The organism is Rhodococcus sp. KBS0724, from assembly GCF_005938745.2.
Classification (GTDB): Bacteria; Actinomycetota; Actinomycetes; order Mycobacteriales; family Mycobacteriaceae; genus Rhodococcus_F.
On record NZ_VCBX02000001.1, the window covers coordinates 5171963 to 5633335 of the forward strand.

Below are 461373 nucleotides of genomic sequence, written 5' to 3' on the forward strand. Positions count from 1 at the left end.
CAGAACTCGGTATCCGAACCGGATTCAGGGCGCACCGCGACGTCCTCGAAAATCCTGGTGGCAACCTGTCCCGGACTGAAGACCGAAACCCGGATCTGCGGAAACTTCTCGGCGCATTCGAGATACACGCTTTCGGTGAGCGCTTGCACCCCGTGCTTCGAGGCCGCGTACGCCGTCATCTTCGGTGTGATCGCCACACCGCCGACCGAGACGGTGTTCACGACGTGGGAAGGCCGCGGGTCGGCGCCCATCTTGGGCACGAACGAGCGGATGCCGTGAAAAACGCCGGTCAGGTTGACGTCGATGACGCGTCGCCATTCGTCCGCCGGTATGTCCCACGTGAACCCGACGGATTCGAGTCCGGCGTTATTCGCCAGGAGTGTCACGGCACCGAATTCCGCGTAGGTCGCGTCGGCCAGTGCGTCAACGTCCGACGCGACGGTGACATCGGTCGGCACGGTCAGCACCTGCGCTCCGTCGGCCCGAAGATCGGCCGCCACAGCGGCGAGGCGGTCGGCGGAGATGTCAGCCAGGACAACATTCATTCCGAGAGAAGCAGCTTCACGGGCCAGACCTTCGCCTATTCCGCTTCCGGCTCCGGTGATCACTGCTGTTCCGCCGCGCAATTCTTCGAGTTTCATCGCATTCCCTCCGCGACCTGCAGTGACGCGTCGCTCTGTCGAATTTCGGGTCACACTATTCGGCCGCGGGGGCCGCTCGACAGACCATCTCCCGCACGGTGGAACAACCCAATTCCATCGGCACCGGTGTCTCGCCCACCGAAACCACGGCCATGTCTCCACCGCACTACGTCGCACTTCGGCACGAATTCCCGATCAGCGGGAGCACAGGATGTGGCCGCCGCGATGGTCACTAGCGTTGCCATCACCCACTCGAACGGCCGACTGGCCGGGGGAAACGGAGGTTATCGTGACTGCAATGCTTGTCGACGAGAATCCCTTGGCGCACGCGGTGCTGCCGACATTTTCGACACTGTACGACGCATCTGCCGGCTTGATCGACGCGTCGACAGACGAACAAGACGTGGTGTTCTTCGGCCCGCCGCGCCCCACGGACGCTGTTGTCGGAAGTGTCCGTTCACTCGAACGAATCCCGTCCACCGACGGCGGTCCGTCGCGGATCGCCCGGACCATCGATTACCGCGACGTGTACGGGCACCTGGTTGCCGAGGTGTACGCGTCGGGAATCTCTTGTGACATCAAAGGTCCGGTCGCACAGGGCACTTCGTCCGCACTTGCCGCGCACGTCGACGCCGCGTTCGACGCCGACAGTGTCCGCAGATTCCGCACTCGGATCTTCGTTTCCGATGCCTCGCATCTCACGTTCACCTGCACTGCCGTCGCCCGGTATCTCAAGGACTCGGAGTATGTTTCCGATTTCATCGTCAGTGCCACCGATGACGCCGGCGTTACCGCAGCCAGGGCGTGGGTCACTGTGGCGGAAACTGCTCGGTCGGATCGATAAGTTCCACGGAGCGGGATCACGCGGTCACCGGGCAATTCTTCGGTGATTGAGTGGCTCCATGCCGGCCATTGCATTCACTCTGTCCTCACGTACGTCACCGATCACCGTCGCTGACTACCGCGAACGTGCCCGCAAGGCACTGCCCGGAATGATCTGGGCGTACGTCGACGGCGGCGCCGAGGACGAGGTGACGCTGCGCGCCAACGTCGACGATTTCGACAAGTGGGCACTTCGCTCTCGGGTTTTGACCGGAAACGAAGGTCAAGGGCTTACCGCCAAAGTGGGGAACACAGCGCTCGATCTTCCGGTTTTCCTGTCTCCCACCGGAATGACCGGTCTGATCCAGTGGACCGGCGAACGTGCTGCAGCTCGGGCAGCCGAACGCGCCGGCACGCGCGCGGTTATCTCCACAGCATCGAGTTACACGGTGGAGGAGATCGCGGACGCCACCTCCGAGAACCATTTCTTCCAGCTCTACCCGTGGACCAGTGTCCGTACCGGGGAATCGTTGGCGAAGAAATTCATCGACCGCGCGCACCATGCCGGGTACAGCGCGTTGTTCGTGACGGTCGACGTTCCGGTGCCCGGAAACCGGGAGGGAGAACGCAAGCGAGGCATGGGGATTCCGCCCACCCTCTCACCGTCCCGCGCGCTCGATGCGGCCCGCAAACCGCGCTGGGCCTACAACTTCCTGAAACACCAGCGAATCTCGTCGCGCATGCTGGTCGACGAGCGCGGCGCTGCCGCCGCGGTGCGATCGGCGCAGAAGCAGGTCAGTCTTTTGCGTCCGGAACTGTGCTGGGACGACCTGGCGAAGATCCGTGATCTGTGGGACGGACCGATGTACGTCAAGGGCATTCTCGATCCGGACGACGCCGCTGCTGCGGTCCGTCTCGGTGCCGACGGAATTGTGGTGTCGAATCACGGGGGACGCCAACTCGACAGCGCACTGTCGAGCCTCGAAGCTCTTCCGGCGGTGGTCGACCGAGTGGGCGGATCCGGCGGCGTTCCCGTCTACCTGGACGGTGGCATTCGTCGTGGCAGCGACGTGGTGAAGGCGCTTGCACTCGGAGCGACTGCGGTCGGAATCGGTCGACCGTACGTGTACGGATTGGCGGTTGGCGGTGAGGACGGCGTCGCGCATGTTCTCGAGATTTTCCGCGAGGAGATCGCTCGGACTCTGACGCTCATGGGCGTGCGTGACATCGCCGAACTCGATCGCTCGCACATCATGCGACGAGGCTGAGCCTTCCGGCCCCAAAGTAAGTGTCCATCCAGTGGGAGTGCCCGTATCCCGAGCGGCCATACCGGCGGTTGTATGGGATGGATCACATTACTGACAGCGTCGTCAGGCGCGGCTCGGAGGAAGACATGTCGCTCGGCACGGACTCACCCACAACGGCAGACGAGGAAATTCGAGAAATCGAGGCGGCGGCTCCCCCGACGCGATTTGCTCGGGGGTGGCATTGCCTCGGACTCAGCAAGACGTATCGCGACGGACAGCCACATCAGATCGATGCCTTCGGCACCAGCCTGGTTGTCTTCGCCGACAGTAAGGGCGACATCAAGATCCTCGACGCCTACTGCCGTCACATGGGCGGCAACCTGGCTCAGGGCACCGTCAAGGGCGATTCGATCGCATGTCCGTTCCACGACTGGCGTTGGGGCGGCAACGGAAAATGTACGGACATTCCGTACGCACGACGCGTGCCGCCGCTCGCCAAGACCCGCGCGTGGACAACGCTCGAGCGCAACGGCCAGCTGTTCGTCTGGAACGATCCTCAGGGCAATCCCCCACCTGCCGAGGTCACGATCCCCGAGATCGAGGGATTCGGCGGCAGTGAATGGACCGATTGGAGTTGGAACACACTCTCCATCGAGGGATCACATTGCCGCGAGATCGTGGACAACGTCGTGGACATGGCCCACTTCTTCTACATCCACTACTCGTTCCCCCGCTATTTCAAGAACATCTTCGAAGGTCACGTAGCCACCCAGTACATGGAATCGGTGGGGCGTGAGGACGTCATCAGCGGCACCAACTACGGCGATCCCAATGCTGTTCTCCGTTCCGATGCATCGTATTTCGGTCCGTCGTACATGATCGACTGGCTCAAGAGCGAAGCCAACGGACAGGTCATCGAGACGGTTCTGATCAACTGCCACTACCCGATCTCGAACAATGCGTTTGTGCTCCAGTACGGCGCGATGGTCAAGAAGCTTCCCGGTGTGAGCGACGAGGACATGACGGCCATGGCTGCTCAGTTCACGCAGGGCGTCGAGACGGGATTCCTTCAGGACGTGGAGATCTGGAAGAACAAGGCCCCCATCGACAATCCGCTTCTCTCCGAGGAAGACGGCCCGGTATATCAGTTGCGGCGCTGGTACAACCAGTTCTACACCGATGTCGAAAATGTCACCGAAGACATGACCAAGCGCTTCGAGTTCGAGATCGACACCACCCGAGCGGTGGCGAGCTGGAAGCAGGAAGTCGCCGAGAACGTAGCGGCCCGGGAAGCCCAGGCGCCTCAGACCACATCCTGACCAAGTCCTCACGACACACAGAACACACGACACAACCTAGGGTGACCATGAGTTACGAAGTGCTCGAGCAGATCAACTTGATGGCCGACGACATCTTCCAAGAAGGTATCGAGGCCGAGAGAATCGGACGGGTGGCAGACGAGACTGCCAAGAAGATGAAGGCCGCCGGGTCGATCCGGATGTTGCAGCCCAAGGAATACGGCGGCATGGAGGCGCATCCGCGCGAGTTCGCGGAAACCGTGATGCGGATGGCGTCGCTGAATCCGTCGGCCGGATGGGTCCACGGAATTGTCGGAGTCCACCCGTGGCAGTTGGCATTTGCCGATCCGAAGGTTCAGCAGGAAATCTGGGGTTCCGATCCGGATACCTGGATGGCCTCGCCGTACATGCCCGGCGGTATGTGCATTCCCACCGACGGTGGGTACAAGTTCTCGGGCCGCTGGCAGTTCTCCTCCGGCACCGACCATTGTGACTGGGCGTTCCTCGGCGCGATGGCCTGCGACAAGGACGGCAACATGGAGATGCCGCCCCGAATGCTGCACGTGATCATTCCGCGCACCGACTACGAAATCATCGAAGACTCGTGGGACGTCATGGGTTTGCGCGGCACGGGATCGAAAGATCTTGTGGTCAAGGACGCGTACGTTCCCGATTACCGCGTCATGGATTGCGACGAGGTCATCGACGGTACCGCTGTTCGCAAGTACGGACGCACGGAGACGCTGTACCTGATGCCGTGGTCGAACATGTTCCCACTCGGGATCACCGCCGCGACCATCGGTATCTGCGAGGGAATGCTGTTCCACGCCAACGAATACCAGGCTGATCGCATCAACGCCCAGGGCACCGCGATCAAGGATGATCCGTACACGCTCTTCGCCATCGGCCAGGCAACAGCCGATATTCGCGCGGCGCGAGACACGCTACTGGCCAACGTAGATCGCATGTGGGATCGCGTGGACGCCGGCAAGGAAGTGACGTTCGAACAGCGTGCCGAAGGGCGACAGACCCAGGTTCAGGCCGCGTGGCGCGCCATCAATGCCATCGATCAGGTCTACCCGCGCTGCGGCGGCAACGCCCTGCGCATGGACAAGCCATTGCAGCGCTTCTGGCGCGACGCCCATGCCGGTCAGCATCACGCAATCCACGTCCCCGGCACCGTATTCCACGCTGCCTCCCTCAGCCGCCTCGGCGCCGATCCGCAGGGCCCGCTGCGGGCGATGATCTGACCTAAGGAACAACACACGATGACGCACACCGACATCAAGGGACTTGGCTACGTCAAGATCTCCACCAACGACATGGAACGTTGGCGCACTTTTGCATTCGACGTTCTGGGCTTCGCCAAGGGCAGCGGACCGGACGAGAACGCGCTGTACCTGCGTCTCGACGAGCGTGCGGCCCGCATCGTTGTCGTCGAAGGCGAGCGCGACGAGATCGTCAGCATCGGTTGGGAGGTCGCCGATCGTAACGCACTACGACGCGTCCAGGCCGCACTCGAGAAGTTCGGCACCGAGGTCGAACAACTTCCCCTCGCCGAGGCCGACGCACGCCGAGTCGAAGAGGTCATCACCTTCACCGATCCCGGCGGCGCAACGGTGGAAGTCTTCCACGGCGCGATCCTCGATCACAGCCCGGTAGTGACACCGTTCGGTTCTCGCTTTGTCACGGGATCACAGGGCCTCGGCCACGTTGTGCTCCCGGTCATGGACAGCGCAGCGAGCTTCGATTTCTACACCGACGTTCTCGGTTTCTATCCGCGTGGCGCGTTCCGCCTGCCCGCGCCGCCGGAGTTCGGACCCCTGCGCATCCGCTTCCTCGGAGTCAACGAACGCCATCACAGCTTGGCACTGTGCCCCGCTCCGCACGGCGGCGCACCCGGTTTGATCCACATCATGGTCGAGGTGGACACCCTCGACGCCGTCGGGCAGGCTCTCGATCGGGTTGTGAAGGACGGTTTCTCGGTGTCCTCCACCCTGGGCCGGCACACGAACGACAAGATGGTCTCGTTCTACGTCCGGGCACCAGGCGGCTGGGACATCGAATTCGGCACCGAGGGAATGACGGTGGACCAGAACTCGTATTCGGCAGAGGAAATCACCGCCGACAGTTACTGGGGCCATGACTGGTCCGGCAGCGAGCCGCTGGCCGCGATGTAAGTTCGCCAGGCACCTGGCTTGAGTTTCACCGGAAGAGGGCTTGCGCACATGCGCAAGCCCTTTTCTTGTACCCGGGTTTCTTGTGCCCGGATGTCGCGGGCATGGGTGTGGGCTTCGCATCGGCTGGCTGGTGATGCGAAGCTCAGGCGCGGTATGTGCTTCCGGCAGGGCCTAATTCAGTCTCGGTGGACTGGTCCCTGGCGGGTGGTGGAGCGTCGGCGGCGTTGTTTCGGGTCGATCGCCGACGGTGGGATGAACCAGGGTTTGTGATCGGAGCCCATCTTGATTTCCCAGATTCCGCGGAACCCAGACGTGCTGTGCATCAACGTATGGTGGCCCCGACAGAGCAACACGAGGTTGTCCATCACCGTCAAACCGCCCGTCGACCACGGTTTTATATGGTGCGCGTCGCACCACGCCGGGACCGCATCGCAGTTCGGGAAGGCGCAGCCCTTGTCCCGGGCAATCAACGCGATACGTTGTTCGGCCGTGACGAGACGTTTGAGTGGAGTCGCATCCAGGGGTGCACCCTTGCCGTCCATCAGGACGGTGGAGAGCATGCAGTCGCACGCGAGCATCCGGGTTTTGCTCACACTCAGCGGACCCATCCACGGCATGTATCCGACATCCAGATCCTCCAACACAGACTCGTCGTCGACATCAGGCGCGTCATCGTCGACTCGCACGGTGGCGCATTCGCGATGCTCCGCAAGGTCTTTCGCGGTGATGTGCACATTCACATGCGGACGCTGACCACCATCCACACCGGTGACAGCATTGTCCAAATACCGGCGAATGAGTTCCGTGAACGCATCGGCGGTACGTTTCGCTGCCGACCGCGCATCCGGCGTCCCGTCCGCAGCCGGTTTCGGCATCGACAACCCCGACAGCGCAGACAACAACATTTCGCCGGTTAACGCATCGAAATCACCCTTGATGACCACCCGACCATTCAACGTCGGCGCGATCCGCAACACATTCAGATCATTATCCTCACCGGGCGGGGGCTCGTCGGATTCGAAAATCCGCTCCAAAACCGCAATCGCATACCGCACCTTGACAGTCGTAGCCTCTACCCCGGATGCGGCGGCAAGAAGGGTTTTCATACTTGGCATTAACGCGATGTCCGGCATCCCCTTCGGTGGAGACTCGCAGAACGCGGCGATCAACGCCGCATGATCGAGCGAAAGATCACCCGCCTCGAACTGCGCAGCAATATCCGGGAACACCCGCAGTGCAGCACCGAGAGCAGCGATCTTGTTACCGGCCGCATTCTGCAGCATCGTATTGGCCGCCAACCACCGACCCACACCCCGGTAACACAGCACCGGCTCATCTGAATTCAGGGCCAGCTCGTCGACCGCCGCCACTCGAATCGCTTCCAACCGAAGAATTTCCGCAGATGCACTGACAGCCACGTCCCGAACCTCAGCCGGACTCAGTTGCCACAACCTGCCACGCACACCCACAGCCGAACCGGCTACAACATCCCCCACCGCAATTGAATCGCTCACTATAGTCATCAGGCCTCCCCACCCTTGACCTAATTATACTCGAACACCCATTCGAATCAAGAGACATATCGGGCACATCCGCTGCCGAACCGTCGTGCACATGCACCGCAACCCCAGATGCAGGGACTTTCGTGATTCACTTCACAAATGGCGAGCCATATGACACTATTTCTAATTGAAATAGCCAGTTCACGGAATTTCATCGAAGAGGAGTGATGGACGCGATGACTATGGCACTGGAGTCCGAAGCGACGATTATGAAGCTGGAGTCTGTTGACCTGGGAGTTGACTCGACTCCCACTGCTGTTCTCGATCGCGTCTCACTTGTCCTCGACACCTTCGATGGTCCGGGCCGCCTGACGCTCGCTCAGATTGTTCGCCGCACCGGCCTTCCACGGTCGTCCGCCCATCGCTTGCTCGAGCGGCTTGTCTCGATGCGGTGGCTGCGACGCGACGGCCGTGACTACGAACTCGGGATGCGTCTGGTCGAGCTGGGCTCTCTCGCCGTCCACCAGGATCGCCTGCACACTGCGGCGTTGCCGCTTCTGCACGAGCTGTATCGCGTCACTGGTTTTGTTGTTCACCTCGGCATTCTCGACGGTCCAGATGTGGTGTACCTCGAGAAGATCGGTGGACGCCTGGCTGCCGCTGTCCCGACGCGCGTCGGAGAACGGCGTCATGCCCCCACAACCGCGCTCGGTCAGGCGCTGCTTGCTTTTGCCCCGCCCCACGCCGCGACACACCCCCACCCCGCGACGCATCCCCAGCTCACCCGGGTTCGCGAGGCTGGTGTGGCTTTCGAAAGTGGAACCGGGTTGGCCGGCTTCAGCTGTCTGGCCGCTCCGATCGGATTGCCGGGACAGGCCATTGCAGCGGTCTCGATTTGTGGCCCGACGAAGGCGTTGCGCAATGATCACATCAGCGCAGCGCCCGTCCGCATGGCTGCGTCCGCGATCTGGCGCGCCATCGACGGCGGATCACACAGCGTCACACCAACTTTGCAGCGCCGGCAGCTGCTGCGCAACCTGCCCACCGCTGCCCGGGCGTGACATGACAGATTGTCGTGAACAGCTCGATCCCGCCTCGCGCACCATGCTTGACACACTCAATGCCGGGTTCCCGGCGGTGGAGTTGATGGACGGTGCGCAGGCCCGCGCCGCTGTTGCCGCTCGCCGCCAGCCGGTCGAGAATCCCGAAGCTGTGGGCTCGGTGACAAATGTGGAAATTCCCGGCCCCGGCGGCCTGATTCCGGTTCGGATCTATCGGCCCGCGAAGACCCAATCCGATACTCCTGTCATCGTATTCGCGCACGGCGGCGGATTTGTCTTCTGCGATCTCGACAGCCACGACGGCATCTGCCGGGCGCTGTGCAACGGCGCCTCTGCGGTGGTGATGTCAGTCGACTACCGACTTGCACCCGAGCACCAGTCGCCGGCCGCCGCGGAAGACGTGTACGCGGCACTGCGCTGGGCAGCCGAGCACGCCGCGGAGTTCGGCGCCGATCCCGAACGGTTGATCGTTGCCGGGGACAGCGCCGGTGGGCATTTGGCTGCGGTGGCGTCGCTGATATCCCGTGATCGAGGCGGGCCGGCGGTGGCAGCGCAGGTCTTGATCTATCCCGTGATCGATGCCGATTTCGAGACGCCGTCGTATCGGGAGTTTGCCGAGGGCTGGTTCAACACGCGCGCTGCGATGACGTGGTACTGGGCGCAGTATTCACCGTCCGGGTTCTCCGAACTCGGACCGGAGGCAAAGGTCAGTGGCTTACCCACCACCATCCTGATCACTGCCGGCCGCGACCCTTTGTGCAGTGAGGGTGAGGATTTCGGGCGTCGACTCACCGACAGTGGTGTGCGCGTGATTCACCGCCACTACGAGCACATCTTCCACGGATTCATGACCATCGCGTCGCTCCCCATCACCACAGCGGCTCTGCAAACTCTCTACTCAGATATTGTGCTGGCTCTGGGTGAGTGAGACGACATGATCTTCGATGTTCTTCCATCGGCCGGGAGTCATCGGGAGCGGCGATCCCAGCCGGTCGCGTTCGGATACCTTCGCAAATTCTTCGGACGCCCGGTCGATATCGTCGAGTAACCCACGCGCAAGGTCGATTTCAGCACGGAAGTAGCGCACTGACCACCGCAAGGTCATGACGGGGTACGACCACGCAGGCTCGTTGTCTGCGTGGTCAGCGTGAAGTTCCGCGCGCCGCAGTTGCTCTTCGACATTGGCGATGTGAGCGCCGACGAGTGCCTTGAGTCGTGCGGGGTCGTTGAGATGCCCCATCCAGAGGCGAAGCATGACACCGTGTTTGAGCACTGGAACCTCTACAGGCGCTTCCCGCGACCACGTGCGCACTGCGTCGGTTCCGGATTCGGTGATCGCGTACAGGCGGCGGCCTCGCACACCGGGTTCGGACACGACACGCGATTCCACGAACCCGATTCCCTCGAGTTTCTTGAGCTCGGCGTACACCTGACTGATGGACGGGCTCCAGTAGAAGAACCCGACGCTCCAATCGGCCCATTTCTTGAGATCGTTGCCGGTCAGTTCCTCCCCGAACGTGAGCATCCCGAGGACCGCCCAACTTGTTGCGGGAAGTCCTCTGGATACATCTTCGGGTGCGGACACGGACGAAAGTCTAACAATCGGTGACCTGGTGTTGGTGCATCACAAACCCAGGTGCCCGCCCAGCGGGAGAGTTTCACGACTTGGCGGTCAAGGCTGCCGTTGTCATGTCGATGACGTTCGCTTGAAAATCTGCCGCAGAGAGAGGCAATCGGCGGCGTCCGGTCAGATCACGTGCCCGGACGGCAAGCATTGCGGTGGCAAGCAGAATCGCACCGCGCACTCGCTCGTCCACCACCGGAGCGGGCAGGTGACCGATGGATTCACGCAACACCTCGATGGAGCGCACGAGGCTGGGGTAGCTCGGCGGAACCTGGTCGATCTGCTCCGGTTCGAGTTGGTAGATGGTTTGGCCGAGAATGCGCAGGTATCTGCGGCCCGCTTCGCCGGCGAGCATCGCGCACAGCGGCACCACGATCAGTTCCACACATTCGCGCGGGGTAGCCGTTTCCGGCCAAGCTGCCAGCATCGCGGTTCGACGAGCCTCCAACTGCACCAGATACTTCTCGCGAATCGCTTGGAGTATGCCTTCGCGGGATCCGAAGTGATACCGCAATGCCGACGGATTGCGTTGGCCCGCACCCTGAACGATGTCACCGACCAGGGTCGCCTCGATCCCCTTCGTGGCAAAGAGTTCTTCTGCCACTTCGAGGAGTTTTTGTTTGGTCGAGAGCTCTCCCGTACTCATGGCGCTTAGTGTACCTTTCCGATTACTACTAATAAGGAGTATTAATGAGTCCTCTGAGATCGATGACCCCGGCCAAGTTCGGGTCCCTACTCTTTGCTGCAACTACGGTGCTGGCAACAGGATTCGGAAGCAGCACCGGCAGTATCGGCAGCGCCGGTGGAAGCCTCGACCCCGACACATCCGTCTACGCCGACACAGGGTGGGTTACTCTGCACGGCGATTCGGGCAATCGCCGCCAACAACTCGGCGTCGAACCAGCGCAGAGTTACACCCGGTGGACAGCTCTGCAAGGCGCGTCGATTCTCACCGCTCCCACGATGCTGCCCAACGGAAACCTGGCCATCACCACCGGCAAGGCCGAGGGCAACTCCAACCTCCACGTTCTCGACAAGTTCGGCACCGTCGTCTGGGAGACCCCGGCCTGGACCGGCAAGAACGGCGTCGACTCGGCCGCGATCATCTCCTCCCCCATCATCGACAAAGACGGCAATATCTTTGTCAGCGACGCAGATCAACTGTGGTCGTACACCAGCGACGGCGTGCTGCGCTGGGTCATCGACCTCCCCGCAGCGCCAAGCCCCAACCCCTTCGCCGACGGATCACGGGCGATCAACCCCTTTGTCACAGCGGCTTTCACGAAGGACGGCGCGGTTTTCGGCACCACCGTGTTCGGGCAGGTGATTGTCGCGGACCGGGCCACCGGCGAGCTGCGCGCACCCGTGTTCCAGCTCCCCGGCTCAATAGCCAAGCGGCACACAAAAACTCCGATGTCCCCGAACATGTGGGCCGGTGGAATGATGGACCCGGCGATCAAAGATCCCATTTTCCAGATCATCATGGGCGGCATAGTCCAGAGCGCGAACACTCCGGCCGTGGACTCGGTGACCGGACGCGTCTACGTCGCGGCAACTGACAAGGAAGAGGACAAGGGCGCGCTCTACGGCCTCGATGTCGTCCCGCCGAAGAACGGTGCCCCCGGCTCGATTTCCATTGCGTTCGCGGCGCAGATGGGCCCTGGCAGCGGTTCGAGCCCCGTTATCTCACCCGACGGAAAAACCGTCTACACGTGTGACGACGAAGGACTCCTCTATGCGTTCGACGCCGCGTCCGGCAAGGAACTCTGGAATGCACCGTCGGGCGCTGCTGCTGCCGCAGTGGCCGTCGACGCCCGAGGATCGATCTACGCACTCACCAATCCCGGTGTCCTCTCCGCATACAGTGCCGCCGGCGCAAAGCTCTGGGACGCCGATCTCAGCGAGCTGACCAATGCGACGCTCCCGGTCAGCGACGTGTACGGCGCACCCGTCGTGCGTGGCAACGGCAACCCGACGGTCGTGAACGGCTCGATTCTGATCGAAGTCTTCTACGGCTACGACGTCCCGATTCAGGGCTACCCCGTCTCGGTGCCGGTGAAGTCCGCCATCGTCGACATCGATCCGGTCACCGGAAAGGGAATGCGCAACATCGGCTTCGCCACCGATACCACCGAAGGGATCCTGGCCGTCACTCCCGACGGGCGAATCTTCTCGACCTTGGGCGTCATGACGTCGACGGCCGTTGCGCCACTCGCGCCGATGATCAACCCGACGCTGCCAGACGGACTCGAATTGATCGCACCGTCCGGCGGACTCGACGGTTTCATCCCGAACAAGTAGAGCAGGCACCTTCTACTCAGCGGGAGTGCCGAGGCCACCAGGGAAGGTGCGATCCCCGACAGGGGCGTGTTCGCGGCCATTGAGTGGGACTGGCGCTGGATTACGTCGTCAATGCCCCACATCGTAGGGACCGACACCCTGTTTGCAGAGCTTTGATCGAGGAGAAACACATGTCCGTAGAAAATGCCGCACCGTCGGCGCTGGACGGGCGCACACTGCGCGACGTGATGAGCAACTTCTGCACCGGCGTCACAGTGATCACAGCCCATGACGGTGAGTCCCCACTCGGATTCACGTGCCAGTCCTTGGTCTCGGTCTCTCTCGATCCGCCGTTGCTCTCCTTCTGCCCGGCCAAGACGTCGACGAGTTGGCCGAAGCTGCGCGAAGCGGGGTCCATCTGCATCAACGTTCTTGCGCACGATCAGAAGGACATGTGCTCGGCTTTCGCTCGCGGCGGCACTGACAAGTTCAGTGGCGTCGACTGGGAAGCTGGCACCAACGGCGCGCCTGCCCTCGACGGCGCTCTGGCCCGGATCGAAGCAACCATCGAAAACGAGCACGATGCCGGCGATCACACCATCGTCATTGCGCGCATCACGGATCTGACCGTGCTGCGCCACGACGGCCCGCTGCTCTTCTACCGTGGCGGTTTCGGTCGCTTCGACGCGTAACCAGCCAGGCGTTTCGAACTCAGGCGTCCCGCTGCGTGGGAGAGATCACCGATAGTGGCGATCACAAGCGATAGCGTCCGGTGAAGTCGGCACCCACGGCCGACTTCACCGGGACACAACTGATCGGATTACGTCGATGACCACTATCGAAACTGATACCACCGCCGCGATCACAGCGACCGTCACCGCGTACCTCGACGCGGTTTCTCGCGGATCGAGCGCAGACATCGCTGCCCTGTACGCCGAAAACGGGACTCTCGAGGATCCTGTGGGCAGCACACCGGTCACCGGCCGCGAGGCTATTGCCGCATTCTTCGGCGCTCTCGAGGGTCGCACGCAGGAAATCGAACTCCTGACCCTGCGTGTCAGTGGTTCCAGTGCAGCGTTCCATTTCCGCGTCGTCACACCGATGGGTGACAAGATCTACGAGGTCTCCCCCATCGACGTGATGACCTTCGACGAGAACGCCAAGATCACCAGTACGCGCGCATTCTGGGCGCCGTCGGACATGATCGCACGCTGATGCGCCAGGTCAGCTGCCGTCATTGCGGTAACCGGGTACTCATCGAGAAGTACAGCAACGCGCACACCAGCGTGCAATGGCTCGAGGATTCCGCTCAGGTGTGCCCGGAACTGGCGCGCCCATCCGACAACCAGTACACGCAGCGTTCGTGCTCGTCGTTGCGTGAGACCATCAACGACCTTGCCGACGCCGGTGCCGTCGAAATGAGCGAGCGCAGCTACCCCGTTCCCGGTTCCCTGTACTGAGCCGGACTTCTCTCGCTCACTGGGAAGCTGCATGTACGACGCAATTCGGTCGCCCTAGCTTTGTGACATGGATAACACTGTCGACGTTATTGTCATCGGTTCGGGAGCTGCTGGATCGGCTGCAGCATTGCAAGCGCACGCTGACGGCGCATCGGTGGTGATCGTGGAGAAGAGTGGACCTGACACCGCCGGCGGTAACACTCGTCTGTCCGGCGGTGGATGGTTCGTCAACCAGGATCCCGCTGCCGCCCGGACGTTCCTGCGCTCCTTGAACGGATCGTTCCCCGTCGCCGACGACGTGATCGACGCGTGGGCCGAGAACACACACGGGCTCTCGGACTGGCTGCGCGATCTGGATGCGCCGGTGTCGATGACCGGCCAGTTCCATTCCACCGCGGAGTACACCGAACTCGACGGAAGTTCCTGCTACGCAGGGATGGACACGATCGGCGGAGCAATGGGCAATGAACTGCTCTACCGATTTCTCGTCTCCGCGCTCGCGGAACGCGGCATTACAACGCTCTTCGACACCGAAGCGACCACACTCCTGACGGACGAGTCCGGAGCGGTGATCGGAGTCGAAACCGTTTCGGGTGGAATCACTTCGCAGATCCAGGCGCGTCGGGGTGTCATCCTCGCCACCGGCGGCTTCGAGGCAAACCCGGCCATGGTCCGCGACTACCTACGCCTCGAGAACCCGAAAATCTGGGGATCACCGTCGGCAACCGGCGACGGTCATCGCATGGCGCAGGCGGTCGGCGCCGATCTGTGGCACATGAACAACATGATGACCATCACCGGAATCTCCGGCGACGCAGACGACCCGTCCGGGCACTACCTCGCATTGTGGAACGCACACAACTATGTGTTCCTCAGCCAGGAGGGACGCCGATTCACCGACGAGTCGGCCGAGATGCGCCACGGGCATGTGTTCAAAGAGGGTTCCTACCAACATTTTCCGGTGCGAGCGATGAACATCGTGTTCGACGAGACCATGCGGTTGGCCGGGCCGCTGAGCCCCGGCCGCGACGTACTGCCCGTCGGACGTCTGGTTCTCGACGAGGACTACGAGTGGAGCGCAGACAACCAAGCCGAGATCGACAAGGGATGGATCGTCAAGGCGGACACACTGGCTGAACTCGCCGACAAGCTGGGCCTGGATCCCGCCGTCGTCGAAACGAGTGTGCGACGCTACAACGAGGCCTGTGCCGACGGGATCGACGATTCGTTCGGCCGTGCCCCGGAGACCTTGGCTCCAGTGACTGTTGCTCCGTTCTACGCCGTCTCCGGTCCACCGCTGCTGGGGTGGAGCAACGGCGGACCGCGCCGCGACGGGCACTCCCGTGTCCTCGACACCGCCGGTAATCCGATTGCCGGGCTCTATGCGGCAGGCGCTGTCAGCTCCACGTACAGCGCAGCCAAAGACGGTGGATTCCACATCGCCGACGCCCTCGCGTTCGGTCGCGTTGCCGGTGCCCATGCAGCGACCCGGGCCGCCGCAGACGCCTGAGTTACGAGCGGGCGGCCTTGACCGCGTCGAAAAACGCGATCACGGCCGCTTCGTCGTCCGGTGGAACCGTCAGCGAAGCACGCGCGCCTGCGACGGCGATGGAGTCGTCGGCAAGCCGGTTACCGATCGTGAGTTTCAGGCCGGACTTGGTCGGCTTTGCCTTCACCCCAATGTGTTCGACGTGCCAGCGGCATACTTCGCTGGTACTCGCTGCGGTCCGATCGAATACCTCGACGGTGCGATGGTCGAGCACCAGGATGATGTTCGTGCCGACTGTCACTTCGAGATAGCGTCGTTCCGTCACGGTGTGCGCCTTTCGGTTGGGTGAAACCGACGCTACACACCTCACCCTCTCAGCGAGACGAGCTACCCGCATCCACGGGCAGTGCGACGGACGTGATGTAGCGGGCCTCGTCGGAGGAGAGGAAGAGGGCGGCGTTTGCCACATCCACCGGCTCGATCCACGGTATCGCCAGCATGTTCATCGTCATCGCGGCTTCGGCGAACTCTTCGCGAGTCGGATTCTCCAGATCGGGGCGAAACTTGCTGCTCACCGCGGGGTTCTGAATCATCGGTGTGTCGACGTTGGTGGGATGCACCGTATTGACCCGCACGTTGTACGGCGCCAATTCCTTTGCCAGTGACCGCATCAAGCCCACAACACCGTGTTTGGCTGCCGTGTAGTGCGCAACTCCGACGAGCCCTCTGAGGCCGGCGATGGAACTGGTGAGCGTCATCGATCCCCCACCCCGCTCGATCAGATGCGGCGCTGCGACGGAAGTGGTGTGCCACACGCCGGTCAGGTTCACATCCAGCATCGTCTGCCACCTGTCTTCCGACATTGTCAGAGCCCCGTCCGAGGACGTGATACCCGCTGTTGCGCAGACGATGTCGAGTCCGCCGAGTGTTCCGACTGCCGAATCGACGGCACTACGCAGCGCCTCGAGATCACGAACATCCACCACTGCCGACTCGATCCGCCGTCCCAGCGCCCGAACCTGTGCGACGGTATCCGCGAGATCGGCTTCCGTCGACGGTGGCGTGAGCGTGGTGTCCACCGCACTGCACACGTCGATCGCGATGATGTCTGCGCCCTCTTCGGCAAAACGCACGGCTTGGGCCCGCCCGATTCCCCGTGCCGCACCGGTGACCAGTGCGATCTTTCCCTCTAGTCTCATCGGTTCACACCTTCTGGGTCAGGCCGGCGTCGACCACCAACTGACAGCCGGTCATGTAACGGGACTCCGCGGACGCGAGAAACAGAACAGCGTTACTCACGTCCACCGGATCTACCCACGGCACGGGCAACAAGTTTCGGGCACTCAGGACGGCTGCTGCGTCGGATTCAGTGGGATTCTCGATGTCGGGGCACAGGTTCGCGAAAACCCGTTCGTTGATGATCATCGGTGTCCGCACCGAGCCCGGGTGCACCGAGTTGACGCGAATACTCTGCGCTCCCAACTCATTGGCCAGTGTTCGTGCCAGACCGACGACGGCATGCTTGGCGGAGCTGTAATGACTCGCTCCGGCAATGCCTTTGATTCCTGCCGTCGAACTGACAAGAACAACAGACCCGCCGTCGCCGAAGTGCGGAACACACGCTTTCACGGTGTGCCAGGTTCCGGTCAGATTGACGTCGAGACAGCGATTCCACACGGACGGATCGATGGTCCACGAAGGTCCAGGTGTGTCGTAGACGCCTGCGTTGGCAACAACGACGTCCAACCCGCCGAGTTCGGCGACGCAATCCGCCACCACCCTGTCGAGTTCCTCGAAGTCGCAGATGTCAGCAGTGCCCGTGACCGCCGCGCCGCCGAGATCGCGCACGGCCGAGGCAGTTTCGTCGAGCCCGGTTGCTGCCACGTCCAACGCGATCACCGACGCACCCTCTTCTGCCAGCCGAATGCAGTGTGCGCGGCCCATGCCGCCGGCCGCACCGGTCACGAGCACGCGCATGCCCTCAAGCCGCCTCATGCGTGGACCGCACTGTTCAGCTGGAAACCTCGGTACCCCTGTGCCGCAACGTCGGAACAGATGTCGCTGTAAACGCCGAACCCGCCGATGAACGGCATGAATATCCGCGGCTTACCGGGAATGTTTGCGCCCATGTACCAGGAGTTCGCCGAAGTGAACAGCGTGGCCGATGCTCGGCGTGAGCACTCGTCGATCCACCCGTCGACCGCCTCGACGCTCGGCTCGATGGTGGTGAGATCATTCGCGTCGAGATGCGCAATCGCGTCCGCAATCCAGTCGACGTGCTGTTCTGCCGCGAGGATCATGTTGGTCAGAACACTCGGGCTGCCCGGTCCGGTCACGACAAACAGGTTCGGGAAGCCGTTGATCCCCAGTCCCAGATAGGTTCTCGGCCCGGCTTGCCAGTTCTCCCGCAAGGTTTCCCCGCCGCGCCCACGGATGTCGATCCGATCGAGCGCACCGGTCATCGCGTCGAAGCCGGTGGCAAACACGAGCGCATCCAGGTCGTAGTGAGATTCGGTGGTCTTGATTCCGGCGGCATCGATCGACTCGATCGGAGCCTTCTTCAGATCGACCAAGCTGACGTTGTCCCGGTTGTACGTCTGGTAGTAGTTCGTGTCCGTCACAATGCGTTTGGTACCGATGGGATGATCGTTCGGGATCAGGACGTCCGCAATCGACTGGTCTTCCACCACGGAACGGATCTTGGTCTCGGCGAACGTGCGAGCCGTGTCGTTGGCTTCGAGGTTGCTGGTCTGATCGGCGAACGTCTTGCCGAACAGCACACCACCGAGACGCCATCGTTCCTCGTACGCTGCAGTCCGCTCGTCTTCGGCTACCTCCAGCGCGCTTCGTGGGTCCGCGACGAACGGTGAACCGCCGCCGCTGCGCTTGCTGAGCGCACGACGCTCGGCATAGTTTGCCTTGATTTCGGCACGGCGCGTGTCGTCGAGAGGTGTGTTTCCCGCCGGGACACTGTAATTCGCTGATCGCTGGAAGACGTACAGGTGCTCGGCCTGCTCGGCGATCAACGGCACGGACTGAATTCCCGACGATCCGGTACCGATGACGCCAACACGTTTTCCAGTGAAGTCGACGCCTTCATGCGGCCAGAATCCGGTGTGAAAAACGTCTCCCGCGAAGGAGTCTCGACCTTCGATGTTCGGCATGTTCGCCGTCGAGAGACTGCCGGTGGCGCACACGACGAACCGGGACGTGACATCGCGCCCATCGTTTGTCTGCACTCGCCAGAGCGCTGTTCCCTCGTCGAAATGCGCGCTGCTCACGCGGGTGTCGAAGGTGAAACCACTGCGCAGATCGAACCGATCGGCTACGTGATCCAGGTAGGCGAGGATCTCGGGCTGCGTAGCATACTTTTCACTCCAGTCCCAATCCTGTTGCAGTTCTTCGGAAAAGGAAAAGGAGTAGTCGAAGCTCTCGACGTCACACCGAGCCCCCGGGTAGCGGTTGAAGTACCACGTACCACCCACTCCGGAGCCGGCTTCAAAGCCATGGACGCGCAACCCCTGCTTGCGGAGTCGATACATGGCGTACAAACCTGCGACGCCGGCGCCGATGACTACGGCGTCGAGTGGTGCGGCGTCGAGTGGTGCGGTGGAGATATCAGGATCGGTCATGGTGGAAACGCTACGAGTCGAACCAGGGCGCCGGGAACAGACTCTCCCGGTGGATGGACAGTCGTGATCGCGCCCGTCTGCCTGTTTCAATCACGTTGAGAGTTGATGACCCTGCAATTACACCTGGGGAAACGGACAAACCGGTCTCCTACTATTCGGGTGCCCCAACAGCCCCGTATTTCGAAGAAGGTCTTTGTGAAGTCCGTTCCACGCAAGGTTTTGATACCTGCACTTTCCGCAGCATTTTCTGTTGCAGTCGTAATGTCAACCGCAGCCGGTGCCGGGGCTGCGCCAATCAACTTCCCCACCACCGGATCTGCCTTTCTCGATACCGGCTCCCTGAGCGGAAGCACGGATCCCGCCCTAGCAGAGCGAATCAACGCGGCATTTGCCGCACACGGCATTCCCGGAGCGCAGGTCGTCTACACGGATGCCAAGGGACGCCAAGAGTTCAACTACGGTGTCGCGAGCAACGAGACCGGTAACGCCGTCACATCGGATACCGTCTTCGAGGCCGCCTCGCTGACCAAGGTGGTGGCGTCGTACGTCGTCCTCCAACTGGTGGACGAGGGTGTCATCGACCTCGATCTGCCCCTATCCGAGTATTTTGAGTACCCGCGCATCGCAGCCGATCCCGCAGCCCACAAGATCACCGCCAGAATGGCGCTGACGCACACCACCGGCCTACCCAACTGGGCGACCGGCCCCTCGAGTGCCGAATTCGAGACCACCCCGGTCAGTACTACTTTCGAACCCGGAACCCAGTGGTCGTACTCGGGTGAAGGTTTCTACTACCTTCAGAAGACCGTCGAGTCGCTCACCGGAAAACCGTTTGCGGACCTTGCCTCGGAACGCGTCTTCCAGCGCTTCGGAATGACAAGTAGTGACTTGCTGACCAGACCGGCTTTCGACGCCGTCACCGCTGTCGGCCATACCGCCGACGGCACCGCAAAGGCCGTTCGCAATTTCCCCCGGGCAAACGTCGCGTACACCTTGCGGACGACGGCCGGCGACTACTCGAAGTTCCTGCGCGGCGCACTTCTCGCTGGCGAAGGACTCGAACCTGCTACTCGGGACATGATGTTCACCGCTGCCGGCAGCGCTGACCACGGCGGCAGCAACAAAGACGCGATCGCCCACATCAAGTGGGGCCTCGGCATCGGTCTGCAGGAAAACGAACTCGGGAAGGCCATCTGGCACTGGGGCGACAACGGCGCGTTCAAAGCCTTCTTCATCGCCTACCCCGAGACGGGTCGCAGTGTTGTGATCATGACAAACAGCGAAAGTGGACTCGAAACGGTCAACGACGTCGTTCACGAGTTCTTCGGTCCCATGACGATGTACGCCACGGACTGGATCAAGGAAGCCGAGTAACCGGCCGGCCAACCAAACCCTCAACACAAAACTGCGGCCCGGCATCACCACGATGTCGGGCCGCAGCCTTTATGCGCGTTCGACCAACACGCAGCGCGCTCCGCTGAAGATAGTCGGCATGCATTTGTTGCAGTGGATGCACAGCGACCGGGTATCGGATTCTGCCGCAATCCGATTCACCAGGTCCGGTTCGCGAAGCAAGGCGCGGGCCATCGCGACAAACTCGAAGCCCTCTGCCATCGCGGTGTCCATACCGGCCTTGTCCGTGACTCCGCCGAGTAGCACCAACGGCAACTTCACCGCGGCACGGATCTGCCGAGCCTCTTCCAGCATGAACAGCGGCTGGTACGGATACGCATGCAACATGCTCTTTCCCACCAACTGCACACCCAGCCGAACCGGTTGCGGCATCGCGGCTGCGAACTCACGGATCGGCGCATCACCTTTGAACAGGTACATCGGATTGAGCAGCGAACTACCCATCGTCAATTCCAACGCGTCGACGCTGCCGGACGCCTCGAGCCACTGAGCCACCTGGATTGCTTCGTCCACCCAGAACCCGCCTGGCACACCGTCGTCCATGTTCAGCTTCGCCAGGATCGCGATCTTCCCGCCGACGGCATCGCGCACACTGCGCGCCGTCTCGAGGACAACGCGAGCCCTGTTCTCCAGCGATCCACCGTAGGAGTCCTTGCGACGGTTCAGTTTCGGGCTCAGAAACGAGCTCGCAAAGTAGTTGTGACCGAAATGGATCTCGACGGCGTCGAATCCTGCCTCGACTGCAAGTTGTGCGGCAGTGCCATGTGCCGCAGCAATTCTGGTGATGTCCGCGGTGGTGGCGGTGCGAATCATCCTCATGCTCAGCGGGTTGAAGGAACTCGATGGTGCCAGAGCGGGCAGCCCGGTCGACTTCTGGTTCGCCACCGGACCGGCGTGCCCGAGCTGGGCGGACGCTGCCGCACCTTCGGCGTGAATGGCATCGGTGAGACGACGCAGTCCGGGCAGTGCATCCGGCCGCATCCACAGCTGCCCGTATTCGGTACGGCCCTCCGGTGCGACGGCGCAATACGCAACGGTGGACATCCCGACTCCGCCCGCTGCGGGGCGGCGATGAAACTCGATCAGCTCGTCGGTCACCAGTGCGTCGGGGGTCTTGCCTTCGAAGGTCGCGGACTTGATGATCCGGTTTCGCACAGTCACCGGGCCGAGCTTGGCCAGAGCGAGCACGTCGGGAGCAGTCGTCATCAAGTTACCTCTCGCAGAAGTGTGTTCGACGACGGTAGATCCGTGGTGGATCGTTGGCCACAGCTTGTGCCACGGAGCGGGAGACAACTTCAGCCCGGCCGAGGTGGCCGGGCTGAAGTCTGGTGTCACCGCAGTTCAGACGCGTCCGAAGTACGCGTCCTTGAGCACGGCCAGGTCGTCGATGTCCTTGGCGTCGGCGTCGAGAACCACCTTGCCGATGTCGAGGACCGTCACATGATCGGCGACGCTCATCGCCGCTTCAACGGCCTGCTCCACCAGCAGGACCGCAAGCCCGGTTTCCTTGAGTAGCTGCACGCGGTCCATCACCTCGCCGACAATCACGGGAGCGAGCCCACCGGAAGGTTCGTCGAGCAGCAGCAACCGAGGCTGCGCCATCAAAGCTGCACCGATCGCGAGCATCTGCTGCTGACCACCGGACATGGAACCAGCCGGCAGCGAGCGCTTCTCCCCCAGGATCGGGAACATCTCGTACATGGACTCGACGGACTCCATGAGTTCGCTGCGCTTCACCTTGCGGGTGTAGCCACCGAGCAGCAGGTTCTGTTCGACGGTCTGCTTGTGGAAGACCCGCTTGCCTTCCTGCACATAAGCCATTCCCTGACGCACCCGCTTGTGTGCGGGAACTCCGGTGATGTCGGCGCCGTCCATCTCGACGGTCCCCGACGCCACTTTGTTAAGTCCGGACAGAGCGCGAAGCGTGCTCGTCTTGCCGGCTCCGTTGCGTCCGAGCAGGGCTGTCACCTGGCCGGGATAGACGTCGAACGACACATCCCAGACGACCCGCAGATCGCCGTATCCGGTTTGCAGGTTCCGGACCTTGAGAATCGGTTCCATCACTTCACCTCGCTGGTTTGATGGTCTACCGCGCCGATTTCTTCGAGAAGCGCTTCTTCGTCACCGGACTTCACTCCGAGGTACTCACTGAGCACTCGTGGGTGATGTTCGATCGTCGCGGCATCACCGGTAGCGATCACCTGTCCTTGCGCCAGCACGACAATCTCGTCCGCCAGTGAGAGGACGAGCCGGAAGTTGTGCTCCACCAACACCACTGTGGCACCGGCATCGCGCAGTACCCGGATCAGATCTGCCAGGCGCTCGAGTTCGTCCTCGTCGAGTCCGGATGCTACTTCGTCGAAGAGGACCACTCTCGGTTCGGCGATGACGGCGCGGGCGACTTCGAGCATACGACGCATACCCAGGGGCAGCGACGTCGCAATCTCGTTGCGCAGGTGCGACATACCGACCAACTCGAGAACACGCTCCGCTTCGGCGATGTCGGCCTTCGCGATCTTGCGGAAGCTCGGCAACCGCAGGACCGCCGACGCCATGGACGCGCGGTGTACCGAATACCGTCCGGAGGCAACAGCTTCCAGAACCGTGATGTTCTCCGGAATCGTCGGGGTCTGGAACGTGCGCGCCACACCGACACGCGCCACCTTGTCCGGCGACGACTGCGAGACCACCGTGTCACCGATAGTGATCACACCCGCGTCCGCGGTGTAGAACCCGCAGATCATGTTGAGCATGGTCGTCTTGCCCGAACCGTTGGGGCCGATCAACGCGGTAACCTTGCCGGCTTCAGCGCTCAGGGTTGCCGCATTGAGTGCCTGGTTGCCACCGAAGGCCTTGGACACTCCGTCGACCACCAACCGTGCACCCGCGATGGGCGGCAGTTCGACTGTGCCACTGCTGTTCTCTTTCGCAGCTACGACGCCGATACCGGCCCTGCGATCGAGTTTCGACACCAGTGACCGACCGACCTTCGTCAAGCCGCCCGAGAGCAGGACACCGCCGATGATCAGGAATCCGCCGTAGAAGATCAGCGAATACTCCTGGAACGCCGTCGACTGGTTGGGGCCGAGCTGCATGATCGCGGCACCGACAACGGCGCCGTACACACTTGCCGCGCCGCCCAGAATCGACGCCGCCAGAACTGCTGTGGCAAACGTGAACCCGAAGGCTTCCGGCGAGATGAACAGGTCGGTGTTGGCGAACAGCGCACCCGCCAGGCCGGCCGGGAACGCGCCGATTGCGTAGCCGAGCAGCTTCATCCGGAACACAGACACACCTTGCGAGGACGCCAGAACCGGCGACTGCTTGAGCGTGCGGAACGCGATGCCGTGGCGTGAGACCACCAGGTTGCGCATCACTGCGAACCAGAGGACGGTGACGACGACAACCACCATGTAGTACTGCTGTGTGTCGAGTTCGGACCCGAACAGCGTCGGGGGTTCCATACCGGTGAGGCCGTTACGCCCACCGGTCTTGCCGCCGAAGATCGCCAGTACGTCCGGCACGAGCAGGACCAGGAAGAACGACGTCATGGCCAGGGACCAATTGCCCAGGCGCAGACCGGGAACACCGGTCAGGACGCCGACGGCAAGAGCCACCGCTCCGGACGCGGCCAGTTGCACCAGGATGTCGGTGTGACCGGCCTGCGACATCAGACCAGCGGTGTAGGCACCCGCCGCGTACATCGCGGCCTGGCCGAGGGCCAGTTCACCGGCAAAGCCGAGGCTCAGGTTGAGTCCGCTGACCACCAGGGCCAGGATGCAGGCCAATTGAATTTGCCGCGACGTCGACAGGTCGAGCCCGAGGACGGGCAGCAGCAAGATCACCCCGGCGAGGATCAGTGGGATGATCCAGCTGGGAATGGAACGGAAGGTCCGCCAAGCATTTACCACGTCACACCACCCGTTCTCGGACGTTGCCGAACAGTCCTGCCGGTTTGACCATCAAGATGATGATCAGCACGGTGAAGACGGCGATATTGCTGTACTGGCTGCCTGCCCACAGGGCGGTGAACGATTCCACCAGACCCACGGTCAGTCCGCCGATCAATGCGCCGGGCAGAGAGCCGAATCCTCCGATCGCCAGGGCAACGAAACCCTTGAGCGCCAGTGCGGCACCCAAGGTCGCGACCGCAAACGTCTTGGGACCGACCAAGAGTCCGAGGACTCCGGCCAGGGCACCGGAGAACGCAAAGGCTCCCAGTGCCAACCGTCGTACGTTGACTCCACGCAGCATCGCCGCTTCACGGTCTTCGGAGATACCGATCAGAGCCAGACCTGTCATCGTCTTCTTCGAGACGTAGCTCAATCCGATGACCAGGGCGATCGCGGAAACCAGCAGAGCGATCTCGACCGGGTAGGTACGGCCGCCGAGCAGGGTGATGGGATCGTTCGACCCGAAGAACGGAACCGTGAGAGGCTCACTGCCCCAGATCAACTGCGTCGCACCGTTGAGCAGGGTTGCAACACCGAGTGTCGTCACCAATTGATTCTGATGATCGGCCACCGGCCTGATCGCGACTATCTCCTCCACCGCGGCCAACAGCATCACCGTCACGGTGGCCATGACAGCCACCACGAGAACGGGAAGTTTCAGAGTGACCAACCCGGTGTAGGCGACAAACGTGCCCACCATCATCAGCTGAGCTTGAGCGAAGTTGAACGTGTTGGAGGAAACAAAAACGATGTTGTATCCGATGGCAACCAGCACGTAGACCGCGCCGAGTGCCAACCCGGACCACAGAATTGTCATGAGGCGGCCGGGTTTCCGAACTGGCCGTTGAGAATCTTCGTGGGGCTGATGAACTGCAGCTCACTGGTGTTCGGGTTCGGGCCATGGCTGTCGGCACTGAAGTTGTAGCGTGACAGGAACGCCGTCTTGGCGTTCTTCTGAACCTCTTCCGTCTCGAGCGCTTCGGCGAGCTTCTTCGGATCGGTCGAGCTGCCGACCTTCTCGGCAGCAGCCGCAACCAGCGGGAAGGCGTCGTAGTTGTCGGCGAGGATCAGCGTCGACGGAATCGAACCCATCGATGCCATCGTGTTCACCATCGTGTTGACGAGTTCGTTGTTCGGATCGAACACCGTGCTGGTGAACACCTGCGTCACCAGGTTCTTGACCTGGGGAGTTCCCAGCACGCCGGTCGGCGGATCGTTGGCGATGAGGTTCGTGGCGGACACCGACGTGTTACCGATCAACGGCACCTCCCAGCCGAGGCGCTCGAGACTCTGCAGGACATAACCGAGCGGTGCGCCGTACGCATCCAGAGCAATTGCCGCGGCGCCGGCGTTCTTGAGTGACTGCAACTGCGCCGTCATGTCCAGGGCCGTAGCGTCGTACTCTTCGTTGCCGGCAGCCGCTACCCCGACCTTGCCGAGCGCCTTGGTCATCTCTTCGCCGAACAGTTCACCGTATGCAGTGCTGCCGTGGAGAACTCCGACGCTGTTGTAGCCCTTGGTCTTCACGTACTCGGAAATTCCGCGGGCAGTATCCGTCGCGCCGGGCGCGAGGTCGAAGTTGAGCGGGAATTTTGTCGGATCCGTCGAATCCGGTGCGGGAGAGAGACTCAGCGACAAAATGTTGTTCTGCTTGAGGATCGGAAGAACTGCGGCACCGATGGACGACGGACCCGAGTTGAGGTAGAGATCCGGCTTGTTGCCGGAGTTGATGGCCTCGCGCAGTTTGGTGACGGCAATGGTTGCGTCACCTGCGTCCTCCACCGTCGTCAATTCGATCTGACGACCGCCGATACCACCGGCGGCGTTTTGAACCTGGACACCGGCCTTCGTGGCGAGTGACGCCGTCTGCGAGTTTGCAGCAAGAGCACCCTGGCCACTGAGACCGCCTGTCAGCAGCACTCGGTACGGCGCGTCGGCACCGCCTTCCGACTCGGTAGAACCACTGCAACCCGACAAAGTCAGAGCTGCCGTCGCAGCTACTGCCGCCACGAGAATGGGCCGACGTTTCATGTCTGTACTCCTAGAACACATGTATGCCGAACATCAGGCGAATACCTGATGCGGAAGATAAGGCCAGGCCAATGGACACGCCCCGTTTCGGGCATCAGCCGACCAAGCACTCGCTCGATAATCTAGCAAGCGGTTGCTTGGGATGGAAGCATAGGATGTGATCTGGATAACGTCAAACGGGTTCGGCGCTCACGTGCCGAGGCGGACGGTATGCACATTCGAGCCGCCCGGACAGATCGATTCCCACTGGGCGGAACAATTCGAAATCGCCGTGAAAAAGGCAGCAAAACGGCCCGGTGGCCTTCCCGAATCCTGTGATTCGACAAGGCCACCGGGCCGTAAAGATTTTCAGCGCAGGGCGCTACCGTTGATTGCGCGGTTTCCAGACCACCAACGCGTTGTTACGTGGGATCGGCACCAGTTCCCGGCGGTAGCCGGCATGGATCTTGGCGATCTCGTCAGCCATTTCCCGAACTCGATGCTGCAGAGCCTCGACCTGGTTTGTCAGCTCGATGATCCGCTTGATTCCGGCAAGGTTGACGCCCTCGTCCTGCGAAAGACGTTGCACCTCACGAAGAAGCGCAACATCTCTCGGGGAGTAACGGCGTCCGCCGCCGGTGGTGCGATGCGGAGTCACCAAACCGAGACGGTCGTAGTTGCGCAAGGTCTGCGCATGCATGCCCGCCAGTTCGGCGGCCACCGAAATTACGAAGATCTGAGCATCCGGGTCAAGCGATGCGTCCCTCTGATTCTTCGGTTGCTCGGTCATCACACACCGGCCCACCCGGCCCGTGGATCGAATCCGCTCGCCTTCTCTGCTTCGAGATAGGTCTCGAGCGCTTCGATCGCGGCGTCGTCCAGCTTCTGCGGGACAGACACTTTCACGGTGACCAGTAGATCGCCGGCTCCTTCAGGACGCTTCGGGATGCCGCGTCCACGTACCCGCAGAACGCGTCCGTCCACAGTTCCTGGTGGAACCTTCACTCCGACACGGCCTTCCAACGTCGGCACCGAAAGCGTGGTACCGAGAACCAGTTCGCCGTAGCTCACCGGCACGGTGACCGTCAGATCATCGCCGTTGCGTCCGAACACGGAGTCGGGACGCACCCGGATGTTGACGAACAGGTCGCCGGCGGGAGCGCCGCGGAGTCCCGCTTCACCCTTGCCCTTGAGCCTGATCTTCTGACCGTCGCTGACACCGGACGGCACGCGCACCGTGATGGTGCGGGTGCGGTTGGTGACGCCGCTACCGTGGCAGTCCTCGCACGGCGAATCGATGATGGAACCAGTTCCCCGGCAATCGTCACACGGCTCGCTGAATCCGAAGGCGCCCTGGTTGCGGTTGATGACACCGGTTCCGTTGCAGTGCGGGCACACTCGCGGGCTGGTACCCGGCTTTGCGCCGCTGCCGTGGCACGTGGTGCACGACGCCGGGCTGGTGATCCGCAGCGGAACTGTGACACCGAGCGCCGCTTCGCGGAACCCGAGCGTCGTTTCGGTTTCGAGGTCCTTGCCCCGACGCGGACGGTTGGCCGTCGAGGTTCGCTGCCCGCCGCCGCCTCGGTTGAACAATCCACCGAAGATGTCGCCGAGACCCGAATCCTGGCCGCCGGCACCGCCGCCGAACAGGTCGTTGATGTCGAAGCCGCCGGCGCCGGGATTGAATCCGCCACCGCCGCCACCTTGCGCGCGGGGACCGAATCCGCCACTGGCAAAGAGCCTTCGGGCTTCATCGTATTCCTTGCGCTTCTCCGGATCCGACAGGATCGTGTTGGCCTCACTGACAGCCTTGAAGCGCTCTTCGGCCTTCGGATCGTCAGGGTTGGCATCGGGATGCAGATCCCGAGCCAGCTTGCGATACGCCTTTTTGATCTCGTCGGCCGAAGCTGAGGACGAGACGCCCAGCTCTTTGTAGAAGTCCTTCTCGATCCACTCCCGTTGACTCACTGGGCGTCTCCTCCTCTCGCTGTTACTTTGATTCTTCTTCTGCGCCTGCGCTGCCGTCGGCGGACTGCTCGCCCACTCGATCTGCAACGCCTACCATCGCGTGTCGCAGGACGCGGTCACCGAACTTGTAGCCCTTACGCATGACCACACTCAGGACCGGATCGGCTCCTTCACCTTCGTGCTGCACAGCTTCGTGCAACTCGGGATCGAAAGCGTCTCCCACGGCGCCGAACTCGCTCAAACCGAGACCCGTGAGGGTGGTGTTGAGCTTGTCCGCGAGGGCTCGCAGCGGACCCTCTTCGAGGTCTCCGTGCGCGCGAGCGCGATCCAGATCGTCGAGGATCGGGACGAGCACTCCCACTACGGAGGCCTTCGCGTTGGCGATGTCGACCTGCTTGTCGCGGTCGACGCGGCGCTTGTAGTTCATGAACTGTGCCTGCAAGCTCTGCAGGTCTGCAGTGCGTTCTGCCAACTGATCGGCCAGCGTCGCTTCTTCCACGATGGCCTCGGCTTCCTGCACTACCCCTGTGTCTTCCGAGTCGAGCGGCGGCCGGCCTTCACCGGCCGCCTCTCCCTGTGCACCGGTCTCGGGGTCGACCGGGTTGTTCTCGGAGTTGTCCGAGGTCACTTCTTGTCCGAGTCGGAAGGCTCGTCGACAACCTCGGCGTCGACGACGTCGTCGTCATTGCCTGCGCCGTCGGTGTTTCCGGCTTCGCTGGCTGCGGAGGCCTCGTAGATTGCCTGGCCCAGAGCCTGTGACTCGGTACCCAGCTTCTCCACGGCGGTCTTCACTGCCGAGATGTCGGTGCCGGCGAGGGCGTCGTTGACGTCCTTGATCGCAGCCTCGACCTTGGTCAGGATCTCCTCGGAGACCTTGCCCGCGTTCTCGCCGTCACGCTGTTCCTTGACGAACTTCTCCGTCTGGTGGACCAGCGACTCGGCCTGGTTGCGGACCTCTGCCTCTTCGCGGCGAGCCTTGTCTTCCTCAGCGTGAGCCTCGGCGTCCTTGACCATGCGCTCGATCTCTTCCTTGGACAGACCGGAGCCGTCCTGGATCTTGATCGTGTTTTCCTTGCCGGTGCCCTTGTCCTTCGCGGTCACGTGCACGATGCCGTTGGCATCGATGTCGAAGGTGACCTCGATCTGCGGGACGCCACGCGGTGCGGGCGGCAGATCCGTGAGTTCGAAGGAGCCGAGAAGCTTGTTGTGCGAAGCGATCTCGCGCTCACCCTGGAACACCTGGATCTGCACCGAAGGCTGGTTGTCGTCAGCCGTGGTGAAGGTCTCGCTGCGCTTGGTCGGGATGGTGGTGTTGCGTTCGATGAGCTTGGTCATCACGCCACCCTTGGTCTCGATACCGAGCGAGAGCGGTGTGACGTCGAGGAGCAGAACGTCCTTGACCTCACCCTTGAGGACACCGGCCTGCAGAGCAGCACCGACGGCCACAACCTCGTCCGGGTTGACACCCTTGTTGGGCTCACGGCCACCGGTCATCTCGCGAACCAGGTCGGAGACTGCCGGCATACGGGTGGAGCCACCGACGAGAACGACGTGGTCGATGTCCTTGACGGAGATGCCACTGTCCTTGATCACGGCCTGGAACGGCGCGCGGGTGCGATCGAGGAGATCAGAGGTGATCTTCTGGAACTCGCTACGCGTGAGCTGCTCGTCGAGGAACAAGGGGTTCTTGTCCGCGTCGACCGTGATGTACGGGAGGTTGATGGAGGTGCTCTGCGAGCTGGAGAGCTCGATCTTCGCCTTCTCCGCAGCCTCACGCAGACGCTGCAGGGCCATCTTGTCCTTGGTCAGATCGATGCCGTTCTGAGCCTTGAACTTGTCGACGAGCCAGGAGACGATGCGCTCGTCCCAGTCGTCGCCACCGAGGTGGTTGTCACCGGAGGTTGCGCGAACCTCGACGACGCCGTCGCCGATTTCCAGCAGGGAGACGTCGAAGGTACCGCCACCGAGGTCGAAGACCAGAATGGTCTGCTCGGTGTCGCCCTTGTCCAGACCGTATGCCAGTGCAGCCGCGGTGGGCTCGTTGACGATACGGAGAACGTTGAGGCCGGCGATCTGGCCGGCTTCCTTGGTGGCCTGACGCTGTGCGTCCTCGAAGTATGCGGGGACGGTGATCACGGCATCCGTGATTTCTTCGCCGAGGTAAGCCTCTGCGTCACGCTTGAGCTTCATGAGCGTGCGAGCGCTGATTTCCTGCGGCGTGTACTTCTTGCCGTCAATCTCGACATTCCAGTCGGTGCCGATGTGGCGCTTGACGGAGCGGAGGGTGCGATCGACGTTGGTGACCGCCTGGTTCTTCGCAGGCTGGCCGACGAGGACCTCGCCGTTCTTGGCGAATGCGACGACGGACGGCGTGGTGCGCGAGCCTTCGGAGTTGGCGACCACTACGGGCTCGCCGCCCTCCAGCACTGCTACTACCGAGTTGGTCGTACCGAGGTCGATACCGACTGCACGAGCCATAGTGTTCCTACCTTTCGTTCTGCGGTGCTCTGTCCGAGTGCTTGATCTCGGCCATGACCGCGCGTTTTTCGCTTGGTGAGCGTCCTCCGCTCAAGTTTGCCCTCAACCGAGGCTGAGAGTCAACTCGAAGTTGAGCCGGGGGCGCTCAAGCTTGTCGAAATGGTCAACTACAACACCGGTAAATTTGTTCCCAGCCTCCCGGAAAATTCAGAAATGTGCTTCGGATCACGTGGACTGGCTACTATCGGCCGGTGACGGATCCCGACAATTCTCCCAACGCCGGTACACGACCCAGTCCCGCGAGGCCAGCGGTGTCGATCCGTCCACTGCACCGGCAATCGCAGCACCGGACGCCAAAAGTCTCGATGGCGGCCTGGGCAGGGTCCGTCATTGTCCTCCTGGCAATCGCCGCGATCATGGTCGTGAACCGGACCGAGATCCGAAGCGCACTCGAGTCCTCGATCGCACGGGACAACCCCGATTACTCGGCAAGCGACATCTCCGACGCAGTTACCGTGGTCCTGATCGGCAGTGGCGCTGCCGCTGTCCTACTACTGCTGCTCACTCTCCTGACAGTGCAACTGTTGTCCGCCCGGAAGTCTTCCGCGCGGATCGTGGGTGCAGTGGTGGGTGTGCTCGGGATCGCCGCCGGCCTGGGATTCCGGTCCCTGGTCTCGGGCGCAGTCGACGTGAGCGCCGTGCTCGGCTGGGGACCACTTCTGTACTGCGCCCTGACAGCGCTAGCTGCGATCACCGCTGTGCGCCGATGAAAGTTCACATCCAACTCGACTCAGCACCCGGCGACGGGGCCGCCCGCAGTAGCGAACTCGCCCAGACCGGCGCCGGTGGGCTCTTCACATTCGAAGGGCCGCACGACGTGTTCTTCCCGCTCGTGGAGGCCGCGTCGACGGTGGAGCTGGACCTCATGACCAATGTCGCCATCGCGCTCCCCCGCAGCCCGATGCACTTGGCGCATTCCGCGAACGACCTACAGCTGCTCAGTCGTGGACGGTTCCGCTTGGGCCTCGGTTCGCAGATCAAACCGCACATCGAGAAGCGGTACAGCGCAACGTGGTCGCGGCCGGCGGCGCGTATGCGGGAAACCGTCAGCGCGATCACCGCGATCTTCGACGCGTGGGAACACGGAACTCCGTTGAACTTCCGCGGCGAATTCTTCACACACACCCTGATGCCGCCGACCTTCAACCCCGGCCCCAACCCATTCGGTCGCCCGCCCATTCTGATGGGCGCACTCGGCCCGATCATGACGCGAACCGCAGCGGCCGTGGCCGACGGTCTGCTGGTCATGCCGTTCCATTCGGAGCGCCATTTCCTTGAGCGGACATTGCCGGCCGTCGACGCCGGCCTCCACGAATCCGGCCGAACCCGAGAGGAATTCACGATCATCCCGCAGGTGATCGTGGGCGTCGGACGTGGCGGCGAGCAATTGGACGCAGCGGCCCGCGGAGTCCGAAGCTTGCTCTCCTTCTACGGCTCGACGCCCGCCTACAGACCGGTACTCGACATCGAAGGTTGGGGCGAGGTGCAGCCTCAACTCAATGCACTGTCGAAACGAGGCGGGTACGGCGAAATGGCTTCGCTTATCACCGATCCCATGCTGACAACACTGGCCGTCGTCGGCACGCCGGAAGAATGTGCTACCGAAATCCGGCGAAGATTCGGCAGTCATGCCACCGAAGTGTGTTGCTATTTCCCGGGTTACGACGCAGACCCCTCCGATGTGGCGTCGATGATCGCGGCTCTGGCCAATACCTGATCAAGCCGCCTGATCATGCTCCTAAAGTGCGGGCGAGCTCGATCAACGAATCACGGGCTGCGTCGAGGCTTGCCTTGCCCTGCTCGATCAGCGGTGCCATCGGTGGAATGCGCTGCGCCAAAGTAAGTTCGGCAGTGACAACGGTGACGTTCATACCCATCGAAACACCCAATACCTGCACCAGTGGCGGCACGGTGTGGTCATCGCCTTCGTTCCCCGAGCCCGGCGCATAGGTGTTTCCGCGACTGGACACGATCACCACCGGCTTACCTGCCATGGGCTGAGCAGAAGCTCCCAAAGGCGGCGTATCGAAAGGCACGGTCGTCCCCAACACGTGCACGTAGTCGATCCATGCCTTCAACGTGGACGGGATCGACCAGTTGTACATCGGCGCGCCGATCACGACAACGTCCACAGCCGTGAGTTGTTCGATGACAAGAGCCTGCAATGCTTCGGCCTCGGCGGTCGGCTGCTCTCCCGCTACGCGCAGCCGCGGCGCATAGTGCAGGGCCGCATCAGAAAGGTGTGGCAGCGGATCCCGGTGCAGATCCAACCCGACTACCTCATGTTCAGGGCTGATCTCGGCCCACGTCTGAGCGAACAACGCGGTGAGTTCACGGGACGTCGACGTGTGAAGGTCGGCTGACGAATCGATGTGCAGTAGCTGTGGCATCCTTCCATCAGTACCAGAGCGCGCTCAACTCTTCTCCTCTGCGAGATCGGATTCCGCCGCGTACTGCGCCAGCAGAACACGCTCGCGCTCGCGATGCGGGTAGAAGAACGTCACCACCGCGCCGCCGACGCACACGATGATGATTGCCGCAATGTAGGCCTTGGTATCGCCGTCCAGGAAGGCGCTTTTGGCGGCGGTCATGATCTGATCCGCGTATTGCGGGTAGCGCTCTGCCAGAACTTCGGCGCTAGAGAACGATTTGGTGAGTGCGGCCTGAGTTTCGGGGGTTACCTGGGATGCTTCCGGCGATGACGAGATCGCATTCCCCAACGATTTTGCGTACCCGGCCGTGAGTATTCCACCGAGAATGGACTGCATGATGGCGCCGCCCAGGTCGCGTTGCAGATCCGAGGTACCCGACGCCATACCTGCGCGGTGTACGGGAACGGACCCGGTGAGGGAACGCGATGCGGGAGTACCGGCCAGGCCGACGCCGATGCCGACAAGCGCGTAGGCGAGCGCGACCTGCCAGTACTGTGTGCTTTCGTTCCACATGAACAGCGCGACAAACAATCCGAGAACCACAAACAGGTAACCGGAGAGCAGAGTGACGCGGGCGCCGTACCTTTCGATCATCGTCGCCGACCGCGGCGCAACGATCACCATCGCAACAGCCGCCGGAATGATGGCCGCACCGGCTGCCAGCGTCGAGTAATCGAGCACGTTCTGCAGGAACTGCTGGCCGATGAACATGGCGCCCATGAGCGAACCGAACACGACCAACCCGCCAACCGCCGCGACCCAGAAGGTGGGGCGAGCGGCTACGTGCAGGTCGAACAGTGGATTGACAGCGCGTCGTTGTTGCAGGAAGAAACCGATGCCTGCAACCAGCGCGATGGCGCCCAGGACCAACGCCATAGTCCCGGAACCCTTGACCGGCGCGAAGTTGATGGACAACACCAGCGCCCCGATAAAGACAACGGACACGATTCCGCCGAGATGATCAACCGGATCGGTGGTCTCGTTGACATGGGCGGGAACCAGAATCACGGCGCACACCAAAGCCAGAAGAGCCAACGGGAGGGTCACGAAAAAGACCGAGCCCCAATCGAACTTCTCGAGCAATGCTCCGGACACGATGGGGCCGAGAGCCGAAATTGCGCCACCGATCGCGGACCACATCGCGATCGCCTTTGTCCTCGCCGGCCCAGCCCACAGCGCCGTGATGATCGCCAGCGTCGTCGGAAACGCCAGGCCCGCCGAGATACCACCGACGATGCGGGCCGCGAACAACACTTCGAAACCGCCTGCGAACCCCGCGACCAGCGACGCCGGAATCGACAACGCCATTCCCGTCACCAGGAGCATCTTGCGGCCGTACCGGTCACCGACGGCACCGAGATACAGGACTGTGCCTGCCAATCCCAGTGAATATCCGACGGCTATCAGATTGAGTTGTGTCTGACTCGCGTCGAACGCCTTACCGATGTCCGGCAGGGCAACATTGGCCACCGAAAGATTGAGGTTTGCCACCGCCGCAACCAGGATGAGCGTGCCGAGTACGTAGGTGGCACGATCCGGAGACTTCGACGTGATGTCGTTCGACATAGGGCTGCTCCCAACGAGGCCGAATCCGAACCAGGCATTTTGTCCGGATCATTCCGAACTCAACATAGATCCGTCAGCTCGGTCCCGCAGGACGAATGACATCCCTATTCGGCCACGATTTCCGCGAGGACACCTTCCGCACTACGCGCTGCGACCTGACACGCTCTGGCTGTGAACTGATCGAACAGTGGGTGCGAGGACAATGTGCGCCACCGGTGAGCTGCGTCCGCAGCCTGGACTCGCTGAGCATCCAGGCTCTCCCCTTCAGCCGTCCCCAAGCGGTCGTGCGTCCTGATTCCATGGCCGCCGATCACTCTCTGCAACGCAGCGAGATCCGGCGACGACAGATCGGTGTGCACCGATCCGAGTCGCCCGAGCAGTCGTAGTTCCCGAAAACCGTGCACATCGGCGAGGAGTCGCGCCGCTGCCGCCGCTATCGGTGCGATGTTCTCGCGGGGGTTGCGTTCGAGCAGACGGCTCAGTGTTACCAGCGCTGTATGGGATTTGAGTTGGTCCGCGCGCTGTCCGAACTGAACATCGATCACGCGGCGCAACTCGTCCAATCCACTGCGCTGGAGCAATTCCGCTGCCAGCGTGGGAGAATCACCGACGCCCAACTTGACGGACGTCACCGCCAGACGAATCCCGAACAGCCCGAACCGTTCCACCAACTGAGCCCGCATCGCCGCATCAACCGGCAGCGAACTGTCTTCCCGGACAAAACGATCCGCCGACAGCATCGCCGAGCTCAGATCAGCTGCAGGCACCTCGGCGAGCATCGAGAACGCGGCGAACTCGCTCTGCCGCAAAGTGCGGGCAGCCAGGGCCAACAGTCCGGCAACCGGAACCACCGACTGGCACAGGCCCGAACGGCCGAGTTCCTCGGCGAACCGTCCCGCCACATCTTCGGCCGACGCCATCGCGTCCAGTCGGCCGGCGCCCACTTCGTCGGCGCGCGAGAGCACACCGATTACGCCCAGCGGACCTGATTCACCACCGACATGTTCGGAAACCTTCGTCAAAAACTGCAGGTCAGTCGCATTCAGTGCCCGCAGCAAATACACGACGGCATCAGCGCCCGGCACCCCGTCGTCGGGAACGAGTGCTTTCCACGTCCGGGCCGAGACGTCTGTGGACAGCGACGACGTGCCGGGAGTATCGATGATCGTCATGCGCGCCAGCGCCGACGACGGCCACTCCACGTCGATTCGATCGACGATCTCGGACGTGCGCTGTCCCAGATCGAACGTCAACCGGCCGCTGTTTCGTGCCACCGGTATGTTGAAATCCGTGCCGCTGGAGTCGGTCGCACTGACCTTCGGCGTCGTGCCGTTTCGATACCAGGTGACGACTCGCGTGCATTCTGTTGCATCTGTCGGCGCAATATCCTGCCCGACAAGAGAATTGAGTAGCGTGGACTTGCCGGCTTTGAGCGACCCCGCCAGAGCGACCCGCAGCGGTTCGTCCAACCGCGCGGCGCACTCGTCGAGTTGAGCGCACAGGTCCGGGTTGTCGGCGAATAGTCCTCGTGCCTGCGCGATCAACACGCGCGCCGACTCCGTAGCAGCACCATTCATGCTCTGACCTCAGCTTTCCGCGAGCTGACCGCGTGCACTCGCTCGCCGACCAACGATCCGGCCAGCGTGTTCAATTCGTCTGCCGCCCGCAGATTCTCCTCGAGCTGAGCGATGCGTCCCGCCCGCTCACTCGATTCCAATTTTGCGGCTTCCTGCGTCGCCCGCAACGATTCGTTGATCGAGCGCAAAGCCTGCTCGGCGATGTCGGTGAAATGATCGCGCAAGAGTCGCTGAACTAACCGGAGCCGGTCCTTCGATTCCTTGCCTACTTGGAAGCTCACGTCGTCCGCGTACCGCCTGATCGCCGATTTTGCATCGGCCCTACGCTTCAGCACTTGCGTTTGCTTGTCTTCGCGATAAGCCTTGGTGCCGAGCAGAACTCCGGCGCCGATCGAGATCGGATTCACCAGCGCCATACCCATCATCGTGGTGATCAGCCCGAACATCAGGACGCCGCCGTACGAACCGCGCATTCCCACAAGAACTTTCTGCGTGATGCCGATACGGCCCGATTCGAGATCCGACAGCGCGGCAACGGGTTCGAGGAAGGCATCGGTGTCGGCAAGGTCGATCTGCGGTAGTGCCACGTCACCGGTTTCGGCGAAGTGTTCGGCCACTACCTCCGCCAACCACTGAGCGCGATCGTGCGCCCACACGAAGTTGTCGCCGATGGCCGTTGCGATTTCTTGCTCCAGCCAGGTCCCGACAGCATCCCAGTCCTTGCCCGGGTCACACTCGTCGACGGTTTCCTCGGCCGCTCTGGTGACGCGGCGCAAACGGTCACGCAGGTCGTGATCGATATCTGCAGCGAGATCGGCGATTCCGTCACCGAGGCTTTGCTGCCAGCGGGAAGTCTTCTTGTGCAGTTCTTCTGCCACTTCCCTGGCCCGATGCAACCCGGCCACGGCCGCCTGCGCGGTCGACGGATCACGGAGCGCCGCAAGCTCACTGCCCATTTCCAGCGACAAGTGGGCGGCAATCGACCGCACGTCCATCACCACCGCTCGCCGCGTATTTGCCTCGGCCCGGGCAACAACCTTGTCCCGCAAGAACTGATAGAGGTCGGGAAATCCGGATTCCGCATCGAGTTCTCGATCATCCAAGCGCAGCGCATGTGATCGCAGGACCGAAGATATCGGAATCAGCGGAAGCTCGAGGCCCGCCCGGTGCAGATGACCCTGATTTGCGTCGACGATCTGTCGCCAATGCGGGTACAGGTCCGTCTTGCTGACGAGGCCCGCGACAACGGGGCACAGATTCAGGACCTGCCTGATGAACGCGACTTCGGGTTCCGTGAACTCCGCGCTGGAATCCGAGAGCACCAGCACCGCATCGGCCGAGGTAATCAAGCCCAAAGTTCCAGCAGCATGCGGATTTCCGTGACCTCCGACGCCCGGCGTATCGATGAAGACCAGCCCGTCGGCCAACAGTGGGCTCGGCACGAAGACGTCGATGCGAAGAACCTCACGCCCATCGGCACGTGCTGTTGTCGGCGTAATGCCGAGCAGCTCGTCGAGCGGCAGCGGAACTCGCCGAGGTTCACCACCAGGTTCGGCGAGAACCAGCTCTGCGCCAGCAGTTTCCCCGTATTGAACTACCGTTGCGACGGCCGTTGTCTCGTCGTCTCCGACAGAGCACACGTCGCAACCGAGCAAAGAATTCACGAACTGGCTCTTGCCCTGATTGAGCGGACCGACAACAACGATGCGAATCCGGGGATCGGTGACCCGCACCTGCGCACTCTCGACGCGTGCGACCAGATCGGAACGATCGAGATCTCGCGCAAGCACCGCTGTTCGATCGAGCAACGACGCGGCCGCCGACGCGACGCGCGCCTTGCGACTGCTGACCTGATCCGCTGCAGTTTCCATGTGCTCCGTCAACTCGCAGTTCTTCCGATTCGGCAATTCCGGCCCTGCACGCTTAGCGCGCACAGGGCCGGAATTGTTACATCAGTCCGTTTCCGTGCCCGTCGATTCAGGGATGCAGGTTGTCGAACACTGCCAGCGGATCGACATGCTCGACGACCTCTGCAACCGAGTCCGGAGCGAACAACGACTCCGAGGAATCAGCACCAAGGGAGCTGGTCGATCCGGTCCCGAATGCGTCACTGGCGTCGATCGACGACCAGGGATTAGTCGAGCCACCGTCGAACGAGCCACCGAGGGCTCCGTCCAATGAACCACCGAGTGCACCTGAACCGTCGAGTGCGCCCCCAAGCGAACCACCGATCTGCGTCGCCGCATCAGTCACCGCGTCGAGGCCGGCTGCTGCGTCGAGACCGGCACCTGCGTCAAGGACACCACCAACCGTCGAGTTCAGGCCGGCGCTGATCCCGCCGATGTCCAGCCCTTCGGCGGAGATACCTCCGAGATCGAGTGCAGGCAGATCAGCGCTGACGGAACCGAGGTTCACAGCCCCCAGGTCGAGGTTGGGCAGGGTTGCGCCGATCGAACCGGTATCGAAGCCGCCGGCGTTCAGTGCTGCATCCAACGAGGCGCCAAGCCCTGCGACGGCGTCGCCGCCGATTACCGAACCCGCGGATCCGTTCAACACGCCGCCGAGTGCGCCGCCGAGGTCTGCCCCTACCGATCCTCCGCCGCCCAGAGCGCCGGACAACACTGTGGAAAGCTCGGTTCCGAGATCTGCGCTTCCGCCGAGCACGGCGTCGAGGTCGAGTCCGCCGCCGAGAGCTAGAGCCGAATCCAGAGCACCAGCCAACGCTGCTTCTACCCCGGTGTCGAGGCTGCCGCCCACTCCCAGTGCGCTGGTGAGCGCCCCGCTGAGCACGGCGCCGAGATCAAGATCGCCGGCCAGCCCGGTCAGTGCGCTGACGTCTGTCAGGGCTCCCAGAGTGCCGCCGAGCGATGCTCCGAGGTCGGTGCCGATCGATCCGCCTGCCGCCAGTGCGGTGGACAGCGCAGCGCTCAGGTCGCCGCCGAGGTCGATCCCGCCACCTAGTGCCACTGCCGATTCCAGTGCGCCGGACAGGCTTGCACCCAGTCCACCACCGAGAGCGAGGAGTCCGTCGAGGCTTCCGGCACCGTCGAGCACTCCGCCGAGTGCCAGGCCGAGATCCGTACCGATGTCTCCGCCGACCGCGAACACCGGAGCCAATGCACCGGAAAGCCCCGCCGCCAAGTCCAGCCCGCCCGCTGCCGCAATTGCAGCGTCGAAGGCCGCACCCAACTCGGTCGTCAGAGATCCACCCACCCCGAGTGCCCCACTCAGAGCCGCGCTGATCTGCGCTCCAAGGTCGAGAACTCCTTCCAGGTCAACAGCCGATCCGAGCCCGAGACCAGCTTCGATGACGCCACCAAAAGCAGCTCCGAGCTGCGCGCTGATATCACCGCCGAATCCGAGGGCTGCACCCAGAGCACCGGCAAAATCACCGGCGACGTCAATCCCACCGCCCAGTGCCAAGGCCGATTCCAGTGCGCCGGACAAGCCGGCGCCCAATCCACCACCGAGAGCGAGGAGACCCTCGAGGCTTCCGGCACCGTCGAGCACTCCGCCGAGTGCCAAGCCGAGGTTCGCGCCGATGTCTCCACCAATCGCGAACACCGGAGCCAATGCACCGGAAAGCCCGGCCGCCAAGTCCAGTCCACCGGCTGCGGCAATCGCAGCGTTCAGGGCCGCACCCAACTCGGCCGTCAGAGATCCACCCACCCCAAGTGCCCCACTCAGAGCCGCACTGAGCTGCGCTCCGACGTCGAGAACTCCCCCGAGATCAACAGCCGAGCCGAGCCCGAGACCAGCTTCGATGACGCCACCAAGAGCAGCTCCGAGTTGCCCGCTGATGTCACCGCCGATCGCGAGGGCTGCGCTCAGTGCGGCGGCAAAATCACCGGCAACATCTATCCCACCACCGAACTCACCACCGAGTGCTCCGCCGAGACCCAGTCCGGCTCCCGCTCCGAGACCGACGCTGCCTCCCAGTCCGAGGCCCGCGCCCAGTCCGCCGCCAAGACTGCCGCCGATTGCTCCGGCTGCCTGCGTTCCGGCGTTGACAATCGCGGACAGGTCGGCGCCCGCTCCGGCAAAAAGTCCGGACTCGGCAACAAGTGGTGCAACGGCGACGATGTCGGCGGGACTCACTTCGCACAGGCCTGCTGCGTTGAGTGCTGCGACGGGATTTGCGCAGTACTGAGCGGCTGCCTCGTCGTCACGCAACAGACCGAGAATGAATTCGAGTACGGCATTGGTAGCCATGATGGGTTCTCCTGAAATCTTGGTGAGTATCGCGGTTCGAGCGGATGATGCTTCGCTGCATGCGAATCGACTGCCCTCAACGCTAAGTCGGTCGAGTGCGAAGCCCAACGGGGAACACCCCCACTCCTGCACCTGATCGCAGACAGCTTCCCCCGGTATCGGCGTTAGGGGATTTCCCTCGGATAGGGGATCGCTCCCCTACTTCGCATCGCGGAGCGTCGGGAAGTAACAAAACCGTCCTACATCCCGACATTGCAGACAACTGCGACGGGCGTTCGACAATCCACTACCGAGGAGTTCACTTTCATGGAGGCAGGGCTCGGCATCGGTATCGGCTCGACAACTCTGGTGGCCGTCGTCGACAACCCCGACGACGCCGCCACAATCTCCCGGCGGACCGTGCGGAGCGAATGCGTCGTTCAACTCGACCCGAGCAGTGTCTTCACCGATTTCGTGGAGCGCGTAGGCGACCCAGTTCCACTGTTCGCCGCTGACGGGACCCCACATCGCGGCGAGGACCTCACGGCAGTGGCTGTTACGACGCTGATGCGCGACGCTCTCGCTGATCAGGACCGACCAAGCCACGTTGTCATCGCCCATCCTGCCTGGTGGAGCCGCCATGCAGTATCAGCCTTGGAAAAGTCCCTGTCTACCAGGATGATTCATGACAACACACCGGTAGACACAACATTGGTCGCCGAGCCGATCGCCGTGGCGGACTGGTTGCGCACGTCCGGTCACCCCGATTCAGATGGACTCACCGTTGTCTTCGATCTGGGTGCCAGATCACTCGACGTCACGGTGGTGACGACTACCGGCGGAAGTGCCACGATCGTCGGCAAATCCCTGCACTCCGACGACATCGGCGGAGACGAGTTCGACCATCTTGTCACCAGGCATCTGCTCACCGAACTCGATCACTATGCGCAGATCGATACGTCCGCCCCGGAAACTCTCGACGCGTTGACAGCGCTTCGTGGCCACGCCCGCGAAGCCAAGGAAACACTGTCGTTCGAGACCGAAACGGTTGTCCACGTTGACCTTCCCGGCGGATCCCACAACCTACGGCTTGTCCGCTCTGAACTCGAAGATCTACTCCGTCCGGCGATCACACGATCGGTTGCCTTGGTACACGAGGTGATGCGATCAGCCGGTGTCGAGTCGAACGACGTCAGTCACGTTGTTCTCGCGGGCGGCAGCTCGTCCATCCCACTGGTCGCGGAACTGTTGTCGTCCGAACTCCGGGTACCGATGATCGCCGCACCGGATCCGCAATCCTGCGCAGCGGCCGGAGCCGCAACTCGCGCAACCGAAATCGGGAGTACTGAGACTGCCGTCAAACAAACGCTGCCGAAACCTGTTCCGGTTCCAGCATTCTCGACGCCGATTGTTGTCGTTTCGGACCCCGAGGCCACATCGGCGGCACGACGCTCGTCCCGCGTAGGCATTGTCGCGGCTGTCGTCGGCGCGTGTGTGATCCTCGCGGCAGGTGGTCTCGGAATCGGCACCGCCGTGGACAAGATCAAGCCCGCTTCGAGTTCCGCCGACCCGAGTATCGAATCCTCTACTTCCGCAACAACGTCCAACGCAACAGCGCCATCGGGCACCGAAGCTGTCGCTGACGCCGTGCCGTCGACAGGCGGGGCCGTCGCCATCACCGGGTCACTCGCCCCCGGCACCCGGTCTGTTGGCGTTGCAACGACAGCCGGAACGGTTGCACCCGCCGCACCAGCCGCCGCGGAACCGACTGCTGCGGCGCAACCGGGCAGCGATCCCACGAACTCACAGCAGACTGTCGACGCCGGTCCGCCATTTCAGATCCCGCAGGTCCCGGCATTCGAAGTTCCGCAGCTCCCCGTTGTCGTCGCGCCACAATTGCCTGACCAACTGACGTTGCCCACGGCCATCCCGCGCTTTCCCGTCGGATAGTCGGGGCGTTCTTATCATGAACAGTGAATCTCCGTATATCCGTGACCTTCTGAGTACTGTCGACCTGGAGGCCAAGCCGCTGAGGTTGTTTGTCACCGGTTCCGGTGCAAGTGCTCGGCCACAGCTTCTTGCAGCGGTGCACCGACGCTTGATCGGCCGCGAAGCTGCCGTCGTGACAGGCGATTTCGCCACAGCCGACCGCGGACCCAATACCGTTGTCTTGATCGACAATGCGCTGGACCTCGACGCCGGCGAACGTGCGGTGGTCCTCGAGATGCTACGACGCACCAACATCTGCGCCGTCGTGGCGACGGACATGGTCGATCCGCGTCTGGCCGAAGCGGCGGCCGACTTTTCCACGACGGGTTCGGTTCTTCACCTGGACCGCTTGCGCTGCTCGGATATTCAGGCACTGGCGCACGGATACGGTCATGCGCTCACACCGGACGAGGCCGGCAATCTCGAGTCCTTGTCGGAGGGACATTTCGGCGCCCTCGACGCAGCCTTGCGATCACCGGTTCTCGAGATTCATACCGTCGGCGATGCACTTCGGGCGTACTTTGCCCGCGCCGTGGGCGCGCTCGATGCGCGGCAACGCGAGATTCTGTACATCTCGACTATCGTGCAGAATCTTGCACCCGATGAACTGGACTTCGACAGTCCGACGGACGCATTCGATCGCGCAGTGGGAACGGGACTGTTCGCGGCGCAATCACCCGCAATCGTCGAATCGCTAGCGCATCCTCTCGGAATCGGCCCGGAGCGGGCGGCACTGGATCGGATCCTGGGACGGCGCATCGAAGCGGGCGTTCTCGATATCGACACTGCTGTAAGACTTTTTGATGCCGGAGTCCGTCACCCGGCTCTCGCACACTACTTGTACGACGCTGCCCAACGCGCCACCCCCGCCGCGGCCGCGGACCTGTATCGGCGGGCGGCGGTGATCGAATCCCCTTCCGCCGAGACCATGCTGCACCACGCGGAGTGCGCAGCCTCCAGCGGCGACCTCGATACCGCTGTAAGCCTCACGGATTCGATACTGCACGATCAGAACGTACAAGACGCCGAACTAGCTGTTGCCGTGCGAATCTCAGCCGCGGTATCCGCCGTGTGCGGTCAGATCACGTCCGGCGCAGACCTCTACGCGTGGCTCGGCCCCGCGCGGGCAGACGCGGAATCAGCCTTCGGAGCAATCCTCCTCGTCGCGTCCGGCCGCATCGACGACGCCGGAGCGATGCTTGCCGGTGTCGGCGGCGCACCATCGCCAGGAAATACCGGCACCGGCCTGCTCGCCCGTGGACTCATGCAGTCGATGACCGGACCGCCGCCTATTGCGCTCAACACGATGTCCCGGGCACTGACTCTGCCTCGATCCCCTGGGACGTCGCGCTTTCAGGCCGATTCCCCTGCTGGCATTGTCGCCACCGCCCTGATGCACACCGGCGCCCACGATCGAGCACACGATGTCCTCGCGAAAGCAACTGCAACGCAAGATCGATCCAGTCATCTGTGGGCCCGTCATCAGATTCTTGCCGCGTGGGCTGCGCTGCTCGCCGGCACTGAAAATCCCGTCGCCGCTATCCCCGAATCAGCAATCACGGATTCCCTCGGTCAGCGCGACACACTGTTTCTCCGGGCGTTGGAAGTGGGTGTCGCCCGGAGGTTCGGCGACCTTGCGGACGTGCGCCGTACGTGGTCTCGGGCGTCGGGCACGCTCTTCGAATGCAGTGTCAATCTGTTCGATCTGTTACCAATCTGCGAATTATGGCTGGCCGCAGTTCGTCTCAGCGACACCGAACACGTCGACCATCTCATCGACGAGGCGCAGAATCTGTTGCGACAACTCGGCGATCCACCACTGTGGTCCTCGCTGTTTCACTGGTACGGCGTCCAGGCCGCGATTTTGGGACAGTCGCCGGCAGATCTGTTGCCGCACGCGCGTGCACTCTCGGAATCAGCCAAGGTCCACTCGTACTCCGCGGGTCTCGCCGAGGCCGGCCGCCAATGGCTGCTCGTACTTCAGGGGACGGTGAGCAGCGACGAAATAGAATCCGCTGCACGAACTCTGGATCGGATCGGCCACTCCTGGGACGCAGCACGCCTCGCGGGAGAAGCCGCGCTTCGGGCACCCGATACCAAGTCAGCAACAACGTTGCTTCAGCTCGCGCGTTCCTTCCGGGTCAACACACCTGAGCCTGGTTCATCGAGAGAAGATGCCCAGACAGTCCCCGACTCGCCCCTGACCGAGCGCGAACACGAGATCGCCGAACTTGTGGTGCTCGGACTCACGTACCGAGAAATCGGTGAGCGTCTCTATATCTCCGCCAAAACCGTCGAGCATCATGTCGCGCGCATCAAGCGGAAGGTCGGCGCGCAGTCGCGTTCCGAACTCCTGGTGGTCCTGCGCAGTCTCACGACACCAAACCTGCAATAGCTGAATATTTACCCTTCTGGCACAAATGGGGATTCGGATGATAGTTTTCACAGCCAGTGCAGGTTTCTACGGCGATGCGATGCGATAGCCGAATGAGGGGGATGCGGTGACCTGGGGAGTCGGACTCGACGTCGGCAACACACGTTGCACTGCGGTGATCGCCGTGCCCGACGCCGAACCGGTGATCATCGACCTCGAGTCCGTGCTGCACAACGCACCGGACGGCACCATTGCTCTGGGTTCGACCGAAGCACATTCACCGGGCGTACGACGGTTCCTCGACCGAATTGTCGCCCCTAACGAAGCGGAAATTGACACCGACACCGAAGCGGTCCCCGACCAGCGGACGCGCGGTGAAGAACTCGTCGCAACTGCGCTGTACTGCCTCGTCGCGGAAGTGCACCGCCTCACCGACCAACCGTTGCGCATTGTCGCCGCGATCCCGCCCAACTTTTCCGATCGATCTGTGGCCGCGCTGCGAACCGCGCTCGACAACATGGATCTCGACTACATCGAACTAGCACCCCACACCGAGGCCCTCGGCGCCTGCGACCTCGATTCCGACATGTCCCCGGGTGAGCGCTCGGCACGAGGCGCCGCGATTCTGGCCGTTCCGCGCGCGCCGCTAGCCGTGGTCCCCGACGTCGCGCAGTTGCCGGAGCCGGAAGACACCCCCGACACAACAGAAGACGCACCGAGTCGGCGGCCCGTCTACATCGCGGCCGCCGTCGCCGGTCTCCTTACTGCCGCGGCATGCGCGCTCGCAGTGTTCATCGGTCATGCCCCCACAACTCAGGTCCCGGAAATTCGTGACGCAGCCGTCCCGGTGTATGCGGAGGTCGCCGAGCCGCCTACCGTTCCCGTGACGGTTCACGAAGTTCCGATCCAGTTCCCCACTGCGGCTCCCGTGGCCGCCGTTCCGCAGAATCGCACCCCGGCCCAGCGATATCAGCCGCCCACCCAGGACGCTCTTATGGTCGACGAGTTCGATCAAGTTCCGACCGAAGACGAGAGCGTCGAACCGCTCGCAACGGACGACTACGACGTGGGCGGCGAGCCGACCAATCCCGTCGACCCCGGCACAACTGATCCGGAACCTGTCGACCCCGAACCTGTCGATCCCGAACCGGTCGACCCGCAGCCCACGGATCCCGAACAGCTCCCGGAAACAACTCCCTAGCTGCACATATCGAGTTCTCCCCGTCGAGGCCCCCGACCCCGCATCGGAGCCTTCCCCTATGGTGGGGCGGTACCTTCCGGCGTTACGGCCGAAAGACTCGAAGGGATTTCATGCGTAACTCGTCGGCGATCCGGACCGTTCTGGTCGGCGCCTCGGCACTTCTGCTCGCAACATCGTTCTCAGCCACAGCTTTGGCCGAACCGGCAGAACCCACATCCGAAACATCAGTCGAACAGCTCTCCGCGGATCAGCTACCCGCCGAACTGGTCGAGGCGATCAGCCGAGATCTGAAGATTTCTCCGCAGGAGTATCTCGATCGCGCCGCCAAGGCCCAGGAGTTGGGTGCGTACGCCGAGAATTTCCGGTCCTCCCGCCCCGGCGATTACGCGGGCTCGTGGATGAACCTCGACGGTCAACCAGTTGTGGCGGTCACCAGCGCCGACGCAGCACGCGTCGCCGCCGCCGACGGATTTGTCACGCATGTGGCACCGGTCTCCGCCGGCAGTCTGGAACAGAGCCTTGCCGACGTCAACGGATGGATCACGAAGCTGCCGGGCGATATCGCGATGGCCGTCAGCTCCACCTCCATCGACGTACTGAACAACCAGGTTGTCGTCGACGTTGCCAACAGCCCCGTCGGCAAAGCGCTCAACCTGCCCACGATGCTCGAGAACACCAAAATTCGGCTGAGCCCGGATGGCGGCGGCGCGATCGACGCGCGTGCACTCGGCGGCGACATCTACGTCACGTCACCGGGTCCGATCCGCGAGACACCGACCGAGGACATCTCCGTCTGCTCGTTCGGGTTCAATGCAGTCGACAGTCACGACAATGCGCTCAATATCAGTGCGGGACACTGCAATAAGGCCGAGGGAACGGCTGCACCCGTCTACCTGCCCAACCCGCAGAACATCGACGACAGCCTCCAGGTCGGCAACTTCGCCCAGTCCGCGGTAGGTCAGGCCGGCGAGGAACTCGACTATTCCGTCATCAAGCTCAATCAGGCGGGAGTGGACGCCGGACTCGACCGCGCATCGGTACGCGGCGCCGGTGGCACCACTCTCGAGATCACGGGCACCGCGCGCCCCGTCATCGGAGCACCGATGTGCAAGTCCGGTCAGGCCAGCTCCTTCACGTGTGGAGTAGTCGCGGCCGATCAGGTCGAAATCCAGCTTGTCCGCCCCGGCGGCGAATCACGCACCGTTCGCGGCTTTGCCGGAACAGCATGCACCCTTGCGGGCGACAGCGGCGGCGCCATCGTCACCGGAACGCTGGCACTGGGAATCACGAGCGGTTCCAACAGCACCGGCGCGCCCAACTGCACCGAAGCGAATCTTGTCCTCGCCATGTCCGGCGGAACCACCAACATCGGAATCCCCGTCGACAACATCACGCAGGCAGCAGACGCGGCCTCCGGCGGTGGCGTCGGATCCGGAATCCGGGTCCGCACAATCGGCTGATCACCGCGACCCACGCGTTGAAACGGGTGGGATTCGTGGGGAAGAACCCATATAGTCGTGTGCGACTGAGATACGGCTCGCCGAAAGGCGGGCCGTATCCGCGTGCACCCAGGGGGGCCGCACGCGGTCAACGAAGCGGAAAGGCCCACATGCGAAGCTCCACCGCACGTCGCGCCGCAGTGTTCAGCTCGACAATGCTGCTGCTCCTCGGACCGATTGCCGCTGTTGCGAGTGCCGAACCATCTACACCCGGCGTGTCCGACCAGGCAGCACATCTGCCCGTCGAACTCGCCGAGGCGCTCCAGCACGATCTGGCATTGACGCCTGATCAGTACCTGACGCGCTCCGAACTCGCGCAGAAACTCGCCGAGTTCGCAGACATCGCGCGGGTGCAGTTCCCCGACAGTTTTGCCGGGGTGTGGCTGGACGAGCTCGGGCAGGGAATCGTCGCCTTGGCTTCCGGGGAGGGCAACGACGCTGCCCGCGCGGCCGCCGAGAAAGCCGGTTTCCGGGTCAACGACGTCGCACAAAGTGAATCGGCTTTGCAGGACGAGGTATCCGCGCTCAATACCTGGCTCGAGTCTCAGCCACCTGCCGTCGCAGATCTGGTTCGGGGAATCGCCATCGATGTTGTCGGAAACGGCGTCGAGTTGACCGCGGACCCCGCCGCCGGCCTGGCCCTGCCGGACTTCCTGAACACGACTGTCCTCCACGCCGCCGCGCCGATCTCCGTTCCGCCGATCGTTGTCGATCTGCTCCCGGCCACCGGTTCCCTGACCGGCGACGCCGCGCTCGGCGGCGACGCATACGGCGGAATCTCCGGTCTCAACGGGTTCAAATGTTCCTTCGGTTTCAACGGAACCGACGCCTCCGGCCGCACCGTCAACATCAGTGCCGGACACTGCGACCCCAACCGCATCGCCGCCGGTACGCAGTACGCCTCCGAAGCCTTCCCACTCGTCAACAACCAGCCGGGACCGCGAGTCGGATACTTCGCCAAGAGCGTGTTCGGGCCGCGGGACTACTCGATCATCAACATCGACGACCAGGCGAAGTACCGCTTCGACAACAACAGCGTCCGGGTTCCCTTCAACCGATCCGTCAACATCGACGGGGTTGCCGATCCCGTTGTCGGCGCACCGGTCTGCAAGGCAGGATCAACAACCGGGTACAGCTGTGGCGTTGTCACCAGCGTCGATCGAAGTGCTGTGGTCTCGGGGCAGCCGATGTCCAACCTCTTCACCACCGACATCTGCGTCCTCCAGGGTGACAGCGGCGGCCCGATCGTGACCGGCACTCGGGCACTGGGCATCACCAGCGCGTCGACGGTGGCAACGTCCTCATTCTGCGAGGTCGCTCGGGCCGCAACACTCATCGGTAGCCCCCAGCCGATTCAGTACGGAACGCCCATCAAGGACATCCTCGCCGAAAACCCCGGCTTGAAAGTCCGCGACTACTGACCGCACCGCACCTACTGTGGCCCACCTCCTGTCGAGGTGGGCCACAGTTTTTTGATGCGAGCTTTGGCGCGAACGCGCCGTTTCTCTCCCACCCCTGCTGGTGCGAACGTACCTTTCATCGCCTTGGATGCGCCGAAAGGTACGGTCGCTCCGGGCGGGTCGGTCGGTACCGCCAAAACAGCGCAGACGGCAGGTTAGGGCTGCCTGATTAAAGAGGGCGAGATACGCACCACCTAACGTGACGGTAGATATGTTTGCGCAACGGCCAAGCCCGTCGTTGCGGAATAATTGATCTCGCCAGGCCAAGCATGGTTACTCGCCGGTATACATACATGACACAAAAAGCTACTAGCGGGTAACATATGGCAGGTTAGTATCAGTGGGCTGTTCCCGAGGTGGCCGCCGCGTCGCCCTGAAATGAAAGGCCGCGACATGAATGCCCTGACGATCACGTTGGGCACCATCGGTGTGCTGCTGAGCCTCGTGTGTTGGTATTCCTTCATCGGTGGCGCGCTCAAGATGGTGAAGGTCGTCCAAATCGGCCAATCAGCACCAGACCGCTGGCGTCCGTTCTTCCCCCGCTTCAAGCAGATGGTCATCGAGTTCATCGCGCACACGCGCATGGCGAAGTTCCGTACCGTCGGCTGGGCTCACTGGCTTGTCATGGTTGGCTTCCTGCTCGGCGCCATCGTCTGGTTCGAGGCTTACGGCCAGACGTTCAACCCCGAGTTCCACTGGCCGATCTTCGGCAACTGGGCCATCTACCACCTGGTCGACGAAATTCTGGGCCTTGGCACCGTCATCGGCATCACGACGCTGATCGTCATCCGCCAGCTCAACCACCCGCGCCTGCCCGTCCGTCTGTCCCGCTTCGGCGGCTCCGATTTCAAGGCTGCGTACTTCGTCGAGACGGTTGTCCTCATCGAGGGCCTCGGCATGATCTTCGTGAAGGCCGGCAAGATCGCGACCTACGGACATGCCAATCCGTGGACCGACTTCTTCACCATGAACCTGGCCAAGCTGCTTCCGGCCAGCGCCATGATGGTTGCCATCTTTGCGTTCATCAAGCTGATGTCCGGCATGATCTGGCTCTACATCGTCGGCCGCAACATCACCTGGGGTGTTGCCTGGCACCGCTTCTCCGCATTCTTCAACATCTACTTCAAGCGTGAAGACGACGGCGGCGTCGCCCTCGGCGCAGCAAAGCCCATGATGTCCAAGGGCAAAGCCCTGACCATGGACAACGTCGATCCCGACACCGACACCCTCGGCGCCGGCCAGATCGAAGACTTCTCCTGGAAGGGCTGGCTCGACTTCACCACCTGCACCGAGTGCGGCCGCTGCCAATCCCAGTGCCCCGCCTGGAACACCGGAAAGCCGCTCTCCCCCAAGCTCCTCATCATGTCGCTGCGTGACCACGGCTACGCCAAGGCCCCGTACCTGCTCGCCGGTGGCCGCAAGGACATGGGCGGCGACGAAATCGGTCTCGTCGACGCCGACGGCAACGTCAACGACGCCGCCCTCGCCGCAATCCCGGAGGTCGCACGCCTTGAAGCCGACCGCAAACTCGTCGGCGAAACCGTCGAGGGTGAGCTGGCTCCGGTCATCGACCTCGAAACCCTGTGGAGCTGCACCAACTGCGGCGCCTGCGTCGAGCAGTGCCCCGTCGACATCGAACACGTCGACCACATCATCGACATGCGCCGCTACCAGGTCCTGATCGAATCGGAATTCCCGTCCGAGCTCGCCGGCCTGTTCAAGAATCTCGAAAACAAGGGCAACCCCTGGGGCCAGAACTCCAAGGACCGTCTCAACTGGATCAACGAGATGGACTTCGAGATCCCCGTGTACGGCAAGGACGCCGACACCTTCGAGGACTACGAATACCTCTTCTGGGTCGGCTGCGCCGGCGCCTACGAAGACCGCGCCAAGAAAACCACGAAGGCCGTCGCCGAACTGCTCGCCACCGCCGGCGTGAAGTTCATGGTCCTCGGCGCCGACGAAACCTGCACCGGCGACTCCGCACGCCGTGCCGGCAACGAGTTCCTCTTCCAGCAACTCGCGATGCAGAACATCGAAATGCTCAACTCCGTCTTCGAAGGTGTCGAGCAGAAGAAACGCAAGATCGTCGTCACGTGTGCGCACTGCTTCAACGCCCTCGGCAACGAGTACCCGGAGGTGGGCGGCGACTACGAGGTCGTGCACCACACCCAGCTGCTCAACCGTCTGGTGCGCCAGAAGAAGCTGATCCCCGTCGCGTCGGTGAGCGAAGACATCACCTACCACGACCCGTGCTTCCTCGGCCGTCACAACAAGGTCTACGACGCACCCCGTGAACTGATGGAAGCATCCGGCGCCAAGCTCGTCGAGATGCCGCGTCACGGCGAACGTTCCATGTGCTGTGGTGCCGGTGGCGCCCGGATGTGGATGGAAGAGAACATCGGCAAGCGCATCAACGTCGACCGCGTCGACGAAGCGCTCTCCACCAACCCCAAGAAGATCGCCACGGGTTGCCCGTTCTGCCGCGTCATGCTCAACGACGGCGTCACCGCCCGCCAGGAACAAGGCAAGGGCGAAGGCGTCGAGGTTGTCGACGTCGCTCAGCTGATGCTCAACTCCGTCACCCGCCTCGAATCCAGCCAGCTCACCGAGAACATCAAGGTGATCCCGCGCGAAAAGGCACCGGTTGCCGCGGCACCCGTCGTCGAAGAAGCCGCACCCGCCGCAGAAGCAGCCGCTCCGGCCGCTACCCCGGCAGCACCCGCTGCCGCCGGCAAGGGCCTCGCAATGAAGGGTCTGGCCAAGGCACCCGGCAAGGGACTCGGAATGGCAGGCGGGGCAAAGGCTCCCGGCGCCAAGAAGGCTGCTCCGGCAGCTGCCGAAGCTCCCGAGTCCGCAGCACCCGAAGCTGCACCCGCCGCAAAGCCCAAGGGCCTCGGCCTGGCCGGCGGAGCCAAGGCTCCCGGTGGCAAGGGTCTGCAGATGAAGGGCGCTGCCAAGGCACCGGGCGCAAAGGCTGCAGCCGCACCCGCTCCTGAAACTGCACCCGAAGCCGCTGCTCCGGCCGCACCCGCCAAGCCGAAGGGTCTGGGCCTGGCGTCCGGCGCCAAGGCTCCCGGCAAGGGCTTGCAGATGAAGGGTGGGGCAAAGGCTCCGGGCGCAAAGGCTGCTGAGGCCCCCGCCGCACCTGCTGCACCGGCCCCTGCAGCTGAGGCACCCCCCGCACCTGCTGCCGAGGCTCCCAAGGCTGCGCCGGTAGCCAAGGCCGGCGGGCTCGGATTCAAGTCGGGCGCAAAGGCTCCCGGTGCAAAGAAGGCAGCACCCGCTGCTGCTGCACCTGCCCCCGTTGCCGAACCGGTAGTGGAAGCAGCTGCACCTGAAGCTCCGGTCACCGAAGCACCAGCTGCCGAGGCTCCCAAGGCTCCGCCGGTCGCCAAGGCTGGCGGGCTCGGATTCAAGTCGGGCGCAAAGGCTCCCGGTGCAAAGAAGGCAGCACCCGCTGCTGCAGCACCTGCCCCCGTTGCCGAACCGGTAGTGGAAGCAGCTGCACCTGAAGCTCCGGCCACCGAAGCACCGACGACCGAAGCACCAGCTGCCGAGGCTCCCGCTGCTCCCCCGGCCGCAAAGCCGGGCGGGCTCGGATTCAAGGCAGGCGCAAAGGCTCCCGGCCGCAAGAAGTAATCGCGTCATCATCGAACGCCCTCGCCACTGCGGCGGGGGCGTTCGTGTTTGCCAGGCACAAGCGAGCAGGATATCTGGGTAGCGAGCACCCCTTCCAGCTTGCCGAAACCCTTGCTCGCTGCACACAAACATTGCTCACTGCGCACAAACCATGCACACTGCGCGACCTATCCACAGCCGGAGAAACCCGTCGGCCCACATGTGCTCCGATGCACCAGGATTGTTCGGCATGGGGGAACAACCGCACATCGTCCGCAGACCTGAGCATCTCGCCACCGGCGGCACCGACTCCGAGATCCGTCGCAGCTGTGTCAGCGGCGACTGGACCCGCCTACATCGCGGCGCCTACGTGTCGACGCAGCCATTCACGGAACTCGACGCACATGCGCGGCATCGTCTGCAGGTCCACGCGATAGCCAAGGCAGCCACGTCCGACGCGGTTGTCAGTCATACCTCCGCGGCAGTGCTGCACGGCCTCGAATTGTGGAACACTCCGCTCCGTCTGGTTCACCTCACGCGAAAGCGTCGAGGTGGCGGCAGCACGTCCACTCACAGGCAGGTGCATTCCGCATTGTTCACCGCAGACGAAGTCACGACAGTCGACGGTCTGCGGGTGACAACGCTTGCGCGCACGGTGGTCGACCTCGCTCGTTCACTGCCCTTCGAACCGGCCCTGGTCGCGGGAAACTCGGCCCTCCACCGCACACCGCTCGCTCTGGACGACGTCACCTCGAACCTGGCTGGGGTGCCGCGTCATCCGTCGCACCGCCATGCCTTTCATGCGATCGACGCGATGGATGGCCGGATCGAAAGCGTCGGCGAGTCACGGAGTTTGGCGCTCTTTGTCTCCGAGCACTTGCCGATGCCCGAACCGCAAGTCCAGATCAGTGATGCTCGCGTCGATTTCTTGTGGCGGGGGCACCGCACTGTCGGGGAGTTCGACGGCCGAGTCAAGTACGGCCGCTTCGTTCCCGTCGGCCGCACCCCAGGAGATGTGCTCTGGGCGGAGAAACTCCGTGAAGACCGTCTGAGGGATGCGGGTTGGCAGGTGGTTCGTTGGACGTGGGCGGACTTGTCGACGCCGTTGGTGGTCGCGGATCGGATCCGTGCGGCGTTCGAGCGCGGCCGCACCCCATAGCCGGCCGCCCAGCGAACCCTGCAAGTGAGCACAGTTTCTGCCCAGTGAGCACCCGTACCAGCGTGCCGCACACCATGTTCACTGCACACAAACCATGTCAGCTTCCCCACAATCACTGATCCCCGAGGACCAAGTACCCGAATTGTCCGCTTGGCCATCCGCCAAGAGTTCAGACCGGTTAGTCTGCAGCCACGCGGACTCTTGCAGTGGCAGTGCCACTTACAGTGGCACTCACCCTCTTCCCCGGCACTGCAGGAGCCGCAGCCAACGGCAGTACGTCGGTGACTCATCTTGCCCCCGAGAAGAACTGGGCGGTCACGATCCTCCTGGGCAGCAGCTACACCTCGTGAGTCCACAGCTTCAACTGCGGAACACCTGGCGGCGTGAACCCGAGCACTTGACCGTAGAAGGACAGTTCCGCGTTGCGTGAGCTGATGATCGTGGATTGCTTACGGAATCCGTGGGATTCGCCTTCGTACGCCAGATAGGCATGCGGAATACCTTTCGCTACCAGCGCATCTCGAAAGCGTTCGGCTTGTGACGGCGGAACGATCGGATCGTCGAGGCCTTGCAGCAGCAGGACCGGGCAGTTCAATCCGTCGACGTTGTTGAGCGGTGCACGCTCGGCGTACAGGGCGGCAGATTCCGGCAGCGGCCCGATCAGTCCGTCGATGTACCGCGACTCGAAGTCGTGGGTTTCCTTGACAAAGCCGTCCAGTTCGGCCACACCGTAATAGGAAGCGCCGCAGGCAAAGACGTCGGACGTTGTCAGAGCAGCCAGCACGGTCCAGCCGCCCGCAGATCCGCCTTCGATGGCCAGACGGGCAGAGTCGGCAAGCCCTTGCTCGGCGAGTCCCGTGACCGCGGTGATCACATCCTGGACATCAACGACGCCCCACTGCCCACGCAGACGATTGCGGTACTCGCGGCCGTAACCGGTGGACCCGCCGTAATTGACGTCCACGACGCCGATTCCGCGACTGGTGAAGTACGCGTACACAAGGTTCAGGGCGGGCGCGATGTGCGCGGTGGGACCGCCGTGCACAAAAGCCACGTATGGCGGAAGTTCACCGTCTTGGCCGCGGTATCGGGGGTTGCGGGGCGGATAGGCAAATGCGTGGACTTCGCGGCCGTGCCCGTGCGCGACAACGGTCCGTGCTTCTGGGAGGTACGCGGATTCGGGAAGCGCGTCGACGGACAGGCGGACCTCGCGCAGCGCGCCGGTCCCCAAGTCCAGTTCACGCAGCCCGGTAGCCAGTTTTGCGCCGCCGCTTTTGATCAGCAGTTGGTCATCGCGCACCTGCATGAGGCCGATGCTGGTGACACCGGAGACGTCGATGTCGCGCAGTTCGCCGGTGTCGGGGTCCAGCATCGCGAGGGTATCCGTGCCGAAAGTGCGCACAGTCAACAGTTTTCCATTGCCCAGCACCTCGTACCAGCGGGCGCCGAACTGCCACAGTGCATCGCCGAAGTCTGCGTCCACCGGGCAGACCGGCGCCACCTCTGCGCCGACCCGATAGATATTCCACCACCCGCTGCGATCACTGACCACGTACAGTTCGTCGCCCGAGATCCATTCCGGTTGCAGCACAGATTCTTCCGTGCCGCCGAGAAGAACTCGATACGGACCGGCCACCCCGTCGACCAGGTCCGCGACCCGCAGTTCGGTTCCGTCCCACGGCATCTGCGGGTGATTCCAGGCGATCCAGGCGATTTTGCTTCCGTCCGGGGACAGCCGTGGGTAGGCAAGGAAATCCGAACCGCCGACGATGCTGCGAATCTCGCCCGATCCGTCGAGCGGGATGGCGCAGATGTCGCGCGTGATCGTGCCGCCGGGCGCGTGGGACTCGCGCACGGCCCACACGTCGGCGTCGACGATCGACAAATCCGCGTATCGCACCGACGACGATGTCGGAGGTGTCAACGCTCGCGGCGTGAGACCTTCGAGGATGTACACGCGCTGATCGGAGAACTCGCTGAAAACCAACCGTCCGGCGTCCGTGACCGTCCAGGCGCCGCCGCCGTACTCGTGAACCCTGGTGCGTGCGTTCCACGGCGCGGGCAGTACGTCCACGGGCTGATCGTCGAGCCCCAACCGACGGATCGCCACGCGCCCACCTTCGGTTGGCCGCAGTTCCGCCCACCACACCTCGTCGCCGACGTAGCGGCCACCTTCTACCGGGTGACCTCCGTTGGCCAGATCTGCTGCGTCGATGGGCGATGCCCACGATCCGTACGGTGCTGCGATCACGTCGGTCGGCGTCATGCGCCTCAGGATAAGCCAACCCAGTAAGCCAACCCAGACAAGCCGACCGAGGGACGAGCCAACCGAACAGACGGTGCCTTCGATCCTGCCCGGAAGAATCCACTTGCGCACAGGTGGAATCATGTAACTCGTGAGCACACCAGAACCCGTCCGCCATCGTCAGCCGCAGCGCGAGCTGGAGCAGTCGTCGAAGCTCCAGAACGTCCTGTACGAAATCCGTGGACCGGTGCACGCGCATGCCGCCCGGCTGGAGGCGGAAGGGCACCGGATCCTCAAGCTCAACATCGGAAACCCCGCACCGTTCGGTTTCGACGCACCGGACGTGATCATGCGCGACATGATCGCCGCGCTGCCCTACGCCCAGGGGTACTCGGAGTCCAAGGGCATTCTCTCGGCCAGGCGCGCGATCGTGACTCGGTACGAGCTGGTTCCCGGCTTCCCCGAGGTGGACGTCGACGACATCTACCTCGGTAACGGCGTGTCCGAGCTGATCACCATGACCATGCAGGCCCTGCTCAACAACGGCGACGAGGTGCTGATCCCCGCGCCGGACTACCCGTTGTGGACGGCGATGACCAGCTTGTCCGGCGGCACTCCGGTGCACTATCTGTGCGACGAGGCCAACGACTGGAATCCCGATATCGCTGATATCGAATCCAAGATCACCGACAAGACCAAGGCCCTGCTGGTCATCAACCCGAACAACCCCACGGGCGCTGTCTACTCGATGGAGATTCTCCAGCAGTTGGTCGACCTCGCTCGCAAGCATCAGCTTCTCCTGCTCGCCGACGAGATCTACGACAAGATCTTGTACGACGACGCGAAGCACATCTCGCTTGCGTCGTTGGCTCCCGACCTTCTGTGCCTGACGTTCAACGGCCTCTCGAAGGCGTACCGCGTTGCGGGCTACCGTTCGGGCTGGGTAGCGATCACCGGCCCGAAGGAGCACGCCGGCGGCTTCCTCGAGGGTCTCGACCTCTTGGCGTCGACGCGCTTGTGCCCGAACGTTCCGGGTCAGCACGCTATCCAGGTGGCGCTCGGTGGCCATCAGAGCATCGAAGACCTCATTCTCCCCGGCGGACGTCTCCTCGAGCAGCGCGACGTCGCGTGGGAGCGCCTGAACATGATTCCCGGCGTCTCGTGTGTCAAGCCGCGTGGTGCGCTATATGCGTTCCCGCGCCTGGATCCGAATGTTCACGAAATCCACAACGACGAGAAGCTGGTTCAGGATCTACTTCTGCAGGAGAAAATCCTGATGGTTCAGGGAACGGGCTTTAATTGGCCCGATCATGACCATTTGCGAATCGTTACTCTTCCGTGGGCCCGTGACCTCGCTGTGGCAATTGAACGGTTCGGCAACTTCCTAACGAGTTACAAACAGTAAAAGCTGGGAAACCCACTGGCCACAGCGGTGGACATTTGACCAGTTTGTTTTCCCACGAATGCCCCGCACAGATAAATGTGCGGGGCATTCGTGCGACCTTGGTCACAAATTTACGGAACCGATCGGTTTGGTTGAGTGTTTGACTAGTCGCGACCTGCCGCAATGTTAAAAACAGCGCAAATGGTCCGATATTCGTTGTAAATTAGTAGCAAGACATTGCACCAGATTGGTTTGAAATTGGGTACATTGGTTTCAGCACTTCGGTGCCGCGAGCACCTGGTATCCCTCCCCCCCCCTGTGGATACCAGGTTGGTGGCGGGGACAACCCCCCCTGTTCCCCGCCACCCAGCTCGAAACCTTCCGGCCTCGCAGCCATTCACACCTCACCGCCATTCACACCTCACAGCCATTCACAGCAACTGCCGCTAACATGGCACCGGTGCAAATCCCTAGTCCGACACTCAGTTTCCGATGAGCCACGGTCACGGCCACAACCATGACGGTCCACTCCACATCGGAGCCACTGCTGCCCGCGTTGTTGTCGGCATCCTCACCGTCGTCGGTCTAGCCGTACTCGTCGGCGTCATTGCGCTCTGGCCGGACAAGGCCAACATAGACATCCCGTTGCCGTTTCAGAATTCCGACGGCGGGTCAGTGGTCACGGAGGCCGGTACGGTCACCCTTCAGGATATCGGCGCCTGCGGAAGTGTCTCGGCGGGAAGACCATTCGTCGGCGAACCGGCACCACCGGCAAATACGAGCTACCAGTGTCAGCGAAGCATCGTCGATATCGAATCGGGGCCGAACGCCGGAACCCAGACACTGCTCGAGATCATTCCCGGCGCAGGCCAACCCGATTTGCGGGTCGGCGAGCACATTCGACTGCTTCGCCAAACCGATCCGACCGGAGCGACGCAGTATTCGTTCGAGGACTACTCCCGCGGGTTGCCGCTGACGCTGATCGTCGTGATCTTTGCCGTGGTGATCATCGCGGTGGCCCGGTGGCGCGGATTGCGGGCACTACTCGGCCTTGTGGTGGCGTTCGGCGTGGTGGTCGGCTTTCTGCTCCCCGCTTTGTTGGACGGAAAACCCGCGATACCCGTTGCTCTGGTGTCTGGCGCCGTCATTTTGTACGCCGTCTTGTATCTCGCCCACGGGGTCTCACTCCGAACCAGTTCTGCGCTACTCGGAACCCTCGCCGCCATGGTTCTTGCTGCGGTGCTGTCTTACCTGTCGATCGAACTGACACAACTCACCGGACTCTCCGAAGAGCAGAACACCAACGTGCAGACCTACATTCAGCACGTGGACATCACGGGGCTCCTGCTCGCCGGTTTCATCATCGGCTCGCTGGGTGTGCTCAACGACGTCACGATCACCCAGGCGTCGTCGGCATTCGAGTTGGCGCAGTTGGACAAGGGCGCGACCCGACGCCAGGTCTTTGCCGGCTCGATGCGTGTGGGTCGCGATCACATCGCCAGTACCGTCTACACCTTGGTCTTGGCGTACGCGGGCGGCGCTTTGCCGTTGTTGCTGTTGTTCAGTGTCAGTGGTCGTCCGCTGGGCGACGTTCTGGTCGGCGACGCCGTGGCCATCGAAATTGTGCGATCTGCTGTCGGCGGCATCGCGCTTGCGCTGTCGGTTCCGCTCACGACGGCGATCGCAGTGCTCCTTGCCCGTCCGCCGGGAAGTTCGACGCCCGCTGCGGCGACCGGTGGTCGTCACTCCAAGCGGTAGCTCACCAGCCTGGCGCTAGTTCAGACCCGCTAGTTCAGACCAGGGATGGGCGGCAGAACGGGAAGCAGGATCGGCGGCAGCCCAGGAATGTAGAGGGCCGGCGGCGGCGCGGGTGCGGGCGCCGGTGGGACGTACGGCGCCTCATAGGGGGCCTCGTACACGGGAGCTGCCTCCGTCACCGGAGGCGGCTCCGTTGTGGTGGTCGGTGGCGGCGTTGTGGTGGTGGTCGGAACCGTCGTCGACGGAGTTTGTGTTGTGGTGACCTCGGTTGCTACCGGACCGGCTTCACCCGAATCGCCGAACACCTTCCCGCCGTAGCCCATTCCCAGGCCGACGATGACAATTGCGGCAACGACACCGGCTCCCAGTCCGGCAAATCGAAACTGCCTGCCGGGCTCCGGGGTGGCTGTCTCGTCGTGCGAAGTGGCGGCGAGCCAGGTGGGTTGTCCCGCACTGACGTCCTCGTGAACAGCCGAGTACGCCTGGGCATCGACCATGACGGGTTCTTTGAAATCTGGTTCGTCACCGTCGTAGTCGGGGGCCGGGTGAGCCTGGGTGGGTAGCGGCTCGGGCTCGGGCGCCACCTGAGCGTGCGCGGGCACGTGGAGATCGGCACTCACGGGCCCTGGCCCGGTCATCGTTGCCAGGCCGCCATGTGTAAATGCCTGGACGGGCGCGGGCACCGCAGCGGGAGTGTTGATCGGGTACGGCGCAAAGATCGGCGCCACTGCCTGGGTCGCAACAGTCACGGCGGGCACGGCGACGGGTTCGCGGCGGGGCGCGCCGTCTGCCAGCAGTGCGGCTCCCTGGGTGGCGAGAAGGTCTGGCTGTTCCGGCGCTATGACGGGGATTTCGATCCACCGTTCCAGCACGGTGCGAATGATGGGGACTCTGGCGCCGCCGCCGATCAGTACAACGGAGTCCGGGCGCCGACCGGAGGTGGCAATCACCTCACGGACCTCTCGGGCCAGAGCCTCGACGCTGGGCGCGACCAAGGAATCGAAGACTTCTCGCGACAGGAGTAGTAATCCGCCCGGTCCGGGGAGGCAGACGGCGCTGCGGGTCGAGAGTTGTTCCTTGGCCAGTCGGCTCCGGGCTTGAAGTTCTGCGATGCCTTCGGGATCGGTGGGCGTCGCGATTCGGCGTCGTTCGGTCTGATCGAGGTAGACGAGTGCGTCGAACTGGTCGCCGCTGACTTGACTGGATCTTGCGGTGACGATGGTTGCGCCGGTGGTGCGATCGAGGACGTCGACGGTTGCGCCGGTGGCGCCGAGATCGATGACTACCAGGGTGTTCTGTGCGCCGAGCGTTCCCGGTTCCTCGAGCATCCGAAGAATTGCCGCCGATTCGGGTATCAGTCGGTAGTTGTTGATCCGGCCACGATCGAGTGCCTGGGTGAGGGCGCCGGCCTGGGTTTGATCGCGGTAGACGACAGCGACGGAGTTGGCTTGGCCGGCGAATTCCGCGAGGGCGACGCGAATGGAATCCGCTGCGACGTCTTCGGGGCTTTCATGTCCGCGCACGATCGCTCGGGATCGAAATACCGGCCCACCGTGCTCCGGCGCTCCCGGGCGTGCCAAGCGCACAGCGCTCGCCCCCACTGTTACACCGAGCACCAAGTTCATGAGCCACCTTCGTCGACTGCAAACAGATCCAGGAGCAGATCCGTCACCTTCCGGCGGGAAGTCTACCCATTCGATTGCATCGGGGAGATGTACCGAGCCGAACCGACCGTACAGCTGGCAACTTGTCAGTTATTTTGTCTTAGCTCTCATCGCCCTACCCCGCGATAGATCCAGCCGGCTGATCGCCAGAGTGACGGGTCGAGGCAGTTGCGGCCGTCAATGATCACCCGGCCGTGCACAACCGAATCCAGCTGTGACGGTTGAAGTTCGACAAACTCAGACCATTCGGTCGCAACCAGCACGGCGTCTGCACGCTTGCACGCCTCTGACGTCGACGTTGCATAGTTGAGCGTAGGAAAAACAGTGCGCGAATTCTCTATAGCCTTGGGGTCGTACACCGTCACGCTCGCGCCGTGCAGTTGCATCATGCCCGCGACATTCAGTGCGGGCGAATCGCGCACATCGTCCGATTCGGGCTTAAAGGCCGCTCCGAGGACAGCCACGTTCATTCCCAGCAAACTGCCGCCGCAGGCCTGCGTCACCATCTCGAGGACCTTGGTTCGGCGTCGCATGTTGATGCTGTCCACCTCGCGGAGGAACGACAAGGCTTGGTCAACACCCAGCTCTCCGGCCCGCGCCGCGAACGACCGAATGTCCTTCGGCAGGCAACCGCCGCCGAATCCCAACCCGGCGTTCAGGAAGCTTCGGCCGATCCGCGCGTCGTGCCCGAGGGCGTCAGCTAACACGGTGACGTCGGCTCCGGTTGCCTCGCAGATTTCCGCGATCGCGTTGATGAAGGAAATCTTCGTGGCCAGAAAGGCATTTGCCGAACCTTTGACGAGCTCCGACGTCGCAAGGTCGGTGACCAGAAATGGGATGCGCGCGTCCAGCATCGCGGCATAGACATCCCGAAGAGCAGATTCGGCGGTGCCGGGGTGATCGCGATCGACGCCGACAACTAACCGGTCCGGACGCAAAGTATCTGCGACGGCTTTTCCTTCGCGTAGGAATTCGGGATTCCACGCCACCTCGACGCCGTCGCCGGCCGGTGCGGCGGCCCGAGCCCGCGCGCCTAGCCGTGCGGCCGTCCCCACGGGAACTGTCGACTTCCCGACAATGACGGCCGGGCGCTCCAATAGTGGTGCCAGCGTGTCGATCACGGCATCGACGTGACTCATGTCTGCAGCCTTCTCGCCGCGTTTCTGCGGAGTGCCCACACAGAGAAAATGTAGATCGGCGAACGCCGACGCCTCCGCGTACGACGTCGTGAAGCGCAGTCGCCCGGATTCGAGATTCCGCGTCAACAGTTGTGCCAGTTCGGGTTCGAAGAACGGAATCTGCCCACTGCACAGCATTTCGACCTTCGCGGCGTCGATGTCGACGCCCAGAACCTCGTGTCCCAGCTCCGCCATACACACGGCGTGGGTCAGCCCCAGGTACCCGGTCCCGAACACGGTCAGTCTCATGAGTAGTTTTTAGTTCCCGGCGGCAGACGGTGCGGGAACACAAAGTGGTCGACGTGCAAACATTTCGAGACATCACGGTGCCGCATTTATGGCGGTGCCCCTTTATGGTGCCGCATTGTGGCGGTGCCCCTTTATGATTGAGGACATGCACATCCTCTTTGTCTGCACCGGAAACATCTGCCGATCACCAACAGGGGAACGCCTCACGCAGGCATTCGCGGAAGAAGCGGGAATCGCCGATCTCACGGCGTCGAGTGCCGGTACGCGCGCCCTTGTCGGACATGCGGTGGAGCCGACCGCGGCACTGGTATTGGAAGGGTTGGGAGGCGATCCCACCAATTTTCGCGCTCGCCGGCTTACTACGGCAATCGCGTCCGAGGCCGATCTTATTCTGGCTATGACGGAGCGTCATCGCGACAAGATTCTGGCGTTGGCGCCAACGCAGTTCAAACGAACTTTCACGTTACGTGAGGCTGCTCGGTTAGCGGAAGAATCTGATGCAACAACGGTTGCCGAACTTGCGGTCGCCCGCCCGCGTTATCACATTCAGGAAAGTGAAGACGTTGCGGACCCTATTGGCGCCGATGAGGAAACTTTCCACGCGGTTGGTCTGGAAATCGCCACTCTTCTGGGGCCGTTGCTACGGCGCATTGCCATTACCGCTCAATAGGACTTCGTTTGCCGATTTCTCTCGGCAAACATTGCCCTCAGACAGAAAACAGCCCCTGTCCAGCTCAGTTGGACAGGGGCTGTTCTGTTAGCTACTACGCACTCACGTTCAAGATCGACCCGATGCCCTTGCCGATGAATGCCAGAATGGCATCAACAGACGGGACACCGATTTCTGCGCTGAAAGAATACAGGGAACCGAGCATGAGATCCTCCGGATCATTAAGGTGAATGGCGGATTGCCACCGCCGTGATACTAACCGTTTTTAGCACATTCCGGGCATTTGGTCGGAGAAAAAGTGATCATTTCCGGACCAAAGTCCCGTTTATGTCCTCAGGCTGATTCCGCGTTAACAAAATCAATCGAGATAGCGATGTCCGTTTTCACTTGTCCGGAGCTGAAATTCCTGAGTTGGCGCATCATCGAACGGCATCGAGGGGTGCGGGGATTCCTCGGGAGCCTTCACAGGAGTTGCTTTCGGTTCTGCCGAGCCCGTCGCGGGCACTGACGCCTTCTTCAGGGCGCTGGCCTTGGCCGGAGCCGCAGAACCTGCGGAGGCTCCCGGTAGTGGCGCAGCTTCAGCGAGCGCAGGCACCGTCTTGTCGGTTTCGTAGTAGTACTTGTACTCGTATCCACCGCCCCGCTTGTTCGCGGGCGTCATCGTGATGACGGTGCCCAGGATGCGTGCGCCGACGCTCTGAAGATTGCCGACGGCCCGGGCAAGCTGATCCCGCTTGGTCGTGGCGTGGCGCGCAATTACCAAGGCGCCGTCTGACATTGCGGTCAGGACTGCTGCATCCGTTACCGGAAGCAGCGGCGGCGCGTCGATGATGACGTACTCGAAGCGATTACGAAGTTCGGCAAGAACCTGTCGGGAGTGATCAGTGCCGAGCAATTCGCTCGGGTTCGGCGGAATAGGTCCTGAGGCAAGGACAACCAGATCGCCGTGCGTTGTCGGCTGCAGTACGTCGTCGAGTTGCGCTTGACCGGCCAGGACCGAGCTGAGGCCGACAGTGCCGATCATGCCGAGGTACTTCGAGACTCGCGGCTTACGCAGGTCGCCTTCCACGAGGCAGACCGACTTTCCGGCCTCGGCGAGAACCAGAGCGATGTTGACGGCCGTCGTCGTCTTACCTTCTGCGGACAGCGAACTCGTGACAACGATGACGCGTGGCGGGTTGTCCACTTCGAGGAACTGAAGGTTGGTACGAAGCTCGCGGTAGGCCTCCGCGCTGGCAGAGTTGCCCTCGTTGAATTCGATGGTGTGCTTGGTCTGCATTTCCTTGTCGAAGGGAATGGTTCCGACCAACGCGGAGCCTGCCACCTCTTCGACTACGCGGCGGTCCTTGACAGTGTTGTCGAGGCGATCACGCAAGACTGCGAGCGCAATACCCAGAAGCAGACCCACTGCGGCGCCAAGTGCGATGTTGCGCTTGGTGTTCGGCGAGACGGGAGTCGTGGGTGTTCCCGCTTCCTGCTCGACGACCACACGGGCCGCCGGGGTTCCACCCGTCTCCGGGGTTTCCAATTCCTTTGCCATCAACACAAACTCGTCCGACAGCGCGTTGGCGATATCGCGTGCACGTTCAGGCGACGGGTCCTTCACGCCCACGTCGATCAGAACCGTGTCGGGTGCGGACGTCGCCACAACGCTAGCCGCGAGTTGGGCGGGCGTCATTCCGTTGACTGCATCGCTACCGAGCCGATCGATGGTGCGCTGTGCGAGGGTTTGTCCGGTCAGCAGCTTGGTGTACGACGTAACCCGCTGCTGCGACAGCAGGTTTCCCTGGTATGCCTCGTTGACGGAGCTTCCCAGTGTGGTGGACACGAACAGCCTGGTAGAGGCCTGGTAGATCGGGGTCGAGATCAGCGAGGCGCCCAACGCGCCGAGAATCGCGACAACGGTGACAACAGCAATGATCTTCCAGCGCGCCTGCAAAACCTTCAGGTAGTCCTGTACTTCCATCTTCAATCCCTTTCGGCTCACGCACTGAGCTGCGCGTTGGAGCGATGATCACAAGCGTCACGTCAGAACTCGCGACATTTGCCGCATACCTGACATTCAATTGAACAGCAAATCCTTAGCCACTGCTTGCTACGTCACATCAGAATCCTCTCCATACCGCACCAGGTCAAAGATCTGAGAGAGAACTGATGGCGCCATCATCTCGGCGTGCGTGGCATCGACCGAGTGTTCGCGAATGCTCGCAACCCGATCCGACCATCGCTCGACCAAGTCGCGATGACGGTTGACATCTCTCTGCGCAACAACAAAATCCACAACTCCGCGGTAGCTCCTCGGTTCGTGATCGCTCGCCATTCTGGCAAGTTTCTCCACTCTCTCCGAAGCAGCTTCCAGAAGTTCAGCGGTCACAAAATCCAGGTGAGCTCTGGTGCGGATCTCGTCGGCGGCCTGCGCAAAAGTCAGATCGACGCGCGGCGCTTCCAGCTCGGTCAGTCCCAGTTCGGCAAATAGCTCGCCGGCGGTGGGAGCGGCTTGGATGGCCGGTATCCGCTCCGGAGGCAACGTATCGAGCATGACAACCGATCCGACCTTCGCACCGGACTCCGCGAGCGCCACCGCCATCTCCTGCGCCACGGTTCCACCGAGCGACCAGCCGAGCAGGTGGTACGCGCCCTCGGGTTGAACGATCCGCACCGCGTCCACGTACCGTTCGGCGAGCGCGTTGAGGGTTCCGGGCAGCTCGCCCGCACCTGTTGCCTGCACTCCGTAAACCCGACGGCCACCCAGGTGCTGCGCCACACCGGCGTAGCACCACGCCAATCCGCTCACGGGGTGTACGCAGAAGAGCGGCGGACGCTGATCGAGTGGATCTCCCCCGAGCAGGACAATGGTGTCCATCGGATCGGTTTTGCCGCCGGCCTCGATACGTTCGGCAAGTTCGGCCACCGTCGGATCGGTGAAGATCCATTGAACCTGCACATCACGATCGAGCCGCGCGCGTAGCGTCGACGCTACATCTACCGCGCCCATGGAGGTTCCGCCGAGTTCGAAGAAATTGTCGAACCGACCAACCGTGGGCGCGGATGTGTTGTGCGCGAACGCTTGTGCGATGCACTCTTCCAGTTCCGTTTCGGGTGGCTCGATCACACCGACGCTGCCACGGTCCGGCGCCGGCAATGCCACCTTGTCGACCTTGCCGGACGGTAGCACCGGAACCGCGTCGATCACCGTGACAGTTGCGGGAACCAGGTGACTAGGCAGGGTTGCCGACGCAAACTTTCGCAGACTGCTCGGATCCACCGACGCATCCTCCATCGTGACGTACGACGCCAGTTCCCCGTCCACCACAACGGTTACCGCAAACGTCACAGCGGGATGCCGACGCAATCCGGCGTCGACCTCGGCGGGTTCGACGCGGATGCCGCGGATCTTCACCTGGTCGTCGTTGCGGCTCACAAATTCGAGGGCACCGTCTTTCCGCCGTCGCCGAACGAGGTCTCCGGTGCGGTACATCCGGGCACCGGGATGGTTCGGGTCGGCAACAAACCGCAGGGCCGTCCGCGCGGGTGCGTGGATGTATCCGCGGGCAAGGTTGTGGCCGGCGATGTAGAGCTCGCCGGTGACGCCGTCGGGAACGGGATGCAGCCGGGAGTCGAGCACCAGTGTCGACGCTCCGTGCACCGGGCCGCCGATTGCTGTGTCGCTGCCGGAGATCTGCGTCGATGTTGCGGCCGCAATGGTGGTTTCACTCGGCCCGTAGCCGTTGAAGATCCGATGCTGCCGGGACCACTGTGCCGCCAGATCGGCGCTCAGCATCTCTCCCGCCGATTCCACTGTCAGCGGTGGGATCTCGTTCGGGTCGAGTGTCGAGAGAACGGTGGGCGTTGCGATGAGATGGGTGATCTCGTGCGAGCGGATGAACTCGGCCAGTTCGGCACCCGCGAAAACATATTCCGGTGCCAGTACCAGTGTTCCGAGCGCGGCAGGCGCGATCATGAATTCGAGGACCGAGGCGTCGAAGGTAGGTGATGCCAGCTGCAGGACGCGCATGGCGGTACCCGTCTCGAACATTTCGAGATGGGTGGCACACACATTTGCCAAGCCTCGATGCGACACCGCAACACCTTTGGGTGTTCCGGTCGAGCCCGAGGTGTAGATGACGTAGGCGAGGTTGTCCGGGTGGGCGCCGCGCGCGCCGGTCAGCGACGTTGTTGCAGTGCGATCGGACATCACAATCCACGTCAGTGCCGAGGGAAGAGAGCGTGCACCCGCGACGCACAGTCCGAGGCTCGCTCCGCTGTCGGCAATCATCGCTTCGAGTCGCTCACGGGGCTGGTCCGGGTCAACGGACACCCAGGCGGCGCCGGCCCGCGTCACAGCCCAGAGTGCAACTACCCACAGATGGCCACGTCCGGTTGCAACGGCAACCACGTCGTCTGGCCCAGCTCCCCGATCCACCAGTTCCTGTGCCCAATAGGTTGATTGGTCGAAAAGCTCTTGGTACGTCCAGGCCCTGTCGCCGTCCTCGAGCGCGATGGCCTCGGGGGTTTCTGCGAGCACATTGCCGAGGAGTGCGGCCAGAGTGAGCGGTGCGACATCTCCGCGACTACGCAGTGCTGGGTTCGCTCGGTCACCGAGTACGTCGATGTCGCCGACAACACTGTGCGGATCGGCCACCACTTCGCTCAGAATCCGAACAAATCTCGCGGCAAACAGTTCGGCTGTGGACTGCTCGAACAGGTCGGCGGCATACAGCAATCGCAGACGGACACCGGCGCCGGTGTCCGTCAGATCCCAAGTCAGGTCGTAATCGGCGGCAACGGGGGCTTCCCCGGCCAGCCGGAGCGGCTCGATTCCAGGCACACTCGGCAGATCGAGTGCACGTTGATACGCCAGCATCACGGTGAAGAGCGGGTGTTCGTTTGCCTTGCGCGGCGGCGCGATTCGGGCAACCACGTCGTCGAAGGACACGTCGGCGTTGTCCATGGCCCCGAGGTCGACGCGTCGTACCTGGTCGAGGATGTCCGAGAATTGTTCGCCGGGACGGATTGTTGTCCGCAGCGCAACTGTGCCGACCATCATTCCGACCATCGACTGCAGGTCCGGATCGTTGCGCAGGCTGACCGCAGTACCGACAACCACGTCGTCGGTTGCACTTTCGCGGGCGAGCAGCACCGCGATCACACTGTGCAGGAGCATGAAGACTGTCACTCCCCGCGCGTGGGCCAGAGCTGTCAGGCCCGCGTACAGGTCGCCGTCAATCGCGGCGGACACGACCGAACCGTGTTGTGTGGGAGCAGCGAGGCGCGGGTGATCTGTCGGTAGCGCCATGACGCCGTCGACGCCGCGGAGAACGGTTGCCCAGTAGTCCAGTTGGCGGGAAGCCAGGGTGGTCGGATCGGTCTTGTCGCCGAGCACGTCGCGCATCCAGACGCTGTAGTCCTGGTAATCGACGGGCAACGGACGCCAATCCGGTTGATGCCCCGCACCTCTCGCAGACAATGCAGCGGCAAAGTCCGCGAGCACGATCCCTGTCGAACCACCGTCGAGCGCAATGTGGTGCACCACAACAACCAATGCCCGGGCCCCGGAGCCGTCCACCGTCAACTGCACGCGCATCGGCGGTTGGTGTTCCAACCGGAAGGGCGCGGCCGCAAAGCGCGCTGCGCCCTCGTACAGTTCGTCGACCAGAACAGGGTCGAGATCAACTGCCGCGGGATCTGCGACTACTTGGTGTGGCCCAGCGGAATCAGCGGGAAAGCGGGTGCGCAAAATACTGTGTCTGGCAACCACATCCGATATCGCTGCGGCCAGGGCGCCTACCTCGACGTCTGGCTCGATCGTGACCGCAAATACCAAGTTGTATGCCGACGACGCGGGACCGAGCTGCGAGCTCAACCACATGCGCTGCTGCGCGGGAGCCAACGGCACGCGGCTTTCGGCCGCACGGCGGGTGAGCGGTGGCCGGGCAACAACGTCGTCGGCAGCATCGATCCAGCGCGCCAACGCACGCGGCGACGGATTCTCGAAGACGGCACCAACAGTTACGTCGCGGCCGAATACCGAGGCGAGTCGTCCCGCGACCACTGTGGCGGACAGTGAATCTCCACCGGATTCGAAGAAGTTGTGGAGCACGCCCAGGGCGGCGCCCGCATGGTGCGACATCACTGCCGTCACCAATTCTTCTGTGGCAGTGAGCGGCCAGGCGTGGGGAGTGTTTTCTCCGAGGCGGGCGTGCAGTGCACTCACATCCACCTTGCCGTTGCGGGTGAGAGGCAGCGCGTCGAGCGTGACGATGCGTCCGGGCACGAGGTACCCGGGTAGCTGCGTCGCCAATTCATTTCGGATCGTGTCTTCGCTGGTTCCCTCACTCACGACAAATGCGGTGATCACATCGCCGGCCAGGAGCACGGACACACCACTCACCCCGGGTAGCAACCGCGCCGCAGTTTCGATCTCGGCCAGTTCGATGCGCACACCACGAACCTTGACCTGGCGGTCGTACCGGCCGACAAATCCCAATGCGCCGCTCGCTGTTCGGTGCACCAGGTCTCCGGTGCGGTAGCGTCGCCGTCCGCCCGGCGCCGCCACAAAGGCACTAGCGGTTGCGGCGGGATCGCCGAGATAGCCCATCGCCACACCGGGACCATTCACGTACAGCTCCCCCACGCCGCCCAACGGGACGGGGCGCAGCGCGCCATCGAGCACTTCGGCTCCGGTGCCCGTGATGGGTTCACCAATTCCGGCGTCCGTGTCGACATCCGCCAGAGTGGCCACGACGCTGGATTCCGTGGGGCCGTAGGCGTTGAGCATCCGCGCGCCGGCACTCCAGGCGCGTGCGGTAGCGGGTGAGAGAACGTCGCCACCCACGGCAACCACATCGAGCAGCGGCAGTGCGGCCGGGTCCATCGTGTCGAGCACACCCGGGGTGGACAGTAGGTGCGTGACGCGGTGCTCTGCCACGAACTTTTCGAGGTCCCGGCCGCCGTAAACGTCGGGCGGCGCTACAACCAACGATGCTCCGCTGCCGAAGGCAAGCAGCATCTCGAGCACAGCGGCATCGAAGCTGGGGTTGTAGCCCTGCAGGACAACCGAACCCGATGTGACGCCGTATCGCTTCACAGCTTCGTCCGTGAGCGGTCCCAGGCCGCGATGAGTCACCGCGACGGCTTTGGGGTTGCCGGTCGATCCGGAGGTATGGATGACATACGCTACGGCGTCCGGATTCTGCGTGCCGGGAACGGGGCTGACGGGTTGCAGCACCGACCGCAACTGACGCAGACGGTCTTCCGGGAAATCAGGATCGATCGGCGCAAAAGCCGCACCGGTCTTGGTTATCGCCCACAGTCTGATGACGTAGTCGATCGATCGCACCGCACTGATCTCGAGCACCGCGCCCGGTCCGGCACCGGCTGCTACAAGCTCCTGTGCCAATTCGTTCGACGCGTCGTCGAGTTCTCGATACGTGAGCATCTCGGTGCCGTCGCGCAGCGCAATGTTGTCGGGAAACGTTGTTGCGGTACTGGTGAAGATCGCGCTCAAGGGCCGGGACGAATCAACGGGTGTTGCCACCCAACTGGGTGCTGAGATCGTTGTTGCTTCCGCCACCACAAGCGTGGGGTCGGCCACCGCGTGCTGCACGACGTCCACAAACAGATCGGCCACCGATTGCGCAGTCGCGGCGTCGAAGAACTCCCGCGCGTACACAACCAGCCCGTCCGTGTGGCCGTCCGGTCGTTCGGTCAGCGACACCTGCATCTCGAACTTGGCCGCACCTGTATCGATTTCGGTAGCACTGACTGTCAGGCCGGCGATGTCGACGTCCGGAATGGCAAAGTTCTGCAGTGCCAACGCAACCTGCGGCATCCGGCCGCCGAGCATCGAGGTCAGAGCTTCCACGGGCACATCGCTGTGCTCGAAGGCCTCGAGATCGTGCTCACGAACCTGTTCCACGAGTTGCAGCATCGTCGTGTCGCGGTGGATCCGGGCCCGCAGCGGGACGGTATCGACAAACATTCCGATCAGGCCGTCCAAGGCCGATGACGAGCGTCCGTCTACTGCGGTTGCGATCACCACGTCCGAGCTGCCGCTCAGCCTCGCGAGAACTGCTGCCAGTGCGGCATGGAAAACCATGAACGGTGTTGACTGGGCCCGGCCGGCCAATTCCGCGATCGCCGACGTGGTGCGGGCGTCCAATGAGAACTCGACACGGTCCGCGGTCCACGTCGTAGACACGGAGCGGCGATCCGGCGTCAGCGGCGTCACCGAGGTGACGTCGGCAAGTTCCGACTGCCAATAAGATACTGATTCGGTATCTGAATTCTGTTCCCATACTGCGTAATCCGCGTACTGAACCGGTAGCGGCTGCCACTGCGGAGCCGAACCTATGCGCCGGGACGAATAGGCAGCAAGCACGTCGTGAACGATCGGAACCAAAGAGCCACCGTCTGCGGCAATGTGGTGCACGTTCACCGCGAGCACGTGACGCTCGGGTGCGAGCGTGAACAGTGCGGCGCGAATCGGGAGCTGCGTGCTCACGTCAAAACCCTGGGATGCAAAGGCATACAGCTCTGCGTCCAACGAGTCTTCGGTGGCGGCACGGGCTTCGAGTGTCAGATCCGCATCGGCCAGGATCTGCTGTACCGGTGGCCGTTGCGGATAGACGGTTCGCAGAACCTCGTGCCGCGTCAGCACGTCACCGAGAGCGAGTTGCAGAGCCGCACCGTCAAGCTCACCGCGCAGGTCTACGGCAACCGGCAGGTTGTAGGCGCTGCTGGTGGCGTCGAGGGTGTTGAGCACCCACATGCGTTGCTGATTGCGTGAGAGCGGAATCTCTGCCGGACGGGGACCGGCAACGATGTCTGCCGCGCCACGCTGTGAAGCCGGCTCCTGTTCCAGCGCCGCAGCGAGTTCCGCGACGGTCGGATGTGCAAACAGCAGTCGCAGCGAGATATTCCGTGTCAGGGTGTTCCCCACCTGCGACGTCACCCGGGTAGCGAGCAGTGAGTTTCCGCCATGATCGAAAAAGTGTGTGCCACGGCCGATGTGGTCGGTTCCGAGCACACTTGCGAATACCTCGGCCACAGCACGCTCGGTGGCGGTGCGCGGGGGTTCGAAGGGCAAGGCGGATATGTGGGGCGCCGGCAACGCGCGAACGTCGAGCTTGCCGTTCACCGCCGGCGGATCGCTGTCGAAGACCACAACGGCACCGGGGACCATGTACGACGGCAGCGCATCGGCGAGCCTGCGGCGCAGGTCGTCACCGTCGAGGTGCGCACCACGTTTCGGGCGCACATATGTCACCAGCATCGCAGTGCCCGCGGCGCTGGTGCGGAGAACCGTTGCGCAGAAGTCGACTTCCGTGATCGCTGCGATGGCCGCTTCGATCTCGGCGGGCTCGATACGCACACCGTTGACTTTCAACTGTGCGTCGTTGCGGCCAAGGTAGTGCAACCGGTAGCCGCTGCTCGTGTTCTTCCACATCACCAGATCGCCGGTGCGGTACATCCTGGCGCCGCCTGCGGTGGCTACAAAGCGTTCGGCCGTCCATTCCGGATGGCCGGCGTATCCGCGCGCAAGGGCAGCGCCCGCAAGATAGAGCTCGCCCGCAACGCCAGGTGGAACCGGCTCGAGGAAGTTGTCGAGCACAACGGCGTCGACGCCGGCTACCGGATACCCGATGGGGATGTCGCGGCCGTTGGCGATAAGCGGTTCTGTCGCAACGGTGTACATGGTTGCCTCGGCCGGGCCGTAGCCGTTCACTACGCGTCGTCCCGGTGACCATCGTTCGACGATGTCGGCGGTCAGGCGCTCACCACCGAGCATCACCATCTCGAGGTGAGGCAGATCGTTGTCCTCGACCGTTGCCATCACTGTCGGTGTGATGCACAGGTGCGTGATCTGTTCCCGCCGAAGTAGATCGGTGAGCGCGGGGCCGGCAAACTCGGCATCAGACGCCAGCACCAGTGTTGCCCCGCTGGAGCCGGCGAGCAGAACTTCCAGGAGCGTCATGTCGAATCCCGGTGCGCCGCGGTGAAGTACGCGCGAACCGGCACCGGCGCGGTAGCGAACCGTCAGATCGGCGTCGAGTGCTCCCAGGCCCTCGTGAGTAACCACGACGGCTTTGGGAGCGCCCGAAGTACCCGAGGTGAACACGACGTACGCGGCGCAGGCGGCGGGGATCGTATCCGTGGCCGCGACACCAAGATCTGGGGACAGCACCGCGCTGAGCGCATCTAGGGTGCGCGACGCCGGCTGAGCGGGGTCGATCAAGGCAGGCGCCGCACCGGTTTTGGCGATGGCCCACAACCGGACGATGGAATCTACGGTGCGATCAGCCGTCCACGGAATCACGCGTTCGGGAGCGGCACCGTCGGCGCGCAAGTCTGCCGCGACAACGTCGGAGCGGCGGTCGAGTTCACGATAGGTCAGGGCCTCGCCGTTACCGGTAACCGCAACCGCGTCCGGTACGGCGCGCACACCTCGAGTGAGCATCGACGCCAATGTGGTTGTCGCGCTGGTCCCGATACCTCTGGCCGGAACCAACGCGTCGCGCTCGCCAGAGTTCAGAAGATCGATCTGTCCGAGGATCGCCGACGGATCAGCGGATACCTGCTCGAGCAAGCGCACGTACCGTTCCGCGAAGCGTGTGACCGTGTCTGCGTCGAATAGGTCTGCGTTGTAGGCAAATTCCAGGCGCATCGGATGATCGTCGGCAGCGTCCGTGATGTTGAGCTGAAGATCGAAGTTGGCGTGCTCGAACTCTGCGACCATCGGGGTAAGAGTCAGGCCCGGCAGTTCCCAGCTGGTCGGCCGCGGCGCCTGGAAGGACAGCGCGATCTGGAACAGCGGGTGGTGCGACGGCGACCTGGCCGGATTCAGCTTTTCGACCAACGTCTCGAAGGGCATGTCCGCGTGGGTGTATGCGGCCAGGTCCTGCTGGTGTACGTGGCCGAGCAACTCCGCGAAGGACGCGGTTCGATCGACCGTGGTTCGCAGAACCAAGGTGCCTGCAAACATTCCCACCAGATCGTCCAGCTTGGGATCGGAGCGGCCGGCCACCACTGTCCCGATCGGCACGTCGGCACTGTCGCTGTACCGCGACACGAGGGCGGCCAGCGCGGCGTGCATCACCATGAACGTGGTGGCGTTGTGCGACCGCGCCAGGGTGTCGAGCAGCCCACGCAAGGTATCAGCGAGTTCGACCTGATGGGACCTGCCCAGGCCAGACGGCGTCAGCGGCCGAGGATGATCCAACGGCAACGTCACCTGATCCGGCAAACCGGCCAGGTTCTCCAGCCAGTACGCAGCAACATGATCCGGAACTCCTGAATCACGCTGCCACACACTGTAATCAGTGTATCGAATCGGCAACGGCGCCCAGGACGGCGAGACAGCATTCGAGTGAGCGGTGTACGCGGTGACGGTGTCTCGAATCAAGGCGTCCATCGACCACGCGTCGGCAGCAATGTGGTGGATTACCAATGCCAGAACATGAGAGCGCTCGTCGACGCGGAACAGTTCGCCGCGAACCGGTGGATCAACCGTGACATCGAAACTTGTTCCCACCAGCTCGGCAACCCGGTCCATGACCGATTCAGAGTTGACAGTCACGGGTTCGAGTGCAGGAGTGACCAGTTCGGCCTCGAGGACCACCTGACGCACACCGTCGACTCCCACCGGGTAGACAGTCCGGAGTGTCTCGTGCCGCTCTACGACGTCCACGGCGGCTTTACGCAGCGTCTTGGCGTCGACGTTTCCGTCGAGCCGCAGAATCACGGGAATGTTGTATCCAGCTGCGGTGGTGTCGAACTGATTGAGAATCCACATTCGGTGCTGAGCCGGCGACAGGATCAGTTCTGCGTCAATGCCGGCCGGTTCGAGTGCGATGCGTCGGCGGCCACTGCCGATCCTGGCGCTGATCCCGGCGGCCAATTCGCTGACGGTGGGCCGCTCGAATACCTCGCGCACATCGATATCGGTGTCGAACACCGCGCTCAGCCGGGTGGACAGACGAGTCGCGATCAGAGAGTTTCCGCCCTGGTCGAAGAAACTCCGTGTGACGTCAACAGTTTCGAGGTGCAGGAGTTCACCGAATACCGCTGCGACGGTTTCTTCCATCGGGTCGCGTGGTGGCCGTCCGTGCGCGCGATTCGACGCAGGCTCGGGCAATCCTGCTCGGTCGAGTTTGCCGTGCGGCGTGATCGGCAGAGCGGGCAACGGCACGATCAGGGCGGGCACCAGGTGAGCGGGCAACTGGTTGCGCAGATCCGCTACAACGGCGTCCGTATCCTCGATGTCCGGCGCGATGTAGGCAATCAGCGCCGGTCCGGTAGGCAGGTCACGTAGAACTACTGCGGCCGCGCTGATCTCGGGCCGACGCAAGAGCGCCGCTTCGATCTCACCGGGTTCGATGCGGTAGCCGCGCAGCTCTACCTGGCTGTCGGAACGACCGATGTAGCGCAGCGCGCCCCGGTACATCCGAACCCTGTCGCCGCTGCGATACATCACCGATCCGGCGACTGCGGGTTCGGGAACAAACCTGGTTGCACTCAGCGACGGCTTACCGAAGTACCCGGCAGAGACCTGCGGCCCGGCAACATACAGTTCGCCGACAGTGCCTTCCGGCACGGGCCGCAACGAGCTGTCCAATACATACGTACGAAGTCCGGGAATCGCCGTGCCGATGACGGAATCATCGTCGGCAGCACCGGAAAGATCGAATGCCGTGACGTGCACGGTGGTTTCGGTAATTCCGAACATGTTCACGGCGCGAATCTCGCGATGACTGTCGAGCCAGCCGCGAACCGAGCCCACGTCCAGGGCTTCTCCCCCGAAGATCAACAGTCGTACCGGCAGTTCGGTGGACTGCGTGATCGCGGCGAGCGCCTGGAACGCCGACGGTGTCTGATTGAGAACAGTGACGCTTTCGTCCACCAGCAACTGTGCAAACTGCGGGGTAGACCGGGCGACATAGGCGTCGACGGGAACCAGCCGCCCACCCGTTGTCAACGCACCCCACATCTCCCAGACCGAGAAGTCGAATGCGCCGGAGTGGAACATCGTCCACACGTCGCCTGCACCGACATCAAAAATCTCCTCGGTTGCCGCCAGCAACGCAATGACGTTGGCATGTGACACGACAACACCTTTGGGGGTGCCGGTTGAGCCGGAGGTGTAGATCAGATACGCGTCTTGTGCAGGCACTACAGCGCGGCGTCGGGCCAGGTCGGGATCGCCCACAGCCGTGACGTCGATCAGTTCGCGGCCGAAGTTCGTCAGGCGGGGCACCGCAGATTCGGCGCAGAGCACGTGTGTTGGTGCGGCGTCGCCGAGCAGATACTCCAGGCGTGCGTCGGGATAGTCGAGGTCGAGCGGAACGTACACACCACTGGAGCGAATTACGGCCAGCACCGCAATCACAAATTCCGGCGAACGCGGCAGCGCAACGGCCACGCGGTCACCCACTCGAACGCCACGCTCGATCAATGCGCCTGCGAGCACCGCAGACCGATGTTCCAGCTCGGTGTACGTGAGGTGATTGTCGCCGACGCCTACAGCAACGGCGTCGCCGTGTGTAACCACCTGTGCCAGAAACAGTTCTACCAACGAGTCTGCCGAACGGGCAGGTCCCGATACAACTGGCGTCAGCGCACCGTGTTCAGTGCTACTCAGGACGTCGACGGCTCGAAGCGTGATATCTGGATTAGCTGTGACGGCTTCGCAGACTCGCAGCAGCCGGTCCATCCATCTCGACACGGTCTCCGCGTCGAACACATCGGAGGCATAGGTGAGTGACCCGGCGATTCCTCCGGGCGAACCGTCGGGAAGGCGTTCTTCGCGGACGGCCATTTCGATGTCGAACCGAGCGTGATCGGGAGTGCGCCCCACACCGTGTGCCGTCGCCGCGCCAAGCGCCATATCGGCCTCGGTGCCAAACGCATCGAGAGCGAGAACCACCCGGAACAACGGATTCCGATTCTGGCCGCGGTTGGGTGCAACTCGATCGACCACCCAATCGAACGGCACATCCGCGTGTGACATCGCAGCGAGGTCGACATCCCGAACTTGTTCGAGGAACGCCGCAAACGTGTCCCCCGGCTTGGTTTCCGTCCGCAGCGCCACAGTGCCGGCAAACATGCCCACTGTGGAATCGAAGGCCGGGTGTGCGCGTCCCGACGTGGGAGTGCCGATCGCAAAATCTTCTGCGCCGGTGATCTTGTGGAGCAGGACTGCGAGCACTGCGTGCACCGCCATGAACGTGGTGGCGTTGTGCTCGCGGGCAATCGCCGTCAGCTGCGCGTGAAGTTCGGCCGATATGTCGAAAGCGATAGTGGCCGCGGGTGGTTCCGTGCCGATCGCCCGTCGCCGGTCGGTGGGGAGAGCCAGGTGTGTCGGCAGCGCCCGAAGCGTGTTCTCCCAAAACGCAAGTTGGTCATGAGCAAGACTTCCCGGCTGGTCGGGGTCGCCGAGTGCTGCTCGTTGCCACACCGAATAGTCGCGGTAATCCAGCGGCTGCGCCGGCCAGTTCGGGGTTTCGCCGCGAACGCGATCGTCGTACGCGCGAACCAGGTCACCGACCACCACACCGAATGAGAGTCCGTCCACGGCTATGTGATGAGCAACGACGGTCAGGCGGTGGTCGTGTTCGCCGAACGACGCCAGCACCAGGCGCAGTGGCAGCTCGGCTGTGACGTCGAACCCGCGCCTGGCTGCATCTGCGGCTGCGCCGGCGTACTCGTCTGCGCCAACCTGCAGCAGGCTTGTCGTCGAGTCCGACAGGACCTGCACCGCGGTGCCTGCAGTTCCGATGGGGTACACCGTCCGCAAGACGCGATGCCGATGTCGGATGTCGGTAAACGCCTGTTCGAGTGCGTCGATGTGGAGCACTCCGCCGAGTGTCACCTCGAAAGAGACGTTGTAGGCGGAAGATTCCGGGGCGAGGCGTGCGAGCAGCCAGATACGTTGTTGCGCCAGTGACGGTTCCACCACGACATCAGCGTCGATCGCCACGGGTTCCGGCAACGCCGACCCTGCGGCCGATCGGCGAAGGTGCTGCGCAAGCCCAGTCGGTGTCGAGGCCTCGAATACGTCGCGGACGCCGACGCGAGTGCGCAGTGCCTCGGACAGCCTGTTCGCGACGTACACCGCGGCCAGCGAGTTCCCGCCCGCGGCAAAGAAATCGGCATCCGCGCTCAGGGACGCCACCCCGAGGACGTCTGCCATCACGGTGGCAACAAGAGCTTCGTGGTGGTTGACCGGTTGCAGCGCGACGTCCGCTTCGCGGTGCGGAGTGGGTAGCGCGTCACGGTCGATCTTGCCGTTTGTAGTGGTCGGCCACGTTGACACCACGGTGATCGAGGACGGCATCATCGCAGCGGGCAGCACATTCGCCAGATGCTCGGCGATAAAGGACGTATCAGTGACGATCGACGTGTCGGTGGACTCAGGCCCCTCATCGGCCGTGAGTACAACGTACGCAGCGATTTCGCCGTCGCGGGCAACGGCCAGCGCCGACGCCACGCCCGAGACGGAAGTCAGTGCCGCTTCCACCTCACCGAGTTCAACCCGGACGCCCCGGATCTTGACCTGATGGTCTGCGCGCCCGACAAATTCGAGTTGACGCTCTGCCGTCCATCGCACGAGGTCACCGGTTCGGTACATGCGACTCGACGGGTCTCCGTACGGCGCCGCAACAAAATTTCCAGCAGTGAGGCTCGCACGACGCACGTATCCCCGCGCCAGTCCGGGGCCCATCACATACAGTTCGCCGGTTGCACCAATTGCGCTCGGCTGCAAACGAGCATCCAGCACAACGGCGGACACGCCGTCGATGGGCCTGCCGATCGGCGGCCGCTGCGCCGGGTCGAGCGGATCGCTCATGAACGCGGTCACGCTCGCCTCTGTGGGTCCGTATGAGTTGACGACGCCGGCGTACGGCGACCACCGCTCGATCAGATCCGGCGAGGGCGAGTCGCCGCCCACGTTGAGCATGCGCATGTCCGGCAAGCCGCTCGGATCCATCGACGATGCCACCGCTGGCGTGGACAGGAAGTGCGTCACGCGTTCTGCGCGTAAGTAGTCGGCCAGATCAGCACCACCGATCAAACCGGGCGGCACCACTACCGCAGTTGCGCCGGTTCCGTGTGCAAGAAGGAGTTCCAGCACCGCAACGTCAAATGATGGTGAAACAAAGTGAGCAACTCGGGCCGACGCGTCGACAACAAGATTCCTGGAGTGAGCGCGCAGCAGCGAAGTCGCGGCACGGTGTGTGACAGCAACACCTTTCGGCTGCCCGGTGGACCCTGATGTGTAGACGATGTAGGCGACGTCATCGATCGCGGCGGCGCGAATAACACGTGTTTCGTATTGATCGGCATCGTCGTAGTGGTCGGTGTTGATGTCCACGTGCGCGAGACCGGTGGGCGCAGACCACGATCGCGGCGCAAGTACGACGCTCACTCCCGCATCCACCAACATGAATTCGATACGTTCGGCCGGGTAGTCCGGATCGACAAATATGAAGGCGGCGCCTGATCGAATGACCGCGTGGAAGGCGACCACCGACTCTGCCGAACGTGCCGCGATGATCGCCACCACGTCACCCGCGCCAATCCTGTGGTCAATCAGCTCGTTGCACAAAAAGTCTGATCGAGAGCGGAGCTCTCCATAGGTAATCGTGGTGCCACCCGCGCGGACAGCTGGTGTTGCGGCGCCGCCGGATCCTTCGGACAGAACTGCGTCGAGTGTTCGGGGTGCGATGGCCGGCAATCCCTTGCTGGGCACCAGCATCGCGTAATCATCGGCGGTCAGTACGCCAAGGCTGCCCACCGGAAGATCCGCTGGCGCATCGACAAGCTCGGCCAGGACCCGCACAAACTGCTGGTGATGAAGCTCGAGGTCTTGCTCGCTGTAGACGCCGGGGTTGGCCTCGAATCCCAGCCGAATATCGGCGCCGGCAACAGCTGGGTAGATACTGAAGAACAGATCGTCGATGGGACCGGACGTGAGAACGTGGAATTCTCCGACAACGCCGCCGAGTCGAATGGTGTTGTGGAACATCATGATGTTCACAGCGGGTCCAGCCGAATCACGAGTTCCCCCGCGGTTGTCGGGGCCAGCCATGTCCTCGTAACGGAATCGCTGATGACGCAAGGCGCCGGTCAACTGCGTGGAGAGCTGATTCACCAGTTGAGCCGCTGTCAATTCCGGATCAACCGACACGCGCATCGGCACGATATTGGCGAGCATTCCGCCGGAGCGTCTCATCGCTGCCGTCGTCCGGCCTGAAATGGGAAGGCTCAGAGTAACTTCGGCAACTCCGGCCATGCGGGCCAGGTACACGGCGTAAGCACCGGCAATAACCGGAACCTCGCTGGTTTCCCACAGTTTCGCAACTTCGGTGATCCGCCCGGCGAGATCCGCATCCATGGTGCGGGTGAGCATGCGCTGCGGCATGGATGGCGCTGCGCGACGTTCAGTCAACCGCACAGGTTCCGGCATGCCGTCAACAATTCGGGCCCAATATTGACGGTCTGTCTCGAATCGGGAAGACGAACGATATGACGCATCCAACTGGTACAACTCATGCAATCCGAGTGCGCGCAGCGGCGGAACCTCAGTGTTTTCCACCAAATGTGTGTAACGCTCCGCAACCCGATTCATAAGCGTCATTGCGCCATGTCCGTCGAGCACCAAATGGTGGGCATGCGAATACCAAAAATAATGGTTTTCTGATACGTGCAACAAAGTCGCGGTAATTAGTCGATCGACCGACATATCTATCGGACGCGAATATGTCAGCGACATCCACTGCTGTGCTGCTTCGATCGGATTCTTGCTGCCTCGTAGGTCGACATAGCCAAGCGCATCGGGAATTGAAAGATCAACAACCTGGTGCGGTGCCGCATCCGTCTCGACCAGGCGTACCAGCGCAGATTCGATCTCGCGGCACCCACGATCCGTTGCTTCGATCAACGCGGCGACGTCGATAAATCCGCGAAGTTCCACGTACTGGGCAACAACAAAAGGGGTTGAAGGATTGACTTGCTGCGCCAGCCACAGAGCCTGTTGGGCACGAGACAGCGGGAAAGAGTTCAAACCCGATACCTCCACCTTCATCAGCCCCGAATTATGTATTGGAAACGCCGGCTGATCAGGTCCATCTAATTAAGCGCACAACAAGAACGGCCAGGCTGAAGTTTACGGTGCGACGCCCCCTCTCACCACTTCAGGGTCAATTCTGGCACACCGCGGTAACCTCTGACGACCCCGAAAGTCAGGAGTAATTCGCAATGTCCAGCACCACATCGGGACCAAGGTCCGATGACGAATCCGAAGCTATAGATTCCACATCAACATCTACTACTCGGATTCGACGCCGAAGCCGCATCAAGACGTCAAATCGACGACGCAATATCATTGCCGGATCGAGCGCATTTATGCTGGTAGTCGTCGCTTTTGGAGCCTGGATGGGCTACTCCGCCATCACAACAAAGGGCAATCTCGAATCGGCACGCGACCATGCGCAGTCCACCAAGACTGCACTCCTGGCGGGGGACGCGGAGGCCGCCGAGCAGTCTGCAGCCGATGCCGACAAATATGCGAGTTTGGCATATTCGGAGACGCAATCCCTCCCCTGGAGCATCGCGTCAGCAATCCCAGTCATCGGCAGCCCGTTCGAGACCACCAAGCAGATGACAGATGTGGTCCATGGATTGACCAACGACGTCCTCCTCCCTGCGGTCGATGCTGGAACCGCGCTTGCTCCTGGTGAATTGATTCAGTCGGGAGGCCAGATTGCACTCGAACCGTTGCGGGAAGCGGCACCAGTCCTCGAACAGACAGCAGCCGCCGCAGCGGACCTGTCGACCCGAGCGGCGGCCGTTCCGGAAGCCAACTTCATAGGCGCAGTTAACGATGCGCGCACCTCGTTAGTGGATCAAACTACTGAGCTGACTAACCTTCTGGAGAACACCGCGCTCGCTGCGCGCCTGGCACCGACGATGCTCGGAGCCGACGGACCGCGCAATTACTTCATCGGATTCCAGACAAACGCCGAGGCACGCGGTACAGGCGGGCTGCTGGGCGGCTACGGAATTGTCCGAGTCGACGACGGGGCCGCGCGAGTCGATACGTTGGCGCGCAACTCCGAGCTGAGCATGGACAACAGTCCAATAGACCTAGGTCCTGACTTTGCCACTCTCTACGGAACGAGCCGTCCCACCACCGATTTCCGCAACAGCAACCTCAGTTCACACTTCCCCTACGCTGCACAAATTTGGCAGTCATTGTGGAAGCAGGAGTCAAACGGCGAGGTAGTCGACGGAGCTATCGCGATAGATCCAATTGCGTTGAGCTACATATTGAAAGTTGTGGGGTCGGTCACAATGCCCGACGGCGAAAAGGTTACAGCCGACAACGTTGTGGAACTCACCGAGTCAACGGCCTACATCCGTTTCGCGGATGACAACAACGCGCGCAAGGAGTACCTGCAGACTATTGCCGCACTTGTGGTGGACAAGATGACCGGCAATATCAGCTCTGCAAGCGCACTTCTCGACGCTTTGGGTCGCGGTGTATCCGAGGGCCGCATCGCAGTGTGGAGTTCCCATCCCGAGGAGCAGGAACTACTTGCCACAACACCTTTGGGTCATGCCGTGCCCACGGATGAAGCACCTTTTGCGGGTGTGGTGATCAACAACCAGGCCGGCAACAAGCTCGACTACTACCTGACGCGCTCGATCACCTATTCCGCTGACAGCTGCGAGGGCGACACCCGGAGTTCGAAGGTGACCGTCAGCCTCACCAATAACGCTCCGGCAGGCGATCTTCCGGACTATGTGGACGGCATGGTGGCGAACCCTAAGAACCTTCCTCAGGGCACCAACATGGCTGCTGTTTCGCTGCTCGCAACTCAGAGAGCGAAGTTGGAAAGTGTTGCGGTGGGCGGAAAGATCGCCTTCTCCGCAACAGGACAGGAACTTGGTCACCCTGTTTTCATGACTTTAGCCGAGATTCCGAAGGGCCAAACGGTGGATATTGTTTTCAACCTCAAGGAACCCACTGCGGCCGGCGCGGCACGAGTTCCCGTGCAGCCGTTGGTCGATGACCCGACCATCACAATCGACGTACCTACTTGCTAGATCAGACCTTTCCGGTGAACTCACCCGCCTCGGCTGACAGAGCAACACAGTGCACGCAGCGGCCTTTCAGAATGATTGCATCAAAACCAAGTCAGGCGCGAAGCAAGTCGAAGGCTCTCGAAAACACGAATTTACCGACGACCGTTTTCGGCTTCGTCTAGACCATATCGCGGGCACGGTTCTACGCCAACAGAATTGATGGACGCCAACCCCGGTGGCGGCGCATCTCGGGCGCGTGATGTATCAGCTAGTTCGCTGACGGGGCGGATTGAGTGCGAATTGGAGGGTTTGGCCAGGGTAAGGATCCTGATCGACTGCACATTCTAGTTGCGGTGCGTTCGCTCCAAGCCTCGATCGGTTATCTCGACCTCTCGTTGTCGAGATAACCGATCGAGACCGGGACACGGTCATAGCATCGCGCGATACTCGTAGTCGTGGCGACTCTCGTATCCGACTTTGACACGCGCCAGAAGAAAAACTACCAGCCAGTGCTTGGTCACCAGAAGACCTACGCGAACTTCTGCCGTGCCAATGCCCACGAATCAGCCACACAACTCGCTGTGGGTGATTCAATGGTGGCGAACCGTTTAGGAGGACAAAACCTCACTATCGATAATGTGTAGGAATAGACCTAGACACCGACAAAATTCTCGCCTGACAAAAGCGTAGCCCGAGTCAACGACTCAGCAATGACACCATCCACTTCCTTGCGCTTGTCAACCAAGTAGCGAACCGCACCGCAGATATCGGTACCGAGGTTGTTCGTTGGTGCAACGAGCAACTCCTCGATTCCGAAGAACTCCATCAGGCCCTCGACTTTACCTTGCGTGCCAATAATGATGGCCGGCTTAGCTGCAGAAAGTGCAATCACCCCGAGATGCATACGACCGGTGACTACAAACGAAGCGTGTTCGCACAGGTGCCGCACCTCGTGGGGAGACAAAAGTGAATCGATCAGAATAGGTGTCGACGGTTCTGCCGCGGCAGCAATAGCTCTACATGCTTCGAGATCGTCGCCGTTCGCTCGAACCACGTGAGGGATCAGGACCGGGGTATAGCCAAGTGATTCAACCTCACGCAACACCTTCACATATGAATCCACCTGGGAAAGCCCGCGTGAAATTAGCCCGCTCGCGTTGATTAGAACAAATGGCCGGCCCGCCAACCCGGTCAGCAGATCTACCGATCTAGACAATGGTTCATTCCCTGGCGTCAGTGAAAATACAGAATCTGAAACCAATCGAATGTTAGGGATTCCATCCAGGTTCGCTCGGGAGAAAGACACAGGATCACGCAGAAACAGCTTCACACCTTTAGCTCCAGCTCGCTTCAGTGCAAATCGAGCAACTCTTGAAGCCGAACCATTCCAACTAAAACCGATAATTCGCGAGTTTCCGGTCAAAGCAGCCCCCGCTCTAGCTACGCAGGACCTCCTGACTGAGGCTTTCAAATTATAGGCGCCGTCCATTATATCGGCACCTATAACTGATACCGATTCCGATCGACAGATAACGGAAAGGAAACGTATATATGCTCGAATAAATGAAATTCCGGAAGAATATAGCAATCCTGGCAACTCCACAGATTCTGTACCAGACTCCCGAGCGTATGTCGTCTCCTCAAAATCACTCCGGGATCGCACAATAATTAAAGATTCTCTCAATGAATTCTGTAGGAACGAGTCAACCATCGCCTGATCACCAATGTTTCCCCCTCCGGGCGGCGCGATCAAAACGTTCCCACTGCCACGTACCGGGAATACACGACGACCAAGAACAAAAAGACGAAGCAATACTTCGCAAAGAGCCACTTCGCTGAACGAAATAAATGTGCGTAGGATCTCGATCATACTTTTCGTGACAGCGATCTTTCGCCCAGGTCTACTATCAACTACTGATTTTGAACGTACGCCGAGCGAGTCTCCGAAAGGAACGGAAAGACCCGATAGGCCCACCACAACGGCAGCCATGTGTGGCAGCCGTCCGTACAGCAAACTAAGGCCATTTCGAACGCCCTCCGCCGAGAGGCCTGCAAAGGAGCTTCGAAGGATATGCGTGCATACGAAATCACCGCCTGCCCTGCGATCCAATCGGCTCTCGTGGCGCTTAAACCAACGAAGGCTGGCACGCCAGTCCGCTTGCTTTGAAATAGATCCAGGGCTGTCTTTAACCACATGCACCAATGGTTCCGGAACGTAGCTGAAACCCACACCAGGTTCATCAAAAAGCCGGACAATGAAGTCCCAATCTTGATGCTTCGGAAGGCTGTCATCCCAACGAATTCTCTTCGCCAGAACAGTCTCAACCATTAAGGAGCTAGTCTGGATATAGCCATCGCCATGTGTGAGGCGACTTCGCTGGACAAGATATGAGGCCACACTCGACCCGGTAAATGGCTCGCGCGGCAACCTTCTGTCGGCCTTGCCTTCTTCATGGAATATTGATCCGGTAAAACAAAGCAATGATCTATCGGCCAAGATACCTTGGACTTGATATTCTAATTTAGATGAATCCCACCAGTCATCGTCATCCAGAAAGCAAACGAAGTCCTGACTCAACGCTTCCAATCCAATATTGCGACACGCCGAACCACCGAGCGCGCCAGTGGTAACAATAAGTCGCTCATTTGACATAAGAATCGACTCAACTTGCTCACGTGATTCAGGGCGGTCTAGCACAACAACAATTTGGTCGCTCGGAAAGGTCTGACAGCGAACACTTTCGATTGCGCGACGGAATGACTCCCGTCCAATTGTGGGAATCACTACGCCGACGGTGGGGCGCGACTCGGTTAATGAAAATTCTTTAATGGACACTGCTACATTACCTCCCGCGAATTAATTTCTATCGGATTCTGTCTCCGGAGGAACCGAATACGGAATGTAACAGCGATAAGTTTTAGCGGCTCGACCAAGTATCGCCCCGCCAGTCTGCGCGGATCCATCATCAGACGCCACAGCCACTCTAGGCCGAGAGGCCCCAGAAACCTTGGTGCATTGCGCTGAGCACCGGACAATTGATCGATGGCACCACCGATAACTGCATAAACGGCATCGGGGAGAGCCTCCCATGACTCTGATATCACACGCTCTTGAAATGGCATACCCAGTCCGAGCAAGACCAAGTCAGGTTCGAATTCCTTCAAGGCCGAAAAATCAGAACTCCGTAAAACCTTCAACTCCTCGAACCCATCCCACCCACGAAACTCTAGGTCCGTGCCGAGCGATTCCAGGTACGTGATTGCATTCAAATTCGATGATTTTGTTGAACCAATCACTGCAATACGACGGCCATGTGTTAGTTCAGATAACTTGGGAATCCAGTCGGTTGAACCGCACCTTTTCGATCTGGATATTCCGCCCTGACGACGATACCTGCTTTCCGCGCTGCTCAGAAGCAGGATTGGGAACCCGTCGATAATAACCAGATCAGCGGAGTCATATACACTTTGAAACATATTTTCGGTTAGGTAGAGGTATACACTGTGAAGGTTATGTCCGACGAGGAGTCGCTTTCCCTTCCCCATATGGTCGTTTATCCACTCGATAACTTCGTCAGAAGATCGAGGCGATACTCGCACACCCCACATTTCAATCGTCCTCTCGGAATATTGAAAATCTTGCCGCGGTTCCCGCGACTCATCCGTAGGGACTTCACCGAAAACCGACGACCGCTCCGATTTAGCAAGTTCACTAAACATTGACGACCCACTTTTCTTCATCGGATGAATTTGAGTCCTTAGTCGATCCCACAAGAGTCGAATTCTTACAACTCAACGCAGTGACAACACCGATCAATGGCCAGAGAATCAAGGGTACGCCTCTATTCGAAAAATGTGAGTGTATTGTACTAATGACGATCAGGCCCACATACATGGTCATAACGGGCAATAGCATTCGAGGCCCAAATACATCTTGCGAACGTTTAAACATTCTCCAGACAAAGAAGAGCAATGCCACCTGAATCGCTAGAACTATCACTCCGCTCGATATCGCTGTTCGCATCCATTCTGATTCGGGCGAGATCCACCGCAGAGAATCCGGAACCCGACCCGTTCCCAGGAACCGATAAGCCGCGATTCCCCAGCCCACTAAAGGTCTGTCTGCGATCGCAGGTATCGTCTCGGTTACCCAAATATTCACGCGAAATCCCACAGACTCGGGAAGCCACGAATATGCCTCTCCCAGAGATGCGGAGCCCTGGGCCTGCTTTTCAATTCTCTCGGTCAGCAGGGACCCCGACATAAGCCAAAGGAACAACAATCCGACGAGCAGTGAACCCACACGGAACAAGCTCACACGCTTCAGCAGAAGGATAGTGATCAGCGTTGCCACAGTGACGGCAATGGTGGCGAATGTCAGGGTAGCGAGTTGTCCAACAACTAGTATCGTGACGACCGTCCAATCGACTCGCGACGGCGTCGAGGTTCTCAGCATCACGACGCATCGTGCGGCAATCGCGACGCATAAGTAGCCACCTAAGGCCGTCCAGTGGCCGATTGTGCTAGTAGCCCGAATCGCCCACCCTCCATCGAGCCGGTTGACCAGACCACCGCTGTTTACATGAGCAACGAGCAGTTCATTGATTCCCGGCATTCCTGCGATTTGCAGGATAGCTATCAACGCAACCAGAACTGCAGGTGCAGTCAGATTTCGGAGGAATGCGACAGCTTCATCTGTTCCGGAAATAACCAACCTTGCCGAAATGAATGCAACGTACGCCAAAAGACCATCCATAAGCGTCGTACTAGAGAACGGCATACCCAGATAGGTCGAATTTACTAGCTCAGCGATTGCCCGTGCGCTGAGGAATACAATTGACAGTACGTCTATCGGCGTTACTGTAAGAGATCGAACCGTTCCTCGACTTGAATGAAATACGGATACAAAAAATGCACAGAGAACTAAAATAGCCGAGATATTGATATAGTTCCCGAGTATCGGACTTCGTACAGAAACTAACGCGGCCGCTAGACCGAGTAGAAATCCGACTGATTTTGCGGGAGAGATACTTCCGTCAGTCCGGTGACCGATGAAAGTTGTAGTCACAGCCATCGGACTCACTTCCTTGCCGCGATGGGAAGAGCGACTACGAGCGTACTCGCCATTTCTCTAACGAGTTCACGTGCCTCGATAGCCTTGCGTGAAATCTCGGGGCCGCGAGCGAGCACTCCCTCGATAAACGTGAGAACATCGCCATATCCCATTTTTCGGATATCCGTGCTAACTCTGGTAAGACCCGCGGCATCAAAATGCGGACGCACTTTCGTATCTTCCGAAAGCACTATCCCAACCGGTATGGCTCCCTCGGTCGCGCCAATAATCAGGGCATGTATTCTATCGCTCAGAATTCCGACGGATTCGCTTGCCAACTGGCGCACCAGCGCCTCCTGTTCCAGATGACCAACTCGCTCGTCCCAATCTAACAGCTCGCATTGAAGTCGCTTGGAGAGTTGTTGGCACGCTGCACGGTCACGCTTGACCTGCGAGAAAACGACTAGATTCAGCCCTCGGCGCCGGGCGACCTCTGATATCGCTTTAAGGGCATCTTCGCTCAGTTCAGGGCGATCCGATCGCATCGTTAGCGCGAGTTTAGTACGACCAGAACTGGTTCCAATGCTGGTCATATTCTCATCAAATGCCCAATCCAAACCCGGCTGACCAACTCTCCATTTTTTGCGCGATTCTGTGTCCCTCCATACAACTGAATCGCAAAGCGCATTGGAGAGTCGAATAGGAATTTCGTATAACTTGTCACTACCCCGAGTCGCGAGCCCTATCCTGACACACCGCCCTCCCCACGCACGGAGCCACAGCTGGACAGGAAGGATAACGAGTGTAGATATCGCGCTCTTTCTACCAACCTGCAGTTCGCCGGGATTGAACGCCAACAAAGTTCGTCGTGCGACTCTGGGAACGAGCATCTGCTTGAGCCATAAAACGGCGCTTGTGTATTGAGTATCAGACACATCGAAACCCATACCCGCAATGAAACTGGGTGACGCACTGCCGACATAAATGTGGAGGTCACCTAGCTTGCGCAGTTCGTCAGCATATCGCCGGCGAAGAACAATGTCGCCAATATTGTCATCTTGGCCCGTGCACCAATAGAAGGTTTTCATCTTACGCTCCCGCACCTATCATTTTTTTCGCAGTCTTGAGATGTGAAAGCGGTTTTAACAGCTCCGAACAGCTTCGTCGAATACTCGATGAGGAAAAATAGAGGAGCGCCAAAGTTAGACTGTATACGCTAGTACCGATTACCAAACTCGCCATCGAATTTTCTGGAAGGATATAGCTTGTAGCCACGAAAGCTGCTATCCCCGGACCTGCGAAGCAGGTAAAGATAATCATCGATTGATTAGCCATAGCTACCACGGGTGCGCCTTCGATTTTTCGGATCCACGCCAGCCCTATTGGCCAGGAAACGGCTGTCGCTATCGTATATCCTGCAGCTACTCCGAAAACTCCCCAATTTGAACCAATCAAAACAGATGCAACAAGGATTGATTTGGTAAATAGTGTGTACCTCAAACTTGACGCGGTCTTGCCTTTGGCTAAAAACACCCAATAAGTTGCGAACGCGGCACTCTGAACAATCCCGGCGCATGCCAGAATCTGGAAAATCGGCGCGGCCTGATGCCAATCTTCGCCGAGAACTACGTCAATCAGTGGAACAGCGACCGCTGCGCAGTAGAAAAATATTAACGAAACTGCGAACGTAATAGCAGACTGCGCGCGAAGAAGATAATTCCGAAACAGTTGATTGTCATGTTGCACTTTTGATAAAACTGGAAAAGCAACCTTGGTGGCAGGTATATTGATTTGATTCAAAGGCAACGTCAACATTTGATAAGCCCGGTTATATAGGCCGAGCGCCTCCATGCCGAATTGCCGTCCAATTACGACAGTGTCGATGTTTCTGCTCAGGTAATTTACCAACTGACTTGCGCCCACATTCCAGCCAAAATTTAAAAGGCTGCGCATTTCAGCTTGACTACGAGGTAGACCCGGAAGCCACCTTGCCAGCGATACGCATAACACCATTGCGGCGCCGGCTTGGACTAGTTGTTGAACGGCAAGCGCCCAGATTCCAGCTCCAAGTAATGCAGAAAATATCGCTGCTCCGAGTCCAAGCGCCATCGACCCAACTTCAATAACGGCGAGCGCGGTGAAGCGGAGATCTCGGGTCAAACCTGCGCGGTACTGAGTAGATAGGCCGTTCAATATGAAAATGGCAGATATCGCAAAAAATAGTAGAGATAATTCGTCTTGCTTATAGTAGTCAGCTACGAACGGTCCGACGAAAATGCAAATAAGACAGAGAATCACACCGAGAACTGTATTTATCCAAAATAGATTGGTACGTTGGGCGTCAGAGAGTGTTTTAGCTTGGATTGCAGCTGCAGAGAGGCCGAAGTCTCGGAGAACCTCACCAACACCAACTACAACCATTACCAGGGCAAACAATCCGATCGGACCTGGACCCAGTATTCGGGATAACGCGATAATACCGATGAATTGCAGTGCGAATCGCATGATCTGACCACCAAAGGTAACTGCAGCGCCTTGAACAGCCTGCCGAGGGAGTCCACTCGACTCCTTGGCGTCAGCACCTGCGGTGGACCCGCTCACTGAAGCCTCCGCTTGGTTTGCACGGCAACTCCATAGGCTTCCTGATGCTGCCTACCAAGGTGTTCCCAGTCTCGCCCATCGAGGTTCGGTCGACACTGAGAATCAGCCGACCTTGTTCTTTCCAATGCCGCGTCGATGTCTTGAGCAGTAACTTCTTTGTTGAACGTGTGGACCCATTGAGGGCCAACCTCGGCGCGAAGCGATTCGGTCACGGGATTGCTCGGTACCAATATCGGAGTTTCAAGTGACAGCGATAGAAGCGCCGCGCCAGAATTATGCATCTCCTTATAGGGTAAAATTACGAGTTCGCTTCGTCCAATTTCTGAAATTAGTTCGTCATCCTGCACAAATGCAAGCCTGAGAGAGATGCGGTCCGATATAGAGGCCTTTTCGATGATTTTATCCCGAATTTCCCGGCCTATCGGCTTACCCACGACACGCAAGATTAAATTCGAATCATTGTGGCCGGCAACTACATCGATAAGCGATTCGACACCCTTATATGGACGTATAAGACCGAAGTTGAGAAGTCGCCCTCTCTCCCTTTCCTGAATCTCTCGACTAGAAAACCAATCCACATAATGTCCATGCAGGATTGTGAATGGCGTTACGTTCGACGGCAATTGAGTGTGCGGATTCAGCCTGATTGATACGACAGTTAACCTATCAATCGCCCGCAGAAGCATCTTTTCGATTCGCCCACCCCCTTCGTGCGGCGCAATGTTATGTACTGTCCGGACCACGGGCTTCCGGCGCACTGCGAGGCTTACTACAAAGAAGGCACAGAGAATTATCTTCACCGCATGGCGGCTAGGGCGATTTGACCTGACTAGAAACTCGGGCCAATGGACATGAAATACGTCGTATTTCCCAAGAATTGCACGAACCCAGGAGAAGTATTCGATAGTTACTTCCTGTGGCATTCCCTGCGTTAACTGCACCACGTATTTCGTTGTGCCATCCGGAGGAGAAAGTGACAAAAGAACTCTCATTTTCCGTCCTCACCGGACGTGTACCACTCGCTTGTGCGTAGCGTATTGCCGTTCACAAGAATGCTCCCTCAGTCATGAGCGGCACGTCACTGAGATCAATTTGCTCGATCGACCTAGATGGAGAATTTGTAACTAGAGAGTCTGTTTCTGGGTAACCGACCGCTACCATCATGATAACGACCTCTTCGTCAGGAATTCCAGCAAGAATATGAAGTCGTCTATCTTGCCTCGGGCCGACACTCCAATTGAGGGAGCACGTGCCGACATTCTGAGCGTGAAGAGAGTACTGGAATGTCATCGCAAACATCCCAGCGTCGACGAATCCCTGGTTACGCTCGCCAACTATGAGAAAAGTGCTCAAGTCAGCAGATATTATCGCAATATGGCTAGCATCATTTCCAAAGCCCCTGTTTCCATTCTGCAGCTTCAGTATCTTATCGGTCTCTGGGCCACGACTATAGAGACGAATTCGAGTCCCCTGCCGATTACAGACGCTGGGACTTCGTTTCGCGTCATCGATTGCACATCGCAGTATCGTATTAGGCACTATTTCAGAGCTGAAGTTTCTCGTGCTTGAGCGGCTTCTCATAAAATTCGACAATGCGAGTCCCGAGGAATCCGACCCCGAGATCTCGGATGACCGGGAGCGAAATCCGCCTTCGCAGTTGGGATCGACGTGCCGGCCTTCTAACCATCCCTCGACAATGACGGCCTGATGCGTCCACCATTCCGGGGCATCCTCTTGAAAGTGCTGGCCATACTGTCGGAGTGCCGTGTACGCGGCGTCTACGAGTTGCAGGTCGGCGTCCGAGCGCTGACGGTACTGTTCACACAGCTGTACAGTTATCTCCACCGTCTCGCGACCGAACCATGACCTTGGCTCCTTGAGCGTCAGTCCCTTTTCAATCCGGTGGAATTCTTTCAAAATGCGTGATTCGATCTCGCGTTGTGTGTTCGTTCCTCTAAGCCCAGAATGTCGAGAGAATCGCCTAAAGTCGTAAATGTACGCTTGTACGAGCCGCAGTGAGGTTCCAAAGTGCATTTCAATTGCCTTTCGCAGAGCAAAAAGAGCTTCACGTTGACGCCAAAGCCGGAGTTCAGTCCGCTCCATCACTAACTCCCAGAACTATGACGGTCCTCGCGACGACGAGCACATCGCCAACTGCCAACCAGTTCTCCACGCGCAGGGAGCCCAGCCGTGCGCCCCGTTTCGAGAGATATCTCCGCACGGTATCTTTCTTTCATGGTCGCCCCAGCCCTCGGTACGCCCACCCAGCGGCTCGCCATTGACCGGGGGTCAAACAATTTCTTCCGTCAATCAACTTCTTCTGTCGCACAACGGAATCCAGCGCACTGGGCTTGAGAGCCTTGAACTCTTTCCACTCGGTAAGTACAAGCACCACGTCCGCGCCCTCACACGCTTCCAATGCGGATGTACTGTACGTAAGTGTCGGGAACAGAGCGCGAGAGTTGTCCATTGCTTTAGGGTCGTACACATTCACGGCAGCACCCTGAAGCTGGATCTGGCCAGCAACGTTCAGTGCGGGTGAATCGCGTACATCATCCGAGTCAGGCTTAAACGCTGCGCCGAGTACTGCAACACGCGCGCCCAACAGAGACCCACATGCTTCTCGCGCTAGTTCCACCATGCGCGTGCGGCGACGCATGTTGATGTTATCCACCTCACGCAGGAAAGTGAGCGCCTGGTCGGCTCCTAGTTCACCTGCCCGAGCCATGAACGCCCGAATGTCCTTGGGCAGACAACCGCCACCGAAACCAATGCCGGCGTTGAGAAACTTGCGGCCGATTCGCTCGTCGTGACCGATCGCGTCGGCTAGCACCGTCACATCTGCGCCTGCTGCTTCGCAAACCTCGGCGATCGCATTGATAAACGAAATCTTGGTGGCCAGGAACGCATTTGCAGAGGCTTTGACAAGTTCGGCAGTAGCTAGATCGGTCACAACAAACGGGATCTTTTCGTCAAGCAATTCCGCATAGACCTCACGGGCCACATCTTCAGCCCGCCCCGGCCGGGCACGATCCACGCCCAGGACCAGCCGGTCCGGATGCAACGTGTCCTTGACTGCGAATCCCTCCCTAAGGAACTCCGGATTCCAGGCCACCTCGACTGCGTCACCTGCGGGCGACAGCGCACGCGCAGTCGCACCAAGGCGTGCCGCGGTACCAACTGGCACTGTTGACTTTCCGAAGATAATTGCGGGTTTTGTCAGTAGTGGTGCCAAAGTCTCGACAACCGCGTCCACATACTTCATGTCAGCGGCAAACTCACCCTTCTTCTGGGGCGTGCCGACCCCAAGAAAGTGAACATCAGCAAATTCTGCTGCCTCTGCGTAAGACGAAGTAAAACGCAGTCGACCCGCCGCGATATTGCGCTGCAGAACGTCTTCGAGTCCCGGCTCCCAGAACGGAACCTCGCCGGCCTCGAGCTTCTGCAACTTCGATTCATCGACATCGACTCCAAGCACCTCATGGCCCAACTCAGCCATGCACGCCGCGTGTGTGGCGCCCAGATAGCCCGTACCGAAGACTGTGATTCGCATGCTGTGGCATTTCCTTTACGTTCAGCCGACAAAGTGTGGAGGATAGTTCTCAAAAATGGTTTCAGCCGCACCGAGAAATGCGACCTACAGGTTCCATCCGGTCGGACGCAAAGTCAGTACGCCCCATCACTGGCCACTACCGCCTTTAATGTCTTAGCAACAATGAGGATGTCTCCCATCATCGACCAGTTGTCGACGTATGAAAGATCAAGGCGGACAGTATCTTCCCATGAGAGGTCGGAGCGCCCACTTACCTGCCACAGTCCTGTAATTCCGGGCTTGACCAGAAGCCGCCGGCTCACCGTACCGTCATAGGCCTCCACCTCGCGCCGCAGCGGAGGCCGCGGTCCAACAACGCTCATCTCGCGACGCAGGACGTTCAGGAATTGCGGCAGCTCGTCGATCGAGAATTTGCGCATGACACGCCCCACCGACGTGACACGAGGGTCGTCACGCATCTTGAACAGAACGCCAGCACCCTCGTTGTTCTTCATCAGCGCGTCAACTTGCTTATCTGCATTCTGGACCATCGAACGGAACTTCAGCATCGGGAACGGTTTGCCGTCCAAACCCATTCGCTCCGACTTGTAGAGGACGGGACCGGGACTGGTCAGCTTCACAGCCAGCGCTGCGGCGAGGAGCACCGGACTGATGAGGATCAAAATTATTGTGGCAAAGACGATGTCGAACGATGTTTTCGCGAACTTCTGCGCGCTGTGATAGCGCGGGCGTTCCACGTGGATCAATGGAAGGCCTGCGACAGGCCGCATCGAAAGTCTGGGGCCCGACACGTCCAGAATGCCCGGTGAGACAACAAGATCTACTCGCTTGCACTCGAGATCCCATGCGAGCTTGCGCATTCCGTCCAAGCCCAGATGCTCGGTCGCGGTGACGGCGACGGTATCTGCACCCACCACATCAAGGGCACGGGTGACATCGTGTTCATCACCCAAGACCGGGATGCGTCGCCCTCCGACCGTGATCACATCGTTCATGTCACTGTTGTGGCCCGGTGTGCAAACACCCACGACTCTGAATCCGTCAGCTGATCCGCGTTCGAAGTTCTCTGCCAGATTAATAACGGCATGACGATTTCCGACAACGAGTACCGAGGTTCTAAATTCACCGCGTGCACGGCGACGGGCAATGAGTCGGCGCCAGAACCAGCGGTTAGCCATCAAAGCGATCATGCCGACGGGGAAAGCAAATGCCAGATAGAGGCGGGCGATGTCGATCTGAAGGAGCAGGCTGCCTATCGCGATCAAGCCGAAGAGTCGTACCGTGCTGACAAAGATTCGCCGATACTCTTCCGGTCCGCTCCCGATCACTCGAATCGACCTAGTTCGGAAGATGCTGAGCGTTGCAATCCACGCGACGATCAATACGAGTGAGACGGCGGTGTAGCTGTAGTTTCCAACGCCGCTGGTACTCACCCCACCTGACTCCGCGCCAAAACGGAACCACTGAGCAAGAAATACCGCTGCGACAATAATTGCCGCGTCACTGACGGCCAACCGCCGAACGTAAGCCGCTTGCCACCGATGTCGCGAAGACACCTCCGAATGAGCGTCGGGCGTCACCGGTTGAACTTCCGGCACCACACGAGAACTCGTGGGAGACCCTTCGCTTTCGTTGAGCGCTGTCACCTTGTCAGCTCTCCTTCCTGGTCAGGAAATTTCCGAATCAACTACTCATCTGAAAAGTGCTCGAAACAATCCGAAATTGCCTGACCACCAGACCCGACTTGAGCAAGTGTCCCGCACATCCGTTTCACCCTGATTGATCGCGATCTGCGGCTGTCCGTTACGTACCATGCGGGATCTATTTCACCACCACCTCGCAGATGGATCAAATTTCCGAACGGCGCAGGTTGACAGCGGTGATCGGCACCAATCACCCACTTCACCCCAAATGACAGACCGTCAACGATTTTTTTCGGTTGTCAAGTCAATCGGTTGATCGGTCGAGACACTTTCAAGCCAGACGGCAAATATTTAGCAAATCCCGAATCTCGCCCTCTTTGTCATTGCGGCAACAGTGCGCCGATCAGTTGCCAGCCGCACAAACAGGGGAGATACATGCAGATCAAGGCCTTTTCCGTCAAGTCAACTGTAATTGCGACTGCACGATCGGGATACAGACCAAATCACCCGAGAAGATTGCGACCTTTGTCCTTTTTCGATTCTCGGCCATTCTCATGCGATAACGACGGCTACCTGGAAGCGAATGAACGATGATACAAAGTTCAAACTGGACAATCCCGAAGATTACTGCTGGACGATTGTCCATTTACGGTCTATATTATTCTGCTCACACTGTCGGCCGAATCTCACAATGTGAAATGGTGGCGCATTCAAGTACAAGCCTCACGTGATCACCGACGGATGTGCCTTTCGTCCACCAAGCCGAGAACCAGACAAATTGCCATTATCCGATATGCGAGGTTTGTGGTATCTCAAGATTCCCCAACCCGGAAATTGCTTACCATTGCAGCCCCAGACTGCACCTCTCAAGTCAACAATGCCGACCTAAAGTAACCACCATTAGGGACTTACGTCCCTATAGGTGCATGCAATCAATCAGGGTGAATACACATCCGAGATATACATTCCGCTGTCGAGCTTGGACGCGGCGCGTACAAACCTGATGTGAGGCAACAACCGGCCGGTGAAACGCCCATATCGTCCGATTCGTGCGTCGCGCAAAATCGCGTAAGGTCAAAATTCGGACATACACCCGAAGACTCCTGCAACGAGGTCCGCATTCCGGATCGTTGACCAGTCACGCTCGAATGGGACTACACACCTTGAAGATCAGCACTATCCGCGCTGAGTCGGGAATTGTTCCGCGGCTCACGGTCCGTTGGTTGATGATCGCAGCAGCCACAATATTTGCGTTCTGGCCAACGTGGAACAACCTGTGGCGCAGCACAGTCGACGGCACCGCGATTGGGTTCGTATTTGTACTGCCCCTGCTGTGTGTTGTTGCGGCTGTGGGTACAGACCTCAGGCGGGGTCCCGAACTCCCGATCCATGATCGGGAAACGGACAAGATCGTTGGCGGCATCGGTTTACTCGTCGCACTGGGTATGCAGGCGCTGCTGATGCCGCGATTCGGGGACAACTACGAGCTGATGCACATCGATGCGCTGGCGGCTTGGGTCTTTGTCTGGGGCGCAGCAGTTCTCATGTTCGGACTTCGCCCCGTCAATCGGTACTGGTTGATCTGGCTGACGCCCATGGTTTTGAGCCCGCTTTTTTACCGAACCATGGCAATCGAACTGGGCGGTACTCGGTTCGACTACAGCGTCATCATGGTTGTTGTCGCCTCCACGGCCACCACCATTGCCGTCAGTCGAAACTGGCGACGAGGTTTGGTTGCCTTCTTGATCTCCATCGCCCTCGGCACTGCCTTGGTGTACTACCTGTCGAACCAGTTTCCGACGGTTCCGCTATTTCTGGTTCAACTATTTCCCGCAGTCGGAACTGCGCTGCTGGTCGGCGCTATCTTCTATCTGTATCAACGCCGCGGCAAGTCGCTAAAACCTTTCGATCGTCCACTCCGAAAGCCGTCAACCAAAACCAGCGACTGGACCATCCTCTTCGTGTTCGGTGTTGCAATACTGATCGCCCTCACACCGCTCCCCAATGCCGACGACATTCCGATTTCCCAAGGCCCACCGGCCACTGCGGATCCTCGATTGGTGGTACCGGCGGGGTGGAGCCAAATCTCCACTGAAGAGTTCGATTGGCCGCAGCGGTACTTCGGGCCTACATCCACGCTGACGCGACAAACAATCCGCGCGGATACGCCAAATCCAGCGTGGGACGCTCTCATGCGCCAGCGCACTGTACAAATGGATGTTCTGCAGGTCCGTCGCGCGGCTACTCTCTCTGTTTACCCGAGCAGCGCCACGTACGAGTTGCAGAACGCGCGTGTCAGCCCCACTGTGCAGGTCGAACTGACGCGCGGTGTCGTGGCCGAGATGTACACCATCGTCGACGATGCTCTCCTTCTCACCTGGAGCAATCTCAACTTCATCTGGACTCGTGGCGACGGTGCCGCACAACGCGTCAGTCTCATCACCGTCGACAATCACGAACCGGACGCCTATTTCCCGGAGCCGAGTCCGTCGATGGCCTCGAATGGAGGCAATAGTCTCGCTCTGCTCTTGCGAGGGAAAAGCTCAACCGAGGACAACGAATCGCAGTACAAAGACCTCGGGATGCTCGAGGCCTTGGGACGACACATCGTGGAGGCTCAACAATGGTGAATCTCGATCTCCTGGTGCACGGAGACAAAGCCTCCGACGCATTCAAAGCTGCTGCCCTCCATGATGCAGTGAACGGTCTGCGTGAGCGCAAACCGATTTCCTCTGCCTCGGTGGCGTTCTACCCCTGGCAGCGCAACGTCCTGTTCACGCTCCTCGCGGTCGCAATCTTGTGCCTGATCTTTTTCCTCACTCCCACTCTGATCACGCTCACTCTGCTGTGCACCCTCGGATATGTCTGGACGATGGTTGATCGGCTCATTCTCTTCATGCGAGGCCTGGATGCGTCGGCCATCATGACCATCAGTGATGAGGTGGCACTTGCTCTTACCGATGACGAACTGCCGCTGTATACGATCCTGGTGCCCGCTTACAACGAACCAGAGGTTGTGGGTGATCTGATCGCAGCTATGCGGGCAATCCACTACCCGAAGGAAAAACTCCAAGTTCTCCTCCTTCTCGAGGAAGACGACTTGATCACCATCAAAGCCGCTGAATTGGCCGGCGTCGACAAGGTAGTCAGCATCTTGAAAGTCCCGGCAGCGGATCCACGTACCAAGCCGAAGGCCTGCAACTACGGACTTCATTTTTCCACGGGCGAGATCATCACGATCTACGACGCTGAGGACTCGCCAGATCCACTTCAATTGCGCCGAGTAGTAGCAACTTTCGCTCAGTTGCCGGAAAATACCGCATGTGTCCAGGCGAAACTCGCCTTTCACAACGGCACACAAAATCTGCTGACGGCATGGTTCACCGCTGACTACGCCCTGTGGTTCAACTTCATCTTGCCCGGCCTCATGCGAAGCAACTCCCCCATTCCCCTGGGTGGGACATCAAATCATTTGCGACGCAGCGTGCTTGACGACATTGGTGCCTGGGATCCGTTCAACGTCACAGAGGACGCCGACCTCGGTGTGCGGATCGCTGAAAGCGGCTACCGCACTGCCGTCCTCAACTCGACAACACTCGAAGAGGCGAATAGCGACACCATAAACTGGATCCGTCAGCGATCCCGCTGGTACAAGGGCTACTTACAGACTTGGCTGGTTCACATGCGCCAGCCGGTGAAGCTGTGGCGCGGGATTGGGACCGTCGGGTTCTTGCGATTCACCATCCTGATGGCGGGAACACCCGTGGTTGCCGCACTGAACACGATTTTCTGGCTTCTGAGCCTGGGCTGGATTCTCGGTCAACCCGCGATAATCCAACAAATTTTCCCCAGCTATGTGTACTTCCCGGCCCTCGCGTCGCTCGTCTTTGGTAACGCCGCCGTGATGTACATGAATCTTGTTGCGTGCCGCGAGACACGGAATGCAGCCCTGTTGATTGCGTGCCTGACCGCGCCACTGTATTGGGTGCTGATGAGCATCGCCGCAATCAAAGGCACATACCAGTTGATTATGAACCCGTCCTACTGGGAGAAGACGTTTCACGGTCTGAGCAACTGATTCTTCCGACCGCACGCACACAAACAACTCCGCCCGGGACGATGTCCCGGGCGGTTGTTTATCTCAGTAGGTAAGTTGCGGGTCTGGTTGCCGGAGACGCTCTTCCAGCCAGATTCGCAATTCCGGTCCGTACTCTTCGCGTCCCAGTGCATGGTCAAGTGAGGCTCGTAGGAATCCACCCGGGTTTCCGAGATCATGACGAGATCCCCGGTGCACCACGACATGGACGGGATGACCCTCACTGATCAGCAAGGCAATCGCGTCGGTCAGCTGCAACTCGCCGCCCTTACCTGGCTTGATGGTGCGCAGGGCGTCAAAGATCTTGCGATCCAATAGATACCGGCCAACAGCAGCCAAGGTTGAGGGCGCACTGTGCGTATCCGGCTTCTCCACCATGCCTACGACCTTGAGAACGTCAGGGTTGTCGGAGTCTGGCTCAACGTCAAAAATTCCGTATGCACTGACTTCATGTCTCGGCACGTCGAATGCGCAGAGAACAGATCCTCCGCGCTCATCCCTGACCCTCGACATGGCCTCGAGCACCCCACCGGGATGCACCAGATCGTCTGGAAGCAGAACCGCGATGGCGTCCTCGTCAGCGCCGAGAACCGATTCTGCCAGGCCGACGGCGTGTCCCAAACCGAGTGGAGACTCCTGAACAACAGGTTCCACCGAGATCAACCCCGGCGCCTTTCGGACCCGCTCCAGGAGATGATGTTTTCCCGCATCCTGCAATCTGTTTTCCAGAACAACATCTTCCAGGAAATGCGCCATGACACCCGCTTTTCCGGGCGCCGTGACGATAACCAAACGTTCCACTCCCGCAGCAGCAGCTTCACTGGCGACCAATTCAATCCCCGGTGTATCTACCACCGGCAGAAGCTCTTTGGGAACCGTTTTGGTGGCCGGCAAGAAACGAGTGCCAAGCCCAGCTGCCGGCACCACCGCAGTCTTGATCGAGGATGATCGCACTGTAGTCATCATTTACCTTTCCTGATGCAGACTCATTCATCTACACGCCACTGATGTTGCATCTACACGCCACTGATGCCGCGCGGATCTCTTCGATGAGTGCCTATCGGATTCTGAGCTGCACGCTGCAAACTACTGCGAAACATACGTCAGTTTTGCAATACATTACACCGGCTCCGGGCCACGAAGGAAGCTACACAATTCCCCAAAAAACCGCCGAAAGAACTAGTGCCCCTGGGACCTTGGTCCCAGGGGCACTAATAGAATTCGGGGCCTATCAGCCCCATTCGGCTTCAGCTGCGACAACTCCGTAGAGCGGGTCGTCGTAGCCGATATCCATGGTGCATTCAGTCGGACGAGGATCCGGCACAAAGGCCCACAGCAACGCCCCGGCGGTGCCGGCTGTCTTCTGACCCGCAATCTTGTCGCCGATGTGTGTCGCCCGAGTTGCGAGAGGCTCACAGCTACCGGCCAATTCACCGATTTCGGCCACCAACAGCGGCTTTCCGGCCGCAGTGGCCTGGGTAATGCGACGCGCCAGTCCATTCCACTGGTCACCGGGAAGAGCAACACCATCAGCGCCGTAATCGTGGTACTGAACAACGTCGACGTAGGGCGACTCGCTGACGTACTGGTAATCGTCACCGCCGGTGCCACATTGGCCGCCGCCGAGAAGCCCAGCCGTAATCAAGGTCTTGGGATCGAGCGCCCGCACTTCTGCACCAGCCGCGTCGTAGAACGAGCGCAGAATTTGCGCTGTGTCGGACGGGCACGTCCTGGTCCACCAATTGCACGCCGTGTCGGTGCATAGGCTCGGTTCAGGTTCTCCCACCAATTCCCACGCCGCCAGCGACGGAGAGTCTTTCCACCTGGCAACTGCTATATGCATCCAGTCCTGAAAGCTGATCAGCGACTTCGCAGCGTTGGCGTCGAAGTCTTTCCAACCATCTACGTACCAGCTACGTTCCTTGAAATTCTCGTCCTCGCACGCTCCGTCCTGCGGCGAGAGGACGGGCAGGATCATCTGATTGTGATCCTCCGCTGCGGCGAACACCGCGTCCATGGGTCCAAAATCCAGCTCCCCCGTAAATTTGTTGATCGCCAAGGCCTGAAACAGATTGAAACGCGTCAGAGACTTTGCCGGCAGCGATCCAAAATAGTCGTCGAGATCGACCATCGCACCGCAACCCCAGTTCACACCCCAATCTGTGGCGAGCTGATAGGCATTGAATCCTGTTGGCCACCAATCTTGCCCGTCAAGTTTCAGTCCATCAACGGTAGCGGTGACGCGGGCTCCCGGTTGCGGGGCCGCATCCACCGTGCGTGCGGCCACGCCACTCACGGTGAGAACAGTAGCGGCACTGACAAGAACTGCGGCCACTCGACGCCAGACAGACGTTGGAGGTTTCATTTTTTTCACTCTCGGAGACATGTTTACCCATCGCTCGAACGCAGCATCCCCCCGCGTCCAAAGTGTCCCATAAATCCGGAGTTTTAGCCTCCCTCTTGCTTATTGCCCGTCAGCCGATACAGCCGCCAGTTTGGCGGTACCGTTCCCCCGTCGTTCTCCACTTCGATGACCAACGCACCAATTCCACCGGAGCCTGTTTCGTACATGGTCGGATACCGTCGATTAATGGCGTCAGCCACTCCGCGCTCCTCGTTGGGAACGGTCAATATGTACTCAACTCCGGACTCCGACGGGTTGTTCAATATCTTCACAAAATCGGTGTCGGAGGTAATCACAAACTGTTTCGGATTATCAGACGCCGTGATAACGCCGAAGGCCAAGACCGTATCGGTCAGCACCGATCCATCAGGCAGATCGAGGTCGTCGAGGTAGTCGGCTATCCTGCGTTCCGCTCCGAAGGTCCGCAGAATCGCCTGTTCGGCGGGATCCTGGCGGCCTGGAATGACCACACTCGCAAGCGAGTGTTCCAAGGACGCGAGTCGCGGACTTCCCATTGCGACAAAGGTGACCGCAGTTGACCCGAGCAGTAGCACCAGCGAAACAACGAGCATGATCGAGGGACCGGAGTATTTCGGTTGATCCCGGACCAACTCGGGACTGGCGGCACACCCAGGCCTACGCGACACAACGGGCCGCTCGCGTGGTGAGATCAGCACTGCCAACACAAAACACAGCGGGACGACAGCAAGATAGAAGCGCAGAAACGGAAACGTCGAGCCCATCATGTAGAGCAGGGTCTGTGCGCCGAGCACTGAGCCGAACAGCACGATCGGAACGATTACTTCGGGATCGCGCCGCCGCCACGCCAAGACAATCGCCGCGGCGGCTAGCACCGGGAACGCCGGCCCGAGTATCGCTATCTCCGTCAGCGAGAACATCATCCGGGTCAGCGGTGTATCGGCAGCTCCACCGGCCTGCTCGATAATCGCACTGTTGCCGTACACCGACGAAAACTGTTGAAACGCTTGCCCTGTGATCAACCAGCTCGAGGCAGACCAGGCAAGAAATGCGATGAGCCCCGGAAGCAACACAACGGTCGCGTCAATCGCAGCTGCCCACGATCGATGAAACTTGTCGTCGGTGTCAGTCTTCGGAAATCTCAACCAACTGACCACGAACACGAGCACCACCGCAACGAACATAGGTGCAAGGGCGTCGTACCGGGTCAGATAGGCCAGTGCGAGCGCCAAACCGGCTGCGATCAGCTCATGCGCGTCGTCGTTGCGCATCCATCTGATGAGGCGGCGAACAGCCCAGATGACGAAGAAGAGATACAGCGCCTCACTCATGCCGTTGGCCGCGTACATGAGAATCATGGGATTGAGAGCAAACAACACAGTGACCATGATCGTCACCCATCGAGCGCACCCACGATCACGTGCGATGCCCCGAATCTGCATCACCGCTCCGGCCATGAAAAGCGCAGACGTCACGGACGCAGTGATGTTCCAGCGCAACAACTCCGGAAACCAGTTCCCCAACAGACCCATCGGAATCTGTGCAACTGCGGTTAATGGTGTGAAGACGAATCCGATTGCTGCAAAGTGCGGATCGCGACTCCACAACATTGCAGATACTGCAGCAACCCTGCTCATTGCATCAGTGAAGATGAATTTGATCTCCTCGTTCAGCCACACACCAAGGGCGATGTACACCACGGCCACCGCGGTGTAGACCCCCCAGGGCAGTCGTTGACGTTCTTCCTCAATGGGACCGGCAGAGTCCAACGTTCGTGACTCTGCCGGTGCGGCGACAATCATTGTGAACGGCGCCTGAAGAACAGCACGCCACCCACAGAAATAACTACCAGTGCTGCGGTGCCTGCTGCGATCAAACCGATTGTGGTGGAGCTGATGCCGCTATCGTCGTCGCTGGTTTTCGCCCCACTTACCGGTGCAAGATTGACGCTGATGTCGAAAGGATCGACATCGCGAGGAGCAACAAGGACATCACCAGCCAGCCTTCCGAACCGTGCCGGATCACCTTCCAGCCAGTTCAGCATGTTGTCGACATCGGCTGCGTCACCGTTAGAGGTAACAACAACGATTTCGTGGTTGGGAACCACAGCAACCTGCATGCTGCCGTATGGCGCATTGAACTGAAGACCGCGCAACCGCAGCAAGCCTTGATCGGCGGTTTCCATCGGCAGGTCGAGATCCACGCCATCCGGAAGCTTTCCGTCTGCAGCGACCAGCACCGCCGGCAACGGACTGGAAGCCGCATCGACAAACGACTGAACTCGCGGCTGCAACGGCAAGTAGCTCAGCCGCTGCATCTGAACCAGAAGACGTTGCGCCCGAACAGTATCGGCAAAATCTCCGCGCGTGGTCCCCACTTCTATGATCGGCAGCATCGACTGTGGCAATGACTGGAAGCCCCCGGGATTTGCCGGTTCAGCGACGTTTGAGCTGATCGTGCTTTCCGGATCAATCGTCAGCGTCGATCCGTTGCTGCTCCCACATTGAAAATCCCCGGAAACATCCAGCGCTGCCGTCACCTTCATCTCCCGCGTCACCAACTTGTCGGGGATCGTGAATTCGATGTCGAAGCGACCGTTGTTGTCCACTGCCCGACTGTCGAGACGCTGATCCCCCACGCTGAATGACAACTGAGCGCTTCGTGTACTCGGCATCGGAACATAAGTACCGATCATGCGCACGGTCACATTCTTCATTGCTCGGCCCAATTGAGACTGGGTGAACGGCACCTCAACCTGGACGTGCTCGAGCCCTGACGACGTCAAAGAACCGAGTCGTAAGTCGCCGACAGGAACAACATCGCGAGAGATTTCCGCGACGGCCTTCGCCGATGCCGTCAGTGCTTGGCTTGCGGCCCAGAAACCATTGAAGTTTGCCGCGAGCAGATTAACCTGCGGGACAAGCGATCTGTCGTCACCGGCCAAACGCAGGACAGGATATCCACTGGGTCCGGCGACGAGGTCGATTCCGCCTTCCCCCTCGGCACCAACCAGAATGTTCCGCTCGAACAGACCGGGAACGCTGTCTGGGAGCGACTGCCCGGCCGGTAGCTCGGCGAGAACCACTGCGTCTGGTTGACTGCCATAGCGATTCACTATCGATGTGCTGAGAAGCAGTGCGGCGGTCTGTTGTGCCTGTGACGTATTGTTCGCGAGATAGATCGTGGCTTTACGCAGAATCGGCGGAAAGAAGTTCGAGACAGTCGACGGCTGCGCTTCGGTGCCGTCGTACACGATCGAAGTGTTTCGCAACGCGAGTGGTTGGTAGTTGCTTCTGTCGTAGCAACGATCATCAACGGGAACGAGGTGCCCGATCATCGAAACGGCGATGCTCCGATCGATAACCGTCAGACCGGCAAGCGGTATCGAAATCGGCAGTCCTTGGCCAACTTGAGCAGCATCAAATTCCACCCGCGAGACTGGGCGGCCATCAGCACTCACTTCGATCCACCCTCGGCTGAAATCGATAGGTGCCGTGACTGTCCCGATCAGAGCAGTTGCAGTAAGTCCGTCCGGTACCGGTAGTGAAACAGTCAGCGGCTCATCATTCGCCGAGAACACCACATCAGTTCCCCGGCCAAGTTCTTTAAGAGATATGGCGCCGACGTTGGCATCAGCGGCGACATTGGTTTCAGCAGCATTCTCGACCACCTGCGCCCCGGCAATTGTGTTGAACGCAAGGACCAAGCAGAAGGCAGCCGCAAGCGTCATCGTCAGATTACGACGCAGCCCGTTAAAACTGGGGACCATCTGCAAACTCTCCTCGGGAACGATCACACGAAACACGAACAATGTTTCAAGGGCAGAAGAGTTACGACCGTCCCGCCCCCGCGATCACGTGATCGGGTTAATTTCAACAAACAGACCATAACCGCCAATTGGTACGGTGGCTAATTATCCCGGACAATGAGATTTAGCTTCCTGCGCCAACTAGGAGCTAGGTCACAAAGGGGTATGCCAAACGTCCCAACAATCTGGAGGGTACGTGTATTCACGGCGAGTTCACTGGCGCTGCACAGGAATTGCGTTATTGCTATCTTTTCGCAATCCCTCGATCCCGATCCCGACTGGTAACAGACGCCACAATCGCTACCATGGCCCGAGCACACCTCCGCCCGAATTCACGAACGCGCCTTGCAGTCCAAGATAACTATCAAGCAGCTTGCCTATACTTCGTACATGCGTAAGTTCCAATTCGAGCGCGCGACACAACGCACAAGCCTCGCAATCGCGCGCCTTCTTCGCGTTACACGATCGGCCAGATATCGGAATTCACTAAAAATGTTCAGGTACGGCGCTATTCGACTAACTCACGGTCCAAGGGCAAGCGAACTGGCCACGCTTCGGAGACGCAGGGCACTCTTCACCTTCGAGACTTCAACCGCCGCGTGGCCAGAGGCAATTCTGCCCCACGCTGTGTCGAGTTCGCGATTCGATACTCTCGAACACAAACTCTCGTACAAGTGTCCAAGTAGCAGACTTACGACGCACGCGCGAAAGGCTTGTGGCTCAATCAGTTTCCAGATGACCGATAACCGTTGCATTGCTTCGCAACGCTCGGATCCGCCGCATCGCGCTCAGTATCATCCTCAGTTACCTTGCAGCCATATAGGACTCACTACATTGCATGGCGTACCGACTGCGACAACATGCATCATCATCACTATTAATTGACACAATCCGTCCTTCGCCCGCCTGCCTAACCACGCAGTGCACAGCAAGGACGAACTCACGGTTCAATACGCTAGGCCGGGTTGGGCGGCACATCGTCTGTGCAGATATTGCGTAACTGCGCTAATCAGACTCGGTCAGCGTGAGGCAGTTGTGGTCTGCCAACTCAGCGTGATTGATGGCACGACCGAGCCAAACAGCTAGAAACGCGCCTGCTGTGATCCATCCGGCGACAATCTCGGTTATCCACCACATACCGGCAAGTGTGACATGAGTTGGGAAAAAGCAACGGTATTTGGTCCCTCTTTATGCAGGATAAGGTTTCCGATGATCATGCGATCCTCTCCGAGGTGCCCACATTGCCGATTCGGGATCGCACTACTTCGAGTAGAGAGGCGACTCAAGTGATCGGTGAACGATAAGCGCGGATCGACGCAAAAGGGCGGACCGACGCTTCCGAGCATGTCCGGCCCAGCCGTCCTGGCTTCTGCCACCGGATCGCTGCGATTTAGCACCCAGGCATCGTTCAGATGACACCCGAGCAGCGGTCGGGGCGTTGACCCAGGCCGAAGTTACGGCCATGCCTGCGCATTCCCACCACCGCCGCGGAGTCTGCACTGAATGGAAGGTGGGCGGTACCAGGGCACGACGGGCGACAATGTCGTACTCAAGGGGGCGTGCACATTCCTGCATGACATTCAGATCAACAAGGCTCCGGGCAACGGCGTGACGATCGGCAAAGCGGGCACGGGCGCCGTCGCGGTCAAGCTGACGAACGTCCAGCTCCGCGAGAACGCCGGATACGGCATCCAGACCGTCGCCGCATCCGATTTCGCGGACGGACGGTGGACAAGCCTCGACATCGGCAACTCCAGACTGTCCGAAATCAAGCTGGACACAGGCGCACAGAACCTCACCAACGTCCACGTCTGGGGATCTGGCCTCGAATCAGCGACCGACAATCACGGTATCTGGATCAACTCGACCGGAAACCTGCTAGTCACATGGCAGTCCGAAAAGAACCTCGGGTCAGGCGTCTACGTCACAGGTTCGAACAACGAGTTGTCTTGTGGGCGCGCCTGGGGCAACACGATCAGCGGGATCCGCGCCTTGAACGCACTCCGGTGCACGTTGGTGGGCAACCAGATCTACTGGAATGGCGTCGCAAATGTCGGCGGCACCACTGCGCGCAGCTTCTCCGGCATCTACCTCGACGGCACTTCGCAGGAGTGGACGATAACGGGTAACAATATTTGGGACAGCGCCGTCGTGGTCCCGCCTGGTAGTTACGTGACGGCCCCGACGTATCCATACATGGGTCGCGATACTGCTGTCTTGACTCAGCCCTACGGCTACGCAGAGGCAGGTTTTGCGACTTCAATGTCCTGACGGGCAACACCATCCGGAAAGAGCGCGCACGCTCGGCAGCATTTGTCAACGTCGGCAACAGTAATATCTGGTCAGGAAATGACCTTGGCACTGCGGCACTTCCGACGCAAACTGTTACCACCACACCCACTCCTGGAATCGTGAAAGTTCCGGCGGTGTCCGACACGATCATCGTGGCTGTGGCGCAAGAAATTACAAGCATCGTAGGTCACCGTCCAGGGCGTGTTGTACGAATCATCTTCACCAACGCCAACCCATTACCGTTGCGCGACAACGGAACCACGCTGAACCTGAATGGGGACTTCAGTCCTACAACGAATGACGTACTCAGCCTGGTCTCGGATGGCACGAATTGGTACGAGATCGCCCGGTCGGAGAATTAGACCATTTGCCCCGTAAGCTCCGCCCGATGAGGGAAAAGTCAATCGATGTCGCCAAGGGTCTAGCCATAATCGCAATCGTTCTCGGACACGTTCTGCGAGGGCTTGTTTCGATCGATGTGATCGATGGCGACGGAGAGGCATTCCAGACAGCCGACCGGGTCATCTACATGGCACACCTGTCGGTGTTTGCATTGCTGTCAGGTCTGTTCGTTCAGGCAGGGCTCACTAAGTACGGCCAGGCCGACTATTTGCGGCGCAGGGTGGGGATGTTCCTCTACCTCTACGTTCTGTGGTCGCTGCTACAAGGACTTGCTGGCCTGATACTTGCACCAGAAGGCCAGACTCTCGGCGACGTGCTGTCTCTGTGGCGACCGGATAGTCAGATGTGGTTCTTCCTGTGGCTCGTCGTTGTGACCGTCGCCGTGGCGGTGCTCAAGCCGTGGGGAAGTCCTGTGCGTATCGCCGTGGTTATGGCTATCGCGCTGGCTGTCAGTCTTTCTCGCTGGGGAATCTTTGGATCGATCGGCGGGACACAGGGACTCGGGCTCGTTGTGTTCTTCTTCGCGGGTGCCGCGTTGGGTGCTGATACCTACTCGCGACTGGTCACGAAATCTGTTGCTGTGTCGGTTGCGCTGGCCGTAGCTGCGGGTGCTGTGTACGTCGGCCTGACTGTCGGGCTCGATGCGACACCGCCGAGTTCAGGTGGCGGAACACGTACGGAAGTAACCATCGCTCTCGGGTTGATCGCCTCGACAGCTGCTGTCGTCTCGATTGCGTACATCTCCAAGCTGCTCAGTATGACGGCATTATCGCGACCCCTGGAGTTCCTCGGACGTCGGTCGATGGAGATCTTTCTCGCGCACGTTTTCGCGATCAATGCTGTTCGAGTCGTATTGAACAAGGCGGGCGTTGATAGTCCCGCAATTCACATCGTTCTCGGCACAATCGCAGGCGTGGCATTGCCGCTGCTCCTCTGGTGGGTCGTGACCCGGTTCCGTAATCCGTTCATCTTCTCCGCGCCAGCATTCATTACTGGGGAGTCGAGTCGCGGAAGCATCCCGCTGCCGCGCCCCCTGTCGCTGCCTGATCGGCCCAGTCTTGCGCGAACAGGAAAGGCCCTTCAGTGATTCGAAGGCTACTGCTGAGATTGATGGCGCAATCGCCGACATTCATGTCGAGTGGACTGGGCACTAATCGTGGCAACGATTCGGCTGCTTCTCGCGCTTCTCTGCACGTCGCAGTTCGGCGGCTGATTCTTCGAGTTCGGTGTGGCTGATTGCCCGACCGATCCAAAAGGCAGCTAACGTGCCCACGACGATCCAGACGGCGACAATTCCGACAATCCACCACATAGCTGGAACTGTGCCACACGACCGGTAGCAACGGGGACGTTAGTCCCTCCGAGGTGGAAGGTTCACCCCTGAATTCATCCGCCCAGAATTGCTCACGCGGCTGGAAGAGCTCAACGGCGCTTAGCTTGTGAACGCACAACGCCGGTGAGCCATGCGCACCGAGCCGGTGAACGGTGCGCAGTTCAGAGGGCCCTCCTCCGGCGAGTGACAGCCGGTAGGCGGGCCATGCATGACGGTTCCTCGCGCCTGAGTGGTGCCGCCACGACTGTTCTGTAGCCGATCGGATCGAATCCGAAACCCGCGCAGAATCGCTCACGCGTGGCGATCATTGGGCAGGGAAGCCAAGGTCTCGTTTCGATCACGGCCGACTGGGTACATGATTCGCAGGCCGCGACGGCCGAGGTGTGCGTGCGGCCTCGCAACCGTGCGGTTCAGGTTCTTGCCGGTTGAGCACACAGCCCAAAGGAGCCGTTGTCGTTCAGGATTTCTCCACGTCGGGGGATTTCACTTAAATGAACGATGCCCCCACTCCCATCGCTGGGAGTGGGGGCCTTTGTCGTCATCCGCGTTGAGCACACAACGTGAGGACCCTCTATCCGTGCTGAGCTGACCCCTCATGTCTTGCCTCGCATTCCTAACCGTAGGCCTGCGCCCATGTTCGCGCCAGGTTTCCGAACAAGACGATCGGAACAGATGGTGGCCGATTCGTATTGCTGCCCCGCCCAGAATTGCTCAGTCCCACATCCGTTGCGGGTGTCGGATGGATTGAAGTCGGCAGGGCACTCTGACCATGGTTGCCCCTATTGAATTACAACAGGGTCAACCATGGTCGAGTTGGTTAGAGAACGGTCTTGATTCGACCGACCAAGTCCGGTCCCATCGTTTTACTGAAAGTCGCTGAAATGTGCCCCGCCGCATCTCGATACACAATAACCCCACCGATGACCATCGGGCACTGGTCAACCGTGCAGAACAGGTCAGTCATATCGATCAGGGAGGCTGCCGCCGACATCTTGGTGGCTCGAATCAGCGAGTCTTCCTCGGCCAAGGCTTCACTCCGGGGCAGACCACACCGGGTGATCGCATCAGCGTCGGCGCCAAAGCGGGTGACGCACGCAATGGATTCCTCTGTCGCAGTTGGGCTGTCGGCGACAGCGACGATCTTTGTCCCGCGGGCGGCGACTGGCTCCCACGCATCCACATAGGCTTGGGCGGCTGCCGACTTGCTGGCCCCACCGAAAGCTCGCGAACTGGTCGTGATGACGAGGTCGAACTTGTCTCCGTTGACGAGCCGGTCTTGCACCTTCTCCATCTCCGACTGGCAGTCCCGATTGCCGTTCTCCCATTTTTGCCACTGGCATCCGTTGCCCAGGAATGTTGTCAGGGACCAATTCGATCCGACGATCTGATCAGCCAATGCAGGTGTGAGCATCGCAGCGTGGGAATCTCCGATGATCGCCACCTTGAGCGCGTCAGGTTGCTTCGACCCGTACGTGCAGCTCGGCATCGGGCCGCCTGCTCCTCGCCAGCACGAGTAGGCACCCTGATTATCCTTGGCGAAAGTGTTCAGTGACGGGACGAGTTCGTTCGGTCCGAATACCGTGGGGCATCCGGCCGCCGTGTTGACCATCGACGCGGCACCGAAACACGGATCGATTACGGGAGCTGTAGCTTTTGTATCGCTGGCCACGACGAGCGTTTCACTCAATTCACCCACGCGTGCATCACGATCCATGATCTGGATCGTGAGCAGTCCGGCGAGCAGTGAGGCAGCAACGATGAACCCGGTCATAGACCAGGACTGAGGGGAAATCTTGAATCGAACGTCGCCGTTGCGCTTAAAGGTTGTGTCTTGCTCGAGCCACTTGGAGTGACGGATCGGATTTTCGTACAAGTAGAAGGTCAGGTGAGTGAGTCCGAATGATAAGACCAGGACGGCGACGTAGTAGGTGACGGTGTCCGGTTGCATCACCGCAGCGAGCAATACGATGACTGGCCAATGCCACAAGTAGAGGGTGTAACTGGTATCGCCGAAGTAGTGGGCTACCCGGCTTGTCAGCGGCGCCATTCCAAAGACTTCGCTGCCATGGAATGCCGCAACAACTAGCGCGGTAGAGAAGACGGGCAATGCCGCCCACGGTCCGGGGAACTGGCTCGATGCATTGATCAGGAATAGGGACGCCGCAACGCCGGCCAACCCGCCATAAGCGAGAACGGGTCGGACCTGTTTTGGAATGTTGACCAGCAGCGGTCCGCAGATTGCGACGAGCGCACCGACTCCGAGTTCCCAGACCCTGGTGAAGCTGGAGAAGTATGCACTAGAGGGATTAGATGCGGACTGAGTGACTGCCCAGATGAATGATGCGGCAACGATTATCGCCATCGAAGTCGCGAGAGCGATCTGACGGACATTGCTACTGCCGCGATGGCTGGACTTGCGAGTCCATAGGTAGATGCCCAGTAGTAGCAAGGGCCAGACGAAGTAGAACTGTTCTTCGATCGACAGCGACCAGTAGTGCTGCAGCGGAGAGGGTGGCTGACCTTCCTGGAAGTAGTCGGTCCCTACCCGCTCGAAGTGCACGTTGGCAGCGAAGAGCGCCGCCCACAGGGCATCGACGAGGGTTTCCTTGGCGCGAACCGCCGGGAACAGGATGTAGCTGAACACAACCGTTACGAACAGAACGAGTAACGCGGACGGAATGATGCGGCGCACTCGTCGCGTGTAGAAGTTCTTGAACGAGATGGTGCCAGTTTCGTTTCGCTCACGGATCAACATGCCGGTAATGAAAAAACCGCTGAGCACGAAGAAGACGTCGACGCCGACGAATCCGCCGGACGGCCACGCGAACAGGTGGTCGGCAAAGACCGCGAGGACTGCAACGGCGCGCATGCCCTGCAGGTCCGGTCGCGAGTTCGGCCTCGGCACTTGCCTGACCTTTTTCCTGCTGTCACGTTTTTTGCCCGGCAACAGTGAAGTGACCACGATCGACCCCTTGATAATTGAGTCCCGGAAAATCTTCCAAGGGACTCAGAGAATATAACTGGCAATTTTGAATATTCGCCGGTCGAGGTATACAACAGGCCGAAGCATTGGCAAATTAATATCTCGCAATAGGCCTTGGTCTATCAAATGAGGGACGGAAATCCCGGACCTTGGACCCGCCCAGAATTGCTCATTATGTGGCAACCATCGCTACATCTCATATACCGGTGTGGCAGTGATCCCTGCAGGGCGCGGCTAACAAACCCGACGAACATCATGGGTGCATCGTGACCACGCAAAAGCGCGGAGTCATCCTGGCCCCGGAGTGTGCCTGCATTCTCGAAGAGACGTCGGCAGCGAAAGCGGCGGACGCCGAACTCAAGGTCGCAATTGTGGCTGGCAATCTAGCGGAAGCTCGATATGGAAGGCGGTGGACCCGACAGGAGTGTCCACATGCCTGATCCAGAAGTGGGGCGACTGGCCGTCACCCAGCCAAAAGGGGCTGCGCGTGCCGCGTCGCGCGATAGCCAAGGGCAAGTATCGGCTTCGGCTCAATGATGCGTTGACGGCCGCGAACTACGCAGGACCCGAATACGCCTGTGGTCCACGTCAACCCCAGGAGACTCAATCTGCGCCGCTCTCTAATTCTTCAGAAGGCGCTCAGCCCCAACGACTTTGGTCGTAGAGAAGACCGCATACGACCGCCGCTACGGCAAGCAGACACAGTCCAATAACAAGCAGAGTTTCCAGCCGGCCAGTGGGATCAATGCGGGGATCAATGCGCAAGAATTTTCGTCCAGATCGAGAGCTTTTTGTCACCCAGAAATCGTCTCACTTCGACCGCCCCACGGGGTGGTGCAAAAGGCTCGAAACACTACGACCATCCGCCCCAGAATTACTCACTTTGTACCGCGCATTGCTTCACAAATTCACGCTGATTCAACCCACGATCGTCGATAACGGAAACGACGGGGCAACCCGGCGGCTGCAGCATCCCCCGATACAGCGCCGTTCGCGCTGCGGGTAGGAATCCGGGCGATGGGTCTCCGCGCTCGCATTTTTGTAACTAGACGAATGCGCAGTTGGCACGAAAATGTTGCCGAACTGTCGCGCAACCGACAATGTCACACAAACAATCGCAACACCCACTGGTGCACAGACCCACACTCAGGCAATATGTCCGATATGAGCGGTTTCTCTCGATGGGTCGAGCGTCAACTAGAACTTCGCCCTGACCAAGACATCTCCGATGCTGCGCGTGCGCTGCAGATCCGACCGTCCGAGTTGAAACGGTGGCTCGGGTCGAAGCGCCCGCCCACTCAGGAGACGATGCGCTTGGCTAGTCGTGTCTTCAATGCTCCCATCCGGGAAATCCTGATCGCTGCGGAGTACCTGACAATCGAAGAGGCCTCACCAGATGGACTCCCGACGTCGGAACTCAGCACGCAGGAACTGTTGGCGGAGCTTTCCCGACGCGAAGACTCCACAATTAAGATCCTGAGCCGCACGGCGGACACTGCAAGTAATGGCTGGTGAGGAACCTCTAGCTCGGTGTCGATCCGGCAAACACTTGTGCCGGCTCACCATCTGCTGCCGTCATCGTGACCGAATCACCCGCGCGCAGCCACACGGCCTCACTACCTGAGATTTCCATCTGATGATCGCCTGCCCGGATCTTCACCCGTCCCGATGTACACAGCACCACCGCAGGACCATCTCCGCCCAGCGCCACTTCGCGGTTCACGTCCAGTTCCCATCGCCGAAGAACGAACTCTGGGACGGGCGTCGGGTAGAGGTATTCGCTTCCTCCGTCGCATGGTTCCGGATCGAGAACGTCCACCAGGATCGGAGTGAAGTCGAGGATGCTCGACAACTCGTCCACATCGATGTGCTTGGTCGTCAGTCCACCGCGGAGAACGTTGTCTGAATTGGCCATGATCTCGACAGCGCTTCCGCTGAGATACGCGTGGAGGTTCCCGGCTGAAAGAAAAAGCCCTTCCCCAGGCGCCAACGACACCCGATTGAGCAAGAGCGACATCAGTACCCCCGGGTCGCCGGGATAGCGGCGAGCCAGATCGAGCGCGGTCGCCAACTCCGCCTCGAATGTGTCGACGATCCATCCGCCCTCATCCAACAGTGCGGTTACCCGCTCGATCACCTCGAGCGCCACGCGATCGTGATGTTCACGCGAGCTATGCATCCAACGCAGCGCCACCGCCTGCAATTCCGCTGGGCACGGATTTGCCGCAAGTGATGCGACGTCGTCAGCAACACCCGAAAGGTCCAGTGCGGTCAGCAGCGTCACCGTCGAACCAATGTCACGAAAGCCGGCCAAGGCTTCGAATTTTTCCAGTGCGACAACAAGTTCCGGCTTGTGCCGATTGTCGCGATAGTTACGATAGCTGGCTGCGAGATCAATTCCGGCAGCATTCTCGCGCGCAAATCCCGCTTCAGCTTGTGCACTCGTGGGATGCGCCTGCAAAGACAGCGGCTTTTCTGCTGCCAGGATTTTCAGCAGAAACGGCAATGTACCGCCGAAAGCCTCGGCGCACTGGGCGCCCAATTGCGTCTGGGGATCTTCGCGGATCCGGTCGATCAGAGTTGTCGAACCGGATGGCTCCCCCACTGTCGAGGGGGCAGATTCGTGCGCTCCGAACCACAGCTCTGCTTCCGGCGTGTGCGACGGGAATGGCCGTCCGGCCAATTCTGCGAGGGTGCGGCGCGAACCCCAGTCATAGGATTTGATCACTCCGGTGATCAGTTCCATCGCGCACCTCCCGACCTGGCAAATATCCTCCCGTGCGAAGGATCAACGCGCTCAGACTCGCACAAAGGTCAACGCAAGGGAAAACAGCAACCACACTCACGCACTACGTCCACCAGTGACACAGACCAAAGTCCCGCGCAGGTCACTGAAATTTCCTCCACCACAAGGAAATCGATCAGCGAAATCCTGCGATCACCGAAATTCCGGATCCTCGACTACACGCTCGGAATACTGCGCAACGGTCACACCCAGCGCTTGGGCCCGCGCAGCCAAAACCTTCATGGCAGAGTCGATGTCGATCTGATCGAGTTCTGCAATCACACCCGCGGCCTGTTCGATTGTGGTGCGGGCGGAGAGAATATGTTGCGCCGCAACGGTTGCCGCTTCGGACCGACCGTCGACGTCGGACATCGACAGTGCAATTGCAGCCAGATCAGCGAGCGACTGGCCGAACGCATTGTCCCGAGGCAGAGACTTCCACGGATCCGCCGTGAACACTGCCAGCGCTCCGAGAGGCCGCTCGGCAAGTCGCAGCGGAAATACGCGGCAGGCGCCCAGTCCAGAGCGCGCCGCGGCTTGCGCAAACGCATGCCACCTGGGGCTGGCTATCTCGAAGTCGTCGATCATGACCACCGACCCGGTCAATGCGCTCAGCACCACAGGGTTACGGTGCACCAGATCGCGGTGCGGTTCAAACCCCTCCTCGACGGATTCACACACGATCTCGATGCCGGTTGAATCTGTGGCCCGCAGCAGCAGCACACACCACGCGGCGGTGAACGATCGTCGGGTTCGTTCGGTGATGGACTCGAGCAGGGTGCGCGAGTCGAAATCAGTGGTCAGCAAATGAGTGATCTCCGCAATCATCACCTGCGGCAACGGAGTATTCATCTGCGTCCTTCCTTGCTCGTCTTTACTCGACATACTTGCACTCCCCCAGCCCTTGCAACCCCCCGAAGCGGATTCCTCACTCGCTTTCGCCTCCCCCGTCCGAGAATCGGAGTCGGCGATGAACTACGTCATCTGCCACATCCCAAATCGGCTTGCCCGACGAATATGCGGTGGCCCGCAGTCGTGACAGGGCATCGGCCACCGAGACGTTCAACTGCACGGCAATCATCCCCACGGCTTGATTGACCTCGGGGCGGTGAAATGCATTGACCATGCCGCCGGTGTGCGAGTTTTCCTCGAGAGACAACTCGTCGAGCAACGACAACGCAATAGCGTCGGATGATGCCACGGCTGCGTCGAGTTGAAACTGCGTCAGCGAGCTGGGAGCGCGTCGGTAAAGCTCGAGCACACCGAAGACTCGTCGCCCGCCGCGCAAGGGAAAGGCATACACCCCACCGACCCCGGAACGTTCTGCGTCACTGGAGAATCCAGGCCAGGAATCGGCGTGTTCCGGATCAGCTGTGTTGTTACACAGAACTGGACTCCCGGAAAGAAACGCGTCGACGCAAGGTCCGTCGCCACTGGTGAATTGGAGTTCGTCGAGGTGTTGCGCAAGAGCATCCGTCGCGTACATCAGCTCCCGCGCGGACGAACTGCTCAGCACCGTCACGGCAGCACCGTCGACCCCGGTCAGAGACACGCACTTCGCACATAAATCTGCTGTCACGGGGAGCTCGACTGCTGCCAGCGCTCCCTGGGCGAACACAGAATTATCGCCGGCGGATTCCGGCGAATCTTGCCCGTCGCCGCGAGAACGTGTGACCACAAGCTTCACCTCCTCGCATATCCGACGGCAGAGTCTTTTTCTGCATCAACATTGCACGCCGCGGGGCAACGGCGACGCCGAATAAGCGTACTGTCGAGGTTACCGAATATCGGGACATCTCCGGCGCGCGACCGGGTTGGACGTGTCGATGCCACAGCACAATGAGGTGGCGGTAATCTGACGCGCAGATCGGCACCTGATATCGATGGTTATTTCGCGTGGTCACCGGCCTTCACCCGATAATTCCGATTCGTTCCGGCGCGCTCATCTGGCGGATCCCATCGCCATGGAAAAGCTCCGCCGGCTCCTCGATGTCTCGGCCACATCGCCCGATCATGTGATCGAGCTGATGACACGCTGCACTGGTGCTGCCGTCGAACTCGTTTCCGGGGTTGATCACGCGGGTGTGACCGCAACATTGGACAACACCCCGTTTACCGTGGCGCCCACCGATCCGCTGGTGGAGGCGTTCGACCGCGCGCAGTACGACTTCGGTGACGGACCATGCCTCAGCGCATCGAGATCGGGAAACTACGTCCGCATGTCAGTCGCGGATGTGGAAGAGCGTTGGCCGGTGCTCGGGGACAGCGCTCGGGCCGCACAGCTCACCGATTTCCTCGCGGTACCGCTTTTTGCCGAAGAATCACCGGTCGGTTCGTTCAACCTTTATTCGCAGAAGAGCATCGACAGCTCGGTTCGGGACCGCGATGTGCTGACAGTGCTAGCCGATTATCTGGGCCACGCTCTCGAAGCCGCGGCTCGCGATGACAAGCGTGGCCGAGCTGCCGGCGCCCTGCGTGACGCGATCGGGGCGCGAGTCGACATCGAGCGTGCAGTGGGCGTCGTTATGAACCAAAACGATTGTGACGCTTCGGTTGCATTTCGTGAACTGGAAACCCGATCAGCCGCAAATTCGGACAATATACTTGATGTGGCCCGTCAGATTCTCGCGTCTATCGATGACGGACCGGCCTGAGTAACCAGTTGAGCGGGGTAGCCATGAAGGAGCGCTCTGAAAACAACGTCCTCGACAGACAACCGAGCGAGGACATCGATCCAAGCGAGCTCATCGACAAACTCGACGCCCTCGTCACCGCATTGTCCGACGTAGCCGCACGCGTAGGTCCAGGCAGCGCAACCGATGCCCTCTTGAAACAGGTGTGCGTCCGTACCGTGGAGACCATTTCCGGAGCCGACATGGCCGGGGTGACCCTCCTGTCCGAATCCGGCATCCCCCGTACTGCAGCGAGCACACACAAAGCCGTCTTGGACGTCGACTTCGACCAGTACGCCTGCGGAGAAGGCCCGTGCCTCGAGGCCGCACGGACGCGATCGGTAGTGCGCGCTACCGTCGCAGATTCCGAAGTGCGATGGCCGGCTTTCACCGCGAATCTTCGCGGAGCGGGAGTACAGAGTTTCCTGTCCGCCCCCTTGTGGGTCGACGACCGGCACGCGGGAGCCCTCAACATCTATGGCCATGGCGCCCACGGATTCAGCGAAGTGGACGCGTTGATCCTGCGTGTGTACACAACGTCGATCGAGGGTTTACTGCGCGTATCGAAGGAAATCGAGTTCGCGAAGCACGAAATCGCCGGCCTCAACACCGCGATGAAATCCCGGGCAACCATTGAACAGGCCAAGGGAATCCTGATGGCGATACGGGGGTTCAGTTCCGAAGCGGCATTCGACGTCCTGGTCAAGGAGTCGCAACGAAAGCAGCAGAAGCTGCACACCATCGCTGACGAGATAGTCAAGCGTGCGGAAGCGTCACAGTAGAATTGGGCAAAACAAACCCAAGGTACGACGTAGGTCACTTTTCGCAACCATCGGTTTATAACGAATTACAGCCGGGTATGTCTCTGTCTGTGGAGCGAGGTAACTATAACCTCGCTTACCCGATTTCGGACCCTACGACACGACCCAGGAGCATAGCCAGTGACAACCTTGCCGACTGATCTGCACGCGGGATCGACAATCCCCACACTCGCCTGTATTCGAGTGCGCGCCGCAGCCGACCAACTCAGCACCCTACGCGGAATGACCTGCAACATCGCCTACAACCACGGTTTCGACGTCGACGGTGTTGCCGACCTGGAACTGGCCATCGACGAAGCAGCCAGCATGCTGATCGCGCTGGCAGCGCCAGGTACCGACATCACCTGCACGTTCACAGCCCCGGAAAACGCACTCCGCATTGCCGTATCGGCAACCTCCACCACGGGACAGCCGGCCGGCAAAAGCTCCTTCAGTTGGTTTGTGCTCGAGTCGCTCACCGACAGCGTCGAACTCGACGTTGAGCATCAGGCGTCAATTGCGTACATAGGGAGCGACGACGCGCGCCGGCGTGATGCAAGTAACGCCTCCATCGTGACGATAACCCTGCAAAAGAACCTTCTTCACCGCCCCGAGTAACACGTATCGGATGGATTTTCCACCCGACTACCGGCGTTCGATAACACGCCGAGCGTAAAAAAATTCGCAACTACACCTATGACGCCCAAGCCCCTCAGACACAACTCCACAGCAGGTCAGAGCCACTATTAGGCGATCCACACCCGTGAGTCAATGTCCTGAATGTCGATACTCGTCAAGGTTTTGTGGAAGTTATCGAAGACAGAAAAAGAAGAGCATGGCAGGATCAAGGGTGAGACCGAACTCTCGATGGGAGGGCTCGGCTCGATGGATCCAGGAGAATTTGGTTATGGCTCAGGGCAGTGTCAAGTGGTTCAACGGTGAAAAGGGCTTCGGATTCATCGAGCAGGAAGGTGGCGGACCGGATGTGTTCGTTCACTACTCGGAGATCCAGGGCAGCGGCTACAAGTCCCTCGACGAGGGCCAGAAGGTCGAGTTCGAGATCGGACAGGGCCAGAAGGGCCCCCAGGCTCAGAACGTTCGCGCCATCTGAGTTCGATCCCCGTCTGACTTCAGACTGAAAAGGCTGGACGCCCGCACACGCTGCAGGCATCCAGCCTTTTCTCATGTGTACTCGCGGTACTCATTTTGTTGCGCGAATGACCACCAGTTGCTCGGTATCCTCATCGGCCGTAATCAACCCGCGAGATTCCAGCAGCATCCGGCGCCCCGCCAGGACCGGGCCGAAGGGAATCGACCTGCGCGCCGAGACTTCGACATGCATCCCGAATTCCTCGAGGATCGCCGCGGTCTTGTCGACTCCACAGAGCGCAGACTGGAGCAACAGCAACGTTCCACCCGGAACCACATGATCGGGCGCGCTCGACGCGATCCTGTCCAGCACGCCGCGCCCGTCTTTGCCCGCGTCCCAGGCACGCGCGATGCCCTCCGTCGGCAATGCGTCCTCCCACGCCGGGACATACGGCGGATTCGAGATGATCAGATCGAACAACTCGCCGCCCACAGCATCCGTCAGATCGCCGCGGCGTGCGTCGACGCGTTTTCGATTGACCGCAGCGTTGAGCCAGGTGTTGAGCTGTGCGCGCCGGGAAATATCAACCGCTACGACGTGCCCCGCGCCGGCGCGCCTCGCGGCCACGGACAGAGCGCCGGTTCCACTGCACAGATCGAGCACTCTGCTGGCTGCCGTCAACGGCTCAAACAGCAGTGCGTCGCTCAACAGGGATGTGTCGTGCTGCGGTGGGTACACGCCTGGCAACCGCACGATCATGATCGGCTCCTCGGTGGATGGTCAGCGTGGGGTTCTTCACTCCCCCGCCGAAGTCGGCTACCCGACCAGCCGCATCTTCACACCATCGCGGGACGTGCCAGGCGACATGGTTTACCCACTACTGCGCCTCGCCAAACACGATCGAGACATGTTTCACGGAAACATCTTTCGTTTCGCAGGTGGATCGTGAGAAGGCGCGGCTCATCTGCGGCCATATGGTTTCCTTGAAGCTCCGCGACGCCGAAAAGCGGCGTGACGCAAGGGTGAGGAAAGGATCGTCGCCGTGACCATCGACCAGGTTCTTGTAGTAGTCCCCGCCCACAATGAAGCCGTCGAACTCCCGAACTGCCTCGACGCACTGCTGGAAGCCGCGCGTCAGACCGACGTTCCCGTTCGGATCGTCACAGTCCTGGACAGCTGCTCCGACCGATCGAGCGAAGTGATCCCGAGCGGCATCGACATCATTCGAGTACAGCACCACAACGTCGGGAAATCTCGTGCCACAGGATTCTCGACGTTCGGCACCGACAGTCACAGTGCGTCCGCGTCGACATGGTTTGCCACCACCGACGCCGACTCTGCTGTCGGCCCGACATGGCTTGCGCGGCAACTCGAGTACGCGCGCGACGCGGACGTTGTTGCCGGAACAGTGCGCATCACCGACTGGGACGATCAGCCGTCGTCCGTCCAGCAACTCTACGAACAGCGGTATCACGCGCATCCGAAAGGTCGGCACGGGCACATCCACGGCGCAAACCTCGGCATCCGAGCCGACAAGTACTGGAGCGTAGGGGGATTCTCCCATCTCGAGGAAGGCGAGGACGTCGATCTGGTTCGTCGTCTCAGCGAAAACGGCGCTCGGATCGCGTGGGCGCAGGACATTGCAGTCACAACCTCGGCGCGCACGGACGGACGCACACCCGGCGGGTTTGCCGGACACATACGAGAACTCGGCACAGAGACACTGGATGTGGCGCGATGACACGACTACACAAACTTCTGAAGGAAACCGACCTCTACCTGCCCTTGCCTGGTAGCGGCGCAACCGCGACACGATGGAATGCCCTCGCCGAACTGGCTCGCGACAATGTTGTTTTCGGCAGAATGGCGGAAGCGCACACCGACGCAGTTGCGATACTGGCGGAACTGGACGGGCCGGAACCCGAACCTGGGCAACTGTGGGGTGTGTGGGCTGCTGAACCACCACAGCCCGTCGTGAATGCCTCGGAGCACGTGGGCATCTGGACGCTGACCGGACGCAAGTTGTGGTGCTCGGGCGCAAGTATCTGCACGCACGCTCTGGTGACCGCACTGATCGACGGCACACCATCGCTGTTTGCCGTTGAACTCGGGCTACCCGGCGTGCATCCCGTTCCCGGTTCGTGGAAAGCAGTCGGCATGGCCGAAAGCGATTCCAGTGCAGTGGACTTCGATGCCGTCCCGGCAATTCCCGTCGGCAATATCGGAGACTATCTGACTCGGCCAGGATTCTGGCACGGGGCAATCGGGGTGGCTGCTTGCTGGTACGGCGCCGCGTGTGGTGTCGCCGATGCATTGAGAAACACGGCAGCGCACAGCGAAGACCCTTACATCCTGGCGCATTTCGGGGCAGTTGATGCTGCGTTGACAGCCGCCCGCAACACCCTCGACGCCGCCGCAGCCGAAATCGACGACGATCCTCTCGACAAGAACGGAAAGGCACAGCAGCGGGCGCTTGCAGTACGGGCGATCGTGGAACGGGCAGCTACCGAGACCCTCGACCGAGTCGGACGCGCTCTGGGAGCAGCACCCCTGTGCCTGGACGGCGACCATGCTGCGCGCGTTGCCGATCTCACCGTCTACCTTCGGCAAAGCCATGCCGAGAAGGATCTGGCTCAGCTCGGCCGCCTGGCAGCACAAGGATCATCAACATGGTGAACTCGAAACTGTTCGCGCAGAAGCCCGTCGACGACGGTGGTACACCGGAATCCGTCTGGCAGCAGTGGCAGCGGCCATTCCCCGAACTCAACCTCTCGACGTGCACACGGCTGGTCATCGTGGCACCTCATCCGGACGACGAGATTCTGGGCCTCGGCGGAACAGCACTGATGGCAGCACGTTCGGGCATCGAGGTGCAGATAATCTCCGTCACAGACGGCGGCGCGTCGCATCCCGGTTCTCCCACCATCTCGAGAACGGAACTCGAACGGCGTCGACGGATCGAGTCCGTCCGAGCTGCCGAAGAACTCGGTATCCCCGTCCCGATCCGGTTGATGCTCCCTGACGGAGACATCCGCACGCACAGTCGTGAGCTTGCGGAGAAGCTCCGTGAGATTCTCGCTGGAGCACCGACAGGAACCTGGTGCGCCTCGACGTGGCGCGGCGACGGCCATCCCGACCATGAGGCAACCGGAACTGCGGCAGCGCAGGCATGTGCCGACACCGGTGCTCGCCTGATCGAGTACCCCGTCTGGACGTGGCATTGGGCAACTCCGGAACATCAGAGCGTTCCGTGGGATCGCCTGCACACCATCACGCTGCCCGCCGATGTGCGTCAAGCCAAAACCTCTGCGGTGCAACAGTTCACTACGCAGATTTTGCCTCTCTCGGATCATCCCGCCGATCAACCGATACTCCCGCCGCACGCCCTGACCCGGCTGCTGCGCGCCTATGAGACCGTGTTCGTATGAGTGATCCGCAACTTCCACCTGACTACTTCGACAAGATGTACGCAGCTCAGTCGGATCCGTGGGACTTCGAAACACGCTGGTACGAAAAGAGAAAATACGCCCTCACCACCGCAATGCTGCCCAAGCCCCGATACCGCCTCGCCTTCGAACCCGGATGCTCCGTCGGGGTCCTCACCGAAATGCTGGCTGATCGTTGCGATGCCGTGATTGCCACCGACATCGTGCCCTCAGCGCTCGAAACGGCCCGTCGACGACTCGCCGGACACAACGTCGAGTTCAGGGAATGGGACCTCGGCGCCGACACCTGGCCGGACGCCACCTTCGACCTCATAGTGCTCAGCGAGATCGGCTACTACCTCAGCGTCGAGAAACTCACCGAAGCGATGCGTCGTACCGTCGAACACCTCGAAACCGGTGGCACGCTTGTGTGTGCCCATTGGCGGCACATCGTACCGGAATATCCGCAGGCCGGCGATGCCGTTCACTCGGTGGTGCGGCAGACTCCCGGCTTGGCACAACTCGCGGCGTATCAAGACGAGGACGTCGTGATCGACGTGTTCGTCAAAAGCTCGCAGTCACCGCAGTCCGTGGCTGCGTCGGAAGGCCTGGTCTGACTCTTTTCAGAGAACCTTCTGCGGTACCGAAACCGCAGTGTCGGCGGCATTGCGGGCCAAGGCAACGGTGGCGGCGATCATGGCAACAACGGCGAGAACAAGAATCGCAGCCACCGTTCGATCTGCGTCGAGGTACTCACCGAGAACCACAAAACCGAGCAGCGACGCGATCACCGGCTCCATGATCGTTGTCGCCGGCAACGACGCTTGTAGATCCCCCGCTTGAAAAGCCGACTGCTGCACCGAGGTTGCAACCGCGGCAACCACGACAAGTGCATAGAACTCGAAGGACGTCAGAACGGCTGACGGTCCGAGCGTTACCAGGTGCACAACACCTTTGGTGAGCACTGCGGCAACTCCGAACAGTGAGCCGCCCGCTATTCCGAGCAGCAACGCCCTCGCCGATCCCGTACGCCGATTCGCTCCGAAAAGACAGAGCGCGATGAACGGCAGCCCGATCAGTGTGATCATGATCCAATGCTGCGTCTCCGCGCGCGGTTGCCCCGGCCTGGGATCACCGACGACCACCAGCACTGCCACCGACGTGGTGAGCGCCGCTGCCCACAACCACTCCCGCGCATTGATCGTGCGCCCACTGAATTGTGCGCCGAGTGGGAGTGCAAACAACAGGGACAGCACCAGCAGCGGCTGCACCAGCAGCAGTGAGCCCAAGCCGAGTGCCGCAGCCTGAAGCGCGTAACCCGCGATCCCGACGATCGTGCCCAGCCACCAGATCGGGCTGTGCACGAGCGTCGTGATCGGTCCGAGCGCGCCGATGGAATCATCCGGGACCACCGCTGCCGTGCGCTGGCGAACTACCGTGCCGATCGCGATGCAGACCGCTGCACCGATGGCGAACAACACTGCGAGGAAGGTGTGGGACACCTCGCTACTTTCGCACAGGATCAGTACTTCTTGCCCGGCGCCAACTCGGAATCGAGCGCAAGATCGGTATCTGCCTGCAGTTCACCGACCTCGGACTTGAGAATCCGCATCGACCGCCCCAGCCCGCGGGCCGCGTCCGGCAGCTTCTTGGAACCGAACAACACCAGCAGCACTACAGCGACGATGGCCCAGTGGGTGGGGCTGAGCGCGCCCATCAGGCGGGTTCCTTGCCTTCGGGGTACACCGCGTCGACCTCTACCTCGACCAGCCAGCCGGCAACCGGCAGTCCGGCAACTTCGAGCGCGAAGCGAGTGGGGCGAGCACTGTTTCGTTCGATCGGTGCGATGGGTGCCGCAGTTCCCATCGGAACCAACTCCGTCTCACCGGAATCGAGGTTTGTATTGGCAAAGAACTGACGGTACGCGCGATTCCATCCGGTGTAATCGGCCTTGTCCGAGCCGGGAGCGTTGTCGAGGAAGACGCGCATCGTGACAACATCTTCGAGTGTCAAGCCCTGGGCTTCGAGATTGTCACGAATCTTCTTGAGCACATTGATGCCCTGCGCTTCGGTAACCGTCACACCGGCCGGCAGTACACCACCGGAGAACTGCGAGTCGATGTACGACTCCGGCGATCCTTCGGGTGCGGCTTTGTTTCCAGCCGACGGTCCGATGCCACTGGTTTTGTAGACCGCTGTATCGCCGCCGATGGCCACACCCTGCGCGATCATCGGATTAGCCTGTCCGGCTTCGAGAACCGACTTCGAAATGAAGGAGCTGGTGGCGGTTTCCGCCTCGGCGGTATCAGACGAGCACGCTGTCGCGGTGCCGAGTAGCACGGATGCGGCAAACGCTGCGGCAACAACTTTGGTGGTGCGAGTTTTCATGGTGTCTCCTCGAAAGTGGTGGTAGGTAGTCAAGTGCTAGGCGCCCTGCGCGACCCGCTGGTGCAGGTGGGTGACAACGTCCTGCGCCGACGTGAAAGCGCCGTGCTGCCAAGCAATCGCGTTGGAGAGGTGATCACCGGCGAAGTAGATGCGGTCGACGGGCTCGAGCAGTTTTGTGTATTCGGGAGTTGCCATGCCGCCGTGCGAATCTCCCGCACCGGCCCACGATGCCCAGGCCGACTCCGAGTACTTGGTACGACGCCAGCTGCCCGAGAAGGATGAGGAGATATCGCGGGTGTACTTCTCGCCGTGGATCTCCGAGCCTTCGGCGATGGCCTTCGCGAGGCGCTGCTTGTGTGTGAGGGATTCGAAAGCCTGCTGACGCTTACCCGAGCTGTAGTACGCGACAACAATTCCGCGGTCGGAGTTGTAGTGATCGTAGGGAAACATGATCTGTGAGATATCGCGGTCGGTGTTGGATGCGCCGCCGTAGATGCGGTCTTCGGTCTCCCACCAACGACGCGAGTACTCGATACCGAGCTTGCCGGACGACGACGGCTTAGCTGCGTCCAGCGCGAGAAGGACATCGGAGGGCAGGTTGTTGTTCAGACGTTTGATCAGGTGCGGCGGAATGGTGCAGATGGCGTAGTCGGCGGTGATCGACTTTGCCTTGCCGTCCACCACGTAGTCGACGGTGACGCCCTCAGGGACGTTCTTCATGCCGCTGACCTCGGCACCGAACTCGATGTTCTCCATGCCGATCTTGTCCTGGAACTTGTAGTAGATCCGGTCCATACCGCCGACCGGGGTCATCATCGTCATGGCCTGGTCGTAGCCGAACTCGAAGGAGAACGCGCGTCCGATACCGCCCTGGATGACATCACTCATCCCGAAGGGTTCGATCTCGGTGCCGAAGTTCAAGCCGGCACCCGGCTCTACGGAATGACCTCGACGCGAGGATCCCACGTAGCGTCCATCGCTGCCCAGATCGCCGAAGTCCTTGAGGAACGACGACAGCGCTTCCTTGTCTTCCTTGGTGAGCACCTCGTCGAGAGCGCCCTGGTTGGTGGCCTTCTGCAGTAACTCGGACATGTAGCCGTAGGTGTCTGCTTTTGCTGCCCGGTACGTGATCGACTGATTGGCAAGGGGCTTGCTGCCGGTGTAGTTGACGAGCGTGTTGGCATTCTGGTTGCCGAACATCTGCAGTTCGACGCCCAACTCGCGGCAGTAGTCGATGGTGTTGTGATTCTGCGGGATTCGCGTTGCACCGAGATTGTAGAAGTGCCCCTCCGAGAACGTGCAGGTCTGAGTCTCGCCGTTGAGATCCGTCTCCTCCGTCCCGTTACGGATCGACCACACTCGTCCACCCGGGCGGGTGCGGGCTTCGAGGACGGTAACCTTGTATCCGGCCTTCTGCAGCTCGTACGCCGAACACAGACCCGCCGGGCCGCCCCCCAGGATCACAACGGAATGACTGCCCTTGACCTGTCCGATCAAGTCACCCGCTGCCGGCGCCTGAAAACGTCGCGGTGACGCCGAAGCTGCCGGTGCCAAACCGATGGAAGACATAGCTCCCAGTGCCAGGCCCGCGCCGCCGGTGATTCCCAGACTGCGCATGAAAGATCTACGTGTGTACGACATTCAAGCTCCCAAGTGTGCGCCCGGCGACCCGGGTTGTTGGTGTGGAAACAACAATGGCGGGACGATGGGTCGAGAACTTGTCACACAGGAAACAGTCCGTGGGACTCGAGTGAGAATCAGCCGCCGCACCGACAGGTGCTCTCTCAGCCGGATGCGATCAGGGGACTCACTTACGAAACTTCTCCGTTACAGAAGTGCATTAGCGTCCCGCGCATGTCCGCACTCACCGAGGCCATCGCGCGATCGTTCACCACGCGCGAGAAGCAACCAACCGCGCGCTCACCGCTGCGCGCACTCGGGCGTCGACAACTCTCGGGCGCCGAAGTTTTGGCGCAATCGGTGGCAACCACAGCACCGGCCGTCTCGATGGTTGTGCTGCCGGTCACCATGCTGACACATGGACACCTTCTGAGTGGGATGATCACGATCATTGTCGCGACCGTACTGGTCACGTTGATCGCGTTCTGCATCTCCCAATTCACCAGGAGGATGGCAGCATCGGGCGGACTCCACAGTTTTGCCTTTCGCGGGCTGGGCACCCGAGCCGCCATCACCACCGGCATCGCCATCCTCGTCAAATACGTCGGCAGTGCGGTGATGACGCTCTATCACGGTGGGCTGGCGGTGATCACGCTGCTCGGGTTTGCCGGCATACGCGTGCACGGCACATTTCAGCTGATCGCCCTGTACACCGTGCTCGCGGCTCTCATCCTTGCGTGCCTGCTCCGGAGTGTCAGATTTGCAGCACTCGCAATTCTCCTGGCCGAAAGCTGTTCCCTGCTCTTCATTGTCGTCCTCATGATGATCGGCGGAGATCAACAAGCACAGATCATTCCGTCCACCTCGGGCCACGGACTACTGATCACCGCACTCGCCGCACTCTTTGCGCTCGCCGGATTCGAGAGCGCCGCCTTCTTCGGCCCCGAAGCCCGCCGCCCACTGGTAACCGTGACGCGTACAGTCCTTTTCACCCCGATCATCTGCGGCGCCCTCTTCATCTTTGCCGGCTGGGCCGCCTGGACGGGGCGCAGCGACACCCTCGTCAACGCGTACCTGCACGGAACCTCCACCGGTGTCAGCCCTGCCGTAGTGATCGCGCTCAACATCGGAATGGGATGCTCGTGGCTCGCGTCGTCGATGGCGTCGTCGAATGCCGCGTCGCGCCTGCTCTACTCGTTCGGTGTGGAACGCCTCCTCCCCCGCGTTTTTGCACACGTGCACAGCGCGTTCCGCACACCCGACGTCGCGTTGAGCGCAGTTGTTGCCGTCGTCCTGTTCGGCGGTGGCACCTTCGCCGTGATCGGGCGAGGTGTGTTCTTCGAAGATCTCCGGCTGACGGTGCGGGCGGCGGTGATTGTCGCCTACGCACTGGTGGCGATCAGTTCCGTCGTATTCCTCACACGCATCGGCGAGGACACACCCCGCGTACTCGCCGCCGCATCCTGTGGCAGCGGTGCGGGCGCCGTGGTCCTCGGATACCTGGTGTACGCGAACATCGTTGACCACACGTACATCGCACCGATCGCAGTGCTGGTGATCCTCAGTTCGGGCACACTGTGGCAGTTCTATCTGCGTCGTCGCAGCCCGAAAAGCCTCCTGCACATCGGCGCCTTCGACCAGCCCGAAACCGAGGACGTGCTTCCCGGCGCCGGGGTTTTTGCCACCGACGCTGCCGGCAACATCGTGCTGGTGGGCGAATCCGCTGCCGGTCCGCGCTGATGGTGGGTCGACCACGAGATCTCGGCGGCCATGAACCGAGAGCAGTCCAGCGCGCATTGGCATTGCTCGAGTCCGCGGCGCAACTCGGTTCAGGCGCCACCGCCAAAGATATTGCCGCACTGGCAGGCATCCCGCCCGCCACGGCGTACCGGTTGCTCAACATCCTTGTCGCCGACGGTTACCTGGTCCGGATCGCGGATCTCTCCGGATTTGCGCTCGGCCGACGCACCCGCGAATTGGCCGGGGCCGCCGCCGAACCCACACCGGTGGACAACTCCGTACTCCTCGAAGAACTGCGCGACCAAGTGCGCTACGGCGTGTACCTCGCGTCGTACGACAAGGGAAAGGTCCGGTTGGTCGACCGCGATCCCGATCACGAGCTTTCCGGTGAACGCACTCTCGTGAGCGCGCTGCACGCCTCGGCTATCGGAAAACTGTTGTTATCTTCGCGGCCCGAACTGGCGGCCTCGCCGCTCAAGAAGATCACCGCGCACACCATCACCGACGCCGACCACCTCGAACTCGAACTCTCCCGCATCAGACGCGGTGAGCCGGCGCGGGAGGTCGACGAGATTCGCATCGGCCGCTCAGCGCTTGCCGTTCCGATCAGTGACGGCCAGAACGGTGTTGTGGGCTCGCTGGCCGCTATCGGCCCCACCGGCAGACTGTCCACCGAGGACACCGGGCTCGAGGCTTTGCTCCGCGACTACGCCGGCCGGATGGTCTCTCCATCGTTGTGCCGAGCCAGCTGACTCTCACAGCCCGAAAATTCGCTTCACGAAACCGAGGTGTTCGTCTGCCCACCCGATGAGCCCGAGCGTCTGATCTAGATTCTGAGGTGGAGTGCGCACCAGCGTGTCCCGTCTGACCAGGCGATCGAAATCGACGGCCGGAGAACCGAACTGCACACCGGCGCCGGCCATGATGTTCATCAACTCTTGGGCCAGAACCCCGTAGGCCACAGTGGTCGGATGCACCCCGTCCAAGGAGAACAAGCCACCCGACGCGCGGCCACCCAGACCGTCTGCGGCCAGGAATCGTGAATCCGGCACGGGCACAAGATCAGTCAAGGCCTTGGGCAGCGGGTAGGGCGTCCACCACGACGGTCTTGCGTTGACGTCGTCGACATATCGCCTGGATGCGACGCGCTCGAGCAACCCTGCGACGTCGAAGAGATGCCAGTCCTTGCCCACCCGGCGAGCATTCGCCACAGCCCGCTCGATCCCCGTGTTGTACAGGTCGATCGCAGTATCAACCGCCCATGCCTGCGCTCCCGTGATGTGCTGATCGCGTCGTGGATCGAAGTCGGCGTCACGCACCCATGGCCGAGCGTAGTACGGGAAATATCGTGAGCCGGTTTCGACCTTTCCGCCTAACCCGCGTGCAATCGGGGCGATTGTCACGTGCGGCACTGTGCACAGGATAACGTGCTGCGCGTTGATCTTCCGGACAGCGGCAAGCACTTCGGCGTATTCACTTGCAAAGTGGTCCGGCTGCCACACTGTGTAATCTCGTTTGCCATCCGGGTCCCGGAACTTGTCGCCGCTCCACTGCACTCGCAGATCTGTCACTGTCCGCAGCGCATTGTTCGCTCCGAGAAACACGACCAGGGTTTCGATGCACTCCTTGCCCAGTTCGGCTGCAGCGTCGAACACCGTCATCTTCTTCTCTGCATCGGACCCTCGCGGCAGCACTCGCAATGCCGTCCGCTCGCCGTTGTTCTCGACAATCTGGCTGAGCAGATCATCATGTGGTTGATGCAGTGCCGCTTCGCAACTCGCGGCAGTTTTGGTCAGAGCGTCGCGCAAGTCCCACCCGTACACCGACAGATTGTGATTGATCGCCGAGAACGTTGGTGCGACGCTACCCGGGCCTCGTTCCCAGTAGTCCTCGACCTGATCCATGAATCCGCGCGCCGCAAACAATGCCAGCGGAATCTCCCACACGTCAGTTGAGGTACCGAAACGCTCTTCCAGTGTGCGCAGCAACAATTCGATGTTGAGCGGCAGTCCACCGGGGCCGCCATAGCGAGGAAACCGGAAGTTATCGAACCAGCCGAGCTGCCACGCGATGATCGACGGATACGACAGGTCGGTGTTGAAGACGGCCCCACTCTGAAACCCTTGCGAGAGGGAGTCTCCGATCACCACCAACCGATGGCCGACCGGCCCCGCGGCCGGAACTACAGGAATCCCGAGTGTGGAATCAAACTTCGGAACACGTGGCCCTTCTGCCGCTGCAACGACCACGTCGGCTGGGGTGTCGGAAGGCAGTTCCATGGCCGATCACTTCTCGGTCTCGGAATCGGATTCCGTTTCGATCGACCTGGCCACCTCGTCGGCCCACTGCTGATTGCGGATTTCGAAATCAGCACGGTCGCGTCGGGCGATGGCTTTACCCCAAATAATGGCGATCGGTACAGCGCAGACCACCCAAAGGATCAGCCCGCCGACGACAATCCACCACATAACCTGCAATTATGCCCGATTCGAGGGAGATTCCCCACCCATGACGGCCTTACATGGTCGCTCTGCCTGCTATCGCCGACCGTAACGATTCCCGCGCCTGCGACCACCCGCCACAAACCATCCTCGTGCCGCAATGCCGAACGCCACGAATGAGAACAAATCCGACACGGTGAGGCCGTTCTCCGGAGTCAGCGTCCACAACACTTGCCCTTCGAGTGGGCCGTTGAGCAGCAACCACATCAGCGCGGCAAACGCCGTAGCAATCGCGCTGATCCGCGAAGGCTTGACCAAACACACCGTGCTGGTCACAAACAGCAGGTTCATGAAAACCATGCCGTAGAACAACGCGGTCATACGAGCGGCTTCCGTCAGCCCCGGTTGAAGTTCAGGTACGCCTTCGACGGCGTCGGACCACGCTGGCCCTGGTACTTGGAACCGGCCTCGGAACTTCCGTACGGGAACTCTGCAGCGCTCGACAGCTTGAGCAGGCAGAGCTGACCGATCTTCATTCCCGGCCACAGCGTGATCGGAAGATTCGCGACGTTCGACAGTTCCAACGTGATGTGGCCGCTGAATCCCGGATCGATGAACCCAGCAGTCGAGTGAGTCAGCAGACCCAGACGGCCCAAGCTCGACTTGCCTTCCAAACGGCCCGCAAGGTCGTTGGGCAGCGAGCACACTTCGAGCGTCGAACCGAGGACAAACTCACCCGGGTGCAGCACAAACGGCTCACCCTCAGCGGGCTCGACCAGGCTCGTCAGCTCATCCTGACGCTGCGCCGGATCGATGTGCGTGTATCGCGTGTTGTTGAAAACCCGAAACAAACCATCCAGGCGCACGTCGACGCTCGACGGTTGGACCATCGAATCGTCGAACGGGTCGATGCCCAGGCGTCCAACTGAAATTTCGGCACGGATGTCACGATCGGAGAGCAGCACAGGTAGAGGTTACCGGGTCACCACTTCAGCGCAGACCAATCACCAGGCAGATCGGACAATGCTGTGACGAACAGCTCGGGATCTTGTGTGCCGAGAAATCGAGCGCCGGTACGAGTTGCCGGGCGGGGCTCCCACACATCGGAAATGGTGTCTGATAACCTTCGGAAAGCACGTTGATCGGGGGCGAAAACCCCTCCGACCGGCTGCGACGCCGATGTAGTTCAATGGTAGAACATCAGCTTCCCAAGCTGAATACGCGGGTTCGATTCCCGTCATCGGCTCCACCAAGGGGCCAATGTTCCTCCCTGAACTGTCGACGCCACGCACTAGCCGCCAGACGCAGACACAGTGCATGGAAGAAACAAGCCTCATCCGGCCTCAGATTCGCCTGCACACCAAGATGTTTCGAGCCCTGGAATGCCGCATAGTCAGGTCCGGCTCGATCTGCTCTCAAACCACCTGAGAAATCGAAAGCCTTGGCAACGCCAAATCCGGCGACATCTTCCCTCTACGACTGCGAAACATTACGGTTAGCCGTAAGGCGGGACTTTCGGCCCTAGAATGCAATGTCAAAATTCCCATTCTGGCACCGAGAGCAGTCCGCCTACTTCGGTCCGCATCACCAATATTCATAAATACATCAGCATGAGGTATGGATATTGGAGATGCGGCGCCGAGCGGACCAATCGCGGTAATACAGTATGTTGCTACCGATTCACCAGGAAAGAGATATGACACCACCGAGTCCGACAGACGCAACAAGTTCCGATAATGCAAGCGACGACAGCGCGGATCAACGCGAGGAGACGGCCGCGGATAATGCCGAACCTGCCACTCGCGACCCGTTCTCTGCGATCAACGAGGCGTATACGGATCCCGCGCTTGTCGCCGTCTTCGAAGGGTTGCGGGCCGCTGTCAGCGGCGAGCAGTCGCACGTGTGGTCGGCGCTCAACGACAGCGCCCGGTTGCGTGCCGTCTATGACACCGGACTTCTCGAGCCCGGGCCACATCCCGAAGTCGATCAGATTGTCGGATTGACCATCGACGCGGTCGGGATCCCGAACGCTGCACTGAACATGATCACCGACGTCGAGCAAGTCAACGCCGCGATCGCCTCCCGCTCAGGCGACACCGGGGAACAACGGACCCATCCCCTCCCCGACTCACTCTGCGTCTACACAGTCGTGAGCGGTTCCCCACTCATAATCGACGACATCGCCGACCACCCGGTACTCAGGGATCATTCGGCCGCCCAAAGCGGCGTAGTGGGCGCTTACATCGGCATCCCGATCATCGACGACGCAGGTCATCCCGTAGGGACGCTGTGCGCGTGGGACAGCCAACCGCATCATTGGTCGAGTGGTGAGGTCCAGATCATGACCGACCTTGCCGACGTCGTCCAAAACGTAATCTTCGACAAATAAAAATACCGCTGCCGAGTATCTTCGATTGCTGACTGTGACGCCGAGTCGCATTCAAACCAAGCGCGAGTTGCTACGGCAAATATCGTTAGGCCCCCTATAGAATGCGATTAATGGTGAATGTACGAATTGTCTGATTAATTCGGGATTGTCGTGGATGGAGTGGGAATTGCCGCAATTGTTGGAGGTCGAGACTTCGACCGCCCCCGGAGGCCCCCCACCTACTTCTTCGAATTCTCGTAAAACATTCGGGCAGCTCATTCGGACCGATCCGCTGAGCACCATCGTCAGTGTTTCCATCGATGTGTTGTCGGCGACGATCGCGGTGGCACTCGCATGGTGGTGGGCGCTCACATCAGTTTTGGTTCATCCACCCATGTGGTGCTTCGCACTCTTTGTTCCCCTGGTCGTAATCGTCATGGGCGCGCGGTCGTTGTATCGCCGCTCGCTCAACCGCCGATTCCTCGACGAGTTCTACGGGATCCTGTCCTCTGGCTCGATCGCAGCAATGCTGCTGCTGTGCGCGCTGGTCCTGTTCGGGATCACCGATCGCCCCGGTGCTGCCGTGACCAAACTGTGGGTGTGCGCGAGCATCCTGATTCCATTCGGCCGTCTGGTTCGCGTGGTGGTCCAACGACGCCTGCAACAGAACTCCCATCTCGTGTCCCCCACGTTGGTCATCGGATCCGGACAGCTCACCCAGCACGTGATCGCTCGGATGATCGCGGCTCCTGAACACGGCATGAACCCAGTCGGAGTGCTGTCGGACGAGTCCCCCATACGCAGTGACCAGGGGACGGAGGCCGACCAGGTGCCGTACCTGGGCGCTGTTGATCGACTGGAGTCCGTCATTGCCGAAACCCAGGCCGAACGCCTGGTCATCGCATTCACGAGAGTTCACGGTGAGCTGCTGACCGGAGCGGTCCGCATCGCCCACCGCCACGGACTTCGGGTATGGGTGGTGCCACGCATGTATGAGGTGATCGGCTCGAAGAGCCTCATCGACCACATCGGCGGCATGCCCTTGTTGTCAGTGCCTCACACCAATCCCCGAGGCTGGCAGTTCCGGGTCAAACACATCAGCGACAGAATCGTCGCCGGCTGCATCCTTCTCGTGCTGTCCCCCCTCTTCCTCACCCTCATGCTCTTGGTGCGCTGGAGTTCGCCGGGACCGATATTCTTTGCTCAAGAGCGGGTGGGGCGCAACGGCCAGATCTTCGGCTGCCTCAAGTTTCGTTCGATGCGGCTACCCGATCCTGACCACGTGACGTTTGTTCCGAAAACCGGTAGCGCACCGGGCGGCGTCGAGGGAACCGATCGACGGACCCGGATCGGAAAACTTATGCGGTCGACGTCGATGGACGAACTCCCCCAGCTGCTCAATGTTCTCCGGGGTGACATGAGTCTGGTCGGACCCCGTCCCGAACGTCCAGAGTTCGTAACCCTTTTCGAGGCGCAGATCCGCCGCTACGGTGAGCGACACCGGGTCAAGGCGGGCGTCACGGGTTGGGCTCAGGTCAACGGCTTACGCGGACAGACTTCCATCGCCGACCGCGCCGAATGGGACAACTACTACATCGAGAACTGGTCTCTGTGGCTGGATATCAAGATTTTGATGCTGACCGTGCTGGCAGTTTTCAAACAGGCCGAATGACGGTCGGCGCAGTCTTCATGCTTTCTCGGACGCGAGTCTGTTCGCTCGCTTCCCGCTGAGGAAGACCGAGTTGTATTCCGGCGCTAACCTCGCCGCTGCCACGTGATAGGGCACGAACATGAGCACCTCGGTGATGACAAACGAAAGAAATACTGCAGTGCTGGAATGGAAACTGAACAAGAAAGTCAGTCCGAGCGCCACGTAAAGAGCAGTGTTCGCCGCCCTGAGCCAGAACACCATTTTTGTGCGCCCCGCCCGGCGCAGAGCCGCAAAAGGGATGGTTGTCACCAACATGCACAACTTCCACGCACAGGCAACTGCCAGAGCGACATACAGTGAACTGTTCCAAGCAGGGCCGAAAATCAGGCTCCACACACCCAGATAGGCAGAAGCGAAGATCGCCACTGTTCCGACCACAATGATCATCGCAACATTAGCCACCTCACCTTTGTGTCCGTGCGCGAGTTGGCGTACTCGGCCGTAGGCGAGAATCGGTTCGAGAATCCCTGAAATGGTTGACACAACCCGGAATCCGACAGCAGCGGACGGTCCGAGAACGGCCAGGATGAAAGAAGCCAATGCCGGCTGGACCATACCGACTGTCGCGGTTTCGCCGGTGACCCACGCAGCCTTGGTCAGGTCAGGCGGGAAGCCCAAATCTCGATGAGCAGGCAGCGGCCAGCATCTGATGAGAATGGCCAAAAGAGCGCCCGCTGCAAGAACTCTGACGCAGTTGGAATTGTCGTACACGGCAAGGACCAATGCGCACAGGCATCCCACCATGAGGACCGAAGCAGCAACAGATTCCAGCTTCCACCTGCCCCGCACTACTCCAATAGTGCGGGCCATCAGTAAGCCTGACGACAGTCCCAGTACTCCGATCAGCGTGATGGGCGTCGGCGGTACCGCTGGACTCACGATGAGGAGAGTCCCGGATATCAGGCTCAGCAATGCAATCCACCAGGGCATGGATACCTTGTGATCGGCTTCTGGAGTGGCAAGGCGGGACTCGACCACGAACGCTGACAGCAACTGCGCCACGTATGTTCCGATCGCCAGCGAAACAGCAAGGAGGCCTTGTTGTTCGATGGGTGCAACGCGTGCGAATACTGCGATGAAAATTGCCGGGAAGGCATTAAGTGCCAACCCCGCGACGATTTGTACCAGTGGTTCAACGCGCTTCACGTTCAGCACTGACTGAACGCGCGTCACTCCCCTGCCTCTAATGGCACGGCACACATCGTCGATTCTTCGAAATTGATGGCGATAACTGCTCCGTAACGTGGCAACCCAAAATCAATCGCGTTGGCATCCAATTGGATCAGGTCGATTCCCGGTGGCCAGTGCGCATCCGCACTTCCGTCCCGTAATGCACACTCCACCTGTAGTAGTGTATGCCACGGATCAGCTGCCGTGCTCGCTGAGATCGAGCCACTTACGAGGAGGGAACTCAGCGATGTGTGATTCGAGATCCTTTCCCCCTCGTCAAAGTTTCATTCCCGTCAGGCCGCGGAATAATTGCGCTATGAAGCACCAAGACACACATGCATTTTGATTTCTCGCCGAGAGCGGCCGGCGTGGATTCGCCCCCACGCAATACACCGACATGGTGGCTGGCTCCGGCCGTCCTAATCCTGTTACCCGTCCTGGGATCGTTCACTGCATGGGCGTCCCTGATCGGTTGGTGTTCGGCCGGTAAGTGTCCGGCCGGCTCACTGCTGAATTTGCGTGGATTCCTCCAACCTGCCCCTTTCACCATTGCCGGCGTGACGTTGCTTGCGGTTTGGTACGGCATGGTTGTGGTGCTCGCAACGGTCGGCTGGAGATTGGGACTGGGCACAACGCCGACACGGGAGTTCGTCGAGCGAACAACCAGCACGAACTTCGAACGGCGCTACTTTTTCCTCATCCTCGCAGTGTCCACGATCGGCGTGGCGTATGCGTACTACCGAATTACTGCGGCGACATCCATTGTCGACGCCTTGACCACCCAGACCGGGAACGCCTTCACGGAGGCACTACCCGACTCGGCCGGAATCGCGACGCTTCGATACGCGACCATCCTGGCGGCACCCATCAGCGTTTACCTCTGGCGAAAAAAGGTGCTCCATCCTGGATTCGTACTGTGGGCCGTTCTTCTCCTGGTGGCAAACTCGATGGTCGCGTCCCGCCTCTCGCTACTGATGGCGGTCGTGGTGTACGTCGTCTTACAGACAGCGGTGCCCCGCAAATCCGTGGGCGCGGACCGTAAATCTCTGCGGCCCTGGCACATCATCACCGCTGTAGTGATCATGTTCCTGATGCTCACGGCGCTCAACTATGTCCGGAACGGCAACTACTACCGCGATGCGGGAGTATCGAACCCGATCGCGATGAATCTCTATCAGTCCGGCGCCTATCTCGCTGTGCCGGCTCAGGTGTCCACGGGCGTGTCAGATGCGATCATGCGCGGCACTTTCGACAAGCCAGGGAGTGTCGTCGCCTCCGTGTCGGCGGCGCTGCCCAGCTTTCTGGTTCCGGCACATGAGGTCAGAGCAAAGGAGTCGCTCGGCGCAGACTCCTACGATTTTTCGGTCTCGTTTGCACCGAATTTCACAACTAACTCTGAATTCGCTGACATCTATACGGATTTCGGAGCGTGGGGGTGGCTATACACGCTCCTGCTGTTCCCGCTGGCCGGTTACGTTTTCGGTCGGTTCCTGACATATGGTCCAGTGATCGCCGGATCGGCAGGAGTTATCGCATACTGTTTTGCCGAGGTATGGCGGATTCAGCTGCTTACGCAAGGAATTACCGTTTTCCTGGTCCTCCTGACGCTCGTCTGCGTGTTCGTGGCGGCACGAGGGCAGTCTCCCACCAAACTGGAAGACATGGTTTCGAGAGGAAATGTGAAGTCAAGTGACTGACAAGTTTGCAGGGACCACATATCGGCCGGGCAATGTGGGCAACGAATGGCTCCGCTCAGCGGTTGGCGCAGTTCGCAATCGATGGATCATCCTGCTTGTGTGCGCACTGTTCGGGGGCTTCCTGGGAGCGATCTTGACCAGTGTGCAGTCGCCGAGCTACGAATCTTCCGCGGTGATCTACCAGACGCCTCACTTCGGCGACACCGACGGTACAAGTCGTCAGCGTACTGAGGCGTACACGAAGTTGCTGAGCTCCGACTTCCTCATCGAAACCGCTCTGGCAAACACCGGATTGGAGATGTCGAACTCTGACGTGCGCGAAATGACCACGGCCAGTGCCAATGTCGGAAGCGCGATCCTGACGGTGACCGTGCGCGCGGAGGACGCCGATACCTCGGCGGAGCTCGCTAATGCTCTAGCGCAAGCACTTCCCGGTGCCGTTGCTGTTTTGGACGGGAGCACACCTGCACAACCGGCACCGGATCAGTCGGAAACCGTGGTTCCGGACCCAGTGCGATTGTCGGTGATCAGCCCGGCGGTGCCCGACGACGCTGAGGGCGGACCGCAGTATGTGCGCAATACCGCACTCGGTGTGATCGCCGGGCTTTTGGTGGGGTTGCTCTACGCATATCTGCGCAGTCAGATGAGCCGGAAAATTCAGGATGTCGCCGCACTCGGCAAGTTTCTGTCCGGGCCGGTGCTGGCCGCCATTCCTGCGGACAAAGCGCTGGAAACCGGTGTTGTCGACTTCTCGAGGGAGAGCCCTGCCGCAGAGGCATTCCGCCGTCTCCGCACCGTGATCGCCGACCACGAACCCGGTCGGGGCGAATGCCGAACCATCATCGTTTCGAGTGCAGTCACCGGCGACGGTAAGACAGCGGTCGCGCTGAACCTCGCAATCGCTCTCGCTGAGAGCGGCAATGAGGTCGTATTCGTCGATGCCGCAGGAAGAGACGAAGCGAACGTGCGCTCCGGACGCCATGGTTCTGATCATGAAAAGAACGCATCACCAGCCGGGTTGATCGATTATTTACTCAATGGTGACGACATCGACCGATACATCTCTGCGAGTTGGCATCCGAAGCTTTCGTTCATCCCGGCGGGACGCACCGCGCCCGGCAAGTCCGAACTACTCGGGAGCACTCGGATGCGCAACGGACTCGCAGATCTTGCTGCTCGCGCAAACTACGTCATCGTCGATACCGCACCGATGGCTGACCGATCCGACGCCCTTGTGCTGGGACGCTGGGCCGACGGTGTCCTGCTGGTGGCGCGATCTGACCATACGAGGTACGCCGAACTGGGTGCTGTCATCGAACGTTTGTCGTGGGCCGAATTACGAGTCTGGGGCGTTGTACTCAATGACTCCCCGAGGCCACTGGCACGCAGCGCACGCAAACGCGGCGCACGATTGTCAGCGGCAAAGCTGCTCACACGCGAGTCCCGCCCGGTCAAAACAAACGTCTGACAGAAAACCGATCGGCATCGAGTTCGTCATCGGCAGGCGACGAAGACCGGCTCTCCCTTCGTCGGGGTGGTTGTCACGGTACCCACGCTCACTTCCGGGTTCGTAGGCGTGCCACCGACACAACTGTCACTGAAGATCAAAACAGGTAGCCACGACGAGGGTGCTTGCTCCCAAACCAAATCCGCAGCAACCACTGTCCCGGATGAGCCCTGGAACACGGCGAATGGTCCGCCGGCTTCGGAACCGAGCGGCGGACCCGTCACGGTCACGTTGAGCTGATCTACCGTGAACTGTGCCGAGTTGTCGGCGGAGAACGCCACCGCAGACTTCGCCGTCGTGATGGAGACGGTTCCCAGTGAAACATCTTGGGTCCTCTGGAGCCCGACAGCTCCGGTACCTGGACCTATTTCGGTGTCGATCACCGTGCAATCGCTCAGCGAAATCCCGGTAACCGGCGGGGTTGCAATAGATTCCACGAGAACCGACCAGTAAAGACAGTTGTTAACGGCAACGCCCGCTACCTCTAGGTCGAATCGGCTGAAAGTGTCGCCAGTCGACCCATTCGGTCTTGCGAGTACGTGCAGCCCTGTGTGAGAGTCCTCAACGGTGATCCCATCCAACTGCACACCGCGCGATGCCACATAATGCCACCCGGCGCCCGAGTCCGGCGATGCCGAGTCGACCATGACACCTGCTCCGTTTGATACTCCGTCGACCAGTACGGCAGCTACCGTTGATCGATTGACCCCCGCCAAACGCACTCCGTTTGCCGCACCGCCCGACACTTGGACGTCGGTGACATCGAAGTCGGTGTTCGACCACTCGGTCAACGCCGGGAAGGAAAAGGTCTCGGAAGCGCTGTCGAACTGGGCTTCTGGAGAGTAGTAAGTCACCAGTGCCAAACCGTCGTCACCAGTGTTTGTTGCTGAATACCTTTCGACGGTTCCACGTCGGCACGCGTTGAAATGGAGTCCGTCGGCCATGGTGTTCTCGACGTGAAGTCCGTCAACAGTGATGTCGGAAACGCCCATCATGATCACACCTGCCTGCGGACTCGACTCGACTCTGCAGTCGCTCAATGTCACCCAACTAACCGGCCTGCCGGGTCCGGTCCAACCATCGGGCACTGCCGACGTGTCCGATGCATATCCCACGACTCGGATTCCGTCGCCCATCGACCGCAGCGTCGGCTGGCTTGCCCACCGCACTGCCACGTTGTGAAGAGACACACGCTCCAGCGGACCACGCAGCACGATGCCATGGCTCGTGCCGGCGCCGTTGTCGTCCAGGTTGTCCATCAGAAGTTCGGCACCGGAGTCGAAGTCGATCGAAACGTCAGAGATCCCCACTATCGAGATAGCAGCGCCGCCTGCTGGATGACGCTGAGTAAAGCGGTACTGGCCGGACGGAAAAAGTAAGACGTCTCCGGATTTCAGTTCGGCAACGGCATTGCGAATGGCAATCGAGTCATCCTGTGTCCCATCACCAACCGCACCGAAATCGCGAACATCGATGACGTCACCGCCGCCCTCGACGCGGCGAACGGCGTTGAAGGATTCAGGCAGAGCGGCAGGCAGAGCCAACGCTGCCGGGAACATTCCGAGAAATTTGCGGCGCGACAGCGCCGACGACCAGTTAGCCAATGGGTACCTCACTCAGGAAGGAACATATCTTCTCGGCAGTAGCTGTTGACACGATCTCGGACTGGCGCCGCTTGACATGCAACTCTCCGCGCTGACTCAGCGACGCCCTGGCGGCTTCGTCGTCACAGTACTTCTTCACGAGTTCGGCCAAGGCTTCGGAATCATGCGGATCAAAATACTCTGCGCCGTCTCCGCACGTTTCCCTCAACACCGCGATGTCAGACGCCAGAACCGCGGTACCGGACGCCATTGCCTCGAGCGGCGGAAGACCGGCACCTTCGAAAAGTGAAGGCATAACCAATAAGTCCGCCTGAGCCACCAGAGCACGCAGACTGTCGAACGGAAGTCTGCCCGTTAGCTGCACACGTTCACCCAGGCCTGCCACAAGCTGGTTGATTCGGTCGTCGAGTGTCCTGAGTGACTCATCGCCACCAGCTATCACCAGTGTGTGTGGGATGGAATCCGAGATCGTCGCAAATGCATCCAGAAGTACCGGCAAGTTCTTGTGCCGCTTGATATTGCCGACATACAAAATGTAGGGGCGTTGAATTGGCGACGACGCCGGGTCGGCTTCAGAGAACCACACGTCGTCTACTGGGATCGGCGTCACCAGCACCTCGGATGAGGGTGCGATTGCAGCCATGGAACGGGCGGTGGCCTGGGACGGGGTGAAAATCGTTGCGGCCCGTCGCGCGCTGAGTTTCAGCATCGTCCACGCGTACGCGTTCTTGGCGCGATTCTGGTCGCTCAGCTTTTTGTCTTCGACATGGAGGGTGTCATGCACCGTGGAGAAGTATCGAACGTCCCGATTACGAGGAGACGTTAGTGCAAAAGGAAAGGGGTAGTGCGGAACCCACAGTGCCTGCGGACGGGTTGCCGACAATGCGTGACGCCACACGCGCTGTTCACGCATTGAATACATTCGGGCCTCGGCGGGATCCGCGAAAATCACACGGGTTTCTTCGCTGGTGTCAGGTGCCGCGTTTCGGTCGGCGAGGACGGCCAGCCTGAATCCACGTTCTTTCAGCACCTGCTCGAGCACAGGAATTTGGGTCCTGATGTAGGTGCCGATACCACTCTGACGAATATGTCGGGCATCGAACAACAGATCAACCGACTCGCCATCACGGCTCGCCTGACCGGCACGGGGAGTATCCATAAGTGAATTGTTGCAGGTCCGTCAATTTGATGGAGATAATGATGCCCTGTCAAATGTCCGACTTCGCAGATGAAATGGTACCTTCGGCACGAAGGAACTGATTTTGTCGGATCACCAGTAGTTTCAGGTGCATTCACGGCAGCAAAGGTCGACTTCGGCTGGGTATCAACAAAGCTCGATCAGCCGGATCGCCAGATAATAAGGGCACACACCAAATAACTGTCACACGTCGCGGGAGTCTCGAAGCAACCATGAACGAACCCAAATTAGCGATAGTGCACGAGCGATTCACTGAGATCGCGGGTTCCGAACATGTGGTTGAGCAACTGTCCTTGACCTGGCCGCAAGCCGCCGTCCACGTGCCTCTTGCCCGACCTGCAGGCATACCTGCCGGACTTTCGTCCCCTCCTGTGACGACATGGGTCGACGGCGCCTACCGGATGCTGGGAAGGTCTTCATATGCACCGTTGATGCCGCTGCTGCCCAGCGCTTTTCGCGGCATGAAACTGGGAGAGGTCGATGCGGTGGTGGTGAGCCATCATGCCTTTGCCACGCAGGCAGCCTTCGCCACCGATGCGCCGGTGATCGCATACGTACACAGTCCAGCGCGCTGGGCCTGGGATCCCGCCTTTCGGGCGCAAGAGTCGGGTGGCGCGGCCGGCGCAGCCGTGCTCGCAGCACTGGCGCGAGTAGCGCGTCGGGGCGAGTTGAAAGCTGTGAGTCGGCTCGACCAGGTAGTCGCGAACTCGACCGAGGTTGCCGACCGGATTCAACGCTGGTGGGGTCGAGAAGCAGTGGTAGTGCATCCACCCGTGGACACCCATGGATTCACCCCTGATTTCTCGATCGAACGGGAGGATTTCTTTCTTCTCGCCGGCCGCTTGGTGCCTTACAAACGGCCAGACCTTGCGATAAGAGCCGCACGACAGGCGGGTAAGCGACTCGTCGTTGTGGGCGATGGCCGATGGATGGACCTCTGCAAGGAATTGGCCGCCGAGGACACGGTTTTTGTCGGGCGAGTCCCCCACGATCAACTACTGGATCTTTACCGGCGGGCGCGAGCCCTCCTGATGCCCGGGGTCGAGGACTTCGGCATCGTCCCGGTCGAGGCGATGGCAACCGGAACCCCCGTGATCGCTTTGGGCGAAGGCGGAGCACTCGACACAGTTCTCCCAGGCAAGTCCGGTGTTCTTGTGTCCCCTGGCCACGACACGAAGGTGATCAGCGGTCTTGCAGAAGCAATGGAGACATTCGAGCCAAACGACTTCGATGCGAAGATAATTCGCTCGTGGGCCGAAGGCTTCTCTCAGAAGGCCTTTGGAGAGAACATGACCAAAGTCGTTGACGACGTTCTCAGGAGCCGGTGATCACCAAGCGGTCGAACGTACCGAGAGCCGGACATGACTCCGACGGGTGTTCCAGTTGCCCGGGACCTCGGTAGAATGAATTTGGCTCGGTCGCGATATCGGGCGGCGTAGCTATCGGCCGGCACTGAGGTCGTCGAGCAGCCTGAGTGTCGCTTCGAGCCGCACCGTGCAACGCATGTTCGACACTGCAACCAGTAGCACCGCCTTCAATCACGTTCCCAATCTGAATACGCGGGTTCGATTCCCGTCATCGACTTCCTGGGGTGTTCACCCATCAATCGCTGTTGAGTTCACCTATTAGATCCTCAAATCCTTCCGATACACGATTTCTGTTTGATCAGGCGTCGTGAGGCCGATTTCGCCGGATCTTCGACGAGCACTGCGGGCTCTCGGAACCTCGGGAGAGACAACTGCGGTGATCTAGGCGTCTGCAGCCGAGATCGGCTAGCGGAATCCGTGGATTCCGCTGCCGGAGCAGGGGTAGTTATCGGTCGGGATCAGCGACCGTTGGCCGGCGTTGGGGCTTCGATGCGAAGCCGTGCCGACAACGCGGGGCAATGCGCTCCGGTTCCGGTCCCCCGACGAATCTTCCCTACGGATCGAGACTCTCACGCCGGTTATATCAGTCGCGGAGAAAGGGAATGTTCAACGCCGCGAGGGTGAACCCGATCAAGAGGGCGTAACCACGCAGCCCGAACCAGCGAAAGAAGCCGCAGTGCATCCTCATCCCATTGCTCTTCAGATCGGCAAACAGGCTTTCAATACCGACCCTGCGGAAATACGACGCCTTTCGCTCCAGGCCGCCATGCTGGTACGGCATCCGCAGATCCGGGTCATCCGAGTCCCACAGCGTGACTGTACGACGGCAACTACACGGCGTGCCGGGCCTGCATGCGGTGGTCGGCACGCTGATCGGAGCGCGCATCGAGATCGGATGTTGGGCAGCAGCTTCGGAATCCGCTCCCCAAACGCCTGCACTGCGGGCAGTCGGCTGGTTCTGCTTCTGTCCGACCCGTGTACAGCCAAACGAGGTGTATACGCGTTGCGGCCTAGATGATCTCGCGATTCCATGTCGTGACCGCCCAGATCACGAACACGTTGAGCGCGATGATCGTCGTCGCCCACCACGGGTAGTAGGGCAACCACAGGAAATTGACGAGAATCGACACACCGCAGATCACAAGAGCACCCACGCGAGACCAGATCGACCCGGTGAACAACGTAACGCCGACCACTGCGACGACGACACCGAGTACAAGATGGATCCATCCCCACACAGTGAGGTCGAATTGGTAGGCGTACTCGGGACCGACGACGAACACCTCGTCCTTCTTTATCGCGGAGATACCTTGTAAGAACTCGAGCACGCCGACGGTGACGAGAAGAACCGCCCCGCCCATCGTCGCTCCCTTTGCCACACGTTGCTGGACCATTATCTTCTCGGACATAGCCGCCCCTCGAGGTCTCACGTACAAATCGGTCGGGTGCCAGGGTCATACCACCTGGATACCCGCTGTTCGGTCCGCAAATCGCTCGGCGCGAATTCGACAACCTCATACGGCACTCGACCAAGAATTACCTTGTGAATAGCCGATCGATATTCAGTCGGAAGGTATTCAGGCGCGAGTGACGAATCGATAAGGTTGTAGCTCACCTCGCCGACCTGAGCACTGAATCTCGAGTCTCGAACTCTGGATAGGGCGCACCACACATGAGAAACTCGTGATGCGGGATGGACATCGAGCTCGAAACCCGTCCACTCCTAACACATTCCCGTCCAGAGCCCCTTGAACCGGACGGGTGCGCGACCAGGAGGTGGACGTGACGCTACGGACCGACCGACGCGCTGCCCGCGCAACTTTCGTTCAGCGGACGCCTCGTGACGAGCGCAGGTTGGACTCGTCACGAGGTGGAACACACTATCGGGAGAGCGTCGTAACTACGGAGGCAGCAGATCCGTCATGACTGAAAAACCGACCACCGACAATTCCGCCGAGCAGGCGGTGGGTCCGCCACGCCTACTCGCACTCCTTCTCGCGATGGCGATGTTCGTTCTCGTCGTCGACACATCACTGATGAATGTCTCGATCTCCTCTGTGGTGCGCGACCTCGACACGACAGTCAGCGGCGTCCAGGCAGCAATCGCACTCGAAGCACTGGTATCCGCGGCATTCATTTTGATCGGCGGCAAGGTCGGCGATCTCATCGGACGTAAACGCGCGTACGCGCTGGGCCTCCTCGGCTACGCAATCGGTGCCTCGGCAATGGCGTTCGCACAGTCCCTGACCGCGATCGTCATCTTCTGGGCCGTACTCGGCGGGATCGGCGCCTCCCTCCTACTGCCCGCAATGCAATCCCTCATCCACGGCAACTTCGAAGGAGCAGAGCAGAAGAAGGTCTACGCCCTGGTCGGCGCAGCGGCAGCGATTGCCGCCGCGGTCGGACCGCTACTCGGAGGATTCATCACCACCTATCTCTCGTGGCGCGTCGGTTTCGTGCTCGAGGTCGTCGTTATCGCGGTCGTCCTCTCCGGCATCAAACTGGTTCGCGATGTGCCGTACACCGGCCCTCGAGGGGTCGACCTGGTGGGTGCGGTCCTGTCCGTGCTGGGTATGGGCGGGATCGTGTTGGGAATCCTGGTCTGGCAGGAAGGCGGTGAAGCCGTTGGTGCGCTGCTGGCGATCGGGGCGATTGCACTGGCAGGGTTGGCGTACTGGCTCGTGCGACGCAAACATCGAGGACGGCCGACACTGCTGGATCCGGAATTGTTCCGCTCCAAGATCTTCCGGCTGGGCATCTCCGGACAGATGCTCCAACAGATCGCCCTGGGCGGCACGATGATCGCACTGCCGATCTACCTGCAAATGGTGCTCGAATACAACGCAATGCAAGCAGGTTTATCACTCGCGCCCCTCTCCCTGAGTATGTTCGCAGTGGCGTTACTTGCGGCGAAGAAGGCGGGTGATCGGCGCCCGAGCAAAATCATCAGGTGGGGATTTGTACTGCTCACGATCGGAATCGTGGCGTTGATCCCGATCGTGCCACGGGCAGAGTTCGGCTGGGGCCTGGTAATCCCCCTGCTGATCGCTGGGTCAGGGTTGGGATTGTTGGTCTCTCAACTCAACAACTACACACTCGCCCCGATCGAGGAGCAGCGGATCAGCGAAGCTGCCGGCGTCAATTCTGCGGCCGGGTCCTTCGGATTGTCATTCGGGTTGGCATTCGCCGGAGCCATCATGTTGGCGACACTGTCCATCACTTTCACCACGATGGCGCAATCGAGCACCGTGCTCCCCCAGGCGGAGCAGCAGCAGGTGGCGCAAGTCCTCGAGGACGACGCCGAAGTCATGAGCAACACCCAAATCCAACAACTACTCGTCAACCAGTCCCCGGAGATTCAGAACGAGATCATCCGAATCAATACCGACACACGACCTCTCGCGCTTCAGGTTGCACTGCTCATTCCCCTCCTCGCCGGCCTCATCGGGGTGTTCAATTCGTTCCGGATGATCCGGATTCCGGAAACTCCGTCAACGGCTTCCAACGACGTGCCTGATGCGAACTAGCACGCCCTCACCCCACCAACCCGCGACACTTCCGGACCCTCGACCTCTCAAATCAGCTGCAGCCGAAAGACACCCGTGCCGCAGTACCGCAAATCCCTCCCGATACCCCTTGACCGTCTGCCTACTCCGGACAAAGTTGTCGACTGTGCACCGACGCCTGCATGCCCGAATTCTGTTGACTCCCAGCTGTGTTCAGCTAGCTTGATAGAGCTCTTCGGGGCATCAACCGCCGCGGTGAAAGTCTCATGCGCGAACTCGAACCCGACAGCGGCCCGGACCTCGGCAGCGTAGGTGTTCATGTGCCCTCCCAATGCGTTGATGGGGTGTTCGATAATCGGTTTCCCGCCAAAGTGTCGTCATTGCTCCGACCGGGCACGAAGATGTGCACGCTCACCTTGCTGGCCGAAAAGAATGATCAGCTCAGCGGATGCGTCATCTGCGGTAGAAAACCAGTGTGGGACATGGGTATCGAATTCAGCTGCTTCGCCGGGGCGCAGGACTAGATCTTGGTCTCCGAGAACGAGTCGGACCCGCCCGTTGAGTATGTACAGCCATTCGTAGCCTTCGTGCGAGGAAGGTATCGGCGTATCACCGAACCGCGCCGCCGGAATGATGAGCTTGTGTGCCTGCACTCCTCCAGCACGGCGAGTGAGCGGTAGCCATGTCATCCCATACCGGGTCACCGGCTGCAGATGAACCCGCGGATCACCTGTCAACGGGCCGCCGATCAGTTCGTCGACCTGCATCCGGTACGTCCTCGCCAGAGCGAGTAATTGCTCGAGGGTCGGTTGACGCTGCCCCGACTCCAGCCGCGACAGCGTGCTCTCGGAAATCCCGGTGGCTGCGGAGAGTTCGGCGAGGGTGGTCTCGCGTTGCTTGCGAAGGACACGAAGCCGGGGCCCGACTGCGCTGATGGTCTGCTCCAAGTAGGTGCTCATATCGGAGTTCATGCCTACATCTTGACAGATCAGCAAGGGAACTTGTCACCCACGATGTTGGCAGTTCATATTCATCGTGGAGGTACTCACAATGAACGGACACGACATGAACAATCGATCCCGTACCTGGGATGTTGCAGTAATCGGTGGCGGCGCTGCCGGATTGAGCGCAGCGGTGACACTGGCGCGTTCACGCCGATCGGTGATCGTCGTCGATGCTGAACGTCCTCGCAACGCGCCCGCTGCGGGAGTGCACAATTTCCTGACTCGGGACGGCATCTCCGCGACAGAGTTGACCGCTGTCGGTAGAGACGAACTGACGTCCTACGGCGGTACGGTGATCTCCGGGAGCGCTGTTGCCGCCGAGCGTAGAGATACTGCCTTCACGGTTGAATTGGCCGATGGACAGAAGGTGACAGCCCGGAAGCTTCTGGTCGCAACCGGACTCGCAGATACACTGCCCGACATCACTGGTCTGCGTGAGCGGTGGGGCCGTGAAGTGCTGCACTGCCCGTACTGTCACGGATGGGAAGTTCGGGACCAGGCCATCGGGGTCCTCGGCACCGGGCCAGGCGCCGTTCACCAGGCAATAATGTTCCGCCAGTTCAGCGAAGACGTCACTTTGTTTCTGCACACAGCTCCGGAGCCAACCGAGCAGCAGTGGGAAGCGCTCGCCGCCCGCGGAGTCTCGGTGGTTGACGGCCACATCACCGACGTACTCGTCGACAACGATCGCATGACGGGTGTGCGGTTGGGCTCTGGCGACACGCTCACCCTCCAAGCATTGGTGATTGCGCCGTTGTTCTTCGCGCACTGCACGGTGCTCGAGTCACTTGGACTCAATCCAACCGAACAGAGAGCGGGTGAGAAGCTCCTCGGCGCCGTATTCGCCGCAGATTCGAGCGGAGCTACCGCGGTGCCTGGCGTCTGGGTGGCTGGAAATGTCACCGATATGTATGCCGGAGTGATCAATTCGGCAGCAGCAGGATTTACCGCAGCGGCGGCGATCAATGCCGACCTCCTCGACGAGGACGTGCGTCGTGCTGTCGCCGAGCGTGGTACCGCTGCCGCCAACTCTGACCCCAACCCGACTGCTCTCGCAGCGCCTGATGCGTTCTCCGCCGCGGCGGAAGCGGAAGTGTGCGAACGAGTCCTCGGTGAACGACGACACGGATTTTTCATCGAACCAAAGGCATGACAGTGACCAAGCATGAAGATAGCTCTACCGCCCCACACTCCGCATATGCATCCGAGTCGTTTTGGGAACCGCACTACCAGAAGCATATTCGGCCGTGGACGGGTTTACCCAATACTGTCCTCGCCGATATGACCGCCGACCTGACTCCGGGATCGGTACTCGATATCGGCTGCGGCGAAGGCGGCGACGCACTCTGGCTCGCGGGCAGAGGATGGATGGTCACGGCCATCGACGTTTCAGCCACTGTGCTCGAACGCGCCAGTACCCAAGCTGTCGAACGTGGACTCACCGCCAACGTGACCTTCGAGAAATATGATGTTTCGCAGTCTTTTCCGGACGGGTCGTTCGATCTGGTGTCCGCACAGTACTTTCACACCCCGATTGGCATCGCCAGAGAACAGGTCCTCCGCACAGCAGCAGCGACTGTCGCACTTCAGGGTGTGCTTCTGATCGTCGATCATGCTTCGACTGCCCCCTGGTCCTGGAACCAAGACCCCGACACCCGGTTCCCGACACCACAAGACACCCTGACAAAGCTCGACCTCGACGACCAGCATTGGCGGCCGATACGCGTCGAAGCAGCGCAGCGAACCGCATCAGGACCTGGCGGGCAGACCGCCACCGTGACCGACAACGTCATCGCGCTCCGCCGCGTCGACCGCTAGAACACACAACGCACGGACCTGAATCAGTTCACGCAAACACAGGAGAGGCACATTCTCGATGAGCTCAAATCTCGCCGAGCCGGACACCACGTCGGCTGCGGTAGATCCGCGGCGCTGGATCGCATTGATCGTCATCGCCACCTCGACACTGATGTCGTACTCGACGCATCGATCATGAATATCGCACTCCCACATGCGCAATCAGCACTCTCGATCGCCGACGCCGGCCGGCACTGGGTCATCACGGCCTACACCCTGGCCTTCGGCGGCCTCCTCTTGCTCGGAGGGCGAGTGGCTGACCTGCTCGGTCGCAAACGTATGTTCATCATCGGCCTCCTCGGATTCGCCGTAGCCTCCGCGCTCGGCGGCGTGGCGATGAACGCACCCGTACTCTTCGGCGCACGAGCTCTACAAGGAGTCTTCGCAGCCATCGTTACACCCGCCGCATTGTCCCTGATTTCGGTGACATTCGTCGAAACTCGTGAACGCGCAAAAGCTTTCGCTGTATACGGAGCCGTCGCCGGAGGCGGCGGAGCCGTAGGACTCCTCCTCGGCGGCTTTCTGACCGAATACGCCAACTGGCGATGGTGCCTGTTCGTCAACATCCCGATCGCGATCGTCGCAGCGGCGTTCGCAGCAACTACCGTGCGCGAGGACCACGCCGACGGACCCCGACGGTTCGACATTCCCGGCGCAATCCTGGTCACGGTCGGACTGGTCGCACTTGTTTACGGCTTCACCGAAGCAGGTAAGGCCGGCGTCGGCTGGCTCGCTGCTCAGACACTCATTCCCTTGGCTTTCGGCATCGCTTCGTTGATCGCCTTCGTCCTCGTCGAAGCGCGCACCACACATCCGCTACTCCCACTCAGAGTCGTGACCGACCGCAACCGCGGCGCCGCATACTTGGCCGCATTCCTTCTCGGTGCCGGTATGTTCGGAATGTTGTTGTTCATCACTTACTACCTACAGGTGAACCTCGGATACGAGCCACTGAAGGCCGGTCTTGCGTTCCTGCCGTTCAGCGTGGGAATTATCAGCACTGCCTCTCTCGCCTCCTCGCTCTTGCCACGCTTCGGTCCCAAACCACTTATGGCCTTCGGAATGGCCACCGCGACAGTAGGGTTGGCCTGGATGATCACTCTCGACAGTTCGTCGACGTATCTCGGTTCGGTGCTGCCATCAGAGTTGATGATGGGCATAGGACTCGGGCTCGTGTTCGTGCCGATGTCCACAGTGGCTCTCTCCGGTATCGAACCTCACGACGCCGGTGTAGCGAGCGCCGTGCTCAATACGAGCCAGCAGATCGGCGGAACACTAGGCGTTGCACTGCTCAATACCCTCTACGCAGCAGCGTTGAGCCGCCACGTCACCGCCAGCGCCGACGTGACACACGAGCAGGCACTACTCGACGGCACCTTCGCCGGCTACACGGTCGCGTTCACCGTGGGTGCGGCACTGTTCGCGGGAGCACTCGTGGTCATCATTGCGATGCTCCGCGCAGAAAAGGCAGCGATCCTAGCTACTTCGCGACCGATCAGCTGACACATCCGATTCAAGTTGTAACTCCCAACGAACCATCGCTGCACATGATCTCGAACAACGGACATGCACCGGCGTTCAATGTCACGCCCGGAACCCTCCCGGCCATCGTGCACGATGCCGGTGGCAGGCTCGACTCGCCTCAGTGGGACAAGGTGGCACCTGTGCTGGCGGAGGGCACCGGATCGATGATCATCACGCACGACCACACCGGACAGGGCAAAAGTAACGACCTCCCCTGTCCTTGGCTGGTAAAGGACGCGCCACCACTCACTCGTACTCTCCGAATTCCCTGGCCACGTGAGCTTCAATATGTACCGGTCGACATGGCGCAGTCCCAACCCGCTGGCACTGAAGAGCATTTCGTTTGGCAACCGCCAATCAGATCCTCCGATACTTGTACCCTGCAAGGAATCTCGGGCTTTACGACCCGCCACACCCATTCACTCGCCGGCAGATCAGGCCTCAGGCCTCGATATTTTCCAGGTCGGCGAGCAGGCTCGGCCGCGTCGGCTGCCAGCCGAGTTCGGCGCGGGTTCGGGCGGCTGATGCAGGTTGGTCTGCCGCAAAGACCGGTCCCAGAGGCCCGAAATCTTCCACCGGGAGCGATTTGACCGGCAAGCCGAGCCGACGCCCGATGACCGTGACAATGTCACGAACGGTGTCGCCTTCATCAGCGACCGCGTGCCAAGAACTACCGGCAGGCGCTTTTTCCAGCGCGAGCCGGAAGAGCACGGCAGCGTCGAGTGCGTGCACGGCCGGCCAACGCTGTGCACCGTCGCCCGGATAGCCTGCGATCCCGGCCTGACGGGCCGACTGGGTGAGAATCTCGGCGAACCCGCCTTTTCCCTGGTTGTGCACCGTCCGCGGAAGCCGAACAGCCGAGCTGCGCACATCTTCCGAAGCCAGTTCGAGAGTGCGGATAACCGACACGCCGCGACCTCCGACAGGCCCGTCGGTAGGTAGCGGGTCGTCTTCAGTCGACGCGCGACCGAACACACGTGGAGTGCCCGAGACGGTTACGAGCGGTTTTCCAGTGCCGACGAGGCTCGCGCCGAGAGTCGCGAGAGCAGCAGACTCTTCCGCGATACCTCGCGCAAGGGTCTCGGGTGAACTGAAGTCATTGCTGAAAGCGAGGTGAATGACGCCGTCGGCCTGTTCGGCACCGCTGCGCAGTATCTCGAGGTCCGAGAGCCCTCCCCGAAGAATGTCGGCACCGGCTGACGCGGCACGCACCGCCGAGGCGTCGGAACGGGTGAGTGCAGTGACGGTGTGACCGGCGGAGAGCAGTTCGGCAGTGACAGCCGAGCCGATCAGGCCTGTTGCCCCGGTGATGAATACGCGCATATGCAACCTCCAGAAGTGATGGGACAGGTGTCTCATCACAGTAAGGTAATGCGACAGGTGTCGCAACACCTATGATGGATGCATGGCCCGATGGAAACCGAATGGACGAGAGCGCCTCGTCGTTGCCGCTCTCGAACTCTTCGCCGAGCAGGGCTACGACAACACGACCGTCGCCCAGATCGCCGAGCGTGCCGAACTCACCCGTAGTACGTTCTTCCGTCACTTCAGCGACAAGCGAGAAATTCTCTCTGCGGGGCAGGAAACACTCAGCCGCCTGTTGGTCGAGGGGATCGACTCAGCCCCCGCCGATGCAACACCACTGACCGCAGTCGCCGCAGGTCTCGACGCCGTATCGGGCGCAATGACGGAGTTCAATCGCGAACTTGGACCACGACTCCACGCAGCGATCGAGGCCAACGACGAGTTGCGCACACGCGATGCGATGAAGAGCATCGGTCTAGCCGCCGCCATAGTGGAAGCACTTCGGAGGCGTGGTGTCGCGGAAGCAACAGCACAGGTGGCAGCCGAACTCGGCATGCTCGCGTTCCGGACCGGATTCTCGCGCTGGTCCAGCCCTTCCGACGACAACGCGCCGGGCAAACTGATCACGCACACGCGGGCTGCCTTCTCAGAGCTCCGAGCAGCGACCGCAGAATTGCGTTAGCTGCCTCTACTCGTCGAGCAAAGCCTTTCGTGAGGCCTGATCCGGAAATTCCTTACTGATTCCCCACCCGAGTGACACTGCCACGTTGTTGAAAATGCCCGCTCTGGGATGATCTGCGGATGTCGTCCCCATGCAACGGGTTCCGGTTTCCGAGGGAGATCGTCGCGCACCCTGTATGGCCCCTACCGCCACTTCACGCTTTCGTTCCGCGAGATCGAGTCACTCATGGCTGAGCATCGCACTGGGACCTCGAGGTCGACACCCCACCGATGGCGTCTGGAAAGAGTGAAGTCCAGGTTCCTCTATCGGCTGCACGTTCAGCGGTTGAGCAGGGTCGTGACGTTGCGAATTTCGGGGATTCCGATCTTTTTGGCTGCAATGAGGAAGGTCGGTGTTCCGAGAACGAGCACGGCTGTCAGCGTTGCTGCTGCGGCCGCGCGAGGGTTGCCGATCAGTTGGTGTGTCACTCCGACCGCGACGACACAGACCACGCCGGCAGCTATCGACGCCCACAGCACCCGAGAGAAGGTTTCGAGCACCGTGTGGAAGCCGAGTAGGCCGTAACGGTGCCGCAACACCAGGTGCCCGCTGACGGCACCGACGATGTAGGACAGTGAACTTGCGACCGGAAGCATCACCACAATCGTCTGGTTCGGAAGACGAGCGACAGAGAGTGCAACGACGGCGACTTTCGTGAGCACCATTGCGGCGTTGATCAAGGCCGGCGTGCGCATGTCATTTCCCGCGTAGAAGACTCGCAGTTGCAGCATGACCAACGCGAACGGGGGAAGCCCGAACGCCGACAGTGCCAGCGCCACACCGATAGTGCGTGCGGCATCGACATCGACGCGCCCGACGAACATCACCGTGGTGAGCATCGGCCCGAGTAGAGTCATCGCGACTGCAGCAGGGACGAGAGCGAGAACCGAGTACCGAGCGGCGCGGCCCATGTCGGCGACCATCGCATCACGGTCCCCCAGCGCCACAGCACGGGAGATACGGGGCATGAGCACGGTCAGCAAGGACACCCCGAGGATGCCGTACGGGACCTGGAACAGTAGGTCTGCGTACGTATAGGTCGAGACTCCGCCGTGGCTGAACGCGACTCGGAGCACGACTGCGACACCTACCTGACTGATCGCGACGTATAGCAACACCCAGCCGAGCAACCTCGCCCCGACGCGGACCGGACGCCACGTGTACGGCACCGGACGCACCCGCCAACTCCATCGGAATCCGTTACGCCGCAACGCCGCAACCGTCCACACAGCCTGACCCACGATCCCGATCGTGGTTCCGAGACCCAGGACGAGCACCTGCACACTGGTCGTCGTCGACGGTAGCAACGTCACCGGACCCGGTACCGCCGCGAAAACCGCGACCATCGCGAGAACGATCAGGTTGTTGATCGCCGACGCCCAAGCTGCGGGCGCGTAGCTCTCCCGCACGTTCAGCACGGCTGTCACGGTTGCAGCGATCGCATAGAAGAAGATCTCCGGCAACAGCAGATACGCCAGCATCGTCGCCAACTGCGACTGCTCCCTATCCGAGACCAATGCGGCAACGAGAAACGGGGCACACGCAACCGCTATCGCGGTGACGACAGCAGCACCGAGAACCGTCGCCAGCAGCAGGCGTTGGGTGAAAACCCGCGAATAGGTTCGCCCGCGGAGCCGTGCCCTCGCCAGCACGGGGATGAGGACACTGCTCATCACCCCACCGAGGAGCAGTTCATAGACCATGTTAGGCATGCTGTTAGCGCCGCTGTACGCGTCACCGACCGCCGCTGTGCCCAGCACCGCCGCCAACGCGAGTGTGCGGAGGAAGCCAGTCGCGCGACTCACTCCGGTCGCAACCGCAACAGCACCTGCCGCGTGCGCGAACCTGTTCTGAGAAACCGTCATTCGACCATGGTGCCTCGACGAAGCCCGCCGTATCTCGAATTGCTGAGACAACAGCCGCAACATGCGGCATATGCCGCATCCGCTTCGGATAATCGCACCTTCACTTCATCGGCCGATATGCCCCGCAGCCCTCGACCGCCCACCGGAAAAGCCAAAGCCACAAAGCAACCGAACAGGACGAACTTCTCACGTAGCCGGGGCTAACTCCACCAGAAATCGATCCGCCCTGCGACAATGACGACCCACCACCACCCGAGGAGATAACCACCGATGACCGACGACGCCGCCCGAACCTACACCTCGCACGTCATCGTCCGGTGGTCCGACATGGACATCTTCAAACATGTGAACCACGCGCGCATGCTGACGCTCCTCGAAGAAGCCCGCATCGACTGGCTGTACTCCGCAGGCCCCGAAATCACGAACATCTTCGAGCCATCCGTCGTTGCCGGCGCCGAACTCCGATACCGCACCCCACTCAAACACTCCGACAGTCCACTGGCGATCACCATGTGGATCGAGAAGCTCCGCGCCGTCGACGTCACCATCCGCTACGAGGTCCGCTCTGCACACGCCGCACCGGACTCGAAACCTGCAGTCACCGCCACCACCCAGCTCGCGTTCGCCGACCCCGAGGCCGGAACGCTGCGTCGACTGTCTGCCGACCAGCGGGCCGTACTCGCACCGTGAATCGCTCAAGGCTGACCCTTGCCTGCCAGGTCCGGCGAACCTGTCACCAAATACACCTGCCGCCGATCGTGTATTCGGCGGGCGATACAGCGGACTGAATCCGACCAGTTCAACACTCCGTCCACAGCCGCGCTAACCGATAAGTTGCTCGGACAACTCCCACAACGCAGCTGCTGCCACCGGATCCGCAGCGTGATCGGCCGCACGGTCGATCCCACAATCAGCCAGATAGGCACCATTCGCCGAAACGAGTTCACGCGCCGTCGCCGCCCACACCGCCGTCGCCGCAGCCGCCGGTATCGACTTGAGATTAGTCAGGAGACCTGGCTTACCCGCACTCATCCGCTTCATCTCTGCGAAGTCCTCGCGCGACATGTGCCGCGACAAGCCGGTAGCGCACACCCCAGGATGAACGGAAAAAGCAGCAATCCCACTGCCCTCGTACCGATTCCGCAACTCGGTCGTCATCAGAGCATTCGCGGATTTAGATTGCGCGTAGGCGACGAACTTGTCGTACGGACGCTCCACGAAGTTCGGGTCGACCAGATCCACAGCGTGGGCACGATGCGCGTCGGACGAGACGGTCACCACCCGGGACACGGCCCCGGAGCGCTCAGCCGCACGACGCAGATTCGACAGCAACTCCGTTGTCAGCAGGAAGTGTCCGAGATGGTTTGTACCGAAATGCAATTCGAAGCCGTCGACAGTCTGCGCGAACGGTGTGTACATCACCCCGGCATTGTTGATCAACAGATCGATCGGCTGCGCACCGAGACCTTCGACAGCGGTACGGATACTCGACAGATCGGCCAGATCGAGCGAGATGGACGAGAGAACGGCGTGCGGGATCCCCTCACGTATCCGATCGGCCACCGTGAGCGCTGCCTCACCGTCGCGTGCCGCGAGGACAACCGTCGCCCCAGCGGCCGCCAACGCTCGCGAGGTCTCCGACCCCAACCCGCTCGTTGCACCGGTCACCAACGCCGTTCGACCACTCAGATCGACGCCGGCGAGCACGTCGTTCGTGGTGGTCTCGGCACCAAAACCATTCATTTCCAAGGCAAATCCTTCCAATCCGAAGTAACACTGGCCACCCATTCGGGATCGCGTCGTTCGAGAAATGCGCGCACTCCTTCGCCCGCGTCTGCAGTACCCATGACGCGGTGGTGCAGTTCGGTCTCATATGCGGCAACCTGCTGCGGCGTAAATCCGTATCGGGCCGTATCCCACAGCAGTCGTTTGCTCAGCGCCGCTGACATCGGTGCCACGTTGGTCGCAATGTCGCGAGCCATCTCCAACGCAGCAGGCAGCACCTCCTCGGCTGGCAGGCTCCGGCTCGCCAGACCCAATCGCACCGCTTCTCGTCCGTCGAATGTTCGTCCGGTCAGGAGAATTTCGGCAGCCGCGGCCATGCCCACCGCGCGGGGCACGGTCCAGTGCGACATCGCGTCCGGGACCACCCCGCGCCGCACCTGCGGGATCGCATACTTGGAGTCGTCGGCGACGATGCGGATGTCGGTTTGCATGGCGATCGTGAGTCCAATTCCGATCGCGTGACCGTTCACTGCTGCAATCACCGGTTTTCGGAGATCGAAAGCGGGCGGCTCGACCGGGGATGCACTGAAGTTGTCGTCGATGGGCGAAGCGAAAGTATCCCTGCCCGCGCTCAGGTCCGCGCCGGCGCAGAAGGCCGGCGCAGTACCGGTGAGCACGATAACCCGGACGTCGTCGTCCGCGTCGAGCCCGCGGTAGTAGTCGCCCAACATGCGCCCCATCGAGCCCGAGAATGCATTGCGCCGCTCCGGCCTATTGAGGGTCAAAAGTGCCACTCCGTCCGAGATTTCGACCAGAACATCACTCACGGCGCCAGCACCTTCATCGCAGCGGCTAATTCCGCGACGTGCTGCCCGCGAACCTCGTAACCGGGAAAGTAACAGCACACTCGATCGGCGCAATCCCCGAACCGCGTGACTATCTCGGCTGCGCACTCTTCGGGCGTCCCGTGCACCGCGAGAGTTGTGAGCATCTTGTCGTCGATCAGATCCGTCATCGCAGCGAACTCCCCTTGTTTGGAGAATGCGTTGAGCTTCGGCTGGAGGTCCGCCCATCCCTCCACCTCGAGGACCGGCCGGTATGCAGGGGTCGAACCATAGAAGGCAAGAAGACCGCGCACACCGCGTGCTGCTGCTTCGAGCTCCTCCGGGGTGCGGCCGACCCCGACGATCACCTGCGGGTAAATCGCGAGATCCCCTGGCGTGCGTCCGCTGCGTGCCAGCCCCTCCTCCACTGCCGGTACCGTCCGCTCTCGAAAGTGCCGAACGCTGTTGAACGGCATCACCAGCAGAGCATCTGCCACCTCGGCCGCCGTGCGAGTCATGATGGGCCCGAGTGCACCTAGGCAGATCGGAGGTGGCCCAAAGGGATGAGGCCCCGGATTGAACGTCGGAGGCATCAGCGTGTGCGACGTGAACTCTCCCTCGAACCGTAGGCGTGAATTACCCTCCCACGCATCGAAAATCGCCCTGATCGCCAGCACCGCCTCACGCATGCGGGCCGCCGGGCGCGACCACTTCGCCCCGTACCGCTTCTCGATATGCGGACGGATCTGCGAGCCCAGCCCCAGACGGAACCGGCCGCGACTGAGGCTCTGCAGATCGTAGGCGGCGTGGGCAAGATGTAATGGGCTGCGGGGCAACGCGATAGCGACATTTGTCATCAAATCGACCTCGACCGTGGCCGTAGCCGCGACCAACGGTGCGAATACATCGTGCGCTCCTTCGAAGGTGAACAGCCCGTCCACTCCGAGTTCCACGAGTTCGCGTGCACGCCGCGCCGCATCCTCTGGCCGACCGTCGAGTTGGACGTCCATCTTCACAGGCACTTCTCCTTCTACTCGACGCGTCCACATGACGAAATGCGTGCACAAGTCATGCGCACGGTCGCGTCGATAGCCCACCATAACTTCCTGTTCATTACGTTACATACTAATACGTAATATAGGTGAACGGCGGCAAAGAATTTACAGACTGACGCTGTGGACCGAACGACCGACATCGGATCAGAACTCCCTCGACGGGTGGATGCACGCCACCGTCGGCGCGAAAGAAGCGATCACGCTCGTCCGCGACCATTCTCGTCGCAGCGCAGTAACCACCGACAGGTCAGACTATCCAATCGGATTGCAGGACAGAACTAGTCATCATCGTCGAACACTTCCCCTGCATCCACTACCGCTGCTACGAAGACGTTCGACTTCGAGTAGCCGAGACCCAGAACAAGCAAGTAGGTACCGCAAGACGCTCCCCCTGAATGCCATCGCCAGTTTCTACGACGAGCGGCGGCCCGAAGATAAATCGCGGTCCTAACCGACCACCGGACTCCGCGTCCGCATGTACAACCAAGCGCCAATCTGTCGCGGCTTACAAACTCGCCCACCAGAGGCCCGACCAGCTGTGATGGCTATTTCCTGGCAATAAATTGTGAGTCTTGACACACATAAAGCCGCTCAATACTGTTCAGCGGACGATAGTCGTCTCTTATTCGAACGGCTCCGAAACCCCCGATGAGAAGGACCCGAGAATCGATGCCTAACAACCCAACCCGCGACCAATACACCACCAAGGGATGCCAGTGACCGAACCGAACATTCAGTCGAATCTTGGAGTATCCACGCGCCAAGTCGGAGGATTCGCAGCCGTTGGATTCCTCGCATTTTCCGAAGTCACCAGTGGAATGCTGCAGTCGTGGTACATACCTCTCATCCCGCAAATTGGGCAGAGGCTCGCAGTCAACCCAGCACAACTCAACTGGGTATTGGCTTCATACCTACTCTCGACCGTAATCTGCGTACCCGTGCTGGCCAAACTGGGCGACAAGTACGGCCACCGGCGCATGGTTCTGTTTGTGCTTGGCACGGTGACAATCGGAACGATCATTACAGCGGCAGCGCCATCATTCGGAATCTTCTTGCTGGGCAGAATCATCCAAGGAACGCTCGGGGCCCTGCTTCCACTCGAGTTCGCAATTCTCCGAGAACGAGCGGGCGCCAGCGCGGGTCGCGCAATCGGAATACTTGTCGGGTGCCTAGGCGGCGGAGGAGCCGCAGGGACCCTACTGGTCGGAATTCTCGGAACTCATGCCAATCTGACTATTGCCCTCTACCTGCCTGCCGCACTCACGCTGGCAAGCCTTGCTACCATTGCAATGTTTGTACCCGAAACCACTACGCGTGCAACAGGTTCCATTGACTGGACGGGCGCTGCACTGCTGGGCACCGGCCTCGCGGCCTTCCTCGTCGGAATAAGCAATGGAAGCAAGCTGGGGTGGACCTCTACGACAACCCTGATGGCAATTGGCGGCGGATTGGCATTGCTTGTCGTCTTTGTCGTGACAGAGAAGAAAATCAGTAGCCCCCTGGTCGACTTGACATTGTTGACGAAGGGAGGCGTCGGATTCCTCTTAGGATTGACAGCATTATTCGGATTGCAGTTCTACGGAGCCGCTACCGTTACTGCACTGTATTTTGCGTCCAAACCCGAGATCGTCGGGTACGGATTCGGGCTCGACTCGATGGGCATCGGACTAGCGATAACCCCAGTACCCTTCGCCCTCATGATTGCATCGTCGCTCGCTGACAGCCTCGCGCAACGAATCGGGACTCGAGCGGTACTGCAGATTTCCGCCGTTCTGATTTCCATTTGGTTTGGTGGGTTGATCGTATTTCGACACAGTCTGACGGGCTTCATTTCGATGGGCTTGATTGGCGGCACCGGAGTCGGGCTGTTCATCGCACTCCTTCCCGCCCTTGTGATTTCACGCGCACGTCCGCAAGACTCCGGGATCGCGGGCGCACTGTATAACACCTCTCGAACGGTGGCCGGGGCAACCGCTGGAGCGGTGTTCACTGCCATCATGTCCGGCATGGTGATCAGTGGGTCGAAAATACCCAGTGAGACTGCATTCATTGCAGTCTGGTCCGTCTGCATCGGAGTGGGCGTTTTCATCTTTGTGCTGGCCCCATTTCTCAACAAACTGGGCGGAAAGGCCTACCAACCCGAACCGACAGAGCAATTGATCGATCTTCCGGTCCGAGAATCATCCTAGTACTGCCCACGAGATCTTTTGCCACAGTGGAAGAATGGCCGCTTGCTCGAGTGGAATCTCACTGTGGTGCTCGGCCAGCTGTCGACGATCGGCGAACGGTTCCCGAACCGCGCCTTGCAATGTCAGTAACCGTTCCCGATCTTTGGTGGTCGCGTCAGCAAGGAGTCCCGACATGCAGGCGCGGGCCGCAGGACTCGCAGCGCGACGGCATCGGAGCAGAGGGCGCCGCATGGTGACGTACCGCTGGAAGAACCAGTCCGACATGACGTGAGCAAAGACCCCATTCGCATGTAATCACCAACCAAACTATCCAATTAGACTGCAGTACAGAATAAATCATCATCGCCGGTCAACGCATCGTCGCACCACGGACACACAGTGTTTCGACAATCGTGGATGCACCGGCACACTTCCGGATACTTGGTGGACCGCCAAAACGGTGAAGGATAAATCTCCTGAACGACGGCCGACCAAAGAATCCGCCAGGACAACCAGGGCTTAGCCGGCCGCTGGACTTCGCGCCCGAATGTACGACCAAGCGCCAACCTGCCGACGCCCGCAAGCTCGCCCACCCTGCCAGTCGCCAGCGGCTCGAACAACTGTGACGACTACCTCCCGGTAACAAGTTTGTGAGCCTTGACACACACAGGGCTACTCAATACTGTTCAGCGGACGATAGTCGTCTCTTATTTGAACGGCTTCGAGACCCCTGATGAGAAGGACCCGAGAATCGATGCCTAACAACCCAACCCGCGATCAATACACCACCGAGGGGTGCCAGTGACCGAACCGAACGTTCAGTCGAATCTTGCGGTGTCCCCGCGCCAAGTTGGAGGATTCGCAGCCGTTGGATTCCTCGCATTTTCCGAAGTAACCAGCGGAATGCTGCAGGGGTGGTACATACCGCTCCTACCGCAAATTGGGCAAAGGCTCGATGTCAACCCAGCACAACTCAACTGGGTGCTGGCTGCCTACCTACTCTCGACCGTGATCTGCGTACCCATACTAGCCAAACTGGGCGACAAATACGGCCACCGGCGCTTGGTTTTGATTGTGCTTGGCACCGTGACCGTCGGAACGATCCTGACTGCGGTGGCACCATCATTCGGAATCTTCTTGCTGGGCAGAATCATCCAAGGAACGTTGGGGGCGCTGCTACCGCTCGAGTTGGCAATTCTCCGAGAACGAGCGGGCGCCAGTTCAGGTCGCGCAATCGGAATACTTGTCGGGTGCCTTGGCGCCGGCGGCGCGGCAGGAACCCTTTTGGTCGGGATACTCGGAACTCATGCCAACCTGACTGTTGCCCTCCTTGTCCCGGCAACACTCACGCTGGCAAGCCTTGTCACCATTGCAATGTTCGTACCCGAAACCACCACTCGTGCAACAGGGTCCATCGACTGGACAGGTGCGGCGCTGCTGGGCACCGGTCTCGCGGTCTTCCTCGTCGGGATCAGCAATGGAAGCAAGCTGGGGTGGACCTCTACGACAACCCTGACGGCAATTGGCGGCGGATTGGCATTGCTAGTCGCCTTTGTCGTGATGGAAAAGAGAATCAGCAGCCCACTGGTCGACTTGAACTTGTTGACCAAGGGCGGAGTCGGATTCCTTTTAGGATTGACGGGATTATTCGGACTGCAGTTCTACGGAGCCGCCACTGTTTCAACTCTGTATTTTGCATCCAAACCCGACATCGTCGGGTACGGATTTGGACTCGATTCGATGGGCATCGCGCTGGCCATAACCCCGGTACCTCTTGCCCTCATGGTTTCGTCGTCGCTCGCTGACAGCCTCGCACAACGACTCGGGACTCGAACGGTGCTGCAAATATCTGCCCTTCTGATCTCCATTTGGTTTGGTGGGCTAATCGTATTTCGACACAGTCTGACGGGCTTCATTTCGATGGGCGTGATCGGCGGTGCCGGAATTGGAATATTCGTCGCACTGCTCCCCGCCCTCGTGATTTCTCGCGCACGCCCGGAAGACTCCGGGATCGCGGGCGCTCTGTACAACACCTCTCGAACGGTGGCCGGGGCAACCGCTGGAGCCATGTGCGCTGCGATCATGTCCGGCATGGTGATGAGTGGGTCGAAAACTCCCAGTGAGACTGCATTCATCACGATCTGGTCCGCCTGCATCGGCGTCGGCGTCCTTATCTTTGTGCTCGTCCCATTCCTCAACAAACTGGGCGGAAAGGCCTACCAAGCCGAACTGCCGGAGCAACTGATCGACCTTCCGGTCCGAGAATCATCCTAGTTCGAGCAAGGGGTTCGGCTAGACTTCGCCGCCGCATCGAGCTTGGCCAGAACCAACTTTGATGCCCTAGCGAAACCCGGGATGGCGCGTGGCATGATGAGCCCATGTCACGCGCCATCCCGCAACCGTCTGGCCGTGGGCGACCAAGCGATCCGAACATCGAAGCACGTATTCTGTCCGCGACGCTGGAATTGTACGGAGAACTTGGGTGGGCAAGACTTAATCTCGACCTCATTGCGCGACACGCCAAGGTTGGAAAAGCAGCCCTGTACCGACGGTGGCAAACAAAAGAACAGATAATGACAGCTGCGTTGCGATCGAGCAAAATTACCGTCGCTGACTTCGATACCGGAACGCTTCGTGGAGATCTGGTTGCTATTGGCCAGGTAACGGTAGAACGGTTGCTCGGCGAGCATGGCTCAGTGCGAATGCGAGCCATGATTGATGCAAAAATATACCCAGAACTATTCGAGGGCGAAATTGCCGAATTTCGAAATGAAAGCATCATCGGCGGACGTGAGACTATCTTTCGAGCAATCGAGCGCGGAGAGATCGCGAAGGGTACATCGCCAGCCTTGATACTCGATGCGGTAGCAGGAACAATTGAGCACCATTTTTTGATGACCCCGATGTCGAAACTCAAAGAGTTCGAATCCGGCGCCGATAAATACGTCGAATCGGTCGTAGACCTCGTTCTCGGAGGAATCAAGTTTTCCCAGCAGGTCCGCTAGTAAATTGTCACGGTTCGTGAAGTTCAAACACTGGACGAACGAACGGTTCGTTAGTCGAAAGTTGTTGACGTGACTAGGTATGGAACGCACGCGGTCATGTCGGACCACGACTGGTTCATACGCTAAGCACAGAGAAACGAGACCACTATGGAAATAGCAGGGAACAGCAACGTCACGCCACTGAAATGGTCAGTGAAAGAGTCATTGCTGCAATACGTTCGAGCACTTGGCGAGATTTCATACGTCTCCGCAGTGATGGAACAGGACGACGAACTGGTCTGGCCACTCGTCGCCGATCGTCATGAACCCGATGGGACTCGAATTGCCCAGTACCGCGGTGAAATCCATCTCCGGGCGCACGAAGGACTACTGGATATCGTCATCGCCGATCCTGAGGTTCGCTTGACCGAAGCGCAGGGGGAACTGCTCGTAAGGACCACCCTTGACGGGTCGGATCGCATCATGATTGCACACCTGGATGTCGTAGAGAGCTCAGCATTAGTCGTGCGCGCCGAGGTACTGGTAACCCCTTCCGGTTCGATGGTATTTGGCGCCAATTATCCTTCAGGCACGAAGCTTTCGCCATTGACAATCGGCGGCGCCCCACAGTGACAGAAAGCAGATGACCTTCAGGCAGGCCGCTCGCGATCGCCCAGAATCAAGATGACACTGGGCGGTTCGCTTTGTCCGCATTCAATATTGGTGGTGAATCACTTACCGGCTCGATGAGCCGCCTGGCAGCTACGCGCAACCGGTCGTCGACATCGGCAATGCTGAGTCCTCCATCGAGCCACGCCACCACATTGCTACTCCAAAGCGCTTGCAGCATGTCCAACGCCTGGTACTGCGTCTTGGAGATGCGATGTTCTTCACCCCAAGCCGCCAATTTCATGATGTCCATGAGATCGATTCCTAGGTGTCGAGTATATGGTGCGTCCAGCGACAACGGCATTCGATCGACCGACATGGCGGCATGAGCGAAACCTCGCTCGCCGTCACGCCGCACCCCACGAAATGCGCGAACAAGCACATTCGCAGCCCTCTCGTGTGGTGAACGCTGGGTTGGAAAGCGACTGATGATATCGCTGCGCAACCGCACCAACTCGTCGCGCACTACATCCTTTATCAGATAGTCCTTGGATGGGTAGTACCGATACAGCGTCGACAGCGAGATCTCAGCAAGCTTCGCCACTTCACGCATGTGCACCGCTTCGTAGCCGCCGGCGGACGCGAGTTCCCCTGCCACGACCAGGACACGTTCGAGCCTTACCGCTTGTGCTTCGGGGGTTCGCCCGTTCTTCAAAGGATCAACCATAACCTCACCCGTCGAACTGTCTGTTCCTGGAAAGAAGTTGCCCGCAAGACATCCTGGAGTTGCTGAACATCAGGCCGCCTCTCGTGGCGCTCGCAGGACGCGGCGCACCTATACACGGTGCCCTCGCCAAGGTAGCCGGCACGCGTCTCTTCCGACGAAGCTCAGATCCTTGCCCGTAATCGATCTCGAAACAATCTGGGCCCCTGCATCATTGCCACCATTCTCGTCGCGGCCAGACTTGACATAGCCATGAAGTCATACCGAACAGTCCGCGTTCGCGCCGCGGAACCAAGCCGGCGTGGCCCCCCGAAAACCCACGATGAGAGCCGCATATCAGGCGAGTCCTTCCGCTCGACTGGATCACTTGAACATTAATCGGAACGTGTTACGCTTAGATAGCATGTAGCCCGAATGCACGCATTGTCAAGCGCCCCTCGATACTTGGCAGAACTTTGGCTTTTCGATCGAACCGCGATCCGTCGTGCCGGGGATGAAGTGGAGCTGAGATTGTAAATTTTCACTCGATATGCTCAGGTAGAAAGAGAACACGATCCGATTAGACGAACGAGTTCACCCCTAACCTGCGAAGAGCTGCGCCCAACTGTTGGCGGCAGACAGCACCAAGGCAGCACGCTAGGTCGCGGACCGATACCGCTGACCTCTCGAGACAAACGAGGTACCAGATGTTCGACGAATCATGGGTCGGTCGGCGAAGTGAGACGATCACACGCAGTTGGTCGTCCAAAGACGCACTGCTGTATGCACTTGCAGTGGGATCCGGACAGGACCATCCGCTGGAGGAACTCGAGTTCACCACCGAAAACTCCAAGGCACAGCCGCAGAAGGTATTACCGACCTTTGCGAATGTCGCGCTCGTCGGTGGGCGCGTTCCATTGCCAAACGGTGTGGACTTTTCGAAAGTGCTCCACGCCGAGCAAGGGTTCGTCATCGACGATGCGATCCCCGTCGAGGGCGAGGTAGCCACGTCCAGTGCGATCACCGCCGTCTACGACAAGGGTTCCGGAGCACTGGTGGAGGTCGAATCCGAAGCTCGCGACGATGCGGGACGTCTAGTGAGCATCGTTCAAACCTCGATGTTCGTCCGGGGCTCCGGAGGATGGGGTGGAAGCCGGGGACCGGCTTCGGCATGGGAGAAACCCACTGGTAAACCTGATTACCGGGTCACCTACCGCACTCGCTCGGACCAGGCGCTACTGTACCGGCTGACTGGTGACCGAAATCCCCTGCACACTGATCCTTCCTTCGCGTCCCGAGGCGGATTTCCACGACCGATCCTGCACGGCATGTGTACATACGGGTTCACCGGTCGTGCGCTGTTGCATGCTGCAGCCAACTCCGAGCCGAAGCGTTTCCGAGCAATGCGGGGTCGTTTCACCAAACCAATTCTCCCCGGTGCGACACTCACCGTCTCGATGTGGATTGACGGCACGGTCGTACGATTCCAGACCACGGATGAAACAGGTACACCCGTCATCGACCAAGGCACCGCCACCATCGTGTGATCGATAGCCACACAAGAACTACGAAACAATCAGGCGGACAACAACATCATGGGATCTCTCGACGGCAGAGTCGCGATCGTCACGGGAGCCGCTAGAGGCATCGGAGCATCCACCAGCCACATGTTCGCGGCCCAAGGTGTCAAACTCGTGCTCAGCGACCTCCGGTCGAGCGAAGAAACGTGAAGACAACTCCGGATCCACAGAAATATCCTTACCGAAAGTTTCTGGCGGACAGCATCTTAAACCAATCGGAAGATATTTGGCGTCAGCTGTTGCTGAGCTCACTACGGTTTACCACACTCGTGTCAGCCATCATGTTTTCCGTGGCTCACCATCCCCGTTGCCAGGAGTACCAATGAAGATTTTGCCACGTTCGCATCCGTTCACCCGAAAGGCATCTGACAGCTTCAGTTTGACGATTTCCGTTGCAGGGGAATATAATCGCGCGGCCATCGTCCGCATAATGTTCGAGGACCACTCCCATGTCTGAGCCGGTCAATGCTCGGTCCGTCAGTGCCCCAATGGAATCGCAGCCAAAGGCGCTCCACCGATGACGCGCACTGTTAGTGATCCCCCAGCAGAAGCCGTGAAAAGCACACGAGTGCCGTCAACCGTGTGGATCCTCTCGGCCATCGCTTCCGCGTCCGGTCTCGGCTACGGAATGCTGGGGCCGTCGCTACCGGCGCTGGCAGACCTTTACTCCGTCGGGGCAGCGAGCGTAAGTCTCGCTGTCAGTGGATTCGCGGCGGGCCGCCTGATCACGAATATCTCCCTGACGGGCTTGCTGAAGAAATTCCGTCTGCGGAGTGTTCTCGTAGTCGGACTCGTGGTCCAATCTGTATGCAGCGTCGCCGCCGGCCTGTCACCCAACTTTGAACTCTTTGTCGCGTTTCGATCGATAAGTGGTCTAGGCAACGCCGCGTTCACCGTCGCAGGCACCGGATTGATGCTCGTCCTCACAACCTCCGCGCAACGCGCACGGGCGATGAGCATTTACTTCACAGCCATATCACTGGGAATGATCGCAGGACCAGCGATTGGCGGGTTGGTAGCAGCGATCGACCCGCGGCTGCCTCTTATCGTCTATGGTGCACTTCTTGGCGTGGGGTCGGTAGTCGCCTTTGTCGCTCTGCGAGGCGTGCGACAAGTCCGCACGAGTGACGGCATTGATGCCGAAGATGTTGTGCCCGTCTCGACTTGGAGCCTCGTTCGGCAACTATTCCGCAGCCGCACGTTCGTTGCAGTGATGCTGGTTCAGCTCGTAACCGGATGGGTGCTGTACGGTGCGCGCACGGTGGTTATGCCGGCTCGTCTTCACGACATCGGATTTGGTGTTGGTGTGATCGGCTTGATGTTGACAGTGGCGGCGGTTGCCCAGGTTGTCGCAACCAGCCTCGGTGCAGTGGCCGGACGGCTGAGTTTTCGAACTGTCACCATCGCTGCTCTCGTTGTGGCGCTTGGTGTCAATGCTCTGTTTGGTGAGCTCGAGGCACTACCCCTGATCGTTGCTGCGTTCGTCGGACTCGGACTGGCTCACGGACTGATTTCCACCACGGCACCATCGCTCCTCGGAGAGGTACCCAAGGGAGATAGCGGACTGGCGGTAGCCACCTTTTGGATCGCGTTCGACGTTGGAGCGATTGTGGGCCCCTACGCGACAGGTGCCCTCATGGACGGGGCCGGTGCCCCCGCAGCGTTCCTGTCATGCGCCGCTGTCCTGGCTGCCGCCCTTATTGCATGCCTTTTCATACCCCGAAGAGTGGGAACAGCCTCCCCCAGTGAGCCTTCGCCTTAAATCAAGACCGAAGATCCTCACTCCCCAGGACAGCTCCCCCAGGATTCAACGCCGAGGGCTCCACGTTCCTTGATGACATCAAAATCCCACCACCGCGCGGCCATGATTCACACCTTCATGGCCGCGCGTCCGCGCAAGGTCAAGCCACCGAGGAGCAGCCCCAGCAGTGGACAGCCGATCAATCAGACACCTTCCACGAACAACATCTGAGGTCCGAGAACCACAGCGACAACTGGTGTGACGCTCCGAGTCCTGAAGAGTAGGCGGACTAGCTCAATCCACTTCCCGCCTGGATGGCAGATGCCGGAACGTCACGATCGGCAGTAGCGCCGCCAACCCGAGCACGCAGAGGCTCGCGCGCAGAGCAACCAATCTGGATTCGACATTGATTTCCACCGCGCGGTCGAGCTGCGCCGATGTCAACTCCATTCCGGCAAGGCGGCTGCGGAGGTCGTCGTTCTCGACGAAGCTAACCGAACTCGTTGTCACTTCAATTCTGCTGTCGGACATAAGATCCAAGTCGTCAGCGACACGGACCGAAGCGGACTGCGCAAGCACCGACATCAGCACGGCCCCGGCGACAGCGGTGCCGGTGCACAGCCCGAGAAAGTTCGCCATTCCCCGAGCGCTGCCGATCTCTCCGGAGAGAGATTGGGGGCTGGTCTCCATGAGCAGTGCACTGCCCGCACTCAGCCCCACTCCGATACCGAGGCCCAAACAGATCTCACTGATCAACGTCCACGCTCCTGACCATTGGTTGGAGATTGTCAGCGCCAGCAGTATCACCGACGCGGCGGCCAGCACGTGGGCGGCGGTCAACAGCCAACGGCACGCTAACAGTCGCATGAGAACTGGTGTGGCAGCCGCGGAGACGAGTGCAGCAAGGGAGATCGGTATCAGCATCAGTGCCGTCCCCAACGGACTCTTGCCCAGCACCATCTGTGTATAGAGCGGCAAAAGATAGCTCACGCCGGCCATCAACAGGTTCACCGCGACCAAGCCACTCAGACACGCGCGGTTGAGCCCCGACCCGAACACCTGGGGGTCGAGCAAGGGAGTCCGATCCGTATCGAGCAACGCGCGTTGTCGCGCGACGAATGTGTGCAGCACCAGGCCGCCGATCAGCAGCAACGCGAGCACGGGCGAGAGGCCGAGCACACTTAAGGGGGCACCGTCGGCAGCGAGGAGAAGCCCCCACGATCCGATCTGATTGATGGCGGCGACCAACATCAGTACGCCGACGGCCGACAGAGCGATGCTCATCTTGTCGACGGCCCCTCGGAACGTAGTCCTCGGAAGCCGTAGACGGTACGCGATGACGCTCGTTCCTGCGATTACTACGAGCAGAAGCACGAAGGGCGCTCTCCACCCCCAGGCCTGCACGAGAAATCCCCCGACCAACAAAGCCAGCGCGGCACCGATTCCGGTCGTACCCGCCAGGACCGACACCGCAACGGTGCGCTGCGTACCGGAATATGTCTGGCCGAGAATCGCCAGAGCGTTGGGCACAAGTAGAGCGCCACCGAGACCGGCGATCGCCTCACCGGCAATCAGACCTGAGACACTCTGTGCCAGAACGCAAGACAGCATGCCGACCGCGTAGATACCCAAGCCAAGCAGCTGAGTATTTCGAGCACCCAACACCCCGCTGATCTTGCCGCCCGTAATCGTGAACGCTGCCACGAACACGCCGTACGCGACGATCGCCAACTGCACGTTTGAAATCGTGGTGTCGAGACCCTCTACGATCCCGCTGATCGCCATCGGCAACACCGTGGCGTTGAACACCGAGACCAGACCTGTGAAGCACACGAGCACAAGCGGTAACCAACTCGCCCTGAGTTGAGCGTCGACTGCACTCTCGGTTGTCACGGTAACGGAAGGCAACTGATCCGCAGTGTCCATATGTGCACCCCTCGGGGGATCGGTGATGTCCGGCGGCGGCGTAACGGCGGCGAGAGTCACCACCCGCGCGAGGTCTCTTTCGCCGTGAGTCTGCTGCCGTCGATCAGGACGGCAGAGTCAGGAATTGCAGTGGCGGCGTTTCCTCGAATCGGCGAGAGACGTTACCGGCGAGTCCGCCTTCGAGGGACGTGTCGCTCATCAGGTCGAGCTTGCCTGCCGGCGCACCCTCGCTGAAGTCCAGCTTGTCGAAGTCCACCCACACGACATTGGGTCGCGTAGTCGAGTCGAAGACGTACCGCTTATTCGTCAGATCTGACACAGTCTGCCAAATCGTCTGCGAGGCATAGGGTTTGTCTGGATCAGGGATGCGGAAAGGTTGCGCAGCATTGCGGATGACGCTGAACATTCCCGCGACCGCCTCGACTTCGCTGTTCGGCTTCGGCAGCCGGCCCACATAATAAGCTGCGCGGGCGAACCTGTCGGCCGCGAGCGTGGTCCCCGGCAGCGGCTTGGTTCCTCCGAACCCGTCGACCTCCTTGAGCAGTTCGATCTGCTTGTCGAAGGACGGAGAATTGGTCATCACGAGGTATTTACGGTCGTGCCAGACGGTCGCCTTGCCGTCGAGGTACTCGATGATCGCGGAATCTCCGGTCGCGTCGTCCAACGCGAGGTGAACCGCGGGCACCTCTCCGGTGGCCGGATCCCCCAGCGGTACAACCTGAACACCGGAATCGTTGATCCAGGCAGCGGCATCGGCCACGGTGGCGAAGTTGTCCAGAAAGTACTGCAGCCAGATCGCCATGCTCAGGCTTGGCCTCGACGTGTCGTGAGTACCGTAATCCGATTCGGCGAGCCACAAGATATGGCCCGCCAGTCCCGCCTCGTTCATACCGTCGACGGTCATCATGTCGTACGCGCCTGCCACGACGCTGCCGTATTCGGCTGTCCAACTGAGGGAACCACCGACGCCGTCGCTGCGTTCAATCCCCCGGGGAAGCAACCACAGATTTGTCCCGGTGTCGCGGTGATAATCCATGTTGCGGCCGACGAGAACAGCTCCTGCAGCATCAGGCCAAATTACTCTGGTACACATCGTTTCACCTTCTGTATTTCGAGAGCCATTGTTGTTTCGACAAACGGATGAACCCATCGCCACTGTCGGTTCAGTTGGCAGGTTTTTTGCGGCGGGTGGTGAGCAGGCCGGCGATCCAGCCGAGTAGGAGAATCACGGCGAGGGTCAGCCAGAGTGGTGATTGCACGGATACCCAGAACAATTGGATCGTGGTCGCGCTCCGGTTCTGGAATACGAAGATCACCGCAAGCACCACCAACACCGCGGCAAGGATATTCCGAGGGGTGAGTAATGATGTGGCGGAGCCAATCTGGGTATCCGAGTTCATGGGAGGTACCTTTCGTCGTCGCAGTCGGCGAATGGTCAGCCTGCGAGGATTCGTACTTGATGGGCGGGGAACTCCACGTAGGTGGGAACGCTCGCGGTTACGGTTCGCCGACCGTGCGGGAATTGATCCAGACGTCCGTGTCTAGGAGGGACGGCTGGTCGGCACGGTCACAGGAACTTGCCCAAATAAATCCGAGCCGGACTAAGCGGGCGCAGGACAAAGATTGGAACAATCGAAATCTAACACGCGAGACGCTCTGCGATGGTCGATTAGGGCGAATATTTCGACTTTGCCAACCAACTCTTCACTGTCTTTGCGTTGCCAGCCGATCACCTACTTGCTGCACGCGGCAGGTGGCTGTTCACCAAACACATCGCGCGTGCCATCACGCGCGAAATCGCAAAATTCACCCTGATTTCACCCCGGCACTTGAACCGAATGCCCATGCGAACACGAGACCCGTGATACAAACAAAGAGAAGTCGCCCACACGCACTTCTTTCACACGCTTTGTCGGACTCGGCAATTCGTGGAACGCGTCGATCCGCGACATACGTCGAAAACGACAGCGAGGCTCCTGTACACGGAGGTGAAAAGCAGATTGCACCTGAAAGACCTGCGATGTAATTCCCGCTGCTTGTCATCGGTCTCGACTGTTCACAACGACGACGGATTACCCACCGATATCGCAGATAAACCGCACGCTCCCGTGCCGAGCGGCGGACCTCGCACACCATATCCGGGGGAATATTCCGATACCCATTGTCTGAGCACTGATTCGTCCCACATCTGATCCATGAAAGGTGAAAGTATGTGCACTCGCGTCATTTGGAATGAACCCGGTGGGGCGGTCCTGGTCGGCCGAAACATGGACTACCACCGAGATACCGGCACGAATCTGTGGGTCATGCCTCGGGGAATCAAACGAGATGACGGCGTGGGCGGGCAACTGTCCTGGACGGCCCGGTACGGCAGCGTCGTGGCGGGAGCGTACGACATGATGACCGTCGACGGGATGAACGAGATTGGCCTTGCCGGGCATATTCTCTGGCTCTCCGAATCAACGTACGGCGAGCACGACAGGAGCAAACCCGCCTTGAGTATGGCGGTCTGGATGCAGTACTTTCTCGACAACTTCGCCACCGTCGACGACGCAGTGGCCTGGATCGAGGAAACCAGTGTGCAGGTCGTCCCGCTGGGAGATCCGAGCACCGGCGAAGTACCCGCAGTGCACCTCGCGTTGGACGATGCGAACGGCGACTCCGTCGTCATCGAATACATCGACGGAAAACCCAGCGTGTGGCACAGCCGCGATTACCGCGTGATGACAAACTCCCCCACCTACGACAAGCAGATCGAACTATTGAAGCTGGTCCAGGGGTTCGGTGGAGACAAGCCCCTTCCGGGCACCACCGTGGCTTCCGACAGATTCGCACGCGCGGCGTATTACGTCGGACGCCTTCCCGCGCCCAAGAGCCAACTTGAAGCAATCGCCGGCATGTTCAGCGTCATCCGTAACACTGCACAACCGTTCCGCATCCCTGATCCAGACAAACCGAACGCATCCCAGACCATTTGGCAGACCGTTTCCGACCTCACCAACAAGCGATACGTCTTCGAGTCGACAACTCGACCCAATGTCGTCTGGGTCGAGTTGAGTGAATTGAACTTCGATGAGGGCGCTCCGACCGGCAAACTCGACCTGATCGGCGACACCGCGCTAGAGGGTGGGCTCGCCGGAAATGTCACTGGACGCTTCGACCAGACCGACCCTTTGAAGTTCCTCACCTTACCGTCCTGATCGGAGCCGAATCCGGCGGTTACATGTGCTGGCAAGCTATGGGCAGCACATATAACCGCCGGTATTCGCGCGATAAACCTTGATCGATTGCATTTCACGATTCTTGTGTGTTCAACGACTGAATTCGAGTACACCGAAACACACGAGAACCGCGGCCTGATCGGTAATGCCGGCAGATCCTGACCTTCTCACCACTGTTTCCGGAATTACGCACAATGAAGCCGGTGCACTCTCAGACTGCTTCTGCCATTGCCGACACCGGTCGGGTGCTTTTTCCGAGGAACACTGCGGAAGCGAACAGGAAGAACAACGCACCGACGAAGGTTCCGACATTCGCCACGTTGGGGTCAAGCGTATTTCCGTCACGAAGTATGAACGATCCGACGGCAGAGACGCCGAAAGCAATAGATCCAAATGTGTTGAGCCATACGCTTTGCCATTCCGTCGATCGCGGCGCCCAGTACGTCTTTGCGCGCCACAGGATAAGCACGGCGAGGCCGCTCGATACGAGGAATGCGATCGAACCCTCCGCATTGGGATTCCAGACGAGGTGCATTTCTCCTCGTACGTTGAGGTCGTGCAGCGCTGATCCTGTACTGATGTTGAACAATATTGTGCCGAGAAACTGCACCGCTGCCGATAACCACACAGCACGGATTGCCGGCTTACCGGAGTCGGAAGTAGTGGCCGGACCACTGAGTATCAACTGGATAAAGGCGGCGCCGGTGAAAAACCAGGACCCCGCGAAAAAGAAGACGTTCGCGAGCGTCGCACCGAAAAGCGACGAAAGGAAGGGCGCCGAGCCGAGTGCGAAGAGAGTCGATCCGATCACGAATCCCCAGGACTGCATGCGCAATGTCGGGTGAATCAGCATGCGCTGCAGTGTAGTTCAACTGCAACACAATATTTGGCGGATCCGAGATATTTCACGCATACACCAACCAGGACTTTCGTCCCCGAGCGATTCGTCGAGACTGATCGTTACCAAATCAATAAGGTGATTTTTCATTGTTTGCCCGCAATGTCCGAATTTCGCTGTTAGCGTGCGGGTTATGACAGCCCCTTCAAAAGCTGGACATCGTTTACTGTTCCGCAATGTTCGTATCTTCGACGGCGTCTCTTCGACAGTGGTTTCGGGTGACGTTCTGATCGACGGAGAAACGATTGCGGGAGTCTCGGAATCCCCGGTCGGAGACGACCCCAGCCGAGAGACCACGGTCATCGACGGCGGGAATCGAGTTCTGATCCCAGGCATGAGCGACGCGCACGTGCATCTGGTCGGCAACGCGAATTCGTACATCGACATGGTGACGGGCAGCGAAGCGCATATCGCTCTCAATGGCCTCGCCGAGGCCAAGAACATGCTCCACCGCGGGTTCACCACGGTCCGGGACATGGCCGGCGACACCAGCAGCATCAAATCCGTCATCGACCGAGGACTGTTCGAGGGACCGCGAATCTATCCCTCCCAGGCCGCTATCTCTCAGACCAGTGGGCACGGCGACTTCGGGTTTGTCTACGAATGCCCCACCGCCCTGGGCGGAAAGCAGTCTCGCGCGGAAGAAATCGGCTTCATGCGCGTCGCGGACGGCCCCGAGCGAGTACTGGCCGCAGTGCGTGAACAACTCAAAAAAGGTGCCTCACAGATCAAGATGATGGTCGGCGGCGGCGCAGCATCGATGTACGACCCTCTTTACACAGTCCAGTTCACCGACCCCGAACTACGCGCAGCGGTCAATGCTGCCACAGACTACGGAACCTACGTCGCTACCCATGTCTACAACGTCACCGGCATTCGCCGCGCGATCGATGCCGGCGTGAAGTCCATCGAACACGGCCATCTCGCCGACGAGGAAACTATTGCCATGATGGCCGAGAAGGACATTTGGCTTTCGATGCAGCCCTTCGCCTTGGGGGACCACCATTACCCCGACCCCGGCCGCGCAGAAAAGGACCGTGAGATCTGCACCGGTACCGATGACGTGTACAGCTGGGCCCGCAAACACGGAGTCAAAACAGCCTGGGGCACTGACCTTTTACTCGAACCGCAGATTGCACCTAGACAGAGCGAGATGGCCGCCCGGCTCGGCGACCACTACAGCAATGTCGACGCCCTGCGAATGCTCACCTCCGGAAATGCCGAACTATTCCGACTCGCCGGAGAGCGTGATCCCTATCGGCAGGCACCGCTCGGAGTCATCGCCGAGGGTGCGTGGGCCGATGTCCTTCTCGTCGACGGAAATCCGCTCGAGGACCTCAACCTGCTCGCAGATCCGGGCAAAAGCCTCACGGTCATTGTCAAGAACGGCCAGGTCGTAAAGAACACTTTGTGACTTCTCTCGTCGATGCGTGATTCTCCACGAGTCGAGCCCACCGGGGACGCCTCGCGTAGTTCCGCGCCGCCGTGCCGCACCAAGGTCGGGAGGCCTCAAGTTGGTTGAAACCAGTTCAGAGAGTTGGCAATTGCCCGCCAATACATTGACGGGAACGTTGGTCTCCGCTCGGGGCATCGAGTTACACGGACCTTGGGGCCACGTGTTCGGCCCACTCGATATGGATATCGATGTAGGCGGTGTCACCGTGATCGCAGGCCAGGCCGGCGCCGCAAGAACCGCCTTGCTGATGGCACTGTGTGGACGTATGCGATTGTCCGCAGGGACATTAGCGGTACTTGGCTACGATAATCCGAGCAGGATTTTGGCCATCTCGGCGATCGCATGTCTGAACGAACTCGACGAGGTCCGCCCGTCGGTGACCGTGTGCGACATGGTGACCGAACAACTGCGTTGGGATTCGCCGTGGTACAAATTCGTTCCCCGCGTGAGCGAGGCGGAAGTCGCACACATGTGCGCGGACACGTTCGGTGACATCGAACTACCCCCGCTCAACGCCTTCGTCGACGACCTCCCGGAAATCCAACAATTGTTGTTGCGGATCGCGGTCGCGAACACCAAACGCCCGCCTTTACTCGTCGTGGGGCGCGTCGACAAAATCGCCGACGACCTCGAAAGAGCCGCTCTGCTGCAACGGCTTGTCGCACTCGGCGAGCACCAGTCGGTGATCACCGCAGACGTCAACGCACTCCCGCCAGATACCGGCGTCCACGCGGTGGTGAACATGCACGGATTGCTCGGTGCCGGCGATATCGGCGTTATGACAGAAGGAAGGTGACTGATGCTCGCAGGTATATCTCTGGGCAGTGATGTCAAACGCTACTCTCGCGGCACCCTGCCACGGATCGCGATCGTCACCATCATCTTGTTACCGTTGCTCTACGGCGCAATGTACTTGTGGGCCTTCTGGAATCCTTTCGGCGAGGTGAACAAGATCCCCGCAGCGATTGTCAATAACGACTCGGGGCGAACATCGACAGGCCAACAAGTCGACGCCGGCGATCAGGTCGTCAAGTCGCTCATCGCCTCCGGACAACTCGATTTGACGGAGGTCTCGGAGCAAGAAGCCCAAGCCGGACTCTCCAGCGGCAAGTACTATTTCACGATCACCTTGCCGGAGAACTTCAGCGATGCTGTCGAGTCACCCAACGGTGACAACCCCGAGAAGGCCGATCTCACCTTCACCTTCAACGACGCCAATAATTATCTGGCCACCATCATCGGGCAGGACGCGTCCGAACAGGTCATCAACCAGGTCAACTCGACTATCGGAGCCCAAGGTGTCGGCCAGGTCCTGACGGGTCTGCAGACCGCCGGTTCGGGCCTGGGCCAGGCTGCCGACGGAGCGAAGACCCTCGCTGCCGGTATCGACACAGCCAAAGGAGGGGCCGATCAACTCAGCTCCGGCGCCGACGAACTCGCCACCAACATGGTTACCGCACGCGATGGGTCTGCGCAGCTCGCCGCAGGCGCCGGGCAACTTGCCACGGCGATCGACGGTGTCGCCGATCCATTGCTCAACGCCCTCGACTCCAGCAACGTGCCCGACCTCGGAGCCCAAGCGGCGCAACTGCGGCAGTCCCTCACCGCTCTCGGAGATCGCCTCCCACAACCGCCACCAGTGACCATCTCCCCCGTGGTGCAGCGAGTTGTCGACCTTCTCGGGCCCAGCACTGACCCGCTCGCACAACAGGCCGTTGCAGCACTCACCCCACTCGCCGCAACACAACCCCAAAGCGACACTGCCGCAATACAAGCGGAAATCAATCGGCTCAGCGAAGATGCACGCGCACTCGAATACCAGTTGACGGATCCATCCAGTCCCCTGCAATCCGGACTCGCACTCCTGCAAAACGGAGGGCTCGCCTCGGATGTGCAGCAACTACGCGACGGCGCCGACCAGCTCAGTTCCGGAGCCACGACCTTGAACTCCGGACTGATCCAGTTGACCGACGGTAGCAACCAGCTCGCGAGCGGAGCCGATCAGTTAGCTTCGGGGATGGTGGAACTGCAATCGGGCTCGAATGAACTGGCAGATGCACTCGCAAAGGGCGCTGGGCAAGTACCCAGCTGGACCGACGATCAGCGCACCGCTACCGCGGACACCCTGTCCACTCCGGTCGCACTCAAGCAGGACTACACGAACGAGGCGCCCACGTTCGGTACCGGATTCGCGCCGTTCTTCCTCTCTCTGGCCCTGTTCGTCGGCTGCATCATCACCTGGATGTTGTTGACCCCGTTACAATCCCGCGCAACTATTAGCGGTCTCGGCCTCTATCGAACCGTTCTGGCTTCATACTGGCCGGCACTTCTCATCGGCATCCTCCAAGTGATCACGATGTACGCAGTCGTACACATCGGAGTCGGCCTGGACGTCAAACACGTTCCCGGAACGATCTTGTTCCTGATGCTGGTCTCGGCGACCTATCTGGCGATGATCCAGATGTTCAATGCTCTCTTCGGAGTTGCAGTGGGCCGAGTGGTGACATTGGCTTTCCTGATGCTGCAACTGGTCTCCGCCGGCGGCATCTATCCAGTACCCACTACAGCTACGCCATTTCAATACATCCACCCCTTCGACCCGATGACGTATACCGTCAACGGACTGCGGCAACTCATCACCGCCGAACACGTCGATTCGCGACTGTGGACAGCAATCGCCGTTCTTTCCGGCATTCTGCTCGTCTCAATGACTATCAGCGCACTCTCGGTACGCCGTAACCGCCGATACACCATGGAACGTCTGTACCCGTCGATCGAAGTGTAGAGCGCTGCGACGCTACAACTTCGACTCAATTCTGGACTGTCCGACTGATCCGTAATCGCTCGTTCGACTATTGGAGGAGAAAGATGTCAGATATTTTTGCAGCTCCCACCGAAACCCTCGCGCCCGCGTACACCGGCAGACTCGGCACGGATCCGATTCCCGCGCTACGGCTACCCAAAGCCGAGTCCGACCCCGAAGCGGCATACCGATTCATCCACGACGAGTTGATGCTCGACGGTAGTTCACGACTGAATCTCGCCACGTTCGTCACCACCTGGATGGACCCTCAAGCCGATCGTCTGATGGCCGAAACATTCGACAAGAACATGATCGACAAGGACGAGTATCCAGCAACAGCGGAAATCGAAACTCGTTGCGTCAACATGGTTGCCGACCTCTTCCATGCCGAAGGACTGACATCCGACCCGGCCTCCGCGACCGGGGTCTCCACCGTCGGCTCCTCCGAAGCTGTCATGCTCGGTGGACTCGCCCTCAAGTGGCGCTGGCGGCAACGCCGCGAACAGGAAGGCAAAGACACCACGAAGCCGAATCTCATCCTCGGCAGCAACGTCCAGGTCGTCTGGGAAAAATTCTGCCGATACTTCGACGTCGAACCGAAGTACCTTCCGATGGCCAAGGGCCGCTACGTCATCACCCCCGAACAGGTCCGCGACGCTGTCGACGAGAACACCATCGGTGTAGTCGCCATCCTCGGCACCACCTTCACTGGCGAACTCGAACCCGTCGCCGAGATCGCTGAAGCACTCGACGACATCGCAGCGAACGGCGGCCCAGACGTACCGCTGCACGTCGACGCCGCGAGTGGGGGCTTCGTCGTCCCATTTCTACATCCGGAACTCAAGTGGGACTTCAAGATTCCGCGTGTTGTATCGATCAATGTCAGCGGCCACAAGTACGGAATGACCTATCCGGGCATCGGGTTCGTGGTCTGGCGCTCGAAGGAATATCTACCGGAAGATCTTGTGTTCCGCGTCAACTATCTCGGTGGAGACATGCCGACTTTCACCCTGAACTTCTCCCGATCAGGTAATCAGGTGGTCGGGCAGTATTACAACTTCATTCGCCTCGGTGTAGCCGGTTACACCCAGATCATGGAATCCCTACGCGATACCGCACTGATGCTGTCCGCGGCTATCTCGAAGATCGACAACATGCACGTCATCACCGACGGCACTGCCATCCCGGTCTTGTCCTTCGAAGTCGTCGACGACCCCGGCTTCACCGTCTTCGACATTTCCCACGAACTGCGAGCTCGCGGCTTCCAAGTTCCCGCCTACACGATGCCCGCTGATGCCGAGGACGTCGCCGTCCTGCGCATCGTGCTACGCGAAGGCTTCAGTCAGGACCTCGCATACAAACTGGTGACCGCGATCAACGAGGTCGTCCAACAACTGAGAAACAGCGCCGCCGAGCGACCTGCGAAGAAAGCCTTCGCGCACTGACGGCCGCCGAGAAAGAGAAATAGGTCAGGCCACCCGAAGGTGGCCTGACCTATTTTTCGGCGCGTTCACGTGCACATGTTCCAAGAGGTAGGCCCGCGCTCGTCTGTGGCTTCGCCGAGCTCGGAGTCTCGCGGTGCCATATTCAGGAACGGAGGAGGAATAATCCTCCGCATGACTTGGAACAGCAGTCCCACCGAAACCGGGTGGTTCATCAAGCCTGCCGAAGAGAGCTCGACAATTGCGATATTCGACCCGTTTGGGATCATGCGCGGAGAGTTGTTTCCGACTCCCGTCGACGGAATCGCCAGCTCAACCGGCAGGCGGGATCGAGAATCGTCAGTGGTTGCTGACGATCGAACCACGCTCACGCTCCGTAAAGGCCATCTCGCCACTCTCCGCCTAACTGACGGCACGATCGGCACGTTCCTCGATCAGAAACCGAAGGCGATGCGCAGGAAAAACAAGAGCTGTGAAGTCGTCGTCTCAGGCAGGACGTACCTGTTCGCGCATTCATCACGCCGAAAAGCAACAGCTCAGCGCGACGGAATCCTGTTGGCACACATGGTACGTGGACGGTGGTCGCAGAGAAATACAGTCACCCGGAAAAAACTCTCGGCAGCGGATGCTCTCGACGAGTGTGTACTGACGATATTCGAAAAAGTGGTATCACCCGGGCGCACGGGTGCATTCGATCAGGTTCTCACCGATCTCAGCAATATCTGAAGCAAAACTCTGCTGCAGGACACGACTACAGCCGGGCCGTAATACACGGCCCGGCTGCAGCACTCACGCGCACCAACTGGAACTCTGAATTTCGCCTAGCTGCTGAACCAGATCGGTGCAACGGACTTACAGATTGATGACGTCACCGACGAAGATCTGGTCAGGATCGACGATCTGTGGGTTCAGGTCCCAAACCGCCTGCCAGGTGAGTCCTCGTTCTGCACCGATGCCGAACAAAGTATCGCCGGCCGAAACGACCACGGATTCGCCCGATACAGGAGCCTGCTCTTCCGAAATGCTCTCTACCGGTGAGGGTTCGGTCACATCAGCTTCAACAATCGGAGCCGGTTCCGGCGCGGGCTCCGGCGCAGTTTCAGGTTCGGGTGCAGCTGCAAGTTCCGGTTCCGGAGCAGACACAACTTCAGGTTCGGGCGCAGGCGCAGCCGCCAGCACAGGTTCGGGTGCAGGCGCGCTGCCCGCGCCGGTGTCACACGCGCCGACCGAACTCAGGAATGACATGGGATCGACGGCCCCGCCACTGTGAATGCGGAGATGCAAATGTGGACCGGTGGAGCTACCGGTGTTGCCCGTTGCACCGATCTGGTCGCCGACCTGAACGTGCTCCCCGACACCGACCCATGTTTCGGAGAGGTGACCCATCTGGATCTGCTCGCCGGAATCTGCTTCCAACTGGATGTACGTGCCATATCCACCCGGATCGTTCGGTCCGGCAACAGAGATCGTGCCCGATGTAGGCGCGTGGAGCACGGTGCCGACGTTAACGGCGAAGTCAACGCCGTCATGTCCTCCGTGGTAGCCCTGAGAGAGTGATCCATTGACCGGCCACTCCCAGTTGCAGCTCGCCGACCAGCTTTGCGCACCGGCGATACCTGCATTCACTACTGCCCCGGCGCCCACGAGTGAGCCCACTCCTGCGGTGACGGCGATAAATCGGATTGTGTTGGAAGTCTTGCGTTTGCTGTGCTTACTCATTTTTTCCTTGACTGATGTGGTCGGAGCAGGTGCAGTCTCGACCAGGCAGACAGCACTCAATGCGTGCTGAGCTGCATGGCGTACAGCACCGACCCCGTTGGAATGACATTTCGGAAGGCGTCACGACGAGAAGTGCACTGGCGACTCTCGCTACCGCGCACGCATGGGTGTCAATCGGAATGTCCAGAACCCGATGAGCACGTCGACGCCCGGCGGCATGCCCGGTGGCACCAGCATGGGGAACGCAGCGTTCCCGGTTGCGGTGCCGAACTTGCCTAGCCGGATTTCAGACCCCTCCGGTGGTGCGCCCATCCTTGTAGACGCCGCGGCTGTACCGCGAACCCCCGCACGTGCGGGGGTTGGGTCCGAACAATATTCAGTGCCTGCCGGCGATAGTCCTGGCGGAACCCGGATCCGTCGCCGAACAGGGGTGGAACCGATCCTCGTATCGAGGGCTTCGAACGCTAACTCACCGAACTGAAAGCATGTCGAATTCTGATCAACGGGGGCGGGTGCCTACCCGGGTTGTCGGGCATTGAGGGGTGGAGCATGCAGATCCTTGCGTTGCGGATGGGAATCGACTCATACGATGTCGTGTCCAGACACTGCATGCGACGGCTGAATTACCCAGGCGCATACCTGTCTTCGCGATTTCCACCCGACCGGTCGATATCACGACTGCGACATCCGGTCAGTGATCACCCGTCAGAGGAACTGAGGAAGCGAGCGCGCATCCATACGATCGAGACATACCGAGGGCTTCACCGGCCCACTCCACCGTGGCACCCATCCGAAAATGCAACCCTATTTGTTCCTCAGATCATCCAAAATCAATGATTACCAATGCAATTCAGAAGAGGTCGATCACGGCGCACGTCACCCCCGGGGTGCAAAAAGCCGCTCGTAGTGGGGCAACACATGTTTCTCGAAGGACAGGCGGGGCGGTCCATGCCGAACGTTCCGTATCAGCCGAAAGTATCGATCGGAGCCCGTTCATCGCCTGAAGAGGTTTCGCTGCGGGATTCTGGGTGGCGGCCATACGTGCCGGTACCGGTCGAATTACCTACATGGGTACCTGTATTGCCGCGTCGCGTCGATGCGACTGATACTGCGCAGCGCCGACGACGGACTCTTTGCCGTGGTCACCGGCTTTTCAAGGACGGGTGGGAAATTTAACGCAAATGATCGGGTTTTTGTTGAAGGCGACGGCTACGTTGCGGTCGTTGGACAGCGCCCGGGGTCGCTCATTCCTGTACGCATTTGTCGATTCCCAGTACTTCGCGCCACCAAGATTCTCGTTCGTCAGATTCTGTCCACACCACTGGATCCATGTCACTCCTTTTTAACCCACGTCCTCTGATTGTTACCCGGCTCACACATTTTGAAACCCGCGCGGCGAAAGCCGGATGCGCGACTGTCCATCTGGCGGGCGGGTTTGATCTCACCGCAAGGACGTCGACGAGTTCATGAAGAGCAGCGTTCATTCGTCGAACTGCTATTTTCGGGCGGCTCGAACCGCGGCGATCGCCCCCGCAATAATGAGTGCGAGCAGGAGGACGATAAGCAGCACCGGCCCGAGTAAGAGCGCGAGGACAATCAGAATGATGAGCATGCTTTTCGTTTGTGCGCTCAGTCCCGACACCAAACCTTTGGCCGCGGGCCACAGGGGGTTCTTACCGGCCAGAACTGCACGGATGCCTGCAAGACCAGCCGATACACCGGGCCCGTGGGGTGTGGTTTCCTCGGCAAGCGCCTTTGCCTTCTCTTGGAGCTTGCTCACCAGCGCCTCGACCCGATTTCGCACCGAGTCCGCAAAGTGAGTGTGAGCTTCCAACCACTCGAGAACGGCTTCGATCGACCGCCACACCGGGCCGGTTGCCGCCACTTCGGGAGCAATCGAGCGCGGGCGACGTGCGCTGGCGGACGCCGTCGACGCGGAGCGAGTAGTCGCGGCGTCCCTTCGATGCGTATGTCGCGATCTCGATCGTGGTGTCGGTTCCGCGCGCCGCGGTAAGCGCCGCCGCGAAACGCGTGGGGACGACTCCGTCGCCGCCTGCCGTGCCGCGAGAGCTTGCGCTGATCCCCATCCCAATCTCGTTGAGGTCTTCGCCGAACGCACCGAAGGCCGCGCCGCTGGGCGGGCTGGCGCACCTTGTGTAGCTCCGCTGGCGATTCGGCTGCTCGCATTCTGCTGTGCACTCATACTTTTTGCCTACCTCGCAATTACCGCCATCTGTTTCGGAACGCCCGCGTCGTCCCCTCGCCAGTGCAGACAATTGACAGGAGACTTCGGGAAGAGGTGCGGCACGTCAGTGCTTGAAGACGTGCTTGAACTTTTGTCCTGCCTCCTTGAGCTTGTCGCCGGCCTGTTTGGCCTCGCCCTTGGCCTGGTCCGCACGCCCCTCGGCCTCCATCTTTTCGTTTCCCACACTTTTGCCGACAGTCTTCTTGATGACGCCCTCTGCGGTTTCGGCCTTGTGCTTGAATTTCTTCACGATGCTCATGGCAGTTCATTCTCTTCGGCGATTGTTAGCCGAAGGGTTTCCGCCAGTCGCCTTTCCGGCAACGTTCGTGATGATCGGCGTCGCAACCGCCGACCCCAACGTGCCGGTCCGAAGACAAGATCGTGGCGGCCTTCCGGCCCTGGTGCAATGCTCAGTCAACGCCGCATTCCGTTGCGCGTCAACACTGTAGATCACGACAATCAATTCCCGAGAAACGGTGGGCGGTCGGTGAAAATCTCACGATAGGCGCGAAGAACGCTAGCGCTATCTCTCGAAGGTGCACGCCCACTCGCCCGATCGAGGTGAGCAATGTTCGCGGGCGCGCTATTGCCCAACCCTGTTGGTTGACAGAAAAATACTGCGCCCGTAGGGAATCTTTCGAACCGGCGGTTCGAGCACACTGCCCCAGATCGGGTGCACCCCGATCTGACGAAGCGGAGACTGGAGAAAGGAGGTCATCAAGCTCGCCCACCGTCTTTTCGGTCTGGCAAGGCAGCTGATGCATTTCCCGTGAGCATCCCGGTACTGCCGGATTCGCAGGGTGCGAAGCACATTGGTGGCGCGCTCGTCCATCACCTCGCAAGTCGTCCGTCTCGAAGGTCGTCCGCAGCGGCGGCACTCAGCACTGTCCGACAGCGCTCCTGGAAGTGCTGCTCCAACTGGCCGCGACCGCGCTCGGCGCCGTCACGACCAGCATTTCCGGCCACCATTTCAATGTTGGCCGATCAATAGCATTGACCCCCTTGCGTTTTGACCTCTGGCGCGATCTTGTGGTCCACTCCCCCGCCGAACTTGTCTTGCGACCCCGATGGCTGCGGTGAGTGTGGTGTCGTCGGCAGTCATCGCGGCTCCGCTTGGCGTCGCTGAAGACCGCGCCCCATTCCCAGTGCGGCCGTGGCGAGACCCAGAACGCAGACAACTGCTCCCACAACCGTATTGGACCAGATCATGGAAGAGCTGGTATCGACACCCGCAACGATCCAAGGGGAGACGATCAGCCAAATCCCGAGTAATGGTGCAACGAATGTCATGCCGTGGGTGCGCCCGTAAGCGGATCCGAATGCCACCGCCAACAACCCGATCGCAGCACCACAGATCAAGTTGGTGACAGTGAGATTGGTTTGCGCGGTGAAGCCGATGATCCACGCGGACGCCGCTGCATACAGTCCGGACAGCAACATCAGCCCCTCGACAACTTGGGCGGTTGGTTGTTCTGCGGCCTGATCGTAGCGCTCGCGCATCGCGATGATGTCAGGGTGAGTGTGCATCGGTGCGTGGGTAGATGATGACATGTGATTCATCTCCTCGACCGGAGCGGAGGGCAAAGGTTTCCCTACCGATCCGTATGTACGTGTGCCATGTGGTGCAGACACCCTCCGAATCGAGCGTCACCGGCGAAGGTTGCCTTGCGAAGTCGAGCCTTGTCGGTGCTACCGAAATCGGCGAGTGCACTGGACCACCACATACGTACCCAATTGGGCGCCTGCCAAAGCAATAATTGGAGCAATCATCGAGAATGTCGAGGGTGCTCGGAGCTGTCAGGGCCGCGCTCGTGCTCCGGCAATTCGGGCCATAGACGAACGGGAGACCGGCGCGCGTTCCGTCATCGGAAACGCGCGCTGATCTCCCGTTCGTGGAGCTGTTACCTCGTTGAACTACTGCGCCGCTGCGTGCTGCGCCGCGATGTAGCCGTAAACCAGTCCCTGACCGATCGTCGCACCCGCACCCGGGTACGTGTGGCCGAATGCATTCGCGGCTGTGTTGCCGATTGCGTACAGCCCGTCGATGGCGCTGCCGTCCTCGCGGAGGACTCGGGCGTGGTCGTCGGCCTGCACGCCGCCGCACGTGCCGAGGTCACTCAATGTCATCTTCACCGCGTAGAGGGCCTTGTTGTCGAGCGGCCGCAGGTTCGGGTTCGGAGACACTGTCGGGTCGCCGTAGTAGCGGTCGTATGCGCTTCCGCCACGGCCGAATTCGGCGTCACTACCGGCCGCTGCGGCCTCGTTGAACTTCTGGAAGGCCTCGGCGAACGCGTCCTCAGGCAGACCGGCCTTACGGGCGAGCTCGGCCGGACTGCTCGCCTGATGGGCGATACCCGACTCGAAGAACGACGGCGGAAGAGGCTGGCGCGGGAAGATGCCGCCGGCGAACACGTAGCTGTTGCGGTACTCCTGGTCGAAGACGATCCACATGGACTCGGCGGGATCGCCGGCCTTCTCCCGATCGAGCACGCACTGACCGAAGGTCATGTAGTCGGTGGCCTCGTTCACGAAGCGTCGGCCGGTGTGGTCGACGATGAACGAACCAGGCAGCGCACGCTCGGCGAGCATCACCATCGGTGGCCGCCCCTTGATGCTCGCCACCGCCGGGAACCACCACGACTGGTCCATCAAACCGATGTCTGCACCCAACTCCTGCGCGGCCTCGATCGCCTCGCCGGTGTTGCCCTCGGCACCGAGACTCTCGTGCTCGCCGAGGCTCTCCGACTGGTACTTGTGGCGCCATTCCATGTTGTGGTCGAAGCCGCCGGCGGCGAGCACAACACCGCGCCGAGCCGTCACCGTCACCTCACGTCCGTCTTGCACGACGATTGCACCGGTTACGCGGTCGCCCTCGGTGATCAGCCGAACCAAGGACGTTTCCGTCCACACCGGGATACCTGCCTGCACGACACCTGCGAACAGGCCGGCGGCAAGCGCCTGACCGCCCGCAATGTATTCACGCTTGAGGACGTACTTACCGAAAACACCCTGCGACAAGCGGCGGATGATGCGCGGAAAAGCCTTGGTCGGCTTCTTCGCCATCAGGTTCATCCACTTGTAGTCAGCACCTGTCACCGGCATCGGCAGCCCGGCTTCCATCAAACCGGGGCGCAGTCGACCGCGTTCCTCCCCCAGCACCGACGCGTCGAACGGCTGGCACTCGCAGGTGCGACCGGCAGCGCTACCGCCCGGCAGTTCGGGGTGGTAGTCGGAGTATTCCCTGGCCCAGAAGAACTTCATGGGCGTCGTGCGGTAGAGCATGTCGACCGTGGCAGCACCATTGTCGACAAATGCCTCACCACGTTCGGCTGGTGCCGTATCACCCACCACCGCATGCACATACGTCTTCGCACGCTCGACGGTGTCGCCAGCACCGGCTTCTGCCAGCACCGGGTTGGCAGGCATCCAGAACGCCCCACCGGAGCGCGCCGTCGAACCGCCCACGTACTGCGTCTTCTCCACGATCAGCGTGGACAATCCGAGCTCGTTTGCGGTGAGGGCGGCAGCCATGCCAGTACCGGACCCGATCACCAGCAGGTCGACGGCAATGTCGTGGGCCCGTTTCGCGGGGGGTGCCTGATTCTTAGCCATTGAACAAATCCCTTCACGTGGTTTATCGAGGTAGAACGCTAGGGCAGGTGCGGCACAGGATGGTCCGGATGCCCAGTCAGCGGGATTTCCAATGCGGATTGGCTCAAAATAGCCCCCGCCCGCAGTTGGGATGTTGCGGCCGTCACCAACGAGTCGTGGCGGCGTGTCAGCGCTTTTCGTACCTGATGCCGAGAGCAAGAACGATCGTGACGACGCACATGGCCACGAGCATCGCGCAGACAGCACCGAGCGCGGCAACTGTTGGTGTCGACGTTCCCGGAACCACCAGCGATGCGAGCAGAACTGTCGTGATCGACGTTCCGACTGCCATCGCCGCAGTTCGCACAACCGACTGACTGCCAACAGTCTCGCTGGTGCTCTGCTCGGGAACGAATTCCACGAGAAGGTTCGACAACGCCGTGTACGCGAAAGCCGTTGCTACGGAGACGACGACGATCAGCATTGTCATTCCCACCACTGAACCGTGGAACACGAAAAAACCGGAACAGGCGCCGAGGAACAATGCGGTTCCGATCAGCAACGCAGTGCGCGCACCCACCGATGCTGCCAATTTTCCTGCGACCGGTGTGAACAGCATGCCTACCATCGCGCCGATGAACGACAAGAGTCCTGCGGTGGTGGGTGAAAGTCCGAGCCCGAACGGTGACGTTTTCGGCGATTGCATGATGATCGGAATGAGCATGGTGACCACACCGATCGGGCCTAGGCCGAGAGCGATTGTGCTGAGCATCGTCAAAGCGATGTTGCGTTCAGCAAGCAAGCGCAAGTTGACAATCGGGGATGCGCAGTTCAACTCCCACCGCACCCACCAGGCAAAGATCACGGTGCCGACGACAAGAAGTCCGAGCACCCGGGTATCGTCCCAACCCCACGATTTTCCTTGTGTCAGCCCCAACAAGATGGAAGCGACTGCCACGGCAAGTCCCGCTGCTCCCGCGAAATCGACAGGTTGTCGGTGGTAGGTCCGACGGCGCCACGGCAGTACCGCTTCGACCAGGATGATGCAGACAACGGCGTAGACGGCAGTGACAACAAAGATGTACCGCCAATCGCCCAGATCGATGATCACACCCGCGACGACCAGCGACCCGGCACCGGCTGCAATGGCGGATCCGGCGATCAGTGCGACAGCCATCGCAACCTTCTCCGCGGGCAGATGTTCGCGGGCCAAACCTATGCACAGCGGGAGAATCGCGCCTGCGACGCCTTGGATAGCTCGGCCGATAATGATGCCCTCGAGCGTGCCGAACGCCATGCTCACCACCGAGCCAACGGTGGCGAATGCCAGTACGAACATAAGAACGCGTTCGCGCCCGTACATATCCCCGAGCCTGCCGCACACTGCAGCGGAAGACGCCGCGACGAGCAGGAATGCCGTGACGGACCATCCAACAGCTGAGGCGTCGGCATCGAAGATCTCGGCGAAAGTCGGAAGCGCCGCGTACATCATCGACGTCTCAAATGCGCTGATCACCTCGACCGTGATCAACACGGCCAATATGAGCCAGACTGGTCGGGACCGTTCGTATCGACGTTCGGCATAGCCTGCCAGCGGTCTAGTTGGGCTCACCGTTGTCCGCATTCATGCTCCTCGTGGGTCGAATTCGCAGTAAAACGGTAACAATGTGACTCTTGATACAACTTTTTCATTCCGATCAGTGAGACTGACTCGCAGGTGTATAAGGCTGCAGCGCGGAGGCAGCCATCTCCAGAGAAGTGCCAATTTCGGCAACTGCTCTGATGGGCACACGAACACAAGACGTCTTTGACCGCGCTAGCACTGACCTGTCACAAGCACAGGGTGGAGGCCTACCGAATTGGCCCGGCATCCTGTTGATTTCCACCCCGACCTGACTGGGGCAGACGTCCAGCGCCGCCAAGCGGGCCCTTGAACGTCTCGACGCTGAACTCTCGGAAACCGATGGTCAGAGGCGCCCGACCATATTCGGCAAGACAGCAGTGGTGTCAGTTGTCGGCAACGATGACTGTGCGCACAGCATCAGGGCATCAATGTTCCAGGCCCTCAACGACTGTGGGCTCACCGCCCCGCCCGGGGATGCATTTATTGGAACGGCAAAGCGATGACTCCTGGCGACTACAACGATCTCGACAGAGTTCTCGAGGCCGTCGCATCCGAACTCGTCGATGCAAGCGTCGAACCGCAGATCCTCAGTACCTATCAGGCCGCCGGAACACCATCCCGGCAATTGTCATCGTCCCGCCATCTGAGAATTTTGCACTTGCGCGCTGACCAGCACCGATGATCCTGTCTGGTTGGAGCCGTAGAGTCGCAGGCAGAGAAGAAGGAGGCGATGACATTGAGCGCACGGTTTAATGACGAGGCCACGCATACTCCCGATAACGAGGCACAGCCGCACAATCCCGCCGACGAACGTTCATCCGGTGAGGTAGCCACGCCCACCAAACGTGACCGTGAACTGTCGGAATTGGTGGACGGACTCGAAGAACGTATCGCCGCCGAGCGAGAAGCAGCTGCAGTGCCAGGCAACGCGGCCGAACGGAAACGCACGACACCCATCGATCCCGATGACAAGGCACCGGACTGACTCCGTCCCAACATATTTCCCGGCTCAGGGGAGGTCAGGCAACCTCCCTCGGAAGACGGGGTTTCATCGCCTGCCGTCAGGTTTCATCGCCTGCCGTCGAGGGTGAAAATACGGAACACGGTCCGCATGCACAAAACAATCCCTACGAAGCCTAGAACCGCACTCACCAGTGCATAGCTCGACAACTGAGGTGTGAGCTGCGGGCCGGGCACGAACAGCAGGATCGCCGCGACGATCAGCGCGGCAACTCCAGCCGCCATTCCCAGGGCATTGTTCGCCGATCGACGGAGCCATCGCCTGTCGTCAGGGTGTGCGACAGAGCGGGTACGGAGCGTGAAGCTTCCCGACGCGAGTGAGGTCGCGATCTGGTCGAACTGACCAGGCAGACGCCTGACCACCGCGGTTGTGACCGCCACCGTCGACAGGATCGCCTGCGCAGCTGCAGTCGGGCTGGCTACCTGGGTCAACAGCCGGGGCACTTCGGCGCGAACGGCGGCAACAAGGTCGATGTCCGGATCCAGAAGCCGGAGTCCGCGCTCCAATGACGCGAGTGAACGGAATGCGGCGGCGACGTCTCCCGGCACTCCTATTCGGTGGTCTCGAAGCACGGTGAACATCCGCGCAAAGGATGCCATGGAAACATTGGGTTGGACGCTGAGCAGGGTGATCTCTCGGCCCACCTGGTGACGTAGCGCTCCGCGTTCCACTTCGTCGGGTACATCGAATGCCATCAGCATCGCATCGACGGTTGCCACCGGGTCGCCGGCGAGGGCGGCGTTCAGGAGCACTGCGAACAATATCCGCGTCTCACCGTCCAGCACACCCACTGCGCCGAAGTCGAGTAGCCCGATCCGTCCGTCGTGAAGGATCATGATGTTGCCCGGGTGCAGGTCCGCATGGAACACCCCGTGGACAAAGATCCCGTCGAGCAGTGACGCAAGAAGCTCGTTGGCAATTCTGCTGCGGGTGTCCTTGTCGACGTCGGTGAGCGCTGCCTCGCCGTCGGACAGCGGTGTGCCGTGGAGACGTTCCATCACGGCCACCCGTCCGCTGCTGAGGTCGTGGTAGATGTGCGGAACGACAACGTCCGGACGGTTCACCATGGTGGCAGCAATCGCGGCGGTGTTCGCGGCTTCGGTACGGTAATCGAGTTCTTCGAGCAGCGACGTGACGAGCCCGCCGGCTAGTCGATGAACGCCGATATCGCGCGCCCAGGGAAAACGGGTTTCCGCGAGGGATGAAACGCGGAGAAAGATATCGCAATCCACGCTCACCTGTGCGCTCGCCTCGGGTCGTTGAACCTTCACCACCACATCGGCGCCTTCGGTGGTGCGCGCGGAATGTACTTGTGCGACAGAGGCTGCGGCGAACGGCTCTGCATCGAACCACGCGAACACCGACTCGGGGACGTCGCCGAGTTCCGATGCCAGCACTTCGGCAATGCGCTCGGGATCAGCCGGGCGCGCCGAACTTTGGAGTGTCGACAGAGCGCGGGCCAGCTCGGGTTGAACAAGGTCGTCTCGCGTGCCGAGGATCTGCCCTAACTTGACGAACGTGACACCGCACCGGTTGATGACTTCCACCAGCGCGTCCCCGAACTGAGGTGCGGACGGTCCGGCACGCAAAGCTGGCCCGCCTCCCGCTCGCACGACGATTCCCATGATCTGGACGTACCGCTTCGTTCGGAGCCATGATTTTCGGCTGCGCCGCAGTGCTTCTGGCACACCGGGTAGAGACCCCGTAGGAATGACAACTTCGAGGAAGACCAACACAGCCAGGCACGCCGCGAACACCCAGAGCGCGGCGACACCGAAGAAGGTGAGCGCGAGTCCCTCACTCACCAGAAGTTGCCCGTCCGAGCTCGCAATTCCCGCGAGTGTTGCGGCGTAGCTCGACAACGAAACACCCACCGAGAGAGCTATAACCGAGACCACCAGAGTTCGCGGCCATCCGACTTTCGCCCCCAGCGTTCGTCGCATGGCAACCGCGAGTGCTGCCGCGAGAATCGGCGTCGCGACAATCCACACAATCAAATCCATGGCGGTAGCCTAGAGGTTCACAACCCGCGTTTCATCCAGGAAAACCCTGAGCCCGCCCAGTTTCAATTAATGCGCCAGCGGCGCCGAAACTTGCACTGCGCCTTGCCCGGGCAAAGTTGATCGCTCAACTCTGACCTTAATGCCAGCGGGCTGGGTACTGAATCGGTCGGCCCCACAGCTTGTCCGATGGCACACATGACAACGCAGCCCGCTCCCCCGCTTGCACCACGTCGGATCGATCAATGAGTTCACCTGCCCCGTCGGAGTGTCCGCAACATCGCACGCTCCTGCGGGTCAACACATATGCCCGCCCAACGGTCGGCAAGCAACTCGTGCCGCCGACCTGGTAACGCGGCAACTGGGAAGTGTCTTGCCCGTTCACCGGGACGTAGGAAGACAAAGACTTGTTGGATTGATCGTCGAGTCCGACCCGTCCCATTCTTCGATACCAACCACCCTGCGGAGTACTCGATTGCTACCCTGCGGAACGCAACGCCGAATTTGCCTACATACGTGCATGTTCCACTCAAGACTGGCTGAAGCACCTGATTGCCTGAATACACCAAGGAGATCCGATGACCGATATCACCGCGCTAGTGCACTCACTCCTTGAACGAGTGCAAATACTCGAAGACGAGATTGCAATCCAGAAGCTCGTTACCGCATACGGTCCTGCCGTCGACGCCGGAGAGGCAGAGAAGGTCGGTGCCATGTGGACCGAGGATGCCGTGTACGACATCGATATTCGTACTCTTACCGGTCGCTCCGACATCATCGAGATGGTTCGCACCACACCCCACCAGGACTACATCAACACCGGTTGCGGTCATCTTCTCGGCCCGCTCAACATCGTCGTCGACGGAGACAAAGCTGTTGCGACGGGCCATTCTCAGTTGCTGCGGCGCAATGAGGGCGAAGATTCGTTCCGTGTCTGGCGTGTCGCTGCGAACCGGTTCGATCTCGTGAAAATCCTGGGTGAGTGGAAAATCAAACAGCGCACTACCCGGCTACTCGACGGAAGCTCTCCCGCGCGCGATTTGCTTGCCCGGGCCGGTAACTGATCGATATTCTCGGCTGTCACTCTTGTCATTCGGCAAGTGACGACGGTGCCGCAGGACAGATGAGCGGCCCGACGCCGGGTAAGGTCGCTGGTATGGCAGCAGGGTCATGGTGGGAGCGCTGCAACGACGACGTTCGCCGCTTGCACGACACCGGCTGGGATGAGAGCACTTCGATACTCTCGCAAGATATCTGCGAACTGCTCGTCGACGTCGACACGGCATTCGCTGTCACCGGAGCACACACTCCTGAGTGGCCGAACCCGTAAAAGGATGGCTCCGATCTGAACGAAGCGGCCTACGAGCGTTCCACTAACCCGGAGAAGTACCTGATCGTTGTCGCCAGGGCGCAGGCCTGGACAAAAGTTCTCCTCGACCGAGGCTGGGCGCGAGAAGCTTCACCCGTGCGGTGGGCGCTTCGCCCCTCCGAATCCGGCGGAGCCGACACCGTCCTCGAACCGGTGACTGGCGTTGCGGTTCCGCTGGTATTGACGACTCACACTCCGGTGGACAGGAACCATCCGTTCAACATCTCGATCGCTGCGGGCAACCCGGCGGTGTGCTTGGCATCGATTCCCGACTGTGCCTGCGACGGATGTGACCGTGGATCCGCCGCGCCGCTCGAGGAAATGGATAGATGGGTGCTCTCTGTTGTCGACGGCTCTCTCCAGGTCGAAGTTGCCGCCGATTACTCGTCAATTCGCACATCGTTCGGTGGACAAGGCGGCACGGTCCAGTACCTCGACGAACCTACCTCGTTCACGGCGACGCCATGGCCCACGAGTTGGACGCCGCGGCCCCTCACGACCCCAATCACGACACCGCACCCCGAACCACCGTTGCCACGAACGGTATTCGGAACCGCTGCTCGCGGGGCCTACCGTCGACTGTTGGGCAAGCCCAAAGTTGAAGGCGCATCGCAAATCTACCGCTCCACAGACGGATAGAAAAGGAGGACCCGACCCAAGTTCGGGGTTCCGGCCCACATCCAGGTCAGGGTGACTGTATGCAAAACTCGCGCGTGCACGAATCGCCGATGACCACGAAACATCGCGTGGATCGGGCGAATCGAGCCACGACGCTACGGACTCTTCACCTTTCCAGGCGCGAACTCCGGCAGTTCAACTATCGCGGCCAGCAGATCAGCCATCCTCAATTCGACATTTACACGGTCGGAGCCCGCATCGTCTGCGTTGTTCAGGATTTCACTTCCGAACAGGGACCAGCCGGCAATAGCAGCGAGCCCGAGCATGATGCGTACATCTGCCGAGTCGGACGACTGATCGATCCGAGCGAGGATGGCGCCGCCGTCGGCTTCGTCTGCAGGAAGTAGATCAGTTCGACCCTCCAAAATCAGCCACGTCACTATTCGTACATAGTCGGGATCTGCAACACCTACGAGAAATAGACGACGCACAGCGTCTGCAAGTGATTCCACACTCTCGACGACGTTCGCAGACTGCTGACTGTTGCGCACCAGGACTGCACGCACGATGTCGTCTTTGTTTCCTAGATGTTTGTGAATGAGCCCGAGGTTAACCCCGGCGTCTTGAGCCAGCTCCCGAAGCGTTACCGACATCCCCTTGGCGGCAAACTTGGTTCGGGCCGCCCGCAATACCGCATGCCGTACTTCGTCTCTACCCCACGCTTTTCCCACTGACTTCGACTCGGCCACCCCTTGACAGTAGACGCTTGTCTATTGTCAAATCAACGGGCACTGAAAAGTGGCCCAACTCACTTCGTACTTGCTGTCGGGCCGCGCTGAGGTGATGGTCGGCGACCCCGAGACACATCCGGCTCGGCGAGCGAAAGCAGTACGTCTGAAACCTGGACCTCACCCGAGTGTCCACGGACCGCCCCTAGCTCTGCCGATTCGTCAGGACGTGGCACGACACGTTTCACGTCCCCATCATATTTCGGAGGTTCAGTTCTGAGTTGATCCATCAAAGACAGAGCGAGCGAATCGCCCTATACAACTACATCTTTCGACCGGTCAACAAAAATTGGATGAGTCCGATGCACATTAACTGACGTCGAAATCACGAAATCACGCATTCTTGAAGCCGCACCGAACGCGACTGCAAGAGTCAGAAATGTCCTCGGGACTTCATCCACAAGTGGACATCATTTACTTGCTACTCGGTCGTTTCCGATTTCGGACGAGCCGAGAATCAGTCCACGGGTCGCATAGTCGGTCCCTTTACCGAAGACAACTATCGTCGCCCGGGCCGTCGCAAGCTCGCCGAAACGAGCACTAGAAGGTTGTCACCGTCGCGTCTCTGGACGGTACGTTCCTCGGAATTCAACTCCCCCATCCGCGCCGAGTGGCGTGCCGGACGTCGACCCAGCGGCCACGAATACCTTTCAGACAGAACAAAATTCGGATGGCAGGATATCCGCCACTTCCGACGAGTACGACAACCTGACATTCAACACGAGGCACATCCCATGCTGAGGAATCTTCGCTGGAGATTTCACGCATATTCAATTTGGAGGCGTTCACATGATTCGTAGTTCCCGCCGCGGGAATCGCAGGTTGGCCGCGGTCACCCTGGCGATCACCGCAAGCATGTTCTTGGCGTCGTGCGCCGACAGCGGGTCGAGTAGTAGTGGCGGTGAATCCGCCGAGTCGGGTTCCGCACTGAAGATCGGCATGGTCAACGAGCAAACCGATCCCGGCACCCCCACCAAGGGCGGAACATTGACGTTCAGCGGTTACTCCGCTGTGACGACACTTGATCCGGCCAAGAGCCAGGCTGCCGGTTCTGCCGGTGGCAGCGAGCTCGGCGCGATCTATGACGTGCTGGTGCGCTACGACGGAGTCCAGCAGAAGTTCGTGCCGCAGTTGGCGGAGTCGCTCGAACCGAGTTCGGATACCAAATCGTGGACGTTGAAGCTGCGTGACGGCGTCACTTTCAGCGACGGAACACCATTCGATTCCAAGGCCGTCGCTGCTAGTCTCACCCGCTACGTCACCAACAGGGGACCGTCGTCGGCTGTCTGGGCCGCCAAGGTTGCCTCGATGGACACCCCGGACGCGACGACGGTTGTCTTCAACCTGAGCAGTCCGTGGACCGGCATTCAGTCGATGCTCGCGGCCGGGCCGGGCATGATCGTCTCCCCGACCGCACAGCAGGGTGAGACGTTCACCCCCATCGGCGCCGGCGCCTTCACTCTCGAGAAGTTCTCTCCCAACGAAGAACTGTTACTCGCAGCCCGCCCCGACTACTACGGCGGCGCACCCAACGTCGACAAGCTCAAGCTGATCAGCATCGTCGGTGCACAGGCAACCGCTGACGCGCTCAAGACCGGCGGCATCGACGCAACGTACATCCGGACGCTCGCCCCGATCCTGGATCTGATCAACAACGGTAACCCCGGCTTCCTCGACATCCCGTCGCTCGGTTACATCGCGAACGTCAACATGGCCGAGGGTCGCCCCGGCTCCGACCTGCGTGTCCGTCAGGCAATGGCTCTGGCCATCGACCCGGAAACGCTCAACACCCGCGTCAACAACGGCCAGGGTCTGCCCGGCCAGGTGATTTTCCAGGACACTTCGCGTTGGCACAACGACGTCGCACCGATCGGTCTCGACGCGGCCAAGGCGAAGGAACTGCTCGATGCGGCCAAGGCTGACGGTTACGACGGTAAAATCACCTATCTCGCGATGCAGGAACCTACCGCGCAGGCAACGGCTCTGGGTGTGCAGGCCATGCTCAACGCAGTCGGGTTCGACGCGCAGATCGAGTACGTCACCGGCGCAGCCGATCTGATCAAGCGCATGTACGTCGACCACAACTACGACATGAGCTCCGCAGCGGTCTCGGTGCCCGAGGCCGATCCGTTCGAGCGTCTCTACTCGAGCCTCAAGTCCACCAGCCCCAACAACACCATCGGCTTCTCGGATGCTCAGATGGACACCCTGATCGACCAACTCGGTGTCGCCACCACCGACGCGGACAAGAAAGCCGTCCTCGCCAAGATCCAGGAGCGCGCCAACGAGACCGTGCCGTGGCAGGTTTGGGGCAACGTGCCACAGATCGACGTGTGGAACGAGAACGTTCACGGCGTCAAGCTGAACATCGACGGCATGGTGCTCTTCGACGAAGCCTGGAAGAACTAGACTCGATCTAGCGCAGGAGGCTGCTGGCGACCTGATCGTTCATCGATCAGGTCGCCATAACCCCAATCCCTGTCCGGACATTGCGGCACACTCGGTCTACTCGACCAGGTAGGACGACGAAGCCACGCCTGCGAGCTGCGCACCCTAACGGTGCGCAGCTCGTAAGGCCCCTACCTGGCGGTTAGTCAGTGGGTGGGCAATGCGCGCAGTCCCACTAGCAACAGTCCAACGCCGCTCACAGAGTTGTTGCGACTTTCCACGCAGTATGAATTGCACCCTCGATGTAATCGACCTCGACTGCATCGCCTACTACCTGCACGTTGGAGACCACGCCTACCAGCGCGTCGGCGAGCGGCGCCTGTGCCGAGACACCGGAAGCCACGACAACGATGTCCGCCGGAGCGGTCAGCGTCTTGTCGCCGACGCGGAACTCGACGTGCTCCTTGGTAATTCGCTGGACCGTTGCGTTGCGATGAATGGTCACACCCATCTCGTTTGCGTGCCGAACAGCAGTCCAGCGACGCGGCATCGCCATCGGCACACCGAGTTGCTGACCTTCCTCGACCAGCGTCACGTTGCGGCCACGCTCGGCCAGGAATTCCGAAAGTTCCAGTCCGACAAGAGAACCACCGATGACCACGACGTTCTTGCCCATCGGCAGGAACTTGCGAGTCACAGTTCGGATTGCGGCGGGGCTCTTGGTGATGCCGGAGAGCTTGCCCAGCTTGGCCATGACCCGAAGGAAAGGCGGTACCTGCGAAGTGTCACCGGCACCGGTCATCAAGGCGCGCAACGTGTCACCGGTGTGCACGTGCGGCAGATCACCACCGGGAACGCTGGGCCGATCACGAACTGCGCCCGTGGCCACCACAACTACGTCCGCATCCAGGGCCTTGATCGAAGCGACGGTGGCCTCCGTGTTCAACCGGATGTCAACACCCAAACGCTCGACCTCTACCTTCAGCCACTTCAGCAGACGCCCGTTGTCCGGCGTCGTAAGGCTGGAGAACCAGAGTGTGCCGCCGAGACGATCGGACTTGTCCAGCACTGTAACTCGGTGTCCGCGCTCGGACGCCACGCGAGCAACCTCGAGTCCGCCGGGACCCGCGCCGACAACAACAACGTGCTTCGGTGTAGCGGTGCGCACGAGCGGAAGCATTGTTTCGTTACCCAAGGCGGGGTTCACCGCACACAGCGGAGTGCCGTCCCAGAAGTTTTCCTGAACACACACATAACAATTGATGCAGGGACGGACGCGCTCCGGTGTCCCGGCTTTGAGCTTGTTCACCAATTGAGGATCAGCGAGCAGTTGGCGTCCCATCGCCGCGAAATCGGCTTTGCCTTCGGCAATTGCCTTGTCGCCAACTTCGGGCAGTACCCGGCCGACGGTGATGACTGGGATGGACACGGCCGACTTCACTGCGCCGGCCAGTTCGATGTACGCGCCGACCTTGTCCGGCAGCGGGCCATCGGTGAAATTCGAGAAGGAATTGCGGGCCCAGCCCGTGACGTGGATCGCATCGGCGCCGGCAACCTCGAACATCTTCGACGCCGCGACAGCTTCCTCGGTGGTCAGGCCGTCTTCTTCACCGAACTCACGTCCTGCGACGCGGACCAAGACCGCTAACGTGTCCCCGACCTCCGCCTTGACTGCTCGAATCACCTCGACCGCCAACCGCGCCCGATTCTCCATGGAACCGCCGTACCCGTCGGTGCGCTTGTTGTCGGCCCGACTCAAGAAACCACCGAGGACGTAGCCGTGCGCGCAGTGAATTTCAACGGCGTCGGCGCCCGCAGCCTTCACTCGCCCGGCAGCCTCGACGAAAGTGCGCACCAGCCAGTCGATGTCATCCTGGGTGGCCTCGTGATAGGTATCCGGCTTTCCTGCGGTAACAGCTCCCATCTTCTTCAGCTCTTCGGGAGTGTTGTCGGCCAGAGCAGACCTGTCACGGGGAACAGAAGGCGTCGACGGGACCAACATCGGGCGGTCCTGGACCGTGTCGATCCGCGCGATCCTGCCGTGGTGCGTCATCTGAACACACAGCTTGCTACCTGCTGTGTGGACGGCGTCGGCAAGCGCTGTGAGACCGGGAATGAACCGATCCTCGGACAAGCCCGGTTCCTTGGTGCTTGCGGATCCGACCGGATAGGCGACAGCGCAAGCACCGGTGATGATCAGCCCTGTTCCGCCGGCCGCACGCGCCACGAAGTGGTCGATGTCGCCCTTCTCGATCTCACCGTCTTCACAGAGGTTCATATCCATAGCGGGCATAACCACGCGATTAGGGACGGCCATAGGGCCGATATTCCCCGAAGCGAGCAGGTGAGGGAAGGTCTGGTTGCGGATCACGAGTAGACGCTAAATCTCATCGCAACGCCACATTGCAAAGTTCCCGAAGAACGAGATATTCACCGGGCGTGCCCCTCGAAACAGTCCGCAATAGCCCGACTGCGATGGCCCTTTTCAGCCCACTCGCAGGCGTATGTTCAGCAGGCACCCTGGATACGAGGAGGACGCGTGCGGTTCGCACTGAACGATCTACTGGTCGATATTCCTGCGGCAAAGATTGATGAAGCTCGAGCCTTCTACGCGTCGCGGGTGGCCGGCCGCGGTCCCAGCACATACGAAGAGTTGACGAAGGTTCGGGCGAGTACGTCTGCGCCGGCCCCCACCGATCCACCGGCGATCGAAGAAATCGTCGAGACCGCGGGAATAGCTGTCCCCGTGAGGATCTTCACTCCCACGGCCGGCCCAGCGCGGGGAATCTATCTGGACATCCACGGGGGCGGCTTCTACATGAGCTCCGCAGCCCGAGGAGACGCACGCAACCGGGAGCTGGCAGACACGCTCGGCATCGCCGTCGTCAGCGTCGACTACCGACTGGCACCCGAAAACCCCTGGCCGGCCGCTCCCGATGATTGTGAAGCAGTGGCGCTCTGGCTCGTCGAACATGCCGATTCCCGCTTCGGAACATCCCGCCTGGCGATCGGCGGCAGCTCAGCGGGAGCGACACTCGCTCTGGCAACCCTGCTCCGACTCAGAGACAAGGGAGCCGTCGACAGATTCACCTGTGCTGCACTACAGTTCGGCACCTATGACCTGAGCGCGCAAACCCCGGCGGGACGCCAGATAGCAGACGAGTACTTCATCCAGGCCTACGCAGGCCACATAGAAGACCGCACTGCCCCGGACATCTCCCCTATATACGGCGACCTCCGTGGCCTCCCCCCGGCGCTGATTGTCATCGGAACCGCAGACGTACTGCTGGAAGACAACCTCGCGTTGGCAGGTCGGCTTGTCGCCGCCGGAAATAACGGCGAGTTCCGGATCTATCCCGAGTCTCCGCACGGGTTCACGGGTCACCCCACGGCAATTGCAAGAACAGCACGTGATGGCGTCGATGTCTGGCTACGCGAGAGACTCGCCCAACCGTAGGCCACACATCGGCGATAGTTCAGTACTCGATACTGCCGGCACGGTCGAAGAACTTTCCGGTAGGTCCATCGTGACCAAGTTGGGCCAACATCACCGTCGCATCGGTTCCTTCGACGATGGTTTGATGTCCAGTGTGCCTGTTGAAGTCGGTGCTCGTGTAGCCGGGATCGCTGGCGTTGATCCGGAACTCCGGCAGGTTCTTCGCGTACTGCACGGTCAACGCGATCACCGCCGCTTTCGAGCTCGCGTACGGAACGGCTTGCACAAAGTGCTCATCGGAGCCAGGCGTGCTCAGTGCTCGCGCAAATCCCACGCCGGAGGCAACATTGACGATCACCGGGTTCGGCGAGCGCCGAAGCAGCGGAAGCGCGGTCTGTGTAAGACGCACGATGCCAAAGACATTCGTATCGAAAACTTCCTGCATGGCCGCGGCGTTCAGGTCGTCGACGCCGAAAGACCCGCCGAGTACGCCGGCATTGTTCACGAGGACGTCGAGCGCGGGCAATTGTGCGAGCGCAACGTCAATGCTGTGCTGATCCGTGACGTCGAGTTGGACGGGGTGAGCGCCGAGGCTCTGCACCTCGGAAGCTGACGCGAGATCTCGCATCCCGGCGTAGACGGTATGCCCGGCGTCGATGAGCCGGCGCGCGGTCTCCAGCCCGAGGCTGCGGTTGGCTCCTGAAATAAGTGTTGTGGTCATGTCCACAACACTCGCCCAACTCCGGTGCGTGCACCAGGCACCGATTGACGGTGGGACCAGCAGTACTACCCACTGCGAACCCACAGCTAGCAGGATGGGGGCATGGACGAGTTCGCAAGTGTGCTGCGCGCATGGCGTGACCGTGTGCAACCTGAGCACGTCGGTCTGCCACCAGGTACTGGTCGACGGGCCAGAGGGCTTCGACGGGAAGAGCTCGCGATGCTCGCCGGAGTCAGCGTCGATTACATCGTGCGACTCGAACAAGGCCGGGCGACCAACCCCTCGGCGCAACTGCTCGGTGCGCTTGCCCGGGCATTGCGCCTAACCGACGAAGAGCGCGACCACCTGTACCGAGTCGCCGGGGTCGCCATTCCGACACCTGCCTCATTGCCGCGACATGTGGGTCCGAGCGTTCAGCGGATCGTGGACCGTCTCGGCGACATTCCCGTCGGCGTGTTCAGTGCGGCGCATGACATTCTGCTGTGGAATCCCCTGTGGGCAGCACTGCTCGGCGATCCCTCACTTCGGTCCGGGATTCAGCGCAACCTTGTCTGGCTGGTGTTCTCCGAAGAAATCACGACTGTCACCCATACCGCTGTCGGAGAAGACGAATTCAGAGCGGATCTAGTGGCGGACCTGAGATCCGCTGTGGGGCGCTACCCCGACGACGCACCGCTACGAGAACTCGTGGACCGACTGCTCGCCGAATCCGACGAGTTCGCAGCGCGCTGGGCGCAGGCACACGTGGCGCTGCACCGCTCCAGCCGAAAGACCGTGCACACCCGCACCGTTGGTGACATCACGGTCGATTGCGATGTTCTCAGCGCGCCCGGTAGCGGCGATCTGCGGATCGTCGTCTACACAGTCGCGCCCGGATCCGCCGACGCAGACAAGCTCGATCTGCTTCGCGTCGCCGGCCTGCAGGATCTGTCGCACCGGTCAACGTAGTGCAGCGCATTACCGCCGACGTAATCGACACAGCGCTGCCGCTCCCGCCAGACTCGATCCCAGACAGAAAATGCTCAACGTCGCTGGAAGACAACCTGTTAACAGCAACTACGCGCACCGTCAGGAAGGGCAGGAAACCAGACATGAGTGAAAGTTACGCAGTCGGCATCCTCAACGACGTAGTCATGGGAGACGACATCACCGAATACCTTCAGCGCATCGACAGCACCCTCGCACCGTTCGATGGCCATTTCATCATTCATGGAGGCTCGCCAGACGTCCGCGAAGGACAATGGACGGGCGATCTCATCATCCTCCGATTCCCCACGTCCGACGCTGCCCGACATTGGTACAACTCCGACGCCTACCAAGCTATTGTCCCGCTTCGAATCAACAACTCGCTCGGCACCGTGGCCATTTTCGAAGGCGTCGACCGACAACACCGGGCAACCGACATTCTCAACTGACCGTGCCTCAAACCTATTCTCCCACAAACTCACCCGAGAGAATCCCGACCGCGCACAGTGCGTATCAAATGTGTCCGAAATGCCTCTTGAATCGAATAGATGTTCGAGTATAATTAGGTCACGGGTGGGGAGGCCTTGATGACCATTGTTAGCGATTCAATTGCGGTGGGGGATGTTGTAGCCGGTTCGGCTGTGGGTGTGCGCGCCAGGTTGTGGCGGTTACGTCCGGCCGAGATTCGTGATGTTGCCGTGTCGGTGTCGGCGGAAATTCTTCGGCTGGAAGCGATTCGAGTGGCCGCGATCGACGAATTGGCCCTGAATCCGGATGAACAAGTGCTCTGCTACCGCGGTGTGGGTCGGTGGTTGGCAGCGAATACGATGCTGCAGAACTCGGCCGGCAACAAGATCGCTGCTCTCGGTGCTGCACTGCGGGTGTTCCCGGATATTGCTGCGCAATTCGAAGCCGGTGACCTCTCGCTCGATCATGCGGCGTTGATCGCCGCTTTCTGTGAATCCCCACCGAAAGGGATGCCGGACATCGCGTTAATGCCAAGCCTGAAGACCCTTCTCGCCGCCGCATCCGGAGTAGAGGCTACGACTGTCAAGGTGCGGTATGCGATCGCTGTTCTGGAGCGGATTTTCGAATCCGACGAGCATCCGCCCGGCGAGGATAACGACCTGAATGCGCTACGCATCGCGCCGACATTGAATGGTCGGGTCGTCATCAAGGGCGATTTCGATGCGTTGACCGGCGAGATGCTGTTATCGGCGCTGTCCGGTCTGTCGATGCCGAAACCCGCTGCCGACGGGACGCCAGATGCGCGGTCGGCAGCGAAACGCACCGCCGACGCTTTCACCGAACTCATCCGCCGCTATCTCGACAATGCTGTCACCGGGATTGACGGTGGTCAGCGTCCGCATGTGAATGTGCACATCACCGCGAAAGACCTTGCCGAGCATCGCGAATGTGCCACCATGCGCAGCGATACCGCAGCAAACGACGAAGAAGAATTCGGCGACAGTGAGCCGGGAGTCGAAGATCTCGACGTCGGCTACATGCCCTGGATGGGGCCGCTCAGTGTGAGCAAAACCCGGATGCTCGCGTGCGACTGCATGCTCTCCACCGTCCTGATGGACGGCAAGGGTGCACCCCTGGATGCGACTCCACTCAAACGTCTCGTCACGGCCGAACAACGTATCGCGTTGATTGCCCGGGACAAGGGCTGCGCCTTCCCCAACTGTGATGCCGTACCGGCGTGGTGCGACGCGCACCATATAAAACCCTGGTCAACGGGCGGTTTGACGGTCATGGACAACCTCACGTTGCTCTGCCGCAGCCACCACACGCTGATTCACAGCACATCGGGGTTCCGCGGAATCTGGGAAATCAAAATGGGTTCCGATCACAAACCATGGTTCATCCCACCGTCGGCGATCGACCCGAAACAACGACGCCGACGCTCCACCACCCGGCAAGGCCCCGTCCACCGAGACTGAAACCGGCCCTGCCGGAACTACATACCGCGTACAGCTTCGCATCACCAGCCAAACGATGCGAAGCCCACACACATGCCCGCGCAACACAGCCCAGTTTCCGCACTATTCGGCGCCGTAATCCGCGAGGTCACGCTACCGTGCCGGAATGGACGTAAAAGCTCACATCCTCGCCGAACGGCGAGAGTTAGTCTCCCTACTCGAGACTTTGAGCCCCGACCAATGGTCGACCCCGTCGCTCTGCGGAAACTGGTCGGTGCGCGACGTGGCGATACACGTGTCGATGGACTCCGTCACCATGCCCCGTTATTTCCTTGCAGCACTGCATCATCGATCCGCTAGTCGTGTCAACGAGCATTACGTCACCACGCAGAACAATGTGCCGACCGACATCCTGGTCGATCGTCTCGCAGATTCGGCGACCACGAGTTGGTTCGCGAGATATGCCCCACGCCTCACCCTGTCTGACCACGTTGTGCATCAACAGGACATCAGGCGGCCGCTCGGGCTAGGTCGAACGATCGATCCAGATCGTTTACGACTCGTGCTCGATCGGCCCGATCCATTTGCGCAGCCTCGCCGATTCACCAAAGGACTCCGATTCACCGCATCCGATCTCCCCTGGGAACACGGCACCGGACCCGAAGTCCACGGGCGCGCGGAGGCGTTAGCTCTCGCCATGGTCGGGAGGCCATCGGTGCTCGATGATCTGGAAGGCGACGGCGTCGACATGCTCCGCACTCGCATGATTCATTGAGCCCTAACGAACCGACCGGTTCGTTATATCAGCTACGGTCATTCGATGCAGCTACGGTTGAAAGAACACTGGAAGTTGGTCTGCCTCGGAGTCGCATTGATCGTCGCTACTGCGATGATCATCGTCTCGACACTTTCGGGCTCACCAAGGTCGGACATGCCTCCGAGCAATAACAGCGGATCGACCGCAAAGCAGAACGTGGTCGACATAGATCTCTCTCATCCGCCTCAGCAAGCATGGGAACTGGACGCCCAATCACTCACAGACAATTCCGGCGACGTGCTGCTGTCAATGCCGCACTCGCTTGATTCCTACTACGGCTATGGCAACGTGTACGAGGTCGGAAATATACTGGTGGCGGCAAGTGCATATCCACTGCCCAAGACCTCCGAATCTTCCTCGAGCCAAGGCGTCGGTGACGTTTCACTGATCGGCGTGGATCCCGACAGCGGGACTCCCCTGTGGGAGACACGAATCGGAGGCGCTCTCAGTCAATGCAGTCAGCAGAACGAGTCAACGATCATCGCATGCTGGGGTAATCGACGGGTGATCTTTGTCGACACCTCCACCGGCACACTGTTGTCCGACCTCGGGACCGACTTCGACGTCACTGGTGCCACTATCAGCGGGGACACGGTTTACACGTCAGGAGAAACAGTAGAAGGCGCCCTCCGAACGCGGATCTTGTCAAGCGGCAACACAACTGACCTGACTGCCAACTTCCGTCGGGCAATCGAACCAAGCCAAGAGTTCGGTTCACTGTATGCATTCCCGTCCACCGACACCGCAATCGCAATGGAACGGGGAAGCGGCGATCCCCAGTATCGATACACGATCTACGATCTAAGTTCCGGCGCAGAACGATTCCGGTTCGAGGGCGATTCGCTAGCCCCCGTCGGGGACGGCCTGTTCCTGACCAGTGTCGGCGGGCGATCAGGGTACGTCGGCACACAGAACCTGCTGGATTCCGATGGATCTACGATCCGCGCGATTCCCATCCCTTCCTCGGGGGCATCGCGATTCCCGAGCAAGCCTTCGACATCGATGCCGATGTTTCTCGGCGATGGTGCATACGACCCCTCTTCCGGTGACGAGCTCTGGCGCAGTTCGCAATTGAACAATTCTCAAATGGCAGGCACGACTAGCGCTATCGTCGCGATCGTCGGCAGAGCAACCCTGGTTGCCTCACCCGAGACCCGAACTATCTCCGCTCTCGACACCGAGTCCGGACGTCAACTCTGGCAGACCCCCTGGCAAGACGCGTATTGGGTACGGAACGGGGTAACGGACGGCGAACATTTCGTCTTCAGTGACTACACGGGCATACACTCGATCCGATCCCGCGATGGAAAAATGATGTGGTCGATTCCGCTTCCAGCAGAAGTCGATCCGCGGGAGGTCGTCATCTCGAGCGCCGGAGACAATATGACGTTCTCCTGGCGAAATCACTTCACGGTGTGGCGTTAGCGGTGGCATACTGCGGCCGTCCGGTCGGCCGGTAGACCTGAATTGTCACGCCCCTCGGAGTGACTCGCGAATCGACCAGGTCCAGTGCGATATCGGGACCTGAGTCGGGAAATAGCCGCGTGCCCTGGCCGATGACTATGGGATAGATCAACAGGGTGATCTCGTCGACGAGCTGGTTGTCGAACAGCCAGCGAACCAGGTTGCCGCTGCCGTGTACCTGCAACTCACCCCCAGGCTTGGCTTTCAGCTCTCGGATGGCCGCCGCGACGTCGCCGGAGAGGATGGTTGTGTTCGCCCAGCTCGGTTCGGCGAGCGTGGTCGACGCCACGTACTTCGGTCGCGTGTTCAACGCCGTTGCGATGGGGTTACCCGAATCTTCCATCACTCCCCAGTATCTCGCGAAGATCTCGTAGGTCAGTCGGCCGAACAGGAAAGCGTCTGCCCGTTGGTAGACCTCCTCGACGAACGTCGCGCCCTCCTTATCGGTACCGAACAACGGCAACGCCCATCCGCCACGCTCGAATCCGCCCCTGCGATCCTCATCTGCCCCGCCGAGCCCCTGCATAACGCCGTCGAGGGAGATATTTGTGATTGTCGTCAGTTTCATGGCTGCAGTTCCCTTCTCCGCCATCGAGTGTTCAGAACGTCCCCAGATGTCACTGACTCAGCTTGCTCGGACGAGGTCCGAGGCGTCAATCTGCGACGAGTTGCGGCCCATTGTTCACTCGTCCGACGCCCCGCTCTCGCTGCCGCCCGATGACATAGCGACCTGGCGCGATACCGGTAGCTCCGTGCTCTGGGTGAATGAGATAAGCGGTCACGCGGGTGTCGAGGATGCCCAGCGCAAGACCACGGGAGTCTCTCACCGGCGACGACCACGTACACACACCTTCATCGGCGACAAGGCTGTGTGGATTCCCGCCCGCCGCACTACGCAGCAACTCCACGCCAGAGAGTGGCACGTTCACCGACCTGGTCCACGCTGCGGTCGTAACGATATTGGCGACAAGCGAATACGGGAGCACGATGAGATCACCTTGGGCTTGTAAGCCGTCGACGACGGGTATGGACACTTCTTTGTCGAGATAGTCGAAGACATCGAGCCCGGTGAGGGCAGTGAGCGCGGACAACGTCATGGTCGAATTCATATGATCCACCTCGTAATTCAGAATGCAATGTCCAGGGTTTGATGTTCAGGTTCGACGAACGAGACGGGCGTAATCGGCACCGTTGATACCGTAGGTCCAGCCTGCGGCATCGAGGGCTGACGAGAACCATCCGGGGACGTAGATCCCGTAACGACGGCGCCTACCGTCACGTTCGAGAGAACCGTTGACTGCAAGCAAGATTCGGCCATCACGCCCCCAGCCGTCCGGTGATGCATAGAGCTGCAGCATGTGACCGGCATTGCCTGGATCATCAGCTTTGTCAACCAGTTCGAGCCCCGCCGTATCGATGTACGTGTCCCACCCGATCCGTTCGATCGCGCAGCGGCGGACCTCGACATTACGTTCGCCTGCAATGCGTTCGACCGTCGGATCGAGGACTACCCAGCTCGGGACAATTGTCCCGTGCTGGACATAGACAGCTTGTCCGTCACCGAATTCAACTGCTGGAGAATCTGAATCGTGTAATCGACGTTCGCTGTGCATTCTGCCGGGGATGGGCTCGCTACGCAGGGCGGTGGGCCGTTCCGACATGATGCACATGGTGTCGAACGCCCACCACCATCCAGTTGCACCTGCCAGCGCGGCGTGAATGTCGAGTAGTTGGTCATCGTCGGCATGGAAAGAAACAAGATCACATCGACGGTACAAGTCGTAGTAGGCGATTCGATGCGCTTCCTGCTGTCCGTACCATGTCACACTTCCGGCGACAGGAGTGGACAACGTCCGTATCGCAGCTGCAACCCCGTCGAACAGTGTGGTGTGCAACGAGTCCCAGACAGCCGCTCTGACGATTCGATCTGGGCTGATTCCGAGACCCACCGATTCCTCGAGTGATTGAACGCGTGCGGCGTCGATCCACCAGCGTTCGTTCGGCCAGTCTGATCTTCTACGCGCGATGTACGCGTCCATCCGCCTGCGCGAATCCGAAAACATACTCGCAAAGCAGGCGGAAGCGCCGCGAAGTCGGTTGCTGTCCAACGACATCGACATCGACAAGCCCTCTGCAACGATGAGGTCCGATCCAGCCGGCGGCGAGGGAACCCAGACGAACTCCGGTTCCGGAAATCCTGATCGCCGATACAGTTGCGCGACAGCCCATTCTGCAGTGTCTCGATCGGAGGGGCGTGTGCAGAGTCCGTGTTCCAGCCACACATTCTGCACAGCTTCGACGTTCTCGATGAATGATGCTCGGTGTCGAGACGGCGAATAAATCGGCGCGGCGCTCACGCGATGGTGGCGGTGTCGGCCTTTCCTGTAGTCATAGTTATCGAGAGTGACACGAGTAAGCGCGGAACGCAAGGCCGACGCATCAGCCGTCGAACACCGACCAGCAGATGTCGTTCCGCAGCCGCTGGTCGTCGAGTACCAGCTCGCGAATCGCCGCCGGGAGCTGTTCGCGCTGCCACTGGCACTCGAGCCGCCCCGCAGCCACACCCCCACCTTCCGTCGCAGCAGCGCGGGCGGCCTTGATCGCGTAGGCGGCAGCGCCGAGTTCATGCGCGGCGACGTGCGGGACGGCTCCGGCCTGGCCGGCAGCGTAGGCGGCATGTCGCGCAGGTCCACGCAGATCCCGAGCAGCCCCCATCGCGTGACCGCCCGCAGCGCGAGATTGCATCATCGTGACCTCGCCCCGCACCCACGCTCGGGCATTCTCGATCGCCTCACGCGGCCGCGGATCTTGCGGCCGCTCCGACTCGAAGAGGTCAAGGACGTGCTCCGCACACGCTGCCGCCCAGAGCGCGAGGAGATGGTGATCCGAATCTGTGAGTGTCCCTCCACGACGGATCGTCACGAAACGTGGATCCCGAACCTTGGGGAGGATCATCGCTCGGCACTCCTTAGCTTGCTCGCTTCTGCTTACATCCAGCCACAAGTTCAGCACTGCCGCCCTTCACAATTGGGGTGTAGGCATCCAGAATCACCAGTAAGAGTAGTTCATCAAACTTACCTGCTGGAAACTTCACTGCGTGCAGCGGCGACACTGAAACAACCGTCCGGAATACCTTCACCGACAGTGATCTCGTGATGCCGATTCTGTATCGCCACAAGGCCCTCGTAACACCGTCGATTCGGTCGGATTTGTTTGCGCAACAAGCAGTGTCGACCCAGCAGATACCGTTCCGCGCAGAACCACGGATTCACACGGCACTTTGCTCGCGACATTTCCGCAATTTTGTGTTTACCGGGAGGTGAGACGGCAATCCTCCCCAATGGGCATGATTGCCGATTCGTGCCGACCAGGCAGCGGACGTGCGTCTCCCAACTCACAGAGGAGTCGATCATGAAAGGTGGCACGAGAGTCGCCCTCGGTGTAGCGATCGGATACTTTCTCGGCAGAACACGCAAAATGAAGGTCGCACTGATGCTTGCGGGAGCAGGTGCCACGGGTCGGTTACCCAGCAATTCCCGCGACCTCGTACGTGAAGGCATCAAGCGTCTCGGCGACTCGGAAGAGATCGGAAAGCTCACCGACAGCGTGCGCGGTGAACTGGTGGATGCCGCCAAACGGGCTGCAATTGCCGCGGCCAGCAACCGCATCGATTCCCTGAGCAACCGTATCGAGGGTGTGGGCGGTCAGGTCGAGAACGTCGGTGAAGAGGTCGGAGATGTAGCCGATGACCTGACGAGTTCCATCCTGCCGAAGTCCAAGGAAGACGAGAGCGACTCTGACGAGCGCACGACGCAGTCGCAGCATGACCGTGAGGATACGGACACCGAGGACGAGGACGAGGGCGACGAAGACAGCAAGTCAGAGAGGAAGCCCGAACCGCGAAGGCGTAGCAGCACATCGACACGAACCCGATCCACTTCGTCACGGGGAACAACATCGCGAACTCGCAAAACCTCCGAACCCAAAGTCCGGGCCCGTACCCGAAGCGCTGAATCGGACGACGCGCCAGTCCGTCGCACCAAGAGGTGAGCCACATGTCCACAACTGAGAAAACAAAGACGGAGAAAACAGGATCGAAGGACGGCGCCGACCAACTCAAAGCGTCGCTCAAGCATCTTGTCGGCGCCGTGACCGAGAAGGGAGTGAAGACGCTGACAGACACCGTCACGTCGACCGTGGGACATCTCGACAATGTCGGCACGGGAACCGCCACCGCAATGGGCGGGCTGGCGGAAGGTGATTCGCCGGCAAAAGCTGCGCTCAAGGCCGGAGCATCGAGCGTCACCGGCAAACTGAAGGAGAAGGGGCAAGACCTGAAGAATGCTCTGACCGGAGGAAAGGGCAAAGGCAAAGGCAAATCCGACAAGATCATCAACATCGTCGAACAGATCGACATCGGTGCCCCCGTTGATCTTGTCTACGATCAATGGACACAGTTCGCGGACTTTCCTCAATTCATGAAGAAACTCGAACAGGTAGAGCAAGTCTCGGACGAAAAGCTGCGGTGGAAAGCTCAGGTCTTCTGGTCGCATCGTTCGTGGGAATCGACAATCGTGGAGCAGGTTCCCGACGAACGCATCGTCTGGCGGTCCAAGGGAGACAAAGGCTACCTCGACGGAGCAGTGACCTTTCACGAAGTCACCCCCGACCTCACGAGAGTCCTACTGGTCATCGTGTACCACCCCCAGGGCCTCTTCGAGAAGACCGGCAATATCTGGCGCGCCCAAGGCCGACGAATTCGGCTCGAACTCAAACACTTCCGGCGTCACGTGATGACCCAATCGGTACTGCACCCCGACGAAATCGAAGGCTGGCGCGGCGAGATTCACGACGACGAGATCACCCCGCCGGAAGAAATGGAAGACGCCGAAGAGACAGAGCACGACGAGGAAGCAGAGGACACCGAACTCGAGGGCGACGAACTCGAGGGCGATGAGCCGGAAGAAGACGAGTTAGAAGAAGACGAAGAAGAACCGGAACAGGAAGAACCGGCCGCAGAAGCTAAGCCACAACGCAAGCGGCGGGCAAGAGCGTCGACCTGAGAGGGAGGCACGGGAGATGACCTCGGTACAAACATCAGGCGGTGGAGTGGGCGGCGGCCCCAGTTCCAGCAGCCTGGCAGACGTAATCGACACCATTCTCGACAAGGGGCTTGTCATCGACGCCTACGTTCGTGTGTCGCTCGTGGGCATCGAAATCCTCACAGTCGACGCCCGAATCGTCGTGGCCAGTGTCGACACCTATCTGCGTTTCGCCGAAGCGGTGAACCGGCTCGAGATTTCCGATACCAAACAGGAAGGGCTGCCCGATCTGATGCAGGACATCACGGAAGGCGGCGCCCGATCGAAGACGAAGGGCGCGCTCGAAGCCGCCGGCGACAAGGTTCTCGATCTTCTCGGCGGCAGTGCGGACGAACGAGAAAAGCAGCCCCGCAGCCGATCTCGTGGGGGTGACGAGTGATGACCGAACAGGAATCCGACGCTGGCGAGAAGGCACCGGCCGTTTACGTCTACGGCGTTGTACCGGCAGACGTCGAAGTAAAGGAGAGCGCAACAGGAGTGGGCTCCCCGCCAGGCCCGCTTGCCACAGTGGTATTCGAGGACATCGCGGCGCTCGTCAGCGAAATCGACCCGGCCGCTCAGCTGGGAACTCCCGACGACCTTCGCATTCACGCGGACATCCTCGACAACACCGCTACGGTCGCGCCTGTCTTGCCATTCCGTTTCGGCGCCGTGATGACAAACCAAGACGCCGTGGTGTCCGAGCTACTCGAACCGTTCAAGGGCGAATTCATGGATGCTCTCGAACAACTCGAAGGATTTGCCGAATACATAGTGAAGGGCAGATATGTCGAGGACGCCATCCTTCGAGAGATCGTGTCGGAGAACGACGACGCGGTGCGGCTCCGTGACACGATCCGGGAGCAACCGGAGGACGCCACTCGGGAGGAGCGACTGGCACTGGGCGAACTGATCAGCGGTGCTCTGGCAGCCAAACGCGACGCCGACACCCAGCATCTGGTCGAGGTGCTCGAGCCGCTCGCTACGGCTGTGTTGGTTCGCGAACCAACACACGACGAGGACTCAGGCTCGGTAGCGGTACTGCTTTCACTCGACAAGGTTTCGTCCTTGGACGATGCAGTTGCACAGCTTGTTCAGGATTGGCAGGGACGAGTCGATATCACTGTCCTCGGGCCGCTTGCTGCGTATGACTTCGTGAAAACTCGAGCCCCAGGAACTTGAGATGGGTATTTTCTCGGCCGTTGTCGGCCTTCCACTCGCCCCCGTTCGTGGAGTGCTGTGGATTGCCGACATCGTGCGTCAGCAAGTGGAAGAAGAAATGTACAGTCCCACCGCGATACGGAGTCAACTCGAAGAAATTGAAGAAAAGCGTGCGGCACAGGAAATTTCCGACGAAGAAGCCAAAAATGCGGAGGCCGAAATTCTCGACCGGGTGACTGGGCGCGGTACCAGTGCCGAGCCACCGGAGGGGAGTGAAACATGACCGAACCGCGAGATCCGGATAGCGAACAGGACGCCGACGACGATGTAGATCTGACGGCACCTCAGGCGGCTACCGAGGCCCTTCGGCAGATCGCTGACCTCACCGGGCGGACGCCGGTCGGGGCCGTGTCGGTGGCCCCGAGCGACGAAGGGTGGTCTGTCGAAGTCGAAGTTATCGAAGACCGTCGGATACCGTCGTCGTCCGATGTCCTGGCGATCTATGCCGTCGACTTGGATCTGGACGGCATGCTGCTGTCCTACAAACGGATTCAGCAGTACACACGTGGTCGTTCCGCGGGTGGGGTGAAGTCGTGACCTCGCCAGGAGGTCGGCCCGTCTACTCTGGCAACAGCAACCAGGGTTTCGGTGGATCGGGTCATGAACCGGCGAATCTCGGGGATATCCTCGAACGTGTCCTGGACAAGGGAATCGTGATAGCCGGCGATATCAGCGTCAATCTGCTCGACATCGAACTACTCACCATCAAGCTGCGCCTCGTGATCGCGTCACTGGAGACAGCGCGTGAGGTCGGAATCGATTGGTGGGAACACGATCCCTGGCTGACAGGACGCAGTCACGATCTCGAGCTCGAGAACAAGCAATTGCGAGCGCGACTCGAAGCGCTCGAGGCCGCTGACCGTGACGCGAGTAGTCTCACTGCCGGGAATCTCACTGAACCGATCAGCAATTCTTCCCGTAAACCGTTGGAAATAAATAAGAATACCGCCAAGGAGGAGTGACGACATGCCCCTCGGTGAGGGCGTATGGGTATACGCCGTCACAACTGATCGTGCCGCTCTCACCGGAATCACCGAAATCCGAGGGGTAGCGGACGAACCGCTGCGCATTGTGTCCGAAGTCGGGTACGAGGCCGTCGTCGGTTCTGTTGATCTCGACGAATTCGGCGAGCAAGCTCTACGACGCAATCTCGAAGATCTCGACTGGCTTTCGCAGGTTGCCCGTCGCCATGACGCCGTCGTCGCGTCGGTGTGCACTACAGGCCCCACCGTCCCTCTTCGTCTGGCCACCGTGTACTTCGACGACGAGCGGGTAAGGACGATGTTGCATGAACAAGCCGCCGCGTTCGGTGAGGCTTTGGATCGGATCGCCGGCCGCGCGGAGTGGGGCGTCCGAGCATTCAGCAACCTCAGCGCACCAGGCAATGCTGGACAACCTTCCGGGAAGCGTTCCGGAACAGAGTATCTCATGCAGCGACGCGCTCAGGTTACAGCTAGGAGAGACGCGGAAACTCTTGCCGCTCGACAAGCTGACTCGATCTACGCGGAACTTGGTCAAGGTGCCGTCGCCTCCATCCGCCAGCCACTCTCCCAGTCCACCCTCTCCCCTCGTCATGGATCAGAGATCCTCAACGCGACTTTCCTGGTCGACGATCGTCGATCGCGAGAATTTGTCGCGTCCGTCGAAGCTGTCGATGCCCGCTCCGACACTGTCGACCTCGTCCTCACCGGACCGTGGCCACCGTACTCGTTCACCGCCGTCGAAGCTGAGGCATGATGAACGCTCCCACTCGCCTGGATCGCCGAATAGCCTTGGTGGACTTACTCGACCGCGTTCTCGGTGGCGGGGTCGTCGTCAGCGGCGAAATCACCCTCTCGATCGCGGACGTCGACATGGTTCACATATCGCTGCGAACACTCATATCGTCGGTCAGCGCGCTCATGCCACCGCCGGACGCCCCAGAAAGCGCGCTGTGACCGGCGAACCGGAGAATGTCGAGCGCGAGGATGTCGAATACGAGTCGTCGCTGCGGCGACGGATCGACGCCGATCCTGAGTCAGTCGAGCGCGGCCTCGTCGCCTTGGTACTCACCTTGGTCGAACTGTTGCGACAGTTGATGGAACGACAAGCCTTGCGACGCGTCGATGTCGGCGATCTGACCGACGCGCAGATCGAACGCATCGGCACCACGCTGATGCTACTCGAGGAGAAGATGGAAGAGTTGCGCGAGCATTTTGATCTGACACCCGAAGATCTCAACATTGATCTCGGCCCCCTCGGACCACTTCTTGCCGACGACTGAGATTTCAGGGATGTTCCGCGGTCGCCAGCCACGCGGGAGCGAGAATCCTGTCGCGGGAATCGAAGCCGAGCCCTTCGACAATGGCAGCCAGGGGCGAGTTGGCATGGCGTGCAAACTCTTCACGAGTAAATGCCGTGGTGTAAGTAGTTCGTTCCAGGTGCCGGACAATCCAACCGGCGTCGGCCAGCGTTCGGCGCAGATTGTCCTCACTGATGCGATAAGGACCAGGGAATTCCTCCGGGACCTCGTCGGAGAAGCACACGAGATGTAGCCGAGCTTGGGGTCGGCAGCTTCGGAGCACTGCCTCTACGTACGGTTGACGCTGATCTTCCGGGAAGCAGTGATACAGCGCGCTGTCGAGAACAGTGGTGAACCGATTGTCGTACCCGTCAAGCGTCATGGCGTCGGCAACATCAAAATCCACTTCCTTCTCCAGCCCCCGCAGACCGGCGCGTTCGCGTGCGATCCCGATCGCTGTCGGTGAGGCGTCGAGTGCACACACCCGGTAACCGCGGTCTGCGAGAAACAGAGCGTTTTCACCCAGCCCACAACCGATGTCAAGGACTTCACTCGCCAACTGTCCGTCGGCTTCGAGTTTCCGGACCACCGGTTGCGCTTCGCCGATATCCCATGGCACTCGGTCGAAGTCGAGCTCGTTGCGTTGTGCAGCGACGGGCAACTCCGTATTGCGTGCGAAGGCGTCGAAGTCGCCGCGGTACAGAGCATCGAAATCGGCTGCACTCGGTTGGCGAGGCGGTTGGGGGTCGTCGGCGATCACGAACTCCTCCTGCACGTAGCAGCATAGTGAACCAAGCGGCATAGTCACCTGAACGGGTAGCCATGCACGTGCAGCCCTAAACCCGCGAGCAGATTCTGGATGAATCGGCTCAGGCCCGGCGATTCCGGTGGTGGGACTTAATGCCGGAAAACAACTTTCAGCGTGTTACCGGAGCACTCCAGAGCCCGACAATCGCGTCGACAAGATCGGTCGTGAAATTGTCCCAACTCGAGATCTCCAGCGATTCTTCCTCGGCGAGGAGCCTTTCGCGTTCGGCGCACATGTGCATCATCACGTGCCGTGCCATCTCGCCTCGCGCGCGCCGTACGTCGTCGGGCATGTCGGGCAGACACGACGTAAGTGCGACAAGCATCGTCTGCAAGTGCTCCGACATCGAAATATCTTCGTACACAACGGCTCGCAGGGTGGGATCGGCCATCAATTGAACGCTGAACCTCGCGTACCACGTGGGTCCGGTCAATTCGTAATAGTGATCGGTGGAGGCTCGAACCAGACAGGTGATCCAGTCACGGAGATCTCTCGAACCTTCGACGTCGGCCAGCAACTCCTTGCGCTTCTGCTCGATCGGCGCGGCATGTTTGTTCACGATCGCCCGGAGCAGATCGGTTTTTGTACCGAAGTGGTATCCGACGGCGGCATTGTTGCCCTGCCCAGCAGCCTCGCTCACCTGACGATTCGAGACGGCAAAGATCCCGTGCTCGGCAAACAGCCGCTCCGCGACGTCGAGTATCCGCTCGCGGGTCGCAGCAGAACGCGGAGAGCCCGCTTGGGTACCCGAATCGCTGATCGCATCTTCAGTTCTTGCTGCCACATCTACCGCCACAGTCAGGTGCTCGGCACTATGTGCGCACCGAGACGTTGATCACCATCTACCTCACGCCCTTGCGCGAAGTCAGTCAGCTGATTTAACTTTATTCAATCAGTTGACTTAATTCAAGACTTCTTTACTTTTCTCCGATGGAGTTTCCCAATGTCGATATCCACTGCCGAATCGAGTAAGGCCGCACCGCCGTCCACCACTGCTGTCGTAGCAGTTCTGGCATTTGCCGGCATCGTGGTCTCACTGATGCAAACGCTCGTAATTCCGATCATTCCGCACCTTCCCGAGTACCTCAATGCGTCAGCCTCGGACACTGCTTGGGTAGTGACCGCCACCCTGCTCGCTTCAGCCGTTGCAGTCCCGACAATGGGCAGGTTGGGCGACATGTTCGGCAAACGACGCCTACTCCTGATCAGCCTCGTGCTACTGGTAGTCGGCTCGATCGTGGGCGCCATGAGTTCGAGCCTCGTTCCCCTCGTCATCGGACGCGTCCTCCAGGGACTCGCGGCCGGCGTCATCCCCCTGGGCATCAGCATCATGCGGGACGTACTCCCTCCGAAGAAACTGGCCGGTGCCGTCGCGATAATGAGCGCGGCCATGGGAGTCGGTGGCGCACTGGGACTTCCGATCGCAGCCATGATCGCCGAATACGCCAACTGGCACGTTCTGTTCTGGGCCTCGGCAGTCCTCGGCGGCGTCGTGACCGGCCTGATCCTCGTCATCGTGCCTGAATCGACCGTCCGCACCGGCGGAAGATTCGACTTCGTCGGAGCGAGCACACTCTCGATCGCACTCATCACCCTGCTCCTGGCTATCTCCAAGGGCAACGCCTGGGGATGGACCAGCGCGACAACTCTCTCCATGCTTGCCATCGCCGTCATCGCATTCGCCGTCTTCGCCTGGTGGGAACTGCGGACTCCGAAGCCACTCGTCAACCTACGAGTGTCAGCGCGTCGCCAGGTCCTACTGACCAACGTCGCCTCCATCGTCTTCGGATTCGCGATGTTCGCCTCCAGCATGGTCTTCCCCCAGGTCGTCCAGCTGCCCGAAGCCACAGGTTTCGGTCTCGGCGGATCAATGCTCACCGCAGGCCTCGTCATGGCACCGTCCGGCATCGTCATGATGCTGATCGCGCCGCTCTCCTCGAAGATCACCAATACCTACGGCCCCAAGATCACCCTCATGACCGGCGCCGTCGTCGTCGCTCTCGGATACGCCGTCGGCATCTTCGCCCTGCACTCCATCTGGCAGCTGATCATGGTCGCCGTCATCATCGGAGCAGGCACAGGTATGGCATACGGTGCGATGCCGGCTCTCATCATGGGTGCAGTTCCGGCCTCCGAAACCGGTGCGGCCAACAGCTTGAACACGCTGATGCGCGCACTCGGAACATCCTTTGCCAGCGCAATCGCCGGTGTGGTCCTGGCTCAGATGACGATGTCACTCGGCGACGCCACGCTGCCCACTGAGAACGCCTTCCGCGTCATCATGGCTCTGGCCGCGGGATCAGCCCTGATGGCACTCGTCCTGGCAGCGTTTCTTCCCAAGTTCCGTGGAGCCATTTCGGTCACGGACAAGGACGCCAAGGACACTGCCGACCAAGCGCCCGTACCCGCCGCTGCTCGCTGATTCACAGCAGTACAACGCCGCAGCACCACAACGCCGCAGCACACAACACGAAAGCCGCCGGTACCCGACCAGGTACCGGCGGCTTTCGCGTCGCTGCGAAAAATCTACCGCAACTGTCACGTCAACATCCCGGAAGCGTCAACGAGCCGAAACCCAACCTACACAGGGTTTCTGAGAGCTTTCTGAGCATTAGCTGTCGATATCCCAAGTCACCGGCGTGCTCCCGATGGCACGTACGTGCCGAACGTAGCTGCCCATTCCCGACCAAGGGTAAGTAAAGTACCGATCGTTCGTCCCCTGCGTCGTTCCGCGCACTCAACCCTTGTCGTTCCGCGCACTCAACCCATTTGGAGAAGTCAGATGCGTTTGTCCACCCTGCGGTCTCGTCGCCGCAGCACCGCCGCGGCCGCTCTTGTCGCCGCGACTGTGCTCGGGATCTTCTTGCCCTCGACCGCTCAAGCGCAACTCACCGGATCAGCCGGTTCGTCCGGTGGCGGCGTCACTGGTACTCAACCTGCACCCCGCGCTGCGTTGCCCGGTTGGCGCGAGATCTTCGTCGACGACTTCACGACCGACGCTCCGATCGGCAGCTTCGCAAACGACGAGTGCAACAACCCCGGCAAGATCGTCTACACCGGAACCGAGAACACACGCTGGCGGACGTACCCCGAGTGCTACCTCGACACGTACAACAAGAACCCTTACCGTGCAGACGAAGTAGTCAGTGCCCACGACGGCGTGCTCGACTACTACCTCCATGACGTCGACGGCCGCCGGGCCGGAGCCAACATGTCCCCCGTCATCAATGGCAGCAGCCAGGCCCAGGTGTACGGGCGCTACTCGGCACGTATCAAGGTCAGCCACCCGGCAATCACCGGTTACCGGTTGGCGATGCTCCTGTGGCCCGACTCCGAGGGATGGCCCGAGGAAGGCGAGATCAACTTCCCGGAAGGCCCGCTGACGGGACCCATCTACGGCTTCCATCACTATGCCGAAGACGGTGCGGACGCGAACTCCCAGGCGCTCTCGGACGTCGACACCTCCACCTACGCGGATTGGCGTGTTGTCACGATCGAGTGGACTCCGTCGGTTGTTCGATTCCTGCTCGACGACAAGGTCCTGCTCGAGTCCACTCGGGGCATCCCGGATACCGCGATGCGTTGGCAGCTCCAGCTCGAGTCCAGCCTGTACCCGGCTCTCGGCGGCGGCAATTTCCTCGTCGACTGGGTGACCGTGCACGCGTGGGACGGCGCGTAAGAAATTCCTGACTGCCGGTCGAGGCACAAAGCCGTGCCTCGACCAGCAGAACGGGCGTAGATTCCCGTTTTCGGACACGATTGCCTAGACTCCCAAAAGAAATCAAAAGTAAGGGAAGGCAAACCTGTGCGCACGGCGGTAACCGGAGGAGCAGGATTCATCGGCTCGACGCTTGTGGATCGCTTGCGCCAGGACGGTCACCAAGTACTCGTCATCGACGACCTGAGCCGCGGCCGGGTGAGCAACCTCGACGCCGCGCTCGCAACCGCAGACGTCGACATCGAAGTTCTCGACATCCGGGACGACAAAATCGGCCCGTTGTTCCAGACATTTGCTCCCGAAGTTGTGTTCCATCTCGCCGCACAGATCGACGTGCGGCACAGCGTCGCCGACCCGATCCACGACGCCGACGCCAACATCCTCGGCACTGTGAAAATCGGATCCGCGGCGATCGCGGCCCATGCACGCAAGATCGTGTTCATGTCTTCCGGCGGTTCCATCTACGGATCACCTGAGCACTTGCCGGTATCGGAACAGGCTCCCGTCAACCCACTCTCGCCCTACGCGTGCAGCAAGGTCAGCGCCGAAAACTACCTCAACTGCTTCCGTCAACTCCACGGCTTGGATTGCTCGCACATCGCCCCGGCCAACGTGTACGGACCCCGCCAGGATCCGCACGGCGAGGCCGGCGTCGTCGCCATCTTCGCCCGCGAAATGCTTTCGGGCGGAAAAACTTTCCTGTTCGGCGACGGCGGCAATACTCGGGATTACGTCTTCGTCGAGGACGTCGTGACGGCCCTGATCGCAGCATCGAGCACCGCGGGCTCCGGACAACGCTTCAATATCGGAACGGGAGTGGAGACCTCCGACCGCGAACTGCACGCACTGCTCGCGCAGGCCACCGGTGCCACGGCAGAACCCACCTGGATGCCCGCACGGCTCGGGGATGTTCGCCGGTCCGCTCTCGATGCCGGCCTGGCGCGCACAGAATTGGGCTGGACCCCGTTGACATCGCTGCCGGAGGGGATCGCCCGCACAGTCGACTACTTCCGGACACTTGATACAACCTCGTCCGATACAGCACCGTCATCAAACACAGCACCGTCGACGCTCGTCTGAAAAATGCCGCCATCTCCCAAAGCATCTCTTCGCGTCAGTCATCTGGACGTGATGCACAGTCGTACACGGATCACGTCCGTCATCGGTCCCGTACATCTTCCTGACGACGCCACCATCGCCGCTCGACTTCGCACGATGGCCGAAGCGGGTCCACACACGCGGCTCGGCCTCAGGCCGTCGGCACACGACAATCGGTGGACATTCGATCCCGAATCGTGCGCCCCAGAAGTAGTTCGGCTCGATCCGCCGACTTCCCCGATGGAACTGCTCGACTCGGCGTCACAGGTCTCGCAGGTTTCGCGGGAGGACCGTCCCACCACCGTCACCGTGGCCGGAAACTACCTGCGCACCGACCACAACCACGGCCTCGGCGAAGTCGCCCTGACACTCATGATGAACGAGGTCATCCTCGGCATGATCGACCCTGCCGATCCACGAGTATGGCAACCGTCGCGTGCCTCGCGCTCGGGGATCACCACTGCGGCTCTGCGCACCTACGGTTCGGATCCTCGACGTGCGTGGGCGCTGCGTCGCTCGCTCGATCGGACGCCTCGTCCTGTGCCGTCCGGGCCGGTGGAACCGTGGACACCCGACCGCACTGCTGCCGTGGTCACCACCGATCCCGACACAGTTCGGTCCTTGCGCACGTGGCGAGATCAGAATCTTCCGTCGGTGTCGATGTATGCCCTGACCGCTTCGGTTCTGCACCGCGCGCTGGCGGACGCCGGACTCACGATCAACCCCGTTGCAACAGTGACGCTCGATGCGCGTCGTTACCTTCCGGCAGGTCGAGTTCCGTTGGGAAACTTCGTCTCCGGACTCGAATTCGATCTGGGCGCGAACCCCACCCCAAGTCGCATCAACGAGGTCACGTCCGATGCTGTAGCAGCGGGGCGGCCGGTTGCGAACCTGGCCTTGAACACGATGCGGACCCGAATCGGATTGCGAATCAACAATTCCGGCGCATATCCGATCAGTCGACCACAAGATCCTCAGGCCCAGCTGCTGTTTTCGAGCATCGGTCCGGTGCCTCGACAGAATCAGGTCCCGTGGCTCGCCGGCGCATCGCCGTTCTACTCGGCGCACAACGACCCGGTCGGCCCAGAGGGCATAACCCTCACCTGGGCGATCGTGGAAGGTGCGGTCGCGACGACGGCGTCGTTCCACGGAAACGTGTTTCCGCAGGCCGCGGTGACGGCGGCTCTGGAGTGCGCTGCCACCGATCCTTTTGCCTTTCTGTCTTCGGTTAACTGACCCGATGTGCCCTCAGGCCACAGGCGTCGGATAATATAGGTAAGGCTGCCCTTCCCGGGTGGTGTTGCACCCCGCCTAGACCCGTCGGAGTACGTCTTGACAGCGCAGACCCACCTGGTCCCCGGGATCACCGTTCTGATCTGCTGCTACACCCACGACCGTCTGGAACAGCTGTCCACCGGCATTCGCAGCGCCCAGGCACAGCTTCGCCCCGACGAGGACGAACTGATTGTGATCGTGGACCACAACGACGCGCTCCGCGCAGATCTGGTTGCCGCCTTCCCTACCGGCATCACCGTCATCCCCAACGCGGCGACCCCCGGCTTGTCCGGCGCCCGCAACACCGGCGCCCAGGCAGCGCGGACCGAGTTGGTCGTGTTCGTCGACGACGACGCCATGCTGCGCCCCGGGGCCCTCGACAGCGTCCGCGGAGCCTTCTCCGACGCTTCGGTTGTCGCTGTCGGAGGTGCGGTACACGCCAAATGGGAAGCGGGAGCACCACCGTCGTGGTTCCCGGACGAATTCGGGTGGGTCGTGGGCTGCGACTACCGCGGGCTTGCCGCCGACGGCGCCGAGATCCGCAATCCGATCGGCGCCGCCATGGCTGTCCGCCGCGCCGAATTGCAGAAGATCGGCGGTTTCTCCGACCGTCTGGGCCGTGTCGGAACAGTGCCGGCCGGTTGCGAGGAAACCCTCATGGGAATTGAACTACGACAGCAGTTCCCGGGGTCCAAAGTTGTGCGGATCGAGGCTTTTGCCGTCGACCACTTCGTTCCCCGCACCCGTAGCACTCTGCGCTACTTCGTCAGTCGCTGCCGCCACGAGGGCCGATCGAAGGCGGTGCTGTCCGACATGGTGGGCGGCAAAGCCGGACTCGCGGCTGAGCGCAGTTTTGTCATCCGCACCCTGAGCACCGGAGTGTTCCGCTATCTCCGCAGCGCAGTAACGGGCGACGGTATCAGCGCGGTGTCCCGCATTCTTGTCATGATCCTCGGTTTGTTTGTCACAGCGTCAGCCACTGCGGTAGCAGCCATGCGCCAAGGCTCTCGCACCACAAAGTCGGAAGTACAAGTAGCAGTGGAAAAACCGGAAGAAGCACCCGTCACCGCCGACGAATTGATCACCGTCGTGATTCCCACCGTCGGTCGTGATTCGTTGCTCAACACCGTGCGCACGGTGCTGGCTCAGGACCACCGCAATATCGAATTGCTGGTAGTCGACAACCGTCCCCATCGAAGTGAGGCCGCACGGATCTTGGCCGGCATCGACGATCCCCGCCTGTCGATCCTGGAACAGCCCATCCCCGGAGTCTCGGCGGCCCGAAACAAGGGGCATCAGAACGCCAGCGGCCGTATCGTTGCCTTCACCGACGACGACGCAGTCCCCGATCCCGGGTGGATCTCGGGGATTGTCACCAGCTTCCACGCCGACAACACCGGTTCCGTCGGAGTCGTGACCGGCCGCGTGCTCGGTACCGAATCCAACACCCGCGAACAAGCCTGGTTCGAGGAAGCGAAGGTCTTCGACAAGGGCGAGGTAGCAACGCTCTGGGCGATGAACTCTCGCGAGGAGACTGCGCTCGGCACAGACGGCACACTCGGCGAGTACGGTCCCCACGGTCCGTTCTTCCCCTACACGGCGGGTGAGTGTGGATCGGGTAACAACATGGCCTTCCGCGGGGCCGCTCTGCACGCGATCGGCGGATTCGACGAGCGCCTCGGCACCGGCACTCCTACCCACGGCGGTGAGGACCTCGACGCTTTCCGCGCAGCACTCCTCGACGGTTGGGCTATTGCCTACAATCCGAATGCCGTTGTGCGGCACTACCACCGTGACAACATGCCGGAACTTCGGGTGCAAAGTTACGGGTACGGCACCGGCATGGCCGCGTCGTTGACCAAGTTCGTCCTGTCCGGATCACCGCGTCCGATCCTCACGCGCATCCCTCGGGGTATCCACATGCTGATATCGCCGACGTCGACGAAGAACGTCGACTTCCCGTCCGACTGGCCACTGCACCTGCGAGTGCTCGAAGCGCTGGGTTACCTGGCCGGCCCGGTCCTCTTCGTTCGTAGCCACCTGAACGCGCGTCGGGTCGGTGCCGGGCGATGAGCACCGATGTAGACACCGACACAGACATCATCGATCTCCGGCCGGGCAAGCCTGCATCACCGCTCCCCCGCTACGGGTGGAATCCTCGTATCTGCCTGAGAATCGGCGTCGCAGTTGCGGTTGCGATGTTCGTGCTCAACCTGGCCGTGGCAGCCGACATCGCCGACGTCGTGCCCGCACCGATCCGCCTGCTGATCGCGCTGGCCGGTATGACGCTGGTTCCCGGACTGCCCGTTGTTGTTGCACTGCGCATTCCAGGCCGCGCACTCTCCGCTGCCTTGATCGTGTCGGTATCTTTGGCCGTCGCCATCCTGGCCAGTCAGCTGACGATGGTGGCGCAGTGGTGGAGTCCGCTGCGCACTCAGTTCATCTTGGCGCTCCTCGCGCTAGCACTCTGCGCCGCCGCCTCGCGAACGGTGCCGTCCGACTACCGGCTTCCGAGCAGCGACCTTCAACGACTACGAACCTTCGACCGAAGCCGGGCAATCGGTTTCGGCGCACTGCTGATCGCCCTCATCCTGTTCGTGGTCGCCGCCGCGAGGTTGGATGTCACCGCGGCCGGTCACTTCGGCATCATCACCGAAATCGGGCCGATCTACGTGCTCGGGCTGGTAACGCTCTGCGGCACAATTGTGTACACGCTGCGTCGACGCCTGATCGACCACGTGTTGATGGCGGCAAACATCGTCATGCTGATCGTCTACACGACGATGCTCGTGCCGGTCTCCACCGGTGAGACCACCGTGCCGGTCGCGTTTGTACATCGCGGTTTCATCAACATTCTTGCCCAGAGCGGCACCCTCCCCAACTCGATCGACGCGCGATTCAGTTGGGCCGGATTCTTCTCCGCCGGTGCACATCTGATCACTGTCGCCGATGTTCCCGACGCGACCGTGCTGCTTCTGTGGGCGCCGCTCTACATGGGTGCACTACTGGCGTTTCCGCTGTACGCCATCGCGATTGCCATTACCGGCCGAGTTCGGCTCGCCTGGCTGGCAGTCGTGATCTACCAACTCTTCAACTGGTACCAGCAGGATTACTTCGCCCCGCAGGCTGTCGCGACGATCTTCTACACCACCATCCTCGCGACGCTGCTGTGGCAGCTGCGGCGCTCACCTCTGCCGGTAATCGGTTCCGGGATCGGCCGATTCATCGTTTCGGCGCCGCGGCGCACCCCGGGGTTTGTTCCCGGTTTCGATTCACTCCGAACACTCGCGGTGGGCGCGGTGCTACTGCTCCTCATCGTCGCCACCACCGTCAGTCATCAGATCACCCCGATCCTGGTCATCGTCGTCCTCGCATCGTTCTCGTTGTTCGGAGCAACGCGATATCGGACCCTGTGGCTGGCAGCGGGTCTGGTGTTCGCAGCGTGGTTCAGCTACGGCGCCACCGATTTCTGGATCGGTCACCTCCAGTCGATCTTCAGCGAGATCGGGCAGGTTGGCAATTCAGTGGGCCGCGGTGTCAGTGAACGCATCACGGGCGACCCCACGTATCAGCAGATGCAGTACTTGCGCATGGGTGCGTCCGGGCTACTCGCAATGGTGGCTTTTGTAGGTTGGGTGCTCTCTCGCCACCGACGAACCTGGCTCGTAGCCGGAGCAGTTGCCGCAGCTCCCTTCTCGCTTGTCCTGCTGCAAAGCTACGGCGGCGAGATGATCATCCGCTGCTTCGTTCTCGCCTCCCCGGTCCTGGCTCCCTTTGCCGCCATCGCCCTCGCCCATGCCGGCAACCAGATTCGTAAGGCACTGAACCCGGTCTCGTCGGGAAATCACACGCAGCCGAGCAAGACGCGACCGTCGCACTGGGTTGGGGCCGCCGCGGCAACCTTGGCGTTGGTCTCGCTTGGATTGCTCTTGACCACAAACCGCGGACTGAACACCGCATTCGAAGCGTCGACAACCGATCAGGTCACCGTCTCGGACCAGTTCATCGCCGCGGTTCCGCCGTCGACCACGATCATGACCTGGAGCCACGCCTCTCACACCAATGGTGTGCGACGGACCCTGGACCCGCTCGGGCCGCGAATGATGTTCGTCGACAGCTACGACTGCGCCAACGACCTCAGCGGTTGTGCCCTGGCCCGTGACCCGATGTACGTGTACGTCACCAGTCAGGGCATCGGGATGGCGTTGTTGCAGCAGGGAATGACGCAGGAGTATCTCGACGCCGAACTGGCCGCTATCATCGACAGCGGCCTCTACGTTCCGATGATCGAAAAGCCGAGCATCACGATCCTGCGCCGTGTCGACGCACCCGCTATCGAATTCGAGTCCCCATGAGTGTTGCTATCTTCTTCTTTCTGGCCGCGGGCGTTCTCCTGGTCGCCGGCGTGATCCTGCGTGAACGCGAGGTTCCTGCCACGGGCAGCATTGGCCGCGGACACGCCGCCCAACTGATCAGCCTTGCGCTTGCAGTCTGTGTGATCACCGCCGCGACTTTGACTTTCGTACGACTGATCGCAATGGCTGTATGAGCCGTCGACGGCGCCGCACTGCCGGAGCGATCGCGGCGCTCGCCCTCGTCGCGTCATGCACGTCGTGCACGATCGCAACCGATTCACCGGCCGTAAACCCTTGCGCGCCGGAATCGGCACCTGGTGGAAAAGCGCTTCCACAAGGTGACCTGCAAGGGTGGAAGCAGATCTTCAGCGATGATTTCGACGATTGTGATCTCGGATCGAACTGGGGTACATACAGCGGTCAGCCCGGCGGCAATCCGAACAGCACGTGGGACGATTCGATGGTGCAGGTCGACGACGGTCTGCTCAACCTGAATTCGCAACGAACCGATTCGGGATGGATCACCGGTGGGGTATCGAACTATCCGGTCACCCAGCAGTACGGACGCTGGGAGATCCGCATGCGTGCCGACAACAGCGACGACATCTCGTACCACATGCTGCTCTGGCCGCAGAACGAGAAATGGCCACCGGAAATCGATTTCGCGGAAAGCGTCAGCGGCACCCGCGACGAGATGTCCGCCTTCCTGCACTGGGTCGACGACACAGGCAGCAATGACAAAAAGGGTGTATCCACGGGCGGAGATTTCTCCGAGTGGCACACCGTCGGGGTCGAGTGGGGACCGGGCATCGTCCGCTATCTGCTCGACGGCAAGGTCTGGGCCGAAGCACACTCGGAGACAATGGTTCCGGACGTCCCCATGTGGCTCGGCCTGCAAGCCGAGGCCGGAGCGTGCGAACGTCGCGCGGACTGGGGAATGACCCCGTGCGCCGAGGCATCCGAGCAGCGCCCGGACACCGTTGCCGTACAGGTGGACTGGGTCACGGTGTATGCACCGGACTTCGACGAGTTGGAGAAGATGCAGAAATCCGGTTACTACGATCCGTCACCGGACGCCATTCAGTTCACTGACTGAGATTCGCTCCGCATAGCAAGAACCGCACGGGTCAGCGGCACAACAAGGATGACGGCAGACACGGACTCGGCCACGATGTACGCCCAGCCCAAAGCAACAAGTCCGTGGTCCTCGATCAACGCCAGACTGATTCCGAGAATCAGCGCCGCATTACAGATCTGCACTGTGACGGCGAGACGCAAGCGGCGTCGCACTCGGGCAACCGCGGTGTACGCGGCCACGATTGTCGCGGGAATCAGCGCAATCGCTGCAAGGCGGAGCAGCGGAGTCCCCTGCTCCGCGTACGGCTTACCGACGATCTCCAACATCACGGGCGCGATCACCGCAAACAGAAGAACACCACTCAGGGCGACAGCACCGAGTATCGCAAAGAATCGAAGGGTCAGACCGTACAGGCGCGTCGGATCACTACTTGCCGACGCGGCAACATAAGGCCCGAGCAGCATGGTCATCAAGACCAGTACGGCTGTGACCAGGGACCAGGAGATTGCAAAGTACGCGTTGGCGTCGGCACCCATGCGTGAGACGACGATCAACGGGAGTAGAAGTGGCGCAAGCGCACTGACCACGTAGATGCCGTAGGAACCGGCTAGGTAGTTGCCGATCTCCCGTCGAGGTGGCAACTGCGACGCCGCGCTCAAATAGTCGGGAGTACGTAGCCGCCTGGCCACCATCACACCCAGGATGAGTGCGGCAATCAACGCCGGCAGCGTCCACGTCCAGATGATGGTGAGATGTGAAGCGGTGAACGCCAGTGCTGCCGCAAGCACCAGTTTGACGATCGCGTGCGCGACGTTCTTTCCTGCGGCCCAACCGGCTTCGCGGAACGCCACCGCTGTGTGGTCGAGCATGGCAAACGCGGAAAACACCACCACGACCAGCGGGAAAAGCCAGTACTCGAACGGATGGAGAAACATCTCCGACGTCGGGCCAAGCAACAGGAATCCGCCGCCCAGGAGAAGGCCGCCCACCGCGCCGACGGCAAACCCCGCCCCGACCATCGACCTCGAGCGTTGCCCGGCAAGCGGAAGGAACCGTTCGAAGAGACCGCCGATACCGAAGTTGCCGAAAGCCGAAAGCATGGTGGCCGTGGTGATCACCGCCGCGGCAGCACCGACTTCACGGGCCGGGTACAGGCGTCCGAGGATTGCCCAGTAGACAAGACCCACGACACCGGTCAGGAGCGCCGAAACGGTGAGCGCCAAACTGTTTCGCTCGAGGCTGTGGCCCCGTCCCTCGGTACTGGATCCACCTGCAATTGCCGCCTCCGGCGATACGACGGTGTCGCCGGAGGGGGCGGTCACAGTGTCAGTTCGCGGACGTCAGCCTGCGCGGTCTTCTTCTGGATGGTCTTGGTCTCGCGCCAGTGCTGCCATTCCTGACCGATGGTGCGCAGCACTCGCATGCCGTCGCTGTAGGCGTTGAGGTTGCTGCGGCCATGGATTCGAGGGCCCTCGAAGCTGCCGACCTCGACGATGTTGAGGCCGCTCGTCGCAAGCCGGACGTTGATGACGGTCTCGATCTCGAATCCGTCGCCCCACTGTGCGCGCTGGTACTCGACCGGCGCCAGTTCGAGCAACGGGATGTGCTTGCGCCAGAAGGCGTTGTAGCCGTAGCAGAGGTCGGAGAACTTGGTTCGGAAAATGAGGTTGACCAAACCGTTGAGGCCCTTGTTGCCGAAGTTGCGCAACCCGGTGATGTCGGAACTGCCACCGCGACCGACAAACCGGCTTCCCTTGGCGAGGTCCGCCCCGCCGACCAGAGCCTCGACGAAGAAGGGAATCTCAGCGGGATCTGTCGAACCGTCGGCGTCGATGGTGACGATGATGTCGCCGGTCGATGCCTCGAATCCGCAGGCCAGGGCGTTGCCCTTGCCGGAACGGGTCTGCACGACAAATGTTGCATCCGGCCACAATTCACGGGCCACCGCGACGGTGTCGTCGGTGGAATGGCCGTCGACGAAGACGATCTGATCGATATCTGTAGGCATCCGCGACGCAACGAACGGCAAGTTCTTTGCCTCGTTCATGGCCGGGACGATGACGGAGACAGTCGGACGGTTTCCACCCTTACCGGATTCCGGTTCGGACGGTGTCGCTCCGGTGATGTCGGCGGCCGGGCCACCTGTCGGTATCGAAGTACTCACGACGATCGTCTCCACTCATATTTGACAGTCCGATGCCTGGAGAATGTGTGAGCCTCTGACCCACACCCAGACAATGCCCCTCTCCAAGAACTGGATTCGGGAGGTCCTGCAGTTCGTCGAACTGCATGCCTTACAGTAGAAGATAGGCAAGCCTTAGCAAAGCCCTAACGGGCCTGTGTGTCGACTGTCACATAAGATCCGGTGGCCGCAACGCAATCGATCCGGTACTGCGAGAACGAATACGCTCGAAGACAAACAAAGGAACTTACACGTGCACACTCAGGTTGCGATCATCGGTGCCGGACCCGCCGGACTGACTCTCGCCGCTCTGCTTCACCGCCAGGGTATTTCCTCCATTGTTCTCGAGCGTCACGACCGCGCGTACATCGAGACCCGAACCCGAGCCGGCATTCTCGAACAACCCACCGTCGACCTCATGCACGAAATCGGTGTGGGCGACGGAATCACGCGTGAAGGCATGGTTCACAACGGGTTCTACGTTCGATTCGACCGAACCACACATCATCTCGATTTCACCAAGCTCGTCGGCGGTCACGCCACGGTCTATCCGCAGCAGAAGCTGGTTGCCGACCTCGTCGCGGATCGAGTCGGAGGCGGCGAGCCCCTACTGTTCGAAGCCTCGGTGCGTTCGATCGACACAACCACCGACGGCGCCCGCCTGCAGGTCGAGACGCCGGAGGGTCTGATCGAGATCACCGCGGACTTCGTCGCCGGCTGCGACGGATTCCACGGGGTGAGTCGCGCGCACCTTCCCGCCGACTCGGTCCGAGAGTTCGAGAGAACCTATCCTGTTGCGTGGCTCGGCATCCTGGCGCACACCGCCCCCACCACCCCCGAGGGCATGTACTGCGCACACGAGAACGGCATCTCGGTGCACAGCATGCGCGGGCCGAACATCACCCGCCAGTACCTGCAGGTTCCCGCGGATACCGACTTGAGCGACTGGTCTGACGAACGCATCTGGGACGAGCTGACCCTCCGTAGCGCCAGCGATGATTTCCCGGTACTCGAGCGCGGCGAGATCTTCGACAAATCACTGGCCCCGTTGCGCTCGTACGTCTGCGAAACAATGCAACACGGACGGCTTTTCCTGCTCGGCGACGCCGCCCACATCGTTCCCCCTACCGGCGCAAAGGGTCTCAATCTTGCAGTGTCCGACGCCTGCACGCTGTCCTACGCACTCGGTGCGCATTACCTGACCGGCGAACGCGAGCATCTCGACGCGTATTCGAGCACGTGCCTCCCCCGAATCTGGAAGGCGCAGCACTTCTCCGCAATGCTCACCGAAACCCTGCACTCGCTGTCGGAAGATCCGCTGGATTGGCAGCTGCGACGCGCTCGCCTGACCAGGTGGGTGGAGTCGGAGCACGAGCAGTCCGCACTGGGCGAGGTCTACCTGGGCTTGCCCTTCCCCAGCCCCTGGCAGTTCCCGGCATAACAGGGATCAGGTTTTTCAGAATCGAATCGGCCGCGGAAGTTCGGGCAACCGGATGCCGAACTCCGCGGCTAGTACGGCAAGCGCTTCGTCGTCGTCCAGTTCGCGAGCACTGCGCAGCGCTCCGTCCGTGACGGCGAGCTGGTATTGCTCATCAGGTTTGCAGGAGAGGGTCTTTCGCACGCTACCCGCCGTCAGGGAGCACACGATTCCGCTGGTGAAACGGGCTAGCGGGGAGGTGCTGTGCCACCACGCCATTGCCGCAAAATCCGAGAGCGGCTGCGGCGCAGCGTCCGTGAGGTACGCGGCACCGGAAGGAAAGCGCACGTCCCATCCGGCGACTGCGCCGGCGTCGATCTGGTGCACTATCGCGTCGCCGCCGAACCCGACGTCGACCAACCACGTCTCGCCGGCGAAGCCGACCACGATCGCGACGTGGCCCAGTGGGAGCCCCGGCCCATTCGGCGTGACGACCGATGCGCCGACCAGCTGTGCATCGAATCCGAGTGTGCGCAGAGCGTGGGCGAGCAGGCCGTTGAGTTCGTAGCAGATTCCGCCTCGCTCACGACCGAGGAGCTTCTCCTCGATCGCGGCTACCGAGACCTCCACCGGACGCTTGCGGTGAATATCGAGATTCTCGAACGGAATTCGGGCCAGCTGGGCGTCGGCGATCCGTCGCAGCAGAGAAGCGTCGACGGGACTTGTCAGGTTATCGTCGGGCAATCCGACACGTCGGAGATACGACTGCATGACCGAATCCGGCATCACATCACTCTCACGACGCATCTGTCGCATTCGTGGTGCTACCGAGGGCATTTGTGGTGTAGATCGCAGTGTTACCTCTACCCCGCTTGAATCCATTTGTGTAGCCTACCCTAATATTGCGGAGGCACTCGAGAACGTCAGCCGCACGTTCGATGCCCGATTGGAGAACCTCGGTGTTCACATCACCCAACTATGCGACGTCGCAGTCCTCGGGCGGTAAGTCCATCCGACTCTCCCGGATCAGCGATTACGCTACCGGGCGCACCCTCGTCGTGCCGCTCGACCACTCGGTCACCATCGGGCCGCTCGGCAAGGCAGACCACGCCAACTCGCTGGTCCGCACTCTGGCGCAGGCAGGCACCAATGCAGTAGTTCTCCATCGCGGCCGCGCCAAACACGTCGACCCGGCCCACTTCGCGCGCATGGGATTGATCGTCCATCTCTCCGCCGGGACCACCCGCAGCATGGATCTCGACTCGAAGGTGCTCGTCGGTGGCGTCGAGGACGCACTGCGCATCGGCGCCGACGCGGTCAGCGTCCACGTCAACATCGGATCATCCACCGAACGCGAGCAACTCCTGGATTTCGGCAAGGTCTCCCATGAATGCGAAGTGCTCGGAGTTCCTTTGCTGGCCATGATGTATGCGCGTGGCCCCCTTCGTGGTGATCTCCCCTCGGATCCCGCAGAACTGATGCACCTGGCCGCGATCGCCACCGATCTCGGGGCGGATCTGGTCAAGCTCGACTACAGCGGCACCCCCGAATCCATGCGTGAGGTTGCCGAGTCCTGCCCACTGCCCATCTGCGTCGCGGGCGGCCCGCCCCTCGAAGACGTCGACGCGCACGCACTCGAACTCGGCGCCGAAATTCTGAGCTCAGGTGTCGCCGGGTTGAGCTTCGGCCGTAATGTATTCGAGGCACGCAATCCGTTCGCGGTGGCCTCGGCGTTGGCCCGGATGATGCACTCCCCACAGGAATCTGCGTCCCGGTCCGAACTCGAGATCGCCTGATCTTCAGGTTTCACCACCTCGCACGCGCGCGCTTTTTCAACCAACGAAGGGAACGTGTCCAACTATGGACAGCACTATCGTCACCGACCAGATCCTCCCGGCGACGGGGGCCGGCACGGACAGTCGACGGACACCCATCAGCCGCGAAGGCCACTTCGCCTGGCTCGACGTCCGTTCGGTCGAGCAGAGCTTGCTGCCGGCAATTGTGCAAGCCGCATTGCACCATCGCATCGACGGCATCCTCTCGGACAAGATCGAGACCTTCGACGGCCTTCCCCCCACGGTGCGCCGCATCCTGAGCGTCGACGCTCCACTTGCAGAGGACTTCCCGTACGACGGCGTCGACCTTGTCGTGGTCGCCGATCGCGCGGACGCACTGTCCCCCAACATCGGCCACACCCCTGATCGTGGCGTCCATGTTGTCGTTTCCGACGCACCAACCCTGCAGTTGGCGTGCGAGGTCGTTCGTGAGGTGCCGTGGACGCTCCTCACGTTCACCGATCCGACCAAGATCCCGCTCGAGATCGTCATCGCTGCCGCGGAGAACTCCGGCGGACGCACCGTCACCACCGTCACCGACGTCGAAGACGCCGAAATCGTGAAGCTCGTCCTCGAGCACGGATCGGACGGACTCCTGCTTGCACCCCGTAGCGCCGACGACGTCGTCCGCATCGCGCGCATCGTCGATCACCAGATCGAGTCGATGGAGCTCTCCGAACTGGTCGTCACGAAGGTCGAGCACATCGGCATGGGCGATCGTGCATGCATCGACACGTGCTCGTTGCTCGAGAAGGACGAAGGCTGCCTGATCGGTTCGTTCTCCACCGGAATGTTCCTCTCCTGCAGCGAGACCCATCCGTTGCCGTACATGCCGACGCGTCCCTTCCGCTGGAATGCCGGCGCTGTGCACTCCTACGTGCTCGGCCCGGACAACCGCACGCGCTACGTCAGCGAACTTCAGGCCGGCCATCCGATCCTCGCTGTCCGTTCGGACGGCAGTGTTCGCGAAGTACGCATCGGCCGCGTCAAGATCGAGAAGCGCCCACTGATCTCGATCACCGCAGTTGCCCCGAACGGCAAGAACGTCAACGTCATCGCGCAGGACGACTGGCATGTGCGTCTGCTCGGACCCGGTGGCAGCGTCAACAACGTCACCGAACTGGAACCGGGCGACAAGCTGCTCGGCTACGTTCCCACCGAGGCGCGCCACGTCGGCCTGCCGATCACCGAATTCTGCGACGAGCGCTAGGAAAGATGTCCGTTCCCGAGATCCTCTGGTACATCGGAGCAAATGACGGAGAGGTGCCGTGGGATCCACGGCACCGGTTCGAGCCGTCATTTGCCGCTCTGCGCGAGCAGGCGCGCACTCTCGACCGGCTCGGCTACTACGGCGCGTTGACAACGGCCCGCGAGCCGATTTCGCTTGTCGCCGATACCGAACGGCTGCGCTTTGTCGTACCCGAGTATCCCGGAGTCAAACCACCGGCGTTGCTGGCCGAGGAGGCACAGGTCTTCGACCAGTACTCCGGTGGCCGGTTGATCTACAACCAGGTCAACGGCGCCGATCCGGTTTTGGCGCGGTACGGACGATTTCACTCCAAGGACGAGCGCTACGGCGTCTCCGAGGAGTACTGGCCGCTGTTCAAGCGGCTCTATCTCGATGAGGCGCAGGCGTTCTCGGGCGAGCACTTCGAGCTCGGTCCGCGATACAAGCCAGCCATCGCCGGACCCCGTCAGCCGGACGGGGTTCCGGTCTGGGGCACCGGGGCCTCTCCCGCCGGAATCTCGCACGCGGCAGAGGTTCTCGACGCCTACCTCATGTTCATGAGTCCGGCCGAAGCGATGTCGGCGCTGTTCACGAAGGTCAGGGCGGCAGCGTCCGACAGAGGCCGCGAACTGAAGTTCGGGGTACTGGCCAGCGTCATCGTCCGGGAGACGGAAGAGGAAGCTTGGGAACGCTTCGAATGGCAACTGTCCCAGACCTCACCGGAATCGGTGCTCAGCACCGCGGACCGCAACCTGACCAGCTTCGGGTTCCCGCCGTTGGCGGAACTCACCTCCGACGACGCCCAGGTACGGGCCCGGATCGACGCTCTGCGAGCCGGGCGCCTGCCCACGCGCGCCGAACTCGAATTCGCCCCCAACATGGCTGCCGGGCTGACCACGTGGTCCGGGGCCGAACCACCCTTCGACATCGCGGGTAAGGGATCCGGCAATTACCTTGTGGGCAGCGCAGACAACGTTGCCGCACGCATGCTCGAGATGAGCGAGAGTGTAGGCATCGACATCTGGATCCTGTCCGGGTGGCCACTGATCCGCGAGGCTGAAATCACGGCCGAACTGCTGTTCCCCAGACTTGGCGTCACGGCTGCGGTCGGAGCCACTGCCGGTGTCTGATCTTTCGACAGTCGGGTCTTTCCTCGCTCCTCGTGGACACGAACCGTTCCCGGTCCCGTGGTCCTCGGTGCGGGAACGGTTCGAATCCGTTGCGACCGCACTGCCCGACAACATCGCGGTGGTCTGCGGCGGTAGCAGTCTGAGTTATCGGGAACTTCACTCGCGTGCAGACGCGCACGCTCGGGCCCTAGTCGGTCATCTCGGTGGCGGTCATCTCGGTGGCAGTCAGCCCGGTGGCGATAAACGCCCGGTTGCCCTCGACACCACCTGCAGCCTCGACTGCGTCGTTGCGCTTGTCTCCGTGCTTCTCTCAGGACATCCGCTGGTGCTGCTCGATTCGCAACTGCCCGAGGATCGGCGCCACAACATTCTCACCCGCTCAGGCGCTGGCCGCTTTACTCCGGCCGCGTTGGCTGCGCTGCCTTCGCGTCCCGAGCAGCCTCTGCCCACTGTCACCCAGACAGATTGCGCAGTATTGCTTTTCACTTCCGGTTCCACCGGCGCGCCGAAGGCCGTCCGCCAGGGCCACCGACTGTGGCTCAACCAGGCTGCGGATTTTCACGCCACGCTCGGGATCGGTTCCGGCGACCGGATAGGTATGGCGTTGCCGATCAGCTTCGGCGGCGGACTCGACGTAGTGTTCAGTGCCCTGCTCAACGGCGGCGAACTGCACTTCCTCGATCCCCGGGAAGTGGGTATCGAAGAAGTCCCGCAGTGGATCTCGAGCCAGAACCTGACCACGCTGCACGCCACCCCTTCACTACTGCGCGCAGTCATGAAGGCGTGCGCCGGCAGCACAACCCTGACCGGCCTCCGGTTGGTCACCACGTGCGGTGAGGCCGTGCACGGCGACGACGTGAGACGGCTCCGCACATTGCTGAGCCCAATTGCGTCGTACTGCAATCTGTCTGGTTCCTCCGAGACCGGCAACCTCGCGTTCAACGAGTTCCCCCCTGGCCGCGAGGTTCCCGACCGGGTGCTGCCCGTCGGTGTGGTGGCTGCCAACAAAGTGGTGCGGTTGCTCGGCCCCGACGGCGGCGATGTGGCAACAGGTGAGGTCGGCGAAATTGTCGTCGAATCGCCCTATCTCTCCGAAGGCTATTTTGTGGAGCTGGACGGCACCGCTGCCGCAGACCTCACGAAGTTCGGGCAGGCAGCAGATGGCACTCGATCGTTCCGGATGGGCGATCTGGGCCGGTTCGACCAGCACGGACTGCTTCACCTGGTCGGCCGCAGCGACGACGCCGTCAAGGTACGCGGCTACCTGGTAGAACCGTCGGAAGTGGAGTCGGCATTGCGTCGCCTGCCTGCCATCGAAGACGCCGTTGTACTGGCTCGACAAACAGACACCGGCACCGTATTGGCTGGATACGTGGCCGTGGATCCCACCACGCGCGCGCCGTCCGCGGCAGACGTGCGCCGCGATCTCCGAAAGACTCTGCCGGACTGGATGATTCCAGCCAACCTGATGTTGCTTCCAGCGCTACCGCGCAACGAGCGCGGCAAGGTGGACCGCGCCGCTCTGCCGGCGCCCGCACCCAGACCTACTGTGATTTCTCCCGCGGTGGGTGTCGAGTCCGAACTGGCAGCACTGTGGTCCGAGATCCTCGGGATCGAACAGATCGGCCGTGACGACGACTTCGTCTCTCTCGGTGGCGATTCCCTGCAGACTCAGCAGATGCTCACCCGGGCAGGGAAGCTCTCCGGCGCAGAACTGTCGTCGGCGACCTTGGCCAACTTCCCCACTCTTCACCAGTTTTCCGCACATCTCGAACAAGCTTCCGCAGGTACGACGCTGCGCACCCGCGTGCTCGTTCCGTTGCAGACCGGCGGTACCGCAGACCCGATCTTCGCCTTTGCCGGAGCCGGTTCCACTGCACTGGCATTGCTGCCGCTGGCGAGGGAACTCGGCCCTCGATGGACGGTGCACGGACTCCAGGCCCACGGACTCGAAGGTCGCGGATTCCCCGATTGGACGGTGCGCTCAGCGGCAAAGCGCTACCTGCGTGAGATCCGCCGGGTACAACCGCACGGCCCGTACACCTTTGTCGGCCACTCACTCGGCGGTGTGATCGCGATGGACGTCGCCCGCCTACTCGACGCCGAGGGCGACACCGTCAACGCGGTAATCTGCCTCGACACGATCCTGGGTGGACCGCTGGGTTCGGGAACACTCGATCTGTCTCGCGCTGAACCGGATTCAGGTAATGCATCGATCCCGGTTTCCGAACCTCCCGCTCCCACCGATCGCCGCACACTCTGGAAGACACGCGCGATGCTGCTCACGGCCGGACTGTGGCAGTACCCCGCACAGACGCAGTGGGATCTGTTCCACGATCTGGGCCGGCGGATCGCGCTCATGCACCGATTGCAACCGTGGAACGGCGCAGTGTCCGTTGTCATGGCCGAAGACAACCCGGATGACCCCACGTGGTGGACTCAGGTTGCACCCAACGTCGTTTCGGTAGAGCGAGTCTCCGGCGATCATGTCGGGATGCTCCGCCCGCCGTACGTCGCACGCACCGCCGCTCTTGTGCGCGAGGCACTGAAGTGAGCTTCCGGGCCGCAGTTCTGGTCATCGCGCATCACCAACCAGAAGTCTTTGCCGCACTCGTTGATTCACTGCGCCACCCGTCCATCGACGTCTACGTCCACATCGATGCAAAAGCCGATCTCGCATCGTTCGAGGCCGTGGTACCCGAAGGAGACGGGGTGAGCTATGTGCGCGACCGTTCCTTCGTGAACTGGGGTGGGCTGAGCATCGTCCACGTGATCCTGCGCTTGATCAGAGAGGCACGATCGTCCGGTAACGCGTATCAGCGGTACGCGCTGCTCTCCGGTTCCGATCTGCTGATCGCACCTATCGACGAAGTCCTGGCGGCCTGGCAGAGTTCGATCGAGTTCATCCGAATTGACTGGCGACTCACCGGCCCCGATGCCCAGCGCACCAATCTGGTGGACCGTCGACACTTCCCGGACGACAGGTTGCCGCTTCGGGCGCGACTGTCGGGGCGCATACCCCGCAAGGTGAATCCGACAATCGAGTTGTACCAGGGGTCAACCTGGTGGGCGCTGACCGCCGGCGCTGTCGATCAGGTCATCGGATTCATCGCGGAACATCCACGGTGGCTCGACTTTCATCGACACACACTGTGTTCCGACGAGATCGTCTTCCACTCGATACTCAAAGCATCACCACACGCGAGTCGGATCGTTCAGGACGTGGAACAGTGCGCCGACGCCGACGCGTTCATCGCCGACCCGGTACACGCCCTCCATTACATCGATTGGTCGGATCGAACTGCGCTGAGTCCGCGTGTTTTCGGAATCGACGACGAACCGACGCTGCGCCGTTCACCGGCGCTCTTCGCCCGCAAAGTGGACACGACCTCGATGACGCTGATCGATGCCTTTGCCGTGCGGCAGGCACATCACTCGGATTCACCCCGATGAGCCGATTGCCCACCCGCCGTCTGAGCGCGGGACTCGAGTCCAATGCCGCGGCGCTGATGCTCTCGTCCGTGGCGACCGGTGCGCTCGGCCTGGTGTACTGGGCAGTGGCAGAACGCTTCTTCACGACCGCGGAAGTCGGCCGGGCCTCGGCCGTCATCAGCACGGCGACGATGCTGGCATCGGTGTCCTGCTTGTCCCTCGGCGGCGCATACCAACGTTTCCTTCCCGTCGCCGGACGCGCTTCGACGCGTCTGGTCTTGGGCGGGTTGGCTCTGACAGCCACCGTCGCCGTGCTTCTCGGTTGCGGTTTCCTGCTCGTCAATCCGACCAACGAACGCCTCTTCACCAACACCACCGAACGTGTCGTCTTCCCGATGCTGGTGATGACGCTGGCGATCTACGCGCTGACCGACCCGATCCTGACGGGTCTGCGACTGGCGAAGAGTGTTGCAGCCAAGAACATTGCGCTGTCGGTGCTCAAGATCGTTCCGATCGTCGCGTTAGCAGGCACAGGGTCCACTCTGGCTTTGACCGGTTCCTGGGGTGTGCTGGCGTTCGGCGTCACTGCCGTTGCGCTGGTCCATATTCTGCGTACCGGTGTGCGCGGCCGGAAGACAATCGCTCCTGACCTGCCACCGGTTCGCGAATTGTGGGCATTCCAGGGCGTCTTCTTCACGATGACGCTGGTCCTCACGGTGACTCCCCTTGTCCTGCCACTGATCGTGGTGTCGCAGTTGGGGGCCGAACAGAACGCATACTTCAACGTGGCCTGGACAATGTGCTCGGCAGTCGGTTTGCTCCGCAGCGGAGTCGGTTCGTCGTTTATCGTCGAAGCCTCGTCGCCCGATGCCGACCGGAAAGCCCTACTGCGACGACTGCTCCGGATGCTCGCCACGGTGACTGCGGTGGCAGCCACCGGGTTGGCGATCGGTGGACCGGTCGTCCTGTACGTGATCAGCCCCGACTACTTCCATGCGGCAACAACACTCGTCCTCGTGATGGCACTCGAGTCGATTGTCGGAACCATTGTCATGGTGTATTTTCTTCTCTCCCAGATCTTGCGACGGCTCCGGCTGATGCTGGCGGTCCAGTGCGTCATCGTCGTCACCACGGTGTCGCTGGCACTGGTGTTGATTCCCCGGCTGGGTCTGATCGGAGCCGGACTGGCAACGCTGAGCGCTCAGTTGGTTGCCGTCGCGGTGATCGCGGTGCCCCTGCGCCGGGCAATCGTCGATTTCTCGGCTACCCCGGCTGTCCCGAAATCCGACCTCCCAGATTCCGACATGCTGGATTCCGCAAGAACCTAGTGCGCTGCTCGCACTTTCGCGAGCGTCTCGACAATCTTGCGACCGGTGAACCGCACCGTCTCGACGCCCGGACGCCGCATCACCACCGACGCTGCCGGACGCGCGATGTCCGTCAACGCCCGCACTGCCGCCACCGGCAAAGATCCCGCCGGCACCTGCGGCCACAACAGCGCCGACAGTGCGTCGTCCGAAAGCGGGCGAATGCCAATCGACTCCGCGTATTCGCGAGCGATCCGCTGGTGCGCAATCCGCTGCTGCGACCCGTGCACGGCACTGACCTGGTGCGGGTAGATCCGGTACTCGTATCCGATCATCGCCACGTTGGCGAGGCGCCCGAACTGCGAGAGCTCCGCGAACATCCGATAGTCCTCGGCATGCGCGAATTCCGTCCGGAACTCGAGACCGCTGCGATCCAGCATGGGTTTGCGGATCATGACCGACGCACCGCAGTGACAACTGCCGAGCAGCAACCTCTGGCGACACGCAGCATCGGTGCGCGGCATCCGAACCCGGCCCGTCAGTGCCCCGAACAGTTCGTAATCGGTACCGCACGACACTATCGACGGATCAGCCGTCAATACTGCCAACTGGGCGGACAACCGGCCGACGCCCATCCGATCGTCTGCATCCATCCGCGCCAGGAACTGGCCCCGTGCTTCCGCGAGACCCCGGTTCAGAGCGCCGACCAGTCCGGTATTGTCCTGTCGCACCACTCGCAGTCGTGGATCGGACACCGCTGCGAGCACGGCATCCGTATTGTCGGTGGACCCGTCGTCGATGACCAGTAGTTCGAAGTCGCGGAAATCCTGTGTGAGAACCGAATCGAGCGCCTCGCGCAGGTACGGGCCGGCGTTGTAGGCCGGGATCAGAACTGTGACCAGTGGCGCGCTCATCGGTGCCTCAGAATCGCCGAGTACAGACCGGGCGTGTACTTCACCATCACCGCAAACACAGCCTCGCGGCGATGACCGGTGCGTACCAACGGAATCACGTCGTCCGTCGAGATCGACCGACGCACCCGATCTATCGCCTCGTCGTACAGCTCAGGGCGCGTGGTCGACGCATGGCGGGCGCGCATCGCCACGTGAGCCACGGACGTCAGCACCTCTCGGTAACGGAAGGCCCGTATCTCGTTGCCCCACTGTGTGCTCAGAGAATGGGCGCACAGTGCGGTGTCGATGTCGCGTTCGACCTTGAACAGGTCGAACGTGCGCGACGTGAGCGAGGTGCTGATCGAGCCTTCGCGGTAGAGATACCGGTACAAGGGCTCTTCCACCAGGGCAACTCGATCGGCAGCCAACGACATTCGCAGCACGGGCGCCATGTCCTCGTACCCCTGTCCTTCGTCCCACGGCCGCTCCCCCAGTAATTCCCGGCGGAAGAGTTTGGTGCACGCGTAGGCCTTTGCATCCCCGAGAATCAGGCGCCGCGCAAACTCTTTGCCCGACACCACCATCGCGTCGAACGGCGCCTCGTCGATCTGGATTGCTCTACCGGATTCGTCGACGCGAGTTGTTCTGGTGCACGCGAAGTCCGCCGACGCGGTGGTCAAAGCCGACTCGAGCTGCTTGACAAAATCGGGTGCTGCCTCATCATCACTGTCGAGGAACCACACGAGATCTTCACTCACAGCTGCCAAACCGGAATTGCGGGCGCGCCCCAACCCCTCGTTGCGCTTGTGGACCACGGACGTGAAATCGACACCACGCGAACGCAAGTACGACTCCGCGGTTGCCATGGACTCGTCGCCGCCGCGATCGTCCACGAGGACAATCTGCGCAACCGGACGACTCTGCTCCAGCACCGAACGAAGGCAGTTCTCCACGTACGGCAGGCACCGATACACCGGCACAACCACACTCACGCCAGCAGGGTTACGGTTCACCGATCACAGGTCTCTCGATAGAAATCACCAACAAATAGTCAAGAGTTAGGATAGCCTAGGTATTGTTGAAATGGGGTGTCACCGTCGCCACCAGACCATGATGGTCCGAACCCTCGATCTCGATCCGCTCGAACTCTGTTACCGTCGCCCTGTTGGTGACGATGTGGTCGATCCCGATCAGTGCCGGATACCACGTGTCGGCGGGATACGTCATCACGAAACCCGCGCCCGTCTGCTCCGCGGCATCGGTGAAACCATCCGTCAGAATCGCGCGAAAACGGCTGTGCGAGTATGTGGAATTGAAGTCGCCGCCGACGATCATCGGGTTGCCGTCTGCCGCCTGCTCGTGCAGAAGTCCGTTCAACTTCCCCATCTCCGATGCCCACATCCAGGCCGGCGACGGGTAAGGCGGCATCGGATGCACCGCGGCCACCGTCACGTTGCGACCGTCGCCGATATCAGCTGTTGCCACGAGGTTGGACATCGCGAAGTGGCCGAGCGACTCCTGCTCGGAAAGCGGGAAGCGACTGTAGATTCCCGTACCACCGCCGCCGTCCTTGGGCTCGACAAACCGGTACGGCAGCAACTCCGTCAGACCTGCCGCGCCCAGACGTTCCACTGCGGAGTCCGTCAGTTCTTGAATGGTGAGTACGTCGATCGAGTGCGAACGAACCTGCTCCACCAACGCATCCGGATCGGCCTCGCCCAGGCGAATATTCGCCTGCATCACCCGGATTGCATCGCCGGCAACAGTGTCCGGCGTATTCGAGACGAACAGCGGCGCCTGGGTGAACGCCCCCGCCACGAGCACTACCACTCCCATTGCGAGAGTTCGCCAGGATCTTGTTGCTGCCAGGGCAACCAAACCCAACAGGCCGACACCGAGCATCAGCGGAACGAACGACGACGCGATGATCAACGTGTTGGACTCGGGGCCGACATAGAAGACGAGCACTCCCAGCGCTGCAACTGCCACCGCGCCAACTCCGGCAATGTACGCCGCCCGCCGAACTATCCGGCGGGCGCCGCTCACAGAACTCGTGCCTGGCTCGGGGTCGGCCTCGCCGTTACTGTGCACCCATTACCTCGAGCCACGCACCCACCTGTGGTTCCGACGCCAGATCCACGAAATCGATTGCTGCGCCCTCGAATCGCCAGCGCTCGACCAACGACATCAGCCGCACCGAGTCCAGACCCAGGTCGATCAGGCTCACGTCTTCGGTCAACTCGTCGGCGGGGAGATCGAGGACCTCGGCAAGATCGGAGAGGATGCGCTCGCGAGTGAATGCAGTAGTCATTGGTGTTCCTTTTCGAGTTCCGTCGAGGGCAACGGAGTGTCGCCCTCAGCTGGCGTTGTGATGTCCGGTCTTGCACTGTTCGGGATACTGCCGCTCACTCGCCGCAACGAACCCAGCACAACCGTCGACAGTAGTGCGACGCCGCCCAGGGTCAGGCTGTAGACGACAACCGCCGTCGACGGCAGGAAGGCTGCTCCGAAAGCGCCGGCAATCAACGCACCTACCGACAGTCCGGCAACCTCCTGTGCCGCCCACAATCCGTTGACACGGCCCAACAGTGCTGTCGGTGTGTGGGTCTGGATGATCGAGTACCGCAGCACCTCTTGAACAGAGGTGACGGCGCCGACCACGACCAGCAGGAGAACAGCCACTACCAACCCTGTGGCCAACCCGACCAGAGCCTGCACGGCAAAGGCCGCAACCAGTGCCGTCATCAGCACCCGGCCCGGATGGGCCAGGCGGCCAAGCCAACCGCTGGTGACGGTGGCCAGCACCGCGCCGATGGCTCCGGCCGCGTACAACATACCCACCGCGCGCGAGTCGCCGGTGAAACGTTCGTCGACGAACCCGGGGACCAAAACCAGGACGCCGCTGCCGAGCATTGCGATCACGCCGACAGCCATGACTCCGCCGACCACGCGGTGCCCGAAGATGAAGCCCGTCACCGATACCGGCGGTCCGTCGTGCCCGGACTCGTGCTCGTGGACGGGTGGCATCATGGACGGCAATCCCGAGAGAAGCACGATGGTGATCACGGTTCCGGCGGCTGCAACCCAGTAGTTCCAGGCCACCGACGTTGCCGCGATCAACAATCCGCCGAGAGCCGGGGAGAGCACGGCGCCCGCCCGCGCACTGAGCACGTTGAGCGCGCCGACACCGACCAACTGTTCCTTGGGGATAAGGCTGGGGATGACGGCAAAGAGTGCTGCGATACTGATCGAACCGATCAACCCGTTGACCACGGCAAGCACAAAGATTGCCACCGTCGACGGATTCTCGAGCATCGCGTTGAGTGCCAACCCGACAAACGTCAACCCGGATACAGTGCGCGCAAACAGAATCAGAGTCTTCCGGTCGTACTTGTCGGCGAGAACTCCGCCGACCACCATGCCGCCGATGGACGCTCCACCTTCAACAGCCGCCACGAGACCGACCATGAAGGACGATTCCGTGAGCGCATACATCTGAATCGGCACACCGACCATCAGCATCCCGATACCGAAAATCGAGATGGTCCTGGCGATGAAAACTCTCCGGAACGCTGCGCTTTCGCGCAACGGCCGTATGTCGAGTAGCACTCCGCGGTCGCTCATCGCTAGCCCGTTGCGCCCTTCGCGACCGCGTCGGTAATGAGCGGCATCACCTGGTCGGTGGCCCAGCCGAGCGAGAGTGCTGACGGGAATCCGACGGCGTTGGGCAGACCGGTGTTACGGGCCAAGGACACCACAGCGCCATCCTGCACAGCAGGCAATGCGTTCCAGCCCTCGAACTTGGTGAGGTAACCCAGATCTCCGGTGGGCGAGACGACAAACAGCACGTCCGCGTTCAGGTCTCCGACGCTCTCGTATGACAGGATTCCGCGGCCGTCCGCGTCGACGGGCAGGGTGGTGGCATACGGGCTCAGGACCAATCCGAGCGAGGTGAGGAACTGGCCGATACCGCGCTCGTCGGAGGCCAGCACCGACAACTGTCCGCCGGTATCGCCGATGACCGCGTTGTAGGTCTTACCTTCGATTGTCGGATTCGCTGCTCGAGCCGAAGCCAGATCCGCTTCGGCAGCGGCAATCACCTCTTCGGCTTTGGCCGGGATACCGAGTGCGGCAGCAACTTTACGAGTCGAATCCTGCCACGGCTCGCCGTTGGCCTTGGTGTCGAAGTGGACAACCGGGAACTGCTTGCTCAGCTGGTCGTACGCAGACTGGTCGAGTCCCCAGAAACCGGTGGAGACGATGATGTCCGGCTCGAGCACAGCCAACTTCTCGGTGATCGATCCGACGCCGGTTTCGAGGTCGAGGGTTTCGGGCGTCGTGGTGCCGAACGCCTCCTTCTGCCACGGCCACACTCCGGAACCACCGGTAGCGGCACGGTTCTGGGCATCCACCGGAATCGCGATCGGAGTGACACCGAGCGAGAGCAGAATGTCTGCGTCCTGCGGGGAGAGCGGCATCGCCCGGGTCGGAGTGGACTCGATGGTCGTCTCACCGAACTTGCCGGACACCGTCACCGGGTACTGGCCGGCGTCGGCACTCGCCGAGGTGGTCTTGCTCGTGTCGGTGGTGTCGGAATCCGATCCGCACGCCGTGACGCCGAGCAGAACGGTTGCCGCGGCCAGCGCCGCACCGATCCTGCGATTCCATCGAGAGTTCATTCCGATTCCTTACGTCGTAACAGGGGTAAGTTCTTGTGCCAATTCGCCCAACGAACCGGCGGCAAAGACCTGAGCAGCCTCCACCTCACAGCCGGCCTCACGCAATCGGCTCATCACAGCCATCACGCCGATGCTGTCACAGCCGAGCGCAAAAATGTCGTCGCCTAATCCCACCTGATCGAGCCCGACATGATCGGCCACCACCCGGCACAGGAGCTTTTCGATCTCCGTCACCGGCTCGCGGTACTCCCCGACGGGCGCAATCTCCGGACGCGGCAATGCCGCTCGATCGATCTTGCCGTTCGGCAGCGTCGGCATCTCGCCGAGAACTACAAACGCAGACGGGATCATGTAGTCCGGTAGTACAGCACTCAGGGACCGCCGCAGACCAGCACTGTCCGGCTCCGTCCCGTCGGCAACAAGGTACGCCACCAGCGCACGGGTGCCGATATCGTCGCGGGCCAGTACCAGTGCAGCGCCGATTCCTTCGGTGTCAAGCAGCGCGGCTTCGATCTCCGCGGGTTCGATGCGATATCCCCGAACCTTCACCTGGTCGTCGGTGCGACCGCGATACTGAATGTGACCAGACGCCGTCCACTTGGCTCGGTCGCCGGTGCGGTACATCCGGGTTCCGTCTGGGGCAAACGGATCTGCCACAAACCTTTCCGCGGTTCGTGCGCTTGCACCGAGGTACCCGCGCACCACACCGTCACCCGACAGGTACAGCTCGCCTTCGACGCCCACCGGAACCGGACGCAACCACTCGTCGAGAATATGAGCACGCGTATTGCCGACGGGCCGACCCGCGACCGGTGACGTACTGTCCGACACCCTCGCGACCAGCGCGTCGACGGTGCTTTCGCTGGGTCCGTACAGGTTGTACGCCTCGACTCCAGCTTTCTCGCGCAACAGATTCCACAGCGGCTGCGAGACGGCCTCACCGCCGAAGCCCAGTGATGCGGGCACGCGTTCCCCGTCGAGCAGACCGTTGTCGATCAGCTGACCCAGGTGCGACGGTGTCACTTCGACGAAGTCCCACTCCTGATCTCGCGCTTGCTCGACCATGCGCCGCGGATCCCGCTGCGTCGATTCGTCCACGACACACAGGGTGTGGCCGTCGAGTAGCCACAGCTGGGGTTGCCACGACGCATCGAAGGCAAACGACCACGCGTGACCCACTCGCAGTCGATCACGCTGCGCCCGCTCCTGCGTCGGCACATACAGATCCGCACGATGGCTGTGGAACAGCGTCACCAGGCCACGATGCGGCGCGACAACGGCTTTCGGTACACCGGTCGATCCGGAGGTGAACACGATGTATGCCGGATGATCCGCTCGCAGCGGCGCACGTCGATCCGCATCGGTCACGGGTGCGGACGGCAGATCGTCGAACTCCAGGCTGTCCATGGCCAGTACCAGCGAGTCGGGAATCCGGTCGACAAAGGCACTCACCGTCAGAGTCACTGCAGGCGAGACCGTTTCGTAGATCGTGTCCAGTCGACTTGCCGGAGCGTCAGGATCACAAGCGACATACGCGCCGCCTGCAGTGAGTACCGCGAGAATCGCCACGACGCTCTCTGCCGACCGCGGCAGCATCAGTGCCACCACCGTCTCGGGACCGACACCATTGCCGATCAGCACCCGTGCCAACCGGTTGACGCGCGCACCGAGTTCTCCGAAGGTCCAGGACACATCGCCGGCCAGCAGTGCAGTCTCACCGGTGTGACGCGCCACGGCAGCGTCGAACAATTCCGGCATTGTCAGCGTCGGCACCACAATCGGATTGACGCTCCAGTCACTCTCGATCAGCTGCTGATCCGTGGCCGGAACAGCCTCGATCTCGGAGAGCCTGCGCTCAGCGGAGCGCGCCGTGAACTCCCTGAGCACGTGGGCCAGTCCGTCGGCCAACCGCTGGACTGTGCTGCGCTCGAACAGTTCCGAGCTGTACTCGATCATGCCCACCACGGTGTCGGTGCCCGCGTACTCGACAAAGTCGAACGACAGGTCGAACTTGGCGGTCGCCACCTCGATCGGTTCCGGAGTCATTGCCGCGCCCAGGCTCTCGGCCGGGTTGGGCTCCGTCAAGTAGACGATCATGGTCTGGAACAACGGGTGCATCGACCGCGACCGCTCACCGCCGCCCAGCACCGAATCGACTACCTGCTCGAACGGCAAGTCCTGATGCTCGAAAGCACCGAGATCGCTTTCGCGGATCCGGTTCAGCACTTCAGCGAGCGTCGGGTTTCCGGACAGGTCGGTACGCAGGACCACCGTGTTGAGGAAGAACCCGACCAGATCTTCGAGTTGCGCATCCCCGCGGCCGGAAACCGGCGTACCCAGCGGAATATCCACGCCCGCACCGGACTTGTGCAGAAGTACTGCCACTGCCGCCTGCGCCAGCATGAACATACTCACGTTGTGTTCACGGGCCAATGCTCGCAGTCCGACAACCACTTCGGGTTCCCAGGCCAGATACACAGCGCCACCGGCATAGCTCGTCCGGGCCGGCCGAGTCCGATCGAAGGGCAGCGGCAACTCTTCCGGCAATCCCTCGAGATTCTTGCGCCAGTAGATCTCCTGCGCTGCGGCCAGACTCTGCGGGTCGTCGCGCTCGCCGAGAATCTCCCGCTGCCACAGTGTGTAGTCGGCGTACTGCACCGGCAGCGGCACCCAGTCAGGTGCCTGGCCGAGCTGGCGCAGCGCGTATGCCGACATCAGGTCGCCGAGCAAAGCGCGGGTAGACCATTCGTCTGTCGCGATGTGGTGGATCAGCAACAGAACGACGGTGTGCGTCTCTCCTGCATTGTCGAGCTCGAACACCGAAACCCGCACGGGAATCTCATGTTCGAGGTCGAAGCTGTAGCGCGATGCTTGCGCAACCAGTTCGGTGACCTCGTCAGCCGACACCGTCTGCCGGTGCACCAGCACGTCGACGTCACGCGGCGGCACAACCACCTGGTACGGCTCGCCGTGCACGGAGTGGAACACCGTGCGGAGTGCTTCGTGCCGGAGAACGACGTCTTGGACTGCTGCTGCCAGGGCGGCAACATCCACCGAGGCCGGAACGCGCCACGAGATCGGCACGTTGTACGCGCCGCCGTCGACACCCAACTGATCGAGGATCCACATCCGCCGCTGGGCAAACGAGACCGGCACCAGATCCGGACGCTCGCGACGTCCCAACGTCGACGAAGCGCCGCTTCCGGCGCCGGCAGCCAGCACAGCCAACTGCGCAACCGTGGGTGACTCGAAGACACTACGCACGGCAAGCTCGACCCCCAGTTCACTGCGCAACGCATTGACCAGACGAATGGCCGTCAACGAGTGACCGCCGAGCGAGAAGAAATCGTCGTCGATTCCCACCGTTTCCAGTCCGAGCGCCGACGCAAACACCTCGCATACCTGGCGTTCGAAGTCCGTGCGCGGTTCCCGCGAGGACGCAGCGCTCTCGAAGCTGGGACGTGGCAGCGCCTTTCGGTCCAGCTTTCCGTTGAAGCTGACCGGGAACTCGTCGACCGTGATCACGATTGCCGGGATCAGGTAATCGGGAACCGTGCCACTCAGAGCGTTGCGCAACGTGGTCGCGTCGACCACCGCGTCGGCGGCCGTGATGACGTATCCGACGAGTACCGCCTCACCCTCGGGGTTTCGATGCACCGCAGCAACCGCGCGGGTCACGTCGCGATGACCCTCGAGGATCGTCTCGACCTCACCGAGTTCGATGCGCAAACCACGAATCTTGACCTGATCGTCCAAGCGGCCGAGGAATTCGATGGTTCCGTTCTCGCTCCAGCGAACGAGGTCACCGGTCCGGTAGAGCCGCGAACCGGCGGCGCCGTAAGGATCGGCCACAAACCGATCCGCAGTCAGCGCGGACCGGCCCAGGTAGCCGTACGCCACCTGCACTCCGCCGATGTACAGCTCGCCTGCGACTCCGGCCGGAGTCGGTTGCAAGCGTGCATCCAGAACGTAAAGTTCCACGTTCGACCCTGGACCACCGATCGAGGAGGATCCTGCCGGGTCGACGCCGAGGTCACGAGCAAGGTCTGCCGCAAGCGTGACTTCGACGGCAGCTTCTGTCGGCCCGTACAGGTTGTCGAGTCGCACACCCGGCAGCGCGGCGGCAAACCGTGCGACGGTTCGATTCTGCAGTGCCTCACCGCTGCACACGACACGGCGCAACGACGTCACGGCGGAAATCTGCTCGGTGAGCGCTTCTTCGAGCATCGCCGGAACGAAGTGCGCGATAGTTACGTCGTTCTCGCGCAGCAACTGCACCAGTGCCACCGGATCTCGGTGGGTATCCGGGCCCGCGATCACGGTGGTTGCACCGTTCACACTGGGCCAGAACAACTCCCACACGGAGACGTCGAAGGTGGTCGGTGTCTTGAGAACCACGCGGTCCGTCGGCAGCACCGGCGACTCCGCCTGCACCCAGGCCAAACGGTTGACCACGGACTGGTGAGACACCAACACGCCCTTGGGGTTTCCGGTGGAACCGGAGGTGTAGATCAGATACACCGGGTGGGCCGGGGTCAGGGCGCTACGACGCTCGGTCACCGCTTCACCACTGAGCACCTGCAACCGGGCCTGCACTGCCGGTGCGTCGACATCGGTACGGGCAACGGCACCTGGCAGGGTTACCGCGCTGGTGGCAAGCACACGCACCGGTCGAGCGTCGCCGAGCATGTACTCGATACGCGACGGCGGCAACCCCGTGTCGATCGGCAGGTACGCGGCACCCGATTTCACGACCGCGTGGATCGCCACGATCAGATCTGCCGAACGCGGCACCGCGACGGCCACCACGTCACCGGGACCCGCGCCGTCCTCGATCAACAGGCGGGCCAGACGGTTCGAGCGGGCCTCGAGGTGTGCGTAGTCGATCTGCTCGCCGAAAGCGGACAGAGCCGTGGCGGTAGGCGACAACGCCGCCTGCCGCGAGAGAAGGTCGCCGATCGTCACGGATTCGACCTCGGCGCGGGGCCCGACACCCACCGCGAGTCGGTGAGCCCGCTCGCCGGCGTCCACCAATTCGACAGCCCCGACGCGCGCGGACGGCGTAGCCGCAACCACGTCGACGAATCGTGAGAGGACGGCGAGGATCATCTCCACCCGCTCCCGATCGAAGAGGTCTTCGGCGTACTCGGCGATGACGGTCACTTCACCGGTGTCCGGCGCGTCGACAAACGTGACATTGAGATCGAACTTCGCACGCACGTTGGTCAGTTGCTCCCAACGAGTGGGCACCCCAAGGAAATCCGGGAGAACTCCGGCGCGTTGGAGATAGCTCACCATCACCTGGAACAGCGGATTACGGCCTTCGACGCGCGGCGGCGCCAACTCCTCGACCACCCGCTGGAACGGGATGTCCTGATGGTCCATCGCGCTGAGGTCGGCGTCACGTGTCCGGTCCACCAGCTCTGCGAACGTCGGATCTCCTGACAGGTCGCTGCGCAGTACAACGGTGTTGACAAAGAACCCGACCAGATTGTCGAGAGCGCTGTCGGAGCGACCGGATACCGGGCTACCGACGGCAATGTCGTTGCCACCGCCCAGACGCGAGAGCACTGCTGCTGTGGCCGCGTGCAGGACCATGAACATCGTGCCGCGGTGATCGTCGGCAATGGCGCGCAGTTTCTGCACAACATCGGAGGCGAGCGTGATCTGCACGTTGCCTGCAGTGCCGGTCGGCTGAGCGGGGCGCAGACGGTTGGTCGGCAGGACGATCTCGTCCGGCAGTCCGGCCAGGTGATCGCGCCAGAATCCGAGCTGGCGGTCCGACAGGTCACCTGCCAGTAGATCATGTTGCCACAGTGCGTAATCCGCGTACTGCACGGGAAGCGGCGCCCACTCCGGAGCCTGTCCCTGTGTCCGGGACAGGTAGGCACGGGTGAGATCACCGAGCAACGGTGCGTCCGACCATTCGTCGGTCGCGATGTGATGCAACACCAACACAATGATGTATTCGGTGGGCGTGATCCGCACCAGCGTGACGCGCAGCGGTACGTCGGTGCGGAGATCGAAGTTGGCCGTCAGCCGCTCGATCACCACACCTTGCGCGGTATTCGCATCAGCGTCGACAATCTCGAGACGGGTCGCATCCGAGACATCCACGATCTGCTGGAATGGATTTCCGTCGACGAGCCCGATGACGGTGCGCAAACTTTCGTGACGATCGACGACGTCGCGCAGAGCTGCGGCCAACGCTGCCTCGTCCAGTGCGCCGTCCAGCCGGCCAACATGCGCGTAGTGGTAACTCAGGCTGTCGTCCTGAAGTTGCGCAAGCATCCAGAGCCGTTCCTGCGCTGCGGACAACGGTACGAACTCGGGCCGCCTGCCGGCGACAATCGACGGTTGTGCGCTTGCCGCGTTCGGCAGCAGTTCGGCAATTAGCGCCGGCGTGCGAGCCTCGAACAAATCCCGAATCGTCAACTGCACGTCGAACTCCGCGCGCACCCGCGATACGACGCGCATCGCGATCATCGAATGCCCGCCGAGTTCGAAGAAGTCGTCCTCGGCACCGACCGAATCGAGTTCCAGCAAGTCTGCGAAGACGTCGCACAGCGCCTGCTCTGTTGCGTTCTTCGGCGGCCGCGACGTGGCCCCGGTGCGAATCTCCGGCATCGGGAGTGCCTTGGCGTCGAGCTTGCCGTTCACCGTCATGGGGATCGCGTCGATGATCTGCAGAGTGCTGGGCACCATGTAGTCGGGCAGCTTTGCCCGCAGGTATGCCAGCACCGTGGCGGCGATGTCCGGGTCCGAATCATCCGTCGCCAGGTAATCCGTAGTCGCCAGATAATCCGCAGTCACCATGTATCCGGCAAGACGTTTCATACCGGGGACCAAGGGGTCTTCCACCGCGATCACAGCTGCCGATGCGGCCAGGGGATGTGATTCGACGGCCGATTCGACCTCGTGCAGTTCGACGCGGTAACCACGAATCTTGACCTGGTCGTCGATGCGACCGAGGTAGTCGAGGTTTCCGTCGCGCCGCAGCCGGACGAAGTCGCCGGTGCGGTACATGCGGTCGCCGCCGAACGGGTCGGCAACAAAGCGATCGGCGGTGAGGTCGGTGCGCCCCAGGTAGCCGCGTGCCAATCCGACACCGGCGATGTACAACTCGCCCGCCACTCCGTCGACGACGGGACGCAACCAGGCGTCGAGGATGTATCCCCGCGTCGCGCGAATCGGGGTTCCGACGGTGGGGGTGACGCTGTCGTCGGTGCCGGCGCCGAGGGTGTTGATCGTGTACTCGGTGGGCCCGTACAGGTTGTAGCCGAGGGTTCCGTCGCTGTCGCGCAGGCGATTCCAGACCGAGTCCGGGACCGCTTCGCCGCCGAGCAGCACCAGCGGCGGGCGATGCCCGATGCGGTCGCCGTCGATCGGTTCGCGGTCGAGCAGGCCCTCGGCCAGCAAAGCCGTTGCGTAAGTGGGTGTCACGTTGACAACATCGATCTGCGCTCGGTCGCAGTAGTCGACCAGAGCATTCGCGTCGCGGCGCAGGTCCTCGTCGCAGATATGCACCTCGTGGCCTTCCACGAGCCACAGCAGTTCTTCCCACGACATGTCGAAGGCGAAGGAAACTGTGTGCGCCACCCGAAGTCGACGCCCACCCTCGGCCGCCACCACCGGCTCGAAGATCTTTTCCTGATGGTTGCGTTGCATGTTCGTCAGGCCGCGGTACGGCGTGAGAACGCCCTTGGGCTTGCCGGTCGAACCGGAGGTGTAGATGACGTAGGCGGGGTGATCGAGGCGCCCGACGCGGCCCGGCGCAAACGCACCGAGGTCCGCCGCGGTCAGTGGGCTGGTGTCCCAATCATTGGGGACGCCAAGGAGGATCGACCGGTCGGCGGGAAGACTCAGCCGCGTCGCTGCAGCCGTATTGGTCACGAACAGAACCGGATCGGCATCCTCGATCACCGTCTCGAGGCGGTCGTCCGGCTGGTCGAGTTCGAGCGGCAGGTACGCCGCACCGGCTCGAAGAACCGCAAACAGAGCGACCACCATGTCCACCGTGCGCGGGAGTCCCAGTGCAACAACCGACTCCGGACCCGCACCGCGAACGATCAGTTGGCGGGCAAGTGCTTCCACCCGGCCGGCCAGTTCCTGATAGGTGACCCGCTCGTCACCGAATACCAGTGCGATCTCGTCCGGGATGGACCGCGCCCGATCGATGAGCATCTCCGCGATCGTGATGTCGTCGACAGCAGGCAACGGCGCGTCCCAGGACAATGCCGCGCGCCCCAATTCTGTCGGGGTGAGGGCGGGAACGGCTGCGACCAACCGATCACCGTCGCGTGCAACCGTTTCCAGCAAGGTGTTGAACCGCTCATGCAGGGCGTGAGCTCGCGCGGCATCCACGATGTCGTGGCGGTAGTCGATCTTGACGTGCAGTTGCTCACCGGGCGAGACCACCACGGCCAGCGGGTAATGCGTGTGGTCGAGGCTGTCCTCGGCCACGATGTCGTGCCGGGCCGACTGCGCCGCCATCTCGGTGGCGTTCTTGAAGTTCTGCAACACGAACAAGGTGTCGAACAATTCGGCATGCCCGGTGGCGCGCTGAATTTCTCCGAGTCCGAGGTACTCGCATTCCATTCGCTCGACGTACTCGTCCTGCATCCGCCGTAGCAGTTGCGACACAGTTTCCCCTGGCACCAGCGTCACTCGCACGGGTACCGTGTTGAGGAACATGCCGAGCACGCTCTCGAGTCCGACAATCTCGGTCGGCCGACCGGCAACTGTCGAACCGAACACCACGTCGGTGCGGCCGGATTCAGCCGACAGAAGTAGTCCCATGACCGCATTCATCAACGCGTTCAGCGTGACTCCGCTGCGCCTGGCCTGCTCACGCAGCGCCGACGTCAGTTCCGCGTCCACGTAGGACTCGATGCGGGTCGGCACCACCGGGGTACCGCCCTTGGCGCCGGCGGCGATCAGTGTCGGGTTCTCGAATCCCTCGAAGTTCTGGCGCCATGCCTGCGCTGCCACGTCCGGATCACGGGCGTCGAGCCACGTCAGGTAGTCGGTGAACTGGGCATCCGGTGTGGGTACGGCATCACCGGCGTAGCGGGCCAGCAGTTGATCGACGAACAGTGCGCCAGACCAGCCGTCCCACAGGATGAACTCGCGGTTGATCACCAGACGGTCGATGCCGTCGCCGAGGTGGATGAGCAGCATGCGCCACAGCGGTGGTGCGGTGAGGTCGAACGGTCGTGCGCGGTCGGCGGCGGCCAACTCCTCGGCACCCGTCTTCTGCTCCGCGGGTGCCAGCATGGACAGATCGGCTTCGACGAAGGGAACTTCGAGTCCGGTTCCGATGAACTGGACCGGGTCTCCCAGACCGTCGTTGGTGAATCCGGCTCGTACCGTGGGGTTCTCGTCCAGCAGCGTGGCAGCGGCGGCGCGCATCCTGGCCACGTCGATGCGATGGCCGAAGTCCAGTGAGAACTGTGCCGTGTAGATGTCCTGACCGGAATCGAACACCGATTGGAAGAACAGTCCGCGCTGCAACGGCGAGAGCGGCCAGATGTCCTCGATCACCACGTCGCTGACGGATTCGACGAGATCGATCTCGCTCTGTGTAAGAGAAATGTGACGCAGATCGGACGGCGTGAGCCCGGACGTCGCACCGCCCTCTGCCAGCGCCACCAACTCTCGCAGCGCATCTCGCCACAAGCCGGCCAGCGTCTCCAATTCCGCGTCGTCGACACCGAAGTCGGAGGCAAACTCCACCCGGGCGCCACCGGATTTCTCGGCGTGCACAGCGATATCCAGGGCGTACCGACCGATGCGGTCGCCCCCATCTCGCACCAATACCTGAGGCGTCGGCAAAGCTGCCAAGGCCGGGCCTGCCTGAACATTGGCGTAGCGCAGCAGCGGCCAACCGGAACCGCCTGCGGCCCGTGCCCGTTCCTTGGACGACCGCAAAGCGCCGTGCGCATCGTCGGTCAGCACCAACCGAACCGGAGACGTGTACCCCAGCGGCCCGACGGTACGGCTCAGGTCGACATCGTCGCCGGTTCCCCACGGCTGACGGCCATCGCGCCACACGTCAACGGTGAGTTCGTCGGTGCCGTCGATGCGCCGGCTCCAACGGGACACTGCGAGCGCGGTGGCCGCTGCCCACACATCGGCAGGCTCACCCTTGACCAGGTTCAGCACTCGCGTTGTTGCAGTGGCATATTCAGCCGCCGTCAGCATCTCCGTGCGGACGGCCTGCGCGCCGGCGGTATCGGCGGCGGCAACGAGAGATGCGCCCGGCGCCAGAACTGACGTCCAGGTGACCAACTCCGCCAGACGCGCCGGCGATGTTGCTTCCTCGGCAAACCGTCGAGCATGCGCCTTCAGCGCCGTGGGCACGGGCGGCAGCACAACCTTGCGCCCTCTCGACACTGCCCGGAGCGCGGTGGCAAAATCCTCCGCGACAATCTTCCAGGACACGTCGTCGATCAGACCTGCTGCGGCAGTGAGGATCAGCTCTCCGTCGGCCGAGCAGGAAACACACAGCCCTCGACCTGTTGCGGGGTCAGGAACACCGTCGTCACCGATCAGCGAATCTGCCTTCACGGCATCGGGTTCGGCTACGGCAAGCATCCACAACACCGGCACCGGCGCAGTAAGAGTCGCTCGCAACCCGTGGTGGTGGGTGACAAGTGCGTCGAGCGCCTCGGCCAACTGTTCCCGGGTCAGATTCTCGGGAGCGGTGATTCGATGCTCACGCAGCGTGCTGGCAACCGGCAGGCCGTTGTCACGGCGCGCCGCAAGACTCGGCAGCAACGTCAGTGGTCCCGCACCGTCTTCGTCGTGGGGACGATCCGCGGTCGCGACGTCCAGTCCGTCGACGTCGTACGACCACACCGACTCGTCGACCGATTCGAGGAACGAGTCGATGAAATCCCCGACACTGTCGGCAATCTCGATGCAGCGCTGCGCATTGTCAGGATGACTGCGAAGCCCGATCTCGATCGGCTGCCCCGACTTGTGCAGCAGCACGATGAATTCGAGTTCACCGACGGGCCCGGACGCAAGCATCTCCACAGTCGACTCGCGGCCGATGGTGAAACGTGAGGTCGAGTTGGGCATGATGTTGATGCCGATACCCGGTGGCCGCCAATCCGGGTTCCGGGCAGCCAACTCGCGGCCGATCGCCTCGCCTCGATAGCGGCCGTGCTTGAGCAGTTTCCACATCTTCTGCTCGGCACTGGTTGCGATATCGGCCAGGCGAGCCTGGTCTCCGACGTCGATCCGCATCGGCAGGACGCTGGCGACCATGCCTGGTACTGCCCGCAATTCACGTGTTCCGCGAGCAGTGGTCGGCAGGCTCACCACAACGTCGGTGGTGCCCGTAGCTCGGGCGACATAACCCCCGAGCAACGCGATCACCAACCAGGACAACCGCAATCCATGTGCCTTGCCGTACTCCTCGAGTCGCTGACGGCGTTCGAGGTCGACGGTAAGGGTCACACTCGTGACGCCGGGCGCCGGCGGATGGTCCGCGGTGATCAACCGCGGCGACGTCGGCAGGTCACCCAATTCGGCGAGCCAGTATTCACGATCCTCGTCGATCGCGGTGCCGGACGTGTACTCGACATCGGTCTCGACGAACCTCGCCAGTCCCCACTCGGCGCGCAGCTCCGGCGCGGAGCCCTCCACGTAGGCGCGCGTGATCTTGTTCAAGACCAGGGCGATGCCGTAGCCGTCGTTGATGATGTGGTGATACTGCTGATACAGCCGCATCGTGTCACCGTCGATCAGGTGAACCGCAAAGGTGAAGAGCAGATCACTCGCCAGATCCACCGGCGATTCCATCTGCTCGCGCATCCACCGCAGTGACGCCTCGCGCGGGTCGGCCTCGCCGCGGAAATCGATGACCGGCAAGTCCCAGTCGCGGCCATCGCGCGTTATCTGCACCAGCGCGCCCTGTGCATCCACGTCGAAGTTCACATGCAGTGTCTCGGCTTGATCCAGCACCGATCGGCAGGCCTCGACCACCCGATCGATGTCGACCTCACCCAGCGTCTCGGTATAGATACCGGTGTTGTAGAGGTGCCCCACAGAGTCCAACTGGTGCCCGAAATAGATGCTGCGTTGGGCCGCTGTCACCGGAAATGCCGACTGCACTGTATTTTTCTCCAAGACTTCAAGATCCACTATTGGCTCACCAGCGTGGACAACTGCTGGTTAGCCTATCCAAACTACGGAACAGCGCTCAATTCGACCTGCCCGAAATCTGCAGTAATCGCTCGGGCATCGTCTTCACCGAAAAAACTCGCGTCGAAATCGAGCCGGATTTCAGCGAGTCGCCCGTCGTCGGTGACGTAAACCGTCACGTCGAGAACACGCGGGTCGACGCGGCACTGCGCCCCTGGACTTTCCACACCGTGGATCACCCGCAGACTGACTTCGGGCCGACCCCACAGCGCAAAAACAGGGGCGGTTTGCGCGTTGAGGTACCGCAACATGTTGTAGCCGGCGCCTATACCCCCTGGTACGACACTCAGAGCCGCCGCCGCGGACTCCAATGCCTCTTCCGACGTCACCGCGACAGGCAGTGCCGGCAACCGGACCGGTACCCCGACAGCAAAGGGGCCCACCGTCGCCGTGCAGTCCGGTTCATCCGCTCCGGCAATGCGAGCGTCACGCTCGAGTTCCACCGTCAACTCGGCCGGTGTGCCTCGCCACCTCGCCACCCCGTAGGCCAGAGCAGCCAGCGTTGCGGCTTCGACATCGCCGTCCAAACGCGCGTCCACCGTCATCCGATATGTCCCTCTCGGGCCGCCGGCGAGAATCGCGGGCGCACCCGGCCGCAGCTCGGCTCCCGGCGCCAGAACCTGCGACCAGTGCGTCAACTCCCCCATCAACGCCGGATCCTGGGCCGACTCGTTGAATCGTTCCGCAAACCCGTGGGCTGTCGCGGCGGGACGTCGAACCGACCGTGCGCCGCGCCCGCGCCAGATCGTTTCGAGGTCTGCTCGCACCACCGCGGCGGACGCCGGATCTGCCACACACGCGTGCAGGGCGACAACCAGGATTCCGCTACGGGATTCGCCGGCATCGAGCCAGCGTGCCGTCACCGGCCTGGCATCTTCGATGTCGAGTTCGGCGATCAGCGCCTCAGCCTCCGTCTCGGCGCGCTGCGGAAGATCCGTGTCCCCGAGGTCGCTGCAATCGACCTGCGCCGCCACGAGCGCCGCATCGGCGACCGGCTCGAGGGACCACAGAACCGACGCAACCCGGGTCAGTCGCAACCGCAGTGCATCGTGAGCCTGAAGCAGTGCCGACATCGCCTGCTCGACATCGCCCGCGGTGGTGCCTGCGGGCGTCGAGACGGACAGCGCGGTACCGAAACCTGCAAGCGAAATTCCGGATTCGCGGGCGCGGTGCACCAACGGTGTCAACGCCAACGAACCCGTCACATCGCTCGGGTCCACTGGTCCGGTGTGGCCGGACTCAGCGTCATCAGTGACGCCGAAATCCACCACCCTCGCCAGTGCCGCGGGAGTCCGCCATTGGAAGATCTCCTTGGGACCGAACGTAATTCCGCGCCGAGCGGCAGCGTTCACCACCTGAATCGAGATGATGCTGTCGCCGCCGAGCATGAAGAAATCGTCATCGGCACCGACTGCGTCGACGTGCAACGCCTCGGCAAAGAGCTCACACATCGCGATCTCTTCGGGGCCCTCCGGCGCTCGCCGCTCGGACGCGTCGGGAGCAACCGGCTCCGGCAGCGCTCGACGGTCGAGTTTGCCGTTCGGTGTCAGCGGCAGAGCCTCCAGCACCACCATTGCCGTCGGAACCATGTAGTCCGGCAACAACGTCGACGCAAAGGCCGCAAGTTCGGCTGCGACGACGGTCCCATCCGGAACCGGAACCACATACGCATGGATCTGACCGCGTCGCGCTACAACAGCGCACTGGGCAAGCGTCGGATGCGACGTGAGTACGTTCTCGATTTCGCCGAGTTCTACCCGAAGTCCACGCAGCTTGACTTGGCCGTCCGTGCGACCGAGATATTCGAGTGCCAAGCCTGCGTCACCGTATTCACGCCAGCGCACGAGATCGCCGGTGCGGTAGAGCCTTTCGCCATCGGATCCGAACGGGTCTGCTACGAATCGCTCCGCGGTCAGCGGCGCCCGGTCGTGGTAGCCGCGCGCCAACTGCACACCGCCGAGGTACAACTCCCCGGCAACTCCCGGGGCGACGCGCCGCAACCGAGCGTCGAGAACAAGCACGCGGGTATTCCACAGCGGGCGACCGATTGTCACCCAGTTAGTGTCCGCAGCAGAGGCGATCTGCGACGCCGTCACGTCCACTGCCGCCTCGGTGGGACCGTAGAGGTTGTGCAGTTCGGCATCGACCGACGCGTGGAACCGATCCCGATGATCAGGTGTGAGCGCTTCACCGCTGCACAACACGCGAGTCAGCGCCGGACGGGGATTCGGTTCGACGGCAACGTGATCGAGGAACGCAGCAAGCATCGACGGCACGAAGTGCGCTGTGGTGACGGATCGTCGCCGGAAGACCTCACGCAGATACTGCGGGTCCCGATGACCGTCCGGCGCAGCCACCACCATCGTCGCTCCGGTGATCAAGGGCCAGAAGAATTCCCATACGGATACGTCGAAGCCGGCCGGTGTCTTCTGCAGCACTCGATCTTCGCTGCCGAGGCGGTATTCGTCCTGCATCCACAACAACCGGTTCACCACGGAGCGATGACTGACCAGAACGCCCTTCGGCCGCCCGGTCGAACCGGAGGTGTACAGCAGGTATGCGGCACTGTCGGGATGTGCAACCACATCCACGGCCCCGGCCACATCCGATTGTGTTGTTGCGGTACCACCCTCGTCGATCTCGAGTATCGGAGCGAGGCCGTCCAACGGTTCGATACCCGGGCCCACCACCAGCAACGACGGTCGCGCGTCCGCGAGCATGTACTCGAGTCGGTCCACTGGGTAGCTGTCGTCGAGGGGAAGGTACGCGCCGCCCACGCGGTGGATCGCCAGCAGTGTCACCACCAGTGCGGCACTGCGTCGTACCGCCACCGCGACAACGCCACCGACCGGCACCACACCACGAAGTGTCGCGGCGAGGTTCTCCACTCGCCGATCCAGTTCGGTGTAGGTCAGCGACTCCCCACTCTCGTCGACGATCATCGCGACGGCGCCCGGTGTGAGTTCGACCTGGCGAGCGAACATACCCGGCAAGGTCAGCGAACCGTCTATCGGCACTGCACGACCCGATTCGGCAATGACCAGTGCCGCCCGGTCCGCCGGAGTCGTCGGATCAAGCTGGGACAACCGCAGTTCCGGGTTGGCCGCGCACTGCCGCAGCACCTGAACCAAACGTCCGGCAAACGCGTCCACCGTGCTCTGATCGAAGAGATCAGTGGCATATTCGATGCGACCACGGATCCCGCCGTCGGCGGATTCAGCGAGGTCGAACGTCAAGTCGAACTTGGCCGTTCCGGTTTCGAGGAACACCGGGCTCGCGTCAAGCCCGGACATCTCGATCCGGTCTACGGCGTCGCGGTACTGCACCAGTATCTGGAACAGTGGCTGGCGGGACAGGGAACGGGCCGGGGCCATCGCCTCGACCAACTGCTCGAACGGAACATCCTGATGCGCATAGGCATCGAGGTCCGTAGCGCGAACCCGCTCCAGGAACTGCGCGAACGTCGGATCGCCCGACAGGTCGGTGCGTAGCACCAAGGTATTGACAAAAAAGCCCACCACGCGTTCGAGCGCCGCATCCGAACGCCCGGCAACAGGTGAACCGACGACGATGTCGTCACCGGCTCCGAGTTCGGCCAGCAGGACGGCAACTGCGGCGTGGGTGAGCATGAACATCGTTGCCCCACCGGCCGCGGCGATTGCCGCCAACGAAGCCCGCACTTCCGGTTCGAGTTCGAACGCGACCGCGGATCCCCGGTACGTCGACACCGCGGGACGCTGCCGATCACGTGGGAGCGCAAGCTCTTCCGGCTGCCCGGCAAGCACGCCGGTCCAATATCCGAGCTGACCGGCCAGTACCGATTCGGGATCGCTTGCCGCGCCCAGGACTTCGGGCTGCCACGCGCTGAAATCCCGGTACTGCACCGGCAGTAGTTCGGGAATGGTCCCCGTGCCGGACGCGAGGTGTGAATACGCGCGGGTCAGATCGGACACCAACGGACGCGCTGACCATTCGTCGGCCGCGATGTGATGCACCAGCACCATCAGATGCGCGTCGACGGCAGCGGTGCGAAGCAGAACAGCGCGCACCGGCAATTCGCGGGCGATGTCGAAGGTGTAGCCGGCTTCCCGCGCGAGTGCCGACTCGAGTTCAGCCGGGGTCACGTCGAGAACGGTGAGGTCAAGTTCGACGTCTCCGATCGGAAGCACTCGCTGGTACCCGATGTGCCCGGCCTCGCCGTCACCGGACTCGGCGGTAAAGACCGTGCGCAGAGTTTCGTGTTGGCTCAGAACATGCGTCAGCGCACCACGCAACGCATCCAGATCCACCGCGCCCCGCAGATGCATGGTGTACGGGATGTTGTAGGTGGAGCTGGGACCCTCGAGCTGGAACAGGAACCACAGGCGTCCCTGCGCGGCCGACATCGGCACGGTTGCCCCGTGTTCCCGGCGAACCAATTCAGGCCGTCTGACCTTCCCGACCTGTGCCGCCTGAGCCAGCTCGGCGGGGGTCCGTAGGTCGAACACCTCACGAATCGTCACGTCGTGACCTGTGCGAGCGCGGATCGCCGACGCCAATCGGGTGGCGAGCAACGAGTTGCCACCGAGAGCAAAGAAATCCTCGTCGGGGCCGACAGTGGCCATGCCGAGGAGTTCGGCGAGCACCTCGCAGTAGATCCGCTCCAGTTCGGTTGCCGGCTCGCGCCGTCCCTCGCTGCGTACCGGCGCTGGGAGCGCGTCGCGGTCGACCTTGCCGTTGGGCAACACCGGAAACTCGTCGAGAACAACAAACACTGCGGGGATCATGTAGTCGGGCAGCAGGTCTCGAAGATGTGCCCGCAACTGGGAATCGTCCGGCGCGGCGCAGCCCGGTACCCGCACTGCGTAGCCGACCAGCTGATCGGACCCCGCTGCGCTCTCGCGCACAACAACAAGTGCCCGTTCGACGGACGGGTGGGAAGCCAATGCCGCCTCCACCTCACCGGGTTCGATCCGGAATCCATGCAGACTCATCTGAGAGTCGGCGCGGGAGACGAAGTCGAGTTCTCCGGACCGAGTGCGACGCACCAGATCTCCGGTGCGGAACAACCGCCCACCACTGCCCAACGGATCCGCGACGAACCGGGCGGCGGTCAACTCCGGCCGGCCCAGGTAACCGCGGGCGATCTGGATGCCTTCTACATACAGTTCACCCGTCACCCCGTCCGGCACCGGGCACAGATACGCGTCGAGGATCCGCACGCCCACTCCGGGAACGGGAGCGCCGATAAGCACGCGGCCTGGTGAAGATGTTGCTGTCCAGAAGGTCACGTCACCCGCAACTTCGGAAGACCCGTACGAGTTGATCACTCGTGTGCCGGCGTCGTCGAACATATCGATCACCGCACGGGTGAGCGGTTCACCGCTGAGGAACCAACTCGAGACGCTGTGTGCCGATTCTTCTCGGAACTGCGCCAGCGCCGCAGCCAGACTCGGCACTGCGGTGAGTTGCCGCACGTCGTGCCGGTCGATCAGATCTGCGAGCGCCCCGGCATCGCGAGACTCCGCGTCATCCGCGAAAACCAACCGGGCACCGGCCAGGAGACCGGCCAGCAGTTCGGTGGAACCGTCGATGAAACTCATCGAACTCTTTGCCAACCGCACATCTGCCCACCCGTCGGCGCGCACCAGATCGCGCTGCCACACCAGGCGATTGGCCAGTGCGCCTGCAGTTCCCATCACGCCCTTGGGCTGGCCGGTGGAACCCGAGGTGTAGACGACGTACGCTGCGGCAGCAGATGACACGACGCGGCCCACCCGGTTGCGCTCTAGCGCGGCAGCGGCGCCCTCGAGTTCCGCGACAGTCGCATCCTGTGAATCCGGCCGAATCCACTGCGCGGTGTTCTCGTCGACAATCACCAGCGCCGGAGCGGCGTCGGCCAGCATGTACTCGATTCGCGCACGCGGATACGACGGATCGATCGGCAGGTACGCCGCGCCCGCAGCAATCACCGCTCGTAGCGCAACCACACACTCGACGCTCCGCCCGACGGCGATGCCCACCACCACGTCGGTGCCGATACCACGCTGGATCAGCAACCGCGCCAACCTGTTCGAGCGATCGGCGAGCTCTCGGTACGTGTATTCGTCGGGTCCGCAGATCAGGGCGACTCGATCGGCGAACTCCTGCTCGGCGTCGTCCAGCAGCTCTGGCAACAGGCGGGTGGTGTGAGCCGCCACCGGCAGTGCATTTTTTTCGGCCGGCAACAGTACGTCCACGCTCTGCAGACCGGTGTCCGCATCGGTGGCAAAATATTCGAGGACCCTGCGCAACCGAGTGGCGATCGACTCTGCCGTCGCCCGATCGAAAAGGTCCTCCGCGTACTCGATCCGCACGTCGAGTCCGTCGGTGAGTTCCACGAACTCGAAGGTCAGATCGAATTTGGCGGTACCCGTGGCAATGTACGACGGGCTCACTGCGAGTCCGGTGAAGCTGGGTACCGAGTGCGGTGTGCGATGCTGAACCATTGTCTGGAACAAGGGATGCCGGGCGAGTGATCGCGACACACCCACCGCGTCGACTACCTGCTCGAACGCAACGTCCTGGTGCGCAAACCCGTCCAGGGCACCTGCTCGCACGCGCGAGAGCACCTCGGTCAGGGTGGGGCGCCCGGTCAGGTCTACCCGCTGCGCCACCGTGTTGACAAAGAATCCGACGGTGTCTTCGAGGCTGCCGTCCACCCGGCCTGCAATCGGGGCACCCAGCGTGATGTCCTCACCGGCACCGAGTTTCGACAGCAGAACTGCGACAGCTGCCTGCGCCAGCATGAACATCGTGGAGCCCGATTTCTCAGCTGCGGATCGCAGTCCGTCCACCGTGGGTTCGCCTGTGTGTGTCCAGACCTCACCGCCGCGCCACGTCGGTACGGCTGGACGAGGACGGTCGTACGGCAGCTGCAATTCTTCGGGAGCACCGGAGAAGAGATCTCGCCAGTACGCGAGCTGCCGGTCGGCGGAAGCACGCAATGCGGGATCCTCGGCGCACTCCTGCTGCCAGATCGCGAAGTCCGAGTACTGAATTCGAGGCTGCTGGGCCGACAACTGCTCCCCGTTGTACACCGCTGCCAGATCGGTGAGCATCGGTCCGGCCGACCACTCGTCACCCGCGATGTGGTGAATTACCAGCAGCAGGACCGCGGTGTCGGTGCCGGACCGCACCAGGTGGCCGCGCACCGGAATGTCGTGTTCGAGGTCGAACGGCACGCGAGCTGCGGTCAGCAGCGCAGACTGCACCTCCCCCTCGGAAACCTCGCTGACCGTGAACTCCGGCGCCGCATCGAGCACCCGACCGAACCCCACACCGTCGATATCGATGACGACGGTACGCAACACCTCATGCCGGGCGACGATTGCCGCAACTGCCTTTTCGAGCGCTGACGCATCCAGCGCACCGTTCAGGTGCAGTGCAAACGGAATGGTGTAGGTAGCCGAGGGACCCTGCGTCTGGTGAACGAACCACAACGACTGCTGCGCCGACGACAGCGGAACAATGTCCGTCCGCTCGTGCGCGACAATCGCGGGACGAGCCGGCGCCGCGGATTCCACCCGTACGGCCAGAGCTGCCACCGTCGGCGTGTCGAAGACGTCACGCAGCGACAGTTCCACTCCGAGTGCGGACTTGAGCCGTGCTACGAGTCTGGTAGCGGAAAGCGAGGTACCACCGAGTGTGAAGAAATCCGCGTCGACGCCCACCATCGTGAGGCCGAGCAGGTCGGCAAACATGCCGGACAGTGCGATCTCCGCAACCGTCTCGGCCGAGCGCCCCGTGTCCGCATCTCCGAAGTCCGGCGCCGGCAACGCCTTCCGATCGATCTTGAGGTTGGGGGTGAGCGGGAACTCGTCCATCACGACAATCGCTGACGGCACCATGTACGCCGGTAGACGCTCTGCGATGAAACGGCGCAGTTCAACGGGATCGACGTGCGCTCCCGACGCGGCCGTGACGTACCCGACCAGATGGACCGCGCCACCTACGTCGTTTCGGGCGACCGCCACAGCAGCACCAACCGCGTCGAACTCCCCTGCCACGGTCTCGATCTCGCCGAGTTCGATGCGGTGCCCACGCACCTTCACCTGATCGTCGCCGCGGCCCAGGTATTCGAGCTGACCGGATTCGGTCCACCGCACCAGGTCGCCGGTTCGGTACATGCGGCCGCGTCCGAACGGGTCAGCCACGAACCGGGTTGCCGTCAGGTCGGGCCGACCACGATAGCCGCGTGCGAGTTGTTTTCCCGCAACGTACAATTCGCCGATCATGCCCACATTGACCGGTTGCAGGTAGCGATCCAGAACCACCACAGCAGTGCCTGCATACGGTCGGCCGATCGAACCTGCCCATTCGACGTTCGGCAACACCGGCGTGCTGGTGCACCACACCGTAGCCTCGGTGGGTCCGTACATGTTCTGCACGGAACGGGCCTGCTCGCTCAGCTGCTGCGCCGTGCGGGTGGGCAAGGCTTCACCGCCCACCAGGACGGCGACTCCGGCCAGATCGGTGCCGGCATGTTCGAGCACCGTGCCCCACTGCGAGGGCGTTGCCTGCACAGCCGTGACGGACTCCGAATTCACCAATGCCGCAATGGCTGCCGGATCCTTGGCCTCGTCCTCGTCCGCGAGGATCACCGCGCCGCCCACGGTGAGCGGGACAAACAATTCCAGGACCGCGATATCGAAGGACAGCGTGGTCAGGGCGAGCAACCGGGTGTGTGCGTCGAAACTCGTGAGATCCGTGGCCGAGCGGACAAACCGTGCCAGGGCGCGGCGGTCCAGCATGACGCCCTTGGGGTTTCCCGTGGAACCGGACGTGTAGATGACGTAGGCGGTGTTGGCCGGCGCCACACGTGCCCCGCTCACCACACCGGATGCTGCTGCCGACCACACGATCTCGCCGCCGGCCAGTGTTGCGACTACAGTTCCCGCCGGGACCCCGACCGCGTCGGTGAAGCCGGCGGTGGTCAGCAGAATCGCCGGCCGAGCGTCGTCGAGCATGTACTCGAGTCGCGAAGCGGGGAACTGCGGGTCGAGCGGAATGTACGCGCCGCCGCACCGCAGTACCGCGAGGAGCGCAATCACGGCCGACGCAGATCGTGGTAGAGCCAGTGCAACCAACGACTCCGGCCCGGCGCCCTGGGAGGCAAGGTCGGCTGCCAGAGCGTCGACGCGCGTGGACAATTCGGCATAGGTCAACCGATCAGCACCTGCAACCAGAGCAAGACTGTCACCGCGCTCACCGACCCGAGCGTCGAAAAGGTCCATGACATCAGGGCAGGGGGCGTCGAAATCGTCTGCCCGCCCGCCCCATTCGTCGAGCATCTGCAGAGCTGCGGGTTCCAGCAGTGGCACCTGAGCGATCGCTGCGCCGGCGCCCTCGGCGGTGACGGATTCGAGCAGCCTGCACAGAGCCGCAGCGTGACGCGTGAGCTCCGCATCCGTGTACCTGTCGGCGTCGGCGTCGATCTGGATTTCGAGCTCGCCGCTCTCGTCGAGGCGACGCACGATGAAAGCAATGTCGTGCACGGGGCCACGGGCCAGAGAGTGAACGCTCGAAACAGCCCCGTCGAAACGCAGGGTGTCGCCGAAGGGCTTGATGTTGACCGTCGGGCCGACAGGTCCGGCACTGCTCGCGGGCAGGCGCAGGTCACGATGGATGTCTTCGGAGCGATACGCGGAATGCGGGGCTGTGCGCTTGACCGCTGTGCGGACGCCCGCAGCCAGGTCGACGAGGCCGGCATTCGGGTCGACCACTACGCGCAGTGGGAGGACGTTGACCGCAGTGGTCAGAACCTTTGCTGCAACGGTCCCCAGTCGATTCATCGACGGGAATCCAACCGTCACGTCGTACGTGCCACTCGAGCGTGCCAGGTACGCCGTTACCGCGGCCGTGGCGACCTCGGCCCAGCCGCCCTCGACAACGCGTCCGGCTGCCGAGATGCGCTCCACCGATGCCGCAGAGATCAGCGTGGTGTGGGCTCGGAGCGTCCGTGCGACCGACGACGCGGGTGGGCTTGCGATCCGGGAGAGACTCACCGATTCCTGGGCGCCCAGGAGTTCGGCCGACCAGAAGTCCCGATCGAGCGTCTCGGAGTCGGAACCCGCGCGAGCGGCGTCCTGGTCGAGCACCGACTCGAGGGGATCGAAGCGAGGGGCAGGCGGTTCCTTGCCCTGAGCCAAGGCATTGTGCACGGCGGCGATCCTGCGGCCGAGCAAGCTGTACCCGTAGACGTCGATCAACGTGTGGTGGATACGGAAGAACAACGCGTGGTGCGAGCGTCCGAGCGCAAAAACAGTGACCGCACATCCCGGCCCGGCGCTCGGATCGAGTGGTACGCGAAGTTGGTCGCGCATCTCTGCGAGTGCGACCTCGAAGCTCTCCCGTGCAACGACGGCGGTTCCGGGGTATTCCCAGGCGCCCAGTTCCTGGTACACCTCGCCGGAGTCCGTGCCGAACCTCGCCATGAGCGACGGGGTTTCAGCGACCACACGATCCACAGCGCGCACGAGAACGGACGGGTCGAGTGAGCCGACGATCTCGATGCATTGACCGGTGACAAACGTGGGGTTCTGCGGGTCGAGTTGTTGCGCGAACCACATCCCTGCCTGCGCAGCCGTCAACGCCAGACGCTTACTCGACACCACTGGATCTCCTCGCAGTCCTGCATGCCCTGATCGCTCTCTCGACCACACCAGGGGTTAGGGTTACCTACCCTACTGGAGTGCAAGCGAGCGTCATCTGACACCCTGGGTATAGATAGGTCCATTCGCGAGAGGAATTCGCTCATGCCGGTTACCACCCCGTCCCGACGGCTCGACCTGCCGATCGTCCTGCGAGAGCTGACGGTCGTTCGAACTGTCGAGGTCACACCGCGCATGCGCCGGATCACGGTCGGGGGCGAGCAACTGCGCGCCTTCCAGTCCGGTGAACTCTCGGTCGACGAGTTCCGCACCGAGGGCGCCGACGACTACGTGAAGATCTTCCTCCCCGAAACGAGCGGAGCAGCACCGGTGCTGCCCGAACAGCATGACGGCCACCTGCACTGGCCGAAGCGTCCGGCGCCGGTGGCCCGCTCCTACACGGTGCGCCGCTTCGACGCCGAGGCCGGCGAACTCGATCTCGACTTCGTGCTGCACGGCCACGGCATCGCCGGCAACTGGGCGCGCAACGCACTGCCCGGTGACACTTTGCACCTGGCCGGACCGAAGGTGTCGACCATTCCGCCCGTCGGCGCCGACTGGTGGTTGCTTGCCGGTGACGAGACGGCGCTACCCGCGATCGCCCGGTACGTCGAAGAACACGACGGTTCGGTGCCGCTGTACGTTGCGGTGCTCGTCGACGGCCCCGAAGAAGAACAGCGCGAACTTCCCGGCGTCACCTGGGTGCACCGTCGCGACGGCGTCTCGGACGCTCGACTGCTGGCAGATGCCGCCCGCACACTCGGTCCGAGCACGGGCGCCGGCTGGATGTGGATCGCCGGTGAGGCATCCATCGTGCGCGAATTACGAGCTACGGCCAAACAACTCGGCGTGACGAAGGATCTCCTCGACGCATCCGGCTACTGGCGTGTGCAGGTCGGCGACGGCCCCCTGGCTCGGGTTCGCACGCTGCGCGACAAGGCCGTCGAGTCGCTCGAGCATCGCCGCCGCGAGCACGCCTGACCTGTCGCGGTCAGCGTGAGGCGAGCTGGTCTTGGGCTCCGGGCACCGGCTGAGCCGGGTCCGAGCCCAGTTCCACGATGACGTTATCGGTGTCGACGTGGACGACCCGCGGCACCAGCGACTTCGCCTCGCGGTCCTCGACATGGCGGTAGGACATGATGATCACCAAGTGCCCAGGCGAGATCAGATGTGCTGCAGCACCGTTGATGCCGATCACCCCGGAACCTCGTTCGCCGGTGATGGCGTAGGTCTCGAGCCGTGCACCGTTGTCGATATCGACGATGTGCACCTGCTCTCCTTCGAGCAGATCGGCCGCTTCCATGAGGTCTTGGTCGATGGTCACGGATCCGACGTAGTGCAGGTCTGCCTGCGTGACAGTGGCACGGTGGATCTTCCCCGACAACATAATGCGGTTCACTGCCTTACACCCCGCTGAGTTCTGCGACGGCCTCGTCCACGCTGATCGCACCCAGTACGTCGGCAGCGGTGAGCACCCGCCCGCACCGCTTGGCTACGTATTCCAGTCCCATCAGATGCTCGTCGCGTGAGAAGTCGGCAGTCGCGTCCGAGACCATGAACGGCTCGATGTCGCTCATGAACGCTTCGGCTGCGCTGAGCATGCAGCCCATATGTGCGTACACGCCGGTCACGATCAACTGGTCACGACCGACGCGGCCGAGGAGCTGACGCAAGTCCGTGCGCTGGAATGCCGAATATCGCCACTTGGTCACCTCGATGTCGGACTCTCCGGGGGTGAGCGCGTCGATCACCTCGGTATCGCGTCCGGTTGTCATACCTTCGCCCCAGAAATCGGCCAGGATGCCTCGCCTGGACGGATGCTGATCACCCGGCTGCATCGTGTAGACGACCGGGATCCCAGCCCGAACACAGGCGTCACGAACCGCCACCATGTTTGCCGTCGCAGTGGAGATGGGCTCCTCACCGGTGTTGTAGGCGTCGATGAAGTAGCGCTGCATGTCGTGGATCAACAACGCGCAGCGCGACGGGTCGAGCTGCCAGTCGACGCGGTCCGCGGATACCTCGTCGCGGCGGGGCAGAACATAGCCGGCAATGGGTGGGATGGCCATTGGCCTCTCCTATTCGATTCGATCGGTTGTAGGTTTCGATCGGTTGTAGGTACGGACTTCACATGTCGAGCGTGGCGCCGCCGTCGACGCGGAGGTCGTGCATCGTGATGTGTCTGGCCGCGTCGGAGCTGAGGAACAACGCCGTCGCAGCGATGTCATCAGGTTGCGCGAGTCGGCCGAGTGGAATCCCGAGTCGATACGCGTCGGCGTCGCCGGCGATCACCCCGGCGGATTGGTCTGTGCCGTCCCACATTCCGCGCAGCATGGGTGTGTCCGTCGAGCCAGGAGAAATGATGTTGCACCGGATTCCGTGCGGAGCAATCTCGAGGCCGAGGCTTCGCAGGTAAGCGGTTGCCGCGGCCTTCGACGCACCGTAGGCAGCCATGTTCGTGCGCGGTGTCGATGCCGCGTTGGACCCCACCGCCGTGATCACACCACAACCGGCGGCAATAAAGCGGCGAGCCGCTTCACGGGCGACGTTCATCGTCCCCGTCGCGTTGACTGCCAGGCACGCGTCCCAGTCGTTGTTGTCCTCGGTCAGCGCGGAACCCGCCCGCAGTACGCCTGCCGTGTGCACGAGCACCGACACCGTTCCGATCGCGTCGGTGGTCGCGGCAAATGCCTGCTCGACGCACTGGCGATCCGTCACGTCGACCGCGAGCGCGAATCCGTCACCCGGTACCGTCGGAGCTGCCAGATCCCACCGAGCGACCGTAGCTCCGGCCTGTTCGAACAGTGCCGCCGTTGCCGCGCCGATACCGCCGTCGGCACCGGTAATCACGACAGATCGCCCAGTCACACCCTTCACATCCATGAGCCTAGGCTATCCTTATCGAAATTGTTCACGCCGCCGGGCCACCACCAGTGAAGGAAGACATGCTTTCCGAAGTGTCACCACCACAACTCGCCTTCACCCCGTGGCCTGCAGACGACGCCGCCCGCTACCGCAGTGACGGGGTCTGGGCCGGAAAGACTTTCGACCAGGTTCTGCGCGAGAGCGTCGCCGCCCATTCCCACTCCGCCGCAGTCGTCGACGCCGAGCAGACCTGGACGTACGCCGAACTCGACGCCCACGTGGACGCCTTCGCTGCCGGACTCGCCGATCTCGGCATCACCGCCCAGCATCCGGTGATGATCCAACTGCCCAACCAGGCCGAGTTCGTTGCCGTCGTCTTCGCGCTTTTCCGGATCGGCGCAGTACCTGTCTTCTGCCTCCCCGCGCATCGTTCCTCCGAATTGACCGCGCTGGCCAGTGCCTCGCGCGCCGTCGCCATCATTACGTCGCACCACATCGACGGATTCGACCACGGAGCCTTGGCACTCGAGGTCGCGTCTTCGACACCGAGTTTGAATACCGTTGTGTGTCTTCCGGATTACGGATCGGATGCTCCGGCCGGCACCGTGAACTTCGGTTCCGTGCGCGCCGCACCGCGCGAATTCGCCACCGCCGATCCGGGATCCGTGGCGTTTCTGCAGCTGTCCGGCGGCAGCACCGGCATCCCCAAGCTCATTCCACGCACCCACGACGACTACCTCTACAGCGTGCTGCGCAGCAACGAGATCTGCGGCGTCACCACTTCGACGGTCTATCTCGCGACATTGCCGGTAGCCCACAACTTCCCGATGAGCTCCCCGGGAATCCTGGGAGCCCTCGCCGCCGGCGGAACTGTGGCGTTGACCCCGTCCCCGAGCCCCAGCACGGCCTTCGCGATGATCGAACGCGCCGGAGTGACGATGACGGGACTCGTTCCGCCGCTGGCCCGGTTGTGGACCGAAACAGCTGAACGTGGCCACTCACACGACCTGTCGTCGCTGACATCCGTACTGGTCGGCGGCGCTCGCTGCCCCGACGAGCTGGCAGCACGCATCGGCCCGGCACTGGGCGTACGACTGCAACAGGTGTTCGGAATGGCCGAAGGCCTGGTGTGTTACACCCGCGACGAAGATCCCCTCGACGTCGTGCTCACCACGCAGGGCCGCCCCATGTCCCCCTTCGACCGGATCCGGGTAGTCGACGACAACGACAACGACGTACCCGCAGGCGCCGAAGGTCAGCTGCTCACCAAGGGCCCGTACACAATTCGTGGCTACTACGACAATCCGGCAGCCAACGCCCGCTCCTTCACCGACAACGGCTGGTACCGCACCGGCGACGTGGTCCGAGTTGATTCGAACGGCAACATCACCGTCTGCGGGCGTGCGGTCGACCGAATCAACCGCGGCGGCGAGAAGGTATCCGCCGAAGAACTCGAAGAACACCTTCTGGCGCACCCCGCGGTTCGCGACGCCATCGTTGTTGCGATTCCCGACGAGTACCTCGGTGAGCGCACGTGCGCCTTCCTCCTCGCCGCAGACCCGTCGAGTCCGCCGAAGACAGCCCAGATCCGAGCCTTTGTGCGCGAGCGCGGCCTGGCGAGCTGGAAGATCCCCGACCGAGTGCAGGTGCTCGAAGCATTCCCGGAGACCGGCGTCGGCAAGACCAGCCGCAAGGATCTGCGTCGGATGCTCGCCGCGCGCTGATCTAGCTCGACGTGCTCCCCGCCGGGGCGCCGGTGCGCAATGTCGCCAGCGCCCGATGTTGTTCCAGCAGCACCTGAGTGCGTGTCCATCCGAGCGCTACTGCGGTGCCGTCGACATCGAGGCCCACGATCAACCTCATGATCAGCACCTCCCGCAAGCACTCTGGGAGAGCCTCGATCTCGGTGGGCAGTCCAATCCTGGATTGTGCGTCCGTTCGGTCGATCAGTCGGCGAGTTGTCGAGTGCACCAGTTGCACGAGCGAACCATCCGGCGCCTCCCTGTCTGATACCGCCCTACCCGGTACCGACTTCACGACGGAACGACACACGGCGTCGGCCACGGATTCTGCTGCGTCGGACTCGAGTTCGACGCGAGCACGTCGCACCGCCAGTGGCCGGATCGCACAGTACAACCTCGCCTGCGACGCGGCGCCGCCGTTTCGTGCGGCAGCCTCCAGATCATCGAGCACATCGTGGTGTTGTAACTGCGTCATCGCGACCGGTTATCGCCTTCCTGTATTGCTTGCTGAGCATTTCTTGCTGAGCGTTGGAGTCGCACGTCTGCTCTGCCCGAAACACAAGCGCCGGGCCGCACTCCTCTTCAGTCAAAGCGCGAACCCTGACGGCGGGCTGCACTGAGTCTGTCAACCAGCTGGCAATCTCGAAACAGACCGAACCCCTTGAACTGCAAGGGAAGTATCGATACTCGAATTCGGAACCACGACGAGCGTAGGATCAAAAAGGTGCGCACTGACGGCGATACCTGGGACATTGTCAGCAGCGTCGGCCTGACCGCGCTGGGAGTGGCCGCGTTCCGCGCAATAGAATCTCGCCGCCCCGATGCACTGATCGAAGATTCCTATGCGCGGTGGTTTGTCGAGGCCGCAGGCGAACCACATTTCACCGCACTTCTGGACAACCCGTCGTCCTTGGAAGACCTTCCGCTGTCCGGGTTCATGGGCATCGGCATGGGCATCAGAAGCAAATTCTTCGACGAGTTCTTCCTCGACGCCGCCAGGTCAGGAGTCGCCCAATCAGTGATCCTGGCAGCAGGATTGGATGCGCGGGCCTACCGGCTGAACTGGCCCACCGATACTGCGGTTTTCGAAGTTGATCAGCCGCAGGTATTGGAATTCAAAGATCAGGTGCTCACCGAGCACGGAGCGGAACCGACAGCGATCCGTCACACGGTGGCCGTCGATCTGCGCGATGACTGGCCCGCCGCGCTCGCAGCGTCAGGGTTCGATCGCGCCAAGCCATCGGCCTGGTCGGCAGAGGGACTGTTGGCCTATCTTCCCGGCACCGCACATGACGCGCTGTTCGAGAGAATCGACGAACTCTCGTCGCCCGGCAGTCGACTTGCCTTGAACTACTTCCCATCCGGGATGGACGGCAAACGATTTGCCGAGATCAGAGCAAAGTATTTCAAGAAAGATCCTTTTGGCGGCTTGGACCTATCCGCCTTGTTCTACGACGACCAGCGCGCCGACCCCAAACAGTGGCTGACCGACCGAGGTTGGTCGGTTCAGTGCCGCGACACCCTCGAGCTGGCAGACGAGTACGACCAACCGATCCCTGAACTTCCATCTGAACTTGCCGATTTGTCGAAACGCTCAGGCTATCTGACGGCCACGAAGTAGCGCACGCTCAGAGCGTTTTGATCAAGCCACCGTCGATCACAAAATCTGCGCCGGTGATGTTTGCGGCACGGCCTCCGGCGAGAAATACCACCAGGTCCGCAACTTCCTCCGGATACGTGAATCGGCCTGTCTCCGAGCCCGCGGCCGCACTGTCCACGATGTCTTGGGCACTGACTCCGGCGACACCGGCGAGCGTCGATGCCACCCCGCCTGACCCGAGCCACAACGCCGTCCGCACCGGTCCTGGGCTCACCGTGTTCACCCGGATGCCCTGCGGCGCCAACTCTTTCGACAGCGATTTGCTCAGGTTGGTCAACGCGGCTTTTGCTGCGCTGTAGTCGATCACCGCTGGGTCCGGAAGAAACGCATTCACCGAACTGACCGTCACGATGCTCCCACTGCCGGCCGTCATCGAAGGCAGAGCAGCCCGAATCATCCTCACCGCGGACATGAACGTCACACGCAGCGATGCATCCCAGTCAGCATCGGTAACACTGAGAAATCCGCCTGTCCGCGGAGTCACCGCGCCCACATTGTTGATCAGTATGTCGATACCGCCGCGCTCTGCCGCTGCCGCAGCCAATGCCGGTGGACCGTCCACACTTGCCAGGTCTACGGCAACAAACGTGACCCCGTCGCCGGCCTCGAGTTTCTCGATGTCTGCCGTGCGTGTTCGTGAACCCGCGATCACATGGGCGCCTTCTTCTGCCAATGCCTGGGTGATGGCAAGACCGATGCCCTTGCCAGCACCGGTCACAATCGCGGTTTTCCCTTTCAGCAGTAGATCCATCGAACCGGCTCCCATCCGACCGGTCGAAATCCGGCGTCGGCCGTAGAGTCTCCATTGCGATCGGCGAATAAACCTGGCGCGGTAAGGCTTCACCCTCACTTATTGGAGGAAATCCCAAAGTATGAACTCAGGGGTGATTTCTCCGTAAATCGTTGGCAAACACGTCCACTGCGCCGTATTGTTTTCGACGCACGCCCCGGCGTGCTGGGACTCGTTGACGCTCATGGAGATGTTGGCAAGACCAATCGGAGGCAGGTCCTGCACTCCCACAGGGTGTGGGGCCTGTCCTCGATCTGGCGAATATCCCAGCTAAGATCGATTAAGTTGCCCGGTTCAGAACCGGTTCCGTTCAGTGTCGATCAGTACCAGTGCCGTCGACCACCGACCGCCCGTCCTGTCGAACCCAGCACGAACAAGATCAGCCCGATCACCAAGAGGACAACTCCGATTGTCCACAGAATCGGAATGTTCAAGAGAAATCCGATCAGCAGCAGGATGATTCCGAGAATAATCATGGCAGTCTCTTCCGACGACAAGTCCGACACACATGTGCCGGCACTCTAGGTTCGGCTACCCCGCCCACTCGCGTTTCATACCCGCTCTGACCGGGTATTTCGACAGTCCCCGCGTACACAGTTGAGGAATCAAGCAGTTCCATGCGACGGATTGTGACTCTGATCGTTGCGGGGCCCTGAACTACCTCGGCGTCAAGTCCACGGTTACGGATTGCACTCTGCCGCAACCCAGTTCCTGACGGAAGGCAGAATCTACGGCCGCCGACAATGTCACACCCACCCAAAGTCGGTGCCTGACGCCGAAGGCAGTCAGCGTCAGGCACCGGGTTCTGGCGTGGGGGTGATGCAGGCTTCCCACTGCACCATCCCCACGAGGAGCAACACTAGCAACAATCGAACAAATGTGCGAGCCGAATCGGAAGTTTATTGCGGTGGGCCATAAGCGCCCGCTCCGAAACCGGAACTGATCAGCATCAACACCATCAGACCCCACCCCACCCCCTGCCAAATGGGCCAGACCCCGCCCCGTTTCCACACCCGATACGTCTGAGCAAAGGCCATCAGCCCACCAACCAGGAAGACCGCCGCCGGCGCGAAGGCAAGGGTTCCGAGCCCCGACGACCTGTCGACCAGCAGCAACGAACACAGCACCGCAAGCGCGAGCGCGATCACCACACACGTGAAGGTCATCGCTCTACGGAACTCCTCCGGATCCGACCACCGTTTCTCGGTATCCATGGTCCCGTTGCGGCGCCGAGCCGACATGACCTGCTCCCTCCCCGAAACCCGGTGTAAATCTGCGGTCAATCGGATTGGGTACCCCGCCCTCGTGTCGAATCAACCTGGAGCGGGTACGCGAGCCAAGAGGAGCAACCAGATACGACGACTACTACTGAGAGGAGTCGCCATGCATGCTGCGCGGCTGAAGAAGGTCGGTTCGAGCGAAGGACCGTTTGCCTCGGTGTACTTCGAGGACGTCCGCAATCGTGAAAACTCACGTGAGCTCTTCGAGTTGGAGTGGCGTTCGATGCGCAGCCAACTGTCCAAACAGGAGGCACCCGACGCATTGATCGAACAGTTCGACAGTGTGAAGGACAATCACCACGGAATTTCGGGCCGGGCCGGACGCGCGCTGGTGATCACGCCCGACGAGGTTCTGCTCGACGACATCATGCTCGAGCCGACAGCGTCGACCATAGTGACGGTCGGTTCGTTGCCTTATCTGATTCCGCTCGTCGCACATGGCCACGACACCGAACCGTTCATCCTCGCCAAGGTCGACCACACCGGCGCCGATCTCTGTGTGCGCGACGCACGCGGGAGAGACGTCTACGGCGAATCCGTCGACGGCGACGGGTTCCCCGTACACAAAGCCCGGGTGGGTGGCCCCGACCGTTACATCGACACCCAATCTCTGGCGCAGGAGAACGTGCGAAAGAACTTGACCCAGGCTGCAACTCGTACCGCTGCATTGGCACGCGAACACAAGGTTCAGTTGGTGCTGATCATCGGTGAAGTGCAGTCCCGCACAGCATTCGCACAGTATCTTCCGTCGTCACTGCGCACTGTGGAGATCGAGCGCGGATCGCGCGCCGGTTCCTCTCCGGCGGATGTAGCCAAAGCCATTCGCGAACTCATCGACACCGAACGGTTGCGGCGCATGGACGCCGAAACGGAACGCTTCATGGCCGGTCAGGGCCGAGAGACCGAACTGTCGGTCGACGGCACTGCCCGCGTGCTCGACGCCTTGGAACAGGGCAAAGTCGAGACTCTGCTCTTCACCGATCCCGACGACAAGGAAGTATCCAGCAATTCACTCTTTGCGCCCGCAAATCGACTACTCCCCTATCTGGCGATCCGAACCGGGGCGGAGCTGATCCAGGTCGACGAACGCCTCACTCTCGCAGACGGATACGGAGCAATATTGCGACATCCGTGACGTTGACATGCGTGACGTTCGGCGTCACCGTGACGCGTGTCGACCCTGCGAATCCGGGAAGCCGTCGGCAATAGCGGCAACCAACTCGAGATAAGCGCGCGCAGTGCGTTTGTTCAACAACTTCAGATCAATGGGGCCGCCCTCGCCGAGATGGTCGTCGTACGGCAGGGTGCACACCGCCCGAACTCCGCGCTGCGCAAACACTTCCTCGAGTTGGTCGAGATCGAGCGACGACGATCCGGGCCGCGTGGCGTTGATCGCAACCACCGACCTGCTCACCAGGTCGCCGTAACCGTGTTTGGTCAGCCAACTCAACGTGGCGGCTGCGCTGCGCGCTCCGTCCTGAGCCGTCGGACTGACCACCACCAAGGCGTCGGCCTCGTCGAGGATTCCGTACATCGCCGAGTGCATGATGCCGGTGCCGCAGTCGGTGATGAGAATGTTGTAGTGCACCTCGAGGATGCGCAAGGTGTCGAGGTAGTCCTGCTCGTTGAACGACTCCGATGTTTCCGGATCCGCTTCGCTGGCAAGGATTTCCAACCGACTGTCACCTTGCGATGTGTAGTACCGCACATCGCTGTACGTACGAATATCACTGTCTGCCAACAGATCGCGAACAGTGAGGTGATGCTCGCGATGTTCCCGATCAGCGAGCGTGCCCAGATCAGGGTTGGCGTCTATCGCAACAATCCGATCTCCACGGATCGACGCAAACGTGGAGCCGACGGTCTTTGCCGCCGTCGTCTTCCCCACCCCACCCTTGAGCGAGATGAACGCAATCTTGTACACGCCGCGCACAGTCCGATTGGCGCGGCGGACCAGCGCCTGATGTTCGAGTTCCACCGCCGACTGCCCGGTGTTGATCCGCCCACCCGAAAGCTTGAACAGCAGAGCGCCGAAACCATGTTCGGGCGGACGCTTGGCACGCTTGATGATGTCCAAGTCGTCGACGGAGGTCATCGCCTGTGGTGTCGACGTTCGGAAATCGGCAGGCTCTTCGCGTCGCGCTTGCCGCATCCGTTGGCTCGGAAGTGGTTTGACCGGAACCTCGTCGCTCTGTGGCAGGTCGAAGTTCGGTGTAAAGGTAACGGTTCGAACCGAATTCGCGTAGGAGTCCTCGGAGCCGCCCAGCAGATCATCCGTCTCGGTTGTACCGGAACCGTTCTGGGTAGATCCGCCATTGAAACCGTTATTATCGCTGCGCACCGTTTTCCTAGGTCAAGGTCGAATCAATTCGGACATCACGTGTCGGACGCTATCACTCTGCGGCCACCTTGGCCTGCCGTTGATACCGCTGACGCGGGCCGATTTGTTACACAACACAGTTCGATGACTTTGGTCCTGGAAACTCCCGATCGTCCAGCAAATCCGCGGGCATACCTGTTGTCCGGTACGTATTGCGCCAGAAGGCATCCGAAATACCGAGCCGCAATGCGTGGGCAAAGCCGATCGACTTCACAACCGAACAACTGTCCAACTTCCACCGCTACTAACCTCGGTAGTAGGTGCCTGTATCCTCTACCCCTATGACCTCCCGCCTCGCTGATGTCGCGCAGTTGCGCGGTGCCTTCGTCGGCGGTACGTCGGGCGCGGTCTCCCTCGCCGCCCACGCACTCGGCGGTGGTGGCATGGCGCCGTCGCAAAGCGCCGTGGTCTTGTTGATCCTTGCCTGCGCGAGCGTCGGCGCTGTGGTTTCTTCCGTCGATATTCGCCGCTCTCCCGCCCTTGCCCTGGTACTCATGCTCGCGGCGGGACAGGCAATCGGCCACACGACGCTGGCTATTGCCTCAGACCACCAGCACGGCAGTGTTCCGTCACTCCCCATGCTCGCGGCGCATATCGCCGCGGTCGGCGTCTGCGCGGCAGCAATCCGCGGTGCTGAGCGCGGCTACGTCGTGGCTGCGTCCACGGTCGCGACACTCGTTGCAGTCCTGCTGCGGCCCTGGGCGCCGCAGCCACCATCCGTAACCGCGCGCACTCGCTACCGCGCGAAAGTTGTTCTCCGCCAACTTCTCGCCTCCGGTGAAGGCACTCGCGGCCCGCCGGCATTCGTGTAACTCATCGTTCCTTCCCCTTTTTTCTTTTGCGCACGAAATCCCGTGCGCCACATTGCTGTGCGCGTTTGTTAACCGCCCGCGGTTAACAAACGCGCACAGCGGGATCGAGTACACGCATGTCCGCACCCGAAACGGAGCGCGCACAGCCGCACGCTTCCAACGACAGTTCCCCTCCGAAGAAGAAGACCGGCAACGCCAGATCACTGATCCTGCGCCTGCACTTCTACGCCGGAATCTTCATCGGACCGTTCATCCTCGTCGCGGCGTTGACCGGTGGCCTTTACGCGGTGGCTCCCACCATCGAGAAATTTGTCTACAGCGACTACCTACAGACCGACAGCACCGGGCAGGTCGCATCACTGAACGATCAGATCCGCTCAGCTCAGCAGTACCGCCCCGACCTGACGGTCTCGGCGGTCCGTCCCGCCCCGGCCGCCGGCGAAACCACCCGAGTTCTGTTCACCGATCCGTCTCTCGGCGAGTCCGAAAGGCTCGCGGTTTTTGTGGACCCCGTGCTGGCTCAACCGGTCGGCGAGTTGGCGGTGTACGGCAGCAGCGGCTCACTGCCGGTCAGAACCTGGATTTCCCAACTCCACCGCAACCTGCATCTCGGCGAACCGGGACGCCTGTACAGCGAACTAGCCGCGTCGTGGATGTGGGTAGTTGCCCTCGGCGGTGTCTATCTCTGGTTCCGCCGGTACCGAACCACTCGCAACGCCCGCCTTCTCACCATGGATCGAACATCCAGCGGCCGTGGCCGAACCCTGAACTGGCACGGAGTTGTCGGTATCTGGATCGCAGTGGCGCTGGTGTTTCTCTCGGCAACCGGACTCACGTGGTCGACCTACGCCGGTGAGAATGTCAGCAGCGTGAGAACGGCACTGAGTTGGAAGACTCCTTCGGTGGTCAAGACACTCGGCGACGCTCCACCACCGGCAGCAGGCGGGCACGAGGGCCACGACATGGCCCCTGTCTCCACCGGCACTCTGACGGACACCAACGTCGGACGCGTCGACGCGGTACTCGGCATCGCCAGATACCACGGCATCACTGGCCCCGTCGAGGTGTCGATTCCCGCTGACGCGCAGACGGCATTCACTGTCGCCCAAACGCGTCAGCCCTGGGTAATGAGTAACAACACCATCGCAATCGACGGTGCAACGCAGAAAGTCACCGATGAGCTGTGGTTCTCGGATTGGCCTCTCGCAGCGAAGCTTTCATCGTGGGGAATCCAGCTGCACATGGGACTTCTCTTCGGTCTAGCCAATCAGATCGCGCTCGCTTCACTTGCCATCGCACTCGCGAGTGTCGTCGTTCGCGGCTACGTCCTGTGGTGGCGCCGACGACCCACACGAGGATCCGACTGGGCGATGGGCCGGACGCCCACACGCGGTGGCATCAGAAATCTGTCCCCAATCAGTGTTGCCGCGATGATTGCTGTCACCGCCCTGGTCGGCTGGTTCGTTCCCCTACTCGGCATCAGCCTGATCGCATTCCTCCTGATCGACCTTTCCGCCGCGGCACTGCGACGCCGCGCAACCACCTGATACGTGAACTACGGAGATACACATGTCTGTTCGCACCACACTCCTCACCGCCGCCGCGTTGACGGCAGCCCTGGCGCTGGCCGGTTGTTCGGCCGATTCCGGCAAGGAAACCGAAGCCGCACAATCCATCACGATCGCGGATCAATGGGTCAAAGCCGCGCCGGACGGCATGAGCGCGGCATTTGCCGAACTCGTCAATTCTGGCGACAAGGACGTTCGAGTAGTCTCGGCAACCAGTCCGGCGTCTGCCCGCGTCGAACTCCATGAAGTTGTGACCGGCGACGCCGGAACAATGACAATGCGTCCCAAGGACGGTGGCTTTCGGGTTCCCGCCAACAGTTCCGCCAGCCTGACGCCGGGCGGCGATCATCTGATGTTCATGGAACTCGCGGGGCCACTGCTCCCCGGCGCCGAAACCGACGTCACCCTGATCTACGACGACGGTTCCAGTTCCACCTTCACGGCCCAGATCCGCGACTTCTCCGGTAATCAGGAGAACTACGACCCCAATCACGGTGGCTGAGAACACCAACCCCCGACTGAGCCGGCGGCGCCTCTTCGGAGGTGGCGCCGCCGCGCTTGCGGTCGCGGGAACAACGTGGGGTGGGGTAACCCTGGCCAGGGCAGACGAACCACCACCCGGTAAAGCCGTGGTTCCGTTCCACGGCCTCCATCAAGGCGGCGTCGACACGCCGCCGCAAGCTCACTCCACCTTCGTCGGCTTCGACCTGCGACCGGGAGTCGACCGGGCCGCCGTCATCGGAATCATGAAGATGTGGACAGCCGACGCTGCTCGTCTCACTGCGGGAATGCCCGCTCTGGCCGATACCGAGAAGGAACTGGCGGTTGATCCGTCGCGACTGACGATCACCGTCGGCTACGGGCCTGGACTGTTCACTGCACTGGGATTACGGGATCGAGCACCCGTCTGGTTCACGCCGCTCCCCAGCTACCCGATCGACCGACTCGAAGATCGTTGGGGCGCAACGGATCTTCTCCTGCAGATCTGCAGCGACGACCCTGTCACCGTCGCACATGCGGTGCGGGTGCTGACCAAGAACGTCCGCTCCCTGACCGCGATCCGGTGGACACAGAAAGGGTTTCGCAGCGCTCGGGGAACAACACCGGAGGGAACAACCATGCGCAATCTCATGGGCCAGGTCGACGGCACCGTCAACCCGGCACCGGGGACCGGAGACTTCGACTCCCTGGTGTGGTGCGACGGGGCCGATCAACCCTGGTTGTCCGGGGGAACGTCGTTGGTGCTCCGGAGAATTCGCATGGAAATGGATACGTGGGACGAACTCGATCGACCGGCGCGTGAACTCACGATGGGTCGCACGTTGTCGAACGGCGCTCCGTTGACCGGCACCAACGAATTCGACGACGCTGATTTCACCGCTACCGACAGGTTCGGTATCCCGGTCATTCCGCCGGGATCACACATCGCGCGCTCCCATCGAATGCACGACGGGGAGCAGTTCTTCCGTCGGGCATACAACTACGACGACCCACCGGAAGGCGAGGGGACTTCCAACTCCGGACTGATCTTCGCAGCGTTCCAACGCGACATCGCAGAGCAGTATCTGCCGGTTCAGCAGCGACTGAGCGACTTCGACGCACTCAACGAGTGGACAACGCCGATCGGTTCGGCCGTCTATCTCATTCCGCCCGGATGCGTGGAAAACGACTACCTCGGCAGTAGCTTGCTGAACTGACCGGAACTACCGGACTGAACAGGTTGGGCTCCGGACAAACTCCGGAGCCCAACCAGTTCTCACTTCTTGCGCGGACCCGGCATCGCCGCACCGGGGCGAGCGGTGGTCAGACGCGTGACCCAACCGCTGACCGGCCACTTCTTGAGTCCGACGTTGTGCGGTGTGATTTCGGTACCGACATACTTGGCCGCCAGTTCGTCGTCGACGTCACCGGTGAAGCGCCACAGCATGCTGCCGTCGGCGTTGCGAGTGGACACCTCCCACGACTGAGCGCGGAAAGCGCCACGAATGATGCTGTCGGCAAAGACGAGTACGGGAATCCCGGCTTCGGCACGCACTGCAGCACCGGCAGCCCATTCCGCCCTGGCGAGTTCGTAGATCTCTTCTGCGGTGGCGCCGGCGCGAGAAGAACCCGGAACATGCAGCACCACACTAGGTGTCGGCAGTTCCGGTGCCGGATCGGCGGAATAGCGCAGGGCGAGTTCCTCGACGCGGGTTGCCCGCAGATCCTTGTCCGTGACCTCCCCTGCAAGGTTGGTCAGGGTATCCCCGGCCTCGCTGATCCGAAGTGCCTCGACGATGCCACTGACCACCGCGTCGGCCGTGCCGGGCGCATCGGCACCGGACACGCTGCGCAGGAGAACGTAGTGCTCGACTGCGGAACCGGCGTCGTAGATCTCGCGGATACGTGAAATCTTTGCCGCGGTCACTCCCGGCGTCTCCGTTGGGCCGGAGGCGCCTTCGAGGTTGTCGAGTTCACCGAGTGCCTCGAAAACCGAAGCGAATACCTGGTTTCCGGTGCCGCGACCGACATGGAACACCTGATTGTTGCGCGGGTCACGCAAAGCGAATACATACTCTCCCAAGCGCTTTCCGACCTTCTCGGAAAACGGTTGCGGAGCCGGCTTACGGACGAGCACCTCAGTGGACAGCGTCCGCATCACCGCTAGACGAAGCGCGTCCGGCACACTCGTCGACGCTGCGGCTCCCGAGAAGATGGCGGCCGACGCCGAACTGATCGACGTGAACGTGCGACCGACCTGCTTCTCGAGCGAGGCACACACGATGCCGACTGCACCGAGCCTCGAGTCGAGGGTGCCTTCGCCCTCGGCGAGAAACTCCTTGATCAACGGTGCTACGAGCAGGGTGGGGCTGATACCACGCGGAACTGTCCAGACAATAGCCATGCCACGAGCCTAGGCGATCACAAGCGGACCCGAGGTCAGTCGCACGTCATCGGGACATTTCCGACCAGCGGGACTAGCCGATACGGCGGCACAGCAACACCACAGAATCGGGACATGAACAGATTTGTAGGCAAGGTGGCCATCATCACCGGCGGTTCTCAGGGAATGGGAGAAGCGACCGCCCGACTCCTCGCAGCGGAAGGCGCGACGGTTGTCATCGGGGACGTGCTCGACGAGAAGGGCGCCGCAGTCGCTGCCGATATCGGCGGTGTCTTCCACCATCTCGACGTCAGCAGCGAATCCGATTGGGTGAGCCTCGTCGAGGCCACGACCTCCCGGTTCGGCACCGTGGACGTCCTGATCAACAATGCGGGCATGCTTGCCTTCGCGGCCGTCGAGGACATCGACGTCACGGCCGTCGAAAAGTTGTTCTCGGTCAACGTCATCGGTGCGATGCTGGGCGCCAAGACCGTTGTGCCCGTCATGAAGAAAGCCGCGCGCGGCGTGATCGTCAACATTTCGTCCGTCGACGGCCTGCGCGGTGTGAACGGCCTGAGCGCGTACACCGCCAGCAAATGGGCGGTCCGCGGACTCACCAAGACGCAAGCGCTGGAACTCGGGCCGTCGGGCATCCGCGTCTGCTCGGTGCATCCCGGTGGCGTCGACACCCAACTGGGCAATCCGCTGGGACGCACGGGCGACGACCTGCAAAAGCCGTACGGTCAGGTTCCGCTGCGGCGAATCGGGCTCCCCGACGAGGTCGCCCGGGTAACGGCCTTCGCTGCCAGCGACGACGCCAGTTACATGTCCGGAGCCGAGTTGGCCGTCGACGGCGGTTGGTCGGCCGGCACCTACTACCCCGGGTTGCCCGGCAGCTGACGCACTAATATCGGAGGTTCCTCATACATCCGAGAAAAGGGACCGGCACTTCCATCATGACCTTGCTCGTGCGCGGTATCGAATGGTCGGATCCGGCAGCTCCACGTATCCGCCTCGTCGACGACACAACCGGCGATGCCACGTTCATCACCCACACGTCGGTATTCCGGTTTTCCGTGGACGAGCGACGGGGTCGGCGGTGCCTCGGGTGGCGCGACATGACGGCAGACGGCCCCGGTTACCTTCCGTGCGATCGGGGCGCGAAGGTGACCAGCGGGCGCCAATGTGACCGGTGCAGAAATCGCGAAGGATTCACGAGCGTTCACCAGGCTCATGTGAACGGTGCGCACATTCACCCGAATGTGCGCACCTATCTCACCCAGCCGCAATGGCTGTACATCGACATCTTCGCGGGTGGCCGGATGAAAGTGGGGACGGCGTCGCAGTTCCGCAAGTACCCGCGCGTCGCGGAGCAAGGCGCCGCAGCCGCCGTGTACGTCGCCGGTTCGACGGACGGCTACAACATCCGAACTCTGGAAGCTGACGTGTCGAGGCAGTTTCACCTGAGCCAGGCGATCCGTACATCACGCAAACTCGAAGCACTGACGAGCAGAACCGACACCGCCGAGTTGCGCAACGAGTTGCAGCAGTTCGTCATCTCGAACCGAGAAGAGTTGTCCTACATCGGATCCGGAATCGACGGCATCGAGATTTTCGAACAGCCCGAGGTATGGACGCCACCGGCCTGCTCGCAGATCGTTTTCGACGCCACCCCGGCGCTGATGTATCCCCACGCCTTCGACTCGGGTGAGCACTCTCTGTATCTCGAAGGCCTGACCGGGCCGGTGGCGCTGTTCCGTACCGATACCGACCCGGAATCCCCTCGCTTTGTCGCAGACATCTCGGCACTGGTCGGACGTACCGTCACGGTGGGCAACTTCGACTCTCCTGGCGTCGCAATTCAAGAGTCTCTGTTCTGAAACCCGTCAGCAGCTTCCTGCAACGGCCGCACTGAATCCGCGCGTCACCTCGGCCTGCTCGTCGGCAGAGAGCGTCGACCATTCGGGGTAAGCCTGGATCGACGTCAGCATGTCGTTCGCCAGCGACTCACGAGTCAGTCCGATGTCGTCGCCTGATTCGTCGATCGCCTGCTGGTATCCGTCGAGGAACTTGAGGACGTCGTTACAGGCTTGCTCGTAGGTGCGCGGAAGCCCCGCCGCTGGGGTGCCCTCGGTAGCGGTGCCCTCGTCAGCAGTGCCGTCGGTAGTAGTTGCCGGCGCGGTGGACGTCAGAGTCCCCACTTCGGTCGGTGTCCCGCCATCGGAACCGCAAGCCACCAGCGCCATCAATGAACAGGCTCCGATGAACCCGACAATCGTTTTCTTCATCTCCTCAGAATGCCAGAGCAGACCAGGAGCCCGACCCACAGACTCCCGGCCCTGAGCACGTAGCCATGATAGCCTTACGTAGCTGCATGGTAACTAGGGGTTGGTTCTCCGCAGTCTCCCACTCGATTCGGGCGGGAAAAATTGTCAGAGATTCGTCTCAAAAGGGGTAGAAGCTTATGGGACTGTTTCGCCGGCGCGGAGCCCGAGAAGAAGACGATGATCGTGAGCAGAGCCTCGATCGCGAAGACCCTGGGTATGCCGTGTGGTTCTCGAATGTGTCCGATGCGGAAGGCCAGCCCATTCCATACAAACGCCCACTGACTTCCCCGGTCTATCCACAACTGCAGCCGCCGCCACTCGAATCTCCGACGTTGGCTTCGCCACCGCTTTCCGGTTCCGCGGGCGAGTGGCTGACCGCCGATCGCATCGGTGAGGCCGAAACGATAAATGTGCAGCTATCTGCACATTACGGACCTATTTCACAAAATCCACCAATTGGACAAACCCCTCGTGCATCGGATTCGGCCCGCCCTCCCGTCCCACCGAACAACGTACCGATGACTTCACCGCCGAAGCATCAACTGGAGTCGCAGCGCACCCCTGCGCCCTATCCCACACCCCACAAAGGAGAAGCAATGAGCAACATCGACAAGGTCCTCGGCGAACTGATGCGAATCGACGGTGCCACCGGTGCCGCCGTCGTCGACGCCGACAGCGGCATGGTTCTCGGCATGGCGGGCAACCCGTCCTTCAGCCTCGAATACGCCGGCGCCGGAAACTCCGAAGTTGTGCGCGCCAAGCTCCGCACGATGAGTAACCTGGGAATTACCGACACCCTCGAAGACATCCTGATCACCTTGACCACCCAGTACCATCTCATCCGTGTGATCGAGACGCCCGGAATGTCTACCCTTTTCGTGTACCTCGTCCTCGAACGCTCGCGCGCGAACCTGGCGCTGGCCCGCCACAAGCTGGGCGAGCAGACGCCCAAGATCGAGATCTGAACAAACTTCCTCCATTTTCCCGAGCGAACGTACCTTTCGGCGCATCCAAGGCGACGAAAGGTACGTTCGCTCGGTCGGTTTCGGTCCACTTCGTCCGCTTCAGACCGAAATGTCGCGAATGACATACTTGTAGTTCGTCTCTTAAAGAAATGAGCTCTCGTCACATGTCACGCACGGCAATCAGCAGGCGCAGCACCGCAGCCGTTTCGATCGGCTTCGTTGCCGCACTGGTCCTCGGTGGATGCTCCAACTCGTCCGCCGCCGAAGTCGAAACCGGTAGTCTCGGTTCAGGTATCGGCTCCGGCGTTACGACCAGCTCGTCGGCCCTCACGAGCGACAATGCTGCTGTCTCCGCCGCTTCCGCACTGTTGGCGCAGATTCCAATCAAGGGTCGCGCACCCAAAACCGGATACGACCGCGCGCTGTTCGGCGCAGCCTGGACCGACGACGTCGACGTCGAGTTCGGCCACAACGGCTGCGACACCCGTAACGACATCCTGGCCCGCGATCTGACCGACATCACGTTCAAGGACGGCAACCGGTGCACGGTGGCGACCGGAACGCTCAATGACCAGTACACCAACACCACGATTGCCTTCACTCGTGGTCAGGACACGTCATCGGCAGTCCAGATCGACCACGTCGTAGCGCTGTCCGACGCCTGGCAGAAGGGCGCTCAACAACTCGACACGCAGACGCGCACCAACCTCGCCAACGACCCGCGCAACCTGCGAGCCGTCGACGGTCCCGCCAACCAGCAGAAATCCGATTCCGACGCCTCGTCGTGGCTGCCGCCCAACCGGGGCTACCGCTGCCAGTACGTCGCCGCGCAGGTCGAAGTCAAAGCCGCGTACGGACTGTGGGTGACCCAGGCCGAGCACGACACCATCGCCGGAATCCTCCAGGACTGCAAGGGAACTGCGTCGACCCAGCAGCCGGCCGTCACCTCCCCGCCCCTCGTCACATCCCTGCCGGTTGTGACCTCGGCTCCGGCAGCGGGTGTGACAACACCGTTCAAGAACTGCGCCGCGGCCAAGGCTGCCGGCGCAGCTCCCGTGCGTATCGGTGACCCCGGATACGGTGCACATCTCGACGGCGACGGCGACGGCGTGGCCTGCGAGAAGTAAGACTCAGCCGGGAGTGTCCTCGATCGTCCACCGAGGATGCTCCCGCTGCGGCGTGACACTGATCGCCCGGTAGGAGTAGCCGTCCTGCTCCGTGATCTCCCACGTGAAGTCGACGGTCTCGCCGACAATCAGTTCCCTGTTGCCGCCGCGGATCATGCGCGAATGGCCAGGCTTCAGCTCGGGCATCGCGTCGGCCCACACATGGGAGTAGAAGGCCCAGCAGCCGCCGGGCGTATCAGCGGATTCGATCACGCCCCAACCTTGCTCGGCCTTCCAGATCGAGACGGTTCCTTTGCTCATCGTTCGATACTCGCACGGCAACCCGGTCCTGACGAGCGGATTCACACTCTCCCCTCCCGGGAGGGTAGGGTCTGACGATCTCGGAAGGACGGAACTCTGATGACTGCAACCACACTCGACGCGACCACGGACGACGGCAGTGTACGGTCTGCGCTGCGCTCACCCCGGCGTCTCAAAACCGAAGTGCTCGGCGGCCTCGTTGTTGCCCTGGCACTTATCCCCGAGGCGATTTCGTTTTCGATCATCGCCGGTGTGGATCCGCGGGTGGGTCTGTTCGCGTCGTTCACCATGGCCGTCACCATCGCGATTGTCGGCGGCCGTCCGGCGATGATCTCGGCAGCCACGGGCGCAGTTGCACTGGTGGTAGCGCCCTTGACCCGGGACTACGGCATCGATTACCTCATTGCCACCGTCCTGCTGGCCGGAGTCCTTCAAATCGTGCTGAGTCTGCTCGGTGTGGCAAAACTGATGCGGTTCATTCCGCGCAGCGTGATGGTGGGATTTGTCAACGCGCTCGCGATCCTGATCTTCATCACCCAAATCCCCCACCTGATCGGTGTGCCGTGGCTGGTCTATCCACTTCTTGTGTGCGCCATGCTGATTCTGATATTCCTCCCCAAGCTGACCACTGCTGTCCCGGCGCCGCTGGTGGCCATCGTCGTGCTGACCGCCATCACCGCCGTCTTCTCGTTCGACGTCCCCGATGTCGGTGACGAGGGCGAACTTCCGTCGAGCCTGCCGACCTTGATGTTCCCCGACGTCCCCCTGACCGTGCACACGCTCTCGATCATCGCGCCGTTTGCTCTGGCCATGGCCTTGGTCGGGCTTCTCGAATCATTGATGACTGCAAAGCTTGTCGACGACATCACCGATACCCATTCGAACAAGACTCGCGAGGGGTGGGGGCAGGGAGTCGCCAACATCGTCACCGGAATCTTCGGCGGCATGGGTGGTTGCGCGATGATCGGACAAACCATGATCAACGTCAAAGTCTCGGGAGCACGCACCCGTATTTCCACCTTCCTGGCCGGAGTGTTCCTGCTGATCCTGGTGGTCGGCCTCGGCGATGTAGTGGCCTTGATCCCCATGGCCGTTCTGGTCGCAGTCATGATCATGGTGTCCGTCGGCACCCTCGATTGGCACAGCATCAACCCTAAAACTCTGCGGCGCATGCCACTTGGCGAAACCATCGTCATGCTCGTGACCGTCGCCGTCACGGTGGCGACGGAAAACCTCGCGTACGGCGTCATCGTCGGAGTCATCACCGCCATGGTGATATTCGCCCGTCGCGTCGCACATCTGACCGAGGTGGTCGACATTGCGCATCCTGACGAGAACACACGGGTCTACGCGGTGCGCGGCGAACTGTTCTTCGCGTCGAGCAATGATCTGATCTACCAGTTCGACTACGCCGGCGACCCGCAGAACGTCATCATCGATCTCTCCGGCGCCCATATCTGGGACGCCTCCACCGTCGCTACGCTGGACGCGATCACCATGAAATATGCAGCTCGTGGCAAGACCGTCGAGATCGTCGGCCTGGACGCGGCATCCGCGGAGCGCCACGTCCACTTGTCGGGCCGGATGGGAGCAGGTCACTGACATGGAAAACAAGCCTATGAGGATCGGCCAGGTTGCCGAGCGCACCGAATTGTCGATCAAAACCATTCGCCACTACGACGACGTGGGGTTGGTGACACCGTCCGAGCGCAGCGGCGGGGGTTTCCGGCTCTACACCGAATCCGACGTCGAACGCCTGCTGGTGATCCGGCGGATGAAACCGCTGGGATTCACACTGGACGAGATGAAACAACTTCTCGAATCCTTGTCCATTCTGGCCGACGACACCGCTGATCCCCTATCGCGGACCACGGCAACCGAATTCATCTCGGCCTGCCACACCCGCGCCGAGGACAGCTGCAATCACCTGCGCAAACAGCTTGCCTACGCCGAGGAGTTGACGGCAGTGCTCGCGGCACCGATTTCGGCAGAGTTCCCGGCACAACTGCGTCCCTGAACTAGGCTGGACGTATGGCCAGATACTTCGATGTCCACCCGCACGATCCGCAGCCGCGTGCGATCAGCCAGATCGTCGCAATGCTTCGGGACGATGCCCTCATCGCCTACCCGACGGATTCCTGCTACGCGCTGGGTAGCCGGATGGACAACCACGGTGGCGCTGATCGGATTCGTGACATCAGGTCGCTGCGCTCCGATCACCATTTCACCTTGGTGTGCGCGGACTTCTCACAGCTCGGCCACTTCGTCCATGTCAACAACGCCGCATTTCGCGCTGTAAAGGCCGCCACACCAGGCCAATACACGTTCATTCTGCCCGCGACCAAGGAAGTGCCGCGTCGCCTCGCACATCCGAAGAAGAAAACCGTCGGCGTGCGAATCCCCAACCATCCGGTAGTGCGTGCCTTGCTGCACGAACTGGGTGAACCGCTGCTCTCGAGCACCCTGATATTGCCCGGCGCAGAAGAGCCCATGACAGATGGTTGGCTGATCAAGGAAGAGCTCGACAACGAACTCGACGCCGTCATCGACTCCGGCGATTGTGGCACCGAACCCACCACTGTTGTCGACTTCTCCTCCGGCGCACCGGAGGTTGTACGCGTCGGCGGCGGAGATCCCTCACGCTTCGAGTGAATGGGATGTCGCAATCTCGAGATCTGATCGGTCTCGTACTCGGTTTGTCCATCGGCACCGTAATGCTGGTAGCAGTTACATCGCTGATCGTCAGGTTTCCCGGCGACGAGCCGAACTCCGTGATGGGAATACGCACCAAAGCCACCATGTCGAGCCCCGAAGCCTGGCAACGGTCCCATCAGGCCGCCCGCCCGGGACTGCGCCGCGCAACGTGGGTTGCGCTGGCCGGCATCGCTGTTCAGGTTGTTGTCGGCAGCACCGTCGGTGTCGGGACCGCCGCTTCTGCCGCGGTGGCCGTAGTGGTGTTTGCTGCAGTGACTGCTCTGATCCTGGCCGCGGCATTGACCGGCAACAAGGTGGCCCGAGAAATCCAGTGCCGCAACTGAATCCGATTCCTAGGCCTGAACCAGGACTCCGGCGACAAATGCCTTCACCAGCGCCCGTTCGTCGCGTGCGTCGACGCCGGGCACCATGAGGAGCGAGAGAATGACGCGCACCGTCCACTTCGCCTGAGCCTCGTCTGCGCTGCTGCCGAGGAACGCGGCCCCCAGACCGTTGATGACCTCTGACGAATTTGCCAGCTCACCGGCCAGACTGGCGTCCCCTGGCAAAAACCACACTGCCAGCGTCGGGGTATTGCGCACCGCGGAGACCGCTGAGAGGATCGCCGTTTCGAGGCGCTCCCGCGGATCAGCGATCGGCGCAACAGTTGTGGCAATTTCGGCTCCCAGCTTGCGCGCCTCGCGGTGAACAAAGGCAACGTGCAGCGACTGCCGGTTCTCGAAATAACGGTACAGAGTGGCCCGGGAACAGCCTGCAGCAGAGGCTATCTCCGCCATTCCCACCGCGCCCACGCCCTTCTCGACAAACAACAGCCCCGCGCTGTCGAGGATCTTCTCAGCGGCAGCGAGGGCCCGCCCGTCCCCCAGCCAGTCGTTACTCACGACGCGTTCACCGACAGCGGAGCAGTCAGCGGACGGCGCACGTAGTTTCCCGGTGCGTACGTCATCGCGTCGATGTCGACGTGAAAGTCAGGGATGCGAGCCAGTAACTCTTCCAACGCAACTCGTGCCTGCATGCGAGCAGCCGACGCCCCCAGACAGTGATGTGCGCCGTGACTGAACGTCAAGATCTTCTGTGGTTTGCGCAGCACGTCGAGTTCGCCGGCGTCCTGGCCGTACTTCGACGGGTCGCGATTGGCAGCGCCGTACATCAACAGCACCTTGCGTCCCGCGGGAATAGTCTTGCCGCCCAGGCTCACATCGCGGGTGACGGTACGGGCAAGACCCTGCACCGGCGAGGTGAGTCGCAATAGTTCCTCCACCGCGTCGGTGATCAGTTCCGGATCATCGATCAAGAGTTGACGCTGATCTCTACGCTCGGTCAGCATCGCCACCGAACCGCCCAACATCCCTGTTGTGGTGTCGTTTCCACCTGCCACCATCGTGAACGCAAATCCCAGGATCGACAGCAAACCACTGATGTCCCCCTCCTCTCCGAGTCCTGCCGCCAGGAGGTGTGAAATCGTATCGTCGCCCGGTTCCACCTTGCGACGCTCGACCAACGACGCGAAGTACATCATCAACTCACCGGTCGCGGCCTGCGCCGTTGTTGCTGCGGCGAGCGCACCCCCGGCCGAATTGGCAGCGACGATCGCCTCGGTCCACCCGTCGAACTGGTCGCGATCGGATTCCGGCACTCCTAGATAGTGCGCAACAACCATCGACGGCAGTGGCTTGAAAAGTTCGACGACGATGTCGCCGCTGCCGCGAGCTTTCAACGATTCGATTCGCTCGACGACAAACTCGCGAACCATCGGCTCGACGGCAGATACCTGACGGGGAGTGAATCCCTTGGACACCATGCGGCGGAACTCCGACTGAGCCGGCGGATCCTGCATCACAAATGGCGGATTGTCCTGCATGCCTATCTGTTCCAGCTCACCGTAGACGGTGGTCAGCCCCTTGGCGGACGAGTACGTCTGGTAGTCCCGCGCTGCGTTGTATACGTCCTCGTGGCGCGTGAGAACCCAATAGTCGTCCCCGGACACCTCGGGGACAACGTGATGCACGGGGTCGTATTCACGCAACGCGTCGTACATCGCCCAGGGCGATCGCCAGGATTCCCCGGTCGACGGAACAAACCGTGGCAAGTGTGACACAGATGACGTCATGCCTCGACTATGAGACAGAATTACCATTATGTCAACGATTTGGTGTTCGTTGGATGCGTCCGCCGCATATTGTGTCCCCATGGCCACGGAGCACAGTTCCAGTAACAAGGTCCGCACCGTTGTCGCTGTCCTTCTCCCCCGCGAACACCTGCCCTTCATCCGCGATTGGTGCGTGCACCACATCGAACAGGGCTGGGACGTCGTGTTGTACGACAACACCGGCTCTGTGGGATCCTCGCGGCGCAGCAGCGCGTTCAGCCTGAACCGGTGGCATGGAGGAAGCGTCGACAAGCGCGGAAATTCCTACGGCGCCTACACCGAAACACTCTCCGACAGTGACGTTCAGGAAGCTTTTCGCCGCGAACTGCACGGACTCCCGGTCACGCTCATCGAGTGGCAACCCCGAGATGAGGAAGGCCGGATCGTGCACGGCCAGGTAGAGGCATACGTCGACTACATCACGCGATTCCGCAGCACCGTCTCGTGGAGCGCCTTCATCGACGCCGACGAATATCTCCAGCACGCACCGGGATTGGACTGGGACGACCTACTGCACACTGCATCGGAACAGGACTGCCACCGAATCCAACTCGACGCACTGGTCTACGAATCACGGTGGACCAGCGGCGGGCAACCCCGCGAACTGCAGGGCATCAAATGCCAAGGGCTGCAAGAGTACGGCTGCAAGAATATCGTTCGCCTGTCAGAGGTCCTCGAAGCCGACATTCACTGGTACTGGAAGACCACAGGGAACGACAGCCGCATGACGCCAGACCGCTCACTCTTCCGGTTCCATCACTACCGCGGCAGCGAAGCCGTCCTCGACCTGACACCGAAGAAGAACCACACGCGGCCGGACACTGCCGAGAGCCTGAGGGTTCCGCAGGCTCACATCCAATGAATGTGTCTGCAAGACACAGATATCGACTCTATTGATAGACCTCCGGCCCGCGAACTGTTACCAGTTCGCGGGCCGGAGATTCAGATCAGAACAGATCAGGAGCCGGTGCCGGCGTTGATCAGTCCGGCGAGGCCGAGGATCGCGCCGACGCCGCCGATGAGGCCTGCGATGGGCGAAGCGTACTTAGCCAAGTCGCCGAGCAACTTTGCGGTGTCGGGATCAATGCTGCCTGTGGTTGCCATGTCTAGCTCCTCATCATGGAATGTGTGCGCGTGCCTCGCGCCGGGTGTGTAACCGCGCTCACATTAGCTGTAAGACGGCCGATATTAAAAGCGGTTCCACTGAGTGGGATATAGATCACATCCCGACCAGTAAGAAGCCAGGAGAAATACTGCGCGGGGGAGGCAACCATTCGGGGACCGCTAAATGACGAGCAGGAGAACAGCTGTGGGCAAATTGGACGGGAAAGTGGCGCTCATCACAGGCGCCGGCCAAGGTGTTGGGCAAGGAGTCGCATTTGCCCTGGCCAAGGAAGGCGCGCACATCGCCGTCGTCGGTCGCACCGAATCGAAGCTTGTGGACACATGCAAGGAAATCGTCGATCGTGGCGGCCGCGCTGAACCCGTGTTGGCAGATGTCAGCGACGGAGACTCCATCACCGCAGCTGTTGACCGAACCGTCGAACTGTTCGGCGGAGTCGACATCCTCGTCAACAATGCGAGCCTGAACCCCTTGGGCAACATTCTGGATCTGACGCCGGAGAAGCTGGCTGCCGGACTCGAGTCCGGGCCCGTCGCAACGCTGCGCACGATGCAGGCGTGCTACCCGTCGATGAAGGCTCGCGGCGGCGGCGCGATCATCAACATGGTCAGCTCGGTGGCCGTTCGTTGGGACGCCAGCGGCTACGGCGGCTACGCGGCCGTCAAGGAGTCCGTGCGGGCGCTGACGCGAGCAGCAGCATGCGAGTGGGGCGTCGACGGGATTCGTGTCCTTGCTGTCGCGCCGCACGCGTCGTCGCCCGGATTGCAACGCTGGGCCGACGCCCGCCCCGAGGAAGCAGCGGCGTTTGTGGCCAGCATTCCGATGCGTCGCATCGGTGACTGCGAAAACGACATCGGTACTGCCGTCGCATTCCTCGTCGGACCCGATGCCGGCTACCTGACCGGTGCAACGATCCCGCTCGATGGCGGACAGTCTCGCTGGGGATGACAGACTGAGAATGACAGAACTGCGAACGGCCCTGGACCGATCACCGGTTCAGGGCCGTTCGGCTTTGCTTTTGCTTGAATCACCCAGCAATGTCCTGTCCTCAGCCGTTGATCGGTGAAATACAAATGCCACCAAAGCGGACGACAGACTCAGGACAGTCAGAATGATTAAACCGACTATCCACCACATGGCTGCCAGTATGCCTGACGCTGCAGCTTCGATGGCAAGTACCCGAACGGGATCGTACAAACCGGACAACTGCGAAACTGTCTCTGCCACAGCTCAATAGAACAAATGTGCTCAACACTGCCGCAACGCACTGCGTGATCGACGGCACAGATCACTCACGCAATCGACAAATAGCGTGCATTCTGGAGAGATGACCTCGCCCCGCTTCGCCCTGGAAGACGCCGATGCTGCGCTCAGTGCCCCTTGGGGCGGAATCAGCAACATCGCCGACCTCGACGGAGACGTGCACTGGGTGAACTTCGGGGGACCCGAAGACCCGAACGACACCACTCCACCTATCGTCCTCGTCCACGGACTTGGCGGCTCACATCTGAACTGGGTCCGGGTGGCGCCCACGCTGGCAAAACACACACGTGTCTACGCGGTGGATCTGCCCGGCTTCGGCCTGACGCAGGCCCACGGCCGCACCACTCACGTTCACTCGAATACCGCACTCCTGAACCGGTTTATCGACACCGTCGTTGGGAAACCGGTCATTCTGTTCGGAAACTCGATGGGCGGAATGGTTTCTGCCCTCGCTACCGACGCCCGCCCTGATTCAGTGGCCGGCCTGGTATTGGTCGACCCGGCGCTGCCGCTACCAATTCGGATCCCCGACCCGGTTGTCGCTGCCCAATTCCTCGTCTACGCGCTGCCCTATCTCGGGGAACAGGCAATGAGTCTGGGCCGACGAAAGTTGACGGACGAGCAACTCGCGGCGCAGATGACCAACCTCTGCTTCGTGGACCCCACCCGTGCCGACTCCGAGGTCATTGCCGCGGGCGCGGCGCTGGCAAAGATCCGGCGCGGCTTTTCCACTCAGGATGCGGACTTCCTGCAAGCCGCGCGATCACTGCTCACCGTTTTGGCCCGCCCCCAGAAGTACCGAAAAGCGTTGCGCGACATCAGTGCCCCCACTCTCCTCTTGCACGGCGAGTGTGATCGCCTCGTTTCGGTAGCTGCCGCGCGTTCTGCCGCCGCAGCACACCCGCACTGGACCACGATTATTCTCGGCGACACCGGGCACACTCCCCAACTGGAATTGCCCGACGAGTTCAACCGTCACGTCCTGGCGTGGCTGTCGCACACAGACCTGATCACGACCTGACACCCACCGGAATCACACCGGTGGATCTGCCGTCCCGATCGAGCAAGTGTCCCATCAGTTTTGGTGTGTCGAGCACGATTCGCCGGTCCACCACAGTCAGAGTCGGCGCCCGAGTGGCCAGCTCCATCTCGAGCGCCGCGATCTCCGTCAGCGATCGCAACCACCCGGTGAAGAACAGATTGTCCGGGCCCGCGACGGTGACAACAAGACGAATCTCGGTCCGGGACCTCAGGATTCGTGCGACGCGCTCGACGTCGAGTACGGGAATCCTGGCGGTGAACAGCACCCGAATCGGCCGCCCCGTCGCGAATCGTGCCAATTCACAACGCAACAGGGTGTGCTGCGACAGGGCCCGGCCCAGCCGTCGACGCGCCGTCGACGCACTGATCCCCAGTTCGTGAGCCAGTTCGGTCACCGATACCCGCGGTTTGCGTCCGAGAACATCGATCACGGCGACCGTTGCGCTGTCCAACGGATGCCTGCGCCCGAGCGGCGGCGGAGCCACCCCGGATTCGCGCAACGTCCGAACTCCGGATGGTTCGAGAGTGCCCAGCCGCCAACGACTTCCCTCGGTGAACACCCTGGTGACAGGGTGCACCACGACGTCGGTCACCCCGTCCTGACGTTGCAGATCGTCGAGTGCGTACCGAGCCAGCGCGGTGGTGCCGTCGAACAATGCTTCCGCCATGACCACGCAACCACCCGAATGCACGTTCACGCTCATCACATGCGTCTGCGCCGCGAGTCGGTCGACGATCTGTTGGCGTGATCGCGGTGCACACCGGACGTCGAGGAATGCCAACACCGATCCCGTGTCGGCGGCTGGATACGCCGCTATCCAGGCAGTTCCCGAATCGGTGAGTGATGTCCACCGACGCGTAGCGGTCACCGGATCAACCCCCACAACATGGCCGATCAACGCCCACGGAGCGCGCGGTTGTACCTGCATCGCGTGGACGATTCGCAGATCGATCTCGTCCAGAATTATCGAATCCTGCATGATTAAATAAACTAGTGCACAAATGCTGCATTCTGGCCCGTAGATCCCAGCGCGAACGCACGCTCAGACGATGACGACAAAAGATCTCGCGGCCAAGCACCTCGACACCATCGCCGATGCCGCGCTGGCACTGAGTCACCAGATCCACGAAAACCCCGAACTCGCGTTTGCCGAGCACAACGCGTCGGCCGCCGTCGCGGACATGCTCGAGGGTGCCGGTTTTGCGGTCGAGCGTGGTGTTGCCGGACTGCCGACCGCGCTCGCCGCTACGTACGGCAGTGGCGAACTCGTGATCGGATTGTTTGCCGAGTACGACGCACTCCCGGACATCGGACATGCGTGCGGGCACAACATCATCGCCGCTGCCGCGGTGACTGCGGGATTGATCCTCGCGCCGTTGGCCGACGAACTGGGAATCACCGTGGCTGTCTTCGGCACTCCCGCGGAAGAGGGCGGCGGTGGAAAGGTCGTGATGCTCGAGGAGGGTATCTTCGATTCACTGCACTGCGCCATGATGGTGCACCCCGGCGCCGGCGACCTGCGCGCACCCAACATGCTTGCCATCTCGCACCTCGACGTCGAATACACGGGAGTGTCGTCGCACGCGTCGTTTGCCGTGGGTGCCGTCAATGCGGCCGACGCGTTCACTGTCGCTCAGGTGAGTATCGGCCTACTGCGACAGCACCTTCCGAGGGACGTTCAAGTGCACGGCTACGTCAGCGATGCCGGAGTCGCGCCCAATGTCATTCCCGGTAGTTCGCACGGGACATACGCTGTCCGGGCCGAGACATTGAGCGGCGTCGAGGCCGCCCAGTCCAAGGTGGAGCAGTGCTTCACCGCCGGCGCCATCGCGACGGGGTGCGACATCGCGATGACGTCGCCGTCGCCCGCGTACGCGGAGTCGCGGTGGGATCAGCAGTTGAGCGCCGTGTACCAGGAGAACCTCGAGGCTCTCGGCCGAACGTTCTTCGACTACAACGGCCCGGCGGCCGGGTCCACGGACATGGGCAACGTCTCGCACCGCATCCCGACCATCCATCCCATCATCGGAATCGAATGCAACGGCGCCGGCAATCACCAACCGGAGTTCACTGCGTACTGCCGTTCCGAAACCGGTGACAAAGCCGTACTGGACGGCGCTTTGGGGCTGGCGTGGACGGCGATCGACTGCGCGACCGACGCGGAGGTGCGTGCCCGGCTGCTCGAAGGCCCTGCCGTCCGTTGAGCCTTTTCGGTAGCGTCGACTACCACAACGACGCACAGGAGGAACTCATGCTCGACGGAACTCCCTGTTGGATCGACCTCACCAGTTCGGACACCGAGGTCGCGAAGAACTTCTACACCAACGTGTTCGGCTGGCAGGTCGACAGTAACGACGATCCGCAGTACGGCGGGTACGCGATCTTCAGCAAGGACGGGCAACCCATCGCCGGACTCGGCCCCCAGCAGGAGGGCAATCCGTACGGCAACGTCTGGACCACCTACATCTCCTCCTCCGACGCGGCCGCCTCTGCCGCCAAAGCCGAAGCTGCCGGCGGCACGATCATGATGCCGTCCATGCAGGTCGGCGATCAGGGCAGCATGGCAATTGTCGGCGATCCGGCCGGAGCGGTGATCGGAATCTGGCAACCCGATCAGCACAAAGGTTTCGGGTCGGTCGGAGTACCGGGTGCACCCGTATGGCACGAGACGATGTCGAAGAACTACACGGCGGCCTTGCCGTTCTACACAGACGTGTTCGGCTGGCAGTTCGAGTCGATGGGTGACACGGACGAGTTCCGCTATTCACAGGCCAAGCTGGGCGATGCCACTGTTGCCGGTGTCATGGACGCCAGTTCGTTCCTGCCGACGGAGGTGCCGTCCTTCTGGCAGGTGTACTTCGGCGCCGACGACACCGATGCCGCGGTCGCCAAGGTCGTCGAGTTCGGTGGCAGCGTCATCGCGGCCCCTGAGGACACCCCGTTCGGACGCCTGGCGGGTGTCGCAGACCCGCTAGGGGCGGCGTTCCGTATTTCGACCATCGTGAGCTGAGGGCCTGCAGTCCCGTGCGCCTTTTCCGGTAGCACCAACTACCGAAAAGGCGCGCTGGGGCGGGGCACCGATGTGAACGCACGCCCAGAAGGTATGCAGTTTTGGGCGTTCACCGCCTAATCTCATGGGATGCCCGCCCCCGCACCTCTCCTCGATGTGTACTCGCAACCGACACTGTCGACTCTTGCGCCGTCAATTCTCGCCTCGCTGGGAGTTGCCGGCGAAGCCAATCGACTGAATCTGCCACCCAGCAAGAGAACGGTGATTCTGCTGGTCGACGGCATGGGGGCTAATCTCCTCTCTCGCAATGCCGAGCATGCTCCGTATCTGAACTCGTGGGTGGGCTCCCCCATCCGCGCCGGATTTCCCACGACGACGGCCACCAGCATCGTCTCCTTGGGAACCGGCCTCCCGTCGGGAGCGCACGGCATCACCGGCTATCAGTCGTACGTCGAAGAAGCCGATTCGGTGTTCAACTGGCTCGGGTGGCATCCCACTGGGAAAAAAGAGTCGTACGCCGATTCGATAGTCCCCGAGGTACTCCAACCGGAAGCCACGACGTTCGACCGGGCACAGGCCGCAGGCATCACCGTGACGACAGTTGTCCCGTCCAAGTTCGACGGCAGCGGACTCACTCGCGCGGGCATGCGCGGAGCAGCTTTTGCCGGAATTCAGGCGTACGGCGATCTGGTGGCTCGCACGGTTGCCGTCGCAAAATCAGCGGAGCGCACGTTCACGTATTGCTACATCAGCGAGATCGACGGACTCGGACATGTGTACGGACCCGAATCGGAACCGTGGCTCCAGCAACTGTCGCTGGTGGACCGTGTTGTCGAACAACTTTCCGCCGCACTCGGTCCGGATGTGACGCTGATCGTGACGGCCGACCACGGAATGGTGGAGATCACCGACGCGAACAAGATCGACTACGACAACTCGCCTGTCCTGTCCAAGGACGTCCTCGCGCTCGCCGGCGAACCACGGTGCCGGCACATCCACACCCGTGAAGGCGCGGCAGCCGACGTGGCCGCACGTTGGCGCGCCGAACTCGGCGACCGGATGTGGATCGGCACCCGAGCCGAGGGCATCGTGGCCGGATTATTCGGCCCCTCAGTGCATTCCGCGTTTCACAGGCGGATCGGCGACGTCATCGCCATCGCCACGGACGACATCGCGGTCGTGCGTCGTACGGTGGAATCGGGCTTGGCCGGGCTGCCAGGTCAGCACGGCGCCCTCACACCGGACGAACTACTGATCCCACTGCTGACGTCTCCGGCTCGCTGAGCCGAACGCGCTGAGCCGAACGACGCTGCCGAACGAACAAGAGCCCGCAAACCTTTCGAGGTTCGCGGGCTCTTGTCTGCAAGAAGACGATCAGGCGTTCGGATCAGTTCCGAGCGGCGGCAGGATGACAACCTGGCCGGCGTAGGACAGTCCGGCACCGAAGCCGACCAACAGGGCCTTGTCACCCGGCTTGACCTGGCCGTCGCGGAGCATCTGCTCCATGGCCAGGGGAACCGAAGCAGCAGACGTATTGCCCGTCTCGGCGATGTCGTTGGAGACCGGGAATCCCTCGGGCAGCTTCATGCTGCGCGCGATGACCTCGTTGATGCGCTGGTTGGCCTGGTGCGGCACAAACGCGTCGATGTCATCGATGGTCAGACCCGACTTTTCGAGTGTGCGCGTGGCAACCTTGCCCATTTCGAAAGCAGCCCAACGGAATACGGCCGTGCCGGCCATCTTGATCCACGGGCGAGCGCCTTCGGGCTTCTCGATGAACTCGAGCCAGCTCGGCTCCTGCTTGATGGCGTCGGACTGGCTTCCGTCCGAACCCCACTCGACGGGGCCGATTCCCACGGTGTCACTGACACCGACGATGACGGCACCGGCGCCGTCGCCGAAGATGAAGCGCACGCTGCGGTCGGTGGGCTCGGTGGTGTCGCTCATGCGATCGACGCCGACAACAAGTGCGTAGTCGGCAGTTCCGCCGCGGATCAGGTCATTGGCGACACCGAGTGCGGTGCTGAACCCGGCGCAGCCGGCAGCCAGGTCGAATGCGGCCGGACCGTTCATACCGAGTTCGTGAGCGATCACCGACGCGGCCTGCGGTGTCTGCAGGTCGTAGGTGGAGGTGGCGATGATGACAGCGCCGATCTGCTCGGGAGCGATGCCACTGGCTGCCAGAGCGCCGCGTGCGGCACCGAGAGACATCGCGACGACGCCTTCGCCGTCGCCGGCAAAGCGGCGCGACTTGATGCCTGTGCGGGTCTGAATCCACTCGTCGGTGGAATCGATCGTCTCGCAGATCTCGTCGTTGGTCACAACCCGCTCAGGGCGGTGAACGCCGAGCCCGAGAAGGACGGACTGCCGACCTCCGGCCACGCTGGCAATCGGCTTACCCATTGATCGATCTCCTCGTTGTCTTCAGGTGCTCTACTCGTTTCCGAGATCACACGTTACGTAGCGGACATACGCCCACGCCTCTCAGGTCACCGTTAGGTTACGACAACAACATGAGGCTGGCTCACATTACGCTTCGAGCGCGTCTGCCGTCCAGATGTTCGATCAAGCTCGCAAATGGGCTAGAACAGCCAGAACACGACGATGGCCGCTTTGGGAAGTCGACAGGCCGAGCTTCGCGAAGATATTTCCTATGTGCTTGCTCACAGCGGTGTCGCTGACAACAAGTTTGTGCGCGATTTCCTGGTTTCCCAACCCTTCTGCCATCAAACCGAGCACTTCCGATTCCCGCGGAGTGAGTGCGCGAATGGGATCGTCGGCGCGCCGGCGGCTCATCAGTTGGGATACCACCTCCGGATCCATGACGGTTCCGCCGCCAATCACCCGCTCGAGCGCGTCGACAAATTCGGCGACCTTGCCGACACGTTCCTTCAGGAGGTATCCCACGCCTCCGGCGCCGCCCGCGAGGAGCTCACCGGCGTATCGGTCCTCCACGTACGCGGAGAGCACCAGAACGGGAAAGCCCGGCCGTGTCTTGCGAATCTCGATCGCGGCCCGCAGACCCTCGTTGGTGAATGTAGGAGGCATCCGCACGTCCAGGACGGCGGCATCGGGAGCGCTCTCGTCGAACACCGACAAGAACTGGTCCGCGTCTGGCACCGCAACTACCTCGTAGCCCTCCCCGCGCAACAGCAGCGCCAGTCCTTCACGCAGCAACGCGTCGTCCTCGGCAATCAGAATCCGCACGGCAATTCCACCCTCATCGTTGTCGGCCCACCGGCCGGACTGTCCAGGCTTACAGTTCCCTCGAATGCTTCGACCCGACGCCTGATCCCGGCGAGGCCGCCTCCGGCCCGCTCGCTCGCGCCGCCGGACCCGTTGTCGAGAACGTCGATCGTCATGGTCTCAGGATCGGATTTCGTGGCCGCTCGTACCGTGACAGTGCGTGCGCCACTGTGCTTGACAACGTTGGTCAGTGCCTCGGCCACCACAAAATACGCAGCGGCCTCCACCGCGGCCGGAGCGCGTCGTAGGTCCTCGATCTCGAGCACACAGGGCACGGATGAACGTCCCGCAAGAGCGGACACCGCACCTTCCAGTCCGAGTTCGTCGAGAATCGGCGGGTAGATGTCGTGAACAAGCGCCCGCAGCTCGCTCAGCGCCTCCGTAGCCGCAGCCTGCGCCCGGTGCAGCTGAGGAAGTGCTTGATCCGGATTGTTCGACAGTGCCCGCTCTGCCATTCCGAGCATCATCACCACCGCCACCAGCCGATTCTGGGCGCCGTCGTGCAGATCCCGCTCGATACGTTTGAGCTCTGCCGAGTGCGCGTCCAACGCCGCCGCCCGGCTCGCGGTCAACTCACTCACCCGTCGCGACAAATCCGCCCGGGCATCCTTCGCCAACAGAGACGACGCCAACAGAGAGAGCCACCGCGCCATCGCCGGAATCAGCCACCACGCCAACAACAAATACAGAGCGCCGACGACGGGCATGCCAGCTGCCCCCCACCACGACGTCACGGGGTAAGGGTTGGACACCGGCTCGTCAGCGGGCATCGCCTGCCAATAGAACGGAACCGCAAAGGTATTGAGCGCGCCCAGTGGCAACGCGACGGTGAGAAGCCCGGCCACCGGCGCTCCCATCGCATGGAGAACCAACCAGCCGCCGTCGCGCCGCGTCGACCGATCGGTGAGCAACCGCCGCAGATCCCCGATTCCCGGATTGGCCGGCATCGGCGGATAGCGATGGGGAACAGCGGAACCCGAGTAGCGCGCCGACCGGGTGCGGGCAAGATCCGCCCACCACCGCAACACACGCAGGTACGACGGAATCAGCACCCACCCCACGATCAGCACCGACAATGAAAGCAAGACCATGCCCACGATCACCAACGCCAAGGACACCACGCCGGTGCACCCCTCGACGAGTACGTAGCGCACTGCCCGCAATCTCTGCTTCACCGTCCCAGCATGCCGCACTCACGGCGCAGATCCACTACAGCTGGCTACACCATCGATTCGGGACTCTGCAGGATGTCGAGGAGCGACGAATATCCCTAGCGTTCATTCCATGAAGAATCGACACGCGGTCCTCACTCCCCCGGCGCCGACGACGACCGCTGCGGCCGTTCGCCTCGAGGGAGTCAGCAAGGTCTACGGCAAGGTCGGCGGCGTCACCGCTCTCGACAACGTCAGCCTCACCCTGCCCCGGAGCACGTTTACCGCAGTCATGGGCCCGTCCGGTTCCGGCAAGAGCACCTTCCTGCACTGTGCTGCCGGTCTCGACAGCCCGACCAGCGGATCGACCTGGCTGGGCGGCACCGACATAACACGACTGAAGCCGAAGGCCCGCAGCATTTTCCGACGCGATCACGTCGGGTTTGTCTTCCAGGCGTACAACCTTCTCGGCGCACTGACCGTGCAGCAGAACATCACGCTTCCCCTGCTCCTCGCCGGACGCACCGCCGACGAGAACTATCTGACCTTCGTTCTGGATGCCGTCGGACTGGGCGCGTTACGCAATCGCGCACCCGCCGAACTTTCCGGCGGACAACAACAACGAGTCGCCATCGCCCGAGCACTCATCACCCGACCCGACGCGCTCTTTGCCGACGAACCCACCGGCGCACTCGATTCACGTAGCGCGAAGCAGGTTTTGGAACTGTTGCGCCACACCGCTGCCGAGTTCGATCAAACCGTTGTCATGGTCACTCATGATCCCGTTGCGGCATCGTATGCCGACCGAGTGCTGTTTCTGGCCGACGGAAAACTGGTCGGGCACCTCGACCGGCCCAGCCCGGCGCAGGTCGCCGAGCGCATGACACACCTCGGGGACTGGTGACCGTGAAAGCTCACACCGTTGCCCACCTGAAGGCACATCGCTCCGGCTTCATCGCCGTATTCGTGTCCGTGTTCTGCGCCGCCCTCCTCACCTGCGCGTTGGGCATTTTACTGGAATCGGGAGTGCGAGGCGGAGTCTCGCCGCACCTCTACGCCGGAGCCGACGCCGTCGTCAGCGCGCCGCAGGCACTTGCCGTCAAGGAGGACGCCGATCAGCCTTTTGCCGAGCGGGTTCTGCTCGACGATGCCGTGGTCCGCAAGCTCGATGCGCTCGATGCCACTGTGATTCCCGATATCTCCGTCCCCGTCAGCACCGGCGAGGGCGTTGTGCTCGACGCGCATCCCTGGAGCACAGCACAATTGGCGCCCTACTCGCTCACCGAGGGCCACGCTCCGCAGAGCCGAAACGAGGTGGTCTCGACCACCGGAGCCGCAGTCGGTGAGCGAATCACGCTGGCACACGGCGCGGTAGTGAACGACTACACCGTAGTCGGCACCGCTGATTCGATGCCGGAAGCGTCACCCGACCGTCCGGCACTCGTCTTCCTCGACGACCAGGAGGTTGAACGGTTGTGGCCGCACCAGAACTCGGTCACTGCCGTCGGCGTGATCGCGCCTGAAGGCGTGAACGCGGCCGCTCTCGCCCGCGAAGCCCTGACCGGAACCGGCGCGGAAGTATCGACCGGCACCGCACGCGGAGGCGTCGAATTCCTCGATGCCGGAGCTGCCCGAACCCAGCTGATCGCGCTCTGTGCATCATTCGCCGGTCTCGCGCTGATGGTCGCCATGTTCGTCGTGTCCAGCACGCTGTCACTGTCGATCAACGCGCGCCGTCGAGAGTTCGCTCTGCTGCGCGCAATCGGCGCCACCACCCGCCAGATTCACACGATGATCGGACGCGAGGTGCTCCTCGTCTCTGCCGCCGCAGCAGCCCTCGGGTTGATCCCCGGATTCCTGCTCGCCCGAGTTCTGGGCGCTCAGTTCGCGAGCGCCGGCGTCATCCCTCCCGATTTTGCCTTGGTGTACAGCCCGATTCCCGTGCTCGGCGCATTTGCCATCTGCCTTCTGACCGCACGGGGCGCAGCCGCAGTGGCTGCCCGGCGCCCGGCAAAACTCGAGCCCACCGAGGCGCTGCGCGAATCCGAGCGCGGCCCAGCCGAATTGAGTAAACCCCGGATTGTCACCGGCGCAGTGGTCGGCGTACTCGGACTGAGTATGTCCGCACTCCCGGCATTCCTGCCCGGCGAGGTCGCAGCTGCCGGAGCGGGCAGCAGCGCACTGTTGCTGATCTTCTCCGTCGCCTTACTCGGCCCACTGCTGGTTCGCGCCATCATTCGAGCCGTCGGCGGGCCACTGCGTCGTAGCACCCGAGCGCCGCGAGTTCTGGCCGCCGCAAATGCCGAATCTCATTCGCGTCGACTCTCCTCCGCCATCGTGCCGTTAGCTCTGGCCATCGCCCTGGGCTGCGTGCAGTTCTTCAGCCAGTCCACCGTCGCCGCGGAGGCCACCGATCAATCGATCAAAGGAGTGACCGCCGATCTGATCGTCGGCGCTCCGGCCGGCATCGCACCCACGCTCCTCGATTCCATCGCGGCGGTGCCCGGTGTGAGCGCCGCCAACCCCGTCGTCCGCAGTCAGGTCCTGCCGATACCGAGCGGGGACGAGACCGGCACGTCGGTCACGCCGATCTCCGCGCAGGGGATCGACGCAGCCCATGCCACGTCCACTCTCGACCTCGATGTCATCGACGGAGATCTGGCCGATCTGACCGGCGACACCGTTGCCGTGAGCAGCGACGGCGCCTTCACCCTCGGTGCCCGCGTCGGCGGTCGCATCGATCTCCATCTCGGCGACGGCACGGTGATACATCCGTTGGTCGTCGCGACGTACGGTCGAGGGCTCGGTTTCGGCGACGTCACTCTGCCCGTCGACACGCTGCGGACGCACTCGACGGACGCGCTGATCGACACCGTTCTGGTTCGCACCGAACCCGGACGCGTCGAAGAGGTGCAGCAGTCGCTGCAATCCTTCCCCGCTGTCGCTGCCCTGAACCAGGACCAGTTCGGTGCCGCCGGCGCCGACGAGCGCCGGATGCAGTCCTGGGTGAGCATCCTCGCGGTCCTGATTCTGCTCGGCTATCTGGCCGTCGCTGTTGTGAACACCTTGGTCGCGGCCACGGCCGAACGCTCGCGGGAGTTTGCATTACTGCAACTGGTGGGCGCCCGGACCAGTCAGGTCCGCGCGATGATGCGTATCGAATCCGTCATGGTGGTCGGTATTGCCATCGTGGTGGGGACACTGATTACCATCCCGCCGCTGGTGGGGATCGCTCTGGCGGTCTCCGGCACGCCGATTCCCACCGTCTCGCCGGTGGTCTACGGGTCGGTTGTTGCCGTTACCGCCGCCTTGGGATTCCTCTCGATCGCTATCCCGACGCGAGCGGGACTGCGTAAGAGCTGAGTGCCACTACCGTCGTTACTCATGGACGCGGCGGACTGGGACAAGAAATACGAACGATCCGAACTTGTCTGGGGCGCTCCCCCGAACGAGCTTCTGGTGGAATACGCGACGGCCCTCCCCCACGGCCAGGCATTGGACCTGGCCTGCGGTGAGGGCCGCAACGCGTTGTGGCTGGCGACGCGAGGCTGGGAGGTGACCGGTATCGACTACTCGGCCGTCGCGATCGACAAGGCCCGCACGATCGCCTCCCGATCCCCGCGCTCCGTCGTCGATCGACTGGACTACCGCTGCGGTGACGTCACCACGCTCGAGTACGGCTCCAACTACGATCTTGCGCTCGTCCTGTACCTCCATCTGCCGGCGCCACAGCGCACGGTGGTTGTGAACCGTGCCATAAATTCTTTGAAACCTGATGGAATCCTCATGATTCTGGGTCACGACCGCAGCAATGTCGACTACGGAGTCGGCGGACCACAAGATCCCGAAATCCTGTACACCCCAGAAGATTTGATGGAAGAGTTCAGCGCGAGCCTCGAGTTCGAGATTGCCGGAAATCCCCACAGACACACCGAAACGGGAATTGCGATCGACGCTCTTGTCATCGGCAGGAAATTTGTTGTTGGCAGTTGAAAGAACGACTAGTAACATGTATTAAGTTACCGACGAGTAATAAACTTCGGGCGGTACTAGGAGTGCTGGACCGCACCACCTCACTGGGAGAAGCAGACATGGGCCATTACAAGAGCAACGTTCGGGACCTCGAGTTCAACCTCTTCGAGGTACTCGGACTGGAAAAGCCACTGAGCGAAGGCGCTTGGGGCGATCTCGATGCCGACACCGTCCGCAGCATGCTGGCCGAGGTCGCACGACTCGCAGAGGGACCGCTCGCCGAGGCCTTCGCCGACGCCGACCGTAACCCGCCTGTCTTCGACCCGGAGACCCACGAGGCGAAGCTTCCCGAGTCCTTCAAGAAGTCCTTCCGCTCCATGTGGGACGCCGAGTGGTTCCGCATGGGCCTGAGCGAAGAGGTCGGCGGCGTACCCGTCCCCCGCGCGGTCGTATGGGCGATCTCCGAAATGCTTCTCGGCGCGCAACCGGCCGCATTCATGTACCAGGCCGGCCCCTCCTTCGCCGACGTGCTGTTCAACAACGGCACCGAAGAGCAGAAGAGCTGGGCAGCCACCGCCGTGGAACGCGGATGGGGCGCCACCATGGTCCTCACCGAGCCAGACGCCGGTTCCGATGTCGGCGCCGGCCGCACCAAGGCGATCAAGCAGGACGACGGCTCCTGGCACATCGAAGGTGTCAAGCGCTTCATCACGTCTGCAACGTCGGATGATCTGTTCGAGAACATCTTCCACCTCGTCCTCGCTCGCCCCGAAGGCGCCGGCCCCGGCACCAAGGGCCTGAGCCTGTTCTTCGTCCCGAAGACGCACTTCAACTTCGAGACCAACGAACTCGGCGAGCGCAACGGCGTCTTCGTCACCAACGTCGAGCACAAGATGGGCCTCAAGGCGTCCACCACGTGTGAGCTCACCTTCGGTGGCCACGGCGTCCCCGCACAGGGTTGGTTGGTCGGCGAGGTTCACAACGGTATCGCGCAGATGTTCGACGTCATCGAGCACGCTCGAATGATGGTGGGCACCAAAGCTATCTCCACCCTCTCCACCGGCTACCTCAACGCTCTCGACTACGCCAAGCAGCGCGTCCAGGGTGCCGATCTCACCCAGATGAGCAACAAGGCCGCACCCCGCGTCACCATCACGCATCACCCCGACGTGCGTCGTAGCCTCGCAATGCAGAAGGCATACGCCGAAGGCCTGCGTGCTGTGTACCTCTACACCGCCGCACACCAGGACGAGATCGTCGCCAAGCACGTCTCGGGCGCCGACAAGGACACCGCGTTCCGCGTCAACGACCTCATGCTCCCCATCGTCAAGGGCGTCGGCTCCGAGCGTGCGTACCAGTACCTGACGGACAGCCTCCAGACCCTCGGCGGCTCCGGCTTCCTGCAGGACTACCCGATCGAGCAGTACATCCGCGACTCCAAGATCGACTCGCTGTACGAAGGAACCACCGCCATCCAGGCGCAGGACTTCTTCTTCCGCAAGATCGCTCGTGACCGCGGTGTCGCCCTCGCTCACATTGCCGGACAGATCAAGCAGTTCATCGACAGTGAAGCAGGCAACGGTCGCCTCAAGGCAGAGCGCGCACTGCTCGCCACCGCTCTCGAAGACGTCCAGACCATGGCAGCAACCCTCACCGGGTTCCTCATGGGCGCCCAGGAGCAGCCTTCCGAGCTGTACAAGGTCGGACTCGGCTCGGTGCGCTTCCTGATGGCTGTCGGCGACCTGATCATCGGTTGGCAGTTGCTGCGTCAGTCGGAGATCGCTCTCACAGCGCTGGACAACGGTGCTTCCGACAAGGACAAGGCGTTCTACGAGGGCAAGGTCGCCATCGCGTCCTTCTTCGCCAAGAACGTACTGCCGGAGCTCACCGCGTCGCGCGAGATCATCGCCAACACGGAAAGCGACATCATGGAGATCGACGAAGCTGCATTCTGATCTGCTGACGGGTCCGGCCGCCGAGGGTTTTCCCTCGGCGGCCGGACCTGTTTCAGCTGCGTGATCGTGAAGGTTTTTACCCGCTCAGCGAGCAAAAACCTTCACGATCGGACGCACACTTGGATCACCGGTTCGGGTTGTCTGTGGTTGGCTGAACCAACACTGCCGACTCCAACCCGAAAAGGTGATCGCCGTGGCCGCTCTGCACGAGGCGTACGAATCTCAGCCCGAGTACACCCGCGAGACAGCAGTGACAGCACGAGGACTGCGCCTCGACGGCCCGTGGGGCCCGGTATTCGGTCCGGTAGACCTCGACATCGGAGCCGGCGGCGTCACCGTCATCGAAGGCTCGGCCGGCTCCGGACGCACCTCACTGCTCCTGGCGCTGAGCGGGCGATTGAAGCCCAGTTCCGGATCACTGAGCGTATTCGGACGTACCCGCCCGCGCGACATCTTCGACCTGTGCTGCATCGCCGGTTTCGAGGACATCGACGAACTGGCGCAGTCGGTCACTGTTCGCGACCTCGTCACGGAGCAGATCCGTTGGGATGCACCATGGTACAAATTGATCGGCCGCGCCGGAGAAGAGCAACTGGCCGCCGTCTGCGGACCGGTGTTCGGCGAGCACCCACTACCTCGCCTTGGTCAGTACGTCAGCGATCTCGGTGAACTCGAAGCCACCCTGCTGCGGATCGCCGTCGCGAATACCAAGAAGCCCGCGGTGCTTGTCATCGACGACCTCGAACAGGTACGACGCGATTCCGAGCGCGCCTACCTGGTAGAGAGACTCGCCGACCTCGGCCGATATCAGACCATCATCTGTTCGACGGTAAATCCGCTGCCCGAGGGGTCGCCCGTCGACGCGCTCACCCTGCTCGACGATGTCACCAATCCCGAACAAGAAGGCGCGAGGTAGCCGCGATGCTTGCAGGAATGTCACTCGGAACCGAACTCAAGCGGTTCTCCCGGGGAGTCATGCCCCGAATCGCACTCGTCACCATCATCCTCATGCCACTGCTGTACGGCGCAATGTACTTGTGGGCGTTCTGGAATCCGTTCGGTGAGGTTAACAAGGTTCCGGTCGCACTGGTCAACATCGATCGCGGCGCCATGGTTCAAGGGAAAGAACTCAACGCCGGTGACCAGGTGAGCCAAGCTCTCCTCGACTCCGGCGAGCTGGACCTGCACGTCGTCTCCCCGGCCGAAGCAGCGCAGGGCGTTTCGGACGGCACGTACTACTTCTCGTTGACATTGCCCGAGAATTTCAGTGAAGCGGTTGCATCGCCCACGTCCGACAATCCACATAAAGCCCAGTTGCAGTTCACGTTCAACGACGTGAACAACTACCTGGCCACCATCATCGGCCAAAATGCCGCCCAACAGGTCCTCAACCAGGTGGGTGCCACAATCGGCGCACAATCCGTCGAGACGGTCCTGCTGGGGCTCACCGACGCGGGTGCCGGGTTGAAGCAGGCCGCTGACGGCGCGCAGGAACTTTCCGCCGGAATGACAACGGCAAACGACGGCGCAGCCCAACTTGCCAGTGGCTCCAAAACTTTGGCGGACAACATGGTGACCGCCCGTGACGGCGCCGCCACTCTCGCCGGTGGCACAGCCCAACTCTCGGCGGGAATCGACACCGCCACCGGTGGCATTCTGGCTCTCACCGACGGATTGGGGCAACTCGATGTGGGCGCCGGTCAACTGGGCAACGGCGCCACAGAACTCAGTGGCGGTGTCACCCAAGTTGTCGACACCCTCAACGTCCTGGGCGACACCCAAGCTCAGGCAACACAGTTGGTGAGCCAAGCTGTGGCGGCACTGCGTCTGAACCCCGACCCCGTCTCCCAGCAGATCGCCAACGCATTGGTACCCGCCCAGGACATGCTCCGCACTCAAGGCTTCGGCGAGTCCACCATGGGGCAACTGGCCGAACTCAAGAGCGGCGCGCAGCAACTCGCGTATCAACTCGGGGACCCGTCGAGCACCTTCCGCGCCGGCCTGAGCGCCGCAGTCGACGGAGGCGGCGAGCTGCGCAGCGGACTCGTCCAATTGCGCGACGGCGGCCAGGAGGTCAACGCCGGAGCTCAAACGCTGAGCAGTGGCCTCGTCCAGCTCACCGACGGCAGCATCGAACTCTCCACCGGCGCCGCTCAACTCGCCGAGGGAACCCCCAAGTTGCAAGCCGGCGCGTCCGAACTCGCCACAAAACTCAGCGAGGGCTCCGGGCAGGTGCCGAGCTGGACCGACGAGCAGCGCACGGCAGCAGCGCAAACACTCTCCAGCCCGGTCGAACTACAGGAAACCTACAAAAACCGAGCGGCTACCTTCGGCACCGGTTTTGCTCCGTTCTTCCTTCCCCTTGCACTGTTCGTGGGCGGCATCATCACGTGGATGCTGCTCAAGCCGTTGCAGAACCGTCCGATCGCCAACGGACTCGGCGCACTGCGCGTTGTCCTGGCGTCGTACTGGCCGGCACTGCTGATCGGCGTCTGCCAGGTGATCGTCATGTACGTGGTAGTGCACTTCGGGGTGGGGCTGCATGCCACGCATGTCGCGGGCACCATCGGATTCCTCATACTCATCACGGGCACCTACATGGCTCTGATCCAAGCCTTCAACGCGATATTCGGCGTGTCCGTCGGACGTGTTGTCACCCTGGCGTTCCTGATGTTGCAACTGGTCTCGGCCGGCGGAATCTATCCCGTGGAAACCACAGCCAAACCCTTCCAGATCATTCATCCCTTCGACCCGATGACCTACGCCGTCAACGGTTTGCGCCAGCTCACGGTGGGCGGGATCGACTCGAGACTCTGGGTGTCCATCGCGGTACTCAGCGGTGTGCTGATCGCATCACTGACCGCCAGTTCACTTGCTGCCCGACGTAATCGGCAGTGGACGATGGACAGATTGCATCCCCCGATCGAGGTGTAACACCGGCAGTAATGACAAGTCTGCTTGACATTGAATGACAAGTATCCTTTACTTTTCCCATGCCCGAAAGAGCCGGAGACAACCGAGTGCGTGAGCACCGACGCAGCGTCGGGCTCACGCAGGCGCAGCTGGCCGCAGCTGGGCAGGTGAGTCGACAGAGCATTGTCTCCATCGAACGCGGTGACTACGCACCCAGCGTTTACCTGGCGGTGCGCCTGGCAAGAGCCCTGGGCACCACCGTCGAAACGCTCTTCCCGCTACCGGAACATGCCGAGGAGACAGTATGAGCACCATGATGAAGGCACTGCGATTCGTCGGCGATCTGGACGACGACTTCTACAAGGACGAGCGCCAACGCGACGTGTGGAACGAAGCCTCGGCCGTCGGGTTCCAATTGGCGTACTGGATCGCCTTGATCGCAGCGGCGATCCTGCCCTGGGTTGCCGGACGAACCGGCGCCTGGATTTCTGTGGGACTGATCATCGGATGGTTTATCTGCTCGATGGTGGTGCTGCGGTACGCACAGGCTCACGACGTCGACGCCTACGCAAGCCTGAAGGGTCTCCAGCCCCGAGTTCTCCTGGCCGGGTCCGTCTATCTGATCGCATTGATCGGCATTGTCGGCCAACTCATGGCTTGGCTGGACGAGGGAATCGCGACCTGGGCCGGAACTGGAGTCGGCGCACTCGTCGGTCTCACGGCCGCCGTCCTGGGCGTAAAGCACCACCAGAAGCGCGCCGCCGAACGCGAAGCCGCCGAGGAAGAACTCTGAACTCCCGAAGTCTGCCCGGCACAACAGAATCCATAGAGTTGGTAAAGTCGTGCCAGGGCAACCGATCGCGAGTAACGTCAAACCAGTGAGCACTCGCCTCGGATACCAAATGCCCAATTTCAGCTACGGTGGCCCGGTCAAGGACCTCTTCCCCACCGTCATCGCGCAAGCTCGTGAAGCCGAAGCCGCCGGTTTCGACACCGCGTTCGTGATGGATCACTTCTACCAACTCCCCGGCATCGGCGAACCCGACGCACCCATGCTCGAGGCGTATTCAGCGCTCTCCGGGCTGGCAACGGCCACCAGCACCATCCAGCTGTCTGCCCTCGTCACCGGCAACACGTACCGAAACCCGCCGATGCTCGCCAAGACCGTCACCACACTGGATGTGGTGAGCGGTGGCCGCGCCATCCTCGGCATCGGAGCAGGCTGGTTCGAACTCGAACACAATTCCTTCGGCTACGAGTTCGGCACCTTCACCGAAAGGTTCCAGAAACTCGACGAGGCTCTGCAGATCATCGAACCGATGCTCCGTGGTCAGCGGCCCACCTTCGACGGCACGTGGTACCACGTCAAGGACGCCATCAACGAACCCCGCGTCCGCGACGACCTGCCGATCCTGCTCGGCGGCGGCGGCGAGAAAAAGACGTTTGCCCTTGCCGCGCGATTCGCGGACCACCTCAACATCATCTGTGATCCGTCCGAACTGCCCCGCAAGATGGAAGCCCTCGCAGCACGATGTGACGAAGTGGGACGCGACCGCTCCACACTCGAAACCAGCTTCCTCACCTTCATGATGATCGACGAGGACGGTGACAAGGCGCGCGCCCACCAACGCGATTTCATGGCAGAACGCGGGCTCGACATCACCACCGCGCCGGAAGACGTGGTCGCCAAGGCTACTGAGCGTCACTTCGTCGGCAGCCCGGACGACGTCGCCGAGCAAGTTCAGTCGCGCATCCTCGACCACGGAATCGACGGAGTGGTCATCAACCTCATCACCAACGGCAACGAGCCCGGAATCGTCGACCTGGCCGGCCGCACACTCGGACCGCTGGTGGGTAAGAAGTAGTTTCCTACTCGCACTTCACGATCGGAACCGGATCGTATTTCACGGTGCGAGTATCCGAAGAAACCTGGGCGCCGGTGGCGTGGTCGGTGATCACACGAGTATCACTCGTTGTGAAGCCGGGCGCGCCACTGGACGCAATACACCCGTCGCCCTTGGGCAGGACCACCGTGTTCGGCGATGTGGGAGACGTACGCGATCCGGTGATCGACTCCACGTCGACGGTCTTCGTACCCCAGATCCTCACTGTCACATTCGATGACGTCGTGATCGTTTGAATCATCACACCGGTCTTCGACGGATTACGGAACTGCAAATCGATCGCGCCGTCGAAGATCGTGGCCTCACGGGCCTCCGGGTACCGCGAGATGTAATAGCTGTGCTCGGTGTGCGCGACGTCTTCCATCCCGGCGAAATACGTTGCGTTGTAGAGCGTTGTCGCCAGCTGGCTGATGCCGCCGCCGACGGCTTTGTCCGGTCGGCCGTTGTTGATGATTCCCGATTCCACGTACCCCTGGGCAGCGCCGCGCGGTCCGGTGAACTCGTTGAACGAGAACGTTTCTCCCGGTTCGACGATCGCACCGTTGAGCACCGATGCCGCCAAGGCAATGTTCACACCGGACGCGTACTCGAAGCCGCCGGTGGTGTACTCACCGATCACTTCCTTGATGCCGAGCGCCTCTGCGCCCTCGGTGGTAAGTGCCGGCGGAACCGGACCGTACACAGCCGGAGTTGCCCGAGAGCCAGTGCTGGTGAGCAGAACCGGCAGTTCCTTCACTGTTTCCGGCCAATTGATCAGGTCACCGACCACACCCGGCACCACAGTCGGCGCGCCGCCGGCCAGCGTGATCGACGCGTCCTTCGGCTGAACCTCCGTCGACACCAATTGCGGAGCCAGGATCCGCACCGCGGCGTCGGTGTTGTACTGCGGCGTCAATCCACCCGAACCGTCGGGAGCAAACGTCAGAATCTCGCCGATCTGGTCGACGCCGATGGTCGCTTCCTTACCGTCACGCCCGTTGACCACAACCTCACCGGACACAGCCGGCTGAGCCACGTCCTGCAGCGCGCGATCGACACCGGCCTGCGTCACCGTCACGGGGGTGTCGTCCACCGGTAGGTCCACCACGTCACCCGAGGACCACTCGTCAACGAATGTTGCTGCCGCACCGGGCAGATCGAGGGCGCGGCCCACCACCGGCGACACACCCGACGCTTCACCACCGGAAATGACAACAGCACCTTCGACCGGCGCACGATCACTGGTGGCCGCGACAACCGTCATCGATGCGTCCAATGCCGCCTGATCGACGCTCGACACCACCGGCACCTCACGCGAGCTGAAGAACGAGGTGATCCGCGTGATCGGATTGAGCGGTTGCTCATTCACACCCGCCAACGTTGCCGACCAGTCCACGTCGATGCCGGCCGATGCGGGAACGATCTCGGACTCCACATCGTCCGCGCTCACCGTAACGGGCTCGACAAGCCTCGGGCCCAACTCCGCGCGCAGAACTGTTTCCGCGTCGGCCGGCGATCGGTTACCGATGTCGATGCCGGCGACCTGAGTGCCCCGTGGCGTGTTTCCGGACGATGCGAACACATCCACCCCGTAGGCAAGAACTCCCACCGCAAGAATCCCGCCGACGATCAGCGCGGGCTTGACCCACTTCTTCGACGCCGACGGCTGATCAACGGCCAGAGGCTCGGGCGCTACCGCCGGAAGAACCGGTTCGAATTGTTGAGTCGGCTCCGCTGCGCCGGCCGGAACCTCGGTGTCGCTGGGATCGGTATCGGTGGGAACAGCCGGCACAACAGGAATGACTGTCGTGATCTCGTTGGCCGATTCATCCGGCGCCGGCCCGTCGAGCGTTGATTCCTCTGGAGCTGCTTGGTCCTGCGCTGATCCTTCCGAAACCGGCACAGAGTTGTCGGGAGCTTCGGAGCCGTCCACGCCGTTGTTCTTCTCCGGGGGTGAACCGTCTGCGTCACTCACTCGTTTAACTCCTTGTCGCATGGACCGGGACTGCTGCATCGACCGGGGCTGCGGCGCGTACCCAGCACTACTCAACAGGGTATCCGGACATACAAGAGCCCCGCGTTGCTGCCAGGTCGGGGGTCAGGCAGCAGCACGGGGCTGTCTTGAATATCGGTAGCTATCCGTCAGCGTTACAGGCCCACAGAAATTTGTCCGAAAAAGATGAGGAGATCCGGTCACCCCTCGCGACCGGATCTCCTTATCACCACCCACAGACTGCTGTTACCGCAGGTGAGCGCAGTAACAGCCAGCTGCGGGACTACCGCTCGATGATTGCAGTGACGCCCTGTCCGCCTGCTGCACAAATCGAGATAAGACCGCGCCCTGAACCCTTCTCCGCAAGCATTTTTGCGAGAGTCGCCACAATGCGTCCGCCAGTCGCAGCAAACGGGTGTCCGGCAGCCAAAGACGAACCGTTGACGTTGAGTTTGCTGCGATCGATCGAGCCCAATGCACCGTCCAGGCCCAGGCGTTCCTTGCAGTACTCGTCGGACTCGAAAGCCTGCAGCGTCGCGAGGACAACTGAAGCAAATGCCTCGTGGATTTCGTAGTAGTCGAAGTCCTGCAAGGTGAGTCCGTTGCGGGCCAACAGACGCGGGATCGCGTACGTCGGAGCCATCAGCAGGCCGTCCTTGCCGTGGACGTAATCGACGGCTGCGGTCTCCGAGTCGACGAGGTGTGCAAGGACGGGCAGGTTGCGCTCGGCTGCCCACTCGTCGGTCGAGAGGAGCACAGCTGACGCGCCGTCGGTGAGCGGCGTGGAGTTACCGGCCGTCATGGTGGCGTCGCCGAGCTTGGTGCCGAAAACGGGCTTGAGCGTCGACAGCTTCTCGACGGTCGAACCGGGGCGGAGGTTGTCGTCGCGGGTCAGGCCCAGGAACGGGGTGACGAGGTCGTCGAAGAATCCGCGGTCGTATGCCGCTGCCATGTTCTTGTGGCTGGCGGCGGCCAGTTCGTCCTGGTCCTCGCGCTTGACGCCGAATTCCTTGGCGGTGATCGCAGCGTGGTCACCCATCGACTTACCGGTGCGCGGCTCGCCGTTGCGCGGGATCTCGAGACCGAGCATGCCGGCGCGCACGTTGCCGAGCAGCTTGATGCGATCGCCCGTCGACTTCGCGCGGTTGAGCGAGAGCAGGAACTCGCGTGCCTGATCGTTGACGCCGATCGGAGCGTCGGACGTGGTGTCGGTTCCGCCGCCGATGCCGGAGTCGATCCGCCCGGCCGAGATGGCATCGCCGACTGCGACGATCGACTGAAGCCCGGTGCCACACGCCTGCTGAAGGTCGTACGCCGGTGTGTACGGGCTCAGTGCACTCCCGAGAACCGACTCACGGATGAGATTGAAATCACGGCTGTGCTTGAGCACCGCGCCGCCGACCACCAGGCCGAGTTGCTCGCCCTGCAGATTGAAACGGCTCACCAATCCGTCGAGCGTGGCTGTGAACATGTCCTGATTGGACGCCTGCGCGTACGCCTTGTCCGAACGAGCGAAGGGGATACGGTTACCACCGACGATAGCGACGCGGCGGCGCTGACCTGCAGGCTTCGCGGCAGAAGTGGCGTTGGCTGCGGATCGGGCATTCGAACGGGCTTTGCTGGTCACTTGCGTCTCCAAGGATGGTGCGATTACCTGTTGAAGACTATTCTTACTCAGTAGTAAGTTACTTGTCTATCGCCGCATTCTTTCGATTGCCCGGTGAGAGACAACCCGAAACACAACAGAAGGTAGGACCGTGGCAGCCAGCAAGGGAGCTCCCGACCTCTATTCACAGTTCCTCTCGTCCGCCCCCGGCGCATTCATCGCGTCGAAGGCCGGCCTGCCCAGGCCCGAGAACCTGCGCCGCTACAAAGCCGGGGAACCGCCGTTGGCCGGGCCGGTCCTCATCGGCGGTAAAGGCCGACTCGTAGAACCACTGCGCGTCCTACTCTCCGACTACCCCGCCGCGCAGGCCCACGATTCCAGCTTCGGCGCGCTGGTATTCGACGCCACGGGAATCACCCAGGTCACCGAGCTCGAGCAGCTGTTCGAGTTCTTCCAGCCCGTGATCCGCAACCTCGCATCGTGCGCTCGCGTCGTCGTCCTGGGCACGACGCCGGAAGAGACGTCGAGCGTCGACGAGCACGTCGCGCAGCGCGCCCTCGAAGGCTTCACCCGCAGTGTCGGCAAGGAGATCAAGCGCGGCTCCACCGCTCAGCTCGTCTACGTCTCCCCCAAGGCATCCACCGGCCTTTCGGGCGTCGAATCGACTCTGCGCTTTCTGCTTTCGGCCAAGTCCGCATTTGTCGACGGCCAGGTCATCGTCGTCGGAAATGAAGATTCCGTTGCTCCGGCCAGCTGGGACAAGCCGCTCGACGGCAAGGTAGCTGTCGTCACCGGCGCAGCCCGCGGCATCGGCGCCACCATCGCCGAGGTCCTCGCCCGCGACGGCGCACACGTAGTCTGCGCTGACATTCCCGCTGCCGGAGAAGCACTTTCGGCCACCGCCAACAAGGTCGGCGGAACCTCCCTCGCACTCGACGTCACGGCAGACGACGCAGCCGAGGTCCTCGCGGCACATCTGCTCGAGCGCCACGGCGGCGCCGACATCATCGTCCACAACGCCGGAATCACCCGCGACAAAACACTCGCCAACATGGACGAAGGCCGCTGGAACATGGTCATCGGCGTCAATCTTCTTGCACCGCAAAAGATCACCGAGCATCTCGTCGCGAAGGGCGCCCTCAAGGAAGGCGGCCGCGTCGTCGACGTGTCCTCCATCGCCGGCATCGCCGGCAACCGCGGCCAGACAAACTACGGCACCTCCAAGGCCGGCGTCATCGGCCTCGTCCACGCCGAAGCTCCGGTCCTGGCAAAGAAGAACATCACCATCAACGCCGTGGCACCCGGCTTCATCGAAACCGCCATGACCGCAGCCATCCCCTTCGCTACCCGCGAAGCCGGCCGCCGCATGAGCTCCCTGTTGCAGGGCGGCGAAACCGTCGACGTCGCCGAGACAGTCGCCTACTTCGCCAGCCCGGCGTCCAATGCCGTTACGGGACAGGTTGTTCGCGTGTGCGGCCAGAGCCTCCTGGGCGCATGATGGCAACCAAGACCGTCGCCCTCACCGAACAACCCAAAACCCTCGACATCTACTCCCGCGCGGTACTGGGGTTGTTGCCGTGGAACAAGTCGGACTCACGCTCGGTACCGCAACAGCGACTCACCCTCACCGGGTTGACGGTCGACACCGACAACCTGGCCGCGTACTGCCGTGTCACCGGCCTGCGATTCGGTGATTCACTGCCGATCACCTACCCATTCACGTTGGCATTCCCGACAGTGATGAAACTGATGGTGTCGAAGGAATTTCCCTTCCCCGCAGTCGGTTCCGTACACGCCGAGAACGTCATCGAATCACTGCGCCCCATCTCCGTGAGCGAACCGCTCGACCTCTCGGTGCACGCCGAGAACCTGCGCGAGCACCGCAAGGGCCTGCTGATCGACGTGATCACCGAAATTCGGGTGGGACGGGAACTGGTGTGGCGCCAGACGTCGTCGTTCCTCAATCAGCAGAAGACCTCACTGTCCGGCGAAGCCCGACCGGAACCAAAGGCCGACGAGGTTCCGCCGATGCCGATGACCACCATCCGCGTCGATCAGACCACGATCAGCAAGTACGCATCCATCTCCGGGGACCGCAACCCCATCCACGTCTCATCTCTGGGCGCCAAGGCATTCGGATTCCCGAAGACCATCGCTCACGGAATGTGGAGTGCCGCCGCACTGTTGCGGACCGTCGAAGGCGATGTGGCCGACAAGGTCACGTACAGCGTGCGATTCGGCAAGCCGATTCTTCTCCCGGCAACCCTGAACGCCTACGCCGATCGCGTCGACAACGGTTGGGATCTGTCGCTACTGCACCCGAAGAAGGGCTACCCGCACGTCACAGCGACGCTGCGCTGAGCCTGGTTAGGCTGGATTGGGCTGGACTTTGACCCACCACCCGACAGCATGAACGTATCGCTCCCCTTGTTCAACAAGGGGAGCGATACGTTCACTCGATGAGGGTGGGAACAGTTGGGGACTATTCGGACTTCTTCTTGCCCGACAATCCGCGCCACGCCAAGGACTCGAGGAGATCCGCTGCCTCGTCCACTTCGATTTCTCCGCCGGCAACGCGGTCGGCCACAGCCTCACCCGCACCGACCAAGGCGATAGCGATGATCCCGAAGTCGTGAGACGCATCCGGATCCTTGGTACTGGACTCGAGGAGGTGCGCTGTCAGTTCGATCAATCGGTCGCGGCTGGTCTGCACGGTGCCCGCAAAAGCCTGCTGCCCGACGGCCTGACGGTAGAGGACCATCCACGACTTGCGGTTAGCGCCCACAAATCCGAGGAAACCTTCGAGCGCGGCACGCAATTGCTCACGCGGCGTCAGATCCGGTGCACCGGCCGGAGCCAGGGCTTCGACAAAACGCAGACCTTCACGATGGATGCACGCGGCAAACAGCTCTTCCTTGGAGCCGTAGTACAGGTACAGCATCGGCTTGGAAATCTCTGCCTTCGCTGCAATGGCATCCATCGAGGTTTCGTGAAATCCCCTGTCGGAGAACACGTCCACGGCCGCGTCGAGCATCTGCTGCTCGCGTACCGCGCGGGGCAGTCTCTTCGTGCCACCGGCCATGTATCCTCCAACCACAGGGTAAATGTCTATCTTACTCTACGGTAAGATCCGGCGTCGAATCGCACTACCGACTCAGCAGGTAATGGCGCCCTTCGCCTGCGCGACCGTCACTACAGCCTGATCCACGCGGGCCTGCGGCAAAGCGCCGGACGCGACGGCACCTTCGAGCTGATCAAGCACCCGCGGCACGTCATCGGTTGTGAGCCACAAAGCCTGGTCCACCCCTGCCACCAATGCGGCCTGCACCGCGTCGGCAATATCGTAACGGTCGGTAATCGCCTGCATACCGCTGAGGTCGTCGGTGAAGATCGGCCCGGTGAACGGCGCTGCGCCGTAACCCACTCCGTCGCGAAGCAGCGACACTGCGGCCGGACTGATACTTGCCGGGACACCCGGTTCCGTCAGACCCGGGACCTCGAGGTGGCCGATCATGACGCCGACGCCGGTGTTCACCAACTCCCGGAACGGAACAAGATCCGAGTTCATCAGATCTTCCAAGGGAGGCGTCGTCACCGCGCCGGTGTGCGAATCGCCCGACGCACTGCCGTGTCCGGGAAAATGTTTGATCACCGGGAAGATTCCGGCGTCGCGCATTCCTTGGGCGTACGCGCCGGCATAGGCGATCACCGTTGCGGGATCGTCCGAGTACGAGCGGTCACCGATTACCGAATTATCGGGCTGCGAGCTGACATCGACGTCCGGTGCGTAGTTGACCGTGATGCCGAGATCCTTCAGACCGCGGCCACGCTCGAGCGCCATCTGGTACGTCTGTTCCACTGTCATCGTCTCGGCAGTCTCACGCGCCGACGGATCGGGTCCAAGAATGTCCTCGACGCGGGACACCCGGCCGCCTTCCTCGTCAATCGTCACCATCAACGGAATTTTCGACGCCGAAGCAACCTGCGGCACTTCACGATTGGTCAGCATCGACTGATCGGTCCAGCTGCCGACGAAGATGCCGCCGATCTGCTCGCTCGCAACTATCGCCATCGCGTCGTCGGTACCGGTCACGCCAACGTTGAGGAGTTGGGCAAGCTTCGCCCTCGTGGACAACGACGCCAGGAGGTCGCTGCCGCACACGGCAGGTGCGGGGAGGGCTGCGGACGTCTCCGATGTCGTCGTGATGTCGGTCGTGACACTCGCCGCAGCAGACGTCGATGGCGCTGCCACGTCCCCGCCGTCGCCCGAGCATCCCGCTACCAATCCGCCGCACAGGGCAAGAGTGGTTGCCGTTTTCACAAACTTGATCCGCATTCTTACGACGGTATCGGACTCCGTACCCATACACTCCCCTCACCGGCACGGCAGGAAGGTAACCTGGACGTGAACCGATTCCCCGCTGACGAGGAGGTCGTGATGCCACAAGGACTGATGCTCATCGCGTACGACGGTTCCGAGAACGCCCGACGTGCTGTCGAGTACGCAGGACGTTTCCTGTCCGCCAATCGCGCAATTCTTGTCACCGCCTGGGAACCGATGGTTCGGCAGGCCGCGCGGATGTCCGGGCTCTCCGGCGTTATGCAACCCGAGTGGGTTCCCGACGACGATGTCGAGGACATCGCGTACAGCGATGCCAAGTCAACTCTCGCGGAAGGCGTCGCATTGGCCGAGGCGGCTGGTTTGACCGTCGAAGGCCGCAGTGCCGAATGCCGATCGGCCATCTGGTCCGCCATCGTGGAGACTGCCGACGAGTTGGACGTCGACATCATCGTCACCGGCACTCGCGGCACTACCGGTTTGCGCTCGTTGTTGCAGAGCAGCGTGGCGGATCATGTTCTGCGTCACAGTCATCGGCCGGTGTTGATCGTCCCTCCTGGCAAGTGAGCATCCGCCCCCGGCGACTAGTGTTCTAGTCACCATGGACGGTTTTGTTCTCTCTCGGCCTGATCACAGCGTGCTCACCCGCGGCGTACGACGCAGTTTCGACGACGCAGGCGCGGCGACGCAGGCATTGTCGGCGGGTTCGGCGCCGCTGATCGTCGGCGCGCTCCCCTTCGACCCGTCGGGAGCGACGGCGCTGTACGAACCGGCCGAGGTAACTGTCAGCGGCAGCGCATGGCGTCCGGGCACGTCCGTGGACATGCCGGACACGCGGGCGGTGCGCGAAATTCCGTCGCCGGCAGATCACCTTCGACGAGTGGAGAAACTTCTCACTCATCTGCGTGACGGCGACCTCGGCAAGGTGGTCTCGGCGCGGACCGTCGAATTGCTGGCCGAATCTCCCATCTCACCAATGGCACTCGCGGCTCGGATGGCTGCGCTCAATCCCGCCGCAAATACATTTGCCGTCGATCTCAGTGCTGCCGGAGCCGATTTTGTCGGCCACTCTCTTGTCGGCGCGACGCCCGAGGTGCTGGTGAGCCGACGCGGGAATGTCGTCACGTGCCGTCCGCTGGCGGGGTCCGCGCGTCGGACCGCCGACACCGAAGCGGATCGGGTTGCCGGTGACAGCCTCCTGAGTTCGACGAAGAATCTTGCCGAGCACGCCTTTGTCACCGATTGGATTCGGGACATCCTCGGCCCGCTGTGCAGTGAGTTGTCGATACCGTCGACCCCGGAATTGACCAGTACCCATGAGGTCTGGCACCTGGCCAGCCCGATTCGCGGCATTCTGCGCGACTCCACCTCTGCGCTCGAGCTGGCAATCGCACTCCACCCGACACCCGCACTATGCGGAACACCCACTGACACGGCATTGAACGTCATCCGCGACACCGAGGAACCGAGACGCTTCTACGGCGGCGCAGTCGGGTGGTGCAACAACGACGGCGACGGCGACTGGGTGGTGGCGATCCGATGTGCGGAGATCAGCGCCGACGGTCGAACTGCCTGGGCAAGCGCCGGGGGCGGAATCGTCGCAGATTCGGACCCACAGGACGAATTGGACGAGACAACGACCAAATTACGGACATTGCTCACAGCGTTGGGCGTCGCGGACACAATCTAATCAGTCCACTGCGGGGCCAATCGTCCGAATTCTCAGCGGCGAGTGATACCTTGACGCGAACAGTTCGTACGGACCGGTAAGTCCCGGCCGACCGACACGACCTATTGGGAGATCCACGATGACGAAGTTCCTTGTCCCCGGTGTGGCCAGCGCTGTCGTCGGCCTCGTTCTGGGCGCTGCTGCAATCTTCGGCGCCACGGCAGTAGCCGCGGACAACACTCGTCCCGATATCGACCGCAGCGGAAATGCCGATTCTTCCGTCCTGAACCAGGTTGAGTACGGCAGCCGCTGAGAGCGCAGGCCTCGCGAGTTCCCGTTCTTCCGCCGAAGGCACCACAGTGCCTTCGGCAGAGCCTCTGTCGAAGCGGTGGCTGTTCGGCGCCTCCGTCGTAGCGTTTCTTCTCACCTTTTTCCAGTCACCGGGGCTGATCACCGCCGACACCAAGTACGACCTGACGCAGAATCCGTTCGGCTTTCTCGAACGCGCGTCGCATCAGTGGAGTAGTCAGGCCCCGCTGGGCCAGGTACAAAATCAGGCCTACGGTTACTTTTTCCCGCACGGGCCGTTTTTTGCGTTGGGCGAGCTCGCCCACATTTCGCCGTGGATCACGCAGCGCATCTGGTGGGCGCTGCTGCTGATTGCCGGGTTCTGGGGCATCGTCCGCGTCGCCGAGGCGCTGGGCGTCGGTAGCCGCAGTTCTCGCGTCATCGCCGCAATTGCCTTTGCTCTCTCCCCTCGTGTTCTGACAACTCTCGGATCGATTTCCTCGGAAACCTTGCCGATGATGTTGGCGCCGTGGGTGTTGTTGCCGGTCATCATCGCTTTCCGCCCTGTGCCCCTGTCCGGTAGCCCGGACGATCACACGCGCGCGCAGTGGAAATTGGCCGCGCAATCCGGCCTCGCTGTTGCCCTGATGGGTTCGATCAATGCCATCGCCACCGCAGCGGCCTGTCTCGTCGCCGTCATCTGGTGGCTCTCGCACAAACCGAACCGCGCCTGGCTGACGTTCACCGCGTGGTGGGCCCTGTTCGTTGCTCTGGGCACCCTGTGGTGGATCGTTCCCCTCCTTCTGCTCGGCAAGGTCAGCCCACCGTTCCTCGACTACATCGAATCGGCCGGCGTCACGACGCAGTGGGCGTCGCTCGCGGAGATCCTGCGCGGCACGGACAGCTGGACGCCGTTCGTCTCCCCCGAACGCATCGCCGGCGCTGTCCTCGTGACCCAACCGGCGGCGGTTGTCGCCACCGGACTGGTTGCGGCCGCCGGACTTGCGGGACTCTGTATGCGGTCGATGCCCGCCCGTGGACGCTTGACGCTCATCCTGTTTGTCGGCATCACCGGCTTGGCTGCCGGATACGTCGGCGAACTCAGTTCCCCGATCTCCGATCAAGTGCGCCTGTTCCTGGACTCTGCGGGAGCACCACTGCGCAACGTCCACAAACTCGAACCACTCGTGCGTCTGCCGCTGGTTCTCGGCCTGGCTCATCTCCTCGCAAAAGTTCCCTTGCCCGGTTCGGTTCCGATGCCGCGGTGGCGACGCGCCTTCGCTCATCCCGAACGCGAACCGATGGTGGCGCTGACCTCCCTGATCCTGGTTGCCCTCACCCTGTCGACGGCGCTGGCGTGGACCGGCAAGCTCGCACCGCGCGGCGCGTACCCCGAGGTGCCGTCGTACTGGACCGAAGCCGCGCAGTGGCTCGAGGACAACACCGCACCAGGCTCCGAAGCCGAGCGCGCCCTCGTAGTCCCGGGTGCACCGTTCGGCAGCCAGGTGTGGGGACTCACCCGCGATGAGCCGCTGCAAGCACTGGCCACCACACCGTGGGCCGTGCGCGATTCCGTCCCTCTGACGCCGCCCGGCGCCATCCGCGCCCTCGATTCCGTGCAGCGTCTGATCGCCGACGGTCGCCCCTCCGACGGTCTCGCGCAGACTCTGCTCGGGCAGGGCATCCACTACCTCGTGATGCGCAACGACCTCGACGGCGACACCTCACGCTCAGCCCGCCCACTCCTCGTCCATCAAGCCGTCGACGGTTCCCCCGGCATCACGAAAGTCGCCGAGTTCGGCGAGAACATCAACCCCAAGCCCATCGAAGGGCTGGTTGCCGACAGCGACCTGCGCCCCAACTACTCCCCCATCGAGATCTTCGAGGTCACCCCACCTGACGGAAGCACCGCGGTCAGCGGCCCGTACTCGGTGGATCTCGATGAGGTTCCGCTGGTCCAGGGCGGACCGGAAGCCGTTCTCCGCCTGCATGAAAGCGGAACACTGCCCGGCACCGGTCCCGTCGTCTTTGCCGCCGACGCCGCTGCGGCCGGATTGCCGGTCGACGCGCTCACCGTCACCGACACACCGCGTGACCGCGAAACCGATTTCGGTCAGGTCGACAATCACAGTTCCGCTCTGCGGACAGCGGACAGTGAACGACGCACGTACAACCTGGTTCCCGACTACCCCGTCACCGACACGCCTCTGGTGCAGGGCCGTTGGAGCGGCGCCGAGATCACCGTCTCCAGTAGTGCCTCCGACGCCACCCAACTGGGTGGAACGTCGCCGTCGAGTAGCCCGGCTGCAACGGTGGACGGCGATCCGGGCACCGGCTGGTTCAGCAACGGCATCGAGCGCGCGTTGGGGCAGTGGTTGCAGATCGACTTCGACACTCCCATCTCGAGCGGTCTGCTGCACCTGACTACCAGCGCAGCGGCAATCGGCGCCCCCGTCAAATGGCTCGAGGTGTCCACTCCCAACGGAACCAAGGCTGTCAAGGTGGAGCGCCCGGGCGAACCTGTCACGGTGTCGATTCCCGGCGGAACAACACCGTGGGTGCGCGTGACGGCAACCCATACCGAAAATGGTTCGGCTGGAACACAGTTCGGAATCAGCGAACTGTCCGTGGAGGACTTCTCCGACCGCAGTGCGCCCGCGTTCGTACCCATCACATTCGACACGGTGCTGCCCGCCGTTCCGAACGACGCGTCGGTGACGTCCTGGAATCTGACGCAGGAATTTCCGGGCCGAAATTCCTGCGCCGACAGCGATGATCGAGTGCGCTGCAGCAACGCATTCATGGCCATCCCCGAAGAGCCGAGCCGATTCCAGCGCACGCTCGACGTACCGGAAAATACTTCTGTCACAGCCGAACTGACTGTTTGGGCCCGTCAGGGTAGCGAGCTGGACTCACTTCTCACCGTTCCCGGCCGCATCACGGCGTCCGGCTCGAGCGATATCGGCGATACCCGCGGATCAGCCTTTGCCGCCACCGACGGCGACGCGCGGACCACGTGGTCGGCACCGCAGAGCACCACCGAGCCCGGTGGCCCGAAACCGACTCTCACCCTGACCCTTCCGGAACCGACCCTGGTTACAGCACTCGACATCACCCCCAGCGTCGGAATACTGCCGTCACCGCCCACCAGCGTTGCCGTGAATCTCGGAAACGGACCCCAGGTCCGTGAACTGGCACCAGATGACACGCGAGTACCCCTGGCCCCCTTCGTCACCGACACGATTGTCCTGAGCATCACCGACTGGGATCCAGTCCTCGATCAGAACGCGCTCGGCTTCGCGCAGGTTCAGCCGACGGGGCTGGCGGAAGTCGGAGTGATCGGCGCGGACGGCACACCCGTCGCCGATTCCGGGGTTCAGACCGACAGCACCCTGGACAACCGTCAGATCACCGTCCCCTGCGGCATCGGACCCACGATCACCATTGCCGGGCAACAGTTCCCGACGTCGATCGACACCACGGCGCACGAGCTCCGCACCGGCGCTCCCATCCCGGTGAGCGTCTGCGGCCCGACCGGAACGGCACTGTTGCCTGCGGGTCAACCGGACGTCGTGGTCGAGCCAGGAGCAGCGTTCTCCGTGGACGATCTCGATCTCACTGTTGTCGGTTCCGATCCGCTCCCGCTGCAGAACCAGAGCGCTCTCCCCTCGACTGCATGGACAGAAAATCATCGCGAACTTGCCGTCACCACGTCGACGTCCGATCAGTTGATCGTGAATCCCGAAAGCACCAGCATCGGCTGGATCGCCACCGCGCCCGATGGTTCCGAGCTGACCCCGGTGGTGGTGAACGGTTGGCAACAAGGCTGGATCGTGCCCGCCGGCACGTCCGGAACGATCACCCTCGATTTCCCCAGTGACCGCTGGTACCGCTTGGGGATCTTCGGCGGTCTGGTGCTGCTGATCCCGCTGTTCCTCGCTGCCCTGATTCCGGTGCGGCGCGTACCGAAGCCGACCGCACCGCCGCGCCCCTGGCACAGCGTCGTAGCGGGCTGGCTGGGTGTGGCCGTGGCCGCCACCGTCATCGGCGGACTCGTGGGAACCGGAATCTTCGTTGTGTGCACACTCGTCGCGCTGGCCCTGGTGCGAGCAGTCGGCCCGGATCGCACCGCGCGCATTCTGGTCGGCACCGCCGGCGTGGCAGCAATAGCCGGAATCACGCTTCTGTCCACCGGACCGTGGCGATCACCGGGCGGGTACGTCGGTGATTCGTTCCTGATTCAGTTCGTGATGTTGCTGGCGTTGGTGGTCACCGGATTGGCGGCGCTGCCCGTTGCCGGTTCACCGATGTGGCGACGGTTCTCCCAGCGCTTGATCGCCAAACGAGCCGGTTCCTCCACCAAGGCGTAGCTCGCCGACGCCACAGCCACACTCAGAACAAGAGTCAGGGCTAGTACGGAGAAGAAACTGCCGGAGAACGGCGCGATGCCGAACACCGGAAACACCGCATTGAGCACTGCCAGATGCCAGATGAAGATTCCGTACGACCAGCGACCGATCGCCAAGGCAAACGGACTTGCCAGGAACCGGTGCTGCGCCTCGTCCCGCAGAACCAACGGTGCGATCAGGGAAAAGCTGATGATCGCACCGAGCGCGATCTTGACGGCGAACTGCCAGGGTTCCGGCCGTACCAAACCTTCGGGTCCGGCGAGGTCGGTGCACGAGAGTACAAACGCCACCAACGCCACGCCGGTCAACAGAAGCCGTCGGTGCGCCAGACGATGCACCCACGTCGAAGCCCCGACGGCGAGTTCCGCCAACACCATGCCGACCCCGAACCACGGCAGGTACCCCGGCAGCCAATTGTCGTGATGGATGAAATCGGGCGCAGGAACCGGGAGGAACGCCCAACTGAGAGCCAGCACCGAGACGGCGGTCAACAGCGGGATCCGGAACCGCGCACTGCTCCCACGCAGACGTACCAGGAGAACCGCGAACAACGGCAGCAACAGATAGAACATCACCTCCACCGACAGGCTCCACATCTGTGTGAGCCCCTCGGTGAGGGTGAGCGGAACAAAGACCTGTACCAGGCCGAGGTTCGCGAGCCACACCTGATAACCGCCGCCGGCGCCTGGCAGGAACAAGAGAATAAGCGTCACTGCCACCCAGTACGCGGGGAGAATGCGCGTCGCTCGGGATATCCAGTACCGCACGGTGGCCTGTGGCCGTCCGATTCCGCGGGCAGCGGCCGCATGGGGACGCCACAACAGAAAACCGGACAGTGCGAAGAACACGGCGACAGCAAGGTCGAGCCGTCCGAAAGCCCGGCCGATCGCACCCGACTGAGCTTCACCCGTCTGGAAGGCGACGTGTGTCACGAGAACACCGAGCGCTGCCAAACCTCGCATACCGTCCAAGGCCGGAACAAAGCCACGGGCCTGCGGCGGGACGGCAGAAGAAGAATTCACGGGACTCATCATCACGGATAAGTGTGCACCGGAGTGCGTTCGCCCTAAACCATCCGGACGCCCTGTAAAAAAATGCCAGGCCAATTCACCACCTCAAGCGACAAACCGGGCCGCTGGACTGTTAGTGTTCTGCCACACATGGGTTCTACTGTGACCCCATACGGCCTGCGCAACTCATATTGTGCAGGTTGCACCACGTCTAAACTACTAACGGGTAGGAGTCCCAGCATGGCGGAACGCTCAGGGTCGAGCCGGATACTTCCTTGCATTCTGGTAGGTCTCGGCGCCTTCCTCTTGGCCATCGCTGTTCTCATTCCTACCTACATGGTCGGCAAGCTGGAGAAGACGCCGCTCGACCTCGAGGTCACGACCATCGCCACGGGTAACGGCAGCGTCCTCAACTCCGCCGCACTCCTCGCCGGTAAGGCTCAGGTCGACAAGAACGTCCCGATCGTCGCTCAGCGCTACGTCACGACACAGGAACCGTCCGACGCCGACGACATCACCGTCCAGGCCGGCCAGTCCGTCATCCGCACGGACAAGCAGGGCGAGAGCGGCCTGCTGACGGCAACCGTGGACACCGTCACCCTGGACCGCGTCAGCTCGATGCCGACCAACGATCCGGTCGGAACGATCCAGACGTCCGCTGATCAGCCGGCGGACGAAGTTTCCCGCGACGGTCTGCAGTACAAGTTCCCGTTCAACACGGAACAGCAGACCTACCCCTACTTCGATCTCAATGCTCGCGCGACGTACGACATCAACTTCGTCGAAGAGACCGAGATCAACGGCATGAAGGTCTACCACTTCAACCAGACCATCGAGCCCGTCGACCTGTCCAAGGTCGTCAACTCGCCTTCGAACAAGCTCACGTTGCCTGCCGACACCTGGGGCGTTCCCGGCGGCACCACCCCCGTCACGATGACGCGTTGGTACACCAACGTCCGTGACCTGTGGGTCGAGCCCAAGACCGGTGTTGTCATCAAGGGCCAGGAGCAGCTGCACCAGTACTACGGCCGCAACAAGAACTCCGTCGACGTCGACGTCCTCAACGTCACGCTTCCGTTCGACGAAGAGACCATCGAGTACCAGATCCAGCAGGCGCAGGACGGTATCGACACGCTCAACCTCGTCGGCCGCACCGTTCCGATCGTTGCCGGCGTCCTCGGCGTGATCGCTCTGATCGCCGGCATCTTCCTCGGTGTGCGCGGCGGCAAGGGCGGAACCCCGGCACCGGCACACGCCGGCGGTGGCCAGAGCCCGAGCGGAGCCGGTTCCCCCGCTCCCGGCGAGCACGACTGGACCAACGACGACACCCAGGTGATCCCGCGTCCGGATCTGCGCAAGGAATAACACGTCGCCAGTGAACCTGGCACACGTTCCGTGAAGCTGAACCTGGCACAGGTTGTACGAAGCGAGCACCCCTTCCCGCTAGTCGGAAGGGGTGCTCGCTTCGTACCGGCGGTGCTAGCTCGTGCTTGCCCGGTCTGCACTGCGCACAGCAGCAACGGACACTGCCGCAGCTGTCACCGACGCGACCACAACCGCAGTCCCGATCAACTGACCCGGCGTCGTTGCCCACAGGAGCATCACGACGGCTTCGACGGCCAATCCGATCCACGCGAGCACGGCAACTCTTGTACGTTCCGACGCGATTGCAGACAGCAGGGCGCACTGCAGCACGGCGAGGACGGCCCCGTGCAGTGCAAAGGCCCACAGCATCGGCGCGACGGCAGCGTAGGCGTCGCCCACCAGGATCGGTACCAACGGACCGGCGAGAGCCGCGCCCAGCACCAGTACGGCTCCGATTCCCACCAATACAGCTAACGCTGTGCGAACCGCCTGCGCCGACTGCGCCGGATTTGCCATCTTCGGGTACAGGACAACACCAACGGCTTGCGGCAACCAGAACGCGGCTTTGGTTGCGACAGCGCCCAGTGCGTACACACCCGCGTCGTATTCGCTCAGAACCACGCGCACGATCAACAGGTCGAGTGACGACAACGCGATCAGGGCGAGCTGAACCTGGGAAGCCGCGAGCACGGACACAACGCCGATCCGCAACGTCGCGTTCTCGCTCACCGGGGCATTTCGGTCCAGTATCCGGACAACCGCCACCAGCACCGCAGTGCCAGCCGCGCTTGCTACCAGCGCTGCGGCCGCGGCTCCGCCCAGTGCCAGAACTGCCACTGCGGGAAGAACTTTCATCACACCGGCACCTGCCAGCACCGCACTGAGCACGCCAAACCGGCCGTGCCCCTGCAACAATCCCTGTTCCGTAGCCAGCAGCACCAGCATCGGCGCCGTCACCAAAGCGGAGAACGCCGCCACCAATCCGGTGTCGAGCAGCCACGCCAGCGCCGGGGCCAGCGCCACCGCAAGAACAGCCACGATTGCCGCGCACCTGTACCCGAGCGATCGCAATGTGTCAGCGCTCTTGCCGCGCACAGCCTCTCGGGCGACCACCGTCTGCAGCGCCAACGCCGGCACCGCCAGCACCAACTGCGCGGCGAGAAGACTCGCGAATTCCCCGTACCCCGCCGGACCCAGCCATCTACTTGCCAACCAGGCCAGCAGGTACGACGCAACATTTGCCGTCATCGAACCGGCCAACACCATACTGACCCCGGCCGCAGCGGAACGATCAAGAGGTTGGCGGGCCATGCGACCAATGATGCACCACGTATCGTGCCCGTCATGACAGTGCGGCCGAAACACCACAGCCTCGTGGCCGCGATGTACAGCCTGGCGTTGTCATTGTTGATCCTCGGACCACTGCTCGGTCCCGGCTATCTACTGCTGCGCGACGCAGTCAGCACCCCCCGGTCGTACCTCACCGACTCCGCACTCGGACTCACCGACGCCGCCGCCCGGGCCGTTCCACAGGATGCGCTGATCGCGGCATTGAGCACTTTCGTCGACGGTGGGCTGGTGGTGAAGGCTCTGCTTCTCGCTGCACTGTGGCTGGCGGGTTGGGGCGCTGCCCGCCTGGTCGCAATCGTTCTGCCGACAGCCGGCCTCGGGCCGCAACTGGTGGCGTCGACGGTCATGCTGTGGAACCCGTACGTGGCCGAGCGCCTGCTGCAAGGACATTGGAGCCTGCTGGCCGGTTACGGCGCGTTGCCCTGGATCGTGATCGCGGGCATCGGTGTACGACGCGCTCAGCCCGGCGCCTGGTGGGCCGTTGCCGCAACTCTCGCATTCGCGGGTCTGACACCTACCGGCGCGCTCCTCGGACTGACAACCGCGTTGGTGGTCGTAGCCTCCCCTGGCGGGCGAACGTCGGTTCTACGACGCGTCAGCGGCGTCTTCGCGCTCTTTCTGATCACTGCGTCGCCGTGGCTCGCGGCAACATTTCTGTCGAGCGGCGCCGCCGACGGTTCCGATCCGGCCGGTGTGGCAGCCTTCGCCGCCCGAGCGGAACCCGGGCTCGGAACGCTCGGCAGCCTCGCCGGGTTGGGTGGTGTCTGGAACTCGGCTGCCGTCCCGAACTCTCGCACAACACTCTTCGCAGTGCTCGGGACGCTGCTGCTCCTGACCGTGGTGCTCAGCGGTATCCCTGCGCTGTGGCGACGGCGTCGCAATCCTGTGATTTCCGCTCTGGCGGTACTGGCACTTGTCGCGGTACTCGCGCCGGCGCTCGGCGCGACATCATGGGGTCTGAGTGCTGGGCGCTGGTCGGTCGAATACTTCTCCGGTGCAGGCCTGCTCCGCGATTCCCAGAAATGGGTGGCGTTGGCGGCACCGTTCTACGCACTGTCCGCGGCGGCGGGTGTGATGTGGGCTCAGAACCGCTTCACTCTTGCGCGACCGACCTGGTCGATCGCCGCCGTTGTCGTCACGATGATGGCTCTGCCCGACCTTGCCTGGGGCGTCGGCGGCGCCCTGAAGCCGGTGCAGTATCCACAGTCCTGGACCACCGTCGCCGAGCAACTACGAGACGAAACCGGTGATGTGGCAGTGCTTCCCGCCGGAATGTTCCGGGCCTTCTCCTACACCGGTGATGCTCCGGTCCTCGATCCGGCGCCCCGTTTTCTCCCGCTCGACGTATTGCAGACCGGCGAACTGATCGTGGCCGGCGGCTCTGTCGGCGGCGAGGGAACGCGCGCCGCCCAGGTCGAGGAACTCCTGCTCACGGGCGCAAGCAGCACCGAACTCGCTGCTCTGGGTGTGAGCTGGATACTGGTAGAACTCGACACCCCTGGCCGATCCGGCGAGGCGGCGCTGCACAACCTGGAGAGAGTGTTCGCGGACGACTACCTCGAGCTGTACCGGGTACCCGGAGACAGTGCGACGCACCAGGCTTCGACATCGTCGCGGACCATCGTCACGCTCGCCCACATCGCCTGGGTAGCGACGGGAATCGTGGCCCTACTCGCGCTCGGACTGAACCAGAACAGGATTCGACTCGCGCGACGTGACAAGCCCTGACACGCGTCGCCCGACCGTCGTCGCCGACAGAACCTCGAAAACACCGGTTCCCGTTTGCTCCCACGAGAATTCGCTCGACCATACTCGGGCTTTCTCGCCGAGCACTGTCCGCAGTTCATGATCACGCAGCAAGGTGCCTGCGGCCTGGGTCAATTCCGCGACGTCGCCATCGCCGACACTTTCGCCGCCAACCAGCAGACCCGTCACGCCGTCGACGATGGAATCCGTCAACCCTTTGGAACTGCGGTAACCGACAGTCGGAACCCCGTGTTGCGCAGCCTCGATGACGGCGAGACCCCACCCTTCCTTGCGTGAAGGCATGAGGTGAATCCAGGACTGCGCCAACAGTTCGTGTTTGCGGGACTCGTCGACGTGCCCGTGAAATGTCACCGCGTCACCGATCCCGAGTTCGGCAGCGCGATCACGCAAGTTCTGCTCCCACCAACCGCCACCGATGACGTCGAGGTGAAGTTCGGGTTCTGTCGGGCGAAGTGTCGCAACCGCTTCGAGTGCGTCTTCGATCTGCTTGTGCGGCACCAACCGTGAGAGTACCGACATGGTGGGCCGGCTCGCCCGCGTGATCGAACCACCCGCGTCGACGCCCATCGGAACGCGATCTGCGCCGTTGCGTACCACGGCAATTCGATCACGATCAACGCCCAGATCCACCAACTCTTCGGCCGAGGGCAGCGAGACCGTCAAGTACTGGTTATCGCTGTGACGCTTCGGCGACAGGCGCGATTCCACCCACCATCCGATCCGCCCGACGAGTGTGCCTGCGACCGGCCACTGTTCGCGGTGGCAATGATGCACGAGCAGCGTGACCGGAGCGCCGGCCACCATCTTCGAGAAAAAGGGAATCCCGTTCTGAGTGTCGATGACAGCGTCGGGGCGAATGCCTTTGAGCGAACCGAATCCGAACCGGCCTGCCGCAATCGCAGCCAGGGCCCGCGGGTACACGCTGAACCGTCCACCGGACCGGCTGATGGTGATGCCGTCGCGGGTCTCTGTCGCGGGCGCACCCGGGTAGGACGCCGTCCGCAAAGTCACCTTGATACCGCGCGCCGCCAGCTGGGTTCCGACCTGCTCGAGGTACCGCTCGCTTCCGCCGCCCTGCGGATGCCCGGTGTCGCGCCAACAGAGCAACAGAACCTCGTGCACGTGCGTTACTCCCTAGACTTCGTCGGTGACCCGCCGCGGATGCGAGTGGTCCTGCGGGGGATGCCCACCCTGACCGGTCGGTAACCCTGCGGAACACCCTAACTGTTTCCGCGTCCGTATTGCCGCGCTCCTCACGGTGAATTTGACGGTGTTCGTGGACCCGAAAGCGCGGTCGCTAAAGTTGATTCTCGTGACCAAGCCCGCAGTGACCCGCATTTTCGGCCGACGGGCGACCCTCAAACGATCCGTCAGCTTGCTCAGCGACTTCCGTCACGAGCAGACCGCACCCGACATCTTTTACGGCGCGCTCGCTCGCGATTCCGTCGAATTGATCTCCGACCTGCATGAAGGTCACACCGGTCACACGCTCGACGGCCTCACCGTCCTCGATGTCGGCGGCGGACCCGGCTACTTCGCGGAAGTGTTCCAAGCTGCCGGTGCCCGCTACATCCCAGTCGAACCCGATCCGTCGGAAATGCACGCTGCCGGCTTGACCGTCGGCGGGGCGGTGCGCGGATCCGGGCTGGCTTTGCCGTTCCGGGATTCGTCGGTCGACATCTGCTTCTCCTCGAACGTGGCCGAACATGTCAGCGAGCCGTGGCTCATGGCGGAGGAAATGCTGCGCGTCACCAAACCCGGCGGACTGATGGTCCTCTCGTACACCCTGTGGTGGGGTCCGTTCGGCGGGCACGAGACCGGGCCGTGGCACGCGTTCGGCGGTGAATACGCAGCCAAGCGGTACCGCCGCACAACCGGCCGCGAACCGAAGAACAAATACGGGGAGTCCCTGTTCAAAGTGGGTGCCACCGACGGCTTGCGCTGGGCCCGCGGAACAGGCCAAGGCACACTGCTCGCCGCGATCCCCCGGTACCACCCGTCCTGGGCGTGGTGGATGGTTCGCGTTCCCGGCCTTCGCGAAATCCTCGTGAGCAACCTCGTCGTGGTTCTCGAGAAGCGTTGACATGATTCGCCTCGCCCTCGACGTCGGCGGCACCAAGATGGCTGCCGGCGTGGTTTCCGAGGACGGCCGTGTTCCCGAATTCCGCACGGTTCCCACGCCGGAAACGGGCGCCTGGGCGGCGTGCGCGGCACTACTGGAGAGCATCGCCGACGGACGCGCGGTTGACGCCGTCGGGATCGCCTGCGCCGGGCCGGTCGATACCGCCAGCGGTGTTGTCGCCCCCATCAACATTAACGAGTGGGCGTCCGGATTCACGCTGGTCGACGCGGTAGGTGCCCTCTTTCCTGGCGCCCGAACCACGCTGGCCATGGACGGAGCCGCTGCCGCACTGGCCGAACATCACCACGGTGCCGGCCGCGGAACCCCGGACCTGTTGAGTCTGGTCGTTTCCACCGGCGTCGGCGGCGGAGTTGTTCTGGGCGGTCACATCGCACCTGGTCGTACGGGAAATGCCGGCCACATCGGGCATCTTGTTGTTCCTGGAACCGACGAACTCTGCTCGTGCGGTGGCGTCGGCTGCCTCGAGACAATGGCGAGCGGTCCGGCGGCGGTTCGCTGGGCTCGCGCTCAGGGGTGGATCGGCGCCACCGGCCTCGAACTTGCCGGCGACGCCCGCCGCGGCGATGCACTCGCCCGAGCTGCGCTGCATCGCGCCGGAACTGCGCTGGGAATTGCCATCGCATCGGCTGCGGCACTGCTGGATGTGAATCTTGCGGTGGTGGGCGGTGGTTTTGCCCAGTCCGGCGAGCCCTTGTGGGTACCACTCCGGGAATCGGCTGCCCGACATGCCCGTTTGTCGTTCATCGAGGACTTGAGAATCGTCCCGGCCGAGTTGGGCGAGCGCGGAACTCTGACCGGCGCAGGGCTCCTGTCGCTCGTCGCCGCCATCTGACACGCGTTCTTCTCCGAGAAATCCGCAGGGAGTCCCACTAAACGGGTGCCACCTGTTCCCAATTTCTGTAACGTGTTTTAGTGTTCTGACTCACACCGTCGCGGGCATTGCACGTGACACAAGCGGGAAGGAGGTGACCGTGAGCCCAGATGTTTCCTCGACCGAAGCCGAGCATCACGCCCAGGTCGCCCGACCAAGTGATTCCCTCCGCGATACCGAAGACCTCCGTGAACGCCTGGAACGCTGGATGGCCGGGAAGGTGCCGGCCGGATCCACCGTGACCGTCGCCGACGTCACCCTGCCCGCAGCCAACGGCATGTCGAGCGAAACCATCCTCTTCGACGCAACCTGGGACGGCGATCATCATCCGTTGGTCGCCCGTGTCGCCCCGGCGGAGACCACCATGCCGGTGTTTCCGACCTACGACCTCGAATCCCAGTTCCGCACCATGGCGCAGGTGCGCGAGCACTCCGCCGTGCCCGTCCCTGCGGTGTACTGGTCCGAGTCCGAACCGGAGGCGTTGGGTGCGCCGTTCTTCGTCATGGAACGAATCTCCGGTGACGTGCCGCCAGACGTCATGCCGTACAACTTCGGATCGTGGGTCACCGAAGCGTCCCCAGCGCAGCGAAAGAGCCTGCAGCAGAACTCGGTCGACATCCTGGCGCAATTGCACGCCATCGACAATCCGATCGAGCGCTTCGATTTCCTTCAGTTGCCTGGTTCGGGACCGACCGCTAGAGAGGCATTCTCGGCGCACATCGCCGAGCAGCGCGGATACTACGAGTGGGTCGTCAAGGACGGTGTCAGATCGCCGCTCATCGAACGGGCCCTCGACTGGGTCGAAGCACACAATCCCGCCGACGATTCGCCGGCAGTGCTCTGCTGGGGCGACTCACGCATCGGCAACGTCATGTATCAGGACTTTGCCCCGGTCGCCGTACTCGACTGGGAAATGGCAACTCTCGGCCCGCGTGAGATGGACCTGGGCTGGATGGCGTTCCTGCACAGGTTCTTCGAGGACATCGCCGGGTTGGCAAACCTGCCCGGCCTGCCTGACTTCCTTCGACTGCCGGACATCGCGGCAACCTATGCCGACATCACCGGTCACACGCCACACGATCTGGAGTTCTACGTCACCTATGCCGCGCTGCGCCAGGCGGTAATCATGTGGCGAATTCAGGCCCGCGCCATAGCTTTCGGGCAAGCCGAGCAACCCGCCGACCCCGACGACATGATCATGCACCGCGCATCGCTCGCTGCGATGCTCGACGGCACCTACTGGGAGAGGGTGAAGTGACAATGTTGTCGCCGATGGACGATTACCCCATTCACCAGATCGCGGAACCGGTCCGCCACGTCGCCACCTCGGACCGAAACTTCTACGACCGCTACTACTTCAACTGCTACCCCACCGGCAACAACGACACGTTTCTCATCGTCGGCCTGGGCCAGTACCCCAATCTCGGTGTCATGGACGGCTTTGCGGTCCTGCGTCACGGCGAACATCACATCGTGGCCCGCATGTCGAAAGCTCTGGGCGCCGATCGCACCGACACCACGGTCGGACCACTGCGCATCGAGGTCCTGGAAGGTCTGCAGAAACTGCGCGTCGTTCTCGAACCCGGCAGCGAATACGACCTCTCCTTCGACATCACCTTCGACGCCACCATCCCGGCGGCACTCGAGCCCAAGCACTTTCGACGCCAACTCGAACGCATCACCTTCGACACCTCCCGCTTCCTGCAAACCGGAACGTGGACGGGCCAACTGACCGTCGACGGGGAGGAGCTCTCGATCGACCCCGACACCTGGCGCGGCAATCGTGACCGCTCCTGGGGAGTGCGCCCGGTCGGTGAAGCCGAGCCACCCGGCCGACGCGCCGTCGACGGTATCCAGAACTTCTTCTGGGTGTACTCCGTCATGCAATTCGACGATTTCACCATCTCGGTCATCATGCAGGAGGACGAGCAAGGCCGTCGCATCGTCGAGGAAGCGATGCGAATTTGGCCGGAGGAAGGACGCGATCCGGAATGGCTCGGCAGGCCCGAGCACAACCTGATCTTCTGCCCCGCCACCCGCGACGTCACCGGAGCCACCCTCACGTTCCACCGCCCCAGCGGAGAGGTCCTGACCGTCGACTGTGAACTGTTGCTGGCCAACCACATCGGCATCGGCACCGGGTACGGCCTCGAGCAGGACTGGCGCCACGGCATGTGGCAAGGCGAACTGGTTGTCCAAGGGCTACGGCACAAGGTCCACGAATTCGAACCCATGCAGCGCATGTTCTCCCCCGTGGACAACCTCAGCAAGTTCCATCTCACCGAGGGGAATGAAACCTTCGACGGCACAGGACTTTTCGAGGTCGCTGCCATCGGACCCCACGAGCGTTACGGCTTCACCAGTTTCATCGATATGGCACCAGAGCGCGAGACCGACAACACCGAGGAAAGATTGTGATGACGAACTACGACAAGCTCTACATCGGCGGCGAATGGGTAGCCCCCGCCACCGACCAGATTCTCGAGGTGTTCTCACCGGCAACGGAGGAGCGCGTCGGAAGCTGTCCCGTCGCCGCTCCGGCAGACATCGACGCCGCAGTCTCCGCTGCGCGCAACGCTTTCGACAACGGACCGTGGGCCAAGACCACACCGGCCGAGCGGGGCGCGATCCTCGCGAAGGCCGCCAAGCTCCTCGAAGAGCGAAGCGCAGATCTCAACCAGCTCATCTCCAGCGAGATGGGCCAGCCGCCCGCCATGGTCGGCATGATGCAGCAGACCCCGTCGATGGCGACGCTCGGCTTCTACTCCGAACTGGCCGACAAGTTCGCGTGGGAGGAAAAGCGCACCGGCGTCTTCGGGCAGACCAAGGTCACCCGCGAACCCGTTGGTGTTGTCGCAGCGGTTCTCGCCTGGAACGTTCCGTTGTTCCTCGCGATCAACAAGCTGGCCCCCGCGCTGCTCGCCGGCTGCACCGTCCTGCTCAAACCGGCTCCCGAGTCACCGCTCTCGGTGCACGTGATCGCGGAGATCTTCGCTGAGGCCGGCGTTCCCGCAGGCGTCATCTCCGTGCTCCCCGGCGGAGCCGAGACCGGCGAATACCTGGTCTCGCATCCTGACATCGACAAGATCACCTTCACCGGCTCCAGCGCCGTCGGCCGCAAGATCGGCGCCATCGCCGCGCAGAACCTCAAGCGCTGCTCCCTCGAACTCGGTGGCAAGTCCGCCGCCATCATCCTCGAGGACGCCAATCTCGCCTCCGGAATGCCGATGCTCGTCATGTCCGGCCTCATGAACACCGGTCAGGCGTGCGTCGCGCAGACCCGAATCCTCGCTCCCCGTTCACGTTACGACGAGGTCATCGAAGGTCTCAAGACCGCGGCCGGTTACATGACCGTCGGCGATCCGTCCGATCCGGCATCTCAGCTCGGCCCGCTGATCTCCGAGAAGCAGCGCGAGCGCGTCGAAGGTTACATCGCCAAGGGCAAGGAAGAGGGCGCTCGACTGGTCCTCGGCGGCGGCCGTCCCGCGGGACTCGACAAGGGCTGGTACGTCGAGCCGACCATCTTCGCCGACGTCGACAACTCCATGACCATCGCCCGCGAAGAGATCTTCGGCCCCGTGCTCTCGGTGATTCCGTACGACTCCGAGGACGAGGCCGTCAAGATCGCCAACGATTCCGACTACGGTCTCGCCGGATCCGTCTGGACCACCGACATCGATCACGGCCTCGAGATTGCCGCGCAAATCCGTACGGGCACCTACGCGATCAACTGGTACGCCTTCGACGCCGGCTCACCGTTCGGCGGTTACAAGAACTCCGGCATCGGCCGCGAGAACGGACCCGAGGGCCTCGAAGCCTTCTGCGAGACCAAGTCCGTGCTCATGCCGCCCGGGTACACGAGCTGACCCAACACCCTTTCTGCACGGTGAGCACCCCTTCCAGCACAACGGAAGGGGTGCTCACTTCATGAAAAGGGTGCTCACTTACAGCAATTGCTCAGGCTCGCCCGGTACCGTCGAAAGCGAATCAGTCGTCTCACAAAGGACATTCATATGCTCACCAACGCCATCAACGCTTTCCTCGCACTCTGGGGCAGCGCCTCCGTCGGCAGCAGTGGATACCAGATCCCCCCGGGAACCCTTCCCTTCGGCTCCTGAGCCAGGACGCCGGGATAACCACCGGAAACCCGCTGAGTGCTAGCCCGACTCAGCGGGTTTCAACATGTGGACAGCTATCCGAACGACAGTCGCCACACAAAACCGTCCGCACGGGCCTAGCCTTAGCTCCGTGACCACCGAAACCGAAGCATCGGCCGACGAGAGCACCACCACCGTTGTACTGGCATTTGCCGCAAACGCCCTGATTGCCGGAGCAAAAACAGCAGCCGCGGTCGTCACCGGATCAGCGTCGATGGTTGCCGAAGCCACACACTCTTGGGCCGACACCGGCAACGAGATCCTGCTCCTGATCGCCAACCGACGCTCCAAGCGCATACCCGACCGCGAACAACCCCTCGGCTACGGTCGCGAAGCGTACATCTGGTCGATGTTCGCGGCCCTCGGCCTCTTTGCGCTCGGCGCCGGAGTGTCGATCACCCACGGAATCCAGGAACTCTTTCATTCGGAACCAGCCACCGATTTCGGGGTTGCCTACGCGGTTCTCGGAGTCTCCTTCATCCTCGAGGGCATCTCGTTCCGTCAGGCCTACAAGCAATTGCGGGCAGAAGCATCAGCCGTCAACAGTGACGTTCTCACCCAAGCCCTCAACACGTCCGACCCCACAACCCGGGCCGTATTCGCCGAAGATGCTGCGGCACTTATCGGTTTGATCATTGCCTTTGCCGGCGTCCTGCTGCACCAGATCACCGGATCACCGATCCCCGACGCACTGGGATCCATCCTCGTCGGCATCCTCCTGGGCGTCATCGCGATCATCCTGATCGACCGCAACCGACGATTCCTGGTCGGCGAGGAAGCGTCACCAACCCTGCGTGCCGCCGGCATCAAAGCGCTGACACAACTACCCGACGTCAACCGAATCACGTTCCTGCGCATGGAATACCTGGGGCCGCGGCAGGTGTACCTCGTTGCCAGCATCGACGTCGTCGGGGACTACGCCGAATCGCGAGTAGCCCACACGCTGCGCGACCTCGAGCGCACACTCGAGCAGAGTCCACGCGTCGTACGAGCAATCCTGACGCTCTCGACTCCGGAAGAACCGTCGATCACGGTCTGAAAGCCGATACTCTCGGTTGATGCGCGTTCTGGTCGTTGTACTCATGGTTCTGGGATTTATTGTCGGCGGAATTCCCCTGGTGGGCGTTGCAATCGACGTGATGACCAGTTCGGACGACAACATCGTGTTCCAGGGAGGGTACGCACCGCTAACTAGTGTGCAGATGAGCCGGGACTACGAGTCGACGCTGGACATCTCCTTCAGAGCACTCCCCGATACCTCGCCCCGGTGGTTGATTCTCGCCGCCTATCCCCTGATCGGAGCAGCCTTGGGCGCTCTGACCGCCGCCGTACTCGGCCGTCGCGGGTGGCGCCTGACGCGCGCCTGATCAGACACCGATGGCCGCCCCACCGTCGAAACGAGGAGCGGCCACCGAGAGAACAGAGTTCAGATGTACATCGCAGGATCGATGTAACTGTTCGGATCCACCAACTTCTCCTTGGCGGTCCGCGGCCGAGCCACTGCGGGAATACCCGTTGCAATGGAATCGGCCGGAACATCACGCGTCACAACAGCATTGGCACCGATAGCGCTACCCTCACCGATGACAACAGGCCCCAAGATCTTGGCACCCGCACCAACGGTGACCCGATCGCCGAGCGTCGGATGACGCTTGACCTGCTCGAGTGACCGGCCGCCGAGCGTGACACCGTGATAGAGCATGACATCGTTGCCGATCTCAGCAGTCTCCCCGATCACGACGCCCATGCCGTGGTCGATGAAAAACCGTCGACCGATGGTCGCGCCGGGATGGATCTCGATGCCGGTGGCAAAACGTGTCAGCTGCGACAACACCCGCGCCGGGCCGCGCAGAGCGGGCACAGCCCACATCTTGTGCGCGATCCGGTGCGACCAGATGGCATGCAGCCCTGAGTAAACGAGGGCATTCTCCACATTGCTGCGCGCGGCAGGATCCTGACCGCGCGCAGCCTGCAGGTCCTCGCGAATGACGCCGAGGATACTCACGAACCTCAGTCCCGGATGTGTTCGAACAGCGGGGTGGAGATGTAACGCTCACCGAAGTCGGGCACGACAACAACAATCAACTTGCCGGCGTTCTCGGGACGCTTCGCCAGTTCGAGTGCGGCCCAGACGTTGGCTCCGGAGGAGACGCCACCGAGGATGCCCTCGTCGGTGCCCAATGCGCGCGCGGTGGTGACTGCGTCGTCGAACTTGACGTCGACGATCTCGTCGTAGATCTCACGATCGAGGACGTCGGGCACGAAGTTCGCGCCGATGCCCTGGATCTTGTGGGGGCCAGGCTGGCCACCGGTCAGGATCGGGGAATCAGCAGGCTCGACGCCGACGATCTTGACGCCGGGCTTGCGCGACTTGAGGGTCCGGCCGACGCCGGTGAGAGTTCCACCGGTACCGATACCGGCGACGAAGATGTCGATGGCACCGTCCGTGTCCGCCCACACCTCTTCGCCGGTGGTGGCCTCGTGGATGGCGGGGTTCGCCGGGTTACCGAACTGGTTGGCCGATACGGCGTTTTCGGTCTGCTCGACAATTTCCTTGGCCTTGGCGACTGCGCCTGCCATTCCGTCGGCACCCGGGGTCAGCACGATTTCGGCACCGTAGGCGCGCAGCATGACGCGACGCTCGGTGGACATCGTCTCCGGCATGGTCAGGATGACCTTGTAGCCGCGAGCAGCACCGACCATGGCGAGTGCGATACCGGTGTTGCCACTGGTGCCCTCGACGATGGTTCCGCCGGGCTTGAGAGCGCCGGACTTCTCGGCGGCGTCGATGATCGCCACACCGATCCGGTCCTTGACGCTGTTGGCTGGGTTGTAGAACTCGAGCTTCGCTACAACCTGCGCTCCGAGTCCGTCGGTCAAGCGGTTGAGTCGCACCAGCGGGGTGCGCCCGACCAACTCGGTGACGTCGTTGTAAATTCCGGTCATTTCCGTACCTCCATGCGGCCGCAGTGTCGACCGGGTCGTTTCCTTGATGAGGTTATTGCATCATTCGATGTGTCCTATAGCTCAACCGGGCCGGTTAAGACCCCAGAACTACCCGAAAATATCTCCCGGAACGCCGAATGCCGCATCCGGTCGATCAGATGCGGCATTCGGGTCACAAGAACTGAAATAGCGAGGGACTCAGCCCAGGCGCTGCTTCAGAGCTTCGAACTCGTCGCGGATGCCGGTAGGCAGCTTCTCGCCGACGAAGTCGAACCACTCCTCGATCAGCGGGATCTCGGCCTTCCACTCGTCGATGTTCACAGCGAGGGCCTCGGTGATGTCGGCATCCGACACGTCCAGGCCGTCGATGTCGAGAGCCGATCCCGTGGGAACGACGCCGATCGGGGTGTCGATTCCGGCAGCCTTGTGCTCGATACGCTCGACGATCCACTTCAGGACGCGAGAGTTCTCACCGAAGCCTGGCCACAGGAAGCGTCCGTCGTCGCCGCGGCGGAACCAGTTCACGTAGAAGACCTTGGGCAGCTTGGACTCGTCGGCAGACTTGCCGAGGTCGATCCAGTGCTGGAAGTAGTCACCCACGTTGTAGCCGAGGAACGGAAGCATTGCCATCGGATCGCGGCGAACCGTACCGACCTGGCCTTCGGCTGCTGCGGTCTGCTCGGAGCCGACCGTGGCACCCATGAAGACGCCGTGCTGCCAGTCGCGAGCCTCGGTGACCAGCGGAACCGTCGTCTTACGACGTCCACCGAACAGGATTGCCGAGATCGGCACGCCCTTCGGGTCGTCCCACTCGGGAGCCATGATCGGGCACTGCGACATCGGGGTGCAGTAACGCGAGTTGGGGTGAGCGGCCTGCGTGCCGGACTCAGGCGTCCACTCGTTGCCCTTCCAGTCGATCAGGTGCTGCGGATCGCCTTCGAGACCCTCCCACCAGACGTCGCCGTCGTCGGTCAGTGCAACGTTGGTGAAGACCGTGTTGCCCTGGTCGATGGTGCGCATCGCGTTGGGGTTCGAGGACCAGTTGGTGCCCGGTGCCACGCCGAAGAAACCGAATTCGGGGTTGACGGCGTACAGCTGTCCGTCGTCACCGAAACGCATCCACGCGATGTCGTCACCGAGGGTCTCGGCGCGCCAGCCGGGAATGGTCGGCTGAATCATCGCGAGGTTGGTCTTGCCACACGCGGACGGGAATGCCGCCGCGATGTAGTACGCCTTGTCCTCGGGGGAGATCAGCTTGAGGATGAGCATGTGCTCGGCCAGCCAGCCCTCGTCGTGCGCCATTGCCGAAGCGATACGCAGCGAGTAGCACTTCTTGCCCAGGAGAGCGTTTCCGCCGTAGCCGGAACCGAAGCTCCAGATCTCACGATCCTCGGGGAAGTGAGTGATGTACTTGGTGTCGTTGCACGGCCACGCAACATCGGCTTCGCCATCGGCGAGCGGAGCGCCCAAGGAGTGCAGCGCCTTGACGAAGAATCCGTCGGTGCCGAGCTTCTCGAGAACCTTGCTGCCCATGCGGGTCATGACGCGCATGGAGACAACCACGTACTCGGAGTCCGTGAGCTCGACTCCCAGCTTCGGATCCTCGGCATCGAGAGGACCCATGCAGAACGGCACGACGTACATGGTGCGTCCACGCATGGAACCGCTGTACAGGCCACCCATGAGGGTGCGCATCTCCGACGGGTCCATCCAGTTGTTGGTGGGGCCTGCGTCGATTTCTTCCTTCGAGCAGATGTAGGTGCGCGATTCGACGCGAGCCACATCGGAAGGATCGGAATTACCGAGGAACGAATTCGGCTTCTTCTCGTCGTTGAGGCGCGTGAAAGTGCCTGCCTCGACCAGCTTGTTGGTAAGCCGGTCCCACTCTTCGTCCGAGCCGTCTGCAAAGACGACACGAGCGGGCTGGGTGAGTTCGGCAACCTCTTGCACCCATGCAAGCAATTCCTTGTGTTGCGTGGGGGGCGTGCCGTCAGTTCCGTTGAGACCGGGAATGGTCGCTGAGGTCATCAAACTCTCCTGGGGTGAGCCGGAACCGGGTTCTCGTGACACCGGATGCGAACTGCAGCGCCCCGATACCAGTCGATCCCGGTGTCCCCCTCTCGACGGGGTCCAGCCGCGTCATCCACTCACGTGGATTTCACGGACGCCGGGTGTCCTATGTACTGAGGTTAACGCTGGCTGTTCACCTGCAGGTAATCGGGTGCGGTCAGAAATGTCACAGAAACGATTCAGATGGTGTATCCACAACGCGTACCCGGCTTCCAATAGAGGCAAACGGTCCCGGATCGCAAGGCGAACGGTCCTTTACGCACGTCACTCAGTGCCTTCTCCTAGTGTCACAGGGTGCCAGAATCGATGCGATCCCACACCAATACGCCTTGTTCGTCTCGATGACATTCCCACCCCGCGAAGTCTCCGTCCGACTCCACGATCGTGACGCGGTCGGCAGCGCCGTCACGATCGAAATCCGAGACGACAACAATGGCAGCGGCATCACTGCCGGAACTGTCCGTCGACACGACACGACTGTCGACGATCCCGTCACCGTCCAGATCGAACGCGTCGAGAGTTGTCGTGAGATCCCCGACGTCCAAAGTCCCCGTTCCCGGCCCGAAAGTCGCGGGGTCGATGCCTTCTGCCGACAAATGATCGGCCACCACGTCGCACTGCCCCGTGTCGACGACGCCGGCTGTGATCAGAAGTCCGTCCATTACTTCCCCCTGTGCTTGATTCTTCCCCGGCAACCCCTACCGAGATTCATCAGTACTACCAGATTTTCGTCGACATTCACCGACAAAAATCGGGGCCTGTGGACAACTCGTTCAGGCCCCGGCGCCGTTCAGAACGGCCAGGTCACGTTCACACGCGGCCAATTGTCCGGAACGTGCCTGTCCCAGTTCTCGGAGCTCGATGTCGATCTCCGCAATTCGCGCTTGCGCCGACGCAACCAGCTCGCGGCTCTCCGCCAGGATCGCGCTACCCAGATCCACTTCTGCGTCAAGGAGACCGTTCAGCACGCGCTGCTCCCATTGCGCTCGGACGGTGGCCATCGTTTCCGCCAGCCACGCACGGGCGTGCGCCCGATCTGCCGCAATGCTTCTCGTGCGGCTCAACCACCACGCAGCGGTTGCGCCGAGCACCAGAGTTACCGGAATGCTCGCTATGTCGAGGGCCGGCACCATCTCCAGCGGAATGACCGCGATCCGCCCCAAACCGAGCCCCGCCGAGGCACCGACCAACACGGTGATGCGCTCTTCATTTCCACGCGGCCGCATTGCCGGGTCATCGGGAAAATGTGGGAGCGCGACGCTCCCACCCCTTTCGCCGATTCCGACTGCTGTGGCTATCGCAGCGTCGAAAGCCACTGTGTAGCTCTCGACTTCGTGTTGCAGGCGTCCCGGCAAACTGTCGAGTTCACTGCGGGAAGACTCCTCGATCCACAGGCGCGCCGACGCCACCGTAGTTCGAGAGGTGTCCGCGATCTGCTGCGAAAGTTCGGCTCGCGCACGCTGGAGCCTGCTCCGCATCTGAGCCAGTCGTTCGCTACGTCGACCGTCACGGTCGGTGAGCAAACCGGTGCGCTCCGCACGCAGTTCGGCACCAGGATCACTCTCGCGCAGGTTTCGGATCTCGAGGTCGATCATGCGTCGGGTTTCCGCGATCACACCGCCGCCGGGCTGCGATACGGCACGTCGGCGGACTGCGTCGATGACGTCGAACAGCGGCGCGACGCCACCACCTTCGGACAGGACGATGATTGTCGCCCCACCGTAAATATCGCTGTGATCTGCAAGAATTCTCTGGTCGCGGTCGCGCACCGATTCCCAGTCGGGGTTCACATTCGCTTTGGTCATCACAACCGCAAACGGCAAGCCGCCAACCCCGGATTCGTCGAGCAACTCCAATTCTTCGCGCCCGATCACGCTGGCCGCGTCGACAACCAGCAACACGATGATGGCGTTACTCGCGTGATCGACGCTCGTATATCCGCCCGCCGCGCGAAGGTGTCTTTCCACGTCTTCGCGACCACATCGTGGCAGCCCGAGAACAAAAACACTTGCATTACTTGATGATTCATCAGCCCACGCCACATCGACATCACCAGACAACCCGGCTGGGTTCCATCTCCGAACCACGGGATGGACCACCGCCGGCAGAACCGAAGCCACATCGCTCACGCACTCACCTCCGACCTGTCTCGCTCGCCGCCGAGAAGCACCCACCGCCTCACATACGCCCGGTGGACCAGCGATATCGACTCAGCCCAGGCGGGATGCTCACGCTGCGTCGGCCCGCCCCACCACTGCGCACACCTGCGCGCGTCCTCCGCTGTGGTCGGCGTAGGAGGTGCATCTGCCACAAATTCACACAGTTCCGGACGCGTCAGCGCACCTGTCGCGGCAAAGATCAGCCCGGAATCAGTCCGTAGATACTGTTCGACCTCATCTCTGGCACCGGCTGACTCCCCCACCTCGGCGCCGGCAGCGACACGCGCCAGTATCGATCGAATTCCGTCTACTCTGCGCCACCACCACAGCTCGAGAATCGGCGACAACTCGTCGAAGAGCGCTTCCCGGCCTTGTCCGGTCAACGCGACCAGAGGAACTGTGACGGCGGAGAGCTCACCGGAAATCTCGGCCGCACGTGCCAGCGCGTCCTCCCACCCGTCACCGATGTGGTCGGCTTTGTTCAGAACGGCAAGGCAGTGATCGGACACCTGGCCGACTGCGCGTCGGTCCGCGTCTCGGATCGCATCGACTACGACGACCACAACACAGTGGCTGCTCAGATCCGGATCTGTCGCACCGGGCACGTCGAAGGCTCTCGTCTCCGTCGGAATCACCGGCGCGCCTCCCACCCGATGGCTCGCGAAGGCATCACTCTCGAGTAATCGGGTCACCGCGGACCGTCCGACGCCACTACGACCGGCAACCAATACCTGCAACGGTGCGGTCAGCGATCCGACTATCGAATGCACCGCCTCCGCGGCGTGCTGATCGATCGACATCAACCGGTAAGCAAGCCGTCGCAGTTCGTCCATCGGCGCCACACATGCATCGTCCAGTGAGACTGCGGGCACAATCCGAGCCCACGCCTTCACATTTTCCCCTGTGTTCATCCCCACCCCACGTTCCCCTTCGTGCTGGGCAGATTCTGTCAGGTTTACGACGACACGGCTGTTCCCGGCAGGTCATCTCACGTTCGGCTGTCCGATTTGGCGGGCCGTTCTCCGGAATTTTCCCAGAAAGTCTCAACTCGAACTTCAGACCCGTCTGCGCTATACGGCAGTCATGCGTGACAATGGACGCGTGAACGAAGCCGATCAGCACGCACTGCCAACCCCGAACGCGGGCGAGACGGAAGACTCAAAGGGTTCCCGTCTCCATCCGCGCGTGACAAGTTTCCGTTCGCGCCGGGGTGCGCTGACCGACGCACAGCAGAAGTCCTGGGACCGTCAGTGGCCGCTTATCGGTGCCGATGTGTCCGACACTCCCCTCGACGCGACCGCCTGGTTCGGACGTGATGCTCCGCTGATCATCGAGATCGGATCGGGCACCGGAACCGCCACCGCTGCGATGGCCAAAGCCGAACCGCACGTCAATCTCATCGCCATCGAGGTCTACCGCCCCGGGCTCGCGCAACTCCTCCAGCAGGTCGAACGCGAAGAGATCCCGAACGTCCGCGTCCTGCGCGGCGACGCGATGGATGTACTGGAAAACATGATTGCCCCCGAGTCGCTGACGGGTGTGCGGGTGTTCTTCCCGGATCCGTGGCCCAAGGCTCGCCATCACAAGCGTCGCCTGTTGCAGGCCCCGACATTCTCGTTGATCGCCAATCGCCTCAAGCCCGGCGGAGTCCTCCACGTTGCCACCGACCACGCCGAATACGCGGAGTGGATCGAAGAAACCGGAAACGCCGAACCGCTCTTGAGCGCACTCGACTGGGAATCCCCGATGACTCACGAGCGCCCTGTCACGAAGTTCGAAGACAAGGCCCATAAGGTCGGAAGTGCAATTACCGAGCTTATATGGGGGAAGATCAGAGCATGAGCGTCAGCGAACAGCTATCCGACGACCTCGAGTCGTCAGGATCTCCACTCGACCTCGGTCGTGACTCCCGCCACCCCAAGCGGGTTCTCCTGGTGTGGGATGCCCCCAACCTGGACATGGGTCTCGGCGCCATCCTCGGTGGCCGACCTACCGCCGCCTACCGGCCACGATTCGACGCCCTCGGACGGTGGTTGCTGTCACGGACCGCTGAGCTGTCCGCTCGTGAGTCCGGCAATCTCGAACCCGAAGCGACCGTCTTCACGAATATTGCCACCGGCAGCGCCGACGTTGTGCGCCCGTGGGTCGAAGCGTTGCGTAACGTGGGTTTTGCGGTGTTCGCCAAGCCGAAGGTCGATGAGGACAGCGATGTCGATTCAGACATGCTCGAGCACATCGCTCTGCGGTACGGCGAGGGACTGGCCGGAATCATGGTCGCGTCCGCCGACGGTCAAGCATTCCGCGAGCCGTTGGAAGACATCGCAGCGACCGGCATTCCGGTTCAGGTACTCGGATTCCGCGAGCACGCCAGCTGGGCTGTGTCGTCCGACGTCCTGGACTTCGTCGATCTCGAGGACATTCCCGGTGTCTTCCGCGAGCCTCTGCCGCGGGTAAGCCTGGATACGTTGCCCGACGAGGGCGCCTGGTTGCAGCCGTTCCGACCGCTTTCCGCCCTGCTTATCGGGCGAAAAAGTGTTGCCGAGTAGGAGTTGATCAGTGTTCGCCAGCTGGGGAAGCATCGTCTATCGTGCCCGCTTCACCGTCATCGCTGTCATGGTGGCGGGACTCCTCGGGCTTGCCGCATACGGCCTGAGCCTGCAGGACCATCTCAGCCAGAGCGGCTGGGACGATCCGGGGTCACAATCGGTCGAGGCTGCAAAGCTCGCCGACGGCACGTTCGGACGTAGCACCGCCGGCGACGTTCTGGCGCTGTACACAGCGCCAGAAGGAAAAACCGTCGACGACCCGGAATTCCAGGCGAAGGTCATCGACAGCCTGCAACGACTGGTCGCGGAGCATCCGGATCAGATCATGAAGATCAACGGTTCGTACTTCAAGGTCGGCGACGGACTTTCCGTCGCCGCCTTGGCGGACCCGACGAAGCAACATGCCGTTGCCAGCGTGGCCATCGCCGGCGACAACGACACCGCGGTGTCCAACAACTTCCGCGATGTCGAGAGCGAGTTCTACATCGACGGTGTCAACGTGCAGTTGGCCGGTCTGCAGCCGGTCGCCAACTCACTCAACGACACCATGGCCAATGACATCAAGCGCATGGAGATGCTCGCGATTCCCGCGGTCGGCATCCTGCTGTTCTTCGTGTTCGGCGGCGTCGTTGCTGCTGCGCTCCCCTTGATCGTGGGCGGCCTGACCGTCATCGGGGCCAACGGGATCATCCGTCTGATCACCAACTTCACCGAGGTCAACGCATTTGTTGCGCCGGTGGTGTCCTTGGTCGGACTGGGTCTGGCCATCGACTACGGCCTGTTCATCGTCAGTCGTTTCCGTGAAGAAATTGCCGAAGGACACGACACTCCGACGGCGGTCCGCCGAACCGTGATGACCGCCGGCCGAACCGTCATGTTCTCGGCGACGATGGTCGCCGTCAGCCTCGGTGGCCTTCTGCTGTTCCCCCAGGGCTTCCTGAAATCCGTCGCGTACGGCGCAATCGCGGCCGTCATGCTCGCAGCAATTTCGTCCGTCACGATCCTGCCTGCCATCCTCGGCATTCTCGGTAAGCGGATCGACGCGCTCACCTTCAAGAGGCTTCGCCAGACCAAGACCAACGAGGAAATCGAGAACGGTTTCTGGGGCAACCTCACCCGCTGGGTGATGCGGCATCCGCTCAAGGTTGCCGTTCCGATCGTGGCCGCGTTGCTCCTGATGATCATTCCTCTTAGCGGCATCAAGTTCGGTGGCATCAACGAGACGTACCTGCCGCCGGACAGCCCCACTCGCGTCGCTCAGGCCGAGTTCGACGAACTCTTCCCGGGTAACCGCACCGAACCTGTGCGTCTGGTCATCCAGGGCGCAGACAACACCGCTCTCGGCCAGATCGCGAAGACCGCCAACAGCGCGCCAGGCCTGGTCGAGAAGTTCACTCCCGAAGTCGCCACCAAGGACGGCGTCAACGTCCTCAAGGCGGGCCTGACCGAGCGCAACGAGGCTCGCCCCACCATCGACTACCTGCGGTCAGCTGATTGGCCGGAAGGTACGACGGTCCTTGTCGGCGGCACCCCTGCCATCGAGCAGGACAGCGTCGACGCTCTACTCGACCGTCTACCGCTGATGGTCGTCACGGTCATCCTGCTGACGACACTGCTCATGTTCCTGACCTTCGGATCGTTGGTCCTGCCGATCAAGGCAGCATTGATGAGCGCCCTCGGCCTGGGTTCGACGCTGGGTATCTTGACCTGGATCTTCATCGACGGCCACGGCAGTGAAATGCTCAACTTCACACCCGGTCCGATCATGTCGCCGGTTCTGGTGCTCATCATCGCCATCGTCTACGGGCTTTCCACCGACTACGAAGTCTTCCTGCTCTCACGAATGGTGGAAGCGCGTGCCCAGGGCGCGAGCACCACCGAATCCATCCGCATCGGAACAGCGCACACCGGGCGCATCATCACCGCGGCGGCATTGATCCTCATCGTGGTGACCGGCGCGTTCGGCCTGTCCGAGTTGGTGATGATGAAGTACATCTCGTACGGCATGATCGCGGCCCTGGTCATCGACGCCACCCTCATCCGCATGTTCCTCGTGCCCGCCACGATGAAACTGCTCGGCGACGATTGCTGGTGGGCCCCAGCCTGGATGAAACGAATCCAGCAGAAGATCGGACTGGGCGAGCCGATCCTCGACAACGAACTTGCGCTCGTCGATGTCCCCCAGCTCACGCCCGTCGGCGCGATCGCCGGACCGGCGCAAGCCAAAATCACCGAACCGGCGCAGGCAAAAGCTGCGACGCCGTCGCGGGTACTCCCGCCCACCACACCGGTCGGCGGCAAGCGCGAACCCGATCCCCTCACCGAACCCATTCCCCTCAGCGAGATGTCGGTCAAGGCGCCAACGCCCAAGACATACGCACCCGGTGAGACACCCCGTCGACGCAGTACCGACCGGCCGGCCAGTGCGCCGCAGGACCTGATCGAAGCACCGGTCCCCAACCCCACGTACAAGGCTGCAAAGACGGAACCGGCGGCAACCCCGCCTCCGACCGCTCGCCGCACCTCCCCCGCTACACCGGCCCCCGCCGAACGACCGATCGAAAGCTGGTTGTCGGACCTGCGCACGCCTGGTGAGACGCCACCTGCGTCGAGGCCGCTGCCTGTCGTCCGCACTTCCGCACCGACAAACGGTGCCGGAACCAACGGTGCGGCCACAAACGGTGCGGCAACAAACGGCGCAGCCACCAACGGAGCCGGAACCAACGGAGCTTCAACGAACGGGGCTGGAGCAAACGGGGCTGGAGCAAACGGCGCAGCGACCAACGGCGCGGCGTCCGAATCCACGCCCAACGGTCCGTCGTCCGGCAACGCTGCCAGCGGACGCCACCGTCCCGACGACGGCAATGCCGTGAGCGTCAGCGAACTCATCGCGCGGCAGAAGCGGAGTTGATCTGGTCCTGCTTGCCGAAGGCGCGTGCATAGCGCGTCCCGACAAGCAGGAGCAGTAGCCCGACCACCAGGAACGCGACACCGCGTACCAGTCCGCTCAGTGCGGCGAGATCGAAAAGGAAGAGCTTTGCCAGCGCTGCGCAGGTCAGTGTCAGGCCGGTCCCCAGCATCGTGTGCGCGTACTCACGGTTGTTGAGCCCGAACACCAGGGCGGATGTGGCGGCCAACATCCACACCACCGTTGCCGCACTGTGGCCGAACACAAATCCTGTTGTGCCACCCCATATCTCGATACCCGAAGCAACCAGTGCGCAGGTCGCAGCGTAGAGGATGCCCATTCCGCTGATAGCCCAGGCAGCGGCGATGTTGTTCTCCGAGACCAACTGCAACCGCCTGGTGGCCCATACGAATGCCACGAGCACGCCGATCGCGGTCAGGCTCGAGAGTGCCGTCAACGCATCGAGATGGGCCGACGCGGCCCGGGAAGTCATCAACATGGAAGGCGCTGCGGATTCCAGGAATCCGATCCATCCGATTGCGGCAAAGACGAATCCGAGTACACAGACGAAACGCGATCCGGTCGAACCTGCAACTCCGATGAAAATGGTGGCGATGGCGAGCAGAACTGCAGCAGTCAACGACTGCGGTGATCCGGCAACACAGGACAGCAGCAATGCCACTGCTCCGGTGCCGGCGACGCTCATGCGCAGGTGAGTCGACAGTGCCGTGCCGACTGCAGCGCCGGACAGGAGCATCAGGGCTATGACGCCGTAGAGCAGGGCGGCCATCCGATCACCGAGGAGCACGCCGACTCCCAGCAGTGGCAGCGCCGCGACAATGAACGTTGCACTCGACCAGGCGCCCGCAACACCGTCACGCGAAGGGGATCCCTTCCGCTGCAAGGCAACTGCCGCACTCAAACCGATCACGGCGACAAGAACTGCACTGAACGTCAATGCTGCTGAATCAATCTGCATTCCATCGAAGATGGACACTCCGATGATTGCTGCGATCAACACGAACACAACCGGCGCCGTGCGAGCCATGCCGAGGTATTTCCAGTCTCGACCGAGTTGAGCGGATATTCCTGCCACTTGGAGTGCGACGAGAAAACCGATGAGCGGCAACGTGAGTGCGCCCGCCAATGCGGGGGCTGCCAATGCCGCGCCGAGCACGATCAGCAGCGCAAGAGATTCGGAGTTCCATCTGACCGCCACTGCAACTCCAGCGGCAGCGATACCGAAGGCAATCACCATCGACAGTGGTGAGACGATCCAGCCGTACAGGACCGAGGCTGCCATCACATCGAGATAAAGACCGGCAAATCCGGTGGCTGCCAGCGCGATTGCGCCCACCCTGCCACCCGGGCGTCCGTACACCCGGAACCCGGCGAAGATCAGCGCGCCGGACAGGGCTGCACCGCCGATCACTCGAAGCGGCGGCCCGAAGAAACCAGCCTGGGCTGCAAGAACCAACAGCATGACAACACCGATCAAGGTGACTGCCACGCCGGCGATCGCGAGGAGCCGGCTGATCATGCCGTCACGTTGCCACCACGGCGCACTTGGTTGTTTGGGCGGACTTGCCGGGCGCACGGACTGCGGTTGTGGGGCAACGTGCTGCGGGACCGGGTACTGAACCGGCGGCGGAACATATACAGGCATCTGAGCGGGCACTACAGGACGCATCGTGGTCAGCTGTGTCTGCAGAATCGACAGGTTCTGCCCCAGGTGGCGCAACTGCCGTCCGATGCTTTCGCACTCATCCGACAGCGCGGTCACCAGTCGCGGATCTACGGCAGGAGAACTTGGTGTGGTCATACACCGAGCCTGCTGCAGTCCGGCCCCGATTGAATGAGTAGTACTACTCGACCGGCATAGGGGCTTTCAGTGCCGACGCGGTCCAAGACCCAGTGCAAACGCGGTCTAGGACCCCATGAACTTGCGGAAGGTGGTCCCGAACGGATGCTTCGCAGTGACGCTGCCGAAGCGAACCTTGCCGTGCACCACGATGTGCAGCGGGCCCATCTGTGGCCCTGACCGCACCTTGTTGGAAGCACTGCCACCAATGGCTTCGATATCGTTCATGTCCACCGTGGCTTCTTCGGGGACTATCAGCGAGATCGAGCTTGCATAGTCGTTGATCGAGACGTGCACGATCTGCGTCTGCATGACGGCCCTCGTGAAATCGACGGTGACACTGGACATTCGCGTGTCGATCACCACGGCTGGTGGAACGATCCATGCGCCGTTGCGGGTCACTGTCGCCATCCGTCCGCGGATGATCGCGGCGTTGGCTGCGCCGTAGGCACCGGACGCCGGAGCGCTCTGTGCGGCATAGGGCTGCGGTTGTGGGTACTGAGGAGGCTGATGAACCGGCGGCTGATACCCCGGCGCCGGATACTGATAGCCGGGCTGGCCTGCGGACGCGGGATACGCAGGAGGTTCGTAGTCCGAGATCAGAGTGATGCCCGGGAGATCGGCGAGTACGGCGTTGAGTTCGCCTCTGGTCTTTGCAGCCAACGCGGTGTCCATCCGTTCGGTGAACTCACCGAGTGAGAGCATCCCCTGACCGACGGCTTTCTGCAGCAATTCGCCGACGTGCTCTCGTTCTGCATCCGATACGCGTAGATTCCTGGCCTCCATGGTTTCCAGGATAAGCGTTAATCGAGGTATTCCCGGATAAGCATCAGTCGAGGCCCTGTTCAATTGCGTAACGCGTCAACTCGACGCGGTTCGCCAATTGAAGTTTGCGCAGCGTGGCCTGCACATGGTTTTCGACGGTTCGGTGGCTCAGCGAGAGTCTGGTCGCAATCTGCTTGGCGCTGAGCCCTTTCGCGACCAGTCGCAGCACCTCGGTCTCCCGTTCGGTGAGCCTCGGAACCTCGGGAGCACGGTCGTCGGCGGGGGCTGTGGACATGCGTCGATATTCGCCGAGCACCAATCCGGCCAGGCCAGGGGTGAAGACGGCTTGCCCGTCGTAGGTTGCGCGTACGGCACCGAGCAGTTCGTCGACGGACGCGCTTTTTACCAGGTAGCCGGACGCCCCCGCTTTGATCGCGTCCAGCACGTCGTCACGTTCCGACGAGGCAGACAGCACCAGGATCTTGCTGTGAGGCGAGACTTCGAGGACGGCGGCAGTTGCGTCGGCGCCATTTCCGTCGGGGAGGTGCATATCCATGAGAACAACGTCCGGTGTCACTGCGGCGGCGCGGTTTCGGGCACGCTCGACGCCGTCCGCAGTGGCTGCGACGATGAATCCGGCTGCTTCGAGGTCGCGGGAAACTCCGTCTCGCCACATCGGGTGATCGTCGACCACCATGACGGACACCCCGGTCACACCTTGCTGCCCGGTCACACCCTGCTGCTCAGTCACTTCCACTACTTTCCTTCGGTACCGTGATTTCCCATTCTGTGCCCTCCCCTGGGCTGGTGTGCAGGGCTGCGGTGCCGCCGAGCACCGCGACGCGTCCGAGAATGGACTTCGATACTCCCATGCGGCCTTCGGCTTCGGCTTCGGCCAACCGGCCGTCGGGGATACCGATTCCGTCGTCGCGGATGCTGACGATGACCTCGTCCGGTAGATCTTCGAGCAGTACGAACACCCTGGCGCCTGGCCCGGCGTGGAGGGCTGCATTGGACAGGGCGTTGTCGACGATAGCGGCCAGTTCGATGGCGCGGTCGCGGTCGAGAATGACGGGGTCGGCGGGCGTCGAGACGGATACCGTCTTACTGGCCCCGGTGGTGAGTAGCGGGCACAGGTCGACGCTCTGACCACCGGTGTCGGCGGTTGCGCCTGAGCCTTGTTCGGAGATGAGCATGCGCAATGCCACTTCCTGCTCGCCGGCCAGTTCTGCGAGTTCTGCGGCTTCGCCGCCCAATGCGGCGCCTCGCCTTCGGACCATCGCGAGAACTTGGAGGACTCCGTCGTGGACTTCACGGGCGAGTCTTTCGCGTTCTTCGGTGGCGGCGGCGAGTCGCACGGCTTGTTCGAGTTGGCGATGTGCGCGTCGTGCGGTTGTGGTGGCGAGGCCGAGTGCCAGGCCGACCGATACGAGGACGGGGGCTGTGGCGTCACGCCAGAGATCGAAATTGATCTGGTCCCGAATGATCGCGCTGGCCGAGGAGATGACAACACCGGACGCGATGCCGAGCCACGGCCCACCGAGTATTGCCGCCGAGATCACGGCGTTCGTGGCCCACAGCGTTGTCGGCAGCGTCTGATGGTTCTGGTACCACTCGTGGTCGGACACAAGCCGCGTCGACGCCATGAGCGCGATGACGATCACCTGGTCTGCCAGCACGACATATTTCCGTGGAACCGTGTCGGCGGCGAGCATGACTGCGGAGGCGCCGGACCACACCGCCATGAGCGCGACGAAGAACCAACTCAGACGCGCGTTGGTGTAATCCGACGCCGACGCGAACTGATAGCTGATCGCGTATGCCAATGTGACCAGCCGAAATGCCTGCGCGGCCCGCCACAGCGGCGCGTCCGGGTCGGTGTCTATTCCGGATGCTTCGCGGACGGTGGGCCGGTAATGCAATCGCCGCCGGCGGGCCGGTTCAGTCATCTGTGATCCGGTCGGGTGGGATCGGATTTTCGGTGCGCGGTTCGGTTCGTGGTTCGTCGGGTTCCGCTGGATAGAGCGGTGTCTCCGGATCTTCGACGTGCAGTTCGGCGTAGACGGCGTCGGGATCGTCGGCAAGCAGTGAGCGGATTGCCGTGTTGAGGACCGCGACGATTGGCACGGCGAGGAGCCCGCCGATAATCCCGGCGAGGACGATGCCTGCGGTAATCGCGAGAACCACGGCCAACGGGTGAAGCCGGACGGCGCGGCCGAGGAGCAACGGCTGCATGACGTGTGCCTCGAGCTGCATCACACCGACGATGATGGCGAGCACGATCAGGGCCGTCAGGAATCCTTTGGTGACCAGCGCAACGAGGACCGCAAGAAGTCCGGTCAGGAAAGCGCCGACAATCGGGATGAATGCGCCGATGAACACCAGCGAAGCCAGCGGCAACGCCAACGGGACGCCGAGAATCGCGAGGCCCGCGCCGATTCCGATGGCGTCCGCTGCAGCGACAGCGACCGTCGCGCGTACGTATCCGATCAGTGAACCGAAACCTGCGGCCCCGGCGATCCGTATCCGGCGCCTCGATTCGCGCGGAATGATCCGCGTGACGAACTCCCAGATCTGGTCTCCGCCGTACAGGAAGAAGATCAGAGTGAAGAAGGTCAGCAACGCACCGGTGAAGATCTCGGTCACCACCGTCGCGGTGGTCAGTGCGCCGCTGGTCAGCTGTTCGCGATTGGCTTGGACCGCTTTGACGATGGAATCACCGGCTTGGCGGATCTGATCTTCGCTGAAGTGGAACGGGCCACTGGTCAACCAGTTCTGGATCTGTGTGACGCTGGCGGCAAATTGGTCGGTGAGCTGCGGCAGTCCGTCGATGAACTGTTCGACGACAAACGTCATGATCCCGGCGATGATGCCGAGAGCGCCGAGCAACACCACCACAACGGCAGCTGATCGCGGCACGCCCCACGTCTGAATCCGGTCGACGAACGGAATGAGCAGCGCCGACGTGAGGAGCGCCAGCCCGACCGGAATGAGCACCGTATCGAGTCGGTGGAAGACGTATCCGAGAATCACCAGGCCGGCGAAAATCACGATGAGACGCCATGACCACTCGGCTGCGATCCGCACGCCGGGATGGACTGACTTTGCGTCGGACGTGATGGGTTTGTTCATTCCCACTCGAACTCATTCATGGCCGAATCCCCTCCGCATTCCCCTTATCCTGCGTTCTCTTCGGGAGCCTAACTGCCTGAGCCGACAACCGTGGGCAGACACAAATGGGACGCGCATACCAGTAGTTCGATCCTGGCCAGCTAAATTGAACGCTGTGCGGGCTTCATACAGAGCGATAGCGGTGACGATCCGCAGTCGATGGCCCATCTATATGGTTTCGATGCTCGCGGCCAATCTGATCGGTGCGGTGCTGGTCTTTGCCTTTGTGCGGTATGGCGTGCCCATCGAGGAATCCGACGCGATCGTTGCCGATCATGTCCGGAATTTCGCGGTGTTCGGCATTTACCTCGCGTTTGCCGGCGTTGTCAGCCTGACGGCGGCAGCCATGATGCTCCGCAAGGTCATCCGGTGGCGATTGCGCGGCGGTCCCCCGACACGCAGCGAACAGATGGCAGCGTTGCATGCGCCGCTACGCCAGGCCATCGTCCACCTTGTTCTCTGGTTCCTCGGCGGCATCATCTTTGTCATCCTGACGATCAACGAGATGCCCGGGTTGGCTATCGCGGTGATTGTCACCGTCTGTATGGCCGCGACCACGACGTTCGGGTTCACGTACATGCTCGGTGAGCGAATCCTGCGTCCCGTCGCTGCGCTCGCGCTGAGTGAGGGCGAGTTCGACCGGACCATGGCGCCGGGCGTCGGCACGCGTTTGGCGATGACGTGGGGACTTGGCACGCTCATGCCCGTCGCCGGCATCATCTTGCTGTGCGCCACCCAACTCACCACTGATCTCGAGTTCTCACCCAATTCGTTGGCGTGGGCGATCTTGTTGATCTCGATCATGGCGATCGTGCAGGCGTTCGCGCTGTCGATGCTGACGGCCAGTCAGATCTCCGACCCCATCCGGCAACTTCGACGCGCCATCGAGCGGGTACAGCGCGGTGCCACCGACGTTCGTGTCGAGGTGTTCGACGGCAGTGAGATCGGGCGTCTGCAGGTCGGGTTCAACCGCATGATGAAGGAGTCGGACGAGCGTCGTCTGTTGCGCCAGTTGTTCGGCCAACATGTCGGAGAGGACGTGGCTCGACGCGCTTTGCAGTTCGGTACGGAACTGGGTGGTGAGACACGCTTTGTCGCGGTCTTGTTCGTGGACATGGTCGGATCGACGGGCGCCGCGGCCGAACGCCCGCCGGGCGAAGTTGTCGAATTGCTCAATGAGTTCTTCCGCATCGTCGTCGACGTGATCGATCGTCACCACGGCTTTGTCAACAAATTCATGGGCGATGCGGCGCTCGCAATTTTCGGGGCTCCCCTCGATCGACCCGACGCGCCGACGGCTGCGCTCGCCGCTGCCCGCGAGTTGAGATTCAAGCTCGACGCGATCACCGGCCTCGACATCGGAATCGGTGTGAGCGCCGGTTTGGCCGTCGCCGGAAATATCGGTGCCGCGGAGCGTTTCGAGTACACCGTGATCGGCGATCCCGTGAACGAGGCTTCGCGTTTGACCGAGCTCGCGAAGTTCCGTCCCAGCAGGGTCCTGGCGTCGACGAGTGCGCTGTATTTTGCGGACGAGGAAGAACAGGCCGAGTGGGAGCTGGGCGAGCAAGTTCAACTTCGTGGGCGCAGGCGGCTCACTCATCTGGCCTGGCCACAGAAATATCCCGAGGTCGAACCAGAACAGATTGGTTAGTCTGAATCGATGGAACAGACCGGAAAGTCCGCGTGGCGATTGAGACGACCCCCACCGTCCGTCGCCGAGCCCGGTCGGGTTCGCGGACGTTTCTGGTGGATGAAGTATGTTCTCGGACTGGCACTGATCACTCTGCTGGCTGTCGAGGGAACACTGCTGTGGCCAAAGCTCAATGAGTCCTGGCAGGCTCTGACGGAAATACACTGGGGTTGGGTTGCGGCGTGCATCGCCGCTCAAGCCCTCTCATTGAGCGGATACGCATCGGTGCAGCGGCGACTTCTCAATGCTGCCGGCGTAGTGGCCGGGCACCTGAAGAATCTCTCCGTGATCTACGCAAGTACCGCAATGGCACTCACATTGCCTGCCGGGCAGGTGTTCTCCACCGCCTTCACGTACAAGCAGACCCGCAAGTGGGGTGCTACGCCTGTAGTCGCGTCGTGGCAATTGGCGATGTGCGGTGTGATCGCAGCAGCGACACTGGCGCTTCTCGGCGCTACCGGCGCTTTGGCTTTCGGCACCAAGGTCAGTCCGATCACACTGACTATCTCGATAATCTGTGTGGCGCTCCTTTTCGTCGGTTTGCGGTATATCGCCCAGAACCCCGGCAGTCTCGAACGGATCGGACACTGGGTTCTTACCCGGTACAACAATTTTCGCGACAATCATCCAGACCGTGGACTGTCGCGCTGGTCCGAGATTCTCGCTCAACTCGATTCGGTGGAACTTAGGCGCACCGATACGGTCATCGCTTTCGGATGGTCGGCGATCCATCGTGTTGCCGACGTCGCGTGTCTCGGCTTTGCCTGCTGGGCTGTGGGCGCTCAACCCTCGTTTGCCGGTTTGCTGATCGCGTTCACCGCCGCCAAGGCTGTCGGGAGCATTCCTCTGGTGCCTGGCGGTCTGGGATACGTGGACGCAGCGCTGATCACGGCGCTCACCATCGCCGGAGCCACCGGCGCGCAAGCACTCGCGTCACTGTTGGTCTATCGCATGGTGAGCTTTGTCTTGGTGGCGCTGGTCGGTTGGATCGTCTTCCTGATCTCGTTCCGATCGACACATCGCGATGACGCCGACATGACCATCGACTTCGAACGCGGCGAGCAACCGGAGAACTAGCGCCGCAACGCTGCCGCCATGTCGTCGAGGTGTGCTCGACTGATTCGTACCGCTGCCTCCGCGTCGCCGGCTTCGATGGCGTCCACCAACATTCGATGCTCGTCCGCGTCCGGCTGACTGGGTGGATGCAAATCCAGAACGGCGATCAACTCGATCAACGCAGCGCGTAGCCGAGGAACGAAGGTCTCGAAGAGTTCCGAGAGCACCGGGTTGTGCGCCGCAACCACGACCGCTCGGTGGACCGCGATGTCGGCGTCGACGAACGCCGCATCACCGGAGTGCGCAGCGGCGGTTCTCCCGTCCAGTGCTTGCCGCAACGCTGCGACGTCAACGGCGTCACGGCGCTGCGCGGCGAGACGAGCTGCCTCGATCTCGACCGCGTTCCGCACCTCGACGACATGCAGGATGGCTTCGGCTTCGAGCACCCGCGGCCACTGATCCGGCGGCGTCGCACTCCGCAGGAACACTCCGGCGCCCTGACGCGATTCCAGCATTCCGAGCCCCGCGAGCGTGCGAACGGCTTCGCGGATGGTGGAACGGCCGATACCCAATTGAGCCGCCAGAGTGGTTTCACCTGGAAGTTTGTCACCGACCCCCCATTCGCCTCCGACGATGCGCGCCCGGAGGAGCTCAGCAGCTTGATCGGTGAGTAGTTTGCGTTCGACCATCGGCGACACGGGAACTCCTCAGGTTGTCTGATAAGTGATTTCGTTCTAGTGTAACCCGCATGGCTTACCGAGGACTCCTTCTCGACTGCCGCGGCGGGGCCTGAACAGACCGGCACCCCTCCGCGGGGTTCTGCCATGGCCGGTCTCTCACCAAGACCCGCAGGAGAACCCCGATGAGCACCACCTGGAACAAGCAGAAACCATCCCCCATGCCGTCCGAGCGCTATCGCGCCGCGTGGGATCGCGTCGACATCCCGATTTTCGAACGGACCTGGCCGTCGAACCGCACCACCGCGGCACCCCTGTGGGTACCAGTCGATTTGCGTGACGGCAACCAAGCCCTCGCGGAACCGATGGACCCCGATCGCAAGCGACGGATGTTCGAGATGATGGTGGCGATCGGCTACAAGGAAATCGAGGTCGGCTACCCCTCCGCGAGCCAGACCGACTTCGATTTCGTCCGCGACCTGGTACGCCTCGACCTGGTTCCCGACGACGTCACCATCGTCGTATTCACCGCTGCACGAAAGGATTTGATCGAGCGAACCTACCAATCCATCGCAGGACTGCCGAATGCGGTGGTGCACATGTACACCGCAACTGCACCGACCTGGCGCGATGTAGTTCTCGGGAAGGAGCGAGACGAACTGCACGGCATGATCTTTCGTGCCGCCGAGGATGTTGCGCGCGGCGGCGACGGCCATGACGGGTGGCGGTTCGAGTTCTCACCCGAGGTCTTCAACCTGACGGAACCTGACTACATCCTGCAGGTCTGCAACAGCCTCACTGAACTCTGGGACGCGAGCCCCGATCGTCCGGTCGTCCACAATCTGCCTGCCACAGTGGAAATCGCCACTCCCAACATCTACGCAGACCAGATCGAATACATGCATCACAATCTCGCTCGACGCGATTCCGTGATCCTGTCGGTGCATCCGCACAATGATCGTGGCACCGGAGTGGCCTGTGCCGAACTGGCAGTGCTCGCCGGCGCGCAGCGCGTCGAAGGCTGCCTGTTCGGCAACGGTGAGCGCACCGGCAATGTCGATCTGGTGACGCTCGGACTCAATCTCCATGCGCAGGGCGTCGACCCGGAAATCGACTTCACCGATATCGACGACATACGTCGAACAGTGGAGTACTGCAACAGAATCCCGGTGCACGAGCGTCACCCGTACGGCGGTGACCTGGTCTACACCGCGTTCTCGGGAACCCACCAGGACGCGATCAAGAAGGGCTTTGCACATCATTACGAGCGAGCCGAAATCCTCGGTGTCGATCCGTCGCAGGCTCCGTGGGAAGTGCCGTACCTGCCGATCGACCCCGCTGACGTCGGTCGCGACTACCAGGCCGTGATCCGGGTAAACAGCCAGTCCGGTAAAGGAGGTATCGCCTACCTGTTGGCATCGGAATACGGCGTCGAACTCCCCCGTCGCCTGCAAATCGATTTTGCTGCGCGGGTTCAACGTGAAACCGATGGGTCCGGACTCGAGATAACCGCCGACCAGCTGTGGAACCTCCTGCTGCGTGAGTACGGGTACAACGGAGGAATGCGCCGATACTCGGTGGAACACAGCTCCGGTAGTGATGACCTGTTTGTCGTCTTGGATCGAGACGGCCGGGACATTACTGCCCAGGCCAGTGCGTCCGGACCCGTCGAGGCGCTGGCCAGGATCCTGACCGAGAACGGCACAGCAGTCGACGTACTGTCCCTCACTCAACATTCACTTCCCGGCAACTCGGATTCTCCCGGAAGTGCAACTTCTGCCGTCACCATCACGGAAGCCCTGGTCAACGGAGTCCAGCAGTGGGGCGTGGCGGTTCACCAGTCCGTCACGGCGTCGGCGCTTCACTCCGTTTACGCGGCAGCGTCTCACCTATGTGATGCGAGTCACACGCACTTGCGGAAGGATTCCCTGAGGTCCATAGTTGAACCTACAAGCAATTGAACATTCAACTACTTATCAAGGAGTTTCGATGACCGCCGCTACCACCACACTGCCCGCATTGACCGCTGGAACCTGGGTCATCGACACGGTCCACTCGACCGTCGGCTTCTCGGTTCGCCACCTCGTGGTATCCAAGGTTCGCGGGACGTTCGACGAGTTCTCCGGCAAGATCACCGTCGCCGAAGACGGCACCCCCTCTGTCGAGGCCGAAATTTCGGTTGCCTCCATCAACACCAAGAACGAGCAGCGTGACGGCCACATCAAGTCCGCTGACTTCTTCGACGTCGAGAACTACCCGACGGCCACCTTCAAGTCCACCGCAGTGCGCGCCAAGGGCAGCGACTTCGTACTCGCAGGCGACTTCACCCTCCACGGCGTCACCCGCGAGGTCGAACTGAACCTCGAGTTCAACGGCGTCAACCCGGGCATGGGCAACGGCCCCGTTGCCGGCTTCGAAGCCACCACCGTCATCAACCGCAAGGACTTCGACATCTCCATCGAGATGCCCCTCGAAGGCGGCGGAGCAGTTGTCGGCGACAAGATCACCATCACCCTCGAGATCGAAGCTGGTCTGCAGGCGTAATACCGCCAGTGCTGTGCGCCTTTATCAACCGCCCGCGGTTGATAAAGGCGCACAGTCGTATGGTGACCAGGTGAAGAAGTACGCACCATTCCTGCTGATCGACGCCATTCTTGTCATAATCTTCTGCGCGATAGGGCGCCGTACCCACGAAGAAGCCAATGCGCTCGCCGGTCTGGCGAAGACATCGTGGCCGTTCCTGACCGGCCTGGTTATCGGATGGGCTGCCACGTTCGCGCTGTACCGCGACAAGTTCAACGCCGTTCTTCTGCTCCCCACCGGCATTGCCGTCTGGCTCTCCACCGTCGTCATCGGCATGGTCCTGCGAGTGCTCAGCGGTCAAGGTACGCAATTCAGTTTCATCGTGGTCGCCACGCTTGTCCTCGGCGCTTTCCTACTCGGGTGGCGCGCACTGGTTCCGGTCGTCGCAAAAATTCGTGCCAGGTCGTAACCGTGTCGAGCGGTCCGGAACTACCCCAATTGCCCTACGAAGTAGGACACTTCTCGGATGAGTAACTCTACGGAGCCTGCCGAACGGACCGAGAAGGAAGACAGGGGCTTCTTCGGCCAGCCGTTTGCATTGGCCAATCTGTTCGGCGTGGAAATGTGGGAGAGGTTCTCCTTCTACGGGATGCAAGGCATCCTCATCTATTACCTGTACTACAGCGTCAGTGACGGCGGCCTCGGCATCAGCCAGGCGGCAGCGACCAGCATCGTCGGCGCGTACGGCGGCACCGTCTACCTGTCGACGATCCTCGGCGCATGGGTGGCCGACCGACTTCTCGGCTCCGAGCGCACGCTCTTCTACAGTGCTTCGCTGGTGATGGCCGGCCACATCGCACTGTCGGTTCTCCCCGGCATGTGGGGTGTGGGAGTCGGCCTGGTCATGGTTGCCTTCGGCAGTGGCGGTCTCAAGGCTAATGCGACCTCACTGGTCGGAGACCTCTATTCCGAAAAGGATGTTCGCCGCGACGCCGGATTCTCCATCTTCTACATGGGCATCAACATCGGCGGTCTTGTCGGTCCGCTGCTCACCGGAGCCGTCCAGGACGCCTGGGGATTCCACGCCGGTTTTGCTCTCGCCGCCGTCGGTATGGCGCTCGGCCTGATCCAATACACGCTGGGCCGCAAGCATCTTCACGGAATCGGAGCCGAACCCGGCAACCCGTTGCCCGCGGACAAGCGCGCTCTCTACATCGGTATCGGCATTGCTGTGATCGTCGTCGTCGCGGTCGCCTCGATCACCGGACTGATCACCGCGGACAACATGTCCGACGTCGTCGTCGGACTCACGATCATCGCGTCGGTCGGCTACTTCCTACTCATGCTCACCAGCAAGAAGGTGACCAAGGTCGAACGCAGTCGAGTCTTTGCATTCATCCCGATGTTCATCGCGAGTGCGGCCTTCTGGTCGCTGTTTCAGCAGCAGTTCACCACTGTGCCGGTGATCTCGGACAAGCTCCTGGACCGCAATCTCTTCGGTTGGGACTTCCCACCGACGTGGGTGCAGTCGATCAACCCGGTGTTCATCATCATCTTTGCTGGTGTCTTCGCAGCAATGTGGACCAAACTCGGCCCGCGCCAGCCGTCGTCGCCGATCAAGTTTGCCATCGGCACCGGGATCATGGGCTTGGCCTTCCTTGCCTTCATTCCCATCACCGGCGGCGGACCGAACAGCGCACCGCTCCTCGGACTTGCCGGAGTGCTTCTGCTCTTCACCTTCGCAGAACTCTTCCTCTCCCCCGTCGGCCTTTCCCTTGCAACCAAACTCGCGCCCGAGCATTTCCACACGCAGATGGTCGCGTTGTTCTTCCTGTCCGTCGCGTTGGGCTCCTCGATGGCCGGAACCCTCGCCGGTCATTTCGACATCGACGACAGCCAACCGTTCTTCCTGATCATCGGATTCTCGTCGATCGGAATCGGAGTGGTGCTCGCTGCCGCGTCGCCGTGGATCAAGAAGCTGATGCAGGGCGTGCAGTAAGCGCTATTTGACCCGCCCGCTATTTGACCCACAGCCACAGCGCCAAAGCGAATCCCGCTATCGCTACTGCCACCCGCAGTACCGATGGCGGGATTTTCTTGACGACGGGTGGCCCACACCAGCCTCCGGCCAACGCGCCGATAGCCATCGCCAGTGCGGCCACCCAGTGAACTTGACCGGAAAAAGCGAAGATGAGTGCCGCCACCAGATTCGCGATGCCGAGGAAAAAGCTCTTCAGAATCGTGGCCCGCCACACCGTTTCGGAGGTGAGGATGAGGGTTGCGGCAAGAAAGATAACACCGGCACCCGCACCGAAATACCCGCCGTACACGGCCACGGCAAACAGTGCGGCCGAGTAGATTCCCGGACGATCACCACCACCGGACAGTTCACGAATCTTCGGCTGAAGCAGCAGCGCCAGTGCTGCAAACGCAACCATCGCCGGTACCACCGATTCGAAGGAACCCTCCGGCGCGAGCCACAAAATCAACGCACCGATGATGCCGCCGGCGGCCGAATACAGGGACCAGCGAACAAGTTTGGGTCCGGTATCGGCGACTTCGCGCGACGAGTTCGCCAATGCACCAACGCCGACGGCCACCAGTGCCACGGTGTTGGTCATATTGGCGCTGACGGGCGACAACCCGACACTGAGCAACGCCGGATACGACACGATGGACGCCAGTCCGGTGACAAAGCCGACAAGGCCGCTGAAGAATCCCGCTACGACGAGAAAGAGAAAATCGAGCAGGTTCACAGCTCTTGAACCTACCGGGCGCAGATTCTCACCCGCGCCACGCGTCTACGGATGCCCCTCCAGAAACCGTGTCGGCGCGTAGTTCGCCCAACCAGAGTCAGGCCAGTTGAACCACCCGGACGACGCGAGTGTTCCACCGTCCGGATGAAGTGTTGTCCCCGTGATGAAGGTGGAGAGTCCGGAGACAAGAAAGACGACGCTGTTCGATACGTCGGAGACATGCCCGACGCGTCCCATCGGTATCGCCACCCGAGCACCCACCGGAGTTGCCATCGAATGGTCCCCGCTGCCGAATCGGGCAAGATTCGGCGTCGGAACAAAGTCCGGTGCAACGTTGTTCACGCGAATCCGGTCCGGGGCAAGTTCGACGGCCAACGTCCGCGAAAACTGCTCGACAGCAGCCTTTGCCGCAGAGTAAACGGCAAAACCTGGTGCCGCGCGGTGCGCTTCGATGGTGGTGACATTGACGATACTGCCGCCTCGGCCACCACTTTTCATCATCGGCACCGCGAGGGAGCACGCGTGCAGGACGTGATGGAAGTTCGTGCGCAGAAGCGCGTCCCACCCTTTCGGTGTCGATTCGGCAAAAGGTGTGCGAAACGTGCCACCGACGACGTTGACCAGGATGTCGAGCCTGCCCCACCGCTCGTGAGCGGCCTCGAACAACGAGTTCAGCACGTCCGGATCACGCGCGTCACCGTGATGTACGACGGCGTCGCGTCCGCCCTCCGCCAACTCACGACGCAACCGCAGGGCCGCTTCGGCGTCGATGTCGACAACGGCCAGCCGCACTCCGTTCTCGGCAAGATCAGCGGCAATCGCGCCGCCGAGCCCACCGGCACCGCCCGTGATGACGGCCACGCAGCCGTCCAACCCGGCCCGATCTTCGAACCATTGTGTGCTCATGACAGGTACGTGGACCCGAACGCTTCGAGGAATTCGACGGTGGCAGCCAACCCGTCGATGGGACCGGAAACCACCACTGCGGTGACGCCTGATTTTTCGAGTTCTTCGAACACTTCGCGGTGCCGGTCGGATTCGTCTGTCGGCGTGTGGATCCCGTCGCCGTGATAGGAGTACACGACGTCGATGGGCTCGGCGCGTCCGGCGGCAAGCGCCGCATTTCGCAACTCGGTGATGTGGCCGCCGATCTGATCAACCGATCCGAGAGTGGGTGTTCGGGCGGTGGCGCTCAACTCTGCCCCACCCGACATCGGCATCCATCCCTGTGCACGCTCCGCTACGCGGCGGCGGGTCAGCTTGGAGTTGCCACCGATCCAGATGGGGATCGGGTTCTGGACCGGTTTCGGCCGGGCGATGACGTCGAGCGCGCTGAAGTGCTTGCCGCGGTAGGTAAACGGTTCACCGCTCCAGTGCAGCGGAAGCACGTCCAGCGCTTCGTCGAAGAGTTTGTTGCGCTCGTCGAAATCGATACCAAGAGCGTGAAATTCGCTCTTCTGGTATCCGGTTCCGAGTCCGAGTGTGAGGCGGCCACCGGAGAGCTTGTCCAGAGTTGACGCGGATTTTGCCAGTAGGAAGGGGTTTCGATACGGCGCCACGGCGAGATAGGTGAGCAGTCGCAGTCGTTCGGTTGCCGCTGCGACGTAACCGAGGGCAACAAAAGGGTCGAGTGTCTGATGCCCTCCCGAGGCCAGCCACCGGGCACCGGGTATCGGATGTTCGCTGAGCGACAGTGTGTCGAATCCGGCGCGTTCGGCCGCAATGGCCACGTCCCGCAGCGGCCCTGGATCGAGGACGTCTCCGTCGAGACCGCTTATTTCCGGGTAGTGGTAGATGAAACGCAATGTCACCGAGTGAACCCTCTCTGGCATGCGAGCACATACCTAGCTCGGCCAGGCATGCTTTCCAGAGATGAGAATAGCGATTACATATTTGAAAGTCACGCTCTCTTTACTTGTCGGCGGGCTTAGCCAACTCTTGGAACAACTTCTCCGTCATCTGCTGCGCCCGGTCGTTGCCGTCGGCATCTGCGACGAAGACTGCAAAGGCCAGATCACCACGTGATCCGAAGAACCAGCGATCGCCACCGCTTGCCGCACCGGCCGCAATCAGATCCGGGTATCCGGCCACACCGCCCGCGCCGCGCATGGAATCACGGAGCCGGTCGGTCACGTCGGCCGGCAGAGCTGACGCCGCAGTGTCGGCCGTCGCCGGCTGCCCGAACACCATCATCGGCGTCGGGGCACTGCCACGGGCAATGGACGCCGCGAGCATAGCCATACCGAATGGCGTGACCTGCGGTTCATTAGCTCCGGTGGACGTTCGGTTCGCCACGATGTTGTTCACCGACTCGTTCCCGCCGGAACCATCCGACGCAAACGTTGCCGTCTGCTGCTCGAGGCTGGGAATGTGGAATCCATTGCCGAGTCCGAGTTGCCGCGCCGTGTCTGCCAGCTGGTCGCCGGACACATCACGCGGCTCGACGCCGTTCTGCATCGACGACGCCAACCGGACGAGGTCAAGTGTGCCGCCTGCCGGACGAAGCCCGGTGAAGGCGATCGGCCCCTGCTCGATAGCCTGATTATTCTGGGCGGCAGCAAGAATCGCGCCGTCCGAGGGTCGGATCGCGACTATCGCCGCCGGAGTGCCTGCGCTCACCACAGCTTCGATTGCCGCAAGTTGTGTGTGCGAATCCATGGTCGCGGCAACGTCGGGGCCGGGAGGTCCCTGGAAACCGGCTTGTTTGACTGCCGCTCCGTTTTGGTCGACAAGATTGACCGCCCAGCCTGCGGTGGCATCACGGTTTGCCTGCCACGCGGTGCGTAAAGGGTCCAGGAGAGGCGAGTTGATCCGGCGATCCGACGCAATGAGCTTGGGCGTCTTCACGACAACAACTCCGGGGATGGCGAAGTCACTTTCGAGGTACAGATAGTCGGGGTCGCGCAGGAGCACTGCTGTGACCGGCTGACCGGGGTGCGCCGCGAGGTCCGCGAGCATCGATTCGCTGGTCACCAACGGGGCGACGGGTTCGATGACTTTCGCGAGTCGGCGCGTCGTGTCGACGGGATCGGGTGTGGCGGCCGGGTCGATCGTGATTGCGTTGATGGTCTGCTCGTTCATCAGCAGAGTCCCGGTCGCATCGACCACCTTGGGCGGGGCCGCGTCGGTTCGGGTGTAGTCGACAGTGCTTCCGCTGCCGAGTCCGGGGACGATGACCGACGGATCCCACGACACTCGCCAGCCCACGGACAGGTCCCGGACTTCACCCTGGGACTGGTACGTCCAATCCTTGCCTTCGCCGAAGTTCCAGGCCGCATCGAGGGTGAAGAATCCGGAGTCGCTACCGAGGTCGATGACCTGGGCGACGTCGAAGTCGGTGGAACGCGCTTCCAATCCGTCGAACATCTGCGAGATGGCTGCGCGCGCGGCATTGGGGTACGACGTGAGATTGGCGGCGCCGTCGACGTCGTGATTGTTGAGTGCGGTGACAAAATCTTCGACAACGGTCGCGGCGTCAGTTTCCTTCTCTCCCCCGACGACGCACGACGCAAGAGCCACCGTCATGACAACAGCAGCTATCGAAGCAATGGCGTATTTGACGTTTTTTCCGCGGCTGCTTTTCTGTGCTCCGGGCCCCATTGGTGCAACTCTTCACTTCTGTCACAAGCGTAACAAGCACGGGATGCCTACGAACGTGTCACGGTTGAGCCACGGTGGTGTCATCGAACTGCAATCGAAATCAGGTTTACCGCAAGAAAGTGCCTGCGACCTGCACCGCAGGAGCGGAGCTGTCTGCGCCGGCGATGAAAACCGCAAACGCCAGATCTCCCTTGATCCCGACAAACCATCCATGCGCTGGACCGCCGTCAACTTCCGCTGTTCCGGTCTTGCCCAACAGTCCGTCGATGTCGGCGAGAGTCGTGGCGGTACCGCCGGTGACGGTCTCACGCATCATGGTCCGCAACTGTTCGGTCACCACCGCGGGTGTAGGCGTCACGGTCTGGTCGGCAACCCCCGGCTGTCCTTTCACGAGCATCGGGGCCGGCGTTTCACCGCGTGCGATCGACGCTGCGACCAACGCCATCCCGAACGGCGTCGCCGTGACGGCTCCCTGCCCGATCGCCGATTCGACGCGTTCGGCCGGTGTGTTCGCATCTGGCACATTTCCGGTCACTGTCGTCAGGCCCGGGGTGACGTAGTCGACGCCCAATCCGAATTGCAGTGCCGCATTGTGCAGTGCGTCCGCGGGCAGGCCGACGGCTAGTCGCGCCATCGTCGTGTTGCACGAACGCGCGAAGGCGGTGTGCAGGGGCACCGAGCCGAGATCGAACTCGTCGTCGTTGGGAATCTGTCGGCCCTCGACGTTCTCGGTGCCGGGGCACGGCAGGATCGTGTCAGGAGTCGCGACTGCGGCCTGCAGCGCCGCCGACGTCGTCACGGTCTTGAAGGTCGAGCCCGGCGGATACAGACCCGTGAGCGCAATCGGCCCCTGAGCATCGGCGGCCGAGTTCTGGGCAACGGCAAGAACAGCTCCGGACGACGGTTGCAGCGCCACGATCACCGCAGGCTGCGTCACCGCGGCGAGAGCGTTCTCCGCGCCCAGTTGAAGAGTGCGGTCAATTGTTGTTGCGATGTTCGGCGCAACCGGGCCGTCCTGTCCGGCGATTGTCGTCGCCGACCCGTTCTCCTTCACCATTTGCACCGCCCACCCAGCGGATTTGTCCTGACCTTCCTGCCACAGGTCGCTCAGCCCGCTGAAGGTCGGCGACGTCAGAGCCTTGTCGACGGACAGCAACCGTGCTTGCGGGGCAAGAGTCACCCCGGGCAGGGAAGCCAACTGCTCTTCAATGGGTGCAAGGTCTTCCGCACGAAGGGTGATTGCCGTGATCGGTTTTCCAGCGGCCGCGGCGAGGTCGCTGCGCAACGAATCTGCTGTGATCGTCGGGGCAATCGGGGAGACGAGCGCCGCCACGGCAGCGGTGTCGGCGGCGGGCTCGAGGTTGACCAGCGTCACCACCTGCTGCTCCATGATGGGCTGTCCGGCGGAATCGAGAACCGCGGGCGGTGCACCGGTCGTGGGTGTGTACCGCAGAGTGGTCGACGCCCTCAGATCCGGTGCGAGCAATGCCGGATCCCACTCGATCAACCATTGATCGCCGCTGGCCGATGCATTCCCGTTGGTGGAGTACGTCCAGTCTTGGCCTTCCCCGAAGTGCCAGGCTGCATCAAGAGTGAAGGTGCCGGCGTTGTCTCCGGATTGCTCAGCTTCCGAAACCGTGAACGTTCCCTCGTCCTTCCCCAGTCCGTCGATCATCGCGGAAATCGCGGTGGATGCTGCCGCGGGATCGGTCGTCAGGTTTGCCGCTGCTGTCACATCGTCGTCGGTGAGGGCAGACGCGAACTGCTCGGCCACTGATCGAGGCTGGTCAGGACCACTACTGCACGCGACGATGCTGCTCGCGGCGGCTACTCCCATCACCGTGAACACGGTGATTTTTCGGATCAACGGGTGGCGAATATCAACTCTCGATGGGCGCACCTCCTCGATCATGCCCGAAATTGTGGCGAACACTGGATTATCGGTGTAATCATGTAATCAGAGCAATCAACGCTCCAGACGACTTTCAGGAGAACGTCATGAAAAACTCACACGGCGCCGGCGAGCGCGGATTCGGACGCCCCGGAGGTTGGCAACAAGCATCAGTTCCCGATGCCGGTGACGCGGCCGACTGGTTTGCCGGCCGACTCCCCGACACCTGGTTCACCGGCCCGGCCGATGTTCAGGTGGACCGCGAGGAGATCGTTGTGATCGGCGAATTACCACCCGTCGACGGCGGATCCGCGGCAGCAGAAGGCCGTATCTCCCGCTTCCGTGAGACCACTCGCGCCGATCGCATGCGCATCGCCGACGAGGCCGAGGCCCGATACGGCCGGAAGGTGGCGTGGGGTGTGAAACTCGACGAAAAGACCGTCCTGTTCACACATCTCGCGGTTCCGGTGATGACACGGTTGCGTCAACCCGAGCGCAAGGTACTCGACACGTTGGTGGACGCGGGTGTTGCCAGGTCGCGCGCCGACGCACTCAAGTGGACCGTCCGCCTGGCCGGCCAGCACAGCGAACAGTGGCTCGCAGAATTGCGGGACGCGATGAAGAAGGTCGACGATCTGAGAACGGAGGGTCCGAAGATCTGACGATGCACATCACACGTTAATTCGATTGCCGACGTCGACGGTCAGCGAGTATCGTCAACGTCGAATTGTCCCCGACAGAACAGGAAACGGGCCGTTGCTCATCTAGAGGTTCATTACGCGAAGGCATCCACACCCATCAGCTGCGGCTGAGCCGGGTGGTCCCCGCACCCTCTGGAGTACACATGACCCACTCTCATTCTTCTCTGTCTCTGTCCGACCTCACGTTCACCTGGCCGGACGGCGAACCTGTCTTCGCAGGTCTGAGCTTTGTGTTCCCCAGCGGCCGAGTCGGTCTGGTGGGATTGAACGGCTCCGGGAAATCTACGCTCTTGCGTGTGATCGCGGGCCGATTGTCACCCGACGCCGGTTCCGTCCACGCTTCCGGTGAGATCGGCTACCTGCGCCAGGACATCACACTCGATCCGAATGTTCGAGTCGACGACATCCTGGATATCGCCGATCTACGTATTGCGTTGCACCGCATAGAAACCGGTGCGGGCACCGAAGCCGACTTCGCGTTGGCCGAAGGCAACTGGGACATCGAGGAACGTGCGATCTCGACTCTGCACCGGCTCGGACTCGAACGTGTTGTTCCCGACACCGAGGCTTTGGGACGCACCGTCGGCACGCTGTCCGGCGGCGAGACGGTGCTGCTCGGTCTCACCGCGACCCTTCTGAAAAATCCGCAGGTGCTGCTGCTGGACGAGCCGACCAACAATCTCGACCAGTTGGCGCGCGCCCGGGTTCATGCTGCCGTCCAACAATTCCCCGGCACTGTCGTGGTCGTGAGCCACGACCGGGACTTGTTGAACAGCATGGAATTCACCGTGGAACTTCGTCGCGGACATCTTCGGACATTCGGTGGTAACTACTCCCTGTACCAGGAGGTGACAACGGCGGAACAGGAAAATGCACTGGCTGCCGTTCGCGACGCCAAGACCGATCTGGCAAAGCAGAGCCGCGAATTAGTCGAGGCGCGAACCAAACTGGATCGCCGCAAGCGATACGGCCAGAAGATTCAGGACGAGAAGCGGCTACCGCCGATCCTGGCGCAGACCCGCAAGCGTAAAGCCGAGGTATCGGCGGGAAAACTGTCAGTCAGCCATATCGGCAAGGTCGACGACGCGAAGTCCGCTCTTGCCGATGCGGAGAAGTTACTTCGCGACGATCGCGAAATCCGTCTGGATCTTCCTGATACACAGGTACATCCGGGGCAGAAGGTGGCGTCACTCGAGAATGTTCCACTGCGCAGTGGCCAGATTGCCTCTCTGCATGTCACCGGCCCGGAACGTATCGCGATTGTGGGGCCCAACGGAATCGGGAAGACAACCCTTCTCGACGCACTGGTGGAGGCGCAGCCCTATGTTCCCTGCCGCGTACTTCGTCAGCGGCTGGACGTGTTCGACGAGAGCCTGTCGGTAGCCGAGAATGTTGCAGTGGCCGCGCCACATGCAACCAGCGAGGAAATCCGCGGACAACTGGCTCGATTCCTTTTCCGCGGAACCGATTCCGATGTGACTGCGTCTGCGTTGTCCGGCGGTGAACGTCTCCGCGCCGCGTTGGCGACCATCCTCCTTGCTCAGCCCGCTCCCAAACTCTTGATATTGGACGAGCCGACCAACAATCTGGACCTCCCGAGCCTTGCCCATCTCACGCAAGCGCTTCACGATTTCCGGGGCGCACTGGTTGTTGTCAGCCACGATCTTCCGTTCCTGCGGGAGATCAACATCACCCGATGGATCAGGATGGACGAGAACGGAATTCATGACATCGATCCCGAGTAGCGACGACGCCAACCCCACGTCCATAATGGATCGGTGATGCAGGACGCGAGAAACCCCGTTGACGGTACCCGGATCGCGTACCAGGTTGTGGGGACTGGAACGCCTCTGCTGATGGTTCACGGCAGCGCCCTGTCGCATTCGATCTGGCGCGGTTTCGGCTATGTCAAAGCTCTGCAGGATCACTACCGGATGATCCTGGTCGACATGCGCGGCCACGGTCGCAGCGAGAAGCCGCACACGTCCGATTCCTACGCGATGGATCTGGTGGTCGGCGATCTCCTCGAGGTCCTCGACACCGAGTCACCGTTCGAACCCGCCCACGTCCTGGGGTATTCGTTCGGCGGGCGCGCAACACTGTCTTTGGCTATCGAGCACTCCGAACGGGTGCGGTCGCTGACCGTCGGCGGCGGGAGCAGCAGACCCATGACCGGCGCGTTCGACGCGCTCTTCTTCCCGGGCTGCGTCGACGCCCTCGAGGAGGGTGGGATCGAAGGCTTTCTCGACGGCTGGGGCGCCAGGCGCGGCAGGCCGGTCGATCCGCAGACCGCGGCGGCGTTTCGGCGGAACGATCCACTCGCACTGGCCGCGTATATGCGGCGGTCCGACACCGAACCGGGAATCGACGACAATGTGCTTCGCGAGATGATCACTCCGACATTGATGTTCGTCGGATCCAGGGACCGGGAGCGGCGACCCGATACCGAGCACGCCGCGTCCCTGATCCCGGACTGTTCGCTCACCGTCATCGACGGCACCGACCATGCCAGTGCCGTCGCGGCGTCTGACGCTGTTCTAGCGTCGTTGATTCCTTTTCTGCGCCGGCACTAGCCCAACAGTCCCTTTGCGATGTGCGTGACCTGAATTTCGTTGCTGCCGGCGTAGATCATGAGTGACTTCGCGTCACGGGCCAACTGTTCGACGCGATACTCGGCCATGTAGCCGTTTCCGCCGAACAACTGGACGGCTTCCATGGCAACTTCGGTTGCCGCGCGCGAGGAGTACAGCTTCATCGCCGACGCCTCCGCGAGGGTCACCTTGTCGCCGGCGGCGGTGCGCTCGATCGCGTTGAAGACCATGTTCTGCACATTGATTCGAGCTACTTCCATCTCGGCGAGCTTGAGTTGGATGAGCTGGAACTGTCCGATTTCGCGGCCCCACAGTTTGCGGGACTTGGCGTAGTCGATGCAGAGCCGGTGACATTCGTTGATGATTCCGAGGGACAGGGATGCAATGCCGATGCGTTCGGCGGCAAAGCTTTCCTTGGCACTGGACTTTCCGTCGGATTTTCCGCTGTCTTCCGTTTCGCCGAGCAGGCGGTCCTTGGTGATGCGGACGTTGTCGAAGAACAGCTCGCCGGTGGGTGAGGAGTTCATGCCCATCTTCTTGAACGGTGGGCTCTGGGTGAACCCTTCCATGCCCTTGTCGAGAATGAACGCGAGCACCTTGCGGTCGCGGCGGTCGACGGAGGAGTCGCCTTCGTCAAGCTTGGCGTAAACGATGGTGACGTCGGCGTACGGTCCGTTGGTGATGAACGTCTTGTTGCCGTTGAGGATGTAGTCGTCGCCGTCGCGTCGAACGTAGGATTTCATGCCGCCGAAGGCGTCGGATCCGGAATCAGGTTCGGTGATCGCCCAGGCGCCGACGGTCTCGAAGGTGACCAGTCCGGGCAGCCACCGTTCCTTCTGCGCGAGGGTGCCGCGGCTGCGGATCGTTCCGGCCGCAAGCCCGAGGCTGACGCCCAGCGACGCGACCAGACCAAGGCTCACGCCGGCCAGTTCGCTGTTGAGCACGACGCCCATGCTCCCGGCCCCACTGAAGGCGCTCCCCTTCTCACCGTCGCGGGCTGGTGCGTCGCCGCGCTCGCGGGCGAGTGATTTTTCGAGGCCCTCGCGTGCCATGTCGGCCAATCCGAAGGTCGAGTACAGCTTTCGGATGATGTCGAAAGGTGGGAGCGCTCCGCTTTCGAGTTCGTCGACGTGCGGCCGCACCTCCTTGTCGATAAAGCCCCGCAAGGCGTCGCGGAACATCAGGTCGGTGTCGGACCACTCATACATGTGCGTGCACTCCACTCGCTGAACGATCGGCTGCCGGAAAACAGCCTCACCTCGAATATAGAACACGTTCCAGTTAATGGGGTAGAACTGAGTGGAAGGAACTCAGCTGATCAGTCCCATCCGCTGTGAAAGCCACTCGAGTTCCTGCTTCATAGCGGCCGACCACACGACAAAACTATGGCCGCCGGGCAGTTCGACGTACTTGACGTTCATGCCCGCTGCTTTGGCCGCGTCGTAGATCTTCTGCTGACCGGGCTTGAAGTCGTTGTCGTCGGTTCCGACCACCACGATGCCGGCGGAATCGGGGAACTTCCGGTTCGCCAGGATGTCCATCGGATTGACCTTCTTGAACGCTGCCTCGTCGCCGCCGAAAATCTGATCGACAGTCCGTTTCCGATCACCGAGCGATGGTTCGACCTGCCCGGAGAAGTCCAGGAACGTCGGATAGATCTCCGGAAAATTGGTCGCCATCTGGAGCGAGCATGTTCCGCCGTACGACAGTCCACCGATGGCCCAAGCCTGCGGATCGGTATCGACCTGGAATGCCGAAGTGACTGCGGCGAGTAGATCCTTGGCAAGATACGTCGCGACATTTCCTGCCGGCGAGTCGGTGCACAGCGGGTTGGCGAACTGCGTGCCGGTCGCGTCAGCCATCACGACGATCGGCGACAGCCCGGAATGCTCGCGTGCAAAGGAATCCATTGTGGCGGTGATCTTCCCGCCCTGAAGCCAGTCCTGCGGGCTTCCGGGTTGCCCGGCCATCAGCACCAGAACGGGCAGCAGCGGACGGGGATTCGTGAAGTACGACGCCGGCAGATACACCTCGGCATCGCGCGCAACAAATCCTGAAACCGTACCGGGGACAGGAAGAGTCGTCACCCGGCCGCGATTTGGCATGCCGTCCGGGGCTTTCCAAACTGTATCCGTGGGATCGCCGGTCACAACAGGATTGGTCGGACCTGGCACGTCCGCGAGCGAAATCCGGTCGAAATCGTCGTGGCCCAGCACAATTCCCACAGTCGGATACGCGGAGAACTCGAGGTTGATCTGCACCGCGGCTGTAAGCACCATCAGTAGTGCTGCGACTACGGACAGCACTGCGCTGCGAATACTGCCGCCGGCTTTGATACGCGGGCCGAGAAGTAACAGCCCGTACACGGCAATACCGATCCACACGTAGATCGACATCGCGATCGGATCGGGGAAAGGAACGATCACTTTCTCCACCAGGATCCACGCCGCCACCATGATTACCAACGCAGCGACGCCGCACACCGGAATCGCGTAGCGGTAGAACCACCGAGGCTTCCCACTGAGCAACCACACTCCACCGAGTACGCCCAGAATCGTCAAGACCACAGGCACGGGCCCAGAGATCACACTCGTCCGGTAGAGCCAGTCCACGTGTCGCCTCTCGTCATGCCGCTATGTCTTCTCTGTCTATGTCTTCTCCGTCGAAAGCGTAGAGCCGTAATCAAGGGTTCGCCACGATCGAGGGCCTTCGATCACGGCTAGTACCCTGAAGCAGGTGACTTTCATCAAGATCTGCGGCCTCCGCGACGCCGATACCGTCGACCTCGCCGTCCGACTCGGCGTCGACGCCATTGGTTTTGTCTTTGCCGAGAGCGTCCGCAAGGTCGACACCGCGCTTGCCACCGACCTCATTGCCCGAGTCCCCGGCACCATCCGAGCTGTCGGCGTGTTTCTGGGCAACCCGCTCGACCAGATCCTCGAGATTGCCGAGGTCACGGGACTGACGTATGTCCAGGTCCATGATCTCGAGTCCGCCGAGCAAGTTCAGCGACTACACGACGCGGGCCTGACGGTAATCCGTGCCGTCGTCTCCGGCCGGGTGCGCGACGGCTACAGCCTCGATCTGGGCGAGGACGAACTCCTGATCGACGGAGCCGACGCCGGTTCCGGAGTGGCCTGGGATTGGGCGCAGCAGCAGTCCCGGCCTGCGGGCCAGTGGATTCTGGCCGGCGGTCTCGGCCCCGACAATGTCCGCGCCGCACTGGACGCCACTGGAGCCTGGGGTGTCGACGTGTCCAGTGGCGTCGAGTCCTCACGTGGTGTCAAGGACCATGCGTTGATCACAAGATTTGTAGCGGCGGCTCGCGGCTAGATCAGAGCTGCCGACCTGTCGGCCGCAGCCCACGCACCGAGCACGGTCCGCACGCCGGTCACCAACTGCAGCGGCTGATCGATCATCACATGGTGTCCGGCGTCGGGAATTTCCGCGACGATGGCTTCCGGCCCCAACAGGATTCGGATGTCTGCCATCAGTGCGTCGGAGACAATTCCGTTCTCCGCCCGGAAATACGCTGTGCGGCAACGCGGGCTGTGTTCGGTCACCTTGCCGGCACCGGTGCGAACGAAGACCCCCGGATCGAATTTCCACGACCAACCGCCGTCGACGGCTTCCATCGAGGTGTCCGCAACATGGTCACGGACGCACGGCAATCCGGTGTCCTGCGCCGGAACGAAGCGGAAGCGCGCCTTCGCGTCTTCTCGAGTCGGGTAGATCTTCTTCGGGCCGAATGCGTTCTCCTTCCGGCTGGCTTCTTCTTCCGGCGTCAATGCCCGCAACGGCGAATCGATGATGACTACACCACCGAGTTCATCGCCGAAGATGTCCGAGGCCACGAACGAGACGATCCCGCCCATGCTGTGCCCCACCACGATCGGCTTTCCCTCGATCCCGCCGGCCCGTGCCGCCTCGACTATCTCGCGCGCCCACATCGCCAGCGCGTAACTCTCGCGGGTGCCACTGTCTCCGTGCCCGCTCAGGTCGAGGGCGACAACTCGGTGATCCGCAGCCAGCTGCGGACCGATGTGATCCCACCACCGACTGTGCGCGGCGCCGCCGTGAACCAGCACGATTCCCGGCCCGACCGGCCCCCAGGCGCGGAATCGTACGGTTGCACCCTCGACATCTACCGAGCCTGTCTCGGTGGGCGTCGACAACGCTTTCGTGAACCACTCCGGCGCCTGCTGCGCCGCTTCGACGTTCGTGTTGCTCATCGCCTGAACATAACCCACCCGTCTCGATCCCTTCGGAGCCCTTCCCCTGTAACCACAACATCGCCTATATTGAATCCGGCCTCAAGTTCAATTGTCACACCGAGAGGGACACATGCCGAACCGCCAAGTACGCCTCGCCACTCGCCCGACGGGCCTTCCCGACGCCTCCACCTGGGAATATGTCGACGCCGATATTCCCGTCGCCGGACCGGGCGAGTTTGTCGTCAAGGTCGAATACCTCTCACTCGACCCCGCTATGCGCGGTTGGCTCAACGACGTGAAGTCGTACGTTCCGCCGGTAAAACTCGGTTCCGTCATGCGCGCTCACGGCGTCGGTCACATCACGGAGTCGCAGCATCCCGAGTTCAAAGTCGGTGAGGTTGTCGCGGGAGCGTTCGGCGCAGCGGAGTTCGGACTGTCAGACGGTACCGACGTTACACGGGTCGACGAATCGATCGCCCCCATGCCTACCTGGCTCGGAGCACTCGGATTCCCGGGCGTCACAGCCTATTTCGGCCTTCTCGAGGTCGGAAAACTGAAAGACGGCGACACCGTTGTCGTCTCCGGCGCCGCCGGCGCGGTGGGAAGCTTGGTCGGCCAGATCGCAAAGATCCACGGCTGCACGGTAATCGGCATTGCCGGTGGCCCCGAGAAGTGTGCATGGCTCACCGACGAACTCGGATTCGACGCCGCGATCGACTACAAGAACGAATCCGTCTACAAAGCCCTACGCGCTGCGGCGCCCGACGGAATCGACGTGTACTTCGACAATGTCGGCGGCGAAATTCTCGACGCCGCACTCTCCCGCCTGCGCCTGGGCGCTCGCGTTGTCATCTGCGGCGCTATTGCCGGCTACAACGCCACCGAGCCGCAGCCCGGCCCGTCGCACTATCTGTCACTTCTCGTGAACCGGGCAACCATGGCCGGCTTTGTGGTCTTCGATTATCTCGATCGGTACTCCGAGGCACAGGAACAGATCGGGAAATGGATCAAGAGCGGTCAGTTGACGGCTCGCGAGCACATCGTCGACGGCGGCATCGACGCGTTCGGCGACAGCCTCAATCTCCTGTTCGCGGGGGCTAACACGGGAAAGCTGGTACTACGCGTGTAGCCGAATCGGGTACAGCCGAATCCTCCCCCAGCCGCGGCGGCGCGGTGCGGTAGGTGGCCGGAGTGGCGCTGAGCCGAATCGGGTTGGCCACCTGCCGGATCGGTGCCGGGCGGCGCGGATCATCGATAGTGGCAACAGGATCGAGGTTCAACCGGTCGGCAAGCTCCATCGCGTCGGCGATGTTGTTGAGCGGGCCGCACGGAACACCACCTGCCGTCAACCTCTCGAACCAGTAGTCGGCAGTGTGAGACGCCAAGGCACGTGTCAACGCGTCGAAGAGTTCCTCGCGATGCGCAACCCGATCACGGTTTGTCGTAAAACGCGCGTCGGCCGCCAGTAGAGGAATTCCCAGAACGTCCGTCAGAGAAGCGAATTGCCGATCATTTCCCACTGCCAAGACGAGTTGCCGATCAGCCGTGTCGAACAGTTCGTACGGCGCGATGCTGGGGTGACGGTTCCCCATCGCCTGTGGAACCACCCCTGCGGCGACATAGCCGGACGACTGATTGGCAAGTGCCGACAGCAACGAGGACAACAGATTGACTTCGACATGCTGGCCCTCGCCGGTCCGGTCCCGGTGACGTAGCGCAGCAAGGATTCCGACGCTTGCATGCAGGCCGGTGATGACGTCCACCACCGCTACACCGACCTTGGTGGGCGAATGCGGGTCCGGCCCGGTGATGCTCATCAAACCGCCGACGGCCTGGATCAACAGGTCGTATCCCGGAAGCGAGTTGTTCCCGCCGAACCCGCTGATCGAGCAGTACACGATCGACGGATTCATCTCCCGCGCAGCGTCGTAACCCAATCCGAGCCGGTCCATGGTTCCTGGCAGAAAGTTCTGCACCACAACATCGGCGGTGCGAACCAAGTCCTGCGCGGTCGCCAGGTCGTGGGCGTCACGCAAGTCCAACGTGACCGATTTCTTGTTGCGGTTCACGGAGAGAAAGTAACTGGACTCTGCGCCGACCCACGGCGGCCCCCAACTGCGGGTGTCGTCGCCGACGCCGGGACGCTCGATCTTGATCACCTCGGCGCCGAGGTCCGCCAGGATCATCGTGGCATACGGTCCGGCGAGCACCCGGCCGAAGTCGGCGATCACCAGCCCGTCCAGCGCGCCAGGCGTTGTCACCGGAAAGCTTCCTCACCCGTCAGTGCCCGGCCGATCACCAACTGGTGAACCTCGGAGGTGCCTTCGTACGTGAGCACCGATTCGAGATTGTTGGCATGACGGATGATCGGGTATTCCAAGGTGATGCCGTTGGCACCCAGGATCGTTCGGCACTGCCGGGCGATCTTGATGGCTTCGCGCACGTTGTTCAGCTTGCCGGTGCTGACCTGCTCGGGGCGAACGGTGCCGGCGTCCTTGAGTCGTCCGAGGTGGATCGCGAGCAACTGCCCCTTACCCAATTCGACTGCCATGTCGGCGATCTTGGCCTGCGTCAGCTGGTAGGCGGCCAGCGATTTGTCGAAAACCTGCCGATCACGGGCGTAGGCGATTGCAGTCTCCAGGCAGTCGCGGGCAGCACCCATCGAGCCGAAGATGATGCCGAACCTGGCCTCGTTGAGGCAACCGAGCGGACCGGACAGGCCGCGGGCGTTGGGCAGCATCGCCGACGCGGGTAGTCGCACGTCCTCGAGAACGAGCTCGGACGTAACGGACGCGCGCAGCGACATCTTGTTCTTGATTTCCGGCGCCGAGAACCCGGGAGTGTTTGTCGGAACGACAAATCCGCGCACACCGTCCTCGGTTCGCGCCCAGACCACAGCGACGTCTGCAACGGATCCGTTGGTGATCCACATCTTGGTGCCGTTGAGAATCCAGTCGTCACCGTCGCGCTTGGCATTGGTGCGCATACCGCCTGGGTTTGACCCGAAGTCGGGTTCCGTGAGACCGAAACAGCCGAGGGCCGTACCCGCCGCCATGCGCGGAAGCCACTCTTCCTTCTGCTCTTCACTGCCGTTGTGATGGATCGCGAACATCGCGAGCGATCCCTGTACGGAAACGAGGCTACGAATACCGGAGTCGACGGCTTCGAGTTCCTGGCACGCCAGGCCGTACGCGGTAGCGCTCATACCGGCGCACCCGTACCCCTCGAGGTGCATGCCCAGCACGCCCAACGATCCGAGTTCCTGCGCCAACTCTCGCACCGGCAGTGCCGCATCCTCGAACCACTGACCGATGTGTGGGCGGATGCGAGTTTCGACCATCGTGCGCACAGTGTCGCGGATCGCGATTTCCTCGGCGTCGAGCAGCGTGTCGATGGAAAACAGTTCGGACAGGGACTGCGGCGTGCTCACGTTGCCTCCAAGGATGTACGTACGGGTTCGACTAGATTGGCGAGAACGATTGTGCAATCGTTTGCATCACCTAGAGTAGAGACCGAATTGGCATCACGTCAATCCCCGAAATGAGTCTCAGGAGCCCCCGAGTTGATGTCGCCGGACCCGTCGACCCGCAGCAGCCGACGCCCACCCACCCTGCGAGAAATCGCGGACAAGGCCGGAGTTCACATCTCGACAGCATCGCGGGTACTGCGCCAGCCCGAACCCGTTGACGGCTGGTCCGACTCGGCGCAGCGCGTTCGCCAGGTCGCCGAGGAACTCGGCTACCAGCCAAATCTCTGGGCCGCGAGCCTGCGAACACGCAAGACCACAACCATCGGTGTGGTCATGCCGAGACTCACCGACGGCGTCGTCGCCACCATGTTCGGCGGCATCGAAGAAGCCGCGACGGCAGCCGGCTACTCGGTTCTGCTGTCCAGCCCGCCCGACGATCTTGATGCCCAGCGCAAAGCCGTCGAGTTCCTGATCAGTCGTCAGGTTGACGGCCTCATGCTCAGCAGCATCCACCTGCCCGGCACCGATTTTGTCGAGTCGCTCCCCACCCACTCACTCCCGGTCCTGCTCCTCAATCGCCACATCGACGTCGGACTCCCCTACGTCAGCGGCGACGACCACCGCGGCGGATACCTGGCCGGCAGGCACCTGATGGACTGCGGCTACCGCGACCTCGGGGCGATTGCCGGGCCGGATCACGCCAGTACCTCACGCGAACGCGTCGCCGGATTCCGTGATGCACTCGCCGAAGCAGGCTTGGAACTGCCGCCCCACCGGATCGTTGCCTCCGATTTCGAGGTGGAAGGCGGCGTTCGAGCAGCAACCCAACTGCTCAGTGGCCCGACGCGTCCCGACGCTATCTTCACGGTCAGCGACACCATTGCCATCGGTGTTCTCGGCGTCGCCCGGGATCTGGGTCTGAGCATTCCGGACGACCTTGCGCTGGTGGGCTACAACGACATTCCGGTGGTCTCGCAACTGCCCGTCCCACTGACAACAGTTCGCTCACCTGCCCGCAAAATCGGTGCAACCGGGGTCCAGAATCTGCTCTCCCTCATGGCGGGAAAGAGCGTCGAATCGGTGAAACTGCCGGTGGAACTGATCGTGCGGGCCTCGACGCGCTACCAGACTTCGGATTCCTCGATCCCCAACCGACTGGCGTAGCGCGAGTTGAGATCGTCCCAGCCGTACTCGCGTGCCTTCTCGCCCACGATCGGACCGAACGGCGAACCCGCAAGCAGCGCATCAAGGACGTCGAAGCACAGATGCCACCCCGCAGCCAACGCGGACGCCATTCCCTCGGCACGGGAACGCTGAGTCAGAACCACCTCGGTTCCACCGTCGACCGGAGTGAGCTCCCAGATCAATTCGTCCGGGCCCCATTCATGTTCGAGTCGACGAGCTTGTTCGACCACTCGGACGGACGCCGGAAACGACATCTCCGGATCGCCTTCTTCCGACAGCATGGCGATGACGACTTCGCCGACGCTGCCCAGGTTGCGATCAGCCGTGTACGGAGTCCACTTGGCCAACATTTCCGGATCGGTCACCGCCGCCCAGACCTGGTCCACGGGGTACGGCAGCGTTCTCGGGAAGGTAACTACCGTGTCGTCTCCGTCGATGGTTACCGTCACGTCGGACAGGGAACTGGGCTGATATTGCTGGGCACTCATAGTTCGATCTCACCAGGTGCCGCCGACAGGGGCAACCGGCGTCAGTGTGGACTGATTCCGAACAGTTCGAATGCCGCCGCGACGGTGTGTTCGACCACGGGATATTTGGTCACCCCCAGGTCGTGTTTGGCGCCGTCGAACTCCACCAACCTCGTTGCCGCGGGGATCAACTCGAGCGCCGATCGCATCTCGTCCGTCGTCGCGAATTCGTCCTTCGATCCGTGCACCACCACTGTGGGAGTTGCCAGTGCCGGAAGATGCTCGGTGCGCAATTTCTCCGGCTTCTTCGGCGGATGCAGAGGGTAGGACAGCAAAATCAGCCCGTTCACCAATTGCGGGTCCTCGGCCGCCAGCATCGAGGCCTGGCGACCACCGTACGAGTGACCACCGAGAAGTACAGGCCCGTCGTTCGGGTAATCCTTGCGCAGTGTCGCAACAACATCCGCGATTCCCAACCGGTCTTCGGCGGCGCGCGACGGGTGCGGTGGTCCCTTCGGCCGGCGCACGCGATAGGCGAGATCGAATCGCAATACTTGCACTCCCGCCTCGGCAAAGCCCTCGGCAACAGCGCGAAGTAGCACAGTGTCGCAGTTGCTTCCGGCGCCGTGGGTGAGCGCCAACGTCGCGATCGGCGCGGCATCGGGGCGATGCAGGAATCCGTGCAGCTCGCCGCGGTCGACGGTTTCCAGAGTGGTCATGGTCGCATCCTCGTCCGGCCCTCGCGGGCCTGCTCGACTGCTGCCGTCATCGTGCCCTCGTATGCCGGTCCGTGTCCTGGGAAGATGACGCCGGCGGGGGTTGCCGCAATGGCGTCCAGCGCCTCGTCCGTCTCAGCTCGGTGATGATTGAACGGACACACCAGGAACTGCGGACCGGTCTGCCGTGACGTGGCATGGCCCGTCACCAGGGCGTCACCCGAAGCAATGACGCCGGCGCCGGGAATCAGATACGCACTGTGGCCGTCGGTATGACCGTGCGTGGGAATCGGCACGATGGCGCCGGGAACATCCAGGGCGACACCTTCCGCAAAAGCCTGTGCCTGAGGCAGTTCCGCGCCCTTCAGCGCGCCGGCGCCGATCACGTCGAACAGCCATTTCGGCGCACCCCGACGCCACAGGAGCAACGGAACCTTGACCGGCCCCACTTGTTGCAGGTATTCGCGTCGCGCATGAGGGACTTCCAACGGGTCCATCAGCACCGGAATGTCGTGACGGGTCAGGATGTCCGCGATCCCGCCGATGTGATCGATGTGAGCGTGAGTGACAAGCACAGCGCGCACGTCGCCGATGCTGTGACCGATCTGCTCGATGGACCATTCCACGTCACCGCCGTTAGCCGGGTACCCACCGTCGATCAGAGTGAGATCGGAGCCCTCCTCGACAAGAACCCAGTTTGCGTGCCCACATCGAACCAGGTGCGTGTTGTCGATCCGCGTGATCGACAGTTCCTTAGTACTCATGCTTGGTAGTGTGCGCCACGTGTCGGAATCCCGGAACAGCGCCAGTGATCGCACCGTGCGGGGCCTCGCCGAAGCAGGCCTGGTCGCAGCAGCATTCGCGCTGCCTGCAGCAGTGAAACGTCGCATTACCGGCCCGCCGGTGATCAGGGACGGACACACTCTCGACGCCGACGCCCACATGCTGTTGACTCTTGCCAAGGCCCGGCCGCGGCCCGCACTGTCGTCGGAACCGCAGGTACTGGCCGCTGCCCGCGCCGAATTGACGCGGACCGCGATGATGATGGCCGGTCGACCGGCGGCTGCGCGTACGGAAGCCATCTCCGTGCAGGGTGCCGACGGCCGTCTTCGCGCTCGCCTCTATGTGCCCGTCCACGAATCCGGTGCGCTGCTGGTGTTCTTCCATGGCGGCGGTTGGGTCCAGGGTGACCTCGAGTCACATGACGCTCCCTGCCGGTTGTTGGCAGAAACGTCGGGAGCCCGAGTCATCTCCGTCGAGTATCGTCTTGCTCCCGAATTCCCTTTCCCCACACCAGTACACGATGCCTATGCGTCGTATCTCGACATTGTTTCCCGGGCAGCCGAGTTCGCCGTCGATCCCACCCGCATCGCTGTGGGCGGCGACAGTGCGGGTGGGCACCTGTCGGCAGTTGTTGCACTCCGCGCCCGCGATGACGGGTATCTGTCACCGGCAGCGCAGTTGTTGATCTATCCGGCCACCGATTTTCACGAGAGAAGGCCGTCCCGAACGACATTCGGCGATGGGTTTTTCCTTACCGAAGCAAATATGAACTTCTACGAGCACAGCTTCCTAGGGGAGAACTCGGATCGTCTGGACCCGTGGGTATCTCCGCTACGTGCACAAAGCCTCAACGATCTGCCACCGGCGATTGTGGTGACAGCCGGATTCGATCCCCTCCGCGACGAAGGCGAGGCATACGCGCAGCTGCTGCGCGACAACGGAGTTCGCGTTGTCGCGCGGCGCTATCCCGGATTCATCCACGGCTTCGTGAACGTTCTCGGCCCCAGCGCACGATCACGTGCGGCGGTTGTCGAAATAGGTGGAATGCTCCGAGCGCTGTTGAGCTAGAGCGCCTACGCCGTATTGAGGGCGATTGCGGCGTGAATGAGGCCCGTGAATGCTTTCTCGTCAATGGTGTCGCCCTCGTTGAAGTCGATGGCGCGCCTGGTGTTGCCTTCGAGGCTGGAGTTGAACATTCCCGTCGGATCATCCAACGCGGCGCCCTTGAAGAACGTCACCTTCACAGCCTTCTTGTATGTCTCACCGGTGCAGAGAATGCCGTCGTGCTCCCACACCGGAACCCCTCGCCACTTCCATTCCTCGACAACATCGGGGTCGGCTGCCTTGACCAGGGCCCGGATCCGAGCGAGCATCTCTCCTCGCCAGTCACCGAGTTCCTCGATCCTCGCGTCGATCAATTCCGAGGGAGAACCCCCTGCTGCGTCCTTCTTCATGGCCGGTCACCCTCTCCATGGTCGACTCGCTCCCGGTCACCTCGAGTATGCCCGTTTGTCTTCACGCCGGGCGGCAAACACGGCGCATGTTCCTTCGCCCCGATCTTTGTGATGAATAATGCAGCGATGCCATCACTCGGAGCGCGAGTAGCAACCTCCCTCTCATCGAAGACGCGAAGCGGGTTGTTGGTCCGGTCCGCACTCGCGGCGGTCGTCACCGTTGGCGTAGTCATCTCTGCGGTCCTCTCGCTTGGTGGTAACAACCATGTAGGCGACACCGCATCGGAATCACCGACCACTACGAAAGGTGGAACCCACAACAGCGCCAAAGCAATCATCGGGACGTTCCCACCGGCGCTGGCCGAGAGCATCTGCTCGCCGGGCTCGCTCAACTCGACTGGCGACTTGTACCTACTCTGCACGGTCAACTCCGAATCAACTCTCGCCCAGAGTGTCTCAACCGACTACAGCATCAGCTTCGTCGCCTGGGTAAACCAGGCCGAGGCTCGTAAAACACTCCTCGACTGGCGTGAGAACGAGCGGCCAGAGCTCATCACCGAGAACGCCTCGCATACCGCAGCTGCCCGCATCGAGTACCGCGACGCCGTGAGCACCACGGACTACGCCAACTCCGACAGCGGGCTCCACTTCGCCTCGCGCGCCATTTTTCCGGATGCCGTAGCCGCCAAGGCATTCCTCGAAAGCGCCGGGCTGGTCTGACGATGCGCAAATTCCTGGCTGTCACCTTTGTCGGCGCGGTAAGTATCTTCGCAGTCGCATCGATATATTCTTCCGTCCGCAGCGACAGCGTCTCATTCACCCCTCCGGTCGCGGAGATTGTCGAGCAGGCGGATTGCACTACGCCCGATATCTCCGCGCCACTCAGCGGGCTCGCTCAGATGGATTCACAGACGATCCCCATGACCGAACCCGGCTATCCGCCATCCGGTTTCGCGCCCGTCGCGGTTATCCGGTGCGAACGAGGAGAAAACGCCGCCGGTGGATTGACTATCGATGCAGTTCGCCTCGAAGGCGATGTATCCGCGGCAGTCGAAGCATTCCGAACCGAATCGCACCGGTTCCGCGACAACATCTCGGCGTCGTGCGCGATACGGGAACTCGAGCCCATCGGCCTGTGGTTCGTCGACGCGTCGGACGATGCATTTCGTCCCGCCTGGCCGTCGGCGCCGTGCGGATTCCAGGACGCACCTCTCGTATCGCTGAATGCCTTGCACGAGGTCAGTCGTCAGCAGCACCCTATCGACGCGGTATCCGCGGACGATCCGGGAATCTGCCCGGGCTCGATCGGATCTCTGTTCGAACTCACTACCCACGACGACGTCGACAAATCTGTGCGTGCAGATTCTGAGAACACCGGATACTCACCTCTCGACAGCCCGTTGGCCACACCCGTCGACGACGTCGGGCGACTGCAGGTGTGCCGGTACAACCTGGGCCAGGAATCCTTGCATATCCGCCTACCACTGACAGACAGTGTCGAGCTGATGCACGCAGTGTCCGCGGCACCCATCGCCCCACCGTGCGATCAGATCGCACAGCAGGTGGCGTCGATCGACCTCCGTCGAGCAGACGGCTCAGGGGGAACCCAAGTTTTTGCCGAACGGGGCGGCTGCCAACGCATCGAATTCGGCGGGTACCGTCAGATACCCGCCTTGATCACCGAACTACTGACGCGTTGACGAACTCGCGAAAACCATTACCTAACAGCAATTGTCGAAGCATTCATTGAGATGATCCGAAGAATTCCGAAATCGAGGCGCGCGAGAGCAACCAGCTCGGGTAGTTTCGTACCCCATGTACATCCGCCGCGAAAGCCCGTCCGACCGCGATGCCGTCTACTCACTTCTCGGTGCCGCATTCGCGGATCAGGCACCGCCTGGCGAGCTGCCGTTCGAGATCGAACTGACGCGCCAACTCTTTGCGTCGGACGAGTACCTTCCGAAGTTGTCCCTGGTCGCCGAGATCGACGGCGAGGTGGCCGGCTTCGTGATCGGAACCCGAGGTTGGGTCGGCAAGGTGGAGGCGGTGGGGCTGGGTCCGCTGGCGGTGACACCGGAGAACCAGAGGTCCGGCGTTGGCTCCGCATTGATGCACGCGGTTATCGGCGCTGCGGACGCTCTGGACGTGCCTCTGCTCGCACTGCTGGGCAGCACCGAGTACTACCCGCGGTTCGGGTTTGTGACCAGTACGAAGGTGGGAATCGAATCTCCGGAAGCCGAGTGGGGTGCGCATTTCCAGATCCGCACCCTCGCAGCACACACAACGGATCAGGTCGGCACCTTCAAGTACGCGGCACCGTTCGACGCAGCGTGATGTCAGTCGAACAGAGTCGGCGACACGCCCTCGTCTGAAGCATCTTCCGTTGGGACGATTTTCTTACCGCCACCCTTGCGTACGACGGTCAGGCTCGTCGTTCGGAGTGACAGTCTGTGCCCGTCACCGTGTTCGAGCAACGCCATACCCTGACGAACGTCGACTACCGTCCACGGACCCGCATGGTCGGCTGCCTGTACGAGGTCACCGGACTCCACCTCAGTTGCCATGACCACTCCTTAGTTCCTGGTGTCCTGCACGTTCTCCTTCACATTATCGACGCGACCACGTAGCGACCGACGAGCAGGGTATGGCCGAACCCCAAAAACCACCCCGAACAGACCTGCAACAAGTTACAGTTTTTCCGACGGACCATCGAAGGAGAAGCCTGTGCGCTACGGAGTCAGCTTGTTCACCAGCGACCGAGGCATTCGCCCTGCCGATGCGGCCGTTGCCGCGGAAGCCGCCGGGTTCGACGCCTTCTACGTTCCCGAGCACACGCACATCCCGGCATCACGGGCGTCGGATCATCCCGGGACCAAATCCGCGGAGCTACCGGACGACCGCTACATGCGCACCCTCGATCCCTGGGTCGCTCTCGGCACCGCGGCTTCGGTCACCAGCACCATTCGCCTGGGAACGTCGGTGGCGCTCCCCCTCGAGCATGATCCGATCACTCTGGCAAAAACCATCGCGTCACTCGATCATCTGTCAGACGGACGTGTCGTCTTCGGTGTCGGATTCGGCTGGAATGCCGAGGAACTCGCAGACCACGGAGTGCCGCCGAACAAGCGTCGTACTGCCCTGCGCGAATACCTCGAAGCGATGGGCGAACTCTGGTCGAAGGACGAGGCGTCGTACGAGGGTCAGTTCGTGAAGTACGGAGCCAGTTGGGCATGGCCGAAGCCCGTGCAGAAACCGCGTCCACCCATCCTTCTCGGCGCCGGCGCGAGCGAAAAAACCTTCAAGTGGATCGCACAGTCCGCCGACGGCTGGATCACGACTCCGATCCAGCAGGAGATCGAGGACAACGTAGAACTGTTTCGAAAGATCTGGTCCGAAGCCGGAAGAGTCGGCGAGCCCGAAATAACCGTCCTCGCCGGAAAACCCGAGACGGACAAGCTCGCCCACTGGGAGAGCATCGGAGTTACCGAGGCGATGTTCGGCACGCCGGACGCCGCTCCCGCCGACGTTGTGGAATACATCAAGAGGTTGGCCACCAAGTTAGGGCGGTGAACCCCGTCACATCACCTTGATCTCAAGCGCACTCGAGGTTTTACCGTCAATTCAGCACAGGGAAACGTGCATCGACGGAATTATCCGAGTAGCGAAAGGTGAGCACGCACGTGACGACGGAACTGGTTGGACCACACACCGATTCGATACCAGAACCGTCTATCCGTGAATCTTTTGTCGATGCGTTCCGTCGACACCCGGCGGGCGTCGCGATCATCACCGCCGCCGGCAACGACGGTCCGGTGGGGATCACCTCGTCGTCGGTGATGTCGATCAGCGCAGATCCGGCTGTGCTCGCGTTCTCCCTGCAATCCCTGCGCGGATCGGCTGCCGCGATCGCAGATGCTTCCAGTTTCCTTGTCCATCTTGCCCATTCCGAGAATGTGGGGCTGGCGCAGATATTCGCGACGCGTGGCACCGTCCGATTCGGCGAGGACATGGACTGGTCTTTCCTGTCCACCGGTGAACCGTTCCTCCATGGAACGGCGCATGTTCTCCGCGCAGTTCCACTCGGTGTCACTGCGTGTGGATCCGCACTCATCGTCACAGCCGAAGTTGTCGAGGTCATAGCGCCAATGCGCCTTCTCACCCCACTCGTCTACCACGACCGGGCGTATCACCATCTCACCCCAGCGACTCGTCACCAATCGAAAGGCACACAACAATGACCGAATACGTCCTGCCCCAGCTCGATTACGACTATGCAGCTCTCGAACCCCACATCTCGGGCGAAATCATGGAACTGCACCACAGCAAGCATCACGCAACCTACGTTGCGGGCGCAAACAATGCAATCGAGCAGTTGGCTGCCGCCCGTGAGGACGGCACCATCGCAGCCAAGGCTCCGCAGCTCAGCAAGAACCTCGCCTTCCACCTCGGTGGCCACACCAATCACTCGATCTTCTGGAAGAACCTCTCCCCCAACGGTGGTGAGCGGCCGGAAGGTGAACTGGCCGCTGCCATCGACGAACACTTCGGCTCGTTCGATGCGTTTGTCACTCACTTCTCCGCAGTCGCAACCACCTTGCAGGGTTCCGGCTGGGCCGTGCTGGCCTACGACACGATCGGTCAGCGCCTGATCATCGAACAGCTCACCGATCAGCAAGGAAATATCAGCATCGGCATTGTTCCGCTCCTGATGCTCGACATGTGGGAGCACGCTTTCTACCTGCAGTACAAGAACGTCAAGGCTGATTACGTCAAGGCGTACTGGAACGTCATCAACTGGGAAGACGTGGCGCAGCGCTACGCCGACGCCACGTCGGTCCTAGGTTCCGGGAAGTAGTTGCGCTCAGCGACGTGCGGTGATCTTGATGCGGGGGCGGCCGGCAGCTTTACCGGCCGCCTTCTCTTCTGCGTCCCGCAACGCCCACCCTGCCTTGTCGATCATGTCCGGTTGACGCTCCGTCACCAGTTCTACCAGGGACGTCCGATCGTGTTCAGGGGCGTTCAGCAGCCCGGCGTCGAAGTCTGCCAATAGCTGTGCGACAGTTTCCTTCGCGTCGACGCGATTGGTGCCTATCACTCCCCGCGGACCCCGTTTGATCCAGCCGCTGGTGTAGACGCCGACCGTGCCGTCCACCCGGCCCTGCTGGTTGGGAATGATTCCCCGAGCTTCGTCGAACGGCACGTCAGCGACGGGTTCACCTCGATAGCCGACCGACCGCAGGACGAGTGACGCTTCCAGCGTTTCGACCTTCTCGGTGGCAAACGCTGCAAGATCGTCGTCAAGTGTGTTGTGCACCAACGTCACTGATTCGACTCGGCCGCTTCCCTGCAGTTCGGTGGGCGCAACGAGGTATCGGAAGACAATTCGCTTGTTGCCGCTGCCAGTCCGCCTCTGTGCGTACTCACGGGCAAGGTCAACTTTGAGTTTGTCGGACAGCAGCGCATCGGGATCATCCAGTGCTGCCGCGCTTGCCGCGTCCAACTCGACGTCCTGCTCGTCGATCACAACGTCGACACCGTTCAGGTGACCAAGCGCGAGAAACTCCGGCGCGGAATACGCTGCCTGAAGCGGGCCTCGCCGTCCGAGAATCACAACCTCACGAATATTGCTGTTGCGCAGTGCATCCAATGTGTGGTCGGCGATGTCGGTTTTTGCAAGTTCGTCGACATCACACGTGAGAACTCGCGCCACATCGAGTGCCACGTTGCCGTTTCCGACGATAACCGCGCGCTCCCCCGACAGGTCGAATTCACGATCGGAAAAGTCCGGATGCCCGTTGTACCAGGACACGAACTCCGTTGCGGAATGACTGCCGGGCAATGATTCTCCAGGGATGCCCAGCTTACGATCAGTCGCAGCGCCCACGGCATAAATCACCGCATCATGGTGTCGAAGTAACTCGTCGTGCGAAATGTGCTTACCCACTTCGACGTCGAGGTAGAACTGAAACGACTCCGATTTGAACGAAGGCCCGAAGACACTCACAACACCCTTGGTTTCCTGATGATCCGGCGCAACTCCACTGCGCACCAAACCCCAGGGCGAGGGCAAGCGGTCGAACATCTCGACCTCCACGGATCCCCGCGCCAGCAGTTCCGCGGCGCAGTAGCACGCCGCAGGCCCGGATCCGACTATCGCAACACGTATTCGAGGCAGATCCGCAGATGGACGTTTCGGCGGAGCGGGGAACGCGACGTCATCGGTGTCCAGCGGATTCTGCTCGAAGTATGCAGCATTGATCTCGGTGTACCGGCCCATCGACTCACTGAGATCGTATTCTGAGTAGATCGCATCTACCGGACACGCGTCGACACATGCTCCGCAATCTATGCACGTGTCCGGATCGATGTAGAGCATCTCGGCAGTGGTGTATCCGGGATCTCCCGGCCGCGGACGAATGCAGTCGACCGGGCACACGGCTACACAACTGGTGTCGTTGCAGCATCGTTGAGTGATCACAAAAGTCATGTGGAGTCCGTAAGTGGTCGGAAAGTGCGGCAACGATTCGCACGCACTCGTAGGATTTCAATTCACTTGTTGCGGTTCATAACCCGCTCTGCCGCGGCCCAGTGTTCGTCCGTTATCCACAAACGCGCAAATGCGTCGATGGCCTCGGGTGGTGTTACCCCGGACATTACCCGTTTGATCCGTTCGGCCGGAGCGTTTGCCAGCGACCTCGCCAGCGAGCGCCAGCCCTCGTCGAAGGATTCGCGGGGCAGAACACGATCGACAAGTCCGAGCGATTCCGCGTCGGCCGCGCTCATGATCGTCCCGGAACCGGCAAGCATCAATGCCCGGCCGCGCCCGACAAGTGTGGCGAGCCGCTCGGCCCCTCCCCACGCCGGCATGATTCCCAGACTCACCTGATTGAAGCCGATCTTGATGTCGTGCGCGGCAATTCGAATATCTGCCGACACGGCTACTTCGGCGCCGCCGCCGAGCGCATGTCCGTTCAGCGCCGCAATGACGGGGCCGGGGAAGCCCGCGATGCGGTCGCAGATCGACCTCATCCGACGAGCCATATCGGCTGCCTGCTCCAGCGTCCGAAGTTTGGCCAATTCCTTGAGGTCGCCGCCGGAGACAAACGCGCGATCGCCGGAGCCTGTGATCACCAGTGCACGGGCTCCCAGAACCGAGTCGAGTGCGTCGTCCAACTGATCCATCGTTTCCGGTGCGATGGCATTACGTGCTTGTGGACGGTCGATGGTGATGATCGCCAACTCGCCGTCCATTTCAACGATTACCAAGATGTTCTCCGTTACGATATTGGCATTCTTGTTTTGTGAGAATATCATATTCATAGCTGGCAGAAGCCAGTTCGACCGCTCCAGTCACGCGCCGCAGTTCGGCCTCGGAGCGGCTCGGTTACCTGCATTGGAGCTCATATGCGGCACATTCCCGCCACGCTTACCACCCGGTACCTCGAAGAGGGATGGTGGACTCAGGACACGATCGGCACGATGCTCACGCGAGGTCTCAGTGCCGCCCCCGACACCGAATTCCGCATCCACTCAAAGGTCCGTCCGTGGTCCGGAACTTTTGCCGACGTAGATCTAGTGGCGCGCAGGTTGGCGGGCGGCCTGCGGGAACGCGGCGTCGGCGCGGGTGATGTTGTCGCGTTCCAGCTTCCCAACTGGATGGAGGCAGCGGCGGTGTTCTGGGCGTCGGCCTTCCTCGGCGCGACGGTTGTTCCCATTGTTCACTTCTACGGCCGCAAGGAAGTTGCCTACATTCTCGACGAGACAAAGCCGAAGGTCTTCATCACCGCCGAGAAGTTCGGACGCACCGAGTTCCAGCCCGATCTGTGCGCCAACGTCCCCGTTGTCGGCGTCGTCGGACGGGATTTCGACGACTTACTCAGTGAGGAACCGCTCGCCGAGAACCTCGATACCGATCCGTCGTCCGCGGTGCTTATTGCTTTCACCTCCGGCACAACCCGCGCGCCTAAGGGTGTCATCCACAGCCATCAGACACTCGGTCACGAAACTCGTCAGCTTCTGGGCTTGTACCCGAAAGACCGTGGCAAGCAACTCACGTCAGCTCCGGTCGGGCACTTCATCGGCATGGTCAATGCCTTCCTCATTCCGGTCGTGGACGGCTCCCCGATCAATCTGACCGACGCGTGGGATCCGGAACAGGCGCTGGAGTTGATGACCAGCGATCAACTCACTGTCGGCGGCGGCGCAACCTACTTCCTCACCAGCCTGCTCGATCATCCGAAGTTCACGCCGGAACATCTCACCTGCATGAAATATGCGGGGCTCGGTGGCTCGTCCGTGCCCGCCGCGGTTACGAGAAGACTGGCCGACTTCGGCATCATCGTCTTCCGCTCGTACGGCAGCACCGAGCATCCGTCGATTACGGGATCGAGCCACCTTGCCCCAGAGGACAAGCGGTTGTTCACCGACGGAAATGTCATGGAGGGCGCGGAGGTCCGGCTTGCCGATGACGGAGAGATCCTCAGCCGTGGGCCCGATCTCTGCATCGGGTACACCGACCAAGCGCTCACCGACGCGACATTCGACGCCGACGGTTGGTATCACACCGGGGACATCGGCGAAATCGACGAAGACGGTTATCTCACGATTACAGACCGCAAGTCCGACATCATCATTCGCGGCGGCGAGAACGTGAGTGCACTCGAGGTCGAGGAGATCCTCCTCTCGATGCCCGGAGTCGCCGAGGCCGCAGCGGTATCCGCCCCGGACGAGCGCCTCGGCGAGCACGTTGCCGCCGTGCTGCGCCTGCTGCCCGGCCACAGCTTGCCGACGATGGACGAACTCCGTGCTCACTTCGATCTAGCGGGTGTCGCAAAACAGAAGTGGCCGGAGGAATTGCACCAGGTGGATGACTTCCACCGGACGGCCAGCGGCAAGATTCAGAAGTTTTTGGTCCGTCAGGATATTGCGACCGTTTAAAAAAGAGAATAGTGTTCTCATCAAACGCAAAGGAGAATCTCATGCCCCCGAAGGACCTGCCTTACCCGCTGTTCGACGCAGACAACCATCTGTACGAGACTGCCGAGGCTCTCACCAAGTACCTCCCGGCGAAGTACAAGGACGCCATCAAGTACGTCGAGGTCGACGGACGCACCAAGATCGCCATTCGCGGACAGATCAGCGAGTACATCCCCAACCCCACGTTCAGCGTCGTTGCACGCCCGGGTTCCATGGAGGAGTACTTCAAGAACGGAAACCCCGAAGGCAAGAGCCGTCGCGAGATCTTCGGTAAGTCCATGAAGGCAATCCCCGCCTTCAGTGAGCCTGGTCCGCGCTTGGAGCTGATGGACGAGTTGGGCGTCGACCGCACTCTGATGTTCCCGACCCTCGCCAGCCTTGTCGAAGAGCGGATGCGTGACGATCCGGACCTGATTCACGCTGTCGTCCACGCACTCAACGAGTGGCTGTACGAGACATGGCAGTTCAACTACAAGGACCGCATTTTCACCACCCCGGTGATCAGCCTTCCGATCCTCGACAAGGCACTCGAAGAACTCGAGTGGGTTGCCGAGCGCGGCGCAAAGGCCATTCTCGTGCGTCCCGCACCCGTCCCCGGATTCAAGGGACCGCGCTCCTTCGCGATGCCCGAGTTCGACCCCTTCTGGAAGCGTGTCGTCGAGCTCGACCTCCTCGTCGCGATGCACTCGTCCGACAGCGGATACGCCCGCTTCGACGCCGAATGGGAAGGCACGGACGGCGAAATGCTGCCGTTCCAGACCAACACCTTCCGCATGGTCAACGAGTGGCGTCCCGTGCAGGACACCGTGGCATCGTGGGTCTGCCACGGCGCATTGTTCCGCTTCCCCGACCTCAAGCTTGCGGTCATCGAGAGTGGATCTGCTTGGCTCCGACCACTTCTGGACAGCCTCGCCGACACCTTCAAGAAGGCACCTGAGGGCTTCGGTATGCAGGATCCCGTCGCGGCGATCAAGCGCCAGGTCCACGTCAGCCCCTTCTACGAGGAGGGCGTGACCGATCTGATCGATCTTGTCGGAGTCGACCGAGTGCTCTTCGGCTCGGACTACCCACATCCCGAGGGCTTGGCGGAACCGCGGCACTTCGCGGACATGCTCGGGCACCTGGACGAGAAAGATCAGGCAAAGATCATGGGCGGCAACCTTGCAGGGCTCCTTTCGCTGTGAAATGGCAGACCATCCCCGAGATGGTCCTGAGTGCGGCCGACCGCTTCGGCACTGCCGAAGCGGTCGTCGACGGGCCCGTCCGGATCACCTTCGTCGAACTCGCTGATCGGGTCCGCCGGGCCGCAGGCGCTCTTGCCGCGATCGGCGTGGACAAGGGTGATCGAGTGGCGATCTGGGCGCCCAACTCCGCCGAATGGATCATCGCCGCATTTGGCACCTTGACCGCCGGCGGAGTGCTGGTTCCCGTCAACACGCGCTACAAGGCCGACGAAGCCGCCGACATCATCCGTCGGAGCGGAGCCAAAGCCGTACTCGTCCAGAAGGGATTTCTGGGCCTAGAGTACAGCGCACCCGACGACGTCCCGGTCATCGATCTGAAGTCGGATTTCCTTTCCAGCGGTGCACCTTTCGAATGCGAGATCAGCGGCGACGACATCGCCGACATCATGTACACGTCAGGAACGACGGGGCGCCCCAAGGGCGTCATGATGAACCATCACCAGACGTTGCGGATGTTCTCCGAGTGGTGCGATCTCGCAGACCTGAGGGAAGGCGATCGCTATCTGATCGTCAACCCGTTCTTCCACATGTTCGGGTACAAAGCAGGCGTAGTCGCGTCGCTGATTCGCGGCGCCACCATCCTGCCGGTAGCTGTTCTCGACGTGGATCAGGTACTCGAACTCGTGGAGACCGAGAAGATCACCATGCTCCCGGGACCGCCGACGCTCTATCAGTCGCTGCTAGCCGCTCCCAACACCCGAGATCTGTCGTCACTACGTGCCGCAGTCACTGGATCGGCAGACATTCCGGTAGAACTCATCCGCCGCGTTGCAAAGGAACTTCCGTTCCAGACCATCATGACGGGCTACGGCTTGAGCGAAGGGGGAACGGCAACCGCGTCGCGTCCCGGTGACTCGTTCGAGCAGATAGCAACTACCGTCGGTACACCATGTGACGGAATCGAATTGCGCATCGCAGATGATTCCGAGGTACTGATTCGCGGATACAACGTCATGCAGGGATATCTCGACGATCCGCTGGCGACTGCCGAAGCGATCGACACGGACGGTTGGCTGCACACAGGCGATCTCGGAACGCTGGACAACGAGGGACGGCTCAGCATCGTGGGCCGTAAGAAGGACATGTTCATCGTCGGCGGATTCAACGCGTATCCGGCCGAGATCGAAGGTTTCCTTCTCGAACACCCGGCAGTCGATCAAGTTGCTGTGATCGGCGTTCCCGACGAACGGATGGGACAGGTCGGCAAAGCGTTCGTGGTGACCAAACATCCTGTGGCAGCTGAAGATCTACTTTCCTGGAGCCGAGAGCGGATGGCAGGGTTCAAGGCCCCTCGCACTGTCGAGTTCCTCGACGCACTGCCACTCAACGCGACCGGCAAAGTCATGAAAGATCAATTGAGATAACCGAATTCACACAAGAATTGAGGAGGCGCGCAATGAACGACCATGACGAAATATTGACGTTCGCCCTGAAGTGGCGGCATTGGAACGGCGGACCCGCCGAAGACATTTTTGTCCAATTCGGGATCACGCCGACTCAGTTCTTCCGTCGTCTCCGTAGCATTCTGGAGTTCGAAGAGGAGACCGACCTCGCACCGGACGTCGCGGCCGAACTCGTATACATCTGCGATCTGCGGCTGAACCCCGTTGAACTCCGGCTGGCCAGTTGAGCACCCAGAGCGGCTTGTGTCAGACCGATTTCACCACGTTCGACGATATTCGGGCCGCTGTCGGGACAACGATCGGCACCAGCGATTGGATCACGATCGATCAGAAGCGGATCGATCTTTTCGCGGCGGCCACCGACGACGACCAGTGGATACACGTCGATACGGATCGTGCTGCTGACGGACCATACGGCACCACCATCGCACATGGATTCCTGACACTGTCGCTGCTGGCACCGATAGTTCAGCGAGTCATGGCCGTCAGCTGCGCCCGCCTGGCGCTCAACTACGGACTGGGGAAAGTGAGATTCATCAGCCCGGTCCTGGTCGACAGCCGGGTACGGGGAACAGTGGAACTCACATCAGTCACCGATATCGAGGGTGGAATCCAAGTGGAACGCACCGTCACAATCACGGCCGAAGGGTCCGAGCGGCCCGCCTGTGTCGCACAGAATCTGGTTCGCTACCTGAGCTGACATCCTTTGGTATGCAGTAGATCATGCGGCGCCGACGCCCGAGCTACCGGCGTCGGCGTCGGCGTCGCATGAGAACCGCCACTTTACATATACCAACCTCCGTTGACCCCGATGAGCTGTCCCGTGATGAAGCCCGCGTTGTCCGTACAGAGAAACGCACAGGCCGCAGCCACGTCACTCGGCAACCCGGCACGGCGAACCGGTGTCATGCTCGCGATGACATCGACGCCGGGAAAATCTCCGTCGGCTTCGGATTTGCGAGCCATCGGGGTATCGATGATCGACGGTGGGATCGAGTTCACCGTAATCCCCTGCGGCGCAAGCTCGAAGGACAGTGCTTTAGTCAGTGCGATGACTCCACCTTTGGATGCCACGTAGTGAGCCATGTTGGGCGCGCCCGACTGAGCACTCGACGACGAGATGGTGACGATTCGACCCCAACCGGCTTCGATCATGTCGGGAATCACTGCCTGAATCGAGGTGAAGGTTCCGGTGAGGTTGACCGCGACGATGTGGTCCCACTCCTCCGCAGTGATGTCGGTGACCGGCGTAAAAGTCTCGACACCTGCACTGGTGACGATGATCGAGATCGGGCCGAGTTCGCCGCGAACCGCGTCCATGGCGGCCCTGACACCTACGCGATCGGTGACATCCACTTGATATGCCATAGCGTCGGCACCGGCCGCACTCAACTTCTCCGCAACACGCTGCGCTTCATCGATATTTCTGTCCAGCAATGCAACCCGGTGCCCTTGCTCCGAAAGAGACTGGGCCACTGCCAGCCCGATACCCGATCCAGCACCTGTCACCACCGCGACGCGGTCGTTCGCGGAAGTCCCCTGGTATGAAGTCATGGTGTACTCCTTGCTCGTCAACGTATTTCAATCAGCGGATTTCAATCAGCGGGTTTCAGTCATCACGGATTCCGTCGACGAGGATTCCGTCGCGGGGGTGTATTCAAGATGCAGCGCCTTGAGGCCCCGCAGAATGTATGTCGGTTCGTATTCGTATGTCCGCGCAGTCGCCGGTCCGTGCTCGGCCTCGGAAATCCGAATGTCCTTCATCCGATCCATAAGTCGGGTGATACTGACACGCGATTCGACGCGGGCCAGCGGACCACCGGGGCAGGCGTGAATTCCCCGACCGAACGCTAGGTGTTCGCGCGCATTCTGCCGTTCGATGTCGAACGTGTCAGGATCTTCGAACCTTTCCGGATCACGGTTCACAGCGCTGTTCAAGATCATGACGATGGTTCCAGCCGGAACATCCATGTCGCCAACAGTTGTCGGGTTCTTCGCAAGCCTGAAGTCACTCTTGACCGGACCCTCCATCCGAAGTGTCTCCTCGACGAAATTGGGGATACGTTCCGGTTCGTCGCGAAGCAGCTGCTGAAGTTCGGGATTCTCGGCGATGAATCTGAAGGACGCGGTCAACAGCCGCGCCGTCGTGTCCTGACCGGCAGCGAACAAGAAGCACGCGACGTGTACCAGGTCGACGACTTCCGGAGTCGAGCCGTCCGGATACTTGGCGGTGGCGATGGCTGTCAGTACATCGTCACGCGGTTCCCGTCGACGGTCCTCGATGTACGACGTGAATCGCTCTGCCAGGAACTCGAGCGGATTACTCGTGAAGGCCTCGGACTCGTCGATCGAACCCGCCTGTTGTGCGCCGAGTGTCACGCGAAACACCTGATGATCCTCTTCCGGGACACCGAGCAGATCGGCAATGACAAGCAGCGCAAACGGTTGCGCGTAGTCACTCATGAGGTTGCATGAGCCTCGAGCGATGAATTCGTCGATCTGACTGTCGGCGAGTCGCCACATGAACTCTTCGTTCTCTGCCAACCGCCTGGGCGTCAGCAACCGCTTCAACAGCGATCGGTGTGCCGCGTGCTGTGGCATGTCCATGGTTACCAGATGCTCGTGCAACGGAAAGTGATCGCGGTACTGCTCGATGAGCGCGCCGAGGTCGTCGCCCTCGGGTTCGAACGGCAATCCGGGAAACGGGCCCGTTGCCGAAACACACGACGAGAACACTTCGGAGTCGCGGTACACCGCAGTGGCCGCGTCGTACCCCGTGACGGCAACAACACCGTGGTGCGGTTCTCGCACAACGGGACACTGCGCGCGTAGGGATTCGAAATACGGGTACGGATCGTCCACGATCGACGGATCGGTGAAGAAGTCGACCTGATCGATTTCTGTCATTACGGGTCTCCTGTGTCGGAAAGCAGGGCACTCGGACTAAGGGCAGAACACTTGTGTCGGAAAGCAGCGCATCCTCGGGACGAGGCGGGGTCGACGGGCAGCTAGGGCGAGCCGAATCAGCGACGTCGCCTGCAAATGCTGATCACTCGATCAGCATAATGCTGAGCATATGCGTAGCTTGGTGCGTAGGCAATGGTCCAGCGGAGTTTTCTTCCCATTAGGCTGTTACGAGAACTGTTCACTTGACTAGCCTTTGACGCTTAGGGAGCAACGGATGACTTCGCCACGCAGAATCGGCGCGCCTGATGCTAAAAATCGAGCACTCCTCCTCGATGCCGCAGAGCACGTCATGCTGGAAGAGGGATATGCAGCGGTCAGTTCTCGCCGTATCGCAAAGCAAGCCGGATTGAAGCCGCCGCTTGTGTACTACTACTTCCGCACCATGGACGATCTGTTCCTCGAACTGTTTCGTCGGCGCGCAACAGAAGGCCTCGAGCGTCAAGCGGAACTACTGAAATCACCACAACCCTTGAGAGCGCTGTGGGAGTTCAGCATCGCAGCGGAGGGCACCGCCTTCACTATGGAATTCATCGCTCTCGCCAATCACCGGAAAGTCATCCGGGCGGAGATCGCCGACTACTCCGAGCGATTCCGTGCAGCTCAGCTTGAAACAATGGGAAATGTATTGCAGGAGTACGGCATCGATCCGAAAACCTGCCCGCCTGCCGCCGCGTTGGTGCTGATCACAAGCTTGTCACGCGTACTTGTGATGGAAGAGTCACTCGGCGTCTTCGGTGGGCACGCCGAGACCTTCGCCTTGGTCGAGAAATACTTGGTTCAACTCGAAGGCGAACGGCTTCCTGATACGAATTAGAAACAGCCCGAACCCTTTTGGGGCTTGCAATCTCTTACGTGAAGGTACAGTATCCAAGGTGGTGGATGACTTTACATTCACGCGGGCTTGCGTTCCGATCTACTGGAACCACATTCGTTCGCTCACTCGTTGCACCACGGCATCGAATTGCAACACGGCATTGATTCGAGCCGTGCACTTGATCAGGGAGGACTCCGGATGCGCGTCGTCGTCGACAAGAATCTGTGTGAGGCAAACGCACTCTGCGTGGAAAACGCGCCGGAAGTATTTGCACTCGACACCAACGAGGAACTGGAAGTAGCGACTGGCCCGGTCCCGCGCGATGCCGAAGACCGGGTGCGAACGTCAATCGCCCAATGTCCCAGAGCCGCTCTCTCCGAACAAGAATGAGTGTGGAGCGGGCTCGCCCACGTGGCGCCCCCGCTCCCCACTTGCGGAGTCACGGTAGATCCACCTTGCCGGCGAGCCAGCGACCGTCCACCAGGTTCATCGTCATCACGACTCGACTGCGGTCGATCCGCGGATCAGGTGCGACGGTATTGCTGACGGTCTGGTCGATGAACAACAGGACCTGGACTTCGGCAGTGGTCGCCGATTTGACTCCAGCATCGATCACAACCCCCTGAGCTGTCGCCTTGTTATCGACCAGCAGTTGTTTCAATTGTTCACTGGACTGGGAGTACATGTCCCTGAATTCGCCGGTGGCGCCGTCGAGTACGGCTGCAAAATTCTGATCGAGCGCATCCGAACTCACACTGGTCAGAGTCACCGCATACTGGCGCGCCGCATCGAGTGCTGCGGCCGCCGCCGAGTCGACAGCCCGCGCTTCGTGTAGCTTCCATCCGAAAACTGCTGCCATGGACAGTGATACAGCACCTATGGCTGCGATCAGAGAGACTCCGACGACTCTCGCCCAGCGGCGAACAGGAACCTCCTGCTCAGCATCGCTCGACCCCACATCACTCTCGATCTCCGATGCGGATTCGTCTTCTACCGGCTCCATATCTGCAGCCTCGTCGATTGTTGGTGCCGAACCGCGTTCGCTCATTTTGCCTTCTCCTTTACAGCGACGTTCGTGTGTTTCGACTGCTGTTCCGAGGTCTACCCCGGCGGACTCTGTTCGAGGTCAGGGCCTCCGTAGGGAAGTGGAATCGATTGAGGTCCAATCGGTGTCGGTGTCGCTTGCGCGTCCGGAACAACACCGGCGGGCGGGCCGGCAGTGTCGTCACCGGGTTGTCGTGGCGCGTTCCTCGCGCCACGGACGAGTACGGACGGATCTTCGTTGTCGCAGTACGTGTACAGGTACGGTTCCGGGAAATCCGGAACCATCGCCGGCAGTCGGGGCAAGTTGTAATCACACGAATATCGTGGGTAAATGTTGACAAATGCCCAGATTCCGCCGTCGTGGAAAACCGTGGCTAGCGCTTCGAGTGTCGATCCCTGACGGTACGTCGGGGCGAAGAACTCTTGGAGCGCAGGTACATTCAAGTAGGCCATTTGGGCTACCGTCGTCAGATTGCCGAGTAGCTGAACCATTGTGGGCGAGTTGTCTGCAATGAGCGCGTCAATCGACTTCAGCGTCGACGGCGTATTGTCGAAGAACTCACGAAGCCCCGCGTCTTTCGCTTCGACGCCGCGCAGAAATTCCGACAGATTGCTCGTAGTACTGCTCAACCCCGGGCCGACGTCGCCGAGCGTGCCGAGCAGAACCTTGCTGCTACGCAGAAGGGTTGCCGTCTGCGGTAGTACTGCGTCGAGGGTCGAGACAAGGAAGGCGCCGCCGTCGAGTATTGCCGCCAGCTTCTTCGGTCCCTCCGGGCCGACGCCGAGTTCCGCAACCATCATCTCGAGTTGAGCAGGATCGATTTGGGCCAGCATGCCGTCGAGGTTTCCCAGCATCGACGCCAGCGGCACGGGAGTAGACGTTTCGTCGGAAGAGACTTCCGATCCATCGACAAGAAACGGACCACTGTCAGTGGTAGGCCTGAAGTCCAGGTACTGCTCGCCTGCCATCGAAAGCCCCGCCACCCGCACTTCACCGCCCTGTGGAATCTCGACACCCCCGTCGATCTCCGCAACGGCAACAACGCCATTGTCAGTCAATTCGACCGAATTCACCTTGCCCACCGGGACTCCGCGGAGCATCACCTCCTGCTGCGGTAGCAGCCCACCCGATATCGAAAAATGCACGCGCACAGTGATCTTCGAGCTGATCGGGCTCAGGTGAAAAACACCGAAGGTCAGGTACACGACGCCGACAACCAGTGTTGCGGCGAGCGCCACCACCGACATCGTCAGCCGGTGAGCACTACTGAAACGGACGGCCCCAACAAGAGCTGCCGCGGGAACGTCCAGAAGCCGCGCCGCCGGGCCCATCTCGTCCACACCGTCAGGGATCTGTTTGTTCATCGGCCGGTCCCCTGCACTCTGCCTTGCAACCGCAGCAGCGTGTAGGTAATCGTTCCCACCAGCGCATCCCAATCAGTCGAATCCGGAAGTCGACTGCCAGGGTCAGCCGGATGATTCGGATCGGCAATCGCCCCGATAGCCAGCTGTTCCAGGTCGGCATTGACATGCGCAGAGGTCGAGTTGGTGATCTTGAGGAGTGGTGGCAACAACCTGTTGACGGCTGCGAGACTCGCGTTGGGATCGGTTGCCGCGTTGTTGAGTTCCCCGGCGATCATGTTGATGTCGGCGACCATTCCGCCTGCACCGGTACCGCTGACCGACGGGAACTTTCCCACTTGGGTACTTACCTGGGCCACCTGCGCGAGCAGATCGAGCATCTGCGCCGTGTTGGCGTCGAGAGTTCCGAGCGCGGGACCGGCTGCCGAAATCGCGTCGTCGATCGACGATTGGCGCTCCGACACCGTCGCGAGGAGCTGATTGGTCGACGCAAGCGTCTCCCGGATCTCGTCACTCCGACTCGAGAGTGTCCCGATCAGAGCGGTCGATTCACCGATCAGGTCGGCCATCTCCTCACCCCGTCCGCCGACGGCGTCTCCGAGTCCGTTGACAACCTTCGTCAGGTTGCGCAGGACGCCACCGTTGATCAAGAAGGACGACGTGGTGAGGAGTTCTTCGATCGTGGCCGCCGACGTGGTCGACGCAATCGGAATACTGTCACCGTCGGACAGAAGAGCACCATTCGACGCAGGTTCAGGCGGGGGTTCCACTGCGACGAACACATCTCCCAGCGGTGTTGCCGATCGCAATTCCGCGCTGGCCCCAACTGGCAGACTGATTCCGTCCTGGATCCGCATCGTGACTATCGCTTCGTAGTTCTGCACTCTCATCGCTTCGACCTCGCCGATGTCTGCGCCTTGGAGTTTCACCTTCGCTTGCGCCGGCAGATTGAGTGCATTGTCGAAGACTGCGTGGAGCGTGTAATAGTCACCGGAAACACCGGGTGCCGGCAACGGCAGACTCTCGAGCCCTACGCCACACGCTGCCGTGGACAGCATCAGGCCGGCGCAGGCCCCGGCGGAAAGCATCCGCCACCCTGTCTGCATCATCGCGGCAGCCCCGCCAGGCCCTCGAGCATTCCGGAGATCCCGAAGTCCGGACCAAAATCTTCGAGTGTTCCCGTGCTGCAGCCAAGCTGGCGCAGGCCGAGGACATTGCAGATCTCCTTGACCAACTGTCCGTCGAGAAACACCTTTTCCAGCTGAGCGTGCACCCTCGCACCACCGTTCTCCTGATCGATTGCGTTGTAGGCGTTGTCCATCAGAAGCGGGGTGACAGTAAGAAACTCGGAAAGTTCGCGCCGATAATCGGCCAATGCGGTCACCACGGTATTTGCATTGGTCACCGTCGATTGCAGAGTTCCCCGGTTTGTCGCGAGAAGCTTGTCTGCCTCGACAAGGATCTGGTTGACCTTGGTGCCGGTGTCCCCCGAACCCAGGTCCGCCTCACCGAGAAGGTCACTCACTTGCGCCAGGGCTGAACCGAATTCACGAATATCCTGATCATTGCTCGCAGCGACGGAAGTCAAGACCGAAAGATTGTCGACAACAGTCGTGATGGCATTCTGTGTTTCAACTCCGCCGTCGCTACCCAGTTGCAGTGCCGACGCCAACTGGCTCAGTGACGACCTGATTGCTTGCCCATTTCCGTCGACCATCGCACTTCCGACGCCGAGTAGGTCGGCGACCGGACCGGAACCCTCTCCATCGCCCTGCAACTCGATCGCCATCTTGTCTGCCATGGCAATCAGTCGATCGAATTCGACAGGTGTCTTCGTTCGCTCCGTCGCGATGATGTCGCCGTCCGTCATCACCGGCCCGTCCTGGTAGGGCGGAGTGATTTCGACATGGCGGTCGGTCAACACCGACGTCGACACAGTCACCGCCTGTGCGGCTTCCGGGATCTTGACTCCACCGTCGAGGCTCATCGTCACTTCCACGAACGTGCCGCGGGGGACGATGCTGATCACCGAACCGATGGGCACGCCGAGCACCGATACGGCGTTCCCTTCGTACAGGCCTGCGCCACTGTCGAACTGCGCCGTAACGGTGATGGTCTCGTCCATCGAGGCTGCGCTGCGAAGACCGGAACAACCGGCCGTAGCGACGACAACCACCAACACGACCTTCGACATCGATTTCAGGGACCTCATTTGCAGTCCTTCAGGTAGGGCGGCAAATTCATCTCGTTTGCATGGCCGCTGACGGCGCACATCCACGAGTCGATAAACGGCCCAGCGGGAGCAGTGAAATCAACTTCGTTGGCGGTCCCGGAGGTATTCGCGAAGTTCCGCAGCGGAACTGGCAGGATCTCCAATGTATTGCGCAGCAGATCGTCATTGTTGCTCAAGCTCTGGAGTAAGCCGTCCAGATTGGTGATCAGTTCGTCGATTGCCGGACTGTCGTTGACAACGATGTTCTTCAGTTGATCTACGAGTGCGGCGGTGGATACGAGTAATTGGTCGACAACTTCCCGTCTGGCAGTGATGTCCTCCAACACGTCACGGCCGTTTCGCACCAACTCACCCAGGCTGTTCTGCTGCGCGCGGATGACAGTTGTCACCTCACCTGTGCTGGTCAGCAGAGAACCGATCTGTCCGCGCCGATCCGCCAATACCGAAGACAGATTCTCGATGTTCGCGAGAACCTGCGGCACGAGCGCCGGAGTGCCCGCAAGTTGATCGGACAACGTCGTGAGCGTCTGCCCGATCTTCTCGGCGTCAACCTGTTCGAACGTGGTGGTCGCGTTGTCCAGTGTCTGTTGCAGATCGTAGGGAACCTCGGTGTTGGCCAACCTGATCCGATGATCGGCGATTTCACCGTCACCGCCAGGACGGATTTCGACGTAGCGCGATCCCAACAATGTCGTCAACTTGATGGAGGCTGCCGTGCCTGTCCCCAGCGAGACGCCTTCGTCGATCTGCATGGTCACGACAACGTGATCACCTGCCAACCGAACACCGTCTACCGTTCCCACTGGAACGCCCGCGATGGTGACCGCGTCGCCCGCGCTGACTCCGGCGGCCTGAGCAAATTCGGCGGCGTAACTGACCTTCCCGATTCCCGTGGAAGTTACCCAGAGGGCAACGACCATCACGACGGCGATGCCTGCCACCGTCAAGACACCGATCCCCAGCGCGCTGCGATCCTCGAGCGGCTTACGCCGTCTCCGAGTGTAATTCGATGCTGCTTCTCCGGTCATCTCCACTCACCTGCAAATCTTCGACTGGGTTATCTGACCACCGGGCGTCGACTGCGCAACAAGCGCGGGAATCACGGTGCTGATCGCCGGAACGAGGGTGAGATTGAGATTGCACAGGTACGTGTTGATGTAACTTCCGTCCTGGCTCGCCCGCGCAAGTCCCTTCAACATCGGCGGTAGGTTGAAGCCGAAATACCCGAAGGTGTCCTTGTTGTCGAGAAAGTGCTGAGCGAAACCTGGTTCCCGAGTGAGGAACTCGCTCAGATCCGGTGCCACGTCACTCGACAGCGTTGCCACTTGATCGGCAACGAGCGCAATCGAATCCAGCGAGTCGACCATTTCGCCACGCCTGGCTGCCAACTGTTCGAATATGGACTGAGCCTGCGTAATCATCGTGTCGACGTTGGTGCTCTGCATCGCGAGGCTACGAACGATGCCGTCCAGATTGACGATGATATCGCCCAGAATCTTGTCCGGTCCGGCAAACGACTCGGCGAGAGTGGACGTCTCGGACACCAACGTGGTGATCGACCCGGAATCTCCCTGCAGTGCCGTGATAATCGCAGTGGTGACATTGTCGATCTGCTGGGGATCGAGCACGCTGAAGAGCGGTTCGAAACCATTGAGAAGAACCGAGATGTCAAATGAAGGTTCCGTGTTCTCCACCGGAATCTCGTCTCCACCTGTCAAGACTCGAGGTTCACCCTGCTCACCGAGAGACAATCCGAGATAGCGCTGGCCGATGATGTTCTGGTACGTGATCGCGGCCTTGGTGTTGCCGTACAGCGCTTGATCCGATTCGATACGAAATGCGACTCGCGCGAGTGTTCCGTCGAGGCTGACCGAATCGACCCGGCCCACTCGAACACCAGCCATCCGCACGTCGTCGCCGGCGCGCAATCCTGACGCATCGGTGAAGACCGCGCTAAACGAGGTCGTGTCTCCCGCAACGCCGCGCTGCAGCGTTACGAACACAGTCCACGTGAGACCACAAGAGATCAGTAGGAATACGGCAATACCGATCAAGGGTTTGCGATAGCTCATCGGGTCCCCTGCCCAAGTTCGAGTGGCACGTCCGATTCGGGTGTCACCTGCACCGTGTTGCCCCGGGCCAACGGCCCGAGAATGAACTCGTCGGCGGAAGTCGATTCGCCTCCCAGAAGATCTCCCAGAAGTTCCTTCTCCTGCGCACTTCCGACCGGACCGACATTCCCTCCGGACGTCGGGGCAAAGTCGAACTGCTGGGCGATGCCGTCAGTGACTACTGGTGGCGCAGCAGTCTCCGGCGCAGTCGCGCAACTCGGGCCGGCCAACTCGCCGTAGCGAGGACAGTCATCTCGGGTGTACATCTTGTGGGGTGTGAACTGGAACAGGAATTTTCCGGTCGCGTTCTGCTGCCCCACCGGCCAGAACTCAGTGAACCACTTGTCGGATATGACTTTCATCCGCGTGACGATGGGTGCGAATTCCCTACTACCGTCGGCAACTACGCTCAGTACCGGCGAAAGTTGCGTGGTGATGTCGACGATCTTGTCCGTGTTGTTGTCGAGTACGGAACCGACCTCCGACAGTGTGGTCGAACCGGCAGTCAACAAGGCTGTCAATGCGGCATCCTTCTCTGCCAAGGTTCGCATCGGCACGACGGAATGGTGTACGGCATCAAGAAGGTCTGGTGCCGCTTCTTGGAGACCGCGGATGGCAGAAGACAACGCATCCAGGGTTGAAGGTTCACCGGTCGGTGTGGTCAGCTCACCGAGTTCGCCGGCAATTCGGCGGAGTTGCTCACCTGCAGTGACGATATCGGCACCCCGACGATCTGTTGCCGCCGCAACAACGGCCAGCATTCCCAGCGTGCGATCAGTTCCGATACGTGCTGTCGCCGAGACAATTTCACGGAGTTTTGTCAACGCGGTTTGCAACTGAACGGTCGAAAGGCTCTCGTCCTGTTCGATTTCCGCGTGTGGGGACAGCGGCGGTCCACTGCCGTTGTCCACCAACTGAACGGACGATACGGCAAAGACGTTGCTGGGCACCACACGCGCTGTCACGGTCGCCGGAATCCCGGCTGCATACTCCGGTTTCAGCGCAATGCCGACATACTTCTTCTCGCCGCCGCTCGACGTATCCACACTGTTCACCACTCCGACCAGCACTCCTCGAAACTTCACATCCGAACGCGCAGGCAACCCGTCACCGACATCGGCGAGAACCGCTGTGACCTCGAAAGCCTTGCCGAAAACTCCGTTCATCTTCGCGATCAATCCGGTGATCAGCAGCGCCACGACGATCAGTGCACTGACACCGTGCACGAGAAGTGTTGTCGCAGAGGGGCCTCGGCCGTCGGCTTCGAACAGTATCGGCATCAACTACCCACCCAGCCTTGCTCCGGAGCCGATGCCCCAGAATGCCACTGTGAGCAACAGATTGACGACGATCATCGCCGAGATGCTCGCCCGCATCGCTCGGCCGGCCGCAGTCCCGACCCCTTGCGGGCCACCGGAAGCAAAGAAGCCGTAGTAACACTGGATGGTAGAGGTAATAATCACGAAGACAACAGCTTTCACCAATGAGTAACCGATGTCCGTGGCACTGAGAACTAACCGGAAGTAGTGCTCGTAGGTTCCGCTCGACACTCCCCCCGACAACCCGATCACTACCTTCACGGCAAGGTAGTTCAAGGCGAGACAGAGCAGATACAGCGGCACCACTGCGACTACGGATGCCATCAGCCTTGTTGTCACGAGATACGGAATGGGACGGATCGCCAGCGCTTCCATCGCGTCGATCTCCTCCGAGATCCGCATCGCACCCAGTTGCGCTGTGAAGCGGCAGCCCGCCTGCGCGGCAAAAGCCAACGAGGCCATGATGGGGGCCAGCTCCCTCGTTGTTGCAGTCGACGCGATCATTCCGGTCGCCGGCTCCAACCCCAGCAGATGCAGCGCGTTGTAGCCTTCGATTCCCACGATCGCTCCGGCCGCCGCGCCCAGAACGATGATCACACCTGCAGTTCCGCCGCCGACCACGATCGAGCCGTTGCCCCACGTGACGTCGGCGAGGATCCGCAGAAATTCCTTCCGGTAATGCCTCAAGGTCCAGGGAACTGCGGCCAGTGCTCGGCCCAGAAAGGTGACCATGTGGCCCAGCCGCATGACAACTGTTGCTTGCGCCGTAACCACTTTGACGGCTGACCTCATGCCCGGTGGGTAATACCGCGATGCCATCTAGAAACCCGTCCGCGGAAACATCAACACGTACAACTGTGTCAGGACCACATTCACGACCATGAGGAGCAAAATTGATGCCACCACTGTGGCATTGACCGAGTTGGCAACGCCGGCAGGTCCACCGCGAGTGGTAAGTCCCTTGTGGCAAGCCACGATTGCCACTATCGCGCCGTAGAGGACTGCCTTGATCATCGTCAGGAAGAAATCACCGACGGTGGCAAAGGATGCAAAAGTCGAGACAAAACTGCCGGGAGTGCCGTTCTGGACAAAGGTGTTGAACAGGTAGCCGGAAAAGAATCCCACAAAGCAGACGAGCCCCGTCAGCGCAACACCAACCGTGATCGCTGCCACCAGCCTGGGCACCACAAGCCTGCGGATGACGGAGATCCCCATGACCTCCAACGCATCGATCTCGTCGCGGATCTTGCGTGATCCGAGGTCAGCGCATATCGCCGATCCCGCTGCCGATGCCATGAGCAAGGCAGCGACCATGGGAGCGCCCTGCCTGATCACTGCGAGGCCGCTGGCGGCCCCGGCCAGCGACGTCGCGCCGACTTGTCCGGCGAGCAGGCCGAATTGAATCGACAGTGTGACGCCGATCGGTATCGCGACAAACAATGTCGGAACCGCGGATGCCGAAGCCATGAAGGCCGTCTGACGAACGAACTCCGCAACCGGAAAACGGAATGTCACGATGTCGATCACCAAGTACTGGATCGCACGAAGCCCGAGAACACATTGTCCACCAACCGTTTCCAGTGCGGCAACGGGATGCCGTCGCGTATACCCGTGCATCCAACCGGTGATTTCGCTTGATGCAGAACGCTTCTGGCCAAAACTTCGATCTGGGATCTCCATGGATCTTCCACTTTCCGTTCGCCCACAAGTTCAGTTCGCCGCCGCATACGAGGGTGGGCACGCATTGCGTCGAACCTGCCGTCACTGCTACCGAGCGATCTGCCACCTTCCGAACTGAGCATTGCCCCCAAAAGATGATGCCCACCTGTGCGGAAATCAGCTTTCACTTAAAATGCTGAGCACCTTCTTAGCATGAGTTGTCGAATGAGGTCAAGATCACAGCGTGTATCGAACCTTCGTCGCCGAGTGCGCATTACAGCATTTCCCCCATCGAACACACTGAAACACCCGCTCTCGCAGGGCGAATCAACGTAAGGAGCGCGACTTCATCTCGATCAATGCAATGAATCAGTTTCTATTGCAAGGCAATCGGGAAAAATCCCCGCCGGTCCATCAAAAATCTCGTCACGTCACCCATGGACATTGCTACCCCCTCGAGACATGCGCGAAACGAAGATCAACCCACCCGGGCCCGGCCTGCAAGGGCAAACCCTGCCGCAGTAAACCCGGCTGAGCGGCACCTTGCTGAGCGAACATAAAACTAGACACTATCGCGCAAAGTGTCAAGGAAAATGGTTCTGCGCAGGTCTGCAAGTCGTCTTCGGCGCCGCTGGTGAAATCGACCGGCACAGGTCGCGACAACAAGACCAGCCGCCTGGCGTGTGAACACAGGCGGCTATGGCAAATCACGAGCTATCGACACAGTCGATCAGCTTTCAGTTGCACTGCAAAAGAGCACCATTGACGACGCGCTCACACACTGTCGGTGATTCGCGCGTCGTCTTCCAGGCAGCGCTGGGCGAGCGTCGCTCGACGCTCGCCCACTGCCAATAGTTCTCCGAACTATTTCGTTTCAGACCTTCGGCCCCTCCAAAATGGTCACTGCAGCAACGGCAGTCGGCCCACCGACGTTGTGTGCCAAACCGATCCGGGCACCGTCAACCTGATTGACGGAGTCCCCACGCAGCTGTTCGAACAACTCGACGCACTGCGCGACACCCGTTGCTCCCGGCGGGTGCCCCTTGGCGATCAGACCTCCACTCGGATTCACCGGAATGGAGCCGCCGATCCCGGTAGCTCCCGATTCGATGAGTTTGAACCCCTCGAACCGGTCGGCGAAGCCGAGATCCTCGTAACTGATCAACTCGATGCCGGTGAAGAAGTCGTGTACCTCTGCGACATCCACGTCGGACGGGGTCATGCCGGCCATCGAAAAGGCCTGCTTTGCAGCGCGAACCGTGGCGGGGAACGACGTCATATCGCGCTTGTGCTGATGCATGACGGAATCCAGACCCAAGCCGACGCCGCGGATCCAGACCGGACGATCGGTGTACCTCCCCACGACGTCTTCTGCCGCCAGCACCAACGCTGCCGCGCCGTCACTCTGTGGAGCGCAATCGTAGGCACTGAACGGCGTCACGATGGTCGGCGCGTTCAATGCTTCCTCGATGGTGATCTCGAACCGCTTGCAGGCCTTCGGGTTATTGACGCCGTGAAGATGATTCTTGACGGCCACCATGGCCATATGCTCCCGGGTGGCAGGAGATTCGTGCAGGTAGCGACGCACATGTAAGGCGAAGCCGGCCGGAGCCACCAGACCGAGCGGGTAATCCCACGCCATGTCGCGGGCCATCGCTTCCCACTCCCACAGCATGTCCTTCGATGCACTCTCACGGAGTTTATCCGCGCCCATGACCACCGCGACGTCGAATGCTCCCGACGCGATTCCGAACAGCGCGTTGCGCACGGCATCATGGCCTGTTGCACAGGAGTTTTCGATGCGAGTCACCGGAATGTCTCCCAGTCCGAGAGTGTCTGCGAGAATGCCGGACGGGAACCCGTCGGGCGTTCCCATCGCACCGAACCAGGCCGCCTGCAGATCGGACTTGTCCAAGCCCTTGTCGACACTGGCGGCGCATTCGGAGAACGCCATGGGCAACAGGTCTTTGATACCCAGGGTGAAATGTTCGGCAAAGGGTGTCATCCCCGCGCCGACTATCGCCACGTTTCTCATACCGCCTCCTGCTCGATCAGAAATGCTGTTTCCGGTTCGAATGCGTATCCGTAGTCCGGCACCCCGGAGCGAATCGCCACCCGGCGTAGAACCATTCGGCCACGATCGCCGAGATCAACTGTTCCCGGTTCGACGCCGGTCACCTTGACGAGCGCACGAACGTCGACGTCGTCGAGTTCCACGATCACCAGGGAATACGGAGTCTTCAGTCCGGGAACCGGAACATGCACGGTTACTTCGGTATACACAGATCCGGTACGTGGGAGTGGCACAAAGGTGTAGTCCGTCTTCAGTGTGCCGTCGTTGTCGACACGATACCGAGGAGGAAAGTCCAGGTCTTCACTGTCTTCGTATTTTCCGGCTTCCCACCGGACTTTTGCGTCGAAGGCGCGCTCGTAGGCTGCCAGCGAAATGGGAATGTCGGCGCCGGGCACGAACTGGCCTTCCGCTTTCGGACGTGGCGCAGGTTCGCGGCGATGAACCTCGGCGGTTCCGTCCGCGACCCGGACTCCGGAGAGACTGGCCTGCTCGACGCCGACGAGGGATCCGGTACTTCCCGAATCGACCATGGCCGCGAGAGCAAAAAGACCCGAACTCGCGCCGAGTGTCGGGAGCCGAACTGGCTCTCCCGCACACAATGCCGCGGCCTGCTTGTGTTCGACACCGGCTACCGCGACGGGGGCATCCACCCACGCAGCTGACAATGATGCGGCAAATCCGCGTTCCTTGAGCAACCGTGGATCGCCGTAATCATGGACGACTCCAATGGAGTTACGAGTACGCACGGGAAGGCTACGTGAGACCCGAGCGGCGGTACGGACGCGCAATCCGTGGTCCGAGGTCAGTACGGCGGCCGCCCCGGCAGGTTCGAGGTCGACGCCGATGATCAGTGTCCGAGGTCGAGCATTGCTGACAGCGTCGAGCGTTGCGGGCGCACCGCCGAGGCGCTCGACCACCTCCAGTTCGGGATCCAGTCCGAGTCCGGCCAGCAGGACCGCGGCATTACTGCTTTCCAGCAGCGGCAGATCCCGGCTGACGAGAATGACGTGCTCCACGGAGGTACTGGTGCTACACGCCGCTCTGCCGGCTTCGACTGCGAGAGTGATCGCGTCCTCGTCGTCACCCGGCACGCGGGAATCCGACGTCCCCCAGCACGGTAGGTACGTCCCTATCGAAGCGATGTATGACATGCCAGTCTCCCCGTAATCGTGAAAATCGCTCAGAACTTCAAGCGAGAGCAGGTACACGGTGAATCAGGAGGTCACTCCCTAGAGCCATCGAGTGCATCTCGTTTCCCTCTGATTTGAATACGTTATTCTCATAAATGAGAATACTGCATTCTCGCTGTGAGAATTGTAGCAATCAGAGCGACTCTCGCATAGCCCCACGAATGCGAGCCATCTATGCCGATCGCCAGACTTCCCCCTGAGTGATCTGCCCTTCTTCGACTCTTGCGGGCATCATGAAAGCGAGAGTATGGTTCTCATAAATTGAAGGGAGATTCTTCTGATGGAGACTAAGGCGCTCAGCCCGGCATTGGGCGTAGAGGTCATCGGTATCGACAGCTTGGACGACGAGGCTGTAGTTGCGAGATGCCTGGAGGCATTGAAGTGGCGCGGTGTACTACTCATCCGCGGTTTGCACCTCGACGACGATGCTCAGATCGCATTCAGCCGCAAGCTCGGACCGGTATTGGCCCCCGCGGGCAAGGAAATTTTCAAGGTCACGCTCGACCCGGCCAAGAACCCGTCGGCCGAATACCTTCGGGGCACGTTCAATTGGCACATCGACGACACCACCAACGACGTGCCGGCCAAGGCGACGATGCTGACTGCGCGGCACGTGGCCATGACGGGCGGAGGCACCGAATTCGCCAGCACGTACGCGGCGTACGAGAATCTGCCGGAGCAGGAACGTAAGCGTTACGACGACCTTCGCGTCGTGCACAGCTTCGAAGCTGCGCAGCGACTTATCGAGCCGAACCCCACTGAGAAGCAACTTGCATCCTGGCGCCATCTGCCCACCCATGAATCATCATTGGTCTGGGAACACCGCGACGGACGCAAGTCACTCGTCCTCGGCGCAACGGCCGACCACGTCGTGGGAATGCAGCCTGACGAAAGCCGGGCGCTCCTCGACGAACTGCTCGCGTGGACCACCCAGGAGCGCTTCTCCTACAGCCACACGTGGGAGGTCGACGACGTGGTCATCTGGGACAACACCGGAATGCTGCATCGTGCACTTCCCTACGACCCCAAGTCGGAGCGAACGATGCACCGCACCACAATCCTCGGCAACGAGCCGTGGGCATGAGCGAATCCGCGAACGGAGAGAACGTGAGTACTCAGATCACGCGAACTGCAGTTGTCACCGGTGGCAGTTCGGGTATCGGTCGCGCTGTCGCAGAACGTCTGCGCGCCGACGGATACAACGTAGCCACGATCGACCTCACACCGTCTGACGAAAAGTATTCGTACACAGCAAATGTCACGGACCGTGCCCGATTGGACGAAGTTCTGGCGGAGATCCGCACAGAATTGGGTCCCGTCACCATCCTGGTGAACGCAGCCGGCCTCGACGGATTCCAACGATTCACGAAGCTGTCATTCGACGACTGGAAACGCGTCATCGACGTCAACCTCGACGGCGTGTTCCATTGCTGCCAAGCAGCACTCCCCGACATGCTCGAAGCCGGCTGGGGGCGCATCGTCAACATCTCGTCGTCCAGTGCGCACTCCGGGCAGCCGTTCATGACGCACTACGTCGCGTCCAAGTCCGCGGTCAACGGCCTCACAAAATCCTTGGCGCTGGAACTCGGCCCCGAGGGAATCACCGTCAACGCCGTTCCCCCCGGATTCATCGACACCCCGATGCTGCGTACGGCAGAAGGCAAGCGTCTTCTCGGCGGCACCGTCGAAGACCACATTGCCAAGACACCGGTCCGGCGCGTCGGCCGACCGGAGGACATCGCCGCTGCCTGTGCGTTCCTCATCTCCGAGGAAGCCGGATACATCACCGGTCAGATCCTCGGCGTCAACGGCGGCCGCAACACCTAGTCCTTCCGCTGTACGCGCGGCAAAAACACCTGTTGCGCAACCAGTTTGAACAACCCAACACATCAAACGAAGGGATTCACCATGGGACGCGTTGAAGGCAAGGTTGCGTTCATCACCGGCGCCGGGCGGGGTCAAGGCCGAAGCCATGCGGTGCGCTTGGCCGAAGAGGGTGCCGACATCATCGCCGTCGACATCTGCGCCGACTTCGATTCCATTACGTACCCGATGGCCACTCCCGAGGACCTCGAAGAGACTGCCCGTCTCGTCGAGAAGCACGGTCGCCGCATCGTCACCGCCAAGGCCGACGTCCGTAAGGTCGACGAGTTGCGTGCGGCGCTCGAGCGCGGCGTGGCCGAGTTGGGCCACCTCGACATCGTTGTCGCGCAGGCCGGCGTTGCAGGAATGCGCGGTGAACCGGATATCGCGGCCTGGTCCGACACCGTCGACACCAACCTCGTCGGCACGATCAACGCGATCCAGGCAGCACTGCCCTACCTCGGCAAGGGTGCCTCGATCATCGCCACCGGTTCGACTGCGTCGATGATCGACACCAGCAAGGTCGACGTGCCCGGCAAGGATCTCGGCGGAGTTGCGTACGTGTTCTCCAAGCGTGCACTCTCCCACTACGTGCACGAACTGGCTACACACCTCGCACCGCGCGGAATCCGTGCCAACGTGGTGCATCCCACCAACTGCAACACCGACATGCTGCACAACGAATCGATGTACAAGTCCTTCCGTCCCGACCTCGAGAACCCGGGCCGCGAAGATGCAGTGCTGTCGTTCCCGGTCCAGCAGGCAATGCAGATTCCGTGGGTCGAGCCCGAGGACATCAGTGAGACCGTCCTCTTCCTCGCATCGGAGCAGGCTCGGTACGTCACCGGCATGCAGATGCGCGTTGACGGCGGCGGCTACCTGAAGTCGTACGACTACCACATCTGAGCCTTGGACTTCGCCTTCACGAAACACATTCGTGAAGGCGAAGTTTCAATCCTCACCCCTCGCGAAGTCAGTGCTCGCTATTTCTTCAGGACGGATACATGAGCACCACGAATACCGTAGTCGCCAGTTCGACTGGCACAATCGCTTCAGACCGCGCGCCCGTGCACCGGACCGTCGATGTCGACGGCATTCCCATGTCCGCGTTGCTGATCGAGGTTCCGGAACCACGCGCGGTCATTCTTGCTGTGCACGGCGGGGCAACAAACTCTGCATACTTCGACTGCCCCGGGCACCCCCGACTCTCGCTGTTGCGCACCGCAGCAGCCCTCGGATTCACCGTGCTTGCACTCGACCGACCTGGGTACGGCAGCTCGAATCCCCAGGCAGCCGAATTGGCCGATCCCGATGTACGCGTCGACATGACGTATGCGGCGATCGAACATCATCTCGAAGGAATCGACCGCGGCGCAGGTATATTCGTTCTGGCTCACTCCATCGGCTGCGAATTGGCCACCAGGTTGGCCGCAGACGAGCGCGGAGACGCCTTCCTCGGTATCGAACTCTCCGGCACCGGCCGCGAGCAACAGCCCCTTGCACAGGAAATCCTGGGCGTCACCGCCCGCAATGCCGATCCGATCGCCGTGCGTGAATTGCTGTGGCAGCCCAGCCGGCTGTACGCGGAAGAACTGTTCGGCGGTCTCCCGATCGCATCCCGGACACCGAAGTACGAAGGTGACGTGGTGCGAAACTGGCCTCGCGAGAACTTCCCCAAACTGGCTGCCCGCGTGAATATTCCCGTTCATTTCACTGCAGGCGAATACGAGCATGTGTGGCGCAACGATCCCGCGGCGCTGCTCGCCGTCGCCGAGTTGTTCACCGCTGCACCTCGGGTGTTGGTGGACAAGCAGTTCGACGGCGGACACAACCTCAGCCTCGGCTATACCGCGACTGCATATCACCTCCGCGTCTTGGCGTTTGTCGAGGAATGCATCGCCGGTCGATCCGAATTCGCAGACCTGCCAACAGACGACAGCACGGCTCACGCGAGCCACGGAAGGTGACTCCATGAATTCCGCAGACGTTGCACTTCTACTGATCCGATTGGCCGTGGGCTCGACCATGATTGCCCACGGAGTCAATCACTGGGTCGGCGGCGGAAAGATCGAGGGTACCGCCCGCTGGTTCAGCGGACTCGGACTACGCAACGGCACCTTCCAAGCCTGGATGAGCGTAGTCACCGAAGTCGGTGCCGGAATCTTACTGATCGTCGGATTCCTGAATTCGTTTGCCTGCGCGGCGGTCATCTCGGTCATGCTGGTTGCCGGGATACTCGCACACCGCCCCAACGGATTCTTCATCTTCCGTGACGGCTACGAGTACGTGATGGTGCTCGCGCTCGTCGCGCTCGCCTCAGCGATGCTCGGGCCCGGCAGCATATCTCTCGACGGCGCACTGAACATCGATGTCTCCGGGTGGGCGGGTGGCGGTATCGCCCTCGGAATGGGCGCAGTCGGCACCGCTGTACTTCTCGGCTTGTTCTGGCGGCCACAGCTACAGGAGGTTTCATGATCACTCTAGGAGGACCCGCGATGCACGTAGGATTCATCGGACTCGGTAGCCAGGGCGCACCGATGGCACGGCGAATCGTCCACTCCGGCTATGAAACCACTCTGTGGGCACGACGTCCCGAAGCCCGAGTTCCCTTTTCCGACACCGCGGCCAAGTTCGCCGAATCTGCGGCGGAACTGGGCGCGGCAAGCGATCTCGTGTGTATTTGCGTCGGCAGCGACGCCGATGTTCTCGACGTTGTCACGGGCGAGGACGGAGTCCTCGCCGGAATGAAGCCAGGTGGAATCATCGCCGTGCACAGCACAGTTCACCCGGACACTTGTCGCGAACTCGGCGAAACAGCGACTGCTCGAGGAGTCTCCGTCGTTGACGCTCCAGTCAGTGGCGGTGGCATCGCCGCTACGGAAGGCCGCCTTCTGGTGATGGTCGGAGGAAGTGACGAAGACTTCGAACGCGTCCGTCCTGTCTTCTCGATGTACGCGAATCCTGTCGTTCACCTCGGCCCTCTGGGCTCCGGTCAGATCACGAAGCTGCTCAACAATCTTCTCTTCACGGCAAACTTGGCTACAGCCGCGAACACGCTTGCACTCGGCCAGTCGCTCGGTGTTGATCCCAACCGCCTCGGAGACGTCATCTCACACGGCACGGCAAACAGCTTTGCGCTGAGCCGGATCGTCTCTGCCGGTGGAACACTCGAGCGTATCGCCCAGCACGCGGGCACCTTGCTCCAGAAGGACGTCGGCCTGATTGCGGATCTTGCGACAACAGCCCAAGCACCCACCGGAGTTGTACTGACTGCAGCTGATGCCACCCTCGAACTCATGGATCACCGCCGATGACGCGCGTCGGGTTCATCGGCGCCGGACGGATGGGCGGACCGATGGTCAGTCGTCTCGTCGAAGCCGGTCACGAGGTTCGCGGGCTTGCACGTTCAACCGAATCGCGAACTGCGCTGGAAGCATCCGGCGCACAAGCCGTGTCCACCTTTGCCGAGGTCGGCGCAGACACCGACCTCGTGATCATCTGTGTCTTCACGGACGAGCAGGTTCGCGAGGTATGCCTCGGCAGCGATCTGCTCGCGTCGATGCCTCGCGGATCAACCCTGGTGTTGCATACAACGGGAAGCCCTCGCACAGCTGAAGCCGTCACCGAGCACGCAGCACAGTTCGGTGTCGCAGTCGTGGACTCACCGGTCAGCGGCGGACCGCACGATATTGCCGCGGGCAGGCTTACCCTCTTTGTCGGCGGTGATGCCAACACACTGGCACGCATCCAGCCGACCTTGGAAAGCTACGCCGATCCAGTTCTCTACGTTGGACCGATCGGCAACGGGCAGCGGGTCAAGCTTGTCAACAATGCCCTCTTCGCTGCTCAGATCGGCCTTCTTGCCGAAGCTGTCCGGCTGGGAACACAACTCGGGATCGACGAGGGTGATCTGCTCGCGGCACTTCCCTACGGCAGTTCCAACAGCCGGGCTCTGACCAGTGTTTCTGCCAAAGGTTCAGTGGCCGCATTCGCGGACTCCGTCGGAGATTTCCTGCGCAAGGACGTAGGCGTCGTCCGACAGGTCGCCACCGAACTGGATGGCAATCTCGGACTGCTCGACGACGCGGTCAACGCCGCACTACCGAATCGCGTCTGACTCACGCCGGTTCTTCCGAATGCGATAGCGTTGCCGATGAGAATATCGGCAGTCAATCGACCATAAGCGGGAGAACAAGATGGGCGGGTCAGTCCTGTCGGGCAGTACCGATCTACCGGGGTACCGACGCCTTGCTCTGACTCTTGCCGAAGCTGTGGCAGCCGGCCGCTACGACCAGAACACCCCTCTGCCGACCGACACCGAACTGATGACCGAGTACGGCCTCGGGCGACAAACGGTGCGTCGAGCGTTTCAAGAGCTCGTGGCGGACGGCCTGGTGTATCGCGTCCGTGGCCGAGGAACATTTCCGACGGATCAGCCAAGCACCGGCCGCTCCGTTCGCGCCACCGATTCGATCGAACAGCTCGAGGAGTGGCCGGGCACCGAGATGGAAGTCATCTCGCCTCTCGAACTCCGACGCGATCGTGTCCACGCCGAAAAGCTCGAACTCGACGGTCTTGTTGTGGCGCAGTTGAAGGTTCGGCGCTGGATCGACGACCAGCCATACGCCGTCAACACGATCATCCTTCCGCCCGACGTCGCCGAAAAACTGATATCAGAGAACCTGATCCCGACAAGACGAACACCCGGAACCATCCTCGCTTCGGTCGGTAGTGTCGCGGGTCCCGTTGCCGGGGCGGAGGAAACCGTCACCGCGATTCTCGTCTCCGACGACGTCGCCGAAATTCTGCACACCGCGCCGGGTAGACCTGCCCTACACATCGAGCGGGTCTACCGAAACGGCAACGGAGTTCCGGTTGAAATCTCACTGACGGTGCATGCGTCTGAACGGTACGAGCATCGACTCTCGATTCAGCGCGCCGGCCGTCACGGCTCCTGAATTTTGCTGCAAGATCCACCGATACCTCTGGCTCCAAACATCATTCGGAAGAATGTGCCTGAAATATCCCTTGAATCGAATGGATGTTCGAGTATACTTAGGTCACAGGTGGGGAGGCCTTGATGACCATGGTGAGCGATTCAATTGCGGTGGGGGATGTTGTAGCCGGTTCGGCTGTGGGTGTGCGTGGCAGGTTGTGGCGCCTACGTCCGGCCGAGGTTCGCGATGTCGCCGTATCGGTGTCCGCGGAAATTCTTCGGTTGGAAGCGATTCGAGTTGCCGCGGTCGACGAGCTGGCACTGAATCCGGATGAACAAGTGCTCTGCTACCGCGGTGTGGGCCGGTGGTTGGCGGCCAATACGATGCTGCAGAACTCGGCCGGCAACAAGATCGCCGCTCTCGGTGCCGCACTGCGATCGTTCCCCGATATTGCTGCGCAGTTCGAGGCCGGAGATCTCTCGCTCGATCATGCGGCGTTGATCGCCGCGTTCTGTGAATCCCCACCAAAAGGGATGCCGGACATCGCGTTAATGCCAAGCCTGAAAACCCTTCTCGCCGCCGCATCCGGAGTAGAGGCTACGACTGTCAAGGTGCGGTATGCGATTGCTGTTTTGGAGCGGATTTTCGAATCCGATGAGCCTCCGCCCGGTGAGGATAATGATCTGAATGCGTTACGGATCGCGCCGACGTTGAATGGTCGGGTCGTGATCAAGGGTGATTTCGATGCACTCACCGGCGAGATGTTGTTGTCTGCGCTGTCGGGGTTGTCGATGCCGAAACCGGCTGCGGACGGGACGCCGGATGCGCGGTCGGCAGCGAAACGTACCGCCGATGCGTTCACGGAACTCATTCGCCGGTATTTGGACAATGCTGTCACCGGTGTGGATGGTGGTCAGCGTCCGCATGTGAATGTGCATATCACTGCGAAAGATCTTGCCGAGCATCGGGAATGCGCCACCACAGGAGCAGACAACGATGACGCACCCGATCTGAACGATGAGCCTGCGTTCGAGGATCTCGATGTCGGCTACATGCCGTGGATGGGGCCACTGAGTGTGAGCAAAGCCCGGATGCTGGCGTGTGACTGCATGCTCTCGACCGTTCTGATGGACGGCAAGGGCGCACCGCTGGATGCGACCCCACTCAAACGCCTCGTCACAGCCGAGCAACGTATCGCGTTGATTGCCCGGGACAAAGGCTGTGCCTTCCCGAACTGTGATGCCGTACCGGCCTGGTGCGACGCGCACCATATAAAACCGTGGTCAACAGGCGGTGTGACGGTGATGGACAACTTGACGCTGCTCTGTCGCAGCCACCATACGTTGATGCACAGCACCAGCGGGTTCCGCGGCATTTGGGAGATCAAGATGGGTTCCGATCACAAACCGTGGTTCATCCCACCGTCGGCGATCGACCCGAAACAGCGACGCCGACGCTCCACCACCCGCCAAGGCCCCGTCCACCGAGACTGAATCCGGCCCTGCCGGAAGCACATACCGCGCCAGCGCTTCGCATCACCAGCCAGACGATGCGAAGCCCACACCCATGCGCGGGTCCGGCGAGGGTTCACGCGGGTGGCCAACCCCAACCCACCACAGACCCTCAACCGCCACAAACTGATTCCTCTCCCGCCAAGGTCGTGCGGTGCATGAGCCGCTGAGACGAGGGCTCGAACTCCGTTGCTCGATGCAGCATTCCGGTGTTGTCCCAGATGACAAGGTCACCTTTGCGCCACACCTGGCGCAGGACGAATTCGGGTCGCGTGGACCACTCGAGCAGTCGGTCCAACAACGCACGACTTCGCTCGATCGGCCAACCGACAACTTCGGACGCGGTAGCGCCCAGCAGCAGCGACTTCCGTCCATTCTTTCTCGTCCATACCAACGGATGAACCTGCGCTGGAACCCGCGCCCAGGCTCGCCTGGTTGCCTCGTCGGGATCCGGATTCGCCAGCGACTGTGCATGCCCAAAAGTGTGCACAACCTCGAGAGACTCGAACTCGGCCTTCTCCTCGTCGCTCAAGCCGTCATAGGCTGCGTACGTACTGGCGAACTCTGTATCGCCGCCGGCCGGATCTACCTCACGAGCGCTCAGGAGCGTCGCCTGTTGCGGCATGACTTGTGTGGCACCGTCGATGTGCCAGTGGAAGTTTCCCGCTCGATACGACGCGAGGATTGCGTTCGTCTTGGACGGGTCCATGGTGATGGTCTGAATCTCCGGAAGGCGGTGCTCGCCGGTGGATTGCACGACGACGGTGCCCAGTGCACGACTCAGCGCCAACAGGGCGTCGTCGTCGATGTTGATCTCGCGGTACACCAGGACCCCATGCCGGTCCAGAAGTTGCCGAATCTCTCGGGCAGAATCCGACTTCATGAGATCGTCGGCAGTGAGACCTGCGACCTCCAGTCCGACGGTCGATGTGATGGGACGTATGGAAGCAGGCAAGAAGAACTCCTCGATCGGTACGTTTCTCGAAAAATACTGGGAAGAGGTACTTTTGGCGCTCGGTCAGCAGTCTGACGTCAAGCGATCTCGCGCACTACAGGACAGTAGCGCACTTGCTATACAGTCGTACCAATTTTCGGGAAAAGTCGCGATCCGTTTCCTACGTCCGCGGCCGCTTTGTACGTGCAGTCTGCCTGACGCGAGGCTCCACCGAATCGATGTAGCCCTCGAGTGCTTCCACCACTTCGGCATGCGCAGTGTTGACGCCGATACCCGATTCCAGGTTGAGGAACTTGGGAATCCCGGTGATCAGCAACACCATTGCGCCGTGAGACAGCCGGCCGTCCGGCCGAGTATCCGGTCCGAACTTACGAGCCACGGCATCCATCTGCAGTTGCCGGACCCGTTCGGTGACTTGGGCGATTTCAGCACGGATTGACTCACGGTGATTGCCAAGAGCCATGAACTCCGTCATCAGAGCACTTGTGGCTTCATCCCAGCTGTACTCCCACAACACATGGAGAGGATCTTCGGCTCGCTTCTGCAGCGCAGAGTGCAATACCGCGAGGTTGCGATCGGTATACCGCGCGATTGCGGCGCGGAAGATGTCGTCAAGAGTGGGAAAATAGTACTGGACCAGGCTCGCGGTCACACCGGCCTCTGCTGCCAACGATCGATAGGTCACGCTGGCGTAGCCGGTGTCCAGCATCATCTTCTCGACACTGTCCAGCAGAACATCTCGCGTCTTCGACTTCTCGGCACCCACGCGCCGCGACGATGAAGCCATGACCACCTCACTCCGCTGAATTCGAAACCCCGTTGGATTCGAATCATCTTCGCACCCGACGAGGTGTCGTGGAATGAGGGGTACGCGCCTCGCGTCACGCACACTGAGCTAATCGTGAAGAGACACCTGGGCAAGCTCTTCGAGGTATCGCACGACCTCGGTTTGATCCGCACCCGGAGCCAGGCCGTCGACGGCGGTTTCCCAGATCTTCCCGAGCGTGTCACCCAGAACAGTGGATACGTCCTGAGAACGAGCCAGGTCCAAGGCGATGCCGATGTCCTTGCGCATCAGAGTTGCGGCGAAACCCGAGTCGAATGTTCCTGACAGAACAAATTTTTCGTACTTCGTCTCCGTAGCCTGGTTCCGGCCACTACTGGCATTGATCACCGAAAGTAGCGTCGCCGGATCGATACCGAATTTGCGGCCCACCAACATGGCCTCCGCTGCGGCAACAAGACCGTTGGCCGCAAGAAGGTTGTTGAGGGCCTTTGCAGCGTGTCCCGAACCAACCGGACCGACATGGATGATCGCAGTTCCGGTGGCACGCAGGAGCGGCAGAACCTCTGCGACGACATCGGTGTCACCGCCCGCCATCACGGCAAGATCCGCCTTCAGGGCGCGTCCGACTCCACCGCTGACGGGGGCGTCGACAATTCGAATACCCTGATCGGCAGCTACTTCAGCCAGCTTCTGAGTGCGATCCGGAATGCTTGATCCCATGTCCACGATGGTGCTACCTGCCTGCAGTTGCGACAGTAATCCCCCCTCGCCGAGAACCACGGCATCGACGATGTCGCTGGTCGGCAGAACCAGCACCACCACATCGCACTTCGCGAAGTCTGCGAAGTCCATTGCGCCGACAGCGCTCGGATGACTGTCGAGAAACCGTTGCTGCGACGGCGCATCGGCGTCACGGACGATCAACGGTTGACCGGAGTTGACGAAGTTGCGAGCAATCGGACCACCCATCGCACCCAGCCCGACCAGACCGACACTTTTTCCCGGCAACGGAATCACGCTCATACGGACACCTCCGCTGTGAGGGGGCCCAGTTCTGCGGTCAGAGTTTCCTGAACGACTCGCATCGCTGCCATACCCAGAGGAACTCCCACGTAGGCCGTGGCGTGGATGACGGCTTCCGTGATCTCGCCCCGAGTCAGGCCGTTGCTCAGACCGACGCGAACGTGGACGGACAACTCATGCGGCTGGCTGAGGGCGATCAGCATTCCGAGATTGATCAGCGAACGACTACGTCGGTCCAAGCCGGGTCGGGTCCATGCACCTCCCCACACGAATTCGCTCACGAACTTCTGCAATTCTTCGCCGTCGGTCCCGGCACTGCGGGCCATTGCCCCATCGACGTATTCCGCTCCGAGGACTTCCCTACGCACCGCCAAACCGGCCTCGAAGACAGTCTGGTGAGCCAGATCGAGCGGGCTCTCTTGTGTCACTGTGAATCTCCCTCGAATTTGATGGTCACGCACTTGACCTGGCTGTAGTGATGGAGAGCCTCCACACCTTTTTCGCGACCGTAACCGCTGTTCTTCCACCCGCCGAACGGAGTCTGCACCGATCCTGTGGACCAGGTGTTGACAAACACCTGGCCCACACGGATCCGCTCACTGACGCGCAGTGCCCGCGACACATTGCTGGTCCAAACACCGGCTACCAGTCCGTAATCCGAGTCGTTGGCCAGTTCAATCGCCTCGTCTTCGGTATCGAACGCGAGCACGAGAACCACAGGTCCGAATATCTCCTCGCGCGCGATCCGGGCGGAATTGTCGACGCCGATGTACACCGTAGGATCGATGTAGAACCCACCCGTTTCCTTCGCCATCGCTGATACCGTTCCTCCGGTCACAGCCTGTGCACCTTCGGATTCCGCGATCTTGAAGTATTCCTGCACTCGCTCGAACTGGGCTCTGGTGATGAGCGGACCGATATCGCGCCCAGGACGCACCGCCGCGGCACCCGCAACCAATTTCTGTACGACCTCGTCGTGGATCGACCGATGAACGAGAAGTCGAGTGCCGGCTGAACACACCTGGCCGGCATTGGCCGTGAATGCGAGGAGCGAACCGGCGACGGCCTTCTCCACATCGGCGTCGGCAAAGATGATATTGGCGGACTTTCCTCCCAATTCCAGTGTGAGCGGGATGATTCGGTCTGCAGCAATTCGCCCGATAGCACGGCCAGTTTCCACGGAACCTGTAAATGCCACCTTGGACACGTCCGGGTGGGCCACCAGTGCCGCACCGGCATCTCGACCCGTGCCGAGAACCACGTTGAAGACTCCGGGCGGAAAACCCACCTCGGACGCGAGTTGAGCCAATCGAACCGTCGACGCCGACGTGCTCTCCGACGGCTTGACCACCACCGTGTTGCCGGCAGCCAGAGCCGGTGCGCATGCCCTCGCTGCCTGGTTCAGCGGAACATTCCACGGTGTGATGATGCCGATTACTCCGAAAGCCTCACGGCGGGTGTACACATGCTGGTCCGGGGCCACGTCGAGAGTATCTCCGGCCGGCATGCCGATCAGCCCGCCGTAGAAATCGAAGTATGTTGCCGAGTTCTCGACCTCGGCCAGTGCAACGGCCTCAGGCTTGCCGGTTTCGCTGATCTCCAACCGGGCCAACTCCGCAGAATCGGCGCGCATGGCCCGGGCGAGGTCGCCGAACAAGCGCGCCCGAGCCAGCGCCGGTATCTGCTTCCATGCCGTTTCAGCAGCAACGGCGGCCTGAACCGCCAGGTCGACGTCACGAGCATTGCCACACGCGAGTTGCCCTGCTTCACAGCCGGTTGCCGGATCTGTGACGGGCATGTAGTCGGCACTGGTCGGCATCACCGCAATACCGGCGATCCAATGATCGAGCTTGTCCAACGTGCTTCCCATCTACAAGGTGACGTAATAAGCCGACTCTAATGTCGAGAATCTAACAAAGTGCCGACCCTTTGTCGAGAGCTCTCTCTACAACTGTTGCGGCTCCAACACCGCGCGCCGCTCGTTCAGGAAATCGTGCGGATATCCGAGCCGTATCCGCGATGCAGCGTCGAGACGCTCGAGTTGCCCCTCCTCGAAGTTCACATGCAGTGCGCCTAAGTTGTCTCGAAGCTGTTCCACCGTGCGCGCCCCGATCGACGGCATGAGCCCGCGACGTATGACCCACGCCAAGGCAACCTGCGCGGGGCTGGCTCCGAGTTCGACTGCAATGTCGTGGGCAACGGCTCTCGCCTCCCGGCCGGCAGGCGAGAGCCGTTCGGGATCGCCTTTACCGGCGAGCAGGCCGCGAGCCAACGGACTCCACGCGCACACGGCTAGATCCAAATCGTGTGCCATCGGAAGTAGCTCACGATCGGGACTTCGTGCCACCAAGGAGTATTCGACCTGTATGGCGCTGTACGCACTCCAACCGCGCAACTCGGCGATTGCGTTCGAGCGGGCAACGACCCAGGCCGGAGTATTGGTGACACCGATCGCCAAGATCTTGCCACCGCGGACCAGATCGTCGAGTCCGCGGAGCGTCTCCTCGGCTGGTGTCTGCCTATCCCACGCATGCACCCACAACAAGTCGATGTAGTCGGTGCCGAGACGTCGCAGACTCTCTTCGACACTGCGACGGAGGCTTTTCCGATGATTTCCGCCGGAATTCGGATCACCCGGATGCGTCGGGAGCGTGTACTTGGTGCTTACGACAACATCGTCGCGCTCGGAAGCGATCAGCCGCCCGAGGATTGTCTCGCTCGCACCGTTGGTGTAATTGTTAGCCGTATCGATGAAATTCCCACCGGCACTGCGGAATTCCTTGTAGATGTCCTGACAGGTGGACTCATCGGCTCCGAAGCCCCAGTCCGTTCCGAATGTCATCGCGCCCAAACATATTTCACTAACCCGAAGTCCAGATCTGCCGAGCACGCGCAACGGCATACCGGCACTACTCACTGCTTCAGGCATCGTCGTCCACGACCCAGTTGACAAATCGATGCAGCGGATACATGCCGTCGTGCGGACTGCCCATACTGCCGGTCAATGCACTGCCCAGCTTGACCACACGCTGAACTCCCGCTGTTGCCAGGCGATCTCGCACCTCAGGCTTGCGATGCGTCGGGTATACCCCGACGGTCTGTGTTGCCACCGTCGCGAAGTGTGCCGCGTCGGCCATCGATGCAATGGGGACGACGTTGACCGTCTTGTTGGTCGGGTGGAAGTCCACCGGTTCCGGTGAGCGGACAACAAGACCACTGCCGTCGTAGCTGCCCCAGATGCGGTAGTCGGGCTCGAGGAATCGCATTCCCTCCACTTCTTCGCGAATATCACGCGGCGTCTTCGGCCCGACCGCTTCGGCGAAGTCGCGGTCGACTCCCAGACGCTCGCACAGCAACGCGCAGAAACGATCCACCTGCTCGATGTCACCTTCAACGGCAATGTGACGCGCTGCGAGGCATGCGTCCTGGTTGAAGATCGTGGCGTCGGACGCTGCCAGCTCCGCCACCTCGCGCAGGGTCTCTTCGGACTCGAAGGCTTCGCGTCCGATGACGGACATCGAGACCTTGGGGTCGAAGGAGATCAGCTGGAAGCCGGGACCGGCATACTTCGCGGCGTTCTCGATAGCGGGGCCACCACCCCACGCCACGAGCTTGTCGAAGTACTGAGAGCGGTAGAGCACGCTCTCGACCTTCTCGTCGCCGCCGCGCCAGTACACGGCGGACATCGAACGCAGGATCGGATGGTCCGGCTCGATGTCGGACATGGTGCGCAGCACCGCAACAGTGGTGAACGGGTCGGCCGATGGCATCTTGAAAACGTTGACGGCCTTGACGAGTGCCGCGTCGGCAATCGACGTCATGGCAGCGCTCGGGGAGTTTCCGGCCAGCATGTGCACGAGTCTGGGCGGGAATGCCCGCACCCGGCTCACACGACCGTTGGGGTCGGTGCGCTCCACCCATCCGTCGAGGAGGTTGCGATCACCGAAGGTGCGGTCCAGACGGTATTCCAGCGCCTCCCGCGTCAGGAACTGCCCCGGCCGCGCAAAAGTGTTCTCGATGATTCGTCTGGGCAGCGCGCTGACCTGGAGGGTCATCTCGAGGGATTCCTGCAGGTACTCGTTGGTCTCGAGCGTGAGATGTTTTGCCGTCTCGACCAGGAAGTCGATGATGTCCGTGATCGGCACGTCGAACGCCGGTCCCGGCTCGGTGCGAGGTACGAACAATGAGTTCAGTTCGAGAGCAGGTGTGACAAACGGAACCCCGAAGTCCCGTGACAGATACTCAGTGTCCTCACCCCAGACGAGCTTTCCTCGGATGAAGTGGGGTACCCGGATCTTGGATTTGCTCGGTGCGAGTGTTGATGACGTAGTCATGAATGTCTCTCTCAGTCCTCGAGGAATCCGCGGACATATGCGTCCGTGGTGCCGGCACAGGTGATTTTGTCGTCGTCTGCCAGATCGGAATAGCGGGTGATGTCTGCGTCAACCGTAGGACCGCTTCGGCCACAGGAGCATTCACCGAGTTCGACCGAGATCTTGTCACCGGTGATCGTTCCGCCCCAACGTCCGTCGACGGTGGTGTCGAAGAACGCGGCGCGGCCTTCCACCTTGCCGTCCGACTCGGGTGCCAGCGTTTCGCCGTTCTTGTCGAGAACGAACAGCACCAATTCCGAAGGCACGTGATACCGGCCCGACAGGCACTTCGGCAGACGAATATTCAACTCTTGCATCGAGTAGTAGTGAAAGAACCTGCTCGGATCGATGTTGAGCATGCGGAAGATCTGATCCTGATAATCGGCGGGCAGCGACATCCCCTTGAGCCCACCGCCCGCCGTCATCGCATTCTCCCCCGTGATGTCGCCTTCCTTCATTCCGAGTTCTCTCAGAATCTCGGTGAGGCGGAACAGGTTCGGAAATTGCGAATTGAAGAAGATTCTCTCGGTGCGATGTTCGACTATCTGCTCAGCCCAATGGCGCAGGCGGCGTTCGTTTTCCGCTTGACGCGCGGCGGCTGACGCCTCATGGGTTGCGAGTTCGTCCGGTGCCGCGGTCCCGTCTGCCATCGCCTTGCGCATGGCAGACAGACGCGCCATATAGGCATAGTGACCGCTTGCCGCCGCACCCGATGGCGGTTCGATACCGTCGGGCCGGCCGTACTCCTGGTAGATCAGATCACGCATGGCGTTGTGTCCACTCAAGCCGGTTTCCGGTCCGACGGGGATGACGTGCCACGAGTTGTCGCGATGAATCCCCAAGTCGGTCAGGCAGTCCAACATGTTCTGCATGGACACTTCGCGATCCCGTACGGACTTGTTCAGGAAGGAACTCTTCCCACTCGTCCCACTCGAACTCGACACCAGGTGTCCGACTGCCTCGAGGGCATCGATATACCCGTCGACATCGACGACGGTCGACACGTCCACCCCCTCGACGCGATGCGCCGATAGCGAATCGAGCCACCGATTAAGTTGTGCCCATTGACCTTTAGCGATCAACGATTCCGGGTAACTCTTGTACGTGGTGTGAGGAAACAGCAGCGGAATCATATCCTCGCGGCGTGCGATTTCGGTGATCCCCTCGTCGTCCGCCCGCTGCTTCAGTACCGGCACCTGCTGACGCAGTTCCTGGAATCGCGCGTCGAGTCGCTCGACAATCTCATCTCGCTGTGTGGTCGTCCCTGACATTGTGCCTCCAGTCGATGTGGCCCCCGAAATTAACTTTACCCATCGGTTTAGTTTTCTGTCTATAGCTGAGTTCGACTGGCACACTGATGTTCATGACGTCGCACAAGTCCGAACCGGGTGCAGCCGGAGAACGCCGAAACCGCGGGGGACGCCCCACGCTCGAGCAAGCCACCGCGCTGGATCACTCCATCCGCGAGGGCGCCCTCGCCATGTTCCTCGAGCATGGATACGAGGGCACGTCGATGAACGCCATCGCCGCTGCGGCCGGCACTACCAAACCGACGCTGTACACACGATTCCCCACCAAGGAAGCAGTCTTCCGCTCGGTTCTCGGTTGGGCCGTCCAACGTACGGATTGGCCTGTGCCAGAACCACCTGCACCTGATCTCGACAACCTGGAATTCGCGCTGACCGCCATTGCGAGGACAGCGCTGGGCCGCGCGCTGAACCCGTCGATGATCAAACTCGAACAGATCGCGATCACCTACGCGGAACGCTTTCCGGACATCGCTCGTCGAACACACGGCACGGGATTCTGGCCGCGCAAACAGTTGGTCACAGATCTACTCGTGCGACATGCCGAAGCCGGCGAGATCGTTGCCGAGGAGCCGGACGTACTGGCCGAACTCTTTCTCGGCATGACATCCGGCGGTCCGGCACGCCTGGCCTCGTTCGGCATTGTCCACGATCCCGCAGATCAGGAACGCCATGTTCAGTCCGCAGTCGCGCTGTTTCTTCGCAGCCTCAGACCTGATTGAGATCGACTAGGCGGGCGTTATTGTGCGTAAACAGAATTCGGTTATCCGGTCGATATCCGAATCGGTAGGCTGAATCCGCTGCCACAGGTAGTCGGAGAGCTTTCCAACTGTCGCATGCGCCGCCAATATGGCATCGAACTCCGGTGCTGCACTGCCCAGTTGCGCAAGGGGACCACGCAGCAGAGTCGCCAGCGGACCGCTCGCCGACGGTGGTCCCGATACAGCGCCGACGCCCGTCCCACCCGCATTCCAGAGCACCGCGCGGGTAGTAGCCGCCGAGTCTTCGTCGGCCTGGGACAGGACGCCTTCGACCCACCGTCGAATCTTCCCTTCGGGGGTCGTCTCCTTGTCCATCTGATGCGCAACATACGTTGCCAAACGCTCGGAACCATCCTCCAAGATTGCCGAAACCAGTGCATCTTTCGACTTGAAATGCCGATAGAAGACATCGTTGGACAGTCCGGCTTGGGCCACGATATCGGCGACCCGAGGGCGAGAGTTCGTTCCCAGCGACCTGATGACCACCAACGCCGCGTCGAGCAATCTGCGGACCTCACTCGCGTATACAGCGCCGCGATCAGCCAAGGCCCGCGCAGCAATGCGGGTTGCCAGATCTTGTGTCGGCTCGGTGGTCGAACCACTCATGTCCATCGGCAGAAGATACTCCGTCACGAACGAGCCGTACTCAGTCCGCCGCTGGTGTGCACCGCGGCGCAGATTCCACCGTCGACGAGAATATCTGTTCCGTTGAGGAAGCTTGCGTCGTCCGAGAGCAGGAACGCCACGACTGCTGCTACTTCGTCAGCGCTACCGGTGCGGGAGAGAGGCGTCTGCGCAACCAGCGCACTCAGATGCGCGTTGTTCTCGGCTTCCTGTCGGCCTTGAGGGGTGTCGATCAGTCCGGGCGACAGCGAGCAGACGCGGGCACCCACGGAACCCAATCGCACGGCCTCGTTCTTCACGAAACGTTGGACACCGTACTTCGCCCACGCGTACGCGGCACCGGTGTGTTCGATCGCCGGTCCGACCGCTTCGTAGATCTCGTCCAGAAAGTGCTCTCGCAGAGGATCTTCCAATGCTGCAGCGGTGGCTGCATCCGGTGCGAGCGACGCGAGTGTCGGCGCCATGGATGCAAAACACACCATTGCCGTTCCAGCCGTGGCGAGCGGGCGCAACGCATTCGCAAGCAACGCCGTACCCACAAGATCGACGGAAAAGATCCTGCGCCAGTCGGCCATGGTCGGCGAGATTCCGGCAACGTGCGCCACCGCCCGCAGAGTTCCGAGTTCACGCACCCGATCCACCAGACGAGCAAGGCCGACAGGGTCAGTGACATCGAGGACAAACGGCTCCACGACAGCACTGCCGGCTTCGGAGAGCTCAGCTGCTGCCGCCGTGACGGTTTCCGAATCCAGGTCGACCAGCAGCAACCGGTCTACCGAGTCGGCCAGACGCTGCGCGCAGGCAAAACCCATGCCACGTCCCGCGCCGGTCACAATTCCGACAGTTGTCATGACTTCGCACCAACTTCCGCTTCGCGCGCGACCGGTGTCGCCCAGCACTGTTCAAGGCCTGTCTTCGCGGTTCGGCTCACGAGTTCGATCCGAAATCCCCACGGACTGCGCTGGAATGAGAAGAACGGGATGCCGTCCGGCCCGAGACGTGTTGCCTCGGTGACATATCCGTGGCCGGCAAGTTCTGCGGAGTCTGCCGCGACGTCGTCGGACCAGTACCCGACATGATGAATACCCTGCCCCTTACTTGCGTCCCACAGAGTCGACTGTGGAACGGCGCGAACGATTTCCACGCGCGGAGCAGTCACCGAATACGCACATCGCAGATCAACGGTGGCATCACCGCTCGGCAATGTGACGTCGATCGGGCCACCGACCTCAGGGCCCCATTCGTATCCGAACAGCGACGACAGTTCGTCCCTGGTCTGATCGAAGGTCTCGGTGACGATCCCGAGATGGAAAAGATCATCGGCCTTCATTCCGCGGTCACATCGATCTGCGGCGCCCTCTGTGACACCCGTGCGCACGCAACACCCAGAACATAATTCTTTGGCATGAGAAGAATATTCTCACTTCAGGGCGCGCAAAGCAAGGGAATTGCAGGATCCCACCAAACCGTCACGTGACCAACGCTTTCCACAGCAACACCGCTTCCACGACAATGCTCCGGCTGTTGATACACGATATGCGCGTCAACAGCCGGAGCATGTGGCTTCTCGATCCTTCCCGCACGGACTGTGCGCGGGAAGTAGTTCACTAACCGACTGACACGAGGTTCACTCCGTCCGCCGGACACTTTCCGAACAGGCTGACCCCACGAAACGATTCGGTTGCACTGACAGGATCGGGCGAACTGGATGCGGCAGCAAGCGCATGTGACTTGAAAACCATTGCAGCGCGGCTCAACTGGTGCGAACTCGGCCCGAAGTGATGAGCAAGATCGCTCGGAACCTTGTCACCCCACAACGTGACGTCGATGATGCCGCGATCCAGAGTATCGAGCAATCCTTCACGCACCATCGCATTGGACTCGAACAGATCACCCGCCAGAGCAATCGCCTGCGGGCGCGGCCCGTTGGGCGAGGCCATAACAGACTCCAAATCCAACGTGGTTGCGCCGAGAATCTGCAACGGCCGAGTGTTCTCGTGCTTTTCGATGATTACCGTGACGTCCCAGCCGGCCATCACCTGGTCGAACATCCACCCGCCGGCATGACGCACCACGTCGGCAACCGTCGGCGCGAGGACGGCCAGGCGGTACCTCAGGCTGTGCCTGCGAGCGCGAGCTGTCGAGTCAGCGATCGCGTGTAGTCCTTGAATATTTCGGTCAGTGGAATCGAACGATCGAGCAGCCATGAGGTCTCCATTCCGTTGAGAAACGCGACAATCTCTACGGCCTTGACGGCCGGGTCAATATCATTGCGGTACTTGCCTGCGCGTTGACCGCGCAGGATACCTGCGGCAATCGTGTCGATGGCCGCACGCTGCCGAGCGAGCAAGCGACCATGCAACGGGGCCTCCGGATCCAAACTCTCGATCAAGAGCACCGAGTACATGCCGATCAAGTGAGGCGAACGTTCGAACCGCGCGCCAACTTGCTCGAGCTGTTCTAAGACATCGCCGGTTCGATCAGCATGAGCGTCGTCATCCGCATCCCGCGCGTCCAACACGGCATGCAACAACTGTTCCTTGGACTCGAAGTGGTGCAAAAGTCCAGCGGACGTCACACCGGCTTCACCAGCGATCTGTGCAAGCGTCGTACTGCGCCACCCATTTAGTGTCAGCAGTCGCTGAGCAGCGGAAAGGATGAGCTGTTTCCGGTCTTCGCCCTTTGCTAAGAGAGTGGCATACGGGCGCTGCGCGGACATCGAACTCCTCTGCTCAAAACAACCTACTGAACACACAGTAGGTTGTTTTCAGCTCTGTGACAAGCGTCTCATCAAATGTGAAGTTGTGCAACAGGACACAGCTAATCCGCCGCTCTTCGGTCAACGCCCAGACAGGATCCGGGATTCGCCTACAACCCGAGGGACTTCGCGATAATCACCTTCATAACCTCGCTCGTACCTGCATAAATACGGGCCACACGCGCATCCGTGTAGAGCCGCGCGATCGGATACTCCATCATGTAGCCGTAACCACCGAAAAGCTGAAGGCATCGGTCGACCACGCGCGCCTGCATTTCAGTGCAGAACAACTTGACCCGCGCAGCGTCAGCACCTGACAACTCGCCGTCGACCAGATCGAGTACCGCGCGATCGATCATCGTCTGCCCGGCCTCGACCTCAGCCGACATCGCAGCCAATTCGAACTTCGTATTCTGGAACGACGCAACGGGCGTCCCGAAGGCCTTACGCTCCTTGACGTACTCGATCGTTGCCGTCACCGCGGCCCGAGCCTGAGCCACCGAACCCACGGCAACAGTCATCCGCTCCTGTGGAAGATTGCGACCGAGGTAACCGAACGCGGCGCCCTCGTCCCCCAATCTGTTGGCGACAGGCACTCGCACATTGTCGAACGACAACTCGACTGTGTCTTGAACCTTGCAACCCATCTTGTCGAGAACACGCCCACGGGTAAACCCGGGCATTCCATCCTCGACGACCAACAGCGACAGACCGGCGCGCCGATTCTCCGGATCCGTCGACGTGCGGGCGACCACGATCACGAGATCGGCGAGCAGCCCGCCGGTAATGAATGTCTTGGCACCATTGATGACGTACTCGTCCCCGTCGCGCACCGCAGTGGTGCGCACGCCCGCAAGATCCGAACCGGTACCCGGTTCCGTCATCGCAATTGCCGACAGAAGGGTTCCCGCCGCCAATCCGGGGAACCAGCGTGATCGCTGCTCGTCATTAGCGTAAGCAAGGAAATACGGGAGAATTACATCGAGTTGTGTGCGAACCGTGCTCAGTGTGACCAGAGCGCGCGCCGACTCCTCCTGCAAGATGACGTTGTATCGATAGTCGGGCATCCCCGCTCCCCCGTATTCCTCGGGGATCGCGGTACCGAGCAGCCCCAACGAGCCGAGTTGTTCGAAAGTCGCCCGCGGCATCTGGCCGGCCTTTTCCCACGACGGATACTCGGGGACAACGTGCTTCTCGATGAAATCGCGGGCGAGCTTACGGAATGACTCGTGATCGGGAGTGAACACTTCTCTACGCATTTTGTCTCTTCCTCACACAGCCAGTTCGACGAGCGTGGCGTTTGCGGTGCCGCCACCCTCACACATTGTTTGCAATCCGTACTGAATTCCGTTGTAGCGCATGTGATGGATCATTCGAGTCATCAAAACCGCTCCGGAACCACCGAGCGGATGTCCGAGCGCGATCGCGCCGCCGAGGGGGTTGACCAATGCCGGATCCGCACCGGTTTCCGCGAGCCACGCCAGCGGCACCGACGCGAAGGCTTCGTTGACCTCGAACACTCCGACCTCGTTCAGGTCGACCCGCGCCTTCTTCAAAACCTTCTCCGTTGCCGGAATCGGACCGGTGAGCATGAGCACCGGATCGGAGCCGGTCACGGCGCCTGCGCAGTAGCGAACGATCGGCGTCAATCCGAGCTGGCGTGCCCGCTCCGGCGTCGTCACCAACAGTGCTGCGGCGCCGTCGGAAATCTGCGACGAGTTACCCGCGTGAATGACTCCGTCATCGGCGAATGCAGGCTTCAACTTCGCGAGAGTCTCCACCGAGGTTCCGCGGCGAATACCTTCGTCGATCGAGACAACTCCGGAATCAGTTGTCACCGAAACGATCTGGCTTTCGAAAGCGCCGTCATCCTGGGCCGCGGCGGCGCGCTCGTGTGAGAGGGCGGAGAACTCGTCGAGATGTGTACGCGTGAGAGCCCACTTCTGTGCGATGGCCTCGGCCGACAATCCCTGATTGAACGAGAAATTGTCATAGCGCTCGAAGACTTTGGGACCATAGGGCTGCCCGGACGCCTTGGCCGCGCCCAGCGGAACCCGACTCATGACCTCGACGCCACCCGCGACAACAACATCCTGCTGACCCGACATGACTGCGTGCACCGCAAAATCGAGTGCCTGCTGACTCGAACCGCACGCTCGGTTGACCGTCGTACCCGGGATGGACTCGGGCCATCCCGCCGCGAGTACCGAGTAGCGGCCGATATTGCTCGACTGGTCGCCGACCTGGGAGACGCAACCCCAGATCACGTCGTCGACGACGCCGGGATCGATACCGGTGCGCTCGGCCAGGGCAGCGAGGACCACTGCAGACAAGTCCGCCGGATGCACGCTCGACAACCCGCCGTTGCGCTTACCCACCGGAGTCCGAACTGCTTCGGCGATTACAACTTCACGCATGTCTCTCCACTCTCCGAACTGATTCTGTTCAACTACCGATTCGCGGCACGGCCCAGCGGCCGGCAAATCGAGGTTCACGTTTCTCCGCGAACGCGGCGTACGCCTCCGGTGCGTCGGAGGTACCGAAATTCATTGCCTGCGCGCGTGCCTCGTTGGCGAGCGCATCCCGCATCGTGCGGTCGGCGCCTTCGTTCAACAACGATTTACTCTGCGCCAGTGCGATAGGTGGTCCTGACGCCAAACGCTGTGCCAGCTCGCGCGCATATCCGTCGATCTCCGATTGCGGCACAACCCAGGTCACCAAACCGAGAGCCTCGGCTTCCGCGGCGCCGATGGTCTCGGCGAGCAATACAAGGCGTTTGGCCTGTTGCAGACCGACAAGTTTCGGCAGCAGCCATGATCCGCCGAGGTCCAATGACAACCCACGCTTGGAGAAGATCTGCGAAAACGTCGATTCGGGCGTGGCCACCACCAGGTCGCACCCGAGCGCCAGATTCCACCCTGCACCGACGGCCACCCCGGACACCTTGGCGACGGTCGGTATCGGCAGTTCGTGGAGCAGCAGGGCAACATCGGTGAGGACGCGCAACTTGTGCATGGGGTGGATATCGGCGATTTCCGACAGATCCGCGCCCGAACAGAACGCACCGCCTGCCCCCTCGATGACCAACGCCCGGACGTCGCGGTTGGTCTCGAGGGACACCAGCGAATCACGCAGCGCTGCCCATAGTTCCGGGTTGATCGCATTCTTACGGTGCGGACGGTTGAGCGTCAGTGTCCGAACACCGTCGCGGTCGTCGCTCAGCAGGACGGGGCCGGGCGCCACCGATGTGTTTTTCTCGTGCGCCATCAGAAGTACGCCGGTCCGATCGCGCCGCCGCCGCGCAACGCGGCGATGTCGTCTCCGGTGAAACCGAAGTCCGCGAGCACACGATCCGTGTGCTGACCGAGTCCCGGTACCGCCCCCATCGGCGGATCGAAGCCGGCGATGATCGGCGGCGGCAGCAGTGCCTCGATCGGACCGGCAGATGTGTCGACCTGCCGCCAGCGGTCACGAGCACTCAGTTGTGGGTGCTCGAGCACTTCGCTGGGGAGGTTGTAGCGAGAGTTTCCGATTCCGGCCGCGTCGGCAGTCTTCTGAATGTGCTCGAGATCGTGTTGACCACACCACGATTCGATGGCCTCATCGAGAATGTCCCGATGACGGACCCTCCCGGAGTTGCCGGCAAACCGTGTGTCGTCCGCCAGGTCGGGACGCTCCAGTATCTCGCGGGCAAGTCGCTGCCATTCACGGTCGTTTGTCGTGCCGAGAACAACCGTCTGCCCGTCTCGGGTCCCGTACGAACCGTACGGCGATACGGCAGGCGAACTCATCCCCAACGGTTGCTGATCGATCCCCGAGTACTTCGTGTACGTGAGCGGGTAGCCCATCAACTCCGTCATGGTGTCGAACAGACTCACCGACACCGACGACAGTTCGCCTCCGTTTCCACGCCCCTTACCGCACAATAGCGCCAGGATCGACAGCGCCGCATACAGTCCCGAGGAGATATCGGCGACGGGCGGTCCGGGTTTTGCCGGCTCACCCGGGCGTCCGGTCACGGCACAAGCACCGGACTCTGCCTGGACGAGAAGGTCGTACGCCCGCTTGTGCGACAGCGGACCGCCGGCGCCGTAGCCGTCGATTTCCACCGTGATCAGATCCGGATGCCGTTCGGCCAGATCACTCGCCGACAGACGAAGTCGTGCCATCGCACCGGGCGCCAAGTTCGACACCAACACGTGAGCCTTGTCCAACAGCCTGTGCATGGTTTCGATCCCGGCCTCGGATTTCAAGTTCAGCGTGACCGATTCCTTACCGCGATTGGCCCAGACAAAATGTGCGGCAAGACCATTCACGACGTCGTCGTAGTCTCGCGCAAAATCGCCTCCCTGCGGATTCTCGACCTTGATGACGCGGGCACCGAAATCCGCCAACGTACGCGTACACATCGGAGCAGACACGGCTTGCTCCAACGTCACCACGGTAATTCCCGCGAGCGGCCCCCCTGATGTAGCAGAGGAGCCCGCGGCAGGCTCCGAATCCGACATCACATCACCATGCCACCATCCACCGGCAGCACCTGCCCGGTGACGAAGGACGAGGCATTCGATGCCAGGAACACAAAGGCACCCGCGATTTCCTCGGGCTCGGCCCAGCGGCGCAAAGGGATTCGCGTCATCATGTTGGCAGCGAACTTCTCGTCGGTGCGGATGGTCTCGGTCATCGGCGTTGCAGCCAGGGGAGCGAGTGCGTTGACCAGGATGTTCTTGCGCGCCAGTTCCCGAGCCAACGACTTGGTCAGGCCGATGATCCCGGCCTTCGCGGCCGAGTAGTTCACCTGACCGAGCGTTCCGGTGATTCCGGCCGAGGACGTCACGTTGATGATTCGCCCCGTCCCGTCGGTAGCCAGGAACGGCAAAGCTGCCTGCGAACAATGGAATGCGCCGAGCAGGTGGATGTCGAGCATCCGCTGGAACGAATCCTGCGCCAGATCCTTGAACATCGCGGGCGCGGTCACTCCGGCATTGTTTACCAGGATGTGCAGCTTTCCCTCGGTGAAACCGGCGGCACGCGCCACTGCAGCGTCGGCGGCGGCACGGTCCCTGACGTCGAGGGCAAAACTGTCCGCCTTGCCGCCGGCCGCCGTAATACGTTCTGCAACAGCAGCTGCCGCGTCGCCGTCGACGTCGGTGACCAGCACGGTCGCTCCCGCCGTCGCAAACGCCCGCGCAACGGCGGAGCCGATACCGCCGGCCGCGCCGGTGACCAGTGCTGATCGTCCCGTCAAGTCGAACATCGGATTGGTTGCGGTCATCAGTAGCTCCTCGGCATTCCCAAAGTATGTGATCCCAGATAGTTCAAAATCATTTCCTGGCTGATGGGTGCAATCCGCATCAGTCGGGCCTCACGGAAGTAGCGGGCGACGTGGTATTCCTCGGAATAGCCCATCCCACCGTGAGTTTGCAGTGCTCGGTCCGCAGCGGCAAAACCAGCCTCGGCACACAGATATTTGGCCGTGTTGGCTTCGCGACCGCACTGATTTCCCTGGTCGTACAACCAGGTTGCCTTGCGCAGCACCAGTTCTGCGGCATCAAGATGTGCAAGCGCGTCCGCAAGCGGAAACTGAATGCCCTGATTCATGCCGATCGGCCGACCGAATACCTCACGCTCGTTGGCGTACTTCACTGCCTTCTCGAGTGCCACCCGGCCGATGCCGAGTGCCTCGGATGCGATGAGCATGCGTTCCGGATTCAAGCCGTCCAGGAGGTACGAGAACCCCTTACCTTCCTCGCCAACCCTGTCTTCGACGGGAATCCGCAGATTGTCGATGAACAACTCGTTGGACGTGACGGCGTTTCGGCCCATCTTCGCGATCGGCCGGATGTCGACACAACTGCGGTCCAGATCGGTCAGGAACAACGTCATTCCGTCGGTCTTCTTCTTGACGTCGTCATAACGCTCGGTGCGCGTCAGCAGCAGAATCTTCTCGGATTCAAGTGCTTTCGAGATCCACACCTTACGTCCGTTGACCACGTAGTGGTCTCCGTCGCGCTTGGCGAAGGTCGAGATTCGAGATGTGTCCAAACCGGCGCCGGGTTCCGTCACTCCGAAGCAGACGTGCAGGTCACCTGACGCGATACGCGGCAATGTTCTTGCTTTGAGTTCATCGGATCCGTGGACGACCACCGGGTGCATGCCGAAGATGGACAGGTGAATCGAGCTCGCGGCGTTCATGCCGCCGCCGGACCTGGCCACCTCTTCGAGAAGTATTGTGGCTTCGGTGATTCCGAGCCCATGACCGCCGTATTCCTCGGGGATGGTCATTCCCAGCCAACCGCCCTCGGCGATGGCGTTGTAGAACTCGACGGGGAACTCGTGCGCCCGGTCCTTCTCCATCCAGTACTGATCGTCGAACTTCTTCACCAATTCAGCGACCGACTTGCGGATCAATTCCTGATCCTCGGTCAGTTCGAAATTCATACCGCCGGACACAATCGACTCCTCTGCTGTGCATCACCTGAAGGCTCGTCGGTGCGGCGCCCGGTTGCCCGAACTCCCCGCACCGACTTTCGTTGCTGTTTACGTGTTCAATCGGAGGCGGGGAGCGCGTTGGCAGCCTTGAGGGTCATGGCAACGCCGTCGCAGCTCAGTTCACCCACGCCGGACGACGTGCACAGCACTTCGAGGCTCTGATTGGCGTCTACATAGCGTTTCCCGATGAGCGTGACAGCATCGGCGACTGTCGAGGCGGCCGCCTTCCCCGGCGCAGCGGGAACCATTGGGCTGCCCCCACAGGCGATTACAGGGTTTCCGGTTGCAGGTGCGCGGACGACGATCACCCGCGTAGTGCACACGGAACTGGCGAGCTGGCCTCCCGGCCGCAAAGGTATTGGTGCGGTCATGGTGAACCTCCCTTTTCGATAGGTCGATCGCCGAGCAGGGCCGAACCTGTGGGCGCCTGGTGTCGACGCGAAGAAATCAGGCCGAGCCGACAGGTACTCGTCGGTGGATCGTCCAAATTGACGACTTCCTAGGAAATTATATTCTCCATACTAGAGAATCAAGCTCTCTTTGACTATTCGCAGGAGGAAAAATGTCAGGACAGCGTCGTGGAACCGCCATCGCCATGACGGAGGAGGAACGCAATACATTCCTCTCCACACAGCCGATCTGCCGAGTGGCAACAGTCGGCCAGAGCGGAAGGCCGCACGTCAGTGCCCTGTGGTTCGTCTGGGACGGAACTTCTCTCTGGCTCAATTCCCTCACCCGAAGCAGACGGTGGACCGATCTCGAACTCGATCCCCGGGTAAGTGTCATCGTCGACGAGGGAGATACGGACTTCCTCGGCTTACGCGGCGTTGAGCTGGAAGGAAAGGCTCGCCAGGTAGGTGAAATACCTCGCCGCGGGGAACCGGACGACACATTGACCACCCCCGAGCGCCTGTTTGCCGACAAGTACATAGGCGACGGCGGGAACTTCAGTTACGACGGCCGGCACGGCTGGCTCCAACTCGTTCCCGAGAACATCGTGAGCTGGGATTTCTCCAAACTCCGGCGATAGCGGTTGACTACTGACATTCGTATATGGCAGTCTGAATTTCGTTGTTGAGAATCACATTCTCATTAGAGAGAGTGCATCCTTCAGAAATCTGTACCAGCCGAACCAGCCGCAGCGCACAGCCAATTCACGCTTCGGCATCGCGGCGGAACACGAACATGAGAACGAGAGGTAGACCGTGCCACACTTCGCCAAACCGGCCGCGGGAAGCTGGACCGAACAGTATCCCCACCTCGGCACCGCACCCGTCGACTACACCGACTCCATCGACCCCGAACACTACGAAGCCGAACGCGAAGCAATCTTCAAACGCACCTGGCTCAACGTCGGACGCGTCGAACGAGTCCCCCGCACCGGCAGCTACTTCACCAAAGAACTCGCCGCCGTCAACACCTCCCTCATCATCGTCAAAGGCGCCGACGGAACCATCCGCGCATTCCACAACGTCTGCCGACACCGCGGAAACAAGCTGGTATGGAACGAAATCCCCGGCGACGAAACCTCAGGCACCTGCCGCCAATTCACCTGCAAATACCACGCCTGGCGCTACGACCTCGACGGCAAACTCTCCTTCATCCAACAAGAAGGCGAATTCTTCGACGTCGACAAGCAGGACTACGGACTCGTCGAAGTCACCTGCGAAACCTGGCAAGGCTTCATCTTCGTCAACCTCAACCCCCAGCAAAGCCTCGAGGAATACCTCGGCCCCATGCTCAAGGGCGTCGAAGGCTACCCCTTCCACGAAATGACCGAGGTCTACAGCTACCGCGCCGAAATCGGCAGCAACTGGAAACTCTTCATCGACGCATTCGCCGAGTTCTACCACGCCCCCATCCTGCACCAGAAGCAGGCAACCAAGGCCGAAGCAGACAAACTCGCCGCCACCGGCTTCGAAGCACTCCACTACGAACTCGACGGACCCCACTCCCTCATCTCCTCATGGGGTGGAATGGCACCGCCGAAAGACCTCAACATGGTCAAGCCCATCGAACGCGCACTCCGCAGCGGCCTCTTCGGCCCCTGGGACCGCCCCGACATCGAAGGCCTCGACCCCCTACCCCCCACACTCAACCCCGCCCGCCACGCAGCCTGGGGCGAAGACAGCTTCACCATCTTCCCCAACTTCATGCTCCTCATCTGGGCACCAGGCTGGTACCTCACCTACCACTACTGGCCCACCGCAGTCGACAAACACATCTTCGAAGCCAGCCTCTACTTCGTACCCCCCAAGAACACCCGCGAACGACTCGCCCACGAACTCGCCGCAGTCACCTTCAAGGAATACGCACTCCAAGACGCGAACACCCTCGAAGCCTCACAAACAATGATGGCCACCCGCACCGTCACCGAATTCCCCCTCTGCGACCAAGAACTCCTCATCCGCCACCTCCACCACACCGCACGAACACACGTCAAGGAGCACCGCGATGCCACTACCAACTGACTTCGCCGACCTCGAACGCTTCGCCGACTGGATCCTCCCCACCGAAGGCGAACGCTACGCAAAACGCCTCGCCTCCACCATGCCCGAAATGCAAGAGTTCTACGACGCCGCCTTCAACCGACTCGAAGACGCCATCACCTACTGCGACAAATTCCCCCTCGACGACCTCCCCGACGACGCACGAGCACTCGTACACCTCATGCAATCCTTCGTCATGGTCACCTTCCCCATCGAAGTCTGGAAACAACCCCGCGTCCCCGACAGCGGCGCCGCCTACGTAGCCGTCACCGTCGAACCCGTCGTCTGAGTACCTAGACCCGGACTCCGGCGAAAGTAGTTGGGAAGCAAGCAAAACTGTACAGACCGTAGCGTCCGGCATGCATATCTTCACGCATGCCGGGCGTTGCGGTCTTTTCATTTTCGCCAGCACAACCCGGGATCTCGAAATATGTTGCACCACAATGCACAATTACGGACACAATTTTATCGCCACTGCATAGGATACGAATACTCTTGCAACAGAACGCAATTCTTGACAATTGACGGCACACTGGGAAGCATCGGGATCGCCGCCACAATCGAAGGACCTATGCGATGGCACTCTTTCCCAAACCCGCCGAAGGAAGCTGGACCCAGCACTATCCGGATGTCGGAACCGGGCCGGTGTCCTACCAGGACTGCATCTCGCCCGAGTTCTACGAAGCCGAACGCGAGGCCGTTTTCAAGCAGGCGTGGCTCAACGTCGGTCGCGTCGAGGACGTCACCGACAACGGTCGCTATTTCACCAAGGAAATCGAGGTCGCCAATACCTCACTCATCATCGTGCGCGATCTGGAGGGACAGGTTCGCGCCTTCCACAACATCTGCCGTCACCGCGGAAACAAGTTGGTGTGGAACGAGATTCCCAGCGCGGAGACCAGTGGTTCCTGCCGCGCCTTCACCTGCAAGTACCACGCGTGGCGCTACTCACTCGACGGGTCGCTGACGTTCGTGCAGCAGGAGGGCGAGTTCTTCGACTTGGACAAGGCCGATTACGGACTGGTCCCGGTGCACTGCGACGTCTGGGCAGGGTTCATCTTCGTCAATCTCGCAAAGGAACCGCCCACTACTCTCACCGAGTTCCTCGGCTCGATGATCACAGATCTGGCGGGATATCCGTTCGAGGAGATGCCCGAGCGCTACGATTTCAGCGCCGACATCGACTGCAACTGGAAGGTTTTCCTGGACGCATTCCAGGAGTACTACCACGTCCCGTCGCTGCATACCCAGGAAGCGACTCCCGACGCCAGACCCCAGATGATGAAGGGTTTCGAGGCTCCGCACTATCAACTCGACGGACCCCATCGAATGGTGTCGACGTCCAGCGTTCCGCGTCGCCTGTGGCCGGCCAATTTCCAGTACCCGATCGAAATGGAAACGCGCAGCGGATTGTTCGGACCGTGGAACGAGCCCGATCTCGGAGGCGAGATGTCCGGAACCAATCCTGGACGCATCAAGGCGTGGGCGGCCGACAATTTTCAGATCTTCCCCAACCTGGAAATCTTGATCTGGGCCAGCGGGTGGTATCTCGTCTACCGCTACTGGCCTACGTCACACAACACGCACCGGTTCGAGGGCACACTCTTCTTCCCACCGGCCAAAACCGCCAGTGACCGCGCTGCGCAGGAATGCGCCGTTGTCATGTTCAAGGAGTTCGCTCTGCAGGATGCGGGTACCCTCGTCGGAACTCAGCAGGGTCTCGATGCACTGGGCAGCTCGAGCGACTTCCCGCTCAACGACCAGGAACTTCTCGTCCGACATTTCCACAAATCCATTGCCGACTGGGTCGCGAGCTACCAAGGTTCCGGGGTGAACGTATGACGACAATCAATCCTCTTCTGCCTGACGAATTCTCGGAACTCGAGAGTTTTGCCGCCGCGTGGTGTCTCGAGACGGAGGCAGAACGCTGGAATATGCGGATGGCAAGCAGCATGGCAACGATGCAGGCGTTCTACGACGCCGGATTCCCCGTACTTCAAGACGCACTTGCCTACTGCGACAAGTTTCCGCTCGACGACCTCCCCGAGGACGCGCGCAATCTGCTCCGCCTGGTGCACTCCGTCATCATGGTCGCGATGTGCGTCGAAATCTGGCATCAGCCCAAGGTGGTGGACGGCGGCGACGCCATCCTGCACCGTCTCACCGAACCATCCTTCTGAAAATTCCCACTGTTCGAAATGACCCACTGACTCAGGTGAGCAGCCCCTCACCTCAAGAATCGAGACATACGCGCGAGCAATGTCGCGGGAAACGGTGTAGCCATGACCGACTTCGAGACCAAGAACTTCTTCAAGGACGACGATCTTGTCGTGGACCCGTATCCGTACTTCGAGGCGATGCGCGGCGAATGCCCCGTCAAGCGCGAACCGCACCACAATGTAGTCATGGTGACCGGGTACGAGGAAGCCGTGGAGGTACTGCAGGACAGCGTGACATTCTCGTCGTGCACGTCGGTTACCGGTCCGTTTCCGGGTTTCCCGGTACCGCTCGAAGGCGACGACGTCTCGGAATTGATCGAACTGCACCGCCACAAGCTCCCGATGAACGATCAGCTACCGACACTCGATCCCCCGGTACACACCGACCACCGCGCGCTGCTCATGCGATTGATCACTCCCAAGCGCCTCAAGGAGAACGAGGACTGGATGTGGACCCTCGCAGATCGGTTGCTGGACAAGGCACTCGAGGGCGGCGAAGGTGAATTCATCAGCGAGTTCGCGCTGCCGTATGCGTTGTTGGCCATCGCCGATCTGCTCGGTGTTCCCGAGGACGATCGGAACAATTTTGTTCGCAATCTCGGACAACCGCACGGCGGTGGCGGCGGCGGCGTCGGAAGCACCGGCGACGACACGATGGCACACACCCCGATGGAGTTCCTGTACGCACAGTTCACCGCCTACGTCGAGGACCGTCGCCGCGAACCACGTGACGACGTCATGACCGGTTTGGCCACAGCGACGTTCCCGGACGGCTCGACCCCCGATGTCGCAGACGTCGTACATGTTGCTGCCAATCTCTTCTCGGCCGGCCAGGAAACCACGGTCCGCCTGCTCAGCTCCGCACTGAAGATTCTTGCCGAAGAGCCGGAGCTCCAAGCACTTCTACGCAGGGAACGCGACCGCATTCCCAACTTCATCGAAGAGACACTGCGGATCGAAAGCCCGATCAAGGGCGATTTCAGGCTCTCTCGAGTTCCCACAACCATTGGCGGAGTGGATATCCCGGCGGGTACCACGGTAATGTTGGTCAACGGCGCCGCCAATCGCGATCCGCGTCAGTTCCCGGATGCTGCGACGTTCGACATCGATCGACCCAATTCCCGGACACACATCGCCTTCGGCCGCGGCATTCACAGCTGCCCCGGTGCTCCACTCGCACGTACGGAAGCCCGGATTTGCCTCGAGCGCCTTCTGGACCGAACCACGGACATCAGAATTTCGGAAAGCGTTCACGGAACTGCGGATAACCGTAATTTCCAGTATGTTCCGACGTTCATCCTCCGCGGTCTCACCAACCTGAATCTCGAGTACACGCTCGCCGAGGGGGAAGGCCGATGAAGGTTTCGGTCGACCCGGACGGGTGCAAGGGACACGGCGTCTGCCTCACCATCGCCCCTGAGGTCTTCACTCTCACCGACGACGGTTACGCCGAGGCGATTGCCGACGAGGTTCCGGCAGGCTCGGAAGGTGCAGTTCGCGACGCTGTCTCGAACTGCCCTGAGCGCGCAATCACCTTGACCTGAGATCACTTTCAACCATCAATCACGTCTACCAGGAGTACGCAATGCCCAAGGGATATGTCATCTTGACCGAAGCCGTCAAGGACGAAGCCGGCATGAATGCCTATGGCCGGGCGTCTGCGCCCTCACTGGCAAAGGGCGGCGCCACAGTTCTGTCGGTCGAGACGACGCCTCGCGTACTCGAGGGCGATTGGCACGGCGACCGGACCGTTGTACTCGAGTTCGCATCGGTCGAGGCGGCTCGCACTTGGTACGAGTCCGACGAGTACCAGGAGGCAAAGGTGCTGCGCGAGAATGCTGCCGAGACCAACGCCGTGATCCTGTCAGGATTCGAGATGCCGAGTCGCCGTGGGTGATGTCGGCCTCTAACGGGTCGAGCAGACCCTGAATCTCACGCGGTGTTCGTTTGTCGAACACCGCGTGTTTTTTGTGTGTAGACCGACCGAACCCGGCCAACGTTGACGACGAGTGAGGACTGTGGAAATATTGCGCTCAGTTAAAGAGAATGTGATTCTCAAAGATGAGATCGAAAATATTGCAGCTTTCGATGACAGCAAAGGAAACGAACGTCTGATGCGGCTATCTCCGTTACCCGAAGCAGATTGGGACGACCAGGTTCGCTTGTCGTTGCGCGGAATGCTTCCCCGTGAGCGGCAGAACCCGGAAGGTGCCGGACCGGCCCTGTCCACCTTGGTGAATCACCCCGAGTTGACCAGGGACTTCCTCATCTTCAGCACGCGAATGCTGTACCGCAACAGCCTTCCGCCCCGCCTGCGCGAACTGGCGATCCTGAGGGTTGCAACGCGCCGAAACTGCGCTTACGAGAAGACCCATCACATCATCATCGCCCAGGAAGAAGCAGGCTTGACGCTGGCCGAGGTCGAATCGGCCATACGCGGCGAAGCCCTCGTCGAACCCGACATCACAGTACTGCGCGCCGTCGAAGAACTCGAAGTCGATTCGATCGTCTCCGACGAGACCTGGGCTGCACTCAGCGAGTATTTCGACAAACGACAACTGATGGATTTTGTCTTCACCGTCGGCTGCTATGGCCTGATGGCCATGGCCTTCAACTCATTTGGCATCGAGCCAGACCACGAAAGCGAGTAGACCGTGCCACACTTCGCCAAACCGGCCGCGGGAAGCTGGACCGAACAGTATCCCCACCTCGGCACCGCACCCGTCGACTACACCGACTCCATCGACCCCGAACACTACGAAGCCGAACGCGAAGCAATCTTCAAACGCACCTGGCTCAACGTCGGACGCGTCGAACGAGTCCCCCGCACCGGCAGCTACTTCACCAAAGAACTCGCCGCCGTCAACACCTCCCTCATCATCGTCAAAGGCGCCGACGGAACCATCCGCGCATTCCACAACGTCTGCCGACACCGCGGAAACAAGCTGGTATGGAACGAAATCCCCGGCGACGAAACCTCAGGCACCTGCCGCCAATTCACCTGCAAATACCACGCCTGGCGCTACGACCTCGACGGCAAACTCTCCTTCATCCAACAAGAAGGCGAATTCTTCGACGTCGACAAGCAGGACTACGGACTCGTCGAAGTCACCTGCGAAACCTGGCAAGGCTTCATCTTCGTCAACCTCAACCCCCAGCAAAGCCTCGAGGAATACCTCGGCCCCATGCTCAAGGGCGTCGAAGGCTACCCCTTCCACGAAATGACCGAGGTCTACAGCTACCGCGCCGAAATCGGCAGCAACTGGAAACTCTTCATCGACGCATTCGCCGAGTTCTACCACGCCCCCATCCTGCACCAGAAGCAGGCAACCAAGGCCGAAGCAGACAAACTCGCCGCCACCGGCTTCGAAGCACTCCACTACGAACTCGACGGACCCCACTCCCTCATCTCCTCATGGGGTGGAATGGCACCGCCGAAAGACCTCAACATGGTCAAGCCCATCGAACGCGCACTCCGCAGCGGCCTCTTCGGCCCCTGGGACCGCCCCGACATCGAAGGCCTCGACCCCCTACCCCCCACACTCAACCCCGCCCGCCACGCAGCCTGGGGCGAAGACAGCTTCACCATCTTCCCCAACTTCATGCTCCTCATCTGGGCACCAGGCTGGTACCTCACCTACCACTACTGGCCCACCGCAGTCGACAAACACATCTTCGAAGCCAGCCTCTACTTCGTACCCCCCAAGAACACCCGCGAACGACTCGCCCACGAACTCGCCGCAGTCACCTTCAAGGAATACGCACTCCAAGACGCGAACACCCTCGAAGCCTCACAAACAATGATGGCCACCCGCACCGTCACCGAATTCCCCCTCTGCGACCAAGAACTCCTCATCCGCCACCTCCACCACACCGCACGAACACACGTCAAGGAGCACCGCGATGCCACTACCAACTGACTTCGCCGACCTCGAACGCTTCGCCGACTGGATCCTCCCCACCGAAGGCGAACGCTACGCAAAACGCCTCGCCTCCACCATGCCCGAAATGCAAGAGTTCTACGACGCCGCCTTCAACCGACTCGAAGACGCCATCACCTACTGCGACAAATTCCCCCTCGACGACCTACCCGACGACGCACGAGCACTCGTACACCTCATGCAATCCTTCGTCATGGTCACCTTCCCCATCGAAGTCTGGAAACAACCCCGCGTCCCCGACAGCGGCGCCGCCTACGTAGCCGTCACCGTCGAACCCGTCGTCTGACCCGATCTTCCGATCGTCTGATCTTCAAGGGACTGAACATGATCACACTCAAAGCAGCGGGAATGCTCGACGTCGACAGCGGCGAGATCGTCCGGCCGGCCGTCATCAAGGTCGACGAAGGCAAGATCGTCGGAATAGGCGGAACACCCGAAGGAGAAATCGTCGATCTCGGCGACCAGATTCTTCTTCCCGGCCTCATGGACATGGAGGTCAACCTCTTGATGGGTGGGCGCGGCGAAAAGCCGGTCTACTCAACGGTTCAGGATGATCCCCCGCTCCGCATGCTGCGTGCCGTGGGTAACTCGCGCCGCACTCTGCGCGCAGGTTTCACCACTGTTCGCAACCTGGGACTGTTCGTGAAGACCGGGGGCTACCTGCTCGACGTGGCTCTCGGCAAGGCAATCGACGCAGGCTGGGTCGACGGACCTCGGATCATCCCGGCCGGCCACGCGATCACTCCCACAGGCGGCCACCTGGATCCGACGATGTTCGCGGCGTTCGCGCCGGGCGTGTTGGACCTGACTATCGAAGAGGGCATCGCCAACGGTGTCGACGAGTGCCGTAAGGCTGTTCGCTACCAGATCAAGCACGGCGCTCAGCTGATCAAGGTCTGCGTTTCGGGTGGAGTCATGTCGCACACCGGACTACCTGGTGCGCAACACTATTCCAACGAGGAACTGCGCGCGATCGTGGACGAGGCGCACCGACGCGGTCTGCGTGTCGCGTCGCACACGCACGGCGCGGAAGCTGTGAAGGCGGCAATCGAAGCCGGCATCGACTGCATCGAGCACGGCTTTCTCGTCGACGACGAGGCCATCGCGATGATGGTCGAGCATGGCACCTTCCTGGTGCCGACCACACGCCTGGCCGATGCCATGGATACTTCCAAGGCCGCACCGGAGCTCCAGGCCAAGGCGGCCGAAATGTTCCCGCGCGCACGCCTTTCGGTCAAGGCCGCATACGACGCCGGTGTGAAGATCGCCGTAGGCACCGATGCGCCGGCGATCCCGCACGGAAAGAATGCCGACGAACTGGTTGCGCTCGTCTCTCGCGGCATGAGCAACATCTCGGTGTTGCGTGCGGCCACCACCGTCGCGGCAGATCTCATCAACGTCACCGACCGTGGCCGTCTGGCCGAAGGTCTACTGGCCGACATCATCGCGGTACCCGGAGATCCGTTGGAGGACATCACGGTTACACAGCGCGTCGGCTTCGTCATGAAGGGTGGAAAGATTTATGTCAACAACTGACGAGATCATGGAGATCTCGCAACTTCTCGCTCGCTATGCGGTCAACATGACCAAGGGCGATGTCGACGGTGTTGTCGCAGTGTTCACTCCGGACGGCACGTACAGCGCTTTCGGCGACAAGTACCCGCTCGACGAGTTTCCCGCACTGGTTGCGGCCGCTCCCCAGGGGCTGTTCATGACGGGGACGCCGGTCGTCGAATTCACCGGTGCCGACACGGCAACCGGAAGCCAGACGCTGTGTTTCGTCGATCATGCAACACACGACATGCGGATCGGCTACTACAGTGACACGTACCTTCGCACCGAGGACGGGTGGCGACTGCAGACGCGGGCGATGACGTTCCTGCGCCGCAACGGCGATCACGATTCGGGTATTCCTCACGCCTTTGATCGTCCGGGGGCATGAACGTCCCCGAATTTCGGTCGGCCGTTGCGACCTGGCTGACCGAAAACGATCTGTCCCCCGGAACCGATCATTCGCTCGACGGCCAGGTAGAACAGCTCGCCCGTGTACGAGCTGCACTGTTCGACGCAGGTTGGATGCGGTACGGCTGGCCGGAGGAGGTCGGCGGACTCGGCGGGCCCGCCGTCCTGCGTGCGGTGCTCGGCGAGGAAGTTGCGACCCGCGGCCTCGCCGAACCCGGCATCTACTCGATGATCGAAGTCCTTGCTCCCACAATGATTTCGTATGCTCGCCCGGAGTTGGCAGCGGAGATGGTTCCGCACCTACTCAGTGGACGTGAGCAATGGTGCCAGGGCTTCTCCGAACCCGGTTCGGGTAGCGACCTTGCGTCGCTGAGCACCCGGGCAGTTCAAGACGGGGACAACTGGGTTGTCAACGGCCAGAAGGTCTGGACGTCCTTGGCTCAGTACTCGGCGCGGTGTGTCCTGCTCACCCGTACCGGGCCGGGGCACGACGGAATTACCGCGTTCTTCGTGGACATGGACACCCCGGGCATCACCGTCCGGCCGCTGCGCACCATGCACGGAGTCGACGAGTTTGCCGAGGTCTACTTCGACGACGTCGTCGTTCCGGCGGACCGAATGCTCGGCAAGCCGGGCGACGGTTGGCGAGTGGCGATGGATCTGCTGCCCCATGAGCGTTCTACGTGCTTCTGGCATCGGATTGCCTACCTGTTCTCGCGTCTGGATCAGTTGATCGCCGAATCCGACACAAACGCAACAGATGACGCCGAACTCGGTGCCGCCTACCTGGCACTGCACACCGTGCGAGCCCGGTCCCTTGCAACGCAGACCCGGTTGGCGGAGGGCGCAAAGATCGGCCCGGAGACGTCGATCGACAAGGTGCTGCTGGCGACCTCCGAGCAGCAGTTGTTCGATACCGTGCGCGACTTGTTGCCCGGCACCATCGAACTCGACGAGACGCCATGGCGGTCGGAGTTCCTGTACTCGCGTGCAGCCACCATCTACGGCGGTACGGCTGAAATTCAGCGCAACATCATCGCGCGGCGACTGCTGGATCTGGGGAAGGAATGAGCATGCACGACGACGAGCTGAATCTGCTCACCGAAACGCTGCACAAGACGATGCTCAGTGTGTCCGGCACCGAACTCGATGCGGCCATGACCGAACTCGGCTGGATCGAGATGCTCACCGAAATGCCCGATACAGCAGTGCCCCTGGTATTTCGGCTCCTCGGCGAGACCGGCGCCCATGCACCACTGATCAACGATGTGGTCTTAGCCGATACCGCACTCAGTCTGCCCGCCGGCGGTACCGTCGCGCTGCCGTACTCCGGTGGGCGCTGGGTCCGGTGGGAGCGGAGCGAGGGACCCGGAACAACGTTGGACACCGATGTTCCGCTCCGCGTCGTAGAGGCCGGTGATACCGTCCCGCTCGCGGCAGGTCGCCGGGCACTCGGATGGTGGTTGGTGGGTACCAGTCGCGCAATGCTCGACCTCGCCCGCACCCATGCCTTGAACCGCATGCAGTTCGGTAAGCCGGTGGCATCGTTCCAGGCTGTTCGCCATCGGCTTGCCGAGACGCTGGTCGCCATCGAGGGCGCGGAAGCAACGCTGAATACCGCGACCGACGACCTCGGCTCACTTCTCGCGAAGGCCGCGGCCGGCAAAGCTGCACTGACAACAGCCCGCCACTGCCAGCAAGTACTCGGAGGGATCGGTTTCACTGCCGAGCACGACCTTCACCGTCACGTCCGCCGAGCCATGCTTCTCGACGGATTACTCGGCAGTGCACGGGAACTGACCCGTGAGGCGGGGGCAATCATCCGCACTCACGGATGTGCTCCGCGTCTGACGCAACTGAGCTGAGCTGACACACAAGTCAGGTCGTCGGCGGAGGCGCGTCACGAAAGAGCGCCTCCGCCGACACCGCCAGGCGCCCGTCCACGGTGATCTCACCGTGAGCGCGGGGCTTCTCGTCCGTATTCCTCATCTGACAACCGGTGATCACAATGTCTTCGAAGAGCGGAAGAGGCTGGTGGTAGCGCA

General features: G+C 61.5%; 388 protein-coding genes, 1 tRNA gene and 2 pseudogenes (2 of these 391 only partly in view). 205 read left to right on the plus strand and 186 right to left on the minus strand.

Features of this window, described 5'->3' with window-relative positions:
• Nucleotides 1–641, minus strand: partial view of an SDR family NAD(P)-dependent oxidoreductase gene (locus FFI94_RS23860; protein WP_138869988.1) — the 5' portion only. Its footprint begins 184 nt before the window's first position; 641 of the gene's 825 nt are visible here — the first part of the coding sequence; its start codon is at nt 639–641; its stop codon lies off the left edge, out of view.
• A gap of 289 nt (nt 642–930) precedes the next feature.
• On the opposite strand from FFI94_RS23860, the gene FFI94_RS23865 reads away from it, so the two are divergent.
• The 5 genes from FFI94_RS23865 (at nt 931) to bphC (ending at nt 6188) form a co-directional block, all read left to right on the plus strand.
• Nucleotides 931–1485, plus strand: coding sequence for a hypothetical protein (locus tag FFI94_RS23865; protein WP_138869989.1), 555 nt, complete (start codon nt 931–933; stop codon nt 1483–1485).
• A 58-nt stretch (nt 1486–1543) separates the two neighbouring features.
• Entirely contained in the window at nt 1544–2731 is a 1188-nt protein-coding gene (locus FFI94_RS23870) for an alpha-hydroxy acid oxidase (RefSeq protein WP_138869990.1), read from the plus strand.
• Between the two features lie 125 nt (nt 2732–2856).
• Nucleotides 2857–4029, plus strand: coding sequence for a Rieske 2Fe-2S domain-containing protein (locus tag FFI94_RS23875; protein ID WP_138873373.1), 1173 nt, complete (start codon nt 2857–2859; stop codon nt 4027–4029).
• Between the two features lie 47 nt (nt 4030–4076).
• Nucleotides 4077–5258 (plus strand): acyl-CoA dehydrogenase family protein, encoded by a 1182-nt coding sequence (locus tag FFI94_RS23880; protein WP_138869991.1) that lies wholly within the window; start codon nt 4077–4079, stop codon nt 5256–5258.
• Nucleotides 5259–5276: 18 nt separating this feature from the next.
• The gene (bphC, locus tag FFI94_RS23885) at nt 5277–6188 is read left to right on the plus strand and encodes a biphenyl-2,3-diol 1,2-dioxygenase (RefSeq protein WP_138869992.1); all 912 of its coding nucleotides are present in this window, start codon (nt 5277–5279) and stop codon (nt 6186–6188) included.
• A gap of 176 nt (nt 6189–6364) precedes the next feature.
• Here bphC and FFI94_RS23890 read toward each other — a convergent pair whose 3' ends face one another.
• Nucleotides 6365–7711: an HNH endonuclease signature motif containing protein gene (locus FFI94_RS23890; protein WP_138869993.1), complete on the minus strand. Its 1347-nt coding sequence runs from the start codon at nt 7709–7711 to the stop codon at nt 6365–6367.
• A gap of 215 nt (nt 7712–7926) precedes the next feature.
• On the opposite strand from FFI94_RS23890, the gene FFI94_RS23895 reads away from it, so the two are divergent.
• Entirely contained in the window at nt 7927–8751 is an 825-nt protein-coding gene (locus tag FFI94_RS23895) for an IclR family transcriptional regulator (RefSeq protein WP_397495486.1), read from the plus strand.
• A 43-nt stretch (nt 8752–8794) separates the two neighbouring features.
• Nucleotides 8795–9679: an alpha/beta hydrolase gene (locus tag FFI94_RS23900; protein WP_260684266.1), complete on the plus strand. Its 885-nt coding sequence runs from the start codon at nt 8795–8797 to the stop codon at nt 9677–9679.
• Here the strand turns inward: FFI94_RS23900 and FFI94_RS23905 are convergent.
• Both FFI94_RS23905 and FFI94_RS23910 read right to left on the minus strand, forming a co-directional pair.
• Complete coding sequence (locus FFI94_RS23905) at nt 9650–10336, minus strand: PadR family transcriptional regulator (protein ID WP_138869995.1); 687 nt, start codon at nt 10334–10336, stop codon at nt 9650–9652. The genes FFI94_RS23900 and FFI94_RS23905 overlap by 30 nt on opposite strands.
• Nucleotides 10337–10409: 73 nt before the next feature.
• Nucleotides 10410–11021 (minus strand): TetR/AcrR family transcriptional regulator, encoded by a 612-nt coding sequence (locus FFI94_RS23910; protein WP_138869996.1) that lies wholly within the window; start codon nt 11019–11021, stop codon nt 10410–10412.
• Nucleotides 11022–11065: 44 nt separating this feature from the next.
• Between FFI94_RS23910 and FFI94_RS23915 the strand changes: the two genes are divergently transcribed.
• The 5 genes from FFI94_RS23915 (at nt 11066) to FFI94_RS23935 (ending at nt 15625) form a co-directional block, all read left to right on the plus strand.
• A complete protein-coding gene (locus FFI94_RS23915) occupies nt 11066–12676 on the plus strand; it encodes a PQQ-binding-like beta-propeller repeat protein (RefSeq protein WP_138869997.1) in 1611 nt (536 codons plus the stop codon).
• A gap of 170 nt (nt 12677–12846) precedes the next feature.
• A complete protein-coding gene (locus FFI94_RS23920; protein ID WP_138869998.1) occupies nt 12847–13347 on the plus strand; it encodes a flavin reductase family protein in 501 nt (166 codons plus the stop codon).
• Between the two features lie 136 nt (nt 13348–13483).
• The gene (locus FFI94_RS23925; RefSeq protein ID WP_138869999.1) at nt 13484–13870 is read left to right on the plus strand and encodes a nuclear transport factor 2 family protein; all 387 of its coding nucleotides are present in this window, start codon (nt 13484–13486) and stop codon (nt 13868–13870) included.
• Nucleotides 13870–14115: a hypothetical protein gene (locus FFI94_RS23930; protein ID WP_138870000.1), complete on the plus strand. Its 246-nt coding sequence runs from the start codon at nt 13870–13872 to the stop codon at nt 14113–14115. Before FFI94_RS23925 ends, FFI94_RS23930 begins: the two co-directional genes overlap by 1 nt.
• 67 nt (nt 14116–14182) lie before the next feature.
• Nucleotides 14183–15625: an FAD-dependent oxidoreductase gene (locus FFI94_RS23935; RefSeq protein WP_138870001.1), complete on the plus strand. Its 1443-nt coding sequence runs from the start codon at nt 14183–14185 to the stop codon at nt 15623–15625.
• A 1-nt stretch (nt 15626) separates the two neighbouring features.
• Here FFI94_RS23935 and FFI94_RS23940 read toward each other — a convergent pair whose 3' ends face one another.
• From FFI94_RS23940 to FFI94_RS23955, 4 genes are read right to left on the minus strand one after another with little or no spacing between them, the layout of a single operon-like run.
• Entirely contained in the window at nt 15627–15929 is a 303-nt protein-coding gene (locus FFI94_RS23940) for a hypothetical protein (protein WP_138870002.1), read from the minus strand.
• A gap of 49 nt (nt 15930–15978) precedes the next feature.
• On the minus strand, nt 15979–16803 hold the full coding sequence (locus tag FFI94_RS23945; protein ID WP_138870003.1) for a mycofactocin-coupled SDR family oxidoreductase: 825 nt from the start codon (nt 16801–16803) through the stop codon (nt 15979–15981).
• 4 nt (nt 16804–16807) lie between these two features.
• Nucleotides 16808–17599 (minus strand): mycofactocin-coupled SDR family oxidoreductase, encoded by a 792-nt coding sequence (locus FFI94_RS23950; protein ID WP_138870004.1) that lies wholly within the window; start codon nt 17597–17599, stop codon nt 16808–16810.
• A complete protein-coding gene (locus tag FFI94_RS23955) occupies nt 17596–19236 on the minus strand; it encodes an NAD(P)/FAD-dependent oxidoreductase (protein ID WP_138870005.1) in 1641 nt (546 codons plus the stop codon). Before FFI94_RS23955 ends, FFI94_RS23950 begins: the two co-directional genes overlap by 4 nt.
• 261 nt (nt 19237–19497) lie before the next feature.
• Between FFI94_RS23955 and FFI94_RS23960 the strand changes: the two genes are divergently transcribed.
• The gene (locus FFI94_RS23960; RefSeq protein ID WP_260684267.1) at nt 19498–20610 is read left to right on the plus strand and encodes a serine hydrolase; all 1113 of its coding nucleotides are present in this window, start codon (nt 19498–19500) and stop codon (nt 20608–20610) included.
• Between the two features lie 69 nt (nt 20611–20679).
• On the opposite strand, the gene FFI94_RS23965 is transcribed toward FFI94_RS23960, so the two are convergent.
• From FFI94_RS23965 to dnaK, 9 genes are all read right to left on the minus strand, one after another.
• A complete protein-coding gene (locus tag FFI94_RS23965; RefSeq protein WP_138870007.1) occupies nt 20680–21855 on the minus strand; it encodes an NADH:flavin oxidoreductase in 1176 nt (391 codons plus the stop codon).
• Between the two features lie 135 nt (nt 21856–21990).
• Nucleotides 21991–22710, minus strand: a complete 720-nt coding sequence (locus FFI94_RS23970; RefSeq protein WP_138870008.1) for an ABC transporter ATP-binding protein — start codon at nt 22708–22710, stop codon at nt 21991–21993.
• Complete coding sequence (locus tag FFI94_RS23975) at nt 22710–24560, minus strand: ABC transporter permease subunit (RefSeq protein ID WP_138870009.1); 1851 nt, start codon at nt 24558–24560, stop codon at nt 22710–22712. Before FFI94_RS23975 ends, FFI94_RS23970 begins: the two co-directional genes overlap by 1 nt.
• Before the next feature lies 1 nt (nt 24561).
• The gene (locus FFI94_RS23980) at nt 24562–25419 is read right to left on the minus strand and encodes a branched-chain amino acid ABC transporter permease (RefSeq protein ID WP_138870010.1); all 858 of its coding nucleotides are present in this window, start codon (nt 25417–25419) and stop codon (nt 24562–24564) included.
• Nucleotides 25416–26633 (minus strand): ABC transporter substrate-binding protein, encoded by a 1218-nt coding sequence (locus FFI94_RS23985; protein WP_138870011.1) that lies wholly within the window; start codon nt 26631–26633, stop codon nt 25416–25418. Before FFI94_RS23985 ends, FFI94_RS23980 begins: the two co-directional genes overlap by 4 nt.
• 361 nt (nt 26634–26994) lie before the next feature.
• Complete coding sequence (locus tag FFI94_RS23990; protein WP_138870012.1) at nt 26995–27402, minus strand: heat shock protein transcriptional repressor HspR; 408 nt, start codon at nt 27400–27402, stop codon at nt 26995–26997.
• Nucleotides 27402–28580 carry a molecular chaperone DnaJ gene (gene dnaJ / locus FFI94_RS23995; protein WP_138870013.1) on the minus strand — a complete coding sequence of 393 codons (1179 nt, stop codon included), beginning with the start codon at nt 28578–28580 and terminating at the stop codon, nt 27402–27404. The genes FFI94_RS23990 and dnaJ overlap by 1 nt, the downstream gene beginning before the upstream one ends.
• 22 nt (nt 28581–28602) lie before the next feature.
• Complete coding sequence (grpE, locus tag FFI94_RS24000) at nt 28603–29208, minus strand: nucleotide exchange factor GrpE (RefSeq protein ID WP_138870014.1); 606 nt, start codon at nt 29206–29208, stop codon at nt 28603–28605.
• The gene (dnaK, locus tag FFI94_RS24005; protein ID WP_033235710.1) at nt 29205–31058 is read right to left on the minus strand and encodes a molecular chaperone DnaK; all 1854 of its coding nucleotides are present in this window, start codon (nt 31056–31058) and stop codon (nt 29205–29207) included. The genes grpE and dnaK overlap by 4 nt, the downstream gene beginning before the upstream one ends.
• 251 nt (nt 31059–31309) lie before the next feature.
• Between dnaK and FFI94_RS24010 the strand changes: the two genes are divergently transcribed.
• Both FFI94_RS24010 and FFI94_RS24015 read left to right on the plus strand, forming a co-directional pair.
• Nucleotides 31310–31828, plus strand: a complete 519-nt coding sequence (locus FFI94_RS24010; protein ID WP_185993302.1) for a hypothetical protein — start codon at nt 31310–31312, stop codon at nt 31826–31828.
• Nucleotides 31825–32835 carry a TIGR03617 family F420-dependent LLM class oxidoreductase gene (locus FFI94_RS24015; protein ID WP_138870015.1) on the plus strand — a complete coding sequence of 337 codons (1011 nt, stop codon included), beginning with the start codon at nt 31825–31827 and terminating at the stop codon, nt 32833–32835. Before FFI94_RS24010 ends, FFI94_RS24015 begins: the two co-directional genes overlap by 4 nt.
• 13 nt (nt 32836–32848) lie before the next feature.
• Here the strand turns inward: FFI94_RS24015 and FFI94_RS24020 are convergent, their stop codons facing one another.
• The 5 genes from FFI94_RS24020 to FFI94_RS24040 all read right to left on the minus strand — a co-directional run bounded on the left by FFI94_RS24020 (nt 32849) and on the right by FFI94_RS24040 (nt 40905).
• On the minus strand, nt 32849–33508 hold the full coding sequence (locus FFI94_RS24020) for an FMN-dependent NADH-azoreductase (RefSeq protein WP_138870016.1): 660 nt from the start codon (nt 33506–33508) through the stop codon (nt 32849–32851).
• Between the two features lie 24 nt (nt 33509–33532).
• Nucleotides 33533–35116 (minus strand): MFS transporter, encoded by a 1584-nt coding sequence (locus FFI94_RS24025; protein ID WP_138870017.1) that lies wholly within the window; start codon nt 35114–35116, stop codon nt 33533–33535.
• A gap of 104 nt (nt 35117–35220) precedes the next feature.
• On the minus strand, nt 35221–36693 hold the full coding sequence (locus FFI94_RS24030) for a dynamin family protein (protein ID WP_138870018.1): 1473 nt from the start codon (nt 36691–36693) through the stop codon (nt 35221–35223).
• The gene (locus tag FFI94_RS24035) at nt 36690–38564 is read right to left on the minus strand and encodes a dynamin family protein (protein WP_138870019.1); all 1875 of its coding nucleotides are present in this window, start codon (nt 38562–38564) and stop codon (nt 36690–36692) included. The genes FFI94_RS24030 and FFI94_RS24035 overlap by 4 nt, the downstream gene beginning before the upstream one ends.
• A 106-nt stretch (nt 38565–38670) precedes the next feature.
• A complete protein-coding gene (locus FFI94_RS24040) occupies nt 38671–40905 on the minus strand; it encodes an IniB N-terminal domain-containing protein (RefSeq protein ID WP_138870020.1) in 2235 nt (744 codons plus the stop codon).
• A 306-nt stretch (nt 40906–41211) separates the two neighbouring features.
• Here FFI94_RS24040 and FFI94_RS24045 point away from each other — a divergent pair, with 306 nt between their 5' ends.
• The 8 genes from FFI94_RS24045 to FFI94_RS33825 all read left to right on the plus strand — a co-directional run bounded on the left by FFI94_RS24045 (nt 41212) and on the right by FFI94_RS33825 (nt 54537).
• Nucleotides 41212–42834, plus strand: coding sequence for an Hsp70 family protein (locus tag FFI94_RS24045; protein ID WP_138870021.1), 1623 nt, complete (start codon nt 41212–41214; stop codon nt 42832–42834).
• Nucleotides 42835–42850: 16 nt separating this feature from the next.
• A complete protein-coding gene (locus FFI94_RS24050) occupies nt 42851–45268 on the plus strand; it encodes a helix-turn-helix transcriptional regulator (RefSeq protein WP_138870022.1) in 2418 nt (805 codons plus the stop codon).
• A 106-nt stretch (nt 45269–45374) separates the two neighbouring features.
• Nucleotides 45375–46448, plus strand: a complete 1074-nt coding sequence (locus tag FFI94_RS24055; protein WP_138870023.1) for a hypothetical protein — start codon at nt 45375–45377, stop codon at nt 46446–46448.
• Nucleotides 46449–46558: 110 nt separating this feature from the next.
• Nucleotides 46559–47908, plus strand: a complete 1350-nt coding sequence (locus FFI94_RS24060) for a protease (protein ID WP_138870024.1) — start codon at nt 46559–46561, stop codon at nt 47906–47908.
• A 149-nt stretch (nt 47909–48057) separates the two neighbouring features.
• A complete protein-coding gene (locus FFI94_RS24065) occupies nt 48058–49368 on the plus strand; it encodes a S1 family peptidase (protein WP_138870025.1) in 1311 nt (436 codons plus the stop codon).
• A 432-nt stretch (nt 49369–49800) separates the two neighbouring features.
• On the plus strand, nt 49801–53049 hold the full coding sequence (locus FFI94_RS24070) for a (Fe-S)-binding protein (RefSeq protein WP_138870026.1): 3249 nt from the start codon (nt 49801–49803) through the stop codon (nt 53047–53049).
• Between the two features lie 229 nt (nt 53050–53278).
• Nucleotides 53279–54187, plus strand: a complete 909-nt coding sequence (locus FFI94_RS24075; RefSeq protein WP_138870027.1) for a hypothetical protein — start codon at nt 53279–53281, stop codon at nt 54185–54187.
• A 206-nt stretch (nt 54188–54393) separates the two neighbouring features.
• Nucleotides 54394–54537, plus strand: coding sequence for a hypothetical protein (locus FFI94_RS33825; protein WP_185993303.1), 144 nt, complete (start codon nt 54394–54396; stop codon nt 54535–54537).
• Here FFI94_RS33825 and FFI94_RS24080 read toward each other — a convergent pair.
• Nucleotides 54525–56453, minus strand: coding sequence for a prolyl oligopeptidase family serine peptidase (locus FFI94_RS24080; protein WP_138870028.1), 1929 nt, complete (start codon nt 56451–56453; stop codon nt 54525–54527). The two genes, FFI94_RS33825 and FFI94_RS24080, sit on opposite strands and share 13 nt — an antisense overlap.
• Before the next feature lie 130 nt (nt 56454–56583).
• On the opposite strand from FFI94_RS24080, the gene FFI94_RS24085 reads away from it, so the two are divergent.
• Together FFI94_RS24085 and FFI94_RS24090 are read left to right on the plus strand one after the other, a co-directional pair.
• The gene (locus FFI94_RS24085; RefSeq protein WP_138870029.1) at nt 56584–57837 is read left to right on the plus strand and encodes a pyridoxal phosphate-dependent aminotransferase; all 1254 of its coding nucleotides are present in this window, start codon (nt 56584–56586) and stop codon (nt 57835–57837) included.
• Between the two features lie 471 nt (nt 57838–58308).
• Nucleotides 58309–59574, plus strand: coding sequence for a YibE/F family protein (locus FFI94_RS24090; protein WP_138870030.1), 1266 nt, complete (start codon nt 58309–58311; stop codon nt 59572–59574).
• Nucleotides 59575–59603: 29 nt separating this feature from the next.
• On the opposite strand, the gene FFI94_RS24095 is transcribed toward FFI94_RS24090, so the two are convergent.
• Together FFI94_RS24095 and FFI94_RS24100 are read right to left on the minus strand one after the other, a co-directional pair.
• Nucleotides 59604–61199, minus strand: coding sequence for an Hsp70 family protein (locus FFI94_RS24095; protein WP_138870031.1), 1596 nt, complete (start codon nt 61197–61199; stop codon nt 59604–59606).
• A 146-nt stretch (nt 61200–61345) separates the two neighbouring features.
• A complete protein-coding gene (locus FFI94_RS24100) occupies nt 61346–62665 on the minus strand; it encodes a UDP-glucose/GDP-mannose dehydrogenase family protein (RefSeq protein WP_138870032.1) in 1320 nt (439 codons plus the stop codon).
• Between the two features lie 145 nt (nt 62666–62810).
• On the opposite strand from FFI94_RS24100, the gene FFI94_RS24105 reads away from it, so the two are divergent.
• A complete protein-coding gene (locus tag FFI94_RS24105) occupies nt 62811–63335 on the plus strand; it encodes a low molecular weight phosphatase family protein (protein WP_138873376.1) in 525 nt (174 codons plus the stop codon).
• A gap of 358 nt (nt 63336–63693) precedes the next feature.
• Here FFI94_RS24105 and FFI94_RS24110 read toward each other — a convergent pair whose 3' ends face one another.
• Nucleotides 63694–65301 (minus strand): polysaccharide biosynthesis tyrosine autokinase, encoded by a 1608-nt coding sequence (locus tag FFI94_RS24110; protein WP_138870033.1) that lies wholly within the window; start codon nt 65299–65301, stop codon nt 63694–63696.
• 129 nt (nt 65302–65430) lie between these two features.
• On the minus strand, nt 65431–81420 hold the full coding sequence (locus tag FFI94_RS24115) for a non-ribosomal peptide synthetase (RefSeq protein WP_260684268.1): 15990 nt from the start codon (nt 81418–81420) through the stop codon (nt 65431–65433).
• Between the two features lie 173 nt (nt 81421–81593).
• On the opposite strand from FFI94_RS24115, the gene FFI94_RS24120 reads away from it, so the two are divergent.
• Nucleotides 81594–83444, plus strand: a complete 1851-nt coding sequence (locus tag FFI94_RS24120) for a DUF4012 domain-containing protein (RefSeq protein WP_138870035.1) — start codon at nt 81594–81596, stop codon at nt 83442–83444.
• Nucleotides 83445–84075: 631 nt separating this feature from the next.
• On the opposite strand, the gene FFI94_RS24125 is transcribed toward FFI94_RS24120, so the two are convergent.
• From FFI94_RS24125 to FFI94_RS24165, 9 genes are all read right to left on the minus strand, one after another.
• Nucleotides 84076–86259 (minus strand): polysaccharide pyruvyl transferase family protein, encoded by a 2184-nt coding sequence (locus tag FFI94_RS24125; protein ID WP_138870037.1) that lies wholly within the window; start codon nt 86257–86259, stop codon nt 84076–84078.
• Nucleotides 86260–86261: 2 nt separating this feature from the next.
• Nucleotides 86262–87164, minus strand: a complete 903-nt coding sequence (locus FFI94_RS24130; RefSeq protein WP_138870038.1) for a WecB/TagA/CpsF family glycosyltransferase — start codon at nt 87162–87164, stop codon at nt 86262–86264.
• Nucleotides 87136–88497, minus strand: coding sequence for an O-antigen ligase (locus tag FFI94_RS24135; RefSeq protein WP_144298298.1), 1362 nt, complete (start codon nt 88495–88497; stop codon nt 87136–87138). The genes FFI94_RS24130 and FFI94_RS24135 overlap by 29 nt, the downstream gene beginning before the upstream one ends.
• 5 nt (nt 88498–88502) lie before the next feature.
• On the minus strand, nt 88503–89564 hold the full coding sequence (locus tag FFI94_RS24140) for a hypothetical protein (RefSeq protein ID WP_138870040.1): 1062 nt from the start codon (nt 89562–89564) through the stop codon (nt 88503–88505).
• A 1-nt stretch (nt 89565) separates the two neighbouring features.
• Nucleotides 89566–91077 (minus strand): lipopolysaccharide biosynthesis protein, encoded by a 1512-nt coding sequence (locus tag FFI94_RS24145; protein WP_138870041.1) that lies wholly within the window; start codon nt 91075–91077, stop codon nt 89566–89568.
• The gene (locus tag FFI94_RS24150; protein ID WP_138870042.1) at nt 91074–92069 is read right to left on the minus strand and encodes a hypothetical protein; all 996 of its coding nucleotides are present in this window, start codon (nt 92067–92069) and stop codon (nt 91074–91076) included. The genes FFI94_RS24145 and FFI94_RS24150 overlap by 4 nt, the downstream gene beginning before the upstream one ends.
• Nucleotides 92070–92121: 52 nt before the next feature.
• On the minus strand, nt 92122–93180 hold the full coding sequence (locus tag FFI94_RS34800) for a nitroreductase family protein (protein ID WP_138870043.1): 1059 nt from the start codon (nt 93178–93180) through the stop codon (nt 92122–92124).
• Nucleotides 93181–93310: 130 nt separating this feature from the next.
• Nucleotides 93311–94630, minus strand: coding sequence for a UDP-glucose/GDP-mannose dehydrogenase family protein (locus FFI94_RS24160; protein ID WP_138870044.1), 1320 nt, complete (start codon nt 94628–94630; stop codon nt 93311–93313).
• A gap of 113 nt (nt 94631–94743) precedes the next feature.
• Complete coding sequence (locus FFI94_RS24165) at nt 94744–96231, minus strand: sugar transferase (RefSeq protein WP_260684518.1); 1488 nt, start codon at nt 96229–96231, stop codon at nt 94744–94746.
• 1190 nt (nt 96232–97421) lie between these two features.
• Between FFI94_RS24165 and FFI94_RS24170 the strand changes: the two genes are divergently transcribed.
• Nucleotides 97422–98903 carry a hypothetical protein gene (locus FFI94_RS24170; protein ID WP_260684271.1) on the plus strand — a complete coding sequence of 494 codons (1482 nt, stop codon included), beginning with the start codon at nt 97422–97424 and terminating at the stop codon, nt 98901–98903.
• Nucleotides 98897–100351 (plus strand): glycosyltransferase, encoded by a 1455-nt coding sequence (locus FFI94_RS24175; protein WP_138870046.1) that lies wholly within the window; start codon nt 98897–98899, stop codon nt 100349–100351. Before FFI94_RS24170 ends, FFI94_RS24175 begins: the two co-directional genes overlap by 7 nt.
• A gap of 63 nt (nt 100352–100414) precedes the next feature.
• Here FFI94_RS24175 and FFI94_RS24180 read toward each other — a convergent pair whose 3' ends face one another.
• From FFI94_RS24180 to FFI94_RS24195, 4 genes are all read right to left on the minus strand, one after another.
• The gene (locus FFI94_RS24180) at nt 100415–101332 is read right to left on the minus strand and encodes a UTP--glucose-1-phosphate uridylyltransferase (RefSeq protein ID WP_138873378.1); all 918 of its coding nucleotides are present in this window, start codon (nt 101330–101332) and stop codon (nt 100415–100417) included.
• A 268-nt stretch (nt 101333–101600) separates the two neighbouring features.
• The gene (locus FFI94_RS24185; RefSeq protein ID WP_051730636.1) at nt 101601–102734 is read right to left on the minus strand and encodes a cellulase family glycosylhydrolase; all 1134 of its coding nucleotides are present in this window, start codon (nt 102732–102734) and stop codon (nt 101601–101603) included.
• Between the two features lie 83 nt (nt 102735–102817).
• On the minus strand, nt 102818–104554 hold the full coding sequence (locus FFI94_RS24190; RefSeq protein ID WP_138870048.1) for a phospholipid carrier-dependent glycosyltransferase: 1737 nt from the start codon (nt 104552–104554) through the stop codon (nt 102818–102820).
• Entirely contained in the window at nt 104551–106521 is a 1971-nt protein-coding gene (locus FFI94_RS24195) for a hypothetical protein (RefSeq protein ID WP_138870049.1), read from the minus strand. Before FFI94_RS24195 ends, FFI94_RS24190 begins: the two co-directional genes overlap by 4 nt.
• Before the next feature lie 1542 nt (nt 106522–108063).
• Here FFI94_RS24195 and FFI94_RS24200 point away from each other — a divergent pair.
• The 3 genes from FFI94_RS24200 (at nt 108064) to FFI94_RS24210 (ending at nt 110341) form a co-directional block, all read left to right on the plus strand.
• Nucleotides 108064–108831, plus strand: coding sequence for a hypothetical protein (locus FFI94_RS24200; protein WP_138870050.1), 768 nt, complete (start codon nt 108064–108066; stop codon nt 108829–108831).
• Between the two features lie 155 nt (nt 108832–108986).
• On the plus strand, nt 108987–109214 hold the full coding sequence (locus tag FFI94_RS24205; protein ID WP_138870051.1) for a hypothetical protein: 228 nt from the start codon (nt 108987–108989) through the stop codon (nt 109212–109214).
• 26 nt (nt 109215–109240) lie between these two features.
• Nucleotides 109241–110341 (plus strand): acyltransferase, encoded by a 1101-nt coding sequence (locus FFI94_RS24210; RefSeq protein ID WP_138870052.1) that lies wholly within the window; start codon nt 109241–109243, stop codon nt 110339–110341.
• A gap of 63 nt (nt 110342–110404) precedes the next feature.
• Here the strand turns inward: FFI94_RS24210 and FFI94_RS33830 are convergent, their stop codons facing one another.
• Together FFI94_RS33830 and FFI94_RS24215 are read right to left on the minus strand one after the other, a co-directional pair.
• Nucleotides 110405–110566, minus strand: coding sequence for a hypothetical protein (locus tag FFI94_RS33830; protein WP_185993304.1), 162 nt, complete (start codon nt 110564–110566; stop codon nt 110405–110407).
• Nucleotides 110567–111404: 838 nt separating this feature from the next.
• Nucleotides 111405–113492: an acyltransferase family protein gene (locus FFI94_RS24215; RefSeq protein ID WP_260684272.1), complete on the minus strand. Its 2088-nt coding sequence runs from the start codon at nt 113490–113492 to the stop codon at nt 111405–111407.
• Nucleotides 113493–114734: 1242 nt separating this feature from the next.
• On the opposite strand from FFI94_RS24215, the gene FFI94_RS24220 reads away from it, so the two are divergent.
• Nucleotides 114735–115085, plus strand: a complete 351-nt coding sequence (locus FFI94_RS24220; RefSeq protein WP_260684273.1) for a helix-turn-helix transcriptional regulator — start codon at nt 114735–114737, stop codon at nt 115083–115085.
• 7 nt (nt 115086–115092) lie between these two features.
• Here the strand turns inward: FFI94_RS24220 and manA are convergent, their stop codons facing one another.
• From manA to FFI94_RS24235, 3 genes are all read right to left on the minus strand, one after another.
• Nucleotides 115093–116316, minus strand: a complete 1224-nt coding sequence (gene manA, locus FFI94_RS24225; RefSeq protein ID WP_138870054.1) for a mannose-6-phosphate isomerase, class I — start codon at nt 116314–116316, stop codon at nt 115093–115095.
• 192 nt (nt 116317–116508) lie between these two features.
• The gene (locus FFI94_RS24230) at nt 116509–117207 is read right to left on the minus strand and encodes a GAF domain-containing protein (RefSeq protein ID WP_185993305.1); all 699 of its coding nucleotides are present in this window, start codon (nt 117205–117207) and stop codon (nt 116509–116511) included.
• A gap of 76 nt (nt 117208–117283) precedes the next feature.
• The gene (locus FFI94_RS24235; RefSeq protein WP_138870056.1) at nt 117284–118033 is read right to left on the minus strand and encodes a GAF and ANTAR domain-containing protein; all 750 of its coding nucleotides are present in this window, start codon (nt 118031–118033) and stop codon (nt 117284–117286) included.
• Nucleotides 118034–118238: 205 nt separating this feature from the next.
• On the opposite strand from FFI94_RS24235, the gene FFI94_RS24240 reads away from it, so the two are divergent.
• The 4 genes from FFI94_RS24240 to FFI94_RS24255 all read left to right on the plus strand — a co-directional run bounded on the left by FFI94_RS24240 (nt 118239) and on the right by FFI94_RS24255 (nt 120938).
• Nucleotides 118239–119009 (plus strand): GAF and ANTAR domain-containing protein, encoded by a 771-nt coding sequence (locus FFI94_RS24240; RefSeq protein ID WP_138870057.1) that lies wholly within the window; start codon nt 118239–118241, stop codon nt 119007–119009.
• A 23-nt stretch (nt 119010–119032) separates the two neighbouring features.
• Nucleotides 119033–119809, plus strand: coding sequence for a GAF and ANTAR domain-containing protein (locus tag FFI94_RS24245; protein ID WP_138870058.1), 777 nt, complete (start codon nt 119033–119035; stop codon nt 119807–119809).
• 159 nt (nt 119810–119968) lie between these two features.
• The gene (locus FFI94_RS24250; protein ID WP_138870059.1) at nt 119969–120445 is read left to right on the plus strand and encodes an ATP-binding protein; all 477 of its coding nucleotides are present in this window, start codon (nt 119969–119971) and stop codon (nt 120443–120445) included.
• 289 nt (nt 120446–120734) lie between these two features.
• Nucleotides 120735–120938: a cold-shock protein gene (locus FFI94_RS24255; RefSeq protein WP_003943666.1), complete on the plus strand. Its 204-nt coding sequence runs from the start codon at nt 120735–120737 to the stop codon at nt 120936–120938.
• 90 nt (nt 120939–121028) lie between these two features.
• Here the strand turns inward: FFI94_RS24255 and FFI94_RS24260 are convergent, their stop codons facing one another.
• Entirely contained in the window at nt 121029–121676 is a 648-nt protein-coding gene (locus FFI94_RS24260) for a HemK2/MTQ2 family protein methyltransferase (RefSeq protein ID WP_138870060.1), read from the minus strand.
• A 283-nt stretch (nt 121677–121959) separates the two neighbouring features.
• On the opposite strand from FFI94_RS24260, the gene FFI94_RS24265 reads away from it, so the two are divergent.
• From FFI94_RS24265 to FFI94_RS24280, 4 genes are read left to right on the plus strand one after another with little or no spacing between them, the layout of a single operon-like run.
• On the plus strand, nt 121960–122658 hold the full coding sequence (locus FFI94_RS24265; protein WP_138870062.1) for a glycosyltransferase family 2 protein: 699 nt from the start codon (nt 121960–121962) through the stop codon (nt 122656–122658).
• The gene (locus FFI94_RS24270; RefSeq protein ID WP_138870063.1) at nt 122655–123593 is read left to right on the plus strand and encodes an acyl-CoA dehydrogenase; all 939 of its coding nucleotides are present in this window, start codon (nt 122655–122657) and stop codon (nt 123591–123593) included. Before FFI94_RS24265 ends, FFI94_RS24270 begins: the two co-directional genes overlap by 4 nt.
• Nucleotides 123587–124345 (plus strand): PIG-L deacetylase family protein, encoded by a 759-nt coding sequence (locus FFI94_RS24275; protein WP_138870064.1) that lies wholly within the window; start codon nt 123587–123589, stop codon nt 124343–124345. Before FFI94_RS24270 ends, FFI94_RS24275 begins: the two co-directional genes overlap by 7 nt.
• Complete coding sequence (locus tag FFI94_RS24280) at nt 124342–124959, plus strand: class I SAM-dependent methyltransferase (RefSeq protein ID WP_138870065.1); 618 nt, start codon at nt 124342–124344, stop codon at nt 124957–124959. Before FFI94_RS24275 ends, FFI94_RS24280 begins: the two co-directional genes overlap by 4 nt.
• A 6-nt stretch (nt 124960–124965) precedes the next feature.
• Here FFI94_RS24280 and FFI94_RS24285 read toward each other — a convergent pair whose 3' ends face one another.
• The 4 genes from FFI94_RS24285 to FFI94_RS24300 are packed head-to-tail and all read right to left on the minus strand — an operon-like array spanning nt 124966 to nt 128347.
• Complete coding sequence (locus FFI94_RS24285; protein WP_138870066.1) at nt 124966–125844, minus strand: DMT family transporter; 879 nt, start codon at nt 125842–125844, stop codon at nt 124966–124968.
• A gap of 20 nt (nt 125845–125864) precedes the next feature.
• A complete protein-coding gene (tatA, locus tag FFI94_RS24290; protein ID WP_138870067.1) occupies nt 125865–126059 on the minus strand; it encodes a Sec-independent protein translocase subunit TatA in 195 nt (64 codons plus the stop codon).
• Nucleotides 126059–126730 (minus strand): Rid family hydrolase, encoded by a 672-nt coding sequence (locus FFI94_RS24295; RefSeq protein ID WP_138870068.1) that lies wholly within the window; start codon nt 126728–126730, stop codon nt 126059–126061. Before FFI94_RS24295 ends, tatA begins: the two co-directional genes overlap by 1 nt.
• 36 nt (nt 126731–126766) lie before the next feature.
• A complete protein-coding gene (locus FFI94_RS24300) occupies nt 126767–128347 on the minus strand; it encodes an FAD-dependent oxidoreductase (protein ID WP_138873380.1) in 1581 nt (526 codons plus the stop codon).
• A gap of 237 nt (nt 128348–128584) precedes the next feature.
• Between FFI94_RS24300 and FFI94_RS24305 the strand changes: the two genes are divergently transcribed.
• Nucleotides 128585–130090 (plus strand): APC family permease, encoded by a 1506-nt coding sequence (locus FFI94_RS24305; RefSeq protein ID WP_138870069.1) that lies wholly within the window; start codon nt 128585–128587, stop codon nt 130088–130090.
• Nucleotides 130090–130842, plus strand: a complete 753-nt coding sequence (locus tag FFI94_RS24310; RefSeq protein ID WP_138870070.1) for an IclR family transcriptional regulator — start codon at nt 130090–130092, stop codon at nt 130840–130842. Before FFI94_RS24305 ends, FFI94_RS24310 begins: the two co-directional genes overlap by 1 nt.
• Nucleotides 130843–130845: 3 nt before the next feature.
• Here FFI94_RS24310 and FFI94_RS24315 read toward each other — a convergent pair whose 3' ends face one another.
• From FFI94_RS24315 to dcd, 4 genes are all read right to left on the minus strand, one after another.
• Nucleotides 130846–132369, minus strand: a complete 1524-nt coding sequence (locus tag FFI94_RS24315; protein ID WP_138870071.1) for a hypothetical protein — start codon at nt 132367–132369, stop codon at nt 130846–130848.
• 6 nt (nt 132370–132375) lie between these two features.
• Entirely contained in the window at nt 132376–132558 is a 183-nt protein-coding gene (locus FFI94_RS24320) for a hypothetical protein (protein ID WP_138870072.1), read from the minus strand.
• A 69-nt stretch (nt 132559–132627) separates the two neighbouring features.
• Nucleotides 132628–132912, minus strand: coding sequence for a hypothetical protein (locus FFI94_RS24325; RefSeq protein ID WP_138870073.1), 285 nt, complete (start codon nt 132910–132912; stop codon nt 132628–132630).
• A gap of 14 nt (nt 132913–132926) precedes the next feature.
• Nucleotides 132927–133496 (minus strand): dCTP deaminase, encoded by a 570-nt coding sequence (gene dcd, locus FFI94_RS24330; protein ID WP_095886886.1) that lies wholly within the window; start codon nt 133494–133496, stop codon nt 132927–132929.
• 210 nt (nt 133497–133706) lie between these two features.
• Between dcd and FFI94_RS24335 the strand changes: the two genes are divergently transcribed.
• The 3 genes from FFI94_RS24335 to FFI94_RS24345 all read left to right on the plus strand — a co-directional run bounded on the left by FFI94_RS24335 (nt 133707) and on the right by FFI94_RS24345 (nt 136571).
• Nucleotides 133707–133780: transfer RNA gene (locus tag FFI94_RS24335), tRNA-Gly, on the plus strand.
• 447 nt (nt 133781–134227) lie between these two features.
• A complete protein-coding gene (locus FFI94_RS24340; protein ID WP_185993306.1) occupies nt 134228–134920 on the plus strand; it encodes a GAF domain-containing protein in 693 nt (230 codons plus the stop codon).
• 154 nt (nt 134921–135074) lie between these two features.
• The gene (locus FFI94_RS24345; protein ID WP_260684274.1) at nt 135075–136571 is read left to right on the plus strand and encodes a sugar transferase; all 1497 of its coding nucleotides are present in this window, start codon (nt 135075–135077) and stop codon (nt 136569–136571) included.
• 15 nt (nt 136572–136586) lie between these two features.
• Here FFI94_RS24345 and FFI94_RS24350 read toward each other — a convergent pair whose 3' ends face one another.
• Nucleotides 136587–137756, minus strand: a complete 1170-nt coding sequence (locus FFI94_RS24350; RefSeq protein WP_260684275.1) for a hypothetical protein — start codon at nt 137754–137756, stop codon at nt 136587–136589.
• Between the two features lie 581 nt (nt 137757–138337).
• On the opposite strand from FFI94_RS24350, the gene FFI94_RS24355 reads away from it, so the two are divergent.
• Nucleotides 138338–139477, plus strand: a complete 1140-nt coding sequence (locus FFI94_RS24355; protein ID WP_185993307.1) for a hypothetical protein — start codon at nt 138338–138340, stop codon at nt 139475–139477.
• Nucleotides 139470–140945 carry a polysaccharide biosynthesis tyrosine autokinase gene (locus FFI94_RS24360; RefSeq protein ID WP_138870078.1) on the plus strand — a complete coding sequence of 492 codons (1476 nt, stop codon included), beginning with the start codon at nt 139470–139472 and terminating at the stop codon, nt 140943–140945. The genes FFI94_RS24355 and FFI94_RS24360 overlap by 8 nt, the downstream gene beginning before the upstream one ends.
• 26 nt (nt 140946–140971) lie before the next feature.
• Here FFI94_RS24360 and FFI94_RS24365 read toward each other — a convergent pair whose 3' ends face one another.
• Nucleotides 140972–142588 carry a glycosyl hydrolase family 28-related protein gene (locus FFI94_RS24365; RefSeq protein ID WP_138870079.1) on the minus strand — a complete coding sequence of 539 codons (1617 nt, stop codon included), beginning with the start codon at nt 142586–142588 and terminating at the stop codon, nt 140972–140974.
• Nucleotides 142581–143747 carry a glycosyltransferase family 1 protein gene (locus FFI94_RS24370; protein ID WP_138870080.1) on the minus strand — a complete coding sequence of 389 codons (1167 nt, stop codon included), beginning with the start codon at nt 143745–143747 and terminating at the stop codon, nt 142581–142583. The genes FFI94_RS24365 and FFI94_RS24370 overlap by 8 nt, the downstream gene beginning before the upstream one ends.
• 251 nt (nt 143748–143998) lie before the next feature.
• On the opposite strand from FFI94_RS24370, the gene FFI94_RS24375 reads away from it, so the two are divergent.
• Nucleotides 143999–145114: a glycosyltransferase gene (locus tag FFI94_RS24375; RefSeq protein WP_138870081.1), complete on the plus strand. Its 1116-nt coding sequence runs from the start codon at nt 143999–144001 to the stop codon at nt 145112–145114.
• A 622-nt stretch (nt 145115–145736) separates the two neighbouring features.
• Here FFI94_RS24375 and FFI94_RS24380 read toward each other — a convergent pair.
• Both FFI94_RS24380 and FFI94_RS24385 read right to left on the minus strand, forming a co-directional pair.
• The gene (locus tag FFI94_RS24380) at nt 145737–146039 is read right to left on the minus strand and encodes a hypothetical protein (protein ID WP_138870082.1); all 303 of its coding nucleotides are present in this window, start codon (nt 146037–146039) and stop codon (nt 145737–145739) included.
• A gap of 124 nt (nt 146040–146163) precedes the next feature.
• On the minus strand, nt 146164–146562 hold the full coding sequence (locus tag FFI94_RS24385; protein ID WP_138870083.1) for a hypothetical protein: 399 nt from the start codon (nt 146560–146562) through the stop codon (nt 146164–146166).
• A gap of 513 nt (nt 146563–147075) precedes the next feature.
• Between FFI94_RS24385 and FFI94_RS24390 the strand changes: the two genes are divergently transcribed.
• Nucleotides 147076–148680: an MFS transporter gene (locus tag FFI94_RS24390; RefSeq protein ID WP_138870084.1), complete on the plus strand. Its 1605-nt coding sequence runs from the start codon at nt 147076–147078 to the stop codon at nt 148678–148680.
• A 356-nt stretch (nt 148681–149036) separates the two neighbouring features.
• Here FFI94_RS24390 and FFI94_RS24395 read toward each other — a convergent pair whose 3' ends face one another.
• Nucleotides 149037–149630: a helix-turn-helix domain-containing protein gene (locus FFI94_RS24395; protein WP_260684276.1), complete on the minus strand. Its 594-nt coding sequence runs from the start codon at nt 149628–149630 to the stop codon at nt 149037–149039.
• Nucleotides 149631–149724: 94 nt separating this feature from the next.
• Here FFI94_RS24395 and FFI94_RS24400 point away from each other — a divergent pair, with 94 nt between their 5' ends.
• The 3 genes from FFI94_RS24400 (at nt 149725) to FFI94_RS24410 (ending at nt 153023) form a co-directional block, all read left to right on the plus strand.
• Complete coding sequence (locus tag FFI94_RS24400; protein ID WP_138870085.1) at nt 149725–150816, plus strand: NAD(P)/FAD-dependent oxidoreductase; 1092 nt, start codon at nt 149725–149727, stop codon at nt 150814–150816.
• Between the two features lie 2 nt (nt 150817–150818).
• Nucleotides 150819–151481, plus strand: a complete 663-nt coding sequence (locus tag FFI94_RS24405; RefSeq protein WP_397495488.1) for a class I SAM-dependent methyltransferase — start codon at nt 150819–150821, stop codon at nt 151479–151481.
• Between the two features lie 174 nt (nt 151482–151655).
• Nucleotides 151656–153023, plus strand: coding sequence for an MFS transporter (locus tag FFI94_RS24410; protein WP_221937769.1), 1368 nt, complete (start codon nt 151656–151658; stop codon nt 153021–153023).
• A gap of 462 nt (nt 153024–153485) precedes the next feature.
• On the opposite strand, the gene FFI94_RS24415 is transcribed toward FFI94_RS24410, so the two are convergent.
• Nucleotides 153486–154367, minus strand: coding sequence for an SDR family oxidoreductase (locus FFI94_RS24415; protein ID WP_138870087.1), 882 nt, complete (start codon nt 154365–154367; stop codon nt 153486–153488).
• Between the two features lie 82 nt (nt 154368–154449).
• Between FFI94_RS24415 and FFI94_RS24420 the strand changes: the two genes are divergently transcribed.
• Nucleotides 154450–155031 carry a TetR/AcrR family transcriptional regulator gene (locus tag FFI94_RS24420; protein ID WP_138870088.1) on the plus strand — a complete coding sequence of 194 codons (582 nt, stop codon included), beginning with the start codon at nt 154450–154452 and terminating at the stop codon, nt 155029–155031.
• A 317-nt stretch (nt 155032–155348) separates the two neighbouring features.
• Here the strand turns inward: FFI94_RS24420 and murJ are convergent, their stop codons facing one another.
• On the minus strand, nt 155349–156935 hold the full coding sequence (gene murJ, locus FFI94_RS24425) for a murein biosynthesis integral membrane protein MurJ (protein ID WP_185993308.1): 1587 nt from the start codon (nt 156933–156935) through the stop codon (nt 155349–155351).
• 270 nt (nt 156936–157205) lie between these two features.
• On the opposite strand from murJ, the gene FFI94_RS24430 reads away from it, so the two are divergent.
• Nucleotides 157206–157625: a thioesterase family protein gene (locus FFI94_RS24430; protein ID WP_138870090.1), complete on the plus strand. Its 420-nt coding sequence runs from the start codon at nt 157206–157208 to the stop codon at nt 157623–157625.
• 132 nt (nt 157626–157757) lie between these two features.
• On the opposite strand, the gene FFI94_RS24435 is transcribed toward FFI94_RS24430, so the two are convergent.
• The 3 genes from FFI94_RS24435 to FFI94_RS24445 are packed head-to-tail and all read right to left on the minus strand — an operon-like array spanning nt 157758 to nt 160500.
• Entirely contained in the window at nt 157758–158678 is a 921-nt protein-coding gene (locus FFI94_RS24435; protein ID WP_138870091.1) for an SDR family NAD(P)-dependent oxidoreductase, read from the minus strand.
• The gene (locus tag FFI94_RS24440) at nt 158675–159487 is read right to left on the minus strand and encodes an enoyl-CoA hydratase/isomerase family protein (RefSeq protein ID WP_138870092.1); all 813 of its coding nucleotides are present in this window, start codon (nt 159485–159487) and stop codon (nt 158675–158677) included. The genes FFI94_RS24435 and FFI94_RS24440 overlap by 4 nt, the downstream gene beginning before the upstream one ends.
• On the minus strand, nt 159484–160500 hold the full coding sequence (locus tag FFI94_RS24445) for a TIGR03617 family F420-dependent LLM class oxidoreductase (RefSeq protein WP_138870093.1): 1017 nt from the start codon (nt 160498–160500) through the stop codon (nt 159484–159486). The genes FFI94_RS24440 and FFI94_RS24445 overlap by 4 nt, the downstream gene beginning before the upstream one ends.
• Nucleotides 160501–161249: 749 nt before the next feature.
• Here FFI94_RS24445 and FFI94_RS24450 point away from each other — a divergent pair.
• Nucleotides 161250–162728, plus strand: coding sequence for an MFS transporter (locus FFI94_RS24450; RefSeq protein ID WP_138870094.1), 1479 nt, complete (start codon nt 161250–161252; stop codon nt 162726–162728).
• On the opposite strand, the gene FFI94_RS24455 is transcribed toward FFI94_RS24450, so the two are convergent.
• On the minus strand, nt 162720–162992 hold the full coding sequence (locus tag FFI94_RS24455) for a hypothetical protein (RefSeq protein ID WP_138870095.1): 273 nt from the start codon (nt 162990–162992) through the stop codon (nt 162720–162722). The genes FFI94_RS24450 and FFI94_RS24455 overlap by 9 nt on opposite strands.
• A 516-nt stretch (nt 162993–163508) precedes the next feature.
• Here FFI94_RS24455 and FFI94_RS24460 point away from each other — a divergent pair.
• The 3 genes from FFI94_RS24460 (at nt 163509) to FFI94_RS24470 (ending at nt 166324) form a co-directional block, all read left to right on the plus strand.
• The gene (locus FFI94_RS24460) at nt 163509–164981 is read left to right on the plus strand and encodes an MFS transporter (protein WP_138870096.1); all 1473 of its coding nucleotides are present in this window, start codon (nt 163509–163511) and stop codon (nt 164979–164981) included.
• Nucleotides 164982–165085: 104 nt separating this feature from the next.
• Nucleotides 165086–165712 carry a TetR/AcrR family transcriptional regulator gene (locus tag FFI94_RS24465; protein WP_138870097.1) on the plus strand — a complete coding sequence of 209 codons (627 nt, stop codon included), beginning with the start codon at nt 165086–165088 and terminating at the stop codon, nt 165710–165712.
• Nucleotides 165713–165859: 147 nt separating this feature from the next.
• Nucleotides 165860–166324 (plus strand): HtaA domain-containing protein, encoded by a 465-nt coding sequence (locus FFI94_RS24470; protein WP_138870098.1) that lies wholly within the window; start codon nt 165860–165862, stop codon nt 166322–166324.
• Between the two features lie 46 nt (nt 166325–166370).
• Here the strand turns inward: FFI94_RS24470 and FFI94_RS24475 are convergent, their stop codons facing one another.
• Entirely contained in the window at nt 166371–166958 is a 588-nt protein-coding gene (locus FFI94_RS24475) for a TetR/AcrR family transcriptional regulator (RefSeq protein ID WP_185993310.1), read from the minus strand.
• Nucleotides 166959–167710: 752 nt separating this feature from the next.
• Between FFI94_RS24475 and FFI94_RS24480 the strand changes: the two genes are divergently transcribed.
• From FFI94_RS24480 to FFI94_RS24490, 3 genes are all read left to right on the plus strand, one after another.
• The gene (locus FFI94_RS24480) at nt 167711–168550 is read left to right on the plus strand and encodes a MaoC family dehydratase (protein WP_138870100.1); all 840 of its coding nucleotides are present in this window, start codon (nt 167711–167713) and stop codon (nt 168548–168550) included.
• Between the two features lie 48 nt (nt 168551–168598).
• Nucleotides 168599–168733 (plus strand): SDR family NAD(P)-dependent oxidoreductase, encoded by a 135-nt coding sequence (locus FFI94_RS24485; protein WP_138870101.1) that lies wholly within the window; start codon nt 168599–168601, stop codon nt 168731–168733.
• A 367-nt stretch (nt 168734–169100) separates the two neighbouring features.
• Nucleotides 169101–170345 (plus strand): MFS transporter, encoded by a 1245-nt coding sequence (locus FFI94_RS24490; protein ID WP_138870102.1) that lies wholly within the window; start codon nt 169101–169103, stop codon nt 170343–170345.
• Between the two features lie 273 nt (nt 170346–170618).
• On the opposite strand, the gene FFI94_RS24495 is transcribed toward FFI94_RS24490, so the two are convergent.
• From FFI94_RS24495 to FFI94_RS24505, 3 genes are all read right to left on the minus strand, one after another.
• Nucleotides 170619–172250, minus strand: coding sequence for an MFS transporter (locus FFI94_RS24495; RefSeq protein WP_144298299.1), 1632 nt, complete (start codon nt 172248–172250; stop codon nt 170619–170621).
• Nucleotides 172251–172353: 103 nt separating this feature from the next.
• Complete coding sequence (locus FFI94_RS24500) at nt 172354–173343, minus strand: linear amide C-N hydrolase (RefSeq protein WP_138870104.1); 990 nt, start codon at nt 173341–173343, stop codon at nt 172354–172356.
• Nucleotides 173344–173413: 70 nt separating this feature from the next.
• Nucleotides 173414–173650 (minus strand): DUF1049 domain-containing protein, encoded by a 237-nt coding sequence (locus tag FFI94_RS24505; protein WP_260684278.1) that lies wholly within the window; start codon nt 173648–173650, stop codon nt 173414–173416.
• Nucleotides 173651–174460: 810 nt separating this feature from the next.
• Between FFI94_RS24505 and FFI94_RS24510 the strand changes: the two genes are divergently transcribed.
• Nucleotides 174461–175450, plus strand: a complete 990-nt coding sequence (locus FFI94_RS24510) for a linear amide C-N hydrolase (protein ID WP_138870105.1) — start codon at nt 174461–174463, stop codon at nt 175448–175450.
• Between the two features lie 232 nt (nt 175451–175682).
• Here FFI94_RS24510 and FFI94_RS24515 read toward each other — a convergent pair whose 3' ends face one another.
• On the minus strand, nt 175683–176324 hold the full coding sequence (locus FFI94_RS24515) for a hypothetical protein (RefSeq protein ID WP_138870106.1): 642 nt from the start codon (nt 176322–176324) through the stop codon (nt 175683–175685).
• Between the two features lie 178 nt (nt 176325–176502).
• Here FFI94_RS24515 and FFI94_RS24520 point away from each other — a divergent pair, with 178 nt between their 5' ends.
• From FFI94_RS24520 to FFI94_RS24540, 5 genes are all read left to right on the plus strand, one after another.
• On the plus strand, nt 176503–177783 hold the full coding sequence (locus tag FFI94_RS24520; RefSeq protein ID WP_138870107.1) for an amidohydrolase family protein: 1281 nt from the start codon (nt 176503–176505) through the stop codon (nt 177781–177783).
• A gap of 202 nt (nt 177784–177985) precedes the next feature.
• Nucleotides 177986–178621: a hypothetical protein gene (locus tag FFI94_RS24525; RefSeq protein WP_138873383.1), complete on the plus strand. Its 636-nt coding sequence runs from the start codon at nt 177986–177988 to the stop codon at nt 178619–178621.
• A 3-nt stretch (nt 178622–178624) separates the two neighbouring features.
• The gene (locus tag FFI94_RS24530; RefSeq protein WP_138870108.1) at nt 178625–180610 is read left to right on the plus strand and encodes a YhgE/Pip domain-containing protein; all 1986 of its coding nucleotides are present in this window, start codon (nt 178625–178627) and stop codon (nt 180608–180610) included.
• An 83-nt stretch (nt 180611–180693) separates the two neighbouring features.
• Complete coding sequence (locus FFI94_RS24535; protein WP_138870109.1) at nt 180694–182073, plus strand: glutamate decarboxylase; 1380 nt, start codon at nt 180694–180696, stop codon at nt 182071–182073.
• 171 nt (nt 182074–182244) lie between these two features.
• On the plus strand, nt 182245–182796 hold the full coding sequence (locus tag FFI94_RS24540; RefSeq protein WP_138870110.1) for a hypothetical protein: 552 nt from the start codon (nt 182245–182247) through the stop codon (nt 182794–182796).
• Nucleotides 182797–182922: 126 nt separating this feature from the next.
• On the opposite strand, the gene FFI94_RS24545 is transcribed toward FFI94_RS24540, so the two are convergent.
• From FFI94_RS24545 to FFI94_RS24570, 6 genes are all read right to left on the minus strand, one after another.
• Nucleotides 182923–183789: a M23 family metallopeptidase gene (locus FFI94_RS24545; protein WP_260684279.1), complete on the minus strand. Its 867-nt coding sequence runs from the start codon at nt 183787–183789 to the stop codon at nt 182923–182925.
• A gap of 1495 nt (nt 183790–185284) precedes the next feature.
• On the minus strand, nt 185285–185674 hold the full coding sequence (locus FFI94_RS24550; protein ID WP_260684280.1) for a hypothetical protein: 390 nt from the start codon (nt 185672–185674) through the stop codon (nt 185285–185287).
• A 424-nt stretch (nt 185675–186098) separates the two neighbouring features.
• On the minus strand, nt 186099–186293 hold the full coding sequence (locus FFI94_RS24555; protein WP_138870111.1) for a CsbD family protein: 195 nt from the start codon (nt 186291–186293) through the stop codon (nt 186099–186101).
• Nucleotides 186294–187132: 839 nt separating this feature from the next.
• Nucleotides 187133–187585, minus strand: coding sequence for an SPW repeat protein (locus FFI94_RS24560; RefSeq protein WP_185993311.1), 453 nt, complete (start codon nt 187583–187585; stop codon nt 187133–187135).
• 363 nt (nt 187586–187948) lie between these two features.
• On the minus strand, nt 187949–189646 hold the full coding sequence (locus tag FFI94_RS24565; RefSeq protein ID WP_138870112.1) for a 3-ketosteroid-delta-1-dehydrogenase: 1698 nt from the start codon (nt 189644–189646) through the stop codon (nt 187949–187951).
• A gap of 166 nt (nt 189647–189812) precedes the next feature.
• Nucleotides 189813–191237, minus strand: coding sequence for an MFS transporter (locus FFI94_RS24570; RefSeq protein ID WP_138870113.1), 1425 nt, complete (start codon nt 191235–191237; stop codon nt 189813–189815).
• A 257-nt stretch (nt 191238–191494) separates the two neighbouring features.
• Here FFI94_RS24570 and FFI94_RS34360 point away from each other — a divergent pair.
• A pseudogene (locus tag FFI94_RS34360) lies at nt 191495–191931 on the plus strand (hypothetical protein); the annotation flags it as partial.
• Between the two features lie 54 nt (nt 191932–191985).
• Nucleotides 191986–192234: a hypothetical protein gene (locus FFI94_RS24580; protein WP_138870114.1), complete on the plus strand. Its 249-nt coding sequence runs from the start codon at nt 191986–191988 to the stop codon at nt 192232–192234.
• An 83-nt stretch (nt 192235–192317) separates the two neighbouring features.
• Here FFI94_RS24580 and FFI94_RS24585 read toward each other — a convergent pair whose 3' ends face one another.
• Entirely contained in the window at nt 192318–194273 is a 1956-nt protein-coding gene (locus tag FFI94_RS24585) for an AarF/ABC1/UbiB kinase family protein (RefSeq protein ID WP_138870115.1), read from the minus strand.
• Between the two features lie 575 nt (nt 194274–194848).
• Between FFI94_RS24585 and FFI94_RS24590 the strand changes: the two genes are divergently transcribed.
• The 3 genes from FFI94_RS24590 (at nt 194849) to FFI94_RS24595 (ending at nt 196278) form a co-directional block, all read left to right on the plus strand.
• Nucleotides 194849–195334, plus strand: a complete 486-nt coding sequence (locus tag FFI94_RS24590; protein WP_138870116.1) for a nuclear transport factor 2 family protein — start codon at nt 194849–194851, stop codon at nt 195332–195334.
• Between the two features lie 92 nt (nt 195335–195426).
• On the plus strand, nt 195427–195600 hold the full coding sequence (locus FFI94_RS34365; RefSeq protein ID WP_260684282.1) for a hypothetical protein: 174 nt from the start codon (nt 195427–195429) through the stop codon (nt 195598–195600).
• Between the two features lie 15 nt (nt 195601–195615).
• The gene (locus tag FFI94_RS24595) at nt 195616–196278 is read left to right on the plus strand and encodes a DUF6226 family protein (protein WP_260684519.1); all 663 of its coding nucleotides are present in this window, start codon (nt 195616–195618) and stop codon (nt 196276–196278) included.
• Between the two features lie 134 nt (nt 196279–196412).
• Here FFI94_RS24595 and FFI94_RS24600 read toward each other — a convergent pair whose 3' ends face one another.
• Complete coding sequence (locus FFI94_RS24600; protein ID WP_260684283.1) at nt 196413–197006, minus strand: TetR/AcrR family transcriptional regulator; 594 nt, start codon at nt 197004–197006, stop codon at nt 196413–196415.
• A gap of 828 nt (nt 197007–197834) precedes the next feature.
• Here FFI94_RS24600 and FFI94_RS24605 point away from each other — a divergent pair.
• Nucleotides 197835–199454 carry an ABC transporter substrate-binding protein gene (locus FFI94_RS24605; protein WP_138870117.1) on the plus strand — a complete coding sequence of 540 codons (1620 nt, stop codon included), beginning with the start codon at nt 197835–197837 and terminating at the stop codon, nt 199452–199454.
• A 235-nt stretch (nt 199455–199689) separates the two neighbouring features.
• On the opposite strand, the gene FFI94_RS24610 is transcribed toward FFI94_RS24605, so the two are convergent.
• Nucleotides 199690–201750 carry an FAD-dependent oxidoreductase gene (locus FFI94_RS24610; protein ID WP_138873388.1) on the minus strand — a complete coding sequence of 687 codons (2061 nt, stop codon included), beginning with the start codon at nt 201748–201750 and terminating at the stop codon, nt 199690–199692.
• Nucleotides 201751–201972: 222 nt separating this feature from the next.
• Here FFI94_RS24610 and FFI94_RS24615 point away from each other — a divergent pair, with 222 nt between their 5' ends.
• Nucleotides 201973–202890, plus strand: coding sequence for an alpha/beta hydrolase (locus FFI94_RS24615; RefSeq protein WP_138870118.1), 918 nt, complete (start codon nt 201973–201975; stop codon nt 202888–202890).
• 19 nt (nt 202891–202909) lie between these two features.
• Here FFI94_RS24615 and FFI94_RS24620 read toward each other — a convergent pair whose 3' ends face one another.
• A complete protein-coding gene (locus FFI94_RS24620; RefSeq protein WP_138870119.1) occupies nt 202910–203590 on the minus strand; it encodes an SDR family NAD(P)-dependent oxidoreductase in 681 nt (226 codons plus the stop codon).
• 102 nt (nt 203591–203692) lie between these two features.
• Here FFI94_RS24620 and FFI94_RS24625 point away from each other — a divergent pair, with 102 nt between their 5' ends.
• The 5 genes from FFI94_RS24625 (at nt 203693) to FFI94_RS24645 (ending at nt 208723) form a co-directional block, all read left to right on the plus strand.
• Nucleotides 203693–204538 (plus strand): helix-turn-helix domain-containing protein, encoded by an 846-nt coding sequence (locus FFI94_RS24625; RefSeq protein WP_138870120.1) that lies wholly within the window; start codon nt 203693–203695, stop codon nt 204536–204538.
• A 143-nt stretch (nt 204539–204681) separates the two neighbouring features.
• The gene (locus FFI94_RS24630) at nt 204682–205005 is read left to right on the plus strand and encodes a DUF1330 domain-containing protein (RefSeq protein WP_138870121.1); all 324 of its coding nucleotides are present in this window, start codon (nt 204682–204684) and stop codon (nt 205003–205005) included.
• Nucleotides 205006–205143: 138 nt separating this feature from the next.
• Nucleotides 205144–206502, plus strand: a complete 1359-nt coding sequence (locus tag FFI94_RS24635; RefSeq protein ID WP_138870122.1) for an HNH endonuclease signature motif containing protein — start codon at nt 205144–205146, stop codon at nt 206500–206502.
• Nucleotides 206503–206647: 145 nt separating this feature from the next.
• Nucleotides 206648–207256 carry a maleylpyruvate isomerase family mycothiol-dependent enzyme gene (locus FFI94_RS24640; RefSeq protein ID WP_260684286.1) on the plus strand — a complete coding sequence of 203 codons (609 nt, stop codon included), beginning with the start codon at nt 206648–206650 and terminating at the stop codon, nt 207254–207256.
• 45 nt (nt 207257–207301) lie between these two features.
• A complete protein-coding gene (locus FFI94_RS24645; RefSeq protein ID WP_138870123.1) occupies nt 207302–208723 on the plus strand; it encodes a PQQ-binding-like beta-propeller repeat protein in 1422 nt (473 codons plus the stop codon).
• Here the strand turns inward: FFI94_RS24645 and FFI94_RS24650 are convergent.
• From FFI94_RS24650 to FFI94_RS24665, 4 genes are all read right to left on the minus strand, one after another.
• Nucleotides 208707–209330 (minus strand): dihydrofolate reductase family protein, encoded by a 624-nt coding sequence (locus tag FFI94_RS24650; protein ID WP_138870124.1) that lies wholly within the window; start codon nt 209328–209330, stop codon nt 208707–208709. The two genes, FFI94_RS24645 and FFI94_RS24650, sit on opposite strands and share 17 nt — an antisense overlap.
• 85 nt (nt 209331–209415) lie before the next feature.
• On the minus strand, nt 209416–209871 hold the full coding sequence (locus tag FFI94_RS24655) for a hypothetical protein (RefSeq protein ID WP_138870125.1): 456 nt from the start codon (nt 209869–209871) through the stop codon (nt 209416–209418).
• Nucleotides 209872–209916: 45 nt separating this feature from the next.
• Nucleotides 209917–211119, minus strand: a complete 1203-nt coding sequence (locus FFI94_RS24660; RefSeq protein WP_138870126.1) for a DUF6745 domain-containing protein — start codon at nt 211117–211119, stop codon at nt 209917–209919.
• Between the two features lie 82 nt (nt 211120–211201).
• Entirely contained in the window at nt 211202–211717 is a 516-nt protein-coding gene (locus tag FFI94_RS24665; RefSeq protein ID WP_138870127.1) for a putative immunity protein, read from the minus strand.
• Nucleotides 211718–212173: 456 nt separating this feature from the next.
• On the opposite strand from FFI94_RS24665, the gene FFI94_RS24670 reads away from it, so the two are divergent.
• From FFI94_RS24670 to FFI94_RS24715, 10 genes are read left to right on the plus strand one after another with little or no spacing between them, the layout of a single operon-like run.
• On the plus strand, nt 212174–212812 hold the full coding sequence (locus FFI94_RS24670) for a hypothetical protein (protein WP_138870128.1): 639 nt from the start codon (nt 212174–212176) through the stop codon (nt 212810–212812).
• A gap of 5 nt (nt 212813–212817) precedes the next feature.
• Nucleotides 212818–213825, plus strand: coding sequence for an SRPBCC family protein (locus FFI94_RS24675; RefSeq protein WP_138870129.1), 1008 nt, complete (start codon nt 212818–212820; stop codon nt 213823–213825).
• 16 nt (nt 213826–213841) lie between these two features.
• Nucleotides 213842–214243, plus strand: coding sequence for a gas vesicle protein GvpJ (gene gvpJ / locus FFI94_RS24680; RefSeq protein ID WP_138870130.1), 402 nt, complete (start codon nt 213842–213844; stop codon nt 214241–214243).
• Nucleotides 214243–215025 (plus strand): GvpL/GvpF family gas vesicle protein, encoded by a 783-nt coding sequence (locus FFI94_RS24685; protein ID WP_138870131.1) that lies wholly within the window; start codon nt 214243–214245, stop codon nt 215023–215025. Before gvpJ ends, FFI94_RS24685 begins: the two co-directional genes overlap by 1 nt.
• Before the next feature lies 1 nt (nt 215026).
• Nucleotides 215027–215287, plus strand: coding sequence for a gas vesicle protein GvpG (locus tag FFI94_RS24690; RefSeq protein WP_138870132.1), 261 nt, complete (start codon nt 215027–215029; stop codon nt 215285–215287).
• Entirely contained in the window at nt 215284–215601 is a 318-nt protein-coding gene (locus tag FFI94_RS24695) for a gas vesicle protein (RefSeq protein ID WP_138870133.1), read from the plus strand. The genes FFI94_RS24690 and FFI94_RS24695 overlap by 4 nt, the downstream gene beginning before the upstream one ends.
• Nucleotides 215598–216026, plus strand: a complete 429-nt coding sequence (locus tag FFI94_RS24700; RefSeq protein ID WP_138870134.1) for a gas vesicle protein — start codon at nt 215598–215600, stop codon at nt 216024–216026. Before FFI94_RS24695 ends, FFI94_RS24700 begins: the two co-directional genes overlap by 4 nt.
• Before the next feature lie 4 nt (nt 216027–216030).
• Complete coding sequence (locus FFI94_RS24705) at nt 216031–216801, plus strand: GvpL/GvpF family gas vesicle protein (RefSeq protein WP_138870135.1); 771 nt, start codon at nt 216031–216033, stop codon at nt 216799–216801.
• A complete protein-coding gene (locus FFI94_RS24710) occupies nt 216801–217001 on the plus strand; it encodes a gas vesicle protein (protein ID WP_260684290.1) in 201 nt (66 codons plus the stop codon). Before FFI94_RS24705 ends, FFI94_RS24710 begins: the two co-directional genes overlap by 1 nt.
• A gap of 50 nt (nt 217002–217051) precedes the next feature.
• Nucleotides 217052–217327 carry a gas vesicle protein K gene (locus tag FFI94_RS24715; protein WP_138873390.1) on the plus strand — a complete coding sequence of 92 codons (276 nt, stop codon included), beginning with the start codon at nt 217052–217054 and terminating at the stop codon, nt 217325–217327.
• 4 nt (nt 217328–217331) lie between these two features.
• Here FFI94_RS24715 and FFI94_RS24720 read toward each other — a convergent pair whose 3' ends face one another.
• Nucleotides 217332–218105 carry a class I SAM-dependent methyltransferase gene (locus tag FFI94_RS24720; protein ID WP_260684291.1) on the minus strand — a complete coding sequence of 258 codons (774 nt, stop codon included), beginning with the start codon at nt 218103–218105 and terminating at the stop codon, nt 217332–217334.
• Between the two features lie 157 nt (nt 218106–218262).
• Complete coding sequence (locus FFI94_RS24725) at nt 218263–218937, minus strand: TetR/AcrR family transcriptional regulator (RefSeq protein WP_138870138.1); 675 nt, start codon at nt 218935–218937, stop codon at nt 218263–218265.
• A 159-nt stretch (nt 218938–219096) separates the two neighbouring features.
• On the opposite strand from FFI94_RS24725, the gene FFI94_RS24730 reads away from it, so the two are divergent.
• The 8 genes from FFI94_RS24730 to FFI94_RS24765 all read left to right on the plus strand — a co-directional run bounded on the left by FFI94_RS24730 (nt 219097) and on the right by FFI94_RS24765 (nt 229695).
• Nucleotides 219097–220575: an MFS transporter gene (locus tag FFI94_RS24730; RefSeq protein ID WP_138870139.1), complete on the plus strand. Its 1479-nt coding sequence runs from the start codon at nt 219097–219099 to the stop codon at nt 220573–220575.
• 360 nt (nt 220576–220935) lie between these two features.
• A complete protein-coding gene (locus FFI94_RS24735) occupies nt 220936–221832 on the plus strand; it encodes a glycoside hydrolase family 16 protein (protein ID WP_138870140.1) in 897 nt (298 codons plus the stop codon).
• A gap of 126 nt (nt 221833–221958) precedes the next feature.
• Nucleotides 221959–222951 carry an NAD-dependent epimerase/dehydratase family protein gene (locus FFI94_RS24740; protein WP_138870141.1) on the plus strand — a complete coding sequence of 331 codons (993 nt, stop codon included), beginning with the start codon at nt 221959–221961 and terminating at the stop codon, nt 222949–222951.
• Nucleotides 222952–223002: 51 nt separating this feature from the next.
• A complete protein-coding gene (locus FFI94_RS24745) occupies nt 223003–224205 on the plus strand; it encodes a hypothetical protein (protein ID WP_138870142.1) in 1203 nt (400 codons plus the stop codon).
• A 96-nt stretch (nt 224206–224301) separates the two neighbouring features.
• Nucleotides 224302–226317, plus strand: coding sequence for a glycosyltransferase family 2 protein (locus FFI94_RS24750; protein ID WP_260684295.1), 2016 nt, complete (start codon nt 224302–224304; stop codon nt 226315–226317).
• Complete coding sequence (locus tag FFI94_RS24755) at nt 226314–228599, plus strand: hypothetical protein (protein WP_260684297.1); 2286 nt, start codon at nt 226314–226316, stop codon at nt 228597–228599. The genes FFI94_RS24750 and FFI94_RS24755 overlap by 4 nt, the downstream gene beginning before the upstream one ends.
• Complete coding sequence (locus FFI94_RS24760) at nt 228596–228793, plus strand: hypothetical protein (RefSeq protein ID WP_033231638.1); 198 nt, start codon at nt 228596–228598, stop codon at nt 228791–228793. Before FFI94_RS24755 ends, FFI94_RS24760 begins: the two co-directional genes overlap by 4 nt.
• A complete protein-coding gene (locus FFI94_RS24765) occupies nt 228790–229695 on the plus strand; it encodes a family 16 glycosylhydrolase (RefSeq protein ID WP_138870143.1) in 906 nt (301 codons plus the stop codon). The genes FFI94_RS24760 and FFI94_RS24765 overlap by 4 nt, the downstream gene beginning before the upstream one ends.
• Here the strand turns inward: FFI94_RS24765 and FFI94_RS24770 are convergent.
• Complete coding sequence (locus tag FFI94_RS24770; protein ID WP_138870144.1) at nt 229680–230999, minus strand: lipopolysaccharide biosynthesis protein; 1320 nt, start codon at nt 230997–230999, stop codon at nt 229680–229682. The genes FFI94_RS24765 and FFI94_RS24770 overlap by 16 nt on opposite strands.
• Nucleotides 230996–231802 (minus strand): glycosyltransferase family 2 protein, encoded by an 807-nt coding sequence (locus FFI94_RS24775; protein ID WP_260684520.1) that lies wholly within the window; start codon nt 231800–231802, stop codon nt 230996–230998. Before FFI94_RS24775 ends, FFI94_RS24770 begins: the two co-directional genes overlap by 4 nt.
• Nucleotides 231803–232112: 310 nt before the next feature.
• On the opposite strand from FFI94_RS24775, the gene FFI94_RS24780 reads away from it, so the two are divergent.
• Nucleotides 232113–233300, plus strand: coding sequence for a 4-hydroxybenzoate 3-monooxygenase (locus FFI94_RS24780; RefSeq protein ID WP_138870146.1), 1188 nt, complete (start codon nt 232113–232115; stop codon nt 233298–233300).
• 15 nt (nt 233301–233315) lie between these two features.
• Here the strand turns inward: FFI94_RS24780 and FFI94_RS24785 are convergent, their stop codons facing one another.
• Complete coding sequence (locus FFI94_RS24785) at nt 233316–234062, minus strand: arylamine N-acetyltransferase (protein ID WP_185993313.1); 747 nt, start codon at nt 234060–234062, stop codon at nt 233316–233318.
• A 173-nt stretch (nt 234063–234235) separates the two neighbouring features.
• On the opposite strand from FFI94_RS24785, the gene FFI94_RS24790 reads away from it, so the two are divergent.
• The 6 genes from FFI94_RS24790 to FFI94_RS24815 all read left to right on the plus strand — a co-directional run bounded on the left by FFI94_RS24790 (nt 234236) and on the right by FFI94_RS24815 (nt 242229).
• Entirely contained in the window at nt 234236–235072 is an 837-nt protein-coding gene (locus FFI94_RS24790) for a 2-amino-3,7-dideoxy-D-threo-hept-6-ulosonate synthase (RefSeq protein WP_260684303.1), read from the plus strand.
• Nucleotides 235073–235136: 64 nt separating this feature from the next.
• Entirely contained in the window at nt 235137–236321 is a 1185-nt protein-coding gene (locus FFI94_RS24795; RefSeq protein WP_138870149.1) for a 3-dehydroquinate synthase II family protein, read from the plus strand.
• A 5-nt stretch (nt 236322–236326) separates the two neighbouring features.
• Nucleotides 236327–237469: an LLM class flavin-dependent oxidoreductase gene (locus tag FFI94_RS24800; RefSeq protein WP_138870150.1), complete on the plus strand. Its 1143-nt coding sequence runs from the start codon at nt 236327–236329 to the stop codon at nt 237467–237469.
• Complete coding sequence (locus tag FFI94_RS24805) at nt 237462–240023, plus strand: alpha/beta fold hydrolase (RefSeq protein ID WP_138870151.1); 2562 nt, start codon at nt 237462–237464, stop codon at nt 240021–240023. The genes FFI94_RS24800 and FFI94_RS24805 overlap by 8 nt, the downstream gene beginning before the upstream one ends.
• Complete coding sequence (locus FFI94_RS24810) at nt 240020–240922, plus strand: beta-1,6-N-acetylglucosaminyltransferase (protein ID WP_185993314.1); 903 nt, start codon at nt 240020–240022, stop codon at nt 240920–240922. The genes FFI94_RS24805 and FFI94_RS24810 overlap by 4 nt, the downstream gene beginning before the upstream one ends.
• Complete coding sequence (locus FFI94_RS24815; protein ID WP_138870153.1) at nt 240919–242229, plus strand: lipopolysaccharide biosynthesis protein; 1311 nt, start codon at nt 240919–240921, stop codon at nt 242227–242229. The genes FFI94_RS24810 and FFI94_RS24815 overlap by 4 nt, the downstream gene beginning before the upstream one ends.
• Here FFI94_RS24815 and FFI94_RS24820 read toward each other — a convergent pair.
• From FFI94_RS24820 to FFI94_RS24855, 8 genes are all read right to left on the minus strand, one after another.
• On the minus strand, nt 242226–243122 hold the full coding sequence (locus FFI94_RS24820) for a glycosyltransferase family A protein (protein ID WP_138870154.1): 897 nt from the start codon (nt 243120–243122) through the stop codon (nt 242226–242228). The genes FFI94_RS24815 and FFI94_RS24820 overlap by 4 nt on opposite strands.
• Nucleotides 243119–244093, minus strand: a complete 975-nt coding sequence (locus FFI94_RS24825; RefSeq protein WP_138870155.1) for a glycosyltransferase family 2 protein — start codon at nt 244091–244093, stop codon at nt 243119–243121. Before FFI94_RS24825 ends, FFI94_RS24820 begins: the two co-directional genes overlap by 4 nt.
• 76 nt (nt 244094–244169) lie before the next feature.
• Complete coding sequence (locus tag FFI94_RS24830) at nt 244170–245192, minus strand: endonuclease/exonuclease/phosphatase family protein (protein ID WP_260684306.1); 1023 nt, start codon at nt 245190–245192, stop codon at nt 244170–244172.
• Nucleotides 245182–245412, minus strand: coding sequence for a phosphopantetheine-binding protein (locus tag FFI94_RS24835; protein ID WP_138870156.1), 231 nt, complete (start codon nt 245410–245412; stop codon nt 245182–245184). The genes FFI94_RS24830 and FFI94_RS24835 overlap by 11 nt, the downstream gene beginning before the upstream one ends.
• Entirely contained in the window at nt 245409–246725 is a 1317-nt protein-coding gene (gene entS / locus FFI94_RS24840; protein WP_138870157.1) for an enterobactin transporter EntS, read from the minus strand. The genes FFI94_RS24835 and entS overlap by 4 nt, the downstream gene beginning before the upstream one ends.
• 2 nt (nt 246726–246727) lie before the next feature.
• Nucleotides 246728–247780: an ABC transporter substrate-binding protein gene (locus FFI94_RS24845; protein WP_260684307.1), complete on the minus strand. Its 1053-nt coding sequence runs from the start codon at nt 247778–247780 to the stop codon at nt 246728–246730.
• Between the two features lie 9 nt (nt 247781–247789).
• Nucleotides 247790–259918 carry a non-ribosomal peptide synthetase gene (locus tag FFI94_RS24850; protein ID WP_260684309.1) on the minus strand — a complete coding sequence of 4043 codons (12129 nt, stop codon included), beginning with the start codon at nt 259916–259918 and terminating at the stop codon, nt 247790–247792.
• A gap of 59 nt (nt 259919–259977) precedes the next feature.
• On the minus strand, nt 259978–270624 hold the full coding sequence (locus FFI94_RS24855) for a non-ribosomal peptide synthetase (protein WP_138870159.1): 10647 nt from the start codon (nt 270622–270624) through the stop codon (nt 259978–259980).
• Nucleotides 270625–270768: 144 nt separating this feature from the next.
• On the opposite strand from FFI94_RS24855, the gene FFI94_RS24860 reads away from it, so the two are divergent.
• Nucleotides 270769–271644, plus strand: coding sequence for a siderophore-interacting protein (locus FFI94_RS24860; protein ID WP_138870160.1), 876 nt, complete (start codon nt 270769–270771; stop codon nt 271642–271644).
• A 10-nt stretch (nt 271645–271654) separates the two neighbouring features.
• Here the strand turns inward: FFI94_RS24860 and panD are convergent, their stop codons facing one another.
• From panD to FFI94_RS24875, 3 genes are read right to left on the minus strand one after another with little or no spacing between them, the layout of a single operon-like run.
• Complete coding sequence (gene panD, locus FFI94_RS24865; RefSeq protein WP_185993316.1) at nt 271655–272062, minus strand: aspartate 1-decarboxylase; 408 nt, start codon at nt 272060–272062, stop codon at nt 271655–271657.
• A 4-nt stretch (nt 272063–272066) separates the two neighbouring features.
• Nucleotides 272067–272732, minus strand: coding sequence for an isochorismatase family protein (locus tag FFI94_RS24870; protein ID WP_138870161.1), 666 nt, complete (start codon nt 272730–272732; stop codon nt 272067–272069).
• 58 nt (nt 272733–272790) lie between these two features.
• The gene (locus tag FFI94_RS24875) at nt 272791–273546 is read right to left on the minus strand and encodes an SDR family oxidoreductase (protein WP_138870162.1); all 756 of its coding nucleotides are present in this window, start codon (nt 273544–273546) and stop codon (nt 272791–272793) included.
• A gap of 62 nt (nt 273547–273608) precedes the next feature.
• On the opposite strand from FFI94_RS24875, the gene FFI94_RS24880 reads away from it, so the two are divergent.
• Entirely contained in the window at nt 273609–275252 is a 1644-nt protein-coding gene (locus tag FFI94_RS24880; protein ID WP_138870163.1) for a (2,3-dihydroxybenzoyl)adenylate synthase, read from the plus strand.
• A gap of 1 nt (nt 275253) precedes the next feature.
• Here the strand turns inward: FFI94_RS24880 and FFI94_RS24885 are convergent, their stop codons facing one another.
• Nucleotides 275254–275745: an RNA polymerase subunit sigma gene (locus tag FFI94_RS24885; protein ID WP_138870164.1), complete on the minus strand. Its 492-nt coding sequence runs from the start codon at nt 275743–275745 to the stop codon at nt 275254–275256.
• Between the two features lie 249 nt (nt 275746–275994).
• Between FFI94_RS24885 and FFI94_RS24890 the strand changes: the two genes are divergently transcribed.
• Nucleotides 275995–276891, plus strand: coding sequence for a class I SAM-dependent methyltransferase (locus tag FFI94_RS24890; protein ID WP_138870165.1), 897 nt, complete (start codon nt 275995–275997; stop codon nt 276889–276891).
• Nucleotides 276892–276898: 7 nt separating this feature from the next.
• Here the strand turns inward: FFI94_RS24890 and FFI94_RS24895 are convergent, their stop codons facing one another.
• From FFI94_RS24895 to FFI94_RS24900, 3 genes are all read right to left on the minus strand, one after another.
• A complete protein-coding gene (locus FFI94_RS24895; RefSeq protein ID WP_138870166.1) occupies nt 276899–277681 on the minus strand; it encodes an oxidoreductase in 783 nt (260 codons plus the stop codon).
• Nucleotides 277682–278040: 359 nt separating this feature from the next.
• Nucleotides 278041–278196 (minus strand): DUF6131 family protein, encoded by a 156-nt coding sequence (locus tag FFI94_RS33835; RefSeq protein ID WP_092803415.1) that lies wholly within the window; start codon nt 278194–278196, stop codon nt 278041–278043.
• Between the two features lie 423 nt (nt 278197–278619).
• Nucleotides 278620–278961: a hypothetical protein gene (locus FFI94_RS24900; RefSeq protein WP_138870167.1), complete on the minus strand. Its 342-nt coding sequence runs from the start codon at nt 278959–278961 to the stop codon at nt 278620–278622.
• Between the two features lie 142 nt (nt 278962–279103).
• Here FFI94_RS24900 and FFI94_RS24905 point away from each other — a divergent pair, with 142 nt between their 5' ends.
• The gene (locus FFI94_RS24905; protein WP_138870168.1) at nt 279104–280135 is read left to right on the plus strand and encodes a hypothetical protein; all 1032 of its coding nucleotides are present in this window, start codon (nt 279104–279106) and stop codon (nt 280133–280135) included.
• 24 nt (nt 280136–280159) lie between these two features.
• On the opposite strand, the gene FFI94_RS24910 is transcribed toward FFI94_RS24905, so the two are convergent.
• Nucleotides 280160–281341, minus strand: coding sequence for a MinD/ParA family protein (locus tag FFI94_RS24910; RefSeq protein ID WP_138870169.1), 1182 nt, complete (start codon nt 281339–281341; stop codon nt 280160–280162).
• Nucleotides 281342–281661: 320 nt separating this feature from the next.
• On the opposite strand from FFI94_RS24910, the gene FFI94_RS24915 reads away from it, so the two are divergent.
• The 4 genes from FFI94_RS24915 to FFI94_RS24930 all read left to right on the plus strand — a co-directional run bounded on the left by FFI94_RS24915 (nt 281662) and on the right by FFI94_RS24930 (nt 285457).
• The gene (locus tag FFI94_RS24915) at nt 281662–282192 is read left to right on the plus strand and encodes a hypothetical protein (RefSeq protein WP_138870170.1); all 531 of its coding nucleotides are present in this window, start codon (nt 281662–281664) and stop codon (nt 282190–282192) included.
• Between the two features lie 116 nt (nt 282193–282308).
• On the plus strand, nt 282309–283739 hold the full coding sequence (locus FFI94_RS24920) for a PepSY domain-containing protein (protein ID WP_138870171.1): 1431 nt from the start codon (nt 282309–282311) through the stop codon (nt 283737–283739).
• A 22-nt stretch (nt 283740–283761) separates the two neighbouring features.
• On the plus strand, nt 283762–284262 hold the full coding sequence (locus FFI94_RS24925; RefSeq protein ID WP_138870172.1) for a copper chaperone PCu(A)C: 501 nt from the start codon (nt 283762–283764) through the stop codon (nt 284260–284262).
• On the plus strand, nt 284255–285457 hold the full coding sequence (locus FFI94_RS24930; RefSeq protein WP_138870173.1) for a Dyp-type peroxidase: 1203 nt from the start codon (nt 284255–284257) through the stop codon (nt 285455–285457). Before FFI94_RS24925 ends, FFI94_RS24930 begins: the two co-directional genes overlap by 8 nt.
• Nucleotides 285458–285516: 59 nt before the next feature.
• Here the strand turns inward: FFI94_RS24930 and FFI94_RS24935 are convergent, their stop codons facing one another.
• Entirely contained in the window at nt 285517–286644 is a 1128-nt protein-coding gene (locus FFI94_RS24935) for a GIY-YIG nuclease family protein (RefSeq protein WP_138870174.1), read from the minus strand.
• 114 nt (nt 286645–286758) lie between these two features.
• Here FFI94_RS24935 and FFI94_RS24940 point away from each other — a divergent pair, with 114 nt between their 5' ends.
• Both FFI94_RS24940 and FFI94_RS24945 read left to right on the plus strand, forming a co-directional pair.
• Nucleotides 286759–287523, plus strand: a complete 765-nt coding sequence (locus tag FFI94_RS24940; protein WP_138870175.1) for an SDR family NAD(P)-dependent oxidoreductase — start codon at nt 286759–286761, stop codon at nt 287521–287523.
• Between the two features lie 56 nt (nt 287524–287579).
• Complete coding sequence (locus tag FFI94_RS24945) at nt 287580–288503, plus strand: DUF2797 domain-containing protein (protein WP_138870176.1); 924 nt, start codon at nt 287580–287582, stop codon at nt 288501–288503.
• Between the two features lie 6 nt (nt 288504–288509).
• On the opposite strand, the gene FFI94_RS24950 is transcribed toward FFI94_RS24945, so the two are convergent.
• Entirely contained in the window at nt 288510–288911 is a 402-nt protein-coding gene (locus FFI94_RS24950) for a hypothetical protein (protein ID WP_138870177.1), read from the minus strand.
• Nucleotides 288912–289546: 635 nt separating this feature from the next.
• On the opposite strand from FFI94_RS24950, the gene FFI94_RS34370 reads away from it, so the two are divergent.
• Both FFI94_RS34370 and FFI94_RS24960 read left to right on the plus strand, forming a co-directional pair.
• The gene (locus tag FFI94_RS34370) at nt 289547–289915 is read left to right on the plus strand and encodes a hypothetical protein (RefSeq protein WP_260684311.1); all 369 of its coding nucleotides are present in this window, start codon (nt 289547–289549) and stop codon (nt 289913–289915) included.
• 164 nt (nt 289916–290079) lie between these two features.
• Entirely contained in the window at nt 290080–291042 is a 963-nt protein-coding gene (locus FFI94_RS24960) for a DUF1524 domain-containing protein (RefSeq protein ID WP_138870179.1), read from the plus strand.
• A gap of 3 nt (nt 291043–291045) precedes the next feature.
• On the opposite strand, the gene FFI94_RS24965 is transcribed toward FFI94_RS24960, so the two are convergent.
• Nucleotides 291046–291342 carry a hypothetical protein gene (locus FFI94_RS24965; RefSeq protein WP_138870180.1) on the minus strand — a complete coding sequence of 99 codons (297 nt, stop codon included), beginning with the start codon at nt 291340–291342 and terminating at the stop codon, nt 291046–291048.
• 99 nt (nt 291343–291441) lie between these two features.
• On the opposite strand from FFI94_RS24965, the gene FFI94_RS24970 reads away from it, so the two are divergent.
• The 4 genes from FFI94_RS24970 to FFI94_RS24985 are packed head-to-tail and all read left to right on the plus strand — an operon-like array spanning nt 291442 to nt 294380.
• Complete coding sequence (locus FFI94_RS24970; protein ID WP_138870181.1) at nt 291442–292944, plus strand: SulP family inorganic anion transporter; 1503 nt, start codon at nt 291442–291444, stop codon at nt 292942–292944.
• Nucleotide 292945: 1 nt separating this feature from the next.
• Complete coding sequence (locus FFI94_RS24975) at nt 292946–293359, plus strand: MerR family transcriptional regulator (protein ID WP_138870182.1); 414 nt, start codon at nt 292946–292948, stop codon at nt 293357–293359.
• Nucleotides 293360–293373: 14 nt separating this feature from the next.
• Nucleotides 293374–293994 (plus strand): L-threonylcarbamoyladenylate synthase, encoded by a 621-nt coding sequence (locus tag FFI94_RS24980; protein ID WP_138870183.1) that lies wholly within the window; start codon nt 293374–293376, stop codon nt 293992–293994.
• Between the two features lie 5 nt (nt 293995–293999).
• On the plus strand, nt 294000–294380 hold the full coding sequence (locus FFI94_RS24985) for an SdpI family protein (protein WP_138870184.1): 381 nt from the start codon (nt 294000–294002) through the stop codon (nt 294378–294380).
• Between the two features lie 9 nt (nt 294381–294389).
• Here the strand turns inward: FFI94_RS24985 and FFI94_RS24990 are convergent, their stop codons facing one another.
• Both FFI94_RS24990 and FFI94_RS24995 read right to left on the minus strand, forming a co-directional pair.
• The gene (locus tag FFI94_RS24990; protein ID WP_138870185.1) at nt 294390–294938 is read right to left on the minus strand and encodes a TetR/AcrR family transcriptional regulator; all 549 of its coding nucleotides are present in this window, start codon (nt 294936–294938) and stop codon (nt 294390–294392) included.
• Complete coding sequence (locus FFI94_RS24995; RefSeq protein ID WP_138870186.1) at nt 294935–296167, minus strand: cytochrome P450; 1233 nt, start codon at nt 296165–296167, stop codon at nt 294935–294937. Before FFI94_RS24995 ends, FFI94_RS24990 begins: the two co-directional genes overlap by 4 nt.
• A 79-nt stretch (nt 296168–296246) precedes the next feature.
• Here FFI94_RS24995 and FFI94_RS25000 point away from each other — a divergent pair, with 79 nt between their 5' ends.
• Nucleotides 296247–297068 carry a glycosyltransferase family 92 protein gene (locus FFI94_RS25000; RefSeq protein WP_138870187.1) on the plus strand — a complete coding sequence of 274 codons (822 nt, stop codon included), beginning with the start codon at nt 296247–296249 and terminating at the stop codon, nt 297066–297068.
• A gap of 95 nt (nt 297069–297163) precedes the next feature.
• Here FFI94_RS25000 and FFI94_RS33840 read toward each other — a convergent pair whose 3' ends face one another.
• Entirely contained in the window at nt 297164–297310 is a 147-nt protein-coding gene (locus tag FFI94_RS33840; RefSeq protein ID WP_185993317.1) for a hypothetical protein, read from the minus strand.
• Nucleotides 297311–297515: 205 nt separating this feature from the next.
• Between FFI94_RS33840 and FFI94_RS25005 the strand changes: the two genes are divergently transcribed.
• On the plus strand, nt 297516–298277 hold the full coding sequence (locus FFI94_RS25005; protein ID WP_138870188.1) for an SDR family NAD(P)-dependent oxidoreductase: 762 nt from the start codon (nt 297516–297518) through the stop codon (nt 298275–298277).
• A gap of 379 nt (nt 298278–298656) precedes the next feature.
• Nucleotides 298657–299613, plus strand: a complete 957-nt coding sequence (locus FFI94_RS25015) for an alpha/beta fold hydrolase (protein ID WP_138870190.1) — start codon at nt 298657–298659, stop codon at nt 299611–299613.
• On the opposite strand, the gene FFI94_RS25020 is transcribed toward FFI94_RS25015, so the two are convergent.
• The gene (locus tag FFI94_RS25020) at nt 299603–300613 is read right to left on the minus strand and encodes an Lrp/AsnC family transcriptional regulator (protein ID WP_138870191.1); all 1011 of its coding nucleotides are present in this window, start codon (nt 300611–300613) and stop codon (nt 299603–299605) included. The two genes, FFI94_RS25015 and FFI94_RS25020, sit on opposite strands and share 11 nt — an antisense overlap.
• Before the next feature lie 70 nt (nt 300614–300683).
• On the opposite strand from FFI94_RS25020, the gene FFI94_RS25025 reads away from it, so the two are divergent.
• The 3 genes from FFI94_RS25025 (at nt 300684) to FFI94_RS25035 (ending at nt 303928) form a co-directional block, all read left to right on the plus strand.
• On the plus strand, nt 300684–301838 hold the full coding sequence (locus tag FFI94_RS25025) for a M20 family metallopeptidase (protein ID WP_138870192.1): 1155 nt from the start codon (nt 300684–300686) through the stop codon (nt 301836–301838).
• 47 nt (nt 301839–301885) lie between these two features.
• On the plus strand, nt 301886–302644 hold the full coding sequence (locus FFI94_RS25030) for a VOC family protein (RefSeq protein ID WP_138873396.1): 759 nt from the start codon (nt 301886–301888) through the stop codon (nt 302642–302644).
• Between the two features lie 129 nt (nt 302645–302773).
• Complete coding sequence (locus FFI94_RS25035) at nt 302774–303928, plus strand: alkaline phosphatase family protein (protein ID WP_138870193.1); 1155 nt, start codon at nt 302774–302776, stop codon at nt 303926–303928.
• A 90-nt stretch (nt 303929–304018) separates the two neighbouring features.
• On the opposite strand, the gene FFI94_RS25040 is transcribed toward FFI94_RS25035, so the two are convergent.
• The 3 genes from FFI94_RS25040 to FFI94_RS25050 form a co-directional block, all read right to left on the minus strand.
• Nucleotides 304019–305047: a beta-ketoacyl-ACP synthase III gene (locus FFI94_RS25040; protein WP_033231678.1), complete on the minus strand. Its 1029-nt coding sequence runs from the start codon at nt 305045–305047 to the stop codon at nt 304019–304021.
• A gap of 162 nt (nt 305048–305209) precedes the next feature.
• Nucleotides 305210–305851 (minus strand): response regulator transcription factor, encoded by a 642-nt coding sequence (locus FFI94_RS25045; protein ID WP_138870194.1) that lies wholly within the window; start codon nt 305849–305851, stop codon nt 305210–305212.
• Entirely contained in the window at nt 305839–307065 is a 1227-nt protein-coding gene (locus FFI94_RS25050) for a sensor histidine kinase (protein WP_138870195.1), read from the minus strand. Before FFI94_RS25050 ends, FFI94_RS25045 begins: the two co-directional genes overlap by 13 nt.
• 109 nt (nt 307066–307174) lie before the next feature.
• On the opposite strand from FFI94_RS25050, the gene FFI94_RS25055 reads away from it, so the two are divergent.
• The 9 genes from FFI94_RS25055 to FFI94_RS25095 all read left to right on the plus strand — a co-directional run bounded on the left by FFI94_RS25055 (nt 307175) and on the right by FFI94_RS25095 (nt 317746).
• Entirely contained in the window at nt 307175–307945 is a 771-nt protein-coding gene (locus tag FFI94_RS25055; RefSeq protein ID WP_138870196.1) for an ABC transporter ATP-binding protein, read from the plus strand.
• Nucleotides 307946–307947: 2 nt separating this feature from the next.
• Nucleotides 307948–310404 carry an ABC transporter permease gene (locus tag FFI94_RS25060; protein ID WP_260684312.1) on the plus strand — a complete coding sequence of 819 codons (2457 nt, stop codon included), beginning with the start codon at nt 307948–307950 and terminating at the stop codon, nt 310402–310404.
• A gap of 21 nt (nt 310405–310425) precedes the next feature.
• Nucleotides 310426–311034, plus strand: a complete 609-nt coding sequence (locus tag FFI94_RS25065) for a bifunctional 2-polyprenyl-6-hydroxyphenol methylase/3-demethylubiquinol 3-O-methyltransferase UbiG (protein ID WP_138870198.1) — start codon at nt 310426–310428, stop codon at nt 311032–311034.
• Between the two features lie 98 nt (nt 311035–311132).
• The gene (locus FFI94_RS25070) at nt 311133–312968 is read left to right on the plus strand and encodes an acyl-CoA dehydrogenase (RefSeq protein WP_138873397.1); all 1836 of its coding nucleotides are present in this window, start codon (nt 311133–311135) and stop codon (nt 312966–312968) included.
• A gap of 193 nt (nt 312969–313161) precedes the next feature.
• On the plus strand, nt 313162–313884 hold the full coding sequence (locus FFI94_RS25075) for an ATP-binding cassette domain-containing protein (protein ID WP_138870199.1): 723 nt from the start codon (nt 313162–313164) through the stop codon (nt 313882–313884).
• A 5-nt stretch (nt 313885–313889) separates the two neighbouring features.
• Nucleotides 313890–315902: a YhgE/Pip domain-containing protein gene (locus FFI94_RS25080; protein ID WP_138870200.1), complete on the plus strand. Its 2013-nt coding sequence runs from the start codon at nt 313890–313892 to the stop codon at nt 315900–315902.
• Nucleotides 315903–315961: 59 nt separating this feature from the next.
• Complete coding sequence (locus FFI94_RS25085) at nt 315962–316189, plus strand: helix-turn-helix transcriptional regulator (protein WP_138870201.1); 228 nt, start codon at nt 315962–315964, stop codon at nt 316187–316189.
• Nucleotides 316186–316674, plus strand: a complete 489-nt coding sequence (locus FFI94_RS25090) for a hypothetical protein (RefSeq protein WP_138870202.1) — start codon at nt 316186–316188, stop codon at nt 316672–316674. The genes FFI94_RS25085 and FFI94_RS25090 overlap by 4 nt, the downstream gene beginning before the upstream one ends.
• A gap of 85 nt (nt 316675–316759) precedes the next feature.
• Entirely contained in the window at nt 316760–317746 is a 987-nt protein-coding gene (locus tag FFI94_RS25095; RefSeq protein WP_185993318.1) for an LLM class F420-dependent oxidoreductase, read from the plus strand.
• Nucleotides 317747–317750: 4 nt separating this feature from the next.
• On the opposite strand, the gene FFI94_RS25100 is transcribed toward FFI94_RS25095, so the two are convergent.
• Complete coding sequence (locus FFI94_RS25100; RefSeq protein ID WP_138873399.1) at nt 317751–319778, minus strand: VanW family protein; 2028 nt, start codon at nt 319776–319778, stop codon at nt 317751–317753.
• A 262-nt stretch (nt 319779–320040) separates the two neighbouring features.
• Nucleotides 320041–321384, minus strand: coding sequence for an acetyl-CoA C-acetyltransferase (locus FFI94_RS25105; protein WP_138870203.1), 1344 nt, complete (start codon nt 321382–321384; stop codon nt 320041–320043).
• A gap of 130 nt (nt 321385–321514) precedes the next feature.
• Between FFI94_RS25105 and FFI94_RS25110 the strand changes: the two genes are divergently transcribed.
• On the plus strand, nt 321515–322861 hold the full coding sequence (locus FFI94_RS25110; protein WP_138870204.1) for a 3-oxoacyl-ACP reductase: 1347 nt from the start codon (nt 321515–321517) through the stop codon (nt 322859–322861).
• On the plus strand, nt 322861–323724 hold the full coding sequence (locus tag FFI94_RS25115) for a MaoC/PaaZ C-terminal domain-containing protein (protein WP_138873400.1): 864 nt from the start codon (nt 322861–322863) through the stop codon (nt 323722–323724). The genes FFI94_RS25110 and FFI94_RS25115 overlap by 1 nt, the downstream gene beginning before the upstream one ends.
• 121 nt (nt 323725–323845) lie before the next feature.
• On the opposite strand, the gene FFI94_RS25120 is transcribed toward FFI94_RS25115, so the two are convergent.
• The gene (locus FFI94_RS25120) at nt 323846–324445 is read right to left on the minus strand and encodes a TetR/AcrR family transcriptional regulator (RefSeq protein WP_138870205.1); all 600 of its coding nucleotides are present in this window, start codon (nt 324443–324445) and stop codon (nt 323846–323848) included.
• Between the two features lie 72 nt (nt 324446–324517).
• Nucleotides 324518–325699, minus strand: coding sequence for a glycoside hydrolase family 3 N-terminal domain-containing protein (locus tag FFI94_RS25125; protein ID WP_138870206.1), 1182 nt, complete (start codon nt 325697–325699; stop codon nt 324518–324520).
• 102 nt (nt 325700–325801) lie between these two features.
• On the opposite strand from FFI94_RS25125, the gene FFI94_RS25130 reads away from it, so the two are divergent.
• The 4 genes from FFI94_RS25130 (at nt 325802) to FFI94_RS34640 (ending at nt 332029) form a co-directional block, all read left to right on the plus strand.
• On the plus strand, nt 325802–326269 hold the full coding sequence (locus FFI94_RS25130) for a universal stress protein (RefSeq protein WP_138873401.1): 468 nt from the start codon (nt 325802–325804) through the stop codon (nt 326267–326269).
• 34 nt (nt 326270–326303) lie between these two features.
• Entirely contained in the window at nt 326304–327392 is a 1089-nt protein-coding gene (locus FFI94_RS25135; protein ID WP_138870207.1) for an isochorismate synthase MenF, read from the plus strand.
• 118 nt (nt 327393–327510) lie between these two features.
• Nucleotides 327511–327684 (plus strand): DUF2613 domain-containing protein, encoded by a 174-nt coding sequence (locus tag FFI94_RS25140; RefSeq protein WP_138870208.1) that lies wholly within the window; start codon nt 327511–327513, stop codon nt 327682–327684.
• A gap of 46 nt (nt 327685–327730) precedes the next feature.
• A complete protein-coding gene (locus FFI94_RS34640; RefSeq protein WP_313905556.1) occupies nt 327731–332029 on the plus strand; it encodes an alpha-(1->3)-arabinofuranosyltransferase family protein in 4299 nt (1432 codons plus the stop codon).
• A gap of 23 nt (nt 332030–332052) precedes the next feature.
• Here the strand turns inward: FFI94_RS34640 and FFI94_RS25150 are convergent.
• A pseudogene (locus FFI94_RS25150) lies at nt 332053–333102 on the minus strand (acyltransferase family protein); the annotation flags it as partial.
• A 216-nt stretch (nt 333103–333318) separates the two neighbouring features.
• Here FFI94_RS25150 and FFI94_RS25155 point away from each other — a divergent pair.
• Nucleotides 333319–334443, plus strand: a complete 1125-nt coding sequence (locus FFI94_RS25155; protein ID WP_138870210.1) for a DUF3068 domain-containing protein — start codon at nt 333319–333321, stop codon at nt 334441–334443.
• A 114-nt stretch (nt 334444–334557) separates the two neighbouring features.
• Here FFI94_RS25155 and FFI94_RS25160 read toward each other — a convergent pair whose 3' ends face one another.
• A complete protein-coding gene (locus tag FFI94_RS25160; RefSeq protein ID WP_138870211.1) occupies nt 334558–335754 on the minus strand; it encodes a lipopolysaccharide biosynthesis protein in 1197 nt (398 codons plus the stop codon).
• Nucleotides 335755–335787: 33 nt separating this feature from the next.
• Here FFI94_RS25160 and FFI94_RS25165 point away from each other — a divergent pair, with 33 nt between their 5' ends.
• Nucleotides 335788–337521, plus strand: a complete 1734-nt coding sequence (locus FFI94_RS25165) for a hypothetical protein (RefSeq protein WP_138870212.1) — start codon at nt 335788–335790, stop codon at nt 337519–337521.
• Here FFI94_RS25165 and FFI94_RS25170 read toward each other — a convergent pair.
• Nucleotides 337462–338682 carry a glycosyltransferase family 4 protein gene (locus FFI94_RS25170; RefSeq protein WP_138870213.1) on the minus strand — a complete coding sequence of 407 codons (1221 nt, stop codon included), beginning with the start codon at nt 338680–338682 and terminating at the stop codon, nt 337462–337464. The two genes, FFI94_RS25165 and FFI94_RS25170, sit on opposite strands and share 60 nt — an antisense overlap.
• A 190-nt stretch (nt 338683–338872) precedes the next feature.
• Here FFI94_RS25170 and FFI94_RS25175 point away from each other — a divergent pair, with 190 nt between their 5' ends.
• From FFI94_RS25175 to FFI94_RS25205, 7 genes are all read left to right on the plus strand, one after another.
• The gene (locus tag FFI94_RS25175) at nt 338873–339643 is read left to right on the plus strand and encodes a class I SAM-dependent methyltransferase (protein WP_138870214.1); all 771 of its coding nucleotides are present in this window, start codon (nt 338873–338875) and stop codon (nt 339641–339643) included.
• Nucleotide 339644: 1 nt separating this feature from the next.
• On the plus strand, nt 339645–340535 hold the full coding sequence (locus tag FFI94_RS25180; protein WP_138870215.1) for an ROK family protein: 891 nt from the start codon (nt 339645–339647) through the stop codon (nt 340533–340535).
• Nucleotides 340536–340668: 133 nt separating this feature from the next.
• The gene (locus tag FFI94_RS25185) at nt 340669–341832 is read left to right on the plus strand and encodes a phosphotransferase family protein (protein WP_138870216.1); all 1164 of its coding nucleotides are present in this window, start codon (nt 340669–340671) and stop codon (nt 341830–341832) included.
• A gap of 2 nt (nt 341833–341834) precedes the next feature.
• Nucleotides 341835–342992 (plus strand): hypothetical protein, encoded by a 1158-nt coding sequence (locus FFI94_RS25190; RefSeq protein WP_138873402.1) that lies wholly within the window; start codon nt 341835–341837, stop codon nt 342990–342992.
• Complete coding sequence (locus tag FFI94_RS25195) at nt 342992–344440, plus strand: aldehyde dehydrogenase (RefSeq protein ID WP_138870217.1); 1449 nt, start codon at nt 342992–342994, stop codon at nt 344438–344440. The genes FFI94_RS25190 and FFI94_RS25195 overlap by 1 nt, the downstream gene beginning before the upstream one ends.
• 382 nt (nt 344441–344822) lie before the next feature.
• Nucleotides 344823–345770 carry a cation diffusion facilitator family transporter gene (locus tag FFI94_RS25200; RefSeq protein WP_138870218.1) on the plus strand — a complete coding sequence of 316 codons (948 nt, stop codon included), beginning with the start codon at nt 344823–344825 and terminating at the stop codon, nt 345768–345770.
• 19 nt (nt 345771–345789) lie between these two features.
• Complete coding sequence (locus FFI94_RS25205; RefSeq protein ID WP_138870219.1) at nt 345790–346098, plus strand: hypothetical protein; 309 nt, start codon at nt 345790–345792, stop codon at nt 346096–346098.
• 59 nt (nt 346099–346157) lie between these two features.
• Here the strand turns inward: FFI94_RS25205 and epsC are convergent, their stop codons facing one another.
• The 6 genes from epsC to FFI94_RS25235 form a co-directional block, all read right to left on the minus strand.
• Entirely contained in the window at nt 346158–346736 is a 579-nt protein-coding gene (epsC, locus tag FFI94_RS25210; protein ID WP_138870220.1) for a serine O-acetyltransferase EpsC, read from the minus strand.
• Between the two features lie 5 nt (nt 346737–346741).
• Nucleotides 346742–347677: a cysteine synthase A gene (cysK, locus tag FFI94_RS25215; protein WP_138870221.1), complete on the minus strand. Its 936-nt coding sequence runs from the start codon at nt 347675–347677 to the stop codon at nt 346742–346744.
• Between the two features lie 198 nt (nt 347678–347875).
• Entirely contained in the window at nt 347876–349705 is a 1830-nt protein-coding gene (locus FFI94_RS25220; protein WP_138870222.1) for a phosphoenolpyruvate carboxykinase (GTP), read from the minus strand.
• A gap of 329 nt (nt 349706–350034) precedes the next feature.
• Entirely contained in the window at nt 350035–350409 is a 375-nt protein-coding gene (locus FFI94_RS25225; protein ID WP_138870223.1) for a DUF6802 family protein, read from the minus strand.
• A gap of 111 nt (nt 350410–350520) precedes the next feature.
• The gene (locus tag FFI94_RS25230) at nt 350521–351876 is read right to left on the minus strand and encodes a hypothetical protein (protein ID WP_260684314.1); all 1356 of its coding nucleotides are present in this window, start codon (nt 351874–351876) and stop codon (nt 350521–350523) included.
• Nucleotides 351873–352817 (minus strand): hypothetical protein, encoded by a 945-nt coding sequence (locus tag FFI94_RS25235; RefSeq protein WP_260684315.1) that lies wholly within the window; start codon nt 352815–352817, stop codon nt 351873–351875. Before FFI94_RS25235 ends, FFI94_RS25230 begins: the two co-directional genes overlap by 4 nt.
• A 172-nt stretch (nt 352818–352989) precedes the next feature.
• On the opposite strand from FFI94_RS25235, the gene trmB reads away from it, so the two are divergent.
• Genes trmB through FFI94_RS25250 form a run of 3 tightly spaced genes read left to right on the plus strand, consistent with a single transcriptional unit; the run spans nt 352990 to nt 357363 of the window.
• Entirely contained in the window at nt 352990–353748 is a 759-nt protein-coding gene (trmB, locus tag FFI94_RS25240) for a tRNA (guanosine(46)-N7)-methyltransferase TrmB (RefSeq protein WP_045064652.1), read from the plus strand.
• Nucleotides 353745–354452 (plus strand): NYN domain-containing protein, encoded by a 708-nt coding sequence (locus tag FFI94_RS25245; protein ID WP_138870224.1) that lies wholly within the window; start codon nt 353745–353747, stop codon nt 354450–354452. The genes trmB and FFI94_RS25245 overlap by 4 nt, the downstream gene beginning before the upstream one ends.
• A gap of 10 nt (nt 354453–354462) precedes the next feature.
• Nucleotides 354463–357363, plus strand: a complete 2901-nt coding sequence (locus tag FFI94_RS25250; RefSeq protein ID WP_138870225.1) for an MMPL family transporter — start codon at nt 354463–354465, stop codon at nt 357361–357363.
• Here the strand turns inward: FFI94_RS25250 and FFI94_RS25255 are convergent.
• The 5 genes from FFI94_RS25255 to FFI94_RS25275 form a co-directional block, all read right to left on the minus strand.
• Nucleotides 357338–359182 carry a DUF2339 domain-containing protein gene (locus FFI94_RS25255; RefSeq protein WP_138870226.1) on the minus strand — a complete coding sequence of 615 codons (1845 nt, stop codon included), beginning with the start codon at nt 359180–359182 and terminating at the stop codon, nt 357338–357340. The genes FFI94_RS25250 and FFI94_RS25255 overlap by 26 nt on opposite strands.
• Before the next feature lie 105 nt (nt 359183–359287).
• The gene (locus FFI94_RS25260) at nt 359288–360007 is read right to left on the minus strand and encodes a DUF1707 domain-containing protein (protein WP_138870227.1); all 720 of its coding nucleotides are present in this window, start codon (nt 360005–360007) and stop codon (nt 359288–359290) included.
• A gap of 43 nt (nt 360008–360050) precedes the next feature.
• Nucleotides 360051–360683, minus strand: a complete 633-nt coding sequence (locus FFI94_RS25265) for a response regulator transcription factor (RefSeq protein ID WP_138873405.1) — start codon at nt 360681–360683, stop codon at nt 360051–360053.
• A gap of 46 nt (nt 360684–360729) precedes the next feature.
• Nucleotides 360730–361935 (minus strand): MacS family sensor histidine kinase, encoded by a 1206-nt coding sequence (macS, locus tag FFI94_RS25270; protein ID WP_138870228.1) that lies wholly within the window; start codon nt 361933–361935, stop codon nt 360730–360732.
• Nucleotides 361928–363118 carry an AI-2E family transporter gene (locus FFI94_RS25275; RefSeq protein WP_138870229.1) on the minus strand — a complete coding sequence of 397 codons (1191 nt, stop codon included), beginning with the start codon at nt 363116–363118 and terminating at the stop codon, nt 361928–361930. Before FFI94_RS25275 ends, macS begins: the two co-directional genes overlap by 8 nt.
• 211 nt (nt 363119–363329) lie before the next feature.
• Here FFI94_RS25275 and FFI94_RS25280 point away from each other — a divergent pair, with 211 nt between their 5' ends.
• Nucleotides 363330–364808, plus strand: a complete 1479-nt coding sequence (locus FFI94_RS25280) for an adenylate/guanylate cyclase domain-containing protein (RefSeq protein ID WP_138873406.1) — start codon at nt 363330–363332, stop codon at nt 364806–364808.
• 9 nt (nt 364809–364817) lie between these two features.
• Nucleotides 364818–365924: a YbhN family protein gene (locus tag FFI94_RS25285; RefSeq protein ID WP_260684316.1), complete on the plus strand. Its 1107-nt coding sequence runs from the start codon at nt 364818–364820 to the stop codon at nt 365922–365924.
• Here FFI94_RS25285 and FFI94_RS25290 read toward each other — a convergent pair.
• A complete protein-coding gene (locus FFI94_RS25290; RefSeq protein WP_138870230.1) occupies nt 365921–366601 on the minus strand; it encodes a FadR/GntR family transcriptional regulator in 681 nt (226 codons plus the stop codon). The two genes, FFI94_RS25285 and FFI94_RS25290, sit on opposite strands and share 4 nt — an antisense overlap.
• Nucleotides 366602–366765: 164 nt before the next feature.
• Here FFI94_RS25290 and FFI94_RS25295 point away from each other — a divergent pair, with 164 nt between their 5' ends.
• The 4 genes from FFI94_RS25295 to FFI94_RS25310 all read left to right on the plus strand — a co-directional run bounded on the left by FFI94_RS25295 (nt 366766) and on the right by FFI94_RS25310 (nt 371102).
• Nucleotides 366766–368541, plus strand: coding sequence for a 2-isopropylmalate synthase (locus FFI94_RS25295; RefSeq protein ID WP_138870231.1), 1776 nt, complete (start codon nt 366766–366768; stop codon nt 368539–368541).
• Between the two features lie 28 nt (nt 368542–368569).
• The gene (locus FFI94_RS25300) at nt 368570–369124 is read left to right on the plus strand and encodes a YceI family protein (RefSeq protein ID WP_138870232.1); all 555 of its coding nucleotides are present in this window, start codon (nt 368570–368572) and stop codon (nt 369122–369124) included.
• 70 nt (nt 369125–369194) lie between these two features.
• Nucleotides 369195–369572: a DUF3054 domain-containing protein gene (locus FFI94_RS25305; protein WP_138870233.1), complete on the plus strand. Its 378-nt coding sequence runs from the start codon at nt 369195–369197 to the stop codon at nt 369570–369572.
• A gap of 57 nt (nt 369573–369629) precedes the next feature.
• Complete coding sequence (locus FFI94_RS25310; protein ID WP_138870234.1) at nt 369630–371102, plus strand: peptide MFS transporter; 1473 nt, start codon at nt 369630–369632, stop codon at nt 371100–371102.
• Nucleotides 371103–371121: 19 nt separating this feature from the next.
• Here FFI94_RS25310 and FFI94_RS25315 read toward each other — a convergent pair whose 3' ends face one another.
• The 5 genes from FFI94_RS25315 to FFI94_RS25335 form a co-directional block, all read right to left on the minus strand.
• Entirely contained in the window at nt 371122–371859 is a 738-nt protein-coding gene (locus tag FFI94_RS25315; RefSeq protein WP_138870235.1) for a sulfite exporter TauE/SafE family protein, read from the minus strand.
• A gap of 45 nt (nt 371860–371904) precedes the next feature.
• Nucleotides 371905–372765 carry an SDR family NAD(P)-dependent oxidoreductase gene (locus FFI94_RS25320; RefSeq protein WP_138870236.1) on the minus strand — a complete coding sequence of 287 codons (861 nt, stop codon included), beginning with the start codon at nt 372763–372765 and terminating at the stop codon, nt 371905–371907.
• Entirely contained in the window at nt 372762–373691 is a 930-nt protein-coding gene (locus tag FFI94_RS25325; RefSeq protein ID WP_260684318.1) for an LLM class F420-dependent oxidoreductase, read from the minus strand. Before FFI94_RS25325 ends, FFI94_RS25320 begins: the two co-directional genes overlap by 4 nt.
• A gap of 79 nt (nt 373692–373770) precedes the next feature.
• Nucleotides 373771–375459 carry an NTF2-like N-terminal transpeptidase domain-containing protein gene (locus FFI94_RS25330; RefSeq protein WP_138870237.1) on the minus strand — a complete coding sequence of 563 codons (1689 nt, stop codon included), beginning with the start codon at nt 375457–375459 and terminating at the stop codon, nt 373771–373773.
• Nucleotides 375460–375565: 106 nt separating this feature from the next.
• Nucleotides 375566–377371 carry a penicillin-binding transpeptidase domain-containing protein gene (locus tag FFI94_RS25335; RefSeq protein ID WP_138870238.1) on the minus strand — a complete coding sequence of 602 codons (1806 nt, stop codon included), beginning with the start codon at nt 377369–377371 and terminating at the stop codon, nt 375566–375568.
• An 86-nt stretch (nt 377372–377457) separates the two neighbouring features.
• Between FFI94_RS25335 and FFI94_RS25340 the strand changes: the two genes are divergently transcribed.
• The 3 genes from FFI94_RS25340 (at nt 377458) to FFI94_RS25350 (ending at nt 380624) form a co-directional block, all read left to right on the plus strand.
• Entirely contained in the window at nt 377458–378012 is a 555-nt protein-coding gene (locus tag FFI94_RS25340; RefSeq protein ID WP_138870239.1) for a hypothetical protein, read from the plus strand.
• Nucleotides 378013–378194: 182 nt separating this feature from the next.
• Nucleotides 378195–379796 (plus strand): ABC-F family ATP-binding cassette domain-containing protein, encoded by a 1602-nt coding sequence (locus FFI94_RS25345; RefSeq protein WP_138870240.1) that lies wholly within the window; start codon nt 378195–378197, stop codon nt 379794–379796.
• A gap of 36 nt (nt 379797–379832) precedes the next feature.
• Nucleotides 379833–380624 carry an alpha/beta fold hydrolase gene (locus tag FFI94_RS25350; protein WP_138870241.1) on the plus strand — a complete coding sequence of 264 codons (792 nt, stop codon included), beginning with the start codon at nt 379833–379835 and terminating at the stop codon, nt 380622–380624.
• On the opposite strand, the gene FFI94_RS25355 is transcribed toward FFI94_RS25350, so the two are convergent.
• Together FFI94_RS25355 and FFI94_RS25360 are read right to left on the minus strand one after the other, a co-directional pair.
• Nucleotides 380621–381850, minus strand: a complete 1230-nt coding sequence (locus FFI94_RS25355) for an acyl-CoA dehydrogenase family protein (protein WP_138870242.1) — start codon at nt 381848–381850, stop codon at nt 380621–380623. The two genes, FFI94_RS25350 and FFI94_RS25355, sit on opposite strands and share 4 nt — an antisense overlap.
• A 102-nt stretch (nt 381851–381952) precedes the next feature.
• Nucleotides 381953–383254, minus strand: a complete 1302-nt coding sequence (locus FFI94_RS25360; protein WP_138870243.1) for an esterase family protein — start codon at nt 383252–383254, stop codon at nt 381953–381955.
• Nucleotides 383255–383378: 124 nt separating this feature from the next.
• On the opposite strand from FFI94_RS25360, the gene FFI94_RS25365 reads away from it, so the two are divergent.
• Nucleotides 383379–383975, plus strand: coding sequence for a phosphoribosylanthranilate isomerase (locus FFI94_RS25365; protein ID WP_138870244.1), 597 nt, complete (start codon nt 383379–383381; stop codon nt 383973–383975).
• On the opposite strand, the gene FFI94_RS25370 is transcribed toward FFI94_RS25365, so the two are convergent.
• On the minus strand, nt 383972–384874 hold the full coding sequence (locus FFI94_RS25370) for an alpha/beta fold hydrolase (RefSeq protein WP_138870245.1): 903 nt from the start codon (nt 384872–384874) through the stop codon (nt 383972–383974). The two genes, FFI94_RS25365 and FFI94_RS25370, sit on opposite strands and share 4 nt — an antisense overlap.
• 112 nt (nt 384875–384986) lie before the next feature.
• Here FFI94_RS25370 and FFI94_RS25375 point away from each other — a divergent pair, with 112 nt between their 5' ends.
• Nucleotides 384987–385985, plus strand: a complete 999-nt coding sequence (locus FFI94_RS25375; RefSeq protein ID WP_138870246.1) for an NADP-dependent oxidoreductase — start codon at nt 384987–384989, stop codon at nt 385983–385985.
• Here FFI94_RS25375 and FFI94_RS25380 read toward each other — a convergent pair.
• Nucleotides 385954–387117 carry a CaiB/BaiF CoA-transferase family protein gene (locus FFI94_RS25380; protein ID WP_138870247.1) on the minus strand — a complete coding sequence of 388 codons (1164 nt, stop codon included), beginning with the start codon at nt 387115–387117 and terminating at the stop codon, nt 385954–385956. The two genes, FFI94_RS25375 and FFI94_RS25380, sit on opposite strands and share 32 nt — an antisense overlap.
• Nucleotides 387114–388286 (minus strand): acyl-CoA dehydrogenase family protein, encoded by a 1173-nt coding sequence (locus FFI94_RS25385; protein WP_138870248.1) that lies wholly within the window; start codon nt 388284–388286, stop codon nt 387114–387116. Before FFI94_RS25385 ends, FFI94_RS25380 begins: the two co-directional genes overlap by 4 nt.
• A 135-nt stretch (nt 388287–388421) precedes the next feature.
• On the opposite strand from FFI94_RS25385, the gene FFI94_RS25390 reads away from it, so the two are divergent.
• The gene (locus FFI94_RS25390; RefSeq protein WP_138870249.1) at nt 388422–389489 is read left to right on the plus strand and encodes a LacI family DNA-binding transcriptional regulator; all 1068 of its coding nucleotides are present in this window, start codon (nt 388422–388424) and stop codon (nt 389487–389489) included.
• On the opposite strand, the gene FFI94_RS25395 is transcribed toward FFI94_RS25390, so the two are convergent.
• From FFI94_RS25395 to FFI94_RS25405, 3 genes are read right to left on the minus strand one after another with little or no spacing between them, the layout of a single operon-like run.
• Nucleotides 389447–389998, minus strand: coding sequence for an SRPBCC family protein (locus tag FFI94_RS25395; protein ID WP_138870250.1), 552 nt, complete (start codon nt 389996–389998; stop codon nt 389447–389449). The genes FFI94_RS25390 and FFI94_RS25395 overlap by 43 nt on opposite strands.
• Before the next feature lie 41 nt (nt 389999–390039).
• Entirely contained in the window at nt 390040–390696 is a 657-nt protein-coding gene (locus tag FFI94_RS25400) for an alpha/beta fold hydrolase (RefSeq protein ID WP_138870251.1), read from the minus strand.
• Nucleotides 390693–391457 (minus strand): MBL fold metallo-hydrolase, encoded by a 765-nt coding sequence (locus FFI94_RS25405; protein WP_138870252.1) that lies wholly within the window; start codon nt 391455–391457, stop codon nt 390693–390695. The genes FFI94_RS25400 and FFI94_RS25405 overlap by 4 nt, the downstream gene beginning before the upstream one ends.
• A 19-nt stretch (nt 391458–391476) precedes the next feature.
• Here FFI94_RS25405 and FFI94_RS25410 point away from each other — a divergent pair, with 19 nt between their 5' ends.
• Nucleotides 391477–392544 (plus strand): alpha/beta hydrolase, encoded by a 1068-nt coding sequence (locus tag FFI94_RS25410; RefSeq protein ID WP_260684320.1) that lies wholly within the window; start codon nt 391477–391479, stop codon nt 392542–392544.
• Nucleotides 392545–392549: 5 nt separating this feature from the next.
• On the opposite strand, the gene FFI94_RS25415 is transcribed toward FFI94_RS25410, so the two are convergent.
• Nucleotides 392550–392930 (minus strand): DUF1801 domain-containing protein, encoded by a 381-nt coding sequence (locus tag FFI94_RS25415; protein ID WP_138870254.1) that lies wholly within the window; start codon nt 392928–392930, stop codon nt 392550–392552.
• A 126-nt stretch (nt 392931–393056) separates the two neighbouring features.
• On the opposite strand from FFI94_RS25415, the gene FFI94_RS25420 reads away from it, so the two are divergent.
• From FFI94_RS25420 to FFI94_RS25430, 3 genes are all read left to right on the plus strand, one after another.
• Nucleotides 393057–393650 carry a hypothetical protein gene (locus tag FFI94_RS25420; RefSeq protein WP_138870255.1) on the plus strand — a complete coding sequence of 198 codons (594 nt, stop codon included), beginning with the start codon at nt 393057–393059 and terminating at the stop codon, nt 393648–393650.
• Between the two features lie 2 nt (nt 393651–393652).
• On the plus strand, nt 393653–394630 hold the full coding sequence (locus FFI94_RS25425) for a hypothetical protein (RefSeq protein WP_138870256.1): 978 nt from the start codon (nt 393653–393655) through the stop codon (nt 394628–394630).
• A gap of 115 nt (nt 394631–394745) precedes the next feature.
• Nucleotides 394746–395264: a GNAT family N-acetyltransferase gene (locus FFI94_RS25430; RefSeq protein WP_138870257.1), complete on the plus strand. Its 519-nt coding sequence runs from the start codon at nt 394746–394748 to the stop codon at nt 395262–395264.
• Between the two features lie 2 nt (nt 395265–395266).
• Here FFI94_RS25430 and FFI94_RS25435 read toward each other — a convergent pair whose 3' ends face one another.
• Complete coding sequence (locus FFI94_RS25435; RefSeq protein WP_185993319.1) at nt 395267–395494, minus strand: hypothetical protein; 228 nt, start codon at nt 395492–395494, stop codon at nt 395267–395269.
• Nucleotides 395495–395654: 160 nt separating this feature from the next.
• On the opposite strand from FFI94_RS25435, the gene FFI94_RS25440 reads away from it, so the two are divergent.
• The 3 genes from FFI94_RS25440 to FFI94_RS25450 all read left to right on the plus strand — a co-directional run bounded on the left by FFI94_RS25440 (nt 395655) and on the right by FFI94_RS25450 (nt 397785).
• Entirely contained in the window at nt 395655–396500 is an 846-nt protein-coding gene (locus FFI94_RS25440; RefSeq protein ID WP_138870259.1) for an LLM class F420-dependent oxidoreductase, read from the plus strand.
• Nucleotides 396501–396598: 98 nt separating this feature from the next.
• The gene (locus FFI94_RS25445; RefSeq protein ID WP_260684321.1) at nt 396599–397168 is read left to right on the plus strand and encodes a flavin reductase family protein; all 570 of its coding nucleotides are present in this window, start codon (nt 396599–396601) and stop codon (nt 397166–397168) included.
• Nucleotides 397165–397785, plus strand: a complete 621-nt coding sequence (locus tag FFI94_RS25450) for a superoxide dismutase (protein ID WP_138870260.1) — start codon at nt 397165–397167, stop codon at nt 397783–397785. The genes FFI94_RS25445 and FFI94_RS25450 overlap by 4 nt, the downstream gene beginning before the upstream one ends.
• A gap of 6 nt (nt 397786–397791) precedes the next feature.
• On the opposite strand, the gene FFI94_RS25455 is transcribed toward FFI94_RS25450, so the two are convergent.
• Together FFI94_RS25455 and FFI94_RS25460 are read right to left on the minus strand one after the other, a co-directional pair.
• Nucleotides 397792–399417: an FAD-dependent oxidoreductase gene (locus FFI94_RS25455; protein ID WP_138870261.1), complete on the minus strand. Its 1626-nt coding sequence runs from the start codon at nt 399415–399417 to the stop codon at nt 397792–397794.
• Nucleotides 399418–399479: 62 nt separating this feature from the next.
• Entirely contained in the window at nt 399480–400181 is a 702-nt protein-coding gene (locus FFI94_RS25460) for an enoyl-CoA hydratase/isomerase family protein (RefSeq protein WP_397495582.1), read from the minus strand.
• Nucleotides 400182–400334: 153 nt separating this feature from the next.
• On the opposite strand from FFI94_RS25460, the gene FFI94_RS25465 reads away from it, so the two are divergent.
• Genes FFI94_RS25465 through FFI94_RS25485 form a run of 5 tightly spaced genes read left to right on the plus strand, consistent with a single transcriptional unit; the run spans nt 400335 to nt 405253 of the window.
• The gene (locus tag FFI94_RS25465; protein WP_138870263.1) at nt 400335–401867 is read left to right on the plus strand and encodes an AMP-binding protein; all 1533 of its coding nucleotides are present in this window, start codon (nt 400335–400337) and stop codon (nt 401865–401867) included.
• A gap of 41 nt (nt 401868–401908) precedes the next feature.
• On the plus strand, nt 401909–403090 hold the full coding sequence (locus FFI94_RS25470; RefSeq protein ID WP_138870264.1) for an amidohydrolase family protein: 1182 nt from the start codon (nt 401909–401911) through the stop codon (nt 403088–403090).
• A complete protein-coding gene (locus FFI94_RS25475) occupies nt 403087–404514 on the plus strand; it encodes a FadD3 family acyl-CoA ligase (RefSeq protein WP_138870265.1) in 1428 nt (475 codons plus the stop codon). The genes FFI94_RS25470 and FFI94_RS25475 overlap by 4 nt, the downstream gene beginning before the upstream one ends.
• A 32-nt stretch (nt 404515–404546) precedes the next feature.
• The gene (locus FFI94_RS25480; protein ID WP_138870266.1) at nt 404547–404780 is read left to right on the plus strand and encodes a DUF3263 domain-containing protein; all 234 of its coding nucleotides are present in this window, start codon (nt 404547–404549) and stop codon (nt 404778–404780) included.
• Nucleotides 404777–405253 carry a MaoC family dehydratase gene (locus FFI94_RS25485; RefSeq protein WP_260684323.1) on the plus strand — a complete coding sequence of 159 codons (477 nt, stop codon included), beginning with the start codon at nt 404777–404779 and terminating at the stop codon, nt 405251–405253. Before FFI94_RS25480 ends, FFI94_RS25485 begins: the two co-directional genes overlap by 4 nt.
• An 83-nt stretch (nt 405254–405336) precedes the next feature.
• Here FFI94_RS25485 and FFI94_RS25490 read toward each other — a convergent pair whose 3' ends face one another.
• On the minus strand, nt 405337–406107 hold the full coding sequence (locus FFI94_RS25490; RefSeq protein WP_138870267.1) for an SDR family NAD(P)-dependent oxidoreductase: 771 nt from the start codon (nt 406105–406107) through the stop codon (nt 405337–405339).
• 45 nt (nt 406108–406152) lie between these two features.
• Complete coding sequence (locus FFI94_RS25495) at nt 406153–407460, minus strand: cytochrome P450 (protein WP_138870268.1); 1308 nt, start codon at nt 407458–407460, stop codon at nt 406153–406155.
• A 274-nt stretch (nt 407461–407734) separates the two neighbouring features.
• Between FFI94_RS25495 and FFI94_RS25500 the strand changes: the two genes are divergently transcribed.
• Together FFI94_RS25500 and FFI94_RS25505 are read left to right on the plus strand one after the other, a co-directional pair.
• A complete protein-coding gene (locus FFI94_RS25500) occupies nt 407735–408334 on the plus strand; it encodes a TetR/AcrR family transcriptional regulator (protein WP_138870269.1) in 600 nt (199 codons plus the stop codon).
• Between the two features lie 198 nt (nt 408335–408532).
• Entirely contained in the window at nt 408533–408724 is a 192-nt protein-coding gene (locus FFI94_RS25505; RefSeq protein WP_138873411.1) for a ferredoxin, read from the plus strand.
• Nucleotides 408725–408773: 49 nt separating this feature from the next.
• On the opposite strand, the gene FFI94_RS25510 is transcribed toward FFI94_RS25505, so the two are convergent.
• The 11 genes from FFI94_RS25510 to FFI94_RS25560 form a co-directional block, all read right to left on the minus strand.
• Nucleotides 408774–409382 carry a hypothetical protein gene (locus FFI94_RS25510; protein WP_138870270.1) on the minus strand — a complete coding sequence of 203 codons (609 nt, stop codon included), beginning with the start codon at nt 409380–409382 and terminating at the stop codon, nt 408774–408776.
• Between the two features lie 53 nt (nt 409383–409435).
• Nucleotides 409436–410743, minus strand: coding sequence for an MlaD family protein (locus FFI94_RS25515; protein WP_260684324.1), 1308 nt, complete (start codon nt 410741–410743; stop codon nt 409436–409438).
• The gene (locus FFI94_RS25520; protein ID WP_260684325.1) at nt 410740–411828 is read right to left on the minus strand and encodes an MlaD family protein; all 1089 of its coding nucleotides are present in this window, start codon (nt 411826–411828) and stop codon (nt 410740–410742) included. Before FFI94_RS25520 ends, FFI94_RS25515 begins: the two co-directional genes overlap by 4 nt.
• Before the next feature lie 17 nt (nt 411829–411845).
• The gene (locus FFI94_RS25525; protein ID WP_260684326.1) at nt 411846–412952 is read right to left on the minus strand and encodes an MCE family protein; all 1107 of its coding nucleotides are present in this window, start codon (nt 412950–412952) and stop codon (nt 411846–411848) included.
• Nucleotides 412949–414001, minus strand: a complete 1053-nt coding sequence (locus FFI94_RS25530) for an MCE family protein (protein ID WP_138870271.1) — start codon at nt 413999–414001, stop codon at nt 412949–412951. The genes FFI94_RS25525 and FFI94_RS25530 overlap by 4 nt, the downstream gene beginning before the upstream one ends.
• 6 nt (nt 414002–414007) lie before the next feature.
• A complete protein-coding gene (locus tag FFI94_RS25535; RefSeq protein WP_138870272.1) occupies nt 414008–415045 on the minus strand; it encodes an MCE family protein in 1038 nt (345 codons plus the stop codon).
• Nucleotides 415042–416364: an MlaD family protein gene (locus FFI94_RS25540; RefSeq protein ID WP_138870273.1), complete on the minus strand. Its 1323-nt coding sequence runs from the start codon at nt 416362–416364 to the stop codon at nt 415042–415044. Before FFI94_RS25540 ends, FFI94_RS25535 begins: the two co-directional genes overlap by 4 nt.
• Before the next feature lie 3 nt (nt 416365–416367).
• A complete protein-coding gene (locus FFI94_RS25545; RefSeq protein ID WP_138870274.1) occupies nt 416368–417222 on the minus strand; it encodes an ABC transporter permease in 855 nt (284 codons plus the stop codon).
• Nucleotides 417223–418083 (minus strand): ABC transporter permease, encoded by an 861-nt coding sequence (locus FFI94_RS25550; RefSeq protein ID WP_138870275.1) that lies wholly within the window; start codon nt 418081–418083, stop codon nt 417223–417225.
• Nucleotides 418084–418936: 853 nt separating this feature from the next.
• Nucleotides 418937–420097: a thiolase C-terminal domain-containing protein gene (locus tag FFI94_RS25555; protein WP_138870276.1), complete on the minus strand. Its 1161-nt coding sequence runs from the start codon at nt 420095–420097 to the stop codon at nt 418937–418939.
• Nucleotides 420094–421287, minus strand: coding sequence for an OB-fold domain-containing protein (locus FFI94_RS25560; RefSeq protein ID WP_138870277.1), 1194 nt, complete (start codon nt 421285–421287; stop codon nt 420094–420096). The genes FFI94_RS25555 and FFI94_RS25560 overlap by 4 nt, the downstream gene beginning before the upstream one ends.
• 319 nt (nt 421288–421606) lie before the next feature.
• On the opposite strand from FFI94_RS25560, the gene FFI94_RS25565 reads away from it, so the two are divergent.
• The 9 genes from FFI94_RS25565 to FFI94_RS25605 all read left to right on the plus strand — a co-directional run bounded on the left by FFI94_RS25565 (nt 421607) and on the right by FFI94_RS25605 (nt 429619).
• Entirely contained in the window at nt 421607–422410 is an 804-nt protein-coding gene (locus tag FFI94_RS25565) for a TauD/TfdA family dioxygenase (RefSeq protein ID WP_138870278.1), read from the plus strand.
• Between the two features lie 23 nt (nt 422411–422433).
• On the plus strand, nt 422434–423153 hold the full coding sequence (locus FFI94_RS25570) for an SDR family NAD(P)-dependent oxidoreductase (RefSeq protein WP_260684327.1): 720 nt from the start codon (nt 422434–422436) through the stop codon (nt 423151–423153).
• 81 nt (nt 423154–423234) lie between these two features.
• Nucleotides 423235–424095: a mycofactocin-coupled SDR family oxidoreductase gene (locus FFI94_RS25575; protein WP_138870280.1), complete on the plus strand. Its 861-nt coding sequence runs from the start codon at nt 423235–423237 to the stop codon at nt 424093–424095.
• Nucleotides 424096–424193: 98 nt separating this feature from the next.
• Nucleotides 424194–425156 (plus strand): alpha/beta hydrolase, encoded by a 963-nt coding sequence (locus FFI94_RS25580; protein WP_138870281.1) that lies wholly within the window; start codon nt 424194–424196, stop codon nt 425154–425156.
• Between the two features lie 4 nt (nt 425157–425160).
• Nucleotides 425161–425664 carry a DoxX family protein gene (locus FFI94_RS25585; protein ID WP_138870282.1) on the plus strand — a complete coding sequence of 168 codons (504 nt, stop codon included), beginning with the start codon at nt 425161–425163 and terminating at the stop codon, nt 425662–425664.
• 20 nt (nt 425665–425684) lie between these two features.
• Nucleotides 425685–426503 carry an NAD(P)-dependent oxidoreductase gene (locus FFI94_RS25590; protein WP_138873415.1) on the plus strand — a complete coding sequence of 273 codons (819 nt, stop codon included), beginning with the start codon at nt 425685–425687 and terminating at the stop codon, nt 426501–426503.
• Entirely contained in the window at nt 426500–427306 is an 807-nt protein-coding gene (locus tag FFI94_RS25595) for an NAD(P)-dependent oxidoreductase (RefSeq protein ID WP_138870283.1), read from the plus strand. Before FFI94_RS25590 ends, FFI94_RS25595 begins: the two co-directional genes overlap by 4 nt.
• Before the next feature lie 79 nt (nt 427307–427385).
• Nucleotides 427386–428147, plus strand: coding sequence for a GntR family transcriptional regulator (locus FFI94_RS25600; protein WP_138870284.1), 762 nt, complete (start codon nt 427386–427388; stop codon nt 428145–428147).
• Nucleotides 428148–428269: 122 nt separating this feature from the next.
• Nucleotides 428270–429619 (plus strand): HNH endonuclease signature motif containing protein, encoded by a 1350-nt coding sequence (locus FFI94_RS25605; RefSeq protein WP_138870285.1) that lies wholly within the window; start codon nt 428270–428272, stop codon nt 429617–429619.
• 130 nt (nt 429620–429749) lie between these two features.
• On the opposite strand, the gene FFI94_RS25610 is transcribed toward FFI94_RS25605, so the two are convergent.
• The 8 genes from FFI94_RS25610 to FFI94_RS25645 form a co-directional block, all read right to left on the minus strand.
• Complete coding sequence (locus FFI94_RS25610; protein ID WP_138870286.1) at nt 429750–430592, minus strand: TauD/TfdA family dioxygenase; 843 nt, start codon at nt 430590–430592, stop codon at nt 429750–429752.
• A 160-nt stretch (nt 430593–430752) separates the two neighbouring features.
• Nucleotides 430753–431379: a TetR/AcrR family transcriptional regulator gene (locus tag FFI94_RS25615; protein WP_138870287.1), complete on the minus strand. Its 627-nt coding sequence runs from the start codon at nt 431377–431379 to the stop codon at nt 430753–430755.
• 108 nt (nt 431380–431487) lie between these two features.
• Nucleotides 431488–432402 carry an NAD(P)-dependent oxidoreductase gene (locus tag FFI94_RS25620; RefSeq protein WP_138870288.1) on the minus strand — a complete coding sequence of 305 codons (915 nt, stop codon included), beginning with the start codon at nt 432400–432402 and terminating at the stop codon, nt 431488–431490.
• Nucleotides 432399–432830 (minus strand): carboxymuconolactone decarboxylase family protein, encoded by a 432-nt coding sequence (locus FFI94_RS25625; RefSeq protein ID WP_260684328.1) that lies wholly within the window; start codon nt 432828–432830, stop codon nt 432399–432401. The genes FFI94_RS25620 and FFI94_RS25625 overlap by 4 nt, the downstream gene beginning before the upstream one ends.
• Nucleotides 432827–434272, minus strand: coding sequence for an aldehyde dehydrogenase (locus FFI94_RS25630; protein WP_260684329.1), 1446 nt, complete (start codon nt 434270–434272; stop codon nt 432827–432829). The genes FFI94_RS25625 and FFI94_RS25630 overlap by 4 nt, the downstream gene beginning before the upstream one ends.
• 75 nt (nt 434273–434347) lie before the next feature.
• Complete coding sequence (locus FFI94_RS25635) at nt 434348–435244, minus strand: aldo/keto reductase (RefSeq protein ID WP_397495504.1); 897 nt, start codon at nt 435242–435244, stop codon at nt 434348–434350.
• Nucleotides 435245–435323: 79 nt separating this feature from the next.
• Nucleotides 435324–436736 (minus strand): acyl-CoA reductase, encoded by a 1413-nt coding sequence (locus FFI94_RS25640; protein ID WP_138870289.1) that lies wholly within the window; start codon nt 436734–436736, stop codon nt 435324–435326.
• 11 nt (nt 436737–436747) lie between these two features.
• Nucleotides 436748–438046: a hypothetical protein gene (locus tag FFI94_RS25645; protein ID WP_138870290.1), complete on the minus strand. Its 1299-nt coding sequence runs from the start codon at nt 438044–438046 to the stop codon at nt 436748–436750.
• A 92-nt stretch (nt 438047–438138) separates the two neighbouring features.
• On the opposite strand from FFI94_RS25645, the gene FFI94_RS25650 reads away from it, so the two are divergent.
• Nucleotides 438139–438804, plus strand: coding sequence for a TetR/AcrR family transcriptional regulator (locus tag FFI94_RS25650; protein WP_138870291.1), 666 nt, complete (start codon nt 438139–438141; stop codon nt 438802–438804).
• Between the two features lie 6 nt (nt 438805–438810).
• Here FFI94_RS25650 and FFI94_RS25655 read toward each other — a convergent pair whose 3' ends face one another.
• The 12 genes from FFI94_RS25655 to FFI94_RS25710 form a co-directional block, all read right to left on the minus strand.
• Nucleotides 438811–439476, minus strand: a complete 666-nt coding sequence (locus tag FFI94_RS25655) for a TetR/AcrR family transcriptional regulator (protein ID WP_260684330.1) — start codon at nt 439474–439476, stop codon at nt 438811–438813.
• Nucleotides 439473–440318, minus strand: coding sequence for an SDR family oxidoreductase (locus FFI94_RS25660; RefSeq protein WP_138870292.1), 846 nt, complete (start codon nt 440316–440318; stop codon nt 439473–439475). Before FFI94_RS25660 ends, FFI94_RS25655 begins: the two co-directional genes overlap by 4 nt.
• Nucleotides 440315–440797, minus strand: coding sequence for a VOC family protein (locus FFI94_RS25665; RefSeq protein WP_138873420.1), 483 nt, complete (start codon nt 440795–440797; stop codon nt 440315–440317). Before FFI94_RS25665 ends, FFI94_RS25660 begins: the two co-directional genes overlap by 4 nt.
• A gap of 277 nt (nt 440798–441074) precedes the next feature.
• Complete coding sequence (locus tag FFI94_RS25670; RefSeq protein WP_313905558.1) at nt 441075–441674, minus strand: hypothetical protein; 600 nt, start codon at nt 441672–441674, stop codon at nt 441075–441077.
• Nucleotides 441581–442186, minus strand: coding sequence for a TetR/AcrR family transcriptional regulator (locus FFI94_RS25675; protein ID WP_138870293.1), 606 nt, complete (start codon nt 442184–442186; stop codon nt 441581–441583). The genes FFI94_RS25670 and FFI94_RS25675 overlap by 94 nt, the downstream gene beginning before the upstream one ends.
• Before the next feature lie 149 nt (nt 442187–442335).
• Nucleotides 442336–443484 carry an acyl-CoA dehydrogenase family protein gene (locus tag FFI94_RS25680; RefSeq protein ID WP_138870294.1) on the minus strand — a complete coding sequence of 383 codons (1149 nt, stop codon included), beginning with the start codon at nt 443482–443484 and terminating at the stop codon, nt 442336–442338.
• 12 nt (nt 443485–443496) lie between these two features.
• Nucleotides 443497–444642, minus strand: a complete 1146-nt coding sequence (locus FFI94_RS25685; RefSeq protein ID WP_138870295.1) for a thiolase family protein — start codon at nt 444640–444642, stop codon at nt 443497–443499.
• A 28-nt stretch (nt 444643–444670) separates the two neighbouring features.
• The gene (locus FFI94_RS25690) at nt 444671–445492 is read right to left on the minus strand and encodes an enoyl-CoA hydratase/isomerase family protein (protein WP_138870296.1); all 822 of its coding nucleotides are present in this window, start codon (nt 445490–445492) and stop codon (nt 444671–444673) included.
• Nucleotides 445492–446733 carry a CaiB/BaiF CoA-transferase family protein gene (locus tag FFI94_RS25695; RefSeq protein WP_138870297.1) on the minus strand — a complete coding sequence of 414 codons (1242 nt, stop codon included), beginning with the start codon at nt 446731–446733 and terminating at the stop codon, nt 445492–445494. Before FFI94_RS25695 ends, FFI94_RS25690 begins: the two co-directional genes overlap by 1 nt.
• Nucleotides 446733–447500 carry an SDR family NAD(P)-dependent oxidoreductase gene (locus FFI94_RS25700; protein WP_033231789.1) on the minus strand — a complete coding sequence of 256 codons (768 nt, stop codon included), beginning with the start codon at nt 447498–447500 and terminating at the stop codon, nt 446733–446735. Before FFI94_RS25700 ends, FFI94_RS25695 begins: the two co-directional genes overlap by 1 nt.
• The gene (locus FFI94_RS25705; protein ID WP_033231878.1) at nt 447500–448666 is read right to left on the minus strand and encodes an acyl-CoA dehydrogenase family protein; all 1167 of its coding nucleotides are present in this window, start codon (nt 448664–448666) and stop codon (nt 447500–447502) included. Before FFI94_RS25705 ends, FFI94_RS25700 begins: the two co-directional genes overlap by 1 nt.
• A 107-nt stretch (nt 448667–448773) precedes the next feature.
• Nucleotides 448774–449088, minus strand: a complete 315-nt coding sequence (locus FFI94_RS25710) for a hypothetical protein (protein ID WP_138870298.1) — start codon at nt 449086–449088, stop codon at nt 448774–448776.
• Nucleotides 449089–449279: 191 nt separating this feature from the next.
• Between FFI94_RS25710 and FFI94_RS25715 the strand changes: the two genes are divergently transcribed.
• The 15 genes from FFI94_RS25715 to FFI94_RS25785 all read left to right on the plus strand — a co-directional run bounded on the left by FFI94_RS25715 (nt 449280) and on the right by FFI94_RS25785 (nt 461193).
• Entirely contained in the window at nt 449280–449747 is a 468-nt protein-coding gene (locus tag FFI94_RS25715) for a pyridoxamine 5'-phosphate oxidase family protein (RefSeq protein WP_138870299.1), read from the plus strand.
• A gap of 175 nt (nt 449748–449922) precedes the next feature.
• Complete coding sequence (locus tag FFI94_RS25720) at nt 449923–451188, plus strand: aromatic ring-hydroxylating dioxygenase subunit alpha (protein WP_033237420.1); 1266 nt, start codon at nt 449923–449925, stop codon at nt 451186–451188.
• Entirely contained in the window at nt 451172–451495 is a 324-nt protein-coding gene (locus tag FFI94_RS25725; protein ID WP_138870300.1) for a hypothetical protein, read from the plus strand. Before FFI94_RS25720 ends, FFI94_RS25725 begins: the two co-directional genes overlap by 17 nt.
• 287 nt (nt 451496–451782) lie before the next feature.
• Nucleotides 451783–453048, plus strand: coding sequence for an aromatic ring-hydroxylating dioxygenase subunit alpha (locus FFI94_RS25730; RefSeq protein ID WP_138870301.1), 1266 nt, complete (start codon nt 451783–451785; stop codon nt 453046–453048).
• Nucleotides 453045–453386: a hypothetical protein gene (locus FFI94_RS25735; protein WP_138870302.1), complete on the plus strand. Its 342-nt coding sequence runs from the start codon at nt 453045–453047 to the stop codon at nt 453384–453386. Before FFI94_RS25730 ends, FFI94_RS25735 begins: the two co-directional genes overlap by 4 nt.
• Nucleotides 453387–453488: 102 nt before the next feature.
• A complete protein-coding gene (locus FFI94_RS25740) occupies nt 453489–454784 on the plus strand; it encodes a cytochrome P450 (RefSeq protein WP_138870303.1) in 1296 nt (431 codons plus the stop codon).
• A complete protein-coding gene (locus FFI94_RS25745) occupies nt 454781–454969 on the plus strand; it encodes a ferredoxin (protein WP_092803479.1) in 189 nt (62 codons plus the stop codon). Before FFI94_RS25740 ends, FFI94_RS25745 begins: the two co-directional genes overlap by 4 nt.
• A 41-nt stretch (nt 454970–455010) precedes the next feature.
• The gene (locus tag FFI94_RS25750; protein WP_138870304.1) at nt 455011–455322 is read left to right on the plus strand and encodes a DUF1330 domain-containing protein; all 312 of its coding nucleotides are present in this window, start codon (nt 455011–455013) and stop codon (nt 455320–455322) included.
• A gap of 217 nt (nt 455323–455539) precedes the next feature.
• Complete coding sequence (locus FFI94_RS25755; protein WP_138870305.1) at nt 455540–456076, plus strand: carboxymuconolactone decarboxylase family protein; 537 nt, start codon at nt 455540–455542, stop codon at nt 456074–456076.
• 3 nt (nt 456077–456079) lie between these two features.
• Complete coding sequence (locus FFI94_RS25760; RefSeq protein WP_033237420.1) at nt 456080–457345, plus strand: aromatic ring-hydroxylating dioxygenase subunit alpha; 1266 nt, start codon at nt 456080–456082, stop codon at nt 457343–457345.
• Nucleotides 457329–457652 (plus strand): hypothetical protein, encoded by a 324-nt coding sequence (locus FFI94_RS25765; RefSeq protein WP_138870300.1) that lies wholly within the window; start codon nt 457329–457331, stop codon nt 457650–457652. Before FFI94_RS25760 ends, FFI94_RS25765 begins: the two co-directional genes overlap by 17 nt.
• Nucleotides 457653–457690: 38 nt before the next feature.
• The gene (locus tag FFI94_RS25770) at nt 457691–458902 is read left to right on the plus strand and encodes an amidohydrolase family protein (RefSeq protein WP_138870306.1); all 1212 of its coding nucleotides are present in this window, start codon (nt 457691–457693) and stop codon (nt 458900–458902) included.
• On the plus strand, nt 458889–459308 hold the full coding sequence (locus tag FFI94_RS25775) for a nuclear transport factor 2 family protein (RefSeq protein ID WP_045064773.1): 420 nt from the start codon (nt 458889–458891) through the stop codon (nt 459306–459308). Before FFI94_RS25770 ends, FFI94_RS25775 begins: the two co-directional genes overlap by 14 nt.
• Complete coding sequence (locus tag FFI94_RS25780) at nt 459305–460399, plus strand: acyl-CoA dehydrogenase family protein (RefSeq protein WP_138870307.1); 1095 nt, start codon at nt 459305–459307, stop codon at nt 460397–460399. Before FFI94_RS25775 ends, FFI94_RS25780 begins: the two co-directional genes overlap by 4 nt.
• Nucleotides 460396–461193, plus strand: a complete 798-nt coding sequence (locus tag FFI94_RS25785) for an acyl-CoA dehydrogenase family protein (RefSeq protein WP_185993320.1) — start codon at nt 460396–460398, stop codon at nt 461191–461193. The genes FFI94_RS25780 and FFI94_RS25785 overlap by 4 nt, the downstream gene beginning before the upstream one ends.
• 13 nt (nt 461194–461206) lie before the next feature.
• Here the strand turns inward: FFI94_RS25785 and FFI94_RS25790 are convergent, their stop codons facing one another.
• Nucleotides 461207–461373, minus strand: the 3' portion of a protein-coding gene (locus FFI94_RS25790) for a PaaI family thioesterase (protein WP_138870309.1). It continues 397 nt past the right edge of the window; 167 of the gene's 564 nt are visible here — the last part of the coding sequence; its start codon lies off the right edge, out of view — the gene reads right to left on this strand; its stop codon occupies nt 461207–461209.

What these genes read in the sequence shown, in the direction of transcription:
- FFI94_RS23870 (WP_138869990.1), top strand. Translation starts at nt 1,544, where the DNA reads ATGCCGGCCATTGCATTCACTCTGTCCTCACGTACGTCACCGATCACC.
- FFI94_RS23875 (WP_138873373.1), top strand. Translation starts at nt 2,857, where the DNA reads ATGTCGCTCGGCACGGACTCACCCACAACGGCAGACGAGGAAATTCGA.
- FFI94_RS23880 (WP_138869991.1), top strand. Translation starts at nt 4,077, where the DNA reads ATGAGTTACGAAGTGCTCGAGCAGATCAACTTGATGGCCGACGACATC.
- bphC (WP_138869992.1), top strand. Translation starts at nt 5,277, where the DNA reads ATGACGCACACCGACATCAAGGGACTTGGCTACGTCAAGATCTCCACC.
- FFI94_RS23890 (WP_138869993.1), bottom strand. Translation starts at nt 7,711, where the DNA reads ATGACTATAGTGAGCGATTCAATTGCGGTGGGGGATGTTGTAGCCGGT.
- FFI94_RS23895 (WP_397495486.1), top strand. Translation starts at nt 7,927, where the DNA reads ATGACTATGGCACTGGAGTCCGAAGCGACGATTATGAAGCTGGAGTCT.
- FFI94_RS23900 (WP_260684266.1), top strand. Translation starts at nt 8,795, where the DNA reads ATGCTTGACACACTCAATGCCGGGTTCCCGGCGGTGGAGTTGATGGAC.
- FFI94_RS23910 (WP_138869996.1), bottom strand. Translation starts at nt 11,021, where the DNA reads ATGAGTACGGGAGAGCTCTCGACCAAACAAAAACTCCTCGAAGTGGCA.
- FFI94_RS23915 (WP_138869997.1), top strand. Translation starts at nt 11,066, where the DNA reads ATGAGTCCTCTGAGATCGATGACCCCGGCCAAGTTCGGGTCCCTACTC.
- FFI94_RS23920 (WP_138869998.1), top strand. Translation starts at nt 12,847, where the DNA reads ATGTCCGTAGAAAATGCCGCACCGTCGGCGCTGGACGGGCGCACACTG.
- FFI94_RS23925 (WP_138869999.1), top strand. Translation starts at nt 13,484, where the DNA reads ATGACCACTATCGAAACTGATACCACCGCCGCGATCACAGCGACCGTC.
- FFI94_RS23930 (WP_138870000.1), top strand. Translation starts at nt 13,870, where the DNA reads ATGCGCCAGGTCAGCTGCCGTCATTGCGGTAACCGGGTACTCATCGAG.
- FFI94_RS23935 (WP_138870001.1), top strand. Translation starts at nt 14,183, where the DNA reads ATGGATAACACTGTCGACGTTATTGTCATCGGTTCGGGAGCTGCTGGA.
- FFI94_RS23945 (WP_138870003.1), bottom strand. Translation starts at nt 16,803, where the DNA reads ATGAGACTAGAGGGAAAGATCGCACTGGTCACCGGTGCGGCACGGGGA.
- FFI94_RS23950 (WP_138870004.1), bottom strand. Translation starts at nt 17,599, where the DNA reads ATGAGGCGGCTTGAGGGCATGCGCGTGCTCGTGACCGGTGCGGCCGGC.
- FFI94_RS23955 (WP_138870005.1), bottom strand. Translation starts at nt 19,236, where the DNA reads ATGACCGATCCTGATATCTCCACCGCACCACTCGACGCCGCACCACTC.
- FFI94_RS23960 (WP_260684267.1), top strand. Translation starts at nt 19,498, where the DNA reads ATGTCAACCGCAGCCGGTGCCGGGGCTGCGCCAATCAACTTCCCCACC.
- FFI94_RS23965 (WP_138870007.1), bottom strand. Translation starts at nt 21,855, where the DNA reads ATGACGACTGCTCCCGACGTGCTCGCTCTGGCCAAGCTCGGCCCGGTG.
- FFI94_RS23970 (WP_138870008.1), bottom strand. Translation starts at nt 22,710, where the DNA reads ATGGAACCGATTCTCAAGGTCCGGAACCTGCAAACCGGATACGGCGAT.
- FFI94_RS23980 (WP_138870010.1), bottom strand. Translation starts at nt 25,419, where the DNA reads ATGACAATTCTGTGGTCCGGGTTGGCACTCGGCGCGGTCTACGTGCTG.
- FFI94_RS23985 (WP_138870011.1), bottom strand. Translation starts at nt 26,633, where the DNA reads ATGAAACGTCGGCCCATTCTCGTGGCGGCAGTAGCTGCGACGGCAGCT.
- FFI94_RS23990 (WP_138870012.1), bottom strand. Translation starts at nt 27,402, where the DNA reads ATGACCGAGCAACCGAAGAATCAGAGGGACGCATCGCTTGACCCGGAT.
- dnaK (WP_033235710.1), bottom strand. Translation starts at nt 31,058, where the DNA reads ATGGCTCGTGCAGTCGGTATCGACCTCGGTACGACCAACTCGGTAGTA.
- FFI94_RS24015 (WP_138870015.1), top strand. Translation starts at nt 31,825, where the DNA reads ATGAAAGTTCACATCCAACTCGACTCAGCACCCGGCGACGGGGCCGCC.
- FFI94_RS24020 (WP_138870016.1), bottom strand. Translation starts at nt 33,508, where the DNA reads ATGCCACAGCTACTGCACATCGATTCGTCAGCCGACCTTCACACGTCG.
- FFI94_RS24025 (WP_138870017.1), bottom strand. Translation starts at nt 35,116, where the DNA reads ATGTCGAACGACATCACGTCGAAGTCTCCGGATCGTGCCACCTACGTA.
- FFI94_RS24030 (WP_138870018.1), bottom strand. Translation starts at nt 36,693, where the DNA reads ATGAATGGTGCTGCTACGGAGTCGGCGCGCGTGTTGATCGCGCAGGCA.
- FFI94_RS24035 (WP_138870019.1), bottom strand. Translation starts at nt 38,564, where the DNA reads ATGGAAACTGCAGCGGATCAGGTCAGCAGTCGCAAGGCGCGCGTCGCG.
- FFI94_RS24040 (WP_138870020.1), bottom strand. Translation starts at nt 40,905, where the DNA reads ATGGCTACCAATGCCGTACTCGAATTCATTCTCGGTCTGTTGCGTGAC.
- FFI94_RS24045 (WP_138870021.1), top strand. Translation starts at nt 41,212, where the DNA reads ATGGAGGCAGGGCTCGGCATCGGTATCGGCTCGACAACTCTGGTGGCC.
- FFI94_RS24050 (WP_138870022.1), top strand. Translation starts at nt 42,851, where the DNA reads ATGAACAGTGAATCTCCGTATATCCGTGACCTTCTGAGTACTGTCGAC.
- FFI94_RS24060 (WP_138870024.1), top strand. Translation starts at nt 46,559, where the DNA reads ATGCGTAACTCGTCGGCGATCCGGACCGTTCTGGTCGGCGCCTCGGCA.
- FFI94_RS24065 (WP_138870025.1), top strand. Translation starts at nt 48,058, where the DNA reads ATGCGAAGCTCCACCGCACGTCGCGCCGCAGTGTTCAGCTCGACAATG.
- FFI94_RS24070 (WP_138870026.1), top strand. Translation starts at nt 49,801, where the DNA reads ATGAATGCCCTGACGATCACGTTGGGCACCATCGGTGTGCTGCTGAGC.
- FFI94_RS24075 (WP_138870027.1), top strand. Translation starts at nt 53,279, where the DNA reads ATGGGGGAACAACCGCACATCGTCCGCAGACCTGAGCATCTCGCCACC.
- FFI94_RS24080 (WP_138870028.1), bottom strand. Translation starts at nt 56,453, where the DNA reads ATGACGCCGACCGACGTGATCGCAGCACCGTACGGATCGTGGGCATCG.
- FFI94_RS24090 (WP_138870030.1), top strand. Translation starts at nt 58,309, where the DNA reads ATGAGCCACGGTCACGGCCACAACCATGACGGTCCACTCCACATCGGA.
- FFI94_RS24095 (WP_138870031.1), bottom strand. Translation starts at nt 61,199, where the DNA reads ATGAACTTGGTGCTCGGTGTAACAGTGGGGGCGAGCGCTGTGCGCTTG.
- FFI94_RS24100 (WP_138870032.1), bottom strand. Translation starts at nt 62,665, where the DNA reads ATGAGACTGACCGTGTTCGGGACCGGGTACCTGGGGCTGACCCACGCC.
- FFI94_RS24105 (WP_138873376.1), top strand. Translation starts at nt 62,811, where the DNA reads ATGCACATCCTCTTTGTCTGCACCGGAAACATCTGCCGATCACCAACA.
- FFI94_RS24110 (WP_138870033.1), bottom strand. Translation starts at nt 65,301, where the DNA reads ATGGAAGTACAGGACTACCTGAAGGTTTTGCAGGCGCGCTGGAAGATC.
- FFI94_RS24115 (WP_260684268.1), bottom strand. Translation starts at nt 81,420, where the DNA reads ATGAAGGTGGAGGTATCGGGTTTGAACTCTTTCCCGCTGTCTCGTGCC.
- FFI94_RS24120 (WP_138870035.1), top strand. Translation starts at nt 81,594, where the DNA reads ATGTCCAGCACCACATCGGGACCAAGGTCCGATGACGAATCCGAAGCT.
- FFI94_RS24130 (WP_138870038.1), bottom strand. Translation starts at nt 87,164, where the DNA reads ATGAAGAAAAGTGGGTCGTCAATGTTTAGTGAACTTGCTAAATCGGAG.
- FFI94_RS24135 (WP_144298298.1), bottom strand. Translation starts at nt 88,497, where the DNA reads ATGGCTGTGACTACAACTTTCATCGGTCACCGGACTGACGGAAGTATC.
- FFI94_RS24140 (WP_138870040.1), bottom strand. Translation starts at nt 89,564, where the DNA reads ATGAAAACCTTCTATTGGTGCACGGGCCAAGATGACAATATTGGCGAC.
- FFI94_RS24150 (WP_138870042.1), bottom strand. Translation starts at nt 92,069, where the DNA reads ATGAGAGTTCTTTTGTCACTTTCTCCTCCGGATGGCACAACGAAATAC.
- FFI94_RS34800 (WP_138870043.1), bottom strand. Translation starts at nt 93,180, where the DNA reads ATGGAGCGGACTGAACTCCGGCTTTGGCGTCAACGTGAAGCTCTTTTT.
- FFI94_RS24160 (WP_138870044.1), bottom strand. Translation starts at nt 94,630, where the DNA reads ATGCGAATCACAGTCTTCGGTACGGGCTATCTGGGCGCCACACACGCG.
- FFI94_RS24170 (WP_260684271.1), top strand. Translation starts at nt 97,422, where the DNA reads ATGGGACTACACACCTTGAAGATCAGCACTATCCGCGCTGAGTCGGGA.
- FFI94_RS24175 (WP_138870046.1), top strand. Translation starts at nt 98,897, where the DNA reads ATGGTGAATCTCGATCTCCTGGTGCACGGAGACAAAGCCTCCGACGCA.
- FFI94_RS24180 (WP_138873378.1), bottom strand. Translation starts at nt 101,332, where the DNA reads ATGACTACAGTGCGATCATCCTCGATCAAGACTGCGGTGGTGCCGGCA.
- FFI94_RS24185 (WP_051730636.1), bottom strand. Translation starts at nt 102,734, where the DNA reads ATGAAACCTCCAACGTCTGTCTGGCGTCGAGTGGCCGCAGTTCTTGTC.
- FFI94_RS24190 (WP_138870048.1), bottom strand. Translation starts at nt 104,554, where the DNA reads ATGATTGTCGCCGCACCGGCAGAGTCACGAACGTTGGACTCTGCCGGT.
- FFI94_RS24195 (WP_138870049.1), bottom strand. Translation starts at nt 106,521, where the DNA reads ATGGTCCCCAGTTTTAACGGGCTGCGTCGTAATCTGACGATGACGCTT.
- FFI94_RS24200 (WP_138870050.1), top strand. Translation starts at nt 108,064, where the DNA reads ATGGAAGGTGGGCGGTACCAGGGCACGACGGGCGACAATGTCGTACTC.
- FFI94_RS24210 (WP_138870052.1), top strand. Translation starts at nt 109,241, where the DNA reads ATGAGGGAAAAGTCAATCGATGTCGCCAAGGGTCTAGCCATAATCGCA.
- FFI94_RS33830 (WP_185993304.1), bottom strand. Translation starts at nt 110,566, where the DNA reads ATGTGGTGGATTGTCGGAATTGTCGCCGTCTGGATCGTCGTGGGCACG.
- FFI94_RS24220 (WP_260684273.1), top strand. Translation starts at nt 114,735, where the DNA reads ATGAGCGGTTTCTCTCGATGGGTCGAGCGTCAACTAGAACTTCGCCCT.
- manA (WP_138870054.1), bottom strand. Translation starts at nt 116,316, where the DNA reads ATGGAACTGATCACCGGAGTGATCAAATCCTATGACTGGGGTTCGCGC.
- FFI94_RS24230 (WP_185993305.1), bottom strand. Translation starts at nt 117,207, where the DNA reads ATGAATACTCCGTTGCCGCAGGTGATGATTGCGGAGATCACTCATTTG.
- FFI94_RS24240 (WP_138870057.1), top strand. Translation starts at nt 118,239, where the DNA reads ATGGTTATTTCGCGTGGTCACCGGCCTTCACCCGATAATTCCGATTCG.
- FFI94_RS24245 (WP_138870058.1), top strand. Translation starts at nt 119,033, where the DNA reads ATGAAGGAGCGCTCTGAAAACAACGTCCTCGACAGACAACCGAGCGAG.
- FFI94_RS24255 (WP_003943666.1), top strand. Translation starts at nt 120,735, where the DNA reads ATGGCTCAGGGCAGTGTCAAGTGGTTCAACGGTGAAAAGGGCTTCGGA.
- FFI94_RS24260 (WP_138870060.1), bottom strand. Translation starts at nt 121,676, where the DNA reads ATGATCGTGCGGTTGCCAGGCGTGTACCCACCGCAGCACGACACATCC.
- FFI94_RS24270 (WP_138870063.1), top strand. Translation starts at nt 122,655, where the DNA reads ATGACACGACTACACAAACTTCTGAAGGAAACCGACCTCTACCTGCCC.
- FFI94_RS24275 (WP_138870064.1), top strand. Translation starts at nt 123,587, where the DNA reads ATGGTGAACTCGAAACTGTTCGCGCAGAAGCCCGTCGACGACGGTGGT.
- FFI94_RS24280 (WP_138870065.1), top strand. Translation starts at nt 124,342, where the DNA reads ATGAGTGATCCGCAACTTCCACCTGACTACTTCGACAAGATGTACGCA.
- tatA (WP_138870067.1), bottom strand. Translation starts at nt 126,059, where the DNA reads ATGGGCGCGCTCAGCCCCACCCACTGGGCCATCGTCGCTGTAGTGCTG.
- FFI94_RS24295 (WP_138870068.1), bottom strand. Translation starts at nt 126,730, where the DNA reads ATGAAAACTCGCACCACCAAAGTTGTTGCCGCAGCGTTTGCCGCATCC.
- FFI94_RS24300 (WP_138873380.1), bottom strand. Translation starts at nt 128,347, where the DNA reads ATGCGCAGTCTGGGAATCACCGGCGGCGCGGGCCTGGCACTGGGAGCT.
- FFI94_RS24305 (WP_138870069.1), top strand. Translation starts at nt 128,585, where the DNA reads ATGTCCGCACTCACCGAGGCCATCGCGCGATCGTTCACCACGCGCGAG.
- FFI94_RS24310 (WP_138870070.1), top strand. Translation starts at nt 130,090, where the DNA reads ATGGTGGGTCGACCACGAGATCTCGGCGGCCATGAACCGAGAGCAGTC.
- FFI94_RS24315 (WP_138870071.1), bottom strand. Translation starts at nt 132,369, where the DNA reads ATGGAACTGCCTTCCGACACCCCAGCCGACGTGGTCGTTGCAGCGGCA.
- FFI94_RS24320 (WP_138870072.1), bottom strand. Translation starts at nt 132,558, where the DNA reads ATGTGGTGGATTGTCGTCGGCGGGCTGATCCTTTGGGTGGTCTGCGCT.
- FFI94_RS24325 (WP_138870073.1), bottom strand. Translation starts at nt 132,912, where the DNA reads ATGACCGCGTTGTTCTACGGCATGGTTTTCATGAACCTGCTGTTTGTG.
- FFI94_RS24340 (WP_185993306.1), top strand. Translation starts at nt 134,228, where the DNA reads ATGACACCACCGAGTCCGACAGACGCAACAAGTTCCGATAATGCAAGC.
- FFI94_RS24345 (WP_260684274.1), top strand. Translation starts at nt 135,075, where the DNA reads ATGGAGTGGGAATTGCCGCAATTGTTGGAGGTCGAGACTTCGACCGCC.
- FFI94_RS24370 (WP_138870080.1), bottom strand. Translation starts at nt 143,747, where the DNA reads ATGGATACTCCCCGTGCCGGTCAGGCGAGCCGTGATGGCGAGTCGGTT.
- FFI94_RS24375 (WP_138870081.1), top strand. Translation starts at nt 143,999, where the DNA reads ATGAACGAACCCAAATTAGCGATAGTGCACGAGCGATTCACTGAGATC.
- FFI94_RS24380 (WP_138870082.1), bottom strand. Translation starts at nt 146,039, where the DNA reads ATGCGCGCTCCGATCAGCGTGCCGACCACCGCATGCAGGCCCGGCACG.
- FFI94_RS24385 (WP_138870083.1), bottom strand. Translation starts at nt 146,562, where the DNA reads ATGTCCGAGAAGATAATGGTCCAGCAACGTGTGGCAAAGGGAGCGACG.
- FFI94_RS24390 (WP_138870084.1), top strand. Translation starts at nt 147,076, where the DNA reads ATGACTGAAAAACCGACCACCGACAATTCCGCCGAGCAGGCGGTGGGT.
- FFI94_RS24395 (WP_260684276.1), bottom strand. Translation starts at nt 149,630, where the DNA reads ATGAACTCCGATATGAGCACCTACTTGGAGCAGACCATCAGCGCAGTC.
- FFI94_RS24400 (WP_138870085.1), top strand. Translation starts at nt 149,725, where the DNA reads ATGAACAATCGATCCCGTACCTGGGATGTTGCAGTAATCGGTGGCGGC.
- FFI94_RS24410 (WP_221937769.1), top strand. Translation starts at nt 151,656, where the DNA reads ATGAATATCGCACTCCCACATGCGCAATCAGCACTCTCGATCGCCGAC.
- FFI94_RS24415 (WP_138870087.1), bottom strand. Translation starts at nt 154,367, where the DNA reads ATGCGCGTATTCATCACCGGGGCAACAGGCCTGATCGGCTCGGCTGTC.
- FFI94_RS24420 (WP_138870088.1), top strand. Translation starts at nt 154,450, where the DNA reads ATGGCCCGATGGAAACCGAATGGACGAGAGCGCCTCGTCGTTGCCGCT.
- murJ (WP_185993308.1), bottom strand. Translation starts at nt 156,935, where the DNA reads ATGACGGTTTCTCAGAACAGGTTCGCGCACGCGGCAGGTGCTGTTGCG.
- FFI94_RS24430 (WP_138870090.1), top strand. Translation starts at nt 157,206, where the DNA reads ATGACCGACGACGCCGCCCGAACCTACACCTCGCACGTCATCGTCCGG.
- FFI94_RS24435 (WP_138870091.1), bottom strand. Translation starts at nt 158,678, where the DNA reads ATGAATGGTTTTGGTGCCGAGACCACCACGAACGACGTGCTCGCCGGC.
- FFI94_RS24450 (WP_138870094.1), top strand. Translation starts at nt 161,250, where the DNA reads ATGCCAGTGACCGAACCGAACATTCAGTCGAATCTTGGAGTATCCACG.
- FFI94_RS24455 (WP_138870095.1), bottom strand. Translation starts at nt 162,992, where the DNA reads ATGTCGGACTGGTTCTTCCAGCGGTACGTCACCATGCGGCGCCCTCTG.
- FFI94_RS24465 (WP_138870097.1), top strand. Translation starts at nt 165,086, where the DNA reads ATGTCACGCGCCATCCCGCAACCGTCTGGCCGTGGGCGACCAAGCGAT.
- FFI94_RS24470 (WP_138870098.1), top strand. Translation starts at nt 165,860, where the DNA reads ATGGAAATAGCAGGGAACAGCAACGTCACGCCACTGAAATGGTCAGTG.
- FFI94_RS24480 (WP_138870100.1), top strand. Translation starts at nt 167,711, where the DNA reads ATGTTCGACGAATCATGGGTCGGTCGGCGAAGTGAGACGATCACACGC.
- FFI94_RS24485 (WP_138870101.1), top strand. Translation starts at nt 168,599, where the DNA reads ATGGGATCTCTCGACGGCAGAGTCGCGATCGTCACGGGAGCCGCTAGA.
- FFI94_RS24490 (WP_138870102.1), top strand. Translation starts at nt 169,101, where the DNA reads ATGACGCGCACTGTTAGTGATCCCCCAGCAGAAGCCGTGAAAAGCACA.
- FFI94_RS24495 (WP_144298299.1), bottom strand. Translation starts at nt 172,250, where the DNA reads ATGGACACTGCGGATCAGTTGCCTTCCGTTACCGTGACAACCGAGAGT.
- FFI94_RS24500 (WP_138870104.1), bottom strand. Translation starts at nt 173,343, where the DNA reads ATGTGTACCAGAGTAATTTGGCCTGATGCTGCAGGAGCTGTTCTCGTC.
- FFI94_RS24505 (WP_260684278.1), bottom strand. Translation starts at nt 173,650, where the DNA reads ATGAACTCGGATACCCAGATTGGCTCCGCCACATCATTACTCACCCCT.
- FFI94_RS24510 (WP_138870105.1), top strand. Translation starts at nt 174,461, where the DNA reads ATGTGCACTCGCGTCATTTGGAATGAACCCGGTGGGGCGGTCCTGGTC.
- FFI94_RS24515 (WP_138870106.1), bottom strand. Translation starts at nt 176,324, where the DNA reads ATGCTGATTCACCCGACATTGCGCATGCAGTCCTGGGGATTCGTGATC.
- FFI94_RS24520 (WP_138870107.1), top strand. Translation starts at nt 176,503, where the DNA reads ATGACAGCCCCTTCAAAAGCTGGACATCGTTTACTGTTCCGCAATGTT.
- FFI94_RS24530 (WP_138870108.1), top strand. Translation starts at nt 178,625, where the DNA reads ATGCTCGCAGGTATATCTCTGGGCAGTGATGTCAAACGCTACTCTCGC.
- FFI94_RS24535 (WP_138870109.1), top strand. Translation starts at nt 180,694, where the DNA reads ATGTCAGATATTTTTGCAGCTCCCACCGAAACCCTCGCGCCCGCGTAC.
- FFI94_RS24540 (WP_138870110.1), top strand. Translation starts at nt 182,245, where the DNA reads ATGACTTGGAACAGCAGTCCCACCGAAACCGGGTGGTTCATCAAGCCT.
- FFI94_RS24545 (WP_260684279.1), bottom strand. Translation starts at nt 183,789, where the DNA reads ATGAGTAAGCACAGCAAACGCAAGACTTCCAACACAATCCGATTTATC.
- FFI94_RS24555 (WP_138870111.1), bottom strand. Translation starts at nt 186,293, where the DNA reads ATGAGCATCGTGAAGAAATTCAAGCACAAGGCCGAAACCGCAGAGGGC.
- FFI94_RS24560 (WP_185993311.1), bottom strand. Translation starts at nt 187,585, where the DNA reads ATGTCATCATCTACCCACGCACCGATGCACACTCACCCTGACATCATC.
- FFI94_RS24565 (WP_138870112.1), bottom strand. Translation starts at nt 189,646, where the DNA reads ATGGCTAAGAATCAGGCACCCCCCGCGAAACGGGCCCACGACATTGCC.
- FFI94_RS24585 (WP_138870115.1), bottom strand. Translation starts at nt 194,273, where the DNA reads ATGGATTTGATTGTGTGGATTGTCGCGACGCCGATTCTCGCGGCAGCA.
- FFI94_RS24590 (WP_138870116.1), top strand. Translation starts at nt 194,849, where the DNA reads ATGACCGATATCACCGCGCTAGTGCACTCACTCCTTGAACGAGTGCAA.
- FFI94_RS34365 (WP_260684282.1), top strand. Translation starts at nt 195,427, where the DNA reads ATGGCAGCAGGGTCATGGTGGGAGCGCTGCAACGACGACGTTCGCCGC.
- FFI94_RS24605 (WP_138870117.1), top strand. Translation starts at nt 197,835, where the DNA reads ATGATTCGTAGTTCCCGCCGCGGGAATCGCAGGTTGGCCGCGGTCACC.
- FFI94_RS24610 (WP_138873388.1), bottom strand. Translation starts at nt 201,750, where the DNA reads ATGGCCGTCCCTAATCGCGTGGTTATGCCCGCTATGGATATGAACCTC.
- FFI94_RS24620 (WP_138870119.1), bottom strand. Translation starts at nt 203,590, where the DNA reads ATGACCACAACACTTATTTCAGGAGCCAACCGCAGCCTCGGGCTGGAG.
- FFI94_RS24625 (WP_138870120.1), top strand. Translation starts at nt 203,693, where the DNA reads ATGGACGAGTTCGCAAGTGTGCTGCGCGCATGGCGTGACCGTGTGCAA.
- FFI94_RS24630 (WP_138870121.1), top strand. Translation starts at nt 204,682, where the DNA reads ATGAGTGAAAGTTACGCAGTCGGCATCCTCAACGACGTAGTCATGGGA.
- FFI94_RS24635 (WP_138870122.1), top strand. Translation starts at nt 205,144, where the DNA reads ATGACCATTGTTAGCGATTCAATTGCGGTGGGGGATGTTGTAGCCGGT.
- FFI94_RS24640 (WP_260684286.1), top strand. Translation starts at nt 206,648, where the DNA reads ATGGACGTAAAAGCTCACATCCTCGCCGAACGGCGAGAGTTAGTCTCC.
- FFI94_RS24645 (WP_138870123.1), top strand. Translation starts at nt 207,302, where the DNA reads ATGCAGCTACGGTTGAAAGAACACTGGAAGTTGGTCTGCCTCGGAGTC.
- FFI94_RS24650 (WP_138870124.1), bottom strand. Translation starts at nt 209,330, where the DNA reads ATGAAACTGACGACAATCACAAATATCTCCCTCGACGGCGTTATGCAG.
- FFI94_RS24655 (WP_138870125.1), bottom strand. Translation starts at nt 209,871, where the DNA reads ATGAATTCGACCATGACGTTGTCCGCGCTCACTGCCCTCACCGGGCTC.
- FFI94_RS24665 (WP_138870127.1), bottom strand. Translation starts at nt 211,717, where the DNA reads ATGATCCTCCCCAAGGTTCGGGATCCACGTTTCGTGACGATCCGTCGT.
- FFI94_RS24670 (WP_138870128.1), top strand. Translation starts at nt 212,174, where the DNA reads ATGAAAGGTGGCACGAGAGTCGCCCTCGGTGTAGCGATCGGATACTTT.
- FFI94_RS24675 (WP_138870129.1), top strand. Translation starts at nt 212,818, where the DNA reads ATGTCCACAACTGAGAAAACAAAGACGGAGAAAACAGGATCGAAGGAC.
- gvpJ (WP_138870130.1), top strand. Translation starts at nt 213,842, where the DNA reads ATGACCTCGGTACAAACATCAGGCGGTGGAGTGGGCGGCGGCCCCAGT.
- FFI94_RS24685 (WP_138870131.1), top strand. Translation starts at nt 214,243, where the DNA reads ATGACCGAACAGGAATCCGACGCTGGCGAGAAGGCACCGGCCGTTTAC.
- FFI94_RS24690 (WP_138870132.1), top strand. Translation starts at nt 215,027, where the DNA reads ATGGGTATTTTCTCGGCCGTTGTCGGCCTTCCACTCGCCCCCGTTCGT.
- FFI94_RS24695 (WP_138870133.1), top strand. Translation starts at nt 215,284, where the DNA reads ATGACCGAACCGCGAGATCCGGATAGCGAACAGGACGCCGACGACGAT.
- FFI94_RS24705 (WP_138870135.1), top strand. Translation starts at nt 216,031, where the DNA reads ATGCCCCTCGGTGAGGGCGTATGGGTATACGCCGTCACAACTGATCGT.
- FFI94_RS24710 (WP_260684290.1), top strand. Translation starts at nt 216,801, where the DNA reads ATGAACGCTCCCACTCGCCTGGATCGCCGAATAGCCTTGGTGGACTTA.
- FFI94_RS24730 (WP_138870139.1), top strand. Translation starts at nt 219,097, where the DNA reads ATGTCGATATCCACTGCCGAATCGAGTAAGGCCGCACCGCCGTCCACC.
- FFI94_RS24735 (WP_138870140.1), top strand. Translation starts at nt 220,936, where the DNA reads ATGCGTTTGTCCACCCTGCGGTCTCGTCGCCGCAGCACCGCCGCGGCC.
- FFI94_RS24745 (WP_138870142.1), top strand. Translation starts at nt 223,003, where the DNA reads ATGCACAGTCGTACACGGATCACGTCCGTCATCGGTCCCGTACATCTT.
- FFI94_RS24755 (WP_260684297.1), top strand. Translation starts at nt 226,314, where the DNA reads ATGAGCACCGATGTAGACACCGACACAGACATCATCGATCTCCGGCCG.
- FFI94_RS24760 (WP_033231638.1), top strand. Translation starts at nt 228,596, where the DNA reads ATGAGTGTTGCTATCTTCTTCTTTCTGGCCGCGGGCGTTCTCCTGGTC.
- FFI94_RS24765 (WP_138870143.1), top strand. Translation starts at nt 228,790, where the DNA reads ATGAGCCGTCGACGGCGCCGCACTGCCGGAGCGATCGCGGCGCTCGCC.
- FFI94_RS24785 (WP_185993313.1), bottom strand. Translation starts at nt 234,062, where the DNA reads ATGCCGGATTCGGTCATGCAGTCGTATCTCCGACGTGTCGGATTGCCC.
- FFI94_RS24795 (WP_138870149.1), top strand. Translation starts at nt 235,137, where the DNA reads ATGGACAGCACTATCGTCACCGACCAGATCCTCCCGGCGACGGGGGCC.
- FFI94_RS24800 (WP_138870150.1), top strand. Translation starts at nt 236,327, where the DNA reads ATGTCCGTTCCCGAGATCCTCTGGTACATCGGAGCAAATGACGGAGAG.
- FFI94_RS24815 (WP_138870153.1), top strand. Translation starts at nt 240,919, where the DNA reads ATGAGCCGATTGCCCACCCGCCGTCTGAGCGCGGGACTCGAGTCCAAT.
- FFI94_RS24820 (WP_138870154.1), bottom strand. Translation starts at nt 243,122, where the DNA reads ATGAGCGCGCCACTGGTCACAGTTCTGATCCCGGCCTACAACGCCGGC.
- FFI94_RS24835 (WP_138870156.1), bottom strand. Translation starts at nt 245,412, where the DNA reads ATGACTACTGCATTCACTCGCGAGCGCATCCTCTCCGATCTTGCCGAG.
- entS (WP_138870157.1), bottom strand. Translation starts at nt 246,725, where the DNA reads ATGAGCGACCGCGGAGTGCTACTCGACATACGGCCGTTGCGCGAAAGC.
- FFI94_RS24845 (WP_260684307.1), bottom strand. Translation starts at nt 247,780, where the DNA reads ATGAACTCTCGATGGAATCGCAGGATCGGTGCGGCGCTGGCCGCGGCA.
- FFI94_RS24860 (WP_138870160.1), top strand. Translation starts at nt 270,769, where the DNA reads ATGCCGGTTACCACCCCGTCCCGACGGCTCGACCTGCCGATCGTCCTG.
- FFI94_RS24870 (WP_138870161.1), bottom strand. Translation starts at nt 272,732, where the DNA reads ATGGCCATCCCACCCATTGCCGGCTATGTTCTGCCCCGCCGCGACGAG.
- FFI94_RS24875 (WP_138870162.1), bottom strand. Translation starts at nt 273,546, where the DNA reads ATGGATGTGAAGGGTGTGACTGGGCGATCTGTCGTGATTACCGGTGCC.
- FFI94_RS24880 (WP_138870163.1), top strand. Translation starts at nt 273,609, where the DNA reads ATGCTTTCCGAAGTGTCACCACCACAACTCGCCTTCACCCCGTGGCCT.
- FFI94_RS24885 (WP_138870164.1), bottom strand. Translation starts at nt 275,745, where the DNA reads ATGACGCAGTTACAACACCACGATGTGCTCGATGATCTGGAGGCTGCC.
- FFI94_RS24895 (WP_138870166.1), bottom strand. Translation starts at nt 277,681, where the DNA reads ATGGATCTACTGCTGAAAGGGAAAACCGCGATTGTGACCGGTGCTGGC.
- FFI94_RS33835 (WP_092803415.1), bottom strand. Translation starts at nt 278,196, where the DNA reads ATGATTATTCTCGGAATCATCCTGCTGCTGATCGGATTTCTCTTGAAC.
- FFI94_RS24900 (WP_138870167.1), bottom strand. Translation starts at nt 278,961, where the DNA reads ATGTCGGCTCGGCGCCGCAACGGGACCATGGATACCGAGAAACGGTGG.
- FFI94_RS24905 (WP_138870168.1), top strand. Translation starts at nt 279,104, where the DNA reads ATGCATGCTGCGCGGCTGAAGAAGGTCGGTTCGAGCGAAGGACCGTTT.
- FFI94_RS24915 (WP_138870170.1), top strand. Translation starts at nt 281,662, where the DNA reads ATGACCTCCCGCCTCGCTGATGTCGCGCAGTTGCGCGGTGCCTTCGTC.
- FFI94_RS24920 (WP_138870171.1), top strand. Translation starts at nt 282,309, where the DNA reads ATGTCCGCACCCGAAACGGAGCGCGCACAGCCGCACGCTTCCAACGAC.
- FFI94_RS24925 (WP_138870172.1), top strand. Translation starts at nt 283,762, where the DNA reads ATGTCTGTTCGCACCACACTCCTCACCGCCGCCGCGTTGACGGCAGCC.
- FFI94_RS24935 (WP_138870174.1), bottom strand. Translation starts at nt 286,644, where the DNA reads ATGGCTATTGTCTGGACAGTTCCGCGTGGTATCAGCCCCACCCTGCTC.
- FFI94_RS24940 (WP_138870175.1), top strand. Translation starts at nt 286,759, where the DNA reads ATGAACAGATTTGTAGGCAAGGTGGCCATCATCACCGGCGGTTCTCAG.
- FFI94_RS24945 (WP_138870176.1), top strand. Translation starts at nt 287,580, where the DNA reads ATGACCTTGCTCGTGCGCGGTATCGAATGGTCGGATCCGGCAGCTCCA.
- FFI94_RS24950 (WP_138870177.1), bottom strand. Translation starts at nt 288,911, where the DNA reads ATGAAGAAAACGATTGTCGGGTTCATCGGAGCCTGTTCATTGATGGCG.
- FFI94_RS34370 (WP_260684311.1), top strand. Translation starts at nt 289,547, where the DNA reads ATGAGCAACATCGACAAGGTCCTCGGCGAACTGATGCGAATCGACGGT.
- FFI94_RS24960 (WP_138870179.1), top strand. Translation starts at nt 290,080, where the DNA reads ATGTCACGCACGGCAATCAGCAGGCGCAGCACCGCAGCCGTTTCGATC.
- FFI94_RS24965 (WP_138870180.1), bottom strand. Translation starts at nt 291,342, where the DNA reads ATGAGCAAAGGAACCGTCTCGATCTGGAAGGCCGAGCAAGGTTGGGGC.
- FFI94_RS24970 (WP_138870181.1), top strand. Translation starts at nt 291,442, where the DNA reads ATGACTGCAACCACACTCGACGCGACCACGGACGACGGCAGTGTACGG.
- FFI94_RS24975 (WP_138870182.1), top strand. Translation starts at nt 292,946, where the DNA reads ATGGAAAACAAGCCTATGAGGATCGGCCAGGTTGCCGAGCGCACCGAA.
- FFI94_RS24980 (WP_138870183.1), top strand. Translation starts at nt 293,374, where the DNA reads ATGGCCAGATACTTCGATGTCCACCCGCACGATCCGCAGCCGCGTGCG.
- FFI94_RS24985 (WP_138870184.1), top strand. Translation starts at nt 294,000, where the DNA reads ATGTCGCAATCTCGAGATCTGATCGGTCTCGTACTCGGTTTGTCCATC.
- FFI94_RS24995 (WP_138870186.1), bottom strand. Translation starts at nt 296,167, where the DNA reads ATGACGTCATCTGTGTCACACTTGCCACGGTTTGTTCCGTCGACCGGG.
- FFI94_RS25000 (WP_138870187.1), top strand. Translation starts at nt 296,247, where the DNA reads ATGGCCACGGAGCACAGTTCCAGTAACAAGGTCCGCACCGTTGTCGCT.
- FFI94_RS33840 (WP_185993317.1), bottom strand. Translation starts at nt 297,310, where the DNA reads ATGGCAACCACAGGCAGCATTGATCCCGACACCGCAAAGTTGCTCGGC.
- FFI94_RS25015 (WP_138870190.1), top strand. Translation starts at nt 298,657, where the DNA reads ATGACCTCGCCCCGCTTCGCCCTGGAAGACGCCGATGCTGCGCTCAGT.
- FFI94_RS25020 (WP_138870191.1), bottom strand. Translation starts at nt 300,613, where the DNA reads ATGCAGGATTCGATAATTCTGGACGAGATCGATCTGCGAATCGTCCAC.
- FFI94_RS25025 (WP_138870192.1), top strand. Translation starts at nt 300,684, where the DNA reads ATGACGACAAAAGATCTCGCGGCCAAGCACCTCGACACCATCGCCGAT.
- FFI94_RS25030 (WP_138873396.1), top strand. Translation starts at nt 301,886, where the DNA reads ATGCTCGACGGAACTCCCTGTTGGATCGACCTCACCAGTTCGGACACC.
- FFI94_RS25035 (WP_138870193.1), top strand. Translation starts at nt 302,774, where the DNA reads ATGCCCGCCCCCGCACCTCTCCTCGATGTGTACTCGCAACCGACACTG.
- FFI94_RS25040 (WP_033231678.1), bottom strand. Translation starts at nt 305,047, where the DNA reads ATGGGTAAGCCGATTGCCAGCGTGGCCGGAGGTCGGCAGTCCGTCCTT.
- FFI94_RS25055 (WP_138870196.1), top strand. Translation starts at nt 307,175, where the DNA reads ATGAAGAATCGACACGCGGTCCTCACTCCCCCGGCGCCGACGACGACC.
- FFI94_RS25065 (WP_138870198.1), top strand. Translation starts at nt 310,426, where the DNA reads ATGGACGCGGCGGACTGGGACAAGAAATACGAACGATCCGAACTTGTC.
- FFI94_RS25070 (WP_138873397.1), top strand. Translation starts at nt 311,133, where the DNA reads ATGGGCCATTACAAGAGCAACGTTCGGGACCTCGAGTTCAACCTCTTC.
- FFI94_RS25080 (WP_138870200.1), top strand. Translation starts at nt 313,890, where the DNA reads ATGCTTGCAGGAATGTCACTCGGAACCGAACTCAAGCGGTTCTCCCGG.
- FFI94_RS25085 (WP_138870201.1), top strand. Translation starts at nt 315,962, where the DNA reads ATGCCCGAAAGAGCCGGAGACAACCGAGTGCGTGAGCACCGACGCAGC.
- FFI94_RS25090 (WP_138870202.1), top strand. Translation starts at nt 316,186, where the DNA reads ATGAGCACCATGATGAAGGCACTGCGATTCGTCGGCGATCTGGACGAC.
- FFI94_RS25100 (WP_138873399.1), bottom strand. Translation starts at nt 319,778, where the DNA reads ATGCAGCAGTCCCGGTCCATGCGACAAGGAGTTAAACGAGTGAGTGAC.
- FFI94_RS25115 (WP_138873400.1), top strand. Translation starts at nt 322,861, where the DNA reads ATGGCAACCAAGACCGTCGCCCTCACCGAACAACCCAAAACCCTCGAC.
- FFI94_RS25120 (WP_138870205.1), bottom strand. Translation starts at nt 324,445, where the DNA reads ATGGCCGGTGGCACGAAGAGACTGCCCCGCGCGGTACGCGAGCAGCAG.
- FFI94_RS25125 (WP_138870206.1), bottom strand. Translation starts at nt 325,699, where the DNA reads ATGCGGATCAAGTTTGTGAAAACGGCAACCACTCTTGCCCTGTGCGGC.
- FFI94_RS25130 (WP_138873401.1), top strand. Translation starts at nt 325,802, where the DNA reads ATGCCACAAGGACTGATGCTCATCGCGTACGACGGTTCCGAGAACGCC.
- FFI94_RS25135 (WP_138870207.1), top strand. Translation starts at nt 326,304, where the DNA reads ATGGACGGTTTTGTTCTCTCTCGGCCTGATCACAGCGTGCTCACCCGC.
- FFI94_RS25140 (WP_138870208.1), top strand. Translation starts at nt 327,511, where the DNA reads ATGACGAAGTTCCTTGTCCCCGGTGTGGCCAGCGCTGTCGTCGGCCTC.
- FFI94_RS25155 (WP_138870210.1), top strand. Translation starts at nt 333,319, where the DNA reads ATGGCGGAACGCTCAGGGTCGAGCCGGATACTTCCTTGCATTCTGGTA.
- FFI94_RS25160 (WP_138870211.1), bottom strand. Translation starts at nt 335,754, where the DNA reads ATGGCCCGCCAACCTCTTGATCGTTCCGCTGCGGCCGGGGTCAGTATG.
- FFI94_RS25165 (WP_138870212.1), top strand. Translation starts at nt 335,788, where the DNA reads ATGACAGTGCGGCCGAAACACCACAGCCTCGTGGCCGCGATGTACAGC.
- FFI94_RS25180 (WP_138870215.1), top strand. Translation starts at nt 339,645, where the DNA reads ATGATTCGCCTCGCCCTCGACGTCGGCGGCACCAAGATGGCTGCCGGC.
- FFI94_RS25190 (WP_138873402.1), top strand. Translation starts at nt 341,835, where the DNA reads ATGTTGTCGCCGATGGACGATTACCCCATTCACCAGATCGCGGAACCG.
- FFI94_RS25195 (WP_138870217.1), top strand. Translation starts at nt 342,992, where the DNA reads ATGACGAACTACGACAAGCTCTACATCGGCGGCGAATGGGTAGCCCCC.
- FFI94_RS25205 (WP_138870219.1), top strand. Translation starts at nt 345,790, where the DNA reads ATGCGCGTTCTGGTCGTTGTACTCATGGTTCTGGGATTTATTGTCGGC.
- cysK (WP_138870221.1), bottom strand. Translation starts at nt 347,677, where the DNA reads ATGACCGGAATTTACAACGACGTCACCGAGTTGGTCGGGCGCACCCCG.
- FFI94_RS25220 (WP_138870222.1), bottom strand. Translation starts at nt 349,705, where the DNA reads ATGACCTCAGCGACCATTCCCGGTCTCAACGGAACTGACGGCACGCCC.
- FFI94_RS25225 (WP_138870223.1), bottom strand. Translation starts at nt 350,409, where the DNA reads ATGGACGGACTTCTGATCACAGCCGGCGTCGTCGACACGGGGCAGTGC.
- FFI94_RS25235 (WP_260684315.1), bottom strand. Translation starts at nt 352,817, where the DNA reads ATGAACACAGGGGAAAATGTGAAGGCGTGGGCTCGGATTGTGCCCGCA.
- trmB (WP_045064652.1), top strand. Translation starts at nt 352,990, where the DNA reads ATGCGTGACAATGGACGCGTGAACGAAGCCGATCAGCACGCACTGCCA.
- FFI94_RS25245 (WP_138870224.1), top strand. Translation starts at nt 353,745, where the DNA reads ATGAGCGTCAGCGAACAGCTATCCGACGACCTCGAGTCGTCAGGATCT.
- FFI94_RS25255 (WP_138870226.1), bottom strand. Translation starts at nt 359,182, where the DNA reads ATGACCACACCAAGTTCTCCTGCCGTAGATCCGCGACTGGTGACCGCG.
- FFI94_RS25260 (WP_138870227.1), bottom strand. Translation starts at nt 360,007, where the DNA reads ATGGAGGCCAGGAATCTACGCGTATCGGATGCAGAACGAGAGCACGTC.
- FFI94_RS25265 (WP_138873405.1), bottom strand. Translation starts at nt 360,683, where the DNA reads ATGGTGGTCGACGATCACCCGATGTGGCGAGACGGAGTTTCCCGCGAC.
- macS (WP_138870228.1), bottom strand. Translation starts at nt 361,935, where the DNA reads ATGACTGAACCGGCCCGCCGGCGGCGATTGCATTACCGGCCCACCGTC.
- FFI94_RS25275 (WP_138870229.1), bottom strand. Translation starts at nt 363,118, where the DNA reads ATGAACAAACCCATCACGTCCGACGCAAAGTCAGTCCATCCCGGCGTG.
- FFI94_RS25280 (WP_138873406.1), top strand. Translation starts at nt 363,330, where the DNA reads ATGGTTTCGATGCTCGCGGCCAATCTGATCGGTGCGGTGCTGGTCTTT.
- FFI94_RS25285 (WP_260684316.1), top strand. Translation starts at nt 364,818, where the DNA reads ATGGAACAGACCGGAAAGTCCGCGTGGCGATTGAGACGACCCCCACCG.
- FFI94_RS25295 (WP_138870231.1), top strand. Translation starts at nt 366,766, where the DNA reads ATGAGCACCACCTGGAACAAGCAGAAACCATCCCCCATGCCGTCCGAG.
- FFI94_RS25300 (WP_138870232.1), top strand. Translation starts at nt 368,570, where the DNA reads ATGACCGCCGCTACCACCACACTGCCCGCATTGACCGCTGGAACCTGG.
- FFI94_RS25310 (WP_138870234.1), top strand. Translation starts at nt 369,630, where the DNA reads ATGAGTAACTCTACGGAGCCTGCCGAACGGACCGAGAAGGAAGACAGG.
- FFI94_RS25320 (WP_138870236.1), bottom strand. Translation starts at nt 372,765, where the DNA reads ATGAGCACACAATGGTTCGAAGATCGGGCCGGGTTGGACGGCTGCGTG.
- FFI94_RS25325 (WP_260684318.1), bottom strand. Translation starts at nt 373,691, where the DNA reads ATGCCAGAGAGGGTTCACTCGGTGACATTGCGTTTCATCTACCACTAC.
- FFI94_RS25330 (WP_138870237.1), bottom strand. Translation starts at nt 375,459, where the DNA reads ATGGGGCCCGGAGCACAGAAAAGCAGCCGCGGAAAAAACGTCAAATAC.
- FFI94_RS25335 (WP_138870238.1), bottom strand. Translation starts at nt 377,371, where the DNA reads ATGATCGAGGAGGTGCGCCCATCGAGAGTTGATATTCGCCACCCGTTG.
- FFI94_RS25340 (WP_138870239.1), top strand. Translation starts at nt 377,458, where the DNA reads ATGAAAAACTCACACGGCGCCGGCGAGCGCGGATTCGGACGCCCCGGA.
- FFI94_RS25345 (WP_138870240.1), top strand. Translation starts at nt 378,195, where the DNA reads ATGACCCACTCTCATTCTTCTCTGTCTCTGTCCGACCTCACGTTCACC.
- FFI94_RS25350 (WP_138870241.1), top strand. Translation starts at nt 379,833, where the DNA reads ATGCAGGACGCGAGAAACCCCGTTGACGGTACCCGGATCGCGTACCAG.
- FFI94_RS25355 (WP_138870242.1), bottom strand. Translation starts at nt 381,850, where the DNA reads ATGTATGAGTGGTCCGACACCGACCTGATGTTCCGCGACGCCTTGCGG.
- FFI94_RS25370 (WP_138870245.1), bottom strand. Translation starts at nt 384,874, where the DNA reads ATGAGCAACACGAACGTCGAAGCGGCGCAGCAGGCGCCGGAGTGGTTC.
- FFI94_RS25375 (WP_138870246.1), top strand. Translation starts at nt 384,987, where the DNA reads ATGCCGAACCGCCAAGTACGCCTCGCCACTCGCCCGACGGGCCTTCCC.
- FFI94_RS25390 (WP_138870249.1), top strand. Translation starts at nt 388,422, where the DNA reads ATGTCGCCGGACCCGTCGACCCGCAGCAGCCGACGCCCACCCACCCTG.
- FFI94_RS25395 (WP_138870250.1), bottom strand. Translation starts at nt 389,998, where the DNA reads ATGAGTGCCCAGCAATATCAGCCCAGTTCCCTGTCCGACGTGACGGTA.
- FFI94_RS25400 (WP_138870251.1), bottom strand. Translation starts at nt 390,696, where the DNA reads ATGACCACTCTGGAAACCGTCGACCGCGGCGAGCTGCACGGATTCCTG.
- FFI94_RS25405 (WP_138870252.1), bottom strand. Translation starts at nt 391,457, where the DNA reads ATGAGTACTAAGGAACTGTCGATCACGCGGATCGACAACACGCACCTG.
- FFI94_RS25415 (WP_138870254.1), bottom strand. Translation starts at nt 392,930, where the DNA reads ATGAAGAAGGACGCAGCAGGGGGTTCTCCCTCGGAATTGATCGACGCG.
- FFI94_RS25420 (WP_138870255.1), top strand. Translation starts at nt 393,057, where the DNA reads ATGCCATCACTCGGAGCGCGAGTAGCAACCTCCCTCTCATCGAAGACG.
- FFI94_RS25425 (WP_138870256.1), top strand. Translation starts at nt 393,653, where the DNA reads ATGCGCAAATTCCTGGCTGTCACCTTTGTCGGCGCGGTAAGTATCTTC.
- FFI94_RS25430 (WP_138870257.1), top strand. Translation starts at nt 394,746, where the DNA reads ATGTACATCCGCCGCGAAAGCCCGTCCGACCGCGATGCCGTCTACTCA.
- FFI94_RS25435 (WP_185993319.1), bottom strand. Translation starts at nt 395,494, where the DNA reads ATGGCAACTGAGGTGGAGTCCGGTGACCTCGTACAGGCAGCCGACCAT.
- FFI94_RS25450 (WP_138870260.1), top strand. Translation starts at nt 397,165, where the DNA reads ATGACCGAATACGTCCTGCCCCAGCTCGATTACGACTATGCAGCTCTC.
- FFI94_RS25455 (WP_138870261.1), bottom strand. Translation starts at nt 399,417, where the DNA reads ATGACTTTTGTGATCACTCAACGATGCTGCAACGACACCAGTTGTGTA.
- FFI94_RS25460 (WP_397495582.1), bottom strand. Translation starts at nt 400,181, where the DNA reads ATGGACGGCGAGTTGGCGATCATCACCATCGACCGTCCACAAGCACGT.
- FFI94_RS25465 (WP_138870263.1), top strand. Translation starts at nt 400,335, where the DNA reads ATGCGGCACATTCCCGCCACGCTTACCACCCGGTACCTCGAAGAGGGA.
- FFI94_RS25470 (WP_138870264.1), top strand. Translation starts at nt 401,909, where the DNA reads ATGCCCCCGAAGGACCTGCCTTACCCGCTGTTCGACGCAGACAACCAT.
- FFI94_RS25480 (WP_138870266.1), top strand. Translation starts at nt 404,547, where the DNA reads ATGAACGACCATGACGAAATATTGACGTTCGCCCTGAAGTGGCGGCAT.
- FFI94_RS25490 (WP_138870267.1), bottom strand. Translation starts at nt 406,107, where the DNA reads ATGACTTCATACCAGGGGACTTCCGCGAACGACCGCGTCGCGGTGGTG.
- FFI94_RS25495 (WP_138870268.1), bottom strand. Translation starts at nt 407,460, where the DNA reads ATGACAGAAATCGATCAGGTCGACTTCTTCACCGATCCGTCGATCGTG.
- FFI94_RS25500 (WP_138870269.1), top strand. Translation starts at nt 407,735, where the DNA reads ATGACTTCGCCACGCAGAATCGGCGCGCCTGATGCTAAAAATCGAGCA.
- FFI94_RS25505 (WP_138873411.1), top strand. Translation starts at nt 408,533, where the DNA reads ATGCGCGTCGTCGTCGACAAGAATCTGTGTGAGGCAAACGCACTCTGC.
- FFI94_RS25510 (WP_138870270.1), bottom strand. Translation starts at nt 409,382, where the DNA reads ATGAGCGAACGCGGTTCGGCACCAACAATCGACGAGGCTGCAGATATG.
- FFI94_RS25515 (WP_260684324.1), bottom strand. Translation starts at nt 410,743, where the DNA reads ATGAACAAACAGATCCCTGACGGTGTGGACGAGATGGGCCCGGCGGCG.
- FFI94_RS25520 (WP_260684325.1), bottom strand. Translation starts at nt 411,828, where the DNA reads ATGCTTTCCGCCGGGGCCTGCGCCGGCCTGATGCTGTCCACGGCAGCG.
- FFI94_RS25525 (WP_260684326.1), bottom strand. Translation starts at nt 412,952, where the DNA reads ATGAGGTCCCTGAAATCGATGTCGAAGGTCGTGTTGGTGGTTGTCGTC.
- FFI94_RS25530 (WP_138870271.1), bottom strand. Translation starts at nt 414,001, where the DNA reads ATGACCGGAGAAGCAGCATCGAATTACACTCGGAGACGGCGTAAGCCG.
- FFI94_RS25535 (WP_138870272.1), bottom strand. Translation starts at nt 415,045, where the DNA reads ATGAGCTATCGCAAACCCTTGATCGGTATTGCCGTATTCCTACTGATC.
- FFI94_RS25540 (WP_138870273.1), bottom strand. Translation starts at nt 416,364, where the DNA reads ATGCCGATACTGTTCGAAGCCGACGGCCGAGGCCCCTCTGCGACAACA.
- FFI94_RS25545 (WP_138870274.1), bottom strand. Translation starts at nt 417,222, where the DNA reads ATGGCATCGCGGTATTACCCACCGGGCATGAGGTCAGCCGTCAAAGTG.
- FFI94_RS25550 (WP_138870275.1), bottom strand. Translation starts at nt 418,083, where the DNA reads ATGGAGATCCCAGATCGAAGTTTTGGCCAGAAGCGTTCTGCATCAAGC.
- FFI94_RS25555 (WP_138870276.1), bottom strand. Translation starts at nt 420,097, where the DNA reads ATGAGAAACGTGGCGATAGTCGGCGCGGGGATGACACCCTTTGCCGAA.
- FFI94_RS25560 (WP_138870277.1), bottom strand. Translation starts at nt 421,287, where the DNA reads ATGTCATACATCGCTTCGATAGGGACGTACCTACCGTGCTGGGGGACG.
- FFI94_RS25565 (WP_138870278.1), top strand. Translation starts at nt 421,607, where the DNA reads ATGGAGACTAAGGCGCTCAGCCCGGCATTGGGCGTAGAGGTCATCGGT.
- FFI94_RS25575 (WP_138870280.1), top strand. Translation starts at nt 423,235, where the DNA reads ATGGGACGCGTTGAAGGCAAGGTTGCGTTCATCACCGGCGCCGGGCGG.
- FFI94_RS25580 (WP_138870281.1), top strand. Translation starts at nt 424,194, where the DNA reads ATGAGCACCACGAATACCGTAGTCGCCAGTTCGACTGGCACAATCGCT.
- FFI94_RS25585 (WP_138870282.1), top strand. Translation starts at nt 425,161, where the DNA reads ATGAATTCCGCAGACGTTGCACTTCTACTGATCCGATTGGCCGTGGGC.
- FFI94_RS25590 (WP_138873415.1), top strand. Translation starts at nt 425,685, where the DNA reads ATGCACGTAGGATTCATCGGACTCGGTAGCCAGGGCGCACCGATGGCA.
- FFI94_RS25595 (WP_138870283.1), top strand. Translation starts at nt 426,500, where the DNA reads ATGACGCGCGTCGGGTTCATCGGCGCCGGACGGATGGGCGGACCGATG.
- FFI94_RS25600 (WP_138870284.1), top strand. Translation starts at nt 427,386, where the DNA reads ATGGGCGGGTCAGTCCTGTCGGGCAGTACCGATCTACCGGGGTACCGA.
- FFI94_RS25605 (WP_138870285.1), top strand. Translation starts at nt 428,270, where the DNA reads ATGACCATGGTGAGCGATTCAATTGCGGTGGGGGATGTTGTAGCCGGT.
- FFI94_RS25615 (WP_138870287.1), bottom strand. Translation starts at nt 431,379, where the DNA reads ATGGCTTCATCGTCGCGGCGCGTGGGTGCCGAGAAGTCGAAGACGCGA.
- FFI94_RS25620 (WP_138870288.1), bottom strand. Translation starts at nt 432,402, where the DNA reads ATGAGCGTGATTCCGTTGCCGGGAAAAAGTGTCGGTCTGGTCGGGCTG.
- FFI94_RS25630 (WP_260684329.1), bottom strand. Translation starts at nt 434,272, where the DNA reads ATGGGAAGCACGTTGGACAAGCTCGATCATTGGATCGCCGGTATTGCG.
- FFI94_RS25635 (WP_397495504.1), bottom strand. Translation starts at nt 435,244, where the DNA reads ATGACATTCGGAACGGACTGGGGCTTCGGAGCCGATGAGTCCACCTGT.
- FFI94_RS25640 (WP_138870289.1), bottom strand. Translation starts at nt 436,736, where the DNA reads ATGACTACGTCATCAACACTCGCACCGAGCAAATCCAAGATCCGGGTA.
- FFI94_RS25645 (WP_138870290.1), bottom strand. Translation starts at nt 438,046, where the DNA reads ATGTCAGGGACGACCACACAGCGAGATGAGATTGTCGAGCGACTCGAC.
- FFI94_RS25650 (WP_138870291.1), top strand. Translation starts at nt 438,139, where the DNA reads ATGACGTCGCACAAGTCCGAACCGGGTGCAGCCGGAGAACGCCGAAAC.
- FFI94_RS25660 (WP_138870292.1), bottom strand. Translation starts at nt 440,318, where the DNA reads ATGACAACTGTCGGAATTGTGACCGGCGCGGGACGTGGCATGGGTTTT.
- FFI94_RS25665 (WP_138873420.1), bottom strand. Translation starts at nt 440,797, where the DNA reads ATGAAGGCCGATGATCTTTTCCATCTCGGGATCGTCACCGAGACCTTC.
- FFI94_RS25670 (WP_313905558.1), bottom strand. Translation starts at nt 441,674, where the DNA reads ATGGCTGCTCGATCGTTCGATTCCACTGACCGAAATATTCAAGGACTA.
- FFI94_RS25675 (WP_138870293.1), bottom strand. Translation starts at nt 442,186, where the DNA reads ATGTCCGCGCAGCGCCCGTATGCCACTCTCTTAGCAAAGGGCGAAGAC.
- FFI94_RS25680 (WP_138870294.1), bottom strand. Translation starts at nt 443,484, where the DNA reads ATGCGTAGAGAAGTGTTCACTCCCGATCACGAGTCATTCCGTAAGCTC.
- FFI94_RS25685 (WP_138870295.1), bottom strand. Translation starts at nt 444,642, where the DNA reads ATGCGTGAAGTTGTAATCGCCGAAGCAGTTCGGACTCCGGTGGGTAAG.
- FFI94_RS25690 (WP_138870296.1), bottom strand. Translation starts at nt 445,492, where the DNA reads ATGGCGCACGAGAAAAACACATCGGTGGCGCCCGGCCCCGTCCTGCTG.
- FFI94_RS25695 (WP_138870297.1), bottom strand. Translation starts at nt 446,733, where the DNA reads ATGTCGGATTCGGAGCCTGCCGCGGGCTCCTCTGCTACATCAGGGGGG.
- FFI94_RS25700 (WP_033231789.1), bottom strand. Translation starts at nt 447,500, where the DNA reads ATGACCGCAACCAATCCGATGTTCGACTTGACGGGACGATCAGCACTG.
- FFI94_RS25705 (WP_033231878.1), bottom strand. Translation starts at nt 448,666, where the DNA reads ATGAATTTCGAACTGACCGAGGATCAGGAATTGATCCGCAAGTCGGTC.
- FFI94_RS25710 (WP_138870298.1), bottom strand. Translation starts at nt 449,088, where the DNA reads ATGACCGCACCAATACCTTTGCGGCCGGGAGGCCAGCTCGCCAGTTCC.
- FFI94_RS25715 (WP_138870299.1), top strand. Translation starts at nt 449,280, where the DNA reads ATGTCAGGACAGCGTCGTGGAACCGCCATCGCCATGACGGAGGAGGAA.
- FFI94_RS25725 (WP_138870300.1), top strand. Translation starts at nt 451,172, where the DNA reads ATGCCACTACCAACTGACTTCGCCGACCTCGAACGCTTCGCCGACTGG.
- FFI94_RS25730 (WP_138870301.1), top strand. Translation starts at nt 451,783, where the DNA reads ATGGCACTCTTTCCCAAACCCGCCGAAGGAAGCTGGACCCAGCACTAT.
- FFI94_RS25735 (WP_138870302.1), top strand. Translation starts at nt 453,045, where the DNA reads ATGACGACAATCAATCCTCTTCTGCCTGACGAATTCTCGGAACTCGAG.
- FFI94_RS25740 (WP_138870303.1), top strand. Translation starts at nt 453,489, where the DNA reads ATGACCGACTTCGAGACCAAGAACTTCTTCAAGGACGACGATCTTGTC.
- FFI94_RS25745 (WP_092803479.1), top strand. Translation starts at nt 454,781, where the DNA reads ATGAAGGTTTCGGTCGACCCGGACGGGTGCAAGGGACACGGCGTCTGC.
- FFI94_RS25750 (WP_138870304.1), top strand. Translation starts at nt 455,011, where the DNA reads ATGCCCAAGGGATATGTCATCTTGACCGAAGCCGTCAAGGACGAAGCC.
- FFI94_RS25755 (WP_138870305.1), top strand. Translation starts at nt 455,540, where the DNA reads ATGCGGCTATCTCCGTTACCCGAAGCAGATTGGGACGACCAGGTTCGC.
- FFI94_RS25765 (WP_138870300.1), top strand. Translation starts at nt 457,329, where the DNA reads ATGCCACTACCAACTGACTTCGCCGACCTCGAACGCTTCGCCGACTGG.
- FFI94_RS25770 (WP_138870306.1), top strand. Translation starts at nt 457,691, where the DNA reads ATGATCACACTCAAAGCAGCGGGAATGCTCGACGTCGACAGCGGCGAG.
- FFI94_RS25775 (WP_045064773.1), top strand. Translation starts at nt 458,889, where the DNA reads ATGTCAACAACTGACGAGATCATGGAGATCTCGCAACTTCTCGCTCGC.
- FFI94_RS25780 (WP_138870307.1), top strand. Translation starts at nt 459,305, where the DNA reads ATGAACGTCCCCGAATTTCGGTCGGCCGTTGCGACCTGGCTGACCGAA.
- FFI94_RS25785 (WP_185993320.1), top strand. Translation starts at nt 460,396, where the DNA reads ATGAGCATGCACGACGACGAGCTGAATCTGCTCACCGAAACGCTGCAC.